Source organism: Cytobacillus sp. QJM3NY_8, assembly GCF_056173585.1.
Window position 1 is genome coordinate 2,113,325 of sequence record NZ_CM149681.1, and the last position, 461,373, is coordinate 2,574,697.

Annotated in this window: 470 protein-coding genes, 3 pseudogenes and 4 riboswitches (1 of these 477 running past the window's edge); of the genes and pseudogenes, 318 read left to right on the forward strand and 155 right to left on the reverse strand. The window is 40.7% G+C overall.

The annotated features are described in order from the left end of the window. From AC0VZ9_RS11030 to AC0VZ9_RS11050, 5 genes are all read left to right on the forward strand, one after another. Positions 1–66: the end of a helix-turn-helix transcriptional regulator gene (locus tag AC0VZ9_RS11030; RefSeq protein WP_475397359.1), read on the forward strand. It extends 150 nt beyond the left edge of the window; the window shows 66 of its 216 coding nt (coding positions 151–216); the start codon falls outside the window, past its left edge; it ends in the stop codon at positions 64–66. A 235-nt stretch (positions 67–301) separates the two neighbouring features. After that, on the forward strand, positions 302–1,615 hold the full coding sequence (locus AC0VZ9_RS11035) for an FtsK/SpoIIIE domain-containing protein (RefSeq protein ID WP_475397360.1): 1,314 nt from the start codon (positions 302–304) through the stop codon (positions 1,613–1,615). Then, a complete protein-coding gene (locus AC0VZ9_RS11040; protein ID WP_475397361.1) occupies positions 1,602–2,168 on the forward strand; it encodes a replication-relaxation family protein in 567 nt (188 codons plus the stop codon). The genes AC0VZ9_RS11035 and AC0VZ9_RS11040 overlap by 14 nt, the downstream gene beginning before the upstream one ends. Positions 2,169–2,172: 4 nt before the next feature. Beyond that, positions 2,173–2,601 carry a hypothetical protein gene (locus AC0VZ9_RS11045; RefSeq protein WP_386852463.1) on the forward strand — a complete coding sequence of 143 codons (429 nt, stop codon included), beginning with the start codon at positions 2,173–2,175 and terminating at the stop codon, positions 2,599–2,601. After that, positions 2,602–3,219 (forward strand): M23 family metallopeptidase, encoded by a 618-nt coding sequence (locus AC0VZ9_RS11050; RefSeq protein ID WP_475397362.1) that lies wholly within the window; start codon positions 2,602–2,604, stop codon positions 3,217–3,219. A 12-nt stretch (positions 3,220–3,231) separates the two neighbouring features. On the opposite strand, the gene AC0VZ9_RS11055 is transcribed toward AC0VZ9_RS11050, so the two are convergent. Then, positions 3,232–3,510 carry a helix-turn-helix domain-containing protein gene (locus tag AC0VZ9_RS11055; RefSeq protein WP_427036618.1) on the reverse strand — a complete coding sequence of 93 codons (279 nt, stop codon included), beginning with the start codon at positions 3,508–3,510 and terminating at the stop codon, positions 3,232–3,234. Positions 3,511–3,768: 258 nt separating this feature from the next. On the opposite strand from AC0VZ9_RS11055, the gene AC0VZ9_RS11060 reads away from it, so the two are divergent. From AC0VZ9_RS11060 to AC0VZ9_RS11130, 15 genes are all read left to right on the forward strand, one after another. Next, a complete protein-coding gene (locus AC0VZ9_RS11060; RefSeq protein ID WP_475397363.1) occupies positions 3,769–3,978 on the forward strand; it encodes a hypothetical protein in 210 nt (69 codons plus the stop codon). Between the two features lie 13 nt (positions 3,979–3,991). After that, positions 3,992–4,297, forward strand: a complete 306-nt coding sequence (locus AC0VZ9_RS11065) for a hypothetical protein (RefSeq protein ID WP_475397364.1) — start codon at positions 3,992–3,994, stop codon at positions 4,295–4,297. 64 nt (positions 4,298–4,361) lie between these two features. Beyond that, entirely contained in the window at positions 4,362–4,625 is a 264-nt protein-coding gene (locus tag AC0VZ9_RS11070; RefSeq protein WP_475397365.1) for a hypothetical protein, read from the forward strand. Then, the gene (locus AC0VZ9_RS11075; protein WP_475397366.1) at positions 4,622–4,882 is read left to right on the forward strand and encodes a hypothetical protein; all 261 of its coding nucleotides are present in this window, start codon (positions 4,622–4,624) and stop codon (positions 4,880–4,882) included. Before AC0VZ9_RS11070 ends, AC0VZ9_RS11075 begins: the two co-directional genes overlap by 4 nt. Positions 4,883–4,980: 98 nt before the next feature. Then, positions 4,981–5,367: a hypothetical protein gene (locus tag AC0VZ9_RS11080; RefSeq protein ID WP_475397367.1), complete on the forward strand. Its 387-nt coding sequence runs from the start codon at positions 4,981–4,983 to the stop codon at positions 5,365–5,367. A 696-nt stretch (positions 5,368–6,063) separates the two neighbouring features. Continuing rightward, positions 6,064–6,519, forward strand: a complete 456-nt coding sequence (locus tag AC0VZ9_RS11085; protein WP_475397368.1) for a hypothetical protein — start codon at positions 6,064–6,066, stop codon at positions 6,517–6,519. A 117-nt stretch (positions 6,520–6,636) separates the two neighbouring features. Further along, positions 6,637–7,113, forward strand: coding sequence for a hypothetical protein (locus tag AC0VZ9_RS11090; RefSeq protein WP_475397369.1), 477 nt, complete (start codon positions 6,637–6,639; stop codon positions 7,111–7,113). Between the two features lie 62 nt (positions 7,114–7,175). Then, positions 7,176–7,571 carry a hypothetical protein gene (locus AC0VZ9_RS11095; protein WP_475397370.1) on the forward strand — a complete coding sequence of 132 codons (396 nt, stop codon included), beginning with the start codon at positions 7,176–7,178 and terminating at the stop codon, positions 7,569–7,571. Positions 7,572–7,638: 67 nt separating this feature from the next. Beyond that, a complete protein-coding gene (locus AC0VZ9_RS11100; RefSeq protein WP_475397371.1) occupies positions 7,639–7,857 on the forward strand; it encodes a helix-turn-helix domain-containing protein in 219 nt (72 codons plus the stop codon). A gap of 12 nt (positions 7,858–7,869) precedes the next feature. Continuing rightward, positions 7,870–8,646, forward strand: a complete 777-nt coding sequence (locus AC0VZ9_RS11105; protein ID WP_475397372.1) for a phage antirepressor — start codon at positions 7,870–7,872, stop codon at positions 8,644–8,646. Between the two features lie 139 nt (positions 8,647–8,785). Further along, positions 8,786–10,036, forward strand: a complete 1,251-nt coding sequence (locus AC0VZ9_RS11110; RefSeq protein ID WP_475397373.1) for a hypothetical protein — start codon at positions 8,786–8,788, stop codon at positions 10,034–10,036. Between the two features lie 204 nt (positions 10,037–10,240). Next, the gene (locus AC0VZ9_RS11115; protein ID WP_475397374.1) at positions 10,241–10,873 is read left to right on the forward strand and encodes a hypothetical protein; all 633 of its coding nucleotides are present in this window, start codon (positions 10,241–10,243) and stop codon (positions 10,871–10,873) included. Between the two features lie 214 nt (positions 10,874–11,087). Beyond that, a complete protein-coding gene (locus AC0VZ9_RS11120) occupies positions 11,088–11,549 on the forward strand; it encodes a hypothetical protein (protein WP_475397375.1) in 462 nt (153 codons plus the stop codon). 277 nt (positions 11,550–11,826) lie between these two features. Continuing rightward, entirely contained in the window at positions 11,827–12,066 is a 240-nt protein-coding gene (locus tag AC0VZ9_RS11125; protein WP_475397376.1) for a hypothetical protein, read from the forward strand. Between the two features lie 15 nt (positions 12,067–12,081). Next, positions 12,082–12,477 carry a phBC6A51 family helix-turn-helix protein gene (locus tag AC0VZ9_RS11130; protein WP_475397377.1) on the forward strand — a complete coding sequence of 132 codons (396 nt, stop codon included), beginning with the start codon at positions 12,082–12,084 and terminating at the stop codon, positions 12,475–12,477. A 134-nt stretch (positions 12,478–12,611) separates the two neighbouring features. On the opposite strand, the gene AC0VZ9_RS11135 is transcribed toward AC0VZ9_RS11130, so the two are convergent. After that, positions 12,612–13,325, reverse strand: a complete 714-nt coding sequence (locus AC0VZ9_RS11135; RefSeq protein WP_475397378.1) for a recombinase family protein — start codon at positions 13,323–13,325, stop codon at positions 12,612–12,614. 280 nt (positions 13,326–13,605) lie between these two features. Between AC0VZ9_RS11135 and AC0VZ9_RS11140 the strand changes: the two genes are divergently transcribed. The 16 genes from AC0VZ9_RS11140 to AC0VZ9_RS11215 all read left to right on the forward strand — a co-directional run bounded on the left by AC0VZ9_RS11140 (position 13,606) and on the right by AC0VZ9_RS11215 (position 27,863). Further along, positions 13,606–13,878, forward strand: coding sequence for a hypothetical protein (locus AC0VZ9_RS11140; protein WP_475397379.1), 273 nt, complete (start codon positions 13,606–13,608; stop codon positions 13,876–13,878). A gap of 145 nt (positions 13,879–14,023) precedes the next feature. Continuing rightward, positions 14,024–15,676, forward strand: a complete 1,653-nt coding sequence (locus AC0VZ9_RS11145; protein ID WP_475397380.1) for a phage terminase large subunit family protein — start codon at positions 14,024–14,026, stop codon at positions 15,674–15,676. Between the two features lie 15 nt (positions 15,677–15,691). Further along, positions 15,692–17,155, forward strand: coding sequence for a phage portal protein (locus AC0VZ9_RS11150; RefSeq protein WP_475397381.1), 1,464 nt, complete (start codon positions 15,692–15,694; stop codon positions 17,153–17,155). Between the two features lie 2 nt (positions 17,156–17,157). Continuing rightward, a complete protein-coding gene (locus tag AC0VZ9_RS11155) occupies positions 17,158–18,027 on the forward strand; it encodes a phage minor capsid protein (protein ID WP_475397382.1) in 870 nt (289 codons plus the stop codon). 88 nt (positions 18,028–18,115) lie between these two features. After that, positions 18,116–18,703, forward strand: coding sequence for a hypothetical protein (locus tag AC0VZ9_RS11160; protein WP_475397383.1), 588 nt, complete (start codon positions 18,116–18,118; stop codon positions 18,701–18,703). Positions 18,704–18,769: 66 nt separating this feature from the next. After that, positions 18,770–19,576, forward strand: a complete 807-nt coding sequence (locus AC0VZ9_RS11165; RefSeq protein ID WP_475397384.1) for a N4-gp56 family major capsid protein — start codon at positions 18,770–18,772, stop codon at positions 19,574–19,576. A gap of 164 nt (positions 19,577–19,740) precedes the next feature. Continuing rightward, positions 19,741–20,127, forward strand: a complete 387-nt coding sequence (locus AC0VZ9_RS11170) for a hypothetical protein (protein ID WP_475397385.1) — start codon at positions 19,741–19,743, stop codon at positions 20,125–20,127. Next, positions 20,127–20,459: a hypothetical protein gene (locus AC0VZ9_RS11175; RefSeq protein WP_475397386.1), complete on the forward strand. Its 333-nt coding sequence runs from the start codon at positions 20,127–20,129 to the stop codon at positions 20,457–20,459. Before AC0VZ9_RS11170 ends, AC0VZ9_RS11175 begins: the two co-directional genes overlap by 1 nt. Further along, entirely contained in the window at positions 20,456–20,875 is a 420-nt protein-coding gene (locus tag AC0VZ9_RS11180; RefSeq protein ID WP_475397387.1) for a hypothetical protein, read from the forward strand. The genes AC0VZ9_RS11175 and AC0VZ9_RS11180 overlap by 4 nt, the downstream gene beginning before the upstream one ends. A 2-nt stretch (positions 20,876–20,877) precedes the next feature. Next, entirely contained in the window at positions 20,878–21,258 is a 381-nt protein-coding gene (locus AC0VZ9_RS11185) for a minor capsid protein (protein WP_475397388.1), read from the forward strand. 37 nt (positions 21,259–21,295) lie between these two features. After that, positions 21,296–21,826 (forward strand): hypothetical protein, encoded by a 531-nt coding sequence (locus tag AC0VZ9_RS11190; RefSeq protein ID WP_475397389.1) that lies wholly within the window; start codon positions 21,296–21,298, stop codon positions 21,824–21,826. Positions 21,827–21,883: 57 nt separating this feature from the next. After that, positions 21,884–22,276, forward strand: a complete 393-nt coding sequence (locus AC0VZ9_RS11195; protein ID WP_475397390.1) for a hypothetical protein — start codon at positions 21,884–21,886, stop codon at positions 22,274–22,276. 95 nt (positions 22,277–22,371) lie between these two features. Further along, positions 22,372–22,599, forward strand: a complete 228-nt coding sequence (locus tag AC0VZ9_RS11200) for a hypothetical protein (protein WP_475397391.1) — start codon at positions 22,372–22,374, stop codon at positions 22,597–22,599. A gap of 15 nt (positions 22,600–22,614) precedes the next feature. Further along, positions 22,615–25,359 carry a phage tail tape measure protein gene (locus tag AC0VZ9_RS11205; protein WP_475397392.1) on the forward strand — a complete coding sequence of 915 codons (2,745 nt, stop codon included), beginning with the start codon at positions 22,615–22,617 and terminating at the stop codon, positions 25,357–25,359. Next, positions 25,356–26,156 carry a phage tail domain-containing protein gene (locus AC0VZ9_RS11210; protein WP_475397393.1) on the forward strand — a complete coding sequence of 267 codons (801 nt, stop codon included), beginning with the start codon at positions 25,356–25,358 and terminating at the stop codon, positions 26,154–26,156. The genes AC0VZ9_RS11205 and AC0VZ9_RS11210 overlap by 4 nt, the downstream gene beginning before the upstream one ends. Positions 26,157–26,171: 15 nt before the next feature. Next, positions 26,172–27,863 carry a polysaccharide deacetylase family protein gene (locus tag AC0VZ9_RS11215; protein WP_475397394.1) on the forward strand — a complete coding sequence of 564 codons (1,692 nt, stop codon included), beginning with the start codon at positions 26,172–26,174 and terminating at the stop codon, positions 27,861–27,863. 37 nt (positions 27,864–27,900) lie between these two features. On the opposite strand, the gene AC0VZ9_RS11220 is transcribed toward AC0VZ9_RS11215, so the two are convergent. Continuing rightward, complete coding sequence (locus AC0VZ9_RS11220) at positions 27,901–28,116, reverse strand: hypothetical protein (protein ID WP_475397395.1); 216 nt, start codon at positions 28,114–28,116, stop codon at positions 27,901–27,903. A gap of 229 nt (positions 28,117–28,345) precedes the next feature. On the opposite strand from AC0VZ9_RS11220, the gene AC0VZ9_RS11225 reads away from it, so the two are divergent. The 5 genes from AC0VZ9_RS11225 to AC0VZ9_RS11245 all read left to right on the forward strand — a co-directional run bounded on the left by AC0VZ9_RS11225 (position 28,346) and on the right by AC0VZ9_RS11245 (position 32,179). Further along, positions 28,346–30,250, forward strand: coding sequence for a phage tail spike protein (locus AC0VZ9_RS11225; RefSeq protein WP_475397502.1), 1,905 nt, complete (start codon positions 28,346–28,348; stop codon positions 30,248–30,250). A 16-nt stretch (positions 30,251–30,266) separates the two neighbouring features. Further along, positions 30,267–30,467, forward strand: a complete 201-nt coding sequence (locus tag AC0VZ9_RS11230) for a BhlA/UviB family holin-like peptide (protein WP_475397396.1) — start codon at positions 30,267–30,269, stop codon at positions 30,465–30,467. Then, entirely contained in the window at positions 30,467–31,462 is a 996-nt protein-coding gene (locus AC0VZ9_RS11235; protein ID WP_475397397.1) for a LysM peptidoglycan-binding domain-containing protein, read from the forward strand. Before AC0VZ9_RS11230 ends, AC0VZ9_RS11235 begins: the two co-directional genes overlap by 1 nt. A 13-nt stretch (positions 31,463–31,475) precedes the next feature. Further along, on the forward strand, positions 31,476–31,655 hold the full coding sequence (locus AC0VZ9_RS11240; protein WP_019381954.1) for a hypothetical protein: 180 nt from the start codon (positions 31,476–31,478) through the stop codon (positions 31,653–31,655). A gap of 167 nt (positions 31,656–31,822) precedes the next feature. Beyond that, positions 31,823–32,179 (forward strand): hypothetical protein, encoded by a 357-nt coding sequence (locus AC0VZ9_RS11245; RefSeq protein ID WP_475397398.1) that lies wholly within the window; start codon positions 31,823–31,825, stop codon positions 32,177–32,179. A gap of 84 nt (positions 32,180–32,263) precedes the next feature. On the opposite strand, the gene AC0VZ9_RS11250 is transcribed toward AC0VZ9_RS11245, so the two are convergent. Beyond that, positions 32,264–32,863, reverse strand: a complete 600-nt coding sequence (locus AC0VZ9_RS11250; protein ID WP_475397399.1) for a hypothetical protein — start codon at positions 32,861–32,863, stop codon at positions 32,264–32,266. Between the two features lie 137 nt (positions 32,864–33,000). On the opposite strand from AC0VZ9_RS11250, the gene AC0VZ9_RS11255 reads away from it, so the two are divergent. From AC0VZ9_RS11255 to AC0VZ9_RS11270, 4 genes are all read left to right on the forward strand, one after another. Next, positions 33,001–33,825: an ATP-dependent DNA ligase gene (locus tag AC0VZ9_RS11255; RefSeq protein WP_475397400.1), complete on the forward strand. Its 825-nt coding sequence runs from the start codon at positions 33,001–33,003 to the stop codon at positions 33,823–33,825. A gap of 86 nt (positions 33,826–33,911) precedes the next feature. Continuing rightward, the gene (locus tag AC0VZ9_RS11260) at positions 33,912–34,301 is read left to right on the forward strand and encodes a hypothetical protein (protein WP_475397401.1); all 390 of its coding nucleotides are present in this window, start codon (positions 33,912–33,914) and stop codon (positions 34,299–34,301) included. 101 nt (positions 34,302–34,402) lie between these two features. Continuing rightward, positions 34,403–34,633: a YolD-like family protein gene (locus AC0VZ9_RS11265; RefSeq protein ID WP_475397402.1), complete on the forward strand. Its 231-nt coding sequence runs from the start codon at positions 34,403–34,405 to the stop codon at positions 34,631–34,633. A gap of 396 nt (positions 34,634–35,029) precedes the next feature. Then, positions 35,030–35,524, forward strand: a complete 495-nt coding sequence (locus AC0VZ9_RS11270; RefSeq protein WP_019381961.1) for a YehS family protein — start codon at positions 35,030–35,032, stop codon at positions 35,522–35,524. A gap of 255 nt (positions 35,525–35,779) precedes the next feature. On the opposite strand, the gene AC0VZ9_RS11275 is transcribed toward AC0VZ9_RS11270, so the two are convergent. Then, a complete protein-coding gene (locus AC0VZ9_RS11275; RefSeq protein ID WP_192908511.1) occupies positions 35,780–36,748 on the reverse strand; it encodes a helix-turn-helix transcriptional regulator in 969 nt (322 codons plus the stop codon). A gap of 97 nt (positions 36,749–36,845) precedes the next feature. On the opposite strand from AC0VZ9_RS11275, the gene AC0VZ9_RS11280 reads away from it, so the two are divergent. From AC0VZ9_RS11280 to AC0VZ9_RS11300, 5 genes are all read left to right on the forward strand, one after another. Next, entirely contained in the window at positions 36,846–37,757 is a 912-nt protein-coding gene (locus AC0VZ9_RS11280; protein WP_192908512.1) for an SDR family oxidoreductase, read from the forward strand. A 160-nt stretch (positions 37,758–37,917) separates the two neighbouring features. After that, positions 37,918–39,996 (forward strand): DUF4179 domain-containing protein, encoded by a 2,079-nt coding sequence (locus AC0VZ9_RS11285; RefSeq protein WP_475397403.1) that lies wholly within the window; start codon positions 37,918–37,920, stop codon positions 39,994–39,996. A 159-nt stretch (positions 39,997–40,155) separates the two neighbouring features. Continuing rightward, on the forward strand, positions 40,156–40,527 hold the full coding sequence (locus AC0VZ9_RS11290; protein WP_009330543.1) for a GntR family transcriptional regulator: 372 nt from the start codon (positions 40,156–40,158) through the stop codon (positions 40,525–40,527). Between the two features lie 4 nt (positions 40,528–40,531). Further along, on the forward strand, positions 40,532–41,398 hold the full coding sequence (locus AC0VZ9_RS11295; protein ID WP_009330542.1) for an ABC transporter ATP-binding protein: 867 nt from the start codon (positions 40,532–40,534) through the stop codon (positions 41,396–41,398). Next, complete coding sequence (locus AC0VZ9_RS11300; protein WP_192908515.1) at positions 41,391–41,996, forward strand: ABC-2 transporter permease; 606 nt, start codon at positions 41,391–41,393, stop codon at positions 41,994–41,996. The genes AC0VZ9_RS11295 and AC0VZ9_RS11300 overlap by 8 nt, the downstream gene beginning before the upstream one ends. Before the next feature lie 128 nt (positions 41,997–42,124). On the opposite strand, the gene AC0VZ9_RS11305 is transcribed toward AC0VZ9_RS11300, so the two are convergent. After that, positions 42,125–42,835 (reverse strand): FadR/GntR family transcriptional regulator, encoded by a 711-nt coding sequence (locus AC0VZ9_RS11305; protein ID WP_192908516.1) that lies wholly within the window; start codon positions 42,833–42,835, stop codon positions 42,125–42,127. A 199-nt stretch (positions 42,836–43,034) separates the two neighbouring features. Here AC0VZ9_RS11305 and AC0VZ9_RS11310 point away from each other — a divergent pair, with 199 nt between their 5' ends. From AC0VZ9_RS11310 to add, 7 genes are all read left to right on the forward strand, one after another. Further along, positions 43,035–44,426 carry an FAD-binding oxidoreductase gene (locus tag AC0VZ9_RS11310; protein WP_009330539.1) on the forward strand — a complete coding sequence of 464 codons (1,392 nt, stop codon included), beginning with the start codon at positions 43,035–43,037 and terminating at the stop codon, positions 44,424–44,426. 4 nt (positions 44,427–44,430) lie between these two features. Further along, complete coding sequence (locus AC0VZ9_RS11315) at positions 44,431–45,405, forward strand: bile acid:sodium symporter family protein (RefSeq protein ID WP_009330538.1); 975 nt, start codon at positions 44,431–44,433, stop codon at positions 45,403–45,405. 264 nt (positions 45,406–45,669) lie between these two features. Continuing rightward, positions 45,670–47,037, forward strand: a complete 1,368-nt coding sequence (gene glpT / locus AC0VZ9_RS11320; protein WP_475397404.1) for a glycerol-3-phosphate transporter — start codon at positions 45,670–45,672, stop codon at positions 47,035–47,037. 202 nt (positions 47,038–47,239) lie between these two features. Next, positions 47,240–48,004, forward strand: a complete 765-nt coding sequence (locus tag AC0VZ9_RS11325; RefSeq protein WP_009330536.1) for an NUDIX domain-containing protein — start codon at positions 47,240–47,242, stop codon at positions 48,002–48,004. Between the two features lie 30 nt (positions 48,005–48,034). Continuing rightward, positions 48,035–48,730 (forward strand): nicotinamide riboside transporter PnuC, encoded by a 696-nt coding sequence (gene pnuC, locus AC0VZ9_RS11330; RefSeq protein ID WP_009330535.1) that lies wholly within the window; start codon positions 48,035–48,037, stop codon positions 48,728–48,730. Then, complete coding sequence (nadR, locus tag AC0VZ9_RS11335) at positions 48,731–49,753, forward strand: multifunctional transcriptional regulator/nicotinamide-nucleotide adenylyltransferase/ribosylnicotinamide kinase NadR (protein ID WP_475397405.1); 1,023 nt, start codon at positions 48,731–48,733, stop codon at positions 49,751–49,753. A gap of 45 nt (positions 49,754–49,798) precedes the next feature. Next, positions 49,799–49,898, forward strand: a riboswitch (purine riboswitch). 54 nt (positions 49,899–49,952) lie between these two features. After that, positions 49,953–50,954 (forward strand): adenosine deaminase, encoded by a 1,002-nt coding sequence (add, locus tag AC0VZ9_RS11340; protein ID WP_009330532.1) that lies wholly within the window; start codon positions 49,953–49,955, stop codon positions 50,952–50,954. An 87-nt stretch (positions 50,955–51,041) separates the two neighbouring features. On the opposite strand, the gene AC0VZ9_RS11345 is transcribed toward add, so the two are convergent. Further along, entirely contained in the window at positions 51,042–51,545 is a 504-nt protein-coding gene (locus AC0VZ9_RS11345) for a GNAT family N-acetyltransferase (protein ID WP_019381971.1), read from the reverse strand. 232 nt (positions 51,546–51,777) lie between these two features. Between AC0VZ9_RS11345 and AC0VZ9_RS11350 the strand changes: the two genes are divergently transcribed. The 10 genes from AC0VZ9_RS11350 to AC0VZ9_RS11395 all read left to right on the forward strand — a co-directional run bounded on the left by AC0VZ9_RS11350 (position 51,778) and on the right by AC0VZ9_RS11395 (position 65,460). Next, on the forward strand, positions 51,778–52,308 hold the full coding sequence (locus tag AC0VZ9_RS11350) for a cell wall hydrolase (RefSeq protein ID WP_009330529.1): 531 nt from the start codon (positions 51,778–51,780) through the stop codon (positions 52,306–52,308). Between the two features lie 126 nt (positions 52,309–52,434). Next, a complete protein-coding gene (locus AC0VZ9_RS11355; protein WP_009330528.1) occupies positions 52,435–52,917 on the forward strand; it encodes an AraC family transcriptional regulator in 483 nt (160 codons plus the stop codon). 107 nt (positions 52,918–53,024) lie between these two features. Next, positions 53,025–53,396 carry a DUF5367 family protein gene (locus AC0VZ9_RS11360; protein WP_009330527.1) on the forward strand — a complete coding sequence of 124 codons (372 nt, stop codon included), beginning with the start codon at positions 53,025–53,027 and terminating at the stop codon, positions 53,394–53,396. A 1,015-nt stretch (positions 53,397–54,411) separates the two neighbouring features. Further along, positions 54,412–55,587: a styrene monooxygenase/indole monooxygenase family protein gene (locus tag AC0VZ9_RS11365; protein ID WP_071156522.1), complete on the forward strand. Its 1,176-nt coding sequence runs from the start codon at positions 54,412–54,414 to the stop codon at positions 55,585–55,587. An 841-nt stretch (positions 55,588–56,428) separates the two neighbouring features. Continuing rightward, on the forward strand, positions 56,429–57,502 hold the full coding sequence (locus AC0VZ9_RS11370) for a Wadjet anti-phage system protein JetD domain-containing protein (RefSeq protein ID WP_226280714.1): 1,074 nt from the start codon (positions 56,429–56,431) through the stop codon (positions 57,500–57,502). Further along, positions 57,493–59,004: a hypothetical protein gene (locus AC0VZ9_RS11375; RefSeq protein WP_475397406.1), complete on the forward strand. Its 1,512-nt coding sequence runs from the start codon at positions 57,493–57,495 to the stop codon at positions 59,002–59,004. Before AC0VZ9_RS11370 ends, AC0VZ9_RS11375 begins: the two co-directional genes overlap by 10 nt. Continuing rightward, positions 59,004–59,750, forward strand: coding sequence for a DUF6063 family protein (locus AC0VZ9_RS11380; RefSeq protein ID WP_475397407.1), 747 nt, complete (start codon positions 59,004–59,006; stop codon positions 59,748–59,750). The genes AC0VZ9_RS11375 and AC0VZ9_RS11380 overlap by 1 nt, the downstream gene beginning before the upstream one ends. Then, positions 59,728–64,188 carry a coiled-coil domain-containing protein gene (locus AC0VZ9_RS11385; protein ID WP_475397408.1) on the forward strand — a complete coding sequence of 1,487 codons (4,461 nt, stop codon included), beginning with the start codon at positions 59,728–59,730 and terminating at the stop codon, positions 64,186–64,188. The genes AC0VZ9_RS11380 and AC0VZ9_RS11385 overlap by 23 nt, the downstream gene beginning before the upstream one ends. A 73-nt stretch (positions 64,189–64,261) precedes the next feature. Further along, positions 64,262–64,368, forward strand: a riboswitch (SAM riboswitch). A gap of 105 nt (positions 64,369–64,473) precedes the next feature. Next, complete coding sequence (locus tag AC0VZ9_RS11390; protein ID WP_475397409.1) at positions 64,474–65,052, forward strand: O-methyltransferase; 579 nt, start codon at positions 64,474–64,476, stop codon at positions 65,050–65,052. A gap of 24 nt (positions 65,053–65,076) precedes the next feature. Further along, on the forward strand, positions 65,077–65,460 hold the full coding sequence (locus tag AC0VZ9_RS11395) for a PH domain-containing protein (protein ID WP_019381982.1): 384 nt from the start codon (positions 65,077–65,079) through the stop codon (positions 65,458–65,460). A gap of 34 nt (positions 65,461–65,494) precedes the next feature. Here the strand turns inward: AC0VZ9_RS11395 and pdxR are convergent, their stop codons facing one another. Then, positions 65,495–66,871 carry a MocR-like pyridoxine biosynthesis transcription factor PdxR gene (gene pdxR / locus AC0VZ9_RS11400; RefSeq protein ID WP_475397411.1) on the reverse strand — a complete coding sequence of 459 codons (1,377 nt, stop codon included), beginning with the start codon at positions 66,869–66,871 and terminating at the stop codon, positions 65,495–65,497. A gap of 92 nt (positions 66,872–66,963) precedes the next feature. On the opposite strand from pdxR, the gene AC0VZ9_RS11405 reads away from it, so the two are divergent. Continuing rightward, positions 66,964–67,536 (forward strand): GNAT family N-acetyltransferase, encoded by a 573-nt coding sequence (locus AC0VZ9_RS11405; RefSeq protein ID WP_251265109.1) that lies wholly within the window; start codon positions 66,964–66,966, stop codon positions 67,534–67,536. A gap of 68 nt (positions 67,537–67,604) precedes the next feature. Further along, on the forward strand, positions 67,605–68,795 hold the full coding sequence (locus AC0VZ9_RS11410) for an aminotransferase-like domain-containing protein (RefSeq protein WP_009330516.1): 1,191 nt from the start codon (positions 67,605–67,607) through the stop codon (positions 68,793–68,795). Between the two features lie 127 nt (positions 68,796–68,922). On the opposite strand, the gene AC0VZ9_RS11415 is transcribed toward AC0VZ9_RS11410, so the two are convergent. Genes AC0VZ9_RS11415 through AC0VZ9_RS11425 form a run of 3 tightly spaced genes read right to left on the reverse strand, consistent with a single transcriptional unit; the run spans position 68,923 to position 69,982 of the window. After that, a complete protein-coding gene (locus AC0VZ9_RS11415) occupies positions 68,923–69,204 on the reverse strand; it encodes a hypothetical protein (protein WP_217025221.1) in 282 nt (93 codons plus the stop codon). Positions 69,205–69,214: 10 nt separating this feature from the next. Next, positions 69,215–69,604 carry an SHOCT-like domain-containing protein gene (locus AC0VZ9_RS11420; protein ID WP_019381985.1) on the reverse strand — a complete coding sequence of 130 codons (390 nt, stop codon included), beginning with the start codon at positions 69,602–69,604 and terminating at the stop codon, positions 69,215–69,217. A 12-nt stretch (positions 69,605–69,616) separates the two neighbouring features. Then, on the reverse strand, positions 69,617–69,982 hold the full coding sequence (locus AC0VZ9_RS11425) for a DUF2089 domain-containing protein (RefSeq protein ID WP_009330513.1): 366 nt from the start codon (positions 69,980–69,982) through the stop codon (positions 69,617–69,619). A 228-nt stretch (positions 69,983–70,210) separates the two neighbouring features. Between AC0VZ9_RS11425 and AC0VZ9_RS11430 the strand changes: the two genes are divergently transcribed. After that, on the forward strand, positions 70,211–70,660 hold the full coding sequence (locus AC0VZ9_RS11430) for a GNAT family N-acetyltransferase (protein ID WP_009330512.1): 450 nt from the start codon (positions 70,211–70,213) through the stop codon (positions 70,658–70,660). Positions 70,661–70,803: 143 nt separating this feature from the next. After that, positions 70,804–70,980: a hypothetical protein gene (locus AC0VZ9_RS11435; protein WP_019381986.1), complete on the forward strand. Its 177-nt coding sequence runs from the start codon at positions 70,804–70,806 to the stop codon at positions 70,978–70,980. A 115-nt stretch (positions 70,981–71,095) separates the two neighbouring features. On the opposite strand, the gene guaC is transcribed toward AC0VZ9_RS11435, so the two are convergent. Continuing rightward, a complete protein-coding gene (gene guaC, locus AC0VZ9_RS11440) occupies positions 71,096–72,085 on the reverse strand; it encodes a GMP reductase (protein WP_009330510.1) in 990 nt (329 codons plus the stop codon). A gap of 347 nt (positions 72,086–72,432) precedes the next feature. Beyond that, the gene (locus tag AC0VZ9_RS11445) at positions 72,433–72,831 is read right to left on the reverse strand and encodes a nuclear transport factor 2 family protein (protein WP_251266613.1); all 399 of its coding nucleotides are present in this window, start codon (positions 72,829–72,831) and stop codon (positions 72,433–72,435) included. A 138-nt stretch (positions 72,832–72,969) separates the two neighbouring features. Between AC0VZ9_RS11445 and AC0VZ9_RS11450 the strand changes: the two genes are divergently transcribed. Together AC0VZ9_RS11450 and AC0VZ9_RS11455 are read left to right on the forward strand one after the other, a co-directional pair. Next, on the forward strand, positions 72,970–73,422 hold the full coding sequence (locus AC0VZ9_RS11450) for an SRPBCC family protein (protein WP_251266612.1): 453 nt from the start codon (positions 72,970–72,972) through the stop codon (positions 73,420–73,422). A gap of 87 nt (positions 73,423–73,509) precedes the next feature. Further along, positions 73,510–74,160, forward strand: a complete 651-nt coding sequence (locus AC0VZ9_RS11455) for a YdeI/OmpD-associated family protein (RefSeq protein ID WP_217025214.1) — start codon at positions 73,510–73,512, stop codon at positions 74,158–74,160. Between the two features lie 54 nt (positions 74,161–74,214). Here the strand turns inward: AC0VZ9_RS11455 and AC0VZ9_RS11460 are convergent, their stop codons facing one another. Continuing rightward, a complete protein-coding gene (locus tag AC0VZ9_RS11460; RefSeq protein WP_019381989.1) occupies positions 74,215–74,541 on the reverse strand; it encodes a hypothetical protein in 327 nt (108 codons plus the stop codon). A gap of 523 nt (positions 74,542–75,064) precedes the next feature. Between AC0VZ9_RS11460 and AC0VZ9_RS11465 the strand changes: the two genes are divergently transcribed. The 29 genes from AC0VZ9_RS11465 to AC0VZ9_RS11605 all read left to right on the forward strand — a co-directional run bounded on the left by AC0VZ9_RS11465 (position 75,065) and on the right by AC0VZ9_RS11605 (position 105,955). Then, on the forward strand, positions 75,065–76,732 hold the full coding sequence (locus AC0VZ9_RS11465) for a M4 family metallopeptidase (protein WP_217025203.1): 1,668 nt from the start codon (positions 75,065–75,067) through the stop codon (positions 76,730–76,732). A 452-nt stretch (positions 76,733–77,184) separates the two neighbouring features. Beyond that, positions 77,185–77,781, forward strand: coding sequence for a TetR/AcrR family transcriptional regulator (locus tag AC0VZ9_RS11470; RefSeq protein WP_009330504.1), 597 nt, complete (start codon positions 77,185–77,187; stop codon positions 77,779–77,781). Between the two features lie 43 nt (positions 77,782–77,824). Next, positions 77,825–78,742, forward strand: coding sequence for a macrolide 2'-phosphotransferase (locus AC0VZ9_RS11475; protein WP_217025201.1), 918 nt, complete (start codon positions 77,825–77,827; stop codon positions 78,740–78,742). A gap of 140 nt (positions 78,743–78,882) precedes the next feature. Then, positions 78,883–79,215 (forward strand): rhodanese-like domain-containing protein, encoded by a 333-nt coding sequence (locus AC0VZ9_RS11480; protein WP_475397413.1) that lies wholly within the window; start codon positions 78,883–78,885, stop codon positions 79,213–79,215. 105 nt (positions 79,216–79,320) lie between these two features. Further along, positions 79,321–80,370: a LacI family DNA-binding transcriptional regulator gene (locus tag AC0VZ9_RS11485; protein WP_475397414.1), complete on the forward strand. Its 1,050-nt coding sequence runs from the start codon at positions 79,321–79,323 to the stop codon at positions 80,368–80,370. A 93-nt stretch (positions 80,371–80,463) separates the two neighbouring features. Continuing rightward, on the forward strand, positions 80,464–81,738 hold the full coding sequence (locus AC0VZ9_RS11490) for a Gfo/Idh/MocA family protein (protein ID WP_475397415.1): 1,275 nt from the start codon (positions 80,464–80,466) through the stop codon (positions 81,736–81,738). 217 nt (positions 81,739–81,955) lie between these two features. Continuing rightward, complete coding sequence (locus AC0VZ9_RS11495) at positions 81,956–83,206, forward strand: ABC transporter substrate-binding protein (protein ID WP_475397416.1); 1,251 nt, start codon at positions 81,956–81,958, stop codon at positions 83,204–83,206. Positions 83,207–83,262: 56 nt separating this feature from the next. After that, the gene (locus AC0VZ9_RS11500) at positions 83,263–84,216 is read left to right on the forward strand and encodes a carbohydrate ABC transporter permease (RefSeq protein WP_475397417.1); all 954 of its coding nucleotides are present in this window, start codon (positions 83,263–83,265) and stop codon (positions 84,214–84,216) included. Between the two features lie 14 nt (positions 84,217–84,230). Then, complete coding sequence (locus AC0VZ9_RS11505) at positions 84,231–85,064, forward strand: carbohydrate ABC transporter permease (protein ID WP_009330497.1); 834 nt, start codon at positions 84,231–84,233, stop codon at positions 85,062–85,064. Positions 85,065–85,347: 283 nt separating this feature from the next. After that, positions 85,348–86,079: a GntR family transcriptional regulator gene (locus AC0VZ9_RS11510; RefSeq protein ID WP_341002537.1), complete on the forward strand. Its 732-nt coding sequence runs from the start codon at positions 85,348–85,350 to the stop codon at positions 86,077–86,079. Positions 86,080–86,205: 126 nt separating this feature from the next. Then, complete coding sequence (locus tag AC0VZ9_RS11515; protein ID WP_475397418.1) at positions 86,206–87,117, forward strand: ROK family protein; 912 nt, start codon at positions 86,206–86,208, stop codon at positions 87,115–87,117. Between the two features lie 36 nt (positions 87,118–87,153). Beyond that, positions 87,154–88,323 (forward strand): SIS domain-containing protein, encoded by a 1,170-nt coding sequence (locus tag AC0VZ9_RS11520; protein ID WP_019381998.1) that lies wholly within the window; start codon positions 87,154–87,156, stop codon positions 88,321–88,323. A 20-nt stretch (positions 88,324–88,343) separates the two neighbouring features. Then, entirely contained in the window at positions 88,344–88,817 is a 474-nt protein-coding gene (gene agaV / locus AC0VZ9_RS11525; protein WP_251175459.1) for a PTS N-acetylgalactosamine transporter subunit IIB, read from the forward strand. Positions 88,818–88,837: 20 nt separating this feature from the next. Then, positions 88,838–89,614: a PTS N-acetylgalactosamine transporter subunit IIC gene (gene agaW / locus AC0VZ9_RS11530; protein ID WP_192908521.1), complete on the forward strand. Its 777-nt coding sequence runs from the start codon at positions 88,838–88,840 to the stop codon at positions 89,612–89,614. Next, positions 89,604–90,479: a PTS system mannose/fructose/sorbose family transporter subunit IID gene (locus AC0VZ9_RS11535; protein ID WP_071156505.1), complete on the forward strand. Its 876-nt coding sequence runs from the start codon at positions 89,604–89,606 to the stop codon at positions 90,477–90,479. Before agaW ends, AC0VZ9_RS11535 begins: the two co-directional genes overlap by 11 nt. A gap of 22 nt (positions 90,480–90,501) precedes the next feature. Next, positions 90,502–90,924: a PTS galactosamine/N-acetylgalactosamine transporter subunit IIA gene (agaF, locus tag AC0VZ9_RS11540; protein ID WP_475397419.1), complete on the forward strand. Its 423-nt coding sequence runs from the start codon at positions 90,502–90,504 to the stop codon at positions 90,922–90,924. Continuing rightward, on the forward strand, positions 90,924–92,078 hold the full coding sequence (gene nagA, locus AC0VZ9_RS11545; RefSeq protein ID WP_217025190.1) for an N-acetylglucosamine-6-phosphate deacetylase: 1,155 nt from the start codon (positions 90,924–90,926) through the stop codon (positions 92,076–92,078). The genes agaF and nagA overlap by 1 nt, the downstream gene beginning before the upstream one ends. A gap of 29 nt (positions 92,079–92,107) precedes the next feature. After that, positions 92,108–92,938: a tagatose bisphosphate family class II aldolase gene (locus AC0VZ9_RS11550; RefSeq protein ID WP_475397503.1), complete on the forward strand. Its 831-nt coding sequence runs from the start codon at positions 92,108–92,110 to the stop codon at positions 92,936–92,938. After that, positions 92,925–93,878 carry a 1-phosphofructokinase family hexose kinase gene (locus tag AC0VZ9_RS11555; RefSeq protein WP_475397420.1) on the forward strand — a complete coding sequence of 318 codons (954 nt, stop codon included), beginning with the start codon at positions 92,925–92,927 and terminating at the stop codon, positions 93,876–93,878. Before AC0VZ9_RS11550 ends, AC0VZ9_RS11555 begins: the two co-directional genes overlap by 14 nt. A gap of 33 nt (positions 93,879–93,911) precedes the next feature. After that, positions 93,912–97,796 (forward strand): TIM-barrel domain-containing protein, encoded by a 3,885-nt coding sequence (locus tag AC0VZ9_RS11560; protein WP_475397421.1) that lies wholly within the window; start codon positions 93,912–93,914, stop codon positions 97,794–97,796. 33 nt (positions 97,797–97,829) lie between these two features. Beyond that, positions 97,830–98,300: a hypothetical protein gene (locus tag AC0VZ9_RS11565; protein WP_475397422.1), complete on the forward strand. Its 471-nt coding sequence runs from the start codon at positions 97,830–97,832 to the stop codon at positions 98,298–98,300. Between the two features lie 194 nt (positions 98,301–98,494). Next, the gene (locus AC0VZ9_RS11570; protein WP_019382006.1) at positions 98,495–99,271 is read left to right on the forward strand and encodes an SRPBCC domain-containing protein; all 777 of its coding nucleotides are present in this window, start codon (positions 98,495–98,497) and stop codon (positions 99,269–99,271) included. Between the two features lie 14 nt (positions 99,272–99,285). After that, positions 99,286–99,720 (forward strand): SRPBCC family protein, encoded by a 435-nt coding sequence (locus AC0VZ9_RS11575; RefSeq protein ID WP_019382007.1) that lies wholly within the window; start codon positions 99,286–99,288, stop codon positions 99,718–99,720. Between the two features lie 391 nt (positions 99,721–100,111). Beyond that, positions 100,112–101,293 carry a glycerate kinase family protein gene (locus AC0VZ9_RS11580; protein ID WP_019382008.1) on the forward strand — a complete coding sequence of 394 codons (1,182 nt, stop codon included), beginning with the start codon at positions 100,112–100,114 and terminating at the stop codon, positions 101,291–101,293. A 1-nt stretch (position 101,294) separates the two neighbouring features. Further along, positions 101,295–102,749 (forward strand): SLC13 family permease, encoded by a 1,455-nt coding sequence (locus AC0VZ9_RS11585; protein WP_192908525.1) that lies wholly within the window; start codon positions 101,295–101,297, stop codon positions 102,747–102,749. A gap of 185 nt (positions 102,750–102,934) precedes the next feature. Continuing rightward, positions 102,935–103,351, forward strand: a complete 417-nt coding sequence (locus AC0VZ9_RS11590; RefSeq protein ID WP_009330480.1) for an Rrf2 family transcriptional regulator — start codon at positions 102,935–102,937, stop codon at positions 103,349–103,351. 90 nt (positions 103,352–103,441) lie between these two features. Then, a complete protein-coding gene (locus AC0VZ9_RS11595) occupies positions 103,442–104,341 on the forward strand; it encodes an NAD(P)/FAD-dependent oxidoreductase (protein ID WP_251264598.1) in 900 nt (299 codons plus the stop codon). 203 nt (positions 104,342–104,544) lie between these two features. Then, positions 104,545–104,958 carry a class I SAM-dependent methyltransferase gene (locus AC0VZ9_RS11600; protein WP_217025161.1) on the forward strand — a complete coding sequence of 138 codons (414 nt, stop codon included), beginning with the start codon at positions 104,545–104,547 and terminating at the stop codon, positions 104,956–104,958. Positions 104,959–105,559: 601 nt separating this feature from the next. Then, a complete protein-coding gene (locus tag AC0VZ9_RS11605) occupies positions 105,560–105,955 on the forward strand; it encodes a VOC family protein (protein ID WP_019382011.1) in 396 nt (131 codons plus the stop codon). A gap of 113 nt (positions 105,956–106,068) precedes the next feature. On the opposite strand, the gene sstT is transcribed toward AC0VZ9_RS11605, so the two are convergent. Then, positions 106,069–107,301 (reverse strand): serine/threonine transporter SstT, encoded by a 1,233-nt coding sequence (sstT, locus tag AC0VZ9_RS11610; RefSeq protein WP_019382012.1) that lies wholly within the window; start codon positions 107,299–107,301, stop codon positions 106,069–106,071. 295 nt (positions 107,302–107,596) lie between these two features. On the opposite strand from sstT, the gene AC0VZ9_RS11615 reads away from it, so the two are divergent. Continuing rightward, positions 107,597–108,451, forward strand: a complete 855-nt coding sequence (locus AC0VZ9_RS11615; protein ID WP_475397424.1) for a GRP family sugar transporter — start codon at positions 107,597–107,599, stop codon at positions 108,449–108,451. 19 nt (positions 108,452–108,470) lie between these two features. Further along, the gene (locus tag AC0VZ9_RS11620) at positions 108,471–109,256 is read left to right on the forward strand and encodes a glucose-1-dehydrogenase (RefSeq protein ID WP_009330474.1); all 786 of its coding nucleotides are present in this window, start codon (positions 108,471–108,473) and stop codon (positions 109,254–109,256) included. A 42-nt stretch (positions 109,257–109,298) separates the two neighbouring features. Here AC0VZ9_RS11620 and AC0VZ9_RS11625 read toward each other — a convergent pair whose 3' ends face one another. From AC0VZ9_RS11625 to AC0VZ9_RS11635, 3 genes are all read right to left on the reverse strand, one after another. Further along, positions 109,299–109,928 carry a hypothetical protein gene (locus AC0VZ9_RS11625; RefSeq protein ID WP_475397425.1) on the reverse strand — a complete coding sequence of 210 codons (630 nt, stop codon included), beginning with the start codon at positions 109,926–109,928 and terminating at the stop codon, positions 109,299–109,301. A 442-nt stretch (positions 109,929–110,370) separates the two neighbouring features. Then, on the reverse strand, positions 110,371–111,312 hold the full coding sequence (locus AC0VZ9_RS11630; RefSeq protein WP_251266599.1) for a nucleoside hydrolase: 942 nt from the start codon (positions 111,310–111,312) through the stop codon (positions 110,371–110,373). Between the two features lie 138 nt (positions 111,313–111,450). Beyond that, complete coding sequence (locus AC0VZ9_RS11635; RefSeq protein ID WP_019382015.1) at positions 111,451–111,576, reverse strand: hypothetical protein; 126 nt, start codon at positions 111,574–111,576, stop codon at positions 111,451–111,453. Positions 111,577–111,812: 236 nt separating this feature from the next. On the opposite strand from AC0VZ9_RS11635, the gene AC0VZ9_RS11640 reads away from it, so the two are divergent. After that, entirely contained in the window at positions 111,813–113,462 is a 1,650-nt protein-coding gene (locus AC0VZ9_RS11640) for a catalase (protein WP_009330470.1), read from the forward strand. Positions 113,463–113,594: 132 nt separating this feature from the next. Beyond that, the gene (locus AC0VZ9_RS11645) at positions 113,595–114,299 is read left to right on the forward strand and encodes a gamma-glutamyl-gamma-aminobutyrate hydrolase family protein (RefSeq protein ID WP_019382016.1); all 705 of its coding nucleotides are present in this window, start codon (positions 113,595–113,597) and stop codon (positions 114,297–114,299) included. A 48-nt stretch (positions 114,300–114,347) separates the two neighbouring features. Here AC0VZ9_RS11645 and AC0VZ9_RS11650 read toward each other — a convergent pair whose 3' ends face one another. Beyond that, the gene (locus AC0VZ9_RS11650) at positions 114,348–115,241 is read right to left on the reverse strand and encodes a LysR family transcriptional regulator (RefSeq protein WP_019382017.1); all 894 of its coding nucleotides are present in this window, start codon (positions 115,239–115,241) and stop codon (positions 114,348–114,350) included. Between the two features lie 142 nt (positions 115,242–115,383). Between AC0VZ9_RS11650 and ystJ the strand changes: the two genes are divergently transcribed. The 6 genes from ystJ to AC0VZ9_RS11680 all read left to right on the forward strand — a co-directional run bounded on the left by ystJ (position 115,384) and on the right by AC0VZ9_RS11680 (position 121,741). After that, on the forward strand, positions 115,384–116,589 hold the full coding sequence (gene ystJ, locus AC0VZ9_RS11655) for an NADP-dependent malic enzyme (RefSeq protein WP_034295647.1): 1,206 nt from the start codon (positions 115,384–115,386) through the stop codon (positions 116,587–116,589). A 331-nt stretch (positions 116,590–116,920) separates the two neighbouring features. Beyond that, positions 116,921–117,217, forward strand: a complete 297-nt coding sequence (locus tag AC0VZ9_RS11660; protein ID WP_071158436.1) for a hypothetical protein — start codon at positions 116,921–116,923, stop codon at positions 117,215–117,217. Positions 117,218–117,396: 179 nt separating this feature from the next. Then, a complete protein-coding gene (locus tag AC0VZ9_RS11665) occupies positions 117,397–118,350 on the forward strand; it encodes an ABC transporter ATP-binding protein (protein ID WP_019382020.1) in 954 nt (317 codons plus the stop codon). After that, positions 118,347–119,864: an osmoprotectant update ABC transporter permease/substrate-binding subunit OpuFB gene (gene opuFB, locus AC0VZ9_RS11670; protein ID WP_475397426.1), complete on the forward strand. Its 1,518-nt coding sequence runs from the start codon at positions 118,347–118,349 to the stop codon at positions 119,862–119,864. Before AC0VZ9_RS11665 ends, opuFB begins: the two co-directional genes overlap by 4 nt. 116 nt (positions 119,865–119,980) lie before the next feature. Further along, positions 119,981–120,328, forward strand: a complete 348-nt coding sequence (locus AC0VZ9_RS11675; RefSeq protein WP_009330462.1) for a hypothetical protein — start codon at positions 119,981–119,983, stop codon at positions 120,326–120,328. 138 nt (positions 120,329–120,466) lie between these two features. Next, positions 120,467–121,741, forward strand: coding sequence for an L-cysteine desulfidase family protein (locus AC0VZ9_RS11680; protein ID WP_009330461.1), 1,275 nt, complete (start codon positions 120,467–120,469; stop codon positions 121,739–121,741). 50 nt (positions 121,742–121,791) lie between these two features. On the opposite strand, the gene AC0VZ9_RS11685 is transcribed toward AC0VZ9_RS11680, so the two are convergent. After that, positions 121,792–121,920 (reverse strand): LuxR C-terminal-related transcriptional regulator, encoded by a 129-nt coding sequence (locus tag AC0VZ9_RS11685; protein WP_286676842.1) that lies wholly within the window; start codon positions 121,918–121,920, stop codon positions 121,792–121,794. Continuing rightward, entirely contained in the window at positions 121,913–122,575 is a 663-nt protein-coding gene (locus AC0VZ9_RS11690) for a helix-turn-helix transcriptional regulator (protein ID WP_475397427.1), read from the reverse strand. The genes AC0VZ9_RS11685 and AC0VZ9_RS11690 overlap by 8 nt, the downstream gene beginning before the upstream one ends. Here AC0VZ9_RS11690 and AC0VZ9_RS11695 point away from each other — a divergent pair. Both AC0VZ9_RS11695 and AC0VZ9_RS11700 read left to right on the forward strand, forming a co-directional pair. After that, positions 122,550–122,687 (forward strand): annotated as a pseudogene (locus AC0VZ9_RS11695) (alpha/beta hydrolase); the annotation flags it as partial. The gene AC0VZ9_RS11690 and the pseudogene AC0VZ9_RS11695 overlap by 26 nt on opposite strands. Positions 122,688–123,476: 789 nt before the next feature. Continuing rightward, positions 123,477–124,724 (forward strand): helix-turn-helix domain-containing protein, encoded by a 1,248-nt coding sequence (locus tag AC0VZ9_RS11700; RefSeq protein WP_217025142.1) that lies wholly within the window; start codon positions 123,477–123,479, stop codon positions 124,722–124,724. Between the two features lie 35 nt (positions 124,725–124,759). Here the strand turns inward: AC0VZ9_RS11700 and AC0VZ9_RS11705 are convergent, their stop codons facing one another. Continuing rightward, entirely contained in the window at positions 124,760–125,665 is a 906-nt protein-coding gene (locus AC0VZ9_RS11705; protein WP_009330458.1) for a DMT family transporter, read from the reverse strand. Between the two features lie 353 nt (positions 125,666–126,018). On the opposite strand from AC0VZ9_RS11705, the gene AC0VZ9_RS11710 reads away from it, so the two are divergent. Beyond that, complete coding sequence (locus AC0VZ9_RS11710; protein ID WP_217025136.1) at positions 126,019–127,146, forward strand: M14 family zinc carboxypeptidase; 1,128 nt, start codon at positions 126,019–126,021, stop codon at positions 127,144–127,146. Positions 127,147–127,185: 39 nt separating this feature from the next. Here AC0VZ9_RS11710 and AC0VZ9_RS11715 read toward each other — a convergent pair whose 3' ends face one another. Continuing rightward, positions 127,186–127,335, reverse strand: a complete 150-nt coding sequence (locus AC0VZ9_RS11715; RefSeq protein WP_157380156.1) for a hypothetical protein — start codon at positions 127,333–127,335, stop codon at positions 127,186–127,188. A gap of 275 nt (positions 127,336–127,610) precedes the next feature. Between AC0VZ9_RS11715 and yyaC the strand changes: the two genes are divergently transcribed. Both yyaC and AC0VZ9_RS11725 read left to right on the forward strand, forming a co-directional pair. Further along, positions 127,611–128,231 carry a spore protease YyaC gene (yyaC, locus tag AC0VZ9_RS11720; protein WP_217025134.1) on the forward strand — a complete coding sequence of 207 codons (621 nt, stop codon included), beginning with the start codon at positions 127,611–127,613 and terminating at the stop codon, positions 128,229–128,231. Positions 128,232–128,323: 92 nt separating this feature from the next. Further along, positions 128,324–128,998: a GntR family transcriptional regulator gene (locus tag AC0VZ9_RS11725; protein ID WP_009330455.1), complete on the forward strand. Its 675-nt coding sequence runs from the start codon at positions 128,324–128,326 to the stop codon at positions 128,996–128,998. Between the two features lie 29 nt (positions 128,999–129,027). Here the strand turns inward: AC0VZ9_RS11725 and nadX are convergent, their stop codons facing one another. Further along, on the reverse strand, positions 129,028–129,834 hold the full coding sequence (nadX, locus tag AC0VZ9_RS11730; RefSeq protein WP_475397428.1) for an aspartate dehydrogenase: 807 nt from the start codon (positions 129,832–129,834) through the stop codon (positions 129,028–129,030). Between the two features lie 545 nt (positions 129,835–130,379). Here nadX and AC0VZ9_RS11735 point away from each other — a divergent pair. Both AC0VZ9_RS11735 and AC0VZ9_RS11740 read left to right on the forward strand, forming a co-directional pair. After that, on the forward strand, positions 130,380–131,825 hold the full coding sequence (locus tag AC0VZ9_RS11735) for a hypothetical protein (RefSeq protein WP_217025124.1): 1,446 nt from the start codon (positions 130,380–130,382) through the stop codon (positions 131,823–131,825). 91 nt (positions 131,826–131,916) lie between these two features. Next, positions 131,917–132,597, forward strand: coding sequence for an NAD(P)-binding domain-containing protein (locus AC0VZ9_RS11740; protein ID WP_217025122.1), 681 nt, complete (start codon positions 131,917–131,919; stop codon positions 132,595–132,597). 25 nt (positions 132,598–132,622) lie between these two features. Here the strand turns inward: AC0VZ9_RS11740 and AC0VZ9_RS11745 are convergent, their stop codons facing one another. Further along, positions 132,623–134,005 carry a hypothetical protein gene (locus AC0VZ9_RS11745; protein WP_019382032.1) on the reverse strand — a complete coding sequence of 461 codons (1,383 nt, stop codon included), beginning with the start codon at positions 134,003–134,005 and terminating at the stop codon, positions 132,623–132,625. A gap of 458 nt (positions 134,006–134,463) precedes the next feature. Further along, entirely contained in the window at positions 134,464–134,799 is a 336-nt protein-coding gene (locus AC0VZ9_RS11750) for a hypothetical protein (RefSeq protein ID WP_071158416.1), read from the reverse strand. A gap of 714 nt (positions 134,800–135,513) precedes the next feature. On the opposite strand from AC0VZ9_RS11750, the gene AC0VZ9_RS11755 reads away from it, so the two are divergent. The 22 genes from AC0VZ9_RS11755 to AC0VZ9_RS11860 all read left to right on the forward strand — a co-directional run bounded on the left by AC0VZ9_RS11755 (position 135,514) and on the right by AC0VZ9_RS11860 (position 155,293). Then, on the forward strand, positions 135,514–135,846 hold the full coding sequence (locus AC0VZ9_RS11755) for a 2Fe-2S iron-sulfur cluster-binding protein (RefSeq protein ID WP_035330542.1): 333 nt from the start codon (positions 135,514–135,516) through the stop codon (positions 135,844–135,846). A 61-nt stretch (positions 135,847–135,907) separates the two neighbouring features. Further along, positions 135,908–136,678, forward strand: a complete 771-nt coding sequence (locus tag AC0VZ9_RS11760; RefSeq protein WP_009330448.1) for a creatininase family protein — start codon at positions 135,908–135,910, stop codon at positions 136,676–136,678. A gap of 226 nt (positions 136,679–136,904) precedes the next feature. Beyond that, positions 136,905–137,636 carry a TenA family transcriptional regulator gene (locus tag AC0VZ9_RS11765; RefSeq protein ID WP_009330447.1) on the forward strand — a complete coding sequence of 244 codons (732 nt, stop codon included), beginning with the start codon at positions 136,905–136,907 and terminating at the stop codon, positions 137,634–137,636. A 112-nt stretch (positions 137,637–137,748) separates the two neighbouring features. Then, positions 137,749–139,221 carry an aldehyde dehydrogenase family protein gene (locus AC0VZ9_RS11770; protein ID WP_009330446.1) on the forward strand — a complete coding sequence of 491 codons (1,473 nt, stop codon included), beginning with the start codon at positions 137,749–137,751 and terminating at the stop codon, positions 139,219–139,221. Between the two features lie 18 nt (positions 139,222–139,239). Next, complete coding sequence (locus AC0VZ9_RS11775) at positions 139,240–139,719, forward strand: GlcG/HbpS family heme-binding protein (RefSeq protein ID WP_009330445.1); 480 nt, start codon at positions 139,240–139,242, stop codon at positions 139,717–139,719. Between the two features lie 84 nt (positions 139,720–139,803). Further along, on the forward strand, positions 139,804–140,400 hold the full coding sequence (locus tag AC0VZ9_RS11780; RefSeq protein ID WP_009330444.1) for a chromate transporter: 597 nt from the start codon (positions 139,804–139,806) through the stop codon (positions 140,398–140,400). Then, on the forward strand, positions 140,397–140,927 hold the full coding sequence (locus tag AC0VZ9_RS11785) for a chromate transporter (protein WP_019382767.1): 531 nt from the start codon (positions 140,397–140,399) through the stop codon (positions 140,925–140,927). Before AC0VZ9_RS11780 ends, AC0VZ9_RS11785 begins: the two co-directional genes overlap by 4 nt. Before the next feature lie 24 nt (positions 140,928–140,951). Beyond that, entirely contained in the window at positions 140,952–141,659 is a 708-nt protein-coding gene (locus AC0VZ9_RS11790; protein ID WP_009330442.1) for a GntR family transcriptional regulator, read from the forward strand. Positions 141,660–141,767: 108 nt separating this feature from the next. Beyond that, positions 141,768–141,938, forward strand: a complete 171-nt coding sequence (locus AC0VZ9_RS11795) for a hypothetical protein (RefSeq protein WP_157380155.1) — start codon at positions 141,768–141,770, stop codon at positions 141,936–141,938. Between the two features lie 106 nt (positions 141,939–142,044). After that, positions 142,045–142,395 (forward strand): 2Fe-2S iron-sulfur cluster-binding protein, encoded by a 351-nt coding sequence (locus AC0VZ9_RS11800; RefSeq protein ID WP_009330441.1) that lies wholly within the window; start codon positions 142,045–142,047, stop codon positions 142,393–142,395. 302 nt (positions 142,396–142,697) lie between these two features. After that, positions 142,698–143,171, forward strand: a complete 474-nt coding sequence (locus tag AC0VZ9_RS11805; RefSeq protein WP_009330440.1) for a RidA family protein — start codon at positions 142,698–142,700, stop codon at positions 143,169–143,171. Between the two features lie 196 nt (positions 143,172–143,367). Beyond that, complete coding sequence (locus tag AC0VZ9_RS11810) at positions 143,368–145,152, forward strand: sensor histidine kinase (RefSeq protein WP_019382762.1); 1,785 nt, start codon at positions 143,368–143,370, stop codon at positions 145,150–145,152. Continuing rightward, positions 145,121–145,912 (forward strand): response regulator transcription factor, encoded by a 792-nt coding sequence (locus AC0VZ9_RS11815; RefSeq protein WP_009330438.1) that lies wholly within the window; start codon positions 145,121–145,123, stop codon positions 145,910–145,912. Before AC0VZ9_RS11810 ends, AC0VZ9_RS11815 begins: the two co-directional genes overlap by 32 nt. Positions 145,913–146,013: 101 nt before the next feature. Then, positions 146,014–147,327 carry an extracellular solute-binding protein gene (locus AC0VZ9_RS11820; RefSeq protein ID WP_009330437.1) on the forward strand — a complete coding sequence of 438 codons (1,314 nt, stop codon included), beginning with the start codon at positions 146,014–146,016 and terminating at the stop codon, positions 147,325–147,327. 77 nt (positions 147,328–147,404) lie between these two features. Then, positions 147,405–148,280 (forward strand): carbohydrate ABC transporter permease, encoded by an 876-nt coding sequence (locus AC0VZ9_RS11825; protein ID WP_475397429.1) that lies wholly within the window; start codon positions 147,405–147,407, stop codon positions 148,278–148,280. A gap of 18 nt (positions 148,281–148,298) precedes the next feature. Then, positions 148,299–149,198 carry a carbohydrate ABC transporter permease gene (locus tag AC0VZ9_RS11830; protein WP_009330435.1) on the forward strand — a complete coding sequence of 300 codons (900 nt, stop codon included), beginning with the start codon at positions 148,299–148,301 and terminating at the stop codon, positions 149,196–149,198. Positions 149,199–149,225: 27 nt separating this feature from the next. Continuing rightward, entirely contained in the window at positions 149,226–149,888 is a 663-nt protein-coding gene (locus tag AC0VZ9_RS11835; protein ID WP_009330434.1) for a YesL family protein, read from the forward strand. A 28-nt stretch (positions 149,889–149,916) separates the two neighbouring features. Further along, complete coding sequence (locus AC0VZ9_RS11840; protein WP_009330433.1) at positions 149,917–151,527, forward strand: glycoside hydrolase family 43 protein; 1,611 nt, start codon at positions 149,917–149,919, stop codon at positions 151,525–151,527. 111 nt (positions 151,528–151,638) lie between these two features. After that, the gene (locus AC0VZ9_RS11845) at positions 151,639–152,517 is read left to right on the forward strand and encodes an MBL fold metallo-hydrolase (protein WP_009330432.1); all 879 of its coding nucleotides are present in this window, start codon (positions 151,639–151,641) and stop codon (positions 152,515–152,517) included. A gap of 201 nt (positions 152,518–152,718) precedes the next feature. Next, a complete protein-coding gene (locus AC0VZ9_RS11850; RefSeq protein WP_009330431.1) occupies positions 152,719–153,480 on the forward strand; it encodes a hydroxypyruvate isomerase family protein in 762 nt (253 codons plus the stop codon). Then, the gene (locus tag AC0VZ9_RS11855; RefSeq protein WP_475397430.1) at positions 153,477–154,370 is read left to right on the forward strand and encodes an NAD(P)-dependent oxidoreductase; all 894 of its coding nucleotides are present in this window, start codon (positions 153,477–153,479) and stop codon (positions 154,368–154,370) included. The genes AC0VZ9_RS11850 and AC0VZ9_RS11855 overlap by 4 nt, the downstream gene beginning before the upstream one ends. A 248-nt stretch (positions 154,371–154,618) precedes the next feature. After that, entirely contained in the window at positions 154,619–155,293 is a 675-nt protein-coding gene (locus tag AC0VZ9_RS11860; protein ID WP_448897390.1) for a lysozyme family protein, read from the forward strand. Positions 155,294–155,329: 36 nt separating this feature from the next. On the opposite strand, the gene AC0VZ9_RS11865 is transcribed toward AC0VZ9_RS11860, so the two are convergent. Continuing rightward, complete coding sequence (locus AC0VZ9_RS11865; RefSeq protein ID WP_475397431.1) at positions 155,330–156,748, reverse strand: serine hydrolase domain-containing protein; 1,419 nt, start codon at positions 156,746–156,748, stop codon at positions 155,330–155,332. A gap of 286 nt (positions 156,749–157,034) precedes the next feature. On the opposite strand from AC0VZ9_RS11865, the gene ltaS (AC0VZ9_RS11870) reads away from it, so the two are divergent. The 12 genes from ltaS (AC0VZ9_RS11870) to AC0VZ9_RS11925 all read left to right on the forward strand — a co-directional run bounded on the left by ltaS (AC0VZ9_RS11870) (position 157,035) and on the right by AC0VZ9_RS11925 (position 172,697). Continuing rightward, on the forward strand, positions 157,035–159,038 hold the full coding sequence (gene ltaS / locus AC0VZ9_RS11870; protein ID WP_019382751.1) for a lipoteichoic acid synthase: 2,004 nt from the start codon (positions 157,035–157,037) through the stop codon (positions 159,036–159,038). Between the two features lie 265 nt (positions 159,039–159,303). Beyond that, the gene (locus AC0VZ9_RS11875; protein ID WP_019382750.1) at positions 159,304–160,104 is read left to right on the forward strand and encodes a uroporphyrinogen-III synthase; all 801 of its coding nucleotides are present in this window, start codon (positions 159,304–159,306) and stop codon (positions 160,102–160,104) included. 220 nt (positions 160,105–160,324) lie between these two features. Then, complete coding sequence (locus AC0VZ9_RS11880) at positions 160,325–161,335, forward strand: LacI family DNA-binding transcriptional regulator (protein WP_009330424.1); 1,011 nt, start codon at positions 160,325–160,327, stop codon at positions 161,333–161,335. Positions 161,336–161,835: 500 nt separating this feature from the next. Continuing rightward, positions 161,836–163,521 carry a glycoside hydrolase family 13 protein gene (locus tag AC0VZ9_RS11885; RefSeq protein ID WP_009330423.1) on the forward strand — a complete coding sequence of 562 codons (1,686 nt, stop codon included), beginning with the start codon at positions 161,836–161,838 and terminating at the stop codon, positions 163,519–163,521. Positions 163,522–163,734: 213 nt separating this feature from the next. Continuing rightward, positions 163,735–164,535 (forward strand): PP2C family serine/threonine-protein phosphatase, encoded by an 801-nt coding sequence (locus AC0VZ9_RS11890; protein ID WP_009330422.1) that lies wholly within the window; start codon positions 163,735–163,737, stop codon positions 164,533–164,535. Positions 164,536–165,034: 499 nt separating this feature from the next. After that, complete coding sequence (locus AC0VZ9_RS11895) at positions 165,035–165,919, forward strand: sensor domain-containing protein (RefSeq protein ID WP_009330421.1); 885 nt, start codon at positions 165,035–165,037, stop codon at positions 165,917–165,919. A gap of 256 nt (positions 165,920–166,175) precedes the next feature. Then, on the forward strand, positions 166,176–166,721 hold the full coding sequence (locus tag AC0VZ9_RS11900; RefSeq protein WP_009330420.1) for a GNAT family N-acetyltransferase: 546 nt from the start codon (positions 166,176–166,178) through the stop codon (positions 166,719–166,721). A gap of 361 nt (positions 166,722–167,082) precedes the next feature. After that, positions 167,083–167,703 carry a hypothetical protein gene (locus AC0VZ9_RS11905; RefSeq protein WP_009330419.1) on the forward strand — a complete coding sequence of 207 codons (621 nt, stop codon included), beginning with the start codon at positions 167,083–167,085 and terminating at the stop codon, positions 167,701–167,703. 1,463 nt (positions 167,704–169,166) lie between these two features. Next, positions 169,167–169,394: a hypothetical protein gene (locus AC0VZ9_RS11910; RefSeq protein WP_009334893.1), complete on the forward strand. Its 228-nt coding sequence runs from the start codon at positions 169,167–169,169 to the stop codon at positions 169,392–169,394. 438 nt (positions 169,395–169,832) lie between these two features. Beyond that, positions 169,833–170,318: a DinB family protein gene (locus tag AC0VZ9_RS11915; protein WP_475397432.1), complete on the forward strand. Its 486-nt coding sequence runs from the start codon at positions 169,833–169,835 to the stop codon at positions 170,316–170,318. Positions 170,319–170,569: 251 nt separating this feature from the next. Then, the gene (locus tag AC0VZ9_RS11920) at positions 170,570–170,857 is read left to right on the forward strand and encodes a DUF3986 family protein (protein ID WP_009334891.1); all 288 of its coding nucleotides are present in this window, start codon (positions 170,570–170,572) and stop codon (positions 170,855–170,857) included. Positions 170,858–171,611: 754 nt separating this feature from the next. Continuing rightward, positions 171,612–172,697 carry a nitric oxide synthase oxygenase gene (locus tag AC0VZ9_RS11925; protein ID WP_009334890.1) on the forward strand — a complete coding sequence of 362 codons (1,086 nt, stop codon included), beginning with the start codon at positions 171,612–171,614 and terminating at the stop codon, positions 172,695–172,697. Positions 172,698–172,732: 35 nt separating this feature from the next. On the opposite strand, the gene AC0VZ9_RS11930 is transcribed toward AC0VZ9_RS11925, so the two are convergent. Then, the gene (locus AC0VZ9_RS11930; RefSeq protein ID WP_009334889.1) at positions 172,733–172,888 is read right to left on the reverse strand and encodes a hypothetical protein; all 156 of its coding nucleotides are present in this window, start codon (positions 172,886–172,888) and stop codon (positions 172,733–172,735) included. 135 nt (positions 172,889–173,023) lie between these two features. Between AC0VZ9_RS11930 and AC0VZ9_RS11935 the strand changes: the two genes are divergently transcribed. Then, a complete protein-coding gene (locus AC0VZ9_RS11935) occupies positions 173,024–174,439 on the forward strand; it encodes an FMN-binding glutamate synthase family protein (RefSeq protein WP_009334888.1) in 1,416 nt (471 codons plus the stop codon). 25 nt (positions 174,440–174,464) lie between these two features. On the opposite strand, the gene AC0VZ9_RS11940 is transcribed toward AC0VZ9_RS11935, so the two are convergent. After that, positions 174,465–175,955: a spore germination protein gene (locus tag AC0VZ9_RS11940; RefSeq protein WP_019382466.1), complete on the reverse strand. Its 1,491-nt coding sequence runs from the start codon at positions 175,953–175,955 to the stop codon at positions 174,465–174,467. Positions 175,956–176,077: 122 nt separating this feature from the next. Continuing rightward, a complete protein-coding gene (locus AC0VZ9_RS11945) occupies positions 176,078–176,968 on the reverse strand; it encodes a TetR/AcrR family transcriptional regulator (RefSeq protein WP_009334886.1) in 891 nt (296 codons plus the stop codon). A 189-nt stretch (positions 176,969–177,157) separates the two neighbouring features. On the opposite strand from AC0VZ9_RS11945, the gene AC0VZ9_RS11950 reads away from it, so the two are divergent. Then, positions 177,158–178,699, forward strand: a complete 1,542-nt coding sequence (locus tag AC0VZ9_RS11950) for a DHA2 family efflux MFS transporter permease subunit (protein ID WP_034297134.1) — start codon at positions 177,158–177,160, stop codon at positions 178,697–178,699. 89 nt (positions 178,700–178,788) lie between these two features. Here the strand turns inward: AC0VZ9_RS11950 and AC0VZ9_RS11955 are convergent, their stop codons facing one another. Next, positions 178,789–178,971, reverse strand: coding sequence for a hypothetical protein (locus AC0VZ9_RS11955; protein WP_009334884.1), 183 nt, complete (start codon positions 178,969–178,971; stop codon positions 178,789–178,791). 171 nt (positions 178,972–179,142) lie between these two features. Here AC0VZ9_RS11955 and AC0VZ9_RS11960 point away from each other — a divergent pair, with 171 nt between their 5' ends. The 9 genes from AC0VZ9_RS11960 (at position 179,143) to AC0VZ9_RS12000 (ending at position 188,460) form a co-directional block, all read left to right on the forward strand. Then, positions 179,143–180,510 (forward strand): sigma-54 interaction domain-containing protein, encoded by a 1,368-nt coding sequence (locus AC0VZ9_RS11960; RefSeq protein ID WP_019382464.1) that lies wholly within the window; start codon positions 179,143–179,145, stop codon positions 180,508–180,510. Between the two features lie 252 nt (positions 180,511–180,762). After that, positions 180,763–182,310, forward strand: coding sequence for an AMP-binding protein (locus AC0VZ9_RS11965; RefSeq protein ID WP_019382463.1), 1,548 nt, complete (start codon positions 180,763–180,765; stop codon positions 182,308–182,310). A gap of 13 nt (positions 182,311–182,323) precedes the next feature. Then, entirely contained in the window at positions 182,324–183,115 is a 792-nt protein-coding gene (locus AC0VZ9_RS11970; RefSeq protein WP_019382462.1) for an enoyl-CoA hydratase, read from the forward strand. Between the two features lie 23 nt (positions 183,116–183,138). Beyond that, positions 183,139–183,264, forward strand: a complete 126-nt coding sequence (locus AC0VZ9_RS11975; RefSeq protein ID WP_019382461.1) for a hypothetical protein — start codon at positions 183,139–183,141, stop codon at positions 183,262–183,264. Then, on the forward strand, positions 183,261–184,760 hold the full coding sequence (locus tag AC0VZ9_RS11980; protein ID WP_019382460.1) for a sodium/proline symporter: 1,500 nt from the start codon (positions 183,261–183,263) through the stop codon (positions 184,758–184,760). The genes AC0VZ9_RS11975 and AC0VZ9_RS11980 overlap by 4 nt, the downstream gene beginning before the upstream one ends. A gap of 119 nt (positions 184,761–184,879) precedes the next feature. Next, positions 184,880–185,023 (forward strand): hypothetical protein, encoded by a 144-nt coding sequence (locus AC0VZ9_RS11985; protein ID WP_019382459.1) that lies wholly within the window; start codon positions 184,880–184,882, stop codon positions 185,021–185,023. A gap of 23 nt (positions 185,024–185,046) precedes the next feature. Further along, positions 185,047–185,208: a hypothetical protein gene (locus AC0VZ9_RS11990; protein ID WP_019382458.1), complete on the forward strand. Its 162-nt coding sequence runs from the start codon at positions 185,047–185,049 to the stop codon at positions 185,206–185,208. A 169-nt stretch (positions 185,209–185,377) separates the two neighbouring features. After that, entirely contained in the window at positions 185,378–186,406 is a 1,029-nt protein-coding gene (locus tag AC0VZ9_RS11995; protein WP_019382457.1) for a VanW family protein, read from the forward strand. Between the two features lie 365 nt (positions 186,407–186,771). After that, a complete protein-coding gene (locus tag AC0VZ9_RS12000; RefSeq protein WP_256814645.1) occupies positions 186,772–188,460 on the forward strand; it encodes a methyl-accepting chemotaxis protein in 1,689 nt (562 codons plus the stop codon). A 32-nt stretch (positions 188,461–188,492) separates the two neighbouring features. On the opposite strand, the gene AC0VZ9_RS12005 is transcribed toward AC0VZ9_RS12000, so the two are convergent. Beyond that, positions 188,493–189,467, reverse strand: a complete 975-nt coding sequence (locus AC0VZ9_RS12005) for a TIGR03943 family putative permease subunit (protein WP_256814644.1) — start codon at positions 189,465–189,467, stop codon at positions 188,493–188,495. A gap of 10 nt (positions 189,468–189,477) precedes the next feature. Next, entirely contained in the window at positions 189,478–190,470 is a 993-nt protein-coding gene (locus AC0VZ9_RS12010; protein WP_009334831.1) for a permease, read from the reverse strand. 297 nt (positions 190,471–190,767) lie between these two features. On the opposite strand from AC0VZ9_RS12010, the gene AC0VZ9_RS12015 reads away from it, so the two are divergent. The 4 genes from AC0VZ9_RS12015 (at position 190,768) to AC0VZ9_RS12030 (ending at position 193,678) form a co-directional block, all read left to right on the forward strand. After that, positions 190,768–191,970, forward strand: coding sequence for a GTP-binding protein (locus AC0VZ9_RS12015; RefSeq protein ID WP_071157842.1), 1,203 nt, complete (start codon positions 190,768–190,770; stop codon positions 191,968–191,970). After that, positions 191,967–192,116, forward strand: a complete 150-nt coding sequence (rpmG, locus tag AC0VZ9_RS12020) for a 50S ribosomal protein L33 (RefSeq protein ID WP_071157840.1) — start codon at positions 191,967–191,969, stop codon at positions 192,114–192,116. Before AC0VZ9_RS12015 ends, rpmG begins: the two co-directional genes overlap by 4 nt. Positions 192,117–192,467: 351 nt before the next feature. Then, a complete protein-coding gene (locus AC0VZ9_RS12025; RefSeq protein WP_372675450.1) occupies positions 192,468–193,223 on the forward strand; it encodes an SDR family oxidoreductase in 756 nt (251 codons plus the stop codon). Positions 193,224–193,351: 128 nt separating this feature from the next. Next, entirely contained in the window at positions 193,352–193,678 is a 327-nt protein-coding gene (locus AC0VZ9_RS12030; RefSeq protein ID WP_019382453.1) for a hypothetical protein, read from the forward strand. Between the two features lie 52 nt (positions 193,679–193,730). Here AC0VZ9_RS12030 and AC0VZ9_RS12035 read toward each other — a convergent pair whose 3' ends face one another. Further along, positions 193,731–194,009 carry a phage holin family protein gene (locus AC0VZ9_RS12035; protein WP_372675447.1) on the reverse strand — a complete coding sequence of 93 codons (279 nt, stop codon included), beginning with the start codon at positions 194,007–194,009 and terminating at the stop codon, positions 193,731–193,733. A 335-nt stretch (positions 194,010–194,344) separates the two neighbouring features. Here AC0VZ9_RS12035 and AC0VZ9_RS12040 point away from each other — a divergent pair, with 335 nt between their 5' ends. From AC0VZ9_RS12040 to AC0VZ9_RS12095, 12 genes are all read left to right on the forward strand, one after another. Further along, entirely contained in the window at positions 194,345–194,545 is a 201-nt protein-coding gene (locus tag AC0VZ9_RS12040; protein ID WP_009334826.1) for a cold-shock protein, read from the forward strand. A gap of 117 nt (positions 194,546–194,662) precedes the next feature. Further along, positions 194,663–195,247, forward strand: coding sequence for a DUF421 domain-containing protein (locus AC0VZ9_RS12045; RefSeq protein WP_019382452.1), 585 nt, complete (start codon positions 194,663–194,665; stop codon positions 195,245–195,247). Between the two features lie 161 nt (positions 195,248–195,408). Then, a riboswitch (SAM riboswitch) is annotated at positions 195,409–195,513 on the forward strand. Between the two features lie 86 nt (positions 195,514–195,599). Beyond that, on the forward strand, positions 195,600–196,883 hold the full coding sequence (locus AC0VZ9_RS12050) for a Na+/H+ antiporter NhaC family protein (RefSeq protein WP_071157838.1): 1,284 nt from the start codon (positions 195,600–195,602) through the stop codon (positions 196,881–196,883). A gap of 179 nt (positions 196,884–197,062) precedes the next feature. After that, positions 197,063–198,208 carry an exonuclease SbcCD subunit D gene (locus tag AC0VZ9_RS12055; RefSeq protein WP_019382450.1) on the forward strand — a complete coding sequence of 382 codons (1,146 nt, stop codon included), beginning with the start codon at positions 197,063–197,065 and terminating at the stop codon, positions 198,206–198,208. Further along, the gene (locus AC0VZ9_RS12060; RefSeq protein WP_475397433.1) at positions 198,205–201,339 is read left to right on the forward strand and encodes an AAA family ATPase; all 3,135 of its coding nucleotides are present in this window, start codon (positions 198,205–198,207) and stop codon (positions 201,337–201,339) included. The genes AC0VZ9_RS12055 and AC0VZ9_RS12060 overlap by 4 nt, the downstream gene beginning before the upstream one ends. Positions 201,340–201,403: 64 nt before the next feature. Beyond that, complete coding sequence (locus tag AC0VZ9_RS12065) at positions 201,404–202,081, forward strand: Dph6-related ATP pyrophosphatase (protein WP_019382448.1); 678 nt, start codon at positions 201,404–201,406, stop codon at positions 202,079–202,081. 35 nt (positions 202,082–202,116) lie between these two features. Further along, positions 202,117–202,491 (forward strand): SET domain-containing protein, encoded by a 375-nt coding sequence (locus AC0VZ9_RS12070; RefSeq protein ID WP_009334820.1) that lies wholly within the window; start codon positions 202,117–202,119, stop codon positions 202,489–202,491. 66 nt (positions 202,492–202,557) lie between these two features. After that, positions 202,558–202,818, forward strand: a complete 261-nt coding sequence (locus AC0VZ9_RS12075; protein WP_256814641.1) for a hypothetical protein — start codon at positions 202,558–202,560, stop codon at positions 202,816–202,818. After that, entirely contained in the window at positions 202,740–203,309 is a 570-nt protein-coding gene (locus AC0VZ9_RS12080; protein ID WP_256814759.1) for a YwaF family protein, read from the forward strand. Before AC0VZ9_RS12075 ends, AC0VZ9_RS12080 begins: the two co-directional genes overlap by 79 nt. Beyond that, positions 203,284–204,087 carry a type II pantothenate kinase gene (gene coaW / locus AC0VZ9_RS12085; protein ID WP_019382446.1) on the forward strand — a complete coding sequence of 268 codons (804 nt, stop codon included), beginning with the start codon at positions 203,284–203,286 and terminating at the stop codon, positions 204,085–204,087. The genes AC0VZ9_RS12080 and coaW overlap by 26 nt, the downstream gene beginning before the upstream one ends. A 76-nt stretch (positions 204,088–204,163) precedes the next feature. After that, complete coding sequence (gene selB / locus AC0VZ9_RS12090) at positions 204,164–206,041, forward strand: selenocysteine-specific translation elongation factor (protein ID WP_175502183.1); 1,878 nt, start codon at positions 204,164–204,166, stop codon at positions 206,039–206,041. Between the two features lie 294 nt (positions 206,042–206,335). Beyond that, entirely contained in the window at positions 206,336–207,322 is a 987-nt protein-coding gene (locus tag AC0VZ9_RS12095) for a C40 family peptidase (RefSeq protein WP_192908543.1), read from the forward strand. A gap of 43 nt (positions 207,323–207,365) precedes the next feature. Here the strand turns inward: AC0VZ9_RS12095 and AC0VZ9_RS12100 are convergent, their stop codons facing one another. From AC0VZ9_RS12100 to AC0VZ9_RS12115, 4 genes are all read right to left on the reverse strand, one after another. Further along, on the reverse strand, positions 207,366–207,557 hold the full coding sequence (locus AC0VZ9_RS12100; protein ID WP_071157831.1) for a CsbD family protein: 192 nt from the start codon (positions 207,555–207,557) through the stop codon (positions 207,366–207,368). A 132-nt stretch (positions 207,558–207,689) separates the two neighbouring features. Beyond that, positions 207,690–208,391 carry a hypothetical protein gene (locus AC0VZ9_RS12105; protein ID WP_251156603.1) on the reverse strand — a complete coding sequence of 234 codons (702 nt, stop codon included), beginning with the start codon at positions 208,389–208,391 and terminating at the stop codon, positions 207,690–207,692. 91 nt (positions 208,392–208,482) lie between these two features. Further along, positions 208,483–209,382 (reverse strand): hypothetical protein, encoded by a 900-nt coding sequence (locus tag AC0VZ9_RS12110; RefSeq protein WP_256814638.1) that lies wholly within the window; start codon positions 209,380–209,382, stop codon positions 208,483–208,485. A 97-nt stretch (positions 209,383–209,479) separates the two neighbouring features. After that, positions 209,480–210,664 (reverse strand): hypothetical protein, encoded by a 1,185-nt coding sequence (locus tag AC0VZ9_RS12115; RefSeq protein WP_019382440.1) that lies wholly within the window; start codon positions 210,662–210,664, stop codon positions 209,480–209,482. A 154-nt stretch (positions 210,665–210,818) separates the two neighbouring features. Between AC0VZ9_RS12115 and AC0VZ9_RS12120 the strand changes: the two genes are divergently transcribed. The 5 genes from AC0VZ9_RS12120 (at position 210,819) to AC0VZ9_RS12140 (ending at position 216,039) form a co-directional block, all read left to right on the forward strand. Continuing rightward, the gene (locus tag AC0VZ9_RS12120) at positions 210,819–212,054 is read left to right on the forward strand and encodes a BMQ_0737 family morphogenetic spore coat protein (protein ID WP_226280720.1); all 1,236 of its coding nucleotides are present in this window, start codon (positions 210,819–210,821) and stop codon (positions 212,052–212,054) included. A gap of 187 nt (positions 212,055–212,241) precedes the next feature. Then, entirely contained in the window at positions 212,242–213,333 is a 1,092-nt protein-coding gene (wecB, locus tag AC0VZ9_RS12125; RefSeq protein ID WP_009334810.1) for a non-hydrolyzing UDP-N-acetylglucosamine 2-epimerase, read from the forward strand. Then, the gene (locus tag AC0VZ9_RS12130; RefSeq protein ID WP_009334809.1) at positions 213,326–214,312 is read left to right on the forward strand and encodes a polysaccharide biosynthesis protein; all 987 of its coding nucleotides are present in this window, start codon (positions 213,326–213,328) and stop codon (positions 214,310–214,312) included. The genes wecB and AC0VZ9_RS12130 overlap by 8 nt, the downstream gene beginning before the upstream one ends. Further along, positions 214,313–215,140 carry a dTDP-4-dehydrorhamnose reductase family protein gene (locus tag AC0VZ9_RS12135; RefSeq protein ID WP_009334808.1) on the forward strand — a complete coding sequence of 276 codons (828 nt, stop codon included), beginning with the start codon at positions 214,313–214,315 and terminating at the stop codon, positions 215,138–215,140. It abuts the gene before it with no gap. Further along, positions 215,137–216,039, forward strand: a complete 903-nt coding sequence (locus AC0VZ9_RS12140; protein ID WP_251156604.1) for an NAD-dependent epimerase/dehydratase family protein — start codon at positions 215,137–215,139, stop codon at positions 216,037–216,039. The genes AC0VZ9_RS12135 and AC0VZ9_RS12140 overlap by 4 nt, the downstream gene beginning before the upstream one ends. A 200-nt stretch (positions 216,040–216,239) precedes the next feature. Here AC0VZ9_RS12140 and AC0VZ9_RS12145 read toward each other — a convergent pair whose 3' ends face one another. Then, positions 216,240–217,343, reverse strand: coding sequence for a glycosyltransferase family 4 protein (locus AC0VZ9_RS12145; RefSeq protein ID WP_009334806.1), 1,104 nt, complete (start codon positions 217,341–217,343; stop codon positions 216,240–216,242). Between the two features lie 169 nt (positions 217,344–217,512). Here AC0VZ9_RS12145 and AC0VZ9_RS12150 point away from each other — a divergent pair, with 169 nt between their 5' ends. The 8 genes from AC0VZ9_RS12150 to sat all read left to right on the forward strand — a co-directional run bounded on the left by AC0VZ9_RS12150 (position 217,513) and on the right by sat (position 225,712). Continuing rightward, entirely contained in the window at positions 217,513–218,331 is an 819-nt protein-coding gene (locus tag AC0VZ9_RS12150; RefSeq protein ID WP_475397434.1) for a DUF4915 domain-containing protein, read from the forward strand. A 20-nt stretch (positions 218,332–218,351) separates the two neighbouring features. Next, entirely contained in the window at positions 218,352–219,065 is a 714-nt protein-coding gene (locus tag AC0VZ9_RS12155; protein WP_071157819.1) for a glycosyltransferase, read from the forward strand. Positions 219,066–219,506: 441 nt separating this feature from the next. Continuing rightward, positions 219,507–220,280 (forward strand): sulfotransferase domain-containing protein, encoded by a 774-nt coding sequence (locus AC0VZ9_RS12160; RefSeq protein WP_251264954.1) that lies wholly within the window; start codon positions 219,507–219,509, stop codon positions 220,278–220,280. A gap of 143 nt (positions 220,281–220,423) precedes the next feature. Then, a complete protein-coding gene (locus AC0VZ9_RS12165; protein ID WP_251157298.1) occupies positions 220,424–221,167 on the forward strand; it encodes a glycosyltransferase in 744 nt (247 codons plus the stop codon). Further along, a complete protein-coding gene (locus AC0VZ9_RS12170; RefSeq protein ID WP_251157299.1) occupies positions 221,160–222,908 on the forward strand; it encodes a glycosyltransferase in 1,749 nt (582 codons plus the stop codon). Before AC0VZ9_RS12165 ends, AC0VZ9_RS12170 begins: the two co-directional genes overlap by 8 nt. Positions 222,909–223,044: 136 nt before the next feature. Beyond that, positions 223,045–223,902, forward strand: coding sequence for a sulfite exporter TauE/SafE family protein (locus AC0VZ9_RS12175; RefSeq protein ID WP_071157811.1), 858 nt, complete (start codon positions 223,045–223,047; stop codon positions 223,900–223,902). Positions 223,903–223,935: 33 nt separating this feature from the next. After that, positions 223,936–224,529: an adenylyl-sulfate kinase gene (cysC, locus tag AC0VZ9_RS12180; RefSeq protein WP_009334799.1), complete on the forward strand. Its 594-nt coding sequence runs from the start codon at positions 223,936–223,938 to the stop codon at positions 224,527–224,529. Positions 224,530–224,548: 19 nt separating this feature from the next. Then, the gene (gene sat / locus AC0VZ9_RS12185; protein WP_009334798.1) at positions 224,549–225,712 is read left to right on the forward strand and encodes a sulfate adenylyltransferase; all 1,164 of its coding nucleotides are present in this window, start codon (positions 224,549–224,551) and stop codon (positions 225,710–225,712) included. Positions 225,713–225,803: 91 nt separating this feature from the next. Here sat and AC0VZ9_RS12190 read toward each other — a convergent pair whose 3' ends face one another. Beyond that, positions 225,804–226,688 (reverse strand): glycosyltransferase, encoded by an 885-nt coding sequence (locus AC0VZ9_RS12190; protein ID WP_009334797.1) that lies wholly within the window; start codon positions 226,686–226,688, stop codon positions 225,804–225,806. A gap of 21 nt (positions 226,689–226,709) precedes the next feature. Continuing rightward, a complete protein-coding gene (locus AC0VZ9_RS12195; RefSeq protein ID WP_009334796.1) occupies positions 226,710–227,312 on the reverse strand; it encodes a hypothetical protein in 603 nt (200 codons plus the stop codon). A gap of 124 nt (positions 227,313–227,436) precedes the next feature. On the opposite strand from AC0VZ9_RS12195, the gene AC0VZ9_RS12200 reads away from it, so the two are divergent. The 4 genes from AC0VZ9_RS12200 (at position 227,437) to AC0VZ9_RS12215 (ending at position 230,209) form a co-directional block, all read left to right on the forward strand. Next, on the forward strand, positions 227,437–228,864 hold the full coding sequence (locus AC0VZ9_RS12200; RefSeq protein WP_019382946.1) for a hypothetical protein: 1,428 nt from the start codon (positions 227,437–227,439) through the stop codon (positions 228,862–228,864). A 28-nt stretch (positions 228,865–228,892) separates the two neighbouring features. Next, on the forward strand, positions 228,893–229,096 hold the full coding sequence (locus tag AC0VZ9_RS12205) for a hypothetical protein (RefSeq protein WP_009334794.1): 204 nt from the start codon (positions 228,893–228,895) through the stop codon (positions 229,094–229,096). Continuing rightward, the gene (locus tag AC0VZ9_RS12210; protein ID WP_019382947.1) at positions 229,038–229,523 is read left to right on the forward strand and encodes a M67 family metallopeptidase; all 486 of its coding nucleotides are present in this window, start codon (positions 229,038–229,040) and stop codon (positions 229,521–229,523) included. The genes AC0VZ9_RS12205 and AC0VZ9_RS12210 overlap by 59 nt, the downstream gene beginning before the upstream one ends. Before the next feature lie 128 nt (positions 229,524–229,651). Then, positions 229,652–230,209: a M15 family metallopeptidase gene (locus AC0VZ9_RS12215; protein WP_019382948.1), complete on the forward strand. Its 558-nt coding sequence runs from the start codon at positions 229,652–229,654 to the stop codon at positions 230,207–230,209. Between the two features lie 44 nt (positions 230,210–230,253). Here the strand turns inward: AC0VZ9_RS12215 and AC0VZ9_RS12220 are convergent, their stop codons facing one another. Together AC0VZ9_RS12220 and AC0VZ9_RS12225 are read right to left on the reverse strand one after the other, a co-directional pair. Beyond that, positions 230,254–231,303: a M42 family metallopeptidase gene (locus tag AC0VZ9_RS12220; protein ID WP_071157809.1), complete on the reverse strand. Its 1,050-nt coding sequence runs from the start codon at positions 231,301–231,303 to the stop codon at positions 230,254–230,256. Positions 231,304–231,414: 111 nt separating this feature from the next. Then, on the reverse strand, positions 231,415–232,500 hold the full coding sequence (locus AC0VZ9_RS12225) for an AI-2E family transporter (protein ID WP_071157808.1): 1,086 nt from the start codon (positions 232,498–232,500) through the stop codon (positions 231,415–231,417). Positions 232,501–232,638: 138 nt separating this feature from the next. On the opposite strand from AC0VZ9_RS12225, the gene AC0VZ9_RS12230 reads away from it, so the two are divergent. Continuing rightward, positions 232,639–233,673: a mechanosensitive ion channel family protein gene (locus tag AC0VZ9_RS12230; protein ID WP_192908548.1), complete on the forward strand. Its 1,035-nt coding sequence runs from the start codon at positions 232,639–232,641 to the stop codon at positions 233,671–233,673. Between the two features lie 71 nt (positions 233,674–233,744). On the opposite strand, the gene AC0VZ9_RS12235 is transcribed toward AC0VZ9_RS12230, so the two are convergent. Both AC0VZ9_RS12235 and AC0VZ9_RS12240 read right to left on the reverse strand, forming a co-directional pair. Beyond that, the gene (locus AC0VZ9_RS12235) at positions 233,745–233,930 is read right to left on the reverse strand and encodes a hypothetical protein (RefSeq protein ID WP_009334788.1); all 186 of its coding nucleotides are present in this window, start codon (positions 233,928–233,930) and stop codon (positions 233,745–233,747) included. Positions 233,931–234,035: 105 nt separating this feature from the next. Beyond that, the gene (locus AC0VZ9_RS12240; protein WP_475397435.1) at positions 234,036–234,470 is read right to left on the reverse strand and encodes a hypothetical protein; all 435 of its coding nucleotides are present in this window, start codon (positions 234,468–234,470) and stop codon (positions 234,036–234,038) included. Between the two features lie 159 nt (positions 234,471–234,629). Between AC0VZ9_RS12240 and AC0VZ9_RS12245 the strand changes: the two genes are divergently transcribed. Further along, complete coding sequence (locus AC0VZ9_RS12245) at positions 234,630–236,921, forward strand: ATP-dependent DNA helicase (RefSeq protein ID WP_019382951.1); 2,292 nt, start codon at positions 234,630–234,632, stop codon at positions 236,919–236,921. Between the two features lie 34 nt (positions 236,922–236,955). Here the strand turns inward: AC0VZ9_RS12245 and AC0VZ9_RS12250 are convergent, their stop codons facing one another. Beyond that, on the reverse strand, positions 236,956–237,582 hold the full coding sequence (locus AC0VZ9_RS12250) for a YczE/YyaS/YitT family protein (RefSeq protein WP_009334785.1): 627 nt from the start codon (positions 237,580–237,582) through the stop codon (positions 236,956–236,958). 329 nt (positions 237,583–237,911) lie between these two features. Between AC0VZ9_RS12250 and ltaS (AC0VZ9_RS12255) the strand changes: the two genes are divergently transcribed. The 3 genes from ltaS (AC0VZ9_RS12255) (at position 237,912) to AC0VZ9_RS12265 (ending at position 241,128) form a co-directional block, all read left to right on the forward strand. Further along, complete coding sequence (gene ltaS / locus AC0VZ9_RS12255; RefSeq protein ID WP_019382952.1) at positions 237,912–239,879, forward strand: lipoteichoic acid synthase; 1,968 nt, start codon at positions 237,912–237,914, stop codon at positions 239,877–239,879. 130 nt (positions 239,880–240,009) lie between these two features. After that, positions 240,010–240,339 carry a four-helix bundle copper-binding protein gene (locus AC0VZ9_RS12260; protein ID WP_009334783.1) on the forward strand — a complete coding sequence of 110 codons (330 nt, stop codon included), beginning with the start codon at positions 240,010–240,012 and terminating at the stop codon, positions 240,337–240,339. Positions 240,340–240,528: 189 nt separating this feature from the next. Further along, the gene (locus AC0VZ9_RS12265; protein WP_071157802.1) at positions 240,529–241,128 is read left to right on the forward strand and encodes a YdhK family protein; all 600 of its coding nucleotides are present in this window, start codon (positions 240,529–240,531) and stop codon (positions 241,126–241,128) included. A 40-nt stretch (positions 241,129–241,168) separates the two neighbouring features. On the opposite strand, the gene AC0VZ9_RS12270 is transcribed toward AC0VZ9_RS12265, so the two are convergent. Genes AC0VZ9_RS12270 through AC0VZ9_RS12280 form a run of 3 tightly spaced genes read right to left on the reverse strand, consistent with a single transcriptional unit; the run spans position 241,169 to position 243,782 of the window. Then, the gene (locus AC0VZ9_RS12270; protein WP_071157800.1) at positions 241,169–241,729 is read right to left on the reverse strand and encodes a TVP38/TMEM64 family protein; all 561 of its coding nucleotides are present in this window, start codon (positions 241,727–241,729) and stop codon (positions 241,169–241,171) included. Positions 241,730–241,732: 3 nt separating this feature from the next. Continuing rightward, a complete protein-coding gene (locus AC0VZ9_RS12275; protein WP_071157798.1) occupies positions 241,733–242,410 on the reverse strand; it encodes a response regulator transcription factor in 678 nt (225 codons plus the stop codon). Further along, positions 242,388–243,782, reverse strand: coding sequence for a sensor histidine kinase (locus tag AC0VZ9_RS12280; RefSeq protein WP_071157796.1), 1,395 nt, complete (start codon positions 243,780–243,782; stop codon positions 242,388–242,390). Before AC0VZ9_RS12280 ends, AC0VZ9_RS12275 begins: the two co-directional genes overlap by 23 nt. 161 nt (positions 243,783–243,943) lie before the next feature. Between AC0VZ9_RS12280 and AC0VZ9_RS12285 the strand changes: the two genes are divergently transcribed. From AC0VZ9_RS12285 to AC0VZ9_RS12305, 5 genes are all read left to right on the forward strand, one after another. Beyond that, positions 243,944–244,177, forward strand: a complete 234-nt coding sequence (locus tag AC0VZ9_RS12285) for a hypothetical protein (protein WP_009334778.1) — start codon at positions 243,944–243,946, stop codon at positions 244,175–244,177. Positions 244,178–244,343: 166 nt separating this feature from the next. Then, positions 244,344–245,024, forward strand: a complete 681-nt coding sequence (locus AC0VZ9_RS12290; RefSeq protein ID WP_226280769.1) for a helix-turn-helix transcriptional regulator — start codon at positions 244,344–244,346, stop codon at positions 245,022–245,024. 85 nt (positions 245,025–245,109) lie between these two features. Next, entirely contained in the window at positions 245,110–245,772 is a 663-nt protein-coding gene (sdaAB, locus tag AC0VZ9_RS12295) for an L-serine ammonia-lyase, iron-sulfur-dependent subunit beta (protein ID WP_009334776.1), read from the forward strand. Positions 245,773–245,806: 34 nt separating this feature from the next. Next, a complete protein-coding gene (gene sdaAA, locus AC0VZ9_RS12300; RefSeq protein WP_034297166.1) occupies positions 245,807–246,682 on the forward strand; it encodes an L-serine ammonia-lyase, iron-sulfur-dependent, subunit alpha in 876 nt (291 codons plus the stop codon). Positions 246,683–246,795: 113 nt separating this feature from the next. Continuing rightward, positions 246,796–247,911, forward strand: coding sequence for a thermonuclease family protein (locus AC0VZ9_RS12305; protein ID WP_083390498.1), 1,116 nt, complete (start codon positions 246,796–246,798; stop codon positions 247,909–247,911). Between the two features lie 116 nt (positions 247,912–248,027). On the opposite strand, the gene AC0VZ9_RS12310 is transcribed toward AC0VZ9_RS12305, so the two are convergent. Both AC0VZ9_RS12310 and AC0VZ9_RS12315 read right to left on the reverse strand, forming a co-directional pair. Then, positions 248,028–249,281: a cytochrome P450 gene (locus tag AC0VZ9_RS12310; RefSeq protein ID WP_071157794.1), complete on the reverse strand. Its 1,254-nt coding sequence runs from the start codon at positions 249,279–249,281 to the stop codon at positions 248,028–248,030. 268 nt (positions 249,282–249,549) lie between these two features. Then, positions 249,550–249,780 (reverse strand): hypothetical protein, encoded by a 231-nt coding sequence (locus AC0VZ9_RS12315; protein ID WP_009334772.1) that lies wholly within the window; start codon positions 249,778–249,780, stop codon positions 249,550–249,552. A 168-nt stretch (positions 249,781–249,948) separates the two neighbouring features. Here AC0VZ9_RS12315 and AC0VZ9_RS12320 point away from each other — a divergent pair, with 168 nt between their 5' ends. From AC0VZ9_RS12320 to AC0VZ9_RS12330, 3 genes are all read left to right on the forward strand, one after another. After that, a complete protein-coding gene (locus AC0VZ9_RS12320) occupies positions 249,949–250,902 on the forward strand; it encodes a Gfo/Idh/MocA family protein (RefSeq protein WP_009334771.1) in 954 nt (317 codons plus the stop codon). Positions 250,903–251,093: 191 nt separating this feature from the next. Further along, positions 251,094–251,813 (forward strand): YebC/PmpR family DNA-binding transcriptional regulator, encoded by a 720-nt coding sequence (locus tag AC0VZ9_RS12325; protein WP_009334770.1) that lies wholly within the window; start codon positions 251,094–251,096, stop codon positions 251,811–251,813. Between the two features lie 374 nt (positions 251,814–252,187). Continuing rightward, complete coding sequence (locus tag AC0VZ9_RS12330; RefSeq protein ID WP_009334768.1) at positions 252,188–252,379, forward strand: hypothetical protein; 192 nt, start codon at positions 252,188–252,190, stop codon at positions 252,377–252,379. 53 nt (positions 252,380–252,432) lie between these two features. On the opposite strand, the gene AC0VZ9_RS12335 is transcribed toward AC0VZ9_RS12330, so the two are convergent. Together AC0VZ9_RS12335 and AC0VZ9_RS12340 are read right to left on the reverse strand one after the other, a co-directional pair. After that, entirely contained in the window at positions 252,433–253,029 is a 597-nt protein-coding gene (locus AC0VZ9_RS12335) for a class D sortase (protein WP_009334767.1), read from the reverse strand. Beyond that, positions 253,026–254,210: a processed acidic surface protein gene (locus AC0VZ9_RS12340; RefSeq protein WP_071157792.1), complete on the reverse strand. Its 1,185-nt coding sequence runs from the start codon at positions 254,208–254,210 to the stop codon at positions 253,026–253,028. The genes AC0VZ9_RS12335 and AC0VZ9_RS12340 overlap by 4 nt, the downstream gene beginning before the upstream one ends. Positions 254,211–254,561: 351 nt before the next feature. Between AC0VZ9_RS12340 and AC0VZ9_RS12345 the strand changes: the two genes are divergently transcribed. The 29 genes from AC0VZ9_RS12345 (at position 254,562) to AC0VZ9_RS12485 (ending at position 284,821) form a co-directional block, all read left to right on the forward strand. Further along, the gene (locus tag AC0VZ9_RS12345) at positions 254,562–257,957 is read left to right on the forward strand and encodes a hypothetical protein (protein ID WP_475397436.1); all 3,396 of its coding nucleotides are present in this window, start codon (positions 254,562–254,564) and stop codon (positions 257,955–257,957) included. Positions 257,958–258,302: 345 nt separating this feature from the next. Beyond that, complete coding sequence (locus AC0VZ9_RS12350) at positions 258,303–259,610, forward strand: phenylacetate--CoA ligase family protein (RefSeq protein WP_071157789.1); 1,308 nt, start codon at positions 258,303–258,305, stop codon at positions 259,608–259,610. Positions 259,611–259,644: 34 nt separating this feature from the next. Next, a complete protein-coding gene (gene paaA, locus AC0VZ9_RS12355) occupies positions 259,645–260,604 on the forward strand; it encodes a 1,2-phenylacetyl-CoA epoxidase subunit PaaA (RefSeq protein ID WP_475397437.1) in 960 nt (319 codons plus the stop codon). 25 nt (positions 260,605–260,629) lie between these two features. Then, a complete protein-coding gene (gene paaB, locus AC0VZ9_RS12360) occupies positions 260,630–260,980 on the forward strand; it encodes a 1,2-phenylacetyl-CoA epoxidase subunit PaaB (protein ID WP_009334762.1) in 351 nt (116 codons plus the stop codon). Beyond that, on the forward strand, positions 260,973–261,794 hold the full coding sequence (paaC, locus tag AC0VZ9_RS12365) for a 1,2-phenylacetyl-CoA epoxidase subunit PaaC (protein WP_071157785.1): 822 nt from the start codon (positions 260,973–260,975) through the stop codon (positions 261,792–261,794). Before paaB ends, paaC begins: the two co-directional genes overlap by 8 nt. Before the next feature lie 21 nt (positions 261,795–261,815). Then, the gene (paaD, locus tag AC0VZ9_RS12370; protein ID WP_139266846.1) at positions 261,816–262,313 is read left to right on the forward strand and encodes a 1,2-phenylacetyl-CoA epoxidase subunit PaaD; all 498 of its coding nucleotides are present in this window, start codon (positions 261,816–261,818) and stop codon (positions 262,311–262,313) included. Positions 262,314–262,499: 186 nt separating this feature from the next. After that, entirely contained in the window at positions 262,500–262,808 is a 309-nt protein-coding gene (locus AC0VZ9_RS12375) for an EthD family reductase (protein ID WP_009334759.1), read from the forward strand. Then, positions 262,801–263,580, forward strand: a complete 780-nt coding sequence (locus AC0VZ9_RS12380; protein ID WP_071157783.1) for an enoyl-CoA hydratase-related protein — start codon at positions 262,801–262,803, stop codon at positions 263,578–263,580. Before AC0VZ9_RS12375 ends, AC0VZ9_RS12380 begins: the two co-directional genes overlap by 8 nt. Positions 263,581–263,598: 18 nt before the next feature. Then, the gene (locus tag AC0VZ9_RS12385; protein ID WP_071157781.1) at positions 263,599–264,372 is read left to right on the forward strand and encodes an enoyl-CoA hydratase-related protein; all 774 of its coding nucleotides are present in this window, start codon (positions 263,599–263,601) and stop codon (positions 264,370–264,372) included. A 116-nt stretch (positions 264,373–264,488) separates the two neighbouring features. Next, complete coding sequence (locus AC0VZ9_RS12390; RefSeq protein WP_192908552.1) at positions 264,489–265,355, forward strand: 3-hydroxyacyl-CoA dehydrogenase; 867 nt, start codon at positions 264,489–264,491, stop codon at positions 265,353–265,355. Continuing rightward, complete coding sequence (locus AC0VZ9_RS12395; protein WP_071157777.1) at positions 265,352–266,548, forward strand: thiolase family protein; 1,197 nt, start codon at positions 265,352–265,354, stop codon at positions 266,546–266,548. The genes AC0VZ9_RS12390 and AC0VZ9_RS12395 overlap by 4 nt, the downstream gene beginning before the upstream one ends. Before the next feature lie 189 nt (positions 266,549–266,737). Continuing rightward, the gene (gene paaX, locus AC0VZ9_RS12400; protein WP_009334754.1) at positions 266,738–267,613 is read left to right on the forward strand and encodes a phenylacetic acid degradation operon negative regulatory protein PaaX; all 876 of its coding nucleotides are present in this window, start codon (positions 266,738–266,740) and stop codon (positions 267,611–267,613) included. A 130-nt stretch (positions 267,614–267,743) separates the two neighbouring features. Then, complete coding sequence (locus AC0VZ9_RS12405) at positions 267,744–268,226, forward strand: hypothetical protein (protein ID WP_071157775.1); 483 nt, start codon at positions 267,744–267,746, stop codon at positions 268,224–268,226. Next, positions 268,210–268,710 (forward strand): hypothetical protein, encoded by a 501-nt coding sequence (locus AC0VZ9_RS12410; RefSeq protein ID WP_009334752.1) that lies wholly within the window; start codon positions 268,210–268,212, stop codon positions 268,708–268,710. Before AC0VZ9_RS12405 ends, AC0VZ9_RS12410 begins: the two co-directional genes overlap by 17 nt. Positions 268,711–268,854: 144 nt before the next feature. Continuing rightward, positions 268,855–269,805, forward strand: a complete 951-nt coding sequence (locus tag AC0VZ9_RS12415) for an NAD(P)H-dependent flavin oxidoreductase (protein ID WP_009334751.1) — start codon at positions 268,855–268,857, stop codon at positions 269,803–269,805. Between the two features lie 259 nt (positions 269,806–270,064). Further along, entirely contained in the window at positions 270,065–271,075 is a 1,011-nt protein-coding gene (locus tag AC0VZ9_RS12420) for an ABC transporter substrate-binding protein (RefSeq protein ID WP_009334750.1), read from the forward strand. 193 nt (positions 271,076–271,268) lie between these two features. After that, positions 271,269–272,300, forward strand: coding sequence for an ABC transporter permease (locus tag AC0VZ9_RS12425; RefSeq protein WP_009334749.1), 1,032 nt, complete (start codon positions 271,269–271,271; stop codon positions 272,298–272,300). Then, positions 272,275–273,069, forward strand: a complete 795-nt coding sequence (locus AC0VZ9_RS12430; protein WP_009334748.1) for an ABC transporter ATP-binding protein — start codon at positions 272,275–272,277, stop codon at positions 273,067–273,069. Before AC0VZ9_RS12425 ends, AC0VZ9_RS12430 begins: the two co-directional genes overlap by 26 nt. Positions 273,070–273,235: 166 nt before the next feature. Continuing rightward, positions 273,236–273,625, forward strand: coding sequence for a thioesterase family protein (locus tag AC0VZ9_RS12435; RefSeq protein WP_009334747.1), 390 nt, complete (start codon positions 273,236–273,238; stop codon positions 273,623–273,625). Between the two features lie 87 nt (positions 273,626–273,712). Beyond that, positions 273,713–274,822 carry a Leu/Phe/Val dehydrogenase gene (locus AC0VZ9_RS12440; RefSeq protein WP_192908554.1) on the forward strand — a complete coding sequence of 370 codons (1,110 nt, stop codon included), beginning with the start codon at positions 273,713–273,715 and terminating at the stop codon, positions 274,820–274,822. A gap of 74 nt (positions 274,823–274,896) precedes the next feature. Beyond that, on the forward strand, positions 274,897–275,964 hold the full coding sequence (gene pdhA / locus AC0VZ9_RS12445; protein WP_475397438.1) for a pyruvate dehydrogenase (acetyl-transferring) E1 component subunit alpha: 1,068 nt from the start codon (positions 274,897–274,899) through the stop codon (positions 275,962–275,964). Next, a complete protein-coding gene (locus AC0VZ9_RS12450; protein ID WP_071157767.1) occupies positions 275,964–276,959 on the forward strand; it encodes an alpha-ketoacid dehydrogenase subunit beta in 996 nt (331 codons plus the stop codon). Before pdhA ends, AC0VZ9_RS12450 begins: the two co-directional genes overlap by 1 nt. Before the next feature lie 11 nt (positions 276,960–276,970). Further along, positions 276,971–278,194 (forward strand): dihydrolipoamide acetyltransferase family protein, encoded by a 1,224-nt coding sequence (locus AC0VZ9_RS12455; RefSeq protein WP_386850135.1) that lies wholly within the window; start codon positions 276,971–276,973, stop codon positions 278,192–278,194. After that, the gene (gene lpdA, locus AC0VZ9_RS12460; RefSeq protein WP_192908556.1) at positions 278,195–279,637 is read left to right on the forward strand and encodes a dihydrolipoyl dehydrogenase; all 1,443 of its coding nucleotides are present in this window, start codon (positions 278,195–278,197) and stop codon (positions 279,635–279,637) included. It abuts the gene before it with no gap. A gap of 114 nt (positions 279,638–279,751) precedes the next feature. After that, entirely contained in the window at positions 279,752–280,867 is a 1,116-nt protein-coding gene (hppD, locus tag AC0VZ9_RS12465; RefSeq protein ID WP_386850136.1) for a 4-hydroxyphenylpyruvate dioxygenase, read from the forward strand. A 140-nt stretch (positions 280,868–281,007) separates the two neighbouring features. After that, entirely contained in the window at positions 281,008–282,102 is a 1,095-nt protein-coding gene (gene hisC, locus AC0VZ9_RS12470; RefSeq protein ID WP_192908558.1) for a histidinol-phosphate transaminase, read from the forward strand. Positions 282,103–282,107: 5 nt separating this feature from the next. Then, entirely contained in the window at positions 282,108–282,728 is a 621-nt protein-coding gene (locus AC0VZ9_RS12475) for a flavin reductase family protein (protein WP_071157759.1), read from the forward strand. A gap of 4 nt (positions 282,729–282,732) precedes the next feature. Further along, positions 282,733–283,656 carry a fumarylacetoacetate hydrolase family protein gene (locus tag AC0VZ9_RS12480; protein WP_071157757.1) on the forward strand — a complete coding sequence of 308 codons (924 nt, stop codon included), beginning with the start codon at positions 282,733–282,735 and terminating at the stop codon, positions 283,654–283,656. 10 nt (positions 283,657–283,666) lie between these two features. Then, entirely contained in the window at positions 283,667–284,821 is a 1,155-nt protein-coding gene (locus tag AC0VZ9_RS12485; RefSeq protein WP_475397439.1) for a homogentisate 1,2-dioxygenase, read from the forward strand. Between the two features lie 42 nt (positions 284,822–284,863). Here AC0VZ9_RS12485 and AC0VZ9_RS12490 read toward each other — a convergent pair whose 3' ends face one another. The 4 genes from AC0VZ9_RS12490 to arcA all read right to left on the reverse strand — a co-directional run bounded on the left by AC0VZ9_RS12490 (position 284,864) and on the right by arcA (position 291,201). Continuing rightward, positions 284,864–285,718 (reverse strand): DegV family protein, encoded by an 855-nt coding sequence (locus tag AC0VZ9_RS12490; protein ID WP_019382980.1) that lies wholly within the window; start codon positions 285,716–285,718, stop codon positions 284,864–284,866. Positions 285,719–286,026: 308 nt separating this feature from the next. After that, complete coding sequence (locus AC0VZ9_RS12495) at positions 286,027–287,580, reverse strand: ABC-F family ATP-binding cassette domain-containing protein (protein WP_258752194.1); 1,554 nt, start codon at positions 287,578–287,580, stop codon at positions 286,027–286,029. Positions 287,581–288,211: 631 nt separating this feature from the next. Then, complete coding sequence (gene katA, locus AC0VZ9_RS12500) at positions 288,212–289,669, reverse strand: catalase KatA (protein WP_019382982.1); 1,458 nt, start codon at positions 289,667–289,669, stop codon at positions 288,212–288,214. Positions 289,670–289,965: 296 nt separating this feature from the next. Then, on the reverse strand, positions 289,966–291,201 hold the full coding sequence (gene arcA / locus AC0VZ9_RS12505) for an arginine deiminase (protein WP_475397440.1): 1,236 nt from the start codon (positions 291,199–291,201) through the stop codon (positions 289,966–289,968). A 348-nt stretch (positions 291,202–291,549) separates the two neighbouring features. On the opposite strand from arcA, the gene AC0VZ9_RS12510 reads away from it, so the two are divergent. Both AC0VZ9_RS12510 and AC0VZ9_RS12515 read left to right on the forward strand, forming a co-directional pair. After that, positions 291,550–292,740 (forward strand): glycine C-acetyltransferase, encoded by a 1,191-nt coding sequence (locus AC0VZ9_RS12510; protein WP_071157747.1) that lies wholly within the window; start codon positions 291,550–291,552, stop codon positions 292,738–292,740. A gap of 54 nt (positions 292,741–292,794) precedes the next feature. After that, positions 292,795–293,739, forward strand: a complete 945-nt coding sequence (locus AC0VZ9_RS12515; protein ID WP_009334730.1) for an L-threonine 3-dehydrogenase — start codon at positions 292,795–292,797, stop codon at positions 293,737–293,739. Positions 293,740–293,772: 33 nt separating this feature from the next. Here the strand turns inward: AC0VZ9_RS12515 and AC0VZ9_RS12520 are convergent, their stop codons facing one another. Beyond that, entirely contained in the window at positions 293,773–294,516 is a 744-nt protein-coding gene (locus AC0VZ9_RS12520; RefSeq protein ID WP_475397441.1) for an arylamine N-acetyltransferase family protein, read from the reverse strand. 131 nt (positions 294,517–294,647) lie between these two features. Between AC0VZ9_RS12520 and AC0VZ9_RS12525 the strand changes: the two genes are divergently transcribed. Next, entirely contained in the window at positions 294,648–294,881 is a 234-nt protein-coding gene (locus AC0VZ9_RS12525) for an Rdx family protein (protein ID WP_341002335.1), read from the forward strand. A gap of 241 nt (positions 294,882–295,122) precedes the next feature. Here AC0VZ9_RS12525 and AC0VZ9_RS12530 read toward each other — a convergent pair whose 3' ends face one another. Beyond that, the gene (locus AC0VZ9_RS12530) at positions 295,123–295,524 is read right to left on the reverse strand and encodes an Hsp20/alpha crystallin family protein (protein ID WP_009334727.1); all 402 of its coding nucleotides are present in this window, start codon (positions 295,522–295,524) and stop codon (positions 295,123–295,125) included. A 93-nt stretch (positions 295,525–295,617) separates the two neighbouring features. Here AC0VZ9_RS12530 and selA point away from each other — a divergent pair, with 93 nt between their 5' ends. Continuing rightward, complete coding sequence (gene selA, locus AC0VZ9_RS12535) at positions 295,618–297,021, forward strand: L-seryl-tRNA(Sec) selenium transferase (protein WP_252246380.1); 1,404 nt, start codon at positions 295,618–295,620, stop codon at positions 297,019–297,021. A 46-nt stretch (positions 297,022–297,067) separates the two neighbouring features. Here the strand turns inward: selA and AC0VZ9_RS12540 are convergent, their stop codons facing one another. Then, the gene (locus tag AC0VZ9_RS12540; protein WP_009334725.1) at positions 297,068–297,214 is read right to left on the reverse strand and encodes a small acid-soluble spore protein P; all 147 of its coding nucleotides are present in this window, start codon (positions 297,212–297,214) and stop codon (positions 297,068–297,070) included. 254 nt (positions 297,215–297,468) lie between these two features. Here AC0VZ9_RS12540 and AC0VZ9_RS12545 point away from each other — a divergent pair, with 254 nt between their 5' ends. Next, positions 297,469–297,726, forward strand: coding sequence for a hypothetical protein (locus tag AC0VZ9_RS12545; RefSeq protein ID WP_009334724.1), 258 nt, complete (start codon positions 297,469–297,471; stop codon positions 297,724–297,726). Positions 297,727–297,883: 157 nt separating this feature from the next. On the opposite strand, the gene sspO is transcribed toward AC0VZ9_RS12545, so the two are convergent. After that, the gene (sspO, locus tag AC0VZ9_RS12550) at positions 297,884–298,033 is read right to left on the reverse strand and encodes a small acid-soluble spore protein O (RefSeq protein ID WP_009334723.1); all 150 of its coding nucleotides are present in this window, start codon (positions 298,031–298,033) and stop codon (positions 297,884–297,886) included. 353 nt (positions 298,034–298,386) lie between these two features. On the opposite strand from sspO, the gene acnA reads away from it, so the two are divergent. From acnA to AC0VZ9_RS12595, 9 genes are all read left to right on the forward strand, one after another. Further along, positions 298,387–301,095, forward strand: a complete 2,709-nt coding sequence (acnA, locus tag AC0VZ9_RS12555) for an aconitate hydratase AcnA (RefSeq protein ID WP_009334722.1) — start codon at positions 298,387–298,389, stop codon at positions 301,093–301,095. A gap of 100 nt (positions 301,096–301,195) precedes the next feature. Beyond that, entirely contained in the window at positions 301,196–301,612 is a 417-nt protein-coding gene (locus AC0VZ9_RS12560; RefSeq protein WP_252246382.1) for a hypothetical protein, read from the forward strand. A 55-nt stretch (positions 301,613–301,667) separates the two neighbouring features. Next, positions 301,668–302,189, forward strand: coding sequence for a peroxiredoxin family protein (locus AC0VZ9_RS12565; RefSeq protein ID WP_475397442.1), 522 nt, complete (start codon positions 301,668–301,670; stop codon positions 302,187–302,189). Positions 302,190–302,422: 233 nt separating this feature from the next. Continuing rightward, the gene (locus AC0VZ9_RS12570; RefSeq protein ID WP_026041570.1) at positions 302,423–302,554 is read left to right on the forward strand and encodes an FbpB family small basic protein; all 132 of its coding nucleotides are present in this window, start codon (positions 302,423–302,425) and stop codon (positions 302,552–302,554) included. A gap of 62 nt (positions 302,555–302,616) precedes the next feature. Beyond that, positions 302,617–302,760: an acid-soluble spore protein N gene (locus tag AC0VZ9_RS12575; protein WP_009334718.1), complete on the forward strand. Its 144-nt coding sequence runs from the start codon at positions 302,617–302,619 to the stop codon at positions 302,758–302,760. 153 nt (positions 302,761–302,913) lie between these two features. Next, positions 302,914–303,156 carry a small acid-soluble spore protein Tlp gene (gene tlp, locus AC0VZ9_RS12580; protein WP_009334717.1) on the forward strand — a complete coding sequence of 81 codons (243 nt, stop codon included), beginning with the start codon at positions 302,914–302,916 and terminating at the stop codon, positions 303,154–303,156. A gap of 143 nt (positions 303,157–303,299) precedes the next feature. Beyond that, positions 303,300–305,612: an AAA family ATPase gene (locus AC0VZ9_RS12585; RefSeq protein WP_475397443.1), complete on the forward strand. Its 2,313-nt coding sequence runs from the start codon at positions 303,300–303,302 to the stop codon at positions 305,610–305,612. A 2-nt stretch (positions 305,613–305,614) separates the two neighbouring features. Beyond that, the gene (locus AC0VZ9_RS12590; RefSeq protein WP_009334715.1) at positions 305,615–306,052 is read left to right on the forward strand and encodes an acyl-CoA thioesterase; all 438 of its coding nucleotides are present in this window, start codon (positions 305,615–305,617) and stop codon (positions 306,050–306,052) included. Between the two features lie 33 nt (positions 306,053–306,085). Continuing rightward, a complete protein-coding gene (locus AC0VZ9_RS12595; protein ID WP_009334714.1) occupies positions 306,086–306,385 on the forward strand; it encodes a hypothetical protein in 300 nt (99 codons plus the stop codon). A gap of 28 nt (positions 306,386–306,413) precedes the next feature. Here the strand turns inward: AC0VZ9_RS12595 and AC0VZ9_RS12600 are convergent, their stop codons facing one another. Then, positions 306,414–306,707, reverse strand: coding sequence for a HesB/YadR/YfhF family protein (locus tag AC0VZ9_RS12600; RefSeq protein ID WP_009334713.1), 294 nt, complete (start codon positions 306,705–306,707; stop codon positions 306,414–306,416). Positions 306,708–306,805: 98 nt separating this feature from the next. Here AC0VZ9_RS12600 and AC0VZ9_RS12605 point away from each other — a divergent pair, with 98 nt between their 5' ends. Beyond that, positions 306,806–307,066: a hypothetical protein gene (locus AC0VZ9_RS12605; RefSeq protein WP_071158999.1), complete on the forward strand. Its 261-nt coding sequence runs from the start codon at positions 306,806–306,808 to the stop codon at positions 307,064–307,066. 95 nt (positions 307,067–307,161) lie between these two features. Here the strand turns inward: AC0VZ9_RS12605 and AC0VZ9_RS12610 are convergent, their stop codons facing one another. From AC0VZ9_RS12610 to plsY, 4 genes are all read right to left on the reverse strand, one after another. Next, positions 307,162–307,974 carry a CPBP family intramembrane glutamic endopeptidase gene (locus AC0VZ9_RS12610; protein ID WP_071159001.1) on the reverse strand — a complete coding sequence of 271 codons (813 nt, stop codon included), beginning with the start codon at positions 307,972–307,974 and terminating at the stop codon, positions 307,162–307,164. A 67-nt stretch (positions 307,975–308,041) separates the two neighbouring features. Next, positions 308,042–309,199 carry a CapA family protein gene (locus AC0VZ9_RS12615; RefSeq protein ID WP_251175525.1) on the reverse strand — a complete coding sequence of 386 codons (1,158 nt, stop codon included), beginning with the start codon at positions 309,197–309,199 and terminating at the stop codon, positions 308,042–308,044. A gap of 157 nt (positions 309,200–309,356) precedes the next feature. Next, a complete protein-coding gene (locus AC0VZ9_RS12620; protein ID WP_475397444.1) occupies positions 309,357–310,433 on the reverse strand; it encodes a sensor histidine kinase in 1,077 nt (358 codons plus the stop codon). 273 nt (positions 310,434–310,706) lie between these two features. Then, a complete protein-coding gene (gene plsY / locus AC0VZ9_RS12625) occupies positions 310,707–311,291 on the reverse strand; it encodes a glycerol-3-phosphate 1-O-acyltransferase PlsY (RefSeq protein WP_009334708.1) in 585 nt (194 codons plus the stop codon). Between the two features lie 196 nt (positions 311,292–311,487). Here plsY and AC0VZ9_RS12630 point away from each other — a divergent pair, with 196 nt between their 5' ends. The 3 genes from AC0VZ9_RS12630 to AC0VZ9_RS12640 all read left to right on the forward strand — a co-directional run bounded on the left by AC0VZ9_RS12630 (position 311,488) and on the right by AC0VZ9_RS12640 (position 315,238). Further along, positions 311,488–311,811 carry a DUF3243 domain-containing protein gene (locus AC0VZ9_RS12630; RefSeq protein WP_009334707.1) on the forward strand — a complete coding sequence of 108 codons (324 nt, stop codon included), beginning with the start codon at positions 311,488–311,490 and terminating at the stop codon, positions 311,809–311,811. Between the two features lie 131 nt (positions 311,812–311,942). Continuing rightward, positions 311,943–313,385: a phospholipase D family protein gene (locus tag AC0VZ9_RS12635; protein ID WP_009334706.1), complete on the forward strand. Its 1,443-nt coding sequence runs from the start codon at positions 311,943–311,945 to the stop codon at positions 313,383–313,385. Between the two features lie 131 nt (positions 313,386–313,516). Next, positions 313,517–315,238 carry a glycosyl hydrolase family 18 protein gene (locus tag AC0VZ9_RS12640; RefSeq protein WP_251175521.1) on the forward strand — a complete coding sequence of 574 codons (1,722 nt, stop codon included), beginning with the start codon at positions 313,517–313,519 and terminating at the stop codon, positions 315,236–315,238. A gap of 475 nt (positions 315,239–315,713) precedes the next feature. Here AC0VZ9_RS12640 and ade (AC0VZ9_RS12645) read toward each other — a convergent pair whose 3' ends face one another. The 8 genes from ade (AC0VZ9_RS12645) to AC0VZ9_RS12680 all read right to left on the reverse strand — a co-directional run bounded on the left by ade (AC0VZ9_RS12645) (position 315,714) and on the right by AC0VZ9_RS12680 (position 324,336). Further along, positions 315,714–317,450 (reverse strand): adenine deaminase, encoded by a 1,737-nt coding sequence (gene ade / locus AC0VZ9_RS12645; protein ID WP_475397445.1) that lies wholly within the window; start codon positions 317,448–317,450, stop codon positions 315,714–315,716. 39 nt (positions 317,451–317,489) lie between these two features. Then, on the reverse strand, positions 317,490–318,857 hold the full coding sequence (locus tag AC0VZ9_RS12650) for an NCS2 family permease (RefSeq protein WP_071159009.1): 1,368 nt from the start codon (positions 318,855–318,857) through the stop codon (positions 317,490–317,492). 90 nt (positions 318,858–318,947) lie between these two features. Next, a complete protein-coding gene (locus AC0VZ9_RS12655) occupies positions 318,948–319,262 on the reverse strand; it encodes an XdhC family protein (protein ID WP_071159011.1) in 315 nt (104 codons plus the stop codon). Continuing rightward, positions 319,241–320,074: an XdhC family protein gene (locus AC0VZ9_RS12660; protein WP_475397446.1), complete on the reverse strand. Its 834-nt coding sequence runs from the start codon at positions 320,072–320,074 to the stop codon at positions 319,241–319,243. Before AC0VZ9_RS12660 ends, AC0VZ9_RS12655 begins: the two co-directional genes overlap by 22 nt. A gap of 8 nt (positions 320,075–320,082) precedes the next feature. Next, complete coding sequence (locus AC0VZ9_RS12665) at positions 320,083–322,371, reverse strand: xanthine dehydrogenase family protein molybdopterin-binding subunit (protein WP_192908566.1); 2,289 nt, start codon at positions 322,369–322,371, stop codon at positions 320,083–320,085. After that, a complete protein-coding gene (locus AC0VZ9_RS12670) occupies positions 322,368–323,243 on the reverse strand; it encodes an FAD binding domain-containing protein (RefSeq protein ID WP_251175517.1) in 876 nt (291 codons plus the stop codon). The genes AC0VZ9_RS12665 and AC0VZ9_RS12670 overlap by 4 nt, the downstream gene beginning before the upstream one ends. Before the next feature lie 16 nt (positions 323,244–323,259). After that, positions 323,260–323,844: a nucleotidyltransferase family protein gene (locus tag AC0VZ9_RS12675; protein WP_217025009.1), complete on the reverse strand. Its 585-nt coding sequence runs from the start codon at positions 323,842–323,844 to the stop codon at positions 323,260–323,262. A 3-nt stretch (positions 323,845–323,847) separates the two neighbouring features. Beyond that, complete coding sequence (locus AC0VZ9_RS12680) at positions 323,848–324,336, reverse strand: (2Fe-2S)-binding protein (protein ID WP_071159021.1); 489 nt, start codon at positions 324,334–324,336, stop codon at positions 323,848–323,850. Between the two features lie 179 nt (positions 324,337–324,515). After that, positions 324,516–324,613: riboswitch (purine riboswitch) on the reverse strand. 164 nt (positions 324,614–324,777) lie between these two features. Here AC0VZ9_RS12680 and AC0VZ9_RS12685 point away from each other — a divergent pair. The 26 genes from AC0VZ9_RS12685 (at position 324,778) to AC0VZ9_RS12810 (ending at position 351,460) form a co-directional block, all read left to right on the forward strand. Then, positions 324,778–325,128, forward strand: a complete 351-nt coding sequence (locus AC0VZ9_RS12685) for a Na-translocating system protein MpsC family protein (RefSeq protein ID WP_009334695.1) — start codon at positions 324,778–324,780, stop codon at positions 325,126–325,128. 254 nt (positions 325,129–325,382) lie between these two features. Beyond that, positions 325,383–326,711: a nucleobase:cation symporter-2 family protein gene (locus AC0VZ9_RS12690; RefSeq protein ID WP_475397447.1), complete on the forward strand. Its 1,329-nt coding sequence runs from the start codon at positions 325,383–325,385 to the stop codon at positions 326,709–326,711. A 71-nt stretch (positions 326,712–326,782) separates the two neighbouring features. After that, positions 326,783–328,243 (forward strand): allantoinase AllB, encoded by a 1,461-nt coding sequence (gene allB, locus AC0VZ9_RS12695; RefSeq protein WP_019379981.1) that lies wholly within the window; start codon positions 326,783–326,785, stop codon positions 328,241–328,243. A gap of 27 nt (positions 328,244–328,270) precedes the next feature. Beyond that, positions 328,271–328,861, forward strand: a complete 591-nt coding sequence (locus AC0VZ9_RS12700; protein ID WP_019379980.1) for a cysteine hydrolase family protein — start codon at positions 328,271–328,273, stop codon at positions 328,859–328,861. Between the two features lie 34 nt (positions 328,862–328,895). Next, on the forward strand, positions 328,896–329,441 hold the full coding sequence (locus AC0VZ9_RS12705) for a UbiX family flavin prenyltransferase (protein WP_009334691.1): 546 nt from the start codon (positions 328,896–328,898) through the stop codon (positions 329,439–329,441). After that, entirely contained in the window at positions 329,438–330,775 is a 1,338-nt protein-coding gene (locus tag AC0VZ9_RS12710) for a UbiD family decarboxylase (protein WP_475397448.1), read from the forward strand. Before AC0VZ9_RS12705 ends, AC0VZ9_RS12710 begins: the two co-directional genes overlap by 4 nt. A 25-nt stretch (positions 330,776–330,800) precedes the next feature. Further along, a complete protein-coding gene (locus tag AC0VZ9_RS12715; RefSeq protein WP_009334689.1) occupies positions 330,801–331,064 on the forward strand; it encodes a BMC domain-containing protein in 264 nt (87 codons plus the stop codon). Positions 331,065–331,080: 16 nt separating this feature from the next. Continuing rightward, a complete protein-coding gene (locus tag AC0VZ9_RS12720) occupies positions 331,081–332,040 on the forward strand; it encodes a hypothetical protein (RefSeq protein ID WP_475397449.1) in 960 nt (319 codons plus the stop codon). A gap of 105 nt (positions 332,041–332,145) precedes the next feature. Next, the gene (locus tag AC0VZ9_RS12725; RefSeq protein WP_009334687.1) at positions 332,146–332,559 is read left to right on the forward strand and encodes a BMC domain-containing protein; all 414 of its coding nucleotides are present in this window, start codon (positions 332,146–332,148) and stop codon (positions 332,557–332,559) included. Between the two features lie 23 nt (positions 332,560–332,582). Next, on the forward strand, positions 332,583–332,867 hold the full coding sequence (locus AC0VZ9_RS12730; RefSeq protein ID WP_009334686.1) for a BMC domain-containing protein: 285 nt from the start codon (positions 332,583–332,585) through the stop codon (positions 332,865–332,867). Between the two features lie 2 nt (positions 332,868–332,869). Then, positions 332,870–333,601 (forward strand): hypothetical protein, encoded by a 732-nt coding sequence (locus tag AC0VZ9_RS12735; protein WP_019379977.1) that lies wholly within the window; start codon positions 332,870–332,872, stop codon positions 333,599–333,601. 13 nt (positions 333,602–333,614) lie between these two features. After that, positions 333,615–333,890 (forward strand): EutN/CcmL family microcompartment protein, encoded by a 276-nt coding sequence (locus AC0VZ9_RS12740; protein WP_019379976.1) that lies wholly within the window; start codon positions 333,615–333,617, stop codon positions 333,888–333,890. Positions 333,891–333,893: 3 nt separating this feature from the next. Beyond that, entirely contained in the window at positions 333,894–335,705 is a 1,812-nt protein-coding gene (ade, locus tag AC0VZ9_RS12745; protein WP_019379975.1) for an adenine deaminase, read from the forward strand. A gap of 67 nt (positions 335,706–335,772) precedes the next feature. Beyond that, on the forward strand, positions 335,773–336,456 hold the full coding sequence (locus tag AC0VZ9_RS12750) for a cyclase family protein (RefSeq protein ID WP_192908569.1): 684 nt from the start codon (positions 335,773–335,775) through the stop codon (positions 336,454–336,456). 20 nt (positions 336,457–336,476) lie between these two features. Next, positions 336,477–337,100 carry a DUF1989 domain-containing protein gene (locus AC0VZ9_RS12755; RefSeq protein WP_019379973.1) on the forward strand — a complete coding sequence of 208 codons (624 nt, stop codon included), beginning with the start codon at positions 336,477–336,479 and terminating at the stop codon, positions 337,098–337,100. Beyond that, positions 337,100–338,272, forward strand: a complete 1,173-nt coding sequence (locus AC0VZ9_RS12760; RefSeq protein WP_251175514.1) for a M20 family metallopeptidase — start codon at positions 337,100–337,102, stop codon at positions 338,270–338,272. The genes AC0VZ9_RS12755 and AC0VZ9_RS12760 overlap by 1 nt, the downstream gene beginning before the upstream one ends. Continuing rightward, positions 338,269–339,606: a 5'-deoxyadenosine deaminase gene (locus tag AC0VZ9_RS12765; RefSeq protein ID WP_251175513.1), complete on the forward strand. Its 1,338-nt coding sequence runs from the start codon at positions 338,269–338,271 to the stop codon at positions 339,604–339,606. The genes AC0VZ9_RS12760 and AC0VZ9_RS12765 overlap by 4 nt, the downstream gene beginning before the upstream one ends. 69 nt (positions 339,607–339,675) lie before the next feature. Then, on the forward strand, positions 339,676–340,536 hold the full coding sequence (locus AC0VZ9_RS12770) for a GNAT family N-acetyltransferase (protein WP_475397450.1): 861 nt from the start codon (positions 339,676–339,678) through the stop codon (positions 340,534–340,536). A gap of 71 nt (positions 340,537–340,607) precedes the next feature. Continuing rightward, on the forward strand, positions 340,608–341,021 hold the full coding sequence (locus tag AC0VZ9_RS12775) for a CoA-binding protein (protein ID WP_009334673.1): 414 nt from the start codon (positions 340,608–340,610) through the stop codon (positions 341,019–341,021). A gap of 314 nt (positions 341,022–341,335) precedes the next feature. Next, a complete protein-coding gene (gene parE, locus AC0VZ9_RS12780) occupies positions 341,336–343,318 on the forward strand; it encodes a DNA topoisomerase IV subunit B (protein WP_475397451.1) in 1,983 nt (660 codons plus the stop codon). Continuing rightward, positions 343,315–345,765 carry a DNA topoisomerase IV subunit A gene (gene parC / locus AC0VZ9_RS12785; RefSeq protein ID WP_475397452.1) on the forward strand — a complete coding sequence of 817 codons (2,451 nt, stop codon included), beginning with the start codon at positions 343,315–343,317 and terminating at the stop codon, positions 345,763–345,765. Before parE ends, parC begins: the two co-directional genes overlap by 4 nt. A gap of 271 nt (positions 345,766–346,036) precedes the next feature. Beyond that, on the forward strand, positions 346,037–347,482 hold the full coding sequence (locus AC0VZ9_RS12790) for an alanine/glycine:cation symporter family protein (RefSeq protein ID WP_475397453.1): 1,446 nt from the start codon (positions 346,037–346,039) through the stop codon (positions 347,480–347,482). A gap of 106 nt (positions 347,483–347,588) precedes the next feature. Then, positions 347,589–348,350, forward strand: coding sequence for a hypothetical protein (locus AC0VZ9_RS12795; protein WP_019379968.1), 762 nt, complete (start codon positions 347,589–347,591; stop codon positions 348,348–348,350). 78 nt (positions 348,351–348,428) lie between these two features. Continuing rightward, entirely contained in the window at positions 348,429–348,902 is a 474-nt protein-coding gene (locus AC0VZ9_RS12800) for a staygreen family protein (protein WP_475397454.1), read from the forward strand. A 111-nt stretch (positions 348,903–349,013) separates the two neighbouring features. Then, the gene (locus AC0VZ9_RS12805; RefSeq protein WP_019379966.1) at positions 349,014–349,151 is read left to right on the forward strand and encodes a hypothetical protein; all 138 of its coding nucleotides are present in this window, start codon (positions 349,014–349,016) and stop codon (positions 349,149–349,151) included. 743 nt (positions 349,152–349,894) lie between these two features. Further along, the gene (locus AC0VZ9_RS12810) at positions 349,895–351,460 is read left to right on the forward strand and encodes an alkaline phosphatase family protein (RefSeq protein ID WP_251157033.1); all 1,566 of its coding nucleotides are present in this window, start codon (positions 349,895–349,897) and stop codon (positions 351,458–351,460) included. Between the two features lie 93 nt (positions 351,461–351,553). Here the strand turns inward: AC0VZ9_RS12810 and AC0VZ9_RS12815 are convergent, their stop codons facing one another. Then, positions 351,554–351,781, reverse strand: coding sequence for a hypothetical protein (locus AC0VZ9_RS12815; RefSeq protein ID WP_034297074.1), 228 nt, complete (start codon positions 351,779–351,781; stop codon positions 351,554–351,556). 160 nt (positions 351,782–351,941) lie between these two features. Between AC0VZ9_RS12815 and AC0VZ9_RS12820 the strand changes: the two genes are divergently transcribed. After that, the gene (locus AC0VZ9_RS12820; RefSeq protein ID WP_475397455.1) at positions 351,942–352,490 is read left to right on the forward strand and encodes a TVP38/TMEM64 family protein; all 549 of its coding nucleotides are present in this window, start codon (positions 351,942–351,944) and stop codon (positions 352,488–352,490) included. Between the two features lie 153 nt (positions 352,491–352,643). On the opposite strand, the gene AC0VZ9_RS12825 is transcribed toward AC0VZ9_RS12820, so the two are convergent. From AC0VZ9_RS12825 to AC0VZ9_RS12835, 3 genes are all read right to left on the reverse strand, one after another. Continuing rightward, positions 352,644–353,045 (reverse strand): hypothetical protein, encoded by a 402-nt coding sequence (locus tag AC0VZ9_RS12825; protein ID WP_009334656.1) that lies wholly within the window; start codon positions 353,043–353,045, stop codon positions 352,644–352,646. A gap of 206 nt (positions 353,046–353,251) precedes the next feature. Further along, the gene (locus AC0VZ9_RS12830) at positions 353,252–354,073 is read right to left on the reverse strand and encodes a metallophosphoesterase (protein WP_009334655.1); all 822 of its coding nucleotides are present in this window, start codon (positions 354,071–354,073) and stop codon (positions 353,252–353,254) included. Positions 354,074–354,150: 77 nt separating this feature from the next. After that, positions 354,151–354,708: a YkoP family protein gene (locus tag AC0VZ9_RS12835; RefSeq protein WP_009334654.1), complete on the reverse strand. Its 558-nt coding sequence runs from the start codon at positions 354,706–354,708 to the stop codon at positions 354,151–354,153. Between the two features lie 252 nt (positions 354,709–354,960). On the opposite strand from AC0VZ9_RS12835, the gene AC0VZ9_RS12840 reads away from it, so the two are divergent. The 3 genes from AC0VZ9_RS12840 to AC0VZ9_RS12850 all read left to right on the forward strand — a co-directional run bounded on the left by AC0VZ9_RS12840 (position 354,961) and on the right by AC0VZ9_RS12850 (position 356,317). Further along, the gene (locus tag AC0VZ9_RS12840) at positions 354,961–355,164 is read left to right on the forward strand and encodes a DUF1657 domain-containing protein (protein ID WP_009334653.1); all 204 of its coding nucleotides are present in this window, start codon (positions 354,961–354,963) and stop codon (positions 355,162–355,164) included. Positions 355,165–355,232: 68 nt separating this feature from the next. After that, positions 355,233–355,439, forward strand: coding sequence for a DUF1657 domain-containing protein (locus AC0VZ9_RS12845; protein ID WP_475397456.1), 207 nt, complete (start codon positions 355,233–355,235; stop codon positions 355,437–355,439). A 20-nt stretch (positions 355,440–355,459) separates the two neighbouring features. Further along, positions 355,460–356,317 carry a DUF421 domain-containing protein gene (locus AC0VZ9_RS12850; RefSeq protein ID WP_475397457.1) on the forward strand — a complete coding sequence of 286 codons (858 nt, stop codon included), beginning with the start codon at positions 355,460–355,462 and terminating at the stop codon, positions 356,315–356,317. 218 nt (positions 356,318–356,535) lie between these two features. On the opposite strand, the gene AC0VZ9_RS12855 is transcribed toward AC0VZ9_RS12850, so the two are convergent. The 3 genes from AC0VZ9_RS12855 to AC0VZ9_RS12865 form a co-directional block, all read right to left on the reverse strand. After that, a complete protein-coding gene (locus AC0VZ9_RS12855) occupies positions 356,536–357,900 on the reverse strand; it encodes an amino acid permease (RefSeq protein WP_009334649.1) in 1,365 nt (454 codons plus the stop codon). A gap of 123 nt (positions 357,901–358,023) precedes the next feature. Next, positions 358,024–358,365, reverse strand: coding sequence for a hypothetical protein (locus tag AC0VZ9_RS12860; protein ID WP_009334648.1), 342 nt, complete (start codon positions 358,363–358,365; stop codon positions 358,024–358,026). Between the two features lie 33 nt (positions 358,366–358,398). After that, positions 358,399–358,851 (reverse strand): YndM family protein, encoded by a 453-nt coding sequence (locus tag AC0VZ9_RS12865; RefSeq protein ID WP_251157030.1) that lies wholly within the window; start codon positions 358,849–358,851, stop codon positions 358,399–358,401. 184 nt (positions 358,852–359,035) lie between these two features. Here AC0VZ9_RS12865 and AC0VZ9_RS12870 point away from each other — a divergent pair, with 184 nt between their 5' ends. Beyond that, a complete protein-coding gene (locus tag AC0VZ9_RS12870) occupies positions 359,036–359,413 on the forward strand; it encodes a hypothetical protein (protein ID WP_251266480.1) in 378 nt (125 codons plus the stop codon). 49 nt (positions 359,414–359,462) lie between these two features. Here the strand turns inward: AC0VZ9_RS12870 and htpG are convergent, their stop codons facing one another. From htpG to pepF (AC0VZ9_RS12915), 9 genes and pseudogenes are all read right to left on the reverse strand, one after another. Then, the gene (htpG, locus tag AC0VZ9_RS12875; protein ID WP_009334645.1) at positions 359,463–361,340 is read right to left on the reverse strand and encodes a molecular chaperone HtpG; all 1,878 of its coding nucleotides are present in this window, start codon (positions 361,338–361,340) and stop codon (positions 359,463–359,465) included. 118 nt (positions 361,341–361,458) lie between these two features. Continuing rightward, positions 361,459–362,394, reverse strand: coding sequence for a phosphotransferase (locus AC0VZ9_RS12880; RefSeq protein ID WP_009334644.1), 936 nt, complete (start codon positions 362,392–362,394; stop codon positions 361,459–361,461). A 112-nt stretch (positions 362,395–362,506) separates the two neighbouring features. Then, on the reverse strand, positions 362,507–363,118 hold the full coding sequence (locus AC0VZ9_RS12885; RefSeq protein ID WP_019379954.1) for a polysaccharide deacetylase family protein: 612 nt from the start codon (positions 363,116–363,118) through the stop codon (positions 362,507–362,509). A gap of 38 nt (positions 363,119–363,156) precedes the next feature. Beyond that, the gene (gene phnC / locus AC0VZ9_RS12890) at positions 363,157–363,930 is read right to left on the reverse strand and encodes a phosphonate ABC transporter ATP-binding protein (protein WP_009334642.1); all 774 of its coding nucleotides are present in this window, start codon (positions 363,928–363,930) and stop codon (positions 363,157–363,159) included. Between the two features lie 12 nt (positions 363,931–363,942). Continuing rightward, positions 363,943–364,698 (reverse strand): phosphonate ABC transporter, permease protein PhnE, encoded by a 756-nt coding sequence (phnE, locus tag AC0VZ9_RS12895; protein WP_019379953.1) that lies wholly within the window; start codon positions 364,696–364,698, stop codon positions 363,943–363,945. Positions 364,699–364,709: 11 nt separating this feature from the next. After that, positions 364,710–365,612, reverse strand: coding sequence for a phosphate/phosphite/phosphonate ABC transporter substrate-binding protein (gene phnD / locus AC0VZ9_RS12900; RefSeq protein ID WP_475397458.1), 903 nt, complete (start codon positions 365,610–365,612; stop codon positions 364,710–364,712). A 344-nt stretch (positions 365,613–365,956) separates the two neighbouring features. Then, positions 365,957–367,006 carry a selenide, water dikinase SelD gene (gene selD / locus AC0VZ9_RS12905; protein WP_226280773.1) on the reverse strand — a complete coding sequence of 350 codons (1,050 nt, stop codon included), beginning with the start codon at positions 367,004–367,006 and terminating at the stop codon, positions 365,957–365,959. 78 nt (positions 367,007–367,084) lie between these two features. Further along, positions 367,085–368,038 (reverse strand): annotated as a pseudogene (locus AC0VZ9_RS12910) (glycosyltransferase); the annotation flags it as partial. Between the two features lie 169 nt (positions 368,039–368,207). Further along, the gene (gene pepF / locus AC0VZ9_RS12915; protein WP_475397459.1) at positions 368,208–369,995 is read right to left on the reverse strand and encodes an oligoendopeptidase F; all 1,788 of its coding nucleotides are present in this window, start codon (positions 369,993–369,995) and stop codon (positions 368,208–368,210) included. Positions 369,996–370,118: 123 nt separating this feature from the next. Here pepF (AC0VZ9_RS12915) and AC0VZ9_RS12920 point away from each other — a divergent pair, with 123 nt between their 5' ends. Next, positions 370,119–370,925 carry a hypothetical protein gene (locus AC0VZ9_RS12920; RefSeq protein WP_386850103.1) on the forward strand — a complete coding sequence of 269 codons (807 nt, stop codon included), beginning with the start codon at positions 370,119–370,121 and terminating at the stop codon, positions 370,923–370,925. Between the two features lie 27 nt (positions 370,926–370,952). Here the strand turns inward: AC0VZ9_RS12920 and AC0VZ9_RS12925 are convergent, their stop codons facing one another. Next, positions 370,953–371,984, reverse strand: a complete 1,032-nt coding sequence (locus AC0VZ9_RS12925) for a DUF438 domain-containing protein (RefSeq protein WP_475397460.1) — start codon at positions 371,982–371,984, stop codon at positions 370,953–370,955. Between the two features lie 209 nt (positions 371,985–372,193). Here AC0VZ9_RS12925 and AC0VZ9_RS12930 point away from each other — a divergent pair, with 209 nt between their 5' ends. Continuing rightward, positions 372,194–373,357 carry a glycosyl hydrolase family 18 protein gene (locus AC0VZ9_RS12930; RefSeq protein WP_009334634.1) on the forward strand — a complete coding sequence of 388 codons (1,164 nt, stop codon included), beginning with the start codon at positions 372,194–372,196 and terminating at the stop codon, positions 373,355–373,357. 47 nt (positions 373,358–373,404) lie between these two features. On the opposite strand, the gene AC0VZ9_RS12935 is transcribed toward AC0VZ9_RS12930, so the two are convergent. The 3 genes from AC0VZ9_RS12935 to AC0VZ9_RS12945 all read right to left on the reverse strand — a co-directional run bounded on the left by AC0VZ9_RS12935 (position 373,405) and on the right by AC0VZ9_RS12945 (position 375,923). Further along, positions 373,405–374,316 (reverse strand): CBASS cGAMP-activated phospholipase, encoded by a 912-nt coding sequence (locus AC0VZ9_RS12935; RefSeq protein WP_034297065.1) that lies wholly within the window; start codon positions 374,314–374,316, stop codon positions 373,405–373,407. Between the two features lie 128 nt (positions 374,317–374,444). Then, positions 374,445–374,711 (reverse strand): DUF1292 domain-containing protein, encoded by a 267-nt coding sequence (locus AC0VZ9_RS12940; RefSeq protein WP_019379948.1) that lies wholly within the window; start codon positions 374,709–374,711, stop codon positions 374,445–374,447. 45 nt (positions 374,712–374,756) lie between these two features. Next, a complete protein-coding gene (locus AC0VZ9_RS12945; protein ID WP_475397461.1) occupies positions 374,757–375,923 on the reverse strand; it encodes a branched-chain amino acid aminotransferase in 1,167 nt (388 codons plus the stop codon). Positions 375,924–376,357: 434 nt separating this feature from the next. Between AC0VZ9_RS12945 and AC0VZ9_RS12950 the strand changes: the two genes are divergently transcribed. Further along, a complete protein-coding gene (locus AC0VZ9_RS12950; protein WP_475397462.1) occupies positions 376,358–376,663 on the forward strand; it encodes a hypothetical protein in 306 nt (101 codons plus the stop codon). Between the two features lie 37 nt (positions 376,664–376,700). Here AC0VZ9_RS12950 and AC0VZ9_RS12955 read toward each other — a convergent pair whose 3' ends face one another. From AC0VZ9_RS12955 to desA, 3 genes are all read right to left on the reverse strand, one after another. Continuing rightward, entirely contained in the window at positions 376,701–377,300 is a 600-nt protein-coding gene (locus tag AC0VZ9_RS12955; protein ID WP_009334629.1) for a response regulator transcription factor, read from the reverse strand. Continuing rightward, on the reverse strand, positions 377,297–378,433 hold the full coding sequence (locus AC0VZ9_RS12960; RefSeq protein WP_019379945.1) for a sensor histidine kinase: 1,137 nt from the start codon (positions 378,431–378,433) through the stop codon (positions 377,297–377,299). Before AC0VZ9_RS12960 ends, AC0VZ9_RS12955 begins: the two co-directional genes overlap by 4 nt. 94 nt (positions 378,434–378,527) lie before the next feature. After that, the gene (gene desA, locus AC0VZ9_RS12965) at positions 378,528–379,571 is read right to left on the reverse strand and encodes a Delta(5) desaturase DesA (protein ID WP_475397463.1); all 1,044 of its coding nucleotides are present in this window, start codon (positions 379,569–379,571) and stop codon (positions 378,528–378,530) included. A 257-nt stretch (positions 379,572–379,828) separates the two neighbouring features. On the opposite strand from desA, the gene AC0VZ9_RS12970 reads away from it, so the two are divergent. Continuing rightward, on the forward strand, positions 379,829–380,113 hold the full coding sequence (locus tag AC0VZ9_RS12970; protein WP_252246403.1) for a hypothetical protein: 285 nt from the start codon (positions 379,829–379,831) through the stop codon (positions 380,111–380,113). A 55-nt stretch (positions 380,114–380,168) separates the two neighbouring features. On the opposite strand, the gene AC0VZ9_RS12975 is transcribed toward AC0VZ9_RS12970, so the two are convergent. The 4 genes from AC0VZ9_RS12975 to AC0VZ9_RS12990 all read right to left on the reverse strand — a co-directional run bounded on the left by AC0VZ9_RS12975 (position 380,169) and on the right by AC0VZ9_RS12990 (position 383,554). Further along, positions 380,169–380,825 (reverse strand): spore coat protein, encoded by a 657-nt coding sequence (locus AC0VZ9_RS12975; protein WP_192908589.1) that lies wholly within the window; start codon positions 380,823–380,825, stop codon positions 380,169–380,171. Positions 380,826–380,938: 113 nt separating this feature from the next. Beyond that, positions 380,939–381,520 (reverse strand): hypothetical protein, encoded by a 582-nt coding sequence (locus tag AC0VZ9_RS12980; RefSeq protein WP_009334624.1) that lies wholly within the window; start codon positions 381,518–381,520, stop codon positions 380,939–380,941. Positions 381,521–381,542: 22 nt separating this feature from the next. Then, positions 381,543–382,934, reverse strand: coding sequence for a DEAD/DEAH box helicase (locus AC0VZ9_RS12985; RefSeq protein WP_009334623.1), 1,392 nt, complete (start codon positions 382,932–382,934; stop codon positions 381,543–381,545). Positions 382,935–383,110: 176 nt separating this feature from the next. Then, complete coding sequence (locus AC0VZ9_RS12990; RefSeq protein ID WP_009334622.1) at positions 383,111–383,554, reverse strand: YndM family protein; 444 nt, start codon at positions 383,552–383,554, stop codon at positions 383,111–383,113. A 206-nt stretch (positions 383,555–383,760) separates the two neighbouring features. Between AC0VZ9_RS12990 and AC0VZ9_RS12995 the strand changes: the two genes are divergently transcribed. Continuing rightward, on the forward strand, positions 383,761–384,285 hold the full coding sequence (locus tag AC0VZ9_RS12995) for a ribonuclease H-like YkuK family protein (RefSeq protein ID WP_009334621.1): 525 nt from the start codon (positions 383,761–383,763) through the stop codon (positions 384,283–384,285). 46 nt (positions 384,286–384,331) lie between these two features. Here AC0VZ9_RS12995 and AC0VZ9_RS13000 read toward each other — a convergent pair whose 3' ends face one another. Continuing rightward, positions 384,332–384,793: a CoxG family protein gene (locus tag AC0VZ9_RS13000; RefSeq protein ID WP_475397464.1), complete on the reverse strand. Its 462-nt coding sequence runs from the start codon at positions 384,791–384,793 to the stop codon at positions 384,332–384,334. Positions 384,794–384,879: 86 nt separating this feature from the next. Beyond that, positions 384,880–385,872: an LLM class flavin-dependent oxidoreductase gene (locus AC0VZ9_RS13005; protein WP_475397465.1), complete on the reverse strand. Its 993-nt coding sequence runs from the start codon at positions 385,870–385,872 to the stop codon at positions 384,880–384,882. 204 nt (positions 385,873–386,076) lie between these two features. Here AC0VZ9_RS13005 and AC0VZ9_RS13010 point away from each other — a divergent pair, with 204 nt between their 5' ends. After that, positions 386,077–387,210, forward strand: a complete 1,134-nt coding sequence (locus tag AC0VZ9_RS13010; protein WP_009334618.1) for a zinc-dependent alcohol dehydrogenase — start codon at positions 386,077–386,079, stop codon at positions 387,208–387,210. A 44-nt stretch (positions 387,211–387,254) separates the two neighbouring features. Here AC0VZ9_RS13010 and AC0VZ9_RS13015 read toward each other — a convergent pair whose 3' ends face one another. Together AC0VZ9_RS13015 and AC0VZ9_RS13020 are read right to left on the reverse strand one after the other, a co-directional pair. Then, the gene (locus AC0VZ9_RS13015; RefSeq protein WP_071159125.1) at positions 387,255–388,112 is read right to left on the reverse strand and encodes a deoxyribonuclease IV; all 858 of its coding nucleotides are present in this window, start codon (positions 388,110–388,112) and stop codon (positions 387,255–387,257) included. Positions 388,113–388,115: 3 nt separating this feature from the next. Continuing rightward, positions 388,116–390,692, reverse strand: a complete 2,577-nt coding sequence (locus AC0VZ9_RS13020) for a helicase-related protein (protein ID WP_475397466.1) — start codon at positions 390,690–390,692, stop codon at positions 388,116–388,118. 207 nt (positions 390,693–390,899) lie between these two features. Here AC0VZ9_RS13020 and AC0VZ9_RS13025 point away from each other — a divergent pair, with 207 nt between their 5' ends. Continuing rightward, positions 390,900–391,433 (forward strand): YceI family protein, encoded by a 534-nt coding sequence (locus AC0VZ9_RS13025; protein ID WP_009334615.1) that lies wholly within the window; start codon positions 390,900–390,902, stop codon positions 391,431–391,433. A gap of 185 nt (positions 391,434–391,618) precedes the next feature. Here the strand turns inward: AC0VZ9_RS13025 and dacB are convergent, their stop codons facing one another. After that, a complete protein-coding gene (gene dacB / locus AC0VZ9_RS13030; protein ID WP_475397467.1) occupies positions 391,619–393,103 on the reverse strand; it encodes a D-alanyl-D-alanine carboxypeptidase/D-alanyl-D-alanine endopeptidase in 1,485 nt (494 codons plus the stop codon). A 260-nt stretch (positions 393,104–393,363) separates the two neighbouring features. Between dacB and AC0VZ9_RS13035 the strand changes: the two genes are divergently transcribed. Then, positions 393,364–393,621, forward strand: a complete 258-nt coding sequence (locus AC0VZ9_RS13035) for a YpbS family protein (RefSeq protein ID WP_009334613.1) — start codon at positions 393,364–393,366, stop codon at positions 393,619–393,621. Between the two features lie 49 nt (positions 393,622–393,670). On the opposite strand, the gene AC0VZ9_RS13040 is transcribed toward AC0VZ9_RS13035, so the two are convergent. The 7 genes from AC0VZ9_RS13040 to AC0VZ9_RS13070 all read right to left on the reverse strand — a co-directional run bounded on the left by AC0VZ9_RS13040 (position 393,671) and on the right by AC0VZ9_RS13070 (position 398,569). Beyond that, the gene (locus tag AC0VZ9_RS13040; RefSeq protein WP_019379938.1) at positions 393,671–393,988 is read right to left on the reverse strand and encodes an MGMT family protein; all 318 of its coding nucleotides are present in this window, start codon (positions 393,986–393,988) and stop codon (positions 393,671–393,673) included. 302 nt (positions 393,989–394,290) lie between these two features. Continuing rightward, the gene (locus AC0VZ9_RS13045; protein WP_159871989.1) at positions 394,291–395,223 is read right to left on the reverse strand and encodes an IS3 family transposase; all 933 of its coding nucleotides are present in this window, start codon (positions 395,221–395,223) and stop codon (positions 394,291–394,293) included. After that, positions 395,157–395,456 (reverse strand): helix-turn-helix domain-containing protein, encoded by a 300-nt coding sequence (locus AC0VZ9_RS13050; RefSeq protein WP_159871984.1) that lies wholly within the window; start codon positions 395,454–395,456, stop codon positions 395,157–395,159. Before AC0VZ9_RS13050 ends, AC0VZ9_RS13045 begins: the two co-directional genes overlap by 67 nt. Positions 395,457–395,547: 91 nt before the next feature. Continuing rightward, complete coding sequence (locus AC0VZ9_RS13055; RefSeq protein WP_475397468.1) at positions 395,548–396,357, reverse strand: endonuclease I family protein; 810 nt, start codon at positions 396,355–396,357, stop codon at positions 395,548–395,550. After that, positions 396,354–397,319: a S8 family peptidase gene (locus tag AC0VZ9_RS13060; RefSeq protein ID WP_009334610.1), complete on the reverse strand. Its 966-nt coding sequence runs from the start codon at positions 397,317–397,319 to the stop codon at positions 396,354–396,356. Before AC0VZ9_RS13060 ends, AC0VZ9_RS13055 begins: the two co-directional genes overlap by 4 nt. Positions 397,320–397,518: 199 nt before the next feature. Further along, a complete protein-coding gene (locus AC0VZ9_RS13065) occupies positions 397,519–398,031 on the reverse strand; it encodes a mismatch-specific DNA-glycosylase (RefSeq protein WP_009334609.1) in 513 nt (170 codons plus the stop codon). Between the two features lie 100 nt (positions 398,032–398,131). Beyond that, a complete protein-coding gene (locus AC0VZ9_RS13070; RefSeq protein WP_009334608.1) occupies positions 398,132–398,569 on the reverse strand; it encodes a peptidylprolyl isomerase in 438 nt (145 codons plus the stop codon). 164 nt (positions 398,570–398,733) lie between these two features. Here AC0VZ9_RS13070 and AC0VZ9_RS13075 point away from each other — a divergent pair, with 164 nt between their 5' ends. Further along, positions 398,734–399,390, forward strand: coding sequence for an MtnX-like HAD-IB family phosphatase (locus tag AC0VZ9_RS13075; RefSeq protein ID WP_251175497.1), 657 nt, complete (start codon positions 398,734–398,736; stop codon positions 399,388–399,390). 346 nt (positions 399,391–399,736) lie between these two features. On the opposite strand, the gene AC0VZ9_RS13080 is transcribed toward AC0VZ9_RS13075, so the two are convergent. From AC0VZ9_RS13080 to AC0VZ9_RS13100, 5 genes are all read right to left on the reverse strand, one after another. Then, entirely contained in the window at positions 399,737–400,261 is a 525-nt protein-coding gene (locus AC0VZ9_RS13080; protein WP_009334606.1) for an HD domain-containing protein, read from the reverse strand. A 15-nt stretch (positions 400,262–400,276) separates the two neighbouring features. After that, on the reverse strand, positions 400,277–400,477 hold the full coding sequence (locus AC0VZ9_RS13085; RefSeq protein ID WP_475397469.1) for a hypothetical protein: 201 nt from the start codon (positions 400,475–400,477) through the stop codon (positions 400,277–400,279). 177 nt (positions 400,478–400,654) lie between these two features. Next, positions 400,655–402,733, reverse strand: coding sequence for a transglycosylase domain-containing protein (locus AC0VZ9_RS13090; RefSeq protein WP_475397470.1), 2,079 nt, complete (start codon positions 402,731–402,733; stop codon positions 400,655–400,657). Between the two features lie 131 nt (positions 402,734–402,864). Beyond that, positions 402,865–403,839 (reverse strand): ring-cleaving dioxygenase, encoded by a 975-nt coding sequence (locus AC0VZ9_RS13095; RefSeq protein ID WP_019379884.1) that lies wholly within the window; start codon positions 403,837–403,839, stop codon positions 402,865–402,867. Between the two features lie 231 nt (positions 403,840–404,070). Continuing rightward, on the reverse strand, positions 404,071–406,308 hold the full coding sequence (locus AC0VZ9_RS13100; protein ID WP_475397471.1) for an AAA domain-containing protein: 2,238 nt from the start codon (positions 406,306–406,308) through the stop codon (positions 404,071–404,073). A 180-nt stretch (positions 406,309–406,488) separates the two neighbouring features. On the opposite strand from AC0VZ9_RS13100, the gene AC0VZ9_RS13105 reads away from it, so the two are divergent. Then, a complete protein-coding gene (locus tag AC0VZ9_RS13105; protein WP_019379882.1) occupies positions 406,489–406,662 on the forward strand; it encodes a hypothetical protein in 174 nt (57 codons plus the stop codon). A 6-nt stretch (positions 406,663–406,668) separates the two neighbouring features. Here AC0VZ9_RS13105 and AC0VZ9_RS13110 read toward each other — a convergent pair whose 3' ends face one another. From AC0VZ9_RS13110 to AC0VZ9_RS13125, 4 genes are all read right to left on the reverse strand, one after another. Next, the gene (locus tag AC0VZ9_RS13110) at positions 406,669–407,931 is read right to left on the reverse strand and encodes a glycoside hydrolase family 18 protein (RefSeq protein WP_251157014.1); all 1,263 of its coding nucleotides are present in this window, start codon (positions 407,929–407,931) and stop codon (positions 406,669–406,671) included. A gap of 223 nt (positions 407,932–408,154) precedes the next feature. Further along, entirely contained in the window at positions 408,155–408,841 is a 687-nt protein-coding gene (locus AC0VZ9_RS13115) for a hypothetical protein (protein WP_009334599.1), read from the reverse strand. A gap of 152 nt (positions 408,842–408,993) precedes the next feature. After that, positions 408,994–409,572, reverse strand: a complete 579-nt coding sequence (locus tag AC0VZ9_RS13120) for a TerD family protein (protein ID WP_009334598.1) — start codon at positions 409,570–409,572, stop codon at positions 408,994–408,996. Between the two features lie 116 nt (positions 409,573–409,688). Next, positions 409,689–410,270, reverse strand: a complete 582-nt coding sequence (locus tag AC0VZ9_RS13125) for a TerD family protein (protein ID WP_009334597.1) — start codon at positions 410,268–410,270, stop codon at positions 409,689–409,691. A 246-nt stretch (positions 410,271–410,516) separates the two neighbouring features. On the opposite strand from AC0VZ9_RS13125, the gene AC0VZ9_RS13130 reads away from it, so the two are divergent. Then, complete coding sequence (locus tag AC0VZ9_RS13130; RefSeq protein ID WP_009334596.1) at positions 410,517–411,446, forward strand: 3'-5' exonuclease; 930 nt, start codon at positions 410,517–410,519, stop codon at positions 411,444–411,446. A gap of 150 nt (positions 411,447–411,596) precedes the next feature. After that, positions 411,597–412,499, forward strand: coding sequence for an aldo/keto reductase (locus AC0VZ9_RS13135; protein WP_019379880.1), 903 nt, complete (start codon positions 411,597–411,599; stop codon positions 412,497–412,499). Between the two features lie 50 nt (positions 412,500–412,549). Here AC0VZ9_RS13135 and AC0VZ9_RS13140 read toward each other — a convergent pair whose 3' ends face one another. Then, the gene (locus AC0VZ9_RS13140) at positions 412,550–413,038 is read right to left on the reverse strand and encodes a hypothetical protein (RefSeq protein WP_019379879.1); all 489 of its coding nucleotides are present in this window, start codon (positions 413,036–413,038) and stop codon (positions 412,550–412,552) included. Positions 413,039–413,330: 292 nt separating this feature from the next. On the opposite strand from AC0VZ9_RS13140, the gene AC0VZ9_RS13145 reads away from it, so the two are divergent. Beyond that, positions 413,331–414,368 (forward strand): coiled-coil domain-containing protein, encoded by a 1,038-nt coding sequence (locus AC0VZ9_RS13145; protein WP_251157012.1) that lies wholly within the window; start codon positions 413,331–413,333, stop codon positions 414,366–414,368. A 143-nt stretch (positions 414,369–414,511) separates the two neighbouring features. On the opposite strand, the gene AC0VZ9_RS13150 is transcribed toward AC0VZ9_RS13145, so the two are convergent. The 4 genes from AC0VZ9_RS13150 to AC0VZ9_RS13165 form a co-directional block, all read right to left on the reverse strand. Next, positions 414,512–415,870 carry an IS1182 family transposase gene (locus AC0VZ9_RS13150; protein ID WP_475396368.1) on the reverse strand — a complete coding sequence of 453 codons (1,359 nt, stop codon included), beginning with the start codon at positions 415,868–415,870 and terminating at the stop codon, positions 414,512–414,514. Between the two features lie 126 nt (positions 415,871–415,996). Beyond that, positions 415,997–416,947 (reverse strand): 3D domain-containing protein, encoded by a 951-nt coding sequence (locus tag AC0VZ9_RS13155; RefSeq protein ID WP_475397472.1) that lies wholly within the window; start codon positions 416,945–416,947, stop codon positions 415,997–415,999. 284 nt (positions 416,948–417,231) lie between these two features. Further along, entirely contained in the window at positions 417,232–419,388 is a 2,157-nt protein-coding gene (locus AC0VZ9_RS13160) for a PAS domain S-box protein (protein ID WP_009334591.1), read from the reverse strand. 129 nt (positions 419,389–419,517) lie between these two features. Then, positions 419,518–419,715 (reverse strand): hypothetical protein, encoded by a 198-nt coding sequence (locus tag AC0VZ9_RS13165; RefSeq protein WP_019379875.1) that lies wholly within the window; start codon positions 419,713–419,715, stop codon positions 419,518–419,520. 332 nt (positions 419,716–420,047) lie between these two features. On the opposite strand from AC0VZ9_RS13165, the gene yhfH reads away from it, so the two are divergent. Together yhfH and pepF (AC0VZ9_RS13175) are read left to right on the forward strand one after the other, a co-directional pair. Beyond that, the gene (yhfH, locus tag AC0VZ9_RS13170) at positions 420,048–420,182 is read left to right on the forward strand and encodes a protein YhfH (protein ID WP_009334590.1); all 135 of its coding nucleotides are present in this window, start codon (positions 420,048–420,050) and stop codon (positions 420,180–420,182) included. Positions 420,183–420,373: 191 nt separating this feature from the next. Beyond that, positions 420,374–422,188 carry an oligoendopeptidase F gene (pepF, locus tag AC0VZ9_RS13175; protein ID WP_475397473.1) on the forward strand — a complete coding sequence of 605 codons (1,815 nt, stop codon included), beginning with the start codon at positions 420,374–420,376 and terminating at the stop codon, positions 422,186–422,188. A gap of 186 nt (positions 422,189–422,374) precedes the next feature. On the opposite strand, the gene AC0VZ9_RS13180 is transcribed toward pepF (AC0VZ9_RS13175), so the two are convergent. Further along, on the reverse strand, positions 422,375–423,652 hold the full coding sequence (locus AC0VZ9_RS13180) for an erythromycin esterase family protein (RefSeq protein WP_475397474.1): 1,278 nt from the start codon (positions 423,650–423,652) through the stop codon (positions 422,375–422,377). A 129-nt stretch (positions 423,653–423,781) separates the two neighbouring features. Here AC0VZ9_RS13180 and AC0VZ9_RS13185 point away from each other — a divergent pair, with 129 nt between their 5' ends. Further along, entirely contained in the window at positions 423,782–423,970 is a 189-nt protein-coding gene (locus tag AC0VZ9_RS13185) for a hypothetical protein (protein WP_019379871.1), read from the forward strand. 17 nt (positions 423,971–423,987) lie between these two features. After that, on the forward strand, positions 423,988–424,230 hold the full coding sequence (locus tag AC0VZ9_RS13190) for a transcriptional regulator SplA domain-containing protein (RefSeq protein ID WP_009334586.1): 243 nt from the start codon (positions 423,988–423,990) through the stop codon (positions 424,228–424,230). Positions 424,231–424,286: 56 nt separating this feature from the next. Here the strand turns inward: AC0VZ9_RS13190 and AC0VZ9_RS13195 are convergent, their stop codons facing one another. After that, a complete protein-coding gene (locus AC0VZ9_RS13195) occupies positions 424,287–424,469 on the reverse strand; it encodes a cold-inducible protein YdjO-related protein (protein WP_026041562.1) in 183 nt (60 codons plus the stop codon). An 89-nt stretch (positions 424,470–424,558) separates the two neighbouring features. Between AC0VZ9_RS13195 and AC0VZ9_RS13200 the strand changes: the two genes are divergently transcribed. Beyond that, on the forward strand, positions 424,559–424,696 hold the full coding sequence (locus AC0VZ9_RS13200; protein WP_019379869.1) for a hypothetical protein: 138 nt from the start codon (positions 424,559–424,561) through the stop codon (positions 424,694–424,696). A gap of 40 nt (positions 424,697–424,736) precedes the next feature. On the opposite strand, the gene AC0VZ9_RS13205 is transcribed toward AC0VZ9_RS13200, so the two are convergent. Beyond that, positions 424,737–425,486 carry a YqjF family protein gene (locus AC0VZ9_RS13205; protein ID WP_251267239.1) on the reverse strand — a complete coding sequence of 250 codons (750 nt, stop codon included), beginning with the start codon at positions 425,484–425,486 and terminating at the stop codon, positions 424,737–424,739. A 143-nt stretch (positions 425,487–425,629) separates the two neighbouring features. On the opposite strand from AC0VZ9_RS13205, the gene AC0VZ9_RS13210 reads away from it, so the two are divergent. Beyond that, positions 425,630–426,688 (forward strand): sulfite oxidase, encoded by a 1,059-nt coding sequence (locus AC0VZ9_RS13210; protein WP_019379867.1) that lies wholly within the window; start codon positions 425,630–425,632, stop codon positions 426,686–426,688. 128 nt (positions 426,689–426,816) lie between these two features. Here the strand turns inward: AC0VZ9_RS13210 and AC0VZ9_RS13215 are convergent, their stop codons facing one another. From AC0VZ9_RS13215 to AC0VZ9_RS13225, 3 genes are all read right to left on the reverse strand, one after another. After that, positions 426,817–426,978 (reverse strand): hypothetical protein, encoded by a 162-nt coding sequence (locus tag AC0VZ9_RS13215; protein WP_009334581.1) that lies wholly within the window; start codon positions 426,976–426,978, stop codon positions 426,817–426,819. 23 nt (positions 426,979–427,001) lie between these two features. After that, positions 427,002–427,211: a YozQ family protein gene (locus AC0VZ9_RS13220; protein WP_009334580.1), complete on the reverse strand. Its 210-nt coding sequence runs from the start codon at positions 427,209–427,211 to the stop codon at positions 427,002–427,004. A 146-nt stretch (positions 427,212–427,357) separates the two neighbouring features. After that, positions 427,358–427,459, reverse strand: coding sequence for a YjcZ family sporulation protein (locus tag AC0VZ9_RS13225; RefSeq protein WP_019379865.1), 102 nt, complete (start codon positions 427,457–427,459; stop codon positions 427,358–427,360). A 372-nt stretch (positions 427,460–427,831) separates the two neighbouring features. On the opposite strand from AC0VZ9_RS13225, the gene AC0VZ9_RS13230 reads away from it, so the two are divergent. The 3 genes from AC0VZ9_RS13230 (at position 427,832) to AC0VZ9_RS13240 (ending at position 431,494) form a co-directional block, all read left to right on the forward strand. Beyond that, positions 427,832–429,049 (forward strand): NupC/NupG family nucleoside CNT transporter, encoded by a 1,218-nt coding sequence (locus AC0VZ9_RS13230; RefSeq protein ID WP_009334579.1) that lies wholly within the window; start codon positions 427,832–427,834, stop codon positions 429,047–429,049. A 219-nt stretch (positions 429,050–429,268) separates the two neighbouring features. Then, positions 429,269–430,753, forward strand: coding sequence for an aldehyde dehydrogenase family protein (locus AC0VZ9_RS13235; protein WP_475397475.1), 1,485 nt, complete (start codon positions 429,269–429,271; stop codon positions 430,751–430,753). A 141-nt stretch (positions 430,754–430,894) separates the two neighbouring features. Next, on the forward strand, positions 430,895–431,494 hold the full coding sequence (locus AC0VZ9_RS13240; protein ID WP_009334577.1) for an SCO family protein: 600 nt from the start codon (positions 430,895–430,897) through the stop codon (positions 431,492–431,494). 39 nt (positions 431,495–431,533) lie between these two features. Here the strand turns inward: AC0VZ9_RS13240 and AC0VZ9_RS13245 are convergent, their stop codons facing one another. From AC0VZ9_RS13245 to AC0VZ9_RS13260, 4 genes are all read right to left on the reverse strand, one after another. Beyond that, positions 431,534–431,668 carry a hypothetical protein gene (locus tag AC0VZ9_RS13245; protein ID WP_256816508.1) on the reverse strand — a complete coding sequence of 45 codons (135 nt, stop codon included), beginning with the start codon at positions 431,666–431,668 and terminating at the stop codon, positions 431,534–431,536. A 104-nt stretch (positions 431,669–431,772) separates the two neighbouring features. Continuing rightward, positions 431,773–434,130 carry a penicillin acylase family protein gene (locus AC0VZ9_RS13250; RefSeq protein WP_475397504.1) on the reverse strand — a complete coding sequence of 786 codons (2,358 nt, stop codon included), beginning with the start codon at positions 434,128–434,130 and terminating at the stop codon, positions 431,773–431,775. A 30-nt stretch (positions 434,131–434,160) separates the two neighbouring features. Then, complete coding sequence (locus tag AC0VZ9_RS13255) at positions 434,161–434,544, reverse strand: MaoC/PaaZ C-terminal domain-containing protein (protein ID WP_251175641.1); 384 nt, start codon at positions 434,542–434,544, stop codon at positions 434,161–434,163. Further along, positions 434,544–434,990 (reverse strand): MaoC family dehydratase N-terminal domain-containing protein, encoded by a 447-nt coding sequence (locus tag AC0VZ9_RS13260; protein ID WP_258753594.1) that lies wholly within the window; start codon positions 434,988–434,990, stop codon positions 434,544–434,546. The genes AC0VZ9_RS13255 and AC0VZ9_RS13260 overlap by 1 nt, the downstream gene beginning before the upstream one ends. Positions 434,991–435,170: 180 nt before the next feature. Here AC0VZ9_RS13260 and AC0VZ9_RS13265 point away from each other — a divergent pair, with 180 nt between their 5' ends. Further along, the gene (locus AC0VZ9_RS13265; RefSeq protein ID WP_009334573.1) at positions 435,171–436,790 is read left to right on the forward strand and encodes an ABC-F family ATP-binding cassette domain-containing protein; all 1,620 of its coding nucleotides are present in this window, start codon (positions 435,171–435,173) and stop codon (positions 436,788–436,790) included. A gap of 42 nt (positions 436,791–436,832) precedes the next feature. Here AC0VZ9_RS13265 and AC0VZ9_RS13270 read toward each other — a convergent pair whose 3' ends face one another. Continuing rightward, positions 436,833–436,970: a YuzL family protein gene (locus tag AC0VZ9_RS13270; RefSeq protein WP_019379858.1), complete on the reverse strand. Its 138-nt coding sequence runs from the start codon at positions 436,968–436,970 to the stop codon at positions 436,833–436,835. A gap of 103 nt (positions 436,971–437,073) precedes the next feature. On the opposite strand from AC0VZ9_RS13270, the gene AC0VZ9_RS13275 reads away from it, so the two are divergent. After that, a complete protein-coding gene (locus AC0VZ9_RS13275; protein ID WP_009334572.1) occupies positions 437,074–437,319 on the forward strand; it encodes a YkuS family protein in 246 nt (81 codons plus the stop codon). 60 nt (positions 437,320–437,379) lie between these two features. Here the strand turns inward: AC0VZ9_RS13275 and AC0VZ9_RS13280 are convergent, their stop codons facing one another. The 8 genes from AC0VZ9_RS13280 to AC0VZ9_RS13315 form a co-directional block, all read right to left on the reverse strand. Further along, the gene (locus AC0VZ9_RS13280) at positions 437,380–438,549 is read right to left on the reverse strand and encodes a D-alanyl-D-alanine carboxypeptidase family protein (protein ID WP_019379857.1); all 1,170 of its coding nucleotides are present in this window, start codon (positions 438,547–438,549) and stop codon (positions 437,380–437,382) included. Positions 438,550–438,765: 216 nt separating this feature from the next. Next, positions 438,766–439,722, reverse strand: coding sequence for a glycine-rich domain-containing protein (locus AC0VZ9_RS13285; protein WP_475397476.1), 957 nt, complete (start codon positions 439,720–439,722; stop codon positions 438,766–438,768). A gap of 101 nt (positions 439,723–439,823) precedes the next feature. Continuing rightward, positions 439,824–441,014 carry a DHH family phosphoesterase gene (locus AC0VZ9_RS13290; RefSeq protein WP_192908603.1) on the reverse strand — a complete coding sequence of 397 codons (1,191 nt, stop codon included), beginning with the start codon at positions 441,012–441,014 and terminating at the stop codon, positions 439,824–439,826. A 102-nt stretch (positions 441,015–441,116) separates the two neighbouring features. Then, entirely contained in the window at positions 441,117–442,460 is a 1,344-nt protein-coding gene (locus AC0VZ9_RS13295; RefSeq protein ID WP_217024913.1) for a YjiH family protein, read from the reverse strand. Positions 442,461–442,506: 46 nt separating this feature from the next. Beyond that, positions 442,507–443,487, reverse strand: a complete 981-nt coding sequence (locus AC0VZ9_RS13300) for an agmatinase family protein (RefSeq protein ID WP_252246418.1) — start codon at positions 443,485–443,487, stop codon at positions 442,507–442,509. Next, entirely contained in the window at positions 443,472–444,758 is a 1,287-nt protein-coding gene (hutI, locus tag AC0VZ9_RS13305) for an imidazolonepropionase (protein ID WP_475397477.1), read from the reverse strand. The genes AC0VZ9_RS13300 and hutI overlap by 16 nt, the downstream gene beginning before the upstream one ends. Positions 444,759–444,979: 221 nt before the next feature. Continuing rightward, entirely contained in the window at positions 444,980–446,641 is a 1,662-nt protein-coding gene (hutU, locus tag AC0VZ9_RS13310) for a urocanate hydratase (RefSeq protein WP_217024907.1), read from the reverse strand. 172 nt (positions 446,642–446,813) lie between these two features. Further along, positions 446,814–448,298, reverse strand: coding sequence for a helix-turn-helix domain-containing protein (locus AC0VZ9_RS13315; protein WP_475397478.1), 1,485 nt, complete (start codon positions 448,296–448,298; stop codon positions 446,814–446,816). A gap of 148 nt (positions 448,299–448,446) precedes the next feature. On the opposite strand from AC0VZ9_RS13315, the gene AC0VZ9_RS13320 reads away from it, so the two are divergent. Further along, the gene (locus AC0VZ9_RS13320; RefSeq protein ID WP_019379850.1) at positions 448,447–448,899 is read left to right on the forward strand and encodes a cupredoxin domain-containing protein; all 453 of its coding nucleotides are present in this window, start codon (positions 448,447–448,449) and stop codon (positions 448,897–448,899) included. A 236-nt stretch (positions 448,900–449,135) separates the two neighbouring features. Here the strand turns inward: AC0VZ9_RS13320 and safA are convergent, their stop codons facing one another. Continuing rightward, positions 449,136–449,762, reverse strand: coding sequence for a SafA/ExsA family spore coat assembly protein (gene safA, locus AC0VZ9_RS13325; RefSeq protein WP_157380239.1), 627 nt, complete (start codon positions 449,760–449,762; stop codon positions 449,136–449,138). A gap of 76 nt (positions 449,763–449,838) precedes the next feature. Between safA and AC0VZ9_RS13330 the strand changes: the two are divergent. Both AC0VZ9_RS13330 and AC0VZ9_RS13335 read left to right on the forward strand, forming a co-directional pair. Further along, a pseudogene (locus AC0VZ9_RS13330) lies at positions 449,839–450,080 on the forward strand (pyruvate formate-lyase-activating protein); the annotation flags it as partial. 791 nt (positions 450,081–450,871) lie between these two features. Beyond that, a complete protein-coding gene (locus tag AC0VZ9_RS13335; RefSeq protein WP_475397479.1) occupies positions 450,872–451,933 on the forward strand; it encodes a hypothetical protein in 1,062 nt (353 codons plus the stop codon). 39 nt (positions 451,934–451,972) lie between these two features. Here the strand turns inward: AC0VZ9_RS13335 and nadE are convergent, their stop codons facing one another. Further along, positions 451,973–452,794 carry an ammonia-dependent NAD(+) synthetase gene (gene nadE, locus AC0VZ9_RS13340; protein ID WP_475397480.1) on the reverse strand — a complete coding sequence of 274 codons (822 nt, stop codon included), beginning with the start codon at positions 452,792–452,794 and terminating at the stop codon, positions 451,973–451,975. Between the two features lie 27 nt (positions 452,795–452,821). Beyond that, positions 452,822–454,279 carry a nicotinate phosphoribosyltransferase gene (locus AC0VZ9_RS13345; protein ID WP_019379846.1) on the reverse strand — a complete coding sequence of 486 codons (1,458 nt, stop codon included), beginning with the start codon at positions 454,277–454,279 and terminating at the stop codon, positions 452,822–452,824. Between the two features lie 415 nt (positions 454,280–454,694). Here AC0VZ9_RS13345 and AC0VZ9_RS13350 point away from each other — a divergent pair, with 415 nt between their 5' ends. Continuing rightward, a complete protein-coding gene (locus AC0VZ9_RS13350) occupies positions 454,695–455,771 on the forward strand; it encodes a glycoside hydrolase domain-containing protein (RefSeq protein ID WP_034297049.1) in 1,077 nt (358 codons plus the stop codon). 246 nt (positions 455,772–456,017) lie between these two features. Here AC0VZ9_RS13350 and AC0VZ9_RS13355 read toward each other — a convergent pair whose 3' ends face one another. After that, positions 456,018–456,947, reverse strand: a complete 930-nt coding sequence (locus AC0VZ9_RS13355; protein ID WP_226280724.1) for a putative bifunctional lysylphosphatidylglycerol flippase/synthetase — start codon at positions 456,945–456,947, stop codon at positions 456,018–456,020. 540 nt (positions 456,948–457,487) lie between these two features. Between AC0VZ9_RS13355 and yidC the strand changes: the two genes are divergently transcribed. After that, entirely contained in the window at positions 457,488–458,276 is a 789-nt protein-coding gene (yidC, locus tag AC0VZ9_RS13360; protein ID WP_019379844.1) for a membrane protein insertase YidC, read from the forward strand. A gap of 115 nt (positions 458,277–458,391) precedes the next feature. Then, a complete protein-coding gene (locus tag AC0VZ9_RS13365; protein WP_019379843.1) occupies positions 458,392–458,946 on the forward strand; it encodes a YhcN/YlaJ family sporulation lipoprotein in 555 nt (184 codons plus the stop codon). A gap of 41 nt (positions 458,947–458,987) precedes the next feature. Here the strand turns inward: AC0VZ9_RS13365 and AC0VZ9_RS13370 are convergent, their stop codons facing one another. From AC0VZ9_RS13370 to AC0VZ9_RS13390, 5 genes are all read right to left on the reverse strand, one after another. Then, complete coding sequence (locus AC0VZ9_RS13370) at positions 458,988–459,191, reverse strand: DUF6501 family protein (protein WP_019379842.1); 204 nt, start codon at positions 459,189–459,191, stop codon at positions 458,988–458,990. Between the two features lie 46 nt (positions 459,192–459,237). Continuing rightward, the gene (locus tag AC0VZ9_RS13375; protein WP_026041563.1) at positions 459,238–459,480 is read right to left on the reverse strand and encodes a hypothetical protein; all 243 of its coding nucleotides are present in this window, start codon (positions 459,478–459,480) and stop codon (positions 459,238–459,240) included. A gap of 280 nt (positions 459,481–459,760) precedes the next feature. Beyond that, positions 459,761–460,009, reverse strand: a complete 249-nt coding sequence (locus tag AC0VZ9_RS13380) for a hypothetical protein (RefSeq protein WP_064328215.1) — start codon at positions 460,007–460,009, stop codon at positions 459,761–459,763. A gap of 107 nt (positions 460,010–460,116) precedes the next feature. Beyond that, positions 460,117–460,986 carry a gamma-glutamylcyclotransferase family protein gene (locus AC0VZ9_RS13385; protein ID WP_475397481.1) on the reverse strand — a complete coding sequence of 290 codons (870 nt, stop codon included), beginning with the start codon at positions 460,984–460,986 and terminating at the stop codon, positions 460,117–460,119. Between the two features lie 96 nt (positions 460,987–461,082). Further along, entirely contained in the window at positions 461,083–461,241 is a 159-nt protein-coding gene (locus AC0VZ9_RS13390; RefSeq protein ID WP_009334549.1) for a hypothetical protein, read from the reverse strand. Between the last annotated feature and the right edge of the window lie 132 nt (positions 461,242–461,373).

Sequence of the window (461,373 nt, forward strand, 5' to 3'; positions counted from 1 at the left end):
AGCGAAAAGATTAAGCGGCCAGTTAACGACATATTTTATCTTACGGACGACCAGGAGCCGGAATAGGTCGTCTTTTTTATGCTCGTATTTTGCCAAATGGGTAAAAATTTTATCGGTACAGGCAATTTTTGTTTCGTCTTTCCATACCATTTACTATACGCAAGAGCAGACGTTAACAAAATGGAAGCACGAACGAATGAATACTCGGAATATATCAGTGCCATCAACAATCATTCTGTACGTCCGCGAATGCGTTAGTCTTGCAACTATCACTAGGTGATATAGAAGGGGGCGTGGTGATTTGCTATTCGAGGTAGTTACAACGGCCAGCATGCTCGGTGTTTGGGGCGCAAGTCATTATTATCGGACGAATTCCAGCAACGATAGCGATAAGATTTTAAAGATTGCGGAGAATTGCGGCTTGTACAAAAAAGATGAGAAGTTGCGTTTGTATCGCAGGAATCGTAGTCAGGACAGCAAGTACACGGAGTATGTCTATAAAATTCCGTTAGGGTTAGAGCTTGAAGACTTTACCGACAAATACGGCAAGTTTAGGGACGGTCTTAATAATCGCAGTGTGCATCGGATCGACTTGCGGGAGTTTAAGCGGTTAAAGCTGGACCGAAAGCTGCTGAAGGAAATACAGCGGATTATAAATAACCGCGTCCAGTTAAATAAGGAACTCGAAATGGAATATGACGGTATGTTGAAAATCCGTGTTTATGACGAAGGCTTGCAAGAGAAATACGACTTAACGCAGGAAATTATGAGGAAGTGTAAGCCGTGGCATGTTGCGCTAGGTAAGACGCTTAACGGCCAAGTCGATCATGATTTCGAAAGTGGTCCGCATCTGCTAATCGGTGGAGCTACCGACATGGGAAAAAGCAATATATTGAACGTTATCATCAACACGTTGCTGCACAATCATGCGGATGAGGTGAAATTTACGCTGATCGATTTAAAAGGCGGGCTGGAATTCGGAGTTTATGAAAATATCAAGCAGGTAAGGAATTTTGCTGCGGATGTATTTGACGCAAAAACTGCACTTGAAAACGTTCAGACGGAAATGAGTAAGACGTTCGATATGTTGCGCCGAACTGGAAAGAAAAATGTTAAGCAGGCCGGCATTAAGGAACGACATTTTGTAGTAATCGATGAAAGTGCGGAGTTGGCAAGTGAAGGGGAAGTCGATAAGGAAATTAAAAAGCTGAAAATTGAATGTGAAAACCTCATAAAAGATATTGCAAGGCGTGGTCGAGCGAGCGGTATTCGGTTACTGTACTGCACGCAATATCCAACGGCTGAAACCGTCAGCAGCCAGGTTAAACGGAATCTAATTACTCGCATATGCTTGCCGGTCGATACCTCAACGGCTAGTGGTGTCGTATTAGACGAAGGTGGTGCGGAAAAGTTGCCGTTAATCCAGGGCCGGTCAATTTACAAGCGGAATAGAACGAAAGTTATGCAGTCTTATTTCATTGATGAAGATTTAATTAGTCAAACTGTAACGCCTCACATCAACTTCAGAGCGAGGAGTGAGAAATCCAATGCATCACAGAGAGGTAAAAAAGAGGAATCGGCAAGAAGCTATACTACTGTCATTGAAGAAGCTTGATTACCTTACGAGAAGTCAAATCCAATCGATTCATAAATTGAAAAGCGATCGTAATGCGCAGCGTGTTTTAAAGCAGATGGAAGATTATTTAAACGTCATTAAAGCCGGTGAAAACATCTATTATCTCAACGCGGCCGGCAGAGCGTTAGTTAATTGCGATAAGGTACGCAAGAGTACCGGCAATATCCAGCATTACATTATGCGGAATCACCTCTATATCGCTTATGGTTGCCCGGATTCATGGCGGAATGAAATGCGGATAAGGAGCGAAGGAGCAACAAAGAAAGAGAATGTGACCTGCGTTGCTGATGCGTTATTCAAGCGGGGCGATGTTTATACGATTGTTGAAGTCGATAACACACAGACCATGAAGAAAAATCAAACTAAAATCGAAAAGTACCGGGTATTAAAGCAGCGCGGTTCATTCGGCATGATAGCGCCGGACTTTATTTGGATAACAGTTAGCGAGCACAGGAAAAGCGAATTAGAAAGGCTGAGCAAAGGGTTGAACACCAAGGTATTTACACTAAAAGATTTCCGCATAGGAGGCTAACAGCATGTTTAAACGCAAAGAAGAGGTCTATTCCATTAAAGAGTTTATGGCGCGTAAGAATCAACCGGAGGAATTGACGCAAAAGGAACTGAAGGCTTTTCGTGAAACTGGCATTTTGATTCCGTTGGCTATTGCACCGTTATTCAAAGTTAAAAGCGCTCTTGCTGCCGAAGCTGTACCGGTTAATGCTGCTGCAGTTACAGGCGCCATGTACGATAAAATGTTGCATGCTTTTGATCCGTTAATTACCTTAGTCCAGGCGCTTGCCTATCCGGTAGCTATGGTCGTGGTGTTAGGCGGAGCACTCTTTATCATGATTGGCAACCGTGAAAAAGGATTCTCGATGATGTCGGGCGCCGGGTTGGGCTACGTTTTAGTGCAAATGACTCCACTAGTTCTTAATATCTTGGTTGAAGCGATGAAGGTGATTTAAATGATCGTCCGGATAACGAGTAAATTCGGCGCAGTCGATGCGGTCCATAAAACGCCACATACTGGAATCGATCTGGCGGTGCCGGAAGGGACTCCGTTACGTGCTATCGGTGAAGGAGTTATCGACCGTGTATTTGATGGAAGTTCTGCGATAGGTAAAGGCCTATCAATCCGATTTGAAGACGGAACACGGGCGATATACGGCCATATGAGCGATGTCAGTGTGAAGGTAGGTGAGTATGTTAACAACGGAAATATAATCGGACTTAGCGGAAATACAGGCGCCTCAACAGGTCCGCATTTACACTTCGGAATGAAGGATGCTGCGGGCTCCTGGCTCGATCCATCGCCGGTTGTTGACCGGATGCTTGCGAATGGATTTATCGGTAATGGAGTCGGAGAGATTCCGAAATTTAGCGTGTGGGAGTGGTTGGGTGAAAAGGCTGCGGAAGTCACTGTCGGTGGTATTGTTGATATTGCTTCGGATTTGGCTTTGGCGTTCCCTTTCATCGCCGTTGCTAGCGCTGGTGTGTATTGTCTTATTGCAATGCTTAGTAAGGGGGCTGCTAAATGGGGCGTATTAGCGACAATTTTATATGGTATTTGCGTACTAAAATAAAAAGAAGCGCTCTTATTGGGCGCTCTTTTGCGTTGGTTCGTATTTAAATACGTCTTCGACCGTATGCCTTCTTACATGGCCCTTCTCGAAAGAAATGCGATTCAATGCGTCTATAATCGCCTTTAACGTTTCGAAATTCACTTGTTTCGCGTTCCCATTAACAAGATCATGTATTGTTGCCGGACGAACTTTCGCCTCTACTGCTAAAGCATTCTTTGTAATGTCTAGATTTTCAAGCGTTTTAGCTAATAAAGAAACGAAGTTATTATCGTTCATTGTTTTACCTGCCACCCGTTATCACCTCAAATTCATTATACTTTAAAAAACTTTTTAAGTAAACCTCTTGACGTATGACTCGTTAAGTTATATTATAAAACTCAGAAAGTGTTACTCAGTGAGTAAGGAGGGGTGGTTAATGGGTGCTGCATTTGCAATGTTTTATATGATACTTTCCGGATTAACAATCATGTCTATTTATTTTATTTTCCCGGCTAGAACGCAAGAAGAGATTAAGCAATTTATCAATAATCTTTGAAGGAGCCAAAAATAGTGGATCATGCACTGAATAGTTTAAGGCCATATCTCGAAGTTGAAGTAGATGTTGTTCCTGAAGAGTGGGCTTCGGGAGACTTTCGGAAATTGTCGGATTGCCCATCATACGAATCCGCAAAGGCGTTGGTTGATGCGATGCATAGACTCGAAAAATATTACTACGGCAAGCACATGACGTTAAGTGTCAGAGATGCTGTACGTTGGTAAGGAGGCGAAAGTAATGATTCGATTCATCTCTGCAATCTTCACGGCTGAAGATGACCCTGGATTTGGCGAAGTTAAGTCGGAGGTTATTTTACTGGCGGCTGATCTTGTACTCGAGCGATTTGAAAATGAAGCGAATATTTTCCTTCTTGATGAACCGGTAGCAGAATCGCAAGACACAGTACGAATTGATCGGACAACTTGTGCGAGGTTTCAAGCGGACTTTCTTGCTGAAGACAACAAGCGTTTAACGGAGTTAGGGTTTAATTGGCTTATTGGCGCCTCATTAATCGAAGTCCTGCGGGAGTTTGCAAAAAAGTAAAAAGCCCAGCGGTCTGCACACCGGCTGAGCTCAATCAAAAATGTATATAGGGAGAGTGTACCACATGCGTAAGGTAATAGTCGAGTTTAAAGATGATAGATATAGTCCGATTCCTAGCGAAGAAATGACGGAAATCGGCGTTTTATACGATAACGGTCAGGTTCTTGTTGCTGACGATTTAGGTAGCGTTTCAATTCATAATTGCGCGATTCATCCAGAAAAGTCGGATTGGGTTATCGTTGACCGCATTAATGACGACAAAGATTACAGCGATGAAGACCCGGAATATATCGTTAATCTAATAATGTCCGGAGGTGCTATGCAATGAAGAAAGTGACTGTGCAGTATAGATTCGAAAATGTAATCAATCAACGTGATAACGAGCCGGGTGTGCTATTCGGCGATAAAGTCCTAGTTACAGAGGAAGGTTTCAGTCTTTACCAGGCGGTAAAAACGGACAATCCTGACGTGGTAGTGGTCGACCTAGACGTAAACGCCACAGATTACCTTGCGTCAAACCCAGCGCTTTTAGTTGATTTAATTGTATCTGATCCTGGCTGCGGGGGAGACTTCGTCCAAGCTTAATATTAACGGTCTACGGCAATAGGCCACATACTTACTCCCCGGCGGCGGGCGGCAAACCGATAGGCAACGTCGGGTATAATTCGGAAGGGGAGACGGAAATGATTACAAATATTGCGGAAGAATGTTTTTATAGATTGCAAGAATTACACGCTTACGTGAAGGAGTCGCACGAAACTTTAAATCGATTCCAGAGCGTTTTAGATAAACAGTTGGCGCAATGCTACCATGATATCGAGCGCTCTGGAGAGTTCGATGTAGCAGAAGGAAACAATTACGCCCAGAAGTTGAAAGAAATTCTTACTAATCGCCGTCTTGTAAAGGATGAGCTTGCGCGTCTGCAACCGGTGTATAATTTCTTGCGCCATGAAGTAGAGAAAACATCCGAGCAGTATCAGCGGGCTGTGAGAAGATCGTATGAACTGCGCCAGGAATTGAATGTGACCGGAGACCTCGAACGGGTTTTTGTCGCATTCGGAGTGGAATAATCGAGAGGCTCGGCCATACGGCAATATGGTCGGGTCTTTTTGTATATAGAAAGTGCGCGGGGTTAAACTTTTCGGGATACTATTGGGTGAATAAACTTTATAATATCGAGCAAATTTCTTATTAAATGTTCGAAATTGATAAATCATGCATTATATCAAGTGTCCGGATTGGGGAATTGGCGTGACATATTAAGCGTAAGGTGAAAAAGTTTGCAAATTAGTGTCCGAAAACGGTGACTATGACGGCATAGTAATTGTAAGGAGAAAAAGTGCGCGGTTCTGCAATTTAAAGCGACATATAAAAAGAAAGGTAAAAAGTTCCGAAAAACATGCGCTACTTTGGTTTCTATCGCGTCAATCATTACAGGGAAACAAAATCTAATTCTACTATCCGAAAACGGTGCCTCGTGCGTCATTCATAATGTAAGGGTAGCGATGAGGTTTCTCTGAATATTACATTTATGTTACAAACGGACAAAAGTGCGCGATATTTTGCGCGAGTTTGCTTGCTAAACCCTATTATTTTTTAGAAAGAGTTAAAAACTTGTTGATTAGGTGTCCGAAACGATCACCAAACTTGTATCATCTTATGAAGGCAATAGAAGGTGCGCGACACTTCCTTTTAAACCGTATTATTATTTGAGGAGTTAAAGTCACCGTGTAAGACAAAAAAACAAATTTGAGGAGGAAATTAAGATGGCAAAAAGATATTACGAAGTGGTTGAGGTAAAAACAGGTGAGGCAGTTGATTTCTTAATCTTAGATAAAGAGCAATGCCCGGAAAGAATGGCGATCATAATGAACCTAGGCGATGAATTTGAATTACGACGCGTGACCAAAACGGATAATCTAGTCGAAAAGCTTGCGGACTGGTATAACTTTTACCGTAGCGAAACAACTACAATGGAGCGAATCGGTTCTGTCGGAGTCGATAGCGGAATGTTGATGATTACGGACCCTTGCTACGTAAAGGAGGCGACCGATGAGAAATGCTTAGAAATCTACGAAGCTACGAAGGGAAAAGGAGCTGCGCAAATCCTAAATAGTTACGCGCTTGGATTTAATACAGCTTACGGCGACGGCATTTATGATGTTTACGCTAAGAAAGACGAGAATGGCCGCATCGTTAAAGTTGAAATTGTTATGGAGTAACCCTGGGTAACCGGATTAAAAAAGTTAACGAAAGTTGTCCCACTTAAAAGCAATTTTGGTCTATTAGTATTCGTAAGGCAAAATAATCGGACATTAAGTCCGAAGGGAGAGATATTAATGTTTAAACTAGGACAAAAGGTAAGTATCACTGGTAAATTGGAGCAAATCTTCACCTCAAAGCACGAAGTGGAAATTCAGAAGAAAAAGATCTTATCAAAAGGGTCCGTTGGGATAAGTCGAAAATATGAAACATTGTTTTTTGACGAAATGAGAACCGGAATTGTTGTTGGAAAACGTTCAGTAGTCGGTACAAGAGAGCATTACCGAGCGAAAAATACTTTTACAGGTGAACCTTATGTTGAAACAAAAACTACTCGTCAAACTGCATATCTTGTAGCGTGCGATATGCGGGGGTTGCTGCTTGTACCTCACGAGTGTGTTCATGGAATTACTGAAAGCGAAGTCTTATATCGTTTCGAATATGTCGAGGATGATTTGGATTTTTGTTTAGAAAATGACGATGACGACTTTGAGGAGTTTGACGATGATGAGTTCGAAAATTTAGATGATGAAGATTTCGAAGATATTATTTAATTGTACTATTCCGGTGCCGTGACCGCAGTAAATATAAAACTAATTTAAAGGGAGAGATTTAGATGAGAAAAAATATCAAGTTGAATGCGCAGGTAAATAAAGTTGTAATGTGCCACGTAATCCCACTATCAACAGGACACGGAGGAACAACGGTCGGAAATATGGTTCCTTTAAGGAACGATTTGATTAAATCCAAAGGTTCTAAAAATATTTTTGAATGGTTTAGAGCTAATAAAAGTAGATTTGGTATGCCACAAGCGAACTTTGACAGGTTAATAGAATGGCTGGCATCTGCAAATTCCTTAACTGTAAAAGAATACCGCGATTTCGTTTATTGGTGCCATGCGAATCCGCGGACGGTTGATCAAGTACGGGCAGATCAACGGCATTCAATTGAGGTGTGGCGTGATACGGTTGGAAGACAATTTCCATTACCAGCATATACGGCAACCTATTAATTGTGGAAAATGTCATGCGCTTGTCGGATTTTGATTTCAATGGATAATCACAAAGGAGCTGTTAACTATGGATAGCGAAACACTGCGTCTTATCAGGACGTCAAGCAAACTTTCTATTCGAGAATTTGCATCAAAAATAAACGTGAGTCATTCATTAATATCACGTATTGAAGGAGGTGATCGCAGGCTGACGGATAGAGTAAAGCGAAAGGTAATGGTGACGTTTGGCTTGACGGAGGAAAAGCTTGTCGCAATTAAGCTTCTAATCAATGAAATTAAAAATTAAGGGGGAGTTAATTTGAATCAAGTACAAAAGTTGTTTAATTACAACGAAAACCCGATTCGCACGGTAATGTTAGATGGGGAAATTTACTTTGTGGCAAAGGATGTTTGCGAAATTCTTGGAATATCCAAACACAGGGATGCTGTCTCTAGGCTAAGTGCGAAACAAAGGGGGTCGGTAAAAGTGGACACCCTTGGAGGCGCTCAAGAAATGGCGGTATTAAATGAGTCAGGCGTTTATAAATTGGTTTTCCGTAGCAAGAAACCGGAAGCAGAAAAGTTTACCGACTGGATTGCAGAGGAAGTCCTTCCAACAATCAGAAAGCATGGCGCCTATATGACAGAAAATGTATTGGAGCAAGCGATAAGTAATCCTGATTTTATGATCGGCCTACTTTCAAGCCTTAAGGAAGAGCAGGCGCGCAATAAGCATCTCGAGGCTAAAGCGCAAAAGCTTGAGCATGAAATAACCTTGGCCCAGCCGAAAGTTACTTATTACGACACGATTTTAGCGTCAAATAGCGCTGTTAACATCGGACAAATAGCTGACGATTACGGCTTAAATGCACAACAACTAAATCAGATTTTAAAAGATGAGAGAGTACAACGCAAGGTGGGGGGCCAATGGATACTATACCAGCAGCATAGAAACAAGGGGTTAACGAAATCAAAGACTATTTCAATAGGAGAAAACGGATCGAGGATGCACACTCAATGGACACAAAAAGGTCGACTATTCATTCACGAATTACTAACGAAAAAAGGAATCGTACCTATACTCGACATTCTATAAAAGCAATAGGCCTGATGCGCCAACATCAAGCTTATTATTTTGCGCCCTGCATCGGGAGCGTCATTATATTTATCCAATTATATTATAATACGTTCCCCGATAAAAGGCAAGCCAAATTAATTAAAATGGGGGAATTTAAATGGAGACTGAAGCAAAAAAGAGATTAAGGTTATTTGAAGAAGTGTTATTTGAATTAAAAAATCGCAGCACGGAGCACACTTTTGTCCCTAGGCATCCTAAGCTAAAACGCACAATCCTAAGTCTCCTCACAAGTTTAGCGGGTAAAGGTAGTTTTGAAAAAAGGGAGCTTTACAATTCTGCTGTAACTATTGCGTGGGAAGTGCTCGATGGCTTCAGATTGGCGGAAGATACGAGCTGGGACGTAGTCATCTCCGGAGAGGATAAATTAAATCTCAACCGCATAGTAAAGGCGATAGTAAGGAAAATCGAGCACGAGTTGCCCGCCATTGCTAATCCGAACACACGGCGCCTGTATGATCCGGAAACTGGTGGTAAAGTATTCGTCACAGTTAATTTCGAATCGCTCGACCGTCCTTTATACGACGAGGCAGGTGACGTTGTTGGTTCGCTAGTTGACGAAGTTTCTGAGTCTTTCTTTGCGCCTAGTTACACCTACGCTAAAAATCCGTTCGTTGAGTGGTTTCGTAATAACCGCCACGAAGTTCTAACCGCCAGGCAAAATGAATTTATTGACGGACTTTCATCCGGCTTGCTGAAAAAAGACTCCGATTATATCGACGAGAATGACTTCGAAAAGCTGGCCGGCATGAAAACGCATGACCTCGACCGAATCAAGAAGCGGATAAAAGAAAGAACGTTGAAAGCCTGGGAGGAACATCGAAGGGAAATGCCGGAATTAACTAGACGAGGCTCTTACCTTGCGAGGCAAATAGCGGAGTGGAAATCGTTTCTTGAGCTGGCGGATTCCGACGAGCAATTAAGTAGTCAAAACGCGAGATTGTCCGAGTGGATTCGTTCCCGTGAATTTGCCGTGGATTTCGTATATGATGCGCTCGATCATGATATATCGGCAACAAAAGGATTTGTAGCTTATTTAAAGGACGAAACCAAAGAGATAGCTCCAACGTCGATGTACGAAATCTATGTGTTGGTTGTTGCGGAAGTTGAGCGACTGGCGGATGAATTGGCTCGAGTAAACACGGTAACACCAGAGAAGTCACCGGATCAAGTGCGGAGAGACATTAACGCTGAGAGACACCGTGACTACAAGGAGTTCACTCAAGAGCAGCCTTGCTGCTGGTATGATGCGAACGGTGAATTAATGCGTGTGTTTAAATCAAATTTAAAAGAATACAAGATAATGGACCTTAACGCGTTCGGTCATTTAACAGATAAAAGAGATTTTTAGTCTCTAAGTAAATTTAGACATAGATATTCAATTTAAATTATAACTGACACTTATTCAATAGTCAATCTATAGAAATACCTAATTTATGGCGTAATAAGTAGTGAGGGGAGCGTTGCAACAGGTACTATCTCGACCCGAGTTTGGCGATGCTCTCCACTGATTATGCCAGTCGGGGTTTTTAATTTGAAAGGAGCGAGGCTAAACATGTCAGAGTGGACAAAAGATTCTCTGCGAAAACAATTATTTGAACTAATGTCCGATGGAAAGAAAGTAAATCCGCAAAGTGTTGGTAACATCGAGGGCTTTTACAGTGCAGCCAAGAAACTTTATGGCACGTACGAAGAGTTTTTACTCGAACACGGCCTTAATCCTGCGGTCTGCTTCCATCGAAATCGAAACTTAAATTCTATCAAAAGCGCTACGGGTCTTCTTTTTGAGGAAGTCCTTGGCGATATATTAGCTGAATTAAAGCTCAACGTGATCCAAGAAACAGTAAACGGCTGCCGACCGGACTTTATCGTCAGAACTCCCGTAAGTGAAAAGTGGATTGACGCAAAGTTAACGGAACTAACAGCGTTAAGGTCAAAGTCAATAAGTAAATACGTCGGCCACTGCGATAAGTTAATTCTCGTTTACCTGATCGGCGATGATAAGGACTACAACATTACCGATAAAGTGCGTGTTGTTTCCGTTAATAGGTTCATCGACATGTTAACCAGCGCCGAATCTAAAGAGGCTTACCACAAACGGCTTAAGTTGATCGTGAAGATTGCGGACGCTGCCGACAAAGAGATAAAGGATTTTGGCGAGACAGTTGATTATGCGGAGGTAATTTAAATGGATAATAGATTTTTCTACTGTTATTCGCCGGTTTTGTACCGGTTTTTACGAGAGTCGGGCGTTAAGTATATTTGCACCGGGCTGAACGAGTCAACAATGCGCCAATTCTGGCAGTTCGAACGAAACGATAGGTTAAACGATCTTTTAACGGAGTATGCCGGTAACAAGCCGGCTTAAGCTCCGCCTTTATGTAGAAGGGGGATAAGCGAAAATGAGCGAAAGGTTTAAGCAACTGGCGCAAGAAGCTGCGCAAAGAAAAGCGTACAGTCTTCGGGACGACAACGGCCTGTCTGGCTACGCAACAATTCCGCACGACATGTATCGCCGCCTGGTTCCTATCGCAAGAGAATACGAAAAAGGCAACGCGGACATCGTGCTGGTTTATACGTACTTACTGTCGAACGTGAACGGCCAGCGAGATAACGACCGGTATATGAGCGCGTTTACTTCCGTCGAGCGTATCGCTGCAGATACCGGCATCGGACGGAACAGGATAGCGAAACTGTCCAACGTGCTTGAGGCGGTTGGCTTGCTGAAGACTGCTTATGATTATACGTCAAACAAGCGTGACAAGCTTTACTTTCCGATGTATTATTCCGCGTTGACTGACGATCAGATACGGCACAATCTCGATGTGTTATACGGTAAAGATTCGTTAATCACCGTAGAGTGAATTAGGTCAATCACTGTAGAGTGAATTAGGTCAATCACTGTAGAGTGACGGTAATAAGAACAAACGTAATAAGAACAAACGCAATAATAACAAACAAAACATTGCTCCTATAAGAAGAGCACTTATAGTCGCTGCCATCTTTTATTAAAAGATATTTGCGCAAAAAGAATATGCGATATAGATACTAATACCTTATTGCATGAAAGATTATTCGAAGAAGAAAAGAAGTAGATAAGCGTCCAGCCGGCGCCATTTTAATTTAAAGGGGAAATGATAAATGACTAGATTTGATATTGAAAAGCCGACTAAACCAGTAACCGACTTCACACGTAGACCAGCTAAGGTTGTGAAGGATACGCAGAGAAATAAATATATTATCGAACTTGATTACTTGCCGGAAGTTTTATTTCAGGGAGAACGACCAAGGTACTACGAGATAGACGCAAACTATTCCTTTGAAAATAAGAAAGTGGATGACGTAGATATTAAATTGAAAGTCGCACCAAAAAAGAACTAAGAAGGAGGTAATACGATGGCACTCAAATCACTCGGCGCAGAACACTACAAGGCAATCGCGCTACTCGCCGTACCAAAACGCGGAGGTAAGTCTTACGATGAGATTGCCGCAGAGTGTGGCGTGCATGTTAATACGCTATACAATTGGCGCAAAGACCCGTTATTTGAACGTGAGTACAAACGCGAGATTGTCCGTGCATCTGCAGACAAGTTACCAGAGATATTCGCTGCAATACCGCAGCACATTATCAAGGACGGAAATGCCGCCTTATTTAAAACGCTACTGCAGGCGAATGACATGCTGACAGACCGCGTAGAGGTTAACGCAGAGGTTAAATCCGATAAAGATATAGCCGCAATAAAGGCGAGACTGGCACGCTATAGGGACGATTCCACAACGGAACAGGAATGACGCTTATATAGTAGAAAGAACTAGGGTACGCTTGTCCTGGCGTATGTGAATCGGTGTGGATTTGTGCTATTTCATCTGCTGCGGCTGCCTGGCGCGTGCCTGCCCGGAATTTTTTCAAAACAAAAAGCCGTCCGTCATAATATCGGATCAGCTTCGAGGTTGCCACGATATAAGTCTTCTCGGTCCAGGGCGCGCTTGACTTGCATTTGCGTGAAGTGCTTGCCGTCCTGAGTCGTATGGCCTTCGTCGTTAAGCCGGTCAGCAACAGCTTGCAGCGTCAGGCCTTCCGAACGTAAAGCGAAGAGTCTGCGGACTGTATCGACCTTATCAGCGTTGATATGCAGGCGTTTGCTACCTTTCTCTGCGGTATAACCTAACGGCGCCCTGCCGCCAGCGAAGCCGCCTTGCTTGCGCTTGTATTCTCTCGCAGTGGCTAATCGTTGGGCGATACGTTGCTTTTCGAATTCAGCGAACGCACCCATCATCTGACGCATAAGAGCCATCTCCGGCGTACTACCGTTGAAGGGCTCACGCACCGACTCGAGCTCTACGCCCTTGACCGCCAGCTCCTTCTCGATGAACAGTTGGCCGTACAGGTCACGGCTGATGCGATCATACTTAGGAACGATTACCTTTGCGAAATCCTTAGCGGCCGATAGCATTCGGTTAAGCTCCGGACGTTCGAGCGTGGAGCCAGAGATACCTTCGTCGACATATACTTCAAGCAGGTCGTATCCCTTCGCGTGGCAGTAGCTCTCAAGCTCCTCCCGTTGTACAGGCAACCCGAACTTATCTTCGCTAGCTTGTTCAGAAGTTGAAACGCGAATATAACCGACAACTTTAACCATACTTAATCAACAACCTTTCGTTATGAAAAACGTTTGTTAAAAGAAACGTTATTTATTAAGTTAATTGTATTTCATTTCCATAACAATTGCAATAATAAAACGTTATATTTTCTAACGACCCCCACCCAAGGGGGCCAGGCCCAAAATCAGAGGATTTAAGTGGCGAACAAATCCGAGCGTCAGAAAAACGTTTTGACTTTACTTAACTAAAGCGGACTCTTACCGAATGCCTAACGGTAGGAGTTTTTGCCGTTTTCTAAATAGAAGGGAGCAACGTCCAATGAAACTATTCGAAGCGATGGATATTAGAAAAAACGCATACAAGACGTATGTGAGTGCGGAATTAACCGTAGCAAAAAGTAATTGTCTGCTATCAACACGCGAAATGGCTGAAAACTTAAATACTTACGGATTTACCACTAAAGAAAAAATCGAATTACTTCGCGCAATGCAGTCGGCAGTTTCCGATCCTTATGAGGAAGTAATTACGGAGTTAGAGACCGAGGCAAATAAAAGGCCTAAGCGCAGTCCTATAAACACATTCAAGTTCTAACGGAAAGGAGGCGGTCACTATCGCATGGGTTAACGAAAGATGGCTGACGCGGCAACAACGCTCGGAACTGATCGATGTACAGTCCGAACTTGTTTCCGAAATGCTCGCCAGGGAAACGTCCGGCACCTTAACGGAAGCCGAATACGTGGAGCTGGACGAATTGCTAGACGACCTGGACCGTCTTAAGCGCATCCAACGTGCGGAAGATGACCTTCTCTATTTTGCGTTAGAGTATTTTTCGGAACGTTACAACCCGGGAAACTCCGGTAATTGGGACGGATTCGAGCTTGAAGCAGCTGAAGATGGGCCGCAATTCCATAAAGAGATTTGCGAAAGTATTGACGAGGTATCAAACGTTACGAAGAACGCAAAAATCGTTCGAGCAGCGCCACGTTCGCATGGTAAGTCGTCGTATTTATCCAAGGCGGCACCGTTGCGCGAAGTCTGTTTTCGCAAACGTAAGTATATTATCGTTATTTCTGAAACGCCGTCCGTTTCCGAGCCTAACTTGGAATGGCTGGCGACACAGCTGAAAAGTAACGAAAAGTTGCGCCGTGACTTCGGTCCATTACTTTCGCCGAAACAGCAGATGAACCCGAAAGATAACACGACTTCCTTAATCGCATGGGAGCCGGAAGCAAACGGCGGGCAAAAATTGCTGACGATGGTACAAGCGGCTTCAACCGGCCAGGCATTGCGTGGTCGTAACTGGAACGGCGTACGTCCGGATTTGGTAATCGGGGACGACCTCGAAGATATCAAGACCAACGCGGCCACAAAAGAACAGCGTGACAAACTGAAGGACTGGTTTTCGCAAACGGTCATGCCACTCGGTGATGCAAAAGGTGAGAAAACGGCCTTTATTGTAATGGGAACGGTAGTCCATGAGGCAAGTTTACTTAACGACTTAATAAATAATCGCCCGGACTTCCAATCAAAGAAATATCGAGCGCTTATAGAAGACCCTGACCGCATGGATTTATGGGACGAATGCAAGTCGATATACTTAAGCGACCAAATCCCGATAAATGAGCGTGAGATAAAGGCGCGAGAGTTCTACGAAGCCAACAAATCGGAAATGGACGCCGGTGCAGTTGTTTTATGGCCGGAAGTGCAGCCGTTATGGAAGTTATTAACGTGGAAATGGGCGAACGGATCAAAAGCTTTTAACACGGAGTACCAGAATGAGCCTCGTGACGAAGAGAGTGCCATTTTTCATCCAGAATCTTTCCGTTATTATGACGAATCTGACCTCTTCGACGAAGAAGGCCGACCATTACCGTTAGATTATTACGCCTTTTGGGACGTCGCTGCCGGCAAGTCTTCCCGAGCTGACTATAACGCAATCATAACGGTCGCAAGAAATCGAAGAACCGGCATTATCTATATAATCGATGCCTGGGCGAAAAAGTGTCCGGCACATATTGCGCTGGATATGGCGGTAACAAAGATAAAAGAGTTCGGCCACAGCGTTTTTGCGGTCGAAACAATTGGCGTAGGTCATGACATGTATCGTCAGTTGCGTGAAAAACTTGCGAAAGAGCGCGTTTATGGTACAAAGCTGAAGCCGATTGCCCATCACGGAGCTAAAAAAGAAAAACGTATAGAAGCACTTGAGCCGTTATGTGAAAGCGGCTTTTTGCGTTTTATGAAGCATCATAGCTTATTGCTGGAGCAACTCGAACAGTTTCCGAGCGGACAGCACGATGATTTGGCGGATGCTTGTGCCGGTGTGGTTGATCTAATTGGCGCAGGACGCACACGTCGCAGTTATAGGACTAAGCCAGAAGGTTTGTAAATAGGAGGTGCGCATTTGAGTCTATTTAATAAAGGTGAATATTTTCCGCCGGAATCTCATTTAGAGCGAATTGAGCGGTATCGAAAAAATAAACACATCATCAAAGGAAATCACGATTTAGTTTTCAATAGCTTTCCGGATCATCGGCAGCAGTTAGTATATATCGCATCAAACTTGCCAGGAACCTTGGCGAAAAAGTCGGCGGACTTCTTATTCGGCGAGACACCAGTGTTTAGCGCAGGAAAGGACGATTCTTCAGAAGAACAGAAGGCTATTGAGCGCTTAGTAGAAGAAAACGATCTGCATATAACAAACTACGAATCTGCATTCGGCAATGCCTATCGCGGGGATTCCTTCTATAAAATCCGTTGGGGCCAGCGTTACGGTGGAATTATACCGGAATCGGCCGATCCTTTCCGAGTTTTTATTGAAGCGCAAAAAGCTGAGTATGTATTTCCGGAAACATTATCCGGAGATAGTTCGTCAGTATACGCTTATCACATCGCGCGGCCAGTCGTTGTCGAAGGAACTGGCGACGAGGAGTGGGTACTGAATATTGAATCTCATTACCCCGGCCGTATTGAATATTCGAAGTATAAAATCAGACCGTTTCGCCACTCAAGTTACGAGAACGCAGTCATCGAATGGAAAATTGAAGACGAAATCGTTAGTGAGAGACGCACGGTTGATACCGGAGTGCCGTTTCACCTTATCGTACACGTTCCGAACTTCTCTACGGATGATTCGTGGGAAGGTATGGACGATATTAGTGAGAACGAATCTATTTTCGCAGAAATCGATAACCGCCTGAGCAAGATTGCGGAGATTCTTGACAAGCACTCTGATCCAGCAATGGCCGTACCTCACGGAACGCTAGGAGAGGACGCGAAAGGAAATCCGATATTTCATGCAGGCAGAGACAAAATCTTCGAGGTTATGGATAAGAACGAATTAGTTCCGCAATACATCACCTGGAACGGGCAACTGGAGGCTGCGTTTAAAGAATTGGAGTTATTGCTGGATCATCTTCTTATTGTTTCGGAGTTACCTCCGGTCGCTTTAGGCAAAGGAGACAGTGGGACTTCAGGAGCGTCAGGATATGCAATTAAGTGGCGTATGAATTCACTTCTCGCAAAGATAAACCGGAAACGTCAGTACTACAATAAAGGCCTTAAGCATGTTCTGCTAGTTGCGCAAATGCTGGAACACGCAAAATCTGATAAAAAACCAAGCTATGAAATTACGGTTCCTAAAATCAGATTTAAAGACGGTCTTCCAGACGACGAAATGGAACAAGCAAATATTGCTCAAATCCGTACAGCAGGCAAACCGACGCAATCACAACTTAGCGCAATCATGGATATTAACGGATTCACCGAGGAACAAGCGCGTATCGAACTAAAACGCATCCAAGAAGAAGAAAAGGCGCAAGGATTCGTAAACCCTTCGATATTTAACGAAGAAACTGGCGGTGAATAATCATGGCGGATTTTCGCGAGATTCCTACGCCTACTTACGAACATGATATTCGCCAGCTAGTCCGGTACTACGAAAAGGCGCTTCATGATATCCGACTTGAACTTGAACGGATTGACTTAACGAAAATGCAACGTGCAAACGTACTGGCTACGCAAAAGGAAATCACGCTGATACTCGCGGAATTAGACGCGTCGGTTGGCGCCTGGATAACGACATTTATTCCACGCGCTGCCGAGGACGGCGTAGTTCACGCAATAATGGCGCTCGGTGTCGTCGAGACAGTCGATGAAGCGCGTAAAATCGTATCCTTCAACCGGTTTAATCGCGAGTTAATAAAAACGGCAGTTGCGGACACGCAGGACGACTTGTTGCAGGTATCGCAAAACGTCGACCGTAAAGTCCGTAATGCAATCCGTGAAGCAACTGCTGAGTCAATCCGTAGCAACTTAACTCGCGGTAACAACACGACTACTCCGATTGTGCAGGACATTGTTGCGGATATGAGAAAGCGGCTAGGTGATGCGGTTAATACTGGCATCATTGACGCGGCTGGCCGTCGCTGGAATCCGAAAGTATATGCGGAAATGGTCGTACGTACTAAAATGTCGCACACACAGCGCGAGTCAGCGATAAATGAGGCGCTAGGACGCGATGCAAATTACGGAGTTATTTCCAGCCATGGCGCAAAAGATGCCTGCCGAAACTGGGAAGGTAAAGTCGTTAAATTGACGCCAAATGCCGACGGTGACTTTCCGTATGTGGGAACGTTGCCTCGGCGTGAAATATTTCATCCGAATTGCAAACATGTTATATCGCCGATCCGTCGCCTTGATAGGTTGCCGGAAAGGCTTAGAAATTTAAACGGGATATAAACGCCCTGGTCCGACCTGGCGAAAGTCATAAAAAGTCGCAAAAATTTCGAGGCGTTGCTCGCTAAAAACGAAAAAGGAGAAATGGAAAATGAAAAAACTATTACCTTTGAATTTACAGTTATTCGCTGAAGAAAATAACCCGTCTGACGAGACGAAAAAACCGGATGAACACAAAGAGCACATGATTCCGAAATCAAGGTTTGACGAAGTGAATCAGCGCTATAAGGATATTCAAGCGAAAATGGATCAGTTCCTTGCAGAAAAATCTGACGCAGAAAAGAAATCACAGGAAGAACAAGGTAAGTTCCAGGAATTATACGAATCAACCTCAAAAGAATTCAGCGAAGTGAAATCTCAGTTCGAAAGCGTACAAAATCGCGCCAAAGAATTAGAGGGTGTAGTTAATTCATTACTTGAAACAAAGTTAAAAGGAATTCCGGAAGAGTTTCACGACTTGATTCCTGGGAATCTTACGCCAGAAGGTAAACTCGATTGGATCAACAAAGCCGAAGAAAAAGGATTGTTTGGGAAACAACCTCAACAACCTGTTGGCGAAATGACTAATGGCGGAGAGTATAACGGGATTACTAAAGATCAATTCGCAAAAATGACCTATCCGGAAAGAACTAAGCTATTCTCTACAAATCCAGACTTATACAAGAAATTAAGTAGGTAGCAAATCGCTATCTGCTTTATTTTATTTTTAAAAAAACAATAACAAATTTTAAGGAGTGTTTGAACAATGGCACAAACAAAATTAGCAAACTTAGTAAATCCTCAAGTTATGGCGGATATGATTTCTGCATCGCTACCAAGCAAGATTAAATTTGCACCACTAGCTCGACTTGATGACACTTTAGTCGGCCAAGCAGGCGACACAGTAACAATTCCTAAGTTTAGTTATATCGGTGATGCTGACGACTTGACTGAAGGCGTAGCGATGGGAACTGTAGTACTTTCGGCAACTACTCAGTCTGCAACAATTAAACAAGCTGGTAAAGCAGTAGAAATCACTGATAAAGCTGCTCTTTCAGGTTACGGAGATCCAGTTGGTGAAGCCGAAAGACAATTAGAAGATTCTATCGCAGCTAAAGTTGATAAAGACTTAGTTACTGCACTTAGCGGCGCCACGTTACTTCACGACAACGCAACAGCTGTAATTTCTTACGATGCTATCGTTGATGCAGTTGATAAATTCGAAGAAGAAGATGACGAACAAAAAATCCTTTTCATCCACCCACTTCAAAAAGGTACTTTGCGTAAGGACCCTAAATTCATCGAGAACGTTCCTAACGCTTTCATGACTGGAGTTATCGGTGAAATCGCAGGTTGCCAAGTTGTTGCTTCTAAGAAAGTTCCTAATAACGCAGGAGTTTACACAAACTTCATCGTTAAGCCTGGCGCACTAGCTATCTACCTTAAGAAAGATGTTGAGGTTGAAAGCCAGCGTGATATCCTAGCGAAAACTACTGTTATTTCTGCTGATGAGCATTATGTTGCTGTTCTAGAAAACGACGCTAAAGCAGTTAAACTTACTAACCTAGCCTAATAAGTAGAGGAGTGTTTATATGCTACTGAGACGGCATAGAGAGAAGCTAGCGGAAAAACCGCAAGAACCAAAGCGAAAACCAAGTCAAAAGGCGGCAGAAAAGCCGAAAGCCAAAGCGGAGGCAAAACCGAAGAAAGCCTCCGGTAAATAGGAGGTGAGCGCTAATGGCGCTAAACATAACGGATGCTGACGCTTATATCCAGGCGAATGTTATCGATATCGAAGATTGGAACGATTCTGATTCAGAGAAAAAGCAACGCGTACTAAACGTCGCAATTCGCACGTTGACGAATAAATACAAGCAATACACCATTCCGGACAACGCTGTCTATGAACTTGCGGCCTCACTAGCAATTGCCTTCAACGATACGAACCGGATGAACAATCAAGGTATCGCGGGCTTCTCAATAACCGGTGTAGGATCGTGGAACTTCAAAGATACGCAAAGTCGTCAGCTAGACGCATTTATTACGCAAGCTGTTTACGACTTAATCGGCGAAGCAAATGGCGTTAAGCTTTCGGCTCGCAGGGTCGGAAGGAGTGTTCGCTAATGCCCGTCATAGCAATGCGTCAAACCATCACGGTCAAACGTGGCGGAGGCCTCGACGATTGGGGCAACCCGATGCCAGGCGAACAGCTTACTCTAAAATGCCGTATCGACGAAGGCTCGCAACTACGGCAGTACCGGTCGGCGGGCACGACAAGTAGCGAAACCATAGTCGCAACAGCGCGCATCATGCTCGATAAGCTCGCAGACATTCGCGAAACTGACAAGATTAGCTTTACGAATGAACTCGGCCAAACAATTGAGCGCACGCCGAAGGAAATCAACGTAAAGCGCGGTCCATCAGGGAAGCCGATGTTGACCGAGGTGATTATATGAGTGGAAGCTTACAGTTTAACTATAACGGTGTTGTTGCGAATATGCAGACGGCTTCTATCGGTATCTTACAAGCGGCAAGGAACGGCGTGCAGGATTCGGTCGACGACCTCAAGCGGATTGCCGTCGATATTGCACCGATTGATTCCAGCGATTTAAGACGGTCAGGCCAAGCGGAAGTAACGCAATCGCCCGGCAAGATAGTCGGCGAAGTTTCGTTTCGTGCGGTCGAGAACGGCTTTAACTACGGCCTTTGGATTCACGAAGGCGAATACAACCTCGGCGAGCAATCGCGACAAGCGCCAGGTACAGACGGCTATCCAGTCGGCAACAAATACCTCGAACGACCTCTGCGCGGCGAATCGGAGAAATACGTTCGCTGGATTGCGGAAGAAGTTAGAGATGCGGTAGGTGATTAAACGTGAAAATACTCGAATTAATAACGTTCATTAAGGCGCGGGTCCCTGGCGTTTACTATCCGAACGCGTTTCCGATTTCAACTGCGGTCGCGGACGATTGTAGCGTCGTTAAGTTGACGGGCGGGTTTCCGCCGAGCCAATGGACCGGCAAGAAGCAGCCGTCTTTTCAGATACTTGTGCGAGGAAAGGCGACAGGTCAGGCGGAGGTAGAGGCGCGTGCATATGAGATACATGAAGCGTTAATGAACTTGCGCGAAGTCATGATCGGCAGCGAGTCGGTCGTTGTGATTCGCGCGATTAATAGCGTGCCGTTGTTTATCGGAAATGACGAGAACAACCGGCCAATATATTCGATGAATTTTGATTGCGTCGTGCGCCCGTAGGTGCCGGCGTTTTTATTTTAACTGAGGAGGAAAACAAATGGCGGGAATTAACGTACCTATCGGACCGGCTATCGTCGAGTATGGCGAAGGCGCGGATATGGTGACATTCGACATTACAAAAGGCGGAATCGTTTTTCAGTCTACGACTAACAAACAAGACATCACAGTAGATCAATACGGTGATACACCGGTTAAATCTATTCTGAAGGGAAGGACGTGTCAAGCAACCGTCCCATTCGCTCTGCATGACCTAGATAAACTTTCTAAAGTAACTCCTAACAGCCAGCTTATTACGGATGCTACAGACGCAACTAAAAAGAAGCTTGTGGTTAAAGGAGAAGCAGGATTTGACCTTTTAAACTCTGCTAAGAAACTTGTTATCAAACCGACATCCCCAGGCACTACACCCAACGACTGGGTCACTATTCCTCAGGCGGGAGCTATGGCTGATAGCGAATTGACTTATGACAGTGATAATGAAAGGGTTCAAAACATTACGTTCTTTGGATATCCGGACGTTGATACTGGAGAATTATATATTCTTGGTGACGATACTGCACAGGCGTAATTATAGTGGGGCTCCTTCGGGCGCCCTTTTTTATTTATCCGGGAGGTGTAAAACACCGTGTTTAACAAACTAAAGGCGAAAATTACAACGCTAAACGAGAATGAAATGTATCTCGGCGACAAGCGCGTTCGAATAGAGAAATTAACGATTGTAAAATGGCGCCAGCTTTTCGAAGCAGTCGATAAGTTGCCGGGCCTAGTCGTTCAAGTACTTACAGCGCCGCAAGATAACTTCTACGCATACGTCCTCACAGCGTTCAACCTAGCGCTTGATGAAGTGGCGCACGTTGTTGCAGTTCTTAGCGGAATTGACTACGAATATATCCTCGAAAATGTCGGCATTGACGAGCAGATTGAGTACCTCGCAAAGACCGTCAAACGCAACCGTCTTGATTCCGTTGCAAAAAACGTCCAGAGCCTTCTGCCGAAATTGCCGAAAGCGAAGGAATAGAGGCGGAGGGCGAATCGAAATCAATCGACGACTTCCTTATCGAAGCTTCCGTAGTGCTTGGCGTAACTCAAGTCGAAATGGAGACCGGATACTATATGGTCGACCTGGCAGAGTTAATGAAGCAGAAGCGCAGGTATAATGCCGTGGAGCGACTAGAAGATGCGTACATGGTACTGGCCACGAATAATCGCGGCTTAGACGACGCGGAAACGAAGAAATACATGCAGAATATCAGCCGGGCGACTGGCGTTAAGCAAGAGACGAAATTCAACCGCCAGAAGTTCGAAGAGTTGCGGGCATTTACGCAAGGGCTTGGCGGTTAGAGAGGAGGCGAATAGATGGCAAACGTAGGCCAAATTGAAGCGCAATTGGTGCTTTCTACGGAGCAATGGTCGCAAGCGGTAGAATCGGCCAACGAAGATATGCAATCGTTAGGAAACTCTGCGCAAAATGTATCGACTGACCTCGGCCGTATACAAACCGCAGCACTTGCAGTCGGAGGCGCTTTAGCGGCAACCATCGGGGCAAGCGTTAAAACAGCGGCAGACTTCGAAGCGCAAATGAGCCGTGTTAAAGCAATATCTGGCGCCACAGACGAAGAGTTCGGCAACCTACGGGAAGCGGCACTTGACCTCGGAGCCAGCACGTCAAAATCGGCTTCAGAAATCGCTATTGCATTCGAAGACATGGCGGCAAAAGGCTTTAATGCTACGCAGATAATCGAGGCAATGCCAGGCGTTATCGCAGCGGCCGAGGCGTCCGGAAGTGATCTAGCGCTGACTGCTGACGTTGTTTCTTCCGCATTGAACGGATTCCAACTCGAAGCGGCTGAAGCGTCAAGAGTCGCGGATATTTTAGCGAAAGCAGCGAATATAAGTGCGGCAAGTATGGACGATATGGGCTACGCCTTCAAATACGTCGGTCCGATTGCCAATACACTCGGCATAGAAATCGAGGAAGTAGCGGCGGCAATCGGTATTATGACAGACTCCGGACTGGACGGATCAAATGCCGGTACAGCCTTGCGAGCGGCATTAATAGCGCTGAATAATCCGGCCAAAGCGCAAGAGAAGATCATGAAAGAAATCGGATTTTCTATGCAGGATAGCAACGGAGAAGCGAAAAGTCTTGCGGCAATGTTCGCGGATTTAACGAAAGCAACGGAAGGCATGACGCAAGCAGAGAAAGTTGCGACCGTTGCAAAACTCGTCGGCACGGAAGCCTCTGCCGGAATGATGACTATTTTAGAAGGCGGAGTCGATCAGTTAAACGAATTCACTGACGCTCTTGAAAATTCCTCTGGGGCATCACAGGAAGCAGCGGCAATTATGAAGGATAACTTGAAGGGCGCTGTTGACGAACTAATGGGCGCAATTGAGTCAGTGGGTATTAAGGTAGGCGACGAGTTCTTACCCGTTCTTACTGACCTGGCGAAAGAAGGCGCTGAAATAGTAAGTGGATTCGGTGAGATGGATATGTCCGTAGTGAAATCGGCTGCGGCTTTTGCGGGAACTACAGCGGCTATCGGATTTACAATAAGCGCTCTTACTAAGTTAGGCCTCGCAATGAGGGCGTTCTCGCTAACTCCGGTCGGAGCGGCAATCACCGGCATCTCAATATTAGGCGGTATGATAGCGGCCACTAAAATACAAACGGAAAGCATGCGAGAGGTAACGTTAGAAAACGCTCAGGCGATGATGAGTCAAGTAGATGCGCTCGATGCTAATATCGTGGAATACGATAAGCTTTCGGCTAAATCGCGCCTGACTAGTGATGAACTTGCTCGCTTTGTGGATATTAACAGCGAGATTAGCAAGACGGCTGATCCTAAAGTGATTGCCGGGTTGAAAGACGAGCAGGCGAAGCTACAAGAGAAAAGCGGTCTTACAAATGAGGAACTTAACCGTATGGTTGAATTAAACGGACAAATCCTCGATGTCGTTCCGGATTCCAGCTCGGTCCTTACTGAGCAAGGTAATGTCTTACTCGGCAATACTGACGCAGCAAAGAAATATAACGCAGAACAGTACGAGTTGATTCGCCTTGAATTGGAAGCTCAACGCGCCAAAGCTGAAGCTAACATGGATAGATATTTGCTAAAGGAAAAGAATTTGCTTAACGAACAGAAGCAACTAAAAAAGGATATGCTCGATATCGACAAGGCCGCAGAGACTCAGCGAAAAACGATTGGAGAGCTTGAAAGAGAATTAGCAAAGGCTATTGCTGAGGGTAAGGACGGAGAGGCAAGGAAGATCGAGTTCAATATCGCACTCGAGAAGAAAAAGCTTCAAGATTTAAAGGACCAAACTAAAGAAAAATGGCAACACCTCCAGCAAAGTGAGCAAGAAATACAAAAAGTCCAAACTCAAATCGGCAAATTAGACGAAGTTAAGCGTAAAATGGTCGAACTGGAATTAAAGCAAGTCGGAATTAACGCTAAACGAGGCCAGGAAATTCAGCAAATTGATAGCGCCATATCTAAACTCGAAACGCAAAAGCAGAAGTTGCAGAATAACACTCCGGCAGCAGAGCGCAATACCGAAGAGTATCGCCGATCAGTTGCGGCTATTGATAGTCAAATTTCCGGACTGAATACAGCACGGTCGCGCATTAACGACATCATCGGACGTGCTCAAGTAATGAACAGTACGTTAGGTTCAACGATTTATAAAGACGTCATAATCCAAGAGCGGCGTTATGCGCAAGTAACCAAGCCGGGTCAATCCGGACGTATTCCGGAGCATCTTTATCACACCGGAGGCATCGTCGGCCGCGGTCAAATGCCGAAGCTTCATACGGGCGGCCTAGCGTCACAGTTCGCAAGCATGCCGAATCATAACGAAATTGATACGCGGTTACTGCGCAATGAAATGGTGCTGACGGAAGCGCAACAGTCGAACCTTATGCGGATGATTGACGCAGGGTTTACGCAAAAGACGGCCGATTCTTCGCAAGGCACAGTCGACAAGACCGAAATCAATATCGCGCAATTAGTTGTACGGGAAGAAGCGGACGTTGACCGTCTAGCCGACGCATTAGAGCGCAAGAAGACAGAAGCGAAAAGGGGGCGTGGTTTACGATGACAATTAAACTCGACGGAAAGCCGTTAAGCGATTTCGGAATTGAGATTTTAAGCCCGGACGTTCATCCTGCCTCGCCCCAGACCCGCGACATTACGTTAGAGATTCCGGGACGGCACGGGCTGTATCACTTCGGCTCAACGCTAGGACAGCGCAATTTCTCATTCGAATGCGGAATCATTCGCGAATTAGATACGGCAACACTTCAGCAGCGACTACGACAGTTCGTTGCTTTTTTATTGGACGCGTATGGCAAGCCGAGGGAAATCCGACTGACTTTCGACTATGAGGCCGACAAATATTATGCGGTTAAGTTTGCGGGCGATTTAGTGCCAGAGCGCTTCTTTTCGGTCGGTTCGTTTGCGCTTCCTTTTGTTGCGTACGATCCGATGGCGAAGTTTATCGTGCCGAGCGACGAAATCATTATGGATACGGACATTCCGGTTCTGTCAGACATTACGCTCGATGCGACCTACAAATATACCGTGAAAGGCAACACGCAATTTGACGTGATTAACGACGGGACTGCTGTGGTTAGGCCGGACATTACAATCGAAGGGACGGCTGACAATATCGTCGTCTGGAATACGGCAAATGGAAAAACGTTTTTTGTTAACGCAATTAACTCGACGATTGTGATTAGCGGAGAAAACTACAGCGTCAAGCAAGGCGGCGTAAGTACGTTAAGTAAATTCGAAGGTGACTTCCTCGAATTAATGCCGGGTTCCAATCCGTTAGTTATAACGGCTGATAACGCAAATCTAACGATGACATTTAAATTTTCGCATAAATACTTGTAACGAGGAGGTTACGCAATGGCAGACGCTCCTAAGATTTTAGGTACGGATACGCTGCGGCAAATGTATCCGAAAGTGAATAGCGCAATTGATAATAGTAACGAGGCATTAGCAAACTCAACAAGTGCGGTAGATTCAGCTAACGTCGCAATATCAGAAGCGCAGAGGTTGGGTAATGAGGCGAAAAACACCGCAAGCGCGGCAGAAACAAAAGCGGACAGTGTTCAGGAGCAATTTAACCAGGTTGTTATTGAGGGGGATTCATCTGTTGAAGCTGCACAGGCGAGGGTTAAAGCAGATGGAACTTCCTTCCCGACATTGCAAGGAAGACTTAACGATACTGACGCACAATTGGCGGAAACTACGAAAGTATTAAGTGACAGGTCTTTTTATGCAACTATATTAAACAACAAAAAGTTAGAGCCAACTCTTGTTATTATTGATGACGATGGTAACCCTCTATTTTATGAGAATGTTTATCCAATGGCTTTAGCAGAAGGTGTACCGGTTGTAAGTGCAGTTATCACCTCACGTATTGACAACGGTAGCAACCATATGTCGATGGCTCAATTAAAAGAAATTGAATCAAATGGAATGGAGGTTGTTTCACACACACATACACACCAATATACTGCCGAATTACCGGAAGAAGAACAAGAGTTTGAACTAAGAAAATCACGAGAAATTCTTTTAAACAATGGTTTTGAAGGGGCAGAAATACTGGTATATCCGTTTGGCTCAACTACACAGCAAATGAGGGAAAAATTAGTTTCTAAGTACTATCGCGCTGCATTTTATGTTGATGGTGGAACAAGTACAATTAACTACCCACCTATGCCGGATATGTACAAACTCATGCGTGTTAGTTTTAATAAATCAGATGGTACACACGATGTTGACTTATGCAAAACAAAAATTGATGAAACATTCTCAAATAACGGCCTCATGGTTATGATGGTACACTGTCACTATGCCGGTTTTGATGTCGAAAAGCTGAGAGATGTTATTCGATATGCAAAATTAAAAGGTGTTAAGATTAAAAAATCCCGTGAAGCTGTCGACATGTTTGGTAATTATATTGACTTACCGAATTTTCAGGTTGGGGCAAATGGTCAAATAATAGGTGATGGTCTTGTGAAAGATTACAATACATCAACTACAAAGCCGAATATTAATACAACGCCAGGCACCTATCCGAGCGGCAGAATAACCGCGGTAACTATAGGGTCAGCGGAATATCAAAACTTAGGTTTCCCGAGTGCGGGAACATTGCTTACATTTGCATCACCGAGTTTATCGTTTGCTCGTCAAGAGTTTTATCCATATAGAACTAATGATTGTTTAACAAGATACTGGGATAGTACCGCTGGTAAGTGGTCGGAATTTACCTTAAACACTTCAAGTACACACACAACAATATTTAATTTATCAACTTCGACATGGAATATGGTTTCTCAACAACCTATCTCAAAGTACATCGAATTTGATAAAGTGATTGTTAACGGGGTTCATAAAGCTGTGTTTACAAAGGATGTATATACACCAACTGACATTAGCGTTAATGCTGTAATTCCTACTGAAATAGCCTCGTTAGGTACAACAAATACGATAAAATTATTAGCGTATCGAGATATGAATAATGTTGTTTACATTAAAGCAAGTAATACGGGGTATAACTACGAAACATATTGTAAAGTAACAGTTATTTAAAAAAAAGGACTCATAGAAAACATGAGTCCAAAACAAGTTAAGTATCTTTCCCTCTGAATCCACCATCATTAGATCGAACTCTCATGTTTTCTTTATTACAGCCGGTCATCTGGTGGCATTTTGGGCACTGCACTAAGTTTCCAACTAAGGTTGAAGTATCAAAAGAATTCATGTCACCGAAAAATATCGGTGAAGTAAACCAAGTATTACACTTATTATTTGTACATTTAATTTCAATACTTTTCGTCGTCATATCTCCACCCCCTTTTAAAAGATATATTCGACATATAAATGGAAAATCCTACAAGATAAGTAAATTTTCACAATAGGATGAAAACGCGCAATCTCTACCGGAACTCACTCGCTGGGTTCCTTTTTTATTTTCGCAAATAACGGCGAATAACCGAAAGGAGGCGGACGCCACGATAAAAATCCTTAACCAATCACGCCAGCCCGTCGCAATCCTCGAAAACGCATACGGAATATCTTACACGAAGCCAACCAACGAAATTTGGAAGGCTTCTTTTATTTTGCCGTTAGACGACCCGAAGAACGCCGACTGTCAGCCGTTATACTACGTCGAAATCACCGACGACCTGACCGGCGAATATATCGGTCTATTTCGCATCATCCCATCGCTAACGACACGCAACGAATCAACGGAGGCAGTCACGTATAATTGCGAGCATGTATTTGCAACGCTGTTGGACGACGTTATTTTCGGCTTGCATGTAACTGAAGCGATGGACACGACCGACACGATTAACTCCTTACTCGCTAAGCAGGACGTCAAGCACTGGGTCTTAGGCACGGTCGCAGCCGAGCGCTATTTCTCGTATAAGTGGGAAAACGCGAATGTTATTTCGGCCTTACTCTCGATAACCAAGCCGTTCGACATTCCGTTACGCTGGACGTTCGACACAAGGGCTTATCCGTGGACGCTGAACCTCGAAGCCTGGCCGACTGAGCCTGCGTGCGAAATCCGATATGCCAAGAACATGCGCGGCATCGAACGCGACTACGATCCGTCCGTTGTGGTTAATCGCTGGTATGCGCTAGGCTATGGCGAAGGCGTGAATCAGTTGGACATTACGAAAGTCAATCCGACAGGCAAGCCGTACGTGGAGGACGCAGAATCAATCGCAAAGTACGGCCTGGTCGCGGATTTCTTCGTTGACCGGTCGATTGAAAACGACGGCTTGCTTTACGAAACGGTCGAGGCGGTACTGGCCGAATCGAAAGAGCCGAAGGTTAGTTATCGCGTGTCAGTCGGTGACCTTTACGGAATATCGAAGGATGACATCGATAAGATACGCGAAGGACGAATCGCCAGGATAGTCGACCCGGACTTCGGCACCTTTGACGCGCCAATCGTACTAGAATCAAAGTCGGACATTGTTGCGCAACCTTACGGACTGACGGTCGAAATCGCAAATAAGCGCGATTTATTCGGTTCGGAAGTTGATGCGGAAACAAGGCGGAGGGTTAACGAGTTAGCTGCGCAAGGGTCATTATCAATAGACTCTCACGGTTTTAACGATAACTGCGATTCTACCCATCCTGCTGTTATTCGCTTCTTCCTTCCGGACGATCTCGTAAACGTAAATACGTTAGATTTAACATTTGAGACGCAGAAATTCCGGGCATATAGTAGGGCAGCAAAGACGACAGCAACCGAAGTGAAGACGACCAGCAGCGGCGGTGGTACGACTGTCACGTCCAGTTCAGGAGGGCAATCAAGTATTACATCGAGTAGCGGAGGGGGCCAGTCGGTCACTAGTAGCGCGGGAGGCAGCACAACGGTCACGAGTAGCGCGGGCGGTGGAACTACGGCGACAACATCAAACAAAACTTTCTCGCAAGCCAACCTGATGACGGGCGTTCCGGAAAATTCGGTAGGGTCAGAGAATTGGGGATACCATCAGCATGAAGTACAAATACCTGGTTCCCTGTTTGAGCATAGCCACACGGTCCAAATCGGAAATCATAGTCATTCGGTCCAGATCGGAAATCATAGCCATACGGTCCAAATTAGCCCCCACGTTCATACGGTTGAAACGCCTTCCCATAACCATACGGTCCAAATTGCTCCACACGTCCATGATCTGGAAATTCCCGGACATGGTCACGATTTGATTTACGGGGTTTATGAACATGCAATATTGCCGACTTCTATAACTGTTAAGGTCGATGGTAATGTGGTCTCTGGCAATACGCTGTCTAGAAAAAATCTTGATATCATCCCTTATTTATCGAAGGGCACTGACGGAAAGGTTAAGCGTGGAGAATGGCATACAGTTGAGATTACGCCTAACAATCTTGCCAGGATAAACGCTAATATTATTTCCCGTATATTCATTCAGAGCAGACTAGGCGGAAATTATTAAAAGGGAGGGCTAAAAAATGGAATCGGAGCTAATTAAATATTTTTTAACACAGGGGCCATTCGCAATCTTATTCGTTTGGCTCCTTATTTATGTAATGCGCGCAAATAAGGATCGCGAAGGAAGGCTGCATGATCTACTGGATAAATTCAGCGATAAGTATGACGTCGTAATTGACGAGCTGCGCGATATCAAAAATAAAATGGGAGGCGGGCATTGATGAAAAATCTAATCGTAGACATTTCGCATCACCAACCGTCAAACAGAATCGATTGGGCAAAAGCGGCGAAAGAGGTTGCGCTAATGATAATCCGTGTGCAATACGGCTCGACAACGATTGATCGCGAATATAAAAAGCACGTTGCCAATTGTAAGAAACACGGAATACCTTTCGCACATTACGCCTATGCGCGCTTTGTTAGCGTAGCAGATGCGAAGGTAGAGGCGCGTGACTTTCTGGCGCGAATCGATAAGGACGCAAGGTTTCTCGTACTAGATGTTGAAGAATTAACAACGCCAAAGAGCGAAATTGTTGACGCAAGCCAAGCGTTCATCGATGCGTGCAAAGCTGCGGGCTGGAGGACCGGCTTATATACCGGCCATCATTTTTATAAGCCTTACGGAATGGATCGCGTTAAGGCGGACTTCTTATGGATACCGCGATATGGAAAGAACGACGGCACGCCGAATTTGAAGCCGGACTACTCTTGCGACATTTGGCAGTACACCGATAATGGGCGCGTTAGTTGGTTCGGAAGCCGACTTGACCTTAACGTATTGGTCGGAAACAAGCCGTTGGAATGGTTCGTAGGCGGCGGAGAAATCGCAGAAGTTGGCGAGGTCGTCGTCAAGGAACAGCCGAAAGCCTCTGCGCCGAAAAAGGAAACTGCGCAAGCTACTTCGACTTATTCCGTTAAGTCAGGCGACACGCTTTCCGGAATCGCTGCGAAGTATAAAACAACCGTTAAGAAACTCCAGGCGTTAAACGGTATTAAGAATCCGAATGTAATTTACGCAGGTCAAAAGCTGAAGGTTAGCGGAAAGGCGCCAGCATCAGAGGCGAAGTCTGCTGTTAAATATCACGTAGTTAAAAGCGGAGACACAGTTTCGGGGCTTGCCGTTAAGTATGGCGTAAGTCAGGCGAATATTAAATCGTGGAATAAGCTGGCGAACGTAAACAAGATATACGTCGGTCAGAGACTACGTGTAAAATAAGGAGGCGAAATAAATGTTCGACAGAATTAAGTTTGAATACGTATTTGCTTTCGTTATTGTGACGGTGATTTCCGTAGCACTGTTTGTATTTCGCGAAAATAATGACGTAGTGAATCAACTGATTGTTGCGCTAATTGGCGCGCTGTCTTCGATTACTGCTTTCTTTTTCGCTAAGCACAACCCGAATAAATAACGAAATATTTGCGATAGTCATGCGAAATGTAGAATCTTTCGTAGGGCTATTGCGTACATATAACGCTTATATGACGAAGGAATGACGCTAGAAATTTTTTACAATTAATGAAACTTATGAGATATAATTTGCGTAAGAGTAAATAAAAATAAGAGGAGGCGGTTCAAATGTTGGCGAAAGTGAATGAGTTAAATAAGAACGTGATTATTCTTTTATCGGTAGCAATTATTGCGGTTACGTCCATTGTTATAACGTTACTTGTTACAGGCGGAGGCAATTCAGGTAACTCAAGCGTAGATTCGCTGGAGGATTTCCAGGAGGCTTTCGTAAAGGAATACGGGGTAACTCCCGACATCAGTATAACGCTATACGAACTTTCAAAGGCTCAAGCGGAGACAATTACGAAATCCATGTCGAAGGAGTTAAACTTCAGTGACGTGGTTAGAGAGGAATACGAGGGAACAGAGTGGTATCAGGTAGAAGATGAAGAAAGATCGATAAGTGTTAACGCTCATTTTGAGTAATTGAACCGGTTGTCTGAAGTTTAAAATGGGAAATAAATAAATAGAAAAAGAGCGACCACAAAAAGAGTGCGCGCTCTTGTATTTTTAAAATATCCCCTGCTTATATATTACATGTGAATAGGTATTTGAATTTACCGTTTTATCTAGAGAAGCAACATAGTCATTCAACTTTTTTTGACAGTCTAAAATATGAATCTGGTCAATATCTTCCTTTTGTTTAAACAACTTTTCAAATACTGGATCTATATTGATATTTTGCTTTTCCAACTCTGGGCTTTCTAAAAAAGAATAATTTACCCTTATGCCTTTGGGTTCGTAGCCTTCTAATTGATGCTTGTTGGAAATCGTGTAATATTGAATTTTATTATTCTGCGTTACGCCACCAATGGCCATATTAACAAGTATTTTTCTCTCTTCTTGATAAGGTATGTCCCTATTGAGTATTTGTTGTATAGTTTCAGAAACGTTTTTTATATCATTTCCTTTTATTAAAGCATCTTCTGCAATACTCATAGCATACTCCCCGTGCTCTTTACTACCGGTTATAGCAATAAAAACGTTATTGTTTTTAAATGTTTTAAATTTACAATAATCTTCTTGAATGATATTTTCCCCTTTAGTGACCCTTCCGTCAGACATAACACAAATAAACAACTCAGTGGCAACAACAGATACAAAGCTCAAATAACCATCTCCTGAAATTTACAAATTTGCTATATTTAACTATAATTCAAATGTTATACTAAATCAATCACTTTCCATTAATCTACTAACCTACGAAAGTCTTATTCGCGATAAAATTAAAGGCGAGGTGAATTACGTTGTTCATATCGCCAATGTTGTTACACAAATCGGATGAGCCGTTCGACAGTTCGGACTATATTACCGAATTGAAGCTCGACGGCATCCGCTTAATATATTCCGTAGGTCCTGACGGACGAGTCCGCCTGTATTCGCGACACAATAATGAGGTAACCGCCAAGTTTCCGGAATTACACTCGCTCGACCTTTCGCCAGGTACCGTGCTTGACGGCGAATTAATCGTCACTGATAAAGAAGGCAAGCCGGATTTTGAAGCGGTGATGAGTCGGTTTCAGTCGAGCAAATCGACCGCGCCTGTTAGTTTCGTAGTTTTTGACGTCCTTCAGCGCGAAGGCGAGCGCGTAACTGGCCTGCCGTTGCTTGAGCGTAAAGAGTTGCTCGCAGACTTGGTGCCGACTGACTCCGGCTTACTTTCGAAAGTTCAATTCGTCGAAGGTCACGGTGCAGATTATTACAACGCTGTCCAAGCGCAAGGGCTTGAAGGAATCGTCTTAAAGCGTAAAGACTCACGATACCAAGTCGGCAAACGATCGGACGCATGGCTGAAGGTAATTAACTATCAATACGCCGATGTTTACGTGACTGGCTATCGCAAGCAACCGAAAGACTTCGGCTGGCTACTCGCTGATGATGCCGGAAAGTATCTCGGCGTAATGGAGCTCGGTGTGCCTCCGCATGCAAAAGCGAAGATATATCGGACTGTGGTTCGCGATGAGACCGACGACTTTGCGTATTTGGCGGCTCCGGCTAGATGTCGCGTTAAATTTCGTAATTATACAAAGGCGGGCTTGTTGCGTCTGCCTAGTTTCGTAGAGTGGGTTTAATCGCCCGCTCTTTTTTCTTTTACTGCATTTTAAATGCTGTTAATATATGGATAGTATAGTTGGAATCTTTAAATAGAGGGAGGTAAATGATGTTTTCAATTACAAAGGCAGACGAGTTGGTAAAATCAATTCCTTATTCAATAAATGTTAAAAATAACCGGAAAGATGGTTTTACTGTCTTTTTAAATCCTTACTTAAAAAAAGAATGGATGATGGTAGTAACAGCAGAAGATCATTTATTTGTAGTTATTAATGTATTAAAAGATGACATTGATTTAATGGAAATCTCAAGTATTACTAAAATCCCTATTAAGAAAAGAGGAAAAACTTGTTTAAATTTAAATAAAAATTGTGATCACATTAGGTTAAGGATTTATGAGGATGATGATATATTTGATTTTAGTGGCCCTCAATTTATAGAATTTATATCGATACTAAAAAGCTCTTATGAAAAAAGTGGATGGGTCGCAATATAGCGGCTCTATTTTTTTTTGTAGATAAAAGAACGTATGTTCGGTTATAATGATGATAACAATAAACGGCCTAAGTTAAATTTAGCCGTAAGGAGTTGATCGTTATGGCAATCCGCGATAGAGGCAAGATGAAGTGGCAAGTCTGCGAGGCGATGGAGTTTGCGCAGCAGGTAAAGTTAACCGTTTGGCGCGACGGATTCACTTACGATGAAATAGGGCGCGTGCATTACCTGGAGCCCATACATAAGGAAGTTCGGCTGAAAACGGAGCTGGGAACGATCAGTCGGATTAAATTTGCGGACATTATTAACGTAGAAATTATAGACAAGGCTTGACCCTTTCGCCTATAATAAAACCGTAAGAGACGAACGGAAACCATATCGACAAATAGGCGAAGACTGTGTATGCGGGTGATTGACCGTTGACCTTATCGGTTGATTGAACGGAATGACCTACCGAAAATACATAACGGTCTTCAAAACCGCTTGTGACCACCGTGTGTGGTCAGCTGGGTTCGATTCCCAGGCGGTCCCGCCAAATATACATATAATTGCCGCATAGTGGGATGCTGTGCGGTTTTTTGTGCCTATCTATATGTGATAAAACATATTAAATAATTGTTTGCGTAATCTATGCATTGTGAGGATGCGTTGATGATAGACTTAAGATAGTTAAAAGGGCCTGTTGCTATAAAGACCAGTGGCCACTTTAAAATAGGAGGAAGTAAGTTGATGGATAGTAATGATATATTAATCCGATTAAGATATGCGTTAGAAATCAAAAATAGTGAAATGTCAGAGATCTTTAAACTTGGAGGAGTAGAAGTGTCCGTACCTGATGTAGTAAAGATCCTGAAAAAGTCAGATGATGAAGAAGAGAATGGCAGCCAAATAAAATTGACAAATAATATGTTAAATTCATTTTTGAATGGCTTCATTATTTATAAAAGAGGTAAACAAGAGCCAAAATCAGGTCAAAATAATACGCCAGAACCATCCAAAGAAAATACTGCAAATGTAAACAATATCCTTTTAAAGAAAATCAAAATTGCCTTATCTTTAACAACAGAGGACATGATAGATGTATTCAAAAAAGCCGGATTAAACGTATCAAAAGGAGAACTCGGAGCGTTTTTAAGAAAAGAGGGACATAAAAATTATAAAGTATGCTTAGACAATTTTGCCAGAAACTTCTTAAAAGGTCTAGCGATCAAGTATAGGAGTTAAGGAAGAAAAGAATTGGAGTGATACATATAAAAATAGCCTATAAAGCAAAGCTGTCTGAGATTATTTAAAAAGTTAATAGTACATCAAAATTAATTTAACTTTAGAAAGTATAAATGGACTCCGCCAAAATTAAAAACGAGCCTCAGAAATGGTTGAGGAGGCTCGTTTTTAATTTTAGTGCTTGACCAGGTATGCGTTAATCGGTAAATGACTGCGGGAAAGGCGCTGATCATCTAGTAAACCTTTTTTCTCTGCTTATTCCTCATACTCTTTATATAGATTAACAACACTCTCCGCCATTTCCCCCACACTTTTCCTAAGCGAAACAGGACTTACAATTTTAATCTGATCCCCAAACCCAAGTATATACTCCCTTGCCTCTTGTTCAGTATCAAAGCAAAGACTTGCTGAAATCCATCCATCATCCTTAGGGCTATCCATGTGCATCACCTGTACAAATCGCCCAGTAAAATTAATCCGCTGAATAATGGACGGAGACATCTCCACTTCTACCTCAAACCGAGGCAGACTGCTAATGAATTTCTGCTTCGATTCCTGCCAATAGCCTGAGAGATCAAAGTCATTCGGTCTGCTGAAGTTCTCATTAATCAATTCGGCATCCAATATTCTTGAAACACGATAGCTTTTTATCTTCTCATCAGAAGCAGCTATGAGATACCAAGTGTTCCCTTTAGCGACCAGACCTAATGGATCAACAATTCTGTCGCTCGTTTGTTTACCTGCCTTCTCGTATTGAATTTGAAGTTTTTTTTCTTCCCATACCGCCTGCTGGACTATTCCAAATGACTTCATTTCCCGTGGTGTTTGTCTCCACGTGCTGGTGTCTATATGAATCCGATTGGAAATGTCTTTAACATCCTCTTTCAGGGGAGCAGGAATGGCCGCGAGGAGTTTCTGGCGTGCTTCTTTCCATTCCTCACTGATTCCAAGGTCCGCAAGATGCTCGAAAGAAGGGGATAGAAGCAGTGTTTTGATTTCATCTGCTTTTAAACCTGTAAGATTTGTTCTGTATTTTTCAAGCAGTTTCCATCCGCCAAATTTTCCGCGTTCAGCAAGGACAGGAATGCCTGCAGCACTTAATGCTTCCATATCCCGGTGTATGGTCCGCTCTGTTACCTCCAATTCTTTTGCCAATTCCCTTGTGGTCATTCTTTCGTTATTTTGAAGCAATAATAATATAGAAATGAGTCTGTCTGCCCGCATTCTGTTCACTCCTGGACAATAAAAATGTTAAATATGACATTAGATGTCAACATTAATGATTATAGTATAGATATAACACAAAAGGGGGCAGATAGGAATGATATCATTAAATGGCAAGGTAGCATTGGTAGCCGGAGGAACAAGGGGAGCTGGCCGCGGCATTGCCATGGAACTGGGAGCTGCAGGTGCGACTGTGTATGTTACAGGCCGTACGACACGAAATCAGATGTCGGAATATGGCCGCAAGGAAACCATTGAAGAAACAGCTGAATTAGTCAGCGAACTTGGCGGAAAGGGCATTGCTGTCCAAGTGGATCATCTGATACCTGATCAGGTGCAGTCATTGATTGAAAGAATTGAGAAAGAACAGGGAAGGCTGGATATCCTCGTCAATGATATATGGGGAAGCGAAAATTTGATGGAATGGGATATTCCTGTCTGGGAGCATTCCCTGGAGAAGGGGATGAGAATGCTTCGTCTGGCGATTGATACGCATATTATCACAAGTCATTATGCCCTCCCGCTCCTGATCAAAAATAAAGGCGGATTAGTTGCCGAAATCACAGACGGAACAGAGGAGTACAATCAAAATCGTTACCGTCTGTCTCTATTCTATGATTTGGCTAAAAGCTCGGTTATCCGGATGGCCAAAGCGTTGGCACATGAACTTGCTCCTTATGATTGCACAGCGGTTGCTGTTTCACCCGGCTGGATGCGTTCGGAAATCATGCTGGAGGTGTTTGGGGTAACAGAGGAGAACTGGAGAGATGCTGCCGTTAAGGAGCCTCATTTTGTGATCTCTGAAACACCAAGGTATATAGGAAGAGCGATTAGTGCCATTGCAAAAGATCCAGATAAAAAACGGTTAAACGGCGGCTCCTATTCCAGTGGCCAGCTGGCTAAAATGTACAACTTTCAAGATCTGGACGGTTCGCAGCCGGATGCCTTCAGATATCTGGTGGAGGTCCAGGAGGCGGGGAAACCGGCAAATGCTGAGGGATATAGATAGCTTTTCATTGGAAAACTCCTTTGCAGAACTTCTGCAAAAGGAGTTTTTTAATATGTCTAAGGGAACACGATTTTCTTATCCAAATTTTGGTGAATAATATCGCTTTAATCGTTATAATAAAGCCAGGTATATAAATAATTAGGCATATATAGAGGGGAGAATGGTCTTGATCATCCCAGTAAAAAATAATCCCATTTTACCAGTGACGATTAGAGTAAAAGACATAGAATCCATCGTTAACTGGTTCGAACAGCATCAGCGATCCTTATATGCAATTGGCTGGTCCTATCTTGGGAATCAACGCAAGATAGAGGAGCTTTTTTATCTGGCCATTTTACAGGTGCATAAGGAGCTGCCTAGGTTTAAAAGCAGCACATCTTTCGAAATATGGGTTTTATCTATTTTTATCCATATCTGCAGGGAACTTTCTCTTAATAAAAGTTTACAAGCTTCGGAGGAAAGTGATTCCCATCAAAAGATATTTCATGAATTTCAAAAGTTAATAGAGAAGGAAAGAGAAGTACTAGGTTTAACATACATAAGAGGACTTTCAAAGGACGAAAAAGCACAGCTTCTTCAGGTTTCTTCCGAACAGGTTAAGGAGCTTTTATTATCAGGACTTCAGTCACTCAGAAACGGAATGGGATATGGAGAGCACTATCACGGCTGTAATGAGTACCAAAAGCTTTACGTTGATTATCTGGAGAGAAACCTCGGACGGCCCGCAAAAATTGATTTTGAAATGCATATCTATCATTGCCAGGACTGCCAGGAGGATTTAGCAGCCTTACAGGAAGTTATGGTGGGCTTTACTGAAGCGATTGAGAAATTCCGTGTACCTGATGGTTTTATTGGAAATATCAAAGAACGAGTTGCACAAAGGGAAAGGCATATTCAGCAAAAGAACAATAAACGTAAAAGAAATGGCATAATTGCCGCAAGTATATTCGTTCTAGCCATTTTTGCAGGGATTTTTTCAGGTGTCTTTTCAAAGCTTTATTACACCTGGACAGAAGAAAATCAGGAGCTGCGTGCCTTTCTGCAGGAGGATGTGGGTGAAAGGCTGAACCTGGAAGCAGAAAGTGGTGGGGTGAAAATAAAGATTAAGAGTGCAATAGCTGATGATATCCAGACTCTTATATTTTATGAGATTGAAGATGCAAATGAAAATAATCAATATATGATTAACTTTGATGATGGGGTTTTTATAGAGGGCGAAAGTGAAATCATGATGGCAAATACGTATCCAAGGTTCTATCTTCCTGATACTGAATCGGAAATAAATAATAAAGAAAAGAACGTCTATCATGGAAAATTTAGTCTTAGGCCTCTGAAAAAAGAAAGTGGTACCATTAAGCTTAACATTAATAAGGTGATGAAACTGGTCCGTGATCCTTCTGATTCTTATGTGAATATGGAACCGGAGAATGGGGAGTGGGACTTTGATATTCCAGTAAAAAAACAGCCTTCTGTCGAGTATGCATTGGATGAAGAAATAGAAATTGAGGGCGTTCCGGTTCAACTGGATAAACTAATTCTTGCTCCGACTGCGACAATCCTGCAGTATGGTTTCAAAAACGAACAGCAGGAAAAGCGGATAGACATTATGAATTTTAAAGATATGGAGATTAGTAATAAATTAGTAGAAGCCGATTTATATGGAAGTTCCTACGTGCATGGACAGCCTGATTTAAAGTGGAGCAAGTTACAAGCGCACTTTGAACCTCTTTTTGAAAAAGAAACAAAAGAGGTAAAGATTCATTTTGACAGTGTGAATCTATCAATTGATGATCAGAAAAGTTTCAAATTGGATGCAGGCGGGAAATATCCGCAATCCATTGAATACGCAGGCAGTACGATCTCCATAGATAAGGTTGAAATTGGACAGCCTACTACTGTTATCTTCAGTAATCATGATATTAAGAATCGAATGTATGAATCGCTTCATTTCATGATCGTGACTGAGGAGGGTAATGATTCTTCGATGGAGATGGACCAAGAAGGAATCTTTGTCGACAGGAATGGAAAAGAATATGATATGAAAAATATAACACCTAATTTGTATGAAGAGATGGAACAGCCGCGTCATTTCATTACTGTTCAAAAAACGAAGATACTAGGAGATAATGTGATTCCTAAAAGTCTTGATTTTTTTGGGTATAGCACAACAAAGTATTTGGAAGAGGAAGTACAGGTCAAGCCAGAACTTATTATAAAAGATGAGGCAGGAACCCAATAAGGGTTGCCTGCTTTTTTACTTCACCAAAATGGAAACTATTGCAAAATACGTGTGTATAGTGTATATATAGTATATACACAATATATTAGGGTGTGAAATAATAACTTTGATCCAAATGTAACAATAATAATGGCACTTATTTCGAGATGAGGGATTGGCATGCAAATCATTATTTCCAACAGTTCAAAGGAGCCGATTTATGAACAAATTACGAATCAAATTAAATCGTCTATTTTAGCAGGTGATCTGCAAGAGGGTACTGCATTGCCTTCCATACGTCAACTTGCAAAAGATCTGCAAATTAGTGTAATAACGACAAAGCGTGCCTACGAGGAATTGGAGAAGGCGGGCTTTATCTATTCCATTGTGGGAAAAGGTTCTTTTGTCGCAGAGCAAAATCTAGAGGTAATTAGAGAGAAAAAACTGAAGGTCATTGAAGAGCAGCTGAGTGCAGTCATTACCAATAGCAGAGAAATTGGCCTGACTTTCGATGAACTGCAGGAATTGATGAAGATTTTATATGAGGAGTGAGAATATGGAAAATGTAGTGGAGTTAAAAAATGTAACGAAACATTTCAAAGATTTTTCAGTTAAAAATATTGATTTGCAAGTGAAGCAAGGCTTTATAACAGGGTTTATCGGGGCAAATGGGGCTGGTAAGTCGACTACCATCAAAATGATGATGAATCTGTTAAAGCCGGATGCCGGGGAAATAAACATTTTTGGGCTGGATTACAAGAATCATGAGAAGGCGATCAAGGAGCGCATTGGTTTTGTGTACGATGGAAATGTCTTTTTTGAAGGACTGAACTTGAGAGATATCAAACGTATTGTAGCACCAGCTTACAAACACTGGGATGATGAACTGTTTGATCAATACATTGAAACATTCGGATTGCCTCTTAATAAAGCAATTAAAACCTTCTCAAAAGGAATGCAAATGAAGGCATCCTTAGCAATAGCACTTTCACATCGGGCGGAGCTGATTATTATGGATGAGCCAACAGCAGGTTTGGACCCCATTTTTAGACGCGAGCTGCTGGATCTTTTACAGGAATTGATGATCGATGGCAGCCGTACCATTTTCTTCTCTACGCATATTACAACAGATTTAGATCGGATTGCAGATTATATAGCTTTTATGCAGGGTGGGAAACTGGTTTTTAATCAGTCCATTCACGACATAGCTGAAAACTATGCACTTGTTAAAGGCGGATTGGACCTCCTGGATCGAGACACGGAAAAAGAGTTTGTCCATATTCATCGTGCACCAACGGGATTCCAGGCCTTAACTGCCAATGTCAATGCGGTGAAAAATACGTTCGGAAACACAGTTGTCATTGAACGCGCTTCTCTGGAAGATATTATGTATTCCTTTAAAGGGGGCGTACACCATGTTTAATTTAATCAGACGTGATGTTATCCTCCAGAAAAGACAGCTGTTAATCTTTATTCCTTTTATCTTATTCTTTATTATAATGGGGGCTCAGCCTGCTCTAATTTTTCTGGTTGCAAGTATCTTCATTCCATTTAACACTTATGCTTATGATGAAAAAGCAGAGACCAATATATTGTTAAATTCCTTGCCATACACACGCAGGGAAATTATCGCATCGCGCTATCTTGGTGCACTCCTATATATGATTCTTTCAACTGGGATCGCAAGTTTGGCTTTGCTGGCTTTTAATAAACCTTTTTCCATTACTGATATTGCAATTGGCAGTGGCTTATTTTTATTATTTGCTGCGTTTACCTTCCCGTTATTTCATCTATTTAAATCAGGCTATATTACTACTGTCGTTCTTATAAGTTTCCTGCTTTTAACATATCTATCTGGGCCTATTGTGTCGTTTATTAACGAAAACCTAACGGTGATTACAGATTTTATTTTCAGTCTATCCACCCAGCTTTTATATATGGGAGCAGCAGCTGTAATCTTAACTTTCTATGCGGTTTCCTGGGGAGTTACTACAGTTATTTATCAGCGAAAAGCATTCTAAGTCCGAATATGGAGCGGGAGAAAACAAGTGCCTGCCCCGGTTGGTTTTTAAAACTGGGGCAGGCACTTTTGGAGATTTTTCTTACACACCGGTTTTTTCAATAAAAGGGGCAGGGAACTTATCATTTTTCATTTTCCTATCCTAAACACCATCGACGCCACCAATTCTTCCCGTATCTTCGTAATATGCCCCTCCATCAACTCCTTCGCTCTATCCCCATTCCCAGAGGCAATAGCCAGATAAATTTCCTTATGCTCTTCCATTGTATCCTCGTAACGAGAGGGATCCTTAAAGCGATGATTCTGTGTAGCCTTAATGGTATCTTCCATATGTCCTTTGAGGGTATGTATCAATTCAATGAAAATCGAATTATGGGTAGCCTCGGCAATCCCAATGTGGAAGTCAAGGTCGGCTTTTAACCCTAACACCGGGTCTTGTTTGGACAGAGCCATATGATTCAAAGCTATACGCAGCTTCTCCAGGTCTGCCGAAGTGGCTCTTTTGGCAGCAAGGAAGGAGGATTCGACTTCCAGTGCACGCCTGAGCTCCAGCATTTCATATACTAGCGGATTTTCTACTTTGACAGCTGTGATGATTTCCTCTTTTCTTGAATGGACATCTGAGACTTTAACGTAGCTTCCGCCTCCCTGGCGGATATCGATGAGCCCGTTCAGTTCCATGGTTCTCAGGGCTTCTCTGATGGTTGTCCGGCTGACATTAAATTGGCCTGCCAATTCTCTTTCTGAAGGCAGTCTTTCACCCGGTTTGAGAGTTCCTCCTAAATAGCATTCTATAATTTTATCTACTAAAACCAGATAGGTCTTTTTTTTCTCCGACATTCCCCGTAACCTCTTTTCAAAATAGGCCTCATTCACTTTTCTAAATGTAACAGACCTAAAATCTATTAATCAATAATGAAAAAATAATTAAATTAATAATTGAATTTTTCTGATAAGTTAGTATAATTGACTTAACTTGTTGGACCAATTATACCATTGGTTTGACCAAATTTTCAGCAGAAGAAAGAAGGAGTATAGGATGGAAACAGCTAGTATGAGCCTCGTACATGCTTTAAAGGAGGTTCTTTCTGAGCAGCAGGTAACAGAAAATCAGACAGTAAGAGAATTGCATGGAAGGGATGAATCCTACCATAAGGAGAGCCTTCCTGATATTGTGGTTTTTCCTGAAACAGCCCAGCAGGTCAGTGAAGTTGTAAAGCTGGCAAACCAATATAAAGTTCCCATCGTTCCTTTTGGTCTGGGATCCAGTCTCGAGGGGCATGTCATACCTTACGAACATGGAATTACGATTGATTTTTCCTTAATGAATAAAATCCTGGAAGTGCGTGAAAATGATTTTCTTGTCCGTGTACAGCCTGGTGTGACACGCACGCAGCTTAATAAGGAATTGAAAAAATATGGATTGTTTTTCTCTGTGGATCCGGGAGCGGATGCTACGCTTGGCGGAATGGCGGCAACCAATGCCAGCGGAACAACATCGGTCAAATATGGAGTCATGCGTGATCAGGTGCGTGATATGGAAGTGGTTCTGGCTGATGGGTCGATCATACATACAGGAAATTTAGCTGCTAAATCTTCATCGGGATACCATTTGAATGGTTTATTTGTTGGTTCTGAGGGGACGCTTGGCTGCTTTACGGAATTGACATTAAGAGTATATGGTATTCCCGAGCATGTGATGGCTGCAAGAGCCTCATTTCCATCCTTGAACGATGCGGTTGAAGCGGTTGTATCCATATTACAGGCAGGTGTTCCGATTGCCAGGGTGGAGCTTGTCGATGAACCATCCATGAAGCAGGTGAACCTGTTCAGTGAAACAAACTATAACGAAAGTCCAACACTCTTTCTGGAATTTCACGGCAATGAAGCCGGCTTGAAACAGGATGTCGCATTCACAAGAGAAATAGTTGAGGACCACCGTTGCCTCGATATTGAATTTGAAACAGATAATGCCGCAAGAAATCGTTTGTGGGAGGCCCGGCATAACCTTGCTTATGCTTATATCCACGGCCATCCCGGTAAGAAAATGATGGTGACAGATGTATGCCTTCCGATTTCAGAACTTTCTGGCGCTATCAGCCATGCCAGGGAAGCGGTAGATTCACTGGGGCTTCCTGGAGGCATCGTCGGTCATGTGGGAGATGGAAATTATCATACACTTCTCATGATTGATATGAGTAACCCGGATGAGGTGGCTAAGGCAGAAAAGTTCAATGAACAAATTGTCCTCTATGCTCTTGAGCGGGGCGGAACATGCACAGGTGAGCATGGAGTGGGTGTAGGCAAGCAGAAATATCAGCAACAAGAACATGGGCAAGCCCTGCAAGTGATGGAAAAAATCAAACAGGCACTCGATCCAGAAAACCTTTTTAATCCAAATAAAATCTTAAAGACTAAAGAAGGAGCGTGATGATATGAAGGTATTAGAAGCGGTCAGTACCATTGCCGGAAAATATTTTGCCGTGTGGGTTATCTTAACATCGGTTATTGCCTTTATGTTTCCAGACCCATTTTTGGGATTGGGGGGCTATATCACCATCCTTCTCGGCGTCGTCATGTTTGGAATGGGGCTTACACTGAAGGCAGTCGATTTTAAAATCATCTTTACCAAACCACTGCCTGTGTTAATCGGAGTTTGTGCACAGTTCATCATCATGCCGCTGGTCGCTTTCGTCATTGCAAAACTGTTGAATTTGCCGGCGGAATTGGCAGCAGGACTTGTTTTGCTTGGGTGTGTACCTGGGGGAACGGCTTCTAACGTTATGGTGTATCTGGCAAAGGGAAATGTACCGTTATCCATCGCTATGACTTCCGTTTCAACTCTATTGGCACCGATCATGACACCGCTCCTTCTCCTGATGCTTGCCGGCCAATGGATGCCGGTTGATGCTGTAGCCATGTTTATGTCTATTGTCCAGGTTATCATTGTACCGATTGTTCTAGGTCTGGCCATCAAGAAATTCTTCCCTGTGGCCGTTGAAAAAAGCTTAACTATATTACCGCTTATTTCGGTAGCAGCTATTATCACAATTGTAGCTGCAGTCGTTTCAGGCAATTCAGCAACCATTGCCGCATCTGGGCTTCTGATTTTTACAGCCGTCATGCTTCACAATGGATTCGGACTCCTGCTTGGCTATTTTTCAGGAAAAGTGCTTGGGCAGGATGAAGTAAACCGAAGAGCGATTGCCATTGAAGTTGGAATGCAGAACTCCGGTTTAGGTGTTGCACTTGCAACTGCACACTTTGGTCCATTGGCAGCACTTCCAAGTGTGCTGGCAGCTGCCTGGCATAACATTTCAGGGCCGATTCTTGCGACTTATTGGTCGAAGAAACCTGCTGTAAAAAGTGAAGCAGAAACGGCAGTTAAGCCAGTTGAAGTGAAGCTATAGGTATGGATTTAGGTGTCTGGCCCTTAAAGATTAAGAGGGCAGGCACCTTTTTTGTACCTATCGAAAACAATCTAAATAGTTTTATAGGCTATTGACAACGTTTACAAATAATACTAGAATTGTGACATAACAAGTTAACTATGGTGGAGAAACGGAGAACCCATGCTTTTTTGCACTTCCATTCCTGGAAGTGTTATTAAAGTATGGGTTTTGTTTTTTTTAGCAGTTAATATTGTTGTCAAATCTATCTTAGGGGGAACCTAAATGTTCAAACTGTTTAAGCCTGCTCCCCCAATTGAAAGATTGCCTGAAGAACAAATTGATTCTGAGTATAAAAAACTTAGATTTCAAGTATTTCTGGGAATTTTCATTGGTTATGCAGCGTATTATTTGATCCGGAAAAACTTCTCACTGGCCATGCCTTACTTTATTGAAGAAGGTTTTTCCAAAACTGAACTTGGCTTTGCGCTATCTGCTATTTCTATTTCCTATGGCATCAGTAAATTTGTCATGGGGACCTTTTCAGACCGGAGCAATCCAAGGATGTTCCTGCCTGCAGGGTTAATTCTATCTGCTATTATTTCTTTATTAATGGGGTTTGTTCCTTTCTTTACTTCGTCTGTTGCTATTATGTTTATTATGCTTTTCTTAAATGGCTGGTTCCAGGGAATGGGCTGGCCGCCATCTGGCCGTGTTCTTGTACACTGGTTCAGCATCAATGAAAGAGGAAACAAAACAGCCATTTGGAATGTAGCCCATAATGTCGGCGGGGGGCTGATGGCACCTCTTGCCGTGGCGGGTGCAGCGATGTTCGCAGGCATAGCCGGAAGCTCTTCTTCAGGCTATGAAGGTGTATTTATATTACCTGCACTTGTAGCTATTGTTGTTGCATTCCTTGCCTACTTCCTCATTCGTGATACTCCTCAATCGGTTGGGCTGCCATCCATTGAAGAATATCGCAATGATTATCCAAGTAAAACCAAGAAAACTTTTGAAACAGAATTAACAACAAAAGAAATTCTTTTCAAGTATGTATTAAATAATAAATGGGTTTGGGCCATTGCTATTGCAAACATTTTCGTTTATTTCGTCCGCTATGGTGTACTGGACTGGGCACCAACTTATTTGAGCGAAGAAAAAGGGTTCGATATGAGCAAGTCCAGCGTAGCCTATTTTCTATATGAGTGGGCGGGTATACCAGGAACACTATTATGCGGCTGGATCTCAGATAAGTTTTTCAAAGGGCGCCGTGGTCCTGCAGGCTTTGTGTTTATGCTGGGAGTATTGATCGCTGTTCTTGTTTACTGGTTTAATCCTGCAGGAAATCCAACGATCGATATGATTTGTTTGATTGCGATCGGTTTCCTTATTTATGGACCGGTAATGTTAATCGGCCTTCAGGCACTTGATTTCGTTCCTAAAAAGGCTGCCGGAACTGCAGCAGGATTAACTGGATTGTTTGGTTACCTCGGAGGTACTGTAACAGCTAATGCGTTAATGGGTGTTATCGTAGATGCATCTGGATGGGATGCAGGATTTATGCTGTTAACCGCATCTTGTGTCCTTGCAGCCATCATATTCGCTGTAACGTGGAATGTCCGTGGTCAAGAAGTAGTTAAAAATCAGCATTAAGATAAAAAAGAAAGTGTCTAATCATTTGGCACTTTCTTTTTTTATGCTCAAAAATGCGTTAAAAGGTAAATGAACTAAGGTAATAAGCATCTTTCTCTTAAAAGAAATCCTCTTTGTAAAATTATCTTGACTAACAGCAAATTATGGAATATATTTTAATTAACAATTAACAAAATGTTAATTAAAAATGAGGTGAACAAAATTGAAGAATAAATATATTACCCCAGACGGTTATACAAGTGATATAGCGGTTTTTACAATTACATCTGAGCTCTCGGGAGAATATAAACCTCCAAAAAAAGAATTGAAAATCATGCTGATTAAAAGAAGCGAGCTGGACCATGATGGAAATCCAAATATGGAAGCAGGAAAGTGGGCACTCCCGGGAGGATTTGTACGTCCCAATGAGACAGCGTTTCAGGCAGCAGAGCGAAGGTTAGCCGAGGAAACCGGAGTGGAAGGGCTGAAAATAAAGCATTTTGGTGTCTATGATTCTCCTGGCCGGGATCTGCGGGGATGGATTATGTCTAATGCACATTATGTCATTGCAAATGAAGCGGCATTAAGGAGCCGGAAAAAGACTTATGATGCTTCTGAAATTGGGCTGTTTACTCTTGAAGAGGCACTTGAACTTGATCTTGCATTCGATCATCGGACCATTATGGATGATGCACTTTGGTTTATTAAAAAAGATATGGCACTCACAACACTTGCTAAGCATTTTCTTCCGGAGGAATTTGTGCTTTCTGAACTTCAGGGCGTCTTATTGACAGTTTTGGATGATCCTTCGATCTCGACTGATGCTGCCTTTTTCAGAAAAGCACCGACACTTCCTTTTATTGAAGCGGTATCTGAAGACGGGAAGCCTAAGAAATCGAACCGATATTCCAAGACGCCGGCTCAGCTTTATCGATTTAATGACTTCCAGCCGATTGTGTCCGTGTATAGAAATAAGCTGCAAGGGTGAAAAGCAAATCATATAAGGGGAGAGATTCACATGGGGATTTTTAAGAACTGGACGCGGTTTGAAATTATATGGCTGATCACTTTTACGTTGGTTAACATTTATCTTTTCTTTGCCTGGTCAGATTCACTTCTAGGCCTCATATCATCCATAAGCGGGATGTTATGTGTGGTTCTGGTGGCGAAGGGGAAGATTGCAAACTATTACTTTGGTATCGTGCAGACCTTAACTTATGCTTATATTGCTTACGGTTATGGTCTTTATGGAGAAGCCATGCTCAATGCCCTGTTTTATTTTCCGGTGCAATTTATCGGGATTTATCTGTGGAGACAGCATAAAACAAATCGGGATGTTAAAGGGGAAGATGTGAAGGTTAATAGTCTGACAACAAAGGGCTGGCTCTATACATTAGTATCCATTGTCGTCCTTACAATTGGATATGGGTATTTCCTTAGATATTTAGAGGGCAATTTTGTCTGGACGGATTCAGCTACAAACGTCCTTTCTATAACTGCGCAGATACTGATGCTGAAGAGATTTGCGGAGCAATGGCTCCTGTGGATTTCCGTTAATGTATTATCCATTATTCTTTGGGCAAGTGCTCTCATCTCACAGGGAGGCAATGACTTTTCGATGCTAGTCATGTGGACTGCTTTCCTGTTCAACAGCATTTATGGTTATATCAACTGGCGGAAATTATATGTGAAACAGAATAAGGAGGCGGTTTAAATGACAGTTGGGTTTATTGGAGGCAAGTTTCTCCCCCTGCATCTTGGCCACGTCTATGCCATCGTGCAGGCCTCATCCATCGTTGACGAACTGTACGTTGTACTGTCCCATAGCGAACTGCGTGACAGGCAATTGTGCCAGCGTTCTAAAATGGATTATATTCCGCCTCAGATCCGTTTGCGGTGGCTCAGTCAATTAACAAAAGATATGACGCATGTTAAGGTCATTTCCATTCAAGACGATCAGGGGAATGAAGATTACAACTGGGCTGAAGGTGCCGGGAATATAAAAAAGGCAATTGGAAAGCACATTGATTATGTCTTTAGTTCAGAGTATGAATATAGCGATATCTTTAATGAACTTTATCCTGAGGCGAAACACGAATTGATTGATCCGAATCGGAGACATGTGAATATATCAGCAACAGCGATCCGTAATGAAGGCGTCTTTCATCATTGGGAGTACATTCCTGACTTTGTTAAACCTTATTTCGTTAAAAAGGTTGTTTTGGTAGGAACCGAAAGCTGCGGGAAATCTACCCTGACAAGAAATCTTGCTAAAGTTTATAATACTTCCTATGTTGAGGAATATGGCCGAATTGTATGTGAAGAACTAGGCGGCTGCGAAGGTATCATAGTGAAGGAAGATTACCACAAAATCGCTTACGGCCATAAGCTTGAAGAAATGAAGGCGATTGAAAAAGCGAATAGGATTGTTTTTATCGACACAGAGGCAATCGTGACTCAATTTTACTCAAATCTATACAACAATGAGCATCAAACAGTGCTGGATGAAATAGCGAGCCTGCAGGATTATGACCTTTGGCTATACCTTGAACCTGATGTGAAATGGGTGGACGATGGACTTCGTGTTCATGGAGAGCACGATATAAGGCTCCAAAACAACGATGCTCTAAAAACACTGCTGAACAATCATAAGATTGATTACAAAACCCTGAGCGGAGATTATAAGGAACGGCTTCATAGTGCAATAGGGCATATTGAAGAGCTGCTAAAGCTTTAAAAAAGTGATTGACAAAAAAGCTAATATTATTTATCCTTTAAAAAAACCTAATGAAATACTTTCATTCGTATAACTCCAATAATATGGTTTGGAGGTCTCTACCAGGAACCAATAATTCCTGATTACGAAGAAGATACATGTGCTGTATTTTCTTCGTAATCAGGAATTTTTTTTTGTAAAAAATCTAGGAGGTCCAGCTATGAATTTTACTATTTTGCCTAAAATTGAACTTCACTGCCATTTGGACGGGAGTGTCAGACCAGAAACCATCATAGATATCGCCAAAAGAGAAGGCATTAGCCTGCCCTCCTTTGATAAAGAAAAAATCAAAGAAGAACTAATTGCCCCGTTGGATTGCGATTCCCTGGATGAATATTTAAAAAGATTCTCCATTCCAAACTTAGTCATGCAGTCAAAGGAAAATTTAAAAAGAATTTCCTTTGAGCTCTTTGAAGATGCAGCAAAGGAAAATGTGAAATACATGGAGGTCCGCTTTGCCCCATTACTTCATACGCGAAAGGGATTAACCGTAGAAGAAATCATCCAAAGTGTGATTGAAGGGATGAGAGAAGCAGAAGAAGAATTTGATATTAAAGGAAATATCATTTTGTCATGTATGCGAACGATGAGTGTGGAAAGTGCATTTGAGGTCGTCGAAAAGGGAAAGGCATTCCTCGGAAAAGGGGTTGTCGCAATCGATTTATGTGCATCCGAGGAGGAAGGCTTCTGCGGAAAATTCATTGAACCGATTGCACTGGCCAGAGAATATGGATACAAAGTTACCATCCACGCCGGTGAAACGGGAATCGGTAAAAATGTGCTGGAGGCCGTTGAATGGCTGGGAGCTGAAAGAATTGGACACGGTGTATTTATTAAAGACTGTGAAGAGGCGTACCAAATTGTGAAGGAAAAACAAGTGGTGCTAGAGCTATGCCCAACCAGTAATGTTCAAACCAAAGCTGTTAACCAATTCAGCGATCATCCCATTTACGACTTCCATAAGGATGGCATAAAAGTAACAGTTAATACGGACAACAGAACGGTATCAGATACAACAATGACAAAGGAATGTGATATAGTCTCAAATGAATTTGCTATGAGTGCTGAGGATTATAAACAAATATATATGAATAGTGTGGAAGCTTCTTTTGCGGATGAAGCGACAAAGGAAAAACTGATGGGAAATTTAATGGATATTTAAGTTTGAAAGAAGGTGTCTGCCCCTGCATAATTTTTAATGAGTGGGGGAGACACCTTTTTTAAAGGATAGAAAAAATACTCCAAGAACTTATTTTTCGGATGCAAACAATTTAAGCTTTTCCTTATCCAAAATAATCGTTCCTTCATATTTCATCCCGATTTTTTCAAGCAGCCCGGAGGAAGCCTGATTTTCCAAGGAAGTGATGGCAAGGATCCGTTTCAGATCCTGCTCCTCATGACCATATTTCAATGTAGCAGAAGCTGACTCGAACCCATAACCTTGCGTTTGATATGTTGATAAAAAAGCAAAGCCAATATCAACATTATCTAAAGTATCCCGTTTTATCAATCCGCACATTCCAATAGGAATGCTTCCTTCCTTTCGTTCAACCATAAAAAGGCCAAAGCCCATCTGGGAGTACATTTTCATGGGGCCGGAAACAATATAATTCTTAGCATCCTCGAGGGTACGTACACCTTTATCTCCAATAAAACGAATCCATGAAGGCTCATTTAAAAGTTCAAGAATAAAGGCTGCATCATCTGGTGTTAACCAGCGAAGAATTAATCGATCTGTTTCAAGTACTTTCAATTAAAGTAACACCTCTTTCAATTCTTTATACCTGTTTAACTGATTCGTAAAATTATTTTTTTCAGTCATGCTATAACAAATTATAAGTTAAGTTATTACATGAGCAAATTAAAAATTCCATTTTCTAGATTGGTAATTCTCCCATAGATTCACTAATGAGTTATCCCTGTAAACCTGTTAGCCTTGTAAGTGGCCTGTTTTTGCCTAAAAACTACAAACAGGAGGTTTACAAATGAAAAATTTAGTAACGTTTGTTGCTGCCATTTCACTCATTATGGGTTCATATAGCGTGTTTCCTGCTGATCATTTCGATGCTGAGACAGTGGGTCAAAAAGCCGCAGAAACACTGACATATAAAAAAGTAGAGGTTGATGCGAAGGAGTCATCATTAACGGATCATCGCTTCATCAAAGAGGAAGAAAAAAAACTGCTTGCCCGACTTGTACAGGCTGAAGCAAAAGGGGAGCCGTTTGAAGGGAAAGTTGCGGTTGCTGACGTAGTGCTGAATCGTGTCGAGCATGAACAATTCCCGGATACAGTCAAGGATGTTATTTATCAAAAGAATGCTTTTGAACCTGTTCAAAATGGTTCCATCAATGAGCCGGCAAGTAATGAAGCAGTTCAGGCCGTTGAGACAGCTCTTGTTGATAAGGAGCAAAACGAAGAGCTCCTATATTTTTATAACCCTGAAACAGCTACAAGCCAGTGGATCTATTCACGTCAAGTTGTGAAAAAAATCGGCAATCATGCTTTTGCTATATAAAAGCGCGTACAGTCATAAAAGCTGCGCGCTTTTTTTATTGGCAATAAAAAATCAAAGTGAGGAGGAAATTTAAGAAAGGCAGCGAAATTTTTTTGAGGTAAATACTTCCATGAAGGAGATGTGAAAATGAATATCATTGTAATGGAATTACCACAAACTGAAGTTGCATTTATCAGGCGTACCGGAAGTTATTTTGAACTGCAGGATCATTGGGGAGATTTGATTAGCTGGGCAAACACCAATGGGCTGATGCCGCCGAAGCAATCTTTTATCGGCATTTCATTGGATAATCCTGAACTGGTGGAAAGCAAGGATTGCCGCCACGATGCCTGTGTTACCATTCCTGAGGGTTTTGATAAAGAAAAACATCAAAAAGTGAAATTTAGAAAGCTGCCTGGCGGAAATTATGCTCTGTATCGTTTCTATGATATCCCTGATAAATTGAATGGTGCCTATCAATACATGTTTGGGGAATGGCTGCCAAATAGCGAATATGAACCGGATTACGATCGGCACAACCTTGAGTTTAATTTGAATAATCCCGCTGAAGATGAAGAGGGGAAATGTAAGGTTGATTTATATGTACCAGTCAGAAAAAGAATTTCCTGATGCAGGGTAACACCCGAAGGATCTTTACATAAAATTCACCAATTATTAGCAGGAGGTAAACGATTTCCAGCGAATAATAAAGCACATCTTGCAGGAGGTGTATTTTTATGATTAACATTGCATGGGGCTTTTTATTATGGATGTCAGCAACTATATTATTCCGTTTATTTGGACAAACTTTTTTAATTCCTGGACAGGTATTTTTAGTGCTCTCGATTTTTATTCTGGCGATTCCTTTGATTATAATTGCAACCTATCCTTACTATTATTTTAGGGAAATTCCAGAAACAGAACGTTTAAAGGCAGCTGTGCAAATTGCTCTCCCAGGAATGCTGCTGGATATATTAAGCATTATTTATTTTGCAAAAGTGTTTCCGAATTTAACTAATGATTCTCTTCCTTTATTCGCTTCCTGGCTGCTTTGGGCGTACAGTCTGATATTAATAACTGGATTTTCAATAAAAAATAATAACAAATGATATGTGAGGTCCTTGATAAAAAGGGGCTAAAATTTGGAGATCTTTTTAGTTACAAATCATTGATCTTTTCTCATGATATTATGAAGAACGGTAATCACATACGTTTGTTTTAAAAAAGCGCGGACAGCATAGGCTCCGCGTTTTTTGTTAGCAAAAATTGATTGTGGTTGGGTCCTTCCACGCTCCCCCTATATGAGCATCTTTACTCCTAAATACCTTTTCCCATTAAATAAATCCTAGCTCCGTGTGAGTATTGACCTTTTACTTCGGAATAAACTAATTCTTTAGCAACAGCCTTGGCAGCAGATTCATTCATCTATAAGAAGTTTGGTTTAAAGTTGTTTTTCCATATTTATTGCAGCCTTTAATATCTGTTTAGCGATAAAAGCTAGGATTAGGCTGTTGTGTACCTTTCCTAAGAAGCAAACATATTGTTAGAGATAAACTCGATAAGTCACGAAGAGACTCACTAATGTTTGTTTTCATGGATTAAGCTTAGCAGACGAAATGCTCCTGGAGTTTAATCTATTCTTTGCAGACTCACAAGCTTTCTTAATGCAAGAAAGAGGGAAGGGGGTAACAAAATAAATCTTCCAAATGGCGAGCGGATCAATGCTCCTGAATCAATGTCCACACTAAATATAATCAAACAAAATATACTGTTCTTATTAGGACTTGAAGAAATAAAAAACAGGCAGCCATCGTTTACAGAACTGATAGTGGCATAAATACCATTTAAGCTAATCTTTTGATCAGCTGTTGATTTAAAATAAAGTTCGATAATCTATAAAAAAGATTGGTTAAAATTCCTGTATTGATATACAGGAATTTTTTATTCTGCAATCGGGCCAGATTGCGGAAAAAGCGATCGTTGACTTAGACATCATAAATCTGGAAATTAAATAAATCGTCGCATTTACATCACTCTGTGTTTTATTTAGACTATAAAAGTCAGAAAATTAACAATGTTATTATACTATCTTTACGGCTACCAAATAACAAAGGGGAGAGAATCTTGAGAAAGAAAATATGTATTATAGGCAGTGGCACAGCAGGTTTACAGCTGGCTTATTCTCTTAAAGAAGAATTTGATGTGACTGTAATTCACTCAAACTCTTCGGATAAGATCCGAAATGGACGAATTTTGTCTACCCAAGTACACTTTGGATCAACAAGAACCCGTGAAAATCGCTTTAAAATGCCAAAGTGGGAAGATAAAACTCTTCTCAAAAGTATCCATATGACAATTGGTAATCAAAAACTATTTGTTGGAAAGCTAAAAGAGCCAGCATTATCTGTTGACCAGCGTTTCTACTTTTCACACTGTTTGAAGGATCTTGAAAGCAAGGGTGTCTCTTTTCGACTTTTAAGAGTAAATAAACAACGGGTAGAAAGTTTGGTAGATGAGTTTGATTTAATAATTGATTGTACTGGAAAATCGGGCCCTCTCTTTTCATTTCCTATTGAAAAGGAGTTTTCTCCCTTCCAAGTGCCTCAACGAAAATGCATCGTTGGTTATTTTTTGGGGGTGAAGCCAGTTCATCCTCTTGGTATAAGCGTAACAGTTCTGCCTGAAATAGGTGAAATGTTTGAGATTCCTGCAATCACAGAACAAGGGCCTGTTACTATATTGTTCATTATGGCAATTCCAGACAGAGAGTTAGATGTATTTAAAGAAATTAAGCACGAAAAAGAATTTACAAATCAAATGAAAAATGTAACAAAAAAATATTTCCAAGATATCCATGAACGTATCGAACAAGATATCTTTGCTCTTTCCGATGAAAATGGCTTCCTCAAGGTTGCCATTAAGCCTGTAATTAGAAAACCTTACGTAACGTTTAAAAACAAACTAATAGTTGGTTGTGGAGATAGTGTTTTTCTTAATGATCCGATTACTGGCCAAGGCTGTAATCTTTCTTCCCATTGTGCTGAACAATTGTATGAGACTTTGATTCAATATAGAAATTCAAAATGGGACATCCAACTTGGAGAGACATATTGGAATCGTACAAAAACATTTGTAAAAGAAGTAACAGCATGGACAAATGCAATGACTCAGGTACTGCCTGAGCATGTTGTTCAAACCCTGTTATCGGGAGCAGAAAATCAAAAGATCGCAGATGAAGTTGCAGAATGGTTTGCAAATCCACGAAAAGCTTATGAAGCTTTTTTTCAACCACTACATTAAGAACAGAACAAAATAAAAAACCTAATTTCTTTTTGAGGATATGGCAGCTCCCATTTCTACTAATAATCCAAAACGAAGAAAGAACCAGGCTATTATAAATAGCTGGTTCAATACATGAAGGAAAAAAGGTATTTTAAATATATATCCAACTGTTGGAAACGGACATTTCCTTAGATCTCCCTCATAATTACCGACATAAGAACGGATTGATATCCATACTTTTTATGACTATAAAATATTTAAAACCCTACGAACAACCCTTGATGTCCTTTGCATAACTACCATCTTCAGTAGAAAACAGCGTGAGTGGTGGAAATTCTTCGATTTGGCGATATATGAATCTATCAAAGAAGAGGGTGCCGGATTATATGTGGATCTAAATCGGTTAATTGATGAAATTACATACACCCAAATGCTCCAAAATGGTTTTTTCAACAAGTTCAGGGATTTCTAACGAAATATAACATTAATAAACCTTTAAAACAATCAACTTTATATGCTGGACCTAGTATGGTCTGGTGAGTGAAACTACATTTCGTAAAAATTGTTTTTTACGATAAAATAGCATTCAAAAGACACTATTTCAAACTTTAGTAAAATGTGCTAAAGACTTTTTCATCTTTATAAGTTGTCCTCTTCGCCTCTTCCAAACTCAAATAGGATTACCAAAAAAAGGTGCATGCCCTCTGTTAATTTATACGTTAACAAGTGTGGGGCAAGCACCTATTTACTACCATCCATTTTAAAATCCGATTACCATCAATTCCTCAACTAGTTTATAATAAAAATGATGTCCTCATGGATAATAGTGGTCTCTATTGACCCCAAGATGTTTAAGAAGGTGAAAAAAATCAACATCATCGAAACAAGGGTGAGAAGTTTCATTGAAGATATTCAGCACCCGAAGCAAAAGAAGAAGTTAAACATAAACGATTTAGAATTTCAGCTGCGAAAATTGCTGGATGATTATTACGAAATGGATGGTTATTCGCTGTTTTATGAAGCCATTCAATCATTGCAAGATAAAGGGCAGCTGACTCCTATACATAATAATCAACACAATGGGAAAACACCGTCTTTGCCTTTATATTACTGGGTTAATGTGAAGGCTCAAGCCGACAAATGGGACCGGCTCGGGATGATGAAGCTGAGTGATCTGTTTGATTTTTCATTTTATGAAAGGCACCCGGAATGGCAGACGAAAGAGGAATGGAGCCGTATTCAGAGTTTATATGGTTTTCTCCAATCCAGCGGTGAACGGGAAGTCGTTTCACTAGAAGAACGAAGCCTGGAGCTGTTCGGCCATGAAGAATTCCTGCATGACGGGGTCAGTTTTCCTGATGGAAAAGGCTTTTTAGCCCGAATTGGCGTATCTGAAGAGCAGCTGAAAGTAGTGAAATACGGGGAGCCTTTTGTATTTTGGATGAAGCAGGGAAAAGAAATCAAAGATATTCAGAGAGTGCTGATTGTCGAGAAACTATCATTCTTTCATACTTCCATTCAATTATTGGAAAGTGATCTGCTTGATTATGAGCCGGAACTCATCATTTATGGGGAAGGCACTAAAATTGAACGGAGCTTTTCGTTTTTCTTTAAAATTTTTCCGGCTAAATCGTATCTCTTCTACTATGCAGGAGATCTTGATGCGGCAGGATACGGGATCATGACCCGGCTGATTGAAAAATACCCGGATTGCTGCATTCAGCCTGCATTAAAGATTTATCGTAAAATGCTTGAATGTCTGGATCAAAGAAATGAACAGAAATCTGGCCAGCTTCAAAATCTTAAATACCGAGATGCGTTCTTCAGGTGGTTTACGAAAGAAGAGCAGGAACTCTTAATGCAATTATGGCAGGAAAAAAAACGGATTCCTCAGGAAGTCTTAACAATTGAAACATGGAGGAGATGGATGTGAACGAATCATGGGAAGGATTCGCCCAGCGGATGCAGCGATTGAACCCGCTGTTTGAACTTGGGAGAGGAATGGAAGTCGGAGAGCTGAAGCCTCATATCCAAACGATTCTGATGCAGGTGCTCCTTACCATTTTTTATCGGGAATTGAATGATGATGATCATCGGAGAAAATCGGATATTAAGTATATGGTCGAAGATTCAATTAAGCAAATGAAGCTTTTGGCCGATGAGAAGCAGGTTGAACGGATCACAAGCGGGCTTCTGTATCAGGGGAAAGAAGAGTACAGCAGACCTTTTGAAGCCCTATATTACGATGAAATCAGGCAATCATGGGAGACTCAGGTTTTCCGCTATGTGACGATGGATGAATTATATACGAACCTGGAGATAGGCGGATCCATTGTCTACAAGCTCACCGATGTCTCACAGGAGATGATTTTCATGAGCAGGGAAATGGCAGAGGAATTCTCGATCACCATTGAACAGCTTTATAGTATGCAGCTGATAAAAAACGGTAATTTCCGCAAAGCTACTCGAAACCTCGATCACCTCATTTCACGGGTTAACCGCTTAATGGCAAAAGAATTTTCCTTTCAAAAAGAAATGATCAATAATCCCAAAATCTTATTGATGGAAGAAGAAATGCAAAGGGCTGATAACCGTGCGGAAATTGAAAAGCAGTTCGAAGAAGAGAAGAATCACTTCCGCACCATCAGCAGCATGATTGAGAAAACGAAACGAAGAAATGAGGAAGATGATCTTATTCAAAAAGAATTGATCCTTCTCCAGGAAAAGGTCGGCCATACAAGGCAGCTGCATGACCGTTTCGCCAAGCTTGTGATTCAAAATATCTCTTATGAAATGAAGCTGAAAGCGGAAAACCCATCCCTGTTTTGGGAAACGAGCCTTGTTTCATTCAGGGAACATATTTATGAGAACTGGTTCATGAAAGAAGGGTTTTCTTCATTCGATAGAGTTGAAAAAGTATTAGGTCCTTTATTTTCGCCAAGGAATGAATTTATCTTACCTTTGGACTGGATTTGGGGAGAGCAGGAATTTGATGAAAAGCAGCTGACAGAGGTAATGGAGGAAGAAGCGCAAGAGGAAAGCATTATCCATCAGAGGGTAACGAACTGGGATTCTGTCATCAAGGCCTGGAGCTATGTGTTTCAATATTTGCAGACATACGGAGAGTTTTCCTTGGCTGATTTAACGACATTGCCGCTCGAAGTCCAGGATTTATGGTTTGAAGAATCGGAAACGATTGATTTATGGATGATGTTTGATAAAAAACCGCTGAAGGTTCAGGTGCTGCATCGGAAAGAAGAGTCATTAAGTGATGAACGGGAGATTCTCCTCTATAAACTGATGCAGGAATACCCGCAATTCCAGGTGTTTGAAGGCTTGAAAATTTATACCGAATTTGATCATCGGGCTGAACCCTTCCTCTGGTATCAAATGAAAATCACTCCGTTTAAAATTTGTGTACAGGAGGAGAAATGATGAGTGCAGATAGTATCAAGAAAGCATCAGCGGTTTATTTTACGCTTTTAAAAGACAAAGTCATCGACGAAAACAGCGAGCACTTTCAGGCGTATTTCGATCCTGATGTAAGACAGACGGTACTTTTATTGGCAGACGAATCCGGCACCTTTATCATTGAATCGCCAAAACGGATTCAGCTCGTCGTGCAGCCGACCGGCTCTGTTTTTGCTACAAATTTTACTCATATGAAGGATAGGCATAAGCAGGTTGAAACGAAGAAACATTTTCACCTGATGAGCGTAGTCATTATGGCATTCCTGGCAAGCATCGACCGCAGCCAGGCGGCTAAAATCCGTACGAAGCGTGAAGGGATTAGCTTCTATACCCTGGAACGGCAAGTCAATGATGTCATCATGAATTGGGATAGCATACTTAAGGTAAAGCAGGATTTTGGAGAAGAGGAAAAAGTTGATATGAAGGATGTTGTGACAACATGGAAATACATGGAGGTCGACACCGATGATTATGGATCTAAGAAAGCCAATCGCCGGACGCGTATCGGTTTGATTGCAAGCAGTATGCGTCTTTTGGAGACAGAAGGACTTATCGTCATTCTCGATCGGGAGGATATTCCAAAGGCGATTCCGAAACAGGAATTATTTGAGCGGATTGAATATTTGTATCATGATTATGACCGTTATGAAATGTTCAAGGAATTAATGACGACAGAGGAGGATCAGCATGCCGAAAATCCATCGAATTAGAATTGCCGGCCTGAAATATGATGGCATGCAAAAGCAATACAAGGATACAACATTTAACTTCCATAATGAAGAGACCTCCACAAATGGCCTTATTTCCATGATGAATGGAGGAGGGAAAGGGGTTTTCCTGCAGACCATTTTCCAGATTCTTAAGCCAGGAACTTCTTGGGGAAAGCAGAATAATCGCTATTATCAGCAATTCTTTTTTAATAATAAAGAGCAATTCATTCCTTATACCTTTCATGTTCTTATGCAATGGGAGCTCGACGGGGCTGATTGCAGGCATTTGGTGACGGGCGGAATGTTTTCAGCAGAACAGCGGATTTCCATGAACGAAGAAGGCGGAGAAGCCAAAACACTTGAACAGGAAGCAAAAATTGTCCCGAATATTACGTTTTATACAAGGGAGTTTGAACGGAAAGAAGAAGCATCCCTTGAACATATTCCGCTCTATGAAGATGGTGAACTGGCTGATACGGAAGGCCTGAAGGATTATTTAAAATGGAATGGCTATGATGTCTACCGCGATACAAAGAAGCACTACCGCATCCTTGATACATACGGCATTAACCGCAAAGACTGGGATATTATGAAAGACATTAACAAGGATGAAGGCGGCGTTGGAAAGTTCTTTGAAGGCGCTGAGGATGATCATTCCCTGTTCCAAAAGCGGATTATTCCTACAGTCAGTCAGATCCTGCACCGAACGGAGCATCAGAAGAACGATCTGGTGGAGATTTTTAAGAGTCAGGCAAGTATTGCAAAGGACCTGCCTGTTTTGCTCAAAAGAGAGCAGGCTCATAAAGAGTTCCTGGAAGATATTATTCCATTTGAAGAGAGTCTGGCAAAGGGCATCAAGCATAAAGAAATTGTTGAAGACAGCATTAAGGTCGGGAGACAGCTGCTTGGTGCTTTGGAGCATTTGAAGAAAACGGAAGAAGAAACACTCATTGAGCTGGAAAAGGAAATCGAAAAATTAACGGGCAAGCAAGTGGAACTGCGCTTTCAGAAAGATAACCTTGAGTATGCAAAAGCTCACCGGGAAGTGCTGGATTGGGAGAAGAAACTAGGGGAAGAACAGAAGAAGCATACGATCCTGCAGGAAACGGTGAAAGAAAAGCAGGAGCGAAAAGATGAGCTGGCTTTTCACCTTTTATTGAAAGAATGGCATGAAGGGGAACAGAGCATCCGCGCTCTTTCCCAGCAGATTGTGAAGCTTGAGCAAAACAGCGGCCTGGAGCAAGTGAATCAAAGAATGGATGAAATCAAAAAAGAAGCGGCACAGCATTGGGAAAAATCCGCCGCAGCTATTAGGGAAGCCGTTCAGCATTATTCCGGATATCAGAAGTTTTTAAAGAAGAAAACAAACGAACTGTCAAAGCAGGATAAACAAAAGACCCGGGAGATTGCCCAGCTTCGTACGGAAATTGATTTTCTTTATACTAAAATTCATGAATTTGAATCAAAAGAAGAACAACTTATCAAAGAATTCGGTGATCGCTTAACCTATGATTTACAGGGATTTATCGAAAATCTTAACAAGCAGATAGAAACCAAAAAAGAGGCTCTCGAAGATTTACAGGCAAAAGAGAAACAATCAAATGAAAAGCAAAATCAGCTAGCATCTGCGCATGGTACGCTTGCTCAATCCATTCAGTTTTCTGAAGAGAAGTGTAAAGAGTTAAAGATGAAAAGTGAAGAGATGCATCGAAAAGAAGCGAAGCTGTACGATAAGCTGCAAGTTGTGCTTGACGATGTCTCAGCGCAGTTCACGAATGCTCTTTTATCCAAATATGCCCAGCAGGTGGAAGAGCTCCTCGTTCAAAATCGTGAGCAAGGGGAAGAAATAAAGAAAGCGCTCTGGGAAACGCAGCTGGATTTTGCTTTGAATGATGAGCATTTCTGGATTGCGAATAATGATGTGAAGGAACTGAAGGAATGGATTGATGAGAAAACAGGGATAGATGTGTTCTACGGCTCACAATTTCTGCAATCTTTAAAACCGGATGAAATGGCTAGCCACATGCTCACTCATCCGCTCCTGCCCTACGGCTTAGTGGTCAGCAGGCCGCAATGGGAAAAAGTGAATAAACAGGTCCTTGCAGGAAGAATGTTTAAGAGCCCTGTCCCGATTTTTATGAGGGAAGAAATGGCGGGCGAAAATCAGCAAAATACGTTTGTGATGATCACCGGTACGGAGAAGGAACTTCTGACAAATAAAAATCAGTTCACGAACTGGAAAATTAAGATTGCCAAAGAAATAGAAGAAAAAAAAGATGCACTTCTAGAAATGGAACAAACAGAGAGTTCTCTCCGCCGCATTTTAAAAGAAATCGACCGTTTCCTTTCCAATGACCTTGCCGGTGATATTGAAAGAGCGCTGCTTCAGGAAAAAGAAGCCCTGCTTTCCAAGAAAAACGAATTACAGGCCATCATCGTTCAGGAGGAAAAAGAAAAAGAACGGCAGCTGGGACTTAGAGATCAGCTTGAAAAGACGAAGGAAAAGATTGAAAATCTATCTAAAGATGTGGAGTCTCTGGAAAGCTTTAATCGTGAAAAGTCGCTGCACCTTGAAAATAAACGGGTAAAGCAGGAAAAAGAGAAACAAAAGGAAGCTTTCGAAAGTGTACAGAAAGAGCTTGCAAACGAGCATCAGACCATCATTGATCTGCAGGAAAAGTGGAGCCAAACGTACTTGGAATGGAAGCTATCAGCTGAGCAAAATATTAAGGAGATTAGCTTCTTTATTGATGGTGCGGTTTTTCCAGCCGCTGAGAAAGCAGAAGCTTCTGAAGAGGTTCCGCGATTATCATCGCATATGCTGGAAGAAATCATTGGAAGCATTGAGGAGCTTAAACAGCTGCAAAAATCAAAAGAAGAACAAGCCAGTGAATTGCTGGCGATCCAGGCGACAAGAGAATCGGAGCAAAAACAGCAAAAGAAGCTGGAGAAAAAACTTCATGCTCTTAACGAAGAGTGGAAGGATGCGTCTGTACCGGATGAACCTATGAGTATTTTGGAAAAGATGGTTCAAACAGCTGCAAAGGAAACAAAGGCAGCAGAGAAAGAAGAGCGAGAGCAGGGAACAACTGTAACAGTTGCTGACACTTCTTTAAAGCATGCGAAGGCGCAGCGTGATAAGACTGTTAAAAAAGTGGCCAAGCATGATAAACAGCCTGAAGAATGGGAAGAACTTGATCTGGAAGTGAAGACGGTTGAGATTACAGACCAGACCAAACAGACGAATGCAGAAATTAAGAAAACGGAAGAGCGCAAAAAAGAGACGGAGCAAAACATTGCTGAGTTTGAAAACAATCAATTGCATCTATCCGTAATCCTTAAAGAGGAAGCAGCAGCTTTTACGGATGAAGATATTGAAAAAATAAAGAGCCAGGGAAAGCAAAGCATCATTTCCTGGAGTGAAAAACATCAGGGTATCCAGGATGAAGGCCAGGAGAAGCACGCAAAAATTGAACAATCCCTGCGCAATTTAAAACTCAATATTGAAGGCAAGGATTGGGAGATCCGCTTTAAGAATGAAGTCTTAACTACGCTTGATCATATGGATACGAGGCATTATGCACATATTCAAAGTGTTGTCCAAAACATGAAGCGCTTCTCACAGAGCGGCTTAGAGCAGCTGGAACGCGATAAAGAACGGGCAGAAAAGGCGCAAAACTTCTGGGCAAGCCGTGCGAGTATGAAGGTGATGAGTATTTCGGAAGCGATTCGCTCGATGATTGCGAAAATGAAGCTGAAGAATGAACGGGGGTCTTTCCCGCTCGTCCAGCTCAAAGAAGACATCTTGCCTAAAAAAGCGGAAGATATTGAACCTTTACTGAAACAGCATTTTGTTTCGGCCATTAACAAAATTACGAAACGATTCGAGATGATTGATGACCATAATCTGGAGCTGGATCAGGAAATCAAACAGCTCATCAGTGATGAGCAGATTTTATTTGTCTCCCTCAGGAATCGTTACCCGGAACTGCTGGTATATAATATGCGTACTGATAATGCCTTCATGTATGGAAAACCGCAGCGTGAGCATTATTCAACCTGGCAGACGATCAACCAGGGTTCAAAGACTAAATCGGATGGCAGCGGCGGCCAAAAGTTATCTGCCCGCATGGTCATGATGATGATGCTTCTTTCGGTTAAGAGTGAAACTGATCAAAGCTGGGTTCCGTTAGTCTGTGATAATCCGTTCGGACAAGCGGCTTCTGCCCATGTGCTTGACCCGATTTTCGCTGTAGCTGATAAGCTGAAGTTTCAATTCATCGTCGTTACTCCGCCTGAGTTGGTGAAAACAGAGATCAGCCAGAGGTTTGATGCGTACTATAAATTGGATTTCATCCGGGAAAAAGGGAAAGAGATTGTGTCGGATACGATTGTACCGGCATTTCGAATTTATCAGGGAGAGGAAGCAGTTCATTAGATTAAAAGAATTAAAGTATTGCCATCTTGCAAAAAATATGCAATACTTGGTTGAAAATAATATTTTATACAAATTCTTATCCAGAGAGGTGGAGGGACTGGCCCTGCGAAGCCTCAGCAACCCCTGATTATGTCAGGAAGGTGCTAATTCCAACAGAGTTGACGCTCTGGGAGATAAGAGGTCGTTTTTGATAATAAAGGCCTCTTATAAAGAGGCCTTTTTTTGATGTTCTTTTTAGGTTGAGCTCGGTTTAGATAATAACGAAGAAAGAGGAGGAAAAACAAAATGGAAAACAGTGTTATACAGGTACCGGAAGCATATTCGAGAATATTACAGGATTCTGATGTGCTGGGTTTCGGGCAATCATGTGATCGAAAAACAGGGTTTTTACTAAAGGGGCTGGCTGCCTCCAAACCAGGAGGAAGCTTTTTGGAGCTGGGCACAGGTACGGGGGCATCTGCTTCCTGGATCATAGATGGGATGGATGAAAGCAGTAAGCTAACGACCGTTGACATAGATTCGACAGTTCAATCCATCGCGAAAAAAAACCTCGGGTATGACAGCAGAATTACATTTTGCTGTGAGGACGGAGCAGCTTTTATTCAAAACCTGTCGGAAAGGTTCGATTTTATTTTTGCAGATACGTGGCCAGGGAAATTCGAGCTTCTGGACAAAACCCTGGATCATTTAAATATCGGCGGTTTTTATGTGATTCATGATGTGTTTCCGCAGCAGAAATTGCCTGAAGAATTTCGGATCAAAGCCACTAAACTCCTGAAAACACTGCAGAACAGACCTGACCTGGACATTACAGAATTGGATTGGTCTACTGGGCTGATACTGGCAGTGAAGACAGCGGTTTGATAGTTTATTAAGGGGGGACGTTCCATGAGTAGCGTTAAAAATCAGGTTAAACATGTATTGTATGAAGGTGAAACCATTATTGAATGTCTAAGCTGTTCATTAGTGGCTCATTTCTGTTTAGCACCGCATCCAGGCTTCTTTGCGGCAACAAACAAAAGACTGCTGTTTTATGGAATTCCTGCATCAGGAACAACCAAGGATTTAGTTGAAGAATTTGCGTATATCAATATAACTTCCATTGAAGAAAAAAGGGGAATCACCGGCAGGCATATTCATATGTACTATAACCAGGACTTGTATAAATTTCAGCAAATCCAGGGGATGAATATGTTTGATTTTATGGCAGCGGTTAAGGAAAAGATGTGTATGTTTGCTGCTTCGGCAAAAGAGCGTTATCCCGTAGGATAAACGCCCTTTTAAATTGTGGAATTTATAGCTTAGCTTAGTTGCTCAGACAACTTTTCCATGATTTAGCGATTAACTGGACTCCTCTCTCAATCTCGTCCATCGAGGGTGCGCCATATCCAATCATCACATGATGGTTTGGCTTGTGCAGCTGATACATAGGCGAAACAGCATCGATTTCAACACCTGCCGACTTTGCCAGTTCAATTGCTTTCGCTTCATTCAATCCTTCGGGTAATTTCACGATGATATGCAAGCCCGCTGTATCTCCAATGATGTCAAAGTGGTCTCCTAAGTGTTTTGACAGGCTTTCTATTAAACAGCTCCGCTTGGATCGATATAACGTTCTCATTTTTGCTATATGAGATGTATAAAGTCCTTCTTCCATAAATTTTGCAGCAGCCTGCTGATCGATTCTTGAAACATTCGTTTTTTGGTAAGCATTAAATTTTTCAAAGTCTTGCTGCAGAGATACTGGCATAATCAGATAGCTGATCCGAAGTGATGGCAGCAATGTTTTTGAAAAGGTGCCAAAGTACAGTACCCGCCCGGTTGAATCCAAATGGGACAATGCCGGGATTGGTGCCCCTTTGTAGCGGAATTCAGAATCATAGTCATCCTCGATAATATAAGCGTCCTGTTTGATTGCCCAATTTAACAGCTCAATCCTTCTGGCAATAGACATAATTGTACCGGTAGGGTATTGATGAGCAGGTGTCGTATACAATAATTTTATTGGCTCTTCAGCATCAGGCACACAGCATCCATCCTCATCCACAGAAATCGGATAACAAGGCAGCTGTAATTGATCAAAAACAGATCTTGCCCGAATAAAACCTGGATCTTCAATCCCGATGGCTTTCCGCTTAAAAAACAAACAGACATTTAACAGCTGCGGCTGAAATCCGCTGAATAGATACACTTGTTCCGGCTGACAGGCTAGCCCTCTAGCTTGCTGAAGGTATTGTGCAATTTGAACACGCAAAGAATATTCACCCTGCCACGGGCCATTGCTGGCATTGGATTCCTTAAGCTCTTTTCGATAAAGTCTATTCCATTGTTTGTAAGGAAAGGCAGAGGCATCAATCTGCCCATTTTTAAAATTAATGAGAAACTCTTGCTGATCTCTTTTCTCCAAGTCCATTGTATTAATCTGACTATAATGCATTTCATCCTGAATTTCAGAAACAAAATAGCCTTTGCGTTCTGCTGAATAACAGTACCCTTCACTCTGCAATTGTTCGTAAGCCATCTGAACAGTTATGATGCTTACGTTTAATTGTTCAGCCAGCCTCCGCTTTGCAGGAAGTCTTGCATGAGCTGACAATTTTTTATCTAAAATCGCCAGCCGAATTTGTTCATAGATTTCTTTATACTTTATTCCATTTTCCGAAAGCAGAATTTGAAGCTCCATCAAATCATTCCCTGGTATTATATTAAAAATCATTTTTGGTTATTTTTATCATACCAGAAATCGGTTTTAATTGATTCAAGGAGAGTGAAAGCATGCGAAAATTAGAAAACAATGTTGTGCAGTTAATTCCTATGGAACTTGATCATGTTGAAGGAATTTGTGAAGCAGCTCAGGATAAACGAATATGGGACCATATGTCTGTTGATTTAACTGAGAAAGGCCGGGTCATTCATTATGTCAAAGATGCCATACAAAGACGGGAGCAAGGCACCGATTTTGCTTTTGTCATTATCCATAAAAATACAGGGAAGATCATTGGCGCTACCTGGTTTCTCGATATTTCAGCCCAGCATAAACATCTTGAAATCGGCTCCACTTGGATGAACCCTATTTATTGGCGCACGAATCTCAATACAAACTGTAAATATTTGTTATTGAAATACTGTTTTGAAGAACTGTCACTTAATCGCGTCCAAATCAAAACCGGACATGAAAACATCCGATCACAGAAAGCGATAGAACGAATCGGTGCGGTAAAAGAAGGCATTCTTCGAAATCATATGATAAGAAAAGAAGGGACTATTCGTCATACTGTCCTGTATAGTGTCATAAAGGAAGATTGGGCAAAAGTAAAAAAACTTTTCCAGGAGCACTTGCTTATATAGTTTTTGTGGAGCATCTCAGGCAAGAAGTTTATAATGAATAATAAAACTGCTGGAAGGGTGTGGATACAATGAGTGCTGGTTCTTTTTTTCCTGATAATATCAAAGGGGCGCTTCAGAATACTCCCCCTGGGGAGTGGATTCCGGAGATTCCAGATAAGTGTATACGCCTGCATTGCGGCTATCCAGCTCCTGCCCTTATACCTGATGAAGAGGTAAAGGCAGCTGTTAACAGTTTATTAGAGGAAGAACATGATTTGCCGCTCCATTATATAGGAAGTCCCAAAATAATAAAACTCAAGGAACAGGTTTTAAAGAGGTTGAAAGAGCGGGGGGTATCTGTTACGGAAAAAGAGCTTTTGATCACTTCAGGTGCCTGTCAGGCGATCGATTTGATTGCCCGCATTCTCCTGGATGAGGAGTCAATCGTGGCAATAGAATCACCTACTTATATGGAGGCTTTAGAAATTTTCCAAAATTACACCAAACATATAATTAGTATTCCTGTAGACAAGCACGGACTTCAAACAGGTGTATTGGAAGAGATTCTAGAGGATAGGAAGCAAAAAGGGCTCACTCTGCCGCGTTTTCTTTATACAATCCCAACCTTTCAAAATCCTACAGGCACTACGATGACAGGAGAGCGCCGGCAGCATGTATTGGAGCTTGCCAAAACATATAATTTCCTAATAGTTGAGGATGATGCTTATGGGGAATTATCATTTAATAAAAGTTTCCCCACTTTAAAAGCAATGGATCAAAACTCTCAAGTTCTGCATGTTGGTTCCTTATCCAAGATAGTGGCCCCGGGCATGCGTATAGGATGGATAGCGGGCGCAAGTGAAATAATCCATGCATGCGCCTGGTTTAAAAAAGATCTGAACCATCCGTTTGCTCAAGCTGCCATGGCTGTTTATTTAGCAAACACTGATTTAAATAATAAACTAGTAACCATGAGAGATACATACCGGTCCAAATGCAATGTTCTGACCTCCGCACTGGAACAGTACTTTCCTGAATCAGCTTCCTGGTATGTGCCCGAAGGGGGGTACTTCGTGTGGATGAAAATTCCCGGTGCCGATACATCGGAACTGCTGACACATGCCCTGGCAAAGGGGGTATCTTTTATTCCTGGCAAGTACTTTTTCAAAGACCAGGCAGACGGAACGGAATTTCTGCGCCTTTCCTTCAGTTATGCGGATGAGAAGGAAATAACTGAGGGGATTCGCAGGCTGGGAAAAGCCGCAGAGGCCTATCTTTAATGAAAATATTTCTATGGAACTTTTAAAAATGAAGAGGAATAAAGGAAACAAAGCCTAATTATCTTGGTATTGTAAGCCAGAAATTAGGCTTTTTCTTTAAATCCAGTCAGTGATAGATGTAAATAAATTATAGTCTTACCTGAACCTCAGAACCGTCCTTAGCTTTGACATCTACTATCACGAGCCCCTTTTGATTTTTCAGTTCCTTGACAATAGGCTTTAGCGCTTCTTTATCTATTAATGGAAATGTAAAGTCCAGTCTTTTTCTTTCGAAGTGCACTTTTGTCCATTTGTTTACATTTTGATGAAACAATTTTGAACAAAAAATGGAAATAGCAATGTTTAAAATTGCATATGGAATTGGGATGGTTAACCGAACATCTTTTGCTTTCACTTTTACATGCAGCATAATCAACTCACTAATCAATGATGACCGAAACGGTATCTCCGTTTGCCGATTTAATATCAACGATTTGGCCGTCTAATTCATTTTCGATTGCTTCGATAATAAGGCTTATGTCTATATCTTTAACGTATTTTTCTGACTGAGGGATACTCGCTGCGATGCTGTGTCCAGCCATTAATACTGCCTTAACAAGTTTTATTGGCAAATTGACCGTGACGTTATCATTTTCGGCGGATACAACACGGATTTTTAAAGTTTTATCTAAATATTTAGTTGTTTTTAATGCTGGCTTATTACCTGTTTCTTCTTTATCTTTTAATATTTGGATCAGTTCTGATCCCTTATCTGCATCAATCTTCCCTTCTTGAACCATTGTTAACACTCTCGTAATTTCTTCTTTCATGATAAATCCTCCCTATTCCTCTTTTAATAGCTTAATGGCTTCTTCTGGTGTGATTTCGCCATTTTCCAACATGGTGACAACTTTTTTCTCATCTGCTTCATTCTTCTTCTTCTGTACATATCCGAGGGATGATATGATGTCTGTTAGCTTGCCTCGAACCGTTGGATAGGATATCCCCAGTTCCTTTTCAACTTCTTTGATATTTCCTCTGCATGTTAAAAATACTTCCACAAAATGAAGCTGATCCTTTGATAATGATGCCAGTTTAGATAATTCAAACTCATTTTCAATCGTTGTGTGACAATGAGAGCACTGCAGCTTTGTAATTTTCAATGTTTTACTGCAAACAGGACAATCTGTGATTAATTTATAAGCCATAATGAAATTCCTTCCTTTTATTTGAATTGATTATATAATAATGAATCAAATAAATAAATAATTAAAATGAAAAAAATTAATAATTTTAATTAAAAATTTAAATTTATTGATTTTTTAGGTGAAATGCAGAGGTTTTGTGAAAATATCCTAATAAAGGGAAAATAAAATATTCATAGAAAGTAATCAGTGATGCATTTAAATATTTTCTAGCTGAAGGAGTGATTTTCAATGCATTTTCGAAATGCAGATGAAAAAGATTTACAAGCTATTGTCCGCTTGCTTGCCGATGATGAATTAGGAGCAAAGCGTGAGAGGTATGAAGACCCGCTGCCGGATTGTTATTATAAAGCATTTAAGGCAATAGAAGCACAGGCGGGAAATCAGATTATTTTGGCGATAGACGGTCAGGCTGTGATTGGCTGCCTTCAATTAACAATCATTCCTGGGCTGGCACGTCAAGGGATGAAACGAGCACAAATTGAAGGGGTGCGTGTTGATCAGCACTGCCGTGGTAAAGGGGTGGGGGAAGCCTTGTTTAAAGAAGCGATTGCCATAGCAAAGTCTGAGGAGTGTGGTCTTGTTCAATTGACGACTGATAAGGAGCGTGATGATGCACATCGTTTTTATCATAAGCTGGGGTTTATGGCGAGTCACGAAGGGATGAAACTAATCTTTTAATCCGGAACCTTATTACTTATTTAGTCGCGATTTTTGTACAAGATAGAATACTAGCTAAATACGGAAGAATCATTTTGAAGGAATACTGAATAATTTTTCGTCATATGGAGATTATATAGTTGAATTCAAAAAGGAGGAATGATGTGGAAACAAGCATGAGTGTTGAAGAAGTATTGACCGGGATCTCTGAACTGTTGGAAAAAGAAGGGCAGCCGCCCCGAAAGAAGCAAGTAAAAAAATCAAACCCAGAGTTAATGAAAAATGCATTGTATTATTTTCCGAGCTGGGAAAATGCAGTAGAGCAGTCTATAGGATCTTAACCTCAAAGTGTACATAATATGTGTTTGTTCAATTTAAAAGAGAATGCTGAGACCACAGAAGATGCCTTCCTTATGGGAAAAGGAAGGCATCTTCTGTGGTTTTATAAATTAGGGGTTAAAAAACCCTGTCACCATTAAAAATCGAATTTTTAACAATAACGTAATCGACATGGCGGATGGCATCCAGCCTGTTGCCGCCTGCATAAGAAATGGAGGACTGAAGATCCTGCTCCATTTCTTTCAGGGTATCTGCTAAAAATCCTTTGTGCTCTACTAAAATTCTTTTGCCTTCAACATTTCTCTTTTCGCCTTTTTGAAATTCAGAGGCTGAGCCAAAGTATTCTTTATAGAGCTTTCCGTCTTTCTCATTCTCGATGGTTTTTCCAGGAGATTCCTCATGTCCTGCAAATAAGGAACCAATCATCACCATTGTTGCACCAAATCGAATCGATTTAGCGATGTCACCATGGGTGCGAAGACCTCCATCAGCTATAATCGGCTTGCTTGCTGCCTTTGCACACCAGCGAAGTGCAGCTAACTGCCAGCCGCCCGTCCCAAATCCAGTTTTAATCTTTGTGATGCACACCTTGCCAGGTCCTATGCCAACTTTTGTAGCATCAGCTCCAGCATTCTCTAATTCTCTGACGGCTTCGGGGGTGCCGACGTTGCCGGCAATCACAAAGCTTTGAGGAAGGTATTTCTTAATATGCTGGATCATTTGGATGACAGCATTGGAATGGCCATGAGCTATATCAATGGTAATGTATTCGGGTGAAAGCTTTTCATCAGCAATCTGCTGTATAAATGCATATTCGCCTTCTTTGACCCCTACACTGATCGAAGAGTATAGCCCTCTCGCCTTCATGTCTTTTATAAAAGAAATTCGCTTCTCCGGTTCGAAACGATGCATGATATAGAAATACCCGTTCTCTGCTAAGTATATGGCAATTTTCTCATCTACAATCGTCTGCATATTAGCAGGCACCACCGGAAGCTTAAACGCACGTCCCCCCAGGAATGCCGTTGTATCACATTCAGATCGGCTATTGACGATACTTTTTGCGGGAATTAATTGAATATCTTCATAATCGAATACATTTTCCATAGTAATCCTCCTATTGAAAACAAAGCTGATACGCACATCCATTGCAAGGATAGGTTTTTCAGTTTCAATTGATCTTATACAAGCACCTATGGAAGCATCATTAAAAAAGAGCTTAGAAAATTCCTAAGCCCAATGGATAATAGGGGGTCGAATTGTGAGGGTTCGACCAATTTAATTTTATACAATTCAGAATGTAATTTCAACTAATTAAAGTGAAAACGCGTAAAAGTGATAATGTGCTAAAATTTTCAGCTGGGGTAAGCAAAAGGTTATAAGAGCATTGTCCGGCTCATAAATTATTGGATTCTTGGATGGGCACCTATTTTCTGGTAGTTCATAAAAATAGATTAAAACATGCCATTCTCATTAGGTGAGTCCTCAGGCACAGGCTGCCCAACATCCCAAAGCTCAGCCACTTGGCCACCTTGAAACCGGAAGATATGTACGACGGCTCCTCCGCGATCCTCTGGATTCTGCTTCACATGGGAATGAACCACGACGGTTTCATTCTCCTGGATTGCGAGTCTGACTTCAAGTATTTTGTCAGGGTTTTTCTCTGCATTCTCTTCCATCGCGAGCATGAGTGTATCTGCATCGCCTTTGAAATAGGGATTATGGTGAGTAAAACCAGGGCTGATGTAACACTGGTAGGCTTCGCGGACTTGGCCTGATGCCACGAGCTGCAGGAAAGATACTGCTTTTTCTTTCAGTGGTAGGCTTGAAGTCGATTGCTGCTCCGCACTCATTTTCATTCATCCTTTCATATCACAGAAATTACTTAATTTAATAGAAGTATAAAATATACTAAAAGTAATGACAATTATATAATAAAATATTAGTGTGAAATGGAGATTCTTATTAGTTATTGAGAGGGGGCAGTTTGCTTGAGTATCCGTTTTGAAGTGAAAAGAACCATTCAGGTATCTGCACAAAAGGCCTACTACGGTTTAATTGATCTTGATTCGGCCAAGGACTGGATGCAAGGCCTAGTTGGAATAGAGCGGTTCGAAAGCGGGCCATTGAAGGTGGGGAGTCAGTGGAAAGAGACAAGGAAAATGTTTGGAAACGAGGCTACTGAACATTTTGAAGTTATTGATCTTGATGAGCCCTGCAAAATTGTCCTTCGCTGTGACGGGACCAAAGGGACAACAGGAAAAGGAGAATTTATATTTACCTACATAATCGAATCAGCAGGTGATGCTTCAGAGGTTACTTTAGTAGGTGAGATAAAGGGGCTTACTGGTTTGTCAAAGCTGTTTGGAAAGATGATAGCTGGTGCTTTTAAAAAAGCCTGTGCGAAAGATCTGGATTCCTTGAAAAGCTATTTAGAGAAGTGATGATTTTAGTAAAGTCGAACCGCAAAATTAAACACTGTTTTGAGATAAGTGTTCGGTCTAAAGACCAAAGTTAAAAAGGAGCAAGTTATGACAATCATAGATAAATTAAAGCTGAGCAAATATAAAAATATGGCTGTGCTAAATCAGCCAAGTGATTATGATATATTTAATGGATTTAAGACGGAATTATCAGGAGAGCATGATGCCATTTTCATTTTTGTTGAAACGATTGATGAAATGGTGAAGCATACTCAAACAGTTATCCATGAGGATCAGCTTCTTGATAAAGGATATTTATTTTTCGCTTACCCCAAAAAAGGGAACAAGCGGTATGATACCTTCGTTCACAGAGATGAGATTTTTCCAGCCATGAAAGTAGGCGAAGATGGATTTGTGGGGAATAGCGATGTGAAATTCTCACGGATGGTGAGTATGGATGATGTCTTTACTGTTGTTGGATTAAAACGGGAGAAAAAGAAAGAAAAAAAGTCATCCGCCCCGAGTCAATGTGTAGCTGATTACGAGGATAACGTGAAAGACATTGAAAAGCTATTAGAAAATTATCCAGATGAATTGAAATTTTATCTGGAATTAACCCCTGGCTATCAAAGGGATTGGGCCCGTTATGTCTTTTCTGTTAAGCAGCAGAAAACACGTGAGAAACGCGAAGCCCAGATGGTGGAGATTTTATCACAAGGGTATAAATCGGTGGATTTGTTTAGGCAGAAGAAGAAATAAGCAAGGTGCCTGCCCCAGACTTTTGTAATTTGGGGGCAGGCACATTGAAAAAAACTATAATTTAGTTAACTCATCTAAGAATACATCTAATTCCTCAACGGATAAAAATTTAAATGCATAACCATAGCAAATCGGTCCATTTCCTGTGTGTTCCCTTTTAGGGAATTCCCTGAGAGCAGTACTATGACTAAGACCTGTGGATTTTTCCTCCAGTTCCTTATTTCCTTCAACTTTTTTCGGGTTTAAAACGATCGTAATTTCTTTGTTTGGAAGTAGATAAATGACTTCACCGTTTACGATATTTCTAAATTCCACAGCTTTTGATGTTTCTTTCATTGTTTTGAATTTGTTTAAACCAAACGTATTATGTATGTTTCCCATATGATCTTTCCCCCTTTCGAAGTAATTAAATCCCTCAATACTTTTATAAGGTAAAATTTCATACCAACTATTGTTTAATAGATTAATAGGCATATCTTTTTTAGAAAAGGGTGCTGTCATCCAGCAATCCATTAATAGGATTTATCCTTTTCTTTTCTTAATGTTGTCGTATATTGCTTTTCACTGCGTTACCTCACCATTTCTTTGATGCAGCCAGGTTAACTTAGGTATGTACTGGTGATATGTACGTTTCGCTTCATGACTGAATATCTGCTGCAAACTGCCAACCTTATGCTTTTGAAGAGTAATAGAGAAACTGTTTGTAAATATATACTATTCAGTGGTATAAGAGTCTGTGCAATAAATTAGTTGATGAGTTGAATCCTGTATTAAGATTCAATTTGGTAAATTTTCACTATTTAATCGACAAAATTCATAATATAAAAATAATTCGTATTATTCATTTAAATTATACTCTCCTATTCTATAATTTAGAGTATCTAAATAATAGGAGGTCAAAAGTTTGAAAAAAAAGCTGATTTTACCCGTATTACTGTCGTCCGCTCTACTGGCGGGGTCGATCCCTGTAAATGTTTTTGCCAAGCCGGCAGATTCAGCAAACGACCATCATCAACAAGCTTTAAAGGAGTGGAATGAGAATGCAAGTGTCCCATTGTTTGTTAAGGAGCGATCTGCAACAAAATTCTCTTCCAGCAGCCCTTCAAACGCGTTAAATTATTTGAAGAAAAATCAGGATAAAACAGGAATTAAAAATCCGGATAAAAACCTGAAATTGAAAAATGTTCAAAAGGATGAACTCGGAATGACTCACGTCCGCTTCAAACAGGCAGTTAATGGCGTGACTGTTGAAGGGGCTGAAGTGACTGTCCATTATAATGAGAAACATGAAGTAGTATCCGTTAATGGAAGAGTAAATCAGGCAATTGCCGATGATGCAGTGGACTCGTCTGTTTCCTTAAGCAATGATGCTGCAATAAAAGAAGCCTTATCCGCTGTCAGTGCTCCAAAAGAACTTACATATACCCCAACTTCCGAGCTTGTTGTCTATCCATTTGAAGGAAAGAATCATACAGCTTATAAAGTAAATGTGAACTTCATGGGGGAAGAGCCTGGGAACTGGTTTGTGTTTGTTGATGCAAAGACAGGCCATGTTATTGATAAATACAATGGCATAATGCATGCTGAAGAAAACAAAACACAAAAAGGTTTTGGTAAAGGGGTACATGGTGACCACAGGGAGCTGCATATTACCCGAGTAAAGGAAGAGGCCTCAGGTACAAAGTTTGCCTTGGCAGATTATTCTCATGAAAATCTCGGTGGGATTCTTACCTATGATGCTAAAAATGATGGAAATTCTAGTAATGATACTCTTTATGTTGGGAATTCCGCTGCCTTTATTGGCGATTATGATCGTGCTGCTGTTGATGCCCATTATAATTCTGAAAAGGTCTATGATTATTTTCTAAATGAGCATGGCCGCAATTCCCTCGATGGGGAAGGAATGGCTATTAATTCGTATGTTCATTATGGCAGCAATTACAACAATGCATTCTGGAATGGGCGTTTTATGACCTATGGGGATGGAGATGGTGAATTCTTTATCCCATTATCAGCGGGACTTGATGTTGCGGCACATGAAATGACGCATGGTGTTATCTCCCATACTGCTAATCTGGCGTACCGGAATCAATCTGGTGCACTGAATGAATCATTTGCCGATGTCTTTGGTGTACTTGTTGATGATGAAGATTGGGAAATGGGTGAGGACATTATGGCCCCAAGCGCCAAAGCTGATGGTGTAACGAGATTGCGCAGCTTAAGTGATCCAAACAGTGTTGTAGTAAGTAACCCTCAAAGAGCAGCCTATGGAAGCGGAGTATATCCGGATCATATGGATGAGTTTTATAATATGCCGCTTAATGTGGACAATGGCGGTGTACATGTGAACTCCTCTATTACCAACCATGCTGCATACTTGATTGGTCAAGAACTTGGAAGGGAGAAATTAGGAAAAATTTACTACCGTGCTTTAACGGTTTACTTAACCTCAAATTCTGATTTTAGTGACGCGCGACAGGCAATCGTTCAGTCCGCCATTGATCTATATGGTGAAGGCAGCGTGGAAGAAGCAGCCGTTCATGCGGGATTTGATGCAGTGGGGATCAACTAAGTAAATACTTGGGGAGTAAGGCATTATTCAATTGAATAATGCCTTTCCTTTTACTTTTTTGGTCCATTCGTTAGTTCCCGTATATGTTAGAGAATATATATGTGTTTTTGTAAAACTAATAACTTTCTGGATAATATCCTCCTTCAGAATTGAATCCATGTTAAATTCAATTCTGAAGGAGTCCTAAAAGCCGTAGACTACGTTTAAAGTAATCTATATTGACCGGGATAATGTTAATTGTCCGAATATAAATTGTCCTTATAGATTTTTAGAATTGCTTGTGCTTGTATCTGACAGCTTTGACAGCGGGCAATGGAGGATTGCGTAGAGTTCTTCCTGTTCTTGTAATCCTATATTCTATTTGACATTTATTTTGAGTTTGCATATTATAAAAACAAATAATCAAATTGTTTTTATGTTTATGAGAATCTTTAAGCCGGAGGTGTAAAAAAATGCCGAAATTTTCTGAAGCAGAAAAGGAAAGAATCAGGCAGGATATGCTGCGGAATGCACATCAGCTTTTTATAGCAAAGGGGCTGAAAAATACATCCATTGAAGAAATAACATCTTCTGTATCTATAGCAAAAAGCAGCTTTTATGTATTTTTTGAATCAAAGGAAAAGCTTTACCTTGAGTTATTAACTTTAGAAGGGGAAAGTGTTGAAAGACAGGTATGGCCAAAAGTGAAACAGGAAAAGGATACAGGCAGAGCCATAAAAGTTTTGCTTGATGAAATGTCTTCTGCACTGGAATCAAATGTATTAACACAGAGATTAATCACCAATCTGGAAGAATACAACCTGGTTTCCCGAAAGATAAATCACGAATATACAGCAACGAATACTTTAAGAAGCATTGTTCCCCTTATGGAATTTATAAAGGAGAATAAGGAACTTAACAAAATCATAAATAAAGATGTAGAAGTAATCGCGGGTGTAATACGAGCATGTTTAGCAATGGTTATTCATAAAAAAGATCTTGGTGAGGAGATTTATCCAGCAGTTCAGGAAATTCTTTTCAATGCTGCAGCAAAAGAACTTACAAGATAATCTTTAATACCAGTATTATTTTTAAAAGTTAGGTTGTGAAAAAATGAGTAGAACGAAAAAGCAAGTGATAGAAATTGCAGAACGTCATGGTCTGATGCTTAAGGGAGACACGTTAGTATTTAATGAATCAGGGATGGACTTTCAGGTAGTTTTTGCATTTGATCTGGAGGAAAATGAGTGGGTGCTTCGATTTCCCAGACGTGATGATGTTATGCCAAGAACGAAGGATGAGAAAAAAGCATTAGATTTGGTGAATAAGAACATAACGAATTACCAGGCACCAGACTGGTCCATTTATACGAATGAATTGATTGCATATAAGAAGTTAAATGGAATACCTGCCGGGACAATCGACCATGAAATTCAAAACTATGTTTGGGAAATTGATATCAATAATGTGCCGAAGAGTTTTCATGAAACCCTTGGAAAGGCATTGGCTGATATTCATAGTATTCCAAAGGATCAGGCGGCCGAAGCTGGATTGGTGGTTCATACACCAGAAGAGCTGAGACAGTCAATGAGAGAGCGCATGGATGCAGTAAAGGCAAAATTCGGAGCAGGTGAATCGCTGTGGAGAAGATGGCAGGCTTGGTTAACCGATGATGAGCTGTGGCCAATGGAAACGGGGTTTATTCATGGTGATGTACATGCAGGCCATACTTTAGTTGATAAAAACGCAAATGTAACAGGTTTAATAGATTGGACTGAAGCAAAGGTCTCAGATATATCAAATGACTTTGTATTCCAATATAAAGCATTCGGTGAAGATGGGCTTGAATCCCTCATTAAAGCATATCGGGAAGCAGGGGGATACACCTGGCCTAAGATGAAAGAGCACATCATTGAATTGGAAGCAGCATTTCCAGTTGCCATAGCAGAGTTTGCTATAGTTTCCGGGGAGGAGGAATATGTGGAGATGGCAAGACAGGTGTTAGGTGTGAGTGGGAATAATAAAGCTTAAAAATGAAAAACAAATGGGTCTGTCCATACTGTAAATGGTATTGTGCAGCGTGGACGTCCTATCTTAATTCTTTGAATCGTGAGAAATCCTTCCATCTGTCGTAAAATTAAATTAAAGTTAAATTGAAGGAGCAGATTAAATTGGCACTTAACAAAATTACTCCAAAAGAATTATATGAAAAAATGAAGCAAGAGAATGTCACCTTATTAGATGTAAGAGCAGAGGAAAAATACAAAGCGTATCATTTAGAAGGTTCTAACATCGAAAGTTTAAATATACCAAAAACACATATCTTAAATCACACTTTCGATGCCAAAACTGACTCTTTGCCACAGGGGAAAGAAATAATTGTTGCATGTACAACAGGAAATTCAGCTGCTCGGTGTGCAGCCGTCCTTTCTGAAAAAGAATTCAATGCTACTGTTTTAGTGGGTGGGATTAAAGCCTGGAAGGAGTTTATTAGAAATAAATAAATATTAAAAGCTATTGACTTAAAATAAATCCAGGTGCTATAGTCTATTTAAATTCAAAAAATTCCGGCGATTACTGCAGGAAGTTACAGCCTAGAGGTGTGTTTTGTGGTTAGATTAAAGGATATTGCGGAGTATGTTGGAGTTTCTATTTCTACTGTTTCCAGAGTCATTCAGAATGACCAGACACGGAATGTTAACCAGGAAACGAGAAATAAAATTTGGCAGGCTGTCAAAGAGCTGGGGTATACACCTAATCAGCATGCAAGAAATCTCGTTAACAACAGACAAAATAAAAATGATGCCAGGACAATGAAAATTGGATGGGTTGCCAATCCTACACAGGCTGAAATCAACCCATACTTTTCTAATATCTATACTGGTATTCGTGATAATTTAACAGAAAATGATTATACATTGATAAGTATTACGAAGGATGAGATTGAGAATGAAGCACTTCTTCTTAAGACCATTCATGATCTGGGTATTGAAGGACTGCTGCTGATAGACAGTATTGATGAGAGCTTAATTGATTACATACAGCAAACGATTCCTGTTGTGGGACTTGACTTCTACTATTCCGATAAAGATATTGCCATAATAGATTATAATCGTGTGGCCGCATTGGAAAAAGTTGTACAGCATTTAGTGAGTCTGGGGCATCGTGATATTGGGTTTATCGGCGGTGGAATTAATGAAGCCTTCCAGGACTTAAATGAAGAATTACGATTTAAAGGTTATCAATATGCTATGAAAGAAGCAGACCTTTCTATTCGGGATGAATGGGTTATCAATACCAGATGGAAAATGGAAAACAGTTATGAGGGAATGAATCAGCTCATTAAAAGCAGTCCGGGAGATTTGCCGACAGCTATGGTTTGTGCAAGTGATATAATGGCACTGGCCGCAATGAGAGCAGTTATAGAAAATAAGTTAAGAATACCCGAAGATATTGCTTTCTTTGGAGTGGATAATATTGAAATGGGGAAATATTCATCACCGCCGCTTTCAACAGTAGAAATCCCAAAATATGAAATGGGGAAAATGGCCGCGAAAACGATTATGGAAATGGTAGAGGGAAAAGTAGTACTGCCAATCAAAATTATTTTACCATTCGAGTTAGTTATTCGTGAATCATCTTCTAAAAAACGGACCTAATCGGTTCTTTTTTTTAAAAACACTCGGAAAACGTTTGGATAAAAAACGGAAAATTTCCGGATTTATTTGGCTCAATAGAGAGGAGAAATTTACATGAAGACAATGACAGCGCTCCTTATAGGAGCTGGAGACAGAGGGGCGAGAGCATATGCACCGTATGCGCTCGATTATCCGCATGAACTAAAGATTATTGCTGTTGCAGAACCAAATAAGGAAAGGAGAGGGAGAATCCAGCAAGAACATCAGATTCCAAATGAAAATTGCTATGAATCATGGGAAGAGATCTCACAGCTGGACAAACAAATTGCCGATATTGCCATTATCTGCACCCTGGATAGAAATCACTTCAAAGTTACCATGAGAGCTTTAGAGCAAGGGTATCATGTCCTCTTGGAAAAACCAATGTCACCAGACCCGGTGGAATGTATATTAATGGAACAGCAAGCTAAAACATATGACCGGCAGCTGACCATCTGCCATGTGCTCAGGTATACCGACTTTTGGAAAGCTATTAAGAAGGTAATTTCCAGAGGGGAGATCGGTGATGTTGTATCTCTTCAATTAAATGAAAATGTTGAAGTTATGCATATGTCACACAGCTTTGTAAGAGGCAATTGGAATAACAAAGAAAAATCAAGTCCGATGATCCTCCAGAAGTCCTGTCATGACATGGATATCATTTCATATATACTGGAAAAACCATGTAAACGATTAAGTTCGTATGGATCCCTGATGCATTTTAAAGCGGAAAATGCCCCGGAAGGAGCCCCATTGCGATGCTTGGATGGTTGTCCTGCCGAGCTGGAGTGTCCATTCCATGCAGGACGGTATTATCTCGGTGAAGGAAGAGGATGGGCAAAAAAATTCACAGAAGACTATACAAATGAAGGCATAATTGAAGCCTTGAATAAAACCCCTTATGGAAAGTGTGTATATCGTTCAGATAATAATGTCGTTGACCATCAGGTCGTCAATATGGAATTCGATGGCGGGGCAACTGCAACCTTCAGCATGTGCGGCTTTACAAGAGAACAAACTCGAATCGTACAAATAATGGGAACCAAAGGTGAAATCCGCGGGAACATGGAAGAAAATAAAATCACAATTTATGATTTCCTAACCAGGCAGGAAACTGTGATCCATTTTGGTCTGCCAATAGGCGGGCATGGCGGTGGAGACCGCGGAATTATGAGACTTTTCCTGGAAGAAGTCCGGAACGGAAATAAAAATGACAGTATTACTTCTGTTTCCGCATCTGTAAGAAGTCATCTAATGGCATTCGCGGCGGAAGAGTCACGATTAAACCAGGGACAATCTATCAATATAGATGAATATTATCTTGGTTTAATTGGCAATATACAAGTTTAAAAGTTTTTGAGCACAGCTCTTTAAGCAGTGTTGTAATATATTTGGCCAGTTAAGATTGTTCTTAATGCAGAAAAATGGGTGTTTGGAAAACGTTATCCAAGGAGGTGGTGAACGTTATAAAAGTCATATTGTCCATAACATTTTGATTCATCTAGAGATAAACCCCTTATGTTTAGAGTTAGGTTAACAAAAAACTTTAGGAAAGAAGGGAAATGGGATGAAGAAATGGATCATCATGCTGGTAACCGTTGTATTAGGTTTGATTGGTTTATCTGGCTGCAGTGATAGTGATGCAGCATCCGGCGGAGAAAAAGATGGCAAGGTTGAGATTACGTATGGTTTTTGGGATAAAAAGCAGGTTCCTGCGATTGAAGAAATTATTAAGCTATTTAATGAAAAATATCCGGATATTAAAGTGAAAACAGAAATCACTCCTTATGGCCAATACTTTCAAAAGCTCGAAACAGCGGCAACGGGAGGTGCTTTGCCAGATGTTTTATGGATGAATGGTGCACACGTTGTTCAGTATGCAGAAGGGAAGGTCATTCTTCCATTAAGTGAAATGGCGGAAAAGGACGACTATAGCTTAGATAATTATCCGGAATCATTGATTGATCTGTACACGGTAGAAGGAGATATTTATGGGATCCCTAAAGATTACGATACAACTGGGCTATGGTATAACAAGAAAATCTTCGATGAAGCTGGAGTGTCCTACCCGGATGAAACATGGGATTGGGAGAAATTGAAGGAAGCTGCGAAACAGTTGACTGACAAAGAAAAGGGAATTTGGGGCTATGCGGCATTGATGGGGAATCAAGGCGGATATTATGATTTCATTTGGCAGAATGACGGCTATATCATTTCTAAGGATAGTAAGTCTGTAGGGTTCGACCAGCCTGAAGCAATCGAGGCATTAGAATACAATGTCAGCTTTATTAAAGAAGGACTCTCTCCTACTCAAGCACAGATGACCGAAACTGCGGCTTCTGAATTATTTTCTTCTGGAAAGATAGCGATGATGTTTGATGGTCCTTGGATGGTTCCTGAATATAAGAAAAATCCCGATTTAGATGTAGCGGTGGTTCCACAAGGGAAAAAACGTGCCGTTTCTATTCACGGGCTTTCCAATGTAATATCTTCGAATACAAAACATAAAGAAGAAGCCTGGAAGTTTGTTCAATTCCTTGGTTCTAAAGAAGCAGCAGAAGTCTATGCCAAGACAGGAACCGTTATTCCTGCATTTAATGGTACACAGGATGCATGGAAAGAATCAGTCCCTAATTTAAACCTTCAAGCATTTATTGATGGAGCAGAATATTCAGTGCCTCTGCCAAGTGTGGAAAACACGGGGGAAATCTGGCAGTACGAAACAGATGTACTTAAAAAGGCGTGGAGTGAGGAAATAAGTATTGAAGAAGCAGCAGAAGAGCTGACAAAGAAAGCAAATGAGGCATTGTCCAAGTAATTACTAATTGAAGAGAAGGATTTTGCTATTCTTCTCTTCCATTCTAATAAGGAGGGATGACTTTGAAGGAAGTACCTCTTCAGACAGAAGTAAAATCAGCCAAAAGGATAAAGGTTTCGAGCCTCGCCAAAACAAGGAAGCGTTCAGACTATTTTTGGGCTTATCTTATGATTGCACCTACAATGCTGGGATTGTTTATTTTTTATCTCTGGCCCATTGTTCAGAATTTTTACTTTAGCTTCACCGAATGGGGTGCATTTGGACAGTATGAATGGACAGGCTTAGACAATTATAAGAGATTGCTTGAGGATGCAACTCTCCTGCAAGCATTTAAAAACACAAGCATCTATATCATTTTTACCGTGCCGATTGGAATTTTCCTTTCCATTATTGTGGCAGTTCTTTTAAATCAGAATATCAAAGGTAAATCTATTTACCGTACTTTATACTTTTTACCAGTCATCACTATGCCAGCTGCCATTGCGATGGTCTGGAAATGGCTATATAACGCAGACTATGGGATGTTTAATTATTTATTATCATTGGCCGGAATTGAAGGTCCACAGTGGGTAAGTGATCCCAATATTGCTTTATATTCGATTATCGCAGTAGCGATTTGGAGCGGTATTGGCTACAATATGGTCATTTTTCTTTCAGGGCTGCAAGGTATTCCAAAGATGTATTATGAGGCAGCAGAAATAGATGGGGCAGGCCCTGTCACTGTATTTTTTAAAATTACACTGCCGCTGCTTTCACCGGTTATTTTCTTTGTGTCCATTATGTCACTGATTGGTGCTTTTCAAGTATTCGATTTGATTTTCATGATGATTGGGAAAAGCAGCACCGCGCTTGAAAGTACACAGTCTATAGTCTATTTGTTTTATCAGCATGCATTTGTATTAAATGATAAAGGATATGCTGCGGCTATTGCCGTTCTTTTATTAGCGGTCATTTTAATTATTACAGCCATCCAAATGGTTCTTCAGAAAAAGTGGGTTCATTATGATTAAAGGGAGTGGTGTTGATGGACAGAGCAATTAAGCTTATTACAAGTAAAACATTCCTTTTCCATTTCATCCTGATTATTGGGGCTGCAGCAATGGTTCTGCCCTTCCTATGGATGATCCTTACCTCGTTAAAGACATATGCTGAGTCGATTCAAGTCCCCCCGGTTTTGATTCCCGAAGATTTTCAATGGGGAAATTATAAAGAGGTATTTGGACTCCTGCCCTTTTTCAAATTTATGTACAATACCGTAATTATTACAGTTCTTCGAACAGCTGGCCAATTGTTCTTATGTTCATTAGCTGCATATGCATTCGCCAGAATTGAATTTCCGGGAAGGAACATTCTATTTTTGTTAGCGCTTACTGTTTTAATGGTGCCTGGGCAAGTTTTTCTATTGCCGCAATATATGATAATGGTGAAATTAGGCTGGCTCAATTCCCTTCAGGCCGTCATTGTACCGGGTTTATTCAGCGCGTTTGGCACGTTTCTATTGAGGCAGTTTTTTATGGGACTGCCAAAAGAATTGGAGGAAGCAGCCAGACTAGATGGCTGTAATCATTTCCAAATTTATTGGAAGGTGATGCTCCCGCTTGCAAAGCCGGGTTTAATCGCTCTTGGGATCTTTACAACACTCTGGAGCTGGAATGAATTGATGTGGCCGATGATTGTCAATAGTTCTCCTGAGTCTATGACTCTATCAGTGGGATTATCCTCACTTCAGGGTCAATTTTTGACTAATTACCCAATTCTAATGGCTGGATCATTCTTAGCCATCTTGCCAATGCTAATCTTGTTTATCTTCCTGCAGAAGCAGTTTATTGAAGGGATTGCTGTTACGGGAGGAAAATAAAAAGAAAATTATTTTATATTTTTTCAGATTCAAAAAACTCCTCTTTTGGTTTTCTATAAGTTTTATTTGAATCCACTTAACCCAACAATCCATCTTCGAAGAGTGTTTATTGGAGGCGGGTAATAGATTATGGGCTAATTTCAGACTTTTATCGAAAATGCCCATTAATTGATACCATATAAAACGAGTTGTTGGGTTGACACGGTAACTTGAAATGGTATAATTTAATTAAATTTTCAAATAATTAATATTGCTAAAGCACGAACTGGAGGAAATGGATTCAATGAAACAATTGCAGCACGATAGTATTATCCCGCTTTACCATCAGCTTAAAGAGATATTAAAGGATTCGGTAGACAATGGTAATTGGAATACTGGAGACAAAGTTCCTTCTGAAAATCAATTAATGGTAGAGTATGGGGTAAGCAGGAATACGGTAAAAAAAGCGATCGAAGAGCTTGTTCAGGATGGGGTTCTGTATAGAATCCAAGGCAAAGGCACTTTTGTTTCAAAGCCCAAGTTTCAGCAGCCATTAATGGGTTTTTATAGTTTTAGCAAAGTCCTTAAAGAACATGGAATGAATCCTAAAGACATTATTATAGATATTCGGGAAGTCAAGCCTGGTGCCAAAATTAAAGAAGGGCTGCAAATGAAAAATGACAGCAATGTCATTGAATTAAAACGCTTGAGATGTGCGAATGACGAACCCTTTATTCTGGAATCATCTTTTTTTACAAAAGAGACGGTACCTGATATGACCAAGTTAAATGAAGTTGGTTCGATATCACTATATGATTTGCTCGATCAGCAATTTAATGTTGTCGTTACGCGAGCAAAAGAAGCTTTTGAGCCAGTTCTAATCCGGGGAGATGAGAGCAAGTTTCTTCAAACCAAGGAAGGTCTTCCTGCATTACTATTAGAAAGGACAGCATTTGATAAAGAAGGTAGGCCTGTAGAGTTTTGCCGATCTATTGTCCGCGGTGACCGCTGCCGTTTCTATACTGAACTGACCTAATAAGTATTAATGACTCATAGTGTCAAGGCTATGAGTTAAATTTCCCATTAACTTGTACCAACAACCCATCTACCTATAGACGGGTTGTGATGCAATTGTTGAAAGCATTCAGAAGGGAGTAGAAATATGACAGCATTAGTAGCTGACATCGGCGGTACAAAGATCGCAGCTGCCTTTGTTCCTGATAATGAAAAGACATTAAAACAACGAGTACAGGCTGGCAGTATATCACTTGATGCAAATGCGCTATTTGAACGTATACTTGCCTTGTTTTTTCAAATAATGGAAGCCGAAAAACTAAAACCGGAAGAAATCAGCTTCATTGGATTGGGGATTCCAGGAAAAGTGGATTCAGTTAATGGGCTTGCTGTTTATCAAAATAATTTGCCATGGAGGAATTTTCCCCTTAGAGAAAAGCTCAAGATATTTTTTCCTTATGCAGAAATAGTGATGGATAACGATGTGTATATGGCTGCTTATGGTGAATGGACTGAATGGAAAATGGCAAAGGAGACTTTTGCCTATGTAACGATTAGTACGGGTATTTCCTCATGTCTGCTATCTGAAGGTAAGTTTTTGCGAGGAGCAGGAATTGCTGGAGAGATCGGACTCACCCTATTGGAGAATGGGGATGAACTCATAAGCTTAGAGAATCTTGCTTCAGGAACGGCCATTGGAGTAAAAGCAAATAAAATATTTAACCCGGGATTCACCGTTGCTGAAGTGATGGATCTATATCATCGTGAAGACCTTCAGGCCTCTGAGATGATTCATAGAGCTGCAAGGTGTATTGCAAGAGGATTACATCAGCTATTTACCATAGTCGATCCACATTTGGTCGTGGTTGGTGGAGGGGTTATTATTAACCAGCCTGAATTTCTTGATCTTATAAAACAGGAACTTAAAAATATAGTGCAAAACCCGCTCCAGGAGGGGATTGAAAAAAGGGTGCATTTAAGCAAGTTAAAAGCGGATGCCGGATTATTTGGATGTCTGTATCGAACTTCGGTAAAAAGGATGGGAAACAGCCCTTTATAAGAAAGTTAATAGATATCAAGAATGGAGTGAATTCCTATGGGTTCAGTAAAAAATTTACACGAAGAAGAACTAAAAGGCGCGCAGCACACTGTAAAAGAAATTCTTCAACAGCCGGAACTCTGGCTTCAGACAGTTAGTATTATCGAAAAACAAAAAGCTGTCATTAAGGATTTTATCAGTCGAAAGCTGATTGCCAAACAGGCACGGATTATTTTTACTGGAGCAGGTACATCGGCATATGTTGGGGATACTTTAACACCTCATTTAAGAAAAGAACTCCCTTATCAAATTGACTCAATTTCGACTACGGATATTGTTACAAACCCGCTGAATTATTTGAAGCCAGAGGTTCCCACCGTTTTAGTATCATTTGCCAGAAGTGGAAATAGCCCTGAATCAGTTGCTACTTACAGTTTGGCTAAAAAGCTGATCAACAATGTTAGCCAAATAATCATCACATGCAATCCAGATGGACAGCTTGCAAAGGAGGCTGGAAAAGACGAAAATTCTTTGCTCCTTTTAATGCCGAAAAAAGCAAATGACAAGGGGTTTGCGATGACAAGCTCATTCAGCTGTATGTACCTTTCTGCTCTCCTTACTTTCCAGTTAAATCGATTCGAAGTGTTAAAGAAAAAAGCAGAAGCTGTTTCCAAAAACGCTGAGAGCATTTTAACCACGAAATATGAAACGTTAAAAAGTATTGTCAGCCTCAATAAGAAAAGAGTTGTGTATCTTGGTTCGTCAACTTTAAAAGGCTTGTCCCAGGAGGCGAGCTTAAAGCATTTGGAGCTTACTTCCGGGAAGATACCAACATTCCACGAATCGGTTCTTGGGTTTAGACATGGCCCGAAGTCACTGGTTGATGACGAAACCCTGATTTTCGTTTTTATTTCCAATGATCCTTATACCAGAAAATACGAGATTGATTTATTGCAAGAGTTAAAGAATGATGGAGGCAGTAAAACAGTGGTAGCAATTGCAAACACCATTGATGAAGGAATTGATGAATTATGTGACTGCGCTTTTATTATTCCGGAACAGGAGAATATTCACCTGGAAGACCACTTGATTGCATTGAATTACTTAATTATCGGACAGTTATTTGCGTTGTTTAACTCCATCCACCTGGGTGTGACACCTGATAATCCAAGCCCAACCGGAATAGTTAATAGGGTTGTTAAAGGAGTTAACATATATAACTTTTAAAAAAAGAGGGGGAATACAAAGTGCCAAACATTTTATTGACACGAATTGATAACCGGCTTGTCCATGGTCAGGTAGGTGTTACCTGGGTTAATCACCTTGGGGCTAACCTCATTGTTGTAGCCAATGATGAGGTTGCTGAAGATGAAGTACAGCAAGACTTAATGGAAATGGTAGTCCCTGAAGCAATCGGTGTCCGTTTTTTCTCGATCCAGACAACTGCAGACATTATTCATAAAGCATCTGAAGATCAAAATATCTTCTTAGTTTCTAAAACTCCTCAGGATGTCCTGAGGCTGGTTGAAGGAGGTGTTCCGATCGACAAAGTGAATATTGGAAATATGCACTATTCTGAAGGGAAGACACAAATTTACTCGACCGTTTCTATTGATGATGCTGACAAAGAAGCATTCCGCAAACTAAAAGAACATGGTGTGAAACTCGAAGTGCGCCGTGTTCCTGATGAAAGGCCGGATGACATTTATAAATTCCTTTAAGGGAAAGGATGGTGTGAAGGATGGATCAGGAAATATTGCTTCAGGCATTGTTGATTGCCATTTGGGCAGGTATTGCCGGCATCGATTTGTTTAACGGTTTGTTACACATTCACCGCCCTATTGTAACTGGAGTCATTGTTGGGTTAATTCTAGGCGATTTGCCTACTGGTGTGATGACCGGGGCTGCAATTGAATTAGTATGGGCAGGAATGGTACCGCTTGCAGGAGCTCAGCCTCCAAACGTTGTAATCGGCGGAATAATTGGTACAGCATTTGCGATTTTAACTGGGCAGGAGCCTCAGGTTGCAATAGGAGTTGCCGTTCCATTTGCCGTTGCAGTCCAGGCTTGTATCACATTAATGTTTACGGCCTTTTCACCTGTCATGCATAAAGCTGACAAATATGCCGAAGAAGCAAATACAAAAGGCATCGACAGGATTAATTACCTTGGAATAGCAACACTATTCGTTTTCTATTTTGTGGTTGCATTCCTTCCAATCTACTTTGGAGCTGATGCAGCCAAGAGTGTAGTCGAATCACTTCCTGCCTGGATCATTGCAGGTCTCGGTACAGCTGGCGGTATGATGGCAGCCATTGGGTTTGCCATGCTTTTAAAAATTATGCTTAAGAAACAGTATATTGCCTATTTTATAGTTGGATTCATCCTTGTTACTTATTTACAAATGCCGATTATTGCTGTCGCGCTAATCGGTCTGGCAATTGCTATGTATGACTTTTATAAAACATCTGGCGGCCAGGGAGCTGCTATGAGGGGGGCGAGAGGCCGTGGCATCTGAAAATGCAGCGATTGAACCGGAAATTTCTGTTCAGGCAAACAATCCTGAGTTTTATGAAGATTCTTCAGCCGAACAGTTAATTACAAAAAAAGACCTCAACAAAATGGTCTGGCGCTCACTATTGCTTCAGGCATCTTTCAACTATGAAAGAATGCAGGCAGCAGGCTGGCTATACTCTATTCTTCCAGGACTAAAGAAGGTTCACAAAAATAAGCATGACCTTAGTGAATCAATGAAAAGCCATATGGAATTCTTTAATACCCATCCTTTTCTAGTAAACATCATTATGGGAATTGTCCTCGCAATGGAGGAGAGAAAACAAAACCGGAATACCATACGTGCTATCCGGGTTGCCATGATGGGTCCCCTGGGTGGTATCGGGGATGCCTTGTTTTGGTTAACACTTCTGCCTATTTGTGTTGGTATAGGTGCTTCGCTCGGAGCAGATGGCAATCCAATAGGTGCACTTGTGTTCCTTATTATATTCAATGTCGTCCATTTTGGACTGCGCTTCGGTCTTATGCGATATGGCTATAATGCTGGAACCAATGCCATCAGCTCATTAAAAGAAAACACCAAGAAAGTGTCTCATGCTGCCTCTATCGTTGGCTTGACAGTGGTAGGCGGGCTTATTGCCTCATTTGTGCAGTTAAAGGCAAATCTGGTCATTCATGCAGGCAAAGCTGAAATTGCCCTGCAGGAAGATTTGCTGGATAAGATCATGCCAAACATGCTGCCGTTAGGCTATACCTTATTAATGTATTACTTGCTAAAAAGAGGCTTGTCCCCTGTTATTTTAATTCTGATTACAGTTGTTATTGGCATTATTGGTAAGATACCATTCCCATTCGGCACCATTCTTTAAACGGGAGTGAGGAGGAAAAATAATGAACGGTTTAATTGTTTCAGGGCATGGTTCCTTTGCTGCAGGTCTTCACTCTTCAGTGAAGTTGATTGCAGGGGAACAGCCACGTATAGAGTATGTTGATTTCTTAGAATCAGAATCTACATTAGATCTTGAAGTAAAGATGAAAGCAGCATTGGCAAACTTAAAGTGCTGCAATGGGGTACTCGTTCTGTGCGACCTTGTGGGAGGTTCGCCCTTTAAAACGGCTGTTTCTCTAACAAACGACAAACAGGATACTGCTGTTATTGGCGGAGCAAATCTGGCAATGGTTATGGAAACCGCCATTATCAAAGACAATGTCTCCATAGACGAACTAAAAGAAATAGCCATCACTTCAGGAAAAGAAGCGATAAAATGTTTCCAGAAATCTGATCGCCTCAAGAGAGATGGAGCAGGCATTTAATGGAGGCTATTTGTGCAGATAAAATCTATGGCCCTAACAGCAGAATACATTCAGGATTTGTGATTTATAAGAATGGATTCATAACGGATATTACGGAAGAGGAACCAGACTGCCAGATACATGATTTCTCGGGATTTTCCGTTATCCCTGGTCTTATTGATATTCATATCCATGGCATTTCAGGGAATGACACGATGGATGCAGCGCCGGAAGCTTTGCAGGAGATTTCTATATCACTTGCAAGGCATGGGGTGACGTCCTTTTTGCCTACAACTCTTACGCATGATTTTGAGAAAATAAAGGCTGCCGTTAGCGAGATTGGCAGACAAATAGGAAAGACAGCTGGAGCAGAAATCCTCGGTTCGTATGTTGAAGGACCTTATTTAGCCTCTGAGCACAGAGGCGCGCATCCTGTGAATTACATGCGAGAAATATCAATGGAAGAAATTGATGAGTTAATTAAAGCATCCCAAAATACGATTAAAATTCTAGCGCTGGCACCGGAAAAGGAGATGGCTTTAAAGGTTATTCCCTATCTGAAAAGTCTGGGAATTCTTGTCTCACTGGGACATACCAATGCAGACTATGAAACTGCCAATCTGGCAATAGATAGCGGGGCTAGTATTTCAGTTCATACGTTTAACGGAATGCGTGGATTCACCCATCGTGATCCGGGATGTCTGGGAGCTTTCCTGACAAATGAACATATTTTTTGCGAGTTGATAGCTGATTTGGAACACGTGCATCCAGCAGGTATTCAACTGCTTCACAAAGCAAAAGGAGCAGACCAGATTCTATTAATTAGCGACAGTATGGCCGCAGCGGATTTACCGGATGGGAAGTATAAGCTTGGAAGCCTAACTGTCAGAGTAAAAGACGGAATAGCCAGAACAATGGAGACTGGATCCCTGGCAGGCAGTACTGCAAATTTAATGAGCTGCTTAAGAAACACAAAGGAGGTTCTAGGGCTGCCGCTTGAATCCATTTTGCCGATGGCTACTATAAATCAAGCTAAATTGCTGGGTGTTGATCATGAAATCGGCACCATTGAAATTGGAAAAAAGTTAAATGCAGCTGTTATTGACGATGCATTCAATGTAATAGCCACCTTTGTTAATGGAAAAGTTGCTTTTATGGAGGAGAAAATAAATTGAGTAAAAATAACATTGTAAACACCATTGATATGTTCAGAAAAGCCCAGCAAGAAGAATATGCGATTCCTGCCTTTAATATCCACAACCTTGAAACATTCCAAGTGGTGGTGGATACTGCAGCAGAATTGAACTCACCTGTCATACTGGCTTCCACACCAGGTACCATTTCTTATTCAGGCGGTGACTATTTGGTGTCAATTGGAAATGCTGCAGCAAAAAGATATGAGATTCCGATCGCTCTCCACCTTGACCATTTTGAGAGTTTTGAAGAAATCAAGAAATATATTGAATTTGGTTTTAAGTCTGTGATGATCGATGCCTCCCATCATCCTTTTGAAGAAAATGTCAAGATTGTAAAGGAAGTTGTCGATTATGCCCATGAATATGGGGTCTCTGTTGAGGCTGAATTAGGCCGTCTAGGGGGAGTAGAAGACGACCTCGTTGTGGATGAAAAGGACGCGAAGTATACCAATCCGGAGCAGGCTGGAAAATTTGTGGAGTTAACCGGGATTGACTCTTTGGCAGTTGCTATTGGAACTGCACATGGATTATACAAGGGTGAGCCTAAAATTGATTTTGATAGGCTGGATGAGATCCGCTCCATGGTTTCTATTCCTCTCGTCCTTCATGGGGCTTCCGATATCCCGGATACAATGGTGAAGAGAACAATAGAACTCGGTATTTGCAAGGTAAATATTGCAACAGACCTAAAAATCCCATTTTCTAATGCGGTCAAACAATACTTTATCGAGAACCCGGACGCAAATGATCCCCGAAATTATATGACTCCAGGCAAAGACGCGATGAAGAAGGTAGTCGAGGAAAAAATTCTTATGTGTGGCAGCAATGATAAAGCCTAGCATACTAACCGTTACCCTTAACCCCGCTATAGATACTGTCTACCGCCTGGAATACCTTAAGATTGGAAGAAGCACACGTACGAAAAGTCCCCTTAAAACTGCAGGAGGAAAAGGACTGAACGTTACAAGGGTGTTGAGCATTCTTGGAGAAAGTGTGACGGCAACCGGTTTTTTAGGGGGGAGCAACGGGGATTTTATCCGGAATGAGCTGGTAAACCTTGGTGTCCGTGATGAATTTGTGAAGATTGCAGGGGAAACAAGGCAGTGTCTTGCCTTTCTTGACAACAGAAATAATCAGACAGAAATTCTTGAGGAAGGGCCCTTCATTTCCGTCTTGGAGCAGGAAGAGTTAAAACAGCGCTTGCGCATCTTAATACCTGAAGCTCAAATCCTTATAGTAAGTGGTTCAATGCCCCTTGGAGTATCATACAGCCTCTATCAATGGATGATAAAAGAGGCTAAAAATCATGGAGTCAAAGTTCTCCTGGATACCAGTGGGGAGGCACTAGCCGAATCTCTGTCTTATGGACCTTATTTAATCAAACCTAATCGTGAGGAACTTGAAGGGCTTCTTGGCCGTCCCTGCCGGGAAGAAACAGAAATCTGGATATCGATGGAGAAGATAGCTGAGAACGGCATAGAGATTGTAATTGTTTCAGACGGTGAAAGGGGATCATTCGTTCATTATAAAGGGGAACGGATGAAAGTGGCAACTGCAGAAATTCGGGCAGTTAGCCCTGTGGGGTCCGGAGATTCATTTATTGCAGGTTTTGCCGCTGGACTTTCAAAAGGATATTCAGTAAAGGATACTCTGATCCTGGCTTCTGCTTGCGGCTCAGCAAACGCAATGGAAGAGAGGACTGGATATATAAATCTCCAAAACTTGAATACATTGATTGAACAAATTTCAATAAACTCAACTTGGTCAGGCAGTTTATAAAAATTTTTCAAAAGATCGCGGAGGTGCCGGATATTGTTAAGAAAGCGAAATAAACAGAAAAGATTTGCCTCTATATTTCTTTCATTCCTTTTGGTCATATCGCTTATTCCACTCAGTGCGGCTGATGCTGAAGAAAATCCAGATACTTCTTCCATCGGCAAAGTTAGTAGGATACAAAAAGAAGGCAGTGATATTTATCTTGATTTCTCTTCTGGAAAAGGAATTAAATTAAGCTTTCTGAAAGACAATGTTTTCAGGCTTCACCTGGATCCGAGCAGTGAATTTCCTGAATACCCAACACCAAACAAGCCTGACCATGTGACGAAAATTGTGGATAAGGATAAAAACAACTATCAAAAAGAATATGGAACCGTAAACGTAAAGGTAAAAGAAGATTCCGATTTTTATAGGATATATACAAAAATATTGGAACTAAAAATCTCCAAAACGGACTCCAAAATGAGCCTGATTAATAAACAAAATAACAAGGTTATCTGGAGTGAGAAGGAGCCGCTTTCTCTTGAAGCGAATAGTGCAGTTCAGACACTTAATACAAAAGATGGTGAATACTTTTACGGTGGAGGACAGCAAAACGGCTACTACTCTCACAAAAATAATAAAATAAATATCTCCATCGGAGGCGGATGGGATGCAGGTGCAGCATCAAGCCCTGTTCCGTTCTACTTGAGCACTGAAGGATATGGAGTGATGAGAAATACGTTTAAGCCGGGTGTCTATGACTTTTCCAAAACGGCAACTTTTTCACATGAGGAAAATAGATTTGACGCTTATTACTTTGTTGAAGACTCCATTCCGGAAATTATTAACGAATATACCGAGCTGACTGGAGAAGCAGCATTAATGCCGGAATATGCGTTTTATTTAGGGCACGCAGATTGCTTTAATGGCACTCACAACGGTCATAAAGACCAGAGAACCCTCCTTGGCAAAGGCTTGGATACATTAAATCAATATGTGGAGAAGGATATGCCGCTCGGCTGGTTTTTGCCGAATGACGGTTATGGATGCGGCTATGGTGGATTAGAGAATTTGGAGAAATTTGCGGATGAAGCAAATGAGAAAGATGTTGAAGTAGGCCTCTGGACACAAAGCAATTTATACCCAGACCCGAGCCTGCCTGAGGATAGCCCATTGCGAAGGGATCTTGATGGTGAAGTGAAGGCGGGAGTAAGAGCTGTTAAAACGGATGTTGCATGGGTAGGACAGGGCTATTCCATGGCTCTTAACGCAACACGCCAGGCTGCTGAAGGAATCGAAAAGCAGGAAAACTCAGGCGGAGCACGCCCGTTTGTGATTAGTCTCGATGGATGGGCAGGCACCCAGCGTTATGCCACTCTTTGGTCAGGTGACCAGTATGGAGGGGAGTGGGAATACATCCGCATGCATATCCCAACATACATTGGAGCGGGATTATCCGGCAATCCGAATGTTGGTTCGGACATGGATGGTATTTTTGGAGGAGATCCAGTCATCCAGACAAGAGATTTTCAATGGAAGGCTTTCTCGCCAATTCAAATTGATATGGATGGATGGGCGTCATCCGGAAACGATTACAGCAAATCCAAAAACCCTTGGAATTATGGCGAACCTTATACTTCTATAAACCGCATGTATCTGAAGCTAAAAGCGCAAATGATGCCATACATTTATACGATTGCAGAAGAATCCACTTCTACCTCTATGCCTTCTGTCCGGGGAATGATGCTGGAGTATCCAGAAGATCCATTTACGTATGGCACTGATACACAGTACCAATATATGTGGGGGCCAAATTTACTGATAGCGCCTGTCTACAATGAAAAGGATCATGCAGCTGGTGTAAGAAACGGAATCTACTTACCGGATTCTGAACAGGTTTGGATCGATTACTTTACAGGTGAGCAGTATCAGGGCGGAGCAGTTTTAAATAATTTTGACGCCCCATTGTGGAAGACACCAGTCTTCGTGAAAAATGGAGCTATCATCCCAATGGCTCCTGAAAACAATGCGATTAATGAGCTGGATGGATCTGAAAATCGAATTTTTGATATATATCCAGCAGGGAAATCTGAATTTACTCTTTACGAGGATGACGGTAAAACAACTGATTACAAATCTGGGAAGAATACAAAAACCAGGATTTCATCTGTCGTAGCAAATGATAAAGTAAAAATTACCGTTCATAAAGCAAAAGGAAAAGGCTACAAAGGAATGGTCAAGGAAAGAGGAACCGAATTCCTCGTTAATACACGAAAGCAGCCTGAATCTGTAACTGTAAAGGTTGGCGGCAAAAATAATAAACTGCGAAAAGCTTTAACAGAGGAAGAATACAGCCGCTCTGAAAATGTTTATTTCTACAATGAAAGTCCGAATCTTAATAAATATTCAACGGAAGGCTCTGAGTTCGCCAAAACAAAGGTAACTACTGCACCGAAGTTATTTGTAAAGATTGCAAAAACGGATATAACCAAGAATCAAGTGATGCTTACGGTAAATGGATTTAACAACACGCAAGAGAAAGAAGTAAAAGATACAGAGGTGCCTGATGTGCCTTACGGACTCGGAGCCGCAGATGAAAATATTACAGATAAAAGCATAAAACTTAATTGGAATAAAGTTGAAGGTGAAAATCTTTCCTATGACCTTAAAATTAATGGAATGATATACAAAAATGTTTATTTCGAAAAAGAAAATGAGAAGCCGTTTTTCGAGCACGATAATCTAAACTTTGACACAGAATACAGATATAGTATCCGGGCAGTTAATACAAAGGGTGCATCAGACTGGAGTGATGAAATAACCGTAAAAACCAAGCTTGATCGATTCAGAAACGTTCCGAAGAATATGACAGCCAATGCCTCAAGCAATCAGCCTGGGAGCGAAGCATCGAGAGCAGTAGACGGAGATGAAAAAACACAATGGCATACAGCTTGGGGGTCAGGAAACGTTCTTCCTCATACCTTTGAGATTGATATGAAGCTTGCCTATCAATTAGATAAGCTAGAGTATGTGCCTAGGCCGGATGCAGGGAACGGAACAATTCTTAAGTATGACCTGGATGTCAGCCTTGATGGGAAGACATACAAAAATGTTATTACCGATGGCACTTTTATTAGGAGCAATGAGACAAAAACGATTCAATTCAACGAAGAGGTAACTGCACGGTATATTAAATTAACGATTAAGGATGCTGTGGGAAAATTCGGATCTGCACAGGAATTCAGGCCTTACAAAAAGGATAAAACTGAAGGAATGGTAGTCGGTGAAAATATACCTAATGGTGCCATAGACGAAGAGGACCTGCTTTTCTTTGCCAGTTATATGGGTGTGGACACCACAGATACTTCTTGGGATCAGGTGTCCAAAGTTGATATTAACTATAATGGCGTGATTGATTCTTATGATTTAATGTATGTAGCAGGACAGCTTGGTGAGACACAGCTCCAGCCGACTAAGCGTCCTGCAGCAGGACTGCTGAGCATTCGTCCTGATAAGCAGCAATTAAAAGCAGGGGAAGAGTTTGCAGTAGAGGTAATAGGTGCAGGGATGAAGGATATTAATGCCTTCAATCTTGAACTTGAAATTGATCCAAATAAGTATGAAATTGTAAAAGAGTGTTTAGAAGGATCTGAATGTGGGGAGAGAATTGCCGACTCTGCTGCTTCTACCGCGAATATGCTGAATTATTCAATTCTTGCAGGAATAGGCAATGAGAAGCAAAGAATTATGGCTGCTTTTTCAAACAAAGGTTCTTTTGAAACGTTAGAAGGCACATCAACTCTGGCAGTCATTAAGCTAAAAGCGAAGAAAGATTTAGGGTTTGATATACCGATTACGAGATCCTTGCTTGTGAATACAAGCTTTGATACCATCGATGAAATCGGTCAGGTTTTAAAGCCTGGAGAAGAGCCTGGATAAGTCGAGCAGCCTGAAGAGCCGAAGGAACTGCTCATGACGGCAAGGGATATCGCTGTATCTGGTGAAGCAGATAAAATGCAGGATGGTGCTGAAGCCTTCCCGCGGTTAATTGACGGTGAAATAAGTGAATCTTCCCTGGCTGAGCTTAAGTGGAGCATTACGGAAGCCGATGGTATTTCTCTTCCATTAGAGGTTGATTTCAGCTTTAATAGTCCAACAGAACTTACCAGATTTGAAGTATTCAACAGACCGCTTTATACCAATGGGAAAATAAAAGCCCTTCGTGCAAAAGCTTTTGATGAAGAAGGGAATGAGTATGATTTGGGTAGAATGGAAGTCGGGTCAAGCGATAAATCTGTAACCTGCGATTTAACTGAACATACTCAAATGCCATCCGGCAAGAAAATGGTTAAGTTCAAAATTATATTTGAAGAATCTCATAGTGGGCCACTTATGCTTTCAGTTGCAGAAGTGCAATTCTGGAAGAGAAACGCTGCCAATTGAGAGCAATTAAAAAAGAATTGAAGAAAGCCATGGATAGTTCCATGGCTTTTCTTCGTTAGGATTTAAGAAATTAATTTATAAGTAACAACGGATTTAGATAGAGGGGTTTTCATGGTTATCTTGACTGGTGATGATCAACATGTTACCATAACGTCACATGTTAAACTTTTATTTATAACGAAAGGGCCGATGTAATGAGCGACGAGCTTTCCACCGTTTTTAAGGCATTGGGACATCCAATCCGCAGGGAAATTCTCGATATTCTTAAGAAATCGCCAAGAACGACCGGAGAACTTAACGACTATTTTCCTGAAGTTACAAGGTATGCCATTATGAAGCATCTAAATATTTTAGAGGAAGGCAAATTAGTTTTGGTACGGAGAGAAGGAAAATATAAAAGGCATTTTCTTAATGCAGTGCCCCTTCAGGAAATGCATGAGCGCTGGGTAGGTAAATACATGAAATCCGCAGCCAGATCGCTGTTGAATTTACGGAGGGCCGTTCAAGATAAAGGAGGAGACAAACCGATGGATTCAGCAAAGGAATTTCGCATTGAACAGGAGATATTTCTTGATGCACCACGAGAAGAAGTATTTAGGGCATTAACCGAAAAGGTGGAAGAGTGGTGGGAGTTTCGCATAGCTCCAAAAGGAGTAACATCCCACTTTACGTTTGAGCCTGTTCCAGGAGGGCAATTCACCGAAAAATGGGGTGAAAAAGAAGGCGCAGTCTGGGGGAATGTATACTATGTGAATGCGCCTGAAGAAATACGGCTGCACGGCCATCTTGGCATGCATGGAGCGGTAAACAGTGCCTATACGTATCGTCTTCTTGAGAAAGAAGGAGGGACGCTGCTGCAGCTTTCCCATACAGCCTCTGGTGTTATTCAGGAGCAATGGGAAGAGGAGCATTCCAAGGGATGGGAATACCTGCTTGGAACCCTGCTAAAAAAATACGTAGAATCGAACTAATTCTGGAGGACAAGATGGTAGATGTAATCACAGAAATAACAATTAATTGTCCTGCTTCACAAGTGTCAGAGTATGCTTCAAATCCCGATCATGCTCCTGAATGGTATGTCAATATACATGCTGTTGAGTGGAAGACACCAAAACCGCTTCAACTAGGATCACAGATTGCTTTTAGAGCGAAGTTTCTTGGCCGGGAACTTGCTTATGTTTACGAAATTACTGATTATATTCCAGATGCAATATTGGTAATGAAAACTGCAAATGGCCCATTTCCAATGGAAACTATCTATACATGGCAAGCGATCGATGAAAATCATACCCTCATGACATTAAGAAATAAAGGGAACCCAAAAGGGTTTAATAAGGTCATGTCTCCATTGATGGAACCGATGATGAGAAGAGCAAATATGAAGGATTTAAAAAAAATCAAAGCCATACTTGAAAAATAATTTTTATCATCCATCCGGCAGGAAGGTTTTCCTGTGGGTTCACATAAGGTGTATGCCCTATGCAGCTTTAAAAAGGCTGTTTAAAGGGCTGGGCACCTTATTAATAAGCTGCAGTTTTCACCTTAAAGCATACATATGGCGATACTAATGCCTCATTATTCAATTAGCAATTTTAAAACCGTCCAATCCCTATCAAATCAAACTAAGCCGTCCTATTTAGGGCGGCTTAGTTTGGTTATGTTCCCCTTTTTTATAAAACTAATTTATAGTAGATGCTCCTTTTAGCAGATAGGGGCAGCGCCATTCTCATCATTTTTTAATGATATTTTAAAAGAATTCTAGTTTTTGGAAGGTACATTACAATTACTAACTAATTTAGGAGGAAAGCTAAATGAAAATTGTGATTATACCGTCTGGTTTTAAAGAGTGCCTGGATGCGGAGGATGTGGCGCTGGCGATGGAAAGGGGAGCGCAGCGTTATAACGGGGAAGCCGACATTGAAATAATTCCTATGATTGATGGCGGAGAAGGGTTTGCAAAAACCATTACGAGATTAAAAGGCGGTCACTTGATTTACGTAGATGCGACGGGTCCTGTCGGCAAAAAGGTAAATGCCCATTTCGGCATTTTTGCAGAAAATGGTGAAATGACTGCTGTTATAGAGATGGCTGCAGTGGCAGGTCTGAAGCATGTTCCCCTGCAGGAGCGCAATCCTTTACTGACGACTACTTATGGGGTAGGGGAACTGATTCTTGCTGCTTTGGATTTTGGAGCTGATCGTATTTTGATCGGCTGCGGCGACTCCGGCACTTCAGATGGGGGGGCAGGGATGGCCCAGGCACTTGGTGTCCGGTTTTTGGATGGTAATGGAAAAGTAGCCGAAATAAAGGGAGGTGCTGATTTATTAAGAATAAAGCAAATAGATGACTCAGACATGGACAAGCGAGTCAGGCAAATTGAAATTGACGTGGCCTGCAATTGGAAAAATGTTTTATGCGGGGACAATGGAGTAGCGAGGATATTTGGCCCGCAAAAGGGTGCAACCAAAGAGCAGGTAAAAATATTATCCGAAGCCATGGAGCACTATGCGAATCTTTTAGAAGAAAGTTATAGGTTCGATGTCAGATACCTCGAGGGAAGCGGTGCCTCAGGAGGGCTCGGGGCAGGTTTGGCTGTTTTTGCTGGGGCAGTGCTTCATCCTCGTTTCAGCCTTATAAGAAAATACATAAAGATAGAAGAAAAAATTGCTTCCGCTGACATCGTGCTGACAGCGGAAGGGAGTATCGATTTCCAGACTCCAAATGGAAAAATACCGACTGAAGTCGCCAGAATTGCCAAAAAATACGATATACCCGTCATAGCCATCACAGGTTCGGTTGGAAAAGGGGCATCCTTGAATTATGATGCCGGCATAGATGCCTTTTTGAGCATAATTCCAAAGCCGACATCTCTGGAAAAAGCAATTCTGTATGCTCCTCAGTGGATTGAGGACAGTACAGAATCAGTCATGCGGCAAGTGGACATTGGCTATAAAATGGCCAGCAGAAACCGGGTCAATGAAGGGGCAGTCTAATATGCAGACTAGAATGGGAAAGCATGGGCAATCCGGCCATCCATTAATTATGCTTATAGACTGTATTTCCGGGAGAAGCCTGGCCATAATCAGCGCCCATGTCTTCTTCTTTCTGTTGATTGCGTTCGCTGATGGGGTTGATTATAAAGCAAAGTTATCGATTTTCATATTTCTCTCCGCTGTAACACTATGGATTTCAACAAAACTCCCTGCTGGATTCATTGCATTTGCCAGCATCGTATTCATCATTTTAATGAATGGAGCGAGTCAGGAGCTATTATATCTGTCCCTTTCGGAGGAAGTGGTATGGCTGATGGTGGGGGCATTTATCATAGGGGAGGCAGTTGAACAATCAGGTTTAACCGGACGGTTCATTCAGTTTATCTTAGGAAAAAGCCGGACGCCGGCAAAGCTGAAAAGTGGGATGATATCCTTTCTTTTCGCCTCTGTTTTTTTTATACCTTCAACATCCGCCAGAGCTGCCATGGCAAGGCCGGTCATTATTCATCTGGCAAGCAGGCTGACCGTAAAAGAGAAAAAAACTCTAACAATCACTATACCTATTGTCATTTTAATGAGTACATCGGCAGCACTTATTGGTGCTGGTTCCCATGTCATTGGTGTTGGTCTTTTGGAAACTGGGGCTGGCCAATCCATCTCTTATTTGCAGTGGCTAATGTGGGGACTGCCTTTTGCATTGATCATGACAATCGTGAGCTCAATAGCCGTTCAGTGGATGGTGAGGAGCGATAAGGAATTGGAAGAATCACCTTTTATACCTAATATCCAGGATACGCCACCTCAAATGCCGCTTACAGGAGCGGAAATTAAAACTCTAATAATAGTTTCTCTTCTGATCATAGGATGGATGACTGACAGTTTCCATGGATATGATCTTGCATTTGTTTCCATAATCGGGGCAATTGCGCTGACCATGCCGAATATGGGTGTAATTACCTGGAAACAGGGGCTTAAAGCAGTTTCTTGGAATTTGATTCTTTTTGTTGCAGCAGCATCCGCACTAGGAAAAATTCTTGTTGAAAATGGTGTGGCAGATTGGATGGAAGGAAAGATTACAGGTTTTCTTCAAATCTTCACTGATGCTCCGGATTGGATTATGGCAGCAGTAATCCTTATCATCACCGTCACCAGCCATTTATACATTACATCCCATACAACAAGGGCAATTATTTTGGTTCCAGGGATCATTCTGTTTAGTCAGTCAATGGGAATGAATCCATACGCAGCCGTCTTTATCAGTTTAATAGGCATGAACTACTGCATCACTTTTCCAGTAAGTTCTAAGGCACTGCTCCTTTTTTATGAAGATGATGAATTAAGTTATGATGCAGGTATTTTAGCTAAGTTAAGTGCAATCCTAATGCCCCTTTACATTGCCATTGCAGTTATTTTCTACTGTACTTATTGGCAGTGGACGGGTATGAGTCTATATTGACTGAAATACTTACCGCGTTTTTAAAAATGCGGTTTTTCATTTGAATTGGAAATATATTTAATTAGGATGAACCGAACGAACTGGTTAGGGAAAATTAGATAGTGTGCTTGAATGTTACTTAAATTTAGGGTAAAGTTAATTGTAGACATTAAAGATCTTTAATGTATTCATAAAGGAGATAGGAAATGAAATATTCAAAAGCCACCAACTATGCATTGCACACAATGGTATATTTAACTTTAACACCCAAGGGGAAATCTGTTGGCGTTGAACAGCTGGCTAAAATCCAAAATCTTTCCCCGACCTACCTGTCGAAAATTCTCACGAAACTTGTAAAGGCAGGCCTTATTGAATCTACTCCTGGTGTTAAGGGCGGATACAGCATTGTAAGCCATTCGCGTAAAACTTCCTTTCTGGATGTCATTCATGCCATCGAAGGGCACACCACCTTGTTTCATTGTTCTTTGGAACATGATGATTTACAAAATGAAGATTGCTTAATTGAAAAGGTAATGTTTGAAGCTGAGAAAAAGATGAAAGATGAGCTGAATACAAAATATATTTCTGATATTGCAAAAGAGATTGATTCCACAAAAAAATAAAAAAAGAATTGTAATCAGTCTAAGTAATTTTTTTGTGATAATCATAGATATTAAAAGTCTATAATATATTTAATTGAGGAGGAAATAAATATGCTGTTAGATTGTGTCATTATCGGCGGAGGGCCATCCGGATTAAATGCTTCACTTGTTCTTGGAAGGGCAAGGAAAAAAGTTATCCTTTTTGATGAGAATAAACCCAGAAATGCGGTAACTCACGAATCTCATGGTTTTATTACAAGGGATGGCATCAAACCTTCTGAGTTTAAGAGAATTGCCAGGGAAGATTTAATGAACTATCCTGACATCACAATGGAGAACCAGCGGGTTACTGATATAAAGAAAGAAAATGATGCTTTCATGGTTCGTGCAGAAGACGGCAGAAGCTTTCGCTCCAGAAAGGTCCTTTTGGCTACAGGTCTAAAAGATGAACTTCCAGCAATTGAAGGAATTCACCAGTTTTATGGCAAAACCTTATTTAGTTGCCCATTTTGCGATGGCTGGGAATTAAGAGACCGCCCATTAGTTCTAATCTCAGAGGATAACCGTGCTTTCCATATGGCAAAAATGATTTCAAATTGGAGTAATAATCTTGCTGTTTGTACGAATGGCAATTTGATATTTTCGGAAGAGCAAAAAGAAATATTAATAAGAAAACAAATAAGGGTATTTGATGATGAGATAGCTGCTTTAGAAGGGGAAAGCGGGCGCTTGGCCAAAATAAAATTTAGAAATGGCAATGAACTTTTTAGGGCCGGAGGCTTTGTCACAACGGGTTTAACCCAAGCTGCGCCATTTGCAGAAGTATTAGGATGCAAGATGAATAATATGGGAGGAATTGAAACAGACACCCTTGGCCGAACCAATATTGAAGGTGTTTATGCCAGTGGTGATAATTCTATCCTGGCACCTTCACAATTGATTATTGCTGCCAGTGAGGGAAGTAAAGCGGCTATAGGAATCGTTCATGATTTAGTAAATGAAGAATTTTAAAAGGTGTTGGAAGTAAAACTTTTTTTACTATAATTAAAGTGTGTGTGTGTCTTTAATATCCATTAATATTATTTGGTGAGTTACACATTGTCCAAAGGAAGAGTTGATCAATATGAAAGAAAAAATGGAACGTGCAGAAAGAAAAATAGAATTTCTGGAAAATCCAAAATAAGAGGTGATATTCCGCTAAAGAACTGCTGTGAATGATCCCTATTAAGAATACGTACAAGATTTCGGATATAGGTGCTGGCACTGGTTATATTACAGTCCCGGCAGCAAGAGCCACAGCTGGAATGGTTTATGCATTAGATATTGATGGAGATATGCTGGATGTTATCAAACCCAAAGTGGAAAAGGAAAAAAATGGAAATATCATAATACTAAAAGAAAGTATTAATCATATTCCATTACCCGACAATAGTATTGGTCTTGCACTGGCATCATTAGTTCTCCATGAGATGCCATCCTTACCACGTGCACTGAGGCAAATAAACGAGTGCTTAAGCCTGGCGGCTATTTCGTATGTATCGAAATTGAAAAGAAAGACTTTCCAAAAGAAAGACATCCCAGAATTGCTTCATCTGAAATGGAAGAAGCAATTAAACTTGCAGGGCTGAATGTATCCATGAAGCTTTTTTAACAGATGCCATCTAATCTATATGATTATAGCTAAAAAAATTATAATTGAAAATGAGGAAGAGCTGTGAACTTCTCCATTTCTTTAGCGGGCAGTATAGACCTAAGGAGTGAGACATGGCTATGAAATCAATCTAGCGATAATTGGAATCAATACTCGAGCTGGAGTACTCATCAATTTTGGTTTCATTCGCTTCTTATTTTCATACTTATAAACGTTGTCGGGTTTGCACAGGGAAGGAAAACGTTCACCTGCACTGATACCATCAGAGAACGCTACTCGCTTTAGTTCCGGTGCTGTATTTGATTTTGTATAAGGGTGTTTATAAATAAACTTTGAGTGCTATTTTTACTTTTGTATCAAGCGTATCCTTTTCTCCTATTTATCCTGCAAATAGGAACCGTCTATTTTTACTTGTATCTAACCTATTTCTCTGTAGCACCCGTATCAATTTGGTTAACGAATCTTTTTGTTTATTTTCAGAAACAAGAGCAATAAGAGGTTAAGAAGGCGCCTTGTACTTTTTTCCATAGGCATTATAATAGATTTGTAAGCGATTACGAAATTAAAAGGAGGAGACTATGGGCAGATTAGTTCATTTTGAAGTTCATGTGGACGATATGGAGCGCGCCAAGAAGTTTTATGGCGAGGTATTCGGATGGTCATTTCAGGATTGGAGTGAGTATGCCGGAATGCCTTATTATGGAGCAGTGACTGGAAATGAAGAAGAACTTGGCATTAACGGTGCTCTGTTGCAAAGACAGGGACCGCCACCAGAAGCTAATCAAGCGTTAAACGGATATGCCTGCACGATGGGTGTGGAGGACTATGATGCAGCTGAAGCCAGAATCATTGAGAATGGCGGCACTGTCGCATTGCCGAAGTATGCTCTTCCTGGAATGGCTTGGCAGGGTTATTATAAGGATACTGAAGGGAATATTTTCGGAATTCACCAGCCGGATGCAAGTGCCAAGTAAATCTATCTAAAACTTATATCATCAAATGGAAAAATACATAATTGAAAAAAGCCTTCTCCATGAGAGGGCTTTTTTGTTTAGGAGCCAGAAGGACTGGCAACTGTATTTCGTAATCAGGCACTGATTTTTACAATTTTGCCTTCTTTGCGTTTCTTTGCATATTCAGCAGTTGCGGTAAATAGAACATCTGATGACGAGTTAAGGGCCGTTTCACAAGAATCCTGAAGAACTCCTATGATGAATCCTACACCCACAACCTGCATCGCGATGTCGTTCGGTATTCCGAATAAGCTGGCTGCTAAAGGGATGAGAAGAAGCGAACCGCCTGCAACACCTGATGCACCTGCGGCAGATACTGCTGCTAATACGCTAAGGATAAGAGCAGTTGCAAAGTCCACTTGAATGCCTAGTGTATGGACAGCAGCAAGAGTCAGAATAGAAATTGTAACAGCTGCACCTGCCATGTTAACCGTTGCGCCTAATGGGATGGATACGGAATAAGTATCTTCATCCAGCCCAAGCTTTTCGCATAAGCTCATATTTACAGGGATGTTCGCTGCTGAGCTGCGCGTAAAGAATGCTGTCATTCCGCTTTCTCTCAGACATTTAAATACTAGAGGATATGGGTTCCTGCGAATGTTTAAGAATACGATAAGCGGATTCACAACGAGAGCAATAAAGAACATAGAACCGAGCAGGATTGCAAGCAGTTTTCCGTAATCAAGCAATGCTGAAAGACCATTGGTGACTATCGCATCAAACACGAGACCCATGATCCCGATTGGAGCGAAGCTAATTACCCATTTTACTAAAGTCGAGATTGCATCTGAGAAGTTTGCGAGCATGTTTTTTGTAGTATCAGCAGATTTTCTTAAAGCAATGCCGAGGAGAATTGCCCAAGTCAGAATACCGATATAGTTACCATTAATCAGTGCATTGACCGGGTTGTCCACTACGTTAGTCAGAAGGGTTTGAAGAACTTCTGCTATCCCTCCAGGAGGTGTTACATCCTCAGCTCCGGGAGCAAGTGACAGGGTAACCGGAAAAATAAAGCTGGCAACAACTGCTACAAATCCAGCCAGAAAAGTACTTAATCCATAAAGGGCGATAATAGATTTCATATTCGTCTTATGGCCGCTTCTATGCTTGGAAATGGCGTGCATTACCAGGAAAAATACCAATACCGGCGCTACAGCTTTTAATGCACCTACAAAAAGAGTGCCGAAGATAGTGATCCATCCCGCTGCTTTAGGAATGGTCAAAGCCAGGGCGACACCTGCGATGATGCCCAGCAGAATTCTTTTGACCAGGCTTATTTGGTTCCACTTGCTGATTGCGTTTTTCATAGAATTCCCTCCGAAGTGATTATTATATAAAAGAGAATAATTGCTTGTCACTGTTATTTGACAGTGATATTTGTTAGTTTAACACAAATATTATAAATTGTGCGATAAATTATTATATTGAAATATCTGTCAAACAGCTTTTATTAAGATAGATTGCTGATGCTATTGGTTTCACTTGTTTATTTTTGTGGAAAGAATAATAAAGAATTTAATACCTTTTTTGCTTGTGGAATAAGAGCCTTTCTATAGCCGCAATCTAAAAATGTACATATAATCGAAAGATGAGGTATACACCATGACTGGAATTCTACTAGCCCTCATAGCAGCGGTTTCCTGGGGCAGCATTGTATTTGTCAGCAACAAGCTTGGCGGTGACGAGGACAGCCAGACACTTGGTACTACAATAGGTGCCCTGTTATTTGCCATCGCTGTCTATCTTTTCAAGAGGCCAGATCTGTCCAATATTGTTTGGGCAGTCGGCTTTATTTCTGGTTTGTTCTGGTCAATCGGGCAGAAAAATCAGTTTGGGGCAGTCCGCTATCTGGGAGTTGCCAAGACAGCTCCGATGTCCACAGGTCTGCAGCTTATTGGAACAACTTTTTTTGGGGTATTCATTTTTAAAGAATGGGAAACAACGATGAGCATTATCATCGGGGTCTCCTCTCTTGTCTGCATCATTGTTGGTGCCGTTCTGACTTCTCTGAAACAGGGGGATGACAAGGAACAGGGAAAAAGTCTCAAGAAAGGATTGCTTGTACTGCTTTTATCGACGGCAGGTTTTGTGGGGTATGTCGTTTTAATACGCTGGTTTGATATTGACGGCTGGTCTGCGATTCTGCCGCAGGCGATTGGGATGGTAACAGGAGCATTCCTCATAACTCTGCGCCGCAAGCCATATAACAAATTTGCTATAAGGAATATCATTACGGGACTGATTTGGAGCACGGGGAATCTGGGATTGCTGCTTTCACTGTCGAAAATCGGCGTTGCCACCAGCTTTTCACTCTCCCAGACCGGAATTGTCATATCGACCATTGGCGGGCTTTTCTTTTTAAATGAACGCAAAAGCAAAAAGCAGGTGTTTATGGTTCTCCTGGGCTGTTTGTTTATTATCGCAGGTGGAGTTTTGCTGGGCTTTACGAAAAAATAAAAATAAGGGAGCGGATCTTATGTATCCAAGTCTTGAAGGCAAAGTTATCGTCATTACCGGCGGAGCTACCGGGCTAGGGAAGGCAATGGCTGAGCGATTCGGTGCTGAAAAAGCGAAGGTTGTCATCAATTATTTTAATGAGGAACAGGAACTGCAGGGAATCATTGAAACGATTGAAAATGCAGGCGGAAGTGCATCTGCCATCCAGGGGGATGTTACAAAGGAAGAGGATATTAAAAGAATGATTGCCCATGCAATTAACACGTTCGGTTCCCTCGATGTCATGATCAATAACGCGGGAATCGAAAATGAAGTCCCATCTGAAGAACTCACCCTTGAGGATTGGAATAAAGTTATTTCGACGAATTTGACGGGACAATTTCTTGGCTGCCGGGAAGCCCTTGATTATATGCTGGAAAACAAAATAAAAGGCTCGATCATTAATATGTCATCTGTTCATCAGGAAATTCCCTGGCCCCATTTTGTTCACTATGCCGCAAGCAAAGGCGGGGTCAAATTGATGACCGAGACTCTGGCTCTTGAATTTGCCCCGCACGGAATCAGGGTGAACTGCATTGCCCCTGGTGCTATTGATACACCGATTAATGCTGAAAAATTCTCAGATCCTGAATTGAAAAAAGGTGTCCTTGAGCTCATTCCTATGGGCTACATCGGGAAGCCCGAAGAAATCGCAGCTTGTGCAGTGTGGCTGGCTTCCACAGAAGCGAGCTATGTCACCGGACTGACATTATATGCTGACGGAGGCATGACACAATATCCCGGATTCCAAGCGGGAAAAGGATGATGGAAAAATGCCCTTCTCACTAATGAGAGGGGCTTTGAAGTTTTATTTCAAATCAAAAAACACGGTATTTCCTACCCAGGAATCATATTCCATTTTGGCACCCTCGCCGGTTTTTACTAAACCGGCTATATACCCTTCCTTCTCGTTTCCTTTATACATTTCAAAAGAAAAATCAGGTTCTGCTGTTGCGACAGTATCGCCGCTGTATACATCGCCGCTCTCGCTGACAAATTTAAAGTTCATGATTCCATCGATGGTGAATGGATGGTCCTCTGTTTCAGAGTCGGCAACTTTTACTTTGCTTTTTACAAGAACCCATTCATATCCTTCAGGTGCATCCTCGTTAAACTCATTCATTTCCTTCAGTTTGACCTGTGCATCCTGTCCGCGAATGACCTCTTCTACTGACAGCTCAATCTTTGTTTTATATTCATTTGATGAATCATCGTATGTGACCGTTTCAATCGCAGCCATCTCATTTACTTTTATCGGATTGGAGCGGGAGCCAGCCTTTGATTCTTCTTTTTTCTCCTCAGGTTTTGCACTTTGCTCCTCGCCATTCTCCTCTGTTTTGCTTTTTGTTGATACACCCTTGCTTTCACCGCACGCAGTTAGAAACAATGCAGACACCAAACCTGCCACAGCTAATTTTACTAATTTCCTATGTTTCATATTAATCCCTCCAGTTAGTTATCTTGATCTCTACAAAGAAAATAGTAGCATGAAGGCTGATTAAATTTTTGGAAGGGTGAAAGACATAAATAAAAAAATCCGGCCTCTTAATAAGGGCCGGACCTGAAGGGGTAAAGAAAAAGGGCTGTATGATGTTTCGGTACAAATTCATTGTAATACGTAAATGTTAACAAACTATGAACGGGATGCGGACAAAGTATTAAATATTTCCTTTCGATATAAGAGTGAAAGGTCCATTTGTTAAAATTATTAAATGAGTATACAATCAGGCTGGACAAAAAATCCTGCAGCAGAAATCGGGTTAACATTATCTATAACTTTGCAGTTAACTTTTCAATACATGAGGAATTTGAACCTGCAGGGGGGACATACAAATTGCTAAGGGAGTCAGCAGCGAAGGCGGCATCAGACATTCATAATTTTAGGCAAGCATAACTTTGAGAAACTCATTGATAAAGCCATCGTAGTCAAGTTTAACGGCTATTCTGGTCTTTCCCTTCTGGCTGCCGGGCCGGATATCAATGTATGATAAACCCTTTCCTTCTACAGTTCCATCTATAACACTTACGTCGTAATAAATGTATTCTGCTATAGCAGGATTATTGATGATCATGATGGTAAGCAGATCGTGAATAGGTGCTCCTTTAATGCCGGGAACCAGCTTCTGATAAGCCTTATAATAGTACTCGAAAATAGGTTTTAATAAAATGGTGAAAGGGTTTGTAGCTGTATTTGTTACATATTCCACTGTTTCCATGGTCAATAAGGCGAATTCTGTTACATTTAGAGGGGTAATCGTAAGGTTATTGGCATATTTACAAATGTAATTGGAAGAGGTAGGGTCACCATAAAAATTGGCTTCTGCAAGAGGTGTAACGTTCCCGGGAACAAAGAAAGCACCGCCCATGATATAAAAAGCTCCCACTTGCTTGATCTGTTCGTCAAAGAGTATAAAAGCTATCGCCAAGCTAGTAGATCTTCCGGTATCAACAATAATCAAGTCTTTCTGATACTTTTCAATAAGGATACCTATTGTATCAAATGGATAGGTTTGATATTTCATATCAGCAGGAGGCTGAATAGGTCCAATCCCTTCGGCTCCATGGATATCCGGATAGTACGTAACTTTTTCCTGCTGAACAGGCTGAGCAGCACCAGGAATAATAGGAATATTTTTTTGTCCAGCCAGATCTAGCAGATAATAAGCATTTGATGTTGCCTGGTCCTCCGTTACATTCCCATAGCTTGTAACAAGTCCGACCAGTTCAAGATCTGGGTCCAGCAATGTATAAATAATTGCAAGAGAGTCGTCAATTCCAGGGTCACAAAATAATAAAATTTTCTTCGTTTTTCTTTTCGCCATTTAAACCCCTCCCTAAATTGCTTATACAAAAATATTCATAAATGACTTTTAATATGTTGTTTTAAGAAAAGGTCTAAAAATATAAAAAGCGCCTGTTCCCGTAAAAGTTGAAGGGAAAAGCGCGTGTCTTCTTTTCTTCTATTTTCTTTTTTGAGCCTTCATTTTGTTCTCTTCCAGTTCAGCAGCATACTCTTCGTATGTTTTACCCTGCTTCTGGCTTTCCGATTGAATTTTTTTGAACTTGTTATCATTTAGATTAGGCACGTCTTCACCCCCCTTTGGACAAGAGTATTTTTTTACAAAGGCAAGAACATTATTCGAACAAATAAACGAGGAGCATTTTTCGTAAAAAGGTTTCATTTCAGCCACACAGGGTATGATAACACCTGAAGTAATTGTGTTTTGGAAGAAACCCCATCACCTAACAATACAGGAAAATCCAGGTATAAATTTCTAAAACCGAGGTAAAATATCGTCATAAAATATTAGGAGGTCTGATTTTGGCAAAGAATAATGATAGGAATTCAGCAAATGATCAAGATGTAAAGCGTGAGACGCTGACGACTCGGCAGGGACATCCTGTTACTGATAACCAAAACATCCGTACGATAGGCAATCGGGGACCAGCGACCTTGGAGAATTACCATTTCATTGAGAAGATCTCCCATTTTGACAGGGAAGAAGTACCGGAGCGTGTGGTTCACGCAAGAGGAGCAGGGGCATTCGGTTACTTTGAGACATACGGAAAAGTTGGGGATGAGCCGGTCGAAAAGTATACACGCGCAAAGGTTTTTTCTGGTGCAGGGAAGAAGACGCCATTGATGGTACGCTTTTCTACCGTTGCAGGGGCAAAAGATTCACCGGAAACGGCTCGTGATCCGCGCGGCTTTGCAGTAAAAATGTACACAGAGGATGGAAACTGGGATTTAGTCGGTAATAACCTGAAAATCTTCTTTATCCGGGATGCGATGAAATTCCCTGATATGATTCACGCCTTCAAGCCTGATCCTGTTTCAAATGTGTCAAATCCCGAGCGGATGTTTGACTTTGTATCCAGGACACCTGAGGCCACACACATGATTACATTCTTGTTTTCACCTTGGGGAATACCCGCTACATACCGTCATATGCAAGGCTCCGGCGTCAATACGTATAAATGGGTGAATGAAAAAGGGGAAGCGGTACTGGTGAAATATCATTGGGAGCCGAAGCAGGGCATCCGCAACCTGACACAGGAAGAGGCAAACGAAATTCAGGCGAAAAATGTAGGTCATGCCACACAGGATTTATTTGAGTCAATTAAACGGGGAGATTATCCTGAATGGGAGCTATTTGTACAGATTATGGAGGATGATTACCATCCTGAACTGGATTTTGATCCCCTTGATGATACAAAGCTTTGGCCGGAAGATAAGTTCCCTTGGCTTCCTGTTGGCCGTATGGTTCTTGATCGCAATCCAGAGGATTATCATGCAGAGATTGAGCAGGCTGCCTTCGGTACAGGGGTACTCGTTGACGGAATGGATTTTTCTGATGATAAGATGCTTCAGGGCCGGACATTCTCTTATTCCGATACACAGCGCTATCGCGTAGGGGCAAACTATCTGAAATTACCGGTGAACGCGCCGAAAGCACCTGTTCGCACAAACCAGCAGCGCGGCCAAATGGATACTCGTGACCCTAAAGAATCGGGAGAAAATCCGCATATTAACTATGAGCCATCGATGAAGGGCGGCTTCAAGGAAGCACCTGAGGAAGGGCGCACACCGCATCGGCCAACCTATAATGCTGCAGCCATGAGCGCACCTATCGATCGTCCAAATAATTATGGTCAGGCAGGCCATACATATCGGAGCTTTGAAGATTGGGAGCGCGAGGAATTAATCAAAAACCTCTCTGAAGCACTGGCGGTATGTGACAAACGTATTCAGGATGCTATGTTTGAGCATTTCACACAGGCTGATGAAGATTATGGACGCCGTGTGAAGGAAGGAACCGAGAAAGTCATGAAAGAATTGCTGGCAATGAGCGGGGAAGAGCAAGTGCCTGGCCGAGACGCTGGAAGATCCAAATATGGCCAGGGTTCGATTGCTGAAAACGAGGCAGCAAAGGAAGCTGTTGAGAAAAGCCGTGAAACGGATCCATATTAATTAAGAAGCTAGGGCTGTCCAAAGGTGGACAGCTTTTTTTCTTTGTTTTTTCCATTTTTTAATTGCAGGCAGGTAGGACTTCCTCCCGGTTTTGTAGAATAATCTCCTAAACTATATAGCCAGAGGTGCCGAATGAAACCAATTATAGGGGTTACATCGAATTTAGATGACAAGCAGCTTTCCGTTTCAATGGATAATATCCATTCATTAGTAAACGCAGGGGCCGTTCCAATTGTTTTGCCTAATCTGCTGGAAGATGGCAAAATTGAAAAATTAGCTGAAGAGATGGATGGGCTGCTTCTTACGGGTGGAGGGGACATCGATCCCACCCTATTTGGTGAAGAACCCCATCAAAATCTGGGAAGCATCTGTCCTGAAAGAGACACGTTTGAACTCAGCATTATTAAAAAAATGCTGGCTCTTGATAAACCAATTTTAGCCATATGCAGGGGCTGCCAAATCCTCAGTATTGCTGCTGGGGGTGATATGTATCAAGACATCTATTTCCAGATGGGCGTCCCTCTTTTGCAGCATGCCCAAAAAGCACCCCGGTGGCATGCGTCCCACTTTGTAAATGTAAAAAGAAATTCTCTTCTGCACAGAGCCACTGGTGAGCTAAGTTTTAAAGTAAACAGCTATCATCATCAGGCTGTCCGCAAGATGCCTGAAAACTTTGAGGTATGTGCCGAGGCAAATGATGGAGTCATTGAGGCTTTTGAGAGTAACAAGCATAGCTTTGTATTAGGGGTACAGTGGCACCCTGAATGCATGACACAAAAGAACGATCACCCATCCTTAGCTATTTTTGATGCATTTATAAAGGCTTGCAAACAATAAAACTAGAAATAAAAAGCCGTCGCATTTTTCATTTTTGCGACGGCTCTTTCATAGTCCATTCTCTAAATAACTCTCTGAACAGGCGATAAACTCCCGAACCGCAAACGATAAGTACTTTTCCTTTTTCCAGATCATCCCCAGCTCCAAATTTATAGCAGATTCAGAGATTGGCAGAACAACAAGGTCTTGGCTGTATATATTCTGACAGATTTTACTTGGCAGCATAGTGATCCCCAGTTTTCCTTCAACCATCCCCAGCAGGAAGTCCTTTTGTGAGCTTTCACAGACAATATTGGGATGAAATCCGCTTTTCGAGCACTCCTCAATGATCAGGTCGTAAAGGGTGAAATCTTTTCGGTAGAGTATAAAGGGCTCATTCGCCAATTGTGAAAAGTGTACCTCACTATTTGAAGCCAGCGGATGTTCACGATGGACAATAAGCATTAAGGGGTCCTTTAAAACATTAATAATTTCAAAGCTGCTGCCTTGTGCAGGCACCGTACAAATAAGGCCAATATCCAATGTTCCATCGTCTACGCCCTTTTTAATTTTCTTTGTGCCTACCTCTGTTAATTTAATTTCAATCAATGGGAATTTTTCTTTATACTGGCTGATGAGCTGCGAAAAAAAAGCGGCACCTACAATAGGAGGGATGCCAATTTTGATTTCACCGCTCTTCAGCTCCGTCACATCTGTTAACTCCAAAGTCAGGTTTTTAAATGCGTCCAGCACTTTCTTTGCATTAATCAGCACCGCTTTTCCCGCATCCGTTAATTCAAGCTGCTTCGATGACCGGTAAAAAAGCGGCACCCCCAGTTCGCCTTCGAGGTTTTTTATGGCTTTGCTGATGGATGGCTGGGTGACATGCAGGGTCTGTGATGCTTTTGTGAAACTTAAGTGCTGAGCTACTTCAGCAAAATATTCCAAATGCCGTATATCCAAACAGATCCCCCCTTCATATAACCAAAAGGCATAATGTTTATAGATTATATGTATTTCATTTATGGATATCATTCATTATATAATAATCTACAACAATATAATACTGAAAATTAACAATATTCAATTTGGGGAGATGGTTAAGATGGATTTGCAGAAAGAATCTTTATTGCTTCATGAGAAGTTTCGAGGGAAGTTATCAATTGATGTGAAAATGCCGCTGAACAGCATGAAGGATTTAAGCTTAGCCTATTCCCCAGGAGTAGCAGAGCCATGCCGGAAAATTCATGACCAGCCTGAGAAAGTCTATGATTATACAATAAAAGGCAATTTAATCGCGGTTGTCTCTGACGGAACATCGGTGCTGGGGCTTGGCGATATTGGCCCTGAAGCCTCCATGCCCGTCATGGAGGGGAAGGCTGCCCTATTTAAAGCTTTTGCAGGAATTGATGCCGTTCCAATTTGCCTTGATACGAAGGATCCCGAAGAAATCATTAAAACAGTCAAGCTGCTGCAGCCTTCCTTTGGAGGCATCAACCTGGAAGATATCGCGGCACCTAATTGCTTTTACATTGAAGAACGCCTTAAGCAGGAAATGAACATTCCCGTTTTTCATGATGACCAGCATGGAACAGCCATCGTAACGGCTGCCGGTTTAAAAAATGCTTTAAAGCTTGTTGATAAACAAATGGAAAAAATAAAAATCGTAATCAATGGGGCAGGTGCCGCAGGAATCGCGATTATCAAGCTGCTCCTTAATATGGGTGTAAAAGATATCATCATGTGCGATACAAAGGGAGCGATTTATGAAGGAAGACAGGAGCGTATGAACCCTGTCAAAGAGTCTGTGGCGAAAATCACCAATCCAGACAAACGGCAGGGTCCGCTTGAAGAGGTTATTATCGGCGCTGATGTGTTTATCGGGGTTTCATCTGCAGGAGCCTTAACAAAGGAAATGGTCCAGACAATGAGTCAGGATTCCATTATTTTCGCCATGGCAAATCCGGTTCCAGAAATCATGCCGGAAGAGGCAAAGGAGGCAGGAGCCAAAGTGGTAGGAACAGGACGCTCTGACTTGCCTAACCAGGTGAATAATGTCCTCGCATTCCCGGGGATTTTCAGAGGGGCTTTGGACGTCAGGGCTACTGAAATTAATGAAGAAATGAAGATGGCAGCTGTCGAGGCCATCGCCGGATTAATCGACGCTACAGACTTATCACCGGATTATGTAATACCAGGACCGCTCGACAGCCGAGTTGTTCCGGCCGTAAGGGATGCCGTAGTAAAAGCCGCCCAGAAAACCGGTGCTGCCCGGATCGAAATCCTGCAGAGCGAGACGATAAGCCAATAGACTGAAATTTGCATGCGGAGGCATGTTCAAGCGAAGTAAATCATAGTATCCAAAGTATCAGGATGCTGGTTTTGCCAATGGGAATTATTTTATCACTTTCGTCACTCTGAATTAATGGCTGTTTTCTTAAGGTTCTATGTTTCTAAGCGGATAACTAAGTTTATCAGCTGAGTTGATTAAAGCGGAGGAAACTTGACTCCTGCAAAACCGAGGAGGCTCCCGTTCCTCCCCGCGGAAAGCATGTGTCCGTAGCGGAAATCAGCGGACAGCCTTATAAAATTTCCTATCTTTAGAAAAGAGCAAATTAATTTTATTAAGGAGATTGATACCGATGAAAGTATACGAAGTAATCGAGACGCAGGAAATGTTCCGTGGTGAAATCATCGAAGACTATTATATTATTTATGAGCAAACAGAAAACAAAATCTTTGAAAATCGAAACAATCATCTGTTTCAGCAGGAAAGATTTTTAGAAGAGACAGTTAATGTCTTTAAAGGAAACCCGCACTCCACCCTAAAAAAAGTAAAAGCATATCCCATTCGCCATCTTGCATTTGGAGATATCCGCGAAACAATCAGAAACGACTTTCCGGATCTCTTTAAGAAACTGAACAGGTCTCCGGCATAATAATAACAGGCAGCCTCTATTTGATGGAGGCTGTCCTTTTTTATAGAACCCCATAATGGAAAAATAACCTATCTATCTGTATGATGGTATAACGGTAAAAAGAAAACTTCTGCACGGCTGTTTTTCCGTAAAATATTTAGGGAACAATCCAGATGTGAACTTATTAGAGGGGTGGAGCAATGATTCGATTTGACAATGTGTCAAAACAGTATGGGAATGGAACCAAGGCTGTTGATTCAATTAATTTACATATAAAAGAAGGCGAGTTCTTCGTTATTATCGGTCCGAGCGGTTCTGGAAAAACAACCGTTCTGAAGATGATTAATAGACTGATTCCTTTGACATCAGGAACGATATCCATTAAAGGCAAACGGATAAGTGACTATGACATTCATGAGCTCCGCTGGGATATCGGCTATGTCCTCCAGCAAATTGCCCTTTTTCCTCACATGACAATTGCGGAGAACATCGCAATAGTACCCGAGCTAAAGAACTGGGAACAGGGAAAAATCCAAGAACGGATTGATGAGTTATTGGGAATGGTCGGATTGGAGCCTGACATCTACCGCAGCAGAAGGCCACATGAACTCTCAGGGGGACAGCAGCAAAGAGTCGGAGTAACAAGAGCCCTGGCCGCCAATCCGCCTATCATCCTGATGGACGAGCCTTTTAGTGCGCTGGATCCCATAAGCAGGGAAAAGCTTCAGGACGACCTAATCCATCTCCAGAAAAAAATAGAGAAGACAATCGTCTTTGTCACACATGACATGAAGGAAGCTTTAAAGCTTGGTGACCGCATTTGTGTCATGAAGGACGGGAAAATCGTGCAAGTTGGCACTCCAGAGGAGCTTCTTGCTAACCCGGAGGATGACTTTGTCCGGCAGTTTGTCGGGGAAGAGCGGGGTCCTTACATGGAGGGATTCAGCCTTCAAGATATCCTCCAGCCGATTTCAGAAACCGAACAGAACGGGGCAGTCATTTCCGTCTCGGCTTCACTGGAAGAAACTCTTAACTTATTGGCAGCTCAAGATGAACTTGCTGTGGAAGAGGGCGGAAACATCATTGGAATGGTTAACAGGCAGGCCGTTATTCGTAAGCTGGCTGGCAGCATGAAGAAAGAGGTGAGGTCATGAACACCTTCAGCTCTGTTTTTAATGAAAGGAAAGGGCAATTATTAAGTGTACTTATTGAACATATACAGATTTCGCTTATTGCTTTGTTTTTCGCAGTCCTGATTGCGATCCCGCTTGGAATTTATCTGGCTAACAAACAAAAAATAGCAGAAGGGATCATTGGAGTGACGGCAGTATTGCAGACTGTGCCCTCTTTAGCTTTGCTTGGTCTTTTAATTCCCTTATTTGGCATTGGGAAAGTTCCGGCAATTATCGCACTAGTCGTATATGCACTTCTGCCCATACTAAGAAATACATATACAGGCATAAAGGAAGTGGATGATTCCATTATCGAAGCGGCAAGGGCAATGGGAATGAACAGGCGGAAAAGGCTCTTGAAGGTAGAGCTTCCTCTCGCCATGCCGGTGATAATGGCCGGAATCCGGACAGCTATGGTTTTAATTGTTGGAACGGCTACACTTGCAGCATTAATTGGAGCAGGAGGACTGGGAGAACTGATCCTCCTTGGAATCGACCGGAATAATACGGCACTGATCGTTCTTGGGGCCATACCTGCAGCCATATTGGCAATCCTTTTTGACATGCTGCTGCGCCGCTTCGAGCATATGTCATTTAAAAGATCGCTCACAGCGCTGGGGATATTTATTTGTGCGATGATACTGGTTATGGCCATCCCTTTAGTGACAAATAAATCAGAAGAGAATCTTGTCATTGGCGGGAAGCTTGGTTCAGAACCGGAAATCCTTATCAATATGTACAAATTACTGATTGAAAATGAAACCGACCTTAACGTTGAGTTACAGCCAGGATTAGGAAAAACGTCGTTTGTCTTCAATGCGCTGAAATCAGGCAGCATCGATGCGTATCCTGAGTTTACCGGTACGGCCATTGCTGAATTTTTAAAAGAGACAGCGGTAAGCACCGACAGTGGAGAGGTTTATGAGCAGGCGAGAAAAGGAATGAAAGAACAATACGACATGGAGCTGTTAGAACCGATGGCATACAATAATACCTATGCTTTGGCAGTTCCTAAGCAATTGGCCGAGGAATTTGGCCTGCAATCTATTTCAGATCTAAAAGCTGTCGAGAAAAACATAAAAGCTGGCTTCACCCTTGAATTTTCGGATCGGGAAGATGGTTATCGTGGAATCCAGGAGCTATATGGCGTGGAATTTCCAACTGTTTTAACCATGGAGCCTAAGCTGCGCTATGGAGCAATCGAAAAAGGCGAAATCAACCTAGTGGATGCTTATTCAACAGATAGTGAAATAGCAAGATATAACCTCACTGTCCTGGAGGATGACAAGAATCTTTTCCCTCCGTATCAGGGTGCACCATTGCTAAGAGCTGAAACAGTCGAGGAACACCCCGAATTGGTTAGAGCCTTGAACAAATTGAGCGGTAAAATTAGCGACGATGAAATGCGTGAAATGAATTATAAAATCAATGTGGAAGGGGCAAGAGCAGAAGAAACTGCCCGGGAGTATTTGAAAAAGGAGGGGCTTCTTAAGTAGTACTCGAAAACCGTCTGGGGAGAATCCAGGCGGTTTTTGCATGGTGAACTGTTTTAAATTATGTCCGACTATCATACACATTTCTTAATCGCACTTGTGCTTAAGGAGATGTTGATATGCTATTTGAGATGGAAAAGGCTAACCTGCTCGCTGAAAATATTAAGGACTTTCTTGACTTTCTCGATAAAAATCTTGAAAGAAATATCTTTTATATGGACACTGACAAAATACATCAAATCAAATTGATTGCTGCAGACTTTAAGTTTCATATCCTCGCAGATGAGCTGTTCAGAATCAATCGCTTTGTCTGGGACCCAAAGTATACAAATTATTTGGTGGACCGGTTTGTAAAAGGGCTCACCATTATAGATGAATATGTACATAGAAACTATAACAGCCTGTTTATGGTGACTGGAAGATTATATACGTTGAAGAATCTCAGTGCATTATTCAGCAAAGATTAAACAGACAGAGCTGCTCCTATTTTTCTATTCCTAAGAGTTTTAGCGTGGAAGGAAATATTGCCTCTCTTAATTTTTAACTATTTGGATTATAATAATTAAAGTTTATTCTTTTACTTTAAACAATTAGGGGTATGAAAAATGGAGAAGCACAAGATCTTAAGAATTCTGGAAAAAGAATTAGTGGTTGCCCTTGGATGTACGGAACCTGTTGCGATTGCACTTGCTGCAGCCACTGCAAAGAGCCATGCAAAAGGGGAAATAAAAGAGCTTTGCTTAAAAGCGAGCGGAAATATTATTAAAAATGCTAAGTCAGTAGGAATACCCGGCATGAGTTCCTATGGTCTTGATTTCGCAGCGGCAATCGGCGCTGTGGCAGGGGACCCTGCAAGAAAGCTGGAAGTATTAGAGGGAGTGGGGCCAGAAGATGAACTTTTGGCGCTGAAACTTATTGAAGAAGGAAAAGTAATTTCCCTCCAGGCGGAGACGCCAAAAAGGCTGTTTATCGAAGCGGAATTAAAAACAGATATGCAGACTGCCAGAGTGGTAATCTCTGATAACCACAGCAATATTACCTTAATAGAGGTTGATGGAAAGGCTATCTACCAGGGCGGATGTGAAAATATAGGAATTCAATCGGAAGAAGATGAATTAATTGCACTTTCTATTGATGAGATATATGAATGGGTGCTTAATGCAGAAATCAGTTCCTTATCACTTGTCAAAAAGAGTATCGAGCTTAATCGGGTCATTGGAATGGAAGGCCTTTCAGGCGAATATGGCTTAAAGGTAGGGAAAACGATAAAGAAAAATGTGAAAATGGGCATCTTGTCTGATGATATTGCCACTGCAGCAATGTCTTTGGCAGCAGCTGGATCAGATGCGAGAATGGCAGGCTCCACTCTGCCTGTCATGGCAAATACCGGAAGCGGCAACCAGGGAATCGCAGTCACACTTCCAGTTGTTGCTGCTGCAGAAAGACTAAAGGTTTCTGAGGAAAAAATGATTAGGGCAGTGGCACTCAGTCATCTGATAACCATTCATATTAAATCTAAATTTGGCCGGCTTTCAGCATTATGCGGTGTAACAGCTGCAGGAATGGGGGCAAGTGGAGCCATCGTATATTTGCTGGATGGAGAGCTTCAGCAAATTAAAGCAGCCATACAAAACACAATTGGGAATGTTTCCGGAATGATCTGTGACGGAGCAAAAGCCGGCTGTGCCATGAAAGTATCTACCTGCTCCAATGTAGCTGTGCAGTCTGCCCTCCTTGCGCTCAACGATCAGGAAATCAAATCAACCGATGGATTTATTCACGATGACGTTGAAAAGAGCATCGAGAGTTTTTGTAAATTAGGGAATGAAGGAACCCGTCATACGGATGAGCTGATTTTAAAATTGATGATGGAGAAATAAACTGAAAAAAAGGCCCTCTCTTTAAGAAAAGGGCCTTTTTGGTGTGCTAATTACGAAATCATCCCTCGTCGAAACATCTCCGCAATTGCCTGTGTCCGGTTTTGAGCTCCCAGTTTCCTAATAGCTGTTTTAATATACTGGTTGATGGTGACTTGACTGATAAACATGGAGTCAGCCATTTCTTTGATGCTTTCCCCCCCAGGAAATCCTTTTCATGACCTCCATTTCTCTTCTGCTTAATAGCCGGGCATCTCCTTTTCCTTCCGTTTTTTCAAGGGTTTTTCCTACGTGTTGACCAAATTGTGTATAAGAAGAAAGCTGCTGATCAGATATTTTTCCGTGCTCATCAAATTCGTTTGTGCAAATATAGCCGATAGGAACGGCACCAAAGCAGATGGGGATAGCCAGGAAGGAGTTGACATTGGAAGTTGTTATGTATTTGATGTTTATTTGCTTAAGGTACTCGATCCCAGAACAATATTTTGCTTTTCGTTCATAAAGGGCGGAGTAAATGAGCGGCAATGAACGAATATCATCCCTGATATCTCTGATATGAATTAATCCGTGGCACGTTATTGCGATGATTCCTTCACCAATAAAACCTAAAGGTGAATACCGGAATAAATGGGCATTCTTTACAGGGAAAACGTTCATATAAACCTCTAGAATTTTATACAGCTTTTCCTCATGACTCTCGACATCCTCTAAATTCTGGATATTATCCAAAATGGTAGATTCTAATGCCATATTAACAGTTTGACCCGCTGCGGGATGATATGCTGAACGCTTAAAAGAAGCAGGCGTCCCGGTCGAAGCCAAACGGTATGACGGCATGATCCATGGCTTCTTCTGGATGCCAGGTGTACTGGAGCAGGGAAGAAAATCGATTGAGCAGGCGGCAAATGCTTTAAAGCGTGTGTTCCAGGGTAGTGTCGCTTCGAAATAATATATGCAGATTGGACACTTCTGATTGAAGGAGTGTCCTTTTTTGTGTTAGTTTTGTAAATTAATTACTTGCCAGATTTTCTGAAGAGCTCATGGCGACTAAAGGAATTAATACGGTCGCCATGGAGGGCTCATGACGACGAAAATGCAAGAGAGGGAAAGAAAACGGTCGCCAAGGAGCGTTCATGACGACGAAAGTGCAAGAGAGGAAAAGAAAATGGCCGTCATAGATGGCTCATGACGACGAAAATACAAGAGAGGAAAAGAAAATGGTCGTCATGGAGGGTTCATGACGACGAAAATGCAAGAGAGGAAAAGAAAATGGTCGTCATGGAGGGCTCATGACGACGAAAATGCAAGAGAGGAAAAGAAAATGGTCGTTATGGAGCGTTCATGACGACGAAAATGCAAGAGAGGAAAAGAAAATGGCCGTCATGGATGGCTCATGACGACGAAAATACAAGAGAGAAAAAGAAAACGGTCGCCATAGAGCGTTTATGAAGACGAAAATGTAAGCGAGGGAAAGAAAACGGTCGCCATAAAGCGTTTATGAAGACGAAAGCGAAATCGGGGAAAAGAAAACAGTCGTCATAAAGAACATGAGATCAAAAATATCCAGCAAACTGGCTGCCACTGCCATTGTGGGGTAATCTTTTTAAGCTTCCTCCTATCTATTAAGATACATTTCCACAGATGGCGGGAGACAGGTCTACTGCCTGTTTCTATTAACCTATAGAAAATCACTGGTGATTTCACTATAATAATAGAAACTTTAATATCGAGGTGCAGCATGATCATTGGGAAAATAATTAAGTTTTACAGGGAACGAGAAGGCCTAACTCAGGGTCAGCTGGGAGAAGGGATTTGTTCAGTAACCCATTTAAGTAAAATTGAAAGGGGGATTACCGAATACTCCGGGGAAATTACACACCTCCTGGCCAGGAGGCTCGGCATTAATCCCGAAGAAGAAATACTTCGATATCATCAGCTTGCAAAGAGGCTGGATGAATGGCATGAGAGCATGATCATGCAGCGAATACAGGAATCAAAACAGATAAAAAAGGAGCTGCAGGTTGAAAAACTGATTCATATGCCAGATTTTCAGACTCTATATGGGCTTCTGTCAGCAAGGTTCTATTTATCTGTGAGTGATTTGGAGTCAGCCTCAAAATTAATCTCGGATCTTAATAAAGCTTCCGCTGCCTTTTCGCCTCATGATGCGAATCTGTTGAAACATATCCAGGGCATCTATTACTTTCTTACAGGTCAATACCGTGACTGTATCAGCTGTTTAGCTTCCATTGACAGAGATCAGTACAACTATGATGAATACTATTACCACCTAGCGATTGCTTACCATTCCATCCATTCAAATATTACAGCCTATTATTACGGGAAAAAGGCTCTTCAATATTTTCAAAGAACCTTAAATATTCTCCGCATTATAGACACAGAAATGCTGCTGATTGTTCAGCTAAATGCCAAAGAACTACATGATTTTAATGAAACAAAGGAAAAATATGAACAGTTAATTAAGTTATGTGATGCGTGTAATTCAGGTGACCGGAAATCCAAGCTTTATCATAATCTGGCATTCGAATATTTTCGCCGAAAGAAATACAGGGAATCTGCAGGCCTCTATGAAGAAGCACTTAAGCTTACTGCCGAAAATGCCCCTCACTATTTAACTGCTTTAGATGGTTACATTCATACCTGTTATAAAGGAAAACTTCAGGCCGGCAGTGCGCTAATAAAATTAGCTGAAGAGGGCATGGAGAGGGCAAAAGCAGCTGATTCATTTACCTGGATTTATTTTCAGCTTCATCTTCATCTATTGAAAAAAGAAGAACAGCAATACTATCAATTTATTGAGGAAACAGCTTTGCCGTACTTTAAGAAAATTGGCTATGGCATTTTAATCGACCATTATGAGAAAAAGCTTTTCCATTTTTATTCAGAAATAGGTGAGGCACAAAAAGCAATTGAGCTCGCCCGTTCTTTTATACAGAAACAAAAAAGCTATTATGATCACGAGTAACCTTTTTTCGCAATGAAAAAAATGAGACTGCATTCTTATGCTGTCTCATTTTTCATTGACTGTTTATGCATCCTTCTTTTAAACATTTTCGCATTTGTTCCTATATAAACACCTGTCAGAACAAAGGCTGCCCCTATTCCATGAGCCATGGTGAATGTTTCACCCAAAAAGACCGTAGCCATGATAACGGCAGATACAGGCATCACATTAATAAAAATTGAGGCTTTGGCCGCACCGACCTCTTTAATTCCGTTATAATACATGACAAATGAAACCACGGTAACAAAAATGCTCATATGGGCTATTGCAGTCCATGTCGTCATGCTGGCTTGCTGGATATCCATCCACGATGTTTCAGCAGAAGCGAATGGCAATAGAAATAAGGTTCCATAGGCAACTGCATAAGTAGTGGACTCCACTGAGCTGAATTTTTTCAAAACCACTTTCCCCACAACACTATAGATGGCCCAGCTGACCACAGCTCCCAGCAATACGAAGTCAATGGGTTCAAAGCCATATTGGAAAAGCTTAAGCAAATGGCCATCTGTTATAATAAACACTACACCTGTCAAAGCAACGGCCATTCCAATGATATGATTTTTTGTTATCTTTTCTTTTAGAAATAACCCTGATAAAAGGACAATCAGCACCGGGTTTGAAGCAATAAATAATGAGCTTTTAATCACGGGCGCATGCTTTGTGGCCAGGAAAAAACAAATATTATATAAGGCAATTCCGGTCAGGCCCAAAAGAGCAAACAATCCATGATCTTTCAAATTCGGTCGTTTCCGGTCTTTTTCCATGATCCACATGAGCGGAAAAAGCAAAATGGCAGCTCCCAAAAACCGCAAAAAAGCAACTGTTGCAGGTTCAAAGCTTTGAACAGCAAACTTGCCGGCAATAAAAGCGCTGCCCCATGTAGCAGTAGCCAAAGTCAGCATTCCATAAATAAGCCATAATCTCTTTTTCAAACAACTCGCCTTCATTTCTGTAAAATTTTATAAATAGTATTATAACACCTTTTTCGGAAGGCGAAATAGTTAATTTTTATTAGAGACTTATCAATTTTAACTTTAGGAAAAAAGGAAGAGGGGAATATGTTGGTTTTTGTCACACTTTATCGATTTACAGCACAAAACAGTTCTTTATTCTTAGTCACATTACCACAATTAACAAAATGATCTCTTAAATTAGCTGAAAATTCATTCTTTTTTCTCTGTCTAGGGACAAGCCCATCCCGTATCATTTCTTTAGAGTCCCGAATAAAGGGGCTAATAGAAAGGGTGAAATACATATGAAGAAACCGGCAGGGAAAATCGCATTGCTGACAGCATTTCTTGTTATGCTGTTCTCCACACTTTCCTTTGCGGCAACCGTACCAGGAGGGCCATCTACAAATGGAAACACAAGTATTAACAGCATGCTCTCCTACGAAGATGTCGTGAAAACGCTCAACGGCATTGAGCAGGCAAGCAAGGGGAAGGTGGAAGTTTTTACACTCGACCGCTTCGGCAAATCAGAGCAGGGCAGAAGCATTTATGTCGCCAAGGTTGGAACCGGGGAGAAGAAAATCTGGATTCAGGCTCAAATCCATGGAAATGAAAAGCTGGTTACAGAGGCAGCGCTTCAGCTGTTAAAAACTTATGCGAGCAACAATTCCAAAGAGGTACAGACCGTTCTGGAAGAGTCCACACTATACTTCATTCCAATGTACAATCCGGATGGAGCAGAAATGAATACCCGTGGTACAAAGATTACGGAGACAGGACAATTACTGGATTTGAACCGGGATTGGTCTCCAGAAGGCGGCTTTAAAGCCAAAGAGTCTAAAGTCGTTTATTCCTTTTGGGCCGAATTAAAACCTGACTTTGCAATCGATTTGCATCATCAAGGCTTAAAACAGGTTTATGGAACAAATGAAGCTACTTCATTTTCACTCGGTATTTCCCTTGCGCCGAATGGACCAACATTGCCTGCATACAAAAACTACAATGATGTGACAAGACAAATGTTGGCATATGTCTACGATGAAATGAACGGATACGGCTATACCCATATTGACCGCTACCAGATTGTTGATAGTGAAAAACAGGTAGGTTATGATATCGACATTAAAGGCGGAGTCGTTTCAGCTATGATGATGGGGTTGAATTATAGTGGTTTAAACCCGGAAAATCACAGCCATCCAGCAGTATTTTTTGAAACAAAAGGCAATTCAAGCGATGGCAGCCTGGGGCAGAAATCGAATGGATATTTAACAAAACAAAACTATTTAGCTTTAAAATCCTTGATATATGGCTATGTTACAGGTGAAGTAAATGATGTGGATCCTGAGAGTTGGAATAGTATCCCGGCCTATCCTTTAGCAGGCTACTGGACAGATTATAATGGGATTGTTCCTGCGGAATCATCAGGCTTTTAAGTTAATAAAGAAGAAGCTGGTCATGGAGCCAGCTTCTTTTTATCTGTTGCTCTTCTTCACTGTACTCTCTGCAACCATTCCTCTTACATCCTGCGCCACTTTATTAAAAGCCTGATTTACCCGATCCATCAAAATATCCTGGGAAGTGCTGTTTCGATTTTCAATTCCATCATTAATATCCTTTTTCATTCTGATCACCTCCATAAAAGATATTTTTTGTATAAGGTAATAAAATATTCTTCAAAGGAATCTAAAAAGGAGATGAACTAAAGCTTGGGCTTCTAGTATGATTGTAGAAAGATATTAACGGGGATATATCGCCAAATGTCTGGGCAGGACATAATATATTGGTAAAAAAATTTACAATTACTGCATTCATTGTATACACTAAGAATGATTATCAATTAAAAAATAAAGACGATTTGGTATATAAATAACGATTACCGCGGAAAGGAGGGACCAAGATGTGGCCATTTTCATCCAGCAAACAGAACAAAAATGCCGTCGATGCAGCCAGTTATATTTCCATTAAAGAAACGACGGAAGAAGCAGAAATCGAAAAGATGGTATCTAAGCTGGAACAGATTTTTTTCAGCACATCCAGGGAAATCGTTATTTTGTGCATTGGTTCTGACCGCTCAACAGGAGATTCTCTTGGGCCATTGGCAGGGAAGATCCTCAAAGAAAAGAACATTCCCTATCCGGTGTATGGGACTTTGAAGGAGCCTGTTCACGCATTGAATATCAAAAAGGTTCTTAAAGAAATCAAAGAAACCCATGATGAACCGTTTATATTTGGCATAGATGCCTGCCTCGGAGACGAGCGGCAAATCGGCTATATTTTAATAAGGGAGGGGTCGTTTATTCCAGGAAATGCAGTGAATCGGGCTCTTCCGAGTGTGGGTGATTATCATTTGAAGGCCATTGTCAACACGCTTGATCCATTATCACCTGTAAATTCTTTAAATAGCACGAGATTATACCTGGTTTTAAAACTGGCTGAAATCATTGCGGAAATCATTTCACGTGTAGCGGTAAATGACCGTACTTCCAGAGGAGTGATTGAAAAAATGAATGTTCCGTAAACATAAATTGGGTAAATCAGCCAAAAAATTGCTGTACCCCGATAGGTAAGATATAATGAGCGTAAGGATACCAAAGAGAAAGAGGGAAAGGGATGGGGAATAACTGGACGGAAGATAATCTGATCTCGATACGCGAGAGGGTTTATCTGCATATTAAGGATCTTATTTTGGACGGAGAATTTAAAGCGGGAGACCGTCTGGTGGAACGAGAACTTGCTGAGAGATTAAGTATCAGCAGGACACCAATTCGGGAAGCGCTGTTCCGCCTGGAATCCCAGGGGTTTGTTAAGACAGTCCCAAGAAAAGGCGTAATTGTTGCCGATATTTCCGAAAAGGAAATTATCGAAGTGTTTACCATTTTATCATCACTTGAAGTACTGGCTGCAAAATTGGCTGTTCAAAAGCTGGATAATGATATGGAAAGCAAGTTCACTGCCAGCATAAAAAAGGTCGAGGAATACTTGAACAATCCTGAAGAGGATGCTTCTGAATTACATAGGGAACTCAATCATCTCCTATACAGCTCTGCCAAGAATGTGAAGCTTTATGAGATGCTGAGCGGATTATCCGATTACATTCGCGCATTTGCCAAAATCGGGCATAAAAACCCGGGCAGGGCAAAGAAATCAATGGAGGAGCATTTGAAAATTATGGAAGCCATCGTCAATAGAGAAATGGAAATGGCTGAATATCTGACCAAAATACATATTGAAAACTCCAAAAAAGCATATATTGAAGCGGTGCAGCAGAGTGAAAAGAAAAATTAAGAAAGAGCAGAAGCTCTTTCTTAATTTTTTTACAATCCAATCACAAATGGCGAAGTTAAATTTTTTAAAACCTTTGCCACACTCATGGCGACAATCGGACTGGATTTTGGATTTTCCTCATAAGGAACATTCGATACGGATATCTCCACTTCGCCAAAATAACCCTTTGCCTTGATGGTATGTTTGTTCGATTGGATCGTTGGATCAGCATAGACTTTTACTTTAGTATCTTCGAAGCCGATTCCTGCAAGGCTAAGGGCCGCTGACACATTCACGCTCTGCGGAAACAGCTTGGATGACTCCCGTGCATTCCCTTCATAAATACAAAATGGTTCAGTCAGCGTATGTAAATCCACTTTTTCTTCCGCAATCGTACCTTTCCAGCTGCGGGGATGCTTTCTTGTAATTAAGGTAATATTTTCAATTTCCCCCAATGAACCTGCTGCAATCCGATCCAGACCGGCGATAGCAGCAGATGGGATAAAAATCTGCCGGTTATGCTGCTTGGCCGCGGTCTGCAGTTGTTCATAAAAACCGGAGTCTCCCAATGCTCCTACGGAAAGCACCACAAGATGGCTTCCATTTGCCAGCACTTTCTCCCCGAACATATGTAAAGCCTGATGACCCGCTGCTTCTATGATAATATCTAAATCCCCATTAAAAAATTCAGCTTCATCTGATGTTAGAGCAAATGTTTTTTTATCAGCATGCTCTGCTCCCTTTTTTCTTCTAACCAGTACAGACTTTAACTCCACGTCGCCAGCATGGCCGGCTTCAATTAATTCCGAAATGGTTTTCCCCAGCGTTCCATAACCGATAATTCCAGCTTTAAACATATTTATCACTCCTTCTTGGGAATCACCCCTAAAAATAGGAATTTATAAATCGGTATACGATATACTTTGTGCAATTTTATTCTAGATTTTAACTTAAATCCATAAAGAGAGCAATATATTTTATAGAAAATATTAAAACATCTAAATTTTCAAAATTATTTGCACAATATTTATTTTTAGTGTTATTATAGTATACAAGTTTAAAATAGTGAAAATGGGAGGTGGTCAACCAGAGGAAGAAAGGCTGATCTTTAGAACTGTATTTCTGAAGGAGCATAAGTAAATAGTATTGGATGATTCGGCTGGCGAACTCACATATCACAAACACATCGAAGATTGTCGCTTTTTTGTTTTTTGCTTAGTTTGGTATACAATCCACCAAATGCAGTATGCTTTTTGGAAAATGTTTCAAAACCTCCTTAATAAGCCAAGTGTTGAGGTATTACATAGTCAGCTGTAGATAAACAGATCATGCCTCCTGCAATCTGTCTTTTGCAATCTATTTATAGAGAGATATTTTTATAATGAAAAACGGAGGGGAATATATGGAGTTAACATTTGCTCATTGGGTCTATGCAATTGTTACTGTGTCTGTAATCGCAACAATGCTTTTTAGAAGAGGCGTTGTCTTGCCGGTTATCATCGGAACTTTCTTTGTGGCAGTCATCTATAAAGGAAGTCTGATCGCCGGCTTCCAGGCGGTATTTAACGCTAATCTCCTCGCAGCAAAAGAGTTGTTCAGTATATTCTTAATCATTTCCCTCATGATCGCGCTTCTTAATTCTTTGAAAGACCTAGGAGCTGATAAAAGGCTTATCGGCCCGATTGAGAGGGTAATGATCAATGGGCATGTTTCCTATTTAGTATTAATGGTTACTACCTATGTAATTTCACTCTTTTTCTGGCCGACTCCTGCTGTCCCGCTTATCTGTGCATTGCTTGTCCCGGCAGCGGTCAGGGCTGGATTGCCTGTGATGACGGCTGCCATGGTCATTGTCATTGCGGGCCAGGGAATGGCGCTCTCTTCTGATTATATCATGCAGGTAGCACCGATGCTAAGCGCCAAAGCAGCTGGAATTGATAAGGCACTGGTTGCTGATAAGACATTGGTTCTTTCCATCATTACAGGAGTATGCGCATTAGGCTATATTTATTTGGCACATAGAAAATCTATTGTTAAAAATGGCCACCATGACTCCTCGCTAAACCCTGAGGATTCAGCATTTTTTGGTGTAGCCAATGAGCTTGCGGCCACAGCTGAAGAAAGTGCTGAAACTATCCAGAGAAAAAATACATGGGGAAAGGTCTTTGCCGTAGTAGTGCCCTTATCCATGCTGGCTGTTATGCTCTATATGTTCTCAACAAAGCTGGCGGGTGGATCCGGATTTGAAGGAACAGATGGAGCTGCCTTTATCGGAGGGGTAGCGACACTTTTATTGGTGCTCGCCACCGTGGCATTTAATCGCATCCATGCCTTGGATAAAATTAGCGAGCATTTAACTGAAGGATTTGTTTTCGCCTTCAGAGCGATGGCCCCCGTTATTCCAATAGCAGGTTTCTTCTTTATGGGAAGCTCGGACTTCACCGGCACGATACTATCCCTGGATGAAAGCGCTGCCAAGCCTGCGTTCTTGTTTGATATGATACAGGCAGGACAGGCTTATATTCCGGAAAATGCCTTTATTGCCGGTTTTGGTCTTTTAATCGTCGGTCTGATCACTGGTTTGGATGGTTCAGGCTTTTCGGGGCTGCCGTTAACAGGTGCCTTATCGGGTGCTTTGGCAAATGGAAGTCATATCGATCCTTCAACATTGGCAGCGATCGGGCAGATGGGTGCCATCTGGGGCGGAGGAACAATTGTTGCCTGGTCTTCCCTTGTGGCAGTAGCAGGATTCCTTCAGCTTTCACCGCTGGAACTGGCCAGGAAAAACTTTATCCCTGTTGTCGCCAGCCTTTTTATCGCCACATTAATAGCTATTTTAATCTGGTAAAACAGTAATCTTGAAAAATAAAAGGCTATCCTGCAAAGTTAGAATAAACTAACTTAGAGGATAGTCTTTTTTTCAGAATAGGAGGCATTTGATGAAAATAGGTTTAGCAGGGATTGGAAAATTGGGGACTGCCATGATGACTCACTGGCATAAAGCAAACCTTCCAATCGGCATTTATCATCCCGACAGATTAAAGGCAGAACAATTTGCTGAAAAGTTCCCTAACGGACGCCCTTTAAACGATGACGAACTGAAACAAATGGATATAATTCTGCTCGCTTTGCCGGCCGGAAAAGTGATTTCTTTCATGGAAAGCATGTTTCCTGTGGAGTCTTCAGTTGCTTTCATCAACATGGCGACTGCACTTCCAACGAAAGGCATTTCAGAAAGATTCCCTTCCTTCAAGGTATATGGATTGAAGTATATGGGGCATTCGAGAGATTTAATGGAGAATGGAAATGGACTGTTTATTTCAGAGGACCAACTGCCAGGTCCGATAATAGACCTTATCAAGCCATTGGGGGAAATCGTAAAGGATAGTGAAGGAAGATTAGTAGAAGTTAACAAACTGGCAACATTCTTTGCCATAAAGACAGCCGTCGAAATCGAGAACGAATTTATCAGCAAAGACTATCCGCCAGCTTATATTAAAAGAGCTCTTGCCTCCCTGGCACCTGAAGTCATCCGCTCTTACAGTCAAGGCACCCTGGGGCATTTTGCACAGGAGATCGTGAAAGAAATAAAGGAATCCACTAAAAAAGCTGCTGATTAAACTAGTTGATCAGCAGCTTTTTCTATTAGAGTAATCTTTCCAGTAAAAACAAATAGAACATCACACAAGCAACATAAACTGCCGCGAAGGGCATATTCCAGTTGGAGACTTTATAGGAATCGACTTTGATAATGTTTGACATGAGGCCAAGAGTGGCATTATATGGACCCACTAAGAAGGCGGAAACAGCCCCGGAGAGCATCGCAACTGTCAGAATGTGCGGTGATATTCCGATGTCTGCCGGGTTGACGCCTTCAATCATCAATGCAAGTGAGACCGCTGGATGAAGGCCCAGAAATGCCAGCCCTAAAGGGATCAAAGGCAAGATGATCAGGAAAAATTCGACCCCGGCCACATTTATAAAAGCTGCAATCCAATCAAAAAGGACTTCATTTGCATTCGACAAGTTCATGGCTGAGATAAAAAAGCCTGTTGATAAAAAAATGAAAAATTGATCCTTCATGCTCAAGGCGAAGGTATTAAAATGCTCAGCAAGCTGTTCGCCAAATTTTTTCCCTTTTTTTAATAAAAGAGACCAGCTGAATGCGAATGGAATAACGATTAAAGAAACAAGAATTAAGAAAGGCAAAGATAGCTGCGTCTCAGCTAGGGATACAAGAACATTAAAAATTGCGATGGCTATCAGGATTTGAAAAACTCTGCCAGGCCGGCCGGCATAACCTGCTTCCAGGGCTGCAGCCGTTTCATGCACAGTTACTTCGCCGGGCTGGGGGAGTTTCATAGGCTGGGACTGACGGGAACCAATAAACCAATCCATTGCTAAACCCAATATGCTCAGCGGAATGACATAGGGGAGGATGGATACCCAGCTGACTCCTGTCATTGTAATCACAATTCCCACAATAGGCGTAACAGGCGCCCAGATTAATGGCATTGCAAACCCCCTGGAAATCGCTCTGCTCATGAATCGTTCCTTGTTACGCACCGGAAAGCTCCCGAGTGCCGGCCGGATTGAATAATACGTCATGGGAAGAGTGGCAAGATTCATGAAAATGCTAAAAAAGTAAGAGATCCCCGAAGTCATCATATATAAATGACCAGATGTTTTTACCCGATTTTGGATAATGGCCTGGATGCCTTCCCCGTATCGCCCAAGTTTAACCGGAATCCCCAGTATCGGTATTAACGTAAACATGGTAAGCAGATCAAGCATTGGTCCAAAGGCAAGAATATATTGCTGCCAGTCTGAGCCGCTTGTCCAAAGCAGCACAGCACCAAAAGCCAGAAATACGCCCCCAAGAATCTGTACAAATCTCTTCGCAAGCCTGAATGTTAAAACTACTATGATAAAACACAAGATAGACAGGAGGGGATCGATATTCCATTGCGGAAGTAAAGTGGACAGCAAATATAAACCAATCACGGTCAAAAATAAAACTCTCAGCATATCAACACCCTCGCGATCTTAAATGAAATATATGGTAAAAAGTAAATTGTATACCAAATTTTCACTTTTTCTTTATTTATTCAAAAATCAGCCACATTTCTATTGTTATTTTGGTATTTGGTATACAATTTTGTTGTGAATCTCAAAAATTCATAATATAATAATGATAACAGGTTAGAGAAAAAAAGGAGGACGCCCCGATGTTCCATTTTCTATTTGGATCCAAATATGCAATTGAGAAAACAGAAAGAAAATTAGCCCGTTTGAGAAGAACTTTAAAATTCTAGTAAAGCCGCCTTATCTTTGGCGGTTTTTTCAATAGAATAAGAAAGTTAGAATTATGAACACAGAAAAATGTCAAGCGCAGGAAGCCTGCCCCCTGATAAGCCGCTTCCGCTTTTTTTTATGAACAGGAAACCCGGAAGAAGAGCGGCTTCCTCCGGGTTTAGTAATAACATTTATACTGCTACTTCATCAGATTTTACCAGTTTGGAATGTATGGAGTCTTCACTATTGCCGGATGCCTTTACTATTTCATCCAGTTCTTCTCTGGCTGCTTCCAGTGTTTCAAACCGCTCAAAAAATTTAACACCTATATGATTTACATACTCTTTTCCTTCATACTCTTCATAAAGCTGGATTTTCATATTCTCATCCAAAACTTCGGCTATTGTGTACTTAGCCTTCAGCTTATCGAAAAAATAAAAATGATATGTCTCAACCGGCTTTAGACCCTCATTTTCAAGAATGGTCTGGAAAGTATCTTTATTTGTTAATACAATATATTTACCCAATTAAAACACTCCTTTAGTTTTATTTGAACTTAGTTGCAAATGCAGAATTGCTCATATGTAGCTCGAGAGCATACCTCCTTCTATTTGGAATATTGTATACCATTTGTCTTGAGCTTATTTTATACTAAGATTTTGAAATATTCAATATTATATTCTAAATTTTTTAATAATTCGGCGAAAATTTTATCTATTGTTTATTAAAGAGGAAAAGGGCGAGAGCCAATCTGGGAGATTAACGACCAAATTAATCACACACAAGGAAAAACGGTAGTTAATGCGGCCGAATCACGACGAAAATAATTAAACTCAAAGAAAATGGTAGTTAACCTCACAGAATAACGACCAAATTAATCACACACAAGGAAAAACGGTAGTTAATGCGGCCGAATCACGACGAAAATAATTAAACTCAAAGAAAATGGTAGTTAATCTCGCTGAATAACACTAAATTAATCACACACAAGGAAAAACGGTAGTTAATGTGAGCGAATAAAGACGAAAAAATTAAACTCAAAGAAAATGGTAGTTAATGTAGCCGAATCACGACCAAATTAATCGCACTCAGAGGAAAATCGTAGTTAATCCAGTAAGAGACACCTACCTATATCCGCCAAACACAAAAAAATAAAAAACGAGTTTGCTAATCTTCCCGAAAGATTGTATACTTTGAAAAAAGTATCAAAATCTTTAGAATTAACTGAAAGGGGTAATATTATGCCGAAGGTTACGCTTCATGTGGATGGAGAGATTGTGGAAAAGCAGGTAAAGGATAATGCCAATTTGGTTGTCCTTGCAGGGATCCGCCAGTTTCCGGAATTAAAATATGGTTGCGGCATGGGAAGATGCACAAAATGTACGTGCATAGTATTAAATGGGGGAGATGATCTCGCCCCGCCAAATTGGAAGGAAGAAAAAATGCTTGGCGACAAAGTGAAAGAAGGGTATCGGTTAACCTGTCAAATGACGATCCAAAACGACATTGAAATATCCCAGGAAAACATCTCTGTAAAGCCCCCCAAGAAGACTACTGCAGCTATTACAAAATAGTTTTTTATTTTTATTTATTATTGGTATACAAAATACCTAAAATAAGCGGGGTATCAAGAAAATGAATTGTTATGATCTTACTAAAATGACTTGGAAGGAAGTCGAGAAATCACTAGACACAGTAGAGTTTGCCATAATTCCTGTTGGAGCACATGAGCAGCATGGTCCACATATGGCCGAAAGCTGTGATGCGGTGCTTGCGGAGAGAATGGCTAATAAACTGGGGCAGAGAATGTTCCCATATGCTATTGTGACGCCGACTGTTAACATGGGGGTTTCCGAGCATCACATCCATTTTCCCGGAACAATAACACTTCAGCCTTCAACTTTGATTGCCATTCTTACAGACATGGTTTCCTCACTGAAACAGCATGGCATCAAGAAGTTTTTATTTTTGAATTCACATGGCGGAAACCAATCCACACTGAATTTGGCCGCGATGACTATCACAAAGGAATTGGAAGTAGAAGTCTACTATGCAAAGACCACGTCATCTGCAAAGGGATCTATCGGGAAATATGTAAAATCCCCTTTATTTGGCCACAGCTGCGAACGGGAAGTGTCTGAAGCCCTGTATCTCGCTCCTGAACTGGTAAGAGAGGACCTCTTGGAAAAAGGAGATATCAAGGAAGGCGGAAGATGGGAAAGGCTCCGGCCTGGGAAAGCTGTCCAGGGATTTTACTTCTATGAAGAAATGACTGGAAACGGCTGTATAGGTGATGGCCGGCAAGGGAGCAGGGAAATCGGAGAGCAAATCGTTGAAGAAGCCCTAGATAATCTGTCTGCAGAACTTTCCGAGCTGCTTGATCTTAAAGAAGAGCTGCTGTATTAGTTACTTACAATCTATCATACGATAAAAATTAATCTTTAAAAAATTCTAAAAATTATGTTTACAATTCAAAAAGAATAGGTTATGATTTCATTAAGGTATACCAAAGACCAAAAAAACAAGGTAATATAAGGTTGTAAATTAGCAACCTATTATTTTTTAATTAGTTTTGGTATACAAAATATCAAGTGCCAATAGGCTACATAAAATTTCGAGGAGGAGTTTACACATGCCAGAATTATTATCGAAAGATGAATTTCGCAAAGAACTAGAGGAAGCCATTAAAGGAAACCATAGCCAGAAAGCTCCATTCACTGTAGCTTGGGCTGAAGGAAACTTGGAAAGAAAGCATTTTGCCAGATGGGCAGAAAACCATTACCACTATGTTGGACCTTTTGCTGACTACTTAGCATACATCTATCACAACACTCCAACCGATCCAAAATTTGAAGCAGCAAAAGATTTCACACTTCAAAACATGTATGAAGAAGAAATTGCGGCTGACCGCCATACAGACTTGCTGATTCGCTTTGCGGAAGCATGTGGAACAACCCGCGAACGAGTAATCAATCCAGAAAACATGGCTCCAACAACATTAGGCCTGCAAAGCTGGTGCTACGCAGTAGCTGCCCGTGAAAACTTCGTTGTAGCAACAGCTGCTCTAGTTGTCGGCCTGGAATCCCAGGTTCCGGACATTTATCGAAAGCAGACTCCTGCTCTCCGTGCACAATACGGATTCACGGATGAAGAAATCGAATTCTTCGATCTTCATATCGTATCCGATGAAATCCATGGAGAACGCGGCTACAAAATCGTTTTGGACCATGCAGATACTCCTGAATTACAGCAGCGCTGCCTTGAAGTAGTCCGCACAGGTGCGAAAATGCGCCGTATGTACATGGATGGCTTATGGAGGGAATATCTTGAACAGGATCTTGGTTCTTTAGTAGAAGCAAAATAATATGTAATATCCAGGCCGTCACACTAAATCTTGTCCTTCGAGGTCTATGTGGCGGCTCTTTCTATAATAGGAGAAGTTGTCGCAGGAAAGAGAGAAATTAACAGAGAGTAAGGTGATAGGTTTGATTACAACAAAGGTAGAAACATTCAATAACTATATTAATGGTGAGTGGCAGGAATCCGCGAGCCAAAAGAAGTTTTATAGTGTGAACCCTGCAAATACAGAAGATGTTGTCGGCGTTTTTCAGGCATCCAATGAAACCGATGTGAAAGAGGCAATTGAAGCTGCCAGTGAAGCTTTCCCTGGCTGGGCAAAGACAGCTCCATCAAAGCGTGCTGCCATTTTAAACAAGGCCGCAGCACATCTCGAAGAAAATGCTGCCCAATATGCAGAAGAACTGACAAGGGAAGAAGGAAAGCATGTCAATGATGCGAAAAATGAAGTGCTGCGCTCCGCACAGACACTTCGCTATTATGCGGTCGAGGGACAAAGCTTCACAGGTGAAACCTTCCCGAATGATGATCCAAATATGAGAGTTTCGACGGAAAGAGAGCCGCTTGGAGTGGTAAGTGTGATCACGCCATGGAATTTTCCAATCTCCATTGCTGCGAGAAAAATTGCTCCGGCATTAATTACTGGAAACACAGTGGTGTTCAAACCTTCTTCAGATACCCCTCTGATTGCCGTGCGGCTTGTTGAAGCGCTGCACGAGGCCGGTATACCAAATGGCGTTTTGAACTTTGTTACTGGGAAGGCATCTGATGTTGGTGATTTACTGGTCACTCATCCTGCAGTCAAGGCTGTCACTTTCACTGGCTCAACAGCTGCAGGAGAGGACATCCATAGCAAATGCTCTTTCACCACCCGCACTCAAATGGAACTTGGAGGAAAGAACCCGCTTCTAGTTATGGAAGATGCTGACCTTGATCTTGCCGCTGCATTAACAGTGAATGGCGGGTTTTCTTTAACCGGGCAAGCCTGTACAGGAACAAGCAGAGTGATCGTGATGAAGGAAGTAAAAGAAGCATTTTTGGAGAAATTGATTGAAAAAACAAGCGCCCTTAAAATTGGCAGCGGGTTTGAAGAAGGAGTTAAGATCGGCCCGCTTGCAAATGAAAGACAGCTGAAAAATGTCCTGAAGTATATTGAGGTTGGCAAAGAAGACGGTGCGGAACTCGCTTATGGCGGTGAGCACCTCACATCAGGTGAATATGAAAAAGGATATTTTGTGCAGCCGGCCATTTTTACTAATGTTAAGCCAAATCACCGCATTGCCAAGGAAGAAATCTTTGGACCTGTCATTGCCGTGATCGAGGCAGATACATATGAAGAAGCCGTTGCGATTGCCAATGACGTTGACTATGGATTGTCTGCTTCCATTGTGACAAATAACTTAAAAACAGCCAGCCGGTTTACTAAAGACATTCAGGCAGGCACGGTAAAAGTGAATCGGACAACAACCGGCAACTTAATCAATGCACCTTTTGGCGGATTAAAGCAATCCAGCACCGCTACGTTCCGGGAATCGGGAAGAGTGGGCCTGGAATTTTTCACTCAAGTGAAAACCGTTTATATTGGCTATTAAATCAGAAGGAGAATGATGATGAAAACAGCTCTAAAACTTGAATTGGAAGAAGCAAAATTGATGATTGAAGCAGCAAAGGTAAAATCAGCGGAAATCAATGTCTTTGAAACTATTGCAATTGTCGATGACGGAGGAAGTGTGATTGCCCTGGAGCGCATGAATGGAGCAAGAATCACCGGGCCAGAAATTGCAATTGCCAAGGCTTACACAGCAGCCGGCCATAAACGCTCCACCCATCTATTCAATAAGGAACCGAACGGACCTGCCCTTCCAGGAAATGAGGCATTTGGGATCCAGCATATGCTTAATGGCAAATTTGCTGTGTTTGTCGGAGGGTTCCCAATTGTTGTTAATGGGGAAGTCGTTGGCGGAATCGGCATCAGCGGAGGAAATGGAGAGCAGGATACGGCTGTTGGTACCGCTGCATTAGAAGCCCTTCAATCCCACGTGGAAAAAGACGGCTATGAAGTTGTAACCGAAGCAGATATTAAAAAATAATAGAAAGGGACCTCATTCGTTATTAATAGGTAGCGGAATGAGGTCCTTCTTCAGTCAATAACACCTAAATAAGGGGAGGATCGCATGAAGCCTTATCTTGAATTGGCAATTGGATTTGCACGCACCGGCGTGACAGGGTATGGAGGAGGTCCTTCGACAATACCGCTGATTGAATTTGAAGCAGTTAAGAAATATAAATGGATGACGGAGGAGGAATTCGGGGAGATTCTGGCATTAGCCAATACGCTGCCAGGACCGATTGCAACGAAAATGGCTGCCTATATCGGCTACAAAGTCAAAGGCAGCATGGGTGCCGCAGTAGCTATCCTTACTCATATCCTTCCTTCTATTATTGCCATGCTAGCCTTGCTTGGCGTTTTATACTCTTTTCGCCAGTCCCCGATTGTCAGCGGAATGGTACAGGGAGTGACACCAGTCATTGGCTTTATGCTGGCAGAGATGGCCTATCGTTTTTACCAGAAAGGCAGCCAGGGCTTAGGGCTGCCAAAAAATCTTATGCTGGCTGCCGTATCACTGGTATTTGTTCAGTTTTTGGAATGGCATCCCGGTATTTTAATTGCGATAGTCTTAAGCACAGCATTTTATATTGCCCATCGGAAGGAGCAGGCGAATAAAAAGGCAACTGAAGAGTACATGCCAGTAAGGGAGAAAAGTTCATGATATATTGGGAGATCTTTTGGGCATTTTTTGTAGCAAATCTATTGGGTTACGGAGGGGGACCCGCAACGATCCCGCTCATTCAAATAGAAGTAGTGAACAACAATGGCTGGATGACACTCACTGAATTTGGGGATGTTCTCGCCATTGCCAATGCGCTGCCGGGTCCTATTGCAACAAAAATGGCTGGATTCATCGGCTATGAATTAGGCGGGGTTTTAGGGGCGGCAGTGGCTTTGGCAGCTACCATCCTGCCATCAGCGCTGGCAGTCATCGTCCTGTTTAAGTTTGTTAATCTATTCAAAGATTCCCCTAAAGTAAAGCTAATGACCAAATCCGTGCAGCCGATCATTGCTGTCCTCCTGGCTGTCATGGCCTACCAGTTCTTTTTGACAGCCTTTGAAAACAGCGGAATGCTGCATCTTGTGCTTCTTGCAGCCGTTAGCTATTTAACATTAATTAAATTCAAGGTTCATCCTTCGCTTGTTATATTTGGAGCTTTATTTTATGGAGGAATCTTTTTATCTTAAGTTATAAAAATAGGAGGTGGAAAAATGGATAGAACATGGGAGGAAAACAACTTAATATCTATACGCGAACATGCGTATTTGTACCTGAAAAAACTCATTTTAGAAGGAGAATACCAGGCAGGAGACAGACTGGTAGAAAGAGAACTTGCAGCCAAGCTAAACATTAGCCGCACACCGATTCGGGAGGCTCTGTTCAGGCTGGAATCTCAAGGTTTCGTGAAAACAGTTCCCAGAAAAGGGGTTGTCATCTCCAATATCTCAGAGGATGAAGTATTGGAGGTATTTACGATTCTCTCTTCACTGGAAGTGCTGGCTGTAAAATTGGCAGCACAAAGAATGGATACAAGTACACAAAAAGAACTGGATCTCAAAATTAAGGAACTAATGGAGCTAAGTGAACAGGATGAAGAAAACTTCAATTCCGAACATATTCAAATGAATAGGCTGATTAATAAGGCATCTAAAAGTCCAAAACTATATGAAATCCTATCAGGCTTGATCGATTTTATTCATATGGCGGCCAATATGGGATATGAAACACCAGGAAGAAGGAAGGACTCATTAAAAGAACATATCGATATAATGAAGGCACTGCGCGATAAAGATGCCGAAATAGCTGAATACTTGATGAGGATTCATATTGAAAATTCGAAGAAAGCCTACATGGCGTATATAAACAGTGTTAAAAAGAGGGACCTGCTAAAATTTCAACAGCAAAACGTTTATGAATGAAAGTAAAAGAAAATAATGAAGCATCCTTCGGACAGGAGAGCAAGGAACCATAGGAATAATGTTCGAACTTGGGCGACCTTCGGACAGTAGAGGAAGAAACCGGAGGGCGTGAGTCCGAACTTGGGCCACCTTCGGGACAGAAGAGGAAGAAATCAGTCCGAACTGGCCATTTCTTTAGAGGGAGAAGAAACCAATGGGGATATGTTCAAAGAATGTCGACTATGGAAAATGCATAAGGGTCAAGGGCAAAGCAGTGCTGCAGTTACGGGATTAGAGTAATAACTTAAAATAAAATATTTAAAAGTTTAGTATTGTCTGAATATTATTTATATGGTATATTGTATACCAAGAACTAAGAAACGAAACCACAGGGAGGAATTCAATCATGCCAAACATCCATTTTGTCAATAGCAACAAAACTCTGGAAGTGCCTGAGGATTCTAATATATTAAGAATGTCGCTCCGCTATGATGGAGATCTGCCAAATCGCTGCGGCGGAGGAATTTGCGGTACTTGTGTTTTTAAAACTGAAGAAGGAGCAGAATACCTGGACAACGTAAAAATCCAGGAAAGAAGGAAGCTGGGAGAAGAGTGGCTGGGGAAAGGCTATCGTTTAGGCTGCCAGACATTCGTTACAGACGGGGATATCACCATTTCATGGGACGATGAAGTTACAGATCAGGTGAAAAAGAGAAAGCCGGATAAATTAAAGCAAACCGTTACAACAGGAAAATGAGATTGCGAATACTGCATTCTGTAATGGATGAAATAACGTCATTTGCCCATTACAGAATGTAATAGTATATAGAATCCCAATAAAATAGAAGAAGGTGACATTATGTGGGTTTGCAGCACACATTTAAAAGAAGCCATGCAAATATTAAAAACTCCTCATATTCGAAAAGCTCCATATGAAATCAAATGCTCACTTTGTGAAAATCAAGCTTTCGCCAAAGTCTATTATACTCACCGCTCATTTAAATTCACTAAACAACTATATTCTTCATTAAAACAAAGTGTTTCCCAGGAGGCATAGTGATGGAAGGGGTAAAAAAGGGAATTGAAGAAAGACTGGAAGAGCTGAATATCCAGCTCCCTGTATTGGCTGATATCCGAATGCCTTTCGAACCGGGCGTTATCTCGGGCAATACAGTCTTTTTATCCGGACAAACACCCAGGGTAAATGGCGCGCAAAAATATGCAGGAATTGTCGGGGAAGATATCTCAATCGAGGAAGCAAAGGATGCAGCAAGAATTTGTACGCTGAATTTGCTGTCAGCCCTTAAAGGGATCATTGGAGATTTAAATAAAGTAAAAAGAATCATCAAAATGGATGGATACGTTGCCTCAACAAGCAGCTTTAAAAATCATCCTTTAGTCATTAATGCTGCATCAGATTTGCTTCATGACATTTTCGGCAAGGAAAATGGACATGCCCGCAAAGCTGTGGGGCTTGCCTCCCTTCCAGGCGGAGCCCCTGTAGAAATTGAAATGATCGTTGAAATAGAATAACTTCCGAACAAGGGCTGCTCAGGTATTGAGCAGTTTTTCTATTTATTCTCCATAAATAAAATGCTAGCATACTTTCAAAAAGGAGAATGGAGGATGTAAGCCCAAATAAATTAATGTAAGGGTTTTCATGTTATCCAGCTTTAAATCTGCTATATTTAAATAAATATATAAGATAACCTGAGAATAGGTGATTCATATGAAGAGTTTTCTTTCTTCTTTAAAAAAATTCAATACACTGCGAAACCAGATTTTAGCAGTGTTTTTAAGCGTCATGCTGTTTGTCCTGGCATTTGTTTCACTCGTTGTCTATGACCAATTAGGCGGCTTTTTCAGGCAAAATGCGGAACGCCAGGTTCAGCAAACCGCTGCAGAAGCCAACGGCAGAATGGAAACGCTTTATAAACAGATTGATACTCTGACTAATCAGCTCATGACCAATAGCACTGTTCAGCAAATGCTGCTAAAGATGCTTGAAGGGGAAAGCATGGATTATGGAAAATTGGAATCCCTGATAAAAATCATCAATAATACATATGCCTACTCAGATGGAATATCTTCAATTGAACTGTATAATGCAGAAGGCAAAAGGATTTATCCATTCGATGGGAAAAATATTTTTAAAGTAATCGATTCAAAGTGGGTGAAGGCCGCTGACAAGGAAAAGGGGAAGCTTGTTTGGACTGGGAAGGATAAGGGAAACACCAGCTATTCTGCAGCCATACGGAGAGTCAGTCTTATGGATCGCTGGTTCTCGAATGGCGGTTATCTTGTCGTCCGTATTTCCAACAGTTATTTTCAGGTTCAGGGCAATAGTGAAGAAAACGGACAAAACGATTATATGATGCTTCTCGATCGCGACTTAACACCCATTACTTATGATTATGGACTCGACATAAAAAGCATTATCCAGCAAGAGGAAAAATCGATTATGATCCGTGATCAGGAATATATGGCTGTTACTGAAAAGTCAGCTCTGACAGGCTGGACTTTTGTCATCCTGAAGCCGATGAGTTTTCTGCTGCAGGGCGTTACGAAAGTTCGAGCAGTAATCATTTTAGCAGTTTCCATTGGATTCTTTTTATTTGTCATTTCCTCCATAGTGCTTGCCACCATGATCACCAGACCGATTAAAAAACTGACTAATACAATGAAAAATGCCAAAATGGATGAATTAAAACTGAATCCTGAGAGTAATTCCTCACTTGAATTTATTGAATTAAATAACACCTACAATAAAATGGTTGAAAGGACCAACCACTTAATACAGGTTGTTTATGAAAAAGAATTGCTTCGGTCCCGAACGGAGCTGAAGGCACTGCAGGCCCAAATTGATCCGCATTTTCTTTACAACACTCTAAACGCACTTTACTGGTCCCTGGAGGAGAAAGAGGAAGAGGAATTGGCTGAGATTGTCATTTCAATGTCTGAACTTTTCCGATATACAATCGGGAATCGCAGATCTGCTGAATGGGTTACCATACATGATGAACTTGATCATATTGAACGGTATATGCGCCTAATGAAAATGCGGCTTGGCGAAAGACTGTTATGGAAAATTGCTGCACCGCCCAAGCTCCTTGGTGTGAAAATACCAAAACTGATTATACAGCCATTAGTTGAAAATGCTATACAGCATGGAATTGAAAATAAGAGAATACAAGGAACTGTCCTTATCAAATTAGAAGAATCAGCCGGTGGGGACTCGGTCAAAATCACGGTGCAGGATAACGGCCCGGGGATTGATCAGATAGAGCTTCATCAGTTAAACGAGGAGATAAAAAAAGAGAATGTTTCTTCATTTAAAGGGATTGGGATGGCGCTGACAAACGTAAACAAAAGGCTCAGCCTTTATTATGATGCCTATTCCCTTGGCGGTCTTCATCTGGAAAGTGAGTTGGGTTCAGGCACTAAAGTTGTGTTCGTAATACCTGCGGGGGAGGGAAATAAAGGTGAATACAAAGATAATCTTAATAGTGGATGATGAAGAGACAACAAGACAGGGGCTGAAAAAGACACTGGAAGGATGGTCAGCAGGGAGACTTGAGATTCTAAGCGCAGCTGATGGACAGGAAGCTTTAGAGTTATTCCAGAGGACCAGAGTGAACCTGCTTATTACAGATATATGCATGCCAGAAATGACTGGTTTGGCACTGCTGAAAAACATCAGAAACCAAGGATACAAGCCGGCTGTCATGATAATTTCAGGCTATCCTGATTTTGAATATGCCCAGGAAGCCATCCGGCTTGGTGTTCTCAACTATCTGGTCAAACCACTGCGGAAGGAAAGTCTTATAAAGGCAATTGAAGAAGCCCTTGAAACGGAAGAACATATGGTCAGGGCAGATTATTTGGAAAAAGTCGCAGATCAAGGCCTGCTTGAGCTGGAAGCAAAAAAAGAGTATGTAAATTCATCTGTCAAACAGGCCATTGCTTATGTGAACGAAAACCTTCCGGAACAAATTTCTCTCAAAGAAGTCGCTGATGCAGCGCATCTGAATGCCAGTTATTTTAGTGCGATGTTTAAAGAGCAGACAAGCATTACCTTTAGTGAATATTTGAAAAGAAAAAGACTGCAATTGGCGAAAAAGCTGCTCATAACCACGGATTTGCCAATAGATGAAGTGGCCCGGCAGGCCGGGTATCAAACAGCCAAGTACTTTATTAAACTTTTTAAAGACTCGGAAGGTGTGACCCCAAGCAAATACCGGAAGCTGACCGAACTTGATGAAACTCCCATCTAAAAATAGTGGAATTTTTCCCAATCGCGGTTACCTTACCGCGATTTTTTAGTGGTGTTATCATTAGAATTGTTAGAATAATTAAGAAATAGGGGGTTAGGAAAATGCTTAAGAAAGCGCATTCATTTATACTTATTGCAGTGCTGATCCTGGCAGCTGCGCTCGCAGGATGCAGCGGAAACACCGATACGGCCAGTGGTGAAAACGGTTCCAAAAAAACCATTAAATTCATGCACTTATGGCCGGCAGGAAGCTCCAAGCAGCAAAATCAGATTGTTACAGATATTATTGAACAATATGAAACCGAGCATGAAGATGTGAAAATTGAAGTCGAAGTTCTGGAAAATGAACAGTACAAAAATAAAATCAAAGTTCTTTCATCTTCTAATGAATTGCCGGATGTAGGGTTTACCTGGGCAGCCGGATATATGACCCCATTTGTGAAAGGCAATCTATTTGCAGAGCTGGATGATGTACTGAATGATGGTTTGAAGGAATCTTTTGTAAGCGGGACTACGGAAGCCTACGCTCTCGATGGAAAAACCTATGGTTTGCCTCTTGAGCTGAACATTGCACCTATTTACTACAATAAAGAAATTTTTGAGAAATATGATCTTGATGTACCCCACACTTACAGTGAGTTTGAAAATGCTGTTAAGACATTGACAGACAACGGGGTTGCCCCGATTGCACTTGGAAATAAAGACCGCTGGACAGGGTCCTTGTGGTACATGTACCTGGCAGACCGAATTGGCGGGGCTGAAGTTCTTAATAAAGCCATTGACCGCTCTGGTTCGTTCGAAGATCCGGCACTGGTATCAGCTGCTGAAGAAGTTCAAAACCTTGTCAAAGAGAACGCATTTAATAAAGGCTATAATGGACTTTCAAATGACGAAGGAAAGGCTGAGTTCCTGAACGGCAATGCTGCAATGTATCTAATGGGAACCTGGGAGCTCCCTAATTTTACGACGAATGAAGAAATTCCGCAGGATTTCAGGGAAAACGTTGGATTCTTTAAATTCCCGACCGTTGACGGAGGCAAAGGAAATATCGACAGCTGGGTGGGCGGCCCGGGAGTAGGGTTATTCGTAGCTGAGAATTCAAAGGTTAAAGATGAATCAAAAGAATTTGTAAAGTTCTTTGTTGAAAAATGGGGAGAGCAATCTGTTGAAAAAGCGGGTGTAATTCCTGCCACGAAGGTTGATACCGGTAAAGTGGATCTTCCGGAACTGTATATTGATGTTTTAAATGAGTTAAATAAAGCCAGCAGCTTAACCTTATTTGCTGATGTCCAAATGAGTGCTTCGGTTGCAGAAACACATTTAAACCTTATCCAATCACTGTTCGGCAATGAAGTAAAACCAGCTGATTATGCCAAACAGCATGAAGAGGCTCTTAAGGCTGAGGAAGGGAATTAACGGCCTTCCCGAAAAAAGGATATATCTGCTGTTAGGGTATATCCTTTCTAATTCTAACAGGAAGGAGCTGAAATGAAATGAATAAAGTGCTTTCCAATAAAAAAGTCATCGCACTGTACATCACACCTGCCCTTTTCCTGGTCCTTGCGCTGATCTATGTGCCGATTATACAGACAGGCTACTATGGTTTAATGAAATGGAATGGCATTGGAGAAATGGATTTCATCGGCCTAAAGAATTACAAGGTACTGATGAAAGATGCACTCTTTTGGAAAAGTGCATTGCATTCCTTTTCGCTGGCCCTGTTTTCTGCATTAAGTCTGATCGGTTACTTGTTCATTTCCATTATCCTCGCCAGTAAAAACAAAGGTGCAGATTTATTAAGGAAGATATACCTGATCCCCATGCTGCTGGCATCAGTCGCAATTGCACAGCTTTGGATGAAGATATACCACCCTTCAAATGGCATGCTGAACACAGTGTTAGTAGCTATCGGCATTGAAGATCCGCCTGCATGGCTAGCGGATGCCAATCTCGCACTCTATGCCATCATTATACCAATTATATGGCAATACGCCGGTTTTTACATTCTCATTTATTATGCAGCATTAAAAAATATTCCTGAATCACTTGTTGAAGCAGCAAGAATTGATGGGGCTTCTCCCTTGCAGATTGCCCTTAAAATAAAGCTCCCTTTGATTATGAATGTAATTAAAGTAACAATTGTTCTAGCAGTCGTAGGCTCGCTGAAATACTTTGACCTGATCTATGTCATGACCGGAGGCGGTCCGAATGGAGCAAGCGAAGTAATGGCGTCTTATATGTATCAGAAAGCATTTAAGGGTTTTGACTTTGGATATGCGAGTGCCATCGGATTTTTCCTGCTGGTCATTTGTCTTGTTGTTACTTACATCATCCGCAGATTTACAGCTGCTAATAAAGATATCTATTAATGGAAGGGAGGAAAATGTATGGAAACAGTAAAACCTGATGGCGCCCCGCGCATAGGAAATGGACTGGACACAAAGCTTGTCTCAAAACCGATTGTGAACCGTTTAGCATATGGCATCATGTATGTGTTCCTGGTTCTTGTCGCCATGTTTCAGATTTTCCCGATTATCTGGCTATTTCTTTTTTCCCTGAAAAGCAGCCAGGAAGTATTCAATATGTCTCCATTCTCATTGCCGGAAAACCCTAAATGGGAAAATTACGCAAAGGTTTGGACGGAAGGAAACATCAGCCTCTATTTTATAAATAGTGTAACGTACACCCTTGCAGCTGTCATTCTGACTGTTGTTTTAGCCAGCATGGTTACCTTTGCCATTACGAGAATGCATTGGAAAGGCAGCAGGCTGGTGCTGGGACTGTTTATGGTCGGTTTAATGATACCGGTCCATTCAACATTGATCCCTTTATTCAGCACTTTTACCAATATCAATCTGATTGATAATCCGCTTTCCATTATTCTAACTTACACAGCTTTCAACCTTCCAATCACCATTATGATTTTGCTGGGCTTCTATGAAGCTTTGCCAAGGGAGGTAGAAGAAGCAGCAGTCATGGATGGTGCATCCATCCATCATATTTTCTTTAAAATCACACTGCCTATGACGATGCCGGTAATGGCAACGGCTGCGATTATTAATATGATTTACAACTGGAATGAATTTGTATTTGTGAATACATTTATCAGTTCGGATAGCTTTAAGACACTTACAGTTGGAATCCAGAATTTCATTGGCCAGTATACTACGGATTGGGGTGCTATAGGTGCCACACTGGTCATCAGCATCCTGCCAATATTAATTGCCTTTCTGATATTAAGCAATCGCATCGTTGAGGGGATAGCATCTGGCTCCGTTAAAGGCTAATCATCCAAAGCAGAGGAGGTGATAAACATGCAAAGTACGCTGGGCAAGCTATTTACAATATGTGAATGGATCATGAAGCTTGCTTATGTTAACTTGCTCTGGCTGTTATTTACGATGGCGGGGCTAATCGTATTTGGCTTCATGCCTGCAACCGTATCCCTATTCACTATCGTCCGCAAGTGGCAGATGAAAGAGACAGAAGTGCCTGTTTGGGATACTTTCCTATCAATCTATAAAAAGGAATTTACTAAATCTAATTTGCTTGGTTTCATACTTGTCATCTGCGCGGGGTTCATTCTTTTGGATTTGCATTTTGTAAATGGCTTAGAAGGGGTTCTGCAGCTGATGTTTTTCGTACTGCTGCTTATTATATCAGCTCTTTATTTCATTACTCTGATGTATCTTTTTCCGGTTTATGTACATTACGATTTAAGAGTTAGCGAATATATAAAAAATTCATGTTTACTTGGGATCCTTAACCTGCATCTTACCCTGATCATAGCAGCCTCTGCCGGATCCATCATTTTTCTGCTTTTGTACAGTCCTGCATTTATTCCCTTCTTTAGCGCTGTTTCCATTACATGGATTTTGATGTATGGGGGAATGTACAGTTTTAGGAAAATTGAAGCGAGGCAAAAGCACCGGCAGCTTGAACAGTTCAGGCATTCGGGCTTAAGCAGACATATTTAAGGAATAATAAAATGAAAGGTATGGTCAAATGGCACTTATACGCAATCCGATTTTAACAGGATTTAATCCTGATCCGAGCATTTGCCGGGTGGGAGAAGATTATTATATTGCTGTTTCCACTTTTGAGTGGTTTCCCGGTGTTGGAATCTATCATTCTAAGGATCTGAAAAATTGGCGTCTGGCTGCAAGGCCATTAAACCGGATAAGCCAGCTGAATATGACAGGAAGTCCGGATTCAGGCGGGATTTGGGCACCTGCTTTATCCTATCACGATGGCCGGTTCTGGCTTATTTATACGGATGTAAAAGTGGTGGATGGCCAGTGGAAGGATTGCCATAATTACCTTTCAGTATGTGAAAGCGTAGAAGGGGAATGGTCTGATCCTGTGTATTTAAATAGTTCAGGCTTTGACCCTTCTATGTTCCATGATGAGGACGGAAAAAAATATTTGGTCAACATGGTGTGGGATCACCGTGCCGGCCATCACAACTTTTACGGAATCGCTTTGCAGGAATATGACGTACAGAAGCAAAAGCTGAAAGGGAAAGCGGAGGTCATCTTCAAGGGGACTGATATCAAACTGACAGAAGCTCCGCATTTGTATAAAATCAATGGTTATTATTATTTGCTGACTGCTGAAGGCGGAACTAAATATGATCATCAGGCCACCATTGCGAGATCAAAGAACATAAGGGGGCCATATGAAGTACACCCTGAAAATCCGCTCATTTCATCTTTCGGGTCACCGAGGAACCCTCTGCAAAAGGCAGGTCACGCTTCAATGGTAAAAACTCACACAGATGAGTGGTTTCTTGTCCATCTTACAGGACGCCCCTTAACAAGAGAGGGTCATCCTTTACTTGACCCGCGCGGTTATTGTCCTCTTGGAAGGGAGACTGCCATACAAAGGCTGGAATGGAAGAATGACTGGCCTTATGTAACTGGCGGGAACGAGCCTGCCCTTGAAATAGAAGGGCCAAAGATTAAGGAAGTAAAGTGGGGAAGAGATTTTCCGGAAAAAGACGATTTTGATAGTGAAACCCTAAACCTGCATTTCCAGAATTTAAGGATTCCGCTCGGTGAGAATATTGTTTCTTTGAAGGATAACCCTGGCCATCTTCGGTTATATGGGAAAGAAAGCTTAACATCCAAATTTACACAGGCCTTCATAGCGAGAAGATGGCAGCACTTTTCTTTTACTGCTGAAACAAAGGTGGCATTTGAGCCCGAAACCTTCCAGCAATCTGCCGGTCTCGTTAATTATTATAATACTGAAAACTGGACGTCATGCCAGGTCAGCTGGGATGAAGATAAAGGACGAATCCTGGAATTGGTGTCATGCGATAATTTTACTTTCTCCCAGCCGTTAAAAGGGAGTGAAATTGAAATCCCGGCAGAAGTGAAATATGTTTACCTTCGTGTAAATGTCCATATCCATGAATATAATTATTCTTATTCATTCGACGGTGAGAACTGGACAGAACTTGCAGTTCCTTTCCAATCCCATAAATTATCGGATGATTACATAAAGGGCGGCGGTTTTTTTACAGGTGCATTCGTCGGCATGCAATGTCAGGACACTTCCGGCCAAAATCAATTTGCCGATTTTGATTACTTTGTTTATAAAGGCGAATCTTAATCATAAAATGGGGCTGCTCAAGTATTGAGCAGTTTTTTCTATATAATAGAGAAAAAGGATTCTATTCACTTTTAACGAATTAATGTACAAAAGAATCGGAGGGAGGATTTTATGCAAACTTTAGAAAAACTTAAGCACAGGGTTTGGTATCAAACTCCTGTTTCAGAAACTGACCGTCCTATTTTAGGGGCTGTGGTCGGGGATCGAATGACTTTGATGATTGATGCAGGCAATTCTGAAGCACATGCTCAATTGTTTTTAAGCGAGCTGGAGAAACTACGAATACCTTCACCGAGGATGGTGGTCCTGACTCATTGGCACTGGGATCATATTTTCGGCCTGCCTGCACTGGATATTCCATCTATTGCTTCTAATCTCACCAAAGCTGAAATGGAAAAGCTAATCCCTTACCAATGGACAGATGAGGCATTGGATGAACGTGTGAAAAGCGGAATCGAAATAGAATTTTGCGCGAGCGCTATTAAGAACGAGTATGGTAATGATCGAAGCATTAAGGTTAAACTTCCAGATATCACTTTTGAGAATATTCTTGAAATCGATCTTGGCGGTGTGAGCTGCCAACTGCAAAGAGTCGGCGGGGACCATTCTCCAGACTCGGTGGTGGTATATATAAAAGAAGAAAAAATATTATTTCTCGGCGATGCGATTTACGCGAATCTTTACGCAAGTAAATGGAATTACACGGCAGACTGTGTCCTTCAGCTATTGGATGCACTGGAACAGTTTGATGCAGATACATATATTTTGTCCCACGGGACGGCCATCTCAAAGGCAGAGTACCAGGTGGAAACGGCCATGCTCAGGAAGGCAGCAAGACTAACAGAAGAATTCGAAGGACAAATGGAAGAAATGAAGAATGCCTATCAATCCAGTGTCAATCGTGAACTGAATGGCAATGAGCTAGAAACGATACAGTACTTTGCAAATGGCTATGAACTAAAAGGGCCTTCAACAGGATCAGATATTTAAAGTTCTGCATGTTTTAAAGGCTATTTTTGTGAAGTCTCCTTCTTTCTAAATACCTTCGTTTAATTTGCTGAGTTGATTGGAGCTGAGGTCACTTGACTCCAGCGGGAGGCTTACGTCCTCCCCGCTGATTTCAAAACCAAAAACAACAATCTATGAGAAAAGACCATTTTATTAACAATAACCCTATTCCAGGAGGCTATCATGAATAGATATTCTGTTAATCTTTCAACCGTTTTTACAGAAGTTCCTTTTTTGGAGCGGTTTAAAAAAGCCCGTGAAGCTGGTTTTGTTTATGTGGAGTGCCAGTTTCCATATACATTTACAATAGAAGAAATCAAAGCAGAGCTTAAGCAAAATCAGTTATCGATGGACTTAATTAACCTGCCGCCAGGTCAATGGGAAAAAGGGGACCGTGGCCTGGCAGCAGACCCCGTACGTATAGAGGAATTTAGAAAATCAGTTGAAAGGGGGATCCGTTATGCAAATGGCCTTGGAGTTAAAAAGATACATTGTATGGCGGGGATACACCCAGACAATAATCTGGAAGTATTTATAGAAAATCTCCTTTATGCGGGCACTGCAATGTCTAGGCATGAGATAACCCTATTAATTGAGCCTATCAACCCATTCGACATGCCTGGCTATTTCTTAAATGATATCCAGCAGGCATCAGACATAATCCATCGTGTCGCTTTGCCGAATGTGAAGCTTCAATTCGACTTTTACCATATTGAAAGAATTTATGGCCATTCTCTTTCCATGTATCAAAAATACGCTGAGCTGGTTTCGCATGTGCAAATTGCTGACCATCCGGGCAGACAGCAGCCAGGGACAGGTGAAATGAATTATACCGATATTCTTCAATATTTGAGTAAACACTATCGAGGCTTAATTGGTCTTGAATATAATCCGCAAGGCAGAAGTGAAGAGAGTTTTGCCTGGCAGAAAGGGGTGATATCATGAAGATTGGATTTATTGGAACAGGAGTAATGGGCTCGCGGATGGCCAAGCGCCTCCTGGGCAATGGCTTTCACGTCATCGTTCATAATCGGACAATTGAAAAAGCACAGCCCCTTATTGATCTGGGTGCCTTTTATTCGGAAACGATCAGCAATCTGGCCAGCCAATGTCAAGTCGTGTGTACCTGTCTTTCTATGCCAGACGATGTGCTGAACGTCTATACAGGTAAAGAGGGGATCATTCATAGTGCCAAGCCTGGAACGATATGCATTGACTTCACATCGGTAGGGGCCAACACGAGTAAAACCATCTTTGAGATGACAGATGCAAAAAAGATCAGTTATCTGGATTGTCCGGTTAGCGGCGGTCCTGAAGGAGCAGAAAGCGGGACATTAACGATCATGGCAGGCGGCGGGAAAGTGGCTTTTCAAAAAGTTAAGCCGGTACTGGAGATGCTCGGTGACACCATAGAATATCTGGGACCTTCGGGTTCAGGCAGCATTGCCAAGCTGATTAATCAGTATCTTGTTGCTGTCCACTCTCTGGCTGCATCAGAGGCAATGGTAGCCGGATCTGCTTATGGACTGAATTCCGAACAGCTTTTGAAAGTGCTGAAGACAAGCTATGGCGACAGCAGAATCCTGCGCAGGCATATGGAACAATACGTATTCGATCGCCACTTCACACCAGGAGGGGCTGTGAAATATGTCCACAAGGATGTCCGGCTTGCCAACCAGCTTTTACAGGAAGCCGGCTTAAACCAATTTACCGGGCAACTGGCTGAAAAAGCATTCCAGACAGCCGCTGAGCAAGGCCATAGCGATCAGGATATGTCGGCAGTCATTAAGCCTCTTGAGGAAGAGGCCGGAATTATGGTGAAGAGGAAGAGGTAATCAGCGAAGACAGGAAGGCTCAGTTACTTCATTTGGTATGTATAGCAGAAAGCCGCTGTAAGCAAACTGACCGATATAATTAAAATGCTGGGATAAACCAAAATTCAGTCAGATAAAAACCAATGGTAAAACCGAACTTTCCGGAAAACCTTCTTCCGGTCTTCTCTAAAGGAGCTATTCCTATTAAAATATCAGTATTTTCTGCTATAATGATAATCTGAAATATTAGAGAAACCGGGAGAGCAGCAATGAAACGCAAAAAAAGCAAAAAGCGTACAAAACGCAGATCAAATGTAGCATTCATGTTATTTTTTTTGGTTCTGATTTTTGTCTTATATGATCAATTCAAGCAGCTTGATATTAAGGAAACAGCGGTATCCTTACTGCCTAATACGGTGTCAAGGGATGTTCAGAATTATACGCCGATCCTTCAGAAGGAATTGAAGGAAGTTAACCTTGAAGAATATACTCTCGTATTAGCCGCGATCATGCAGCAGGAAAGCAAAGGGAAGGGCGGGGACCCGATGCAGGCTTCTGAATCAGCTGGATTGCCCCCGAATTCCATTCAGGATCCGGAACAAAGCATTAAGCAGGGTGTTAAACACTTTCAAAAAGCACTAAATTATGGAAGTCAAAAAAATGTAGACTTCCCTGCCGTTATCCAGGCCTACAATATGGGAATCGGATATATTGACTTTGTTGCAGATCAGGGCGGAAAACACAGTGAAGAAATCGCGAAAGAATTCTCACTCAAACAGGCCGAAAAAAATCCGGAAGTTTATAATTGCGGAGGGGACAAGAATAATTTCCGCTATCCATACTGTTATGGGGATTTTACTTATACAACAAAGGTAACCGAAAATATTGAGATTCTTACAGCAAGTGACACAGGAAAATCCGGAGAATTTAAATCAGTATGGTAAAAAACATAATAATATTATGGTAAACTAAAACCGCACTTAGCTAATAAGTGCGGTTTGTTTTTTCAGTGTCTGCTTTTGCTCATATACATCCACAATCTCGAGGCATTGGCCTTTCAAATCGAATATAAAATCTTCATTTATAAAATCCGATTTGAAAAATACTTTGTCATCTGCAATGGTAATGGGTTTTACTTCATATTTATATAACGCCCCATATTTCTTTGGCATAGTCACAAATAGTTTATTTTCCCCCCAATGGACCGCAGCATATAATTCATGCGCCCGGTATTCTCCTGTCAGCATTCTCCAGGGAACGGGATCGTTTGAGTATGCTAACCTTTGAGGCATTCGCACCTTTTCTTTTAAAGTGATGCGGTATAGATCCTCACAGATTTTGTCTGCTGGAGTGATATTCATATTACTCAAGATGACGATAGTCAGATCCTCTTTAAAGTTCATTAACAGTTCATTTGTAAAGCCATTAATATCCCCAGAGTGTCTCGCTGTCCCTTGTTCGCCGTTAATAAACCAGCCATACCCATAGCCCCCAGGGTTGGCAGTGAACATTTTTGATGTCATACATTTGTTTAGCAGCAAACCATTCTGCAAAGCTTCTGTCCATTTAAATAAATCCTCTGCAGTGCTGTACATTCCATATGCTCCCTGAGGGATGCTCATAGCGACATACTCTGGGTGAATGGCCTCTTCCCAGACCGAATGACCGGAAGCCAAGTCCGTTACAATCTTACGGCCATTATCAATTCCTGTATTTTTTAATTGAAGAGGTTTAAAAATTTTCTCCAGGAGGAATTGTTCATAGGGTAAATCTGAAACTTTTTCAATTAAAGCAGTTAGCAGTAAATATCCTGCATTGCTGTATTGCATGTCCTTACCGGGCTGAAATTGCAGAGGCTTCCTCTTAATCCAATTGATGGATTTTTCCAGACTGGAGGGCAGACGCATGAATTTTTCCCAGTATTCAGGAGAAAAGGTAAAATCGGCTACGCCTGATGAATGACTTAATAAGTGATGAATGGTCACACCTTTTTCAGCAGGAAAATCATTAATATAAGTATGAATCATATCAAACAGATTCAGCTTCTTTTGCTGGTGAAGCAGAAGAGTAGCTGCTGCCGTAAATGACTTTGTCAAAGACCCAATGCGGAATTTGGTAATAGGAGTGTTTTCAATGGCATATTGATAGCTTGATAGTCCATATCCTTCATTCAGGATGACTTTGCCTTTATGGGAGGCAAGAACACATCCATTAAAATAATTGCCCTCAGCAAGAATGTCCATATACTCGTTATTTGCTGTTTTTGGTCCATAGGAATTTCCGCCTTTATGTATAATTCGTTTACATTCTTCATATATATTGGCTGTTGTCTGATTTTTCTCCTTCCTTAAAAAATTAGATTTATAAGTTTTTACATAAAAAGTGAAACCAAATGGCATTTCATTCGTCTATATAGACGTGCAGCATTTATTAATGGGCAACACCCAGCTTAGGCTGTGAACTGCACTTACTCTGTTTAATAGTCATAAAAAGAGCATTTAATCTGGACATGCTTGACATTTTATTAAATGCGAGTATAGTTATATTCTTGTGCAGTGCTTTTTTGGATGTTCATAGATTCTTAATATTTATCAGGTAAACTAATAATTATTGGGCTGATTGCCAACATAAGATTTTTAAATTACTAGCAAAGTATGTTAGAATAAAGTGCTAGAAGGCAGGTGTATGATTTTGAATACTTTACTTCATAAAAGTCAGGATATATTAAATAAATATATTGGCTTTTTCTTTTTAGCAGTATTTCTGCTCTGGATGAAAACGTATATTACTCAAATGACACAATTTAACTTAGGCATTGAAAGTGCCTTGCAGCATTTCCTTTTATTCATCAACCCGCTGGGGTCTTCATTGCTGTTTTTAGGAATTGCATTCTTTTTCAAAGGCAGAAGAAAATATATCGCCTTGATGGTAATGTATTTCTTGCTATCGTTCCTGCTGTTTGCGAACGCAGTGTACTATCGTTTCTTTAATGATTTTATTACATTGCCGACTTTGACGCAGACACAGAACTTTGGTGACGTCAGCGGAAGCATCAGCTCATTATTACAGCCGACTGATATCTTTTTCTTCCTTGATTTCATCGTGCTTGCCGGCTTGCTTGTATTTAAAGTTGTAAAAGTGGAAACAAAGGATTTGACGCGCCGCAGATCAGCAGCATTAATTTATGCTTCTCTGGCCATTTCATTTGCAAACCTGGGATTGGCTGAAACAGACCGCCCTGAACTTTTGACAAGAGGTTTTGACCGCAATTACATTGTTAAGTATTTAGGCATGTACAATTATACGATTTATGATGCAGTACAAAGCACGAAGGCATCCGCGCAAAGAGTTATGGCGGATAGCAGTGATACAACCGAAGTCATCAACTTTACAAAATCGAATTATGCTGAACCGAACCCGAAGTACTTCGGAAAAGCGGAAGGCATGAATGTGATCTACCTTCACCTTGAATCCATTCAGACATTCTTGATGAACTATGAACTGCACGGTGAAGAAGTAACACCATTTTTGAACTCACTGATTGAAGAAGAAAATACAACGTATTTTGATAACTTCTTCCATCAGACTGCACAAGGGAAAACAGCTGATGCTGAGTTTATCCTTGAAAACTCCCTATATGGATTGCCGCAGGGTTCTGCCTTTACAACAAAGGGCATGAATACCTACAATGCAGCACCAGCAATTCTGAAGGATAAAGGCTATACTTCTGCAGTTTTTCACGGTAACTCGGGAAGTTTCTGGAACCGTAACGAAATTTACAAATCCTTTGGCTATGACAACTTTTTCGATGCAGGATATTATGATTTAAAACCAGAAAACATGGCTGACTATGGTCTAATGGATAAGCCGTTCTTTGAACAATCCATGCCGTATCTTAAGTCACTTAAACAGCCGTTCTATTCTAAATTCATTACTGTGTCCCATCACTATCCTTATCATATGGATCAGGAACTGGCGACAATTGAGCCTCATACTACTGGTGACAAATCAGTGGATAATTACTTCCAGACAGCCCGCTATGCTGATGAAGCACTTAAACAGTTCTTTGAGCAGCTTAAAGCTTCCGGCCTGTATGAGAACTCAGTGATTGTCATGTATGGTGACCATTATGGTATTTCCAAGAACCATAATAAAGCAATGGAACAAGTGCTAGGCAAGGAAATTTCAGCGTTCGATAGTGCCGGTCTACAGCGTGTGCCTCTATTCATCCGCGTACCTGGCATGGAAGGCGGGGTAAACCATGAATTTGGCGGTCAGATCGACTTGATGCCAACATTGATGCACTTGCTTGGCATTGATACTAAACAGTATCTGCAATTCGGTACAGACTTATTATCAGAACAGCATGATGATCTTGTTCCTTTCCGTAACGGAGATTTCATGAGTCCAACCATTTCATCTGTTGACGGAAAGTTCTATGACTCAACAACTGGTGAACTGCTGGATGAAAGCCGTTTTGAAGAAGCGAAAAAACTTCAGGAAAGTGCCGAGCAGAAATTGGCGCTATCTGATAAAGTCGTAAACGGAGATCTTCTCCGCTTCTACACACCGGAAAACTTCGAACCGGTTGATCGTTCAAAGTACGATTACAAAGCAGAAAGCAATGGGGTCAACAAGAAGAACGAAGTAACTGAAGAAATGGCTGAAGAAGAGCCAGCTGATAAATAATTCAAAAACTGTCTGCGGGAAATCCTGCGGGCAGTTTTTTTGCTGGATAACTCCTCTATTCGAAAATAAATAAGTCACATACCAAACTAAATACTTTTATAAAGCAGGTAAAATCAAATAAACAAAAGTAAGGGTGTTTACTTTGATTCAGTGTGGAATACCATTATGCATTAGCTAAATCTGGTTCAAGCCTAATATTATGTGATAAATAACCATTCAACCTTTATAATTAAAAATAAAAAGATACATTTCTAGGGGGATTAAGATGAGGAAGCTTGCTGGCAAAAGGATTGCACTTTTAGGTTCTCGGAAAATAGAAGAAATTGGCAAATTGGTGGAGAATCAGGGAGGGATTGCCTTCAGCAGGCCAGCCCAGGGGACAACACTGCTCAAAGACGATAAACTCCAGGATCATGTAAGACTGCTAATAAAGGAAAGCTTTGAATGGATTATTTTTACTACCGGAATCGGGGTCGAAACCATATATCAAACGGCTCTTGATATGAATGAGGGTGACGCCCTAATCAACAGCCTGCAAAAAGCAAATATTGCAGCAAGGGGTTATAAAACCGTTAATACTCTGAAAAAACTTGATATCACACCTTCAGTGCGGGATGATGACGGAAGTACGGCAGGCTTAATCCGAGAGTTCTCAGCTCATTCCCTAACAGGCCGGAAAGTAGCCCTGCAGCTTCACGGGGACCCGGCACCACGCCTTAAACAGTGGCTGGAAGATAACCATGCGGACTATGAAGAAATACTGCCATATACCCATATTCCTCCTGATGAAAATGTAATGAATCAGCTGCTGTCCGAGCTCCTTGACGGAAAGCTTGATTCAGTATTTTTCACCAGCACACCTCAAGTAAGGAATTTATTCACCTTCGCCCGGAAAAAGAAGGCAGATACGCAATTGAAAAGTTGTCTATCAGAACAGGTTGTGGCTTTATCAGTTGGAAAAGTAACTGCACAAGCTTTACATGAAGAAGGAATTGAAAGAGTCATTTTTCCGGAAGCCGAGAGGATCGGGAGTGCGGTTATTGAATTAGCCCGTTTTTATAATTAAGAAGTCATTTAAGGACTAATTTGTAAAAATAAATAAGCTTCTAGAGCGCAGAATATACTCTTGAAAGGGGCCCCTTTAGGCTCCTTTTTAATTAATTCATGGATATACTAATTTCAAAAAATCATAAAAAATATATTGAAAATGCATACAAGGGATGATAATGTTACAACGTAAACGTTTTCGCACCAAAAATAATACATCAATTTTAAGCAGGTGGGATATGACTAATACCATCAAAGATGTTGCCAAAAAAGCAAATGTCTCCATTGCAACCGTTTCCAGGATTTTGAATGACCAGGGAGGCTATTCGGAAAAAACAAAATTCAAGGTTCTTAAAGTGATTGAAGAGCTGGGATACCAGCCAAACGCAGTGGCAAGAGGATTAATTAACAAAAGAACACATACGATTGGGGTGCTTTTCCCGAAGCTTTCCAGTTCTCTGGTTACCGATCTGCTGGATGGCATTGAAAAGGCTGCAAATGACAATGGTTCCAGTGTGATCGTCTGCCATACAGAATCAAATGGCGAAAAAACGATGAAATATCTCCAGCTGCTTATCGAAAAAAGGGTAGACGGGATAATTTTTGCAAGTGAAATATTAAAAGAAGAGTATTATCAATTTGTAGCTAAAACCAAGATGCCGATTATTTTGCTTTCAACCGAGTCCTATGCGTACCCCGTGCCTTTTGTAAAGGTCAACGATTTTCATGCAGCATATGCTGCAGCCAAGTATTTAATCGGCAAGGGGCATACCAAAATTGGAATGATAAGCGGAAAAAAGGATGATATCATCGCGGGGATTCCGAGGATTGAAGGCTTTAAGAAAGCTCTTTCAGATCATGGCATATCGCTGGGTTCCGAAAATGTTGTGTTCAGCAGGGGATTTGCATTTCCTGATGGGATCGAGGGCTTGAAAAAGCTAATCGGGCAGTTCCCGGATGTTACAGCGATATTTGCAGCAAGTGATGAAATGGCTATCGGGGCCTTATCAGCAGCTTATCAATTAGGAATTAAGGTCCCGGATGAGATATCTGTTATGGGGTACGATAATTTAAACCTTGCTGAGATGTCCATTCCGCCGCTGACAACAGTGGGACAGCCTCTCGCAAAAATGGGTGAGGCTGCCGCAGAAATGCTCTTTACCATAATGGAAACTGGCGAAATTCCGGAAAGCCGGATTATGCCGCATAGAATCATTGAAAGAATGAGTGTGAAAGAGAGGAAAAAATAACTCTCTTTTTCTCGGCTCAATTACGTAAACGTTTACGTAATTGAGAGCTAAATAACAAATAACAAATTTCAATTCCATGTCCATTCCTTTCCCGATCTTCATTCAGCAGCTTGTCATGCATACGAGTGCCTGGGGTATGGATGAGCTGCTTGGATTGATCATTTTGTATATCGCTTTCAATCTTTCCGATATTATTTTTATCTATATTGGCTATATTCGTGCTATTCCTGAATGCAACGGTGGCCATAATCACAAGTCTTGGTGCATGGAATGACTACATGCTGCACCTCGTTTTGATCAGCGACCGGAAAATGGCCAGACTGCCGCTACTCCTGTATATTTTCCAAGGCCCATTTCAGCACAGATCTTTCATCTGCGTCCTGCTTAATGGAACTTGCACTATGATTATTATGTATACCTTTGCCTAGAAATGGATTATAAGCGATGTAATGAAAGGTTTTATAAAATAAATATTATTCTTAGATCGGAGTTGTAATAAATTGAACAAAACATGGTGGAAAGAAAGTGTCATTTATCAAATTTATCCAAGAAGCTTTAATGACTCCAATGGGGATGGGATTGGAGATATCAACGGAATCACTGAAAAAATTCCTTATCTAAGCGAACTGGGGATCGATGTCATCTGGCTATCCCCCGTTTACCAATCGCCTAATGATGATAATGGCTATGACATCTCAGATTACCGCAATATCATGGACGAGTTCGGAAATATGAATGACTTCGACGGTATGCTGGACAAAGCCCATGAGCACGGCATCAAAATCATGATGGATCTCGTTGTCAACCACTCAAGCGATGAACACCAGTGGTTCCAGGAATCACGAAAATCCAAAGATAATCCCTACAGAGATTATTATATTTGGAAGAAAACAGACAACGGCGAACCTCCTACGAATTGGGGCGCTGCGTTTGGCGGAAGTGCATGGGAATATGATGAAGAAACACGTGAATATTACCTGCACCTTTTCAGTAAGAAACAGCCTGACTTGAATTGGGAAAATCCTGTATTAAGAAATGAAGTGTATGATATGATGCGCTTCTGGCTGGACAAAGGGATTGATGGTTTCCGCATGGATGTCGTCAATTTCATTTCAAAAGATACCAGCTATCCACAGGGGGAGATTCGTGAAGGACACAAATATGGGGACGGCAGCAAGTATTATATGAATGGACCAAGAATTCATCAATTCCTGCAGGAAATGAACAAAGAAGCCCTTAGCCCGTATGATACCATTACGGTTGGGGAGATGCCGGGTGTAACAGTAGAAGAAGGCAAGCTCTATACAGGCAAAGACAGAAATGAATTGAATATGGTTTTCCATTTTGAACATGTAGGGCTTGGCGACGGGCAATACGGCAAATGGGATCCGCGTCCTTGGAAACTGACTGAATTGAAAGAGATTTTCAGCAAGTGGCAAAAGGGTCTGGAGGAAGATGGATGGAACAGCTTGTACTGGAGCAACCATGACCAGCCTCGTGCCATCTCCAGATGGGGAAATGAATCAGAGGAATACCGCGTTATTTCTGGTAAGATGATTGCGGCATGTCTGCATATGATGCAGGGGACGCCTTATATTTACCAGGGCGAAGAAATCGGCATGACAAATGTAAAGTTCACTGATATCAATGATTACCGTGATATCGAAACGTTAAATGCATACCGTGATCTTACACCGGATTCCTTAACACATGATGAAATCTTTAAAGGCATTCATGAGAGAGGCCGGGATAATGCGAGAACGCCTGTTCAGTGGGATGCCAGCCCGAATGCAGGCTTTACCGACGGAACGCCTTGGATTAATGTGAATCCAAATTATGAGAGAATTAACGCTGAAGCAGTGTTTAAAGATGAAGATTCCATCTTCCATTTTTATAAAAAGCTCATTCAGCTTAGAAAGCAAAATGAAGTGATTGTTTATGGCACATTCGATTTAATAATGGAAGAAGATGAGCAGATCTTCGCCTTTACAAGAACTCTTGGAGATGACCAGCTGCTTGTGATCTGCAACTTCAGTGAAGAAACTCCTGACTTTAAACTTCCAGTCCATGTCCGGTACTCTTCTAAGGAACTGCTGATTTCCAACCTGAATGCAGATGAAAATGAAGAAATTGAAAATCTGCCACTCAAGCCTTATGAAGCTAGAGTGTATCGTTTGAAGAAATAAAGATAGGGCCTGTTTAGGGCCCTTATTGGTGTTAATAAACAGACATTTTCCTTTGATCGATTTACAAGCTGGAAGCTGATTCTTTCTAATTACAAGAGTGACAGGGGAAAAAATGAAGAAGTATTGCTTAGAGGACCATTGAGGTTCTCTTTTTTGTTGACATATTCTTATTAATAAATATTATTATGTTAAAACATGGAAGGGGCCATTTCAATGAATTTATTAGAATATTCCTGGGTTGGCAGTGAGGAGCCTTACCTGGATGAAATAAGCATTCAGCATATCGGTAGAATGGTATTAGGGCGTTTCGGCGGAAACAGGAATGCTGGGCAAAATAAAAATGAAGACGGCTGCCTGTTATGGACAGGTAATAACGAAGATTGGGAGTTTACTATTTTACTGGATGCCCATACTACTGCGGAAAGCGCTGAGTTAGTTATTCAAACGGTCAAATCAATGAAAACGCAAATCATTGCTTTATTAGTGCTGCCGCCCCGGGAAGTGTTTGAACAAGTTGGCGGATTACTGCTTAAACAATTTAAAAGTCAGGGTTTCAAGGAGGAATGCAGAAGGATTAAAGGTGAAACAGCTTTTTTATGTGTGATCAGAAAAGGCTCATTTCTTTGGTGGCTATCGATCGGGGATTGTATTCTGCATTTATTCCACCCTGAACTGGCTGCATTTGACGAATATCAGCAAAACCACCGAAGTTTTTATGAATGGGTGGGCAAAGTCAATACATTTGATTTGCCGGTTCCCTGTTATAGCTCGGGTACAAAGGAGCTCAGAAGAGGCATGAATCATATTTTTTTAACAACAGATGGGCTGACGGAATGTCCCAACACCAACTTTGCTGAACCAAGAGAAATATTTAATCTTTTTAGCTTATTCGGGAATGAGGATGGGGTCCGTGAGCTATTAAAGATAATAAAAGATAGGGATGTCCGGGACAGTACGACCATCATATCCTGGATAATTGATGCAGAGCATGAAGGATGCCAGCCCAGCGGCTGATTTTACTGAAACTTGGCAGTAAAAGGAGATAAAACTGGAGACAAGAGACTCAGAATGAATAACGTCGAAAAAGAAGCCTCCACTCTAAGGAAAAGGGTTCCGTTTCGGGGTGATTTATTGGATAAAGGGCATAAAAATGACGTGTGAATTGGCACAGGTCATTTTCCTATAAGGTTTTTAACTTATTTTATGTTTTCTAGACTTTATAATTTATAATGGAACGATAAATATTGTGCAAATAAAATGTAGTGCCAAGATGCTGTCAATTTCAATGTCACTTGGACTGCCGCAATTTCTTACTCATATTGAACAAACGGGGCAGGTTTATATATGATGGTGAGTAATACTCCGTACGGTTTTTGCAGCTCTTTTCTCCTTACTCCCTTTTCTGTCTGTTAAGCTAACCAGGAAAGTTGAAATTTATTGATTGCCAGTTTAGTTTGAGATAAAATAAAAAAATTGGGAATGCTTTTCAACTTTTTATAAAAAGGATATAAATATGTTTAAAAATATAGATTTATTTAATCAGGCCTTTTTTTTTGCTCCGATTGGGATGTCGATAGTCTCATTAGAGGGAAAATGGATTAGGGTAAATCATGCTTTAACTAAAATTACTGGATATACAGAGGACGAGCTCCTTACCACGAACTTTCAAACATTAACCTATCCAAAGGACTTAGATACTGATTTATCTTACACACAAGAATTAGTGGAAGGAAAAAGAGACTCTTTTGAGATGGAAAAAAGGTATGTCCATAAAAGCGGGAAGATTGTATGGGTGTTATTATCAGTATCCATAGTGCGGGAAGGGAACAAGCCATTATTCCTTATTTCTCAAATACAAGATATAACCGATCGTAAAAACTCAGAAAGAATATTGAAACAAATGGCTCATTATGACTTTCTAACCCAATTGCCTAATCGGAGATTATTTGAAGAACGACTTAATCATGCAATTGAATCAGCTAATTTCAATAAAGGGCTAGTCGCAGTACTGTATCTTGATTTAGATGGGTTTAAGCAAATAAATGATACCTTCGGTCATGACTTAGGAGATTTATTGTTAAAAGAAGTCGCGAGAAGGCTTACAGGTTGTATAGGAAATAAGGATACTGTGGCCAGGCTTGCAGGTGATGAATTCACGATTTTACTTCCGGAAACGACAATCGATAATGCAAAACATGTTGCCGAACGGATCATCGACATTCTATCTAATAAAGTGTCGGTGCAGAATGTTGTTATCTCAATAACTCCCAGTATCGGAATTGCTTTTTGCGATGATTTCAATATGGATGTCAGGAATTTGCTGAAATATGCTGATGAAGCTATGTATCAAGCAAAACAGAACGGAAAGAATAATTATCAAGTTTCACAGATCAGATAAAGCTAAATATGACTTTATTATTAGCGTTGATCCACGGAGGATTGATGCAATTTTTGTTGAATTCAACTTACGGATTCTTATGTTCAAAATCTGCTGCTAAACGCAGCTTTTTTCTTTTGAACTAAAGAGGCTGGTTAGTCAATAAGGATTTATATTATAACAATAAATGCTGAAATATGGTAAATACCTAGGTGTTAATATCATACTTTTGACTATTTAGAATAAAATGGCAGTAAAATGATATTGGAGGGGTTTTATGGAGCTAGTAGGACAACAAATTTACCTTAGACTTTACAAAACTTCTGACGCCTGCGAGTTAGCTAACTTACATACTAGAAATCGCGAATTTTTTCAACGAGTTAGTCCATTACTCCCGGAAGCCTTTTATACGGAAGAACATCAAAAATTACGCATTGAACAGGCTTTAAAAAAGACAGGCGAAGGGCAATTATATGCTTTTGGAATCTTTTTAAAAGCAACTGATAAACTTATCGGAGACATTTCATTAACTCAAATTACTATGGGAGACCAACAAAGCTGTTATACGGGATTTACTTTAGATAAGGAGTATAATGGAAAGGGTTATACAACAGAAGCTCTTCAACTTGTTGTAGATTTTGCTTTCAAAGAATTAAAACTACATAGAATTGAAGCAGGAGCTATGCCTGATAATATAGCATCTATTCGTGTATTAGAAAAAGCGGGGTTTAAAAAAGAAGGTATAGCTAAAGAAAATTTAAAGATTAATGGAAAGTGGACAGATCATCAAGTATTAGCTATCATCAACAGCTTGGATGCATAAGCTCGTTTCACTTCCGATAATTTTTCTGTAAACGAAACGTGTTCTGGAGTGAGACTGCCTGATACAAATTTTATAAATCTTACCAACTCTACTTCAAGAAAAATATTAACGTCAAAACTGTAAATCATAAGAGGGATTTGGTATTTACCTAAGGAGTTGCTTGGCAACTCACTTTTTTATAGTACTTTGTGAAGTGTTTCACTTAAACTACCGGGTGCTTCCCTTAAAGAACTGGCTGCTAAAAAATACAGCCTTTTTCTTATTTGACTAAGGGCATTATCTTTTATGATACAGCTGATAAATTATGGTATAAATAACTTTTACCAGGAGAAACTACAAAATAAAAGAAGGTGGGTTTATTTTGTTAAGTAAAGTTGTACTTTGGACAATTTTAATTGCTCCATGGTTCACATTATTCTTTTTAAAGAGAGAAGATATTAAGCGTTTTATACCTGTTGCAATATTAGCTGCATTTCTAATGGTTCTCTATAACTTGATAGCTCACAATCAAAAACACTGGATAATTAAAGAATCAATTTTACCATGGTTAAAACCTTCCTTTGCTTCAGGTATACTTGGTGCTTTTTTAATTGTAACTATATGGATTTTTTACTTCACATATGGTAAGTTTTGGATTTACTTTGTGACTAATATTGTACTGGATTTTATGTTTGCAATTTTCCCTGTCCATTTTATCCTTCAGGAAAAATTAAAAATTTATCAATTACTCCTTGGGGTCGTCTTTGTATTTTCATCACACTATCAATTGTTATTTATGGTTACCATTATTGGCTCGAGGAAGTGTTTAAGTCCACTTATAAGGATTCTGGCAGCTTATAAACTATTCAAAACAAGGGAAAAGATTCAGCTGTCATTTCTGGCGGCTTTTTTTGTTCAACTAAAGGACAGATTTGAGAAAACGGTATTAAACAAAGGGGGTTCAATAGGGTTTTGCCTTATGGTTATAGGTTTCAATTATTAAGTGATGTCCCTTAACCGCTGCAATAGTAAAGAACTAATTTTCTAAAAGTGTAACTTCTGATTGAGGAACTAATTTTGTTTGGTAATCTTTCTAGATTTCACAGAAACCACTTTCATATATCCATAATACGGTATATGTGTCAGTTTTATAAACAACTTTGGCTCCTATACTAATGGTTATACCTCCTAGAATGCATGGTTAAGGGACAATTCTAAATTAGCATATTGTAGGATTTTATTTAAAGGGGAAATTTCCTCAACAAAAGAAAAAGCCCATTAAAGGGAAAAAAGGATGTGCTGAAAAAAACGATTATCATTAAGGAGTTAATAAATCTATAAGCTTGACTAAATTTATAGTTGATTGCTTATGAGCCTAATTATAAACATTGAAAAATTCCCTTATAGAGGGACCAGGTTGGAGCAAGCTTATCAGAGGAGCCGTATACATTGTATTTACTTTAAAGGAGATAGTGCTTTTGAAACAAAGGAGTAAGGGAATTCCTAGTTAAGGCGTTACACAGAGAAAAGAGTATAAATGATTGTAAAACAATAAAAGTGACCATGGTTAGCTAATTCTTATTACGATTTGTATTTTTATTTATTCGACGTATAAGATATTCAGTTTGCAATTGTCCTACTACTGCAGCAATAATAATATTCGCTATATTAAATATCGTTAGCCATTTAATTAGCATTCGGGTATCCTTAAACACAAAAATCATGCCTTTCGCTAAAGAGGTTGTATTACTTTTTTGTTCCCAGACATTTAAAAATTATAATGTTCCTGCAAAGTTCGAAGAAGTTGTATTAATAAGCATCTTGTTTCATTAATCTTTTCTTCCCGCTATATATACCAGGGTAGTAGCTATAGCCCAAGTAAAAAAAATTATTGTTGAAATAGCTAGTAAAAACCAGGGAGTGTTTAAAATATGTTGATCTATCCAATGAAGCATGATATCACCTCATGTGCTAAGAGAAAGGGCTGAAACTTATTCAATATACAAGGAGAATATACAAAGCCCTTACTCCAGATATTATTATGCCCAGTGCTTGTGAAAATATCTAATTTAAAATACAAAAACACCCGCAGATTTGCGGCTACCCTGTGAATTGATCTGTAGTATAGGTTCATAATTGAATGAGGATGCGAGTAAGGAGCAGGGCTTAAGCGAGTAAACTGGAAAGCTTGCCTTATCTTTACTCTTCATTTTTATCTTACCCAAAGAAAAGGGATTTAAGTATATCAGATGGTCTTATTGATGTTTCATCAAGTAACCAAACTTTGCACTAAGAAAAAGGACGTTTATCAATTAATTGTGTGTATGTTAAAGATCAGCTGCCAAATTTGGTGGCTGTTTATTATTTAACTAAAAAGGCAGGTTAGTGAAAAAAGGGATTATTTTAAAGAGAGGAGAATTATTTATTCTTGATGGATAGAAAAAATTCAATTTAAAGGGGAATAGAATGAATATTAGACCATATAAAGAGACAGATAAAGCTTTTCTTGTAAGTCTTTCAACACGGTTTGCGAAATTCGACCTTATGGCCTGGCGTGATCCTCAAAAAATGGAAGAGGCACAATTAAAAATAGCTGAAGAATCTCTTAACGATCCTTCACTTTATACAGAGATTCTTTGTGGCAGAGGAAGAGACAGGGGATTTATTAGGTTTCATAGAAGTAAAACCACATAAAGATTTTTTAAGCGGTATAGAACAAGGAACCTTGTAGCCATTGCAGTTTCATCTAAAGGTGAAGGGAAGGGTATCGGTAAGAGCCTAATGGAGAAGGCAGTAGTTGGGCTCAGCAAAAAGGATATCATCAACTCTTCCTGATGTCTTTGCCAAGAATGATCGTGCGGTAAATTTCTATAGGCATTTAAACTATGAAACTGAAGTACTAAAATGGTAAAAGAGATTTAATGCCTTGTACTAAAGAATTTTATTTCCAGAAATCGGTGCTAAATACAGGCTTCCATTCCGGTCAGCTTTTTTTATAAAAACTATAGGGCAGGTTTGTGGAACAAGGAATTCTAATAATAATTGTGAAATAGTAATAATTAACAATGTTTCGTTTTGCTTTTATACTGTTTTTTTCAAGGTCAATTATTTCCTAAATAAGGAGGGGCTTTTTTGCAAATTTTTTTTAAATATAACTGGATGGTAAGAGAAGACTGGTATCGCTGGTGTGAAGAGTTAAGTGAAGAAGAACTCCAGCAAAAACGAACGGGTGGAATGGGAAGTATTTTGTATACACTTTTCCATATAGTTGATGTCGAATGGAGCTGGATACGGCTCTTACAAGGAAAAACCGACTTTCAAGAGAGTTTCGATGGTTATAAAAGTTTGAATAAGGTTCGAAAATTGGACGCTGAATTTCATTTAGAAGTAGAAAACTTTGTGAAAAATTGGGATGCCAGTATGGAAAATCGTTTATTTTACGATACCTTACCAGATGGAAGAATAGTGACGGATACCTGGGGTGAGATTATGCGTCATACTATTGCTCATGAAATTCACCATATAGGACAATTATCAATTTGGGCAAGGGATATTGGAATAAACCCTGTTTCTGCAAACCTTATTGGTCGGGGTCTTTCCTCTCATTCCTATAAATAGTGCAAATAGAAAGCAATATAGCCGGTTTCTGTATATTCTGGGTGTGATAATTTAATTTACTTATTCTGCTGCTTATTCGGTTTTATGTAGATTATGAGTTTGTTAAGAAAGTAGCGAGTCGTTGAGTTCGGAAGCATTAACCGCTATTTTTGTTGAATACCATATTGAACAAACTTTTTTTATTGAGGAATATGAAGAAGAATTGTTGATTTTTATCTTCGAAATTTAAATGATAAAAAAAGAGGTGCTTAATGGATAATTTGTATGATGATAAATATCATCTGCATTTAGGTTATTACCAGGATGATTGTGATTATGAGTCGATAGCATTTAAAAGAAAATCAGAGGATATATGGGATATATTCTTTGACTTTAAAGCGTATGGGATTAAAAATAATACCCCAGAAAACGAATTAACACTAAACTCATACGGAACGAGAATTTTTTCAATACGCAATAAAGAAATTGATTATGATAGTGGGGTATACCAGTTTAAGCAATGGTTATCCATTAATAAGATAATCTTAATTGTTGGTTAATGAAGAAGATGACTGCTGCTGCGTTTTTTGTTGTTCTTACGGGGCAGTTTTATGAAAGGGCGAGTTTTGCTTTTTTATCCGACATAAACCTTGTCAAAAGGGCTGTCATTTCGGTGCAGATTTTTTAAAAAGCAGTTCTAAACGGAACCCTTTACTCTAAGGATGGCGAAAAAGAAACCTCTACTCAAAAAATGAGAGCTAATCGAAATGAATAACGACGAAAAAGAAATCTCTACTCAAAAAATGGGAGCTAATCGAAGTGAATAACGACGAAAAAGAAACCTCTACTCAAAAAATGGGAGCTAATCGAAATGAATAACGACGAAAAAGAAACCTCTACTCAAAAAATGAGAGGTAATCGAAATGAATAACGACGAAAAAGAAATCTCTACTCAAAAAATGGGAGCTAATCGAAGTGAATAACGACGAAAAAGAAACCTCTACTCAAAAAATGGGAGCTAATCGAAGTGAATAACGACGAAAAAGAAATCTCTACTCAAAAAATGGGAGCTAATCGAAGTGAATAACGACAAAAAAGAAACCTCTACTCAAAAAATGAGAGCTAATCGAAATGAATAACGACGAAAAAGAAACCCCTCTTTAATAACGGATGTTAATCAGAAAGATAATTTTGCCAAGTCCACTCTAAACCAACATCCTTAGACGATCCGGCAAACCCCAGAACATCATTTCTTTCCCCCCAACCTTCCCTATGCTATCATTAACCAATAGTCTATTCTGGGAGGATTTATCTTTGAAAAAGGACTTATTTGAAAAAGCAGCAGAATTTATAAAAATGTTTTATAGTGAACAGAATAGAAGTCCTGCTGAACTAAGCAACAGACTAAGGGAAATCGAATATTCAATTGCAGAGCACGGAGTTTATGAACATACTTATGAAGAATTGGAATTTGGTGCCAAAGCTGCCTGGCGAAATAGCAATCGCTGTATAGGGAGACTGTTCTGGGATCATCTAAAAGTTTTGGATAAGCGGGAGGCGAAAGAAGCGGATGAAGTATTTTCTGCTCTGTTTGAACATATACAATTTGCCACTAACAATGGCAGGCTTCGTCCGGCCATCACCATCTTCTCTCCTGACACTTCCGAACAGAAAATCAGAATTTGGAACCATCAGCTAATCCGGTATGCTGGCTATGAGACTGCGGATGGGATTATTGGCGATCCCCACTCCATCCCTTTTACTAAACAATGCGTGAAATTGGGCTGGGAGCCGAAGTACGGCAAATTTGATGTGCTGCCATTAGTTGTTCAAATGTACAATCAGCAGCCCCGATTAAGGGAAATACCTGAAGAGCTGATTCTCGAAGTCGCGATTGTGCATCCAGAATATAATTGGTTCAGTGACCTCGGCTTGAAATGGTACGCAGTCCCGATGATATCGGATATGAAGCTGGAAATTGGGGGCATTTCCTACAAAGCAGCCCCTTTTAATGGCTGGTATATGGGTACTGAAATTGGTGCGCGAAACCTGGCAGACGATTTTCGTTATGACGTGCTCCCGCAGATTGCCTCATTATTGGGGCTGGATACCAGGTCGCATTCTTCGCTTTGGAAGGATCGGGCACTGGTGGAATTGAATGCAGCTGTATTGCATTCATTTAAAAAAGAAGGTGTCAGCATAGTAGACCATCATACTGCTGCACAGCAGTTCAAGAAATTTGAAGAAAACGAAAAGGGCCAGGGAAGGGATCTGACCGGTGACTGGACCTGGCTGATCCCGCCCGTATCCCCTGCAGCTACACACATTTTTCATAAACAGTATATTAATGAAGTAAAAACGCCTAATTACTTCTATCAGGATACTCCTTATCAAAAATGAAAGCCGGCATCAATCATGCTGGCTTTCTGCATTGGTTAATTCATCTCTTCATCACTGGTTCTCCGGTCTGTCTTCTCAGGAGGAATCTTGGAAAGCTGGTCCATAGGCTCCATCATAGATTCAAGAAGACTTCCTTTAACTTGATTCTGTTCATCCATATTATCCGGCTGAATAGTATCGCGGTTGTCCATCACTTCACCTCATTTTACTAATTTTTCATAGAATTTACTTCCCGCTTAATGATTATTCCAAAAACCGAGAAGTCATAGGTTAAATTCCCTTCCAATGGAAATAATGGAGGCTAAAAGATCTTTTGGAGAAAACGTATGACAAATATATTATTGATTGCAACTCTGGCTATGATTTTTATATTATTTATCTTTTTAATTTTAATGTTGATCGGCTGGCGCTGGATCATGAAGCGGCTCGTTAAGCAGGCAGGGAAAATAATTATGACAGACAGCTACCAGGAAAATCTCATTGAGCTGATCCCTGGTTTCAAGCATATGGGCATTCAAAATGCACTTGAAAATAACCTGCGAGCCGAAACGGGTGATGTCCTGCACCGCCCATTTGGCTCTTCGAAAAAATGGCCTCATTTCGATGAGATTACCTTTATTCCTGCACAGACTTCGCCCTTTCCGATTGACGGGGATGAAGATGTTGATGTGAAGGTGACAATCGGGCCAAAAGCGAAAAAACCAATGAAAATCAAAATACCCCTGATGATTAGTGGAATGGCCTATGGAATAGCATTGAGTGAGCAAGTGAAAATTGCGCTGGCAACAGCTGCCAAGAATACAGGTACGGCTGTCAATTCCGGTGAAGGAGGAATCCTTCCCGAAGAGCTTGAAAGTGCAGGAAAGTATATCCTTCAGTTCTCGAAAACCGAATGGGGGAAGGAAGAAAAAACCATCAAACGTGCCGACATGATTGAAATTAAGCTGGGGCAGGGAGCTGTAATGGGGATGGGAGGAAACATATCTCCTGAAAATTTAACCGGCCGTGCAAGGGAAGTAATGGGCTTAAAGGAAAATGAAACTGCGCATATAATGGAACACTTTTTTGATAAACAGACATTGAAGGATTTAAAGGAACTGGTGGATGAACTCCGCAGTATGACCGGAGGTGTTCCAATTGGTGCAAAAATAGGGGCAGGAGGAAAAATAGAAGAAGACATTGACCATTTAATCGAAATGGGCGTTGATTTTATAGCAGTTGATGGGGGCCAGGGAGCATCTGTCGGTGCGCCGCCTTTATTGTCAGATGATTTTGGGATTCCAACTTTACATGCTCTCATCCGTGCATCCAATCACCTTGAAAAACGAAAAAAGAAGGGGGAAATCAGCTTAATTGTATCAGGCGGCCTCTTCACACCAGGACACTTTTTAAAAGTCCTCGCTCTTGGCGCTGATGCTGTCTACCTTGGATCTGTTATGCTGTTTACTGTTTCCCATAAGCAGACTTTGAATTCGCTGCCTTTTGAACCGCCAACACAATCTGTGTGGAACGAAGGTAAATTCAAGGATACCTTTAAAATCGAAGATGGGACAAAATCTGCAGAAAAGTTTTTAACCGCGAGCACGGAGGAAATCAAAATGGCTTTGCGAGCCATGGGGAAAAAGACTTTAAAAGAACTGTCCAAGAAAGATCTTGTGTCCTATGATGAGATGACGGCAAAAATGATCGGGATTCCATTTTCCTTTGAACCTTGGGAAGACAAATCAAAGAAAACTGAATAACAGCCTGGCGCTTTTAGCCAGGCTGTTATTCATCAATATCTCTCTTAACTTTTGATTTCTGAGGGGGCTGAAACCGATGCGGATTCTGAGTTCTTAAATACACCGGCCTTAAAGGCTGAAACGGAAATCTGAGAAATGAATCTTTCAAGTCCCGGTATCTTGGCGGGTAAAACGGCTCCAAAAACGGTCTTCCGAGAGAGGTAAGCCTGATCATATGCGTCAGCAAGATGCAGGAACAGAACAACACACCTACAAAACCCCATAAATTGGCGAAAATTAAAAACGGAAATCTTAGAAATCGAATCGTATTATTCATCTTGTAAACAGGTGTTGTAAAAGAGGCAAGAGCTGCCAATGCGATAATAATTAACAAGACATTACTTGTCAGTCCTGCCTGTACAGATGCAGTTCCAATGACAATCCCTCCTACGATACCGATTGTCTGCCCGACTTTCGTGGGCAGTCTGGCTCCAGCTTCTCTTAAAAGCTCAATTACCAGTTCAAGCATTAAAGCTTCATAGAAAGGCGGCAGGGGAATATGCTGTCTTGAAGTCACCAGTGTACCTAACAAATCCGTGGGGATAAGCTCCATATGATAAGTAAGCGTTGCAACATAAATGGACGTGATCTGTATGGAAAATATAACAGAAAAGGCCCGCAATATTCTTGCAAAAGAAGCGATAGTCCAATTTAAAAAATAATCTTCAAAGGAACTGAAGAATTCAGAAAACGTTGTAGGGGTAATCAGCACATGCGGTGACCCATCTATGGCGATCACGATTTTTCCTTCTGCAAGGACAGCGGCTGCCCTGTCCGGTCTTTCTGTATCCAGCAGCTGAGGGAAAGGAGAGTTCTTATTATCAGAAATGAGCTGTCCAATATAAGAACTGTCAGTGATTTCATCAAAATCGATATTTTCAATTCTTTCTTTAACCATGCTGACATAATCTGCATTCGTGATTCCCTCAATATAGAGAACGGCCACCACTGTTCTGGATATGCTTCCGATTATATATTCCTCAATGATCAGTTCAGAGACGGGCAGCCGTTTGCGGATTAAATTTAAATTATTGTCTAAAGACTCGACAAAAGCTTCCTTCGGTCCAATAACCGTTTGCTCGACTTCCGGATGCGTCAGCTCCCTTACATATGAACATTTAGCAGCCATAAAAGCCGCTTTTTGCTTTTCTGCTTCTACTGTAACCATCACATAGCCATTTAAAAGCAAATGTTCTGCTTTTGAAAGTTCCTCACAAATTTGTATGCTTGCCGATGGCAAAAGCTTTTTCAAATCATCGATCTTGTTGAACTCACCCTGAAGAAGCTGAGGAAGCAAACTCTTGGTGATCATTTTTTGGTCAGTCAGTGTTTTGAAATAAATAAAAGAAAAACAAAGACCTGTTTGCCTATTGCTATAATTTACCTTTTGGAAATCGTGAGATCGTGAAAAGGACTTTTCCAGCTCGACAAATTCATACTCGGATATATTCTTCTTCTTTTTTAACTCTTTTTTCATACACAAATCACCAGTTTGTTTCGGCATTATGTGTAGTGTTACCGTTTTTGGAAGGATTATGAATGAATAGACGGGGAATAGCTAAAAAAAGCCTTCCTGAAGAAGGAGGAAGGCATTTTTAATTACACGGGTTCTTCTTCCGGCTGTTTAAAACAGGCAGAAACAAGCATTTCAAGATTCTCAAATTCTTTAGCATCCAAAAAGGAAATGCAGCTGCGCAACGTATTCAGTGCGCTATCAATGAGAAATTTTCTTGGCTTTTTCGAATGAACCATTTCTTCCTGAATAAAGTCCAGAAGATCCATGCAATCGTTCTGAGATTCCTGCTGTATGGACTTTTTTAAAGTCAAAATGGATTTGCAAAGAATATGCACATTTCTATGATCTGTCTGCTTAAATCTGTTTTCAATCAGTTCAGGCTTCAGCAGGTATTCATCGGCAGAACTGACCTCTTCAACGACCTTCCTGATTCTTTCTACACTATAACGGACCACAGGATTAATGCTTGAAGAGAACTCAAAGAATTTTGTATAGTATTTTACGTTATGATGGAGGATTCCAAGGAACATCACAGCGCAGTCCAGCAAATAGGGTTTCTTGTCTTCACCAAAAATTTCAATAAACCGGTTGAAAATCCAATCCACCATTCTAAGCTGGCCTTCTTTAATGAACTGCTTGAGTTCAGGATCATTTGAAACAAGCACTTCTTCAAAAAGGGCAACCAATTTATTCGTCCGATTCATATTCATTTGTAATTCTATCTGCTGTGTGAATACTTCTAAGCTGCTTGGATCCTGGCCAATAAGGAGCTTATTGCGTTCATCCTCCATTTTTTTATGCAATGTTTTAAAAATGGACATAAGCAGCTCATTTTTTGAGGAAAAATAATTATAGAAGGTTCCTTTAGAGATCCCGCTGTATTCTAAAATATCCTGAATGGAGGTAGCTTGAAACCCTTTATCCAGGAATAATTGATGTGCTTTTTCTATTACATGCAGTTTCCTGTCATTCATTTATTATCACCTGTCATTTTATTTGAACTGTGTGTATAATTTAATAGTACATCATTCTAAGACTTTTCACAAACCCTCTATTTAACAAGGATTTTTTTGTTGCAAAAATTGTACTCATGGTATATTATATGGTTTGTGTGTAACGCAAGTATAAAAGAATGAACTGATAGTACAGGAGGAAAAATGCAAATGGAACAAGCAATAAATAAAAAAACAGATCGACCGCCCTATGGGATTCTGGCTGTTTTAATGATTGGGGCATTTATTGCCTTTTTGAATAATACATTGTTAAATATTGCCTTGCCATCTATTATGGCAGATTTAGAAATTGAAGCGGCAACAGTGCAGTGGCTGACTACCGGCTTTATGCTGGTAAATGGTATTTTGATCCCGGCTACTGCCTTTTTAATTGAAAAATATACAGTCCGCAGGTTATTTATTGTGGCAATGGGGCTATTTACAATTGGTACGCTTGTAGCGGGTGTTGCTCATGCATTCCCGGTATTGCTGGCAGGCAGAATGCTGCAGGCATCAGGATCGGCAATCATGATGCCTTTGTTAATGAATGTTATGCTGATCAGCTTTCCGGTGGAAAAACGCGGAGCAGCCATGGGTGTATTTGGCCTGATCTTAATGTTTGCCCCTGCTATTGGGCCTACTCTTTCCGGATGGATTATTGAACATTATGATTGGAGAATGCTATTCCACTTCCTTTCACCAATTGCCGGTGTCATACTAGTGCTTGGTGCCGTCATGCTAAAAGACAAAAAGGAAAAAGTGAATATTCGTCTGGACCTGTTTTCCCTAATTCTATCAAGTGTAGGGTTTGGCGGAATACTTTATGGATTCAGTTCTGCAGGGAACAAAGGCTGGGATAGCCCTCATGTATATTTGACAATTGCTGTAGGTGTCATCAGCTTAGTATGGTTTATCCTAAAACAATCGAAATCTGATCGTCCAATGCTCAACTTTGGGGTATATAAGTACCCGATGTTTGCCTTGTCATCAGCCATCAGCATGACCGTAAATATGGCGCTGTTCTCCGGGATGATTCTGATTCCGATTTATGTTCAGACACTAAGGGGAATTTCACCGCTGGATGCAGGATTGATGATGCTTCCAGGTGCCATTGTTATGGCCGTGATGTCGCCATTAACAGGAAAGCTGTTCGATAAAATCGGCGGCCGGATACTGGCGATCATTGGGTTAGCCATTACAGTTGGAACTACTTATGCATTCAGCAGGCTGACTCTGGAAACAACTTATACACAGCTGATAATTCTGAACTCAATCAGGATGTTTGGGATGTCCATGGTCATGATGCCAGTTTCTACGAATGGCTTGAACCAGCTGCCAAGAAGACTTTATCCTCATGGAACAGCAATGAACAACACGCTGAACCAGGTGGCAGGAGCCATTGGTACAGCCTTATTGGTAACAGTTATGTCAACAAGGACGGAAACGCATGCTGCTGAAATCGCGAAAGAAGCGATGAAAGGCGGGGCTATGGCTAATGGCGGCCAAATGACTGAAGCCGCTGTGGCGGAAATGCAGCAGCAAGTTTTAATGAAAGCCATGCTCGAGGGAATCAACGATGCTTTCTTCGTAGCAACCTTCATCGCAGCAGCTGCACTGGTTCTGGCCTTCTTCATTAAACGTGCAATACCAATGGAAGACTCGGTTGAAGAGCCAAAGCAGGAGAATATGGTGCCTAAATTAGCAAAAAATTAGTTAGAAGAGGGGGAATCTTAGGATTCCCTCTTTTTTATGGTTATATGAAAAAGCCTGCTATGCATTCTGAGCATTAGCAGGCTTTCTTATTATCTATTTTTTCCAACTAATTTGATTGATTGATGTCCGCTGTGAGGGTGAGGTGAAAAAAGAATATGATCCAGATACAGAGCTTCCAGCTTTCGGTCACTTAAATTGAACAAGCTATGATTATGCTGGAATTTAGATAGAGATAATAATTTGCTGATTAACGTTTCTCTGTTTAATGGCATGTAATGAACCCTCCCTTTTGTTAGTTTTATTTTAATTCATATTTATCCGATTAGTAAAGTAGGGATTAATAAATTAAAATCGACCCTGTTTTAATTATTAGAATTTTCAGCTTTTAGTTGGCCCTTTTATGCTAAAATATGTCTAATGAGTACATAAAAAGGAGATTTATTATGAAAAATACAGCACTTTTCATAAATAATCATTTGCTGGATTTAATTTTTGAATGTACATATTATGGGATTGTGATTGTGGACACTGAAGGAATCATACAATATATGAGCAATAATTATTGTGATTTTCTAGATGTCCAGAGAGACGAGGTAATTGGCAGGCATGCCACAGAGGTGATTGAAAATACCAAAATGCACCTGGTTGCACAAACAGGAAAGCAAGATTTTGCTGATCTGCAATTTCTGCAGGGCGATTTTGTTATCGCAAATCGAATTCCGATTATCGAAAATAATCAAATTATCGGAGCAGTCGGGACGATTATTTTTCGTGATTTGGATGAATGGAAGAAATTGAACAGTCATATAAAAGGGGTATTATCCGAGCTTAATTATTATCGAAGCGAGTGGAATGAATCAAATGGATTAAGATATTCTCTTCATGATTTGATAGGGGAAACAGAGGAGATTATAGATCTGAAGGAAAGGGTCATGCGCATTTCAAGAGGGGATATCTCCATACTATTGAGGGGGGAGAGCGGTACAGGAAAGGAGATCCTGGCACAAAGCATTCACCAGCTGAGTGAAAGAAGCGACAAACCTTTTGTAAAAGTAAATTGCGGTTCCATACCTGAGCATTTATTGGAATCTGAGCTGTTCGGCTATGAGGATGGTGCATTCACAGGCGCAAGAAAAGGCGGTAAGATAGGAAAATTCCATTTGGCTGATGGGGGAACCATTTTCCTTGATGAAGTAGGGGACATGCCTTTACATATGCAGGTAAAACTTTTACGAGTTCTGCAGGAAAGGGAATTTGAGCCTATAGGAGCCCTGCAGCCTAAAAAAGTGAATGTGCGTGTTATTGCCGCAACAAATCGTCCACTTGAAAAAATGATCAATGATCATTTATTCCGGGAAGACTTGTTTTACAGGATTAATGCAGTTCAGTTATTTATACCGCCTTTAAGATCGAGAAGATCTGATTTGCCCCTCCTGACTGAACACTTTTTAAGGAAAGCGTCAAAGCGGATAGGCAAGAGGGTGACAGGAACAAGTCCAAAAGCAGCTGCACTGATTAAACAATATGACTGGCCGGGGAATATCCGTGAATTAGAGAATGTTCTGGAAGCCAGTGTCCATTTAACGGATAGCGAAACAATTGGATTGGAAGAACTTCCTGATTATTTAAAAGGCGGGAAAGAGAAATCAGTAATCAAAAATTTAAAACTTCTTTTGGAGGAAACTGAAAAGAATGCTATCGAAACAGCCTTAAAAAAATACAGCCAGGACAAAAATAAAGCTGCCGAATCATTGGGAATAGGCAATTCTACTATTTACGATAAAATAAAAAAATATAATATTACCTCATAATGCCAAAAATCCGGGAACTCGGAATTCAATCCGAAATCCCGGATTTTTGTTTTCTTCCTAGTAGCATTACATAGCTAAATACAAGCATATGTAATTTACTTTCTGAAAAGTCGGAAAAATAATCCGCTTATCTGGCTGTAAAACTATTATCTAAAGTATTTTCAAACTGGCACAAAACTTGCAATAGATTTTTAGCATGAAAGCCTTAATATAAAATGTATACGCTTACATTAGTGAAGGAGGAAGATTTTTTTGGATCTTGGACATTTTACCCGGAAGATGGCACTTGATTTCAATAGTGAAAACCCTATGAAAGTAGCAATAAAAGAAGAAACAGGCAGGAAATGGACATACGACTGTCTTCATCGGACTTCAAACTCCTATGCAAATAAGCTTAAGGAACTTGGCGTCAAAAAAGGCGAGCGTGTAGGTATACTGCTTTATAACTGTCTTGAATATTTCGCGCTGTATTTTGCAGCTGCGAAAATCGGGGCTATTGCTGTCCGTCTAAACTTCCGGCTGACCAGCAATGAATTTGAGTATGCCTTAAATGATTCTGGTACAAAAATACTATGTTTTCATTCAAAGCTAACTCCTCAGCTTGAAGACATCCGTAAACATGTAGGAGTGGAAAGATATCTTTGTCTAGCGGATAAGGATGAATCAAAGCCTGCATGGGCTCAAGGCTGGGATTTACTGGATGGGGGCGCCGAGGATGAAATCAATACAGATTCCATAGGATTAAGCGATCCCTTAATGCTAATGTATACGTCCGGGACTACCGGGAGACCGAAAGGAGCCATCTGGACACACGAAACCACTTATTGGTTTTCTGTCATGCAGGCGCTTAAATGGAATTTTAATGGCAAGGAAATTGGAATGACAACAGGACCGCTCTATCATGTGGGAGCGATGGAAGATATCGCGCTTCCTATTTTAATGATGGGCGGTACCGTAGTGATAACCGGCAGCAAAGGTTTTGAAATAAACAGGATCCTGGCAGTGATTGAAAAGGAATCAGTCACCGACTGTTTTCTCTTTCCGTTTATGATTTATGAAATGCTTAACCTGTCTTCATTATCCGATTTTAGATTTACACATTTAAAAACTATTTATACAGGCGGAGACCCTTTAATGCCTTGGGCTATTGAAAAATTAAAAGTGAATTTTCCTCATATCGGGGTGGTTCAGGTTTATGGACTTACAGAAGGTACGCCGATTGCGGCCTGTCTGGATCCAGAAGATGCCTGTAAAAAAGGCGAGACGGTAGGGAGGCCATTGCCATTGACTGAAATCCAGATTATTGATCAAAATAGAAGGCCTCTTCCTCCAGGGGAAATTGGAGAAATTGTGATCAAAAGCCCTGCAGTGTCAGCTGGCTATTGGCGAAAGCCGGAAGCCACCAAAGAGACATTTACAGGTGGATGGTGCAGAACAGGTGATTTAGGAGGGCTGGATGAGGATGGATATTTATCCATTGCCGGAAGGAAAAAAGATATGATCCGAAGCGGTGGAGAAAATGTGTACGCTGCTGAAATTGAAGATGTCCTGTACCGGCTTGAGGGAGTGAAAGAAGTATCCATTATCGGTGTCCCTGATCCGAAATATATTGAAGCTGTTTGTGCAGTCATAGTCAGGAAGGATGGCTGTATTCTTACAGAAGAAGAGGTTATCAACCACTGCAAAAAGTATCTTGCGAGTTACAAAAAACCGAGGAAAGTCATCTTTACAGAGAAACTGCCCCGCACACCATCCGGTAAAGTTCAAAAGTTCATGCTCAGAGAACAATATAGCTCATGAAGGAGGGACAGATTTGGAAAAGACAAAAGCTGTTTCCTGGTCAGTTCAAAGTAATATTGCCATTATTAAGATTGCTAATCCGCCATTAAATGTTCTGAGTGCCGAAGTAATTGAGTTATTGTCACATACAGCAGATAAGATTGAAAGCGATTCCAATATTAAGGCTGTAATCATAACAGGGGCTGGAGAAAGGGCTTTTGTCGCCGGAGGCGACATAAAAGGCTTTCCGGATTGGATGGGAAAAGGAATTGAATTCGCAAAAGAAAAGTCTCTTTGGCTGCAGGAACCCTTAAATAAACTTGAAAGGCTGCCTCAGCCAACGATTGCTGCCATCAATGGGTTTGCTTTGGGCGGCGGTTGTGAATTGGCTTTAAGCTGTGACATCCGGATAGGAGAGGAGCACATAAAAATTGGGCTGCCTGAAATAAAGCTTGGCTTATTTCCAGGTGCGGGAGGAACTCAGCGGCTTTCACGTCTTGTTGGTAAATCAAAAGCCAAAGAGCTGATCTTCATTGGTGAGCCGATATCTGCACAGGAGGCCTGGAGGATAGGGTTAATTAACCGTATTGCTCCAAAAGGAAAGTCGCTTGAAATGGCTCTGGATCTTGCTGAGTCAATCAGTGCACATTCTTTGCCAGCACTTACTTTTGCCAAACGATCGATCGATAAAGGTTATGAGCAAAAACTTGAGATTGCACTAATCACCGAGGCTGAATATTTTGGACAGGTATTTCAAACTGAAGATGTAAAAGAAGGTGTCGGTGCTTTTATTCAAAAAAGGGATCCTAAATTTACTGATCAGTAGCTAAAAGAATAGGAGGTATTGGTATGTTTGGATTATCGCCATTAATGACTTTTATGTTATTTGGTTTTTGGCCGCTGTCATTGGCAGCCGCAGGTATATGGGGAGTATTGGCATTTAAAAATTCAGGGGAAGAGGAGGATGCTTTATGATATTGGCCATCGGAATTATTTATCTTCTTGTCATACTCGTTATCGGGTTATTGTCCATGAGACACCAAAAAGACATGGACACCTTCTATACCGGGGGGCGGAGATTTGGCCCGTGGCTGGTCGCTTTGGCTGTTTCTTCCACAACCATGTCAGGTTACGGTTTTATTGGACTGACCGGGCTGGTATATGAGCATGGCTATGCCATTTTTATGATCGGTATTTTTGCCACTGCCGGAATCTTTGTAAGCTTCCTGATATTGGCAAAGCCGATGAGGAGAATTACACAAAAATTTGGCGCACTGACCATTCCGGACTTATTGGAAATCCGCTATAACAGCAAAACTGTGCGGGGCATTACTGCACTTGCCATCCTTGGCGGAGCAATTGGCTATCAGATGGCTCAATATAAAGCATTGGGCAATATGCTTGAAACCGTATTAGGGGTTGATTATAAGCTTGCTTTATTTATAGGAGTGGCCATTTTAACGGTATATGTTGTCGGCGGAGGAATGATCAGTGCCGTCTGGACAGACTTTATTCAAATGATTGTCATGATTGCGGGCGCTTTAATTGTTTTTATAGGCGGAATGAAAATGGTTGGCGGCATGTCCCAAATGAATGCTGAGCTGACAGCTATTAATCCTGATATGGTTCAGGCCTTCCATACTACAGGCCCAATCGGAATTTTTGCTTTCATATCCTATTTCTTTATTTATGTAATCGGTCATCAGGGCCAGCCGCATGTTGTAACCAAATTCTATATGATCAGAAAAATTTCCATGCTAAAGTGGGCTTGTATTATTGCGGCTTCAACTTACGCGATAACAGCTTTATTGTGGTTTGTTGGCCTTTATACACGAGTAATGGTAAATCGCGGAGAAATGGCAGCACCGGCAACTCCTGATATGGTGGCGCCGATGTTTATCGAAAACTTTTTCCCGCCTGTTGTTGCAGGAATCATATTTGCTGCTGTCATGGCAGCGATCATGTCGACTAGCGAAGCATTTCTTCTAGTCGCGAGTTCATCGATTGTAAGGGACATCTACCAGCAGATCATTAAGAAAGGTGAAAAACTGTCTGAGAAAAAGGAATTGGCGCTATCCAGATGGTTCACTCTTGCGATTATAGCTGTCACATTCCTGCTTTCCCTAAATCCCCCTGATCTCGTTGGCTGGCTGGGCAATGCATCATGGGGTATCTTCTCAGCATCATTGCTGCCTGTATTAAGCATCGGCCTATTGTGGAGGCGTGCAACGAAGACAGCTGCTATTTGTTCATCTGCTTTAGGGTTCATCTCCAGCCTTGGTCTATACATTCTGAAAGTAAAAGGAATTTATGTTCCAGCACTTGATACAGGGGCGATTGCTATGATCATCTCGACCATATCATTAGTTGGTATCTCCCTTATCACAAAGCCTGCATCAAGCCCAATCTTTGAAGATAAGCCAAAAGGATCTGCCAAAACCGAAGATCCGGCAGCAGCTAACTTCTCATAAAATGGCGCCAGGCACCTATACCGCTTTAACAACATGGTATAGGTGCCTGGTACTTTTCATGAATAAATAAGCACCACTGATCCCAAAATAAAAACACTTTCAAATAGGGAGGATTATTCATGAGAGAAACGTGTTTTTATTGTACGAAAGAGATCACGGACAAACAAATGCATTTGATTTCGTTTGATATGGCAGAAAATGAACGGGAAGAAATCCTCTGCAAAGAATGTTATAGTGAATGGCTTCATGGGATAAAAGGTTAAGTAAGAAATAGGGAGGTTTTAGCATGAAATGGGACAAAGATGAAAATGAAAAATCAAAAGTTGAAACGGCTGAAGAAGTGCTTGAAATCAGTTCAACAGGCTATGGTTTAGAATCTGTTTCAGAAAGTGAAGTTAATTCTCATGAAAAAGAACGGGAAAATCCGTCCGGCTGCGGAGGAGTATAATAGCTTGTAAAACGTCTGCAACCCGCAGGCGTTTTTAAATAGTAAAAAAGGTACAACTTAACTTGCAGCAATGCAGGAATACCTCATATCGCCGGTGAATACAATTAGAAAATGGAAACAGTTTCCTAAATAGAGAGAGGAAGCTAATATTTAAAAAGCTGGGGGAAAAATGAGTAAGCGAAAATGGGGAATATCACTTTTGTTGATTGTCTGTTTCATAGGATTAGCCGGGTGTTCAGGTAAAGTTGCCGGCGATAATGAGCTGGAGAAAAAGACAGCGGAAAAGGCTAAAGAAGATGAAGAAAAGTCCAAAGAGGAGGCAAAAGCAGAGGAGCAGGCCAAAGAGGAAGAAAAGAAGGAAGAAGTAAAACCGGTTGTGGTCAATGTGATCGATCCCAATACAAAAGCAGTACTTAAAACCTTCAGCCCTGCTGAGATGGGCTTTGGAGGTGAAGATGAAAAATATAAGGCAGAACTTGCCCAATGGGCTAAAGAAATAGCACGGGGCACGGATGCAAAGCAAGGGTATGATCAAAGAATGACCCTTGATAAATTAGGTCCGGATGGGAAAATTATTAAGGGGCAGCCTGAAATTATCCTTGAAGAAAGTGAATTGGTGCAGAGGATTATTGATTCGTCTGTAAGCGGAGGCGATGTCGAACTGCCGCTCTATGTATCTGAAAGTGGATATGACCCTGCAGATGTACCCTATCTGGGTGAAGTGGTCGTTGCGTCATATACAACCCGTTTTAACAGTGGTGTGGCAGGCAGAACAAAAAATATTGAACTCTCTGCAGAAGCCATTAATAATATTATTCTAGGTGTCGGAGATCATTTTTCTTTTAATACAACTGTGGGTCCCAGTGATGAAGCTCATGGATATCAGCCTGCTGAAGAAGCCATTAATGGCAAGCTCGTGATGGGCATTGGCGGCGGTATTTGCCAAACATCCTCCACACTTTTCAATGCCGTCGATAAAGTCGGGGTCAGCTATGTCGAAAAACACCACCATTCCGTGACGGTGGGCTATGTCCCTAAGGGCAGGGATGCAACCGTGTCCTATGGAGGAAAAGACTTCAGATTTGAAAATACTACGGGCATCCCTCTTCTTGTAAAAGCAAACTTTGGAAATGGTGTTTTAACGATTGAAATCAGAACGGCAAAAAAATATGAAGGATTACTGAAGAAAGCAGTATGATGGCAGCATGCACCTATACCAGGTTTCCGGTAAGGTGCCTGTCTTGTTTTTAAACCACTCTTGCATTGACAGAATAAATTGCTGAAAAAATAAGCAAAAAGCGGAGGGGTTTGTCCACACCTTTTTAGTCCCTCTTAATACAATAATATAGAAGATCTCCTCCCTAAGGATCTTTGGTCTGCATAGTCGCCGCTAATCTGCCAGCCGGATTAGCGGCATTTTCTTTGTTATATGCAAATAATGAGAAAGGAAGAGAATTTTCTGTAAATACATGAGCTGATAGGTAAAAAGGACCTGACTTACCAGGTGTGTTCATGTTAAATTATAAGTAGAATATCCTATTTTATCTGGAAAAGAGGAAAGTCATGAAATTATCTGTGGCAAAAAAACTGTTCCTCGGGTTTTTATCTGTCCTTTTATTATTTGGTCTTGTAGCCGGTTTATCGAATTATGAACTCGGTAACGTTAACCGAAATTATCAAAGCTTACTAGATGAAAGTGTCTCTGAAGTGATGCTTGTAAAAACCCTGAAGGCAGAGCTTATGAATGAAGCAGGGGGAATCCGAGGCTACCTCCTGACAGGCGACTCTACATATCTCAGTGACTATGAAAGTTCCCGCAAGAGGATGGAACATCATATTAATGAACTGAATAAATTAACCGCCAATAAAGAAGAAAAGGCGCTGGCGAAAGAGCTGAAAGTGCTCCATGATCGCTACCAGAGCATTATTGATAAGGAAATTAAGTTTAAGCTGGAAGATAATAATGCATACATGTCATTAGTTGAAACCTCTGATAAACAGGTCAGCCAGGATTTTAACAAAAAAGCGGATGAACTTGTAAAATTTTACGAATCCCAATTAGATGCCGGGATAAATGAAACAGTATCCAGCGTAAAATCCGCTCAGGTCATTACTTTAATCATTACGATTGCAGCCATTCTGGCTGCGATGGCGATCGCTTATTTTATAAGCAGAATGATTTCAAGGCCGATAAATCAGGCTGCAGCCACGATAGACAAGGTGGCTGGAGGAGATTTAAGCCAGAGCTCCATTAAAGTGAAAAACAGGGATGAAATAGGAGCGTTTATTTTATCTTTAAATAAGATGGTAAAAGACTTGAGATCTGTGGTCAGCCAGGTAAGAAGCACTTCAGAACAAGTTGCATCAAGCAGTGAGGAACTGGCTGCGAGTGCAGAGGAAAGTTCATTGGCTTCAGAACAGGTTGCTGCTATTTCACAAAAAAATGCCCTTGGCACTGAACAGCAGCTTTACCGTTTTAGAGAGGTATCCTCTTCAATGGAGGAGATTGCTTCCGGAATGCAGCAGATCTCATCAAGCAGCGAGCTGATGCTTGAAGCAGCAGAAAAAACTGATTTCTTAACTAAAAAAGGCACTAAATCAGTCGAAAATGTTGTAAGGCAGATGAATGAAATAAATATTTCGGTAGGCGATGCCACACAGTATATTTATACGCTCGAATCCCGATCAAGAGAAATAAGCAATATTGTGGAACTGATCACCACTATCGCCGAGCAGACCAATTTGCTTGCACTCAATGCTGCCATTGAAGCTGCAAGGGCTGGTGAGCATGGCAGGGGCTTTTCGGTTGTCGCCGATGAAGTCCGCAAACTGGCAGAGGGTTCCAAACAATCTGCTGTTCAGATTCAGCAAATGATCGGACTTGTTCAGGAAGAAACAAAGCAGGCCGTTCAGGCAATGGAGAAAGGGAATGAGCAGGTAAAAGAAGGCCTTGAAGACACGATGGAAGCAAGTGCTGCTTTTGCCGAAATCGCCGATTCAATGGGTAATGTAACATATAAAGTCGAGGAAGTTTCATCCTCAGTGGAGGAACTGACTGCCTTAACCAGCCAGATCATTGAAGTCATGACAAATGTGCAGGACATTTCAGAAAAAAATGCAGCAGCTTCACAGGAAACTTCTGCCGCAACAGAAGAACAGCTCGCGACAATGGAAGAAGTATCAACTTCAGCAGGATCACTTGCAAAGCTTGCGGAAGAACTGCAGGAGGTTGTATCGAGATTTAAATTATAAAAGGGACTCAGCTGAGTCCCTTTTGATTTGTACTATAAGACTTTAATGGTTAAGGGATACAGATATGGAATAAACGGCTCCTCAATTTCTTTCCATTCCTTAATTTTAATCAGAGGAAGCTCCGTCCCATTATAGGATGCCTTATCTATGACTCCGCTAACTTTAACCCACATATTATCATAGAGTTCCGGAGCTTCCTCCATTTCTGAAAGAAAGCCAATTATACTTGCATCTGCCACACAATGCGTAATCAAAAACCTCGAAATGACAAGCTGATTGGAAGCAAGTCCTTCTTCTTTATATATAAATCCCTGAAATTCAATTTCCCTGCCGATGAATTTATCAATATCCTTACTGATTTCCTCATAATACAAGCTAAAAACTTTATCATCCATCTTAATAGCAGAAGCCGAATAAAGGTCCTTTTTTAATTGCTCAAACTCTTCATTGGATATTTCCTCTACTTCTTCATTTACAGACAGGTCATGTTCCAGCTCCTCAACTTCTTCCAGCTCTTCTTCAAAAGAATAGTCTTCAAGGTCAAAGTCTGATTCTTCAGAGCCTGCCGATGTATTCACCTCTTGTTTTTGATTCCCAAGTATGGCCAGCCCGCCTTTCTTTTCAGCAATTGAAGCATCAAGCGTCCTCGCGGGTAAGAAGAATCCTGTTAAAAGTGGAAATAATATAATAGAGTATGAAAGCAGCTTTTTACCTGTAAACGGTGTATCACCATGATCATGGTGATGAGAACAGCTATGATGGTCATGGTGGCAGCAATCCTCGCCGTGATGGTGTTCGTGATCCTCTTTTTCTCTTTTGGAACTCCATATCCTGGTAATCTGAATAAAAAATAAAAATAAAAACAGTATGGAAGCGGATTGACTTAAGCGGACATACTTCGGATTAATATATTTGGTTATATCGCCTGTATAATGAAGCTGAAAAATCAGTCCGCAAAAAGCCAGTAGAATCAGCGCCCTCAATGCCTGCTGAAAATGGATTTTCATAGCAATCCTCCTAAATGAAATTCTGTACAAGAACCAGCGTGAAAAAGACAACGGAAGCAGTCAGCGCTAATACCCCAAGAACAAACTTCATCCGAAACACACTAAGCATCATGATTGTATTTTTAAAATCGATCATTGGACCAAAGATCAGGAACCCCAGTACGGAAGACTTAGGAAATATGCTGCTGAATGAGGCACCAATAAAAGCGTCTGCCTCTGAGCATAGTGACAACACATAAGCAAAGCCCATCATGATCAGCAAGGATACAACCGGATTATCAGCATTTTGAAGAAATGTTTTTGCGGGCATATAGACTTGTACAATGGAAGCTAATAAAGCACCAATTATTAAATATTTGGCCATGTCAAAAAATTCATCGATTGAATGAGTCAGCATCGACCAAATCCGGTCCAGGAAAGAACGATTGTATTCGCTGCTGTGGGGTAAATGAAGATTATTTTTCAATTGCCCGGACTTAAAGAAGATGCTCACACTAAAGGCGACTATTATAGCAATTAGGAATCCAAGTCCCATTCTTAAGCCCGCCATTTCAAAATCGTTTCCAAAAGCCATGTATGTAGAAGCAATGACGATGGGATTAATCAAGGGCCCAGTCAGCATAAAACCAATCGCTGCATATACTGGAACACCCTTGGACATAAGACGGCGGATAATGGGGACAATTCCGCATTCACACGCTGGAAAAAGGGCGCCCGCCACGCAGCTCATGACAACAGCAGCCGTTCTATTTTTCGGTATCCACCTTTTTATATGGTCTTCTGTAATGAAAATTTGGATAAACCCTGCAATCAGCACACCTATCAGGACAAAAGGCAACGCTTCTATTAAGATGCTGATAAAGATAACATTCAAATTTAACAGAGAAGGGGGAATATCAAAAGATAAACCTAAGCCAGAGCTGAAAGATATTAAATATACCAGAATGGCTATCAAAATTATGCCCGTTATATCAATGATATGGCTGCGAACAACTCGATTCATAGTATCCTCCTGTGTTTAAAAATCGTAATGATTTCGTTTTATACTCTATATTAATTTTATGATATTGTAAATGGGATTATGAGCATTTTGAAAGGATAGGAGAATTGGAGGATAAAAAAATATAAAGTCTATCCTTGCAATCGAAAGAAAATTTTAATATGATTTAAATCGTAACAATTACGATTTAATAAAAATCCACCAATATTCTCGAGTAAACACTATATCTAATCAGGGTGAGGGGGAGTAATCAAAAATAAATCGTAATAATTACTATTTATACCGAAAAGGAGAGAATCCATGATAAAGAAGTTACCCGTCACTGTACTGAGCGGCTATTTAGGTTCAGGAAAGACCACTCTGCTCAACCACATACTACATAATCGCAGCAATCAGAAAATTGCAGTGATTGTAAACGATATGAGTGAAGTCAACATAGACGCATCCATGGTAAAAAAAGGCGGTTTTACCAGAACCGATGAAAAGCTGGTTGAGCTTCAAAACGGCTGTATCTGCTGTACCCTGAGAGAAGACTTAATGATAGAAGTGGAAAGGCTGGTTAAAGAAGGGGATATCGATTATATCCTGATTGAATCCTCAGGCATCTCAGAACCTATTCCGATTGCCCAGACTTTTACTTATATGGATGAAAGTTTGGGTATTAACCTTTCAAAATGGTGCACTCTTGACACCATGGTTACAGTTGTAGATGCAAATCGTTTTTGGCATGACTTTGCATCCGGAGAAACTCTGCTGGACCGCAAACAGGGCACAGATGAAAGTGACGTTCGGGAAATTGTTGACTTATTAATTGATCAAATAGAATTCGCAAATGTTATAGTGCTGAACAAGATGGATTTGGTTGATCCGGAAAGCGCTGATGAGCTTAGGGCTATATTAGAAAAGTTAAATCCTGAAGCGAAAATTATTAATGCCGTAAATTCAGGGGTTGAACCGGAAGAGATCCTTCATACTCGTCTTTTTGATTTTGAAACGGCGAGCCAGGGAGCAGGCTGGATTAAGGAGCTTAATGAGGAACATACACCGGAAACTGAAGAATATGGAATTTCATCCTTTGTATATAGAAGGAAAAGGCCTTTCCATCCAGAAAGATTCATGCAATGGCTAGAAGAATTCCCTGCAGATATTGTGAGAGCCAAAGGCTTTTTCTGGCTGGCTTCCCGAAATGACATGGCTGGGCTCCTGTCTCAGGCAGGGCCATCCATAACACTGCAAGGTGCCGGGGAATGGATAGCAGCCCTTCCAGAAGTGGAAAGAAACGAAATTTTAAAAAATGACCCAGAACTTCTTATTAGATGGGATAAGGAATTTGGAGACAGAATGACAGAGCTTGTATTCATTGGCATGGATATGAAACAAGAAGAGGTTGCATCAAGCCTGGATGATTGTTTACTAACCGACAAAGAAATGAGTTCAGCCTGGAGCAGGCTGGCTGACAGGCTGCCACCTTTTAATTCTACTAGGATGGAGGAAATAGTATGAAAGTGAAAATTACTTTGGCATGCATTGAAACAGGGGATCGCAACTATATAACAACCAAAAATAATAGAAATAATCCACATAGGATTGAATTAATGAAATACTCTCCAAAGCTAAAAAAACACACCCTGCACAGGGAGACAAAATAACATAATCGTTTCCTTTTAATGTCCGGATGAGCTCTGACGGAAACTAACAGAGCAATCTGAAAAATTATGTTGATTTTTCCCGGCCCTGCAGATATTCTCAAACTAGGAGATATACGGAAGGGGAATTGAGATTCTATTATGTGGCAGAACATGTAATCATTTTTAGCTAAAATAGAGCAGTTTTCTCATAATGTCGGAAAGGTCTCTCTATTTTTAAAAATGATGAAAACAAGGTATGCCCTGCTGTGAATTCTTAAACCATAAGCTGGCTGATACCTTGTTGTGTATCTGCTTTTTTATTGGAATCTTTATCTCCTGGCTACCCCGCAGCAGGCCAAATTGGAGGGAAAGCTGATGAATCAACAGAATAAGACTGTTATTGTTACAGGTGTCAGCAGCCATAAAGGCATAGGTGCTGCTATATGCCGAAAGCTGGCTATTCAAAATTTTAACATATTCTTTACTTATTGGGATGCCGAGCCCCATTGGGAAAAAGTATTCAGCAATGAGATATCGGAAATCGGGGTTGAATGCAAAGGTCTTGAAGCAGACTTATCGGATGTTCAATCAGCAGAAAAGGTGCTTGAATCTGCTGCCTTGATAGTTGGAAAGCCGATGATACTTGTTAATAATGCAGCTCATTCAACAAGAGATGGATATCTGGAGCTTGATGCAAAAACACTGGACGCACACTATGCGGTTAATATGAGAGCCCTATTTCTTCTCTGCACTGAATTTGCCAAAAGATTTCCGGATTGGAATTTGCCTTACGGTCGAATCATTAATATGACTTCCGGACAAGAGCTGGGTCCAATGCCCGGTGAATTGGCTTATGCTTCTACTAAAGCAGCCATCACGGCGTTTACCAGATCTCTGTCAACAGAAATTGCTCATTTAGGAATAACCGTCAATGCGATTAACCCTGGTCCAACAGACTCTACATGGATGGATGAAGGCATAAGAAATCACCTATTGCCTAAATTTCCAGCCGGCAGAATCGGCCAGCCTGAAGACGCAGCCAATCTTGCAGCATTTCTGGCAAGTGAAGAGTCAAAGTGGATAACAGGGCAGGTGATCCATTCCGAGGGAGGGTTCATTCGCGGTTAACCTAAAAGCAAGTGACATTTATTTAACAAATCTCAGCTATTTATATCATTTTTGATACAAAATACCCAAAAGGGTTTATTGATCTCCTCCAAATGTGTATAAATAGAAGTTATAGAGGGGAGAGACCTATGTTAAATTTATTAAATGACCCTGATTTTATTCAAAAGTGTGAAACTTCCTCCCCGCTTGAGATGGTTGAATACTTAACAGGCGGTAATATTAGAGGATTGGAAAAAATCGCTTTGGGCACGCTTGCAAACAGAAAACAGCTGCCGGCAAATGTCGTGAATGTCCTGATCGTTTATTTCTTCAGCACATTTGCGAATAAAGTATATGACCGAAATGATCTTGCCAGGCTTTATGATTACTGGGCATCGAATCATGTATACAGTTTGGCAAAAGCACAGGAAATGACTGGTGAGTATATTGAAAAAGTTCTGGCCAGCTTAAAATAATAGAGTAAATAAAAAGTTCATCCTAATTGGGATGAACCTTTTTTGATATCATCTAATTCTTTTTATTGCTATATGCACCTTCTATAGTCTGTTTCATCATTTGATGTCCAAGCACCGCAACGCCTGCTGCAACGATTCCGTTAAGGAGCCCTTCAAAAGAAAAGCCAAATGCCAGGCTGCCTGCGGAAACAGAAATGATTACAAGAATCCATACGATGGACCAATCAGGAATTTTTGGTGTCTGTTTCAATGCATACCCAATTACCCACAAGGCCGGGACCAGCATGTAATAATTCTGGTTTAAAAAATCCAGTAAGTTCAATCCACTCACCTCCTGATCCTGTTTTCTATATTTTATGAATGCATCATATAATTTGTTTGTCTGATTGTCTCTAAAATGGTAGATATATCATGATAGATTTACACATTTTGGAATCTACGGAAGACGAAATAGTTTGAAAATTCCTTTTGCAAACGGGTGGTATAGTTGACATTCCTTCCTATAAGTGCTAAATTTGAATCAGCCGTTATGCATCGTGTTATATTTTGCTAGCTGCTTTTTCAACCGTTAGGCAATGGTCTGGATGAGTAATGAACGTAAAGTTATAAGCGTGTATATGGTGAATTTACACATGGCTTTTTCTAGCCAATAGGAGGATTTTTTTCATGAAAAACGGTAAAGTAAAATGGTTCAATGCTGAAAAAGGTTTCGGATTCATCGAAGGTGAAGACGGAAACGACGTATTCGTACATTACTCTGCTATCCAATCTGAAGGTTTCAAATCTTTAGAAGAAGGCCAAGAAGTTTCTTTCGAAGTTGTTGAAGGTGCACGCGGACCTCAAGCAGCTAACGTAACTAAACTATAATCGACAGACCCATACAAAAACAGCCTGGCCATTTGGTCAGGCTGTTTTATTTATCAACGATTGTATATAAGTACATGCTATGCCACAACCTATGGGAAAAAGGGAAGGTGGTATAAGATGGATTTTTTATGGGAATCAGTCCTTTTAATTTTTTCAGGGGTATTGCTTTTACGTGTGGCCGGAAGAAAATCCATTTCGCAAATGACATTAGCTCAAACAGTTGTGATGATTTCAATAGGTACCATTATCATTCAGCCGATCATTGAGACAAGTGTTTGGAAAACGATTGTGGCAGCAGCTATCTTAATCGGATCATTAATATTAATGGAATATCTGCAGGTAAAGTTTAATTTTATTGAAAAATTTATAACGGGCAAATCCAAAATTGTGATTGAGGACGGGAAGCTAAAAACAGCAAATATGAGGAAGCTGCGCTTTACAGCTGATCAGCTGGAAATGAGGCTTAGAACCAACGGAATCACAAAAATTTCAGATGTCAAAATGGCTACGCTTGAACCGAATGGACAGCTTGGGTATGAGTTAATGAATGATGCGAAGCCTTTGACTGTTGGAGAATTTAAAAGGCTGATAGGAGAAATGATTTTGCAGTCACCCGTTCAGCCTGCACCACAAGCATCAGGTGATATATTTCAGGAGCTGAAAAAGGGGCATTCCCCGCCAAATTCAAAAGATCTGCACTAATTTTAAGCCGCATTGCGGCTTTTTTAAATTCATAATCCCCATCTTTCCCCTTTTAAAGTATTATTCAGATTCTTAATCTATAACAAAAAAGTGCTTGAAGTTTCGCGAGTTTCCTGTATAATTTTCAAGCGTGAGTTATTTCAGAATAATTTCATATAAATCACTTATCAAGAGAGACTGAGGGACTGGCCCGAAGATGTCTCGGCAGCGGGCTCTATAGAGCGCTGTGCCAAATCCAGCAAGCATAGGTGCTTGGCAGATAAGAAGAGAACGATTGATTTGTTAAGATCTCTTCTTGCTTGAAGAGGTCTTTTTATTTTGCTGGAAAATCCATTCGGAGAGGAGATTTTTAATGAAAAACAAGGGCAATCCCTGGGCATTATTGCCGCTTTTGGCTTTCCTTCTAATTTTTATTGGAAGCGGCATAGCAACAGGAGATTTCAATAGCATTCCAATCATTGTCATTGTATCCGCTACAGCCGGAATAGCACTGGCAATGAACAGAAAAAAGCCATTCATGGAAAAAGTAGAGATATTCACTAAAGGGGCAGGTCATCCCGATATTATATTAATGTCCATCATTTTTATCCTGGCAGGGGCCTTTTCTGGTACAGCTAAAGGTATGGGTGCAGTTGATTCAACAGTGAACCTTGCACTCTCTTTTATCCCGCAGAATCTGCTTATGGTCGGAATTTTTATCATTGCATGCTTTATTTCATTATCAATGGGAACATCAATGGGGACAGTTGTAGCTCTCGCTCCAATTGGTGTAGCTCTTTCTGCGGAGACAGATATTTCCGTCGCATTGGCCATGGCAGCAATAATAGGCGGTGCCATGTTCGGGGATAATCTTTCCGTCATTTCTGATACGACCATTGCAGCGGTCAGGACACAAGGAACGAGAATGACCGATAAATTCCGTGTGAATTTCTTAATCGTCCTGCCTGCTGCATTGCTTACGGCTTTGATTCTTGGGATTTTAACAGCAGGTCAGGAAAGCGTGGTAACCAGCGGGGATTACAGCTTTTTGAAAGTAATCCCTTATCTTGGCGTATTGGCTGCAGCTTTGCTTGGCATGAATGTCATTCTTGTCCTTAGCGGGGGTATCCTTCTTGCAGGGCTGATCGGAATTGCAGACGGCAGCTATACCTTTGTTTCATTCCTGCAAATGATTGCTGAAGGAATGGCTGGTATGCAGACCCTTGCGATAATTGCCATCCTCATTGGCGGATTGGTTGAGATCATCCGATTTAATGGGGGAATCGATTACTTGCTTCACATGGCTACAAGCAAAATAAAATCTCGCAGGGGAGCTGAATTTGGTATTGCGTCACTTGTCACCCTGACAAATTTATCTACAGCCAATAACACAATTGCCATCATTATTGCAGGGCCGCTTGCCAAAAAAATTGCAGATCAATATGAGATTGACCCACGTAAATCAGCAAGTATTCTTGATATATTTGCCTGTTTTGTACAAGGGACTATCCCATATGGGGCACAGATGCTGGCTGCTTCCGGGCTCGCTGCCATTTCGCCGGTGAGCATCATGGCATATTCCATTTATCCAATATTAATTGGCATTTGCGGTGTTATTGCCATTTTGATTAACTTCCCTAAGCTAAAAAAGCAATAGATGAAAGAGCCTTTGTTGGGCTCTTTTTCTTTTCGAATAATGCTATGTTTTGGAAATAATCTCTGATATAATTAGAACGAATGTTCTGTCAAATTTTGCTGAGCCATTGCCGTTTTTTGATTTGGTATAATGGTAACATTGCAGAAAGAATCTCAGGCAAGGAAAAGAGGGTGTTAGATATGAAATTTATCCATACCGCTGATTGGCATTTGGGCAAGCTGGTCCATGGTGTATATATGACCGGAGATCAGCGTCATTTTTTGCATCAATTTATTGATGTGGTAGAGGAAGAAAAGCCGGATGCAGTCGTTATTGCAGGAGACTTATATGACCGTTCCGTACCTCCGACTGATGCTGTAGAATTGCTGAATGAAATCCTTTTTAAAATAAATGTAGAGCTCAATACACCTGTGGTTGCCATAGGAGGAAACCATGACAGCGCTGAAAGGCTGTCCTTTGGTAGCTCCTGGTACAAACAAAGCAAGTTCTACCTGTCTGGAAAACTGGTAAATGATTTTAGGCCCATACATATTAATGGTGTGAACTTTTATCTGGTTCCGTATGCTGAACCCGGAATGGTCAGGCATTTGCTTGATGACGACCGTGTGCATTCCCATGATGATGCAATGAAGGCAATTGTGAACAGAATTGAAGAGTACCTGAATCCAAATGAACCGAACGTTCTTGTCGGACATGCTTTTGTATTGGGCGGTGCTACCAGTGATTCGGAGAGGACCCTCTCTGTCGGAGGATCAGGCTGTGTCCATTCAAGCAGCTTTGATCCTTTCTCCTATACGGCACTTGGTCATTTGCATAGTCCTGATGCCATAAAGCATGACAAGATCCGCTATTCAGGCTCCCTATTAAAATATTCTTTTTCCGAAGCTAAACAGGAAAAATCCATTTCTATTATAGAAATGAAGGAGAATGGTGAATTTGACTTGCGTACTCGTTCATTAAAGCCTAAAAAAGACTTGAGAGAGATCGAAGGGCATCTGGATGAACTGATGGATCCAGCTTTCTATGAAAAACAGAACCTTGATGACTATCTGAAAATCACCCTTTTTGATGAAGGCGCATTGCTTGATCCGATTAATAAGCTGAGACAGGTCTACCCAAATGTTCTTCACCTTGAAAGAAGGATAGCCGTTACAGATATGAAGAAAAAAAGCTCCTTCCTTTCGATGAAGGAAGAGAAAAAGTCGGAGCTTGATCTGTTTAAACAATTCTATGAACAAATGACCACTTCCGAATTTACAGAAGATAAACAGCAGGTTATGACCGATGTGATCGAAAAAGTGCTAAGGGAGGAGGCGCTGAAATGAAGCCATTAAAATTAACGATGCAGGCGTTCGGCCCCTACGCAGACAGTGAGAGCATTGATTTTACGGAACTTGGAAATCGGACCATGTTTGTCATCTCCGGAAAGACGGGTTCAGGTAAAACCACTATTTTTGACGGCATCAGCTATGCGATTTACGGAAAGGCGAGCGGGGAGGATCGAAATGGCCCCGAACTTCGAAGCCAGTTTGCGAAAAATAATACACTAACCGAGATTTCCCTCGAATTCATTTTAAGAAATAAAAGATATTATATTACTAGGTCTCCTCAGCAGGAAAAGAAAAAAGAGCGCGGCGATGGCACGACGACAGTAAGTGCCAAAGCAGAACTGTATATGTATGGTGAAAATGGAGAGCAAAAGCTCCTGGCTTCAAATGTCAGGGATGTTGATGAAAAGATAAAAGAAATTATGATCATTGACAGCAATCAGTTCAGGCAAATTCTGATGATTCCCCAGGGAGAGTTCCGAAAGCTCCTAACTTCTGAAAGCAAGGATAAGGAAGTCATTCTTCAGCGGTTATTCCATACTCAAATATACAAAAGCATAGAAGAAAAACTAAAAGAAGATGCAACTGAATTAAAAAGAACGGTAGAAGAACAGATAAAACTGAGAGATCAGTATTTTAATCAGGTTCAGGCTTTATATAGCGAGGAGCTGAAATCCTGCCTCGAAGCAGGAAGTGTTAATGACACCCTGCTCATGCCGCTTCTTGCAGAGGAAATTAAGGAAATGGAAGCAGGCCTTGCTGAGCTGACAGAAGCAGGCAGGAAAAAGAAGGAACAGAGAGATCATCTTCAGCAAAAGCTCTATGAAGCTGAAATGGTACTCAAACAGCTGAAGACGAAAGAAGAGCTAAAGCAAAGGAAAGAAGAGCTGGAGGGGCTTAGGGGCCAATATACTGCCAAAGAGAATGCCATTGCTCTTGCCCAGAAAGCAGCCCTGCTTAATCAGCAGGAGCAGCTCTGTCATGAACTGAAGAAAGATCTTGATGCAGCACATGCCGATCTTCATGAGCTTCAGAAAAATATAGGCACTCTTGAAACTCTCCTAAAAGAAAAGCAAGATAAATGGGAATCTGAAAAGAACCGCGAGGAAGAAAGAAAACAAGCTGCCGAACAGGTTAATCACCTGCAAAATATGAAAGAGGACATTCTCTCGTATGCAAAAGTGGAAAAGCTGGTCCGTTCTCTTGAAAAAAATCTTGAATACCTCCGGCTTCAAAAGAGACAGAAAGATGAAGCCCATCAAAAAGCTGATTTACAAATAAAAACACTTTCTGAAGAAAAGCAGGACATTGAAAAGAGTAAGCTTGCACAGATTGAGAATGAACGAAACCTGGAGAAACTGACAGACGAAATAGAACGGCTTCATAAATATGAAGAGCTGCATAAAGAGCATCAATTATCAATGAATGCCTTCAGCAATAAGAGAAATTATTTTGATCAGACTTCATCCAGGCTGACTGATGCCAAACTGCTTGTGGAAGAACTGGAGGGCAAGTGGCTTCATGGACAGGCATCGATCTTGGCAAACAGGCTGCAAAACGGGGAGGCATGTCCGGTCTGTGGCTCAGAACACCATCCAAATCCGGCTGTATCTCCGCATGATATTCCGGATGAAAAAGACCTAAAGGAAGCAAAAAAACAGGCAGCTCAAATTGAAGCCGAGAAAGCGAAAGCGGAGTCTGCTTTTTATGAAGCCCAGTCCCGCATGAATTCCAGCGAGAGTGGATTGGCTGAACTCAAAGCCCAAATGCAAAAACACCGTCCTGACTTTAAACAAGAAAGTTTGCTTGTGCTGAAAAATACTCTTGCCGATCAAAAGAAGGATCTTCTGAAAATTCATGCTGAACTGAAGAAGAAATCTTTAAGGCTGGAAAACTGTACTGCTGAGTTAGAAAAAACACAGCAGAGGAAAGAAGCTCTAACTGCAGAAATTGACCGGCTGCAAGACCAAATAAATGACGCAGCCATTTTGCATGCGGAAAAGAGAAGCAACTTGGCGAGGATGACGGATACTATTCCTGAAAACCTGCGGTCTATTGATGCTTATGAGTCAAGTTTGAAAACTGCTGCTGAGAAACTTGAAATTATGCAAAGGCAGCTGGAATCATCCCAGCAGAATTATCAAGATGCAAAGTCGGCCCTCTTGGCAGAACAGGCAAAACTGGAGACACTTCAAAAGCAGGCTGATAAAATCGAGCAAAAGCTTGCAGCCGAAAGGCAGAATTTTGTGCAGCGCATGAAGGACCAGGGCTTTGAAGTCTACGGAGAATACCGTGATGCCAAAAAATCAGAGGATCAGATCAGGCAGCTTGAAGGTGAAGTAAGGGAATATCGGGAAGAAGTCCGTTCTGTTCATGATCGATACGCTGAGCTGGGGCAGCTCTTGGAAGGGATTGAAAAACCTGACCTGGATAGCTTGCAGCTATTATTGCAGGAAACAGATGATCAATTGAAACTGCTGCAGGATCAATATACAAATCTGTTTATGATGAAAAAGCAAAATAAAGAGACTATGCAAAAAATCGAAGAAATAAATGAAAATATGAAAGCCCTGGAGGAAAGGTACAAAGTAATCGGGCACTTGTATGAAATTTCAAAAGGGCAGAACACTTACCGAATTACTTTTGAACGATTTGTCCTGGCGGCCTTTTTAGATGATATACTGAGGGAAGCCAACGGACGTTTATCAAAGATGACTAGCGGAAGATATATGCTGCTTCGAAAAACAGACCGGTCAAAGGGCAACGCACAAAGCGGCCTGGAATTGCTAGTGTTCGATCAATACACTGGACAGGAAAGGCATGTTAAAACTTTATCTGGAGGAGAAAGCTTTAAAGCCGCGCTCGCACTTGCTCTTGGTCTGGCGGACGTGGTGCAGCAATACGCAGGAGGGGTATCCCTTGAGACGATGTTCATTGATGAAGGATTTGGAACACTTGATCCCGAATCATTAGATCAGGCAATAGAAGCATTGATCGAAATCCAAAGCAGCGGAAGGCTTGTAGGCATCATCTCTCATGTTCCTGAGCTGAAGGAAAGAATTGATGCACGTCTGGAAGTAACAGCAAGCCAGACAGGAAGCCGTACACAGTTTCAATTTTTAAATTAGGATTCAAGGAAAAAGGATAGACCTTCTATCCTTTTTCCAATACTATTAAAGTTGGTGAAGACTGTTGAGGAAGAAAGTCGTTTTATCATGGAGCGGCGGCAAAGACAGCTGTCTGGCTCTAGATGTTCTAATAAAACAGGGGTACGAGGTTGCATGCCTTCTGACAACGGTTCCAAAGGAAATTGGCAGAACGTTCGGGCATGGTGAAAAAAAGGAATTAATCCAGCTTCAGGCTAAAAGCTTGTCCATACCTGCAGAGTTTATTTATTGTACTTTTGAGGATTACTCGGAACGTTTCGTGAGTGATTTAAGAAAAATAAAAGATACATATGGGATTACAGGCATTGCATATGGGGATCTATACTTGGATGGTCACCGCGAATGGGGAGAAAAAACAGCTGCCGAAGCAGGATTGGATGCGGTATATCCTCTATGGATGGAGGAGAAAGATAGTCTTAAGGCATTAAAGGCCTTTGCGGAATCAGGCTATAAAGCCAAAGTCATACGTGTCCGGGAAGATGTATTGGACAGCTCCTGGCTGGGCAAGGAACTTAATCAAGACTTTGTAAGCAAAATTGAAGATGAGCCTGTCTGTCCAATGGGTGAATCAGGTGAGTATCATACATTTGTTTATGACGGTCCGCTATTTTATAAAAGCATCCAGCTGGACTCTCCTGTAGTGATTCAGCTTGAAACCACGAAGAAATTGGAATTTGGTGAGTTTAGGCTCGCTGAAAAATAAAAAAACGTCATTGACGAGAATGTGCAGGTAATGAAATGATCGAAATTAAGACATCAGCAGTAAGCGATGGCGAACATAATAGAGGAGTCTTTGCTACTCGTGATATTAAGAAGGGTGAACTGATTCATGAGGCTCCGGTCCTTCCTTATCCAAACAAAGAGCATCAGTATATTGAAAAAACGGCTCTGGCTGATTATGCATTTGAATACGGAAAAAATCACAGTGCCATTTTATTAGGCTATGGGATGCTTTTTAACCATTCCTACAAGCCAAATGCAGTATATGATATTAACTTTGACAATCATACCTTTGACTTTTTCGCTTATAGAGACATTAAAGCAGGTGAAGAGGTATTGATTAATTATAATGGGGAAGCTGATAATGATGATCCCCTTTGGTTTAATAAATAATTTAATTGGAGTCTAGTCCTTTCCAGACCTGGAGAGCAGTCTCCAGCCCGGAAGGGAGAGAATAGTTTGTCCGATGTATTTTCTCATGATTATAAAGCTTTCCCTTTTATGTCTTTTTCCGCGCCTCATATTGCCATGATTGTGTTATTTGCAGCAGCATCAGCGCTTTTATTCATATTCAGAAAAGGGTTATACCGGCTTGATCAAAAATTCAGGCTGTATATGTTTCTGCTGCTTTTACACTGGAGCTGCTTTACCATTTCTGGCTTTATCATGGCGGGAAATGGGATCTTTCCTTCACTCTGCCGCTCCAGCTTTGCTCCATAAGCTTAGTCCTTTGCTTGTTATTATTGGCATCAAAATCTAAGGCCGTCTTCCAGATTGTCTATTACATAGGCGTCACGGGGGCAATAATGGCCATTCTGACTCCCGAGCTGTTTTTAGGCTTTCCTCATTTTCGCTATTTTCAATTTTTTATTACTCATAATCTAATTGTTTGGACTTGCCTTTATTTCGTGTTTGTTCATCAATTCAGGCCAACAGGAAAGGGTCTGTTCCAATCTTTTATCTTCCTGAATCTCTGTGCAGCTGCGGCATTTTTCGCAAACAAGCTAACAGGAGGAAATTATATGTTCCTTTCCCGTAAGCCTGAGAATACTTCATTATTAGATTACTTCGGACCTTACCCTTATTACATAATAACACTGGAGATAGCGGCATTAATGCTGTTTTCATTATTGCTGCTGCCATTCAAAATGATTGGAAAAATAAAGCTGGAAAGGCGGAATCTGCATGAAACCTGCAAAAATAGGGATTGATGCTGGAGGTTCTCTGCTGAAAATGGCATTTGAAGAACAAGGTCAAATCCATTACAAAAGCTATCCGATTGATGAGCTGTACAGTTCAATGAATTGGCTGAAAATGACTGCTGCTGATGCGCCAATTGCCTTAACAGGCGGGAAGGCTGAATACCTTCAAAATGAGTTTTTTCAAAATGCCCGGATTGTTCCTGAATTTGAGTCTTGCGGTATGGGTGCATCCTATTTGATGAAGCAAGATGGATTATCCTATGAAAATTTTCTCTTCATAAGTATAGGCACAGGAACCTCGATTTCCCTAAACAACGGCGGGAGTATCTCAAGGGTGACCGGGAGCGGCATTGGCGGGGGCACGTTGATGGGACTGGGAAGATTGCTGACTGGTGAAGGTGACTTTTCCAAGCTCGTTTCGCTGGCTGCCAGCGGGAAAGCAGAGAATGCAGATTTATTGGTCAAAGATATTTATTCACCATTCGATTCACCGTTAGATGGAAGCCTGACTGCGAGCAATTTTGGGAAAATTAAGGATGATCAAGTAAGCAAGGAAGACAAAGCTGCCAGTTTAACCAGCATGATTGCTGAAACGATAGTACTCTTAAGCACTCAGGCCGCAGATCAGCACCAAATTGAATACATAATTTATATAGGAAGCACACTTCGGCATAATGCCCCGTTAAAGCACCTGTTAGAGAAATATACCGCCATGCTTGGCAAGAAACCTGTCTTTATTCAAAATGGGGCGTATTGTGGAGCATTAGGTGCGATGCTGTCCTTATAAAACCAGTTGATTGAAAGATTCTTTTTTTCAGGATACAGTTGAACAAGAATGCAAAAAGAAGCAGGTGGCAGATTTGATGAAAAGATACTTTACAATCGGTATGGCTGGCCATATCGATCATGGAAAAACTACATTGACTAAAGCATTAACAAACGTGGATACAGATAGGCTAAAAGAAGAAAAAGAAAGGCAAATATCCATAGAACTAGGATTTGCCCCTTTACATGAAGATGAGGAAATTCAAATTTCAGTAGTGGATGTACCGGGTCATGAACGTTTTATCAGGCAAATGATTGCAGGTGTTGCAGGTATTGATTTAGTCATCCTGGCTGTTGCAGCAGATGAAGGTGTTATGCCGCAAACAAGAGAACATCTGGAAATTCTTGATTTTCTGGGGATCCGAAATGGCATTGTCGCCATAACAAAAATTGATCGTGTGGACGAAGAGTTCACCGGCCTTGTAAAAGAAGAAATTCTTGAGGAACTGAAAGGAACTGTTTTTGAAGATGTTCCATTTATTTTAACAGATAGCTTGTCAGGCAAAGGGATTGAAGAGTTAAAGCAGTTAATTATCCTTACGCTGAAAGAAAGGGACACACGGGATGCAAAAGGCGCATTCCGCCTTCCAATCGATCAGGTATTTACGGTGAAAGGCCAGGGAACCGTAGTCAGAGGAACTGTTTATGAAGGAAAAGTAGAAGAAGGACAGCTTCTGAAAATCATGCCAAATGGTATTGAGACCAGGGCACGCCAGCTGCAGGTACATCATCAGCCTGCAAAAGCGGCATTTGCAGGGCAAAGGGCAGCCATTAACCTTTCGGGTGTTTCGAAGGAGGATATTGAGCGGGGAGAGGTCCTTGTATCGTCTGAGCATTTCAGCGTCACGAAAACCATTGATGTGGCAGTAAGAATGGTGGGAGATTTAGAGCATATCGTCAAACAGAGAATGCCGATCAAATGCCATATTGGTACAGCTGAGGTCATGGGCAAAATCGTCTTTTTTGACCGTAATGATTTATCCAATTCAGAGGGAGAAATTCTCTGCCAGCTCCGTTTAGAAGAAGAAGTCGTCGCCAAAAGGGGAGACAGGTTCATTTTAAGACGGCCTAGTCCCCAGGAGACTATCGGCGGGGGCTGGGTTATCGATCCCAACGGGGAAAAATACCGGTTCGGCCAAAAAACCATTGAAAACTTAAGCCGGAAAAAAGAAGGTACACCGAAAGATCGCATAAAAGCGGCGTTGTCAGATGATAAGGTACTTACGGTTTCAGAGATTACAGCAAAAACCTCACTAGATGAATTGACGGTTAAAGAAATACTTAAAGAAGAAGATTTTCTGAGTATTAACAGCAAGGAATTCACTTTAGTAGCCATCAAAGAGGCAGTAGAGGAAGAAATAGCTGACCGCCTGAATGAGTTCCACCTGGAAAATCCAATGAAGCAAGGGGCCAATAAAGCAGAATTGCTGCAGGCAATGCAGAATAAATATCCTAAAATGCTGGTTGAATTTGTTTTGAATGCAGCGATTGAAGAGAGCGCGTTCCAACGAAAAGGCCAGTTTTTACAGAATAAAGGTTTTTATCCGCATGTACCGAAAAGCTGGCAAAAACGCACTGACAATCTTCTTGCTGACTTAAAAAAAGATGGCTATAAAGTAAAGCCTTTCGATGAATATTATGCTTCTGCAGGAATCCCAGAGAATCTCAAAGGCGATTTAAAACGCTATTTAGAAGACCAGGAAATCGTCGTACCGCTAGATGCACAATACTATTGGCATGGTGATCATTTTAGAAAAGCAGTAGAAGAACTGAAAAAGAGCACAGCTGCTGAATTTGAAGTGGGCAATGCAAAGGATGTATTGGGTCTTTCCAGAAAGTATATGATTCCTTTTCTCGAAAAACTTGATACTTTGGGAATGACACGCAGAGCAGAAAATAAAAGAATATGGATTTAAAGTAAGGAGTTTTCTTTAAGTAGATCAGCTTTAAAATGCTGATCTATTTTTTGTTTGGGGAAAAGAAAGTTTAATCAGAATAGTCCGAAATATGACGAAGATTTACCCGGTTACCCCTGTTATTGTGGAAATAACTACTAATAAATACAGGACAAAGTTACTACAATTTAACCAGTGTAGGGAATTCCATGAAATTATAGATGATTTTACCTATTTGTCCATTATTTTCAGATAGGATTTTACTAGAATTATTACTAATATTAGGTTGTCAAAGAAATTTAAGGAGTGTACAACTTGAAGAAACAACTACTTACAATGGCTGCGACAGCTGGTTTTTTGATTACACCGTTCAATGGAGAAGCAAGTGCTCATGAAAATAAATATATAGTTCAGTCTGGCGACACCTTATGGGGAATCTCCCGCTCTAACAATCTTTCAATTGAAGAGTTAAAGAGATGGAATAATATATCAGGATCGATAATATATAAAGGACAAGCTCTGACTCTTCTGGCACCGCACAGCCATGACGCTTCAACAGGAGGGTCTTCTGGCGGTACAGTCAGCTACAAAGTGAAATCGGGCGATACTTTATGGGGAATTGCAAGAACACACGGCCTTTCCGTCAGTACACTAAAGAGTTTAAACGGAATCAGCAGTGACACGATATATCCAGGTCAAAAGCTAAAAGTGAAAGGTTCGGCTAACATTGCTGCACCTTCTGCTCCTGCAAGCACTGGATCCTATACCATCAAAAGAGGAGACACTCTTTCAGGTATTGCATCTCGCCATAACTTATCGGTTTCACAACTAAAGGCAATGAACAACCTTTCTTCTGACTTGATTTATGCTGGTCAGACTTTAAAAGTATCTGGTACGGCATCAAGCAAGCCGGCAGAATCACAGGTTGCAGGCCAAACGACATCAAAGGTGAATGAACTGATTTCTGAAGCTAAGAAATACATCGGTTCACCTTATGAATGGGCAGGAAGCACACCTGCCGGATTTGACTGCAGCGGCTACCTGAACTATGTATATGGTAAAGTGGGAATCTCTATTCCTCGTACTGTAGCATCCATTTGGAGCGCGACAAAACATGTTGCAGCACCAAGAGTGGGCGATTTGGTTTTTTTTGAAACATACAAGTCCGGTCCATCACATGCAGGTATCTACCTTGGCAATTACAAGTTCATTCATGCTGGTTCTTCACGCGGTGTAGAAATCAGCGATATGAATAATTCATATTGGAAGCCTCGTTATTTAGGGGCGAAAACGACTTTTTAATCATTAAAAAGTACTCAACGCTCTAAGGCGCTGAGTACTTTTTTTAATCTCTTCGGTCATTAAAAGTTTTTGACAGGGCTTCCTTTGCATCTCCCCATTTTTCCTGTGCCTGTCCCTTGAATTTATCCATATTCCCTTCAGCTTCTTTGGATTCATTATTGGTCAGTTTGCCATATTGCTTTTTAAATTCGCCTTTTAATTGGTCCACATTTCCATTTGTCTGGTCTTTGTTCATAAGTATCTCCTCCTTGTGTTTGCTTACTTCTTATTTACCCAAAATGAGCACTCTAAAACTAACTGAGAAATACAGCCTTCACACTTATTGGAGAATGATAGAAAATAAACACGACTTATTCAAAGACGTGTTTTATTCTTGATCATTCAATTTATTTTCTAATGATAAAATTTCCCCCTCCAAAAGTTTTATAGCCCTTTCAAGCTCTATATTGCGGGCAGTTCCAGGATTAATAATTTCTGCTTCATTATTAGACATTTTTTGAAGCTTTGGCTTGCTGAAGGCTGTTACTGTGTTCGTTTCTATACTTACTAATTGTTCAAGCCTCTTTTTTTCCTTTAATATAATGATCTCACTGCTGGTGTCACCAGAATCTGATTTATGGAATAAGTGAAGTGAATTTTCATTTTCAGGTATTTGAATCAGTCTTTCATTTTCCCTTTCCAAATTCTCAATTTTACAATGCATTTCCCAAAACGTTAATTCAAGCTCATAAATTCGTCTTTCTAATTTGTAAATCAGCTCTTTATCTTCTTTTATAAAAAGTTCATCTGTTAAATCTTTATTATGAAGCTCATAAACTGATTTCTGTAGGTTATGCAAATATGACCTTTGTTTTTTATTTTCTTCAGATAATAAAGCCAATTTCTTTCTCAAGGTATCATTTTTATTGATCAATTCATTAATTTGCATCATGTTATTTTCGAATTCTATTGAGTCATCTCTTTTAAAAGGGGAGCTAAGCATGGACTGACATTTGGCTAATTCTGATTTTAGGTTAGTGATTTTCTGCTGTATCTGGTTATCCATATTGGGAGTATGATTGCGGAGCATGTTCATTCTCCTTTCTGATATTCTACATTCTTTCAGCTGCAATACATTATTTCTTAACATTGCCCATAAGTTTACCGTAAGAGATAACATCCTAACTAAAAGGGGAGTTTGGATATTCCTTGATCTCATCTCTAATTAATAGTAACTGAGCAATTATTTCTTTTTGTACATGCTCCAACAACACCTTTTCTTCATACAAATCCCTGTTTAATGCTTCCAGCTGCTCATTTTGCTGTTGAAGCTGAAGGTTTTTATCATCTTTTATTTTTAATTCATTTATATTCATTTCATTTTTCTTTATTTTATCTTCATATTCACTAATTAAGGTACTGTATTCCAGTATTTCAAGAAGAAGCTTTTCATTTTCCTCTTTTTGTATGGATAGGTTATATTGCAGGTCGTCTATAATTAGCTGATCCTTTTTTTCGATTGTCTCTAATTGATTTGAGTATTTGTTCAATTCATCTTTCATACTTACAACTAAGTCTTTAAAGTCATTATTCTTTGATTGGAGATGTTTATTCTCACTTTTCAATCTGATAAGATCAGAATCTTTTTCTGAAAGTTGTTTATGCAGGTAGATTCTATTTTTATGAAACTCTTCAATTTTCTGACGTAAAGAGGTGTTATTTTCCTGCAGGTTTGAAATAAGCTTCTGACTGTTTTGGATTTGTTCATCTAATGATTCAATCTTAGAGAGGTAATCTGCTTCTTTAGAAGAAAGTTCTTTCAGCTTCATTTCATAACGGGCTATTGCAAAACTAAGTTGTTCTTTTATATTTAATTCATCCTGCTGGTTTTTTTGGATTTGTTCCTTTAAGTATTGGTTCTCATTTTTCAAAGTTTCCAATTGGCTGTAATGATAATTTTCTTGATAATCCTTAATTTTATTTTTATATTTTGAGATTTCAGCAGTAAGATAAATCACTTTTTGCTGAAGATTTCTATAGTCTTGTTTCCCATTATCTTTAATGAAAGGTGCATCCAACATGTATGTGCCCTCCTGACCTTACAATTAGGAGCATATACACTATCCTATGTGCTAATAGGCAGATTGTTGCAAAATAAAAAGCCTGTTTAACACAGGCTTAAAATGAAAGTGAAATGGTGTTGTTGGATGCGTATTGTTGTTTGCCTTCATTAAAGTATACAAATGCATGGATACCGACCGAGGAATTTTTAGGTTCTCTTATAAGGACCTTTAACCCGTTGAATACTTCAGAGCCTCCAGGGGGAATAGTTAATTCCTGAATGGAAGTAATCCAATATTCCCCTTTGGTTTTCACCCTATCTCTCCAATCATCATATACATATTTCCACCCTTTTTCTCCATCACTGCCCTTCATTGCCAGACCTGCAACCAGTTTAGGCGGCAGGATCTGGCCCTGTAAAGAGATTCCTTGTTCGACGGGGATTTTAATGCATATGACAGGATTCTTTAAATCAAGATCCCCAGTATTTTTCATTATGATTGAACCGTTCACCATATACTCTTTTTGTTCATCATCCGGTCTTGGAATGAGCATTGTGTAATTTAGGAATACTTCAGCATTGGCTTTCTTTAATCTTTGGTCTTGGCTGTTGACTGCTGAGCTATTTTTATTCTTTTCGGGTTTCATGGTTTTTTCAGGACCCTTTGTTACTGCTTTCTTTTCTTGTGTATTAGGCAGTGGTGCTTGATCTAAAAAGGAGCTTAACCAGGACTTTATAAGTGGCATTGGCACTATAGCCGAATTATTTGCAGCAGGTTTGACGCTGCAGTACCTGATCAAAGCACGGGATATGCTTAATATTAGTCGATCATCTTCGTTAAATTGAGATCTGAAGGCTAATTGCTGTTTCCCATCAGCAGCTAAATTTTTCTTTTCATTTAAAACAAAAGGTATTTTTGCTTTATTAAACTCTATAATGAGAAGATTTTTGAGCCTTTCATCAAGAAGAACATTATGTTCAATGATCAATTGCTGATCAGAATACTGCTGGTCAATGCTATCCAAATATATAATGATACTTGGCTCTTTCAAAAGATCCAGACCCTCAGCTTTAAGGATATCATTCAATTTTAGAACAGCGTCCTGGCTTGGCTGGTTCTTTGAACGAGCAGAAATTGAGATAGGGTGCTGTTTTCTTCCGGTTTCAATATTAATCGTTTCTTTGTGTTGATCAATAACTGCTTCAAATCCCTGCTGCTCACAAAATAATGCTAGGCTAACTGCTGACTGATAGAGAGCTTTGCCTAAAAGTTCGCCATCAATAAAAACAGAATAGGTCATGTGTACAGTCTCCTTTTATCAATTGCATTTGTAACACCTATATATATGAAGAAGAGACCGAATTCGTGAGAATCAACAAAAACAGGCTATTTGATTAGAACACAATTCTAAATATATCCATACTATGAAGTGAAAACACAACCTATTAGAAAGGATGATTTGCTTGAAACCTATTAGAGGATCCCAATTGACTCCTAATAACGTTCAAGAAGAATGTATTCGGGTATCCAAGGTTTATGACTGGGTTTTTGATGCTATTTCTACCGATACAGGTATAACCTTGCCGGATGATTGCGCAGCTGCAGTTGCTGCAGCGGTTGCAGCAGGAAGAACACCGCTGGATGTAACATGCGAAGTTCCAGATGTAGGAGGCTTCTTCCCGCTTGATCCTCCAGATACGGATGGAAACGCATTGTGTACAGTTTCTTCCAGAATTGAAAGACGTGAAATTCCGCTAGGCGGCAGACTAGTAGAAGTGGCCATTGTAAAAGTCATTTTCACTATTAGACCGCTAATTACAATCTTTGATAGCACAGGTGCTATCATTTGCCAATTCCGTCCTACTATCAGTGAATCCCGCCGTTTAGTTGTTTGTGCTCCAGAACCGTTTACAGCTGATAACGTGTTCTGCCGTTTAATTTCACTAGACTGTGACACTAACTTCATCGAAACTGGAGACCCAGACCTTGGCCTTCAGGTTATGCTGGATATCTGTTTCGAGATTCAAGTAGAAGCAGATGTAAAACTAGAAGTACTTGCTAAATTCTGCTTCCCGCGTCCAAATGACATTGAACTTCCTACTAACGGCGTATGTCCGGAATTCGAATGGCCTGCACAATGTGACTTCTTCCCTCGCGACAACTGTGATTGCCAGGCGTTTGTGGATACAGATCCATTGACTGGTCCAGTTGATATTACCTTCGCACCAATTCTTTTTGATGCACCGTTAGCTGCAGGAACTTATACTACGGAACTTAATGCTGAGATTTGCGATAACTGTCAATTAACTGGGAGCACTATTTCCTGGATTGTCGAAGATTTCGTTGTTCCAACAGGAACAGGAACAGGTACTGTAGATCAAAGCTTTACGTTTACTGCTTCAGAAATTGGAATGCCGGAATGTACAGAGGTTCTTGGGGTAACAACGATGACTGTTGAAGGGGCAGGTACAGTAAGCTTTGCAGACCCTGGAGTTGCTGACCGGACTGTATTGTTCACATTGACATTAGTAGAAAATATCGGATCAGCTGATGACACATATGCCATTACCCTTACTGATCTTGCTGGAACAGCTCTGATAACTTTTGCTGCTGCTGCAGTAGATTTTGTACCAGATGAAGATTTAGTTGTACAGGATTGTGTTACTTTTCCTAACTTACTAGATGACTAATCCCAAGTATAAATGTTAAATAGCTATGATTAGAAGGGGCAACCCTTCTTTTTTTTTCAAAGAATCCGTTTTGGCAGCAAAAAAATTAACTTAAATGAATGATACAAACCTATTCAAATTAAAGATATATGAATAGGTTAATAGGGACGAATTGAAATAATGATTTTAGCAGAAAGGAGTGCACAAAGTGAGAATTATGACAATTTTGGGGACAAGACCAGAAATAATCCGTCTTAGCCTTATTATTAAAAAGCTTGATTTATTAGCCTCAAAACACATACTTGTCCATACCGGCCAAAACTTTACTGAATCATTAAGCGACTTGTTTTTTCGGGAATTAAAGATCAGGGAACCGGATTATATCTTATCGAAAAAACAGGCCACTTTAGGTGGCCAGCTTGGAAATATGTTTAATCAATTAGAAAATATCCTTCTAAAAGAAAAGCCGGATAAGGTTTTGGTACTGGGAGATACAAATAGTGGATTAAGCGCAATATTGGCTGAAAGAATGGGAATCCCGGTTATTCATATGGAAGCCGGGAATCGTTGCTTCGATTTGAACGTTCCTGAAGAAAAGAACCGAAAAGTAATTGATGCTATTGCTAGCTTTAATCTGCCTTATACACCACAAAGTAAAGAAAATTTAATGAAAGAAGGATTTCCAAAAAACAGAATCATCCTTTCCGGGAACCCAATAAAAGAAGTATTAAGTGCTTACAAAACAAGTATTGATCAGAGTCAGATAATTAAGACGCTTGGTCTACAGCAGGAAGAATATTTCTTAGTAACTATTCACAGGGCTGAGAATGTAGATAATTTATGCCACCTAAGAGAAATTATGAATGGAATCAACAGGGTGGCAGAGATTTATCGAAAAAGAATCATCTGCAGTATTCACCCCCGCACAAGATCAAAGCTTCAAAAGCTTGATTCATTTACGCTTAATACCTTTGTTGAATTTCATGAACCCTTTGGTTTCTTTGATTTTGTTCAATTGGAGCAAAAGGCGTTATGTGTCTTAACGGATAGTGGAACTGTCCAGGAAGAGTGCTGTATTTTTCGGGTGCCAACGGTTACAGTACGGCGGACAACGGAAAGACCTGAAACAATTGATTGCGGAAGCAATGTTCTATCAGGTATAGACTCGGGAAAGATATTGAATTGTGTAAATGTAATGCTAAAAGGAGAAAGAGACTGGTCTTTGCCTGAGGGATATGGCGAGACAGGTGTTTCTGATAAAGTGGTGAAATTATTGATGGGAGGCATGGAAGTTGTTTAAGAACCAGACAATTCTAATTACTGGAGGAACGGGATCATGGGGCTATGAACTCGTTAGGCAGCTTTTAGATTATAAACCTAAGGAGATAAGAATTTTTTCCAGGAACGAATCTAACCAATTTTCGATGAAGCAAGAATTTGACAATAACCCGCTGCTTCATTTTGTGATCGGAGATATTAAAGAAAAAGAAATTATCATGGAAGCATCTGAGGGTGTTGATTATGTTTTTCACCTTGCTGCTCTGAAGCATGTTCCTGTATGTGAATATCAGCCCCTAGAAGCATTAAAGACAAATGTTCACGGTACCCAGAATGTAATTGAAGCTGCGATTCATAACAAGGTAAAAAGAGTCGTATACATTTCCACGGATAAAGCGGCAAATCCATCAAATTTTTATGGATTATCTAAAGCGATGGGAGAAAGGCTAATCATCCATGCAAATACACTTAACACTGACACAAAATTTGTTTGCATAAGAGGCGGGAATGTTCTTGGAACAAATGGAAGCGTGATTCATGTCTTTAAGAAACAGATAATAGAAAAAGGCAGGATTGGCATTACTGATCCAGAGATGACAAGATTTTTCTTAACAATTGAAGAAGCTATCAAACTGGTTTTTAAGGCCACTTTTGAAAGTTTGGGCGGGGAGATTTTTGTCATGAAGATGCCAGCATGTAAAATCCTGGATCTTGCACATGTTTTATCTGAGGATATGGGCAAAAAAGGAATCGATGTTGAGATTCTGGGTGTTCGACCAGGAGAGAAGATTCATGAACTTCTGCTTTCAGAGTATGAAAGTGAAACAACAATTGCTTATGATGAAGAGTATTTTGTTATATTGCCAAGTATTCATATTGATGGCTTGAAGGAAAAATATGCAAATTATAAACCGGTTAATCTAATAAATTATAATTCCAGCAAAGACCTAATGAGCACGGATGAAATCAGGAAAGTTTTAAAGAAAGGCAGGTTTATATAAATGAAGGTATTAGTCCTTGGAGGAAAAGGGATGGCAGGCCATATGATAGTAGATTATCTTCAGAGGCAGCCACAATATAATGTCATTTATACTTCAAGGAATAAAGAAGATGAAGATGGAATTTATCTTGATATCACAGATTCTTTAAAGCTTGAGGACGTAATTAATAAGCAAAAGCCCGATGTAATAATTAATTGTATTGGAATATTGAACGAATTTGCAGAAAAAAACCAAAAGCTAGCTTTTCAGGTTAATAGTTTGCTTCCCCATCAATTAGTCAAATTTGCAGAGAGATACAATGGGAAGGTAATTCACATTAGCACTGATTGTGTATTTTTAGGGACGAAAGGGAATTATTCTGAAAATGATATACCAGATGGGACTTCTGTTTATGCTGAATCAAAACAGCTTGGAGAAATCATCAGTGATACACATTTGACCATTCGGACTTCTATAATAGGCCCTGAATTAAAAGGAAGTGGGATCGGATTATTTTTGTGGTTCATGAAGCAAAAAGGGAACATAAAGGGATATAAGGAAGTTTATTGGAATGGTGTTACTACTCTTGAATTGGCAAAGGCAATCGATTGGATGATTAAGCAGAATATAACGGGACTTTATCATTTATCTTGTGATGAAAAAATTTCAAAATATAATTTGCTGATGTTAATTAAAGAGATATTTAATAAAAGAGATGTTGTCATTCAGCCTGATAGCGAAATTAAACAGGATAGAACCATTATAAATACAAGAAGTGATTGGAAGTATCAAGTCCCGCCTTATAAGGAAATGCTATTGGAACTTAGAGACTGGATGAAAAAAAAGTGAGCGGGAAGTCTAAAATATTAATTACTGGTGCAGCTGGATTTACTGGCCTCCATTCCTGCAGGTATTTTGCATCTGCCGGATATGAGGTAACTGCTGTTACAAGAAGTAAGGATATTGCTATTGATAATGTTATGGTAGAACAATGCGATCTTCATAACAAAGAATTGGTGCTAAATTTAATAAAGAAAGTAAAACCGCAATATCTGTTGCATTTGGCCGGTCAAAACCATGTTGGTCAATCATGGTCCGATCCAACAGGAACGTTGGAAACCAATCTGCTTTCAACTGTATATATACTGGATGCTATCCATAAAGAATGCCCTGAATCAAAGTCTGTCATAGTAGGATCCGCTCTTCAAATCGACCCTTCCAATATCTCTGCAATTACCCATCCATATAGTCTCAGTAAAACATTTCAAGTGCTAGCTGCCAGAGCTTGGGCAGAACTTTATGGCCTTTCGATTGTCATTGCCCAACCAACGAATTTAATAGGTCCAGGCAATTCAAACGGGGTATGTTCTATGTTTGCAAAAAAGATTGCTGAAATGGAAAGCCAAAAAGCAGAACATATTCTTAATGTGAACAATCTGTACGCTCAGCGTGACTTCATAGACGTTCGAGATGCCGTCAGAGCTTATGAAATTCTTTTAAAGAACGGGGTAAGTAAAGAAATTTATCCAATTTCATCTGGAAAAAGCCGCTCACTAGGGGAAGTTGTAAAAATATTTAAAACGATGACACCCATTAACTTTAAAGTTAAAATATCTGAAAGGAGCATTAGAGAAGATAAAGTTAAGATATCATCTGAAAGAATAAACCAATTGGGGTGGAAACCATTTATCTCTTTTAAAAAATCACTTGAGGATAATCTTAAATATTATAGAAGAAACCCTTATTAAAATGGGTTTCTTCTATTAGAAATTTACAGATTAACTTAGATGAGATATTAAAATGTTCTTGATTTACGATCTTTTGAATGGCTGCCATTTATAATAGTAAAATCATTAGTTTAAAATGTAAACACAGCTATGAAACTAACAAAATAATACAAATCCTATAAAAAGCTAGTGGTTGAAGAATGTAATGGTTGAAATTATTTTTATTCTTTTAATGTAATAAGCATATTCAGAAAATTAGCAGCATAAATTTCAGGCGAAAATATTTTTTCAATATGTGCTACTCCATTTCTTCTTATTTCATTTCTAATAGGAATGTTTGTTAGTAATATTTTAGCTTCCTGGATAGCATGATTGATATCTCCCTGTTTATAATATTTTCCTGTATGGTTATGAACAATAAAGCTTCGGACTCCATCTGAATCTGTTGTAAGGACAGGACATCTACAAATCATAGCTTCAAGAACTGCGTATCCAAAACCCTCAACTTTTGAGGTAGAGCATAACAGGCCACCAGAATCCCCGATCATTGAAAAGTAGTCTGCCATCTTACTATGAGGTTGATTAGGGTAGATTGTTAATCTGTTATTCAGTTTGAGGGAAGATACCATATTTTCAAATTCTTTTCTTGATTCAGGTTTTGAAAGAGTATTGTCTTCAAACATCCACATTTGGATATTGGGGATAGATTCACTTAACTTTGACCCTATTGTTAAAAAATCCCTCCAATTTTTATTTTCTTCTATCCTTCCAACCCAGCCAAGGATAGGGTTCTTAGGAGCAGGCAGTTTCTTATAATGAAAACTTTTTGAGTTAAAGCAATTGTGAAAGCAAAATTTCTTTTTATTGGGAAAATATTTTTCAAAAGCTTTTATTAAATGAGGCGTTCTAGGGTATAAAATTCCATCAGCAAAATTATTAATAATATCATAAGCTTGAGTTTTAATGAATTTTTCTGCATATTCTTTATAGAAGCCAAGTCCTTGAACTTCATAGATTAATGTACTTTTAATTCCCCATTTCTTTAAATTCTCAAGCATTTGAAGATCTGATGCCACTACTATAGCATCATACTTTTCACGAATAACTAACTCCCTGATAAGTTCTTCTTTATCAAGAACAAAAACTGGTTTTAACATATTCTGTAATCCGGTTCCATGTTGTTTATACAAAAAGTGACAGGTAACTCCTGCTTTACTTAGAGCATAAAAACGCTGTCTATTTAGTGTCTCGATACCTCCACTGGGAATATAATACGTAAATAAAACTTTAATTCCGCCTGCTCCGGTTTTTTTAGATAAGTCCAATAATTCCACCTCGATTTATTTGAATAAGTTTATTTCCAAATATTTTAATCCTATGATTAATATATTGCGCACTCATTATTATATATGCATAAAATACCTTGAAAGGTGTTTTGTTTACTAAGAAAATAAAAGTAACTAAAACATAGTTAAAATTGTTGGAGTGTTGTATATGTTACAAGTTAAAGATTTTAATGCACTGATAAGCTGCTGTAACCAAAATGGAGGACTATACCATCTGAAACGCCAAAAAGGAATGAATACACTTCAAATAATATTAGATATTGAATGCAGAGGAATAGCTAGATATGGTAAGGCATTTGTTGTCGCATCAAATGAGGAAGGAATTATTCTATTGGATGAAAGTTTAAATGTTGTAAATTTTAGCCATGCAGGAAAAGGATTAGATCTGCATGGTATAGCTATTAGTGGAGATTTTGCTTATTTAGCAGAAACTAAGCTTAATTGTATTGGCATATATGATTTATCAAATGGATTAAACAGAGTCGATGAGATTTGCTTTTCTTCCAACAGAGCAACAGATATTTGCCATATTAATGATATATTTATTGAAGAAAATAGTCTTTTTGTATCAATGTTTCATTTACCTGGCCAATTTAATATTGGAGGCGGGGTAGTTGAATATTCTTTAAAAAAGAAGAAAGTTAAGAATGTTCTATATGAAGGAATATCTCAGCCTCATAGTGTTATGTTATATAAGAATGATCTGTATTTTTGTAATTCGGAAGAATTCTCTGTACGTAAAGAAAATAATATATTATTTAAATGTCTTGGTTATACGAGAGGTCTAGCTGTTCAGAATGAAACGGTTCTAATTGGCCAAAGTATAACTAGACATATAAATAAATTATTAGAAAAGCATCCTAATATTTCTTCAGACTGTGGAGTCTATTTATTAAATATGAATAATAAACTATCAACTTTTGTGCCAATCCCCTCCTTGGAAATATATGGAATTATTTTTATCTGATTACAAAGAGGTGAAAGATTGTGGAATTAAATGAATATCCTTTAGTTTCTATTATTATTCCATTCTATAATTGTAAATATGTCCAGAGAGCAATTTCTAGTGCATTAAAACAAACTTATAGAAATATTGAAGTTATTGTGGTGGATGATGGATCAACTTCTCATATACCAATGATAAAACCACTTAAGGACAAGATCTTCTATATAAGAAAAAAAAATGGTGGAACTGCTTCAGCATTAAATGAGGGAATAAGGAATTCAAAGGGAGAATATATTGTATGGTTGAGTTCAGATGATTTATTTATTAATACAAAAGTCGAAACACAATTAGATTTTATGAAAAACAAAATGTATATGTTTTCTTATACCAATTACTTTTGCATTAATGAAAAGAATCGAATAATATCTGATTCTGTTGGTCCTTTAAACTCTGAAGAGCTCCTAAAAAGCCTAATAGTAGGCTGCCCGATAAACGGTTCCACTATTATGATGCGGAGAGAGGTTACTAAAAGTATTGGGCTTTTTGATGAATCACTGAGATATGCCAATGACTATGATTATTGGATTAGGGTGTTTCTAAAATTTAAAATAGGACATTTAAATATTCCACTCACATTGTATAGAGTTCATGGGAAAATGGGAAGTAAACAATATTTAAATGATGTGTTGAAGGAATCAAGGAAAGTAAAACTAAAATATAAAACAGAACTGGAGAAATATTTAAAAGAAAAATAATTAATTACTTTACAGCAGCTTCTATAGACAAGCTGCTGTTTTTTTAGCTAGATCTTTTGCCGGTATAACCTATATTAATAAACTTTCTAATTGAAAAAATATTTTGTGACATTAATTTATGCCTGCTTTAAATAAATTTTTTTGCTTTTCAAATCAATTCAGGATTGAAAATATTGATCATGGCTAGGCAAAAGAGGATTTTGTAAATATAAAGAATAATTCTATAAAACCAGCCTATAGCAAGAATAAGAATTAGACATAACCTATAAAAGACAGGTTGAAGGGTATTTAAATTTAATTTTCATTTCCGTATTAAGTAATTATCGAGGGAGATTTGTGTGGAAAGATTGTTTGAATGTAACATGGCGTTTTAACTATGAAAGAATTTGTATTAGAAGAGATTAAATTACTATCATAAAAACATTAAATAGGAGTGAAAAAGTGCAAAACAAATCTTTTAAACAACCTAAGATATTTATTAACTCTGTCCCAAAAAGCAGTACTAATTTAGTAATACAATTAGTAAAAGGCATAACTAAATTATATCAAGGTAAATCATATTGGGTAAACAATGAAAATGATGTACTAAGTATTAAGGAAGGTGAATTGGTCTATAGTCACCTGCCATATAATGAAAAATTTTCAAGCGGACTTCAAAGTAAGTCAATAAATCAGATATTCATTTACAGAGACTTAAGAGATGTTGCTGTTTCAATGGTTTACTTTATTAATGATGTATTTTTTGATCATCCTCTTCATCAAGTTTTTAAAAAGAGAATTACCTTATTTGAAGATCAATTAGATGCTGTCATTCTTGGAGTAGATCTGATTGGTGAAGAAAATGAAAATAAGTGGGGGGTTAAGAAACATTATCCAGGCATTTATGAGGAAACTTATAAAATTTATGAATGGCGTAAAGATCCCAGCGTGTGCAGCATACGTTACGAAGATCTAGTAAATAATTTAACTGCAGATACTGAAATATTAAAAATAATAAATTTTTTATGGGAAGATCTAAGAAACCTAAACATAAGTAAAAGTGAATTCTTAAAAATAATGAAAAACAACATTGATACTAAAAACTCATGGACATATAGACAAGGCAAATTTGGAGGGTGGCGTGAAGAATTTACATCTAGAAATAAAGCGAACTTTAAAAAAGTAGCTGGTGATTTGATCATTAAACTAGGTTATGAAAAGGACAATAATTGGTGATTTATAAACATGGCCGATTTTGCGATCGAGTCAAAGGAAGATTAGGCCAAATCTAAAAATCCACAAAAGGTCTATGATTTTATTAGCAGTTGTTGAAAATAGTATATGGAAACTGATTTATCTTTTATTTTTCGAACAAAGGAGTGAGAAGTTTGAGTAAAGAACTGCCATTAGTAAGTGTTTTAATACCATTTTATAATTGTAAATATGTTCCCCAGGCAATTGAAACCGTATTAAGACAAACTTACAAGAATATCGAAATTATATTAGTTAATGATGGGTCCTATATGTATAATGAATTATTAAAACCATACTTATCAAGAATTATATATATAGAACAAAAAAATAAAGGTGTTGCGTCTGCTTTAAATGAGGGAATCAAGATAGCAAATGGTGAATATCTAGCTTGGTTAAGCTCAGATGATTTATTTTCTGAGAAGAAAATCGAACTACAGCTTAATTTTATGAAAGAGAATAAATCATTTTTTAGTTTTACAAATTTTAATATTATCGATAGCCATAATCAGATAAAAAAATATAATGTTGGGATACATTTCAAGAGCGGAATAGAAGTTTTACAATCATTAAAAGATTTTAATCCTATAAATGGTTGTACGGTTATGATGTCCAGGAAGGTTATTGAAAAAATTGGATATTTTGACGAAACTTTAAAATATGCACAAGACTATGATTACTGGATAAGAACTTCGGCCCATTTTCCTCTTCATTATTTCCATTGTACTTTAACTAACTACCGGGTCCATGATTTAATGGGATCAATTCGTCATAATAAAGATCAAATGAAAGAATTCTATGAACTTAGAGAGAATTATAGAGTCAAATATAATAAATTTTTTTCAGAACAGAGAGGAGAGAAACATGTTTAACTCTCCATTTACTTTTAGAGGGAATGAATATATTGCTGCACAATTTAACCCTCGGCAAATAATTGATAATTTTAAATATGAATGTGTGATTTTACCACAAAGAAGGTCAAATAATGAAAATGCATCATATCTTATTTCACCAGAGGTAAATAATATTGAAGGAAATTTTGCTGTAGCAGGTATATTATTCCAAAGTAATAGGTTATGTGTGGTTGAAAAATATCAAAATAATGTTGAAACAGTTATAAGTTTGCCTATAAATCAGAATGAGTGGATTAAAGTAGTCCTTATTTATATAGATAAGACACCAACAGTGTATATTAATGAAAAGGAAGTAGCTGTGGGGACAAAAAGCAGATATACTCACATTTGTCCATCTTTGGTTTTTGGCGGCAACATTAAAGATGGGTGTTTCTATGGAAAAATCCAATCAATAAAACTTTGGAAAGTACCCCCAAACCAATCAGAAATTCGGTTAATGAGGGAAGATATGAATGTAAATCAAAATATTGTGTGGGGTTATGACTTTTTAAGCGGGTCTGCCTATAAAAATGGGAAGAAATCTGACTACGAAGTCAGTATAATATTGCCGACCTTTAATAAATATCAAGAATTATTGTTAACACTTCATTCCTTAGAATGCCAGCATTTTGATAAGAAAAAGTATGAAGTAATTATTGTCGATGATGGATCAATTGACAAAACTGCTTCTATAATCAATGAACACAATTTTTCATTTGATTTAAAATATATAAGATCCAACCAAAATATTGGAAGGGCTAGTATGAGAAACCTTGGGATTCAGAATGCTGGAGGCCGAGTTATTGTATTTTTGGATGCAGAGATAATTGTTAAGCCTGACTTTGTTTCTCTGCATTACCAAGGACATAAGGAGAACAAAAAAATAGTCATTTGTGGAAGCTTGGTACTTAAAGGATTATATACAATATATCATCCAAGATACAACATGGAACAAAAGACTCAAATAATGAAGCTGTTGAAAAACTATCCGACTTTTACTCCTAGTACTTTGAATGAGATAAAAAGTGGTAAGACTGTTAAACTATTAACTGAAAAAGAGGTTAGTAATCAATCATATCAAAATTATTCATTTGATAAACCATTCGTAAAGGTTTACAAAGAAACGCTTTTTAATCGTTTTGGGAATAATCTGAATGGGTTTCACTTTCCATGGCTCTTATTTTGCACTGGGAATGTTTCTGTTGAGGCAAAGGCCATTAAGGAAGTAGGCCTATTTGAAGAGTACCCAGGATACGGCTGGGATGATCATGAACTTGGATATCGTTTATATAAAAAGGGGTATAGATTTTTTAATCATAATGGGTTAGCAGCCTATCATCAAGAACACCCTATTTCAAAGACAAATCCTCAAGATGCTATTAAAAATTTTGTCCGAGTGTTTAATAAATATCCTGAGGTACAATTAAGGATTTTTATATTGCATTTCTTGGGTATATCCGTTCCTAATGTACACTTAATTTATGATTCATACTTGAACTTTTTAAGTGGATATTCTAATATTTATAAAGGAATTCCGAAGTTATTAGAGCAAATACTCCAAAGAATATCTGTTAAACTATGGAAAGAAGAACCATTAACAAACTTACTAAATACTAGTTCAGTAAATAAAGAACAAATTATAAAAAATCTTGAAGAATTAGAAAGGTATCCTAAAGTTAAGCCGTTTGCAAGTAATTTTAAGAACATTATTAAGATGTAAAACAAATTCTGGGAAGATATAGCTTTCCAGTTTTTTTCTTTTACCTTGGTGCATTAGCCGTTTCATGATACAAGAGTTTTGAATCTAATAAAGGTATACCCTCGTGTATAAAAAAAAACAGATTGGAGCAGAAGAATTGAGAAAATTACTTACTGTTACAATTGTTGGATTCATTGCCCAATTAATTGACGGATCACTAGGGATGGCTTACGGAGTTACATCCTCCTCTTTGTTTTTAATGCTAGGTATGGCTCCTGCGGTTGCATCTGCCAGTATTCACATTTCGGAAGTGGTTACGACTGCTGCTTCAGGTTTTTTTCATTTTAAGTTTGGAAATGTAGATAGAGGGACAGTAATGAAATTAATTCTACCCGGTGGTGTAGGGGCATTTATTGGAGCATGCTTTTTAAGCAGCATGCCAGGAGAAGCTGTCAGGCCTTTTATATCTGTTTTTTTGTTGTTATTGGGAGTTTATATCTTATTCCGCTTTTTGTTTCTTAATAGTATTCCAAATGAGAATAAGGGAATCCAGTTATCTAACAGGAAAGCTGCAATCCTTGGTCTATTAGGCGGGTTCGCTGACGCTACCGGTGGAGGCGGATGGGGGCCCATTACAACACCTGTTCTTCTGGCCCAAAAAGACACTGCTCCCAGAAAAGTGATTGGAACTGTTGATACGAGTGAATTTGTAATAGCATTATCAGCAACGGCAGGGTTTCTTATCTCTTTAGGCTGGAAGGAATTTGATTGGTTTTGGGTTCTTGCGTTAATGCTAGGTGGATTGTTTGCTGCTCCTATTGCAGCATGGCTCGTAAGGATCCTTCCTTCCTACCTCCTTGGAGTCGCAGTAGGTGGAGTGATCATTATAACCAATTTGCATACCATTATTAATTTATCTGGCATAGGGATTACATTATCTTACTTTATATATCCCTGTCTTTTTATGCTTTGGATAATAGCCATTATTTATACAATTAAAAAGAATAAGAGCTGATACAGGTTCTGTCATACAAAAAGGAGGGAAGGCATGGAAAAAGACAAGAATTTATATTCTCCTATATTTAAAGTAACAAAAGAAAAAAGAAGAGCTCTTCATGGACATAATAGTAAGATTATTTGGTTTACTGGTTTATCAGGATCAGGTAAAACAACCATCGCAAATGAACTGGAAGACATTCTTCATTCAAAAGGTATCTCCACCTTTATTTTAGATGGAGATAATATTCGGCAGGGACTGAATAACGATTTAGGATTCAGTCAGGAAGATCGAAAAGAAAATATTCGCAGAATCGGAGAGGTAGCAAAATTATTTGTAGATAGCGGAATTGTGGTTCTGGTTACCTTTATATCACCATTCGCTTCAGAGCGTAAACTGGTCAGAGATATGGTTGAAAAGGACGAGTTTATTGAAGTGTATGTCAATTGCTCTTTGGAAGAGTGCGAAAAAAGAGATCCAAAGGGCTTGTACCAAAGGGCAAAAAATGGTGAAATCAAAGAATTTACGGGGATTTCTTCGCCTTATGAAGTGCCTGAGAATCCAGAAATCATCTTAGAGACTTCTAACTATTCGATAAAAGAGTGTACAGAAATTCTTTATGATTATCTGAAAAGATTACTGTAAATGGCTAAGGAGGGAAAAAATGAATTCAATTATTGACCCCCACGGTGGAAATTTAGTAAATGGCAAGTTATCTGAAGGAGAGAGAAAAAAATATTTATCAAAACAAGATTCCATGCCTTATATTTCAATTTCGAAGTGGACAATATCTGATGTTGAACTGATTACGAATGGCGGTTACAGTCCGCTTCGCGGGTTTATGAATCAAAAGGAATACCTTAGTGTTTTGGAAAACATGCATCTCCCAAGCGGTCTTCCTTGGACAATCCCCATCACTCTTCCCGTTGATAAAGAGGAGGCTGAACAACTTGAAATAGGAGATGAAGTCCTCCTAAGAGGGAAAGATGATATTACCTACGGAGTAATTAAAATAGAGGAAATATATAGTTACAACAAAGAATATGAGGCATTGATGGTTTACGGCACAAACGATCATAATCATCCTGGTGTGAAGAAGTTAAATACCCAGGGGGATATTTATGTTGCAGGTCCGGTTTATGCAATTAATCAGCCTTCACATGCCCCTTTTGAAGACTATCTAAAAGAACCAGCTGAAACAAGAAAAATGTTCAATGACTTGAAGTGGAGTACTATCGTTGGCTTCCAGACACGTAATCCAGTACATCGGGCCCATGAATACCTGCAAAAATGTGCATTGGAGATGGTAGATGGTCTTTTACTTCATCCCCTTGTCGGAGAAACAAAAAAGGATGATATACCAGCAGATATCAGAATGGAAAGCTATAGTGTATTGCTTGATAAATATTATCCAATGGATCGAGTTAAGCTGGCAGTATTTCCAGGTGCTATGCGCTATGCAGGTCCGAGAGAAGCTGTGCATCACGCTATTATCCGTAAAAATTATGGGTGCACACACTTCATTGTCGGCAGAGATCATGCAGGTGTCGGAAATTATTATGGAACTTATGATGCTCAAAAAATATTTTCCAATTTTGACCCCGAAAAAATTGGAATTAAACTGTTATTTTTTGAACATAGTTTTTACTGTAAAAAATGCATGAATATGGCGTCCGCTAAGACGTGTCCCCACTTAGAAGAGGACCGCTTCTTTCTAAGCGGCACCAAAGTTAGGGAGATGCTAAGAAATGGAGAGCAGCTTCCACCTGAAATTACAAGGCCTGAAGTAGCGGATATATTAAGGAAGGGGTTTAGCAATAACGTTTAACATTTAGAGTTCATTTGAGGAATCATCCTCGGAGTCTGTTAATTGATGCTGAAGGCTGGTTCCTTGTTTGCTTTAATTTTTATAAATGCTATCAAAACTCAACCCCAAACCTCCGAAAATACCAATCATCATCAAATTTCCTTTTCTTCAAATAAACCTGTTTCTTCTCCATTGCCCCATTCTGAATCACTCTTTTTTCAACATCTTTTGATTTAGTATGCTTTATCATCATTTTACGGATCTTTTGAATGCGGCTGGGGTTAAAATGCAGATAGGCAAGTCTTAATAGGTTATAGTAGTAATCTTCCAGTTCAATTTTGTAGGGCTGTACTTTCCGGAATAAATGCAGTACTTTCGTCTTTGGCTGTACATAACAATTGTAGCCGAATAACCAGAGCTTAATAGAAAGTTCCACATCTTCATGTCCCCAAGTCGGAAACCCTGTTTCAAATCCTCCCACATCTTCAAATACATCCCGTCTGATCGCAAAGCATCCGCCTGGCAGAACGGCGGTTTCAAATAGATAATCTCTTTTTGTGTTCCAGTGGGTCCTGAACTTATTTGATCTTTCATTTACCCATAGTGTTTGGCCATACCCGATAAAATTGGGATTACCTATAGCGCCAATGGCAGGGGTAATGGAATCGCAGGTCCCCTCAAGAATTGGTTCAAGCAGTCTGTCTAGCCACGAATCTTCAAATTCCAGATGGGCATCACAAAACACAAGAATGCTCCCATTTGCTTTTTCTGCCCCTGCATTTCTTGCATTTGCTGCCCCGACACCGGATGTATTCACTACTGTGATATTTTTATTCAGAAACTGATCCCGAAGAAAATCACAGCAATGATCATCAGACTGATCATTTACAACAATGATTTCATATGGAGAGCCAATCTCTACGGAGAAAAAAGATTCAAGTGTGTTCTTTACGTTTATTCCTTCGTTTTTTACAGGAAAGATGATGGAAGCAAGCAAATTTATTTCACTCCTTTATTGTTATATTACTGGAAGAACCCTCGCTTCCACTTCCTTAAGGGTAAGCTGCCCGGCGATATAACTGCATATAAGGGAATAATTAAAATGGATAGCAAATAAATACCTATAAATAGAACGGGTCACTGCCTGGAGGTGTATTTGAGGCTGGATTAGATAGGCATCCCATATTTTTTGATCGGTGCTTATGTTTTCCTTATTTCCTTCGGCAAGGATATATTTGCTTGTGATTGGAGGGAAGGATAGCAGTGTCCAATTACCATCTTTATCACCTTCGCAATGAGCCGGGAGAGAAGAAGCAATGATCTTTTCTGTGACTTCCACTTTTTTTATTTGTGCTCGGTTTATAAGGTACTTCAGCTTCGTCATGTTCCATTCCATGCAATAGTACTCGTCTTGGTTTAGCGGGATTCTCACTTTAGCTTTTTGGTGATCATTCATGATAAATGGCTCGTCTAATGAGCTTCTTAGTCGCTGTTTATAATATCTCAGGGTCTCTTCAAGCTCTTGCGGCGGGGGATTTACCATTTTCAAACCATTGCTTTTCACGAGTTCCTTCAAATAGGGAACAGTTAAAAACTCATCAAGAAGATAAATCTTTTCCATGCTTAACACCTCGGAATTAACATTGTCATCAGTAGTAATAACTTAATGTTCTTTAAGCTTGTAACGTGACAAAAATAAATACATATAGATATATCAAGAATCTGTGCAGAGGGAGGAGAGTGAAATGTTGAAAAGGGCCAAAATGGTATTAGTGAGGAACGGCACTTGGCAACTATACTCGTGTGAGATGAAAAATCTTCAAGGCAGACTTTTTTCCTCCAAACATGATATACAGCCAAACAGAAAAAGTTTACAAAACGACCAGGATAATAAGATTTCCTTTAATAAGATAACAAATCAAAAGACTCTCAGCTTTTCAGTCCATAAGGAGAAATCTAATAACCCGCAGGATGCTCTCCTCCAAACAGAAATGATCATTGGTGAAATCAGGCATTATTTAAAGCATCTTCGCCTCGAGGAGGGAAAATGGAGAAAAGATAAAAAGAAAAAAGAATTAATGATCAAAGAATTTGTATTACAAAAAAAACAAATGAAAAAAGAAATATCCGATTATAAACATTTGGCTGCTATTCACGAAAAGAGAACACAGTTTTACAAGAACGCACTACAGCGAAAAAATGGAAACGGAAATAAAAAAGTGCGTCACCAGTTAAAGCATGAAGCAAGAAGCTTAGAACCAGGGGCTTCATACCCTGTAACTCAAAAAGGGGCAGATAAAAAGCAGAGCATTAAACTGATCGAAAGAAAGATTAACGAATTATCCGAGTTAAAGAAAAAGGATTATTTGATGATACAGAAGTTGGGCACCGATTACCAGATAATCCATGAAAATTGGGCAATAAAAGAGATTATTATGCCTATTCATCATGAAATGGACATGAATAACATAAAGAGAGGGAGTTGGTTAGAGTTGGCTTGGAATTGGCTTAATGGAGATAAACAAACTCAGTATTTGGAAAAAACAGCAGAATTACAAAGTACCATCAATGAGTTGAAAGCTACGGTTAGTTCATATGAAGAAGTTCTGGAGAAGCTTAGTAAGCAATTTGACCAGTATGAAAAAAATGAGGAACTTTATCTGCAGGAAATGGTTGACCTAAAGGAAAATCTGCAGGCCATAGCTGGCAGTGAAGATGAGTATCTATATGAAATCCAGCAGCTCAAAGAAGAGATTCAGGAATATAAGCAGAAAAATATTAGTCTTGAAAAAAAGATATCAGAATTGGATCGTTTGAAAGAAGAGCTGGATGCAAAATCCCAGCAGTTAAAAGAATATGAAAATATGAATAACCAACCTTCATTACCTCCGCAGAATATGCAGAAGAAGGAAAAATTATCGAAAAAGATGAAGCAGCAAAATGCAATTCCTCAACGCAGCCAAAGAACAGAAATGAGACAATTTGAACAAAAACAAAGCTCCGTTAGGAGGTCCAGGACCCCTAATGTAAATGGAATGCCAAGGAATATGAATAATCAGCCAAGACAATTGAATCCAAGTCAGCAGCGAGCTCAGAACAAACTGGATTTAATCCAGAAATTCTACCCTCAGGCTCGATCGCAGAGCAGCGTTTTTAATCCTTTTAAATATTAAAAATAAAAAACTAACGGGAGTGGTTGAAGTGGAAACACCGAAAAAATTTTATGAGAGTTTTAAAAAAGCAAGAAAATTCCCAGCTGGTAATAAAGCCAAGAAAGCATCAGGGCTTTTAAAAGGGAAAAATCAAGAATTAAAACAAACATCGAGCAATGGCAAGAAAAAAATCTATGTTTCGGGAACTGCGAGTGCCACTCAACCCAGACGCAGGAGCTGCTGCGGCCGTTAACCAAAAATTTGACTTTTACAACAAAAATGTTGTTTATATAAATCGTTCGGTTTTGAATGAAATAATTAATCATTGCAGAGAAGATCTTCCTTATGAAGCATGCGGGCTTCTTTCCGGTCAACATGGCCGAAACGAAATGATGTGGAAAATTAGGAGCACGGAAAAAAGTCCGACTTCTTTTGCAATGGATATGAAACAGGTCTCAGCTGCCCTATCTGGGATGAAAAAGCTCTCTCAAACAATGACAGGCATGTACCATTCACATCCCTCCGCAGCCCCATTGCCTTCAAGAGATGACATCAGGAACTTTCATGACCCTGCTGCAGCCTATTTTATTATTTCATTCGCAAATAGGAAGACAAGTGTAAAGTGTTTTAAGATAATTGACCATAAAGCTTTTCAAGTGAAATTTGAAGTTATAAGATAATATTATCCTTTCTAATTTAACAGGTGTGTTGTGTAGATCGTCATATAAGCCTCGGATACGGGAAATCCGAGGCTTTTTATGATTTAATATACATATAGGGAATACCGCTAAGAAAGGAACTTAAAATCTTGCCAGTAAAATCACTTTTGAAACTAGTTGTTTTTCTGCTCATACTATCTGCCATTGGCTTAATAGTTTATGAATATAGCAGATATTATATAGGCCCTCCTAATTTAGAGGACACTTCTCTCCCAACTGCTCTTCACCCTGCAGTTGCTGAAAAAAAGGATCAGCTGATCTCCCAGGCTGCCGACAAAGGCATTAACGTAGTCATCACCCAGGATTTCAGAAGCATAGAAGAACAGGATGCTTTATATGAAAAAGGCCGCACGGCTGAGGGGAGTATTGTTACTCATGCAAAAGGGGGAGAGTCCTACCATAATTTCGGACTGGCGATTGACTTTGCCCTTATGTCTGTAGACGGCCAGGTTATCTGGGATATGAATTATGACAGCAACGGCAACAGTAAAGCAGATTGGGATGAGGTCGTCGAAATCGCAAAAGAGCTTGGTTTTGAATGGGGCGGGGATTGGACGCAATTTAAGGACTATCCTCATCTCCAAATGGATTTTGGACTTACCATTTGGGAACTGCAAAGAGGGAAGAGACCGCCTGAAACGGAATGATAATAAAAGAAACTGCACTCAAGATGTGCAGTTTCTTATTTTTGTTATAGGACCATTTCCGACTGTACATAGTGATACAGCAGCTTAGCTGTATTTTCAATTGAATCCTCATGTGTACGCTCGAATGCATGGGAAGAATCAATCCCCGGTCCGATTAAGCCGTGGACAATGTCGTGTCCGGCACGTATGGCTGCCGAAGCATCAGATCCGTAAAAAGGATAGATATCAAGCTTGTACCCAATTCCATTATCCTTTGCAAGCTGAACCAGACGCTTTCTTAGTTCGTAGTGATAAGGGCCGCTTGCATCCTTCACACAGATGGAAACGGTATACTCATCAGTAGATTGCCCGTCTCCCATAGCACCCATATCCACAGCCAGATATTCTACTGTCTCCGGTGTGATATTGGAATTGCCGCCATAGCCGATTTCTTCATTATTTGAGATAAGAAAATGGGTTGTGTACGGCAGTTCAATGTTCTCGGACTTCAGCTGTTTAATCAGCTGAAGAAGGATGGCGACACTTGCCTTGTCGTCAAGATGGCGTGATTTAATGAATCCTGCCGGTGTCGTCTGCACACGCGGATCAAAGGAAACAAAGTCCCCAACTTCAATACCCAGTGCACGGACATCCTCAGCATTATGTACTTTTTCATCAATTCGGACTTCCATGTTCTCCTGGTTTCTTTCAGCTTTCCCGGCATCTTTGTATACATGAACTGAAGTCTGATGCATCAGAATGGTACCGGTGAATTTATTGCCTGATGATGTCTCGATTTCACAATATTCGCCTTCTATCGAGTTATATTTGAATCCGCCGATCAGGTCAATCTTCAGGCGTCCGCTTGGCTTAATTTCTTTCACAATCGCTCCCAGAGTATCAACATGGGCAGTCAGCATCCGGTGACGATTTTGGTCTTTACCGGGAAGGGAAGCAATTAGCCCTCCCTTGCGGTTGCGTTTTGTTTCAACAGTAAGCTCTTTCAAAAACTTTTCCACATATGTAATCACTTCATTGGTATTTCCGGATGGACTTGGAATAGAAACGATTTCTTTTAGCAAGTTAATGGTTTCTTTTGTATTTGGGTATGACATTTAGAAAATCTCCTCTCAAATTATTCACGCGCAATTCTTATTATACTGTTATTTCTTGGGATAAGCATGCCCTATAAATAAAAAAAACTGCCAGAACGGCAGTCTGTAACTTTATATTTCTTCTGAAAGCAAGCTTTTCCTCGTTCTTAAACGGTAAAACCTTCTAAAGTCTTTTACAAGTACCTTAACGACGGAATAGAACGGAATGGCAATGAGGATTCCGATAAAACCATAAATTGATCCTGCAGCCATTAGGATAATAATAACTGTAAGGGGATGGAGATTAAGCCTTTTGCCCATCACATGGGGGGAAACGAGATTACTTTCAAGCAGCTGAACAGCGATCAATACCAGTACTATTTTTAATACCATTCCGGTGCCTTGCAGTAATCCGATGAAAATGGCGGGTATGATGCCAAGTACCGGGCCAAGAAAGGGCACGACAGTAAGGAACATTGCAAAGAATGCTAAAATTAATGCATATTCCAAACCTATAATCTTATATCCGAAATACATTAACACACCATCTACGACTGCCACTATAAACTGGCCGGTAACATAGGAAAATAAGGTCTTATCAATATCTCCGAGAATTTTATTTCCTTCTTCCTCGTGTTTATCAGGAAGATATTTTAACAGAAAAGGCCGAAGCTTATGGTCATCCTTAAGGAAGTAGAAAAGGATAAACGGCACCACAACCATGACAGTCACAATGCTTGTAATGGTGGAGAAGACTTTCATCACGTTCTCGCCAGCGCCTGATAGGATGGTTTCTAAAAAGTTCAAGGCTTTGTTTTTGACTTGGTCATAAGAAAACATGCCCATATTGTTTTTTTCAACCACTTTCTCCGTTTCATCCGATAAATCCTCCATCTTTGCCGGCAGGTTTTCGCTTAGTTCAGTAACCTGGCTGCCAATCAAATTGCCGATTGCGTTAAATCCTAAATACCCTGCACCCAGCACAACGGCAAAAATGACGATAATACTGGCTGTTTTGGGTAAAGACCTGGAAACCAATCTTACCAGGGGCCTCAATATATAGTAAAGAATACCGGAGATCACTACCGGAAAGAAAATAGTGGCAACTAAAGCCCGAATTGGCCATAGGAAGTAATCAATCTTCCCAAGCAGGAAAATGATGATTAATACGAAAATAGTACCTGCTGCATATTTAAAAAATGGTTTATTGATCCACATTCATATACCCCAACCTTAATATATGTATTTACTATTCACCTTTCCTTTTTTCAAACATTGTTAAACACAGCCGTTTAAGAATCGATGTAAGAGGAATAGGTAAAACATTAAAAACGCAACAGGTGAGGGAGTCTAATTATGCTGTTTATAAAAAATGTAACCATTAAGGAAGCAATGCTGTTTTTATTGTTTGCAGGAGTAATATTGGCTGCCAAATGGACCGTTAACTTACTCGTGAAAAAGAGAAAGGGCAAGTCAGCACAAAACGACCGGATCATGCAGGGAATTTCTTCACTCGTGAACTGGGCAGCTTTTTATGGAATTATCATTCTATTCTTGTTTTATTTTTCGAGGGAGAAATGGCTTTTTTATACCTTGTTCACAGCTGGGGAGGTAGATGTGACGCTATATTTAATAATTGTAGCGTTTTTGACAGTCTCGCTTGCAAATCGGATCGTAAAAGTATTCACTAAATATGTATTAACATCTGTTTATGAATTCTATGGAGTTGATCGGGGGCTCGGCTATTCATTCAACAGAATGATCTATTATACCGTCATGATTGCAGCGCTCGCCATCAGCCTGACAACGGTTGGGCTTGATTTAACAGCGGCTGCTGCCATGCTGGGTGTTCTCGGCATTGGTATAGGATTCGGCATGCGCAATATTGCCGGTAACTTTATTTCAGGCATCATCATCCTCTTCGAACGGCCTATTGAAATTGGGGAAGTAATCGAGATCAATAATAAGATCGGTAAAATAGAAAGCATCCGTCTCAGATCCACTATCGTCCGCACTGCTAAAGAGGGAACCCTCATCGTCCCAAACCAATACTTCATCGAACAAATCATCAAGAACCGGACAGGCTCAGAAATGCTTGCCCAGGTCCTAATCAGCGTAGCGTACGGTACTGATACAGATAAAGTTGAAAAGCTTCTTAGAGAAGCAGTCGAGGTTGTAATGCCTAAAACAGAAGGGGTTTTAACGGCACCTGCACCTGATATCCGTTTTGTGGATTTCCGCAATAAGGCCATGGACTTTCTAATAGAAGTCCCTGTTGCAAACTTTGAAGCCAAACAGAAATTTGAAAGCCGGTTAAGACATGTAATTGCTGAGAAGTTTTATAAAAATGGGATCGAACTTGCCACAGCACAGCTGCTGTCAAACGAATGACGGGTTTTAGTTAAAAGGAGATAAAGCGAAAAACACCAGCCGCTCAGGGCTGGTGATTTCCAATGTGCACTCTATTTCCCTAACAAAGCTTTCACTCCAAGATAAAGAATGGCAAGACCAAAGATGATCATAGCCAGACTGCCGACAATGGTGAAAAAGCTGGCAATGCCTGAAGTAATAACTGCAGAAACAGGTACCATTGTCAATCCGTAGCCTGCAAGCATACAAGCAAGATATAATAATGCCAATTGATACATTATAGATCCCTCCCTTCCATACTAAGGTATGAAAAGGGCGGAATCTTGCTTGGTCTAATATCCCGAATCTTCCGAATAAGATAAAAAACAGTTCTTTAGAATTATCTATTGATTCTTATTTGTTTCCTGTACAGCAATGATTTTCAGGGCAGTTAATTCTTCCTCTGATAACCTTTCTGTTAAAAGGCTGTATAATTCATTCTGCTCTTCAGCGGTCAGTCCGCATTTTACTTTTGAGACACTCTGCTGGATTTCCTTCAACGAAAAGCTTTCTGAAATCTTCTTCACAGCCTCTTCTTTTGTCTTGATCGGCAACGATGTCTTTTCAAGATTTACTGCTGTTAAATCCTCCGGGCTGCTTCCGAGCAGGGCCTCTACATTTGGATCAGCGGCAAGCATCTCCAGATCATCATTAGTGATGCTGCCGGCAACTTCTGTCATTACTTTATTTGATATCAGATCCATTGAAGCAAAATAGGTGAGGAATCCCAATAAAATAAAAGATCCTCCGGTAATTGTCCAAAAAATAATTTTTTTCAATTTTTATGGCCTGCCCAAACAACGAACAGATCCGCTCACTCTCCTCCCATTTTTTATCTCCTTAAATTGTAAAGGGTCATTTCCTTATTATGCAAATCTTTCTTATCAATAGAACGTATGTGCTATAATAGAGAAATAATAAACTAAGGAGCCGTTTCAATGGATAATAAGATAAAAATATCGGTTAGATCGTTAGTTGAATATGTTTATAAAAGCGGCAGCATTGAAACAGGCTTCCGTTCTGCAGTGCCGCTTTCAGAAGGAACAAGGATTCATCAAAGAATCCAAAAACTTTATGGGGAAGAAGACCAAAAAGAAGTGTATCTGCACACAGTCTTAACCTTCAATCACCTAGACTTTCAGCTTGAGGGCAGGTGTGACGGGCTTTTCATCAGAAATGAAGAACACATTATCGATGAAATTAAGTCTGTTTCCCTCCCGCTATCTGAAATAGATGAATTTGCATATCCAGTCCATTGGGCTCAGGCTAAATGCTATGCTTTCATGTATGCAAAAGATCATAATCTTCCAGACATGACAGTTCAATTAACCTATGTACAATCTAAAACAGATGAAGTGAAAAGATTTCAGCAAAGCTATTCTTTACGTGAACTTGAAGAATTTATACTTTACCTTCTGGAATCCTATTTTCCATACGCCGACTGGAAGATTCAGCATCAACAGGCATTAACAAAGAGCATACAAGAATTGGCTTTTCCTTTTCCTGCCTACCGAAATGGCCAGAGAAGATTTGCCGGGGCAGTATACAAAACCATTGCAGAGGGGAAAAACTTATTTGCCAACGCACCTACAGGCATCGGCAAAACAATTTCCACTCTTTTTCCAGCATTAAAAGCCATTGGGGAAGGCCATATTCAGAGGATCATTTATGCCACAGCCAAAACCATTACCCGTCAGGCTGCTGAAGGGGCCATAGCCATGATGGGGGATGATGGATTGAATCTTAAATCGGTCACAATCACAGCTAAAGACAAAATTTGCTTTAAGGAAGAAACCAATTGCCAAAAAGACAACTGTGAGTTTGCCAATGGATATTACGACCGGATCAACCAGGCCGTACTTGACCTCCTGAAGAATGAGAACATGATAAGCAGAACGGCAATTGAACAATATGCTAAGAAGCATAAAGTCTGCCCTTTTGAATTTTCATTGGATGCCGCATATGCCGCTGACGCCATTATTGGTGATTATAACTATATTTTCGATCCGAGGGTCTCACTTAAGCGATTACTGGAAGAGGAGAAAAAGAAAACGGCTCTATTGATCGATGAAGCTCATAACCTGGTGGACCGCGGAAGGGAAATGTATTCAAGTTCCCTGGAGAAATCAGCCTTTCTTCAGTTGAGCAGAAGCTTTAAGGGGAAGGATGAAGGGATTCAAAAAAGCGCAAAACAGGTTAATGGAATTTTTATTGCATTAAAAAAGAAATGTGGTGAAAATCAGGAAATCGCAGAAAAAAATCCCCCAGAAGAACTTTTTGAGATTCTTGAAGAATTTGTTCAATACTCCGAAAACTACCTGGGGCAAAACAGAAACAATACGGAAGAAGAATTGCTGGAAGTATTCTTTGCTGCCCAGAATTTCATCAGAATAGGAAAACTGTATGATGACAGGTTTGTAACGTATATTCAAAAGGAGAGGAATGACCTGATCATCAAGTTATTTTGCCTGGATCCTTCGAGTCTTCTGCACAAGGCCAGAAAAGGATATAAATCGGCTATCTTTTTTTCCGCTACCTTAATGCCTCTTAACTATTATCTGGACATGCTTGGCTTTCAAGAGGAAGATTTCATTGTATCCGTTCCTTCCCCTTTCTCCAAAGATCAGGCTAAGGTCTACATACAGCCGCTTTCCACCAGATATCGTGACCGGGAAGGATCTATCGAACCGATTGTCAGAACAATCAAGAGCATGCTAAAGGGACAGAAGGGGAATTACTTAATCTTCTTTCCATCCTATCAATATATGGAAATTGTTTATGGAAGGTTCCTCGATGAGGAAATGCCAGTACATGCAATTATTCAAAAGACAGGAATGGATGAAAGAGAAAGGGAGGAGTTTCTGGATGCATTTCAGCCAAATGCTTCTGGTACTCTGTTGGGGTTCGCCGTCATGGGCGGGATTTTTTCAGAAGGAATTGATTTGCAGGGAGATAGGCTGAATGGTGTATTTGTGGTTGGTGTGGGTCTTCCCCAGATCGGGTTTGAACGTGATATGATGAAAGCTTATTTCCAGCAGCAAGGGAAAAACGGCTATGATTATGCCTATACTTATCCTGGAATGAACAAAGTTCTTCAGGCAGGGGGCAGGCTTATTCGTTCTGAAAACGATACAGGGATGATTGTCTTAATGGATGACAGGTATTTACAGGCAAAGTATCAGACCCTGCTGCCTGATGAATGGAAGGATTCTATTTTGTTAAGAAGTTAAAACATCCTGCCCAGGAAGAGCAGGATGAGGGTAATCATTTGGTGATAAGCGGGCCTTTGGGCGCCTGCATTCTTTCAAGCGTTCTTTCGAAAACCGGGTAAAAGAATTGTACAACCAGACCAAGTGTTAATGTGACCACAATCGTGCCTACACCGATTGCACCTTTGAATAAGAATGCAAGGAGCAGGGCAAAGCTTTCGCTGATAATCCTTGAGTTTCTTAAATTCAATCCAAATCTAGTGTGAATGGCCACCATCAATGTATCCATCGGACTAGCGGGGAATTTGGCCTGCAGATAGATGGCCACTCCCATACCCATCGAAAGGATCCCAAAAAGCAAAATGAATGATTGACCTGCCAATGTTTGCGGGGTAAGGTCACCAAAAATAACGAGAAGCCAAAAGTCAATTAGTGCGCCAATAATCAAAATGGAAATGGCTGCAAGGACTTCAGGCTTTTTTTTCATTAAAAAAGCGTTTATAAAAATGAGAATGACTCCATTTATAAAAACAAAGGTGCCAACTGTTAAGTGAAACATTTGAGATTCACCAACAGCCAGGGCATCCCATGCAGAAGCTCCAAGGTTTGACCTGATAATTAGGGCTACACCCATTGTCAGGATAAGCATCCCAATAATAAAAAATAAGAAACGTTCTTTCATGAAGACTCTCCAATCATCTATGTTTAATTTTTAGCTTGCCCTTTTTAAGATCAATACTCCTGCAGCACAGAAATTATGAAGGGAAAATTCATTTTATCATCAGATTGCATGGGTTAACAGAAAATTATTATGAAAAGTTGTTGGATTTTGCAGGAAAAAGGCGAAAGATATTAAGATGATATCAGTTTTCTTTCATCTCAAACTGTGCTATATTATTTTACATTCCTTCATCATTTATTAATGCTGGCTTTACATATTTTTTACGTATAAAAACTTAGCCGCTGCTAAGTTTTTCGCATGTTTACAATTTAAGAGGTGAAACCACACTTATGGGAAAGTTATTAAAATCGCCAAGGAAATTGGCGAAAAACAGCCTTGCTGTGTTCTTTCTGACTGTTATCCTTTTTTGGCTAAAAACATATATAGCCTACCGCGTCGAATTTAATTTAGGGATCAATAATGACATACAGCGATTTCTGCTGTTTTTGAATCCATTAAGTTCTACATTGGTATTCCTTGGATTTGCTTTGTTTTTCAAAGGAAAATGGCAATCAGGCATGCTTATTGGCTTGAATTTATTTTTATCTTTCCTGCTTTATGCAAATGTCGTTTATTATAGATTCTTCAACGACTTTATTACTGTTCCCGTACTAATGCAGGCAAAAGTTAATGGGGGGCAGCTGGGAGATAGTGCTCTGTCTTTAATGTCTCCTTGGGATATTTTTTATTTTACAGATACGCTTCTGCTTCTTTTCCTGGCAGTCAGGAAATGGTACAAACCAGGAAAGAAAATGAGCCGAAAGCCCGCATTGGCTGTAATCGCTGCAGGCATCATTGTATTCTTCATCAATCTTGAGGTTGCAGAGAATGACCGGCCTGATTTGCTTACACGTTCCTTCGACCGCAATTATTTGGTGAAATACCTTGGAGCATACAATTTCACCGTATATGATATTGTGCAAAATGCGAAGTCTGCCAGTCAAAGGGCTCTTGCGGATAATAATGATGTGACTGAAGTGGAGAACTATGTGAAAGCCAAGTATGCACCTCCGAACCCTGAATACTTCGGAAAAGCTAAGGGCATGAACGTTATTTACGTATCTATGGAATCTCTTCAGACATTTATTATTGACTACAAGCTGAATGGAAAAGAAGTTACTCCATTCCTGAACTCACTTGCACACAGCGGCAAGACATTTTATTTTGATAATATTGTGAATCAAACCGGGCAGGGAAAGACTTCTGACGCAGAGTTTATCATGGATACATCGCTATATCCAATGTCACAGGGAGCGGTATATGTAACAAAAGCGCAAAATACCTTCCATGGCACACCTGCTATTTTAAAGTCTCAAGGCTATACTTCAGCAGCTTTCCATGGAAACTACAAGACATTCTGGAACCGTAACGAAATGTATAAAACCATGGGCTATGACAAGTTTTTTGATGCTGAGTATTACAATATGAGCGATGAAAATACTAAGAACTACGGGTTGAAGGATAAGCCGTTTTTCAAGGAATCCATGCCTATGCTGACCAGTCTTCCTCAGCCGTTTTATACAAAATTCATCACTCTTTCTAATCACTTCCCCTTTAAAATGGATGAGTGGGATACTGATTTCCCTTCTGGCGAAACGGATAATGATGTGGTGAACCACTATTTTCAGTCGGCGAATTATATGGACCAGGCACTCCAGCAGTTCTTTGATGATTTAAAGGAGTCCGGGCTGTATGATCATACAGTCGTTGTTCTGTATGGCGATCACTACGGAATTTCCGAAAACCACAATGAAGCTATGGCGGAAGTAATCGGAAAAGAGATTACACCATTTGAATATGCCAAGCTTCAAAGAGTGCCAGTATTCATCCATGTACCAGGAGTGGATGGCGGCATTGTCCATAATGTTGGCGGACAGGTGGATGTGCGCCCGACATTACTTCACCTGCTGGGCATTGATACAAAAAATCACCTGGAGATGGGATCAGATCTATTATCAGATAAGCACCGTGAAGTAGTCCCGTTCCGAAACGGCAACTTCATTTCCCCTGAATATACACAGATTGAAGAGACCTGTTATTTTACTGAAACCGGCGAAATAGCTGAAGCTAATGCCTGTAAGCCGTTTTCCGATCAGGCGAAAAAAGAGCTTGAAATGTCAGACAACATTGTTTACAAAGACCTGCTGCGCTTTTATAAACCGGAAGGATTTATTCCAGTCAACCGGAATGATTACTCATATGTAAAAAAAGAGGTGCCATTTATAGAGGAAAGAAATGGGCCGGGTATACAGAAGTAAGATTTAGGAGCAGAGAGATAACTCTCTGCTCTTTTTTTGCAGCCTGCAATATATGCAGAAAATATGCAGTTTACTAAAAGAAGGCACGGGTAGAGTATCTTTGTAATGAGATAAAAGGAAGGATGATAGAATGTATAGCCAATCCTTTGAAGAATGCATTCAGGCTTGTTTAGAATGCATGAAAGCCTGTAATGTATGCTATGATGCATGCTTAGGAGAAGAGGATGTTAAAATGATGGCGGAATGTATCCGCCTGGATAGGGAGTGTGCTGATATCTGTGCCTTTGCAGCTAAGACGATGCAGTCAAACAGCCCATTTGCCAAGCAAATTTGTATCCTATGCGCAGAAATTTGTGAAGCTTGCGGAAATGAGTGCAAAAAACATGATCACGGCCATTGCAAGCGCTGTGCTGAAGCCTGCTTTAAGTGTGCGGAGGAATGCCGTAAAATGGCTTCTTAATTTAGTGACAAAACAGACATCCAGCAGGGTGTCTGTTTCAATGCTTTTTAGTTACAATCCCCGGTTATGAATAATTGTACATATTTTCCATTATTGAAGGGAAATTAAATTAGCCTTTTGTATGCCTGTTCCATAATTTCTGCACAATTTATTGCCATACTAACTTCATGAAGAAAAGGAGGAATAGATATGCTGACAAGTAAAAAATTTGCGATTTGGCTGGTTTCTCTAACTGCAGCGATAACATTAACTGCCTGCGGCGGAAATGATGGGAATGCCGGTCAGGAAGGCACCAGCACTGAAGAAAGCACAACGAATAATGAAAGCAGCGGCCACTCAGGAGACCATTCAAGCATGGACCATTCCGGCTCCGGGGAAGTTCCTGAAGGAATAAAGGAAGCTGAAAATCCAAAATATGAAGTTGGAAGCCAGGCCTTTATAACAGAAGGACATATGGAAGGGATGGAGGGAGCCGAAGCAACAATTACAGGCGCATATGATACTACTGTATATACGGTCTCTTATACACCAACCACTGGCGGTAAAAAAGTTGAAAATCATAAATGGGTAGTTCATGAAGAGATTGCTGATGCAGGAGAAGAGCCATTTAAAGAAGGCGCCGAGGTAAAAATAAATGCAAGTCACATGGAGGGGATGGACGGAGCAGCAGCTGTAATCGATTCTGTGCAGAAAACAACTGTCTATACAGTTGACTTTACTACAGCTGACGGTCAGGAAGTAAAAAACCACATGTGGGTAACAGAAAACGAGCTTTCTCCATCTGAATAATACTGTAAGTTAAGGAGGTTATCTGCCGAAGATAAGCTCCTTAACTTAATTTATATTTTTTTAATAAATAGTAAACCAAAAAGGAAAAAGCAGTAAAAAGGAAAATGGCTATTTGCAGCTCCATTTTTAATTTTAGTGCATGTGAAACCGCAAAGGCTTCAATTAACAAAGCAGGTATTTTTCCGATGGTGCTGGCAATGCCAAAGGGCAGAAGCCTCATCCTGCTGTATGCTGCTGCCAGTGTGACTGCACCTGATGGGACAAACGGCAATACCCTCAGCAAAACAACCATGAAATAGGCAGCCGGCCCTTCCGCATTTTGGAGCTTAGAAAATAATTTGTTATTCTTAAGCTGAGGAAAAGAGGAGGTAAGCGCAGTGATTCCTTTACGATAAAGAATAAAACTTATAATTGCTCCAGCTGCTTCTCCGATGATTAATAGGATTAGCCCCATTTTCAGATCAAAAGCAGCAACTGTGCCCGCAGTAATAAAGGCACTTGGGAGGAAACCCGTTATCGCGGCAGCAATGTTCATGGATATGCTAAAAAAAGCTGCCAATATCGGTTCATCTGAAAGCCATCCTATGATATCAGAAAACATCCATTAATCCTTTCCGGCCCATTTATAGCCTAAACCCCAGACAGTCGTCAGATACTGATCTGCAGGAAACCCGGCTTTTCTTAATTTTTCCCGTAAATTTCTGACATGCGAATCGATGGTGCGGTCTTCGATTGAAACGCCATAACCCCATACAGAGCCTATTAAATGCTCACGTGAAAAAACTCTGTTCAGGTTTGAGAGGAACAGGCTTAACATTGAAAACTCTTTGGGAGTCAAAAGGATTTCCTTATTTTTATACCAAAGTTCAAAAGAATCTTCTTTAAGTTCCAGCCCTTTAAAGGTTTTGGTTTTTCCATCTTTTTTGTTTCTTCTCAGAACTGCTTCAATCCTTGCAGATAACTCCTCTTCATCGAATGGCTTTAAAATATAATCATCTGCTCCGATGTTCAATCCTTTTACAATGTCCGGCTTTTCGCTTTTCGCAGTAAGCATAATGATGGGAATATCCCAATATTTTTTTACCTCCTCGCATACTTTCCATCCATCCATTTCAGGCATCATAACATCCAAAAGGACGAGATCTGCTGAATGGGTTTCTAAGTAAAGCAAGGCATCTGAGCCTGATGCCAATTTAATGCAATTGTAGCCGAGGGGTGTTAAGTATAAAGAAATTAGATCCAGCATTCTTGTTTCATCGTCAACCAAAAGTATTGTTTTCACTTTCCGTTTCTCCCTTAAAAACAATTTCGAATTCTGTGCCGTCACCTTCTCTGCTGCAGACCGATATAGTCCCTCCATGGGCATGGACAAGTTCCTTAACAATGGCAAGCCCGAGACCAGTCCCTCCAAGAGCTCTTGCACGTGATTTATCCACTCGGAAAAACCGGTTAAAGATAAAGGGCAGTTCCTCTTCAGAGATTCCTCTTCCGGTATCCTTTATGTTAATGATGACATGTTTTTTGGTCCTGTTTATATTAATTGTTGTTTTATCTCCAGCTGTGGAATACTTAATGGAGTTATCCAGAAGATTAAATATGATCTGTTCCAGCCTTGATGCATCCGCAGAAATAGTGATTGATTCACGACAAATAACAGACAGCAGCATACCTTTTTCGGTGAATGCCGGTGAGAATTTTGTTTCAATTTTTTTCATAAAATCCTTCAGGTCAATAGATCTTTTTTTTATATCAAAGGTATTTTTATCAATTTTAGCCAAATCGAAAAGATTCTTAACCATATCTGAAAGCCGGTTGGTTTCCTCCAGAATAATTGATAAATATTGATTTCTTTCTTCCGGGCTCAGGTTCCGCTTCTGAACTATATCCGCATACCCCTTTATATAAGTAAGAGGAGTGCGAAGTTCGTGCGATATACTGGATAAAAATTCATTGCGTTCTTCTCTGAGATAATTCAGGTCATCCGCCAATAACTGAATGGACCGAGCTAAATCCCCAAGTTCATCGTCACCGGTTTTAGGAAGGGAAACTGAAAAATCACCGCTGCTAATTTGTGAGGTGGCTTCCTTCATTTTAATCAGCGGTTTTGCCAGTGCCTTTGATAAAAAGATGATGATAGTAATGGTAAAAATGACGGCAATGAAACCGGCGATTAAAAATTGTTCATTTAAGCGTGAAATTAACGACTGAATCCAAGCTGTATCCTGAAACATATATACATGGCCAGTCAGCACTCCATTCTGATCGATCGGGCTGACTGTTGAGATATAATCTTCCTCTTTCCAATTGTCCTCGATGGTTATGCCTTCCCTTATAGAAGATATTAGCGGCCTTTCTATGTACTTTTGGATCAAACTGCTATCAACAGAAGCACCAAGGATCTCATTATTCGTATTTGTAATAACTACATCTGTATTTGCTTCAGATTCCATCAGAGCCACATGGGAAATCGTATTTTCATCAAAATGCTTTTCGAGTATAGCACGGTGTGAATTGCCGCGTGTCTGCAGAGCTATCAGCTCTTCCTCCACACGTGATTCAACAAGGGTACTATGTAAAAAGAAGAACATAATTGTTTCAAGCCCAAAAAGGATCAGAAAGAACAACAGGCCCAGCTTCATGGAAAGTTTATTCAAAGAACTCACTCATTTCAAATCAATTAATTCTATTATAGTCGAAATGTTTGAAGAAACTATGCAGAAGAGGTATATGTTTTAATAGGACTGTAGAAGGTAAAATAGAATAATGATTTATCATAATGAAAAAAGTAAGTAACAGTCATACTGGAGGTTTTTTTATGAGTGAATGTAAACTGGATCACACACCGGAAGATGTACAAAATAAGTTTGAACAGCAGAAAGAATTTCTGCCGGACGATATGAGTTCTTTGTTTCAATCTTTTTTTCAGGAGGAACATACACAGGATATTTTAAATGAGGTATTCCATTTACTGAAAAAATTTGATCTTGCTTCCGAGGAGGAACGAACTGAGCGAGTCAACAGGCTTTATCTTGTATTAAAAAATGTATAATATAGAATTGCCGCATCTGATTTATTGTTGCGGCAATTTTTTATGTGTCTTACAATTTTTTTGTAGCTATTAAAATTTTATTTTAACAATGTATGTTTTTATGTTAATATGAAATTATAAAGAAATATAGAGTAGTATAATAATGAAAGCGATTTCACAAAAGGGAGTGACAAAGTTGAAGGAATGCCATAGACCTGTTTTTGACTTGGCGATCCGAACCGCAGATATGCTGGTTCGAATGTTTGGTTCCCGCTGTGAAGTGGCCGTGCACGATTTCAGCGACTTAAAAAAATCGCTTATTCATATAGCAGGAGATATAACGGACAGGAAAATCGGCTCACCCATTACAGATCTTGTATTGAATGAATTAGCCAAACATAAAAACGAAGTTAATGATATAGCCAATTATAAAACACAATCCAAAAAAGGGAATGTCATGAAATCATCCACGATTTTTCTGCGTGATGATGAAAATAAAGTAATTGGTGCATTGTGCCTTAATTATGATATTAGTCTGCTCATGCAATTTGGAGGAGAGATTGAAGAGTTTATCAGCTTTGATGAACATTCTTCTAAATCGGAGACCTTTTTTAATTCCGTCCAGGATGTTATTCACGAGATGGTGGATCAAGTACTTCAAGGCTTTAGGAAGGCACCTTCATTGATGACGCTCGAAGAAAAAGTTGAATGTGTCCGCCAGCTTGAAGATAAAGGGACATTCCTCATTAAAGGGGCAACTGATTATGTTGCATCTGTGCTTGGGGTTTCCAAATTCACCATCTATAATTACCTGCAGAAAATCAGAACGATTAATGAGCTGCAGCCGGAAGCTGTGGAGCATAAATAAAGAATTTTGAGGAAAAGCCTGCTTGCTGTAATTTTCATTGCAGCTATATGAATTAAAAGACCTTAAAAGTAAAGGGGCATAAAAAATGAAATACAGATCCGCGTTTGATATTATTGGACCGGTTATGATCGGACCTTCAAGTTCACATACAGCCGGAGCTGCACGCATTGGGCGTGTTGCCCGGACTCTTTTCGGAAAACAGCCGTCCAAAGCCGAGATTTCTTTATACGGTTCTTTTGCAAAAACCTATAAAGGACATGGTACGGATGTTGCCATTGTTGGCGGAATCCTCGACTTTGATACTTTTGACGAGCGAATTCCTTCTGCTCTTCAATTAGCTGAAGAAGCAGGGATTGAAGTCATTTTTACAGTTGAAGATACCGTTACAGACCATCCTAATACTGTACGGGTCAAGCTTACCGAAGGAGATCGTGACCTTGAACTTGTGGGGATATCCATCGGCGGCGGGACAATAGAAATAACCGAACTGAATTCTTTTGAACTAAAGTTATCTGGCGAACATCCTGCCATTTTAGTTGTGCATAACGATCAGTTTGGAGTTATTTCCGCTGTTACGAATATTTTATCAAAGCACCAGATTAATATTGGACATATGGAAGTTTCACGCAAGGAAAAAGGGAAAATGGCAATTATGGTCATTGAAGTGGATCAGAAGATCGGCCATGATGTGATGACAGAGCTTGAAGGGCTTCCGAATATCACTCAAATTATCAGAATGGTTGACTAATAGTTAGCTGGTCATCAGGAGGGAAAGTCTAATGTTGTTTAGAAATGTTGCTGAGCTTGTTGAGCTCGCTGAAAATAAAGGTGTAAAAATTGCTGAAATCATGATTCAGCAGGAGATAGAAGTAACTGGTTTGACTCGTGATGAAATTATCGCCAAAATGGACCGCAATTTGACAGTCATGGAACAGGCTGTCGAGAGAGGACTGAAAGGTGTCACGTCTGTTACGGGTCTGACTGGCGGTGATGCAGTCCTTCTGCAAAAGTACATTCAGAGCGGAAAGGCTTTATCAGGAAATATTTTATTGGATGCTGTCAGCAAAGCAGTTGCAACCAATGAAGTGAACGCTGCAATGGGTACAATCTGTGCCACCCCTACAGCAGGTTCGGCTGGCGTGGTGCCAGGCACACTGTTCGCTGTAAAAGAAGTTCTCAATCCAACACGAATGGAAATGATAGAATTTCTGTTTACTTCAGCAGCATTTGGCTTTGTGGTGGCAAACAATGCCTCCATATCCGGTGCAGCAGGAGGATGTCAGGCTGAGGTAGGGTCTGCAAGCGGCATGGCGGCAGCATCTATTGTAGAAATGGCAGGCGGGACACCAAAACAGGCGGCTGAAGCGATGGCAATAACACTTAAAAACATGCTGGGCCTTGTTTGTGATCCAGTTGCGGGACTAGTAGAAGTTCCATGTGTAAAGCGAAATGCCATGGGTGCTTCCAACGCCATGACAGCAGCAGACATGGCCCTCGCCGGAATTACAAGCAGAATTCCATGTGATGAAGTCATCAACGCAATGTTCCTTATCGGGCAATCCATGCCTTCAGCACTCAGGGAAACAGCTGAGGGAGGGCTGGCTGCCACGCCAACCGGAAGAAGACTGCAGGAAGAGATCTTTGGGAAAAAACAGTAAATTAGTTTATTGGGTTATAACACCAATTCTTTAGTGAATTGGTGTTTATAATTATGTGGAAAAAAGTTTATGCTAATTTAGGTTAACTTTAAAAAGGGGAGAGAAAAAAGAGTTTGAAAGTTATAAGATGGACTATTATCACTATTGCTATTGTGTTTATGCTGTTACTGGGAATTGCAGCTCCTGCCGCATTTATTGGGTTAGCTGTCTTTCTTATTGGATTATATTTAAATAATCAGTATCGAAAATATAAGATAAATTTCAAAAGATCTGGCTGGATTATGGCTGCAGGTTTTGTGTTATCCATTTTTTTAGCAACTGCAGATTCAGATGCAACAGAAACTGTAAATGAGCCTGAGAAAAAACAAATAGTAACAGATCAGAGTGAAGCAGGTAAGGCTGAAGAAGAAAAGCTTGCTGAAGAGAAGGCTAAAGAAGAGAAAGCCAAAAAGCAGGCAGAGGAGCAAGCCCGGCTGGAAGCAGAACAGGTAGAAAAACAGAAACAAGAAGAGGCTGAAAAGCAAAAACAGGAACAGGATCAAAATCAGGCTGCAGAGAGCTTGGGCCTGGAACTAGTTACCGTTGGCAGAGTAGTAGACGGTGATACAATTGAAACATCAGACGGGAGGAAAGTCCGCCTGATTGGAGTGAACACTCCCGAATCAACAACGAGAGTGGAAGAATACGGAAAAGAAGCAAGCCAATTTACCACATCTGAGCTGTCTGGCAAGAAAATCTGGATGCAAAAGGATGTCTCTGACACAGACCGGTATGGCCGCCTGCTTAGAATTGTTTGGGTGGACATCCCCACTGATGATATGGACGAAAATGAAATACGTGAAAAAATGTTCAATGCACACTTGGTTCTGAATGGTTATGCCGAGCCATCCACCTATAATCCTGATGTAAAATACAGTGAATACTTCAGAGAATTTGGAAGGGAAGCAAGGGAAGCCAATAAAGGGTTATGGGCTCTCGGGGATGAGGGAACAACTAAAGGGGACCTGGATTCTGCAGCAGCCAGCAGTTCTTCGTCAAGTTCGGGGAATGCCAGCGGAAGCGGGTCGAATGACAGCAGTGGGACAGCCAGCAGTACAGGCAGCAGCACTGAGTCCTACCAAAACTGTACCGAGTTAAGGAAGGTATATCCAAGTGGTGTGCCTTCTACACATCCTGCCTATGACTCAAAACATGATAGAGACAAGGACAATTATGCCTGTGAACGCTGATTAACTTTAAGCAATTATTAACCTGCATCCACTTATATTAAAGTTCAACTGCTTAATAGCGAAATAACCATATTAAGAGGCATCCTGTCATTTTAATAAGCAGGATGCCCCTATTTTTACTTCTTTCTAATATTATCCATGACAAATCCGCTTTCTGGCAATGAAGGCATTCGGGACAGGCTGAAGTTTAAATTTTGAACTGGAACATTGTAGTTTAAAAAATTCACCAGAAAATTTATACTCGTTTTTATAATCTCAACCGTAATGCCCTCACCTGGACAGCGGTGTCCTTTGGCAGGATCGCCACCGCCCTGGGGAATAAAATCGAAAAGGCTTCCATCCCAATCTTTAAATCTTTCTGGCCTGAATTCATTCGGTGACGACCAAAGCCGCTCATCATGGTTTGTACCATACATATCAAGCAGCACAAGCATTCCTTCTGTGATCTCAGCTTCTTTCCATGTGAAATTCTTTCTGGCCCTTGCACCAAGGAAAGGACCAAACGGATAATAGCGTCTTACTTCCTGAGCAAACATCTCAAGATATTCCGGAGGCCCGGATTGCAGCTGCTGTTTCACTTCCGGATATTCATGTACAGCAACGGCAGCGAAGACAATAAAGGTTGCAGTGGCCACAATTGGACGCAGCACATTAATTAATTCAACCGAAGCCATCTGAACATCAAGCTGTCTGCCGTTAAGTTCTTTGTGAAAAGCCATTTCATACAGTGCGGAACCTTTTTCTGCACTGTATGTACCATTGCGTACACCTTCCATAATCGATTTTACCCATTCTTCCGTACGGGATCGAGCTCTCCGGCCTTTCCAGTGACGAGGCCCTGCAGCACCAAAAGCATCAACCATCGCATAAAAATCTTCAGCACGCTCCTCTAATTCCGATTCCTTAAGGGGGACTCCTGCCCACTTGCATGCAATGCGGGTTAATAGCTTTTTCGCCTCATCAAAAAGAACGACATGCTTGGCTCCTTCCCATTTTGGGATTAATGCTTCCCACTCCTGTATGGCAAGCTTGGTGAGCCTTTTTTGATGTGGAGGTGTCATTAGTGACATGAACAGAAGCTTTCTGTGAATATGTGCTTCACCATCCATCGACTGAATAGCATTTTCGCCAAAAAGTGACTTCTGTATCCTTTTGGGCGCAGCACCTTTTCGCTGGAATAGACTGTCATCATAAAATACCTTTGCAGCTTCTTCTCCGCTTATACAAAGAACTTTTTCGCCCAGCAGGCGTGCTTCAAATAGATCAGATTGGTACTTTTCTGTTCTGTTTTTAATGAATAGATACCCTTCCTGTAATAATGTGAGGCTGTTATCAAGGTTTTTGTCATGGGGGATGTTACGATTAGTCATCTATCAATACTCCTTGTCTCAATATTATTAATCCATTCTTTTAGGCTATTTACTTAATTTCATTTCTTTAAACCTGTTCAGGATCCAGCATTATAATATTAAATATGTATACAGGGGGGATAATGGATAGATTCGGCTGCAGGTAAATGATTACTGGTTATCCTGCAGGCAGCGATCTGCCTGATTGAAGCAGAAAGATAAGGGTAGTGTCATAAAGCTTTAATAGACGGATCCAAAAAATAAAGAACACTGGCTCCTGCCCAGTGTTCTATGAGGTTCTTTTATGATGGTCATTCAATTTAATAAGGGAACCTCTTTTAATCCAATAATGAAAATTATCTGCCGGGAAAACTCCGCGTCCATTTGACCTGTCCATCTGGATGACAACGCTGTTCTGAGTCACCTCTAAAATTCTAAGTGTTTGGGAACGGTTAAGATTCGGCGCGAAAGTACTTTTGATTTCAAATTGCATATCCTTATCAAGGTTCAATGATGACACCTCCTAATGCTTAATTATTTTTAATGTCCCCATTCATTGTTTTTCTATCCAATTATTGGCCAGTATATTTTTGTTTATTAACTTATTAGAGAATTTGCAACTTTAGAATTTTTATAATAAACTGTATAATTCAATTGAGAACTATGAAATTAAACAAGCAGGTGAAGTATGTTGAAGGAAAAGATTAAAGTTGGATTAATAGGAATGGGTGCCGTAGGGGAAAGGATACTGCGTCAATTTCGGCAGCATGAGGAGTTTGAGATTGCAGCGCTTTGTGATCGAAAAGCCGATCGATTAGATAAATTTAAAGCTGAGCTGCCAGATGCAGCGATACATACCAATCATTTCGATCTGCTCAAGGACGAAACCATAAAACTCATCTATTTAGGTGTTCCGCCAAAATGGCATCATTCAATTAGCATGGATATTATAAAGAGCGGCAAGCATCTTCTTTGTGAAAAGCCCCTGGCCAATTCCATTGAAGAGGCGAAGGAAATGTATGAAGCTGCTGAAAATGCAGGAATCATCCATACCATGAATTTTCCAATGGCATACAGCCCAGCCTTTAAAATGTTTAGGGAAAAGATACAGAATGGTGAACTGGGTGAGATTAAGAAGGTAGAACTGCACCTGCAATTTACACAATGGCCGCGTGAATGGCAGCAGAACGATTGGATTTCCAGCAGGGAACAGGGAGGCTTTATCCGGGAAGTAGCTCCTCACTTTGTTCATATGATTCTGGACACCTTCGGAGAGCTGCTCCATGTCCGTTCTTTTGTGGAATATCCGGATAATGAACATCTATGTGAAACCAGCTTTACCACATCATTGAAGCTTTCAGGCGGCATTCCTGTTCTATTAAACGGTATAGCGGGAATTGGACAAAAAGAACATCTGTCTTTTAAGGTTTTTGGTGAAAAGGGCACGTTGGATATGCAGAACTGGAGTGTTCTTGTACAGAGTACGTCCGAAAACAGCGGAGAAATTTTAAGGCTTGATGAGCCGGAAAACAGTCTGCCTGCAGAACTCTGCAAAGCAATAAGAGGAGAACACGCATTATTGGTTTCCTTTAAAGAAGGGTATCAGGTGCAGAAGGTACTGGAAAAAATCCTATTAAGCTAATTAGAGGCACATTTGTGTCTCTTTTTTATTTATCGTTACCCTGGAAGTCCCATGCTTCTTCTTATGAAACAATACTCGAAAAAATCAGGTGTTTTAATGTATAATAATCAGGTGAGAGTTCTTCCCAGTAAAGAAGACTCTATTACTAATCATAAATTTCATAGATCCAAAGTTGAAAGAGAGTGGGACATATGGGCCGTAAATGGAACAATATTAAAGAAAAGAAAGCATCAAAAGACGCAAATACGAGCCGTGTATATTCCAAGTTTGCACTTGAAATATATGTGGTTGCCAAGCAAGGGGAGCCTGATCCGGAAGCAAACCAGGCTTTAAAATTTGTGCTCGAACGTGCAAAAACATATAACGTGCCAAGAAATATCATTGATCGTGCAATTGAAAAAGCAAAAGGCGGAGCGGAAGAAAACTATGATGAGCTTCGCTATGAAGGATTCGGGCCTAGCGGATCCATGATAATAGTCGATGCATTGACTAATAACGTAAATCGCACAGCTTCTAACGTACGTGCTGCATTCGGAAAAAATGGCGGGAATATGGGCGTGAGCGGATCCGTTTCCTATATGTTCGACTCAACCGCAGTTATCGGCATTGAAGGCAAATCGGAGGAAGAAGTCCTGGAAATCCTGATGGAAGCAGACGTAGATGCACGTGATATTCTGGAAGAAGATGATACGGTAATCATTTATGCAGAACCCGATCAGTTTCATGCAGTTCAGGAAGCATTCAAGTCAGCAGGCATCAATGAGTTTGCTGTTGCTGAATTAACAATGCTCCCGCAAAATGAAGTCACCCTTGAGGCTGATGCACAGGCTCAATTTGAAAAGCTGATTGACGCCCTTGAAGATCTGGAAGATGTCCAGAGAGTTTATCATAATGCAGACCTAGGTGAATAATAGAGAAAGAGAAGTCCACTTAATTGCTGGACTTCTTTTTTGTAAAATAATTTTATTATGTAAACTAATAAATCCAGTATAAAGTATTATGCATATGGAAAAAAAGGAATACTGGATTATCAAATTGAATTCACTCTCTTTTGCAAAACTGCTGAAAAAAATATGGTTTTATGGTGATATCAGCCGATATCTGTCGAATAGCAATTTGCTATTAAGTGCTATCTCCTTGCCGAATGTAAGTATTGTCCCTAATTTCCCATCCAAAGATACATTGGAGTTAAGTCTGACTAATGGAAAATAACTGCAATAGAAATTTCTGTGTTTAAATACTGTGTACACGGGAACTTGAATGGGGAAAGGAGAGTTAAGCACACATGAATACGTTTAAGGTTATTTATACTTTTGAAAAAGGTGTTACCGTAACAGAAGAGGTTGAAGCAGAAAATAAATCCGAAGTAATTGGAAGCATTAAAGACCTGGAAGGATTTGTAGAACTAACATGTACTGAAGGCCACTACCATCGATTTGATTTTGCAGATGTAAAGTTAGTCACAATTACAGAATAAAAGGAAGGCCAAAAACGGCCTCCCTCTAAAAGCCCGCCTGGTTAGCGGGTTTTTCATTTTCTTACAAGATCTCCAATGAGGATATATCTCTGTGGTGCATCGCCAATAAAGTCAAAAGGATAACAGGTTGTGACAGTAAGAGTTGCTCTCGGCTTAGGTACAATTACGGTTCTGTCGTCTGCATCGACGATTCTTACTTTACGAACTTTATAGGTAAATTCACCAGCAGAAGTGTTCACGACAAGCAAATCGCCAATGTCTACTTCTCCAAGTTTGCGAAAGACTGTATCCCGGTGGCCGGAAAGGACTGAATTGTCTTCTTCTCCTGGAAGGACGCTGCCGGCATAATGGCCAACTCCCTTTTCTAACTCATCTTCGTCCGTACCATGGAAGATTGGAAGATGGGCCGATATTTTAGGTATTGATAGTACGCCCATTTCTTCTCCCATTTCAGGACGGACAGTGTATAGGCTATGCTGTTCCGTTTTTTGTTCAGTCTTCACATCTGTTTTTCCAGTGCTGGAGGGATCTATATGGGCTGAAGTTTTTTGGCTATTCAAATATGGCATAAAATTTGAAGCGGCAATCCAAATTCCACCCAAAATAAACGTTAGACCAATAGCTCCTTTTAATGTAAGTTTCCTTTTCACGCAGCTCTCACTTTCCGTCTGTGTAAAATGGCCATCCCTATAAGGATCAGACCGATGCCTGCTAATACTCCTTCAATATAGTTGCCTGCTGTGTTTGGCAGTTTTCCGCCTTTTACAGTTTTTGGGTGTTTGGAAACTGGTTTGACTTTAGCAGGACCCTGCTTTTTGATAACAGTTTCCGCCTGATTCAAATCAGTCACTGTGTCTTCAATTAGCTCTGAACTGAACATCTCAGCTGTAATAATCATATCTGCCAGGAACTGGCCTTGAGTATTATAAAGTTCAATAAGCAGGTCATGGCCTTTTGTTTCTTCCAAAGCAACCATTTCAGCTGTTGTTAAATGGGTTTTTTCGCCATCTTTCACAAGATAAAACTCGGCATCAAGCTGGAATAGATCCATCATTTCCTGCATAATGCTGATAAGTTCAGCTATTTCTGCTTCTGTTAAATCCCCGGCACTATCAAACTCGCCAAATGCCATTAAACGGCTTTCAAGGTCCATCATTTTATCAAGCAAGTCTGGGTTCTCGAAATCCAAAGTCATAAAATGTGCAAATAATGCTTCAAGTTCTTCATCGGTAAGATCTATATCTGCGAGTATTTGGTTCATTTCGTCTTCACCAGGCAATTCATCTCCACCTAAATAAATGGAAACCATGATATCAAGGTCCTCAATATATTCGTAGTTTTCAAGGGAGTCATCGTTCTCCTCAAGCAGGGAAATGAGCTCTTCTTTTGTAAGCCCGTAATCATTTAATAGCTGCTTAAGAGTTTCTTCGTTAATTTCAGTGCCTGTATATGTTAAAAAAGATACAGTGGAATCTAGGGCATCAATATATCGGAAAACATCCCGAACATCATCAGTCGTTTCCATTTCTCCATTCTCCGCAAGCAGTGCCACTAACTCTTCCTCATTTTCAAAAACATATTCAGCTAAGAGCTGCTGGAGATTTTCTTCCGTAATAGGCTCACCCAGATATTCGATCATTTCCTCCAACGTATCGAAATCTTCGATATTCATATCCCAAAAATATTCCAGGTGGTCAATTAATCCTTCTTCAGACCAATTTGTTTCCTTAACGAATTCAGCCACTTCATCTTCACTTGGTGCTGCAAGGCTGACAGCCGGAAACAAACTTAACAATAAGATGGACGCAATAATTATACTTAGTCTTTTCAATGATAGTTCCTCCATATAAGTAATAATTTCTAGAATAATATAATGGAAAAAATATTTTCCGGATAGAATTGTTATTTAACATTTTATTAGATATAATATTTGGATTTTTTTGCAGCAGAAAGGGACGGGGAAAACGCAGGTTAATCAAGGGGTTTAAAAATTGGAGTGGGATAATTTGGGCCAGAAGCGCGCGCGGAGCTCCTTAAAATCCCATTTCTTCCTGTAATTAAATAATATTTATATAAACATCCTTGAGAAGTAACAAATGCCAAAACAGGGATTGATTAATTAGTTTAAAATGTGTAAAATTACACTAATAGAAACAATCGAATATTATTCGATTTAAAAGAGGTGGACCCCTTGAAGCCCGAAACAGAAAAATATCATCAGAACATATTTCAAGTTGAACTTACGAAATTGAAAGATAAAGATTATATAACATCAGAACATTATGAAATCACCTTGAAAGCCCACCATCAGTACTATCAGGACCTTGAAGAGCTGAAGCAGTTGCAGGTTAAGGCAGCAAAAGCTGCAGAAGAAATCAAGCAAAAGCCCATTCAGACGGCAAAAAAAACAGTGAAAAAGAAATTATCTCAGGAAGAAATCCGTGAAAGAAACATTTCCTGGCTGCTGAATGTTGGAGTCATCCTGCTCCTTATCGGCGGACTTTTTGTGGCAACAAGCAATTGGGATACAATGTCAAATTTCATGAAAAGTGCATCCATTGCTGTTGTTTCACTTATTTTCTATGGCTTTGCCTTTATTTCGGGTAAGGTATTAAAGATAGAAAGAACGTCGTTTGCTTTTATTGTTCTAGGGAGTTTATTCTTGCCAATATTTATTTTATCCATAGGCTGGTTTCAATTGCTTGGCCCTTATCTTTCTTTTTATGGGGAAGGACGCTTTATACTCGGAGCAGCTGGCAGTTTACTGGTCGTTCCAGTATACAGTATATTTGCACAGAAGCTGGGCTCACGTCTTTTTGTATGGTTTGCTTATATTGCCCTGTCTGCTGGGGCAGGTTATACCCTGGTAGCATTCAATCTTGAAAATGACAGTTTTTATCTTGGTTTGATAATTTTCAATGCGCTGCTATCTGCAGCCTATCATCGCCTGAAAAAACAGGCTTCCCTTAAACTGTTTTCGGGAGAATTGATTTACTTTGCTCAAATCAATTTAGTAATCTCTACATTATTGATGCTTGTATTTTTCAATAGCCATGTTTTATACAGTCTGAATATTCTGCTGACGGCAGCCGTTTACTTATCAATGGTGTATGTAACAGGCAGGAAGGAGTTTCATTTTGTCTTCAGCTTACTGATTGTCTATGGTGCCTATCAGCTGATTGAAAATACGATTCTACATTTGGCAGGACCAGTTTTATTTGCGCTTATAGGGATTGGTTTTCTGTTTGTTCCTAGAGTTATGGATAAGCACTATTCCTGGGATAAGATATTTAGACTGACCAGTGCAGCGGTTTCCATACTTGCTTTTCTCTATATTTCAGTTGAAGGTCTCCTGTTAATGGCCGGCGAACCCTCTGCAGCACTGCTGCTGGCTTACATTATTCTTGCGGTGCAGTTTCTATATTTGGCAAATGTTATGGAAAACGGGCTATTTGCTTACTTGGCACCCGTGTTTTTAGCCTCTGCTCTATTTGAACTAGTATTAATGCTGGATAAAGCCGCCCCGTTCAATAATCTATCTTTACCTGTTTTCTTCATTGGCTTTGTGCTTTTTATAAGTTTAGGGTATCTGCTGAAGTATCCGCTCTTAAAAGTGGTGGAATCAAGCTCACGAGATGTGGCTGTTAGTATTATGTTATTTTCAGTTGTGACTGCAGCAGGATTTCTTGATTGGCTCGCTGCAGGCTCCATGCTATTAATCTTTAGCTTTGTCATGTACCTCATGAATAAGGCTGAAAATAGGGTTTTTTATACAGAAGCAATTCCTTGGGCCATTCCTTTGTCAATCGGGTTTGCCTTTATGTTTTATGGTGAACATCTGCGAAGCTGCTCAAGCTTTTATCAGAATGAGTTAGGTATGGCCATGAATACCGTAATGGCAAGTATTGCCCTGCTTATCCTTTATGGCGCTCTTTCTAAGAAAGGGCACAAAACTCAAGCCGGAAACGTGTTTTTAATCTCATTGGGATTTTATACAATCTCACTATTTACAGCAGTTGCTTTGTCAATCAATGAAGTCTGGATGAGACCGGCAGTATTTATAGGCGGCATTATGATGTATCTTGCCCTGTATCGATTCCATAAACAAAGCTGGATTCCGTTTGTGTCAGCATCGATTTCACTTTTTGCTTATTTTATGATCTTGATTGGTTTGCCATTTAACTTTACATTTTTTAATTGGGTGCAATTTCCCCTAGGGGCATGGATCCTGCTTGGTGCGGCTTTCTATATTTCTAATAAAGACTTTGTCCTGTCAAGAGGGTTCAGCTGGATTGGCCATATTTTCATGCCGTTTGCCATGATCCTGACATTTTTTATCTATAGGGAAAATAGTTTCTGGTCCTTCCTGGTCACCCTGGCAGCCTATTGGATCAGTTTCAGGGTTTCTTTTAAAGAGTGGAAGGTAAAGATATTCCTCTACAGCTCATTCTTAACTTTGTTCATGGTAATCTTAACGGGAATGAATCATGTATGGGAAGAGAACTTCAGTGAGTATGCCGTTCTTTTAGTCAGCTGTGCCGTATTCTTATTCTGGCTAACCGGAAAAACTCAAGATAAAATGAGAAGTGTTTACTTTCTTATACCCTGGTCTGTGATTGGGATCCTGGCATTTTTAACTTCATATCCCTTTGGGGATGTGCCGTTTTTCGTTTCTATTATCTATTCTGCAGGATTAATCGTATATTTGCATAGAACTAAACTTGATATATTGACTGCAGTTCCATTGTTATTAATATGTACGGCAGTACTCAAATTCCTGTTCATTAACGGAATCGCTCCAGATATGAAAATTTTGGTTGTAGCTGGTTTCGGCCTGGCATCGGCAATCATCGGCAAAATGGTATATGCCAAAATTCTTATGAATAAAAAAGCTGATAGCTACACTATTTTCTCGCTGTTATTTTTCCTTACCGCCTATCTTTTTCCGGCAGTTTCCCTATGGGCGGAAGTTCTCCCTGGCCTCCTGATCAGCACACTTTTATTTTTACAGAGGGGCAGAATGGCATCAAAATACGTATGGCTGCCTGGATTGCTGTCGGGAGCGGTATTGCTGGAGCCTTATTATAGTTTACTAAAGAATATTGAGCTGCCGGACCTTTTCATAAGGGAGGCATACGTGCTTCCATGGATTATCCTGATTATTTTTGTCAAGAAAGTGCTTAAAGGGCAATACGCAGCACCGACTAACAAAATTCAGTGGGCAGTTCTAATAACGGTTTCCCTGCTGCTTGTACAGGATGGCCTTGCCAGCAATACGGTTTATGATGCACTTATAGTTGGCACGCTCTCCCTGATTTCAATGCTAGCTGGCTCCTTCTGGAGAATAAAGTCCTATTTCTTTGTTGGATCTGGGGTACTGCTCCTGAATGTGCTGCTGCAAACAAGACCTTATTGGGGAAATCTTCCTTGGTGGGCGTATCTTTTAATTGCAGGATCTATCCTCATTTCTGCAGCAAGCTATAATGAATGGCAGAAGCAAAAGACAGCTAAAGGTGAGGAGCCTTTAATATCTAAATGGAAAAATAGCATAAAGAATAAATTAAAAGAATGGTCCTAAGAAAGTTAACCTAGCCCTCGGGCTAGGTCTTTTTATTAATTCAGATTGTATAAATTTGTACGTCGATAACTGTCTAGCTCCAGCGCCTACCTCCTCGAGGTCACAAGCCAATCCTCCCAAAAAGGCAAAAAACGCCTTTCCGGAAGGCTCGTCTTGTGCTTGTCGGTGGTGGGCAAGGCGCTTCCGCTTTTAAAATAAATGAGTAAATTTTCAGAAAATAAGTTGACTTTTTCCTGTTTACACGGTATCTTTGTGTTAAACATATAACACTTATTTTATCTGACGATATTTTAACGTTATATAAAATTACTATCTTAATATGATTAAAATCTGGGAGGTCATGTCTTGATTCTGCATGATATTGAAACGGAAAGCCGCGATTTTATAGAACAATTGCAGTTGGACCGGCTCAAGCAGACAGTGGAAAGAGTATTTAATCATGTGCCTTTTTATCGGAAAAAGTTTTTGGAAAGTAATATTGCACTTGAAGACATTAACAGCCTGAATGATATTCAAAAGCTGCCCTTTACTGTTAAAGCAGATTTGCGGGAACATTACCCATTCGGGCTTTTTGCCGTGGATAAAAAAGAAATTGTCCGTCTGCACGCTTCATCGGGAACGAGCGGAAAGCCGACTGTAGTAGGATATACACGAAATGACATCAAAATGTGGAGCAATCTGATAGCCAGGGCAATCTCCATCGGAGGAGGCGAACCTGGTCAGACATTGCATAATGCTTACGGATACGGTCTCTTTACAGGTGGATTGGGACTGCATTATGGCAGCGAACAGCTTGGCATGGCTACGGTACCCGTTTCTGGAGGAAATACTGACAGACAAATTATGCTGATTCAAGACTTTAAGCCTGAAGTTATTTGCGGAACTCCTTCCTACATCCTTAATTTAGCAGAGAAGATGGAGGAGAGGGGAATGGACCCGGCTGATACATCATTAAAGTATGGGATTTTTGGTGCAGAGCCCTGGTCCGAAGAAATGAGGAAAACACTAGAAGCTAAGCTTGGGGTTAAAGCATGCGATATTTATGGGCTGAGTGAGGTTCTTGGACCAGGTGTAGCCATGGAATGCCATGAATCCCAGGACGGCCTGCACATTGCAGAGGATCATTTTTATGCAGAAGTAATCGATCCGAAAAAAATGACACCGCTTCCAAACGGAGAGGAAGGGGAGCTTGTTTTTACAAGTTTAACGAAGGAAGCTTTTCCGGTGATTCGCTACCGAACGGGTGATATCGCCTCCCTTTCTAAAGAGAAGTGTGTTTGCGGGAGAACAACGCTTCGCATGAGCCGTGTGAAAGGCCGCATAGACGATATGCTTAATGTAAATGGTGTAAACGTCTTTCCTTCCGAAATCGAACGGTGCATTCTTCAGATGCCTGAGCTTTCTCCCCACTACCATATCCAAGTGTATAACAAGGGAAGTTTAAAAGTTTTGGAGCTTCATGCTGAATGGAGCGAAGAGTTTTATAGAGATATGGGAGAAGCAGAACATGTAAAAAAGAAGATCAAGGAAGCAGTGAAGCAAAATTGCTTTATTACCATTGGACTTGTTCTCCATCCGCCTAAAACGCTGCCAAGATCGGAAGGGAAAGCTGTCAGAATTGTAAATCCGGCAGTGGAAAATGCTGTAACCTGAATCAGTAATTTTTAACTCGACGGGGGTGAATCACATGTCAGAGGCTCTTTTCTTTCAAGAGATGACGGAAGAACAAAAATACGAGCAGTTTATGAAACGCATAAATGCAGGAGAGAAAATTGAAGCGGATGATTGGATGCCTGAAGATTACCGAATGACATTAATCAAATTGATTTCGATGCATGGTATCAGTGAAATTATGGGAGCACTTCCTGAAAAGGAATGGGTGCCGAAAGCCCCTTCATTAAAACGCAAGCTGGGTATCATGGCAAAGGTGCAGGATGAGATGGGGCATGGACAGCTGCTGCTTCGTGTTGCAGAGGATTTAATGAAGCCTCTCGGGAAAACCCGCGAAGATATTATGCAGGATTTATTTAGCGGAAGACTGAAATTCCACAATGTTTTTCATATGGAGGCTCCAACATGGGGGGATGCCGGGCTGATCGGCTGGCTGGTTGACGGTGCTGCTATCATTACCCAGACCAATATGCTTAATGCTTCATATGGGCCCTATGCAAGAGCACTTAAACGGATTTGCGCGGAAGAGGTTTTTCATGCCCAGCATGGTGAAGCAATCATCATGGCACTGGCTGAAGGAACTGCGGAGCAGAAAGCGATGGTTCAGGATGCGGTTAACCGCTGGTGGGAAGCGCTGTTAATGTTCTTTGGCCCTGGTGATGCCTCTACTACCGGCACATCCAAACAGGATATAACGATAAAATATAGAATCCGGACAAAGACGAACGAAGACTTAAGGCAGGACTTTTTTACAAAGTATATTCCGCGCGTTCTCTCGCTTGGCCTTAAACTGCCGGATGAGACAATGCATTTTGACCAGAATCAGGAGCTTTGGGTCTATAGGCAGCCTGACTGGAATAAGTTCAAGGACATTATTAAAAATAATGGGCCAAAATCTCAGGAGCGACTCGGGCTCCGCCGCACAGCTTATGAGGCTAACAGTTGGGTGCGCGAAGCTCTCAATACTGCAAACTAAACCGTTCAGATGGGAGGGGTCTCCTTTGGGAAACGAAGGATTTTATCAGGAATTCGAAGTCTTTAGTCAAAGAACCGATACCTCGCCTCTGCAATATCAATTTTCCCTGCTGGCACCAAATCGCGAGCTTGCACTCGTCATGGCACAGGAAAATTTTATGCGGAGAGAACCGGTTGCTGATATCTGGGTCGTCAAACGCTCTGATATCCGGAAGCTGACACCGGAAGAAAAGCAATCACTTCAGCGTTTGGATAACAAAGAGTACCGCACGACAAAAGGATACGGATATTTGAAGAAAAAGTGGCGCCACTACGAGCAGGAAATGCTTGATGAGAAGGAAATTCTATCATGGGGAGGGATGAAGAAAGATGACTGAGCCAGTTAATAAAATGCCAATCGACGCTGGGATAAAGCCGGCACTGACATCATTATTATATCAGCTGGCTGACGATGACTTCATCCTTGCTTACCGGGGTTCAGAGTGGCTTGGGCTGGCGCCTCATATAGAGGAGGATGTCGCCTTTTCATCCATCAGCCAGGATACCATGGGTCATGCCGCCATGTTTTATCAGCTGCTGGAGGATCTTGGAGAAGGCACTGTAGACAGTCTTGCCCATGCGCGAAAAGCGGCCGAAAGGAGAAATGCTGTCCTTTTGGAAGCGGTAAATGGTCCAGGTCATTACTTGTCTACAGCACAATATGACTGGGCATTCGCAGTAGCAAGAAATTATTTTTATATCCAATCAAAAAAAATCAGATTGGACTCTCTGAAAAATTCTTCTTATCAGCCTTTAGCCGAGGTGGCATTAAAGGTTAATATGGAGCTTTATTATCATCTCCTTCACTGGAAAACATGGTTTATCCAGCTAATGAAGGCTGGCGGGGAAGCCAGAACGAGAATGGAATTAGCCATTGGGAAGGTTTTAGCCGATTTTGAAGGAGTTATATCATTGGGACCGCTGGCAAAAGATATGGCGGAACATGGTCTTATTGAACCGGAAGAGGTGTTAAAGCAGCGATGGCTGCTTATCATGAAGCCTGTTTTTGAATCTATCAATCTGGCAGTCTCAGAGGCAGACCTTGCAATGAAAAATGGCAATGGCCGTATAGGTGAGCATACAGCCGACCTTGATGATGCTTTAGCTACTTTGAGCGAGGTGTATAATATAAATCCAGCTGCAAGCTGGTAAGTTCTTTAAAGGGTGATGTAAATGGAGCAGGATCAAATGTTGATAAAAACAGCGTTGGAAGCGCTTCATAATGTTATGGACCCTGAAATAGATACCATTTCTATTGTTGATTTAGGAATGCTGGAGCATATTGAGGTGGAAGGCAATTCAGTAATGGTTAAACTCCTGCCTACTTTTATGGGATGCCCTGCACTGGATATCATTCGAAAAAACGTGGAAATCGAAATAGACAAGGCAGGGGTATTTGAAAAAATAGAAGTCCGGTTTATCTATCATCCGCCCTGGACGTCTGACCGGGTAACAGAAACAGGAAGGTTAAAGCTAAAGGAATTCGGGATTGCGCCGCCTCCAAAATTAATAAGTGAAACAGGTGAATGGCATGTGGATTGCCCTTTTTGCGGATCCACATATACGACAATGGAAAACCTGTTTGGCCCTACAGCCTGCCGCAGTATTTTATACTGCAAATCCTGCAGGAACCCCTTTGAAGCTATGAAGCCTGTATCAACAATGATGTAGCTATAAGGACTTTCGAATCTGTTATATAAGCCGGTCAAATTGTGTCTAATACTATTTTAAGATGCTGGATAAACTGTTAATTCTTTAATGATAAATTCCTGGAGATAACACAAATAACATATGAATCCGGCTCCAGGAATACTATAAAATGAATCAAATCCACTAAACCTGAAAGGAAGTTGACAAATGGTAAAATTAATCGCTCTTTATAAGCACCCTGAAAATAAGGAGGCATTTGATGACCATTATTTTAATACGCACGCGCCGCTTACAGCCAAAATTCCGGGTCTCCGCAAGATGGAGGTTACAAAAATTGTTGGCAGTCCTATGGGGGGCGAAGGGAAGTACTATTTGATGTGTGAAATGTACTATGACAGCCATGAAGCTTTACAGGAGGCTATGAGAACAGATGAAGGCAAGGCATCAGGAAAAGACGCCATGAAATTTGCAGGTGATATTATCACTCTTATGATTGGTGAGGAAGCAGATGAGTAAAAGCTATGAAGCTATTGAAGTTTCACAGCATGGAAAGCTTGGCTTAATTGCTTTAAACCGCCCAAAAGTCTTAAATGCAATCAACCGCTCAATGGTTTCAGAGATTCTGGATACGATGGAAGAGTTTGAGGCTGACAGCAGCATTAAGGCTATCGTCTTATGCGGCAAGGGCAGGGCATTTGCAGCCGGAGCAGATATTGATGAGATGGCAAACGACCAGACAATAGATTTTGAGCTTCGCAATCAATTTAAAGATTGGGATCGCCTTGCCATGATCAAGAAACCGATTATAGGGGCGGTTCATGGTTTTGCCCTTGGCGGGGGCTTTGAGCTTGCTTTATGCTGTGATTTGCTTTTTGCCGCTGATAATGCGGAATTTGGCTTTCCTGAGGTAAACCTGGGAGTAATGCCTGGCGCAGGCGGCACACAGAGGCTTACTAAGCTTGTTGGAAAAACGAAAGCAATGGAATGGCTTTTTACCGGCAAAAGAATCACGGCCAAAGAAGCGCTTCAACATGGCATCGTCAACCAGCTTATATCAGAAGAGCTTCTTTTGGAAGAAACGATAAAAGCGGCTGAACAAATTGCCAATCAGGCGCCAATTGCGATACGCCTCATAAAGGAAGCAGTCCTTAAGGCAGCTGATACATCATTAAATGAGGGAATGGAATTCGAACGGAAGAATTTTTATTTATTATTCTCGACAGAAGATCAAAAAGAAGGAATGAAAGCCTTTATTGAAAAACGCAAGCCGCAATTTAAAGGGAAGTAGAGGAGGTGTACATAGCAAATGTTTGAAACGGTGAAATATGAGGTCGCAAACGGTGTTGCTTGGATTTCATTAAACCGCCCGGATAAACTGAATGCATTCACAGAACAGCTTAATAAAGAGGTTCAGCAGTCCATAAAACAGGCAAGCCGGGATAAAGAAGTCAGATGTCTTGTTATCACAGGCGAAGGACGTGCATTTTGCTCTGGCCAGGACCTTCAGGGAGTAAATGAGGATATGGATCACGGCGAGGTACTCCGCCGATTCTATAATCCAATGGTATTGGAGCTTCATAAATGTAAGAAGCCGGTTATCGCAGCGGTCAATGGGGTGGCAGCAGGTGCAGGCATGAGTCTCGCATTAGCATGCGATTTCAGGCTTCTTTCTGATAAAGCCAGTTTTTTAGAAGCTTTTATCCATGTCGGGCTGGTGCCTGATGCCGGGAATCTCTACTTTCTTCCAAAGCTGATCGGTCATGCGAAAGCCATGGAGCTTGCAGTGCTCGGTGAAAAGGTTAATGCTCAGGAAGCCAAAGAGCTTGGCCTGGCTACTAAGGTAATTCCTATGGAGAGATGGCAGGATGAAATAACTGCTTTTGCAGAAAGGCTTGCCGGCATGCCGACAGCGGCGATTGCGATAATAAAGAAAAACCTGAAAGCGAGCTGGGAATCCACTTTAGAAGAATGTTTGGAGAGAGACGCACAGGGACAGAGGCTGGCTGGCCTTACTATTGACCATAAAGAGGGTGTTGCCGCATTTATGCAAAAGCGAAAGCCTGTGTTTCAAGGGAAATAGACTTTGCTGGATTAAAGGAATTAGAATCCTATTAAAGTATTTGCCCGTTTTATGTTCTTCTTGCGAGCATCTCTTCGGGTGCTCGCATTTTTATAAACTGAAAGGGGGATTACACCATGAAAAATATAGTCGTAATCGGTTCAGGCGTGATGGGGCGGGGGATTGCGTATGTCAGTGCAATCGGAGGATTTTACACCACTCTTGTAGATATCAGCCGGGAACAATTAACCCGTGCGGAAAGAGAGATTGATAGCATCTTTGAAAAAGGACTCGCCAGGAATAAAATAACAGCCGCTGATATGGAAGCAGGCAAAAATCGTCTTACCTATTCTGTAAGTCTTGCTCAGCATGTAAGTGCAGCTGATCTTGTTATTGAGGCAGTCCCTGAAGTGATGGATATTAAGAAAAATATTTTTGAGGTGATTGACCAGCACGCACCTGAGCACTGCTGTTTTGCAACAAACACCTCTACCATGAGTCCAACCGAGATTGGATCATTTACAAAACGTCCGGACAAAGTGATTGCCATGCATTTCTTTAATCCTGTCCAAAAAATGCCGCTTGTTGAAATTATTAAAGGGCTTGAAACCAGCGAAGAAACAGCACAGTCAATTAAACGTGCTGCTGAGCAAATGGGGAAAGAAACAGTAGTCATTAATGAGTTTCCAGGATTTGTAACAAGCAGAATCAGTGCGCTCGTTGGTAATGAGGCATTTTATATGCTGCAGGAAGGTCTCGGCTCACCTGAAGAAATTGATAAGGCAATTAAGCTTGGACTGAATTATCCAATGGGGCCATTCGAGCTTGGCGATCTTGTCGGCCTCGATACACGCCTGAATAATTTAAAATACCTTCACAGTAAGCTGGGAGAAAAATACCGGCCGGCACCGCTCCTTGAACAATATGTAAAAGCTGGAAGGCTTGGACGCAAGTCGGGCAGGGGTGTTTTTGATTACACTGCCAGAGAGGGAGTTAAGCAATGAGAAAAGCAGTAATTGTGGATGCTGTCAGGACTCCGATCGGAAGATATAAAGGCGGGTTAAAGGATATTCGTCCGGATGATTTGGGAGCTATCGTCATTAGGGCTCTGCTGGATAGAAATCCGATGGTGAATCCTGCAGAAATTGAAGAGGTCATACTGGGAAATGCCAATCAGGCAGGTGAAGATAATCGCAATGTAGCCAGGATGGCAGCTTTGCTTGCCGGTTTGCCTGTCGAAGTGGCTGCTTCAACTGTTAACCGGCTTTGCGGGTCTGGTTTAGATGCTGTTAATTATGCTGCACGGGCCATTTTAGCCGGAGAAGGAGATATTTTTATTGCAGGCGGTACGGAAAGCATGACACGTGCCCCATTTGTCATGGCAAAACCAAGCAGCGAGTTTCCAAGAGGGAATATGGAGATGTATGACACAACCATCGGGTGGCGATTTACAAATAGCAGGCTTGAGAAAATGTACGGTGCTGAAAGCATGCCCAAAACAGCAGAAAATGTGGCCGAAAAGTATGGCATATCGCGTGAAGAGCAGGATCTGTTTGCTTTTGAAAGCCAGAAGAGAGCAAAATCAGCTATTGAAAAAGGCAAATTCGACGATGAAATCATTCCTGTTACATACATGGATAAAAAAGGGGATGAAATAACGATTTCATGTGATGAGCATCCCCGTCCGGAAACTACTTTTGATAAGCTCTCAAGCTTAAAACCCATTTTTCAGGGGGGAACTGTAACAGCAGGTAATGCTTCAGGTGTTAACGACGGTGCATCTGTATTGCTGCTAATGTCAGAGGAAAAAGCGAGTGAACTTGGATTACAGCCCCTTGGAACTTATATTGTATCCGCAACAGCAGGGCTTGAGCCTTCGATTATGGGGGCAGGTCCTGTTTATTCCACTCAGAAAGCATTGAAGAGGGCTGGTCTTACGATGAATGATATAGACTTAACCGAATTAAATGAAGCTTTTGCTTCACAATCCCTTGCCTGCATTAAAGAACTTGGCGCCGATTCGGAGCGGGTAAATGTAAATGGCGGAGCGATTGCATTTGGCCATCCGCTTGGGGCGAGCGGTGCCCGTATTCTGACAACTTTATTGCATGAAATGAAGCGCAGGAATTCAAAATACGGCCTGGCAACGATGTGTGTGGGAGTTGGCCAGGGGATTTCTACAATCGTCGAGCGATGACCATAGAGACTTTTTACTCTATGGTTTTTAGGGTTTATAAAGACTTGGGCGGTATAGAATGAAGGCAGAGGCAGTCAAATTATTTAGTATGCCGAAAAAGTGTTGTTCAAAACTATCTAATTTTAGTACAATTGTATATAACGAATTTTTTCCGTTCAACCCACATGATGAAATGAGGATGAATGCAAGTTGAATACAAGGTCAATGATTTTCACACTTTATGGCGATTATATTTCACATTATGGAAGCAACATTTGGATTGGCAGCCTTATCAAGCTTTTAAGCGAATTTGGGCATAATGATCAGTCTGTCAGAGCTGCTATTTCAAGAATGAATAAGCAGGGATGGGTAAGTGCAGAAAAGATCGGCAATAAAAGCTATTATTCCTTAACGCCAAGAGGGCAGAAAAGGATTGAGGAAGCGGCTAAGCGTATCTTTAAATTAAAGCCTGAAGAGTGGGATGGCAAGTGGCGAATGCTTATGTATACCATCCCGGAAGAAATCCGCAATGTGCGTGATGAATTGCGGAAGGAACTAGTTTGGAGCGGTTTTGGCTCCATGTCCAGCAGCTGCTGGATCTCAGCTAATAATCTTGAGAAACAAGTATTTGATTTGATTGAGAAATATGAAATTGCCGACTATGTTGATTTCTTTATTGCCAGGTATGCAGGTCCGCATAAGAATATCGAAATTGTTGAAAAAAGCTGGAACCTGACAGAAATCAATGAAAGATACCAGGAGTTTATTTCGGAATACAGCCAGAAATATATCATTGATAAAAATAAAATCCAAAAGGGGAATATGACTGATGCAGAATGTTTTGTGGAAAGAACAAAGCTTGTGCATGAATACCGGAAATTCCTCTTTGTGGATCCGGGGCTTCCCGAAGAACTTCTTCCTGATAAATGGCTGGGCGGTCATGCTGCTGCTTTATTCAGTGAATATTATAAAGAACTGGCAGAACCGGCATCAAGGTTTTTTGAAAGTGTTTTTAAGGAAGGAAATGAACTTAAAAACAGGGATGCTGATTATGACGCATTAAATCATCCCTATATGGTTGAGTGAGAAAGAGCCATCTTGCAGGCAGGATGGCTCTTTCATTTATACAATCATAGGATTAATGAATAAATGCATCTTACCAAAACAATATTAAATGTATGATGGTATTTAAAAATAAGCCTCATAAGGTGATTTAATGATTCTGCCTGCAGCAATTGTAATTGCATTTTATACACTAAGTTTCTTTTTCTTTATAGAAAAAAAGCTTTCCTTTTTGCAAAACTCTCTGGTTCTTATGCTAATTTCAATTGCAGCCCGAAATTACACAACCATACTTGCTCTTCAATTAAAGTGGATTCATATTACAGAAGATTCTATTTTATTTATTGTATTCTTGATTCATCGTGAAATTATTGGCCCCATTCTAGTTCTTATGTTTATAAATATTTATTGGAAAACTCCATCTGGTGTAAAAAGGATAACTGTCTTCGCCTTATTCTTAATCTGTCTTCTTGGTATGGATCTTTTCAGCAGCACTTCTGGAGTAATTACATATTTAAACTGGAATTTACTCAAAGCTGGCATAGGTAATACGGCTTTCTTGATTGCCGGCCTCGGATTATCCAAGGTGTTAATGTATCTAATGCAGGAGTCTACTAATTATGGTAAAGGTTTATGAAAGAGCTTTTGACGCAAATGAATGGTTTGTATTGGCCAATTTACTGGTATCGCTAATTCTTATATGGAAACTGCCTAAAAAATTTTCTGGCTTGGAAACGGCAGTACATATCACCATAGGCATATTTATCGGGATGTTCTTCGATCACACCATAAGTGTCGGGGCGTGGGATTATTATGATGTCAATGATACATCAAAATATCAATTCATTGATTTTTTAAGCTATATTATGTACGGGCCATACAGTTACTTTTTCATTTATTTATATGTGAAATTAAATCTAAAGGGATATATGAATATCCTGTATGTCACACTCTGGTCTATTTTGGCTGTAGTGATTGAATGGTTCTCTGTTAAGCTCGGCATATTTCATTATGAAAAGGGCTATCAGATGGCCTGGTCTTTCCCTATATATGCATTTGTTCAGACCCTGCAAATAATGTTTTATAAAATTTCGCTGAAAATGGAAAAGGGGAATGAATAGAGGCCTGTCTGCAAAACGGCGATGTGAATGAAAGGGTATTTTACCTGAGGCATTGACTGCATCCTTCATTGTTAAGTATATGTGCTCCTAATTGTCAAACTATTAAAATTAGTATAACATTATTTTAACGAAGGAGGAATTTAATTGAATATATTAACGGACATTTTAAATATTAAATATCCAATTATTCAGGGCGGCATGGGGAATATCAGCAATGCCATTTTAACAGCGGCAGTCTCGGAAGCTGGAGGGCTGGGCACCATCGGAGCAGGAACAATGCCTCCTGAGGATGTTGAGAAGATAATTGAGGAAACAAGAAGTTTAACAAATAAGCCATTTGCAGTTAATGTAGCATTAAGTGTCTCCCCTTATGTAAAGGAAATCCTTTCCCTTGTAATTAAACATAAGATTCCAGCCGTATCCCTTTCGGCGGGAAACCCGACTCCTTTTATCCCTAAGCTGCATGAAAAAGGTGTGAAAGTTATAACTGTAGCTGCTTCAGTAAGACAGGCGCTGAAAGCAGAGACAGCCGGTGCGGATATTATTGCTGCTGAAGGGTATGAGGCAGCAGGAATCAATAGTTCTCTTGAAACCACTACACTCGTATTAATCCCTCAGATTACAGGAGTGGTGTCAGTCCCTGTCGTGGCTGCCGGGGGTATCGGTGATGGCAAAGGGCTTGCTGCCATGCTTGCCCTGGGGGCAAGCGGTGTGCAAATGGGCACTAGATTCATAGCAACCAAGGAAGCACCATTCCACCCGCAATATAAACAGAAAATTATTGAAGCATCCGATCATGAAACCCTTATAGTGGGGCGTTCAGTTGGAAGAATAAGAAGAGTGCTTTCCACCGGGTATGCCAATAAATTGCTGGATTACGAAAAACAGGGCATCAGTCTTGATGAGTTTAATAAACTTACTTCAGAAGACTATCATAAAATTGGAGCAATAAATGGAAACGGTGATGAAGGGTTTATGAACAGCGGGCAGATAGCTGGCCTGATTGCTGATCTTCCAAGCGTAAAGGAGCTTTTGGATAATATGATAGAGGATGCTAAACTTCAGCTTCATAAGGCTAAAAAGCTATTAAACTAGCAAGCAGGCAGTTATATTCCTGCTTGTTTTTTTATGCCATCATAACTTATTAAATATATTAAATTTTTAGAATATTATTGACACTCAAATGCTTAGGGTGATAATATAACGTTGTATTTACGATATTGAAAGTAAATATCATATAAATGGTGAAAACCATTTTGCGTACTGTTTTCCACTTCGAGATGTAAGCGCATACATAGCAGGATTAAACTATCAGCAAGCTGATAGTTAATAAATTTGAATAGGGGGTCATATAATGAAAAAATCGTTAAAAGCTCTTTCCTTATTAATGGCTGCAGGAATGCTTGTTTTAAGCGGCTGCGGAGAGGAAAAATCCAGTGGTTCTTCTTCAGAAGGAGATGAGAAGAAGCAATACACAATTGGCATCACACAATTTGTTGAACATCCATCTTTAGATGCTGCGACAGAGGGATTTAAAAAAGCATTGGAAGATGAAGGGTTTAAAGAAGGCGATAATGTAAAATTCGATTTCCAAAATGCTCAGGCTGACATGAATAACACGCAGTCGATCGCTAATAATTTTGTCGGCGATAAAGTGGATATGATTTTTGCAAATGCTACTCCGAGTGCCGTGAGTGCTCTAAATGCGACGAAGGACATTCCGATCCTTTTCACATCTGTTACAGACCCTGTTGGAGCCGGCCTTGTTGAATCCTTTGATCAGCCTGGAGACAATATTACAGGTACTACAGATAACCACCCGGAAGGAACTTCAAAAACAATTGATTTTATGATTGATGAAGCGGGTGTTAAGAATATTGGCATCATTTACAATTCTGGAGAGCAAAATTCCGAGGTACAGGTTAAGCAGGTAAAAGAACTTGCAGAACCAAAAGGAGCAAAAATTGTTGAAGCATCTGTTTCAACCTCTGCTGAAGTTAAGCAGGCGGCCGACTCTCTTGTTGGAAGGGTAGATGCCATATATATCCCTACAGATAACACGGTTGTGTCTGCGCTTGAATCGGTTATTTCTGTCGCTGACAGCAAAAAGATCCCTTTATTTGTGGGTGAACTGGATTCCATGAAACGCGGGGCTATTGCAGCCAGCGGATTCAACTATTTCGATCTAGGTTATCAGACAGGCAAAATGGCCGCTGAGATCTTAAAAGGAAATAAAAAGCCATCTGAAATTCCGGTTGAGCTTCCTGGAAGCCTCAAACTGGTGATCAATAAAAAAGCAGCTGAAGCACAAGGACTGGAAGTAAAAGAAGAATGGGCTGATTTCGCTGAGTTCCATGAAGAGTAAATGTAAATCTGCCGGCTGACAATGCAATATCCGGCCGGCTGCTTTCTAAGCTATTAGCCAAGAAGAAAAGCGGAAGCGCCTTGCCGATCCTCAACACCTTGAGGGGGGCGGCGCTCCTACTAAAAGCTAACGTTTTTGTCGAGTGACGGCATGTTTTAATTTCTTATTCAATTTATAAAGGGTGTGATTCTTAGTGTTTACAGCCATATTCGGTGCGTTTGAGTCAGGTATTATTTACGCAATTATGGCACTTGGAGTTTATTTATCGTTCAGGGTCCTTGACTTTCCTGATTTAACAGTCGATGGAAGTTTTGTGACTGGAGCGGCGGTAGCCGCAACCATGATTGTCAGCGGTGCTAATCCTTTTTTGGCTACGATTACTGCCTTATTTGCAGGTTTTATTGCCGGCTGCCTTACTGGTATTATTCATACTTTCGGAAAAATCAATGCGCTTTTATCAGGAATCCTTATGATGATTGCTCTGTATTCAATAAACCTTCGTATCATGGGTAAATCAAATGTTCCGCTCTTGAACACAGAAACTGCTATTACACATGTCAGGGATTTTTGGGATAAAACAGGAATTGATTCTTTTTTCAACAGTCTATTGACCATGGCGGGACTTGGCGGCAGCCTCCCGAGAACATGGGGCATTATCATATTTATGTTAGTTGTAACATTGGCAATAAAATTTTTGACAGATCGGTTTCTTCAGACGGAGATTGGTTTAGCTTTAAGGGCTACAGGCGACAACAAGAGAATGATCCGCAGTCTTTCTGCCAACACCAACATGATGGTGATTTTGGGGCTCGGCCTTTCCAATGCAATGGTCGCTTTCTCCGGAGCATTGATTGCCCAGCAGGGAGGATTCGCCGATGTTGGTATGGGTATCGGAATGATTATCATTGGGCTTGCTTCAGTCATCATCGGTGAAGCGTTATTTGGCACAAAAACCATTGCTAGAACTACTCTAGCGGTTATTGGCGGAGCAATTATCTACCGCATTGTAGTGACCATGGCACTGAGGGTAGAGTTCCTGGAACCGGGTGATATGAAGCTGATTACAGCAACAATTGTAATCCTTGCTTTAATAATGCCGAAAATTATTGACCGCACTAAGGAGAAGAAACGGAAAGCCAAAAGACTGGCAGGAAGCATGAACATAAGTGAATTGCCATCAGGCGGAAAGGGTGAGACTGGTGCTGCAATTAAATCAGATTCATAAAGTCTTCAATGAAGGGACTCCAGATGAAAAGATTGCACTTGATACGATCAATCTCACATTAAATGAGGGGGACTTTGTCACCGTAATTGGAAGTAATGGCGCAGGGAAGTCCACTTTAATGAATATTATCTCCGGTGTCATGATTCCTGATGTCGGCTCCGTTTATATCGATGGCCAAAATGTCACGGGCATGTCTGAATATAATCGGGCAAAGCTCATAGGCCGGGTTTTTCAGGATCCGATGGCTGGTACCGCTCCGTCCATGACAATTGAAGAAAATCTTGCCATGGCATATTCAAGAAATAAAACAAGATCATTAAAAAAAGGAGTTACGAAAAAGCGCAAAGACTATTTTCGAGAAGTTCTGGAAACCCTCCATCTCGGCCTTGAAAACCGTCTAAATGCAAAGGTTGGTTTATTATCAGGAGGAGAGCGGCAGGCACTTTCATTACTAATGGCTACCTTCACAGAGCCATCCATTCTATTGCTCGATGAACATACCGCTGCTCTTGATCCGGCTCGTGCAGAGCTTATAACGAATCTGACAAAAGAAATTGTTAAAAAGTACAATTTAACCACTTTAATGGTCACTCATAATATGCAGCAGGCGCTGGATTTAGGTAATAGGCTGATTATGATGGATAAAGGCCAGATTATTCTTGAAGTAGATGATGAACAGAAACAGCATCTGACAATTGAACAGCTGCTAAACGAATTTCAGCGGATTCGCGGAACAAAAATGGCAAGTGATCGTGCTTTGCTTTCTTAGAAAAATAAAAAGGATTAGCCAATTTTGCTGGTTAATCCTTTTTGCATGGAAGGGAATCAAAAGAATTTTTAAAGTTTTTACAATTTATTGACTATTTATTTAACGTAATGGTATCATATCGTTAAATAAACGTCATACATATTTTATGTATTACAGGAGGGATGGTATGAAACCTGGGCTGCAAATTGGGAACCAGGCAGTTGTCCATGCAGTGGTTTCCCCTGAGATGTTCGCACAGTTTGAAGGGGAGGTCATTCATCCTGCCTATTCAACCGTAACGATGATCTATCACATGGAATGGGCATCACGCCTGCTGATCATCCCCTACTTGGATGAGGAAGAAGAAGGGATCGGGGGAGCTGTTTCTGCCAGGCATTTATCCCCTTCACCTGAAGGCTCATCCATTATCATAACGGCTACCGTATCCAAGCTGGATGGAAATTCAGTTTACTCAACTGTTACAGTCCATAATGGAAAAATACTGGCTGGCGAAGGTGAAGTCAAACAGGTAATTCTGAAGAAAAGCAGGATTGCAGAAATGTTAAAGAGAGATTAAAAGATTAGATGCAGCTGAGCCTAAACAAAAAAGGCATTTTTATTTAATTTTATTGTAAGCGCTATCATGAATAAAGGGGAGAATGAAATGACAGATATGTTTCAAAAAATTAAAGATCATGAACAAGTTGTTTTCTGCAACGATGAATCAACCGGTTTAAAGGCTATCATTGCAATCCACAGCACTAGATTGGGGCCGGCTTTGGGAGGATGCCGTATGTTTCCATACAACAGTGTGGATGAGGCCCTTGAAGATGTCCTCCGATTATCAAAAGGCATGACCTATAAATGTGCAGCTGCCGATTGTGACTTTGGAGGCGGGAAGGCTGTAATTATCGGGGATCCATTAAAAGATAAAACACCCGAACTATTCCGTGCTTTTGGCCAATTTGTAGAATCCTTGAACGGGCGCTTCTATACAGGAACAGACATGGGTACTTCTACAGAAGATTTTGTTCATGCCCTAAAGGAAACGAATTGCATTGTAGGTGTTGATGAGGTTTATGGAGGAAGCGGCGATTCTTCGGTCCCAACTGCGCATGGAGTTATTTATGGTCTGCAGGCAACCAATAAAGCACTGACTGGTACAGACGACCTTTCAGGCAAAAGTTATGCCATTCAGGGACTGGGGAAAGTTGGATATAAAGTGGCAGAAAGACTGCTGGAGGAAGGGGCAGATTTATTTGTGACAGATATCAGCCGGCAGGCAATCGACCAGCTTCTCAGTAAAGCGAAAGAAATTGGTGCCGGGGTGAAGGTACTTTCCGGCAATGAAATATATGAGGCCCAGGCAGACTTTTTTGTTCCATGTGCAATGGGCGGGATCATTAATGATGACACAATCGGTTTGCTTAAAGTAAAAGCAATCGTAGGCTCTGCCAATAACCAGCTTAAGGATATGCGCCATGGTCAAATCCTTAAAGATAAGAGCATATTATACGCACCCGATTATATTGTGAATGCAGGGGGATTAATCCAGGTCGCAGACGAATTATACACACCTAATAAAGAAAGGGTACTCCGCAAAACAAAAGCTATTTATAACTCTCTTCTGAACATCTACGAACATGCTGAAGCAAATGGTATAACAACCGTGGAAGCATCCAACCAATTCTGCGAGAGCCGTATTGAAGCGCGCACACGCAGAAATAGCTTTTTCTCCCATATGAAACGCCCGAAGTGGTCAGTAAGAACCTAATTTTTTTACTTGGATAACAATATATGTACCTTATAAAAGTGATAAAAATAATTAAATAGCCAAAGGGTGAGAAGATGGAAAATCACTTTCCGATCAGGCGGATAATGGACGAAAATGGAAACATCATCAATTCCGATTATGAAGAAAAAATAACTGAAAAACTTGTAAAAGAGTTTTATAGAAATATGGTAAGAATCCGTATTTTTGACCGCAAGGCTATTTCACTCCAGCGCCAAGGCAGGATAGGCACATATGCACCTTATGAAGGACAGGAGGCTTCCCAGGTCGGAACTGCTGCTGCCCTAAGGGAGAACGATTGGATGTTTCCTACCTATCGCGACCACGGAGCAGCTATGACCTTTGGCCACTCACTGCGAAATATCCTGTTGTTCTGGAACGGAAGAAATGAAGGGTGTGTTCCGCCTGACGGAAAGAAAATTTTTCCTCCGGCCATCCCGATTGCGACACAAATCCCTCATGCAGCAGGAGCTGCATTCGCAGAAAGGAAAAAAGGCACAGCAAATGCTGCTATTGCTTATTTTGGAGATGGTGCTACTTCCGAAGGGGATTTTCATGAGGGGTTGAATTTCGCCAGCGTTTTTAAAGCGCCGGTTGTCTTTTTTAATCAAAACAATCAATACGCCATCTCTGTTCCTTTTAACCAGCAAATGAATTCAAAAACAATCGCCCAAAAAGCCCTGGCATATGATATTCCGGGAGTCAGAATCGATGGCAATGATGTTTTCATGGTTTATTTTGAAACCTTAAATGCATTAGAAAGGGCCCGTAAAGGTGAAGGGCCGACACTAATCGAAGCAGTTACGTGGCGGTATGGGGCACACACCACTGCAGATGATCCATCTAAGTACCGTGATCAATCCGAAAGCAGCAACAGAAGACAGGAGACTGACCCCATTTTAAGACTAGAGCGCTGGATGAAGAATATGGGGAGATTTGATGAGAAATGGGTGCAGACCATTGAAAAGAAAGCAGCAGATGAAATAGATAAGGCTATTGCCGAAATGGAAGATTTCCCTCCTGCCGATCCAGCAGTTATCTTTGATCATGTCTTTGCAGAGCCGACATGGCAAATCAAGCAGCAGAAAGAAGAGTACCTGAAGCTGATAGGAGGTGGCCAATAATGAAAACGGCAGTTGAAGCAAAAACCATGACATTGGTTCAAGCCATTACCGATGCCCTGGATATTATGCTGAATGAAAAGGAAGAGGTTTTGCTGCTGGGCGAAGATATCGGAAAGAACGGTGGTGTTTTTCGTGCAACTGATGGTCTTCAGGCTAAGTATGGCGAAGGCCGTGTTATTGATACTCCTTTAAGTGAAGCGGGTTTTGTCGGAGCGGGGATTGGCATGGCTGTAAATGGGTTTTTACCTGTGATTGAAATTCAGTTTCTGGGCTTTATTTATCCTGCATATGAACAAATCATGACTCATGCTTCGAGGATCCGAATGAGGACGATGGGACATTTTACTGTTCCGATGGTTATAAGGGCTCCGTATGGTGCAGGTGTAAGGGCTCCTGAAATTCACTGTGATTCAACGGAAGCCATTTTTACACATATGCCTGGCATTAAGGTAGTCTGCCCATCCAGTCCTTATGATGCGAAAGGACTGCTGATTGCTGCCATTGAAGACCCGGATCCAGTTCTGTTTCTTGAGCCCATGCGCTGCTATCGTTCGGCCAAGGAGGAAGTTCCTGAAGGGAAGTATAGCATTGAAATTGGAAAAGGCAATAAGCTCATGGAGGGTGATGATGTGACGGTCATTACGTGGGGAGCCATGGTGCCTGAGGCTATGAAAGCGGCAGAGCTGATGAAAGAAAAGAACACTCATTGTGATGTGATTGATTTAAGGACCCTTTTCCCTCTGGATAAAGATATGATCGCAGAATCTGTCCAAAAGACAGGGAGAACAGTCATTGTCCATGAAGCTCATGCTACCGGTGGAGTAGGAAATGATGTGCTTGCCATCATTAATGATACATCGTTTTTATATCAGAAAGCACCGGTTGAAAGGGTTACTGGATTTGATGCACCAGTGCCATATTTCGGTTTTGAGGACCATTACCTGCCAACTCCGGCAAGGATCCAGCACGCAATAGAAAAAGTTATGAAGTTTTAGGAGGAGAAGCCATGGAAGTGAAACTTCACGATATTGGAGAAGGCATGACAGAAGCAGAAATCAATTGCTTTTTAGTCAAACCAGGGGATGCAGTGAAAGCCGATGATCCGCTAGTTGAAGTACAGACTGATAAAATGACTGCTGAAATACCTGCTCCCAGAGCGGGAATTATTAAGGAATTTAAAGTGGAGCCCGGCGAGACGATTACAGTGGGGACGACCATTTTAATTTTAGAGGCGTCGGGACATGATGGCATGGAGAAAGTGAAGGTCACTTCTCATCCTGCAAACTCTCATAAGCTGAAGGAGCCATTGCAATCTTTTGCCTCATTCAAAGGAAAACGGGTGCTTGCATCTCCATTTACGAGAAAAATAGCGCGGGAAAATTCGATAGACATTGAGAATATTACAGGGTCAGGTCCTGCCGGACGTATTTTGGATGAAGACATCTATCAATACTTAGCATCCGGACAGAGTAAGCCTGACCCAGCTGAACAGGAGCCAGCGGTTTCGATGGATACAATATTAAGCCCTCCTGCTGAAAAAGGAATCATTCCGTTTAGGGGCAGAAGGAAACAGATTGCCAGAAAAATGGCACAATCCCTCTATACCATTCCGCATTGCACCCATTTTGAAGAAATCGATGTAACCGAGCTGATCACTTTCAGAAAAGAACTAAAAAACCAAAACCAAAATATATCTGCAACAGCCTTTTTCCTGAAGGCATTGTCAATATGCCTGAAAGAATTTCCTGTGTTCAATGCAGTCCTGCATGAAGAAAAGGAAGAAATACATTTAGCAAGTGTACACCATATCGGTATTGCGGTTGATACGGATGAGGGGCTCATCGTTCCGGTCATTAAGCATGTTGAGAACAAAACAATCAGAGAAATTCATGCGGAAATGAAACAGCTCACAGAAAAGGCGGTGGAAAATAAGCTTTCTGTAAAAGAAATATCTGGCGGGACATTCACGATCAGCAATGTGGGACCGCTGGGCGGAAGCTTTGGAGCGACACCGATTATTCAGCATCCGCAAACCGCACTGGTATCATTTCATAAAACAAAAAAGTTGCCTGTTGTCACAGACGATGACCAGATTGTGATCCGGTCAATGATGAATATTTCTATGTCTTTTGATCATAGAGTTGCAGACGGGGCGACAGCTGTTCGCTTTACTAACCGGTTTGCTGAACTGATTAAAAATCCAAAAATGCTTGTTCTGGAGATGGTATAAATGGTAGTTGGAGAACTGGCACATGAGCGCGATGTCATCATTATCGGAGGCGGCCCCGGAGGGTATCATGCTGCGATCCGTGCCGCTCAGCTTGGACGCAGTGTTACCTTGGTTGAACAGGACCAGCTTGGCGGGATTTGTTTAAATAAAGGCTGCATACCTTCAAAGATCCTTACACAGTCTGCAGAAAAATTCACTTCATTTCTAGAGGGGGAAAATTGGGGGCTAGAAGGAGGAGATATATCGTTTAATTTCAATAAGCTTCAGCAATACAAACAGAAGAAAATTGAACAGCTCCGCACAGGAGTTGAAGCGCTCTGTAAAGCCAATAAAATTGAAATACTTAATGGGTCAGCTTTTTTTCTGTCTGAGGATAAGGTTGGCATCGAAAAAGGAGACAAATTTGATGTTTTCAGATTCAGGAATGCAATCATTGCGACCGGCGGAACACCAGAAAAACCACCTTGGACCAGAGAGTTAAGTGAACTGGTATTTGATCAGCATTCCATTTCGGATTTGAGTGAAATACCCGATAAACTATTAATCTATGGCAGTGACTATATTGCGCTTGAAATTGGTATGGCTTTTCAGGCCCTGGGATCCAAAGTAACTATGATCCTTGATGATGGGAAAGAGGATTTTGATTTCGATCAATCCATTTGCCGGGAACTGAAGAGGATTTTAAAAAAGAAAAAGATAGACGTTGTAAGAAATTCGGAAGTATTGAAATTACAGTTTAAGGAGGACATGTTTACAGTAACTTTTGAATTGAAGGGAAAAATAGAAACAATTTCAGGCACACATTTATTTGTTTCAACTACAATCAGACCAAACACCAATCAGCTGGGTCTTTCCCGAATAGGGGTTGAACAATGTGCAGCGGGGTTTATTAAGGTGGATGCTCAAAGCCGGACAACACAGAAACATATCTTTGCTGTCGGCGATGTTACAGAAGGCCCTGCACTTGCTGTTAAAGCAATTAAACAAGGAAAAACAGCTGCAGAAGCGATTGCAGGGATTCATTCTCAATCAGATTTCCATTTCATCCCGATAGTAGCTCATACACAGCCTGCTATTGCGAGTGCCGGGTTAACGGAAAAGGAAGCAATTAACTTGGGCAACGATATTGAAATTGGCCAATTTTCATTGTCTGCCAACGGATTCAGCACTTTGGCCGGAAAAAAAGAAGGATTTATAAAAGTGATCAGCTGCAAGGAAAAGCAAGTTCTTCTGGGAATCCACATGGTAGGCACCGGGGCAATAGAGCTAATTTCAGCCGGCATCACGGCATTGGAAATGGCTGCCAGGGATGAAGATCTAATTTTCCCGAACTATCCCCATCCCAGTGTAAATGAAGGCTTGCTTGAAGCTGTAGAAGCTTTAAGGAATCAGGCTATTCACATCCCGCCCAAAAGCATAAATGAGCAAAAATTAAAAGTGTAACTTACTTTAATGCAGAAGTGCATTATAGCTTTAACTTGAACTCTTGAGAACGTTTGCAAGTTTCATATATGATAAATTCAAAATATTACTAATATTTGAAATGGAGGCGTTAGTATGCAAGATGAAAAAATGTTAAGGGAGCAAAAGAAAGCCGATTTCTTTCCAGTGAAGGAGGTAGATTATTTAGAAATCTACTCTGGGAATGCGAAACAGTCCTGCCATTATTTCTGCACGGCTTTCGGCTTTAAGCCAGTTGCATATTCTGGTTTGGAAACAGGCAATAGGGAAACGGTGTCTTATGTTCTTCAGCAAAGAAAGATCCGCCTCGTTATAACCGGAACTTTAAATGACAGTTCCAGAGTATCGAATTTCATTAAAAAGCATGGGGATGGCGTAAAAGATATTGCTTTAGCAGTCGATGATGTTGAAACAGCCTACAATGCTGCAGTCGAAAGAGGCGCAATTGAAATACAGCCGCCTTTTGAGATAAAGGATGAGCAAGGCACAATAAAAAAAGCAGTTATTGGTACATATGGGGATACAATTCACACACTTGTCGAACGAAATGACTATAAAGGGGTATTTATGCCTGGCTTTGAGCCTTATCAAACTGAAGTTCCATTTGAAGATGCCGGTTTTATCGGAATCGACCATGTGGTTGGAAACGTAGAAAGAATGGAGGAATGGGTTAATTATTATGCAAATGTAATGGGCTTTAAGGAAATGAAACACTTTACAGATAAAGACATTACAACAGAATATTCCGCACTGATGTCCAAGGTTATGCATAATGGCGGCAGGATAAAGTTTCCGATTAATGAACCTGCAGAAGGGAAGCGCAAATCCCAGATTGAGGAATATCTGGAATACTACAACGGGCCTGGTGTGCAGCATCTGGCGATCCTGACAGAGGATATCGTCAGCACTGTCAGCATCCTTCGCAAGAATGGGGTGGAGTTTTTAAGTACACCTGATTCTTACTATGAAATGCTTTCTGAACGTGTAGGAAAGATTGATGAAGAGATTGATAAATTGAAAGAATTAAACATTCTCGTCGACCGTGACGACGAAGGGTATTTGCTTCAAATTTTCACTAAGCCAATTGTAGACCGTCCGACCCTATTCATTGAAGTCATTCAGCGTAAAGGTGCACGGGGATTTGGTGAAGGCAACTTTAAAGCACTCTTCGAATCAATTGAACGCGAGCAGGAAAGACGGGGAAACTTATAAATAGAAAAGAGGAATGCCCCGCCCCCTTCACCATGAGGGGGGTAGGCGCAGCAGTTAAACAGTAATGGAATTCCAAGATTATGTATTTGAGGGGGAGATACTTTCTCCCTTTTTTAATAATTAAGAAGGAGGCAACACAGATGGCCAGAATCCAGACAAAAAGCGCCGTGGAGAAGATTGTTTCTTATCCGCTTGGCAGCTCGCCGGAAGAGATCAAAGAAAAGTTCAATTTAATGGCTGTCCGGAAAATGTCTGATAATGAAAATGTGTATGGCTGTTCACCAGAAGTAAAGAACAGCATCAGCAAGGCGATGAATAGCCTTTATTTTTATCCGGACGGAACTGTTTCCCTGCTTAAGCGCAAACTGGCCGGATTCTACAATATAAATCAAGATAAATTTCTTGTAAGCAATGGTTCAGAAGAAATCATCCGTTTATTGACTAGAGCATACATAAGCACTGGAGACGAGGCTATTATGGCACAGATGACCTTTCCTCGCTATGAAACAAACGTCCTGATTGAAGGAGGCAGTGCTATTACTGTCCCGCTGCAAAATGGCACACATAATCTAAATGCCATGTATGCACAGGTCAGCAAAAAAACAAAAATGATATTTATCTGCAATCCCAACAACCCTACAGGAACCATAGTCGGTAAAACAGAACTTCTGCAATTCATCGAAAAAGTTCCTTCGAATATCTTGATTATTCTAGATGAAGCTTACTATGAATATGTGCAATCATCAGATTACCTTGACTCTATTTCACTTTTGGAAAAGAAGCCGAATTTGATCATTCTGCGGACTTTTTCCAAAATTTACGGTCTTGCCGGTCTCCGTGTCGGCTATGGAATCATGGATTCCGAGATAGTGAATGAGCTTCATAAGGTGAAAGATGTTTTTAATGTCAATCATCTTGCCCAGGCAGCCGCTGCAGCGGCATTACATGACCAAGGCTTTATAAGGGAATGTGCTGAAAAAAATGCCAAAGAGATGAAATTTGTGAGTCAGAAGTTAAATGATTTACAGGTTCGCTTTTTTCCTTCCCAAACCAACTTTATTTATATTTTTAGTCAGTATCCAATAGCGGAGAACTTGATTGCCAATGGCTTAGTTGTCCGGCAAATGAAGCTTGAGGGATATCTTGATGCTTTTCGGATGACTTTAGGCACAAGGGAAGATAATGAAGCAGCCATAGATGTGATAAACAAACTTCTAAATGAAAAGGCGGTGTAAGGTGTATGGAATTAAATCCTGCCAGTCTGGAATGGAATGACGCTTATAAGCTGCTGGTTGGTTCTATCCTGCCGCGTCCCATTGCGTTTGTTACCACTATGGATGCGGATGGAAATGTAAATGCAGCTCCATTTAGCTTTTTTACTGCCATATGTGCAGATCCGATGCTGATTTGTTTTTCTCCGATGCGAAAAGGGACAGATGGCTCTAAGAAAGACACACTTGCCAATATCGAAGAAACAAAGGAATTCGTTATTAACATAGTCAGTCAAGACTTTACAGAGAAGATGAATATTTGTGCAGCGGATTACCCGGCTGGTACAGACGAACTGGTCGCCGCTGGGCTCACTAAAGAAAAAAGTGCCGCTGTGAATCCTCCTCGGGTGAAAGAATCAAAAGTTCACTTGGAATGCAGTCTCCATCAGGTACTTCATTTTGGAGAACGACCTGGCTCAGGAAGCCTGGTGATTGGTAAAGTGGAGCATGTGCATGTTGCTGAAGAGCTATATGAAAATGGAAGGATTAGTTCTGAGAAACTAAAGCCAGTTGGCCGAATGGCAGGACATATTTATACCAGGCCGATGACGGATGTATTTGAATTAATCCGAAAAACAGAGCCAAGGTGATGCTATGAAATTCATAACTTTTCAAAAATCAGATGGATCCATTAGAGCTGGCTGGCTGAAGAATAAGGAGTTTGCCGTTGATATGCATGAAGCGACCAATGGTGTTCTTCCCAAAACCATGCTGGCATTCCTGGAGAATCATGAATTTTTTATGGAATACTTATTAACCAGCAAAAAACTGAAGGACACTGATAGAGGGGTATATTCTTTATCGGAAGTCACCTTAAAAGCACCGCTTCCAAATCCAAAAAGCTTCCGGGATTTCTATGCTTTCGAGGAACATGTAAAAACGGCAAGAGCTAACCGCGGACTTGATATGATACCCGAATGGTATGACATACCAGTTTTTTATTTCTCAAATCATTTAAGCATCAAGGGGCCGAATGAAGAAATTTCACGTCCCAGTCAGTGCAAATGGCTTGATTATGAGCTGGAAATTGCCTGTATCATTGGAAAAGAAGGAAGGGATATCAAAGCTTCTGAAGCGGATGATTATATTTTCGGTTATTGCATCTTGAATGATTGGAGCGCAAGAGACATTCAGCGCAAAGAAATGAAGGTAGGTCTTGGCCCTGCAAAAGGGAAGGATTTTGCCACTAGTACAGGGCCATATATCGTTACAAAAGATGAGCTGGAGCATTTCCGTGTGGAAAACGGCTATGATTTGCCGATGACAGCAAAAGTAAATGGAACTCTTCTCTCAGAGGGGAATATGCAGGATCTCTACTATTCTTTTTACGAAATGATTGAGCGGGCTTCTGACGGTGTAACCCTTTGCCCTGGTGAAATGATAGGCTCTGGGACTGTTGGCAGCGGCTGCATCCTTGAGCTTGGCACAGATGTGCACCGCTGGCTTGAACAAGGGGATGAAGTTGAGCTTGAGATTGGAAATCTGGGAGTCTTAAAAAATCGAATTGCAAACAAGTGAGGTGGAAAACATGTTTTATCGCCAAATGGGAAGAATCCCGCACAAACGGCATACGACTTTCAAAAAATCGGATGGAACCCTTTTCAGGGAACAGGTTATGGGGACAAAAGGTTTTTCCGGCACCCAATCCATTCTTTATCATCACTACATGCCGACAGAAGTAGCACGTACTAAGCTGATAGGAAAATATGTTCCCGAGTATGAGGGGCAGGAAAGCTTGAAGCACCGCCATTTGTTCACAGATCAAATCGAAAAGAAAGGAAATGCACTTTCAGCCCGGGAATATCTGCTTGGGAATGATGATCTTTTAATAGGCACTATAAATATTACAGAGCCGATGAAGAGCTTTTACCGGAATGGTGATGGCGATGAGATGCTTTACATTCACTATGGAACAGGAAAAATTGAGACTATGTTCGGAACCTTAACCTATCGTCCAGGGGACTATGTCATAATTCCGATAGGCACTATTTACAGGGTGATTCCGGACAATGAGCAATTGACAAAAGTACTCCTGGTGGAGTCCTTCAGCCAAATTACAACACCAAGAAGATATCGAAATGAATATGGGCAGCTGCTCGAACATAGTCCTTTCTGTGAAAGAGATATTCGGGGACCAGAGACCTTGGAAACATATGATCAAAAAGGGGAACATGAAGTCATTACGAAAACAAGGGGATATTTGCATTCTCATATCCTGAATCATCATCCGCTTGATGTGGAAGGCTGGGACGGCTATCTCTATCCGTGGGTATTTAATATTGAAGACTTTGAACCGATTACTGGGAGGGTCCATCAGCCCCCGCCAGTTCATCAGACATTTGAAGGACATAATTTTGTTGTATGTTCTTTTGTTCCCAGATTATATGACTACCATCCAGAGGCCATCCCTGCCCCTTACTATCACAGCAATGTCAATAGTGATGAACTGCTTTATTATGTGGAAGGCAACTTTATGAGCAGAAAGGGTATCAGGGAAGGCTCCATCACTCTTCATCCGAGCGGGATTCCTCATGGCCCTCATCCCGGGAAGACTGAAGCAAGCATTGGCAAAAAGGAAACTCTTGAGCTTGCTGTTATGATTGATACATTCAGGCCATTAAAATTGGTGAAAAAAGCTAAGTTAATAGAAGATGAAAAGTACATGTATACATGGATTGAATAGAAAAAAGCACTTTCCCTTTTTCCGTAGGGAGAGTGCTTTTTTCTACTTTTCATTCTGCCAAATGATGGCGATTGTACCTTCGCCTGCATGGGCAGCAATGGTTGAGCTTATTTCACCAATGATAATATCGAGGCGGGGAAAGTGTGATTTGATTTCCTCTGCCAGTTCCTCCGCTTTGCCCCGCACATTCCCATGCATGATTTGAACCTGAGGAATGGTGTGGCTTTCGTAAGCATCCCCGAGCAATTCTATCATTCTTTTAATTGCTTTTTTATCCGAACGGACTTTATCAAACAATTCAAACGCACCGTCCCGGTTAATGCGGATTATTGGCTTTATTTTTAATATGCTTCCCAGCAGATATTGTGTTCCTGACATTCTGCCGCCTTTATAAAATTGCTCAAGGCTGCCAAGCAAGATATAATTCTCAGATTTGTCTGCCTCACTTTGAAGGATTTCAGCAATCTTATGTACTGGCATTTCATTTTCAGCAAGCTTTAATCCTTTGTAGATTAAAGACGTAATAGCATAAGACATGCATTTTGAATCAACTGCCGAAACAGGGAACCCTGCCAGCTCAGATCCGGCCAGGCAGCTGTTCATCGTACCGCTTAATTTGCTGGAAACATGTACAGCGACCGCAGCATCATATTCAATCTTCAATGTTTCAAATAGTTCAGCAAATCTCCCGGCAGAAGGCTGTGAAGTTTTAGGAACTTCTTTTTCAGTCCGGATCCGGCTGTACAGCTGATCTGTGTTTAAATCAATACCATCTTCAAATGACTCCTCACCGAATGTTATTAATAGAGGCACAATATAAACATCAGGGTGTTCGAGCAGATCCTCAGAAATATAAGCAGTGCTGTCTGTTATCCAGGCAATCTTCTTTTTTGTCATGGATGTTATAAGTCCTTTGCCAATTATTTTTCACCAAAATTAACCGCTTCCATTATTGAAAACTTCCCTTATTATACACGAAGAAATCATTGCCTGTATTGCTTTTGAGTGATCCATATATAGGAAATGGCCAGAGTATCTTAATAGAATGTTTATATGTAGCACTTGAAGGTAAATAAGAATTTTTTGTGAACAATGTTTGAACCTGATAAAATGGCGACCTGAAATGAAAAAACCCCCTGCGCCGCAGGGGATTGTGATTGTATCTACTTTATTGACCTAATACCATTTAAACTTGTTTATTGAAATTAAAAAACTTTCGTAGTCCAATCCTCACAATTCCAAATATCGGTCGCAATTTCACGATAGAAATCAGGTTCGTGGGATACCATCAAGATACTTCCGCGATATGCCTTTAAAGCTCGCTTTAACTCTTCTTTTGCTTCCACATCCAAGTGGTTGGTAGGTTCGTCTAGAATTAATAAATTCGTTTCTGTGTTTAAAATTTTACACAATCGAACTTTGGCTTTTTCGCCGCCAGAAAGGACTTCGATTTTACTTTCAATATGTTTCGTCGTTAATCCGCATTTTGCCAGAGCAGCACGAACTTCAGCCTGATTCATACTTGGGAACTCGCTCCAAATCTCTTCAATACAAGTGTTGTAGTTGGCCTGCTTAACTTCCTGCTCGAAGTAACCGATGTATTGATACTCACCGCGTTCCACTTTACCCGTAATGGGACTAATCAATCCAAGAATACTTTTTAAAAGAGTAGACTTACCAATACCGTTAGCTCCCACGAATGCAATTTTTTGTCCGCGTTCCATTTTTAAATTCAGAGGGCGTGAAAGTGGTTCATTGTAACCAATAACAAGATCTTCAGTCGTGAAAATCCAGCGACTAGCTGCACGAGCTTCTTTGAAAATAAACTCTGGTTTCGGCTTCTCTCTCCCCAATTCAATAATTTCCATTTTGTCGAGCTTCTTTTGACGAGACATCGCCATATTACGAGTCGCAACACTTGCCTTGTTGCGAGCAACGAAATCCTTTAAATCAGCAATTTCTTGTTGTTGACGCTTGTATGCAGCCTCTAGCTGCTGCTTTTTCATTTCATATACTTTTAAGAAGTTATCATAGTCACCAACATAGCGATTTAACTCTTGGTTTTCCATGTGATAGATCAAGTTAACAACATTGTTCAAGAATGGAATATCATGTGAAATCAAGATAAATGCATTCTCATATTCCTGTAAATAGCGCTTCAACCATTCGATATGCTGTTCATCCAAATAGTTTGTAGGCTCGTCTAGTAATAGGATTTCAGGTTTTTCCAGCAAAAGCTTAGCTAGCAAAACTTTCGTACGCTGCCCACCGCTGAGATCATCTATATCACGATCAAGTCCAACATCGTCTAATCCTAGGCCACGAGCAACTTCCTCAACTTTTGAATTAATTTGATAGAAATCATTACTATCTAAAGTTTCTTGCAGCTCGCCAACTTCTGCAAGTAATGCATCGATATCAGCACCTTCATCACCCATTTTTGCATAAAGTTCATTGATCTCTGATTCAGCATCAAAAAGATATTGAAAAGCAGTACTCAAAGCGTCACGCATCGTAGTGCCCTTTTTAAGTACAGCATGCTGATCTAAGTAACCAACACGAACTTTTCGTGACCACTCAACTTTCCCCTCGTCGGGTTGTAACTTCCCGGTAACAATATTCATGAAAGTAGACTTACCCTCTCCATTTGCCCCAACTAGTCCAACGTGTTCACCTTTTAAAAGTCGAAAAGACACATCATTGAAAATCGCACGATCACCGAAACCGTGACTTAAATTTTGTACATTTAATACGCTCATTTTTTTACCCCTTCTCTAATATTCCATGTGGATATCTTACTAGATTTATACTTTTTTTTCTATCTAAAGTTATTTCTTGTGAAAAATGTAATTCGATTATTGGGGTAAATTGAAGTCTGCCCTTTCTTAATTAAAGGCTCTATTAAAGCTGGATGTTGATTTTAAGGCATTGAAATATAGGCGGAAAGAATCTGCTAAATCATGGAATCCATATAATTCCCTGATTTAGCTATTATTTCCGTTTCCCGAGATAACCTTGAAGGACCATTTCCAAAGGGAGACCACCCGCGCTGCTTTCTCAATTTTAATATCCAGAGAATAAAAAGCCGCCATCATCAAGATGGTCCTGGACTTCGCCCATTTTTTCAAGATGGCTCCTCATGCTCTTAAGGGGTGGCATCTGCCATTTTGGCAGTTGCTTCATTTAGTTCCTCCTCTTGCTTGTAATGGGCAGGGGGGACAGGAAGCTTCTTTAGATGGACATGAAGCCAATCTTACACAAGGAAGACAAAGGATAATCAGGAAGGAAGTTATGTTGGGGGATCAGCAAATAGGGGGGGGGCACACTAACACTTCACCCGGAAAAAAGGTGCCAATTAGGTTATTGGCACCTTTCGCTATTTTTAATGGTTCACTTAACACCCTGCGGAACTGCCAGGCCAAGACCTTTAGCAATACGTGTACCATAATCAGGATCCGCTTTAAAGAAATGCTGTATCTGGCGATGCTTAATTTCTTCTTTTTCTACAGGCTTCATGGCAGCAACAATGTTTGCCACAAGACGGGAGCGTTCCTCTTCACTCATTAAGCGGTATAGATCACCGGCTTGTGTGTAGTGATCGTTATGATCATATGCAACACTTTCGGCTAAACCGGAAACAGGGTATGCAGCCTGCTTGTGCTCCGGTGCCTCAGTAGGTCCTCCAAAGCTGTTCGGCTCGTAATAAACAGAGCCTCCGCCATTGTTGTCAAAGCGCATCTGACCGTCACGCTGATAGTTTTGCACTTCGTTCTTAGGTCGGTTGATTGGCAGCATCTGATGGTTCGCACCTACGCGGTAGCGGTGTGCATCATGGTAGGCGAACAGACGGCCCTGGAGCATCTTGTCAGGTGAAACATCAATCCCCGGCACGAGCGTTCCAGGAGAGAAAGTAGCCTGCTCAACTTCAGCAAAGTAGTTTTCAGGGTTTTTATTCAGTACCATGCGTCCTACTTCGATTAATGGATAGTCTTTCTGTGACCATACCTTTGTTACATCGAATGGATCGAACCGGTAAGTATTCGCATCTTCAAGCGGCATGATTTGCACGCATAGCTTCCATGATGGGAAATCGCCATTCTCAATTGCATTAAATAAATCCTCTGTATGGTAATCAGGGTTTTCTCCAGCCATTTTCGCTGCAGCGTCCACGCTAAGGTTTTTAACGCCCTGTTCCGTTTTAAAATGATACTTAACCCAGACACCTTCACCTTGTTCATTTACCCATTTAAATGTATGGCTGCCGAATCCGTGCATATGTCTAAGGGTTGCAGGTATGCCGCGGTCTGACATTAAGATGGTTACCTGGTGCAGCGATTCAGGTGATAAGGACCAGAAGTCCCAAACGGCTGTCGGATTTTTTAAATGTGTCTTAGGATCACGCTTTTGTGTATGAATGAAGTCAGGGAATTTAATTGCATCCCGAATAAAGAATACAGGCGTATTGTTCCCTACAAGGTCGTAGTTGCCTTCTTCTGTATAAAACTTAACCGCAAAACCGCGTGGGTCGCGTACAGTATCAGCAGAGCCCAATTCACCCGCAACAGTTGAGAAACGGACGAATAAAGGAGTTTTTTTGCCTACTTCTGATAGGAATGCGGCTTTTGTATATTTAGTGAGGTCATTAGTAACTTCAAAATAGCCATGTGCGCCAGCACCTTTGGCGTGAACTACCCGCTCAGGCACGCGTTCCCTGTTGAAATGGGCCAGTTTTTCCAGCAAGTGTACATCCTGAATCAAAGTAGGCCCTCTAGAGCCAGCTGTCATTGAATTTTGGTTGTCGCCAACAGGGGCGCCCCAGCTTGTAGTTAGATTATTCTTATTTGTCATTCTATAATCACCTCATAAAAGTTTAATAGCTTGCTACATTCATAATGATAACATTTCTCAATATAAAATCAATACTTTTTTATAATTATTATAAATAAAGATAAGTTCTTAAGAAGAATCTCTTATAAAAAGAGGAGGAGAATGCTTGTTTTTAACGGCATTAGTATATTTATATTTGCGTTTTTTCTTAAAAGAACTGGTTTTTTCGGAAGGAGGGGAGCAGAAGGGGGGATATTCATGTAAATTTAGAGGATCCATATGAAAAAATCGGGCGGTATAAGGAACCGCCCGATTTACTAGCTAATATTTTCTCTTATTATCGGCATGCTCATGCATCTTGGGCCACCCCGTCCTCTTGAGAGTTCTGAGCTGAGAATTTCAATGACCTCAACCCCATTTTGACGGAGGATGTCGTTTGAGACATAATTCCGGTCATAAGTTACAACTACACCGGGAGCGATGGCGAGTGTATTGGATCCATCATTCCATTGTTCGCGTGCCGATGCAATCGGGCAGCCTCCTCCACAAGGGATTAACACTATTTCATCAAGATGAAGAACTTCTTTTAATGTTACCTTCAAAGAGTTTTTCTCTGTAATTTTAAGAAGATCTGAATTCTCCTCCTGTTCCAGTATGTAAATCTTCATACTGCCATCTCTATCTTCAATAGCAGGATGGTAGGTGAATTTATCGTGGTCAATCATTGTAAATACAGTATCCAGGTGCATGAATGCACGGATTTTGGGGATTTCAACTGCCACAACTTTTTTAATGGATTTCTGGCGGGTGAATAGTTCCCTTGCAAGTTTTTCTATCCCTTGTGCAGAAGTTCTTGCGCTGACGCCAATGGCGACTACTTCATCGCTCAATATCAGTTCATCTCCACCTTCTAGTGAGTAAAGATCATCACGTTTAAAGTAAGCAGGAATTTCATGTTTATTAAAACGGGGATGATGATTCATGATGTAGTCCATAAAAATGGACTCCCGTCTCCTTGCAGGTTCATGCATTCGATTAATGGTAATGCCTTCACCTATAACCGCAGCAGGATCCCGGGTAAAATAAAGGTTGGGCATTGGGTCCAGATAAAAAGGATAATGATCAGGCATCAGTTCATGAAGATGAATTTTCTTATCCTGATCAATATCCGATTTTACGACACCTGACATCACTTTCTTTACCAGCTCATCAGGCGGAAGAGATAAGAGATAATCTTTTACAGTTTCGTAGGAACCATTTATATTCGATTGACTTTCCCATAAGACCTTTTCAATAAAAGATATTCTTGTCTCGTCCAGCTGTATGGCTTCTGTCATCAATTTATCGAGATATAAGACCTCAATTCCCCGATTGCTTAGTATATTGGCGAAATAATCATGTTCTTTTTGAATGGCAGGCAAAAAGGGGATGTCATCGAATAAAAGTCTTTTCAAATATTGAGGTGTGAGATTTTCAATTTCCTTACCCGGCCTATGCAGAAGGACCGTTTTTAATTCTCCGATTTCCGAAGTTACATTTAACGGATGTTTCATTATTAATACCTCCAAAGGCTAAATGCCTGACCTATTGTTCTATGTTTGATTGGTTCCCTGTGTATTCATAGAGTAAACAGATCAATTTTACGCATATTTATTCAATACAGCAAAAATGTGCCGGGTAAATTTTTTCAAATTAAAAGGGCAAACTACATATCAGGCATTCTTAATGAAACTCAAAGAAAATCTGTCCTTCATAAGTGTACAAATTGAAAAAATGTGTTAAAGTATAAATTGAAAAACCTTTACATAGCTTTATTTGCTTAACGAAATAATGTCCGTGCTGAAAATACAGTTGTGTATGAGTTGGCGACATTCAATAAAAATGAACTGGGGGATACTGAGATGACCAGCAAAATTTTAGATTCTTTTTTACAGGAAAACCTGGAGGATTTAAAGGATAGAGGACTTTACAACGTAATCGACCCTCTTGAAAGCCCAAATGGCCCTATAATCAAAATCAATGGAAGAGAACTAATCAATCTTTCATCCAATAACTATTTAGGTTTGGCAACTGATGAAAGACTTAAAAAATCTGCCATCGAAGCAATTGAGAAATATGGGGTTGGAGCAGGTGCTGTCCGTACTATAAATGGAACGCTTGAACTTCACACAAAACTTGAAGAAAAGCTTGCTGAGTTCAAACAAACAGAAGCAGCCATCGCATACCAATCTGGTTTTAATTGTAACATGGCGGCTATTTCAGCTGTTATGGATAAAAATGATGCTATTCTGTCTGATGAATTAAACCATGCGTCCATTATTGATGGATGCCGTCTATCGAAAGCTAAGATTATTCGAGTAAATCATTCTGATATGGAAGATTTACGGGCAAAAGCGAAGGAAGCAAAAGAATCTGGACAGTACAACAAAATCATGATCATTACTGACGGCGTTTTCTCAATGGATGGGGACATCGCAAAGCTTCCTGAGATCGTGGAGATCGCCGAAGAATTTGATCTGATCACTTATGTGGATGATGCGCACGGTTCAGGAGTACTTGGAAAAGGAGCAGGGACTGTAAAGCACTTCGGCCTTTCCGATAAAATCGATTTCCAGATCGGAACACTTTCTAAGGCAATAGGTGTTGTTGGTGGATATGTGGCCGGCAAAAAGGATTTGATTGATTGGCTGAAAGTCCGCAGCAGACCATTCCTATTCTCAACATCTTTAACACCTGCTGATGTAGCAGCAAGCACGAAAGCCATTGAGCTGCTGATGGAAAGCACAGAGCTGAATGAAAAGTTATGGGAAAATGCCAATTACCTTAAGGATGGTCTGGAAAAATTAGGATTTAATATTGGCGACAGTGAAACACCAATCACTCCTTGTATTGTTGGAGATGAAGTAAAAACACAGGAATTCAGCAAAAAACTCAATGAAGAAGGCGTTTATGCGAAATCAATCGTCTTCCCGACTGTCCCAAGGGGAACGGGACGTGTCAGAAATATGCCTTCTGCAGCACATACGAAAGAAATGCTGGATCAGGCTATTGCAATTTATGAAAAAGTCGGCAAAGAAATGGGAATTATTTAAGTTTGACTATAAAGCAAAATCTATAAGGCAAAGAGGAAATGTTGGAGGAATAAAATGAAACGAATTATGATTACTGGAGCTTTAGGCCAGATTGGCTCTGAACTAACCTTGAAATTAAGAGAAATCTATGGAACAGACAATGTTATTGCAACAGACATCAGAAAAAATGAGTCTGAAGCTGCCCAATCAGGACCGTTTGAAATGGTTGATGTTACTGATGCAAAATCAATGCTGGATACGGCTAAAAAATATAATGTGGATACAGTTATCCATATGGCAGCCCTGTTATCAGCAACAGCTGAAGCCAACCCAGTATTTGCATGGAATTTAAATATGGGGGGGCTTATGAATGCACTTGAAACGGCTAGAGAGTGCAGCGCACAATTCTTTACGCCGAGCTCCATTGGCGCATTTGGTCCTTCTACGCCAAAAGACAACACACCGCAGGATACTATTCACCGCCCAACTACTATGTATGGCGTGAACAAGGTTGCGGGCGAATTACTGTCTGATTACTACTATTACAAGTTTGGTGTTGATACTAGAGGCCTGCGATTCCCTGGTTTAATCTCTTATGTTACTCCTCCAGGGGGCGGAACGACTGATTACGCTGTTGAGATCTACTATGAAGCGATTAAAAATGGCCGCTATACTTCTTATATCGACCAGGGCACATATATGGATATGATGTATATGCCGGATGCATTAAATGCTATCGTTGATTTAATGGAAGCCGATGCAGATAAACTCAGTCACCGCAACTCCTTCAATGTAACTGCAATGAGTTTTGAACCTGAACAGATTGCTGCAGAGATCAGAAAGCATATTCCTGGGTTTGAAATTTCCTATGAAGTTGATCCTGTGCGCCAGGCGATTGCCGACAGCTGGCCAAATTCGATTGATGCAAGTGCAGCAAAAGAAGAGTGGGGATTTAAAGCAGACTTCGATTTAGCCAAGATGACTGCTGATATGCTTGATAAACTAAGAACAAAATTATGATAAAGCAAAAGGGACGCCGTATGGCTGTCCCTTTTATAGTTTTATATTGAATTGCTTGCGGAGGAATTCCCTTTTTTCCACCTCGGTTAGTTCATATTTTTCTTTTGTGCCCGCTTCAGACTTAGTGACAGTCAATCCAGAGAGTGTAACACGGCCATTCTTTGTCGCAATAGTGGCCAGGTCGCCATGTGTAAAATGGGATTCAGGAGAAGTCTGATTGAAAAAACATGCATCATGAAAGTCATTCAGCTGCCTTGGCTTATCAGAAAAACGGTAAAGAATTCTCCATTTACCATCCTCAAGTCTTTGAAGATCATAAATTCCTTCACCGGACTCTCTTATCCGGTAAGTTCCGCTTACATCTGTTTTTTCCTCACCCGTTAAAGGTAAAGGCTGCCTGACGGAATCACCAAATCCTACGTCCACCAAATAAGGAATTTGGTTTAATAAAACCAGTATGGCTGCATGGGAATCTTCTCTGACCCATCCATCCGGCTTTTTGACGGTGCAGGAAATCAAGTGGGATTGAAATCCCAGTTCTGACAGCAGATGTTGAAATAGACCGTTTAATTCATAACAAAAGCCTCCCCGGCTTCTTTCAAGAATTTTTTCAAAAAACGCATCTGTGTCAAGCATAATAGGAATTTTTCTTGTTACATCCAAGTTTTCAAAAGGAATTTTGTGCATATGGCTGCTCTGAAGTTCTTTCAGATATTCAAGATCAAGATTACGTTCAGCCGATACTGCAATGCGTTTTAAGTATTTCTCTGCATCCATAAGATCACTCCATAAATTTTTTCTTTTTTAGCGATTAAGAAGGAAAAACAAATCAATTTGCAGTAATGAAATAGTTATACTAAAATGTCATTATATTTACATTTTAGCAAATTACACACGGGGGTTTAAATATGGCATATGAAGTAACTGTTGAATTTTGCATGATGTGAAACTACGCACCAAAAGCCGCGAGTTTCGCGGAAGAACTTTTTACACATTTTCGCTCTGATATTTCAAAAATGGAACTGGTTCCAAGTAAAGGCGGAGCTTTTGAAGTGACAGTAAATGGAGAAAAGCTTTATTCTAAGCTCGATACTGGCATTTTTCCTAAAACCAAAGAAATTATTGATAAGATGCAGGGATAACCTGCCAAACCTTCTCCCCAGGGAGGAGGTTTTTTACTGATCCATAACATTTTATCGCAGTCTAACGGGCAGTAAGACTCCCACTTCAAGACTCAGAGGAATCAATGGAGAATAAGTGGGGGTCAAACTGCCCGTAAAGGCCCGATTGGTTCAACTAACAATCAGTGGGGGATAAAACCCCACTGATTGAAGTTTCACTATATGTAAACAAAGGGCAGAAAGGCTACCTCTATCTCAGTTTTCAATTGATGCTGATATCTCTATCGCATCCTGGCCCAGCTTCCTTTTTATTTATAAAAATCTCTAATATCTCATTGGAAAAATTTGCACTTACCCTGTTTTTAATAACTGAAAAAGGCAGCTTAACTTTCCGCATACATGGCTGGCCGCAGCGAATCGGGTCAGTTTCATCTATTTTAACCGCTTTAATGATCACCGTGTTTTCCTTTAAGGAAACGGTTACATCTTTTGAAACGCATCCTGTTAAGAGCGCCTCAACAATAATTTCCGCTTCCGTATCATATAAGTCGATGCGAAAAGTAATTTGATCCAAATACGATGACAGCGGGTCCAGATAATAATCCTCCATCCATTTTTCCAATTCATCCAAATTAAACGGATGGAAATCTTCCTTTTTGTTCAATTTCAAAACCCCCTTGTTTCAATCTATAGTATTCATTTCATGCAAAATAGTGAAAAATGATATAATAATCAGGCAAGTGCTGGAGGGATCTTAATGAAAAGTACAGTCAGAAATATTTTACCGGTTCATGAACTGCAAAAAGACCGGCGTTTTACCCATTTAATGAAACAGTATGGACTTGACTTTATACATACAACAAATATTTTAAAAGAGGTAATTTCTGAAATCAGGAATAACATTCTTGACGGGAATTGGACGGGCGAGGAGCCTGGTACGGAAAAATTTACGGAAGATATATTTAAAAAAGCAGAAGAGGTAATCAATGTTCGGTATGGATACACTCTTAAAAGGGTTATCAATGCCACTGGCACTATTCTTCACACTAATCTTGGCCGAGCGCGTTTAAGCAAATCAGCAGCTGAACATATGCTTGAAATTGCCATGAACTATTCCAATTTGGAATATAACCTGGGCGAAGGAGCCCGGGGATCCAGGCATAGTCACCTGGAAAGCCTGGTCAAAGAGCTGACAGGAGCAGAAGCAGCGATGGCAGTTAACAATAATGCTGCTGCCGTTTATATCATCCTAAAAGCTCTTGCAGAAGAAAAAGAAGTAATAGTTTCCCGCGGTCAGCTTGTTGAAATCGGAGGCTCCTTCAGGGTATCAAGCATAATGGAAGAGAGCGGTGCAAAGCTTGTTGAAGTGGGAACAACGAATAAAACCCACTTAGAAGATTATAAACAAGTGATCAATGAAGATACAGCCATGATTATGAAGGTACATACGAGCAATTTTAAAATAATAGGTTTTACCAAAGAAGTTGGAACTGACGAACTAGCCCAGCTATCTAAAGAAAAAAATATCATATTCTATGAAGATTTGGGCAGCGGTGCACTATTTGATTTTAAAAGCAAAGGAATCGGTAATGAGCCAACCGTAAGTGATGTGATAAAAATGGGGGCAGATATCGTTTCTTTTAGCGGGGACAAGCTTTTAGGCGGCCCGCAGGCAGGCATTATTGCCGGGAGAAAGGACTTAATCGAAAAACTGAAGAAACACCAGCTTGCCCGGGTACTTCGAGTTGATAAAATGACAATTGCAGCGCTCGAAGGCACGCTTATTGATTACTTAAAAGGGGAAGAGGGGCTGAAAAATATTCCGGTAGTCCATGATGTAATGACGACAAGTGAGGAACTCGAAACGAGAACTGCACAATTTCTTCACAGATTACAAGCAGCTGCGAATGATTATGAATGCTCTATGAGAAAAAGCACAGGGCAAGTTGGGGGAGGAACAATGCCTGATGTTGAACTGCCTTCCTGGGTTGCCGTTTTAAAGCACTGGCGTTACTCACCGGAACATATTGGCCGACAGTTAAGAATTAATTGTACTCCTTCCATAATAGTGAGGATACATAAAGAAGAAGTACTGATTGACCTGCGGGCAGTAACTGTAAATGAAGAGGACATCATTATAAAAGCATTAACTGCTATTTAATTCTTGCAGCTGCCTGATTTTAAGGCAGCTGCTTTTTGATTAAACTTTACATATCATGGTGGGAATTATGTTTTTGTCTGGTATGGTTCCGGTTTTTCACTTTTTTTGAGCCGCTTAAAGGTTCAGGCTGTCCATCGTTATTATGCCCTTTGGGTGCATTTTTTCGCATGTCTTTGCCGTTGTTTTTATTCATTTTTTGATGCCCTCCTCATAATATAGGATGCTGACTTCCGCTCCAGGCAGCGTCCATACTGTGCTGCCGTCTTAAGGCTCTGGGTAACCAAGATAGAAGGTGAAACTCATCTTCCTCTCATGTGTTAGTGTGGCTCTTTTCCATGGAAAATTGCCTTGCAAATTGTGGCTGAAATTCAAGATTTCATTTGGCGGAATATTTTATGGTTCTATTGCGCAATTTAATGGTACAAATTTTATTAGGAGTGAAAAAGCATGCCATATCATAAAGATAAACAGCAGGCATTTCAGGCAGCGCAGCAGGGAATGGAAGATGCACAGGAGCTTTATGCTGAAATTGTAAAAGATTCTGCCAGTTACGGCCATCAGCTTAAACATCTTAAGCAGGAGGTAAATGAAGCGTACGCTCAAATTGAAAATGCACTTGAGGTTGCATCCGATCATCAGCGGGCACAATTGGAGAGATTCCAGCAGGACTTGCGATCCATGGTTGATGATGTGAACCAATACTAGAATGTTATGAATTGAAGGGAATAAAATTTTTTCCTAAAAACCCGGCTGCGACCAGCCGGGTAATTTAATTTAAAATCAGATACAACATTTTGGTCTCGCAAAGAGCCTGCCTTCTCGAGGTGTCCTGAGTTGGGCAAGGCGTTTCCGCTTTCCTTATTTACTGATTCTTCTTCCTCTTTTTATTATTTTGCTTTTGCGCTTCTGTTAGGGGTTCATTGGCAAATTCCTCATTGTATCCGGTGCCCATGCCCTGCCCTTTTGCATCATTCATACCCTCTATAATATGATTAGCCTTTCTTTTAGCCATAGCGAATCACCTCCGTATTATTATTTTTCCGTGAATGATGTCAATTTATGTTGTTTTTTAGACAAGAGATTTCTCTTTTTCGTTTTATCAGTATAATAACCAAGCTAGAACGGGTTTTATCCTCTAATTGAAAAACGCTATCAATTAGGGCGTTTAAAAGGCTAATTGTAGTAAATAAGAATTTGTGATAAGAAAAACTTATCAAAAACAATAACTTTCTTGTTATTTACTTATATAACAGGTTGTATTAATATAGGAATTGTGAGAAAAGTAAGGATGGATGAAAATTCAAACTTTTCGACAATTACCTAACACTTGGTATATGATGTTTATTGAAAGAGGGGGTAATACATTTGGCAAAGAATGATGTGTTCAATTCCCGCAAATCCTTTGATCTGGACGGGAAGCGCTATCATTACTATCATTTAGGCGCTCTGGAAGAAGCTGGAGTAGGTAATGTTTCCAAATTGCCTTATTCTATTAAGGTATTATTGGAATCAGTACTTCGTCAATATGACGGCCGTGTAATTACAAAAGAGCATGTTGAAAACCTTGCAAAATGGGGAACTTCTGAAGTAAAAGAAGTAGATGTTCCTTTCAAACCATCACGTGTAATTCTGCAGGACTTCACTGGAGTTCCGGCAGTAGTTGACCTGGCTTCATTGCGTAAGGCAATGGCTGACATGGGTGGGGACCCTGACAAAATCAATCCTGAGAAGCCGGTTGATCTAGTTATCGACCACTCTGTACAGGTAGATAAGTATGGTACACCTGATTCTCTTGAAGCCAACATGGAGCTTGAATTCGAGCGCAATGCTGAGCGCTACCAGTTCTTAAGCTGGGCACAAAAGGCATTTGACAACTATCGTGCAGTTCCGCCTGCAACAGGTATTGTTCACCAGGTAAACCTTGAGTTCCTTGCGAATGTTGTTCATGCTCTTGAAACAACGGAAGGTGATTTTGAAACTTTCCCTGACACTCTTGTAGGTACTGACTCCCATACAACCATGATCAACGGTATCGGCGTTCTTGGATGGGGTGTAGGAGGTATTGAAGCTGAAGCAGGTATGCTGGGACAGCCTTCATATTTCCCTGTTCCTGAAGTTGTAGGGGTTAAGCTTACTGGCGAGCTTCCTAACGGAACAACTGCTACTGACCTTGCATTAAAGGTAACCCAGGTACTGCGCAGCCAGGGAGTGGTTGGCAAGTTTGTAGAATTCTTCGGTCCTGGTGTTACACAGCTTCCATTGGCTGACCGTGCTACAATTGCTAACATGGCACCAGAATACGGAGCTACTTGCGGATTCTTCCCTGTTGATGCGGAAGCTCTGGATTACATGCGCCTGACTGGACGTCCAGAAGAGCAAATCAAAATTGTGGAAAAATACTGCAAAGAAAATGGAATGTTCTTTGATCCAGCTCTAGAGCCAGTATATACGAATGTAGTTGAAATCAATCTTGCCGAAATCGAAGCGAACCTTTCAGGTCCTAAGCGTCCACAGGACTTAATTCCGCTTTCAGCTATGAAAAAGGAATTCAATGACGCTATCACAGCTCCTCAAGGCAACCAGGGATTCGGTTTGGATAAGAAAGAAATCGACAAAGAAATCACTGTTGAGTTTGCAAATGGCGATTCAACCAAGATGAAAACGGGTGCTGTTGCCATTGCGGCAATCACTAGCTGTACAAATACTTCAAACCCTTATGTTTTAGTTGGTGCAGGTTTAGTGGCGAAAAAGGCAGTTGAACTTGGAATGGAAGTTCCTAAGTTCGTAAAAACTTCCTTGGCTCCTGGATCTAAGGTTGTTACTGGATACCTGCGTGATTCAGGACTTCTTCCATACATGGAACAGCTTGGATTCAACCTTGTAGGGTATGGCTGTACAACATGTATCGGTAACTCAGGCCCATTAAGAGAAGAAATCGAAAAGGCTGTAGCTGAAAGCGATCTTCTTGTAACATCTGTTCTTTCCGGTAACCGTAACTTTGAAGGGCGTATCCATCCGCTTGTAAAAGCTAACTACCTGGCTTCTCCGCCATTAGTAGTCGCTTATGCACTAGCTGGAACAGTCGATATCGATCTTCAAAACGAGCCAATCGGAAAAGACAAGAATGGCAACGATGTCTTCTTTAACGACATTTGGCCATCTACTGCTGAAGTTAATGAAGTGGTTAAACAGACTGTTACACCTGAATTGTTCCGTAAAGAATATGCGCATGTATTTGATGACAATGCCCGCTGGAACCAAATCCAGACAAGCAATGAGCCGTTATATTCATTTGATGATAATTCAACATATATCCAGAATCCTCCGTTCTTTGAAGGCTTAACTCCTAATGCTGATGAAGTTAAACCTTTATCAGGATTGCGTGTTGTTGGCAAGTTCGGTGATTCTGTCACAACTGACCATATTTCTCCGGCAGGTGCGATCGGCAAGGATACACCAGCAGGAAAATACCTTCGCGAGAACGGTGTTGAACCACGCGACTTTAACTCTTATGGATCCCGCCGCGGTAACCATGAAGTTATGATGCGCGGTACATTTGCAAACATCCGTATCCGCAACCAGATCGCACCAGGTACAGAAGGCGGCTTCACAACATACTGGCCAACTGGCGAAGTAACTTCCATCTATGATGCTTGCATGAAATACAAGGAAGATGGAACTGGCTTAGTAGTTCTTGCCGGCAAAGACTATGGAATGGGATCTTCCCGTGACTGGGCTGCAAAAGGTACGAACTTGCTTGGAATTAAAACAGTTATTGCTGAAAGCTATGAGCGTATCCACCGCTCCAACCTTGTTCTAATGGGTGTTCTGCCGCTTCAGTTCAAGGCAGGCGAAAGTGCAGAAACTCTTGGCTTGTCAGGTAAAGAAACGATCGATGTTCAAATCGACGAAAATGTTAGACCGCGTGACTTTGTTAAGGTTACAGCTACAGATGAAAACGGCAATCAGACTACTTTTGAAGCTCTTGTTCGTTTCGACTCTGAAGTTGAAATTGATTACTACCGCCACGGCGGAATCCTGCAAATGGTTCTTCGTGATAAATTGGCAAATTAATTTAAAAAACCGCTATGTGCTCGTTCACATAGCGGTTTTTTATTTACAAAATATACGGGCTTAGGTATCTTAAATGTATATTAACTTTGGGGGGTTGACATTGGATGCTTTTTTGATTGGACCTTTAATAGTAAAGTATGAATGGGTTTTAGTCCTGCTATCAGGTATCGTTGCTTATTTTACTATTGCAAATGTATTAAGAGACCAAAAGGAATATAAAAAAATCTTTCTGAATGTCATGCTCAATTCAATGCTCTTTGGCTTTTTCACTTATAAGTTTAGTTCAATTCTCTTTCAAACCGAAAATATTCTAAGCAGCCCTATAGGGATTTTATATTTCTCAGGTGGAAGGAAAGGAGCCATTTTAGGGACTTTATTGGCACTTATCTATATAGTAATGGAAATTAAGAAATACAAATATCCGCTCAAAAAATGGATGTATGGAATTGTTTACGGATCTGTCACATTTATGCTGTCTTATTGGCTGTTCAGAACCTTATTAATTTTGCTTTTCTAGGTTAAAATACAATCAAGGAAGCAAAAAGGTTTTAATAGCCGGGAGGGAAAACAGCATGTTCAAAAAATTATTTGCAGCAGCTGTGTTATTAATAATTACTACTGCAATATTTGTAGTGCAGGCAGTTGAAAAAGATGAAGTCGAGAGTCATCCCGTTAATCAGACTGGTTTAGGAATTGGCTTGAAAGCCCCAGATTTTGAATTGAAAAACCTTCAGGGGGAAACAGTAAAGCTCTCAGATTATAAAGGAAAGAAAGTTATGCTTAACTTTTGGGCAACATGGTGTCCTCCATGTAAAGCTGAAATGCCTGACATCCAAAAATTCTATACTCAAAAGGGAAATCAAGTTGCTATCTTAGCAGTGAACATTGATCCACAATCTGATGTTGCCGGTTTTGCGGAAGAAATGCGAGTGAATTTTCCCATACTGCTTGATGTAGATGAAAAAGTATCTAATGCCTATCAGATAATGACGATTCCTACCACTTTTTTTATTGATGAAGAAGGAATTATCCGGAATAAATACTTAAGTGCAATGTCCCTGGAGATTATGAATCAGTATATAGATGAAATGTAAAAACATCTGCAAAGAGCAGATGTTTTTTATGTATAGGTTTACACCGCTATAAAAAAGGAAATGAAATTAGAAGAGTGATTTTTATGAATATTTTACCAATAAAAGCGAACCTTATGTACTTTTTTCACGTATTGTGGATATATGCGGATTAAATTTTCGAAAAGTTGTAATAATTTAAAGAGTTTCTGGAGATAATGACTGTTACAATGGTATTAAAGGAAGGTGAAAGATTTATGAGAAAGCCTAGAAAACGCTCCTTTGCTGAATTAGTTTCAGAAAATAAACGCCAGCTTCTTAAAGACCAAGATGCAATGGAAAAAATCGAAGAACGCCTCGAGCTTAAACGTCTTAATAAGGCCGAATAGAATTACTTGCCATTCATGAAACTCTCTGCATTTGACCATACTTAAAATGAGGAGGGATATCAATGAGTAATCAAAAAAGACACCCTAATCATTTTGCTCCGAACCATATTGGTACACAATCACGCGGATTTGGCGGCAACAAAGGCAAAAAAATGCAGGACAAATCCGGACAGCATGCACAAGTAATTCAAACTAAAGGCGAATAATTGTAATTAACCTGCCGTTTCATTTTCGGCAGGTTTTTTGTTTCAAAATTCAGGCATACCACAGGCAAGCTGCCCACACATTACCGCCAATATTTTTCTTGTTCTTTCACAAACTAATTTTGTACCATCACCTAATAAAGGGAGGAACAAACCATGGCACATAACAGACCAAATCCAGATGACCGCAGCGATAACGTTGAAAAGCTTCAATCCATGATCGTTCATACTATCGAGAATATGGACGAAGCTGAAGAATCAATGAAGTATGCAAATGCAGAAGATCTTGCAAGGATTGAAGCAAAAAATGAACGCCGCAGGGAAAGCCTTGCTTCATTCCGTTCAGAAATAAAGGACGAATATCAGGCACAGCAGAACGGCAATAACGTTGAACAATAATTATTAGCATCCTATAAAGACCTGATCCAGTGTGATTAGGTCTTTTTCTGCTGGAAGGTCATGATAAGAAGCTCATCCTTATAGATAATTACAGAAATATGGTAAGATAAGTTGTGGAAACTAAGAAGAAGAAGTGATAATCGATGACACAGCAGAAAAGACAGGCAAAACCGGCAGAGGGTCAGGCATATCATTGGAAAAATGAGCTTGATCAATACGGATACATACAAAATGAAGCAGAATTGCTTAATGTTATTAAAAACATCAATGAAAAGGCAGATCCCGGACTGCTTTCGGAATTACTGACCATTGCCGCTATTTCACGGTTAAGCAGGTATACAGATGATACTCTTGCCAGTGCATGGCTGCAAAAAGCTGTTGAACTGGACAATGGCAATAGTATGGCGGCTGCCCAATTGGGAAAATCGGAATGGAAAAATAAAAGCAATCTTCTTGAAACCCTGACTTTCCCGCCGATTCGGGAGACCGATAACAGGGCAGCAAAAAAGAAGACAGCTGAGCAATTTATAGAAATTTGCAGAAGCTTTATCAACAAATCAGATGATGAGTTAGAAGATCTGCAGAAAAAGCAGCATGCCTATGAGGATGTGGAATACCGGAAGCTGACTGAAATACTTGAAAAAGCTATTGAAGAAACAGCTTTTCTTTTAAAAGCATCTGAAGAATATGAGCAATCTATATCCGGTGTTTTTCATACTTCAACCTACTATACCGATATGAAAAAGCACTTGAATGCCATTAACAGACTTAAAGGTGAATGGAAAGAGATATTTGATGCGGAGGAAGAAGAATCTGATTTATCAAAAGATCCCTTGGATGAACTTAATGAAATGGTTGGCCTGCACTCGGTCAAAAGCAGAGTTCATGACTTTTACCGTTTTTTAAAATATCAAAACGAACGTAAGTCACTTGGTTTTCAAACGAAAGATGAACTTAGCCTCAATATGATACTAACTGGCAATCCAGGTACAGGCAAAACAACTATTGCCCGGCTTTTAGCAAAGATTTATCATAGCCTGGGTGTATTGCCGCGGGAAGAAGTGATTGAAGCAGATCGGTCACAGCTGGTTGGCGGATTTGTCGGGCAAACAGAGGAAAATGTCAGGGCGGCAGTTGAAAAGGCAATCGGTGGGGTGCTGTTCATTGATGAGGCGTACAGCTTAAAGCGTGAGGGACAGACAGGCAGCGATTATGGACAAACAGCCATTGATACTCTTGTATCGCTGATGACCGGGACTGAATATGGGGGGAAGTTTGCGGTTATCATGGCCGGTTATCCAGAAGAGATGAGACAATTTCTGGACAGCAATCCTGGCCTTCGGAGCCGTTTTCCAGAGTCAAATTTTATTGCACTGCCTGATTATTCTAATGTGGAGCTTCTCCAGATTGCTGAAAAGCTGTCTGCGGATAATGATTATGTCCTTACGGAAGGAGCAAAGCAGGAACTGGGCAAACGAATTGAAAAAGAGCGGGTTGATGATACGTTCGGAAATGCCAGGACCGTCAGAAACATTGTTCTTGATGCCATTTTTAGAAAAGGCTCCCAAGCTAAAATGAACGAAAACATCATGTCATATACACTCCTGGAAAAAGAAGATTTTGAAAGTGAAGAAGAAGAAAAGGTAATGAATCCTCAAGAGCAGCTTGCCCAGTTAATCGGACTTGAAACAGTCAAAACAGAAGTTCAAAACTTAGTGTCATTTGTTAAGATGCAGCAGCTGCGCCGTGAAAGAGGGCTACCTGTAGTCCCTATCCAGCTGCATTCAGTATTTACCGGTAATCCGGGGACAGGGAAAACGACTGTAGCCAAGATTTATGCAGAATTGCTGGAGGAATGCGGATTTCTTAAACGAGGACATTTGATGGTTGCGAGCCGTGCGGATTTTGTAGCTGGCTATGTAGGCCAAACCGCCATCAAAACAAAGAAAAAGATAAGAGAGGCATTAGGTGGCGTCCTATTCATCGATGAGGCCTATTCACTTCTTTCCCAGACATCAGGAGATTTCGGAAAAGAAGTCATCGATACATTAGTGGATGAAATGACAAAACATAACGAAAACCTTGTCGTTGTTTTAGCAGGCTATCCAAATGAAATGGAGAAGCTATTGTCAAGCAATCCCGGGTTAAAGTCCCGATTTAAAAAGTTCTTTCATTTTAAGGATTATTCAACGGCAGAGCTCTTGGAAATAATCATTTCGTATGCTGGACAATATGAATATACGCCTACGGAAGAAGCGAGGGACTACCTTAACCGCACTATATCAAAGATCGAAATAAATGGGAACGGACGTTTTGCCGCCAACCTTGCGGATGAGGCGATTCAGGCACAGGCAATGAGAATTGTATCAGCAATTGATGAGGATATTGAGCAGGTTAGCATTTTGGAAAAAGAAGATTTCGAAATCGCTTTAAATAAGATAAGCAAAGGGGAATAGGTATGCTCATTTCAACAAAAGAAATAGAAGTAAGGTATGCAGAAACAGATCAAATGGGAGTCGTGTATCACGCCAATTATCTGGTTTGGATGGAGCTTGGCCGGACACAGATCATAAAAGACCTTGGATTCAGTTATGCTGAAATGGAGAAGGATGGCATCATTTCGCCTGTTCTGGATATCCTGGCTTCCTACAAGAAACCATTGCGCTACGGTCAAACCGCGACGATAAAAACGTGGATTGAAGAGTATGACGGGTTCCGCGTCAGCTATGGATATGAAATATACAATGATGAAGGAGACCTTGCAGTAACAGGCTTGTCCAAGCATGTTTGCGTCAAAAAGGATAATTTCCGGCCGATATCAATTAAAAAGAAATATCCTGATTGGCATGAAGCATATGAAGAAGCTAAAAAGCAGCCTGAGAGTGCTGTCAAATAATTTTGCCTGCTGCTTAAAGGATGGAGAAAATATATGGCATTCGGTCTTCGCAGAAAAGATCTTCAGGAATGGAAGATGAAAATTGATCGTGGAGAAATTGCTTTTTTAACCCATTATTGGATAGATGATCGTTTCCCAGGCTGTAAAACGGTCACAAAGGTCGGATGTTCGGATCTGAAGAAATTGATAGAATGGGGAGAAACACATGGCCTAAAGCCTGAGTGGATTGATTATCGGAATGATGGGTACTCGCACTATGATTTGATTGGTGCCAGGCAGAAAGAAATCCTTGAAAAGGAAAAGCTTTGGGAGCAGCTGGAAAGGCTGAAATGAAAAAAGAAGCAGGCCGGATCTGCTTCTTTTACCCATTGTTATATTTGAATTCAGGTTCCTGTGCTTTCTCATTAAATGTCACCAATAAATCATGATTATCAAAGTACCATAAGTCCTTTTCTTCAATAAAATAAGTAATTCCGTTTTTTTCAGTCTGGACTCCTGCGTTATGTGGGTGTTCATTAGAGACTCCTAATGAAAATCCCTGCTGGACAGTACTGCACCCGCCATATCTTGCAAAAAAGCGGACGAAGTCACCCTTATTCAAGAGCATTTCCTCCTGATACCATTGGGCAGCCTGATCTTCAATATGTATGTTCATTTGAAATTCCTCCTCCTGGGTGATAGTCATATTATAGGCTAGTTTTTCTTTATGCGCGAATATAATGTTTTCATAAAATGAATTGATGGGGTGATTAGATGAATTCATTTCGTTTTTTTAATATCTTAGGTGCCGCTCTGTTTACAGGCATAGCCCTCCAGGTGTTCATTCAAACGGATGGTACTAAAAAATTAACTGAATCAGGGATTTTTTTAACTGTATCAGCTCTATTGTATTTTGCCCTTACATTTATCTTTCATAAAAGCAAAAATCTTTTCGTCCCCCTGATGGCAGTTTTGGGTCTGCTTTCTGTTGGCATGGTTTTTCTTCAGGAGCTGGTATTTGGAGGAGGACATTAATAATTTGGCAAAGTAGGATGTGTATCCAGCTATGCTTATTAAGCTACTTTAATCCTATACATAAAAAGGACTTGCTGCTGTCAGAAGTCCTGCTTTTAACCTGGAAAAGGGATGAATCCGCTTAGAATCATAAATACATTCATGGCAATATGCCATATGACAGCCGGAAAAATGCTTCGGGATTTTACTGTAATGGCGGCATAAAAAACTCCGCCAAAAGCAAACAGCAGACATGAGATAAAAGAGTAGCCTAGCATTATATGGGAAAAACCGAACGCCAGCCCAGAAAAAAGGACAGCTGTCTTTTCTCCTGAAAGCTCCGACATTCTGGATAAGATGATTCCTCTCCATAAGAGCTCTTCCATCATTCCATTAATGATGGAGAAACCAATCAGGAAAATGATAAAGTCCCTGGTTAAGGAGTTTTCAGCTAAAAAAATTGAATACGCAAATGAAGCAAAATTAATCATGATAGCAACCACAAGAAAATGTTTTATTTTTAATGAATGGAAGCCGCTCCATATGAATGGAAAAAATATTTGGGAATTCCAATCCGGCTTCCGCCAAAAAGGAATGGCAGTTTTGTTAAATTTTTTTGAGATATAAACAAGAAGAAGGATAGGGATCAACAGTAGAATCCGATTGAAAATCATTAAAATGGAGTGTTGAAAAGACAGTGCATCTAGCATTTTATCGCCGTAAAGAAACAGTAGACTGCCTGTTAAATACCCTGCAATGATCCAGGGAAAAACACGTTCCTGCTCTGAAGTGAATAGTAAAAAAATGATAAGCCCAAAACAAAGTATGAAAGCGAAAGCAAAAAGTTTGTATTGAAAAAGCAATATTGCAGCTGTGAATATACATAATTGCAAATAAGGAAAAGACTTATTAACATAAGCGGTTTTCATGATCAGACCTCCTTTGCCTACAAAATATTTTACCATTTTTTACACAAAAAAAGCGCCAAAAAGCGCTTTATTGAACATGATCGAGCATATGTGCCATAATTTCGCTGTATTTCGACTCTGCATTGGGAAGGCCATAGCCGCCAGCATCCTTCAATGGTACTACCCGATATTTTGGCTGTTTATTACTTACGTATGTCGGGATGAACCCCGGATTGGAAAGTTCAATATCGACCCCGTTTTGATCAATATATTTCGTAATCTCCACAGTTGCAATACCGCCTATGTCCTTGTAATCATTAATCTGGCCGGATAAAAAATTGCCTAGAGAGTATACAACAAGAGATTTCCGTCCGTCTTTCCTGTCAATCCATTCCATTGGCTGCAGTACATGTGGATGGTGTCCGAAAATAATATCCACACCATCATTTGCGAGGACCTCTGCCAGTTCCTTTTGTTCCTCTGTGGGCTGAAGCTGGTATTCATTTCCCCAATGCATACTCATAACAACTACGTCAGCTTCATCTTTTGCCCGGTTAATTTCCTCTTTCATTGCTGTTCTATCAATGAGGTTAACGAGATAATCTTTTCCTGCCGGAACGGGAATTCCGTTTGTACCATATGTGTAAGAAAGATAAGCAACTTTAATTCCGTTTTTGTTTATTACCTTCAAGGTTTGCTGTTCGCTGGGTGTTCTGTTTGTTCCCACATGCGGCAATCCTATCTGATCCAAATAATCCAGGGATGTTTTCAATCCTTTTTCTCCCTTATCGAGTGAATGGTTATTGGCAGTTGAAACTATGTCAACACCAGCCTCAATGAGGGCGTCTCCCACTTCCTGAGGGCTGTTGAACATGGGGTAACTGGAAATTCCTATTTCCGGACCTCCCAAAATAGTTTCTTGATTGGCAAGCAGGATGTCGGGCGTTTTTAATAGCGTTTTTGCATGTTCAAACATTGGTTTGAAATCATAGCCTGTTTTTGTTTGTGCAACATTATATACCCTGTCATGAATAAGGATGTCGCCAATTGCTCCCAATGTCGCCTTCTCTATAAGCATTTTATTAACCGCGGTGGTTTCTCTGTTTTCCATATGCAATTGAGCAGGTTTTGCTTCAGCTGCCTCCGCTTTATTCTCTGTGTGCAATTGATAGATGAATAAAGCCGAACAAATAATTAACATTGTACAGATGACTGTGGATAGTAAGAAGGCATTACTGAATTTCATAAAAATTATCCCCTTAATATAGAGTATAAAGATATATTAATAGTCTAATTTTAATATGAATTTTTTCAATTTTCATCATTTTTCTGCTATTTTTTTATTTTAAATGTCATAATCTGATTTCCATTGATAACTGTTTACAAAATAATAATTAATAACTTCAGTTGATAATCATCGGAAATTCAATTTCAAAGACAGTGCCCTGTGACATTTTCGAATGGACATTTATCTTGCCATCATGCTCTTCAATTATTTTTTGGCATATGGATAGACCGATGCCGGTTCCTTTTTCTTTTGTTGTATAGAATGGGACGAACAATTTGCTTATTGTTTTTTCTGACATTCCCAATCCATTATCTTGGATGGTGATGGATACTTTTTGGTTAAGGGCTTTTGCTTTAAGATCTATTTTTCCTTCTGGAGCAGGAATGCTTTCACATGCTTCCATTGCATTTCTAATAATATTGATGAGGACCTGCTTTATCTGCTTCACATCACCATAGAAAATGGGATTATTAGGGCAAAGGCATACAGAAAGGTTAATATTTCTAATATGCGCCTCGCTTTCGAAGAATATTTTCATTTCCTTAACTAATCTGTTGACTTCTATTTCCGTTCTTTTGTTTTGAGGAGGTTTTGATGCATTTAAGAATTCATATATTATATCATTTGCCCGATTAATTTCTTCAATTGCAATCTCAGCGTACTGTTCTTTTCCGATTTCTAATAAATAAGGCTTCAAAAGCTGTAAAAATCCTTTTACAGTTGTTAGCGGATTCCGGATCTCATGTGCAATCCCCGCTAACTGTCCAGCATCAGCTGAATAGTCAGATATCAAAACAGTTTCTTTATTCTCTTTCACTGCTTTATTTAAGTGTTTCTTTTTTTCTCTTAATTGGTAATTAACGCGGTGCAGCCTTTTTTGCATGTGCTCCGCCATCTTTCTTAATTCCTCATCTTCTGAAGAGAGGGGAAAACAAAAAAGATGATAGTGCGCAGCATCACTTTTTTCTAGATGAATTCTATATGGAAGAATGCTATTACCTATTTTAAGTTTAAAAATGCCAGATTCATTTTTCTTTAATAGATTGTTGAATCTGCTAATATCTTCTGTTGCCAAAAATTCAGTAAACACTCCTTCAGCACTTATTAATGATGAAGTGAGTATTCTTAGGTTATGATCAATGAGAAAGTATGGGAAGGAAACATTTTCCAGCAGACCTTGAGTTTTATCCATTTATTTCTTCATCCTAACTTTAACGTTTTTGGCTGAAATTTTAGCCTAAACTAATGTATGGCGAAAGATATCAATTTATGTTTCTTTATGTATAAAAATTGTTATATAGGCTTTATAGTATTATGTTTCTAGGCCTATGTAATCAGTATAATATTCCTTTAACACTTTATTCAAATAAACTAGACTGAAATATCAGAAAATAATTTAAGAATTAGAAAATTAGACAAAAAAATACAGCAGATCTAGTCTGCTGCATTGCAGGCTGGCTGGTTTTCAGCCAAGCCATTTTATTTTGGGCTCGGTTTTGTCCCTGATTCGTTTAATATTTTCCCTATGTCTGTAAATAACAAAGATGCCAAGTATAGATACTACTATAATTAGTGGAATGTCCCATATAATTAGTGCGTAAATGATGGATGCCAGTGCTGCCAGAATAGAGGACAAGGACACGTACTTGGTTATGTAAAGGCTTAGAAAGAAAACACCCAATATGATAAGAAACATTAAGGGAACATAGGCTAACAGCACTCCCCCCGATGTAGCGACTGCTTTACCACCGCGAAAGCCGGCAAACAGCGGATACATGTGCCCAATAACTGCAAAAACTCCTGCAGCAAGATGATGCATGTCCGATCCAAAGAAAAAGGGCAGGGATGCAGCAAGGGTGCCTTTTAAGATATCAGCTATGGTCACAATCATGCCGGCCTTAACACCAAGGGTCCGGAAAGTATTAGTTCCGCCTAAATTTCCGCTGCCATGCTCACGGATATCCACTCCATAAAAAAGTTTTCCTACTATTAAACCAGAAGGAATGGAGCCCAGTAAGTAAGCTAAAATAATGATAATTCCATAAATCATAAAAACTCTCCTTCATACTTTCTATGTTAGTATATTGTACCATGTGAGCAAACCTGCATACCATGTGCAAATAAAAAGTTGTCCAATTTATTTCAGGGAGGTTTTTCAAACTCTCTGGCTTGTGTTTGACATGATTAACAGCGGGTATTAGTAGACTGTCACAGCAATCAAATCCATATAAAGGAGAGATTCAAGCATGGAACAGAATATGAATAACGTAAATGGACAAGCAGGCAATGTAGAGGAAAAACTCAGTAATATGGGAAGCGAAAAGAAAGATGAAATTCTATCAAGCTTTGACGGTTTTAAAGAATATTTAAGCGGAAAGGTCTCCCTGGGCCAGAAAATGGGCATGGATGAGGAACAGCTCGCGAACACAGCTCAAAAGGTAGGCGATTATCTGGCTTCCAAAGAAGATCCAAGAAACAGGGAAGAAAAGCTTCTGCAGGAATTGTGGAAGGTAGGAACTGAAGAAGAAAAGCATAAACTATCTCATATGCTTGTAAAGCTTGTAGGTTAAAATATATATCTTTAAAGGCGAAGGCGCAGGCCTTCGTCTTTTATATTGAGTGAAGGCGTATAGATGAGTTTACAATAGTCAAAAATGGTCTATATATAGTTATCGCAGTCTAGCGGGTAGGGGGAGTCCTGGTGAAAAAGGTTCTGGGAAAGTTAAATAGAAAAACGGTATGGATACCCATTTTGAGCCTTGTGCTGGTATTGGCAGCAACTATTATCTATCAGTCCAATAAACCATTGCCAAAAGGCCTTTCTTTCGAAGGCGAAGTTTACACTGTAGAAGATATTAAGTTTTTATACGATTTGAATTTTGAAAAAGGTAACGGCAGAAGAGAAAGCGATCATCAGATCTTTAAGCGGATATTAGAAGCCATTGGTGAGGCGGAGGATTTTATCGTGATGGATATGTTTTTATTCAATGGTTTTACTGATGGGGATAAAGATTATCCGGATATTAGCGGTAAAATAACTGATAAGCTCATCGAACAAAAACAGAGCCACCCCAATATGGATATTACAGTGATCACAGATCGGATTAACAGCACATATGGATCACATGATGTACCCGAATTCAAGAAGCTGAAGGAGAATGGAATAAATGTAGTTTATACTTCATTAGTCCCTTTGAGAGATTCTAATCCAATTTATTCGGCATTTTGGCGTGTATTTATACAGTGGTTTGGACAGGGAGGCAATGGCTGGCTTCCCAATCCGCTCGCAGAAAATGCTCCTGAAGTGACATTTCGGTCATATCTCGATCTCATGAATATTAAAGCAAATCACCGGAAGGTTTTTGTAACGGAGAAAACAGGGATTGTAACATCCGGAAATCCCCACAATGCCAGTGGGTATCATTCTAATATCGCGTTTGAAGTAAAAGGGCCAATCCTGGCTGATCTCGTTAAAACCGAGCAGGCGGTGGTCGATTATTCAGCATCAGGCAAACTGACAGATTTTAAGCCTGAAGACAGCAAAAAAACTGGGACTGTAAAGGCCCAGGTGCTGACTGAAGGGAAAATCTATAAACACATTATTAAAGAAATCAATAAATCCGGCAAAGGTGAAACCATCTGGCTCGGCATGTTCTATCTTGCTGACCGGAAAGTGGTTGATTCTCTAAAAAAGGCAGCTGATCGGGGAGTGAAAGTAAAAATGATCCTGGATCCAAATCAGAATGCTTTCGGCTCTGAGAAAATTGGGCTTCCGAATATACCTGTCGCAGCTGAATTAGACAAATTAGGCCACGAAAACATAAAAATCAGATGGTACAATACGGGATTTGAGCAATACCATTCGAAAATCATGTATGTAACCGGCAAAGAAAATAGTATGATCATTGCTGGCTCAGCCAATTTTACAAAGAGAAATCTGGATGATTTAAACCTGGAGACAAATTTAAAAATCAGCGCTCCTGACCAATCCCAGGTTATGAAGGATGTCGACAGCTACTTTAATAAGCTTTGGAATAATAACGGTGCAATTTATACGAAAAACTATCCTTCCAATGAAAAAATGCCTTTGGTAAAATATATTACTTACAGATTGCAGAATCTTACTCACTTTACAACATATTGATAAAAACCTGAAACCTTTCCTGTTTTCATTCCGTTAATATAGGAGGGGGGCGGAAATAAGTTGTAGGTATTCTAAATTTTCTTCCCATTTTCTGTTTATTTCGATACGATGGAATTAAGGGAGGAAAAGGAATGTATAAAATTGAAACAAGTCCACAAAAGCCTGCCGCTAAAAAACTTATCTTTGCGGGGCTTTTGTTTGCTTTTACACTGATAATTTCAAGCATTTTCATGATTTTATATCCTTTTGCTTCAAAGGAAAAGGTGTCTTACTTTAAAGGAGAACATCCGATATTGTTTATGGGCAAACAGGCGGGCAATGCTTATATAGAAGGTGAATCGATCTACCTGCCATTAACGTTTTTGAAGGAATTTGTCGATGAAGGCATTATTCTTGATGAACACTCACAATCCATCATTATCGCCACAAAAAATAAAGTAGTGCAGATGCCATTGGAATCTTTGAGCTATTATGTGAATGATAAGCCTATGAAACTGGATTTTACAGCTGCTAAACAGATAGGAAAAGACAGATATTTGGCTATCGAGCCGCTTTTGGCTTTCTATCCTATTACTTATTCAATTCTCTCTGATACAGGTGCAATATGGGTTCACAAAGATGGAGAGTCAATGGTTTCCGGCAAGGTGAAGGAAAAAGATATTCATGAAGAATTGCTTCGGCTGAGGACGAAAGACAGTCTGGAATCTCCGTACACGGCTTCAGTATCTCCAAATGAAGAAGTTTTAGTAGAACAAGAAAAAGGAGACTACTATTTTATTAGAAAAGAAGACGGTACAGCTGGTTATTTGAAGAAACAATACATAAAAAAGGGTGAGAACAAACAGATTGCTATTTCCCTTGAAGAATCTGCGTATACAGTGCCGGAACTGGAAGGTCCTATACAGCTGACCTGGGAAGCGGTATATACAAAGAACCCTAATACTTCAAAAATACCGAAGATGCCGGGTATTAATGTCATTTCTCCAACATGGTTTGAGCTTGCGGACGGAAAAGGTTCCATCAAAAACCTGGGATCGAAAGAATATTCAATGTGGGCAAGAAAACAGGGATACCAAATATGGGGCTTGTTTTCAAATGCATTTGACCCTGATTTAACACATGAAGCATTTGGTTCTTTTGAATCAAGGAAGAATATGATTCGGCAGCTTATGCATTTCAGTCAAATGTATGAATTAAATGGGGTGAATCTGGACATTGAAAATGTTAATCCGGAGGATGGGCCATTAATAACACAGTTTGTGAGGGAAGCCACTCCGTACTTTCATGAAGCAGGTTTAGTTGTGTCTATGGATATTACATTCATTTCATCGAGCGGTAATTGGTCGGCTTTTTATGAAAGGGATAAACTTGCCGGGATAGCAGATTATTTGGTTGTCATGGCTTATGATGAACATTGGGGAAGCTCGCAGGTTGCAGGAAGCGTAGCGAGCCTGCCGTGGGTTGAAGAAAACCTGAAACATCTGCTGGAGATTGTTCCTAATGAAAAATTAATATTGGGAGTGCCTTTATATACAAGACTGTGGGAACAAAAATCAAACGGGGATGTTTCTTCTAAAGCACTTTCTATGAGCAAAGTAAAAGAGTGGCTCAGTCAGAATAACGTTACTCCAGTATATGATCCGGAAAGCGGGCAAAATTATGCGGAGCATTTCTCAGAAAAAGATAAAATCACATATAAAGTGTGGCTTGAAGATGAACTATCATTAACCAAACGGACTGAATTGGCAAAGAAATATAATTTGGCCGGTGTGGCAAGCTGGAGCAGGTACTTTGCAGATGAAACAGCTTGGGCAGCATTAACATTAGATAATAAGGAAGTCACTAAGAAATGAAATAAGGCTGGAGAAAACTCCGGCCTTATTTTAAAAGATAAGAATGTATAAATTCTGAAGTTAGATAATTGACTAGCTCCATGCGCCAGCGGGTCTCGGGTCTAAGCGTGTCTAGTTTCGACTCCTAGGGACTCGAGGTCATAAGCCGTTCCCTTCCAGAAGGAAAAACCGCCTTATGCTTGTCGTCCCTGGACAGTCGCCTCAACATTTCTATCAATCCGTCCAAATAGTTTAAGTGCAGCCATTTAGCCGGCTCGTCTTATGCTTGAGGCCCGCAGGACAAGGAAGGCTTCGTCAGCGTAATCTTCGCACGACCAAAAGCGGCAGCTTTTGGGAGGATGCGGGTCATGCAGACGCTGCCACAGGACAAGGAAAGCTACGGCAGCGATACATCGCACGACCGAAAGCGGTAGCTTTTGGGAGGACGTAGCGCTTTAAGTCTGGGTTCCTTTATAGGCGGGCAGCTTCCGCTTTTCTATGATTCTGCATTAATGTGGCTAAAGGAGCTGACGGAAAATAATCCTCTATCAGTTAACTTGAGCTCAGGTATTACTGGAAGCGCTAAAAATGAAAGCGTCAAAAACGGGTTGAATTCCATACTGCATCCGACTGTTCTAAGTGCATGATTCAACTCAGACAAACGTCCGTAAATAAATGAAGAATCCCGATCACTCATGAGCCCGGCAATAGGCAGGGGGAGTTCCGCAAGGATCTTTCCATCCTGGACAACAGCCAGGCCGCCTTTCATTGCTGCCGTATGCTTAATTGCCGCCAGTAAATCTTCATCAGAGGTGCCTGCTGCCACAATATTATGGGAATCGTGGGCAACCGTTGATGCAATCCCTCCTCTTGTAATCCCCAGCCCCTTAATTATGCCAAGCCCGATGCTTCCAGTGAGGTGATGCCGCTCCACCACAGCCAATTTTAAATAATCTTTATCAGAATTAGGCTGGAAATAGCCATTAAGTGAATCGGCCTTTTCCACCAGGTGCCTGGTCACAATGCTGTTTGGTATAATGCCAATAATATTGGCATTCCCAGTTCCCATTCTTATGCTTAAATCCTCACCGTTTAGGCTGCCGATTTTGACACTGTCCAAAATGGCAGTTACAGGTTCGAGGCTCTCAGGAACTGGATCCTTAATGACCCCGTTTTCTGCAGCAAGTATTCCGCTTTTCATTACTTTCTCAACCTTTACATTCCTAAGATCACTAAGAAATATCAGGTCGGCTTCATAACCGGGAGCAATAGCCCCTTTATTTTTCAGGCCGAAGCATTCTGCTGCATTCAGCGTAGCGATTTGAACGGCAAGAATAGGATCCATCCCTTCCTTAATGGCCATTCTGACATTATGGTCAATGCTGCCTTCATTGATCAGGTCATCCAGATGCTTGTCATCCGTTACGAATAAACAGCGCCGTGCATTATGTTCGCTGACAGATTTGAGAAGTGCTAATAAGTCTCTGGCCGCCGATCCTTCCCTCAGCATAACATACATCCCTTTGCGCATTCGGTCCAGTGCTTCTTCAGGGTTTATGCATTCATGGTCCGTCCTAATCCCGGCGGCCATGTATATATTAATTTCATCTGCATTAAGTCCTGCTGCATGCCCATCGATACATTTTCCTTTGCTATGAGCGTCTTCCAGTTTTTTTAGCATTTCTGCATCATTGTTCATAACAGCAGGGTAATCCATTACTTCACCAAGACCGAGCACTCTCGGGTGACCGTAATATTTTTCAAGATCCTTGTAACTGAGAGAAGCGCCGGCATTTTCAAATGGAGTTGCAGGCACACAGGATGGAAGCATAAAAAATACATCAAGCGGGATCTCTTCTGAAGATTCCAGCATGAAATCAATGCCTATTGTTCCGCTGACATTGGCTATTTCGTGAGGGTCTGCAATGACAGTCGTTACTCCGTGCGGGAGAACAACATTGCTGAATTCAGCAGGGGTAACCATCGCTGACTCAATATGGACATGCCCATCAATGAACCCGGGGGCTATATAGCTGCCCCCAGCATCAATGATTTCCTTCCCTTCATATCTTCCTAAGCCAGCTACGATTCCATCGGCAATGGCTATGTCTTCCTCAATGATTTCGCGTGTAAATACATTTATTACCTTCCCGTTTTTAATAACCAGATCGGCAGGAGTCCTTTTGGCTGCCACGTCTATTCTTTTTCGTAAATTTTCAATGGTTAGCTTCATGTAAACTCCTCGCTTTTTTTGAAAATGACAAACATCTTTTTAATGTCCGCCCATAATGAAATTAATGATAAAGGCTGTACTGACAAAATACATGATCCAGTGAATTTGATGATGCTTGCCTGTAAGAAGCTTAAGCAGTGTGTAAGAGATAAAGCCGAATGCCAGCCCCTGGGCGATACTGAAAGTTAAAGGCATAAGAACGATTGTTAAAAAAACAGGTATGACATCAGAGAAGTCATCGAAGCTTATATGTTTTATTTCACTGAGCATTAAGGCACCAACGAGGATGAGGATAGGTGCTGTTGCTACAGATGGTATGAAATAAATGAGCGGAGCAAAAATGAGCGACAAAAAAAATAAAACAGCTACAGTTAAAGCAGTTAAGCCAGTGCGTCCGCCTTCCGAGATCCCGGTTGCGTTTTCCACATATGCGTTTAAGGCAGTGCTTCCAAAGGCTGCACTTGCCATCGTGCCAACTGCATCTGCCTGAAGTGCACGATCCAGATTTTCAATTTTTCCATTTTCATCAGTGAGGCCAGCTTTTCTTGATAATCCGATGAGGGTAGCTAAATTGTCAAATAATTCTACAATAGTAAAGGAGAAAATGACTGAGATGATGCCATATTTTACTGCTCCCATAATATCCATAGCTAAAAACGTGTCAGACATGCTTGGAAGACTGAGGGATACGATATCACTTACGGCCTTTGGATAGGCAATAAAGCCAACAATCATGGCCAGCGCACTTGTACCCAATATGCTAATCAGCAGCGCGCCTTTTACTTTTTTCGCCATGAGGAGGGCGGCAATAATTAATCCAAAAAGGGCAAGAAGCGGGCCTTGGCTTGTTATGCTTCCTAAGCCGACAAATGTAGATTCATTTGCGACCACAAGTTCTGCATTTTTTAAGCCAATAAAAGCAATGAATAATCCAATCCCAACACCTATAGCTGACTTTAAAACATCCGGGACACCATCTACGATCTTTTGGCGGACTCCTGTAACTGTTAAAATTAAAAACACAATTCCCGATATAAATACAGCTCCAAGGGCTGTTTGCCAGGAAAGTCCCTGACCAAGGACTACTGTATAAGCAAAAAAAGCATTCAGCCCCATGCCAGGGGCAACCGCAACAGGGAAATTTGCCCACAGTGCCATTAGAAGAGTACAGAAGACACTTGCGTATATGGTTGCAGCCAGTGCGGCTTCTTTTGGTATTCCTGCGTCCGCTAAGATAATCGGGTTGACAAAGATAATATAACTCATTGTCATAAACGAAGTAACGCCCGCAAGAAGTTCTGTCTTTACATTGGTATTTCGTGCGGATAGCTTAAAGAGCCGTTCTAAGAGGTTCGCACCAGAGGCAGGCGGGAGGCCTGACCCAAGATCCTTTTCGATTATCGACATGAAAAGTCACTCCTTCTTCATGGTAAATGTCCATTCTGCCATACAAACTGACTTGACCATGGAATAGGCGGGAGTTATACATTATTTTGGTTAAATTGGTTCAATAAAGACATCCATAATTCCGCCGCAGATTCCTCCATCTTCAAAAAATAGCCCTTTCGTTAAATCAACGCGCTGTTGACTTGGAGTATTCGATTGGATGACTTCGAAGGCCTTCTCAATCACTTCTGCTTCACCGCAGCCCCCGCCAATTGTACCTTCAATTCTTCCGCAGGGAAACACAATCATTCGGCTTCCAGTTTTTCTCGGAGTGGACCCTTTGGTGCGAATAATTGTGGCGAGCGCTGCTTTCTCACCTCCTTTCCTGACTTCGATGGCTCGCTTTATGAGCTGCATTTGGTCCATTTGCCGGCCCCCTCATGGAAACCCATCTTCGCATACTTTTTAATCTGTGTACTTAAAGAATTTCCAGATTTTTGATTTTTTACTTTTAGAATTTCTGCCATAATACTGACTGCTATCTCTGCAGGTGTTTCTGCTCCGATATCTAGTCCTACAGGGGTGTATAAATTGTCAAAGCTTTCATCCGGAAAATCCTGCTGAAGTTCTTTAAAAACACCTGAAATGCGCCTTCTGCTGCCAATCATGCCTATATATCCTGCCTGACTGTTTCTTTTTAAAAGTTCATTCAAACTGAGCACGTCATATTTATGTCCCCTGGTAAGAAGGAGAATATAGGTTTTTTCCGAAATATCCACATCCCTGAAATAACGCAGATAGGATTGGCAAACCACTTCATTGGCAAATGGAAAGCGTTCCCTGTTTGCGAACTCTTCCCGATCGTCTATTACTGTGACGAAAAATCCCAGCATACGCCCCATTTCTGCCACGGGTTCACACACATGGCCCGCCCCGGCGACTATTAAATGGAGCGGAGCAGGGAAGTATTCTGCAAAACATTCAATTATGCTGTCCTTCCACACAAATTTCACTGCGCCGGACCGCTTTTTGGCGACAAGTATACTGCATTGTGCTATTAATAGATCCTTCACATCCTGCGGCAGCAGTGAGTTTTCAGTACAGAGGCCTCCATCTGGCCATAATAACGCTTTTGCTCCGAGGATTTTGTTATCAGGATAGTCTGTAACGGTAAGGAGATATGTGTCTTTTCGGTTATTGATGGACTCTTCTAATTTGGCAAATAAATTGCGGCTCATCAATTGCATCACCTTGCAGATTGGACTTTTTGTTTTTTTAGATCTTTCAATGCATTAAAAACTCTTTCAGGAGTAGCAGGCAGTTGAAAGATTCTAGCTCCTGTTGCATCATATATGGCCGACATGATAGCAGCGATAATCGGAATCATCACTACTTCACCAATTCCTTTTGCCCCAAAAGGCCCTGATTGTTCGGGCTCTTCAACAGGGAAGGTCTCAATTAAAGGCGTCTCGCGAATAGTGGGGATGATATAATCAGTGAAATTCCGTGTCTTATGATAACCATTCTCTATCAGCACATCCTCAAAAAGGGTATAGCCGATTCCCATTACTGCTCCGCCTTCAGCCTGGCCCTCTAACCCCTGCGGATTAATGACTTTTCCTGCATCAGGGATGGAAACAACCCGCAAAACATCCGTTTCACCAGTTAAAGTATCTACTTCAACCATCACGACATGGGTTAAATATCCGTATAAATGATGGGGGGCGCCGCCTGAGCCTTTGATTTCTTCCTTTTCTTTTGGAAGGTAGAAGTGTCCTTCTACTCTGGCAGACTGATGTTGATCATAAAGGTACTTATATATAGACTTATAGGGTATGATTTGTCCATCGGCTGAAATATGGTTTGGTCTTAAGTCAATTCTTGATGCTTGTAAATTCAGCATTTCAGCAGCTGTTTGGATAAGAAGCTCAGTCATCTTAGGTGCTGCTGCCGCAACAGCTCTTCCGCCGGTGTAGGTGGAGCGGGAGGCAGTTACAGTACCGCCATCAAGTGTCTTCTGTGTATCTCCTTGAACGACCATAATATTGCTGATATCACAGTTCAGCATCTCAGCCGCTATCTGGGCGTACACAGTGCTATTGCCTCCGCCGATTTCCTCGCATCCGACACCTACAAGAAATTTACCGTCTGACTGAAGTTCGATAGAGGCGGCTCCATAATCAGGCAGGCCAATACCCATTCCAATGCCATGAAAGGAAGTTGCGAGGGACACCCCCCGTTTTTTCCATGGCTCACTCACTTCGGATTTATATTTTTCACGGTTCTTCCACAGATCGCAATTTTCTGCGGTTTCAAGTGTTTTATAGGTGCCCACACTGGATTTGACAATGTGGCCGACACTTGAAACTTCGCCCTGATGATAGACATTTTTTTTGCGAAGTTCAATTGGATTCATTCCCAGTTTTTCTGCAATCATATCCATATGGGTTTCAATTCCCATACATACCTGGTTGACGCCAAAGCCTCTGAAGGCACCGGCAATGCCATTATTGGTATAAACACAGAAGCCTTCGAGATCCACATTTGGAATTTTATAAGGGCCGCAAGAATGCTCGATTGCCAGAGCGATGACTGCCCCACCCAGGGAAGCATAGGCCCCGGTATCTCCTATGGCAGTTACCTGGTTAGCGATCAATGTGCCGTCTTTTTTGGCAGCTGTTTTCATTTTGACTTTAAATGGATGCCTTTTTATGCCGGCAATGACAGACTCTTCACGGCTTAAATGAATTTTTACCGGCCGCCCGTTTGTATGCATGGCAAGGAGAGCCAGATAAATTTGAACCGTAATCTCATCCTTCCCGCCGAATGCTCCTCCAATAGGACTTGAAATGACTCTGATTCTTTCAGGGTTATAAGCCAGGGACCTTGCAATCTGCATTCGATCACGGTACGCGTATTGGCCAGGGCAGCGAATCGTGAGGAATCCTTCTTCATCCATAACTCCCCAGCCGCCTTCTGTTTCAATAAATGCATGCATTTGGCGGGGGGAGTAGAAGGTATTCTCAACAATGATGTCAGCTTCTTCGAAGGCTTCCTCAATGTTTCCGTTTTTTATTTTCACATGGCTGTGCAAATTGCCATCAGGATGAAGCTTTGGAGCAGAATCGGTTAAGGCATATTCAGCATCAGCAACAACTTCCAAAGGCTCATAATCCACTTTGATTAACGTCAGTGCCTGTTCGGCGATTTCCAGAGTTTCTGCTGCAGCCAGTGCTACAGCATCACCTGTGCACCGTACGACATCTGAGCACAGAACAGGCTGATCGGGAACAACAATCCCAAATCCATTAAAGCCGGGAATATCTTTATGGGTAAGTACACAAATAACACCTGGGAGATTTTTAGCTGCTTCAGTGTCAATGGATTTTATTTTGGCATGCGGATATTCAGACCGCAGGACTTTGCCCCAAACCATATTGTCAAATTGGTAATCAGTCATATATTTTAATTCTCCTGTTACTTTTTCCGGGCCATCGATTCTTTGGACTCTTTTTCCAACCCATTTGGTGTTCATTGGTTTTCCCACCTCCTGATTAAACGATATAACCCTCTTTCCAGTAAAGCGCTTGCCATATCTCTTCTATATGTAGCAGTTGCTCTTCCATCTGAAATGGGCATGACCTCTTTCCAGGCAATTTTGGCGATATTCTGGATTAATTCCTCGTTAAGAAGCCCCAGGGTAAGCATTGATTCACACTTGCGTGCACGGATAATAGTCGGCGCCACAGAACCGAAGGCAATTTTTCCTTCCGTGCAATTGCGGTCATTGTCCATTGTGAGTGAAATGGCTACATTCACAATGGAAATGGATTGTGCTTTTCGGGGGCCGAGCTTTTGGAAAATGCCTATACCATTTGGTTTTTGCGGCTTTATTAGGATTTTTGTAATCATTTCATTTTCTTTTAAAACTGTCCTGCCGGGACCAGTGATAAACTCTTCGATTGGAATGGTCCGTTTATTCGTCAGTGAGGTGAGTTCGAGCATGGCACCGAGAACATACAAAGCCGGAAGGGTATCGCCCGCAGGGGAAGCAGTAGCAATATTTCCCCCGATTGTTCCCATATTCTGCATTTGGGTGGCTCCGACTTCACGGGCTGCTTCCACGAGAACATCCGCTTTTCTCTGCAGAAGCGGTGATTGAATCATATCGGTATGTGTGGTCAAGGGGCCAATATGGATAAAATCTTCACTTTCTTTGATATAGCGCAGCTCTTTTAAGTTTTTAATATTTATCCATGTATCAGGCCGCCATTTGCCTTCCTTCATCCGGACTGCTGCATCTGTCCCGCCGGCTATCAATCTATGTTTCCTGTCTTCCTTTGATAGCTGGGTCAGACATTCGGATAGTGAGGAAGGGGTAATCATATCAATTTCTGAAACGAGCATTGACTTACCTCCCAGGTCATTTTTTTAGGGCATTTATATAATCTGCCTGTTTATTCAGGTTGAGATGAATCTCATCATTTTCAACGGGCACCTCAAGAAGAGCTTTTTCATGCTTTTGAATTACAAATCTCAGGCCCATTCTTTCTTCCTTGATAGATAAAAGATCGCTTCTCAATTGGGCGGAAAAGAGGATAGGGTGACCTCTTTTGCCTTGATGGCTGGGAACTGCAATCAGGCCGCCGCTTTTTGCAAGAGATTCTGCAAGCCTGTTAACGGTGAAAGACTGAAGCGGCTGGTCAACAGATGTAATAAGAATCGTTTCTGCTGACTTGACTGCGGTTTTAACTCCGGAAATGATTGATGAGCATTTTCCTTCATGGAATTGTTCATTCATTATGATTTTGATAGGGTATTTCTTTGCGATAGGAATAAATTCTTCGGCTTTGTAACCCAAAACGACAACAATGTCAGAAAACACGGATTCCATGAGGTTTTGCAGCTGATGCTCGAATAATGTCGTTCCTTGCCACGGCAGCAGTCCTTTTAAAGTGCCCATTCTGCTGGATCGGCCTGCAGCAAGAACAATAGCTGTATGTGTCATGGACTATTTGGCTGCTTCCGGTTCGGATATTTTTTTTGAAGCAGCTGTCTGCACTGCCTTAATAATTTTTGTATAGCCTGTACAGCGGCATAGATTGCCGCCTAATGCTGTTTTAATTTCCTCTGCAGATGGGATCGTGTCAACTTTATCTAAAAATGCTTTAGCTGATACGATGATACCCGGAGTACAGTAACCGCACTGTGTTGCCCCTTCAGCAATAAATGATTCCTGAATTACATCGAGATTTGGTGATAGGCCGACTCCTTCACAAGTTGTGATCACCTGGTTTTCCGCCTGGCCAGCGAGGACTAGACAGGAGCATACAACCTCTTTATTGATTAGTACAGAGCATGATCCGCATTCTCCCTTACCGCAGCATTCCTTGCTGGCAGTCAATCCTAAATCTTCCCTTAAGACATCCAGGAGTGTTTTAGCAGGCGGGCAAACGACCGTACGTTCCTTTCCATTAACAATAAAATTAATACTTTTCAAATCTTCGCCTCCTCATAGAGCTTTGAAACTTAAAAATGACAATGAGAAATTGTGTGAGTATTAAGGGATAATAGTCTGGCGAGCAAGCAGAGGTATTTAAATTATGATATTATGCATATTCTTCTAAATAGACTAATAAGCACAAAAAAATTCCTGCACAAAAGGTTCCTGGATGCTGTCCACAGGAAAAAGCCTTTCGTAGATAGGAATTCCGGTTCCCAGTAGAAACCCTCAAACCGATTATTGAGGTTATACGAAAAATTCTATTTGATTTTTCAGTGTGCTGGAGGGAGGTATTATCAAGACAATTATAGAAATAGAGGGGGAGTTGATTTGTAGTGTAATAGTTAAGTTAATATTTTGTCAAGTAAGAATTTTCTGATAAATGGTATTGACTTATAAAACTGCCTTGTTTAATATAGTGAATAACAGGAGGACTACATGACTGTAATAACCTCAAAATTCCATCAATCATTAAAAAAAGATCTCGCTTTTCTTTATAATCGTGTCAATCAGGAGATCTACGGTACAGGCGTAAAGAAACAGCGTCTTGAAACTTTTGATGATAGAGTCATCATATTTGCTCAGCATAAGCGTGTACAGGCACTGCATATGCTAAGCCAGAATTTTCATCACCTTACCATATCGGTTGATTCAGCATTAATTGTTGAATTTAAATCGCTTTTAAAGGGTCTGATTGAAAATTCTCTCCATTTGAAAGTCAAAACGATTTTAAAAGATTACGATCCTGATACCGAAGAAGCATGCACAGTTATTTATTTTGAAGAATAGCAGTTTTACAATATGTTTGGGGAAGCTGTGCATGCCGCAGTTTTTCTTAAACCTGAATATCGGAGCGGTTCCTTTGCCTTTTGTTTAACGGAAGCTGAATGAAACCGCAGTAATAGAGCATCTATGTGTACTTTGATGTTATCTATTGCTGCGGTTTTTTTTATACTCATTTTTCTTTTGGGAGGTGATGCCTGTTTTTATCCGCTGGAGTCAGGCTGAGGCATAACAAAGAATTAAACCTGGAGGGGAAGTCTTTGGAAAAGCTAAATCCTTGGAAAGTAGGGACTTTGGGATTTCAGCATGTGCTGGCCATGTATGCAGGTGCTGTTATTGTTCCACTGATTGTTGGACCGGCAATAGGGCTCACGGCCCAGCAGCTTGCTTACTTAATTTCAATTGATTTATTTACTTGCGGAATTGCTACATTGCTTCAAGTAATAGGGGGGAGGCATTTTGGCATAAGGCTGCCGGTGATTCTTGGATGTACTTTTACAGCAGTCGGACCCATGATTGCCATCGGGAATTTGCAGGGCATTACAGCCATCTACGGGGCCATTATTGCTTCGGGAATCATCGTAATGATCTTATCTCAATTTATGAGTAAAATAATGAGATTTTTCCCGCCGGTCGTAACCGGTTCAGTGGTAGCTATTATCGGGGTTTCCTTGATCCCTGTTGCAATGAATAATGCTGCAGGAGGAATTGGTTCCCCAGAATATGGGAGTGCCCAGAATTTATTCCTGGCTGCATTTACACTCGTTCTCATTATTTTAATGAACAGGTTCTTTAAAGGCTATATGAGAGCTATATCTGTGCTGCTTTCATTGGTGGCCGGAACGATCACTGCTTATTTTATGGGGCTCGTCAGCTTTGCCGAAGTCAGCCAGGCTTCCTGGTTTCATGTCGTTCAGCCATTTTATTTCGGATTCCCGACATTCAATGCCTCGGCCATACTTACAATGACTTTAGTAGCTATAGTGAGCATGATTGAATCTACTGGGGTATTTCTGGCCCTCGGAGATGTCTGTGAGAGAAAGCTGGACTCCAAAGACATAAAAAAAGGGCTGCGTGCAGAGGGGCTGGCTGTGGTAATAGGAGGAATCTTTAATGCATTTCCCTATACGTCCTTTTCACAGAATGTGGGACTTGTAGCGCTAACTAAAGTAAAAACGAGAAATGTAGTTATCGCAGCTGGCGTTATATTAATGATTTTGGGGCTTTTGCCTAAAGTGGCAGCTCTGACCACGATTATCCCTATGGCTGTTCTTGGCGGAGCAATGATTCCAATGTTTGGAATGGTTATCTCATCCGGAATCAGAATGCTTTCTGTTGTTGATTTCAGCAAAAATGAAAACTTGCTTATCGTTGCCTGTTCCATAGGAATCGGACTTGGTTCGGCAGTTGTCCCGCAAATTTTTGAAAGTCTTCCAACAAGCGCACGCTTGCTGGTTGAAAATGGGATCGTGCTGGGAAGCATCACAGCAATTTTATTAAATTTGGTATTTAATTATAAAGATTTAAATATAAGTGAAAGTGAAAGAATCGAACAGCTGAAAGGAGATCATTCAGCTGATGCGATTTAAATGCAATTGCTGAAACCATCTGCCTCTTCTTCGGGAGGCAGAAATCCAAATAATAGATAGGAGCAGGAGAAATGGATTTAATTTTGAAAAATGCAAGCATTCCCCAGGGAGATCGTCAGGTTTTAACAAATATTCTGGTAAACGAGGGAAAAATTGTTGGCTACACTAATGACATTTCTTTTCTAAATGCAGCCAGGGTAATTGATATTAAAGGAAAATTAGTCGTTCCAGGCTGTATTGATCCGCATACTCATTTTATGGATCCAGGCTTCACTCATAGAGAAACCTTTGCTACTGGCAGCCGTTCTGCAGCAGCCGGAGGCTTAACAACCATTATAGATATGCCTTGCTGCAGCAAGCCATCCGTTCGTGATGGGGAGAGTTTCAATAAAAAAATCGGACCAATCAGGGATCAGGCCTATATTGATTACTGTTTCTGGGGAGGCATGACTGGAGAAGATGCTCGTGAAGGCTGGATTGATAATATTTATCCGCAGATTGACCAGGGAGTTGTTGCCTTTAAAGTTTACATGACTCCTTCTGTACCTACCTTCCCTAAAGTATCGGACGCAGAGATGCTGGAAATTTTCAGTAACGTTGCAAAAACCGGACTCCCAATTGGTGTACATGCTGAAAACTATGATATCTGCACATTCTATTCCAAAAAACTTGAAAAGGAAGGGCGCCTTGACGGACCAGCATGGGCGGAAGCGCGTTCAAGCCTCGCTGAGAAGGTGGCCATTGAATTGATTCTCAGCTTTGCAGAAGCTACAGACGCACGTGTACATGTGGTACATATGAGCACAAAAGAAGGCGTCGAGCTGGTAAAAGCAGCCAAGAAGCGTGGTGTTAAGGTTACAGCAGAAACCTGTCCTCACTATCTTGTACTTAATGCAAAGGACTCCATGTCAGAGCGCGGTTCCTATGCAAAGATTGCTCCTCCTTTACGAGGAAAAGAGGATAACGAATCTCACTGGCAGGCTCTGGCTGACGGAACCATCGATTTTGTCGGTACAGATCATGCTCCATATGAAATTGCCACAGAAAAGGATTATCCTGGGGCAACGATCTGGAACACTTTCCCTGGCATACCCGGGGTAGAAACGATGGTGCCGATCCTTGTCAGTGAAGGTTTAAATAAAGGCCGTTTATCCCTATCAAGATTTGTCGAGGTAACGAGCCGCAATGCCGCCATTCACTATGGCATTTACCCTAAAAAGGGATCAATGGAAATTGGCAGTGATGCTGATTTCACTGTTATTGATCTTGAGAAAGAATATGTAATAGACGAGCAAAAAACAGAATCAATGGCTAAATATAACCCTCTGCATGGCATGAAGCTTAAAGGAAAGCCAGTCCAAACGATCATTCGCGGAAACGTGATTTTCGATGAAGATAAAGGCATCGTAGGAGAAGCGGGCTATGGTGAGTATGTTCCGCGCCAAAGCATTCAGAGGCTTGAGAGAACATTCAAGTATGAAAAATACGAAGCGGTAAAAGCAAAAACAAAAGACCCAGTAGCACAGCAATAAATAGTTAATAGAGGGAGGCTGACCGGATTGGAACTTAGGGGAAAAAAGCACTGTGTGGTCATTATTGATATGTTAAACGACTTTATCGGCGAAAAAGCAGCATTAAGGTGTGAAAATGGCGAAAAAATAGTTCCCAAAATTCAAGAGCTTATTCAATTCGCTCATGAGCACAATATCCAGGTTGTGCATGTTCAGGAAGCACACAGAAAAAATGACCGGGATTTTCGCGTGAGGCCTGTCCATGCAGTTAAGGGAACCTGGGGTTCGGAATTCATTCCAGAGCTTCAGCCTGATGAGAGCAAAGGGGATTATGTGGTCCAAAAGAGGCGGCATAGTGCGTTTAGCTACACCGATTTTGATCTCTTCTTGAGAGAAGAAGAAATTGATACCGTCGTGCTGACTGGAGTCTGGACCAATGTATGTGTTCGCAGTACTGCTTCTGATGCTTTGTATCACGGCTACAATGTCATTTGCATTTCAGATGCCACCGCTTCTCAGGATGACGATATGCATGTATCAGGTTTAAGAGACATTGATATCTTCGGAGATATATTATCAACAGAAAATTACAAAATGCTTGCTAAAAAGAAATTCTCCCAAGACGAATCTGTTGTCTAACTCCTCGCTGGGGACTAGGAAAAAGCGGATTTTAGTGGGCATTACCGGAGCAAGCGGATCATTGTATGCTTATACATTGATCCGCGCTCTTCATCAATTAGAGATCGAAACGCATTTAATTGCTACGGAGATGGGAGAAAAAGTAATGCAATTTGAATGCGGGGTCAAGATGGACGAGCTGAAGGAGTATGCCACTATCCACAGCAACCAAAATCTTTTCGCTGCGGTTGCCAGCGGATCCTTTAAGACAGACGGAATGGTTATCGTGCCATGTTCGATGAATACATTGGGAGCTATTGCGAATGGGGTCGGTGATACGCTACTAAGCAGGGCTGCCAGTGTTGTCTTGAAGGAGAATCGAAAGTTCATTATTGTTCCTCGGGAAGCACCTTTTAATTTGATTCATTTGCGCAATATGACTCTTCTTGCTGAGAGTGGAGCATGTATAATGCCTGCATCACCAGGCTTCTATCATAAGCCGACGGAAATATGGGAGCTGGCCAACTTTATGGTGGCGAGGATCTTGGACATGCTGGATATTGACCATGAGCTGCTGGAGAGATGGGGGGAAAAGGCATGAACCCTGTAACAATGAGGGCATTGCTGGATAGATGGGAAAGCATGGGACTTCTTCATCGGGTGAAAAAAGAAGTGGATCCGATGCACGAGCTGGGGGCAGTGATTAATGCCAAAAAAGGAAAAGAGCCTTTTTTATTTGAAAAAATTAAAGGCTATCAATCTTTCATGGCGGCCGGTTTGGGAGGTGACAGAGAGCTGATGGCTGACAGCATGGGAATCCAGTCTGCCGAACTTATTCCTAAAATCATCGACTCAATTGTTAACCCTATTCCAACCACGTTAAGGCAAACTGGCCCTGTTCAGGAGAATCTGGTGAGCGGGGAATTCGATCTTGCAGACTTGTTTCCTATCCCAACCTATCACGCGGAAGACTCAGGTGCCTATTATGTTTCAGGAATATTGGTGGTTAAAGATTTATCGGGGAGAAAAAGGTATACCTCCATTCGCAGAATGCAATATCTTGGCGGGAATCGAACAAATATTCTCATAACCTCCCCAGAGCTGATGGAGCAATATGCCCATTATGAAAGCATTGGCGAACCGATGGAAGTGGCTGTTATGTTTGGAGTGGTTCCAGCAGTTGTATTAAGTTCTCAGATTAGTACACATTTGTATCATACCGACAAATTGGATGTTGCCGGTGCACTGCTCGGCCAATCCCTTGATGTTGTTCAATGCAAAACGGTCGATCTGGAAGTATTGGCTGAGGCGGAAATCGTTTTGGAAGGCAGAATGCTGCCATATGAAAGAGAACTGGAAGGACCGTTTGGCGAACTGGCAGGTTATTATGGCACCAGAACGCCTCAGCCGGTTGTAGAGTTTTCAGCCGTTACTTATCGTGATAATGCTATCTCACAGACTATTTTTCCATCAAGCTATGAAGAAAGGCTGCCGATGGGGCTTGTAAGGGAAGCTACGCTTTTAAGCACCGTCCGGCAAGTGGTTCCAAATATAAAAGCTGTACATATCCCGATGGGCGGGGTGGCTCGCTATCATGCAGTCATTCAAATTGAGAAGAAGCATGATGGTGACGGCAAGCAGGCAGCACTTGCAGCTTTTGCAAGCGATAAGGATTTAAAGCATGTGGTTGTCGTGAATGATGATGTCGATATTTTTGATTCAGATGATGTTGAATGGGCCATTGCGACAAGAGTCCAGGCTGGTGATGACATATTTATCGTTCAGGGTGCAAAGGGATCGCCGCTCGAGTCTTCCCATCATCTAAAAGGAGTCAGTGATAAGATGGGCATCGACGCAACCTATCCTCTTGGAAAAGAAGAGTTATTTAAAAGGACTTCAATCCCCATTGAAGTGAATCTCGAAGACTATCTTTAAGCTTCTGCAGTAGAGGAGGTCAAAAATGAAGGCAATAGGCTTGATTGAAACTAGGGGTTTGACAGCGGCTATTGAAGCGCTGGACTCAATGGCAAAAGCGGCAAATGTCAGTTTAGTTGATTTAAAGAGAGTCGGATCCGGCCTTGTCACCGTCATTATTGAGGGCGATGTCGCAGCAGTGTCTGCAGCTGTTGAGGTTGGGAAGACTGCACACACCATGACAGGAGGAGAACTGGTTTCGGCTAATGTTATTCCCCGCCCTCATTCAGAACTTCGCAAAATTCTTTAAAGGAGGTGCATAATGTGTGTCTGACTTTATTAAAAGTGTTGTAGAAGAAGTGATGAAGCCTTACGGCAAGTCAAAAGTAAATCCTATTAATGGGGTTTCCAACCAGTCCCCCCCAAGCAGGCAGCAGGGAAAGAAGAAGAATATACCGGGCATTACCCGGCCTAATTACCAGAAGGAAAAAATGAATAAAAGAATATCAGTTCATCATTCAGTACCGGTCAAGACTGCAGAGCCACATCAAAACCTTAAAAGGCAACCAGTTTCTCATTCTGCACCCAAGTCTTCAGCTAAGGAAAAAATTGCACAGCTTCAAACCCTATCCCTGGTACAGGGGAAACATCCGGTTTCTTCCAATGCTGGCTTTGCTGATATAAAACCTGACCGTAATGCAAGAGAAAGCCAGCTTATCGGACAAACGCCGGAGGGTGTAAAAGTCTGGCTGTTCTCAGAGCTTCATCCAGCTCTTGAAAGCTCTTTTCAGCGGGAATTAAAAACAGCCTCAATCGGTGTAGTCATTTCAGAAAAATGCACGCCAGGGCAGTTATTTATGCTGAATGACCTTTTAAGAGAGTTTCCTTCTTTAAGATATTGCCTGACATGGGACAAAAACAGCGGGAAATCTTTTTCGCTGGAGCTATATGAAGAGAATCATGGGATACTATTAAACGCCTTAAAGAGCTTCTTTAAAAAACTTTCCCAAAAATCCTTTAAAACTACTCAAATCTATAGAGAAAAATCCCCCAGTCCATGGCTTACTAAACAATTGGGGCTGAACTCTTCAATCGGCGGTGTGGCTGTCATTGAAGGGATCGACTATTATTCGGGTATTTTGATCCTTGACCGTTACATGAAAAAAAGCACTTCTGAACATTTCAATTTTTTAATAGAGAAGAAATACTTGCTGCTTCATGGACACTATGATGATGTTTCACGCATCTCTGATCAGCTTCATAAGGAATTCGACAGAATTAATTAGTTGTAAGCCAGCATCTCTGTCACAGATCAGAAACTATTCATCCCGGAAGCATCTTATAGGCATGGAGAGATGATTTGTCTATTTCATAGGAGGGGGATTTACCAGTTGCAAGCATTGGGACTGATTGAAACCGTTGGTTATTCAACAGCAGTTTCTGCAGCAGATGCAGCCGTAAAAGCAGCAGATGTAGAAATTGTAGGAATTGAAAAAGTAATAGGAGTGGAGAGCTATCTGGGGGTTACAATCCATTTTAACGGGGATGTAGCGGCAGTGAAGTCTGCTGTCGATGCTGGTGTTAGTGCTGCAGAAAGAATTGGAAAAGTAATTTCTGCTCATGTCATCCCGCGTGCCCACAGTGAAGTAGCAGGGAAGCTGCTTCCGAATTTTAAGCTGGAAGATATGCATCCTGGAAATGATGCTCAAGGGGGTAACAGACTAGAGGTTAACCCGAATAGAAAAAAGCAAGCAAAAGAGAGCAGCAACTTTAATGTTAACGATACAGACAAATCATCAGGTTAATAAATTTAAGGAGGAAACACACAATGGGTGAAGCATTGGGATTAATCGAGACAAAAGGTCTTGTAGGCGCAGTAGAGGCAGCGGATGCAATGGTTAAAGCAGCTAATGTGGAGATCTGCGGATATGAAAAAGTGGGATTTGGTCTTGTAACGGTTATGGTCAGAGGAGATGTTGGAGCAGTTAAAGCAGCCACCGATGCAGGTGCGGAAGCGGCCAGCAGAGTTGGAGAACTCATTTCGGTACATGTCATCCCAAGGCCGCACAGCGAAGTTGAAAGAGCTCTTTTATCAAAAAATATCGGTGAATAAGCATGAGCAGCAAAAAGCAGAGTGTTATGGCAAAAAACACTCTGCAGGAGCTTTACCTGCGAAATGACAGCTGCAGAGACAGAAAACCTCACATCCTGGCTCTATTAACCTCTCATATGATAGGGATGGAACCAGGATTTTCTTACTTGAAAAAGTTAACAAAGAAAGATATTACACTCAGAATGGCTGCTGAGGAGGAAATGCTAAAACAATTTCCGCTTCAGGAGTTAGTTAATCTGACTGGAAATGACGATTGGATCTCTCCGACAGCGTTTCATGCCCAGCCAATTGATCAATTCGATGAGATCTTTTTGCCTATTCTATCCTTTTCTTTAATAACAGACATACTGTCCCTTAACGAAAAGAGACCAATTGTGCAGATCATCCTAAAGGGCTTATTGAAGGGAAAACGGATCACGGCTTTAAAGGCTGGAGGTGATCCCTTCAGCCAATATTGGAAACTGAAAGGAATGGATAAAGGCCCCGACATGTTAAAAAGGAAGCTCAATGAGCAGATGACAGAACTGAAGATGCTTGGAATCAGATTAATAGATTTCCATCAACAAGCAGAATTTGATGTTCAGCATGTGAAGAAAACGGTTATTACCGATGAATCAGTCCGGTTTGCCCGCTTTAGTAAGCTTGATCAAATAGCTGTTCCAAAAGGGGCTATCATTACCCCCCTTGCAAGAGATACAGCAAAGGAACTGAAGATCGAAATCATTCTACATTAAGGAGAAGGTCTTTATGCAAATGGGAATAGTGGTTGGTCGTGTAACTGCCACAAGAAAAGATGATAATCTTGTGGGCACAAAATTATTAATTACCCAGCCTGTAGGATTGGACGGCACGCTGTTACCGAACCCCATTATAACCGTTGATACTGTTGGTGCCGGAATAGGAGAGAAGGTCATATATGTGACTGGAAGCATGGCATCAAGAGCCGTCCAAAATAAAGATGCTCCTATAGATGCGGCCATTATCGGAATTATTGACAGTGTAGAAGGGGAGACAGGGGGTTAATAAATGGATGCAATAGACATAAAAAAGGCAGTGCAATACCGCAAGCTTATTGACGTGCTGCTTGATTCCAGCCAGTTTGCTGATGTAGTCCTGAAAGGAGGATACTTCATCAATGTCATCACCCGGGAGATCTATGAAGCAGACGTTGCGATGAAAGGTGAATATATTTTAATGGCGGGAGATGCAAAAGACTTAATCGGGCCAAAAACGAAAGTGGAAAACATTCAGGGGAAATTCGTATGTCCCGGGTTTATTGATTCTCATATGCATTTTGAAAGTGCAATGCTGACTTGCACGGAATTCTCCAAGCTTTCCATTCCGACTGGGACCACCACGCTGATTGGAGATCCGCATGAAATTGGAAATGTCCTGGGGGTTCACGGGATGCAGGCGATGATTGAAGAAGCAAAGACACTTCCAAACCGGATCCTTTTCACGGTTCCCTGCGCGGTGCCTGATGCTCCCGGACTTGAAACCTCCGGATTTGATGTGACTTCCAAGGATATGAAAGAGCTATTGGCTGACCCAAATGTACAGGGAATTGGAGAGATACAGAGCTTCAGCAATATCAGGCCGGTATATGAGCATGCCCCGGAATTAATAGACGACCTTGTTGCCGCAGTTTCGTATGCAAACAGTATAGGAAAAACGGTTGAAGGGAATGCACCAGGATTGTTTGGCAAAGAGCTTGCCGCTCATATTATCAGTGGCGGGAACCATGTGTCCTGCCATGAGACTACGACAAAAGAAGAAACTGTCGAAAAGCTGCGCAATGGTGTAAGTGTGTTTATGCGTGAAGGCTCTTCCCAAAGAAATATGGCAGACTGTATCCGTGCCATAACAGAGGATGGGCTCGATTCCCGCCGTGCAATCCTTGTATCAGACGATATGGTGCCTGCTGATCTGTTAAATTACGGACATATGAATGATATTGTCCGCAGAACTATTGCTGTAGGCATTGATCCTGTGGAGGCCATCCAAATGGCGACCATAAATCCGGCTTCCCATTTTGGCTTTAAAGATGTTGGGGTAATTGCACCAGGCAAACGGGCAGACGTTGTCGTGATCAGCGACCTGAACAATATGACCGTTGACCAGGTATATCTTGCAGGAAAAAAAGCAGCTGAAAAAGGCGAATTAACCATAGATATTGCTCCTTACATATATCCGGAAAGTGTGAAAAAGTCAGTGAGGAGAAAACCTGTAACACTCAAGGAGCTGGCTATTGAGGCTTCAGGCAGCCGAGCAAAAGTAAGGGCAATTGAAGCTATACCTTTTCAGAACTTAACTGGCGGAAGCGAGTTCACTCTGAATGTCAAAGACGGCATTGTGCTGCCTTGCCTTAAGCAGGATGTGCTGCCGCTTCTGGTTGTAGAACGCCACGGCAGAACAGGAAAAATCGGTAAGACTTTCCTGCATGGCTTCGATTTGAAAAGCGGTGCCATTGCAGAAAGCGTCGCCCATGATACACACAATATCATCGTAACAGGGACAAACTACGAAGATATGGTAACTGCGGTGAACCGTGTAATTGCAATGGATGGCGGAATAGCGATGATAAAGGATAGCAAAGTAGTCGGTGACCTGCCATTGAGGATTGGCGGTTTAATGACAGACGAATTAACTGGAAAAGAAATGAGTGAAAAGGTAGACGAATTGTCGCAGCTTGCAAAAGATGTTCTTGGCTGTGGCATGGAGGTTCCGTTTATGCATTTATCATTCTGGTCACTGGTAACAAGCCCTAAGTGGAAAATTACAGATATGGGACTGATCGATGTAGATAAATTTGAGGTCATTCCGACCATTATTAATTGAACTTAAAAGCGGCGTTCTCTGCCGCTTTTCATATAGTAAAAAAATTAGCAGGGCAAGGAGGAATAGCATGGGAGTTAAATTAGTCGATTTAACGCAGGAAATTTATCAGGGAATGCCTGTTTTTCCCCTTCATCAAAAAACAATGATCTTCCCAAATATCTCTCACGAAGAAAGTGAAAAGCAAGTGGGATTTATGTTTGCAACCAATAATCTATTAATCAATGAACATGGCCCTACCCATAGCGATGCAACCTATGAATATGATCCAAACGGCAAATACATCGATGAAATGCCGCTTGAATATTTTTACGGGCCCGCAGTTTGCCTGGATGTGTCCCACATCCAGCCTGATCGATATATTACAGACCGTGATCTCGAGGAGGCATTGCGAAAATCACAGCAGTTTATTGAAAAAGGAGATATCGTTCTCCTCTATACCGGCCACTATAATCGCTCTTATGGTACAGACAAATGGCTCACAACCTACACGGGCCTGAATTATCAAGCAGCCAAATGGCTGGCTGAAAAAGGTGCGGTCAATATAGGCATCGATGCCCCGGCCATTGACCATCCGGATGATCCGAAGTATTCCGGGCACCTCATTTGCCGGGAATATGGGATAACCAATACGGAAAATCTCTGTAATCTCGATCAGATTGCAGGAATGCGATTTCTATATTTCGGACTGCCGCTCAGGATTCGAAAAGGAACGGGATCTCCAGTTCGTGCTGTAGCCGTTTTCATTGAATAACAACAAAGGTTGGTGATCAAATGAAAGAGGTTTTTAACAAGGGGAAGATCAGAGACGAAATGATTATCCCCCCTTATGAAGGAAGAAGCGCCCTGATTCACAAAGGAGAAGAGCTCATAATTATTGATATGGAAGGAAAACAAGTGGGGGATTTTGTCTGTTTTAACTATAAAGATCCTGAGGAACATGTTTCACCTGTTCATATGCGTGCCTCATTAAGCAGCATTCGGCTTAAAACGGGAGATTGGCTTTACAGCAACCGCCGCCGCCCGCTGATGCAGCTAGTGGAAGACACTGTTGGAAAACATGATTTCTTCTTTCCTGCTTGTGATTATTACCGCTATAAAGTTGATTTTGGCAAGGAGGATCACCCAAATTGCCATGATAATATTGCGGCTGCTTTGAAAAAGTATGATATTCACCCCCCTGTCATTCCGGATCCCATCAATATATTTATGAATAATGTCCTTGATGATGCTGGTGATTATGTCATTACCGAGCCTCTTTCCAAGCCTGGTGATTACATAAGGCTGAAAGCATTGTGCGATGTTGTCATTGCCTGTACAACCTGTTCCCAGGACATGGCACCGGTTAATGGGTTTAAAGTGACCCCTATTAAAATGCAAATAGTGGAGGCGGATTAATGAATGACATTCAGTTTCTTCAGCAGCTGCTTCAAATCGACAGCTCTAATCCGCCAGGAAACGAACATTTAGTGACTGAAGCTTTTATTAACAGATGCAAACAAAATGGTCTGCCGTTTAAAGTGACAATACTTGATGAGACTCGAAGCAATTTTGAAGTTACGCTTCCGGGAAAAAGCGGTAAACAGCTAGTCTTATGCGGCCATATGGATACCGTTTCTCCTGGAACGGGAGAATGGATTTACTCTCCATTTTCAGGTGAAATCGCAGATGGACGCATATATGGCAGAGGAGCATCTGATATGAAAAGCGGTCTTGCAGCGATGTTCCTGGCATTGGAAGAGCTGTATCTCACGAGTACTGTACCCCCTGCTGGCGTTACTTTTTTGGCAACAGCCGGGGAGGAAGTCGACAGCTGCGGGGCAAGGGCTTTTATAAAGGAGAATGACTGCAGAAAAATCGATGCACTAATCATTGCCGAACCGACAAATGAAAAAATTGTGATTGGCCATAAGGGAGCTCTTTGGCTTGAAATAACAGCATATGGAAAAACCTCTCACGGTTCGATGCCCGAACAGGGAATAAATGCAGTAGATCACATGCTTAAAATAGTCCGGCTATTGGATGAAATGAAAATTGAATGGATGACAGATAGGAAGCCACTCGGACAAAGCAGCCTGGCTGTTACCATGATTGAAGGCGGAGTGCAGACCAATGTCATTCCAGATAAATGCAGCATCAGAGCAGATATAAGAACCGTCCCTCCTCAATCCCATTCCAGTTTTATAAACATGCTTAAATCCAAACTTGATCTGCTGATGGATCAGGAAGAGATTTATAAATACAGTGTTGAAACCATCCTGGACCGTCCATCTATTTTAACGGATCCTGCTGAGGACATTATTCAAATAGCGCAAATGATTAAGGGCGAATCGCCAGCAAACCATTACGGGGTGTCCTACTATACAGATGGTGCCGTTCTTAATCCAAGGAGTGAAATTCCTACCTTGATTTACGGCCCAGGAGACGAAAAGCTTGCCCATCAGCCAAATGAGAGCGTGAGTCTGGCGGCTTATCAGCGCTCCATTCAATTTTACAAGCAGCTTATCATGACTTATGGAAAACTGGAGCCCGGAGAAGCAAGTCCTGTACAAGGGGGAGGAAGAAGTTGAGCAGTATACTGATAAAAAATGCTGAAATCATCACGATGAACGCAGCTGAAGAAATCGTTTTCGGCGACCTTTATATTGTGGATGACCGCATCATGGAAATTGGCCAGAGTTTAACACATAAAGCTGATAAAGTAATGGATGCTTCAGGAAAAACAATCATACCGGGATTTATCCAGACACATATACATCTATGCCAGACATTATTCCGAGGACAGGCTGATGATCTTGAACTGCTTGATTGGCTGAAACAGAAAATCTGGCCGCTGGAGGCTTCGCATGATGAAGAATCCATCTATTATTCTGCCATGCTGGGGATTGGTGAATTGCTTCAAAGCGGAACAACAACTGTGGTGGACATGGAAACGGTCAATCATACCGAATATGCATTTCAGGCCATTGCCGAGAGCGGCATACGGGCACTTGCCGGAAAGGTCATGATGGATAAGGGGGATGAAGTTCCAGTTCCGTTAAGGGAAAATACCTTAAAGTCCATCCAGCAAAGCGCAGATCTGCTTGAGAAATGGCATAACAGCGATAATGGACGAATACAATATGCCTTCTGTCCCCGTTTTGTAGTTTCCTGCACAGAGGAATTGCTGAAAAGTGTCAGGGATCTTTCTGCACAGTACAATGTAAGAGTCCATACGCACGCATCAGAAAATGCCAATGAAATTCTGCTTGTTGAAAGAGAATTAGGCATGCGGAATGTAGTTTACTTGGACAGCATTGGGCTTGCCAATGAAAGGCTGATTCTTGCGCATTGTGTTTGGCTAGATGAAGAAGAAAGAAGGATCATCAAAGAGCGTGGTGTAAAGGTCAGCCATTGTCCGGGATCCAATTTAAAGCTGGCATCAGGTGTAGCAGAAATTCCTTCTTTATTGGATCAGCAGGCTTTTGTCAGCCTGGGTGCTGATGGTGCTCCCTGCAATAACAATCTGGATATGTTCAATGAAATGAGATTGGCTGCAATCATTCAGAAGCCTGTACATGGACCAACAGCAATGAATGCCAGAACAGTCTTCAGAATGGCTACGATCGGCGGAGCTAAAGCAGTTGGAATGGAAAAGGAAATCGGAAGCCTTGAGCCCGGAAAGAAAGCAGACCTTGCTATTCTTAATCTGAATGATTTTCATGTGTATCCGTCATTTGATATCGACACCATCTCGAGGATTGTCTATTCAGCCACTCGAGCAGATGTAGAAACAACCATTGTAAACGGGAAAATCGTCATGGAAAATAGGAAGCTAAAAACGGTTGATAAAGAAATGGTGTTAAGAGAAGCGAACATCAGCATAAAGAGGCTGCTTAAAAGATTAGAGACAGCCGTTTATTAATCTTCTATTTCGGCTGAAAGCAAATCAGCCGTTTTTTTATGGTAAAATATAGTAAAGAGGAGTGATGATGTGAAAGCCGGCATTTTGGATCATGCAAATCTAGTGCAGGCATCCGAGTTTATTGCAGGAATGAACTCTCTGCGCCAGTGTCATATAGGGTATTTGGGGACCAGCCAAAACGATATTCTTCATAGTCTGGAAGAAATGAATAGTGATGCCGAATCAGCTGCATTTATTATCTGGAAGGATGGCGCAATTGCAGGCTTTCTGGGAGTAGATGCTGATCTTAATAAAGGGACAGCAGAATTATGGGGTCCTTTTGTTCAGGAATTTGAATTTTTGAGACTTTTATGGGAAAAAGCACTTCATTATTTTGAAGGAAACCTGCATTCTTACTTTCTGTTTGCGGATACAGCCAACCATACTGCTGCCGAATTTGCTTTAAGTAACGGATTCAAGCCGCAATCTGCTCAGACATACATGGAACTGAAAGGAAATCCCAGTAATGAATTAAGAGATATCAGTTTATTGCCGCCTCACAGCCATAGCGAGTTTATCCATTTGCATGATACATTGTTTCCCCATACATATTATTCAGGAAAAGAGATTATCGGAAGATTGAGTGACGAACACAAAGTTTATACATCTGGTGATGCGGATGGATTAAATGGCTATTTATATGCAGAATACAATCGTGATGAAAAAGAAGGAAGCATTGAATTCATTGGTGTGAAATTCTGTAAACGCAAGAAGGGCATTGGACGAAAATTGCTTGATATGGCGGTTCATGACCTTTTTGTGAATGCTGGAGCCGCAAGCATTAAGCTTTGTGTGGGAACAACCAACCAGAAAGCCCTGTCTCTTTATAAAAAAGCAGGATTTAAAGTTGAAAGGTCATTGAGTTTTTATAAGCTGTATATTTGGGAATAAGAGCAATAAGTTAGTGCGCTTTTAAGATTTTAGGTAAAATATAATTAACCAGAAAAATTGGAGGGAACAAAATGGCTATTGAAAATCCAAGCAGGGACCAAATCGGTGTTCTATTAAAAAAGGCAAAGCGGATTGCTGTTGTGGGGTTAAGCGGAAATCCTGAACGCACATCCTATATGGTGTCAGAGGCGATGCAAAAAGCCGGCTATGAAATTATCCCGGTTAATCCCGCTGTTGATGAGGTACTTGGTGTAAAGGCTGTAGCAAGTCTTAAAGAGATCGAGGGGCATGTAGATATCGTCAATGTATTCAGGCGTTCAGAGTTTCTTCCGGAAATTGCTCGGGAGTTTGCCGAAATAGATGCTGATATCTTCTGGGCTCAGCTTGGAGTGGCAAACCAGGAAGCATATGATTTTCTAAAAGAAAAAGGCTGCACTGTCATCATGGACCGCTGCATTAAAGTTGAACACGCACTAACGAAATAAACTCAGCATGAGGTCTGCTTAAGATCTCATGTTTTTTATTTTTTATAGAATCCCTGTAAATAAAGGGTTTGTGTAACGGAAATAATCAGGATAAATCTTTTAAATCCCAAGATCTTATTTGCCAAAACCAAATAAATAGATAAAATAAAGCATAGACCATCCTAAATTATATGGTAAAATATGAATACAGAACATCTGTTCTAGCCTTGGGATATCAAAGGAAATGGACTTAAAAGCCGAATTCTCATACGGGTGTTCTTAGTGCCGAGATTTTGACGGCATGTGTTTTTGCAGGAAATGAAAGGGGTATGTTCGTGGCAAGAAATCAGGAAGCTTTTGACTACAATGATGATGCCATACAGGTACTCGAAGGGCTTGAAGCTGTTAGAAAACGCCCTGGGATGTACATTGGAAGTACGGATGCAAGGGGTTTGCACCATCTTGTATATGAGATTGTCGATAACGCTGTCGATGAAGCGCTGGCAGGTTACGGGGATCATATCATTGTCAAAATACATAAAGATAATTCAATTAGTGTTCAAGATAAAGGACGCGGTATGCCTACAGGTATGCACAGAATGGGCAAGCCGACTCCAGAAGTCATATTAACTGTCCTTCATGCAGGGGGAAAGTTTGGCCAGGGAGGCTATAAGACAAGCGGCGGGCTGCATGGTGTTGGTGCATCCGTAGTCAACGCCCTCTCAGAGTGGCTTGTTGTTAAAATTAAACGTGATGGCTTTGTGTATGAACAGCGTTTCGAGCTGGGCGGAAAGCCGGTTACAACGCTCGAAAAAGTGGGCAAGACAAATCAATCAGGAACTACCATCCACTTTAAGCCAGATCCGTCGATTTTTTCGACTACCACGTATAATTACGAAACACTCTGCGAGCGGCTTCGTGAGTCTGCATTCCTTCTAAAAGGAATGAAAATAGAAATCATAGATGAACGTAATGACTTTCATGACGTTTTTCATTATGAAAATGGCATAGAAGCATTTGTTGAATATTTAAATGAAGAAAAGGATATTCTTCACCCTGTAGTAAGCTTTGAAGGCGAGAGCAATGGAATTGAAGTGGATTTTGCTTTTCAATTCAATGATGGATATTCGGAAAATGTCCTTTCGTTTGTTAACAACGTCCGCACAAGAGACGGCGGTACGCATGAGGCTGGGTCCAAAACAGCGATGACAAGGGCTTTTAATGAATATGCCCGCAAAGTGAATCTTCTGAAGGAAAAAGATAAAAACCTGGATGGAGCGGATCTGCGGGAAGGATTCACGGCTATCGTCTCTGTTCGTGTTCCGGAGGAGCTTTTGCAGTTTGAGGGCCAGACGAAAGGCAAACTGGGGACCAGTGAAGCACGGTCGGCTGTTGATTCAGTTGTTTCCGAGCATTTGTCTTATTTCCTTGAAGAAAACCCTGAGACAAGCTCTCTATTAATTAAAAAAGCGATAAAAGCTTTCCAGGCGAGAGAAGCAGCCCGCAAAGCACGTGAGGAAGCAAGAAGCGGGAAGAAGCGGAAAAAATCTGAAGCCATGCTTTCAGGAAAACTTACACCAGCACAGTCGCGCAACCCGCAAAGAAACGAATTGTACCTGGTTGAGGGCGATTCTGCCGGGGGATCTGCTAAACAGGGCAGGGACAGGCGCTTCCAGGCTGTGCTCCCGCTTAGAGGTAAAGTAATCAACACGGAAAAAGCAAAGCTCCAGGATATCTTTAAAAATGAAGAAATCAATACCATTATCCATGCAGTCGGAGCAGGCGTTGGCTCAGATTTTAATCTGGAAGATGTCAACTATGATAAAGTAATCATCATGACAGATGCCGATACCGATGGAGCACATATCCAGGTGCTTTTGCTTACTTTCTTTTACAGGTATATGAAACCGCTGCTTGAAGCGGGCAAGGTATTCATTGCGCTGCCTCCTTTATACAAAGTCAGCAAAGGTTCAGGCAAAAAAGAAGTGATTGAGTATGCATGGAGTGATGATGATCTTCAGGATACCATTAAAAAAGTGGGTAAGGGATATATGCTTCAACGCTATAAAGGTCTTGGCGAAATGAACGCCGATCAGCTATGGGAGACGACTATGGATCCAGAGTCGCGCACACTGATCCGCGTTAAGATTGATGATGCAGCAAGAGCTGAACGCCGTGTGACCACATTGATGGGTGATAAGGTTGAACCGCGCCGCAAATGGATCGAGTCCAATGTGGCATTCGGCCTTGAAGAAGATGGAAGCATACTTGAAAATGAGAATATTTCAGTGCTAGAGGAGGAGGGTGATGAATCATGAGTTCTGCTGAAAAATTCCGGGACCTTCCTCTTGAAGATGTATTAGGCGACCGCTTTGGGCGTTATAGTAAATATATTATTCAGGATCGTGCCCTTCCCGATGCTCGTGATGGATTAAAGCCTGTTCAAAGACGGATCCTTTATGCCATGCATGTAGAAGGCAATACACACGAAAAGGGCTTTAGAAAGTCTGCTAAAACAGTCGGAAATGTAATCGGCAATTATCATCCGCATGGCGATACTTCTGTATATGACGCCATGGTGCGGATGAGCCAGGATTGGAAGGTTCGAAACCTTCTTGTTGAAATGCACGGCAATAATGGGAGCATCGATGGAGATCCTCCGGCAGCCATGCGTTATACAGAGGCACGATTATCGGCCCTTTCTTCCGAATTGCTGAGAGATATTGAGAAAAGAACCGTTGAATTTATCCCGAACTTTGATGATACTTCCAGTGAGCCAACCGTTTTGCCCGCTGTCTATCCGAATTTGCTAGTCAATGGCTCAACAGGTATTTCTGCTGGATATGCAACGGATATTCCGCCTCATCATTTAAATGAGATTATTGATGGGGTTATTTTACGGATAGATAAGCCGGATTGTTCTATCGATGATCTGATGGAGCATATTAAAGGACCTGATTTCCCTACTGGAGGCATCATCCAGGGAGTCGATGGAATTAAAAAAGCTTATGAAACAGGAAGAGGAAAAATTATTGTCCGCGGAAAGGCCGAATTCGAAGATTTGCGCGGAGGCAAAAAGCAAATTGTCATAACTGAAATTCCTTATGAAGTGAATAAAGCCAATCTGGTAAAGAAGATTGATGAATTCCGACTGGACCGGAAAGTCGAAGGCATCGCCGAAGTCCGTGATGAAACGGATCGGACAGGCCTTCGGATTGTGATTGAGTTAAAAAAGGATGCAGATCCTGAAGGCGTCCTTCATTATCTGTACAAAAACAGTGATTTGCAGATCCCTTATAACTTCAATATGGTTGCTATCCACAATCGTCACCCGAAATTAATGGGTTTAAGAGAGCTTCTGGATGCCTATATCGGCCATCGTAAAGAAGTTGTTACACGCAGATCTCAGTTTGAGCTGCAAAAGGCTGAGGCGCGTCAGCATATCGTTGAAGGCCTGATGAAGGCTCTTTCCATCCTGGATGAAGTGATTACGACAATCCGGGCATCTAAAGATAAGCGGGATGCAAAAGATAATCTGATTGCAAAGTTTGAGTTCACTGAACCTCAGGCTGAAGCAATTGTTTCCCTCCAGCTTTATCGCTTAACCAATACAGACATTACTGCCTTAAGAGCAGAAGCTGAGGAGCTTGCTAAGCTAATCGGCGAACTGAAATCCATTTTGGAAAGTGAGAAGAAGCTATTCTCTGTTATAAAAAAAGAGCTAAGAGATGTCAAAAAGCGTTTTGCCGATGAACGCCGTACGAGAATTGAAGCGGAGATCGAAGAAATCAAGATCAATCTTGAAGTTCTGGTAGCCAGTGAAGATGTGATTGTAACGGTAACAAAGGAAGGCTATGTCAAGCGCACAAGCCAGAGGTCGTTTGCCGCCTCAAACGGACAGGATTTTGGCATGAAGGATTCAGACAGGCTGATTGCAAAGCTTGATATGAATACGACCGATGTTCTCCTTGTGTTTACGAATAAAGGAAACTATTTATACTGTCCAGTACATCAGCTGCCGGATATCCGCTGGAAGGACCTTGGACAGCATATTGCCAATATCATACCGATCGACCGGAATGAATCGATTGTCCGGGCTATTCCAGTTAAAGATTTTGAAACGGAAGAATACCTGCTCTTTATGACGAAAAATGGAATGGTAAAGAAAACCGAGCTAAAAGCTTATAAAGCTCAAAGATATTCCAAGCCGCTTGTGGCAGTTAATGTAAAAGGCACTGATGAAGTTCTTGACGTTTATTTAACAGATGGCACGAAGGAAATATTCCTTGCCACTCACCAGGGATTCGGCCTCTGGTTCCATGAAGAGGAAGTAAGTATCGTTGGTGCCCGGGCAGCAGGCGTTAAAGGCATTAACCTTAAAGACGGCGATTTTGTCGCAGGTGCTCAGCTAATTGAGGATCAGAAAGAGCAGTCTGTCGTGATTGTTACACAGCGAGGATCTATAAAAAAAATGAAGATGAGCGAATTTGAACGGACTTCCCGTGCCAAGCGCGGTGTAGTGATGCTTCGTGAATTGAAATCTAACCCTCACCGTATTGTTGGGTGTGTGATTGTCAGAAGCAAAGATGAAATATACATTGAAACGGAAAAAGGCCATATTGAAGCAGTTATTGCTTCATCCATCCGCTTTAATGACAGATATTCCAATGGATCGTTCATCATTGACGAATCCGAAAGCGGTAAAGCAAAATGCATCTGGAGGGCTGAAGAACCTAAAAATGATTCAGATGCCCCTGCCGAATAATCCTTTTGAATCCCCCTGATAATGACAGGGGGATTCATTTTATATTTTTGCATAAATAACGAATAAAATATTATTTGAAAACGTTTAAAGAACCGATTACAAGGGAATATAAATTTTAGCATTTTTCTTTTAAAACAAGAATTTATTGTGTTTTTTAAGGCATTGGAATGAATATACGTCTTGTCTATTAAAAATTCTTTTGATAGATTAGAAGAGGTGTTATTTTTGTGAGATAATAAATGCCGTAAATTAAGAAACAGGGGGGAAATGAATGAATTTATTTTTAGAAGGTTTAAATTCGGCTGTCGGCTTTCTAAATGATATTGTCTGGACTTATATTTTAATTGCAGTACTTATCATTTTAGGCCTCTATTTCAGTCTAAAAAGCAAATTTGTACAATTCCGTTATTTTGGAGAAATGATTCGGATACTTGGCGATAAAACCATGGTTTCTGCAGAAGGAAAAAGAGGGATTTCATCTTTCCAGGCATTTACAATCAGTGCTGCTTCCAGGATAGGGACCGGCAACATGGCTGGCGTTGCTACAGCAATAGCGGCCGGCGGACCAGGTGCCGTATTTTGGATGTGGGTCATTGCCTTTTTAGGCGCCGCCTCAAGTTTTGTGGAGAGTACTTTAGCACAAATCTATAAGGTCAAAGATAAAGACGGTTTTCGCGGCGGTCCTGCTTATTATATGGAAAAAGGACTTAATAAACGCTGGATGGGCATTTTGTTTGCTGTTATCATCACTTTCTGTTTTGGACTTGTATTCAACTCAGTCCAGTCCAACACCATTTCATTAGCTTTCAATGAAGCATTTGGCACAAGCCGCATGACAATTGGATTGATTCTTGCTGCCTTAACGGCTATTATCATTTTTGGAGGAATTAAGAGAATAGCCTATGTATCACAAGTTATTGTTCCGATTATGGCGGTCATTTACTTAATTGTTGCCATTGTAATAGTAATTATGAATATAACTGAAGTACCAAATCTTATTGCAACGATTGTTAAAAGCGCATTTGGTATGGATCAGGCCTTTGGCGGGGCAATGGGCGCTGCTGTCATGATGGGTATTAAAAGGGGCTTATTCTCCAATGAAGCCGGAATGGGAAGTGCACCCAACGCTGCTGCAACGGCTGCTGTTTCTCACCCTGTTAAACAGGGGTTAATACAAACTTTAGGTGTATTTGTAGATACGATTTTAATTTGTTCTGCGACTGCCTTTATGATTATCCTTTCAGGAGCTTATACATCACCAGATCTTTCAGGTATACAATTAACTCAAACAGCATTGTCATCTCATATTGGCACATGGGCTCCTATTTTTGTGGCTGTGTCAATCTTTCTTTTCGCATTTAGTTCTGTTATCGGCAATTACTATTATGGGGAAACGAACATTGAGTTCATTAAGGAAAGCCCATTGGCAATTTTCATTTATCGTATTAGCGTTATCGGCATGGTCATCTTTGGGGCTTTAGTCGACCTGGCAACAGTTTGGGGCCTTGCAGATTTATTTATGGGCATTATGGCTTTAATAAATCTGGTTGCTATTACCATGCTCGGGAAAATTGCATTCGCTGCACTCAAGGACTATAAGGCACAGAGAAAAGAAGGAAAAGATCCTGTGTTCTATGCTGACTCTATTCCGGGTCTAAAAGGGATTGAATCATGGGAAACCAAGGAAAATGCATTAAAGAAGAAGGCAGCTAAATAATTTATTTCTGCAAAACCTCTTATCCTTAGGATAGGAGGTTTTTTGTGATTTTACATGTTATTTCCATAAATGGGCAAGATAATAAAAAATTAGGGAGGATTAGTAAATGAAAAAAGAATTGCTTTTTGCGTTTGCGGCTTTCTTTTTTATGTCTCTATCCGCCATAACAGGTGTATATGCTGGTGAGGAAGAACAAAGAGCTGTAACGGTGTCAAAAGATAAAGTGGATGTAACAGGTGATAATAAGGCGGATACCGTCTATATTAAGGGTGTTTATTATGAGGAAGGCGCGTCCTTTTTAAAGGAAATATCACTCGAAATAAAGGCTTCAGACGGTAAAATATATAAAGCAGAGCTTGCAGGAGGCTATGAACCTCAAATACAGTTTGAGGATTTAAATCATGATTCCATTAAAGATATGTTTATAAGTATTCCAACAGGGGGAAGCGGCGGTCTGTCGAATTTTTATTTATATACGTTAAAGGACTTCATGTTAACAGAACTGGCAGTTCCAGACCCTTTAGTGATCAATAGCCAATTCGAAAATGGCTACAAAGCCAATATTAGCATTCAAGAAACCAAACAATCATATACGTTTGATTTAAGGGACCGGAGCGAGGAATATGAACGGCTTGGTCTGTATTTAAACGGAAAACTAAGTGAACCCACTGAACTAATGGTAAACCCTTATAGCACGCTGAAGATCATCCCTGTTGAAGGCCAAAACGGATTATTGGGAGTTCAGAGAATTAGCGGTGCTTATAATGCAGATACAATCGCATTTGTAGAATCTTTCTGGCTGTATGAAGAAGGGAAATGGATGTTAAAAGACACCAAAGTGATGAAAATGAATTCCCGCAAGCGTTAACGATATGGGCATTTGTCACGTTTCTTTCAGCACCCCATATACTGGGCATATGGAAATTTGTATATGGGGGCGCTTATTATGAGTAATTTTAATCCATCTAAGCTGTCGGTTATATATTTGCCTCCTGCGACGGAATTCAGGCCCGTAGACAGCAGGAAATATACACTTACACACTCAGATGCAACAGGAGAATTATTTTTGGCGATAGGTGAATGCTATGATTTTAATGCAGTCAATCGTAAGTTCCGCGATGAAGCATTTGCTGAATGGATTCCCCAAATGGGGCAGTATGTTCTGAGCGGAAGGGTGTATATCAGCGGCGGAGAATTCGATCAGCAATACGCAAAAATAAGGTTTCTTATCTTCCAAAAAGAATTGGATCTGGCGCTGACAGCGATGGTTTATGGAGATAGATGCTTTTTTACCAATTATCCCTGGCTGCTTGATTCGCCAATCTTTATATATTTTGAATCCGTTTACCCGGAGTTCAGCAAGCTGCTTTATTACGGAACTCCCAGAAAATATTTAAGTGCTGCATTGCAGCCAGTATGAAAAAAATGCGCGTGATGGAACGTGTGTTCCGTTTTGTGAAAAATGGCTCTAAACGCAGCAACAAATGTAAAAGAAGCTGTATTTTATCATAAAAGCAAAGGAGCGATTAGAATGAAGAAAGAACAGGAGAAAACATTTGGATTGAGTTATGAATCGGATGGAGAGATGGGGGAAAAAAACAAAAGCAATATTAAGGATAATAAAGAACAAGATGATATGTTTTTTAATATTACACAGGATAGTGAATAAATTAAATGGATTTAGACATATGGTTGTGTATAAAAATGTTATGTAAACTAGATGAAAAAAGTATCAGTTAAGAGGGATCATTGAATATCTGTGAAATATCGTTTTTTAAGAATTGATTGAACAAATATTTATCCATAGCTTCAGCAAGAAAAACATGAATTAGTTCTTTAAAAATAAATTTGAAAATGATTCAATTCAATTTTCGCAGATTAAACCATTTAAGTAATATTTGACTGAAAATTTTCATGTTGTCTCACTATCTTAAGTATACTTCGATAATGAGACAACAATTTCATTTTAACCCACTACTTCCTATAATATATATTATGTAAACTAGAAAAAATTTATTGTCCCACATAAATCTCTCTTAAATCTTTATTGGGCATTACTCTCCTCCATGCTGACAATAAATTCTTGGATCAATCCCAATGTTTTAACCCTTTAATAATGATGGATTTTAAAAAGAATACATTAATTACAAAAAAATAAGCATACTGATAGTAAAGTTTCTGTTGGTATTATAACCAAAAATTTGTGTTTATGTTTTGATCTAATAATGGGAATGAAAAATGGTTCGATGCTGGTTAGTGATTTCTATACCTTGCCGCCCTCTCCTCTGTTATTTCCTTTTTGTCTCATTATTATTTCTTTGTATAGCAATTGAAAATCAAATGCTGCTGCCTCAATTTTATTCTTGCATAAAGTTATAAATAGAAAATAAATCAAAGCGCAGGTGAAAATTGTTGATTCGTTTGCTTCCTTGTATAATAGCTATTTCTATTCTCCTATTCGGCTGCGCCAGCAGTGGTCAAAATTCAAATGAACAGGATAAGAAAGCAGCTGCTATTCAAACAGAAAGTCAGTCTTCACCTAAAGTTATACTTCTTGTTATCGATTCGTTGATGGATGAGCCTTTAAAAAAAGCAATACAAGAGAAAAAAGCTCCTGCTCTGGCCTTCTTTTTAAAACACGGACAATATAGTAAAAATGTAGTAAGTTCCTATCCAACCATGTCGGTTACAATCGACAGTTCTTTAATAACTGGTGCTTACCCGGATGAGACTAAGATTCCTGGACTCGTTTGGTTTAATAATGATAAGAAGCAAATCATCACTTATGGAAATGGGCTTTTTGAAATAATGAAAATTGGGGTTTCCCAATTTGCTGAAAGTATCATGCATCAATATAATAATGTTGACCTCAGTCCAAATGTAAGCACCATCCATGAGGATCTGGACAGAATTAAAAAGGAATCAGCATCCATTAACGCATTTATTTATCGGGGAAATTATCATCATACCCTTAAAGTACCCAAGTTGATAACAAAAGTGAGTAATTTACCTGGGGAATACGAAACTGCTGGGCCGAAAATGCTGTCTTTAGGTACATTTATTCAACAGGACAAAAAGAATAATCACATTGTGAATCGTTTAGGACTTAATGATGCCTTCGCGGTTCAAGAATTAAAATACCTTTTGGAAAAAAATATTATCCCTGAATTTACAATCCTGTATATTTCAGGAAATGACTTTACTGTACATAGGAAAGGGCCAAAAACAATAAAAGGAATTGAAAAACTTGATAAGTATCTTCAGGAGGTCTTGAATAGTTTTCCGAAATGGGAGGATGCCCTTAAAAATTATAATTGGGTTATTGTTGGAGACAGTAAACAATCACCTGTCATTGAATCGAAAAAAGAAGCTTTAATCGATTTAAAAGAAATCCTTTCTGAATATAGGATTTTAAAGCTCGGCAAGCCTGCTGGAAAAGAAGATGAAATTGTCATTACAGCAAATGAACGAATGGCTTATGTCTATGAAATTAATGGAAGTATTTCAGTAAAAAACATTGCCGAAAGGTTAAAAAAAGATCAGAGGATTGCCTGGATTGCATGGAAGGAAAAAGAATTAATACATGTGATATCTGGGGATCATGAGGGTTCCTTTGATTTTAATTCAGGTGGAACCTATCGTGATGTTTATAATCAAGCATGGTCTATAAAAGGAAATACCTCCATTCTCGATTTAACCTTAAAGAACAAGAATATTCATTATGGGGATTATCCTGATGGATTAGCAAGGCTATATGGAGCTATGTATTCTCAGGAAGGTGAATTTCTTGTCGTTGACGCAAAACCCGGGTATGAATTCATTGGTGAAAGTTCACCTGAACATTCCGGTGGCGGTGCCCATGGCTCCATGCATAAAGATGATTCACTAATCCCCATCATTGTTACAGGAACCAATAAAAGTATCGAGCACCTGCGGATTGTAGATTTGAAACAATGGATTATGGATTTTTGGAATTGAAAAAACATAAACCTGCTCTCAGCAAATACCTGAGCGAAGGTTTATGTTTAGTTTAAATCACCAGTTATTTTGAATCAGTTCAGTATGCTAAATTTAAAATGATTCATTAACCTCCCAGGATTCCACCAGTTTATATGCTGTTTGCGGATTATAGCCTTTTCCCAGCAAGTACGCAATGGCTGCAACCTCAGTCATTGCATGGGAAACTGAAGTGAATTTTGCTTCTGTTAAGCCATAATTCACAAATGGCTTTACCATCATTAAGGTTTCGTTTTTTATATCTCTGTATGGAATATAGTAACCATAATTCATATAGTGCATTTTTACAGCTGCCTCCCCCATTTTTTACCTTGATGTTATTTTATGTTGGATTCTTCAGAAATGATTTTTGTCCAGGTGAATACATTTCTTTTCAAAAATATAAGCATACTGAAATTAAGGCAGCCGCGAATGATTAGGGATATAGGCAAGGAGCAATTTTATGCGCAGATGGTGGATTGGATTAGCATATGTCATTTTATTGATCGTTGGAATGACCAATAAAGATTACTTATTAGAATGGCTGCGAACAAGTGATCCATCTTGGCTTCCTGCAATGTTTTTACTTTCTGTACTGATTGCGTCTATTCCTTTCTTGCCATTTACTCTTTTTGCAGGAATAATGGGAGTCAAATTTGGTGCGATGGTTGGTCTGCTGATCAATTGGTTTGGCATTCTTTTGACTTCGTTAATTTACTTTTTTTTATCAAGATACTATTTCAGGAATTATTTCACCGCCTACTTGGGAAAGTATAAAGCCATTAATAAATTTCAGTACCTGTTCGAAAATAATGCATTTATGGCAATTTTGTTTGGCCGAATGATTGTTATCATCCCTCCTCAGGTGTTTAATATCTATTGTGGAATAGCAGATATTCCATTTAGGCATTTTTTCATAGCTACTGCAATTGGAATGCTGCCTCCTATGTTTATGCTTGCATATAGCGGCGAGCAATTGTTTTTATCACTTCATAATTTTTGCTGGGAGTAATTTGGTACCTTCTATTTCTCCTCTGCTTGTTCCTTTGTTATAAATTATGGTTCCATAACAAGCTGGATCAATCAAAAAGATGATCTGATCGAATGCTGAAATAAAAATTATGAAAATAAAAAAAAGCCCACAAAATACGTGGGCTACTATGCGTTATTTGTTGTTTATCGGGTTCTTATTCGATGTTAATTTCTCCGCAAACTCAGTTACCCCCGCCATATTTGGCTTCTGGAAGTTTTTCGTTTGGGCTGTATTATTGAATTTGTTGTTTATCGGGTTCTTATTTGATGTTAATTCCTCTGCAAACTCAGTTAACCCCGCCATATTTGGCTTCTGGAAATTTGTCATTTGGGCTGTATTATTCATTAAATTTTGAAACGGGCGAGCCATATTTCTGCCGCGATTTCTAGTAAAGCCATATGCAGCTGCACTTAAACCCAGGCTAATTAAAGATCCCCACAGCATTCCTCTGTTTCTTCTTCTCTTTTTGCCAAACATATTTAAAAACGGCTGCATTTTGCCCGTATTAAAAATCGCATTTATCCAGTTATTCAAGTTTAAGCACTCCCCTTTAAGTAATAAGAAGGAATCATATGTCTCCTCCCTTATATAATTTTTACTTTTAGGGATTCGAATATGCTGGCAAAAATTTTATTGGGTTTGTAAATAATATTTGTGTATACCTATATAGTACTGATTGTACATGGTTATTATACGCCTAAAACCCTTGCCTATTGCAATGGCAAGGGTTTTAGAATGTATTATGATATTTCATGATAAGTGATTTCAGGTCGGCTGCCGATACGGATATTGACCCCTGTCTGGCCTAGTCCCTCACTTATATAAAAAGGTTTTCCGCTATGATAATGAAGGCCTTTCACCATTTTCATCCGGACAAGCCTGCCCATTTTTATCAAATGATATGGCTTTGGCCAATGAATCTGTCCGCCGTGAAAATGCCCTGATAATAAATAATCAAAAGGAACATTTTCCATCTCTAATACAACATTGGGATCATGGGTCAAAACTAGATTACAGCCTTCAATTACTCCTTCATAGGCCTTTTTTACATCACTGTGTCTGGTGCTGTAATTATCAATTCCAATGATGTTTAATTTTTCCCCATTAACCTGTATCGACACATGCTCATTTTGAAGTGTTTTACAGCCATTTTCTTCTAGAGTGTTTTTCAATGTTTCAAAGTTATGACCTTTTAAGACATAATCATGATTGCCAAAGACTGCATAGATGCCATGCTTTGGATTTGTCTTGTTCAGTGCATGGAGATAGCCCGCAAGCTTAGGAATACTTCGTTTGCGGTCAAGAAAATCGCCTGTAAGGGCAATTAGGTCCACTGGTTGCTTTGAGATCATCTCAAATAATTCATCCGGACTGACAGAAATATTTTCGAGGTGCATATCAGATATATGAAGAATTTTTATGTTATCTCCCGAAACTGAGATATTAGGACGGGAAACAGAAATTGAATTTATAGTTACATTCTTAGTGTTTTTATTGGCTTTGTAAATAAGATAACAGAAAACGGTGAACAAGATTAAGGTGAAAAATAATGCCATATTCATATCCCCTCCCTCCTTCAAAGTATAAGGGGATTGAGGGGACAGTCCTAGTGGGAGTTAGAGGAAACAGTCTGCATCATTTATTTATATTTATTAATCAGGTTTTCTTTAGACATCAATAAGTAAACAGTGCGATGCTTTTTTAAATTTGCAGCAGAAATTTTTGAACACGATAAAAAATATATAGGCAATTGAAATGTTTTTTTAAACCAGCAGTATAATTTATTTTTTGGAGATATACATTCAAATCCAAGCGTGCTGAATCCCTTGTTTATAAGGGTGATGCCAATAACCCCTTTTATTTTCGTTTCTTCCGGATGGCTGAGGATAAATGCAGTCAAAAGCGGCATAGATTCCTTAACACGTTTATAGATGGCTCTCCCTTTTAATAACTCATTTTTCATATAGTTAAAATCTTTTAACAGCCTGACATTATGCAGATGGATTTTAAGTAAAAGATCATTTTTTCTTATGATAACTCCGTCAGATAATTGAATGTCATTTCCTTTATATTTTGTCAGCCTTACACGAAAAACTCCTCCCTTTTCCGGATCTGCTGTAAGATGCTGTAGCCGGGTAAAAGGATAATAAAGAGGATCCAGGAATACCCATATTGATAATAAAATATTGCGGAACATGTTTTTTAGGTCTCCTCCTTCCTGCGCTATAGTAAATAGGATGTTAATCTAATGGAAATTTTAATTATGGAAATGAACGGATATAGTGCCTTTTTAAATATGGCAGCTCGCAGCCGGGTCATACAAAGCGAGATCCAGATCACCTTATATGATAAGTTACTGAATTTGGTATGAAGTTTATTACATAAGCATTCAATAAAAAGTAATAATACATTGTGTAGTTTATTTTTCATTTGAAAGAAGGAATTAAATATGACAGTTGGAACTCAAGTAAAGCAAGCAATTGTTGGCTTGAAGAGCGCTCAGGCCAGCTTTGAAACGTTTGCACTTGCTACGGAAAACCAAAATGCTAAACAGCTGTACCAGAATGCCGCACAGCAAACACAATCGATCATTGACAGCCTTGAACCAAGGCTTCAAGAGATTCAGCAAGAGGAACCTCAATATAATCAGTAGACATTCAGGCTGGCATATGCCAGCCCTATTACAATTATAAATTTAAATCTTGAAATGGTGTGATCTCAATGACAATTGCTTCGAATGTAAATCAATGTCTTGCAGCAATTCGTTCTATAGAAGCACAGTTATCAAACCTGGCTTTAACCTCAATGGATGAAGAAGCAAAGCGCCTATTCAATGAATCAATGCTGGAAATTAGCGAGATAAAAACTGATCTTGAACACCGAAAAAAGGTTATAGAGTTTGAGGAACCCCAATATAAACCAAATTAACTGAACATGGAGATGAAAATATGCCTGAATGGCTTCTTATTAGTGCACGTTCTATTTTATTCGCAGGTGTTTTATTCGCTATAACCAAACTGATAGGAAAAAAACAAATATCAGAGCTTTCATTTTTTGAATATGTATCAGGAATTACAATCGGAAGTATAGCCGGTGAAATAATTATGGGGCTTGATAACCACTGGGCCAGCGGAATCCTTTCTATTTTGATTTTTGGTCTTGTTACATTATTTGCTGATATTCTTTCGCTTAAAAGTAAAAGCTTCCGTGATTTCTTTGAAGGAAAAGGAACAATCTTTATTAAAGATGGGAAAATATTAGAAGATAATTTAAAAAAAGAAAGATACTCGATTGATGATTTATCCTCCCTGCTTCGCCAAAAAAATGTCTTTAAAACAGCAGATGTGGAGTTTGCTGTTTTAGAGCCGCGCGGAGATCTTAGCATCATGCTGAAGAAAGAAAACCAGCCGCTTACCCCAAAGGATCTTCAATTGAATTTACCTCAGGAAAAAGAGCCGCAAACGGTTATTATGGATGGGAAAATTCTAAACGATCCCCTTGCTGAGTCAGGGAAATCGAGAAAATGGCTTGACATGGAGATAGAAAAACTGGGTTTGACCATTGATAACATTTTTTTGGGTCAAATTGATTCTTATGGAGAACTGACTGTAGATATATTTGATGATTCACTTAAGGTTCCTGCACCACAGCAGCGTCCTCTGCTTATGGCAATGATAAAAAAGTGTGCTGCTGACCTTGAAGTGTTTTCCCTGCAGACTGATTCCAAAAAGGCACAGGAAATGTATGAAAAAAATACTCAAAAGCTGAATCAAATCATACAGAAATTATCCCCATATTTAAAGTAAGCTTGTCCATCAGCAGGACTTCAAAAACATAGTCCGCACTCTCCCTATATTAGAATTCTGCAGTGAATTCCTTTAATCACCCTTTTGGTCCTTGCTGATTTTAAATAAACCGACCGCCTATTTATAGGGCTCCTTAAAAAGGAATAAGAAAAAACTTAATTACAGCGTCTAAAAACTGAACAAACACCAGAATGAAGACTGGTGTTTGTTTTTTATTGTTAACAGCTGCTCCCGCCTTCTTTTTTCCATACTTTTTTTTGCATGATTAAGGCTACAATCGCTATTAATGCCACAAATATTAAACTGACAAAAAATCCAAACCTTATGGACTTTTCAATTAATGTGCCGCTTACCGCAGCCAGGATCAGAAGCAATCCCACCGCAGCCATTATCTTTCCGAACACTTTATTTTCCAAAATCCGAAGAGCTGAAATGATGATGAATGACCAATTGAATAAAATTAATATACCAGCAGCAGTAGTGATATACTCATATATTTTGCCTGGCAGCAATAAGGCGGTTACGATGGATGCAATTAAACCCGCTGTAGCCAGTCCCAGCGAAGGTAAAGGAAGGTCCTTCCACTTCTTTATCTTTTTTGAAAATACCGCTGGAGCATCGCCGTCATCAGCCAACGTAACCAGTAATGCAGTTACTCCAAACAGTGAAGCTGTCATCGTAGAGAAGCCGGCAATAATGATTGCTGCATTAAAAACGTGCGGGAAGAAGGCCAGATTATACTTATCCATTGCAGTTACAAATGGGCTCTCTTTTTCATTAAAAGCACCATGTGAAGCCATATAAACGGCTAAGCCAAGGGAAATGACATAGATGATGACAAGGACGATAAGCATGATGATGCCCGCCTTAGGTGCATCCTCCTTCTTTTTTAATCTTGTTGCCATTAGCCCAATCACTTCAATTCCTCCGTATGCATAGAAAGCATAAATCAACGATGACCAAAAGCCCTTAAAGCCTTCAGGAAACCATTCCCCAGAAGAACCGGGGAATCCGGGATGCCTGGCATCTCCATTAATCACTCCGGACAAAGCAGCTGCTGCGAGGATGATAAACATAATAATGGCTGCTGTTTTAATAACTGCAAACAGGTTTTCCACCTTATCAAAGCCTTTGTTTCCTGTTAATACCACTATAATGGAGAGTATGGCATAACCCGCTGCAAAAACCCAAAGGGGCACATGAGGAAACCAAAATCTTGTCAAAATGGAGAGCGCGGTTAATTGGCTTCCCATGATAAGTATATTTGAGCACCAGTAATTCCAGCCGCAGCTAAAACCTGCCCACTTTCCATAGGCTTTATTGGCGTAATAGCAAAAAGATCCTTCCTGAGGGTCTTCAGCTGTCATTTTAGCCAAAAGGTTATAGACGATATAGGTTCCAAGTGCCGCTAACATAAATGAAAATACGATGGAAGGTCCGGTGATCTTAATGCCAATGGCTGAACCGAGAAAGAAACCGGTCCCAATGGTACAGCCAACACCAATTAATGATAATTGCCACCATTTTAGGTCACCGGATTCACTTTTTTTTGAGGAATTTCCGCTGGGAAGAAAAAAGTCCATGGTGTACCTCCTGTTTATCTCCTATAGCTGTTAAACGTGCTATTGCTTTCATTCAAATAAATAAGCCGATTCCTTTTGGTGATCGGCTTCCGTTCAAATCTGCAAAGGATGGTGCCAAAGCATTTATTTCTTTTGTTCTGAACTGTCGCTTTTTAATCCTGTAACAGATCTGAATAGCTGTGTGTTCATGCTGCCCTGGACAATATCCTCAAGGAAGAATTGTTCGATTAGCTTTTTATATTCTTCATCTTCAAACATCTTCCTGTTTTGAAGCTCCATTTCAGCAAGACCTTCATATTTGGAAAGAAAAGCATAGGTATGGTCTTGTCCTGAAATGGGCGATAATAGCTCAACCTCATGCTGATAATTCTCGTTTCGGTAGCTTTGGATCATTCTCACGTTTTTTAACGCTTCAACAAAATTGTCCTGCTTCACTTCAAATGTCTGGTAAACAAAAACTGACATAATAATCCCCTTCCCAAGAGTTTTCAGAATGTGTTATTTATCCTCTTCGCTTCTTACATCCGGTCTTACAGGTGTTAAATCCTCGGAAACTTCAGTATTATAGCGAAGGTTTCCTTGGTTAATAGTGCCTTTTTCATTACTTGCTTCTGTCATATTTCTAAGCAAATATAAGTGGAATAGATATTCAAATAATGCGACTCCAAGAGCTGCGGCTATTGACATTGCAATAAGATTATCACCATTGGTTAGAATTGAACTCAAAAACCAAATGAGCAAAAAAGCCAATCCAAAGTCGGCTGCCGTTGCGATCATATTGCTGCTCCTTGGGAGTATCACCATGTCACCAAGGATATAAGCTGTAATGCCCAGAATGGCTGTTATTATAAATACATTTACAAAGCTCATTCCAAAGAATATTCCGAGAATGATATATAAGAGAACAAGACTTGCGAGAAATTTTAGAGCCAATGCCTTGAAATGCTGCATAATCTCCCTCCTTTACATTGTTAGTTTGTTTATTAGCACAAAAATTATTCCCATATATAGCTGTACATCAATTTAAGAAAAAGATTCCTTTTATTGATTTAATTTTCTAGTGTGAAGGTGATGGGCAAAGAGAAATAGATCAAAGGGGCAAATGTCCCTGAATAATTATTAGGAGGCTGTTAATATGCATACAACTCAACATGGAGTACAGCAGGCAAATCAAGCCAGGCAGCTAGCTCAGCAGCTGATTCAGCAGACACAGCAAGGAAGCCAGCAATATCCTATGATGCTGCAGGAACAGCAGAACATTCAGATGCTTGAGCAGATTCTTCAGCGTGAAAAGCAGGCTGCCCAATTAATTGAACAAAGCCTGCAAAGCCATGACTTAGCCATTCAGCGATGCCAGGAAGTCGTACACATTTGCAATCAAATGCAGGGACAGCTTACTGGGCAAGAAATGGCTGGAGGAAGTCTTTCAGCAATGCAGCAGCCTTTTAATAGCCAGAGCCAATTTCAGACTGGTTCTCAATTCAATTATGCAGGAACTTTCCGCCAGAAATAATTGAGTACAAAAAAACAGCCCGATTGATTCGGGCTGTTAAAACGGTATGTTAAACCATTACTTTGCAAATATCATTCGTAAACTCAACAGGATCACTGATCGGAAGGCCTTCTATCAGCAAAGCCTGGTTATATAGGAGGTTTGTATACAGATTTAATTTTTCTTTATCGTTTTCTAAAGCATTTTTTAAGGCTTGGAAGACTTCATGGTTTGAATTGATTTCCAAAACCTTATTTGCTTTTACGTCTTGATTATCCGGCATGCTGCTAAGGACTTTTTCCATTTCAATGGTAACTTCTCCATCAGCTGTCAGGCAAACCGGGTGGCTTTTAAGCCTTTTGGAAATTCGTACATCCGTCACTTTTCCTGACAAAATTTCTTTCATGCTGCTGAACAATTCCTTATGTTCTTTTTCTTCTGATTCGGATACCTTTTCATCCTCATTCTCTATGCCGAGATCGCCGCTTGATACAGACTTGAATTCCTTGTCTTTATAGGTCATAAGCATCTTAATGGCAAACTCATCAATATCTTCTGTAAAATATAGTATTTCATAACCCTTGTCAGCCAAAAGTTCAGTTTGCGGTAGTTTTTCTATTCTTTCATGTGACTCTCCTGCTGCGTAATAAATATATTTCTGGTCATCCTTCATCCTTGATATATATTCATCAAGTGATGCCAGTTTCTTTTCTTTTGAAGAATAGAACATCAATAAATCCTGGAGCATTTCTTTATGGGTTCCGAAATCGCTGTATACACCATATTTTAATTGTCTTCCAAACGACTTATAAAATTGTTCATATTTTTCCCGCTCATTTTTCATCAGGCTGTGAAGTTCGTTTCTTATCTTTTTGCTGATGTTTTTAGCAATGAGCTTCAGCTGCCGATCATGCTGGAGCATTTCTCTTGAAATGTTAAGTGATAAATCTTCAGAGTCCACCATCCCCTTTACAAAACTGAAATAATCTGGAAGAAGGTCTCCGCACTTATTCATAATTAATACGCCATTTGAATAAAGCTCCAGGCCTTTTTCATATTCCTTTGAATAATAATCAAATGGAATATTCTCAGGAATATATAAAATTGCATTATAGCGGATTGTGCCATCCACATGAATATGGATATGCTTTACCGGCTTGTCAAAGCCATAATGCTTCTCCTGATAAAATTTTTCATAATCTTCGTCTGTCAGTTCACTTTTATTTTTCCGCCAAATCGGAACCATGCTATTGATGGTCTGCTCTTCGGTGCTTTCTTTATATTCATTCTCAGCACCTTCTATTGGTTCTTTGATTGCTGCATCCATCTTAATTGGATAGCGGATGAAGTCTGAGTATTTCTTTATGATCGATTTTAAGCGGTACTCTTCGAGGTATTCATCAAAGCTTTCATCTTCCGTATTTTCTTTTATTTTAAGGATAATATCAGTACCGACTGCCTCTTTTTCACATGGCGTAATCGTATATCCTTCCGCCCCATGTGATTCCCATTTGTAGGCCTGTTCACTGCCAAGGGCTTTGCTGATCACAGTTACAACATCAGCGACCATGAATGCCGCATAAAATCCTACTCCGAATTGGCCAATAATATCATGGCCATCTTTAATCTCCTGTTCTTTCTTAAAAGCGAGAGAACCGCTTTTAGCAATGATGCCAAGGTTATTTTCCAGCTCTTCCTTTGTCATTCCAATGCCAGTATCTTTGATTGTTAATGTTCTGTTTTCCTTATCAGGAACGACCTTTATGTAGTAACTCTCTTTGTCAAACGTTAAGGAATCGTCTGTAAGTGCTTTATAGTAGATCTTATCGATCGCATCGCTGCTGTTGGAAATAAGCTCCCTCAGGAACACCTCTCTTTGAGAGTAAATGGAGTTGATCATCATTTCCAATAATCTCTTGGATTCTGCCTTAAACTGTTTCGTTTCCATGTTAGTCTCTCCCCTTTCAAATTTTCATTACATTAGCACTTAAACCTTAAGAGTGCTAAACAATATTTAAATATCATATTAGTCAATTTGTGTCAATCAGCATGAACTGACTTTCGTTCTAAATGATTTCTTCTGCACATTCAACAAGATTGTGTATTGTCTCTTTTAATTGCCTCGACAGCTGTTCTGGAGTCCATTTCGCTCTCTGATTGTCCAGATCTGATTGTATTAGCATCATCATCCAAACCGAAAAAACAGCTGAAAACACATAATATTCCTGTTTGAACTTCTCCCTGTCTGGAGCAGAAATTTGAATTTCTTTACAATAACAGTCCAGAATCATATTTCGCATAGTATGGTTATTAGGCTTAGGGAAATCCGGATGTGAAATATCGATTAAATGAAACAAATCCCAAAAAGGTGTGTTCATGTGGCAATGTTCCCAGTCCAGAACCACCGTCTTATCGCCCGCATACCCATAATTCCCCTGGTGCAAATCCCCATGGCAAAGAACTTTCACAGTGGAAAAGGGTTTACTGGTAAATGCGCTGAAAATTTTATTGCCTAAACGATCTGAAATATTATGTAACTTGAAAATAGAAAACACTTTCTCTTTGTTCTGCAGGATTTGGTCTGCCATCTCCTCAATAGGCGGTTTAGGACCTTTCAGCTGTGCATGGGAAAACCGCTCAGCGGGCAGAGAGTGCCATTTGGCCATTAATGCAGTTAGTTCCAGTGCAATATTTGAATCAAATGTATGTGTAATGGTGCCAAGGTCTTCTAAAATAATCCAATTATCGCTTAGTTTGTTTTGGACGGAGTACGACAGGATTTTTGGAAACTTTAGCGGGAGTTCTGACAGTACATTTTCAAAAATCCACACTTCTTTTCCCAGCTGAGTATTGTTTGTCAGAGGTTTGAAAATAAAGCTTTTTGACGCATCAATAAAAAAACGCTCGACAAACCGGCCGTTCGCTCCCTGATATAAGTTCTCTCTTCTTAAAATGTAACGGTCATTTAGAGTCCCGTTTTCAGTCACAATATTAGTAAACAAGCTGGAGCTCCCCCTTAATAGGCATCCTATCTCCACAATATATATCAATCTGCTTTAAAAAAATACTGCTTTTTTCACTGCACAAAAAAAGTATCCTGCGCAAGGATACTTTTTAGAGCAAACTGAATTCATAGCCTTTATTTCGGATCTCAGCAATTAAAGCAGGGAGAGCTTCAACAGTCTGGGTTAATTCATGCAAAAGAATGATCGCTCCCTCTTCCAGGTTCTCTATGACGTTTGCGATAATTTGTTCAGGCTGTTCTTTTAGCTCCCAGTCCATTGCCGAGATTCTCCACATGATGGTTGATAGCCCAAGCTGTTTGGCTGCGGCTATAGTGTGTTCATTGTACTGCCCAAATGGGGGCCGAAATAGCTTCACTTCCTGGCCGATGATCGACTCAATCTTAGTTTTGCTGCTGCTGAGATCCTGGACTTGTTCATGTGGACTCAAATTAACATAATTGGAATGCTTTGAAGAGTGGGTACCTATCTGATGACCTTCTTCTATGACTCTTTTCCACGGACGCTGAGGGTATAAAAGCCTGGATTGCCAGAAGAATACAGCTGGAACATTCTCTTTCTTCAAGATATCCAATATTTCCGGAAGAACTCTACCGGGTCCATCATCAAAGGTCAACACCACTGTTTTCTTCGATGCATGGCCCTCATTAAATAGTTTGATATCAGGGTCATTCGAAACGTACACGACGTTCGAGCTATCCACAACTCATGGACAATTGGCCATTTCCTCTGCCTCCTTTTTTAAGTAGAACGGATATATGATTTCTCGCCATAACTTTCTGCATCATATGTAAATACATACATATCGTCTGTAAACTGCTCTGGTTTATCATCAAAAACGACTTCCCCATCTTTTAAAGCGATAATGCGGGTTGCATATCGTTTAGCTAACTGAACATCATGGACATTAATAATGGTTTGAAGCTTATGCCGCTCATGCATCTCCTGAAGCAAGCTGAATATCCGGTCTGAAGTTCCAGGATCCAGGCTTGCAACAGGCTCGTCGCCTAGAAGGAAACTTGGATTTTGAAGGAGAGCCCTTGCAATGCCGACTCTCTGTTTTTGCCCTCCGCTAAGATGCTCGACCCTGCGATCGGCAAAATCGGCTAAGCCCACCTCTGCAATGACTTGTTTAGCCTGTGCCTTTTCTTCATCTGTGAACCATCCAATAAGATTCTTGAAGCTGCTCCTGAAGCCGAACATGCCTGTCAGAACATTTTGCAGTACAGTCAATCGGGGAATTAGATTAAAATGCTGAAAGATCATTCCCATCTCCCTGCGGATTTTTCGAAGCTGTTCATCACTCAGTGCAGAAAAGGATTGGCCATCCCAGATGATTTCCCCGGATGATGGTGTCTGCAAGCCGTTTAAACAGCGGATCAAAGTGGATTTTCCAGCACCGCTTTTACCTAACACACAAACAAAATCACCAGGATGAATGGTCAGGTTTATAGAATTCAGGGCATTATGCTTCATGCCGGGATAACGGACTGTTATATTTCGAATCTCAAGCATTTCAGGCCTCCTTTATATCACTCGGTTCCTAACATAGCTTCCGAAAAGATCCACAAGAACAACGATGATCATTATAACCAGTACATCGAGCGAAACTGAACTGTACTGGAATGTTTTAAAATCATTAAAAAGTCTCTGGCCAATACCTCCACCGCCAATAAACCCCAATATAAGAGAAGTTCGAATGGCAACCTCAAACCGGTAGAAGTAATTCGACAATACATTTGGCCATATTTGAGGCAGGATGCTGAACAGGGAAGCAAACCAGCTTTTAGCACCAACTGCTTTCATGGCCTCCTGCGGGCCGGGATCGGATGCTTCAATGAGTTCTGAGATCAGTTTTCCCAGAACCCCAATATTATGAAACATAATGGCCAGGACAGCAGGAAAAGGACCAAGTCCAAGAGCCGTAAGAAGAATCAGACCGAAAACAATTTCAGGGATGGAACGGACAAAGCTGAGGCCGACTCTGGTTAAATGGTAAATAAGTTTAGAGCCGGACGTGTTTTTGGCTGCCATAAAGCTTAAGGGGAGTCCGATGATAAGCCCGAAAAAGCTTCCCAAAAAAGCCATGGCCAATGTTTCCAGACTGTCTTCAAGTATCTTTGGAAGAAGAGAAAAATCCATCGGGAACCAATGGGACAGAAAGTCAATCATATTGCGGAAGTCTTTGAATTTCGATAAATCGAATTCCGTTAGCCTCATGCTAAGATAAACGAATAAAGCCAACACGAAATATGTTAATATGCTGCGTTTTTTAAACCACAATCTTATCAGCCCTATTCTTTAATAAGTCCCTCTTTTAGGGCAGCCTGGCGGATGCTTTCATAATCTTCATTGCTTGCCTCTGTAAATCCGCTTGCCCCGAAAGCATCCAGAATTTCCGGGTCTTCAATCGCCAGAAATGCTTCTTTTAATGCTTTAATCGTTTCTTCATCGGTGTTCTCATGTACAGCCCATGGGTACTGAAAAAGCTTTTCTGATTTCCAGATCGTTTTAATCTGATCTCCATCTACTTTTCCTGAATCCACTAATTGATTGTAAATGGCGCTGTCGATCGCACCTGCATCAACCTGCTTATTTTGAACTGCCAATGCAGTAGCATCATGCGAGCCTGTAAATCTGACGGACTTAAAGCTGTGGTCGTCCTCTGATTTGTAAACTTCGCGGTCCTTCAATTCAATGGATGGGATTAGAGATCCTGAAGTTGAATTGATATCACCGAAAGCAAAGTCAGATTCACTGCTGTTTTTCAGTAAATCTTCAAGTGAATTCCATGGATTGTCTTTATGTGTGATGATATATGAATAATAGAATGGCTCTCCATCAATCAGCTGTGTAATGATGGCTTTTGCGCCGCTCTTCTCATGTGCAACAACATATGTTAACGGGCCGAAATAAGCCATATCAATTTTATCGTAGTTCATGGCTTCCACTACCCCGTTATAATCCGGATATACTTCGACAGCTACATCCCTATCGAGTTTTTCAGATAAAGTGGACTGAAGTTTCTCCATGGCAGCTTCCATGGATCCCTCTGTTTGAACTGGAATGACCCCAATGGTGAACGTTTCTTTCGATTGTTCTTTTCCGTTTCCGTCTGTGTTATCTGTTGCATTTCCGCCGCATGCTGACAAAAGCATCAGTGAAAAGATAGTTATGAGCATTAAGAATTTTTTCATGTTTGCACTTCCTTGTTTTTGATTTTGGCTCTATTGCTATAAAATGTCGGTTAGCTTGTGAATATTGTTCGTTGATCTTTGGCTGCATGCACGCAGCGAACCCGCGGGGAGAGATGAGATCCTCTTCGGCTACGCCTGCGCCTCTCACTTCCCTGGCTTCCCGCAGGACATTGAATAAACTTCCCTGAATCAACACCGCACGAAGAAATGCGGATGCATTTTCGAGGATCAAATGCCCTCCGCTACAATCAACTCTATTGTTAGATTTAGTTGCAAGTAAAAACTCTAACGAAAACAGCCTTAATTTTGTAAAGGTAAAAAAGGACTCTTTTCGAGTCCTTTTTTCAGATAACAGTAATCTTTCCAGGATTCTGATCTGTGACAGTCCCAATGATGGAAGCCCATTCTACTCCTTTTACCTTAAGATCTTTAAGGAGCAATTCAGCTTCTGTTTCAGGAACGGTTATTAAAAGTCCCCCTGAAGTGATGGCATCACAAAGGATCACCTGGTCCACATCATCAATATTTTCATATTGAATCCGGCCGGACAGCCATTTATGATTCTTTTTGGAGCCTCCAGGAATAATATTCTGTTCAGCAAGCTCTCTTGTTTTTGGAAGGATTGGAACGGCTTTGCTTTCAATGGTAATGCCTGTGCCGCTTCCTTCCGCAATCTCCATTGCGTGGCCTAGAAGGCCAAAACCGGTAATGTCTGTACAGGCATTGACCTGGTAGTTATCCATAGCTTCAGCTGCGTCTTTATTTAAGGCAGCCATGACTTCCATTACACGGTCAATTCCTTCCTGATCCAGCATATCCCTTTTAATCGCTTGAGTAAGAATGCCCACGCCAATCGGCTTGGTTAAAATCAGTTTGTCACCAGGTTTGGCTCCTGCATTTGTTCTAACTCGTTCAGGATGTACTGTTCCAGTCACAGATAAACCGAATTTTGGCTCCTGGTCATCAATGGAGTGCCCTCCAACTAAAACAGCACCGGATTCTCTAACTTTATCGGATGCGCCAGCCAGAATGTCTGCAAGGATGTTTTTATCCAATTTGCTGATTGGAAAACCTACAATATTCATAACGGTTATCGGCTTTCCGCCCATAGCGTAAATATCGCTAAGTGAATTGGCTGCGGCAATCTGCCCGAACATATACGGGTCATCCACGATAGGAGTAAAGAAATCAAGTGTCTGCACCAGGGCAGTTTCATCATTTATTTTATATACACCTGCATCATCAGAAGTATCCAGTCCTACTAAAAGGTTGGGGTCAGGTACAGACTTTGGCAAATGACGCAGAACCTGCGCCAGGTCTTCAGGACCAATTTTGCATCCTCAGCCGCCTTTTGTAGATAAAGAAGTTAGTTTTATGATTTCTTCTCTCGACATATTTCTCTCTCCTTGCCTATGATTATTTACTTGGGACTTTTCTAAAATGGTTTTGTACATTTTTTGAAGTGTTTTAGCTTCATATTCTGAAGAATGGCTGCATTCAACATAGAATTTGGCAGCACGCCCCAATTTTATCCTCAACTCGTAATTATTCACTAGTTTGTCTGCATAATCAAGAAATTCGACCGGATTTGTATAGATTAAACCGGTTTCCTGATGGTCAATGATATTTCGATTTCCCAGGTTATTGGCTGCAAGTACTGGAAGGCAATATCCCATTGCTTCTAAAATAGCAGCAGGCTGGCCTTCAGAATGGGATGTATTCAATACGGCATCAGCTTGCCTGTATAGTTCCCCCATATGATGATGGGGGATTTGACCAAGATATTGAATCCACTCTTTATTCTCTTCTGCAAGGGACTTTACAATATACCCCTCTTCTTCTTCAATAATAGGGCCCGCCAGCAAAAGTCGTATCTCAGGATTTTTTTCGTAAATGATTTTAAGCTTTTCTATGGCAAAAGGAATATTTTTCACCTTGCGGATCCCTGCCGGCAGCAAAAATAAAAAAGTGCCAGGTTCTTTCTTATAATCACCTCCAGGTTCAGGAAATATTACAGTGCCCTGATGGATAACGCTGATTTTATCTCTTGCTTCGGGAAGTTCTTTTGAGAGTACCAGCTTGGCTTCATCATCAAATACGTGTATAGCTTCGGCATGGAGGATGGTTTCCGAAACAACGGCTTTTTTTTCCGGATCATAAAGATCGATATTTAAGTCCGTCCCTGTCATGGTTACGACATATCTTTCAGGCCTTTTAGCAAGCCTTTTAATAAATTGGCCAAACCTGTAAGCGTTAAAGCCATGCACAATATCAGCTTTTGGCAGGTAAGTGAATTCGTAATCGTTTGTGATATTAATGATTTTAGTCTCGATGCCAAGCTTATTAAGTCCATCAGAAATACGCTGAACGGTAACCGTATTTCCTCTTGCCTGGTGAAAATTTGGGCTTGCCAGTATTACTTTCATCCTTTCATCCTTCACAATTATATTTGCACTATCTTCGTTTTAATTAAAGTTTGCATCAATTATTGCAGGAATATTTCATCCTGTCCATTAATTGTATTTCAGCTAGCTGTTCTTTTAATTATGACAGTAAAAAAGCCTGTTTCTAAGGCAAGAAACAGGCCGGATTCTTCTATTGGTTTCCGAATTCTTCTACAAGTTCTCTGAATTTCCGAAGTGAGTTTTCAATTGGATATGGGGAAGTCAGATCCACTCCGGTTTTCTTTAACAGCTCAAGCGGATAATCAGAACTTCCGCTTTTTAAGAACTCAAGATAGCTTTGCAGCGTTTCTTTGTCCCCTTCAAGAATTTTCGCTGCCAAATGAATGGCAGACGCAAATCCGGTAGCGTACTTATAAACATAAAATGGACGGTAAAAATGAGGGATCCTAGCCCAGCCGAATTTTACCTCTTCATCAAAGACTATTTCATCCCCATTATATTCGCGGAATAAGTGTTCATAGATTCCGCTGAAAACTTCAGCGTTAAGCGGTTCTCCCTTTTCAGCTAATTCGTGCGTTTTCATCTCAAATTCAGCAAACATGACTTGAGTGAAGAAGGTTCCTTTAAACTGATCAATAAAATGATTAAGGAGATGCCTGCGGACTTGTTTATCCTTTTCCCTGTTCAGCAAATAATTAATCAGCAGCACTTCGTTTACTGTTGAAGCCACTTCCGCTACAAAGATGCTATATCGGGCGGTAATCTGCGGCTGGTGCTGAGAGCTCAGCTTACTGTGGACACCATGTCCGCATTCATGTGCAAGTGTGAAAAGGCTGTCCAGATCATCCCGGTGATTCAGGAGGATATAGGGATGAACGCCGTAGATGCCCAGGTTATACGCCCCTGACCGCTTCCCTGGAGTTTCCCGCACATCAATATAGCGCCCTGACTTAAACTCCTTGAGAATATTAATATAATCCTCTCCAAGAGGCTCCAATGCTTTACACATCGTTTCATAAGCTTCTTCATATGATATATCAGGTTTTACACCCTCTGCTAATGGAACACTCAAATCATATTGCCTCAGCTCGTCAAGGCCTAACTGTTTCTTGCGGATCCTGGTATACTGATGCATTGCCCCGATATTTTTTTTAGTGGTCTCAATAAGATTTACATATACTTCCTTGGGCACCTTATCTCCAAATAATCCTTTTTCAAGGGCTGAAGGATAATTCCGGATTTTGGCCATGCTCACATTGTTTTTTATCGCAGCAGAAAGGGTGGAAGCAATGGAATTCTTTAGCTGCACATAAGGCTGGTAATAGGCCCTATACGCTTCTTTTCTCTTTTCCCGGTCTTCCTCTTCCATAATTTTTGCATACATGCCGCGTGTCAGTTCAACCTTTTCGCCATCGTCTTTTGTTACATCGCCAAACTTTATATCAGCATTATTCATCATTCCAAATGTATGACTTGGAACCGAAAGTGCTTCGCCAAGGCGGGACAGAATTTCTTCCTGGTCCTTATTAAGGACATGAGGCTTATAGCGGAAAGATTCGAGCAGATCTTCCTCAAAGTATTTCAAGCCCTTTTCCTCAGCAATATAGCTTTTTAGGGTTTCTTCATCCAGACTTAAAAGAAAAGGCATAAAAAAAGAAGTGGAAGAACTGATTTTAACGCCTAATTGCTTTGCCCTGTCCACAAAAGCCTGTGAATCAGACACCCGTGTGTCTTCATCTGTTTTTAGCATCGCATATGCATATAGCTTATTAAATATGTAAGAAAGTTTTTCTTTTTGCTCAAGATATTGATACAGGGAATAACCATCTTGAATCTGCCCATCAAAGGTCTTCAGCTTATCAGCTAATTGTTCAATCCTCTGGTAATCTTCCTCCCATTTTTCCAAACTGGAATAAATGTCTTCCAGATTCCATTTTTCATTTAGCGGAACATCATTTCTGTTTTTGTATGTCTTCATCTTATAGCCTCCTTTACAGCAAAACTGTCATTCATTTATTAACTATATTCAAAAGTTATCGGAAAAACCCTTCCTCATTTTTGATTTTATCATGAACGGCCATTAAAATAATCTTGAAAGGATGTGGACGGATTGGCAATAACTCTGCCTCATATTGAAGACTCAAACAATACGGTATATTTTCCTCCAGTGGGGAAATTTGAAACGTTTCAGGATGATGCTCATTATGAAGAGAAAGTCAGGGAATGGGGCTTATCAACTACAAGGGAAGTTAAGAAGGAATTCTGGTATAAAGAAAAATCACAGCAGCGGCTTGTAACTGTGAAAGGTTATCAGGCATACGGTGAGTCTGATGATTATTATACAATCATAATCGAATTTCAGGACGGAAATCTGAGCTGCATACACCCGGCTTATCTTAAAGAGATGCAGTCGCCAAGCTTTGGAAAAGCATTGACTGCTGGTTTCTCTGCTCCTTCTGAAAAGGAAGCACCTAAAAAAGACAGTGAGAAGTCTGAAGACGTTACTAAGAATCCGTCTGAAAACAGCAATAAGACAAAGCCTTCAGCAAAAAAAGCCAAGAAGGAAAAACAGCCTGCATTGGAACTGCCAGCAGAAAAGGCCCACTTTACTGCTAAAGTAAAACAATTTGCCTTGAGCTGGAACCATTTCAATGAAGAAAATGATGAAGTCATCGTCTTAGAAGATGTTGTCATTGAAGAGAATGAACCGATTGAAGTGGGACTTGGCTGGTGCTCCCACTCAAAAACGCTGAAGAAATTCGAACTTAAGCCAGGGGAAAGCCTTGAATTTGATGGGAAAATTGTTAAAAAGAAACTGCCTAAAGGGAAAGACTGTGACGAGGAATTCATTGTAGAAGAAGCAGTGACATATAAGATTAATAATCCTTCAAAAATCAAAAAAAGCTAAGAGTGGACGCTCTTAGCTTTTTTATGATTATAAAAGAATTCTTTTTTCTCCCTCGATTTCCTGGATTGGATTGATATTCTGTGTGAATTCCAGGGTTCCTGCATAGCTTCCGTTTTCATCCCTTACAGCAAAATAACGGATATAAACAAATTTATCTTTAAATTTTATCCAGAAATCTTCAGAGTCCTTTCGGCCTGCCTTAAGATCCTTCAGCAATTCTTCCACAGCATGGACACTGCGGGGAGGATGGCAATTCTGCACGGTTCGCCCTATCACGGCTTTGGTTCTGGCAAAGATTCTTTCCTTTCCGTGAGAGAAATAGCGGACTACGTCTTCATGATCAATAAATGTGATATCAACAGGCAAATGATTGAATAATAGCTCCAGCTGTTTCAATGATAAAATGCCAGTTTCCATTTTGATATAGCCTTCTGATATTGCTTTCCCAGCAATCCCTTTGCGTTCGGGCTTCCATTCTCCTTGCGGGCCGGTCAGGCAGAAGCCAATCTCATCGCTCTCATGGGCAATCTTAACCCATTCATCTTCTGTAAGATTCTTTAAGGCCATAGGGAAAAGGATATTTTCCTCCCTGTAAATCATAGCGCTTATTTCATTGAAAATGAAACGCACGGCATTGGTGACCTTTTGCTTGTCCCCATCGTAATCCTCGAGCAGGTTTTTGGCATCCTTGATTCCATCCCTGATATAGTCATCGATGCTCCACATATTATTTGTTGGTCCATAGATTCCGTACTTCTCCAAGTATGGGAAAAGCAGATTTTCCTTCCGGCTGTAATGCTTATCAAGATCAAGCAGCAGGATGCAGTCTTCCAATAGTTTATATGCATTTTCCCCGTTATCCTCCTGGATGAACGCTTCGAGATGGACTTTTACCTTTTCCCTCAGATGCTTATCAATTGCCTTATTCTCCCTGATAAATGTATGTATGGGGTGTCCGGGCTGTTCTTCCGGCTTGGGAAGAGCGGTTTCGCCATTATTGTCCTGAGCAGGACTGCTGTGATGGTCCTGATGTTCACGGTTATTAATCAATTCGCTCACTGTACATTTCCTCCTCTTTTTCCAGGCTGTATAAATTGCTTATAAGGAATGTACCATGGGGGAAAAGTTTGGGATGTGATGAGAATCATATTTTATTGAAAGTTTATTGGTTTATTTAAGAATGGAATGCAAGCAATAAATTACCACCCCCTCCTTGTTCTCTTTTTTGATACACTTTTAAAGGATTGAATGATGGAGGTTTACTATTTGTGAAAAGAATACACCAAATGCTGATATTGATTGTTTTTATATTTTCCAGCGGTTTTGCTGCAGGCATTTACTATACAAACATCACCGATCAAGGCCAGCCTTTAAAACAGTCTGTGCCGGTTTCACAATCCAGCAAACTTCTGGTCAAAAAAGGAATCCCGGAGCTTTCGGAGATTCCCGAAAAAGTGCTGATGGGTTATATCCAGGATTACCGTGATCCAAAATCGATCGATTATTCAAATCTGACACATATCCTATTTTCTTTCGCTCATCCTGAGAAGGACGGCAGCATTTCTTTAAATGGTGATTCAGCCCTGAAAAATCTGAGAAGTGTGGTAAGAAATGCACACCGGCAAGATGTAAAGGCTATACTTGCCGTAGGGGGATGGTTGCATATCAATGGCGGGGAATCTTATGATTATTTTAAACAAGCCATAGCTGATGAATCCTCGAGAGATAGGCTGGTAAAAGAACTGGCGGGACTGGCTCAAAACGAAAACCTTGATGGCATTGACATTGATTTTGAGCATCCGCGTTCTAAAGAGGATGCAAAATACCTGGCAGTCTTTATCCATAAGCTTAGCGAAATGCTTCATGCAAACGGCAAAGTGCTGTCTGTTGCGGTCCATGCCAAAATTCATAGTGTAACCGGGACAGAGACGGGCTATGTCGTATATGAGCCTTCTATGTTCATGAAGGTTGATTATGTAAATATTATGGCTTATGATGGCCAGTGGGATGGCGGTTACAATGCTCGCAATCTTTCTCCGTACTCCTTTACAGAGAATATAGCAAACTATTGGGGACAATTATTTGATTCACAGGGTATTCCAAAAGATAAGCTGGTTCTGGGGGTTCCGCTTTATGCTCAGCCAGCAGATCCTGCTATTAAGCCGGTATCATATAATGCAGTCATAAACGATAACCCTGAAAACGCAGAAAAGGATAAGATCAGCCTAAATGGCACCGACTACTACTATAATGGTGCCAAAACGATGAAAAAGAAAACAGCCCTGGCTCTCAATCACGGATTCGGCGGAATGATGATCTGGGAAGTGGGCCATGACGCCAAAGGACCATACAGCCTTATGGGAACGATTGCTGAAGCTCTCCAAAATACAGAAGAACCCGTGAAGTATTATTCCTTGAAAAATACCAAATAAGAAAAAAGAGCATGGGCAGCACCCATGCTCTTTTTTCTTATTTCAAATCACGATAGTATAAACTTTTTTATTTCCTCCCGCCGGTCCTGATAGACCTTCTCTCCAAGCATAACCAATTCCTCCACAAACTTTATTTCATCAAATGGCATTTCTTCCCCCAGTTCTTCATTTATGCGCAAGTAATTTTCTCCGAGCAGATGCTTGCAATGGTAGGTAACAGATTCGGAGGATAAATGAAGGGCCAGGTCCAAAAGCTTCGGCGTCACTTTCATGGACGGGAGCTGGAAAGGCAGCCAATGTTTTACACCCCAGTATTTATTATTGTCAATCGTAAAGTCAATTTTTTGAAGACCGGTTCCAAGGGAAAGGATTTTTATTTTTTGCAGCTCCTCCTTGAAGTGATGCATAGCCTCCGTAATGCAGACGAGTGATGGATTATTCGCCCAAAGCCCTCCGTCTATCGATAAATAACTGTTGCTGATGTTATTAGGAGGGAAATATACAGGTGCTGAACAGGAGGATAGTACTGCGTCCCAAAGCTTCATTGATAAACTTTCATTTCCAGTACTGCCGTAATTGGAACGGTGGATAAATGGCTTGCCATGGGTCACATCGACAGCAGGAATTAAAAGCGGCTTTTTAATATCGGAAAGCTCTGTTTCACCAAAAGCTTTGCGGATAAAACGCCGCAGGTACTTATCACTGTATACACTTTTAAAGAGGCCAACCTTTGCCTGTTTTACAAATATTTTTTTCCCGAATGACTCGTATCCTTTCAAGACCTCGCTCATATCTTTCTTCAGGATCAGTGAAGCGGCAATTATCGATCCGGTGCTTGTGCCAGCAATCATATCAAAATAGTCGCCGGCTTGCAGATTCAGTTCCTCTTCGAGAGCTTTTAAAATGCTGACAGCAAAGACACCGCGTATTCCACCGCCATCGATGCATAATATTTTCATTGGATCACCTGCTGTTTCATTCCTTTTGTGATATTTGCCCATTACTATTGGGGAAATTACGTTATCTGAAGAATAGGAGCTTATGCCTTTTCCTATGTAAAAAAAGAGAAGGAATCATTCCTTCTCTTCTATTCCTCGTTTATCATTTCCTCGAATACTGCAGAGACCTTGTTAAATTCTTCGTCGCTTTCAATGGGGGTAAAGTCGCCGTCTTCATCCAGTTTTAAGAAGAACACGTCGATATCTTCTTCTGTGTCTTCTTCAAGATCTTCTACGAAGCTGACAGCAGCATATTGATGGCCATCCACCTCTGCAGAAGCGAGGACCTCCACTTCCATTTCCTGATCATTTTCATCACTGATTGTAAATACTTCTCCAACTTCTATCTTGTCCATTTTTTATCTCCTCTCTATAGTAGGTTCTTTCTATATTTTCCCGTTTTAGCAGATTTTCATGCCTAAAATAAAAATAGGATCGGCTTTATGTGCCGATCCTTGCCTGCATTGAGGATTACTTAATGCCTGCTGCCTCTTTTTTTCCACTTTTACACTCCATCCAAACGGGTCTGGCGCGGTTCCTTTTTGGATGCCTGTCAAAGTATCATAGATTTTCTTAGATAATTCGCCGGTGATCCCGCCGCTGATTTCAATTTTCTTATTGTCCCAGAAAAATTCGCCAATTGGAGAGATAACAGCAGCAGTGCCAGTTCCAAATGCTTCTTCAAGCTGTCCATCCGCATGTGCCTGGTAGATTTCTTCAATGGAGATTCTGCGCTCTGCCACTGGGATATTCCAGTATTTCAGCAACTCGAGTACAGAGTTTCTGGTGATTCCTTCTAGGATGCTTCCATTAAGCTCAGGTGTTACAACTTCACCGTTAATTTTGAAGAAAATGTTCATGCTTCCCACTTCTTCAATATATTTATTTTCTTTTCCGTCCAGCCATAGAACCTGTGAATATCCAGTTAAGCTGGCAAGCTCCTGTGCTTTCAGACTCGCTGCATAGTTTCCTCCGGTTTTAGCGGTGCCTGTTCCCCCTTTAACGGCACGGACATATTCGTTTTGAACAGCAATTTTAACAGGGTTGATGCCTTCCTTATAGTAGGCGCCTACTGGAGAAAGAATAATGATGAATTTGTATTTCTTTGATGGTGCCACTCCAAGGTATGGCTCAGTTGAAATGACAAATGGACGGATGTACAGTGAAGTTCCTTCAACATTGGGAATCCAGTCACGATCGAGTGATATTAATTCTTTTAAGGCATAAAGAGCAAGCTCTTCATCAATTTCAGGAATGCATAATCTGGAGTTGGATTTATTCAATCTCTCCATATTCTTTTCTGGCCTGAACAGCAATACCTCATTATCGATTGTAAGATATGCTTTTAACCCTTCGAAGACACTTTGCCCATAATGGAAAATCATTGCAGCGGGATCAAGTGAAAGCGGCTGGTAAGGTACAATTCTTGGATCATGCCATCCCCGGCCGGCAGTATAATCCATTTCAAACATATGATCGGTAAAATTTTTGCCAAACTCCAGGTTATCAAATGCAGGTTTTTGTTTTTTCTCAGGTGTGCGATTGATTTCAATTTTAAATTCAGTCATTGTCAAAACTCCCTATCTGTAGATGATTTAAAAACCTCATGCCTGCTTTTCCTGCTGCTCTTAATAGAGGATAAATAAAAACGCCCAGTCATCCTCCGAGCGTGGACGAAAGGGCTTGCTTCCCGGCAACAACCAATATGGATGTTCAACAGCTGCTTATAGTCATTATATTAAGACTCATATGCTGTTTTTGAAAAGGTTGCCTTTCGCTCTTTTCTACTTCAAGGCAGTAGTGCAGTTATCTGTTAAAGTTTTTATAAGTTTTTCTAATATTATGATATTCTCCTATTTAATTGTCAATATGAATTAACAATAAATTTAGAATTAATTCGAATTACTGAAAATTCTATTTGCAAAAGAAATGGCAATTAAGATGAAAAATCATGGATTTAAATCTATAATCAATATATAAATACATAAGGAGATTTATGAAGATGAACAGCAAAGAGCTTGAAGAAAGAATTATTCAAAACTATCAGGGCGAAGAAAAAATGATGATTCTCGTTTTTGCCCAGTGGTGTATTAATCACAATTTAGATCCCGAGGAAATCTATTTAAAGGCATATCCTGATCAAAGCAAAAATATTTCACTGCAGGAAGCGCTGGAGCTGACAGTTCCAAAAGAAGAAGCGGGCGATGTGCCTGATGAGACATTGCTTGGTGTTCTCTCAATGTTCGGAAATGATGATTTGGCCTTCGTCGTTATGGAAGAATTAAAGAAAGTGAAAAAGGACAGCTAAGCCAATTGGCTGCTGCCCATTTATGCAAGAAACACTTTTATTTAAACCAGCCCTTCTCTTTGGACTGGGTAATGGCTTCAATCCTGTTCGTAACTTCGAGCTTGTCTAGAATAGCAGAGATATAGTTACGGACGGTTCCTGTTTTAATGCTGAGCTGGTCGGCAATTTCCCTGGTGTTTTTGCCGTCGGCAATCAGCTCAAGCACCTCTTTTTCACGGTCGGTCAGCGGGTTTTCTTCTCCATATACATCATCCATTAATTCAGGTGCATAGATGCGCTTTCCTTCTACGACGTTTCTGATTGAGCTGGCGAGCTCTTCACTTGGGCTGTCTTTTAATAAGTACCCCCTTACACCGGCCTTAAGGGCACGCTGAAAATACCCTGACCTTGCAAAGGTTGTCAGAATAATAACCTTGCAGCCTATGCCTTTCAATTCTTCCGCCGCCTCCAAGCCGCTCTTTTCCGGCATTTCAATATCCATGATGCATACATCCGGTTTGAGCGTTTGGACAAGAGATATGGCTTCCTTGCCATTCGATGCTTTGCCAATGACCTCCATATCGTCTTCGAGATTTAACAGGGATCCTAAAGCACCAAGCACCATCCGCTGGTCTTCAGCTATGACGATTTTAATCATGCCTTTTCCTCCTTATTTGTTTCCTTTACGACTGTTGGCACCTTCATTGTAATCGTTGTTCCATTTTCAGATACGATATCAAGACTTCCATTGACAAAGTCGAGCCGCTCTCCTAATCCAAGCAGTCCTGACCCCTTGCCGACATCTGTTGCGGGATTCATGCCGACCCCGTTATCCTGGACAGTAATGCTAACTTCATTCCAGGTTTGTTCAATGCTGATGCGGCATTCTGTAGCATTACTGTGTTTTACTACATTTGTCACAGCTTCTTTCATGCACATGCTTAGAATATTCTCAAGGAATAGCGACACGTTCTTTAATTTGATATCTTCTTCCCCGATGAATTCGATTGAGGCTGCCTTTAAGATTTGCTTAACAAGTATAATTTCTTCCTTCAGCCTGATTCCTCTCATCTGGGAAACCATTTTTCTTACTTCGTTTAATGCTGTTCTGGCCGTTTGCTGAACGTCTATAAGTTCTTCCTTTGCCTGGTCAGGATCCTTGCTGATAAGCTTACGGGCCAGATCGCTTTTTAACCCGATCAGAGACAATTTTTGTCCGAGTGTATCATGAAGATCGCGGGCAATCCGCTGCCTTTCTTCCTGTTTGACAAGCTCCGCAATCCTTTTGTTGGCATCTTCTAGCTGTTCTTCAAGCATTTCCTGCTTTTTCTTATTGTGAATGTTAAAAGGAAGCAAAATCACACTGATCCAGATGATAATGATAAAAGGTATCTGCTCGAGAAATAATGGCTTTTGTGTGACAAAATTAATGTTTATTGAGATGGTGGTTGCAACAAGATGGATGACATATAACGTTAAAAATGCAATCCTGTTTTTGATATGGCCATTGTAATAAGCAATATAAAAAGCAAAATAAATAAACGAAAACAGAATGGTCATCGTAATCGATATGCTGATTAAGATGCCAGTCCATAGATAGACAGGCCACTTCCGCGATATAAAGGCAAAACGCAATGATATAAAAAATAAAATGGTCAGGATAATGCCTACGGCTATGGCGATTTTAGAGGTGGACCTGAAGATGAAATAAAACGGCAAAATGCTGAATACACTCCATATATAAGGAGAAATGCCTGAACTTTTCAATGTGGTGAAATACTTTTTAAACATGTGAGGTACCCTCTTTTTATTCGTAAAATAATGAAACAGCTCCTTTGTTATCATATCACAAAGGAGCTGTTCTTCAGTAGATTATAGACTTAGTTTATGGCTTCACAGATGCCGTTTTCGCTCTGCTCTGTTTTTTGCTGAGGGCAGACTGCCTGGCTGCTCCATATCCAGTGAAGTCCTGGGCATCTTCATCCCATAAGCGGAATCGAAGTGACTTTAGACTGGTCGAAAAAGTAATCGTCGGTACATTCTGAAGCTCAGCTGTATTATAATGTGCGCTTTCGAGATTATAGTTAGGCACGCGCGGGCTTAAGTGATGAATATGATGGAACCCGATGTTCCCGGTTAGCCACTGAAGTACTTTTGGAAGCTTGTAAAAGGAGCTTCCTTCTACTGCCGCTTTTACATACTCCCACTTATCATCTTCTTCAAAATAGGAGTCTTCAAATGTATGCTGTACATAGAAAAGCCAAATCCCCGCTGCTCCGGAAATTAAAAAGATAGGTCCCTGCACCATCAGGAATGCTTCCCATCCGATGGCCCAGCACATGAACGCATACAAACCAGCGATGGCTGCGTTTGTAAGATAAGTATTGATGCGTTCATTCTTTCTTGCCCCTTTTCTGTTAAATCGGTTTTTTAACAAAAATACATAAATCGGGCCTAAACCTAACATGACGAACGGATTGCGGTAGATGCGATAGGCTGCGCGTGTCGACCAAGCCGCATCCTGGTATTCTTTCACTGTCAGTGTCCAGATATCTCCTGTACCACGCTTGTCCAGATTACCGCTTGTTGCATGGTGAACATTGTGGTCATGCTGCCATTGGTGATAAGGGAAAATGGTAAGTATCCCTGTGAATGTGCCAACAATTTTGTTTGTTTTGCGATTTTTGAAAAAGGAATGGTGGCAGCAATCATGGAAAATGATGAAGATCCTGACCAGGAAGCCAGCTGCAATGACAGATATGCCAAGCGTCAGCAGGTAAGAAAAGCTCAGGCTCTTATAAGCAAGGAACCATAGCAGGAAAAAAGGTCCCAGAGTATTGACCAGCTGCATGATGCTGCGTGTTAAATCGGATTTTTCATAGGGTGCCATTTGTTTTTTTAAGTTGAGTTGTTTTTGTTTAGAAGTCATTTTTTAATTCCCTTCTTCATGACGTTAACTTTATGATAAAGGGTTTTCAGAAGGTTTTGTAGACATGAGTGTCATGTCCAAACCATGATAAATGTCATGGTTTGCAGAAAAAATTAAGATGAGATCCTATAAACAGGCTATAATTTTTATGTTTCCCTAAAAATTTTTTTATTTTATAGGATTATTTTGCCTTACACATGACTTCTAATTCCTTAGGACATAATGAAATTGATATTAAATTAAAAGGAGAGTTTTGTATGAATCAACACGGCAAAACAGATATCGATTCACCCATCCAAGCTTCAATTGAGCAGATTTGGCAGAATATATGCAGAAGCTGGGATCAATTCAATCAATCAGCCGTACTGGATTTCTTAAGTCAATGTGAGGAAAAAGGCATTGATTCCCAATTCGCAATGAGCTGGGTTGAGAAATATAAAGATAAGATTCCGGATTGGCAGGCGGTTTCCAGAGTGTCTCTTGATTGGATGAATCAGCATACAGCTGCTGGCTCTCCATTATCGAATGAGACCTTTAAATAACCACATATGCAAAAGAATGCAAGAGCCCCTTGGCATATTACCAAGGGGCTCTCTTTTAATGAGGAATATTAGAATTTGGCATTTGCCCTTGAGCAGCATTTGGCATTTGCCCCTGTGCAGGAGCATATGCATTTAACATTTGCTGCATATCCTGCTGTGTAAACTGAGGTACCTGGTAATAATGATGTTTGTTTTGATAAATCGAAAGTTCATAAGCCATCTCAATGCAATTTGGGACAGAATCAGCCAGTACTCTCCGGACAACTGGATTTGTTGTTTCGAGTGCAGCCATTGTTTTCATGGAAGCGGCCGATTTTAATGCTCCCAGAAGGCAGCCGGAAACTGTTTCTTCATTCATTTCGGAGACAGATTGGATTGGCTTTTTTGGCTGAGAAGGCTTTAAGCCATAAATAAAATCATTATCCTGGTTCATTTTATAGCTCTGTGTTGGTTTAGAAGGATCTTTACCTGTCTGGAAGCATTCCAGTGTAGTATTGTATTCCTCTTGCACAAATTGATATTGGCGGTCCATTATACCTGCCAGTTCCTGATCTTGTACGTGCTGCCGCAATAATGAGTATGTGTTTAAGGTGCCGACTGTACCTGATAAAACCTCTTGAACATCAAGAACTTCATGTGCTCCATGGTTGAGCTGCTGGGGTATATTTCCTGTATGCATATTTTGATGCATCTGGTTAGGCTGATTTTCCATTTCGATTCCTCCTTTTTTAATAACAATCTTTATCATGCAGATTTTTAAATAGAAATATCCATGGGATGGTAAAAAAAATAAATAAAAAAAAGCAGTTCGATTGAACTGCTTTTTTAGTTGACTTCCTCAATCGTTTCTGCCAGTAAGAATAGATATCTGTAAATTAGAATGTAAGCATCGTTTATGGTCATGTCTTCTTTAAAGCCCTCCAAGTCATCCAAAGCAAAATTGAGTTCCCATAACCCATCTTGCTGGTTAAACATTAGGTCAAATGTTGCTGAATCACCTTGTAATGTTCTTTTTAAATATGACCTTATTGTTTCTGCTTTCTTTTTAGGCAATTTAAGTCCAAGCATGACATCATAGGTTCGGAACAGATCATCGAATTCAAAAGAGATGGCGTCTGCACCAATAATCCCAAACCATTCAGACTCAAGGTACATAAACTCTTTAATATTTTTCACAAAATAATCAATAGGCTGGTTTAGAAATTCGGGTGTCTCCTGTGAGAGGACTTCTTCTGTTTCCTTGTTTCCTCTCTCTATATAAGCATTTGCAAAGCGGGTTTCAGGATTTTTGACTATTAAAGATTCAGCATTTGATAATAGCTGATGCTTTTCAGCAAATTCTTTTTCTTCTTTGTATATTTCGTTTCCTGGTTCCTTGAGATGGTTTTCAATCCGTTCTTTTAACATTTCGCTACTCCTTTAATTATGGTTACCTTCCGCGTCTTTTTGACCTATTACTCACAGATTTAGGCGCTGAAGTCTTCTTTTTTGATGGTGATTTACTGCGGTTTACATGACCAGCTGAATTCAATGGTTTTGAGTTTTTCCTTTGCCCTTTTCTGCCCTTTGCTGGGGAGGTTTTGCCTTCAGTCTTTTTTCTGTCTGCATCTTCCCGATTATCATTTTTCTTTCTTCCGGATGAAGCTGGGATTTTTTGCACTTGAGAGTTTTTTTCTGATGACCTGGAAGGCTTTTGCCTTTCCTGGCTATTGCCAAGGTTCTGCTTGGAGATCGTAATGTTCAGTCCTTTTTCAATTGCTTCAAGAAGCGGTTTGTCTGCGGATGAATAAAAAGTGATTGCCATCCCCTTCATGCCAGCCCTTCCCGTTCTTCCGATTCGGTGAACATAGCTTTCCGGATCCAGTGGAATATCATAATTAAATACATGTGTGACACCTTCCACATCAAGTCCCCTTGCTGCTACATCAGTTGCTACTAATAGCTGTAATTCGGCATCCCTGAATCGTTTCATCACTTGTTCCCGTTTGGACTGAGACAAATCTCCGTGAAGCTCATCACATTGGAAGCCATTTGATTTTAGTACGTCATTAAGCTTGCTGACCCTGCGTTTGGTCCGGCAAAAGATGACGGCTAAATAAGGTCTATGAGTTTGAATTAATTGCATGAGTGTGGCCTGCTTGGCACGGTCGATCGTATGTATGGCGATTTGCTTGACTGATTGTGCTGGCCCTTGTGTTTTTTCGATTTGCATATACTCTGGTTCTTTCATATGTTTCCTTGCCAGATTCCTGATCTCTGCTGGAATCGTTGCAGAAAATAACATGGTCTGCCTTTTGCCTGGTGTTTCTTTAATAATATCTTCCACTTCATCCAAAAAGCCAATATGGAGCATTTGATCGGCTTCATCCAATACTAAAAAATCTGCTTGTGATAAATCAATTGTTTTCCTCTTAATATGATCGAGAAGCCGGCCAGGCGTACCAACGACAATTTGTACCTTTTTCTTAAGCTTATTAAGCTGCTTGTCCACATCTTGGCCCCCATAAACGGCTAATACCTCTAAATCATCATCGCCTGCAGTCAGTTTTTGAACTTCATCTGTAATCTGCAGAGCTAATTCTCTTGTCGGTGTCACAATGAGAGCTTGAATATGGACAGCATCCGGGTCAAGCTTCTCAAGAATCGGCAGAATAAAGGCAAATGTTTTGCCAGTTCCAGTCTGTGCCTGTGCAATAATATCCCTGCCCTCCATCACGGCGGGTATTGCCTGCTCCTGAATAGGAGTTGGTTTTCCAATGCCATGGCTCAGCAATATATTTGTTAGTTTTTTTGAAATACCCAGTGTTAAAAAATCCTGCAAATAATTCCCTGCTTTCTTCACTTTCTTTATTAGAGGCTCAGGTGAAGTTTTAAAGAAATTTCACCCTTATTAATATTGGATGTTTGATGGCAAAATAGCAAGGTATTCTTATTCTGTTTTAAAAAACCCAATACCGACGGATAAGTCTGCATTGGGTTTAGTTGCTTATTATTCAGTCAATCCCAGTCCCTTGTTGGCTCTTTTTCTTCGGCCATTTCCATTCCATACGCCAGACGCGGATTCAAGGCCGCTTCTTTGCGATTTTCCTCCTGGCTGACATCGGCCCCTTTCTGCAGATAGCGGTGCACAAAGACTTCGGAAAGAGTGATAATTCCTGCTGCAATGACACTTCCCCACGCTATTTGCAAGTAACTGTTAAGCAATACACTCCCAAAAACCCATACAGATGCATAAACCAGGAAAAAGTCAGCAATGAGGGCATTCCGGTTTCCCAGGCGGGGGAGAATAATCCGATCACCAAGCATATATGACATAACCGTTACCAGCAGGCTGAAAGAAACAATATCGGCAAATGCTGCATCGAAAAATAAATCAAGTGCTATGGCAAAAGCAATCATGCTTGATACAAATTTAAGTACAAAAATTAATGTTTTATTCATATGTGATCCTCCTTTGCCCATAGTTTTTATCAATCTGCGCATTCCCATTCATCCAGCCTTTAAACAATGCTAAGTATAATTTTTTCAAAAAATAAACAACTTGTTCGGAGCCTCTCAATATAATGGTAGTAAAAGTCTAACATCTTAAGTTAAAGGTTGTGGAAGAGTGTTACTCCCAGACAAATTACTTAATGTGGTGATAATAGGTGAGTGCTGAATATAAATTTCAAAATCTCCAGGAGCGCAATTTGACGTTTGAGCAGGTATTCGATCGTATTTTACTTTTTATGAGGCGAAATCCTGATGGGAACTTCCGTTTAATGATTGGGACTGATTCACAGGTTCATTGCAATCGAACAGTGTTCATAACCGGAATAGTTATTCAAAATGAACGGAAAGGCGCCTGGGCATGTATTAGGAAAACCATCATTCCAAGGAAAATGGTGCATCTGCATGAGAGAATCTCATTTGAAACCTCGCTGACGGAAGAAGTCGTCTCTTTATTTACTGAGGAATGCAAAGATAAAATGTTTGATATCGTACTTCCATTTCTTTATAAAGGCGGTTCCTTCTCCATGGAAGGACATATGGATATCGGTTCTGGGAAAAGGAATAAGACCAGGGAATTTGTAAGTGAAATGGTATCGAGAATAGAATCGATCGGTCTCGAGCCAAAAATTAAGCCGGAAGCATTCGTTGCATCCAGCTATGCCAATCGATATACGAAATAAGGAAAAAAGAACTCAAGTTAATGAGTTCTTTTCGTTGCACTTAAAACTATACGCCTGCATGCTCTTTATAATTCTGTTCCAGCTTCAAAGCAACAGCTTCTGTAAGCTCAGCAGTAATTTCCGGAAGAGATGTATTAAGCAATGAATTGGCCACTTTAGCCATCATACCCTCAGCGGTAATTTGAAGAGCGCCTGTCATCAAGTTAGTATTATCCCTTCCTTTGGAAGCAAGAAAATACCCATCGCCGGTAAATTTCTCATTAAGCCCTGTTAATTGAAAGGTTACCTTGGTTGGTTCCTGCCAGCTTGTTATATCCACCTTCAATTCGATTTTTTTCTTAATGATCCCCATATCGCTTTTAAAGCTCCAGGTAGACTCTTTTTCACTTAGTACCTCATGTGTAATATAGCCGGGTACTAAGGGAGCCCAGTTTCCAATATTACTGACAAAATTCCATATTGCCGTTATTGGAACGTTCACTTCTGCCTGATGTGTGCAGCTTGCCATTTTTACCGCCCCTTTTGAAAAATTTCATAGTTGGTTTCCATGAATATGTATTCAAATTTATAGGGCAAGATTCATTAATTTTATATTTATTTGATCAATTCTTTGGCGATCAATTCATATGAACGCAAACGGTCCTCATAACGGTGAACAATGGTAACAATCATAATCTCATCTGCTTGGTACCGCTGCTTCATATCTTTCAGCTGCTCGGAGACTTCTTTCGGATTTCCAATAATAACGCGGTTTCTATTGTTAAATGGCTCCACATCCAGGCTGCGGAAATAGTGTTTTGCTTCTTCAATCGAAGGAATCCCCTCATTGCGTACCCTGCTTTCTGCTCTTATCTTCCAAAGCATACTGCTGGGTGCCAGCTCCTTAGCTTCCTGTGTTGAGTCAGCGCATATAGCAGAGACTGTTAAAATGACTTTTGGTTTCTGTATAATTCCCCTTTCAATGAAGTTTTCCCTATATTGTTTTATGATGTCGTCCCCATCTTTTTCACTCATGAATTGGCCAAATGCATAAGCAGTTCCAGACTCAGCAGCCATTAAAGCACTTTTCCTGCTTGTTCCCAATAACCATGGTTCCGGGCTAATTGCAGGTAGAGGTGAAGCGGATATTTTAGCAAACATGTGATCCTCAGGAAAATGATTATATAAAAATTGAAGAAGTTCCATCACCTTATCCGGCATTTTGCGGACACCTTCCAAGAAATTATCGGAAAGTGCCATAGACGCTTCTGCTGATCCTCCTGGTGCCCTTCCGATTCCCAGATCCACTCTGCCAGGAAATAATGTAGCAAGCATATTGAACGACTCCGCAATTTTGTATGGTTTATAATGCGGCAGCAATATGGCACCTGCACCAATCCGTATATTTTTTGTTTTAGCACCGATATAGCTCAACATGATTTCAGGAGCTGAACAGGCAAAGCCTGATAAATCATGATGTTCTGCAATCCAATATCTTGTGTAGCCCAGCCTCTCTGCTGACTGTGCCAGCAGTACAGAGGCTTCCAATGCTTCTTTGGGTGAATATCCCGATGAAATGGGAGCCTGATCCAAAATGCTTATTTTCAAGGTTTATCCCCTCTTTCAAATGCGCTTGTTTCCTAAGTCTTCGGCCATTTTAAAATGTAAAACGAATAATAAAATGCTGATGAGTGAAACTTATATTATTGCCTCTTTGTTTAAGATGAATCTTTAAAAAACAAACCAAATTTTCTTTATCGTTTTATTGATATTTTATACTGCTAAAAAATCTTAATTAATGGAGTGTTGAATATGAAGGCGGTCACCTATCAGGGCCCTAATCGTGTAGCTGTTACCAATGTGGATGACCCTAAGCTAGAAAAGAAAGATGATATTATCGTTAAAATTACATCCACAGCGATCTGCGGTTCTGACCTGCATTTATATCAGGGCAACATGCCTCTTCCAGAGGGTTATATTATTGGCCATGAACCAATGGGCATTGTGGAGGAAACAGGACCGGATGTAACAAAAGTAAAAAAAGGGGACAGAGTCGTAATCCCTTTCAATGTATCCTGCGGCCAGTGCATTTATTGTCAGCAGAATCAAACCAGCCAATGTGATAATTCCAACCCCCATTATGATTCAGGGGGATACTTTGGATACACAGAAAAATTCGGAAATCATCCAGGCGGGCAGGCGGAATATTTAAAAGTCCCTTTTGGCAATTATACGCCGTTTCTGGTTCCTGAATCCTGTGAATTGGAAGATGAATCTCTATTATTTTTGTCAGATGTACTTCCGACTGCCTATTGGAGTGTTGTTAACGCCGGTGTTAAAAAGGGTGATACAGTAATTGTCCTTGGCTGTGGCCCTGTTGGGTTAATGGCGCAGAAGTTTGCATGGATGGAAGGCGCGGAGCGTGTTATTGCAGTTGATTACCTTGATTATCGGATCAATCACGCAAAGGCAGCAAACAAAGTGGAAGTCTTCGAGTTCACCAAATATCCTGATATGGGGGAGCATTTAAAGGAAATTACCCATGGAGGCGCTGATGTAATAATCGATTGTGTAGGCATGGACGGGAAAAAGTCGCCCCTTGAGTTTATAGAGCAAAAATTAAAGCTTCAAGGCGGCACTCTTGGTCCCATTCAAATTGCGACAAAGGCTGTAAGAAAAACAGGAACAGTCCAAATAACCGGTGTCTATGGAGCAAACTATAATATGTTCCCTCTCGGTGCCTTCTTCACCAGAAACATTACACTTAAGATGGGACAGGCACCTGTCATACCATTTATGCCAATGCTCTATGAGAAAATTGTTAATAAAGAATTTGATCCGAAAGACATTATTACTCATAAGATTAACCTGGAAGAGGCGAGCCATGGCTACAAAATTTTCAATGGACATGAGGACGACTGCATCAAGGTAGTATTAAAGCCTTAATTGACACGACTAAAAAGCCTGCTGTATAATAGCAGGCTTTTTAGTCATGGTTGTTTTCCCCATCTTTTAATTAGAAGTTCAACTTCTTCATGATGTTCAATTCCTTCACCAGAAGGTGTTTCCAGAATTAATGGCAATCTTTGAAATGGTTCGGTATTGACAAGCTGATCAAATTGTTTCGCAGTAATATGACCTTTGTTAAATATATTGGCATGTCTGTCTTTACCTGAGCCTGCAGGATATTTGGAGTTATTTAAGTGAATGGCTTTAAGATGATTGAAATAGCCCAACTCTTCCCCTTTTTTAAGAAAATCATTTAGATTTTCTCCATTCCAGAGATTGCTGGCAAAGGCATGGCAAGTATCCAGACAAAAACCAATCTGATCCCGGTGTTCACACAGGCTCCGAACCTGAACAAGCTCCTCCATCGTTGTACCCATTGACCCGGGGTGGCCAGCAGTGTTTTCAAGCAGGATCAAGCAAGGGTCTTCCCAGTGAGAGAGGATTTGATTAAGCATCTCGATCATTAAATGATATCCTGCAAGCGGATCCTTTTTGTTGATTGGGTTTCCGAAATGTACAACCACTCCTGCCGAGCCACAGGCACTGGCAATTTCCAGATCATTCAGCAAAGACTTAATCGTCAGCTCTTGCTTCTCCGGCTGCGGTGTGAGGCTGGTTGGATATGGAGTATGTGCAATCGAAAAGATTTCATGCTCTTTGCAAAACGCCCTGCAAAGAGCTGCATCCTCCCGATTAAAATCCTTTACACTCAAGCTTCTTGGATTCTTCGGAAAGTACTGAAAGGCAGAAGCATTCATGGCCTTTGCAGCTTTTGCAGCTCCTAAATATCCTTCCCTTATGCTTACGTGACAGCCAAATAACATCCTGATCCCATCCATTCATTACCTTCTATAATAATTATATCTTCTCCTTGAACGTGAAGAATGACATTCATCACAGATTTGATATTCGTGTTCCCAGGGCAGTTTTTTGCCGCACTTTCTGCATTTTCTTGAGAGCTCTTTTATATCGGTTTTTAGTCTTTCGTGAACATGATCGCTGATTTCTTCCCTTAATCTTTCCCAATATAACGCTTCTGTTCTCTGCTCAAGACGATACAGGAACAGCAAATGCAGGCCTATTGCTTTATAAGTCAATTCCAGCTCTTCCAGATTACGGTTCTTAATTCTGGGCTCTGGAAGCTCCTCGCCATCAATAATGGCATACATGGTCTCTTCCCATTGACGGACAAGATCATGTTCTTTTTTTGAGAATGGCAGATGGAGAAAACCATACAGGTCCATTAGTCCAAGCTTTGCTTCAATTTCTGTTCCGCGTATCCTTTCATATAGGTCTCTCTCCTCTGTTAATGCCGCTTTTTTGGTTCCTCTGGGGCTCTCAAACTTATCCCAAAGCTCAAAGAATGATCCGAGATCGCGGTAATACCTTTGGAATCTTTCAAATACTGTATTTGTTGGGGCTATGGCAAAGCTGTGGACCGGGGCATCCTCCATTTCAAGCAAGGCCTTCATTCTTTTGATATCTTTTGTAAAAGCAACTTTTCCAATGTTATAAAGCCCTTTTCGCCCTGCCCTTCCAGCAATTTGCTTAACCTCCTGTGAAGTAAGGGTTCTCCTTTTCGTTCCGTCAAACTTATCATTTTCCAAAAAAACAATTCTCCGGATAGGCAGGTTGAGTCCCATCCCAATGGCATCAGTGGATACGATGACGGAAGTTTCTCCCTTTGTAAAACGCTGGACTTGTTTTTTTCTGGTTTCAGGAGGCATCGCTCCATAAATCATGCTTACTGAGTGCCCTTCCTGCTGAAGCCTTGAGGCAGTTTCAAGCACTCTCTTTCTTGAAAAACAGATGAGTGCATCGCCTTTTCGTACATGACTGAATTTGAATTCCTTTGCTTCGACTTCAAGAGGTATATCCCGGCTGTATTCATTCAATTCAATATCTGCTTCGCCAAGAAGCTGGAGCATCATGCTTTTAGCGCTGCGGCTGCCAATGATATGGACTTCATTTGCATTTGCCTTGGTAATGGCTTTATACCAAGAGAAGCCTCTGTCCTTATCCGTGATCATTTGGGCTTCATCAATGACAATGACGTCGTAATAGTCCTTTTCGTAGAACATTTCAACCGTGCTGGAAAGATGCTCAGAACCGGCAACTGTCTTTTCCTCTTCACCGGTTTTCAAAGAACAGGGTATACCTTCGCGGTTCAGTTTATCATATACTTCCAGTGCCAACAGCCTTAAAGGTGCCAGATACATGCCGCTTTGGGCTGATTTCATTCCTTCAAGGGCATGATGTGTTTTCCCTGTATTGGTTTCACCAATATGAAGTACATACCTTTTGGCCCGTTCCACAGAGGGGCTGTATTCCTGCCCGAATATATATTCGAGCATGCGTTCCTCTTCTTCTTTCTTCCGCTGCTGCTCAGCCAATTCTTCTGCTATTTTTCTTTCTCTGTCAGCAATATCCTTCTTGAGCAGATCTTTATGGACTTCAGGGTCAAACGGTATATCCGCAAGCCTCAGCAGATCTTCAATATATTCCTCCTGAATGCTTTCAAAAAAGCTTTCATCAAGATCCTGAAGGGTATGGGCCATTAACTTCTTCACCGACTTACCGGTCAGCGGTTTCTGATAAGCGTCTTCATATTCCTCGAATAAATGATGCGGAAGGTTCTGCAGGACGAGCGATTGCAGAGAATCGGACAGATATCCTGATATATGGTTCTTATAGACATAGTAATAGGCTTCATATTCAAAGTAACCTTTACCTCCATACAATGCTTTATGGATATTTCCTGTCAGCTCATCAAGGAATTCCCCCATTACAGTATAATCACCTGCATCAAAGCTGCCTGTCTCTTCAAGCTTTTCCTCCAGAGCAAAGGTATCCGCTTTTTGATATCTTATCTTGTTTCTAAAATCGGAAACCAGCTGCTTTGAAGCCATATGTCTGACATGAAGATAAAGAAGGCTATAATCTCTTTCAATAATTTCATCAATATTCTTTTCAATATCTTCGCGGATTCGATACTTCTTTCGCTGAAGCCGCTCCTCTTCTGCTTTATGCAGATAATGAGCCCGTGCATTCTCATAGCGCCCAGCCCATGCTTCATTATTGTTTTCAAAGAGGTCATTAAGCCAGTCCAAACTGTTAAAAGGCTGATAATCCCTTATTTCAGTCCGGAATAAGTGATTGATTATTTTCCTGTCAACATTTTCGGTGTCGTACCCTTTTTCACTTAGATATTTCTTTTTTTCATGCTTGGATATTTTGGCAGTGATTTTATTCAGCCATACATTTACCCAGATTTGATCGATATAATGAAATCTTTCAGAAAGATATTCCTTATAGGAGGGCATCGACTCTTTACTGCCCAGATAGCGGTCGGCATCCTCCAGGATTTTTATTTTTGTATGCTCTGCAGCATTATTGTAAATCTGTTCAAGCTGATTCATGGTTCGTTCCCCTTTAAACATCACTAAACCGTAATGTAATGATTATGACTTAGGTTATGTATGATATTGATAATTTAAGTAGTCTTCATTTTACCATCTTTTGAAAAAATATCATTGACATAAAACTTAAACCGGCATATAATTTATCTAGAATTAAAATATCTTGAATTCAAAACAAATGAATTCGAACTATTGGAGGAGAAAAATATGGCTAAAACAAAATGGGCAGTTGATCCTGCGCACAGCAGTGTGGATTTTTCTATCAAGCATATGATGATCGCAAACGTGAAAGGCAGCTTTAATAGCTTTGATGCAGAAATAACTGCAGATCCTGCAGATTTAACAACTGCTGATATTACATTCAATGTTTCACTTTCAAGTGTTGATACACGCAATGAAGATCGTGACAACCACCTGCGTTCTGCGGACTTCTTTGATGTTGAGAACCACCCGAAAATGACCTTTAAATCAACAAGCATTGTAAGCAAGGGTGATGATGAATATGATGTTACCGGCGATCTTACAATTCATGGTGCAACAAAAACAGAAACCTTCACTGTGACATATGAAGGATCAGGCAAAGATCCATGGGGTAATGAAAAAGTCGGCTTTACTGCTGCTGGAGCAATCAAACGAAGCGACTATGGCTTAACCTGGAATTCAGCCCTTGAAACAGGCGGAGTACTTGTTGGAGATAAAGTGAAAATTGACCTGCAGATACAGGCAGCAAAAGCAGAATAAGACAGAAAAAGGGCAGGTATACCGGCGAAATGGTAACCTGCCCTTTTTCTAAATAGTTAAGAATGTGCAAATTCTGAAGTTAGATAATTGTCTCGGCTCCCGGGTCTAAGCGTGTCTAGTTTCGGGCTTTTAAAAGCTTGAGGTCATAAGCCGATAGGCGGACGGCTTCAGCTTTTCTATACTGTTTATTGATCGGCTAATAACGTGGCAATTTTGTCTTCTATAACCTTACCTTGACCGCCATCAGTTAAGTTATTCAGAATAACAGAAAAGATAAGTTCTTCCCCGCTGGCCGTCTTAACATATCCTGATAATGAACTGACTGTTGAGATGGAACCTGTTTTTGCTTTGACATTTCCGTCGGCATTGGTGTTTTTCATGCGATTTCTAAGAGTTCCCCCCACCATCCGGTCTGTATTGCCGGCAATCGGCAATGAGTTCAAATAGGAGCTGAACCATTCTTCGTCCTGGACTTCGAAAAGAAGTTTTGAGATTTCATTTGCCGGAATTAAGTTTACATGTGAGATTCCGGAACCGTCCCGGAGCACGAGGGTTTCCTTATTCATTCCAAGGGCTTCTGCTTGTTCTTCTAATACCTCGAGCCCTTTTTCCCAGCTGCCTTCTCCTTTTACAGCTTTGCCCATTTCCTTGATTAATGTTTCCGCATGGCCGTTATTGCTTAATTTCATGAATGGTATGAGCAAATCTTTGATAGGCATGGATTTATGCTCAGCAAATAGTTTTGCGTCTTCTGGAGCAGTGCCAGCTTCAGTTTTCCCTTTGATTTTAATGCCTTGTTCAGCGAGAGAGCGCTTCAATAGATCCAACGCGTAGCCAGTAGGCTCCCATACAGCGATCCATTCCCTTGAACGGCTGCCTTCAACTGGAATTTCTCCTTCAATTGTAACTGTGTTCGTACCATGATCTCTTTCAATATGGATATCCTTCTTTTCGTCTTTAGAGACGGTTTTAGCCTTATTGACGATCTTTATGTAATCTGTTTCCGGCTCCATTTTTACAATCGGTTCCTGCCCGGCTTTTTCTCCGGGATAAACCTCTACAATTACTGTGCCAGCGTCATAGTCCTCGTTGGGGGAGGCTGTAAGTGCCGAGACTTGTCCGCCATAATACCATGATTCATCGCTCCATGATAGATCGGTGGAATAGCGTATATCATCATACCACGTGTCATCACCGATCAGGCTGCCATGAATAACTTTAATGCCTGCTTCTTTTACTTTAACGGCAAATGAATCAAAATCCTTCTTTAACAGGGTTGGGTCTCCTTTTCCTTTTAAGATCAAGTCACCTTGAAGTGTCTTTCCCTTTATTGAACCTGTATGAAGAAGTTCTGTTGTGAACTGATAATTTTCTCCCAATGTTTCTAGAGCCGCTGCTGCTGTCAGAAGCTTCATATTAGAAGCCGGTCTTAAACGTATATCCCCGATATGGTCGTATACCAGCTCGCCTGTATCTGCATTGCGGATACTGACTCCTGCAAGACCCCCCTGAAGAATTGGATCATTATTAAGCATTTGGTTTAACTGCTGTACAAGTTCGCTGCCTTCTTCCGTTGCTTGGACTTGAGGCGATTCAGGCTGAGCAAAAGGAACAAGTGCCAGCATAAATATCAGCAATAAACTGATATTTATTTTTACACTCTTTTTCATATGTATTAAACCACCTTCCATTTTTGTTTCTTAACCTTTTCTCCGTAGAAAGGTGTGTTCCCTTTATTTCCATAATGAGGAAAAAGAATCAATTTTTAATTTACTTAACTATTTTATTCTCCACTGCAGAAGTTATGAGGACTGGCTATTATTTCTTATTTTTTCTAAAATAAATATTATCCTCTAAGAAGATTTATTCTTAAAATGGTATTAGAAAATGGTATGATAAAAGCAGGTGAATTTTTTAAGGGGTGGAAAGTATGAGTGTACATAAAGCAATTTCAGAACATGTAGGAAAGCAGAATAAGATTATAACGAAATTTGCTGCCCTGGAACAGCAGCGCGAATACTATATTGAGCAAGCATTGGATCTATGCAGGCGAGGACTTCCTTTTTCTGCGGATAAGATAAATGAAGTAACTGCTGAAATCAATGAACTTTCTAAACAGGGAATTATACCTGCTAGAAAGTATGTAACAATTGAGATGATTGAGGAATATGCATCAAAGACAAAATAGGTACTTATGATCATAAAGAAGCGTGACTTCTAATTGAATGCACGCTTCTTTATATTTGCTGTGAGGATTCGTGGGCAAATTCCTGCAAATCAAGTCTTTTATTTATATTAAAATGTATCCCCTCATTTTCTAATAGTTCTCTCTGAATGTCATGCAAATCTCCGTCTTTAAACCCAATTTCCCCTTTCCCATTCACAACCCGATGCCACGGAAGCTGATGCTTTTCACTTTGGGTATGAAGGATCCGGACCACCTGTCTAGCTCCTCGGGGGCTCCCGGCCAGCCTTGCGATTTGCCCGTATGTCATGACTTTTCCTCTTGGGATGTTTTTAATGATTTTTATAACTTTTTCTGTGAATGGCTGCACATGATTGCTCCTTTTTTATCTTATATTATAAAACAAACCCGCCTGAGTTTGGTCAAGCCCCCATATAGTGGAGATATTAAAAAACCGGAGCTGTTTCCTTTTGGAAATGGCTCCCTTTCGGTTTTATTTTAGTTATTTCATTCTTTTTATTTACTTGACATGGAGCCTCGTCACGCATGATTCTCGCTCTAGGAAGCAGGTTTGTAACACAACTAGCTCCCCTATGACGGTATCATGCGTTGCTCCATATCAAGTAGTGCACTTTAAATAATTTGTGAGTTCCTTTTGAGGGACCCATTTCCTTATGCTATAAGATTCTGGCGACGATAATTTACTGGCGACTGTTTATTTAACCGCTTTTGTCTCCTTATATGATTGTAATGATGAATATATTGATGGATTTTTGCTTCTAATTCTTCAATATTTTGTACAGAATAGGGATGATAAGCTTCTGTTTTTAAATGGGAAAAGAAGCTTTCAATACAGGCATTATCGAATGGATTGCCTGGACGGGACATGCTTGGTTGAATATCATAGGATTCGAGCGTGTCTTGATAAAGTTTGGATGTGTATTGTGTTCCCCGGTCGCTATGGAGGATGACACCTTGCACATCCTTTTCTTTTTGAACAGCTTGGTATACAGTTTTTATTACGAACATCGTTTCACTATTATTCCTTGCCATTTCGTATGCAATAATCTCATTATTGTACAAATCCATTATGGCAGATAAGTGTAACTTTTCGTCCCCGATTGAAAAGGAAGTGATATCTGTAACCCACTTTTTATTAGGTTGGTCAACCGAAAAGTCTCTATTGATGATATTTGTTGTAATCGTTTCTGGTTCAGTGCGCTTATACTGATTATAGTTTGAAGATCTGTGTTTCTTCCGAATAATTGATTGAATTCCAAGTTCCTTGTAGAGTCGAAAGACTCTTTTATGATTGATTTGCATTCGGTATTCTTCCTGAAGTTCCATATGAACACGCCGATAACCCCATTGCTTATTGGATTTCTCATATAATTGCAGAATCAGCTGCTTCAATTCAACATCCCTATCAAAACGTATATACTTTTTGTATTTGTAGTATCCACTTACTGATACCCCAAGAAATTTACAAAGTTCCGCTACATTAAATTGTTCTCTTAAGAGATCAACTACCTGAAACTTTAATTTCTTCCCTCCCTCATCAAGATTTCCTGAAACTTTTTTAAAACAGAATTCTCCATTTCCAATTTCCGAATGTAACGCTCTTGATCTGTATACTCTTTCCTTCGACCCCTATTATCTAAATAAAATGCTTGTCCTTCTTTTTGATATTTCCTCCACCAAGTCTTTACAGTATTTCTGCTTGGGATATTTAGTTTGTCAGCTACCTGTTGTGCTGAAAAACCTTCTTCTTTTAACTGGATCGCTTCCGCTTTAATCTCCAAAGAATAACTTTGTAACCTTTGCCCTTTTTTGGCCATAAAAATCACCCCTTAAGTCAATGTTGCCCAACTGTGGGTTTTTCAACATCTACTATAAGGGGTGCAGTCTAGTTTCAGGCGGGCTCTCTTATTATCCTAACATTTTCTTAGCATGTTCCGGAAAATCAATAAATGGGTTGCGGTTTCCCTGGAGTTCTTGAATGGCAGCGTTTCTATGCTTTTCATATACAGTCACTGGATATTCTGCATGCCATCTCAGCAAAATCTGCATATCCATCTTTTCTTCGATTTTAATTACTTTTTTATATCTGACAGCAAAATAGAATACTGCTCTTGCGGCAATACCCTTTCCATATTCAGGCTCAAACTTTTCCTGTTCTGCCATTCCGCATCCGTTCCTGATACTCTCAGCCTCGAAATCCGGAGCATAGGTTTCAAAATCAAAGTAGGGGAAGTTGCTTCTCATACTGTTGCATGCCGGTTCACAGGCAAACAGGTGATGGAGATCCCCTCTCATTGGCTGCCTTTCCTCAAACCAGGATTGTGGAATGACATGTTCGGTATTAAAAATTACTCTTTCAATGCTGCTATAGCCGCTTTCCTGAATCGACTGCAGAAGCTTGAGATCCTGGTCAATGGCTTTATGCGGGTCCATCCCTTTCCCGGAATATAAACTTTTTAGCTTGAGATTTTCCTGCAGATCCACCCATGGATATACATACTGGTGGGGTGAGTAATCCAATTGCCGGTTATGGGTACGAACCACCAGAGTATGGATTTGTTCTGGGATGTCTTCTTTTTCTAAATCAAGGGTGATGTAGTAATCCTCCAGATTGATTTTATCCTTCTGAGCGTCGTAATAGGGTTCATTCTGAGCATTTTCAATATACTTTAACTGAGCCTCTGCCCATGCGGCTGAAATATTGTTCACTTTAATCATATAGCATTATGGACCATGGATTTGAATTTTTGGTCAAAGATCCCGGCTAAATGCTCAGGTACGGTTAAATAAACAAGACCGTTTCCTTCCAGTTTAGGCGAATTGCCTAATGGAACTGTCCTTCTGATTAATTGTGCATATAGTTCTGGTTCTGAAAGCTTTCTTTCAAATTGCTTGTTTGCTAAATCTTTGATTAGGGCCAGCGCACCTGAAACGTGTGGTGCTGCCATTGAAGTGCCGCTAAGCGTTGCGTATTTCCCGTTTAAGAAGGTAGATAATATCTCTTCACCAGGTGCCACCAAATCAATTTCATTATGTGAGTTTGTAAATTCGGAAGAATCCCTCTCAAGGTTTACAGCACCCACACTAATCACCTCATTGTAGCAGCCAGGATAAGCAAACTCGTCTGTAGAATCGTCCCCATCCCCTTCATTTCCTGCTGCGCAGACGACAAGGATATTCTTTTTAACAGCCGCTTTTATCGCATCATGCAGTTCAGGAACATCGGCTGGTCCGCCAAGTGACATGGAAATGATATCAGCATTTTGTTCGATGGCATAATGAATGCCATTGATGATCCATTCATATTGGCCGGAACCATCCTTATTTAAGACCTTCACAATAAGGAGATCTGCTTCAGGAGCTACCCCAATGACACCAGCATCGTTTTCATGCGCAGCGATAGTTCCAGCAACATGTGTGCCGTGGCCATTATAGTCTTTGAAAATATTTGGATCGCTGTTATCGTCATCTGTAAAATTCCGTCCTCCTGTTATTCGATCCTTCAGATCAGCATGGCTTAGGTCGCATCCGGTGTCCAAAACAGCAATTTTAATTCCTTTTCCTTTTGTTTCGTTCCACATTTTTGGCGCCTGTATTAAATCCACGCCTTTTGGAACTTCCATAACTTCCTCTTCCTGACGAATCACCTTAAAAGGAATAACACGAACATATTGCTCCATTTCTTTCCCTCCTTAAGAGATTAAATTGAAGCTGGTTCTTGCTGTTGAATCTATTTTAACAATTCTGAATATTAATTAACAGTACCGTTGGTAGGGGAAATTACTAGAATAATGTTTGTGAAAAAGGAAGAATGTGTGCTATTTGCCCTATGAAATGGCATTAGGCTGACCAGGCGGCAAACCATTCAAGTAACTGGTTTTATCTGAGAGTTTTTAATAGCTTCGGAATCTCCGCATAGATTTGAATGATTTCATCCATTTTCATTCGGACCAGCCCAGAAGAAGAAGGAGCAGCAAAATCAATCGTTCCGGGAACCACAGATTCCTCCTGTACTCCCCATGGCAGCTTCTTTTTGTGGCTGTATTCCTGATATACTCCTTTTCCAACAAAGCAAATGACCTTTGGCTTAAGTTCAATTACTTTTTTAATCAGTTCTTCTCTGCCTTCTTTATATTCTTCCTTTGTTATTTCGTCCGCTGCTTTAGTTGGCCTGGAAACAATATTTGTCATCCCATATCCCAGATCCAATAATTTATAGTCCTCCGCTGCGCTGTATCTTCTGGGAGTTAACCCCGATTCATGGAGAATTTTCCAAAACCGGTTATTAGGATTTGCAAAATGATGACCTGTTTCTCCTGAACGGATACTCGGATTGAAGCCGACAAAAAGCAAATCAAGATTTTCTTTTAAATGATCTTTTATAGGCTCCATATAATCATCCTTTCATTATTGGCAAGGTACTTTTATATTATATAAAATCACCTGGGTATAAAACAAAAAAGAGCCATTTCGGCTCTTTTTGCTAAACTATTTATCCTTCAAGAATTTCAACTTTCTCCATAACATCGCCATTTCTCATCGCTTTGACTGCTTCAATGCCTGAAGTTACTTTTCCAAAAACAGTGTGAACACCGTTTAGATGAGGCTGTGGCTCATGAACGATAAAGAACTGGCTTCCGCCTGTATCGCGGCCCGCGTGTGCCATAGATAGTGAACCTTCTTCATGCTTATGAGGGTTGCCTTCTGTTTCACATTTGATTGTATATCCAGGTCCGCCAGTTCCTGTTCCATTAGGGCAGCCTCCTTGGCTTACAAACCCAGGAATTACACGATGGAAAGACAAGCCATTATAAAAGCCTTCGTTCGCAAGCTTTTTGAAATTTTCAACTGTCCCTGGTGCCGCTTCAGGATATAGTTCAAATTCAACCTTTTCACCGTTTTTCATTAATATGTATCCTTTTTCTGCCATACTAATCATCTCCTTATGTAAAAATCAAATTAATAATACCATTAATCTCTCCAGGAATAAAATTAAAAGACGTTTTTTCACTGATTGAAAATAAATAACAAAGGGTAAAGTTAAAATAGCATAGCAGCATAAAAAGCAGAAATGTCTTATTGGAGGTTTATAGAATGAAAAAGTGGGCTTTTGTCTCAGATTTTGACGGAACAATATCAAAAAGAGACTTCTATTTGATTATGATGGATAAATATTTTCCGGAGGGGCGCAAGCTGATGCCCAAATGGAAGGCTGGGGAGATAAAGGATATCGACTTTTTGAATAAAGTCTTCACTTCCATCAATCAGGATGAAGAACAAATTATAAACGATATTTATTCAATAGAAATTGATGAATATGTACCTGACTTTATCAAAAAGGTTCAGCAGAACGGCGGAGATTTTTATATTTTGAGTGCTGGCACAGACTATTATATTTATCACCTATTAAAAAAATATGGAGTGGAACATGTAAAGGTTTTTTCGAATGAAGGGCATTATCATGAGAAGAATGTGCACATGAATATAGATGAGAATCATCAGCATTACTCTGAAAGATATGGCATTGATAAATCGAAGGTCATTCAGGACTTAAAGAAGGAATATGAAACTGTGTTTTTTATTGGGGACAGTGAACCGGATTCCCACCCGGCGGAGTATGCTGACATTACTTTTGCCAAAAATGGGCTTCAGGATCTTCTTCGGAAAAAAGACATAGCATTTGTGCCGGTAGAAGAATTTAGAGAAGTGGAAAATTATTTAAAGGAAAAAGGCATATTGCCAAATCCATAATCTTCACGCCAGGGCAAATCCGCTTTTATTGCCCTGGCATGTTTGTATGTACTTAACCAAATAGCTCCAAGAATAATATTAGGATAAATATGATAAATGCATAAAATGAGAGATGCAGAAATACAGTTGTTAATTTAAATTTGATTTCTTCCACATTAAATGACTGTTGTCTTCGAGTCCTTGCTCTCACTGCCGCAACACCATCCCTGGACATAATAATATTGATAATCGGATTATTTCTATCATAAATTATATTTCTTCATGAAATAGGCGCTTCCCTTCAAAAAATAACAGTTCATAAGTAACGGATTTCCTGGGGAAGCGCATAACATGACAGAAATTTAGGTTATTCTTCTTTTTTCTTAAGGTAATCATCAATCTTATTATCGAGTATTTCGAGGCTTTTCATAGCCCGCCCAAAATCGAGTTCACGATAATGATGCGCTCCTCCGGGTTCTTCATCTTTTTCATCTGCCAATTTGACTATGGATTGCAGCGGAGTTCTTACAACCTCACCGCCAGGCAGAAATGAATCCGTGTGAAAAAGGATGGCTAAGGCTATTTCTTTAGCTTTAATCGGGTTTTCTCCAAGCCTGATTAGGAGTTTGTGTGCCCGCTCAGCACCTTTAATGGCATGAATGTCATTCAGCCGGTAAAGGTCGTAATCCCACTTTCCATTTTTGTACCAGGTATAATGGCCAATGTCATGCATGAAACCTGCTTTAGCCGCGGAATCAACGTCCTCTCCGGATTCTTGTGCGAGCTGGAAAGCATGATAGGCAACTGCAATAGCATGAGCGATGCCGGAGCGTGTAATATATTTCTGTGCGATCCGATGCTGATATATGTCGGTTAGTTTTACATCTCTCATGTAATCCCCCTCCAATCAGGATTGAAATTTCTTATTGAGTTTTTTTTGCTTATTCATTACTTCATATGATTTTTCAATAATATCTGTTAAAACGTCGCCTTTATAAATCCTGCCGAGTTTCGTGTTTTCCTGATAATAATCAACAATTTCATCGAGCATATTTGAAGTCTCTCTTGTTATGCGGACGTTAAGCTGAATACGGGTTTCTCCACTCATTTGAATCCTCCTAGCCATTAATATCTGAAAGCTAGCAACGCGCTAGCATATGCTGTCGTTTTGTTAGTGTGTGCTATAAATATTTAGATTACACTGTTTTCCTGAATTATTCCAGTATAAAGTTTACTTGAAACACAAAAAGAGAGAATGGCTATTTTGGCCATTCTCTCTTTTCTTTTAATTGCTGAATTGATCCCATTTGTCTTTCAGGTATCTGCCGAATTCCTCAAGTTCCTGCTTGCCTTCGCTCAATTTTTCCTTCCAAATGGGAAGATCCTCCCTCAATTTGCCTTCAAATTTTTCCGCCTGTTCTTTAATGGTTTGTCCAATTTCCTCTGTTAATTCCTTTTTTTCCAGCTTTTCATTTACCGATTTAGTAGTAAATTCCTCTTCCTGCATATATGGCAGGCTTGATTCCATAATCGCTCTAAATACAGGTACTGCTGTTTCAGAGCTGCTTTTTGACAGATAATGTTCCCTGTCAGTCTGGTCATACCCCAGCCAAACGGCGCCAACCAAATTCGGCGTATAGCCAACAAACCACTGATCTTTCGTTCCGTTAATGTCTTTATATGGGAGCTGGGTTGATCCCGTTTTTCCGGCAATTTGAACTCCTTCTATCTTTGTTGCGCTTCCTGTACCCGTTTCAACCACATTTAACAGCATGGAAGTCATTTGATTCGATACTGTTTTTGTCGTAACCTTAACTGTTTCTTTGTCGCGTTCGGCAATGATGCTGCCTGTTGGGCCTACTATTTTCGTAATTAAATGGGCATCCTGCCGCTTTCCGCCATTTGGAAATGCAGCATATGCTTCTGCCATCTTTAAGGGTGAGACGCCTTTTCTCATCCCGCCTAAGGCAATCCCTAAATATTCATCTTCTTTTTCAAGCGGTATGCCGAACCTGTCAAGTGCATCCAGACCTTTATCAAGTCCAATTTCATTAAGGAGCCAAACCGCTGGGACATTGATAGAGTCTTCCACAGCTTTATACATGGACACTTCGCCCGCGTATTGTCCGGATGCATTAGCTGGTGTGTAATCTCCATATGTCACTTTTTCATCTTTAAGCATGGATGTTGGTGAGTAGCCTTCTTCAAGTGCTGGTGTGTAGACAGCTAGTGGCTTAAGTGTTGATCCAGGCTGGGCCTTGATGTGTGTGGCCCTGTTGAATCCTCTGAATACATGTTCACCTCTGCCTCCGACAAGCCCTCTGACACCCCCTGAAGCAGGATCAAGAAGGACAGCTCCACTCTGGACGATCTCTCCGTTCATTCCTGGAGGGAAGATTGAGTCCTTTTCATAAACATTTTCCAGGCTTGATTGCAGATTTTGATCCATTTCCGTATATATTTTGTATCCTCTAGTAAAGATTTCTTCCTGGGTTAATCCGTACTTATTTATAGCTTCATCCAGTACGGCATCAACATAGTAGGGGTATTTTCTTTCTTGCTTGCTTCGTGTCCCTTCCTTTAATTGGATCTTTTCATTTACAGCGTCCTTAAACTCTTCGGCTGAAATCATCTTGTGCTCTTTCATCTTTCCAAGTACAACATTTCTTCTTTTCATTGCCCGTTCGTAATGATTGTAAGGATCGAGCGCAGAAGGCGATTGGAGCAGCCCTGCAAGCAGTGCGCTTTCGCTTATGCTCAGTTCCTTTGGGGTTTTGCTGAAATATTTATTGGATGCTTGTTCGATTCCCCATGAACCGCTTCCGAAGTATACCTGATTTAAATACATTTGCAGGATTTCATCTTTTTTATAATTTTTTTCGATTTCTACGGCCAGAAACAGCTCTTCAGCTTTTCGCTTATACGTCTGTTCAGGGGAAAGCAAAGCATTTTTGGCCAGCTGCTGAGTAATCGTACTTCCCCCGCCCGTTATGCCACCAGCAAATAAATTGCCAAAAAATGCTCTGGCAATTCCTTTAATATCAAATCCGTTATGCTTATAAAAGCGTTCATCTTCAATCGCAATTACGGCATTGCCTACATGATCCGGCAATTCTTCAATATTTGCACCCTCTGCCCTATTCTCGGCAAGTCCTGCAGCAGCATCGCCATCTTTATCGTAAATAACAGTTGACTGCCTTAAACCTTCTTTTAAGGTCTCCACGTTTGCTGTAGCTGCCAGAAATGCAAAAAATAGAATGGTTAAAAGTATTATTGTTAGTGTTAAAAGAAGCAGGATTTGTGTCAGGTGTTTTTTTCGCCAAAACCCAGCAAAAGCTTCTTTGAAACGCTGAAATTTTTCCATGATGACTCCTTCTCTATTCTTTAAGTTCCATTATTATATCCCCTTATTATATATTAAACGAACAAACTCCATAAAAAGTTTCAACTTCAAAAGGAAGGGACGAACACTTTTGTTCATCCCTAAACACTATTCTATTCACTTTTCGTGTCCAGTGGTGTAATCTTTGCCTCGATTTCCTCCCGGCTGTCTTCAATATATGGGGGTAGTGCCAGCTTTTCTCCCAATTGCTCGAAAGGTTCATCTGCTTCGAATCCAGGTCCGTCTGTTGCCAGTTCAAAAAGAATACCGTTTGGTTCCCGGAAATATAAAGATTTGAAATAATACCTCTCCACAAAACCGGAGCTTGCAATCCGTAATTCTTTCAGTTTTCGTACCCAGTTTCTTAATTCATCTTCATTTTCCACCCGAAAAGCAACATGGTGGACACTTCCGCGGCCTGGACGCTGCTTGGGCAAGTCATGGCTTTCTTTAATATGAATTTCTGCCCCGTTTCCTCCTTCACCGGTTTCAAATACAACTACAGTATCTTCATCCAAAGAATATTCTCCTATTCTCCGATATTCCATTACTTCTGTAAGCAGATTTGCGGTGGGTCCGAGTTCAGAGACGGTGAGCATTACGGGTCCAAGCCCGATTATACCGTGGTTTGGAGGAACGGCAGCTCGATCCCATGGCTTCCCGCCTTTTACTCCTTTATTATTTTGATCGGAAATCAGGGCCAAACGCTGCCCTTCGAAATCTTCAAAGAACAGCATCTTCTTTCCGTTTGCTTCTCTTATTTCTCCATGTAAAACTTCTTGTTCTGATAGTCTCTTTTTCCAATAAAGAAGCGATTCATCAGATGGCACACGCAGAAATGTACAAGTTATACTGTCCGTCCCCCTGTAAGTGCGGCCAGCATTTTTGATTTCAAAAAACGTTAAGTCAGTGCCAGGGTTACCCCTTTCATCCGCATAAAATAAATGATACATCGTGGTATCATCCTGGTTTACTGTCTTCTTAACAAGCCGCATTCCAAGGATTCTGGTGAAAAATTCATAGTTCTTCTGAGCATTGGCTGTTATGGCAGAGACATGATGCTGGCCTTTTAATGGTTTCATATTCATATGATCACAACCCTAATCAATGTATTTTAGGTATATTTTGATTGAACAATGAAAGGAATGCAACGGAAGAGCACAAAAAACTCTTGTTTCTTTTATAGAATAATGCTATATTAGTAAAGCGATGAGCTAATTGCATAAGACGACTGACAAGCCTAACTGGCAATGCACTATGTGGAGTGCAGTCGGGTCGCCGCAATACGTATAAAAAGACGCCTCTCTGGGGCGTCTTTTTTATTTTAATTGAGATGTAAGATACGAGCATACAGCTGTTGATTGAAGCCTTGCAGCTACATATGGGGGCCGTGCGCTTTTATTGCTCTCTGCCGGCATGCCCAGCCACAAAATATGTCCGTCAATTATGACGCAGGGAAATGGAATGCCGTTTGGCAATATTTCATCAGGAGCAGCGGAAGGGATAGAATGCTCGGCAAGCATGGTAAGCTTCGTTTGCGGAGGCCTCCCTGAAAGTGCCTGACCCCACTCATTCCCCAGTTCCTTGCCATCAGGCAGGGAAATAATAATCTCCTTTTTAGCTTTAGAAATATCCTCAAACACTTTTTCCAGCTTTCTTGCATGCAGCCATTGGAGGCGTGGATGCTGATTTTTGATCCATCTGCCAATCTGATCAGGATGAATGGCCTGTCCATTGTGCAGCTGGTGGTCCGCCAGCTTCCGCCACGTTTTGTTTTTAAATACGTTGTTGTGTATAAATTCCAAATCGCAAATATGAATAAATTTCCCCTTGGTTCTAGTTATGGCAACATTCAATAATCTTTCGCTTTCTTTCCCGATTAATAGCATTCCAGCTCTCTCATGGGTCGGAGCATCTACAGAGTCAAAAATCATGACATCCCGTTCACTTCCCTGAAAACGGTGAACTGTTGCAGCGATAATATCAGCTGCAGACCTTTCCTGCTCGTATAGCTCACCCAGAAGCTGTTCCATTAATAATGCCTGTGCCCGATACGGGGTGACATAACCTATGGACCTGCTTCCTCCTGTATAAGCTTCATGTATTAACTGAAATCCCAGCAAAAGATCCCATAAATTGATTCTTGAATTCGAACTGCCATCTTTCATGCCATATTCACCTGATCCGGCTGTATTGAGCAGGATCGAGGCTTTGGCGGGAAAAGGTGTGCAGGCAGCGATATCAGCTCTTGCAGCCAAAACATCCGGATGGTCACCAACAAGAGAATGATAGATATGTTTATTCGAAAATGCTGAAATGTCCGGGTGCATACGGCGCTGCTCTTTTAATAGAAAAAGGTGCGGATGCAAGTGTCCATCCTTAACTGCGTCTGACACGCCAGAGTGATGAAAGATATCCTCCCTTAGCCATTTTTCGGACAATTTATGTCTTGATGCAGCAATAGGAGGAAGCTGTTTGAAATCCCCGCAAATGATGACTCTTTTGCCAAGTGAAGCTGCAAAGGCAGCCTGTGGAACATAAGCCATGCTGGCTTCATCGATGATGACTAAATCAAAATTTTTCTCGTAAATTGACGGATCACTTGCGGCTTTTGCCAGTGTTGTTCCAATAATAGAAGCATTTTTTACAAACTCTATTTCTTTTTGCCTGATCTTTTCAAGTACTCCAGATAGCTTCTTTTCTATTTCAATAAGATGGTCGGAATCTCTCTTGCTGAAGGATCGGGATAAATCCTGTTTAAGCAGGCGGCGTTCCTCAAATAGAGCAGCTTTTTGCTCCGAGAGATTTGTATGCTGCTTATTTAAAAGATATTCGGCTGTTAATGAATGATGATCGAATAGTGCTGGACCGACTTGTGACCCGTAACGAAGCAGATCTCCATCAGGAATTTTTCGTTTGCATGATGCAAAGGATGAAATTTCTGCCATTAGGACATCTATTGCCTGATTTGAGTGGGCCAGAATGAGAACACTTTGTCCTTTAAAGTATTTGTTAGCGGCCACACGTGCCAGTGTATAGGTTTTTCCTGTGCCTGGCGGTCCCCAGACATAAGTGGCTGGATTGTACTTAGAACGCAAAATCAATTCATGGGCACCAGTCTTTACCTTATCGGCAGGGTGCTTTGGTGGCATGGAAGGATTCATCAATTTTTTTATCCTATTTCTTTTTCTTTTACTGTCTTTTATGTCCTCTAAGCGCTGAAAAAGCTGATCCAATAGCTCCCAGGGATCATGAAGCAAATATGCTTCCGATAGCTCGATTCCAATATCCTCTTCTAATGCCACTATGACATTATTTCCTTCCGCAGATAGGACTCTTCCTTCCACTCTCTTTCTTCCCCATTCGATTTTTATGGACGATCCAGTTGGAATTTTAATGGCAGAAAGTGTATCAAAAAAATAGGTATATGCATCTGATTTTGAAAGCTGCCGTCCATTTATTATTAAGTAGCGGGAACTCCCATATTTTTTTAAATGTAAGATCTCAGCCTGGATGGCTTTTTGCCACTCTCTTATAAAGCCAAGTGTTGATGTCATTTTGTATCTTCCTTTGTTCACTATGGTATTCAATTAGACTAATATATCATTTACTTGGCGATATGCAAAAAAAAATAATGGAACCTGAATGATTCCATTAACATCAATAGGGTTAATTCCACAAAAGTATGAGATAATGTGTTAATAACACTTTATATGTGTAAAGAAAGAGGGATCAGTGTGAAGCGCAGAAATAAGTTTGAGCATAATGATATTGTTATTCTGATTGACACGGGAGAGAAAGTTACGATCAACAAAACCTGTTATGTGGCGAAAATGAAGAAATACACATATACGATTAAAGAAAAACCAAAAATGTTTTATTTTGAAGAAGAAATGAAGGAGCTTCTTTAAAAAGGGCTATAGAATAGTAAAATTTTTATCCGCAAATGCCCAGTTCTGAGGAAATCGCAAGCTTAATTGCCAGTATGTCATCCCTAAAAGATTATACTGGTCAATTAATTTATATTTTTCAGTAATGCTGCGGATATCTTCAAACCAGACCACATGTTCTTCTTCTCCGTTCCAATATCGGAACCATGGGGATGCTGCATAAGCATCGAATTGAATAACTGCTCCTCTGCTTAATGCTAAATTCTGAATGGCTTGCATGGAAAATGAGCGGGTTAGATTATCCGCAGTTCTCCAGTCATATCCATATAACGGCAAAGCTATTTGCAGTTTTTTCGGGTCAATCTGGGTGATCGAATATTGAATGACTTCTTCAACCCACCATAGTGGAGCGACGGGATTAGGAGGACCAGTGGGATAACCATAGTCCATGGTCATGACTGCAACAATATCGGCGCCCTCCCCAATTGCTTTATAATCATATGCCCCTATTATCCGGTTTGCCGGGAGATCTTCTGTCTTAGCATGTACATTGACATGAAGCACTTTTGGACCTAAGGCATTTTTTAATTCTCTAATGAATGAATTGAAATCCTGGCGCCTTGGCGGCGGGATAAATTCAAAATCCAGGCTGATGCCTCCATAACCTTTTTGAGTGACAAAATTCATCAGGCTTAAGATTAAGTTCCTCCTATTTGCCGGACTTTCAAGCACCCCGCCAATCAGTTCTGCATTAAATTCACCTTGTGCAAGATTTCTGATCATCAGCAGCGGAATGACATCCAGCCGGCGGCTTTCTGCCAATATGGCTGAATCGTCAAGTTCAATATATGCGTAACCTTCCCTTGTTAAAGAATAGGCAGAAATGGCGATGTAGGTTAAGTACTTTGCTGTTTCCCTGAAAGCGGGTAAAAAAGTATCAGGAGAATACGGGACTATGAACCCTAATGTTTTCATGACTAATCTGCTTGGTGATGGAATATTTAACTTCTGCCCGATATATAGACCCTCCGGCCTTATTTCCGGGTTTGCTGACAGGATAAGATTAATTGTAGTTTGAAAACGCTGGGAAATGCTCCATAATGTATCTCCCGGCTTTATCAGATAAGACCTGATAACTGGTCCGCTTTCAGGAATGTACAGCGCTAAACCAGGGATGATACCAGGTCCGTTCTCAAGGCCATTAGCCGTTCTTATATCCAGGGTAGGAACATTATACTTTTGAGAAATGGCCCAAAGGCTATCGCCTGCCTGAACGATATGAATCCCCATGATGCACCTCTTTTCACCTGCTTTTAATCAGTTTATGGGGGAGTCAAGCCTGATTAGTACCAACAGAGAAATACAGTCAATTGTAAAATTTTAAAAGATTTTTATTAGGGGAGTGATTCGGTGCTGGCTGAAGGGTGAACGAGTTATTTCTTTTTCTGCTGATGACAAAAACAAGTGGCTTCAAGAATTCTTGATAGCCACTTGTTCATTTCGGTATGAATAATTACTGATAATCAGCCTCATGCCCGCTCAGGGAATCCATGTGGCTGGCGATCATGGCAATGATTGTGCTTGCCTCTTCTTTGCTGAAGATAAAGTGATCTTCATCTTTGATCATTTCTTCGTCATCTGTCCAAATGCGGTTAACCCTGCGAAGGACTCCATCACCGGTTTCCTGGACCACTCCAAACTGATAGGATACCTCCACTTCGTCTTCCTTGAAAAAGGCAGTTACTTCAGGAGTTTCCCACTCTACATCTACTTCTTCAAAGATATCATCTTCGCCATCAAGGTCATATTCGTCGTCAATGTCGAAATCTTCCTCTTCTGAAACATATATTTCTTCATCATCTTCAAATGCAAAATGATCTTCATCCTCGCCATTCATATAATCGTGAAGGCTTTCGTGGACTGTATCGATTATGTCTTCAATATCAAAAAGCATGGTTTTAGAAGTATGTCCCAGCTCAAAATCAAAGTCTTCTACATAGAATTCTTCATTATGCGGATCAAAGAATAGAGTGCAAAAATACTCTCTGTCATTATCACTGGTTTCAATAAAAAACTCCATTCTGGGATGCTTGGCACCCCGGTCAATCGACATATGGCCAATCTGATCATATTTACTGCAAATCGATTCAAGATGGTCCTGCAACTCACCGCTTACCCTGTCAAACCATTCAAGTGACATACTGCATCCCTTCCTCTCAAGGTTTTTCTCACACCTATTTTGCCCATTCGCAATTTTTTAAGTATGGGATTAATAACCATCAGCATTGGCTGAGGGTTCTCACTTGACAAACAAAATAGGCACCCAAACCATTTGGGTGCCATGAAGGAAAATTAAACCTGCAGTCCATAGTTGCGGCAAAGAGCTGCCAAGCCGCCTGAGAAGCCGCTGCCAATGGCATTGAACTTCCAGTCATTCCCGTGGCGGTATAATTCACAGAAAACGACTGCTGTTTCAATTGAAAAATCTTCTCCTAGATCAAAACGCAGCAGCTCCTGATTATTGGATTCATCCACTAATCTTACGAATGCATTGGAAACCTGGCCGAAATTTTGCTGCCTTAATTCTGCATCATGAATAGTTACAGTTATGCCAATACGATGAACATGTGAAGGTATTTTGGTAAAGTCGACAACAAGCTGCTCATCGTCTCCGTCTCCTTCACCTGTACGATTGTCTCCTGTATGTATAACTGCTCCGCTTGGATGCTGCAGATTATTATAGAAAATAAAATCATGGTCATTTACACATTTACTGGTTTCATCTGCAAGAAATGCAGATGCGTCAAGGTCAAAATCATGACCGCCGCTATATTTGTTCGTGTCCCAGCCCAGCCCGATAATGGCTCTAGTCAGGCCAGGATTTGTTTTAGTCAGATCAATTCTTTGACCTTTTGATAATTGTATACCCAAGATAATCACTCCTTCATAACACAGGTCCTTTTTTTAGGCAGGTCATCAATATGAGGGGAATACACCCTAAAGAGAAAGCCAGGGAAAAGCTGCTGCTCTGCCTGGAATAATGGAAGTTAACCTACCTGCAAACCGAAGTCTGTCGCAATACGGGCAAGTCCTCCCTGATAGCCTGAACCCACGGCAGAAAATTTCCATTCGCCATTATGACGGTATAATTCTCCTACAACAATGGCAGTTTCAATGGAGAAATCTTCTCCTAAATCATAACGGATTAATTCTTCATTTGTTTCTTCATTAATGATTCTTACAAATGCATTTGAGACCTGACCAAAGTTTTGACCGCGGCCTTCCCCATCATGGATCGTAATGACAAAAGAAATCTTCTCAATGGAGGCAGGAACAGCACTAAGGTTAACTTTAACCTGCTCGTCATCGCCATCGCCCTCACCTGTTCTGTTATCACCTGTATGCAGGACTGAGCCATCGCCGCCTTCAAGCTGGTTGTAGAAAATAAAATCTTTATCAGATGCACACTTGCCATTTGCATCTAATAAAAACACACTGGCATCGAGGTCGAAATCCAAGCCACCATCATATTTATTCGTATCCCAGCCGAGTCCTACTATTACTTTAGACAACCCGGGGTTAGTTTTTGTTAAATCAATTTTTTGCCCTTTCGATAAAGAAATACCCATCCTTCATCCATCCTTTCAAGTTCAATAATTTTTAGAGAAATCGCTATCATATTTGCGACTGAAAACTATGTACCCTTTAAGTGTAAACGTTTCAAAAGAAATCGTAAACCGATTTGCCATTGCACTGGGAAAAAAGTTTCATTCCTGCCAAATATCTTGATGGATAATTCTGTTCCTTCCTTTTTTGCCCGTCATTCTTTATAATATCTTGTTGGATAGCTGGATATTATAAAGGGGGGAAGGCGTATGGCCGAGCTAAAACAGCTGATATTCTTTGATTTTGAAATGCTATGCAGCAAAAATGGTATGCTTTTTGAAGATATGGAGGCCATTCGCCTTGGTGCTGTAAAAGTTGAACTTGAAACAGGTAAGGTAACTGGATTTGACAGGTTCATTCGTCCGCAGCAGGACTCGCCGCTTAGCCCATTCTGCAAAGAATTGACGGGGATATCCGATTCTGATTTAAAAACAGCAGATGACTTTTCTGAGGTGTTTAAAGATTTTCTCTTTTGGGTCGGCGGAGTTAAAAAAGCAAGATTCTATTCCTGGTCGACCAGTGACATCTTAAGATTAAAAGCCGATGCTTTCAGGCATAATCTTCCCCAAGCTACGATTGATAAGATTACCAAAAGATATGTCGATTTTCAGGCTATTTTCACAAAAAGAGCTTCCCGGACTGCAGCTTCAGTGGAAAAAGCATTGTCTTTCTATGACCTTTCTTTTATTGGAGAACCCCATCATCCCATGTATGACGCCTATAATACTTTACGGATATATCAGTCATTTGAAGAACAGAATGTAAAGACCGATTTCATTATGCTGCAGCAGTTTATATTTCAGGAAGCTGAACTTCCTCCTATTGAAAGGCTCAGCCAGGAACTTAAGAATATTTTCCAAAAAGACTTGATAGAATTCTATTCCCATTTAAATGATGCTTTTCGTATGAAAGATGCTTGGAAATTGATAAAGAAAACTAAAAAGCTTGTTGAAAAATATGAGAATATCCTTCTCAGCCGGTCAGGCGTTTTTGATAAAGAATTGATTTCCAATGTTGAGGAATTAACCACTTTTTATCACGAACTTCAAACAGCTTATAAAGAGCATTGTTCATACCCATCAAAAATTATGATTCTGCATGAACAAATGGTTGAACCGCTGCAGAAAATATGCGGATAAAGATGAGGTGACAAAACAGTTGCCTCTTATTTTTATGCCTCTAATTTATGATGATCCAGCACCCTTTGCAATGCCGAAGAACGTTTAGCTTGGTATTCTTTGCATTTTCAGAGATAATAACAGTGCGAAAAAAATTGGGAGATGATACTTTTGGATAGAGTGCAGATGGCAGAGGATCTGTCGTTTTCAAGAATCGTACATGGTCTATGGAGACTGGCTGAATGGAAATTATCAGATGAAGAATTAATCACCTTAATAGAAAAGTGTTTGGAGCTGGGAATAACGACATTTGATCATGCCGATATATATGGCAGCTATACATGTGAAAGCCTGTTTGGAAGGGCTCTTGAGAAAAAGCCGGAGCTCCGCAAAAAAATGGAGATTGTAACGAAATGCGGGATTGTACTCCAGTCACCAAATCGCCCTGAGCATAAATCCCATCATTACAATACAGGAAAAAAACATATTATTGCTTCGGTTGAGAAATCTTTGCAAAATCTGAGAACAGATTACATAGATACCCTGCTCATTCATCGTCCTGATCCTTTTATGGATCCGGAAGAAGTTGCTGAGGCATTTTCAGTTTTAAAGGCTGCTGGTAAGGTAAAGCATTTTGGGGTATCCAATTTTAAACGCCATCAGTTTACGATGCTTCAGTCATATCTTGATATGGATCTGATTACAAATCAAATTGAACTTTCTGCCTATCATCTGGAGAACTATGAGGATGGCACATTAAATCTGTGCATGGAAAAAAGAATCGCACCGATGGCCTGGTCCCCTTTGGCTGGCGGGAAAATTTTCAGCGGTACTGAAGAAAAACCGGAACGCCTTAAAGCGGCATTACATAAAGTCGCAGAGGAAATCGGGGCAAGTGATATTGATGAAGTTTTATTTGCTTGGCTCTTAAATCATCCTGCCCGAATCATGCCAATTGTCGGGTCCGGCAAGATTGAAAGAATTGAACGTGCAGCCGGTTCATTGTCTTACAAACTTAACAGGGATCAGTGGTTTGAGATTTTTCAAAGTTCAATGGGGCATGATGTGCCTTAATATATACAAACAGCCCTATTCAAAATCGAATAGGGCTGTTTGCTGGGCATTTATTGGAAAACGCTGTTAAAAGCTGGAGCAGATAGTTCCACTTCTTCAAAAACTTTAGTCATTGAATTGATATATTCCTCTTTAAATGGCTCTGCTTCCGACATATCCTGGGATCCTGCTTTTACCAGCTCAGCTTTTTTAGCATAGTATTGAGAAAGGCTATCAACCGCCGCCTCAATATCCTTAGTGTAGTCTGTTAATTCTTCTGGTACAGACACGGCTTTCGCTTCCTTTTCAAAAGCTGCAGCTGCTTCAGCTGGATCCTGACCTTCAGCGGTCAAGTTTGCATCTGTGTTTCGAATTACCTTTGTCACTTCTCCCTGATAGCTTAAAAGAGCCGAGCGCACTTCTTTGCCTTCATCAGCGGCCTCAGTCGTCTCAGCTGTGGCCTCTTCCTTTTCATCCCCTTTAGAAGCCTCTTCGTTTGAGCATGCTCCAAGCATTAATGTCAGTGCAGCTGCTGAAATCAAGAAAGATAATTTCTTCATGTGATGGTCCTCTCTTTCTTTTTGTTTTAGAGGTAGTTTTGGTTGACTCCCTATGTATTCAGATCCATGACATCGCCTGCCAATTTACTGACAATTAATAATTTACCTATTTTTTCAATTTTTTGCAACACTTTTTAGTACGATTTGCGAAATTTCGTGGAATCGGGACCCTCATGCTCACTATGCTTATCAGCATCAAATTTGAATTGTTCAGGTTTTATAGGATAGTGCCCATCCCTCTCAAAAGGGCTGGCATAGGCTATTATAAAAGTTAAAACTGAGGAGTGTTCCTATGGCCAAACAATCAAATGCGGATGGAAACCCTAAGCTTTATCTAAGCCATTCTGACACTGTTTCCAATCAGGGTACTTATCGGCTGAACTTTCTCCAGGAAGTACTGAAAGAACAGCAAACTGTTAATACCCGTATATCCGAAACATATGAAAATATGAAAAATCAGCTCGATGATTCCTTTTCTGACTTGAGTAAACTTGTAAAAAAAGCAGCTGGAAAACAAAATTATCATATTGAGCATTTGACAGCTAAGCTTGAAAAGCAGGATGCTTTTTTAATAAGTTTTATGGAAATGATGAACCAGCGCGAAAAGGAAAATGATACTTTGAATAAAAGGCTGGCTGCACTGGAGGAACTAAATAAAGCAATAATGGAAACTCTTGAAAATGAAGAGCAGGTAAATCAGAAGATACTAGAACAAGTATCATTCCAGGAAGCGGCAACTCAGGCACTTTCCCGGAAGTTTGATAAATTTGACGCTTTTACTGAGGAAGCTGTTTCAAATTTTAAAGCTCAGGAAGAACTGAAAGAAGAATTAAGCAAAAAGCTTGATGTTCAGGAAGTATTTCATAATACAGTAATGGAACGTTTAGAACAGCAGTTCTCTGCATTTTCGGAGGAAAAAGCTGAGAATTATGGAATACAGGAGCAAATAAAAGAAGAAATAAATAAAAACTTTGGTTTACAGGAAGTTTATCATAATAAGGTTATAGAACGTCTAGAGCAGCAGTTTGCAGCATTTTCAGAGGAAGCTGAGAAAAAGTTAAATACACAGGAGCAAATGAAAGAAGAATTAAACAAGAAGCTTGGTGTACAGGAACAGGCCAGCAAGTCGATAATGGAACGCTTAAACCGGCAGGAAGCAATCACAGAAAAAATCAGCAGGCAATTAGACAATCTTAAATCGGTTGTTTACGAGCGGGCCTCTCACCTTTCTGAACGATTTGAAAAAAGCTTTAAACAGCTGGCAAAACCAGTCCATAGTTTCTTTGTAAATCAGGAGGAAAAAGCAAGAGGAAGCAATGATAAAGAGTAAAGAAAAGAAGGCACCCAAAAAGGTGCCTTCTTCAGTTTGTAGACAAAAAGAGTTCGGAATAGTCTCATTCCGAACTCTTTTTGTCATTTTTTGTAGGACTTCAAGTAATTACAGAGAATTGCAGACCTCTCCGAGGTTATCATTTAGGCCATTTCTGGACCTTGCCAAGTCCAGTTGGCCATTTTCTTCAAATTCATGGCAGCGAAAGTAAGCATCGCCTGCATCGACATTTTTTTAAGTCCCCTGAGGGTTGTCCAACGCATGCCATGCTTTTCTTTTGCATCTGCGAATACTCGTTCAATTGTTTCTTTGCGTTTTTCATAGATCGGTTTGACGTCTTGATGGTGGCGAAGATGATCTGCTTCTTCCACATATTCCTCCCACACATGACGTTGAATCAGTTTTTGATGTGCTTGACTCTGTGTGCATTGAGACAAGAAAGGGCATCCAGCACAAATTCGAGGATCTGATTTATATTGACGATACCCTTCCTTTGTAGTTGTAGTATATTTTAATATCTCACCAGTTGGGCAAATGTAACAGTCAAAATGCTCATCATAAACATACTCATGTTTTCTGAAGAAACCCTCTTTTGTGCGAGGTCGTGTGTAAGGTAAAGCAGGTGTGATGTCGTGTTTCAATAAGTAGCTCGTGATAGCAGGTGTTTTATAGGCTGCGTCTGCCGCAACAGCTTTTGGTTTACTAACTTTCTCAATGACTTGTTCTACCAATGGCTCTAAAATATGACTATCATGCGTGTTACCAGGGGTTACAATTGCGCCTAACACGAAGCCGTTGCGGTCTGCGGCCGCATGGAAAGAATAAGCGAACTGTTTTGTACGCTCATCTTTTACATAGTAGCCACTCTCTGGATCTGTTGTACTTTCCTTGATTTCTTTGTATTCTTCTTTATCAAACTTATCTGGTGGAAACGGCTTTTTTCCATGATCCTCGCGGTCTTGGTTAATCTCCTCTTGAAGGCGTTCTTGATAAGCACGGGTTTCTTTTCGAACAACTTTCTTTTCAAATTTGCGTTTATTTGCACTCGCTTTTACATGAGTAGAATCTACAAAAACGTGTTCAGCACTAATTAAATTCTTTTCAGCTGCGGTTTTTAAGATTCGGTAAAATATTTGTTCAAAGAGATCGGTGTCTTTAAATCGGCGCTCATAATTTTTACCGAAAGTTGAGAAGTGAGGAACTTTATCGTGAAAGCCATATCCTAAAAACCATCGATAAGCCATATTCGTTTTCAATTCTTCAATTGTTTGACGCATGGAGCGAATACCGAAGGTATATTGAATAAATGTGAGTTTAATTAATATTACAGGGTCAATACTTGGGCGGCCTTTTTCTGAATACTTATCTTTTACCAAGTCATAGATGAATGAGAAATTAATCGCCGCTTCAATTTTGCGGACCAAATGGTCCGCCGGTACAAGTTCGTCTAAAGCAACCATTTCAATTTGATCCCGTTGAATTGGATTATGTTTTGAAAGCATTTAAATCACCTCAAGCATTGTATTACTTCTATTTTAAAATAAAAAAGACTGCAGACAAGCACGATTTTCATCGAGTTTGTCGACAGTCTGAAGAAGGCACCCAAAAAGGTGCCTTCTTTTCTAGTATTAATCTAGAATTGTAACTTTAACTGTTTTTCTGCCGAAATTGATTGCGTCTTCCTGAGATGGCATGAAGATATCGATCTTGTTGCCTTTAATGGCTCCGCCAGTATCACCTGCTACAGCATTACCATAACCTTCAACATGGACTTTAGTTCCCAGTGGTATCACATTAGGATCCACAGAGATTACTTTTTGATCCGGATTCTCTTTTAAATTGATTCCTGTAGCAGTAATTCCTGAGCAGCCTTCACAATCGGCTGTGTAGGCTGTTGCTTCCATATTCAGCACATTTTGAGCTGTTTCATTATTTGCAGTTTCAGCGGGTGCTTCTGCTTCAGCTTCGGCAGCAGGCTTGGATTCCGCTTCAGCCTTGGCCGGCTCTGTTGCAGGCTTAGCTTCCGCAGCAGGTTTCGCAGGCTCTGGTTCTGGATTTGACTTTGCTTGTGGCTTTGCTTCTGGCGCCGGCTGTGCAGCTTTTTCAGCTGGCTGTGTTTCTTTTGCTACAGTCTGTTCAGACTTTTGCACAGGAGCTGAAACCGTTTTTGCAGGTTTAGCTGATGTTGATGGAGCCTCAGCAACTGCAGCGTTAACAGCTTTAGCATTCGGGTAAAGGATTAATTCATTGTCAGGCAGAATTAAATCAGAGCTTAAGTTGTTCCATTCTTTGATTGCCTCTGCTGTGACGTTATGTTCTCTTGCTATATCCCAAAGAGTATCGCCTTTTGATACTATGTATTTCTTTTCCGGATATACATTAAGTACATCTTCTGGATGGATGATATGAGAAGACAACCCATTCCATTCTTTTATCATATCAGCTGGTGTATTATATGTTTGGGAAAAATCCCAAAGAGTATCGCCTTTTTTGACTGTCACTTCTTCTGCTTGTACATTAGCACCTGCTGTTCCGGTGATTGCCGCAGCAGCTACAAAAGATAAAATTGATTTTTTCATGTTGTTAAAACCTCCCGTATAGCTCGTTTTAGCTAACGGGATTAATAATAACATGGAATCTTTACTAAAAAAGAACAAACAGATAATAATCCCGTTACGCACATAACAGAACGATAACAAACATATTTCAGAGAAAAGGGCACTATAAAGCCAAATTCATGTTTTTCCTTGATATCATGGGAATCTCTCCAATGTTATGATATTTTTCCTATATATTGGAAAATCAATTATTAAACAGGACAGGAATTATTTTCTAACAAAAAAGCCAATCCTTTTGGGATTGGCTATGCAGATTTCGCAGGCAGAACAATATTGAATGTTGTACCTTTATTTAATTCACTCTCGATAAATACTTTTCCGTTATGGCTTTCGATAATTTTAAAGCTGACCATCAGGCCTAAGCCGTTCCCATTTTTTTTGGTTGTAAAAAAAGGTTCTCCGATATTTTTCAGTTTTTCCTGCGGGATTCCTACTCCTGTATCCTTTATTGCAATTTGAACCTGGTTATTTATGATACCAGCTCTAACGGTGATGTTCCCTCCATCAGGCATCGCTTCAATTCCATTTTTGATAAAATTAAGCAAGACTTGTTTTAGCCGATTTTCGTCACATTCAATTTGAATGATATCCTGTTGATATTCGAAACCAATTTTCACGTTTCTATTTCGGGCTTCAAATTCCAAAAAAGAAACGACATTTTTTATAATGGGTATGATATCTCTTTCTTCCAGTTCTGCGGCTTTCGGCTTAGCGAGAACCATAAAATCTTCTACTATATTATTTACCCGGTCAATTTCATCCAAAATGATGCTTAAGTATTCCTGCCGCTCTTCATGTGTCTCTTCCAGCTGCAGGAATTCTGTATATCCTTTCATGGTTGTGAGCGGATTGCGGATTTCATGTGCAACCCCTGCAGCAAGCTGGCCCACTGCTGCCAGTTTATCCTGCTGATGCAATACTTCTTCAGTTTTTTTCCTCTCAGTTATATCGTTTCTTATTGATAAGTATTGATAAGGTTTTCCGTTTGCATTCAGGAACGGCACAATCGTAGTATGAACCCAGTAATAAGATCCGTCTTTTGCTTTATTGCGTATTTCTCCTTTCCAGACTTCTCCCTGGCCAATTGTTTTCCATAAGTTCTTAAAGAATTCTTTTGAATGAAGTCCTGAATTTAAGATGGAATGATTCTGTCCTATCAGTTCTTCCCTGCTGTACTGGGAGATTTCACAAAACTTCTCATTTACATTGGTTATTGTTCCTTTTTCATCTGTAAAGGCAATAATAGAAGACTGATCAAGCGCAAATTTAATATCGTTTACATCTTTCAGGGAACTTTTAAGGCTGGCTGCAGCAGATTTCAATGCCGATATATCTGTCCGGATGGAAACATACTGATAGGGTTTATTCTTTTTATTGAGAAAAGGGACAATTGTAGTATCAACCCAATAAAAGCTTCCGTCTTTCGCTTTATTGCGTATTTCCCCTTTCCATATTTCCCCTGATCCAATTGTTTTCCATAGATCTTGAAAAAATTCCGGCGGATGAAAACCCGAATTTAAGATATTGTGATTTTTGCCAAGCAGTTCATGTTCTTCATATTTAGATATCTCAACAAATTTATCATTCACATAAGTGATAACGCCCTTTGGATCTGTAATAGCCACTATAGATGATTCATCAAGAGCAGCCTGAATATCATGTAAATTGGTGTCGCTTGCTTCCAGCCTCTTGCTGATTAAAGTGCTTGAAGCAATAAGCCCGCTCAGGATAAGAATCCCTGCAAAAAATACAAGATAAATCAGAGAAGTCTCCGGAGAGCCTCCCCTGCTAATTTCCCCATTTGAATAGAATGATGACGATCGGATCAGCAGAAAATAACCCTCCACAATGGCTCCGGTGAATATGAGTGCACTTAAGGGCTTGATCCAGATAGGTCTGGAGTACGAAAGACTTTTCGAATAAAAGAGCATCCATAGTGAAAATAAAAAAGAAACAAAAATGATCAGTGCTGAAATGAGGAATATGCTGGGGGAAAACTGCACATTCATCCCCACAGCAAACATACCTGTTACATGGATAGATAGGACTGCCATAGTTAAAAAGAAGCTTCCCGCAAATAGATTGCCTGTTTTCAGCTGCCTGTCGATTACTCTATTAAAGGCCATACCGGTAAATGAAATGCCAAAAATCATGGACAATAAGGTAAGCGGAATATTATAACTTCCTGAAGCATTTATGTTGATGGCGATCATGCCAATAAAGTTCATAATCCATATCCCGATTCCAAGGGAAAAAGTTCCGCCTAAGAACAAAAACTTCTGGTTTCTCTCAGATGGTTTAATCAATGTAAATAAATCTAATGCTGTATAGGAAGCCATAATGGTTAGTATAACCGCTACAAATATTAATATTGGATTAAAAGATTCAATTATCTCAGTCATCGCAGGCTTTTAGCCTCCTCATTATTACTGTATTAAATATGATTGTAATGCAATCATAACAGCCTTGGAAGAGGCCCGGCGAAATAAAGTCAGAAGTTCATTAGTACAGATAGACCTTTTGCTGTATGGCTAGAAATTATTAGATGATTTTACCTCATGCTTCGGACTCACCCCAATGGATATCCACTTTTCCTGTCCGAATGATGACCAACTACGGACTTGCTCATCCGGATTACCCCTTCTTCTGTCCGAATGGGTGGCGACTTCGGACTTGTACCTCCAGACTTCCGCTTCTTCTGTCCGAATGGTTACTAACTTCGCACTCATACCTCCGGATTACCCCTTCTTCTGTCTGAATGATGATCAACTTCGGACTCACTCCTCCAGATATCCCCTACTTCTGTCCGAATGCTGACCAACTTTGGACTCGCTCCTACGGATTACCCCTTCACCAGTCCGAATGCTGACCAACTTCGGACTCGTCATTCATATCCCCTCTGTCCAAATCGATCCAAAATCTTAATTTGCACCAATAAATATAATAGATAAAATTTTTAAAAAATTTAATCAAACCACTTCACATTTAATTTTGTTTGGTATATACTGTACTACAACAGATGAAAACACGATTAACTGTATTATAAAAAGGAGGAAATTTCATGATTAAAAGTCCAGTTGAATTTTTTAGAACTCTTCCCAAAAAGGTATGTCCGGAGTGCGGCCAAACTGTCAAGGAACAGGCCGAATCTTATCTGATGGAATGTGATCGCTGTCTTTCAAAAAAAATGGAATAGCACAATCAGCGGAAGGCTTCAGGCCCTCCGCTTTTTTATTTCCTGCTATATGGCCACTAACAAGAAAACTCAGGATGTTATAGTACAGTGAAACTTAAAATGTTTGAAAAGTCTATAAATTTACAAGGTCATCCTGTATAATTGTTCCATAAACTCTATATTTAGAGAATCGAAATAGGAGGGATCGCTAAATGGTTCAAACAGCAGTAACCAGATTAAAGCGTGTTGAAGTACCGGAAGATCGTACATGGAAAGTGGAGGATTTATTTGCTTTAGAGGAAGATTGGCATAAAGAAGTGAGAAGTATAGATGAAGATCTTGCTGTTTTTGAGCAGTACAAGGGAAAGCTCCATGAAGGCCCGCAAATATTACTGGGCTGCCTTTCCGCTCAGGAAAAGCTCTCCATCCGTTTGGTTCAAGCTGGAACATATGCTAGCTTGCGCCAGTCGGAGGATGGAACAAATCCGCGCAATCAGGCAAATTCATCCATACTTGCATCTTTAAAAGCAAAAGCAGCCTCTGCTCTTTCGTTTATTGACTCTGAATTAATGTCCTTACCTGAAGGCATAATTGAAAAATACATAGACGATGAAAGCGGCCTTGAACCTTTCAGAAAACAGCTGACAGATCTTCTTGAATCGAAGACGCACAGGCTTTCTCCAGAGACGGAAGAAGCCCTGGCAGCATTGGGTGAAGTATTTGGAGCTCCGTATAATATGTATCAGGCTGCAAAACTTGCTGACATGCCATTTTCCTTTTTTAAAGACAGTAAAGGAAACGATTTGCCAAACTCTTTTGCTCTTTACGAAGATCGTTATGAGTTTTCGTCAGATACTGCCATCAGAAGGAATGCCTATGTCTCATTTACAGATTCACTGGAAAACTATAAAAATACATTTGCCTCTGCCTATTCTGCCGAGGTGAAAAAACAGGTAACACTTGCTAAGCTGAGGAAGTACAGTTCAGCCACACAAATGCTCCTGGATTCCCAGCATGTTACAGAGGAAATGTACAACAATCAGCTGAATATTATCCAAAAAGAGCTTGCCCCCCATATGCGCAGATATGCTCAGTTAAAGAGAAAAGTTCTGGGATTGGATAAGATGCTTTTTTGTGACCTGAAGGCTCCTCTTGATCCGGAGTTCAATCCTGAAACAACATTTGAAGAAGCATCAAAAGTCATATTAGAGGCTCTCAAAGTAATGGGACCTGAGTATACGGATATAATGAAGAAAGGCTTGACTGAACGCTGGGTTGATTTGGCTGACAATGTAGGGAAATCTACAGGTGCATTTTGTTCAAGTCCATATGGATCGCATCCATTCATCCTGATTACATGGACAGACACGATGCGCGGTGCTTTTGTTCTCGCTCATGAGCTTGGGCATGCGGGTCATTTCTATTTGGCCAATAAATATCAGCGTATAATGAATACCCGCCCATCAACCTACTTTGTAGAAGCTCCCTCAACACTTAACGAATTGCTGCTTGGACAGCATTTAATGGCAGGCACTGAGGATATGAGAATGAAGCGCTGGGTAATTCTTCAGCTGCTGGGAACTTATTATCACAACTTTGTCACACACCTTCTCGAGGGAGAATATCAGCGAAGAATATATAATCTTGCTGATCAAGGGATTCCGTTAACGGCAAAAACACTTTCAGATCAAAAGATGGAAACACTTGCTGAATTCTGGGGTGATACGGTTGAACTGGATGATAAGGCGGCTTTAACCTGGATGAGACAGCCTCATTATTATATGGGACTCTATCCATATACTTATTCAGCTGGTTTGACTGCTTCCACAGCTATGGCACAGAGCATTCAAGAGGAAGGCCAGCCTGCCATTGAACGCTGGCTTGATGTTTTAAAAGCTGGCGGAACGAAAAAGCCGCTCGATCTCCTTAAGAGCGCAGGCATTGATATGTCCAAGCCAGATCCAATCCGCAAAGCCGTAAGCTATGTGGGGACCTTAGTGGATGAATTGGAAAACAGCTACATGTAGCAATAAGCCCCTCCGATATTCCGGAGGGGTTTTCAGGTTAAATATACATACTCCATTAGAGGCTTTTTTTGATCTCTGGCTATATAGAAATAATCGGTTTATATGAGGATCAGTAACCTCTAAGCACATCCTCGAATTCATGGAGGGTAAATATGAGATAGTGGGTCTTTTTGTTTGTAATTGCAATTATAATATTGTTACTGGTATATTAATTGGCTTTAAGGCACGGGTTTTCTCTATATAAATGAAACCGTCATATCTGAGTGAGACTTTCGTAGGCACATAATTCCCGTATTGTTCATATTCAGGGTTATATACGACTCCAATGGCTCGATGACCGATAGATTCATTAAATAATTCCCTGTTATCATCGGTGAACAACAAAATTTTATCTCCAGGGCCAGCCTTGCGAAGCGTATCCTCCCAGCTTCCTGTCTGTGCTGGAGGTACTTCCATAACTTGTAGCTCATTCCCCCATTGTTCCGCTGCGATAATAGTGCCTGAGTGTGTACCAAACCCGAGTGCGAAAACCTGATCTTCCCCATATTTCTCGCGAAGGATTTGCCCAACGTTAACAAGTCCCTCTTCTTTCATATCTGTTGCTCTTGCATCTCCGATATGAGTATTGTGTTCCCATACGATGACCTTGGCATCTTCTCCATAATATTTGGAGATCTCCTCTATGGCACTTACCATGTGATGATCCCTAATATTCCAGTCATCAGGCCCGCCTTTTACCATTGCTCGATAATAGTTTTCTGCATTTACAGCAACAAGGCTATTTAGCATAAGGTTCAGTGATTCTTCTTCGTAGCTCCTGGTATGCCCCCACTTGTTTTTTATTTTAAGTAAAAGTTCGGCTACTTCTTTTTCACAGCCTTCCCCATAAAATGCCGCAGAAACTGCATAATTTTCAGGTGTCCGATGAAAAGGCTCAAAGCAGGCAAATGCTTTTTTAGCAGCTTCCAGTTCTGCAGCTTCCTTTGTCTCCAGAAGTTTTATTATTTCATCCATCGATTCCCATAAGCTATATATATCGATGCCATAGAAACCAGCCTTTAGGCCATGTTTATCAATCAGCTGATTGTGATTATAAAGCCAGGTTATTAGATCTTTAATTTCCTCATTTGCCCACATCCATGTCGGCCACCTGTTAAAATTTTTGAGTGCATCAAGGGGATTCAGATGCACATAACCCTTAACATACCTGTTGATGGTAAAGCAGGAAGGCCAGTCTCCTTCAACAGAGATACAGTTGAACCCTTTTTGTTCAATCAGTCTTTTGGATATTTCTGCTCTTACTGTATAAAATTCTGATGTTCCATGAGAAGCTTCCCCCAATAAAACAAATTTCGCTTCCCCGGCTGCTTGAATAATCCGGTCAAGCCCGGATGAATCGGTGAAAGAGAATGCTTCTTTTTGAATAGCTGTTATCAAGTCCTTATTTTCTTTTATTTTTATCACCTCATTTAAGACCTATATAGTTACTTTGCCCATTTGAATTAGGATTAATATGGTTGAATATAAGACCTATGCGGAGAGAAAACTTTAAAGAAAGGTGCTCGAATATCTATAACAAAAGGAGTTTTAATAATGAAAGATAACGATGAAAAATACCTGACATATGCACCAAAAGAAGAGATGGTAACCATTGAAACGGGTGGCAGTTTTCCAAATTTAAAACATGCCGCTGGGGATTCAGTTGATGAACATGAACAGCAGGAAACGGCAAATGCTATTATAGGTGCGAAAGAAATTGGACAGCAAAACGAAAACCTGTAATAAAAGGAGTGAATGGAATGGAGACAATCGATCCTAAAAAGGTTAAATCTGGTGATGAGGTTTTTGTTATTTATCATAACCCTCATACTCCAAGTGTTGCAAATGTCAGGCCGGCAGAAATTGTACCGCATCCTAAAGACCCTAATGCAGTGGCCCTCTTCCTTAATGAATCCTTCCATTTAATAGAAGAAGATGATGCGTTGTTTTCGTCTGAACATGATGCAGAACAGGCCTTTCATGAATTGTATGGAGACTTTTAGATCATTAAATAAGAAAGACTGTTATCAGGTGACAACAGTCTTTCTAAAATTAATTATCACAAAATTTGCGGCAATTCCCGCATCTCGGCAGTTGTTTCATCACCGCATAATGGGCATTTTAAATCTGAAGAGGCAAAATCTTTTCTCATCCAGCCATTGCAGCTATTGCAGGAATACACCTCTGTATCCAGCATTACAACTTCCGGCTTGTCATCTTGGCCTTTTTTATTGAAAAAAATAGGAAACGCCCCCTTTTTTTCTTAGTATGGACAAGAAAGGTAAAAATTATTGAAAATGTTTTAAACAATTTTGAATAGGAGGTGATTCAATGGACCGCCGAGAGAAAAAGAGAAACCTTACTATAGCAGGAACTGATATTGATGAAGTAAAAAGGCTGAACAGTCAATCAGGGCTTTCATATAACGAAGCAAAAAAACTGCTTGCAGAAATTTACTTTAAGAAATGAGGTAGTGAATGGGTTACATCATTAATAGGATTATCTTTAGTTATGATGAAGAAACCTTTATTAAAGGCCAGAAATAAGCATGTTTTTCCGGAGAGAAGTGTAAGATCGGTTCGCCTTTAAAGTAAATTCGGGGCAAAAATGAAGCTAAAGTGTTTTGATGTATCGTGCAAGAAGCTTCATGCAGCTGCCATTTTGTATGATGAATATCCCCGCGAAAAACCTTTTCACCTTTTGTTACCCATAAGCAATACCTTTCAGTCAGCCATTCATCAAGTGTTCCGGGTTTTGAGTTGAAGGGGCTTGATATTGACTTATAATTTGCTTTGAATTGGCCGTTCTCTGAATGGCCGTGTGTTCGCCTGCTTTCATAATTAACTAGTCCTTGAGACTTACTAACTTGCATTTCGGCATTCATATACGGAAGGTAATACAACATTCTGGCCCCTGTTACGGCTAAAAAGTTGTCTGCATCCAGGCTAAAAAAATATACGCCTTTCATGCCCTCATATTCCACATAAGTCCTTACATTCAATTCATTCATTGATTTCATAATCGGCAATGGCGGCAAGCCGCGCACCCTCATTTTACTGATCCAGAAAGGTACTACCCCAATCCATGCTGTACCGTTGTATGTATCTAATGTTAACTGTGAAGGGATGTGTTCTTCCAATATTTCTGCTGGCACTGGCCAATGAGCAAATAAAACATCATTCCATATTTGTTCCATAACCCAGGGTTTATCAGGCAGCGGAAATGGCCTGTGTCCTGTTATCTTCAATTCTTCTTTCATTCCCTTACCGCCCTTCAGTATGTTATATAAATGATTATTCCTCATAATGCGAGTATTAAACTTAACTGGTATAAATGAATTGTTGATGTTTATAGTTCTATCCTTGGGGATTGCATTGTATTTATGAATGGAGGTGATGGTTCATGAATAATCAGCTTTCAGCACCTTATCTGAAAACACTAAGTCTGTCTCCTGAAAATCAGGAGTCTCCCATTCATTTTTTGGAGTGCTGGAAAACACCGCAAGAATATTTTTATTTAAGAAACCATTTTTCCTACCCGCTAATTAACCCTCAGAATTTATTTTTGTCCATTAGCGGGAACGTGAATAAAGCGATGGAAATATCTTTAAGTGAACTTTACCGCTTCCCATCCAAAACCATTCTGGTCCCTCTGGAATGCGCTGGCAATAACAGAGCGAAATTTAAACCAAAGGTTTTTGGTGAGCAATGGGAAGAAGGAGCAGTCAGTCAGGGGAAATGGAAGGGAGTGCCTTTGAAGGAACTGCTGAATAAAGCCGGACTTTTGGATGGAAGCAAAGAAGCTGTGTTCGCAGGATTGGATTTTGGTGAGCGAAAAGATTTGAATGAATCCTTTTACTTTGCCAGAAGCCTGCCAATTGAAAAGGCACTCCACGAAGATACGATTGTAGCTTATGAGTTTAACGGCAAGCCCCTACCGTATAAGCAAGGTTATCCATTCAGGCTAATCGTGCCCCAATGGTATGCAATGGCCTCCGTTAAGTGGCTTAGGAATATTTTTATTATTCAGCATGAATTTAATGGTCCTTTTCAATCAAAAGATTATGTTTATTATCCTTATAAAGACAGCGATCTGGATAAAAGGCCTGTTACAGCCATTAATGTTAATAGCACAATCCAGCAGCCATTGAATTATTCCATTATTAAAGAAGGATTTCACACAATAAGAGGGATTGCCTGGACTGGCACTGGAGCAATTAATGAGGTGGCAATAAGCATTGATCATGGGGATACATGGAGAAAGACCTCACTCAAACACAGGGAAAACGAGAAGTTTTCCTGGGTTAAGTGGCATTTTGATTGGGAGGCATATAAGGGTGAGCATACCATTCTTGTGAGGGCCAGTGATTCAGAGGGCAATATCCAGCCAATAAAGCCTTACTGGAACAGAAAAGGTTATGGATATAATGCTGTGCAAAAAATAAAAATTCGAGTGGAATAATCTTTTTTCAGGTGCAGGCCCCAAATATAGTCATAAACTAAAGAGAAGATGACCTGGCATCCTCTCTTTTTAATTTTAAATTTTATCACCGCTGCAATCCTCAATCAGCAATCCATGCGGACCAGATTTTAATTTTCTTGATCTGTTCTCTTACCTGCTTCAGGTTCACCAGGCGTCTGGTTCCCTGTTGTAGCCTGGTATCCCACCCGATAGGAGGAAGTCCTCTTTTTTCTGAGAACTTCTGGCATTTTGTACTGGCCCAGATCATCTTGAGCATCTTTTGGTGCCATTGCATTGCCTCCTTGCTATTGTGTTATTCATCATACCCTTTGCGCGGAATGGAAATATCCACCCCGACAACGTCTTCAATTACCGCATCCGCCTGTCCTTCCATGTATGCGTCACTCACTTGTTCATGTGTTGTCGCCAGGCCAGATGAAAGCTGATCATTCCTGTTATAATCTTCAGTCTCATAATATCTGCCGGCAATATCTGTGCCATCATTTTTGTCCTTTTTATTCATATGGGATCCCTCCTTCTAATTTAGAACTATCTTTATTTTGGACATTTAACTGATTATCATACTGTTCCATTGCAAACAGGAAGGCTGAAAACAAAAAATCTGCCCAAATACGGGCAGATCTTTTGCGCTGTCATTTTTTTAGATAATTAGTAGCCTCCGCCAACGAAAGCAGCACCAACAATGATTAGAAGTATAAACAGGACAACGATTAAAGCAAAACCGCCGCCATACCCTGCTCCTGCACCCATTCCAACACCTCCTGACATCTAGTGACAGTGTATGAAAATGATGTTTGTCCCGAATGGGCAATTATAACGGAGGGATGAAAATAAAATCGAAGATTCATTTATTTAATTTGGCTCTATAAGATGTTTTTCAGTTATTGCCCTCTTGGAAGAGATTAAATCATTTAAAATCTGAACAAAAATAGGAGGTTATTCAACAAATTTCAATTAGCAGGAAAAAAACTCTTTACTGCAAACGGATTCATGGTAAAATGGACATGTAATCAAGTTAGATGTCTGACGTCTATTCACAAACCTCTTAGAAGAGAGGTCTATATTTTTGGCGTTTCGTAAAAACGTTTTCATTATTCTAAATTCAACAAATGAGGTGTCAACATGAGTTTTATATGGGGTTTATTAGGAGTTCTTACTGTATTGGGGATTGCTTTCCTCCTTTCATCAAATCGAAAGGCAATCAATCTCCGTACAATTTTAGGCGGATTGGCTATCCAGTTTGCATTTGCCTTTGCAGTTCTCAAATGGGAACTTGGAAAAAAAGTATTAGAAAAAATGACATTTGCAGTAAATGATATTGTCGGATTTGCCAATGAAGGAATAAATTTCTTATTCGGAGGCTTGTTCCAGGAAGGTTCAGGAGTAGGAATGGTATTTGCCTTCCAGGTGCTGACTACAGTTATCTTCTTTTCTTCCCTTATCTCTGTTCTTTATTATACCGGGATTATGCAGATAATTATAAAGGTCATTGGCGGAGGTTTGTCCAAGCTGCTTGGAACAAGCAAGGCAGAGTCCATGTCTGCAGCAGCCAATATTTTTGTCGGACAAACGGAAGCTCCATTAATTGTCCGCCCTTTCCTGAATAAAATGACGAAATCTGAACTGTTTGCTGTTATGACCGGAGGCCTTGCATCAGTTGCCGGTTCAGTACTTATAGGATACTCCCTTCTTGGGGTACCATTGGAATACTTGCTTGCTGCAAGCTTCATGGCTGCACCTGCCGGCCTTGTCCTCGCTAAAATTATGATACCTGAAACAGAAGTATCAGAGACAACAAACGACATAACTATTGAAAAAGATACTGAATCTGTAAATGTGGTAGACGCTGCTGCACGCGGTGCAAGTGTGGGACTTCAGCTTGCATTAAACATCGGTGCTATGCTTCTAGCTTTTATCGCTCTGGTTGCTCTTATCAATGGAATTATCGGATTTGCAGGCGGGCTTTTCGGATTTGAAAATCTTACACTGGAAACCATTCTTGGTTTTGTTTTTGCCCCTCTTGCATTTGCAGTAGGTGTTCCATGGGCTGAAGCTGTACAGGCTGGCGGGTATATCGGCCAAAAGCTCGTATTGAATGAATTTGTTGCTTATTCAGCTTTCGCACCGGAAATCAGCAGCCTGTCTCCTAAGACTGTTGCAGTAGTGAGTTTCGCGCTTTGCGGATTTGCCAACATTTCCTCTATGGCCATTCTTCTGGGCGGACTGGGCAACCTTGCCCCTGACCGCAGGAACGATATAGCTAAGCTTGGAATTCGTTCAGTAATAGCTGGAGCACTTGCTTCTCTATTAAGTGCAGCAATTGCAGGAATGTTAATTTAATAGTTTTATAGCATACTGGATTAATCCGGTATGCTTTTTTATTGATAAAATTTGGGAACAGGCGAGAATTGTCGAATATTATCTGAAAATTATTTTAATTCAGAGTTGATTTTATATTTTTGTTAATGTTAAAGTATTGTTGTAAGCGTTACCATAAGTATTCTTCTAAAAGTTTTGCACCATGGAAATACATAGACTACTATTTTAAGGAGGAATTATATGAGTCAGCTAACTGCAGGTTTAAAAGAAAAGGTGGAAAAGTTTTTAAGCGGAAAGAAGAAATTATATATCAATGGTGAATTTGTTGAAAGCAAATCACAGAAAACGTTTGATACGTATAACCCGGCTACAGGGGAAGTTCTTGCTTCTGTTTTTGAAGCCGGTGCAGAAGATATTGATCTTGCAGTAAAAGCAGCCCGAAAGGCTTTTGATGAAGGCAGATGGTCAAAAATGAGCGCCTCTAAGCGCAGCCGCCTGATGTATAAGCTTGCTGATCTTATGGAAGAAAACAGTGAAGAATTAGCACAGCTTGAGACGTTGGATAATGGTAAGCCGATTCGTGAAACAACTAATGCCGATATTCCTCTGGCTGTTGAACATATGCGCTATTATGCAGGCTGGTCTACGAAGATTGTCGGCCAGACTATTCCTGTCAGCGGGCCATTCTTCAACTATACTCGCCATGAGGCAGTTGGTGTGGTGGGACAAATCATCCCTTGGAACTTCCCTCTTCTTATGGCAATGTGGAAGCTGGGTGCTGCCCTTGCAACAGGATGTACGGTTGTTCTTAAGCCAGCAGAGCAAACACCTCTTTCTGCTCTATATCTTGCTGAACTAATGGATGAAGCCGGCTTCCCTCCAGGGGTTGTCAATATTGTACCAGGTTTCGGTGAAACAGCTGGCCAGCCGCTTGTCGATCATCCCTTAGTAGATAAAATAGCGTTTACTGGTTCTACTGAAGTAGGCAAACTGATTATGTCCAATGCTTCAAAAACCTTAAAGCGCGTTACGCTTGAGCTTGGCGGTAAATCTCCAAATATCATTCTGCCAGACGCTGATTTATCAAAGGCTATTCCAGGAGCTTTGAACGGTGTTATGTTCAACCAGGGTCAGGTGTGCTGTGCCGGCTCCCGTGTTTTCATACAAAAAAAGCAGTTTGATAATGTTGTAGCTGACATGGCTTCACATGCCAAAAAAATTAAACAAGGTGCCGGTATTCATGCTGACACAGAAATTGGCCCGCTTGTTTCTGCTGAGCAGCAAAACCGCGTTCTTGGGTACATTGAAAAAGGCCTTAGCGAAGGTGCCCAGCTTGTAGCAGGAGGCGACAAACCGCAAGAGCAAGGTTACTTCGTCTCCCCTACTATTTTTGCTGATGTTCGTGACGAAATGACGATTGCGAAGGAAGAAATATTCGGACCGGTTATTTCGGCCATGCCTTATGATGACTTAGACGAATTAATTAACCGGGCAAATAACAGTGAATATGGTTTAGCTGCAGGTGTTTGGACTCGTGATGTGGCAAATGCACACTATGTGGCCAACAAACTCCGCGCAGGTACAGTTTGGGTGAACTGCTACAACGCCTTTGACGCTGCATCTCCATTTGGCGGCTACAAGCAATCCGGAATCGGCCGTGAGATGGGATCATACGCTCTGGATAACTATACAGAAGTTAAGAGTGTTTGGATTTCAATGAAATAATAGCCGAACCAAAGAGGAACCTTGCGGGGTTCCTTTTTTTGGTTGCTTCACTTTAATTTCCCCTGTATTAAGAATAAGTTCACAGATTATCCATAGGAATTTTGATGGATATTATTTATCCTTATATTGGGAGGGGAAATAATGAAAAAAGTTTATATTATATCCGCGATTATTGTAATATTAGGCATAGCAGCCGGAATTTCTTTTTTTATTATTCGTGATATGACAGCCAAGATTCCTGATCATATTACACTTTTAACCGATGATGAGAAGTTATATGACTTTGCGGAATCGGATAAAAAGCTGAAGCTTGTTGAATTTATTTATACGCACTGTCCGGATATCTGTCCGACTACTACACAAAGGATGAATCTGCTGAAAGGTGATCTTAGCAAAGAGGGTGTTTTTGGGGAGAAGGTTCAATTCATTACTGTAACGATCGACCCCTATAGAGACACCGCAGAGGTCCTTCGAAAATATAGAAATACCTTTGAAATCGAAAATGATGGGGATTGGGTCTTTCTTACTGCAGAGCCTGATAAACTGAAAAAAGATCAGTCTGAAATTCAGGAGCTCGCTAACACGTTTCAATTTCAATACCGTGATCCCGGTGATGGTTTCTACGTTCATAGCACCTTTGTCTATTTGCTTGACGAAAATAATAAGTTTATTAAGAAGTTCCCAATGGGAGAAGATTTTGATAAGAATGATGTTTTCAATAAGATTATGAAGCAAATATAATAAAAAAGTGGCGGACTCTGGATCCGCCACTTTTTTAACCTAATTCGCAGAAGAAGATAAATTTTTGTTTTGGTTAATGAGTATTAAAGTTTTTGATCTTGGCTTTGAAAAGCTTACTTTAATACCGGATTTCTTTAATCTGTTTACCAAATCAACCAGCTGCTTTTTAGCCATTTGAAAAACTCCTTTTTCCCTGCCTGTATGATTAATATTGTACATGAAAAATATGAAAAAACTATGAACAAAAAGAAACATTTTATGATTTTTGGGAAGCTTTTTCAAGGTTTTAATAAAAGTGTATGCTTGGTCCTCTCTTCATTGAGAGCTGTCTTATGATAGTTCCCTTCTGCCCAGCCGTTCAACTGGTCATGATACCACTGGCTTAGAGGATGTCCTGATTGTCCTGGTCCCACAAGGTGATAGGCAGTATTCATGTTTTGCGTATCCATTACAAATCTCCACGAGCCCCCATGATTTACTGTGCCATCTTCTTTATTAGCTGCTGCCTGGACAGTGACTGAGCTTCCTCCAACAGGAATCCGCCCTTCTCTATTAAACAAGAAGTTTAAAGGTTTTACACTTGAAAGCGGATGGGAAAAGGCTAATTGGTGATAGTCTCCCCATTTCCACTCAGACAGGTTGTTTCCTTGAAGATCTGCAGCTTTCTTTACGGCTGAACTCAATGATCGTGAAAGGACTTCCTCCAGTCCTCCCTTTTCTTCTATCCAGCGGCTTACCCTGCCTTTTGCTGCATTTCTCAATAATTCATCCACTGCCTGCTTTTGTCCTTTAAAGAGCTTCCTCATTTCTGGTGTTATCTCATCTTCAAAAAGAACATCGGATATGCTTTTCATCCAAAGATTGAAAATGAGAGGGGCTGCTCCATCTTTGCTGTCGTTATAATCCCATTTACTCAGGGCGGATAAAGCTTCCTTTTCAAGATTGGAAGATGGTTCTCTAATTTCAGACAGGAAAATGGGTATAAATTCCTCGGCCTGCAGGTTTTTCTGATCCATCTGCAGAGACATCATGTCTTCTGCTGTAAGTTCATCCTTGCTTTTCAGGAATTCCTGGATGCGCATTTGCCTATACGGCTGTGCCCAATCATGACTTATATGGTAAGGGTAGCTGTCATCCATAACCTTATTGTTTGCAGTTGAGATGTATCCTTCTCTTGGATTAATCGCTTTTGGCAGTTGATCATAAGGTATATAGCTTTCCCAGCCGTATTCATCCGACCAGCCAGGTACTGGCAGTAGCCCGTCTCCTTTCTTTCTGATGGGGATTTTACCGTTTGCTTTATAAGCTATTGTTCCATCTGGCGAGGCAAATACAAAGTTCTGTGCGGGTGTATGAAATAACTCCAATGCTTCTTCAAATTGATGCCAGTCCGATGATTTATTCATTTTTAGAATGGCTTCCAGTTCTTTTGAAGGTTCAAGGGCAGTCCATTGCAAAGAAAGAACTGTATCTTTGCCGCTGTCTGCAGCAAATTCCGAAATTACAGGTCCGTGGCGTGTAATCGTTACTTGATAGCTAATTGTCTCCTTGTCTTTTACCTTAATTGGTTCTTCAATTATTTCTGCCTTTTCCCATTTTCCATTGAATAGAAACTCATTTTTATTGGCAGGATTCCTTTTTTCAATATACAAATCCTGGACATCTGGTCCTGTATTGGTTACTCCCCATGCAATGTTCTCATTGTGACCGAGAATAATGCCCGGAATACCGGCAAAAATGACTCCGCTGACGTTCATCTCCGGGGATTGCAAATGCATCTGATACCAGATGGAAGGTGTGCTGAGTGATAAATGCGGATCATCCGCAAGAATTGGCTTCCCGGATGCCGTTTTGCTGCCTGCTGCAGCCCAGTTATTGCTTCCGTTGAATTCCGGTGGAGTGATTGCATTTGCAAAGCTTTCTTCAATATTTAAGTTGTGTTTTCCTATTATGTAAGGGGCTTCTTCCGGATATGAGGGGAATAATTCATACGCTTTATCTTCCGGAAAATGCTGAAGGAGATAATATCGGAATGCCTGGCTTTCCCAGTGTCCTCCAAGATCATATGCCATATATTTGCCGATAGTAAGTGAATCCACGGGAGTCCATTCTTCAGGCTTATAGCCAAGTATGGAAAATTCAGGCGGCCATTTTCCGGAATCTTTCACCTCTTTAATATAAAGATTTACTCCTTCCGCAAACCAGCCTAAAATCTTTTTTGCTTCCGGGGAATATGCTTCATAGGATGCTTCTGCGGCCCTTCTCAGTCCAAGTGTCCTAAAGTATTTATCATTTTCAACCGCCCCTTCCCCGATCACTTCACTTAATCTGCCAGATGCCTGCCGCCTGCTTAAATCCATTTGAAATAGGCGATCCTGAGCCTGCACATATCCCTGTGCAATAAAAAGGTCTCGTTCATTATCCGCAAGTATGTGGGGAACGCCATTGCCGTCGCGATTCACCCTGACATCAGCAGAGATGGATCCAATTTTGATCTCTCCTTCAGTTTTAGGGATTGAGCGCGATAAATAACCAAACATAACGAAAAATGCCGCAGCCAATAACACTAATATGATTGCAAAGGTCCATAGTGAATATTTCTTCCACTTTGATTTTGGCTTGAGCTGGACCCCAATATGACCTCCCATAGAAATCCTTCCTTTATATTATATTTTTACTTCGAACTGTCCGGAAAGCTTCACTTCACCAGCTTCATTTTTAACTGAAACTTCTCCTGTCAGTCTCTTCTCATCTTTTTCCATTCTCTCCCCTGTCACTTTTCCTTCTATTGTCAGTTTCTCGCCAGGACGCGTCATTTTGCTGAAGCGCACTTTGAACTTTTTCAGGTTTTTTCTCGGAAACCAATCAGCCAGTGCTTCGCCTGCCATTCCCATAATGAGCATCCCATGGGCAATCACACCGTCCAATCCCGCTTTTTCCCCAATCGGTACTACTGTATGAATTGGATTAAAATCCCCGGATGCGCCTGCATACTTGACCAGCTGTGTATGTGTGATCTCGGGTTTATGAATCACTGTTAATTCGCTCATTATTCTGTTCCCCTTCTTTCGATAATGGTAGATTCCGAATATAGAACCTTGATTCCTTCACTGTTTTTATAATGAATTCCTATAGTGATAAAACGCAGATTCCTCTTTTCAAATGCTGAGATTAACTGAGGAGCGGCAGTTATTGTATCGCCGGCGCATATTTCCCCCATATAGCGATATTCCTGTCCTCCGTGAAGAACCTTAAGCGGGTCAAGGCCGAATAGGCTGATTAGGGTTTCGAAATCCAATCCTCCCCACATCTCTATGGCCGTCGGAAATGTAGGCGGAATGGGGATGTCACGGTATCCCTCTTTTCTCGCGATGTCCGCATCATAATAAATAGGATTTCTGTCTCCAATTGCCATAGCAAATTCCTTGATTTTCCCCCTCTCAATTGTGAAGCGGAAAGGTTTTAGTTTTACATCTTCTTTTAAAAGAGATTCCATTACAAAAAGCACTTCCTCTCATCATGTTTATAATCTTTATGTATTCGACTTTTACCTTCTGCTTCCTTTTAATTTTCTGAACTTTTAAGATGACGGCAAATTGCATTATGAAGAATTCGCGATTACGCGCTAAAAGTGGTATACTTTTAAGGATTATGTATTTGGAGGAATAAAAATAATATGATAACTGTCAGTAATGTAGGTCTTCGATACGGCGACCGCAAACTATTCGAAGATGTTAATATTAAATTCACACCTGGCAATTGCTATGGTTTGATTGGAGCAAATGGTGCCGGTAAATCAACTTTTCTAAAGATTTTATCCGGTGAAATCGAGGCACAATCGGGAAGTGTTCATTTAGGTCCCGGCGAGCGCCTTGCTGTCCTGAAACAGAATCATTTTGAATACGAAGAGTTTGAAGCATTAAAAGTAGTCATCATGGGACATGCCCGCCTGTATGAAGTAATGCAGGAAAAAGATGCGATTTATATGAAAGCCGATTTCACTGATGAAGATGGAATGAAGGCTGCTGAACTTGAAGGTGAGTTTGCAGAACTGAACGGATGGGAAGCGGAATCTGAAGCAGCTATTTTGCTGAAAGGGCTGGGCATCGAAGAAGAACTTCATGACAAAAAAATGGCTGACCTTTCCGGTTCTGAAAAAGTGAAAGTACTTCTTGCGCAAGCCCTTTTCGGCAAGCCGGATGTTCTTTTGCTGGATGAGCCGACAAACCACTTGGATATCAAAGCAATTCAATGGCTTGAGGAATTTCTGATCAACTTTGAAAATACTGTTATTGTTGTATCCCATGACCGTCACTTCTTAAACAAAGTATGTACTCATATTGCCGACCTTGACTTTGGGAAAATTCAGATTTACGTCGGGAACTATGACTTCTGGTATGAGTCGAGCCAGCTTGCACAAAGGATGGCTCAGGATGCCAATAAGAAAAAGGAAGAAAAAATCAAGGAACTTCAAAGCTTTATTGCCCGCTTTAGTGCGAACGCATCAAAATCCAAGCAGGCAACTTCACGTAAAAAGCTTCTTGATAAGATTTCTTTGGACGACATCAAACCGTCTTCCAGAAAATATCCGTATGTCGGATTTTCGCCTGACCGTGAAATCGGGAATGATTTGCTAAGAGTAGACGGCATCAGCAAAACAATTGATGGCGTAAAGGTTCTGAATAATGTCAGCTTTATCATGAACAAAGATGATAAAATTGCGTTAGTTGGCACAAACGAATTGGCGAAGACTACATTATTTAAAATATTGACTGGTGAAATGGAGCCGGATGAAGGAACGTATAAGTGGGGTGTTACAACATCTCAATCCTATTTCCCGAAAGATAACTCGGAGTTCTTCGAAAACTCTGATTTGAATCTTGTAGACTGGCTGCGCCAATTCTCACCTGCTGATGATAGTGAAAGCTTCCTGAGAGGTTTCCTTGGAAGAATGCTATTCTCTGGTGAGGAAGTTCTAAAGAAAGCAAGCGTTCTCTCAGGTGGAGAAAAAGTCCGCTGCATGCTTTCCAAAATGATGCTTAGCGGTGCAAATGTACTTATGCTGGATGAGCCAACCAACCACCTTGATTTGGAATCCATTACAGCATTGAACAATGGGCTAATTAACTTCAAAGGGTCTATGATTTTTGCATCACATGACCATCAGTTCATTCAAACCATTGCCAACCGCATTATTGAAATTACACCGGCTGGCATCGTCGATAAGCAAATGACTTATGATGAGTATTTAGAAGATTCATCCATTCAAAAACAAGTTGCTGATATGTATCAGTAGACAGTAAAAGCAGGAGGAATAACCTCCTGCTTTTAATTTTTGTTAAAAGTCTTGTTTTTTCTTTTTATGGCGTGCAGAAGAAGCTGTTCTGCTGCCCGTTTCCATATTGGTTGTACCTTGACCTTCGATGTTTGGGGAACTTAGTCCAGCCTTTGAAGGGTCTTTTTTGCGTTTGCTCATGTTAAACACCTCCTTTCTTACTGTTTCGTGTTATGGCTAATTTTATCCATGGAATAAAAATGGAGTCCAAAAGCCAATCTAACAAACGGAGGAGGTGTTAACATTGACGAAAAGAGTAGCGGTTGAACAATCCTTAACAAATGTTTCGGAAGCGCTTCGCGAAAAAGGTTATGAAGTGGTTGATATGAAGACGGCGCATGATGCTGAGAACTGCTCCTGCTGTGTAGTGAGCGGTGTTGATTCAAATGTGATGGGTATGCAGGATGTTTCTACAAAAGCTTCTGTCATTGAAGCTAGCGGCCTATCGGCTGATGAGGTATGCCGTCAGGTGGAGCAAAGAATGCAATAAAAGATTGTCCAAAGACTAAAGAGAATTTCTTTAGTCTTTTTTCATAAAAAAAGACGTGCATTAAACCCGTCTTCTTCTTCTGGCTTTTGCTTTTAGATTTTTCCTTAATATTAGTATAAAGATTACAAATAAAAATATTATTAAGCCTGCTCTGCCATAGTATCCAGTTGTCTCTTTCCCAGTCTCCTTTTCTGTTTTCAGCTGGCTGGAAACCACTTCATCCTGTTTGTCTTCCAGAAGCTTTACAGATTGAATGATCCTTCCGTTTTCATTCTTAATCTGCAGCTTTCCTTTTGATGTAATGTCTTCTTCGTAGATTCCTTTTGGCAATGTTATGGCTACATTTTCACCGCCAGTTGTATAGGTTTTTCCATCAGAAGGAAAAACGTCAGTGCTGCTCAGTGTCGAGGTTTCAAAGTTGCTGAACCCATAGTTCAAAAGGTTTTTTGTATCATTATAAATATCCCGCTTGAATTCAGCTTTTAATACAATGGCCGTTAACTTTATTGAATCGTTTTCGGCAGAAGTGGCGAGGGTCTGCTTAGCTTCATCTACGAAACCGGTTTTTCCCCCTGTCACACCTTCGAATGGAACCTCACCTTTAAGCATCCTGTGATGAGTAAAGATGGTGGTGTCCCATGACTTTCCTGCCCACTTCATTTCCTTTGTTCCGTAGATTTCTCGGAAGGTCTCATTTTTCAGGGCGTAATTAGTTAATTTTGCAAGGTCCCCTGCCGTTGTATAGTGGTTTTCATCAAACAAACCGTGAGGATTAACAAAGTGAGTATTTTTTAAGCCTGCACTCTCTTCAAGATAGTGATTAAGGTTCTCTGAGAATGCTTTCATATTGCCGTCCAGATGCTCAGCAATGCTCCAGGCAGCATCATTTCCTGAATTAATCAGCATTCCCTGAACGAGTTTTATTAAAGGCACTTTTTCTCCTTCCTCCAAATAAACTCGTGTTCCTTCAACCTCTGCTGCTTTTTTGCTTATAGTTGCTATGTCCTTTAAGTCTCCATTTTCAATGGCATATATGGCAGTTGCTATTTTCGTCAAACTGGCCGGGTACATCTTTTTATCCGCATTTTTTGCATACAGAACTGCACCTGATTCAGAATCTGTTACAATTGCGGCTTCACTGATAATTGCAGGGTCTTTTGGTTCCTCTGCTGCTGCATATGCAGTTGGAAAACTGAATAAAAGCAGGATGAATACAAGCAATTTCTTCATGAATACACATCCAATTCAAACCGATAATCATTACTGATTGTACCAGACAATTCATGCATACTTATATGGTGTTTATCAATTGTTACATAATTGAAAATTTAATGCCGTAATTTGAGAAGATTGATAATGAAAGGAAATGACCTGCTTTTATCTTTTCCAAAACAACAAGAACTTAAAATTTTGAAAAACAAAAAAGCAATCCAATTGGACTGCTTTTTAGCTAGAGCATCCGCCTCCGCAGCTCGAACAGCTGGAGCCGCCTGAATCATGTCCTCCTCCTGAATCATGATCACTATGGCTGCTGCAAGAGAAGCCGGAGCAGTAAACCATTCCGGAAGCACTGTCTTTTGCGAGTTCGGGGGGAAGAAGTTCGTTCATATTGTCCTCGAACCCATCTGGTTCATAAACCGAAAAATACACGGCTGGAAACAACAGATAGGAATATTGGCTGACAGATGCGGGCTTCGTAAATTCCAGCGCCTTCTTCCCAAGCTTCATTGATTCTGATTCAGAAATTTCATGCTTCAGTTTTTCTATCATTTTCTTTTTCAGTTCAAGCCAATCATTTCCTGCCCTGAAATACTTATTTAACAGTTCAGTCTCATTCATGCTTCTAAAATCATCAAGTATTTCCTTTTTAATCGGATTTTGCATAAAGCTTCCCCAAATTCTTCTGCTATTATGGCCTGCTTCAAAAAGACTTAAATACACCCAGTCAAAAAAAGCCCTTTCACCTGGTATAGGGGTGCTGTCCATATTTGGGGAATGGTGCAGGTATTCACCAAAGAAGTTTTTTGAAAAATGCTCATAATCACGGGTGAACATGAGCATTTCATGCCAAATATCATCCGCTTTACTGCTGAACATAGGCACTGTTTTCAGTATGGCATTCATCACAAAATATCTTTTTAGTTCAAAAAATGTCCAATCATATGCGTAGTCTTTCCATTTGGGGTGCTCCCTCAGTACACGATTTTTTATATTCTCCCTGTACCCTTCAGGTAATGATTTTTCTAAATTTCGAATCATTGGAAGATAGTCGTCGGACTGAATTCCCAAATGTTCAGGAAATGGCTCATCTTTAATAAATGGATCTCTTTTCGAACCAGTAACTATAACTTTAATGAAAATGGCAGCAAAAATCACACCAAAAATAAACAAAAATATTTCCATAGAACCTCCCCCAATCTATATATATGTTTCAATTATATATGAAATTTACAATATTTAGCAGGGGTAGTTTTCAAAAAAAACCGCCCAATAAGGCGGGATAGCTAATTTTTTGTCTTTATATAATAACGCTTTAAAAATTCTACATAAATATCATCATGAACAAGCCATGCCTGGTCTTTTCTTTTAATATAATTTTCTGCCTGCTGAAAGTTCTGATAGGGTTCGCGGACGGGCTTTCCGTTCATTTCCAGAATCCAATTGTCCTCGCCTGCAGCAAAAATAAAAAATTTGTCTCCTTTCTTATTTTCGTATAGTGATCCCTGCATAGAACTTTTATTATTGTATTTGTTCCTGAATGCATCCTGCCTCATGGGATCCAGAGGGAAAATATCCTGAACGAATAGTTTATAAGCATCTTTTCCCATCGAACAGCCTGACGCTTTTGCATGTCCTCCTCCTCCAAACTTTCCGGCGACGGCAGATACATCAACGTGGTCATGAATTGTCCTGAAACTGATTTTTTTGCCCCCAAGGTTTAAGATAGCGATATAATCCAAATGGGGAAAATCTTTGCCAAGTTCGTTTCCTAATTCAGAATGATAGGATTCAGCATGGACGATGCCAGCACAATATTCACCAATGAACGTTTGGACAATTTCCCGCTTCTTCCGTCTAACATAACGCTCAATCTTTTCCTCTTCCATTTCCAGTAATTTTTGTTCAAAATCATCAAATTCGAAATGATCTGAGTTTATGATTCTTTCCGTCATTTTTTCTTCGAATTCTTCAATGGAAACCATAAAGAATAGATCGTTCAGATTCTTTGCTTTAATATTATCATTTTGGTCCCATTCCCAAGTATCATACTGGCGGACAAGTTCAACGAATTCGTCCAGGGCCTGGGATGATTTAATCAGTTCATGTTCCAAGAGATATTCATACAGCAAAGAGGTTGCAGCTGTGAGCCTGCCATCATCATATTGAACCTTCACTCTGCCCCAGTTGTAATCATTAAAGTGCAGGGCTGTTTTGTGATGGTCAATTAATCTGACTTTGCCGCCGCCTTTTTCCAGATCATCAAGCCTTATCAAGTTTTCATCATTAACAGATAAATCCGTGATAATTAAAAAGTCATCCTTCAATTTCTTTTCATTTTCAAACAATTTTTCAATCTGATGATCAAGTCCCATTACAGAGTTATAGCGTACCTCGACATCTTTTCCAAAAGCAATCTTTGCAACGATGCCGCATCCGACGCCATCAAGGTCATTATGTGTATACAGCCTGTACAATATCAATCACCTGCTATTCTTAGACTCATTCCTCTACTAGTTTGGTTGTGCAGGAAAATTCTATGCGGAAAATCCCCGCTGCATTAATCGGGGATTTTCCAGTTAAAGCAATATATAGGCCAGAGGCGCAGCAATCAGTATCGTTAGAATTGTTCTTTCTGCCCAGATGACAAGCAGCTGAGGAATGGTGATCGGGATCTCTGTTGATAGAATACACGGGACAAGTGCAGAAAAGAAAATGATAGCTGATACTGAAACGACTCCGATAACAAATTTAGTGGCCAGTGCTGCCTCTGCTGCAAGCAATGCCGGCAAAAACATTTCAGCAATCCCCACTGCACTTGCTTTTGCTGCTAATAATGGCTCAGGCAGCTGCACTAGAGCCGTAAAAGGATAAAAGATATATCCAAGCCAGTCGAAAACAGGAGTGAATTCTGCAAGAACCAAGCCTAATAAACCTACTGACATAATGGATGGCAAAATGGACATCGTCATGACAAACCCATCTTTTAAATTATCTCTGATGTTTTTCCATAATCCCGGGGACTGAGCGGCTGTATCCATCGCTTCTTTCCAGGCTGCCTGCAGACGGCTCCCTGAAAAGGTTTCCTTTGGAGGCAGCTGTCCATTGTAATATTCTTCGCTCATTGATCTAAGAGGCCAGATTCTTACCGTAATAGCCGTTACGATGAAGGTTACAGCAAAGGTCGTCCAAAAATATGTGTTCCAGATTTCCATCAATCCAAGTGTTTTGGCAACAACAATCATGAACGTTGCGGAGACCGTTGAGAATCCGGTAGCTATAATGGCAGCTTCCTTAATACTGTATTTTCCTTCTTTGAATACCCTGTTTGTAATGAGCAGCCCGATTGAATAGCTTCCTACAAAAGAAGCCACTGCATCGATTGCAGATTTCCCGGGTGTTTTCCAGATCGGCTTCATAATCGGCTGCATTATGACACCGAAAAATTCAAGGAGACCATATCCAACCAGCAGTGCAAGAAAAACGGAGCCGATTGGAACGAGCAGCCCGACAGGCACGACGAGTTTGTCAAACAAAAACGGCCCCATACTCGGGTCATATAGCCAGTCAGGGCCATAGCCGGAGACGATCATTATGGCGACAAATAACCCACTCACTTTAAAAATGGAAAATACAATATTTACCTTGTTCTTGTTCCAGGATTTTGTATAGAAAGGATAAATGGCGCCAAGCAGGATGACGAGTAAGGCATAATAAGGGACAGCTGCAGGTATGGAAGTCTGAATGGCTGTGACAATATGGTCAAGCATGATGGAGGATTTCTCATTAACGGTGACGGGAACAAAAAACATAAATAGGCCAATTGCGCTGAAAAGAAAAAATTTAACCTTATTTTTCAAAGCTGCATTTGGATTCTTGAGCTCAGGCTGGTGAGATTGATTCACTGCAGTTTCTTTTTCCATTCTCATTCCCCCTAGTAATTTAGCGGTAAGGAGCAAAATCAGCCCCTTACCTCCTGTTCATTAATGCTGTCAAAAAGGTCAGAAAAGTGTAAGTGCCTGCTTTCACCGTTGGCTGTGCCTGGTGATCTCTTGTTGGATCGAGGCAAACTATATCCATGGCTGCAGTTTTGGAAGAAAGTCCTGCAGCATATACCGCACTGAATAATTCTTCGGTGCTCATGCCGCCTGGTGTGGATGCAGGAACCCCAGGAGCAAAGCCGATATCAAGCACGTCCATGTCAATCGTGACGTAAATTTTATCCACTTTTGACTCCAGCTGTAAAAGTGCTTCTTTAACCGTTTCTTCAATTCCCCGTCTTCTGGCTTCTTTCAGCGTAATATAATTGAGTTTGTGCTCTTTTGCATAACTGATAAGTGACTGGCTGTTAAAAAAGCCATGAAGGCCAATATTATAGACATTTTCCCCTTTAATCATGCTGTTCTGAATCAGGTTGCGGATTGGTGTCCCATTAGTCGGCCCATGGTCTTCAAGGCTTCTGAGATCAAGGTGAGTATCGAGCTGAAGTATGCCGATTTCTTTTTCTGGCTCCAGTTCTTTCAGACCGCTGACAAGCATGGCTGTAATGGAGTGGTCTCCTCCAATCGCAATTGGAAATGAATCAGGAAACTGTTTTCTTATATCTTTCATTGTCTGTTTGATATTGGAATGGCATTGCGGAATATCCGTGAAATGCATTTTTACATCGCCAAGATCTGCAACCTTCATCTTTTGAAGATCACTTTCAAAATCCAGATTGTATGTGGAAAAGCCTTTCCAGGATCTCCTGAATGATTCAGGGAATTCAGATGCTCCTGATGGGCTTATGGATGAGCGGGAAAGAGGGACACCAAATAGCACGACATCCCATTTTTCTTTTTTCAACTCCTCTTCCCTCTGGATTTGGCGTATCCATTCATTAACCTTAACGTCAGTTCCTAATTCGGCTTGCGGCCAAAAGAACCCGGGAGAATTTATTGTTGGCAGCATAAGCTTCCTCCTTTAACGACCACTTTCCCATTTTTAATCACGGTGTCTGTATGGTTCATTCCGTAGTGGTATTGCATTTGCATGTAGTTTGGTACATTGAGCAGCAGCAGATCAGCCTTTTTCCCCGCTTCAATGCTTCCCACTTCTTTTGCCCGATTGATGGCATGTGCTGCATTAATTGTAGCGGCAGTAATGGCTTCTGCCGGCGTTAAACCCATGTGCATACAAGCAAGATTCATCATAAAAGGCATGGAGCAGGTTGGAGAAGAGCCGGGGTTGCAATCCGTTGATAAAGCAACCGGCACACCTTTATCGATCATCCGGCGTCCTCTGGCGGCTTCGGCCATCAAGAAGAAAGCTGTGCCTGGAAGAAGCACACCGATTACTCTCTTTTCAGCCATCATTTCCATGCCTTTATCAGATGCTCTAAGCAAATGATCTGCAGAAATGGCACCGACTTCCGCGGCAAGTTCCGCTCCCTCATATGGTTCGATTTCATCAGCATGGATTTTTGGAATCAGGCCAAGCTTCTTCCCTGCTTCAAGCAGCTTTCTGGACTGTTCTGGAGTGAATACGCCCCTTTCACAGAAAATATCGTTGAATTCGGCAAGCTTTTCTTCCGCTACTTTCGGAAGCATTTCTTCAATGACCAAATCAACAAAAGCGTCTGGATTCTCTTTGTATTCTGCAGGAACCGCATGTGCACCCATAAAGGTGCGGACAATATCCACCGGATGCAGTTCATCCGCTTTCTGGGCTGCAGTCAGCTGCTTGCGCTCCGTTTCCCAATCCAGGCCATATCCGCTTTTTGCCTCTATTGTTGTTACTCCGTGTTTAAGAAAGCGATCCAGACGGACAAGACTCGCTTCTACCAATTCCTCTTCAGATGCTTTTCTGGTCATTGAAGTGGTGGCGTGAATTCCGCCGCCATTGTTCATAATTTCCATATACGTCGCCCCGTTCAGGCGCATATTGAACTCCTCTTCCCTGCTGCCTGCATAAACTAGATGTGTATGCGGATCAACAAGTCCTGGGAGAAGAATTTTCCCATAGGCATCAATGATTTCAGCATCATGAAGCCGGCTTTGATAGTCAGCTTCCAGTTCCGCTGTTGTACCTGCTGATTTGATAATGTCTTCTTCGATCCATACCGCCCCGTCTTCTATGATGTGAAGTTCACTCATTTTTTCTTTCGTCAAGGGCTGTGCGGAGCTGCCCTTTAATGTAATCATTTGATTTGCATGTTTGATAAAAATAGGTTTTGAGTGCATAATGTGCTCCTCCTTAAAAAATGGAAGTTCCAATCCGAAATAATAACGGATTGGAGTGCTTCCTATTAGAAAATATAAAAGGCTATTTGCCAGTTTAAGAGTTTTCTTTGCTGAATTGACTGGCTTATTTGCAAATTGCATGGCTTATTTGCTGATTTGGTGTTTTCTTTGCTTGTTTTCCGCCATCATTTGCAAAGTTTATAAAATACATTAAAAAATCTTTATTTCATCATCGGAATGTTTACGCCTTTTTCTTTTGCTGTTTTGATAGCAAGGTCATAGCCTGCATCAACATGGCGCACAATTCCCATGCCCGGATCAGATGTAAGCACCCGTTCAAGGCGCTGTTCTGCTTCCTTTGTGCCGTCTGCCACGATGACCATTCCAGCATGAAGTGAGTAGCCCATTCCTACACCGCCTCCATGGTGGACGGATACCCAGCTTGCACCGCCGACCGCATTGATCAGTGCATTCAGGATCGGCCAGTCTGCCACTGCATCACTGCCGTCCTTCATGCTCTCTGTCTCACGGTTCGGTGATGCAACGGAACCAGAATCGAGGTGGTCGCGGCCAATAACGATAGGTGCTTTCAATTCACCTTTTGCCACCATATCATTAATTATTTTTCCAAATCGGGCGCGCTCCCCATATCCAAGCCAGCAAATTCTTGAAGGCAGGCCCTGGAATTGGATTTTCTCCTGTGCCATCCTGATCCATTTGCAAAGGTGTTCGTTATCAGCAAATTCGCGCAGGATCACTTCATCGGTTTTATAGATATCTTCAGGATCTCCCGATAGTGCTACCCAGCGGAAAGGTCCCTTTCCTTCACAGAATAGCGGCCGGATATAGGCAGGCACGAATCCAGGGAAATCAAATGCTTTCTCAACACCTTCATCTTTTGCCACCTGACGGATATTGTTTCCGTAATCAAATGTGACTGCACCTTTCTTTTGCATGTCCAGCATAGCCTGAACATGGACAGCCATGCTGGCCTTTGACTTCTGAACATATTCAGCAGCATTTTCCTTTCGCAGAACAGCTGCATTTTCTAAAGAATAGCCGATTGGAACATAGCCATTTAAAGGATCATGTGCAGAAGTCTGGTCAGTCAGGACATCCGGGATGAAGTTCATTTCCAGCATTTTTGGCAGAATTTCAGCTGCATTGCCTAAGAGGCCGATAGAAAGCGGGCGGCCCTCGTGTTTTGCCTCTGTTGCTAATTTAATAGCCTCTTCAATTGAATAAACTTTTGTATCCAGATATTTGGTTTCAAGTCTGCGGTCAATGCGGTGTTCATCTACATCAATAGCAATGCAGACACCATCATTCATTGTTACTGCAAGCGGCTGAGCGCCCCCCATTCCTCCAAGTCCTGCTGTTAAAGTAATGGTCTGTTTCAGTGAACCGGAGAAGTGCTGTCTGCCAAGCTCAGCAAAGGTTTCATAGGTTCCTTGCACGATTCCCTGACTTCCGATATAAATCCAACTTCCAGCTGTCATTTGGCCGTACATCATCAAGCCTTTCTTATCAAGCTCATGGAAGGTATCCCAATTCGCCCAGGCAGGCACAAGATTCGAATTGGCGATCAATACCTTCGGTGCATCTTTATGTGATTTAAAGACCGCAACCGGCTTGCCGGATTGGACAAGAAGTGTTTCATCGTCTTCTAATTCATGCAATGTTTTGACAATCGCGTTATAGCAGTCCCAATTTCGTGCTGCCTTCCCAATCCCACCGTAAACAACCAGCTCTTCAGGAATCTCTGCAACTTCTTTGTCTAAGTTATTCATAAGCATGCGGAGTGCTGCTTCCTGAATCCAGCCCTTAGCATGAAGCTCACTGCCTTGATAGTTTTTTATTTCTCTTTTTGTTTCCGCTTTCATTGTTATCCCTCCAATGTTATCTCATATTTAGATTTTATAATGAGAACTATCTGAAAAGTATAATAATTAAATTTGATTTTTTATAATTTTGTTATATTTTTATAGTGTATTTTTATGAATTTTATATAAATATTAGTATTTTTATAATTAGAACCAAAAAATAAACCTCCGGTTACACGGAGGTTTTATGCATGCTCTTTCTAAATTGATTTGGCGGCATTCCTTTAATCTTACTGAAAACTTTATTGAAATATTGCTGATTGCGAAAACCGCAGACAGATGCGATTTCCTTAATGCTTATTTCTGATTCCATCAAAAGCTTCGCAGATTGCCTAATCCGGGTTTCATTAAGCAGCTCCCGGAACGACTTGCCGCATTTTTTTGCGAGCATGGAGCTGATATAATTCGGGTTTCGATCTGCATATTCAGCTGCCCTTTCAAGAGTAACCTTAGGGTCCCAGTAATTCGTCTCAATAAAGAATAGGACTCTGTCAGTAAGTTCCAGCTTCAGCTTTTTATCAGAGCGTATGGTTTCAAAAACAAAGGAAATGAAGCTAATCATTTCGTTAATGACCTGGTAGATCAAGGGGGAATAAAGGATAGTCTGGAATAAACGAAGATATTCTTTCTCCATATCCCCGTCTGCCAGCCGGAAAGTCTTCATATGCCTGCGAATTTGCGCAAGAATACTGGTCAGCCGAATTCTGATGAGTCCTGGTTCCGGATAAGGGTCTGCCAAAATAAGAAACTCCTCGTAAAACCATGACTTCAGTGCTTCTAAATCAGACTGATTCAGGAAATCAATCCACCTGCTCTGTTCCTCGGGGGTTAAGAATGGATCAATTGATAGCCATTTAGGCAATGAGCTCTCCTCAATTACCTGATTAAATCCCCTGTAAAAAGTTAACTCCATCAGCTTCCTGTTCGCAAGATAGTGGCTTCTGACGGTTCCGCTGCCCTCCTTACCAGTATAAATGCTGATCGCAATTTGTTCTGCCGACGTTTCCTGCCAATCTCTCATAAATCTCAGGCTCTCCTCTTTCCAGGCCACATCAGATTTCTCAGCAATAATCAAAATCATATCATTCAAAATAAAATAGTGAACTGTTTTTTGGAAAGTATAGCTTTCAAGAAATTTAAACAGCTTTGGAAGCTCCAGAGGATTTTTGGTCTTAATTCCGATAGATACAAGTGGTTCAGCCGAATTAGATTCTTCTATAAATAAATCCTGGTAATTGAAGTCTTTTTCAGCTTTCTGACTGGATTTTTGTGCTGCAGTCCGACTAATCATCTGATTGCGCCTATGAATCTTTCGCGCTGATTTTAATAAAATATCTGCTGAAATCGGCTTAAGTATTAAATCAGATACACCCATGTCGATGGCTCTTTTTGCTTGTGAAAAGGTCGCTTCCATTGTTAAGGCAATCAAATCCGGCCCTATGATCTGAGTGGTTTTTAAAAATGAACCATAACTTTCTTCATTTATCAGATCAAGTTCAAAAATCAATAGGTCTGGCTGAAAAGTTTCAAGCTTCTTAATAAGCCCTGATTCATTTTGTGCTGACTCTACCTGCCATGCGTTCATAGAAGATTTAAGAAGCCACTCTATGCCTTTCGTATCGTACTCATCCCGATTGGCCACAAGTACTTTGTACATGCTGCCACATCCTTTTTTAATTCTATTATGAAATAATATTTTGACAGTTGTAAAGAAATTATCGTAAAAATCTCAGAAATATTAGACAAGTTATGATGCCCTTCCTGCATATCTATATATGGACAACCAATTAGGAAGGAGTATGAGCATGCCTTTTCTTGTATTAAAGAAACGCAGCATCATTGCATTTGTCATCATATTTTCAGTCATCGTTTCTGCATCAGTATGGTTTTTTTCAAAATCTGATAGTTTGACAGTATTCAACCAGACGGAGGGCGAAAAAGTCCGGGAAATTCATATGGTTACAGGAGAATTTAAAGCCAAGCTGCCTGATGGCAAAGAATTTGAAGCTTATCGCTGGGATCCGGGAACTATTTTTCTGGAAAAAGATGAAAAGGTAAATTTGAAGATTTGGGGAGTTAATGGAATGGAACATCCATACATCATAGAAGGGACTGATATTAAAGGTGTGGTAAAAAAAGCAGAAGAAACGGTTGTCCCACTTCAATTTGATAAGGAGGGCGTTTACCGTCTAGTGTGTCTTACTCATCCGGATAAGGATAATAGCGGACCAATGATTGCTTATATTGTAGTAGACTAACTAATGGGAAAAGGGAAAGCACCGGATAATCCGGTGCTTTTCTAAATAAAAAGAAAACTTTTTACTTCGAAAGCTTTCTAGCGCAAGCAGCCTGTCCCCTCGGGATGAGGTCCCAGGACAAGGAAGGCTTCGTCAGCATAATCATCGCACGACCAAAAGCGGCAGCTTTTGGGAGGACGTGGCGTTCTTAGTCTGCGTTCCTTCGTGAGCAAGGCGCTTCCGCTTTTCTTCTTCTCTTACCTCCCAATAAACATCTGTGTCCAATAATGTCCATAATAACCGCCCTGTGCATATCCCACTCCGATTTCTGTGAAATTGGCTGATAGGATGTTCTTGCGGTGGCCCTCGCTGTTCATCCATGCTGTTACAACTTCCTGAGGTGTTTTTTGACCTGCAGCAATGTTTTCTCCAGCGGTTCTGTAAGTAATTCCAAAGCTCTTCATCATATCAAACGGGCTTCCGTATGTAGGAGAGTTGTGATCGAAATACTTCTTATTGATCATATCCTGAGATTTGTATCTTGCCACTCTCGCAAGCTCCCAATTTGATTTTAAGGGCTTTAATCCATACTTTGCCCTTTCCTGGTTTACAAGCTGAACTACCTGCTCTTCCACACTTGTGGTAGCTTTTGATAATGCAGGGATATTCACCTTTTGCCCAGGATAAATGAAGTTCGGATTCGAAATCTGCCCATTGGCATTAATGATTTCAGGAACTCCCACCTGATACTTCAGGGCGATCTTCCACATTGTATCCCCTGGCTGAACGGTATGTACTGTTGATGCTTTTGCATCGAAATTGAATCCAAAGACAAGTGCGACAGACAACATTAGAATGAATGAAATTTTTGATAATGTTTTCATATTTATATTTAATCAAAATCTCTTATTCTATTAAACAGGTAATTGTTGGCGCTGATTGTAAGAATTTCTTCATTAGGTGCCTGTATGGATCCGGCACGTTTCTTGTGCCTGCAATATCTGATGATCATAGTGATCTGGAACAGCTGGGGGGGGTTCATTAAAAAGCTGAAGAATGTAAAAAAAATTGAGGTCCTTCCCTATCACAAGCTTGGTGTATACAAATGGTAAGCACTCGGATTGGAATATCCGCTGAAGGAGATTCAGCCGCCAAGTGAGGAAATGGCAGAATGGGCATATCAGCTTTTGACTGGGTTTTAAAAAGTTGGTTTTGATTTATGATTTTAGATACAGCGTTTTACGTGGTTTGCCCCAATTGCTGTTGGGGCTTTGTTTGTATCTTGTATTTGTTGGTTTTTGCAGTATAGGTGTCGGGTTCGGACTCAAAATCGCGAACGGATGGTCTTTGAGTCCGAAGTTGACTGGTGTTCGGACTCAAAATCACGAACAGATGGTCGTTGAGTCCGAAGTTGACTGGTGTTCGGACACAAAATCGCGAACAGATGGTCGTTGAGTCCGAAGTTGACTGGTGTTCGGACTCAAAACCGCGAACGGATGGTCGTTGAGTCCGAAGTTGACTGGGGTTCGGACACAAAACCGCGAACGGATGGTCGTTGAGTCCGAAGTTGACTGGGGTTCGAACTCAAAACCGCGAACGGATGGTCGTTGAGTCCGAAGTTGACTGGTGTTCGGATTCAAAATCGCGAACGGATGGTCGTTGAGTCCAAGTTGACTGGTGTTCGGACTCGAAATCGCGAACGGATGCTCGCTGAGTCCGAAGTTGACTGGGGTTCGGACACAAAACCGCGAACGGCTGGTCGTTGAGTCCGAAGTTGACTGGGGTTCGGACTCAAAATCGCGAAGGGATGGTCGTAGTGTCCGAAGTTGACTGGTGTTCGGACACAAAACCGCAAACGGCTGGTCGTTGAGTCCGAAATTGACTAGTGTTCGGACACAAAATCGTAATCAGATACACGCTGAGTCCGAATTTAGCTTGATTTCAGTATCATTTCACCTCTCTCTAACCTATAATTTAATTGAGGTGGATAATTATGACAATTTCCTTGAAAAGGCCTAAATGGCTATGGTTTGGTGTACTTACATGCTTGATTCTGCTTTCCAACTATACTCTATATAGAACCACCCTTTTTGATCCGGTTCCAGACGTAGCGGCGTTGGGCTCCCTGCTTGATTTTCTGGTCGTTGTACCGCTATTGGCGTATTTCCTCGTACTGCGCAAGAGATATTCGTTGAAGTATTTAGGAGCAGTCATTTTAGCAGGATACGCTGCCGCTTATCTTATTATCCCTGCCAGGCATTTCCCGCAATTTCCCTTTTTGCCCTATTTAATTGTTTTTTCCGAAATGCTTTTTATTGGGTTGGAGCTGTTTATTGCCTATAGGATTCTAACTAAACTGCCAGGACTTTTAAGAGAATATCGCAGGCTGAGTGGAAACAATTCACTTTTTCTCTTTAATGCCAAGAGATCTGCGGAAAAGCATTTACCCAACCATAAAATAGGATCTGTTTTTGTGACTGAATTCGCCATGGTAAATTACGCCCTGTTTTCATGGAAAAAGAAAACTTCGATAAAGCATGGCGATTCTTTTACCTACCATCAAAAAACAAGTGTGAATGCCGTTTATATCATGCTGATCCATGCGATTGCCATTGAATCAATCGGACTGCATTATTGGCTTCATTCATGGAATGTTATTGCAGCATATATCGTATTAATAGCAAATATTTATGGTATTTTGTACTTTCTGGCCGAGATAAACGCCACTCGCTTAACACCTTTCGTGCTTACTGATTCTCACTTGCTGCTGCAGTCCGGATTCTCAAAAAGCATGTACCTTCCATTGGAAAATGTTAAAGAAATCATGTACTATGATGGCCCTGAAAAGTTCAGCAGACAAGAAATGAATGATCTATTTGATGCCAGAGTGCCTGATTTAATTCAAGAAAAGCCGATGTTAGAAATTCTGCTGAAAGATCCCCAGGTTTATGAATTAATGTATGGCTTAAAAAGAAAGGCCAGCCGCATCGTGCTGAATGTGGATGAACCAGAACGGTTTTATCGGGAAATGCTGAATAGGCTGAACCAAAAATAAAAGGAAAATCCCTAAATGGATTTTCCTTTTTAAGTGTGCTTATTTCCACCAGTTATCGTGCATCGATGCAGGCAGCTGGCGCTTGTGTTCAGAAACCATATAGCGTTTTTCGATTTTATTTGCAGCTTCCGGACTTACTGATTTCCCTTCAAGGTAGTCATCCAATTCATCGTATGAGATACCTAATTCAGTTTCATCAGCCTGTCCGGGTTTCTGGTCAAGAAGATCGGCTGTAGGTACTTTTAAGTATAGTCTTTCTTCTGCCCCAAGCTCTTTAAGAAGTTTTTTTCCCTGTCTTTTTGTCAGTCCGGACAGCGGCAGGACATCTGCGCCGCCATCGCCGTATTTTGTGAAGAATCCAGTCACTGCTTCTGCAGCATGATCCGTGCCAATGACCAGCAAGCCGTATTGGCCGCCAATTGCATATTGGGCAATCATTCTCATGCGGGCTTTAACATTGCCTTTATGATAATCCTTCAGGGGTTCTTCCGGAATTATACGATCATACTCGGTTTTCAATTCATCGACTGCATTTTTAATATTAAAGACCACTTCTTTGTCGGCCTGAATAAAGGAAAGGGCAAGCTGTGCATCCTTCTCATCCTGCTGAACGCCGTACGGAAGGCGGACTGCTATGAATGTTGCCTCCTTCCCTTCTTTTCGAAGCTCTTCAACCGCAAGCTGCGCAAGTCTTCCGGCAAGAGTGGAATCCTGGCCGCCGCTTATGCCTAGTACATAACCTTTTGAATTTGTTTTAACAAGATAATCCTTTAGAAACTCAATTCTTTTCTTTATTTCTTCCTTTGGATCGATATTCGGATTTACATTTAAACTTTCCATAATTTCTTTTTGCAGATTCATTGCAGGTTCCTCCCTCTTCTTAAAGCTTCAGCCTTTTATATTTTCTTTCACCTGGCTGATCATTTTCATCTTATTATCCCAGCACTCCTGGCTAAGGTCGACTGGGTATTCCTCTGGATTTAAGGAACGGCGGTACTCATCCCATAATACATTGAGATTATCCTTTGCAAAGATTTGCATGTCTTTTAAAGATGGAATTTTATAGGTAAGCTTGCCTTCCTGAAATATCACTTTATGCAGTTCCCTGGCTTCGAAATTTGTAACAAACTTGCTTATAAATGTGTGAACAGGATGGAACATCTTAAGCTTTGGCTCAGCTTGAGGATTTTCATGATCCAGAGCAATGTAGTCCCCTTCTGATTTATGGTTATCTCTGTTAATAATCCGATAAACCCTCTTTAATCCGGGAGTTGTCACTTTCTCTGGGTTGCCGCTTATTTTTATGGTGTCAGCCATTTTGCCATTTTCATCTTCTATTGAAACGAGTTTATAAACAGCCCCTAATGCAGCCTGTTCGTACGCTGTAATGAGTTTTGTGCCAATGCCCCAAATATCGATTTTCGCTCCTTGAGCTTTCAGGTTTATGATGGTGTATTCATCCAGATCATTTGAAGCAATAATCTTTGCTTCAGGAAAACCTGCATCATCCAGCATTTTTCTTGCTTTTTTAGAAAGATAAGCCAAGTCCCCGCTATCAAGCCTTATACCTTTAAAGTTAATTTGACCTTGCATTTCCTTCGCCACTTTAATTGCGTTCGGGACTCCGGATTTAAGAGTGTCATACGTATCGACGAGAAAAACACAGTCCTTATGGGTCTGGGCATATTTCTTAAAAGCTGTATACTCGTCCCGGTAAGCCTGTACAAATGAATGGGCATGTGTCCCTGCAACAGGAATGCCAAACTTCTTGCCTGCTCTAACGTTAGATGTTGCATCAAAGCCGCCGATATAGGCAGCTCTTGTTCCCCAGATAGCTGCATCCATTTCATGGGCTCTTCTTGAACCGAATTCCATGGCTGTTCCATCGCCAATTACTTCTTTGATTCGGGTTGCTTTTGTAGCAATCAATGTCTGGTAGTTAATGATATTCAAAATAGCTGTTTCAATAATCTGTGCTTCAGCCAGCGGGGCTTCTACTCGCAAAATGGGCTCATTGCCGAATACAAGCTCACCTTCTTCCATTGATTTGATGGTCCCTGAAAACCTCATATTTTTCAAGTATTCGAGGAAACCTTCTTCATAATTCAATTCGTTTTTTAAGTACTGCAGATCACTGTCTGTAAATCTAAAGTTTTCTATATACTCTATAACTCTTTCCAGGCCGGCAAAAATTCCATAGCCGTTGCCAAAGGGCAGCTTCCTGAAGAACACTTCAAAGACCGCCTTTTTATTATGTATGTTGTCTTCCCAGTAGGTCTGGGCCATATTTATTTGGTACAGATCAGTATGCAAGGCTATACTATCATCCGCAAATTCCCTCTGCATTATCGAAAACCTCCTGTGACAAATATAACAATCCCTTTTAAAAATATCTTATCTGCTATTATCCCCATTATCCCCCATTCAATTTTTTATCCTCTTAAATGGATGAAAAATTTGGCTATTATTTTTATAGTAGTGAAGTTTCCCGTCTTTATCAAATTTTTCAACCTCCAGGCATACGGTTATTTACCCGTTAAGGATTTTTTTACACATTCTTCTGCGGCTGTTCGTTATATTGAATGATGATATTATCCTGTTATAACGCTTTGAAATTATTTCCCGAGTGTCACATGCTGGGATATTATATTGAGATAAGATGAAGGAATATTCCCTCGGACTGCACTTGCCTATTACGGCAATCACCAACTTTCTGCCCTCCGCATAGGATGTCATGAACTGACAAGGAGGGCTGTGGGATATGGAAAGACGGGGCCTTTTGCCTTTCGTTGTGACCGCATTTTTTGCCGTAATGATTTCGCTCTTTGCTTTCTCCCTCATGGATTCAAAGGATGACGCGCCAAAAACCCAGACTACTACAGATGGCCAAAGCAAAAGCAATGACAGTGATATCAGTAATCAAGTAAAAAATAATATAAAAGGAAATAAAGCTAATGTAAATAACTCAATCGACAACGATTTGAATAATGGTGAAGATAGTCAAATCGACAATAATGTTACGAATGACATTGAGGTAAATGTGGATGTTAATGTAACAAATACAATCAAAAATAAGGCTGATAAAAATCAGGACTCCAATCAAACAGGTAATGGAAATGAAAATAGCGGCACCAAAGACAGCAGCGGAGATAAAGGTGCGAAAAATGACCAGGATGGCAAGTCAGAGGATGATGAAGTCGTTTGGGGTGTAGACTCTGCAAGTCTCACCACAAGCGACTTGCTTTCATGCGTTCGGGAAAACTTCGGGTCACCTAAAGTGTGGGGACGCTATTTAGGTGAAAAAGAAGGTGTATCTGCAGGCATTACACCCCAAGAGGCTGAACTTCTGCAAAGGAATGATATTAAATTACTCGTGATTTGGAATCGATTTAATGAGGCAACTGGCCTGGAAAATGGACAGAGTGAGGCGAATGCAGCTGTCCAATTGGCAAAGGAGCTGGGAATCCCGGAGGGTGTAGCGATTTTCGCGGATATTGAGCCCGATTATCCTGTTGATTCTGCCTTCATTGAAGGCTGGTATCAAGCAATGGAGGAGTCACCCTATCATCCTGGCATATATGGGATTTTTGATAAGGAACAGGACCTGACTAAATCTTTCAGTCAAGCAGCAGCCGAAAATTCTTCCCTTCTTGAAAATACATTCATATGGACAGCTGCGCCAAATGCAGGAATTACTAAGCAGGAACAGGCGCCTGGATATAAACCAGAAGCTCCTGCAAATTCATTGATTGCAGGCTGGCAGTACGGAATTGATGCGAAGGCATGCAATATTGATACAAATTTATTCAACAAAGATATACTTGATGTTCTTTGGTGAGTAAGAAAAGCGGAAGCGCCTTGCCCACGAAGGAATGCAGACTAAGATCGCGACGTCCTCCCAAAAGCTGCCGCTTTCGGTTGTGCGATGTTTATGCTGACGAAGCCTTCCTTGTCCTGCGTCCCTCAGGCATAAGCCGCTCCCTGTGAGAAGGCGTTTTTCCTTCTGAAAGGAATCGGCTTATGATCCCGAGTTTCTAGGAGCCGCTGGAGCTAGACAGCAAAAAAAGAGCCCACAAAGGCTCTTTTATATTTTGAAGCTGTTTTTCGGCATTCTGTTATTCCAAAACTGGTTCATGACAAAGGGAGTGCCAATAAACACAGGAACTACATAATAGCTGAGACGGTAGAACATGAGAATCAAGAGCCCCAATTCGGTGGGAACACCTTGTGATTCCAGTCCGATCAAAAATACAAAATCAAATGAACCAATTCCTCCAGGGATCATACTCGCAATGCCAGCGCAAGCTGAAATGATGACAATGGGAAACAGAACAAAAAATGAAATCGATACTTCAAGTGCCCGGGCTATTCCCCAGATACAAATGATGATAAATAGCCACTCTGATAAAGAAACAGCCAGCAATTCCCCTGCAAATCCTTTTTTGATGTGCTTCGTATTCCAAAAAGACGACTTAAAAAAGTAAACGCACAGCAGCAGAGGTGTATAAGCTGCAACGGCCCAGACTGCAATCTTTATAAGTTTAACATCATCGTATAAATGTAAATCTGTAAAAAGGACGATCCATGACAATATGGACAAGCCGGTTAGGTAAAAAAGCGACAGCTTGGCAATTATTTTGATATACGGAGTATTGGCAGTCAGGTAATCCTTATAAAAATAGGACCTGAGTGTAGCTCCGGCCACACCCCCAAATCCGAGAAAGTTAGAGAATGCATTGGCAGATAAAGAATAAAATAATAGCTTTTTTTTAGGCACTCTAATTCTGAAAAGCCTTTGGAGTATTTCATCATAAAAATACATTGGAAAAAGTGCAGCCAGTCCCAATAAAAGGATAAAAAATAGCCTTTGGAAGGTTAGCCGGTCAATATAAAGCTCAAGGAGAGCCCAATTAAAATCAATGAATATCCCTTTTGCCTCCACCATGACAATCAGCAAAATGAATAAGGGTACGAGGAGTTTGGAAAGTGTTATAATTGTTTTTTGTTTTAACAAAGACAAAATACCCCACCATTCATGTATTGAACTAGAGATAATGATTAATTAATCTCCCTGATAGAGTGTATCAAACTAAGCCGATAATATATATACTTTCTCCTATTATATTCCTGTATAGGTACAATAGAATGGACAAACGATAACTTTTTGCAATTGGTTACATCTGCAATTGTTTTCAATAGAGCATTCAATTATACTTAAATCTGTGAATAGAGGTGAAATAATATCTTTGAAATAATAACTGAATCGTCTTTTATTTCATCAGAATATACTCTGTATTTAACATATATCATTGGTTTAGCTGCCAAGCTGTTAATCATTTGGAAAATAGAGCCGACTTTATACAGTAGCAGATATATTGAGAATGAACAAAGAGAATATGAAAGCCTTCCAGAGTTCCGCATGGATCGGGGCTTTATTTGCGATTCGATTCAGTCCTGGATTGCAAAACTTATACTGAAAAAAGGTGAACAAAGTGATGAGCCAGAAGGTCTCTCCCCTATTTAAAGAAAAAATATAGCGGGAGGTTTGACCTGTATGAGAAAAATTAAACTGTTGCTAGCCATTACCATGATTACTGTACTGCCTATATTCTTATCTGCCTGTCAGGCACAAGGAGGAGAAGGAACAGGCTTTTTCCATCATTATTTTGTCGATCCGTTTGCATTGGCAATACATGGAACAGCTGTTTTCTTTCATGGCAATTTCGGCCTGGCTATTATCTTCATTACCATAATGATTAGGCTGATATTAATGCCATTAATGCTCAAACAATATAAAAATCAAAGCTTAATGAAAGAAAAAATGGATAAGTTAAAACCTGAACTTGAAAAAATCCAGCAAAAGCTGAAAACAGCGAAAAAACCACAGGAGCAGCAAAAGCTGCAGCAGGAAATGTTCGGTTTGTATCAATCTCATGGAGTAAATCCTTTGAATGCTGCAGGATGTCTGCCAATCTTTATACAAATGCCCATTCTGATGGGGTTCTATTATGCCATAAGAGGAAATCAGGAAATTGCTGCACATTCGTTTCTCTGGTTCAATCTTGGTCATTCTGATATTTGGATCACAATCATTGCAGGAATTGTGTACTATCTTCAGTACCGGTTCACTCTAACTAATATGACTGCTCAAACGCCAAAGCAAATGAAATTGATTGGTTTATTATCTCCTGTAATGATTATGCTGGTTTCTTTAAATGCACCTGCAGCTTTGCCGCTATATTGGACTGCGGGCGGAATATTTTTAGTTTTTCAATCATGGCTTGGCAGAAGATTATATACAAAAGATAAACCTGATGCTGTGCAGATCATGTCAGAATCATAATTATATGAGGAGCGGGCTTAATGCCCTGCTCCTTTTTTGTTTATTTTATTAAAGAATCTGAATAAGAGCACCTATTCATGGAAAGATAAGGGGGAAAACGGAAGGAGGAAAGTGAATGATCAAGAGGAAATTATTTTTGGCAGGGGCCTTGTCAGCTGCATTGCTTGCAGGCTGCGGCATGAATGACGCGGATATGAATGAAACAGCTCAAAGAAACAGAGACTTGACAGAGCCTACAAAAGTAAACGACAGCAACTATGGCGAAAATGGACGCACAACTGAACCGGGGATTGATCTTACCCGCACAGGAACGGACAATGAAAATCAAAATGAATCCCCGCGAATGAAGGTTGCTGATAAAGCTGCCGATAAAATTACTTCCATTCCAGAGGTTGAGACTGCGAATGTAATCGTGACAGATAATAATGCCTATGTTGCCGCACGCTTGAGTGATGGAAATGGAGATTTGACTAAGGATGTCGAGGGGAAGATTTCAGATCAGGTTAAAGCAGTCGATCAGGATATTGATAATGTATACGTTTCTGTTAACCCCGACTTTTATGATCGAATGACAGGATATACAGAGGACATTCGAGCTGGTCAGCCAATCGAAGGATTTTTTGATGAATTTACAGAAACTGTCCGCAGAATTTTCCCTGCACAAAGGTAAAAAAAGAAAACGGCCTTCATAAGGCCGTTTTCTTTAATGAATTAAGCATCCTGGAAATAGTCTTTATAAAATCCGCTTACTTTTCCGGAATTGTCTTCGATGAAATAGAATTCTTCAGTTTCATTTTTTACGTTATAGATATTCCCTGCTGTTAAAGCCCGGTTTACAATGTATTTTGCTGCATCTGTATGCACGCATTTTACTTTTTTCAATGTTTCTCGTTCATGCCATTTTAAATGAATCATAATTGCCACTCCTTCACAGTCTGCATACTTTATTGATTAGTATTTATTATAAAGAATACGAACTGCTGTCTGCAATAAGATTCTCTTTAACTTCTGGCATTAACTTCATTAATTTCCGGAATCTCCTGATTTTATCCGCTTCAAAGGTATACACTTCTCCCGTTATTGTGTTTTTCATTGTTACATAGTTAATTTCACAGATTTGGTCTATTCGTACAAACTCTAAATTGTCATAATGTTCGTTATCATATTCCACTTCATAAAAGCCATTATCTGCTATAATTTTCATTTTGATGACCTTCTTTCTAAGATGATGGCAAAGGTAATATACCACCCGCTTAGCCTGTTTCAAACCACCAATTAAAAATTTTGCATATTTTATTCCTTCCCATTCACTTAAGTGCGTTGGATTCAAGTAAGGTCTTGCTTCCCCTTCTAAGACAGCTATATATTCTAATGAATGGCCGTCTGGATCATAAAAATATACCGAAGCAGCTGGCATCCAAGTATGGACAATCGGCTCTTTCGGTGGTAGGCCAAAGCATTCCCTCGCCTCGATTCCTTTTTCCTTAAAAAAGGCATAGTTCCCCGCAGCTTGGCTGGCGAAACGGAAAACGCAATATGACTTCTCTTAATCGGGGAGTCTTTTGTTTCCCAGATGCCCAGCATGTTTCTTTATTTTCCCCCAAAAAGAAAAATGCTGCTTTCCTGTCTTCTATTCTGTACGCTGCTTTAAAGCCAAGGTTTTCATAAAACTCGATGCTTCGTTCCAAGTTGGCTGAATCAAGATGTGCTTCATATAATTTTGCTCCATGCATGGTATGGTCCTCCTATTCCATATTAACTGCCTTTATTGTAGAAGAATCAGCAGCCATACAATATAGAAAAAAGGATGAACATATGCTCATCCTTAAGTCTTATGCTGCTATGCATCCAATCTAATTTGAACACCCAGTGTTTCCAGCTGCTGTTCAAGCTTCCGGTAATAATCGTCACTTACTCTGCCTCTTGCCCCCCGGAGAATTTCAAGAGCGTAATGATCTGGCGGGGGAAGCTCGCCCTTTTTATTGTAGACATGAAAAGTCAGGACATCTTCATATAACTTATCTCCAACTTTGACATTCACAAAGGAAGGACGATACCATTGACCATAAAAACCTTCTCTATGGAACAGGTATTCAACTCCTTCATAAGGAAGTTCATATAGAACTCCTTCTGTGACGCCGCCATTTTCTATAATGTCCGCCCTTCCTCCATCATCCCTGGAAAATAGGTATTGCATCGAATAACCGGTGAGCGTCCCCCCGCCGACAATGCTTTTAAAATGATGATCTACCTTTGCCACACAAAACCGCTCATCATCCATGCAGGAACCGTATGCAAAATAAAAGGTCTTTTCGGGCTTATCCTTCATTAAACGGTAGAGCTTCCAATCTCCATAAAGAATGGGTTCGGCTAAAAGATCATCCCGGCAGGAGACGTATACTAGTGCATTTGCCTCTCCTGCATCAGTATGAACAGTCTGTTCCACCCGATCATATAAATTATCTTTTCTGCCCGGGATAAAATCTTCAAGTTCATCCAGGTCAGTGAAATGATCTAAAGGCACTTCATAAAGCTCTCCATATACTTTTTGGTCAAGTGATGGTTTCATAGAGGGATAGCCGAGTCCAGTATCATATAACTCCCCATATACCCATGCCTGCTCGGCAATGCAGGGACTGCCTTTTAAAACAAAGTGATTTGACTCATGTTTTCTTAAGGTTCCATAAACAAACAGCTTTTGTGTTGTCATTAGCACTTGCTCCCCCTTTTTATTCTCTTTTGTTTATTATACTATCATTTTCAGAAGATTCTTTTCAAAAAAATAGGACGGAGAATATTCCCCTTCCTAGCTGCATTGGCATACTGTGAACTTTTTTGCTAAAGGAAGCCTGCAGCACAATTTTTCCTTCGTATTTTCCTGAAATGGATCAGCCGTGTTTAGTTCAGCAATTTCCTTAAGCTTAGCTTTATTTAAAATTTCTATGACATAGATGTCCTCATACATTTTCCATTTCTCCCTTCACTTTATCTTTAATCTCATTTTATATACTTTCACGCAGTAAAACATTGGCTGGGAGATTGAGATTTATTAAGACTTATGAATGAGGGAAGGCGGAGTTCCATAAAAAAACCTGCT

What these genes read in the sequence shown, in the direction of transcription:
- AC0VZ9_RS12490 (WP_019382980.1), bottom strand. Translation starts at nt 285,718, where the DNA reads ATGACAAAAAAGAAGATTGCCTGGATAACAGACAGCACTGCTTATATT.
- AC0VZ9_RS12380 (WP_071157783.1), top strand. Translation starts at nt 262,801, where the DNA reads ATGAGTAAAAGCTATGAAGCTATTGAAGTTTCACAGCATGGAAAGCTT.
- AC0VZ9_RS12605 (WP_071158999.1), top strand. Translation starts at nt 306,806, where the DNA reads ATGAATTCATTTCGTTTTTTTAATATCTTAGGTGCCGCTCTGTTTACA.
- AC0VZ9_RS12420 (WP_009334750.1), top strand. Translation starts at nt 270,065, where the DNA reads ATGAAAAAATCGTTAAAAGCTCTTTCCTTATTAATGGCTGCAGGAATG.
- AC0VZ9_RS12835 (WP_009334654.1), bottom strand. Translation starts at nt 354,708, where the DNA reads ATGTTCCGCAATATTTTATTATCAATATGGGTATTCCTGGATCCTCTT.
- AC0VZ9_RS11860 (WP_448897390.1), top strand. Translation starts at nt 154,619, where the DNA reads ATGAAACGCAAAAAAAGCAAAAAGCGTACAAAACGCAGATCAAATGTA.
- hisC (WP_192908558.1), top strand. Translation starts at nt 281,008, where the DNA reads ATGGCCAGAATCCAGACAAAAAGCGCCGTGGAGAAGATTGTTTCTTAT.
- AC0VZ9_RS11935 (WP_009334888.1), top strand. Translation starts at nt 173,024, where the DNA reads ATGACAAATATATTATTGATTGCAACTCTGGCTATGATTTTTATATTA.
- AC0VZ9_RS12860 (WP_009334648.1), bottom strand. Translation starts at nt 358,365, where the DNA reads ATGTCAGTTTTTGTTTACCAGACATTTGAAGTGAAGCAGGACAATTTT.
- AC0VZ9_RS12805 (WP_019379966.1), top strand. Translation starts at nt 349,014, where the DNA reads ATGAAGAAAGAACAGGAGAAAACATTTGGATTGAGTTATGAATCGGAT.
- AC0VZ9_RS13185 (WP_019379871.1), top strand. Translation starts at nt 423,782, where the DNA reads ATGAAAGATAACGATGAAAAATACCTGACATATGCACCAAAAGAAGAG.
- selB (WP_175502183.1), top strand. Translation starts at nt 204,164, where the DNA reads ATGAAAAGATACTTTACAATCGGTATGGCTGGCCATATCGATCATGGA.
- AC0VZ9_RS12840 (WP_009334653.1), top strand. Translation starts at nt 354,961, where the DNA reads ATGACAGTTGGAACTCAAGTAAAGCAAGCAATTGTTGGCTTGAAGAGC.
- AC0VZ9_RS12750 (WP_192908569.1), top strand. Translation starts at nt 335,773, where the DNA reads ATGGGAGTTAAATTAGTCGATTTAACGCAGGAAATTTATCAGGGAATG.
- AC0VZ9_RS11475 (WP_217025201.1), top strand. Translation starts at nt 77,825, where the DNA reads ATGAGTAGAACGAAAAAGCAAGTGATAGAAATTGCAGAACGTCATGGT.
- AC0VZ9_RS12760 (WP_251175514.1), top strand. Translation starts at nt 337,100, where the DNA reads ATGAATGACATTCAGTTTCTTCAGCAGCTGCTTCAAATCGACAGCTCT.
- AC0VZ9_RS11355 (WP_009330528.1), top strand. Translation starts at nt 52,435, where the DNA reads ATGAATATCATTGTAATGGAATTACCACAAACTGAAGTTGCATTTATC.
- AC0VZ9_RS12210 (WP_019382947.1), top strand. Translation starts at nt 229,038, where the DNA reads ATGTTTCGGGAACTGCGAGTGCCACTCAACCCAGACGCAGGAGCTGCT.
- AC0VZ9_RS11855 (WP_475397430.1), top strand. Translation starts at nt 153,477, where the DNA reads ATGAAGATTGGATTTATTGGAACAGGAGTAATGGGCTCGCGGATGGCC.
- AC0VZ9_RS11095 (WP_475397370.1), top strand. Translation starts at nt 7,176, where the DNA reads ATGAGAAAAAATATCAAGTTGAATGCGCAGGTAAATAAAGTTGTAATG.
- AC0VZ9_RS11810 (WP_019382762.1), top strand. Translation starts at nt 143,368, where the DNA reads ATGAAGAGTTTTCTTTCTTCTTTAAAAAAATTCAATACACTGCGAAAC.
- AC0VZ9_RS13230 (WP_009334579.1), top strand. Translation starts at nt 427,832, where the DNA reads ATGAGTTTTATATGGGGTTTATTAGGAGTTCTTACTGTATTGGGGATT.
- AC0VZ9_RS11285 (WP_475397403.1), top strand. Translation starts at nt 37,918, where the DNA reads ATGGTCTTGATCATCCCAGTAAAAAATAATCCCATTTTACCAGTGACG.
- AC0VZ9_RS11880 (WP_009330424.1), top strand. Translation starts at nt 160,325, where the DNA reads ATGACTAATACCATCAAAGATGTTGCCAAAAAAGCAAATGTCTCCATT.
- AC0VZ9_RS12385 (WP_071157781.1), top strand. Translation starts at nt 263,599, where the DNA reads ATGTTTGAAACGGTGAAATATGAGGTCGCAAACGGTGTTGCTTGGATT.
- AC0VZ9_RS11090 (WP_475397369.1), top strand. Translation starts at nt 6,637, where the DNA reads ATGTTTAAACTAGGACAAAAGGTAAGTATCACTGGTAAATTGGAGCAA.
- AC0VZ9_RS12735 (WP_019379977.1), top strand. Translation starts at nt 332,870, where the DNA reads ATGAGCAGCAAAAAGCAGAGTGTTATGGCAAAAAACACTCTGCAGGAG.
- AC0VZ9_RS12675 (WP_217025009.1), bottom strand. Translation starts at nt 323,844, where the DNA reads ATGACACATACAGCTATTGTTCTTGCTGCAGGCCGATCCAGCAGAATG.
- AC0VZ9_RS11175 (WP_475397386.1), top strand. Translation starts at nt 20,127, where the DNA reads ATGCCCGTCATAGCAATGCGTCAAACCATCACGGTCAAACGTGGCGGA.
- AC0VZ9_RS13285 (WP_475397476.1), bottom strand. Translation starts at nt 439,722, where the DNA reads ATGGAAATATTTTTGTTTATTTTTGGTGTGATTTTTGCTGCCATTTTC.
- hutU (WP_217024907.1), bottom strand. Translation starts at nt 446,641, where the DNA reads ATGAAAGCGGAAACAAAAAGAGAAATAAAAAACTATCAAGGCAGTGAG.
- parC (WP_475397452.1), top strand. Translation starts at nt 343,315, where the DNA reads ATGAGTTCTGCTGAAAAATTCCGGGACCTTCCTCTTGAAGATGTATTA.
- AC0VZ9_RS11415 (WP_217025221.1), bottom strand. Translation starts at nt 69,204, where the DNA reads ATGCTGCATGTAAAAGTGAAAGCAAAAGATGTTCGGTTAACCATCCCA.
- AC0VZ9_RS13345 (WP_019379846.1), bottom strand. Translation starts at nt 454,279, where the DNA reads ATGCAGAGGGAATTTGCGGATGATAGTATAGCCTTGCATACTGATCTG.
- AC0VZ9_RS12620 (WP_475397444.1), bottom strand. Translation starts at nt 310,433, where the DNA reads ATGGATAAAACTCAAGGTCTGCTGGAAAATGTTTCCTTCCCATACTTT.
- AC0VZ9_RS13000 (WP_475397464.1), bottom strand. Translation starts at nt 384,793, where the DNA reads ATGGCAAGCTGCACACATCAGGCAGAAGTGAACGTTCCAATAACGGCA.
- AC0VZ9_RS11350 (WP_009330529.1), top strand. Translation starts at nt 51,778, where the DNA reads ATGAAAAATTTAGTAACGTTTGTTGCTGCCATTTCACTCATTATGGGT.
- AC0VZ9_RS11120 (WP_475397375.1), top strand. Translation starts at nt 11,088, where the DNA reads ATGAGCGAAAGGTTTAAGCAACTGGCGCAAGAAGCTGCGCAAAGAAAA.
- htpG (WP_009334645.1), bottom strand. Translation starts at nt 361,340, where the DNA reads ATGGAAACGAAACAGTTTAAGGCAGAATCCAAGAGATTATTGGAAATG.
- AC0VZ9_RS11620 (WP_009330474.1), top strand. Translation starts at nt 108,471, where the DNA reads ATGTATCCAAGTCTTGAAGGCAAAGTTATCGTCATTACCGGCGGAGCT.
- AC0VZ9_RS11140 (WP_475397379.1), top strand. Translation starts at nt 13,606, where the DNA reads ATGAAACTATTCGAAGCGATGGATATTAGAAAAAACGCATACAAGACG.
- AC0VZ9_RS12320 (WP_009334771.1), top strand. Translation starts at nt 249,949, where the DNA reads ATGTTGAAGGAAAAGATTAAAGTTGGATTAATAGGAATGGGTGCCGTA.
- AC0VZ9_RS11490 (WP_475397415.1), top strand. Translation starts at nt 80,464, where the DNA reads ATGAAGACAATGACAGCGCTCCTTATAGGAGCTGGAGACAGAGGGGCG.
- AC0VZ9_RS11830 (WP_009330435.1), top strand. Translation starts at nt 148,299, where the DNA reads ATGGAAACAGTAAAACCTGATGGCGCCCCGCGCATAGGAAATGGACTG.
- AC0VZ9_RS13150 (WP_475396368.1), bottom strand. Translation starts at nt 415,870, where the DNA reads ATGCTTTCAAAACATAATCCAATTCAACGGGATCAAATTGAAATGGTT.
- sdaAB (WP_009334776.1), top strand. Translation starts at nt 245,110, where the DNA reads ATGAAATACAGATCCGCGTTTGATATTATTGGACCGGTTATGATCGGA.
- pdhA (WP_475397438.1), top strand. Translation starts at nt 274,897, where the DNA reads ATGGAAAATCACTTTCCGATCAGGCGGATAATGGACGAAAATGGAAAC.
- AC0VZ9_RS13320 (WP_019379850.1), top strand. Translation starts at nt 448,447, where the DNA reads ATGCCTTTTCTTGTATTAAAGAAACGCAGCATCATTGCATTTGTCATC.
- AC0VZ9_RS12225 (WP_071157808.1), bottom strand. Translation starts at nt 232,500, where the DNA reads ATGTGGATCAATAAACCATTTTTTAAATATGCAGCAGGTACTATTTTC.
- AC0VZ9_RS12060 (WP_475397433.1), top strand. Translation starts at nt 198,205, where the DNA reads ATGAAGCCATTAAAATTAACGATGCAGGCGTTCGGCCCCTACGCAGAC.
- AC0VZ9_RS12755 (WP_019379973.1), top strand. Translation starts at nt 336,477, where the DNA reads ATGAAAGAGGTTTTTAACAAGGGGAAGATCAGAGACGAAATGATTATC.
- AC0VZ9_RS11420 (WP_019381985.1), bottom strand. Translation starts at nt 69,604, where the DNA reads ATGAAAGAAGAAATTACGAGAGTGTTAACAATGGTTCAAGAAGGGAAG.
- coaW (WP_019382446.1), top strand. Translation starts at nt 203,284, where the DNA reads ATGAAACCTGCAAAAATAGGGATTGATGCTGGAGGTTCTCTGCTGAAA.
- AC0VZ9_RS12610 (WP_071159001.1), bottom strand. Translation starts at nt 307,974, where the DNA reads ATGAAAACCGCTTATGTTAATAAGTCTTTTCCTTATTTGCAATTATGT.
- AC0VZ9_RS13015 (WP_071159125.1), bottom strand. Translation starts at nt 388,112, where the DNA reads ATGGATGGGATCAGGATGTTATTTGGCTGTCACGTAAGCATAAGGGAA.
- AC0VZ9_RS12590 (WP_009334715.1), top strand. Translation starts at nt 305,615, where the DNA reads ATGCTCATTTCAACAAAAGAAATAGAAGTAAGGTATGCAGAAACAGAT.
- AC0VZ9_RS12715 (WP_009334689.1), top strand. Translation starts at nt 330,801, where the DNA reads ATGAAGGCAATAGGCTTGATTGAAACTAGGGGTTTGACAGCGGCTATT.
- AC0VZ9_RS12325 (WP_009334770.1), top strand. Translation starts at nt 251,094, where the DNA reads ATGGGCCGTAAATGGAACAATATTAAAGAAAAGAAAGCATCAAAAGAC.
- yyaC (WP_217025134.1), top strand. Translation starts at nt 127,611, where the DNA reads ATGTGGCCATTTTCATCCAGCAAACAGAACAAAAATGCCGTCGATGCA.
- AC0VZ9_RS11190 (WP_475397389.1), top strand. Translation starts at nt 21,296, where the DNA reads ATGGCGGGAATTAACGTACCTATCGGACCGGCTATCGTCGAGTATGGC.
- AC0VZ9_RS11785 (WP_019382767.1), top strand. Translation starts at nt 140,397, where the DNA reads ATGATATATTGGGAGATCTTTTGGGCATTTTTTGTAGCAAATCTATTG.
- AC0VZ9_RS13130 (WP_009334596.1), top strand. Translation starts at nt 410,517, where the DNA reads ATGGCCGAGCTAAAACAGCTGATATTCTTTGATTTTGAAATGCTATGC.
- AC0VZ9_RS11775 (WP_009330445.1), top strand. Translation starts at nt 139,240, where the DNA reads ATGAAAACAGCTCTAAAACTTGAATTGGAAGAAGCAAAATTGATGATT.
- AC0VZ9_RS12870 (WP_251266480.1), top strand. Translation starts at nt 359,036, where the DNA reads ATGCATACAACTCAACATGGAGTACAGCAGGCAAATCAAGCCAGGCAG.
- AC0VZ9_RS12150 (WP_475397434.1), top strand. Translation starts at nt 217,513, where the DNA reads ATGTTACAAGTTAAAGATTTTAATGCACTGATAAGCTGCTGTAACCAA.
- AC0VZ9_RS12110 (WP_256814638.1), bottom strand. Translation starts at nt 209,382, where the DNA reads ATGTTGGATGCACCTTTCATTAAAGATAATGGGAAACAAGACTATAGA.
- AC0VZ9_RS11550 (WP_475397503.1), top strand. Translation starts at nt 92,108, where the DNA reads ATGTTCAGAAAAGCCCAGCAAGAAGAATATGCGATTCCTGCCTTTAAT.
- AC0VZ9_RS11940 (WP_019382466.1), bottom strand. Translation starts at nt 175,955, where the DNA reads ATGAAAAAAGAGTTAAAAAAGAAGAAGAATATATCCGAGTATGAATTT.
- AC0VZ9_RS11165 (WP_475397384.1), top strand. Translation starts at nt 18,770, where the DNA reads ATGGCACAAACAAAATTAGCAAACTTAGTAAATCCTCAAGTTATGGCG.
- AC0VZ9_RS11995 (WP_019382457.1), top strand. Translation starts at nt 185,378, where the DNA reads ATGAGTAAGCGAAAATGGGGAATATCACTTTTGTTGATTGTCTGTTTC.
- AC0VZ9_RS11265 (WP_475397402.1), top strand. Translation starts at nt 34,403, where the DNA reads ATGGCAATCCGCGATAGAGGCAAGATGAAGTGGCAAGTCTGCGAGGCG.
- nadE (WP_475397480.1), bottom strand. Translation starts at nt 452,794, where the DNA reads ATGAATCTGCAAAAAGAAATTATGGAAAGTTTAAATGTAAATCCGAAT.
- AC0VZ9_RS11135 (WP_475397378.1), bottom strand. Translation starts at nt 13,325, where the DNA reads ATGGTTAAAGTTGTCGGTTATATTCGCGTTTCAACTTCTGAACAAGCT.
- katA (WP_019382982.1), bottom strand. Translation starts at nt 289,669, where the DNA reads ATGACAAATAAGAATAATCTAACTACAAGCTGGGGCGCCCCTGTTGGC.
- safA (WP_157380239.1), bottom strand. Translation starts at nt 449,762, where the DNA reads ATGAAAACATTATCAAAAATTTCATTCATTCTAATGTTGTCTGTCGCA.
- dacB (WP_475397467.1), bottom strand. Translation starts at nt 393,103, where the DNA reads ATGAAAAAGAGTGTAAAAATAAATATCAGTTTATTGCTGATATTTATG.
- AC0VZ9_RS12815 (WP_034297074.1), bottom strand. Translation starts at nt 351,781, where the DNA reads ATGCACTATATGAATTATGGTTACTATATTCCATACAGAGATATAAAA.
- AC0VZ9_RS11980 (WP_019382460.1), top strand. Translation starts at nt 183,261, where the DNA reads ATGATATTGGCCATCGGAATTATTTATCTTCTTGTCATACTCGTTATC.
- agaF (WP_475397419.1), top strand. Translation starts at nt 90,502, where the DNA reads ATGAACGGTTTAATTGTTTCAGGGCATGGTTCCTTTGCTGCAGGTCTT.
- AC0VZ9_RS12600 (WP_009334713.1), bottom strand. Translation starts at nt 306,707, where the DNA reads ATGAACATACATATTGAAGATCAGGCTGCCCAATGGTATCAGGAGGAA.
- AC0VZ9_RS11740 (WP_217025122.1), top strand. Translation starts at nt 131,917, where the DNA reads ATGAAAATAGGTTTAGCAGGGATTGGAAAATTGGGGACTGCCATGATG.
- AC0VZ9_RS13145 (WP_251157012.1), top strand. Translation starts at nt 413,331, where the DNA reads ATGGCCAAACAATCAAATGCGGATGGAAACCCTAAGCTTTATCTAAGC.
- AC0VZ9_RS11315 (WP_009330538.1), top strand. Translation starts at nt 44,431, where the DNA reads ATGAAGGTATTAGAAGCGGTCAGTACCATTGCCGGAAAATATTTTGCC.
- AC0VZ9_RS12030 (WP_019382453.1), top strand. Translation starts at nt 193,352, where the DNA reads ATGTTAAATTTATTAAATGACCCTGATTTTATTCAAAAGTGTGAAACT.
- AC0VZ9_RS12285 (WP_009334778.1), top strand. Translation starts at nt 243,944, where the DNA reads ATGAGTGAATGTAAACTGGATCACACACCGGAAGATGTACAAAATAAG.
- AC0VZ9_RS13165 (WP_019379875.1), bottom strand. Translation starts at nt 419,715, where the DNA reads ATGAGTGCGAAGTTAGTAACCATTCGGACAGAAGAAGCGGAAGTCTGG.
- AC0VZ9_RS12050 (WP_071157838.1), top strand. Translation starts at nt 195,600, where the DNA reads ATGAAAAACAAGGGCAATCCCTGGGCATTATTGCCGCTTTTGGCTTTC.
- AC0VZ9_RS11910 (WP_009334893.1), top strand. Translation starts at nt 169,167, where the DNA reads ATGAATATTAGACCATATAAAGAGACAGATAAAGCTTTTCTTGTAAGT.
- AC0VZ9_RS13380 (WP_064328215.1), bottom strand. Translation starts at nt 460,009, where the DNA reads ATGCATGGAGCAAAATTATATGAAGCACATCTTGATTCAGCCAACTTG.
- AC0VZ9_RS12630 (WP_009334707.1), top strand. Translation starts at nt 311,488, where the DNA reads ATGGAACAGAATATGAATAACGTAAATGGACAAGCAGGCAATGTAGAG.
- AC0VZ9_RS11260 (WP_475397401.1), top strand. Translation starts at nt 33,912, where the DNA reads ATGATGTTTTCAATTACAAAGGCAGACGAGTTGGTAAAATCAATTCCT.
- AC0VZ9_RS12105 (WP_251156603.1), bottom strand. Translation starts at nt 208,391, where the DNA reads ATGCTCCGCAATCATACTCCCAATATGGATAACCAGATACAGCAGAAA.
- AC0VZ9_RS12375 (WP_009334759.1), top strand. Translation starts at nt 262,500, where the DNA reads ATGGTAAAATTAATCGCTCTTTATAAGCACCCTGAAAATAAGGAGGCA.
- AC0VZ9_RS11990 (WP_019382458.1), top strand. Translation starts at nt 185,047, where the DNA reads ATGAAATGGGACAAAGATGAAAATGAAAAATCAAAAGTTGAAACGGCT.
- AC0VZ9_RS12990 (WP_009334622.1), bottom strand. Translation starts at nt 383,554, where the DNA reads ATGAATAAAACATTAATTTTTGTACTTAAATTTGTATCAAGCATGATT.
- AC0VZ9_RS11760 (WP_009330448.1), top strand. Translation starts at nt 135,908, where the DNA reads ATGAATTGTTATGATCTTACTAAAATGACTTGGAAGGAAGTCGAGAAA.
- nadX (WP_475397428.1), bottom strand. Translation starts at nt 129,834, where the DNA reads ATGTTTAAAGCTGGAATTATCGGTTATGGAACGCTGGGGAAAACCATT.
- AC0VZ9_RS11280 (WP_192908512.1), top strand. Translation starts at nt 36,846, where the DNA reads ATGATATCATTAAATGGCAAGGTAGCATTGGTAGCCGGAGGAACAAGG.
- AC0VZ9_RS11920 (WP_009334891.1), top strand. Translation starts at nt 170,570, where the DNA reads ATGGATAATTTGTATGATGATAAATATCATCTGCATTTAGGTTATTAC.
- AC0VZ9_RS13075 (WP_251175497.1), top strand. Translation starts at nt 398,734, where the DNA reads ATGAAAAAGTGGGCTTTTGTCTCAGATTTTGACGGAACAATATCAAAA.
- AC0VZ9_RS12650 (WP_071159009.1), bottom strand. Translation starts at nt 318,857, where the DNA reads ATGTCGATAATCGAAAAGGATCTTGGGTCAGGCCTCCCGCCTGCCTCT.
- paaA (WP_475397437.1), top strand. Translation starts at nt 259,645, where the DNA reads ATGTCAGAGGCTCTTTTCTTTCAAGAGATGACGGAAGAACAAAAATAC.
- AC0VZ9_RS12405 (WP_071157775.1), top strand. Translation starts at nt 267,744, where the DNA reads ATGATTCTGCCTGCAGCAATTGTAATTGCATTTTATACACTAAGTTTC.
- AC0VZ9_RS12980 (WP_009334624.1), bottom strand. Translation starts at nt 381,520, where the DNA reads ATGTTAAAAGAACGGATTGAAAACCATCTCAAGGAACCAGGAAACGAA.
- AC0VZ9_RS12010 (WP_009334831.1), bottom strand. Translation starts at nt 190,470, where the DNA reads ATGAATCGAGTTGTTCGCAGCCATATCATTGATATAACGGGCATAATT.
- AC0VZ9_RS13390 (WP_009334549.1), bottom strand. Translation starts at nt 461,241, where the DNA reads ATGTATGAGGACATCTATGTCATAGAAATTTTAAATAAAGCTAAGCTT.
- AC0VZ9_RS12790 (WP_475397453.1), top strand. Translation starts at nt 346,037, where the DNA reads ATGAATTTATTTTTAGAAGGTTTAAATTCGGCTGTCGGCTTTCTAAAT.
- AC0VZ9_RS12395 (WP_071157777.1), top strand. Translation starts at nt 265,352, where the DNA reads ATGAGAAAAGCAGTAATTGTGGATGCTGTCAGGACTCCGATCGGAAGA.
- AC0VZ9_RS11895 (WP_009330421.1), top strand. Translation starts at nt 165,035, where the DNA reads ATGTTTAAAAATATAGATTTATTTAATCAGGCCTTTTTTTTTGCTCCG.
- AC0VZ9_RS11215 (WP_475397394.1), top strand. Translation starts at nt 26,172, where the DNA reads ATGGCAGACGCTCCTAAGATTTTAGGTACGGATACGCTGCGGCAAATG.
- AC0VZ9_RS12440 (WP_192908554.1), top strand. Translation starts at nt 273,713, where the DNA reads ATGACAGATATGTTTCAAAAAATTAAAGATCATGAACAAGTTGTTTTC.
- AC0VZ9_RS11800 (WP_009330441.1), top strand. Translation starts at nt 142,045, where the DNA reads ATGCCAAACATCCATTTTGTCAATAGCAACAAAACTCTGGAAGTGCCT.
- ade (WP_475397445.1), bottom strand. Translation starts at nt 317,450, where the DNA reads ATGAAGCTAACCATTGAAAATTTACGAAAAAGAATAGACGTGGCAGCC.
- AC0VZ9_RS12120 (WP_226280720.1), top strand. Translation starts at nt 210,819, where the DNA reads ATGATTTGCTTGAAACCTATTAGAGGATCCCAATTGACTCCTAATAAC.
- AC0VZ9_RS11300 (WP_192908515.1), top strand. Translation starts at nt 41,391, where the DNA reads ATGTTTAATTTAATCAGACGTGATGTTATCCTCCAGAAAAGACAGCTG.
- AC0VZ9_RS12135 (WP_009334808.1), top strand. Translation starts at nt 214,313, where the DNA reads ATGAAGGTATTAGTCCTTGGAGGAAAAGGGATGGCAGGCCATATGATA.
- AC0VZ9_RS12230 (WP_192908548.1), top strand. Translation starts at nt 232,639, where the DNA reads ATGCTGTTTATAAAAAATGTAACCATTAAGGAAGCAATGCTGTTTTTA.
- AC0VZ9_RS11510 (WP_341002537.1), top strand. Translation starts at nt 85,348, where the DNA reads ATGAAACAATTGCAGCACGATAGTATTATCCCGCTTTACCATCAGCTT.
- plsY (WP_009334708.1), bottom strand. Translation starts at nt 311,291, where the DNA reads ATGATTTATGGAATTATCATTATTTTAGCTTACTTACTGGGCTCCATT.
- AC0VZ9_RS12685 (WP_009334695.1), top strand. Translation starts at nt 324,778, where the DNA reads ATGACTGTAATAACCTCAAAATTCCATCAATCATTAAAAAAAGATCTC.
- AC0VZ9_RS12200 (WP_019382946.1), top strand. Translation starts at nt 227,437, where the DNA reads ATGTTGAAAAGGGCCAAAATGGTATTAGTGAGGAACGGCACTTGGCAA.
- AC0VZ9_RS11240 (WP_019381954.1), top strand. Translation starts at nt 31,476, where the DNA reads ATGTTCGACAGAATTAAGTTTGAATACGTATTTGCTTTCGTTATTGTG.
- AC0VZ9_RS11155 (WP_475397382.1), top strand. Translation starts at nt 17,158, where the DNA reads ATGGCGGATTTTCGCGAGATTCCTACGCCTACTTACGAACATGATATT.
- AC0VZ9_RS11600 (WP_217025161.1), top strand. Translation starts at nt 104,545, where the DNA reads ATGATCCCTATTAAGAATACGTACAAGATTTCGGATATAGGTGCTGGC.
- AC0VZ9_RS11680 (WP_009330461.1), top strand. Translation starts at nt 120,467, where the DNA reads ATGGAGAAGCACAAGATCTTAAGAATTCTGGAAAAAGAATTAGTGGTT.
- AC0VZ9_RS11675 (WP_009330462.1), top strand. Translation starts at nt 119,981, where the DNA reads ATGCTATTTGAGATGGAAAAGGCTAACCTGCTCGCTGAAAATATTAAG.
- AC0VZ9_RS11445 (WP_251266613.1), bottom strand. Translation starts at nt 72,831, where the DNA reads ATGAGTGCGGAGCAGCAATCGACTTCAAGCCTACCACTGAAAGAAAAA.
- AC0VZ9_RS12270 (WP_071157800.1), bottom strand. Translation starts at nt 241,729, where the DNA reads ATGTTTTCTGATATCATAGGATGGCTTTCAGATGAACCGATATTGGCA.
- AC0VZ9_RS13065 (WP_009334609.1), bottom strand. Translation starts at nt 398,031, where the DNA reads ATGGAGCCTATAAAAGATCATTTAAAAGAAAATCTTGATTTGCTTTTT.
- AC0VZ9_RS12485 (WP_475397439.1), top strand. Translation starts at nt 283,667, where the DNA reads ATGTTTTATCGCCAAATGGGAAGAATCCCGCACAAACGGCATACGACT.
- agaW (WP_192908521.1), top strand. Translation starts at nt 88,838, where the DNA reads ATGGATCAGGAAATATTGCTTCAGGCATTGTTGATTGCCATTTGGGCA.
- AC0VZ9_RS13020 (WP_475397466.1), bottom strand. Translation starts at nt 390,692, where the DNA reads ATGAATCAGCTTGAACAGATTTACAATAATGCTGCAGAGCATACAAAA.
- AC0VZ9_RS12100 (WP_071157831.1), bottom strand. Translation starts at nt 207,557, where the DNA reads ATGAACAAAGACCAGACAAATGGAAATGTGGACCAATTAAAAGGCGAA.
- AC0VZ9_RS11575 (WP_019382007.1), top strand. Translation starts at nt 99,286, where the DNA reads ATGGTAGATGTAATCACAGAAATAACAATTAATTGTCCTGCTTCACAA.
- AC0VZ9_RS13100 (WP_475397471.1), bottom strand. Translation starts at nt 406,308, where the DNA reads ATGACATCAACACTTGGCTTTATAAGAGAGTGGCAAAAAGCCATCCAG.
- AC0VZ9_RS11945 (WP_009334886.1), bottom strand. Translation starts at nt 176,968, where the DNA reads ATGAATGACAGGAAACTGCATGTAATAGAAAAAGCACATCAATTATTC.
- AC0VZ9_RS11130 (WP_475397377.1), top strand. Translation starts at nt 12,082, where the DNA reads ATGGCACTCAAATCACTCGGCGCAGAACACTACAAGGCAATCGCGCTA.
- AC0VZ9_RS11685 (WP_286676842.1), bottom strand. Translation starts at nt 121,920, where the DNA reads ATGGCTGACTCCATGTTTATCAGTCAAGTCACCATCAACCAGTATATT.
- AC0VZ9_RS12955 (WP_009334629.1), bottom strand. Translation starts at nt 377,300, where the DNA reads ATGATTAAAATCGTCATAGCTGAAGACCAGCGGATGGTGCTTGGTGCT.
- AC0VZ9_RS12850 (WP_475397457.1), top strand. Translation starts at nt 355,460, where the DNA reads ATGCCTGAATGGCTTCTTATTAGTGCACGTTCTATTTTATTCGCAGGT.
- AC0VZ9_RS11645 (WP_019382016.1), top strand. Translation starts at nt 113,595, where the DNA reads ATGAAACCAATTATAGGGGTTACATCGAATTTAGATGACAAGCAGCTT.
- phnD (WP_475397458.1), bottom strand. Translation starts at nt 365,612, where the DNA reads ATGAAAAAATTCTTAATGCTCATAACTATCTTTTCACTGATGCTTTTG.
- AC0VZ9_RS12970 (WP_252246403.1), top strand. Translation starts at nt 379,829, where the DNA reads ATGAATCAACACGGCAAAACAGATATCGATTCACCCATCCAAGCTTCA.
- AC0VZ9_RS11590 (WP_009330480.1), top strand. Translation starts at nt 102,935, where the DNA reads ATGAAATATTCAAAAGCCACCAACTATGCATTGCACACAATGGTATAT.
- AC0VZ9_RS12495 (WP_258752194.1), bottom strand. Translation starts at nt 287,580, where the DNA reads ATGAGCGTATTAAATGTACAAAATTTAAGTCACGGTTTCGGTGATCGT.
- AC0VZ9_RS13315 (WP_475397478.1), bottom strand. Translation starts at nt 448,298, where the DNA reads ATGTACAAAGTACTTGTGGCCAATCGGGATGAGTACGATACGAAAGGC.
- AC0VZ9_RS12865 (WP_251157030.1), bottom strand. Translation starts at nt 358,851, where the DNA reads ATGCAGCATTTCAAGGCATTGGCTCTAAAATTTCTCGCAAGTCTTGTT.
- AC0VZ9_RS13205 (WP_251267239.1), bottom strand. Translation starts at nt 425,486, where the DNA reads ATGAAAGAAGAATTGAAGATAACAGGACACAGGCCATTTCCGCTGCCT.
- AC0VZ9_RS12265 (WP_071157802.1), top strand. Translation starts at nt 240,529, where the DNA reads ATGCTGACAAGTAAAAAATTTGCGATTTGGCTGGTTTCTCTAACTGCA.
- AC0VZ9_RS13265 (WP_009334573.1), top strand. Translation starts at nt 435,171, where the DNA reads ATGATAACTGTCAGTAATGTAGGTCTTCGATACGGCGACCGCAAACTA.
- AC0VZ9_RS13140 (WP_019379879.1), bottom strand. Translation starts at nt 413,038, where the DNA reads ATGAAGAAATTATCTTTCTTGATTTCAGCAGCTGCACTGACATTAATG.
- AC0VZ9_RS11515 (WP_475397418.1), top strand. Translation starts at nt 86,206, where the DNA reads ATGACAGCATTAGTAGCTGACATCGGCGGTACAAAGATCGCAGCTGCC.
- AC0VZ9_RS12795 (WP_019379968.1), top strand. Translation starts at nt 347,589, where the DNA reads ATGAAAAAAGAATTGCTTTTTGCGTTTGCGGCTTTCTTTTTTATGTCT.
- AC0VZ9_RS11425 (WP_009330513.1), bottom strand. Translation starts at nt 69,982, where the DNA reads ATGGCTTATAAATTAATCACAGATTGTCCTGTTTGCAGTAAAACATTG.
- AC0VZ9_RS13115 (WP_009334599.1), bottom strand. Translation starts at nt 408,841, where the DNA reads ATGTCACTTGAATGGTTTGACAGGGTAAGCGGTGAGTTGCAGGACCAT.
- AC0VZ9_RS11500 (WP_475397417.1), top strand. Translation starts at nt 83,263, where the DNA reads ATGACTTTGAAGGAAGTACCTCTTCAGACAGAAGTAAAATCAGCCAAA.
- AC0VZ9_RS13095 (WP_019379884.1), bottom strand. Translation starts at nt 403,839, where the DNA reads ATGAATATGAAACCATTAAAAGGCCAGCATCATGTCTCTGCCATAACA.
- AC0VZ9_RS13210 (WP_019379867.1), top strand. Translation starts at nt 425,630, where the DNA reads ATGAATAATCAGCTTTCAGCACCTTATCTGAAAACACTAAGTCTGTCT.
- AC0VZ9_RS13365 (WP_019379843.1), top strand. Translation starts at nt 458,392, where the DNA reads ATGATCAAGAGGAAATTATTTTTGGCAGGGGCCTTGTCAGCTGCATTG.
- AC0VZ9_RS13385 (WP_475397481.1), bottom strand. Translation starts at nt 460,986, where the DNA reads ATGACAACACAAAAGCTGTTTGTTTATGGAACCTTAAGAAAACATGAG.
- AC0VZ9_RS13280 (WP_019379857.1), bottom strand. Translation starts at nt 438,549, where the DNA reads ATGAAGAAATTGCTTGTATTCATCCTGCTTTTATTCAGTTTTCCAACT.
- AC0VZ9_RS12170 (WP_251157299.1), top strand. Translation starts at nt 221,160, where the DNA reads ATGTTTAACTCTCCATTTACTTTTAGAGGGAATGAATATATTGCTGCA.
- AC0VZ9_RS13270 (WP_019379858.1), bottom strand. Translation starts at nt 436,970, where the DNA reads ATGAGCAAACGCAAAAAAGACCCTTCAAAGGCTGGACTAAGTTCCCCA.
- sat (WP_009334798.1), top strand. Translation starts at nt 224,549, where the DNA reads ATGAATTCAATTATTGACCCCCACGGTGGAAATTTAGTAAATGGCAAG.
- AC0VZ9_RS11380 (WP_475397407.1), top strand. Translation starts at nt 59,004, where the DNA reads ATGAGTGCAGATAGTATCAAGAAAGCATCAGCGGTTTATTTTACGCTT.
- AC0VZ9_RS11410 (WP_009330516.1), top strand. Translation starts at nt 67,605, where the DNA reads ATGAGTGCTGGTTCTTTTTTTCCTGATAATATCAAAGGGGCGCTTCAG.
- AC0VZ9_RS11085 (WP_475397368.1), top strand. Translation starts at nt 6,064, where the DNA reads ATGGCAAAAAGATATTACGAAGTGGTTGAGGTAAAAACAGGTGAGGCA.
- AC0VZ9_RS12115 (WP_019382440.1), bottom strand. Translation starts at nt 210,664, where the DNA reads ATGACCTATTCTGTTTTTATTGATGGCGAACTTTTAGGCAAAGCTCTC.
- AC0VZ9_RS11975 (WP_019382461.1), top strand. Translation starts at nt 183,139, where the DNA reads ATGTTTGGATTATCGCCATTAATGACTTTTATGTTATTTGGTTTTTGG.
- AC0VZ9_RS13155 (WP_475397472.1), bottom strand. Translation starts at nt 416,947, where the DNA reads ATGAAAAAATCAATTTTATCTTTTGTAGCTGCTGCGGCAATCACCGGA.
- AC0VZ9_RS11865 (WP_475397431.1), bottom strand. Translation starts at nt 156,748, where the DNA reads ATGCCATTTGGTTTCACTTTTTATGTAAAAACTTATAAATCTAATTTT.
- AC0VZ9_RS13350 (WP_034297049.1), top strand. Translation starts at nt 454,695, where the DNA reads ATGGAAAGACGGGGCCTTTTGCCTTTCGTTGTGACCGCATTTTTTGCC.
- AC0VZ9_RS13335 (WP_475397479.1), top strand. Translation starts at nt 450,872, where the DNA reads ATGACAATTTCCTTGAAAAGGCCTAAATGGCTATGGTTTGGTGTACTT.
- AC0VZ9_RS12235 (WP_009334788.1), bottom strand. Translation starts at nt 233,930, where the DNA reads ATGTATCAATTGGCATTATTATATCTTGCTTGTATGCTTGCAGGCTAC.
- AC0VZ9_RS11310 (WP_009330539.1), top strand. Translation starts at nt 43,035, where the DNA reads ATGGAAACAGCTAGTATGAGCCTCGTACATGCTTTAAAGGAGGTTCTT.
- AC0VZ9_RS11875 (WP_019382750.1), top strand. Translation starts at nt 159,304, where the DNA reads ATGAGGAAGCTTGCTGGCAAAAGGATTGCACTTTTAGGTTCTCGGAAA.
- glpT (WP_475397404.1), top strand. Translation starts at nt 45,670, where the DNA reads ATGTTCAAACTGTTTAAGCCTGCTCCCCCAATTGAAAGATTGCCTGAA.
- AC0VZ9_RS11375 (WP_475397406.1), top strand. Translation starts at nt 57,493, where the DNA reads ATGGATGTGAACGAATCATGGGAAGGATTCGCCCAGCGGATGCAGCGA.
- AC0VZ9_RS13300 (WP_252246418.1), bottom strand. Translation starts at nt 443,487, where the DNA reads ATGCTGCCAACAATAAATTCTCCCGGGTTCTTTTGGCCGCAAGCCGAA.
- AC0VZ9_RS12945 (WP_475397461.1), bottom strand. Translation starts at nt 375,923, where the DNA reads ATGACTGAATTTAAAATTGAAATCAATCGCACACCTGAGAAAAAACAA.
- AC0VZ9_RS13110 (WP_251157014.1), bottom strand. Translation starts at nt 407,931, where the DNA reads ATGGGGATTCATATCGTTCAGGCAGGCGATAGCCTTTGGGCCATTTCT.
- hutI (WP_475397477.1), bottom strand. Translation starts at nt 444,758, where the DNA reads ATGCACTCAAAACCTATTTTTATCAAACATGCAAATCAAATGATTACA.
- AC0VZ9_RS11295 (WP_009330542.1), top strand. Translation starts at nt 40,532, where the DNA reads ATGGAAAATGTAGTGGAGTTAAAAAATGTAACGAAACATTTCAAAGAT.
- AC0VZ9_RS12000 (WP_256814645.1), top strand. Translation starts at nt 186,772, where the DNA reads ATGAAATTATCTGTGGCAAAAAAACTGTTCCTCGGGTTTTTATCTGTC.
- AC0VZ9_RS12975 (WP_192908589.1), bottom strand. Translation starts at nt 380,825, where the DNA reads ATGGAAAATCAGCCTAACCAGATGCATCAAAATATGCATACAGGAAAT.
- AC0VZ9_RS12540 (WP_009334725.1), bottom strand. Translation starts at nt 297,214, where the DNA reads ATGAATAAAAACAACGGCAAAGACATGCGAAAAAATGCACCCAAAGGG.
- AC0VZ9_RS12660 (WP_475397446.1), bottom strand. Translation starts at nt 320,074, where the DNA reads ATGAGCCGCAATTTATTTGCCAAATTAGAAGAGTCCATCAATAACCGA.
- AC0VZ9_RS13025 (WP_009334615.1), top strand. Translation starts at nt 390,900, where the DNA reads ATGGCTAAAACAAAATGGGCAGTTGATCCTGCGCACAGCAGTGTGGAT.
- AC0VZ9_RS13010 (WP_009334618.1), top strand. Translation starts at nt 386,077, where the DNA reads ATGAAGGCGGTCACCTATCAGGGCCCTAATCGTGTAGCTGTTACCAAT.
- AC0VZ9_RS11075 (WP_475397366.1), top strand. Translation starts at nt 4,622, where the DNA reads ATGAAGAAAGTGACTGTGCAGTATAGATTCGAAAATGTAATCAATCAA.
- AC0VZ9_RS13245 (WP_256816508.1), bottom strand. Translation starts at nt 431,668, where the DNA reads ATGGCTAAAAAGCAGCTGGTTGATTTGGTAAACAGATTAAAGAAATCC.
- AC0VZ9_RS11985 (WP_019382459.1), top strand. Translation starts at nt 184,880, where the DNA reads ATGAGAGAAACGTGTTTTTATTGTACGAAAGAGATCACGGACAAACAA.
- AC0VZ9_RS11505 (WP_009330497.1), top strand. Translation starts at nt 84,231, where the DNA reads ATGGACAGAGCAATTAAGCTTATTACAAGTAAAACATTCCTTTTCCAT.
- AC0VZ9_RS11520 (WP_019381998.1), top strand. Translation starts at nt 87,154, where the DNA reads ATGGGTTCAGTAAAAAATTTACACGAAGAAGAACTAAAAGGCGCGCAG.
- AC0VZ9_RS11780 (WP_009330444.1), top strand. Translation starts at nt 139,804, where the DNA reads ATGAAGCCTTATCTTGAATTGGCAATTGGATTTGCACGCACCGGCGTG.
- AC0VZ9_RS12935 (WP_034297065.1), bottom strand. Translation starts at nt 374,316, where the DNA reads ATGAAAATATTATGCATCGATGGCGGTGGAATACGCGGTGTCTTTGCT.
- AC0VZ9_RS12585 (WP_475397443.1), top strand. Translation starts at nt 303,300, where the DNA reads ATGACACAGCAGAAAAGACAGGCAAAACCGGCAGAGGGTCAGGCATAT.
- AC0VZ9_RS11395 (WP_019381982.1), top strand. Translation starts at nt 65,077, where the DNA reads ATGAGTAGCGTTAAAAATCAGGTTAAACATGTATTGTATGAAGGTGAA.
- AC0VZ9_RS13090 (WP_475397470.1), bottom strand. Translation starts at nt 402,733, where the DNA reads ATGGAAAAATTTCAGCGTTTCAAAGAAGCTTTTGCTGGGTTTTGGCGA.
- AC0VZ9_RS11710 (WP_217025136.1), top strand. Translation starts at nt 126,019, where the DNA reads ATGAAGAAACCGGCAGGGAAAATCGCATTGCTGACAGCATTTCTTGTT.
- AC0VZ9_RS13160 (WP_009334591.1), bottom strand. Translation starts at nt 419,388, where the DNA reads ATGACTGAGATAATTGAATCTTTTAATCCAATATTAATATTTGTAGCG.
- pepF (WP_475397473.1), top strand. Translation starts at nt 420,374, where the DNA reads ATGGTTCAAACAGCAGTAACCAGATTAAAGCGTGTTGAAGTACCGGAA.
- AC0VZ9_RS11735 (WP_217025124.1), top strand. Translation starts at nt 130,380, where the DNA reads ATGGAGTTAACATTTGCTCATTGGGTCTATGCAATTGTTACTGTGTCT.
- AC0VZ9_RS11205 (WP_475397392.1), top strand. Translation starts at nt 22,615, where the DNA reads ATGGCAAACGTAGGCCAAATTGAAGCGCAATTGGTGCTTTCTACGGAG.
- pnuC (WP_009330535.1), top strand. Translation starts at nt 48,035, where the DNA reads ATGGGGATTTTTAAGAACTGGACGCGGTTTGAAATTATATGGCTGATC.
- yhfH (WP_009334590.1), top strand. Translation starts at nt 420,048, where the DNA reads ATGATTAAAAGTCCAGTTGAATTTTTTAGAACTCTTCCCAAAAAGGTA.
- AC0VZ9_RS12845 (WP_475397456.1), top strand. Translation starts at nt 355,233, where the DNA reads ATGACAATTGCTTCGAATGTAAATCAATGTCTTGCAGCAATTCGTTCT.
- AC0VZ9_RS11605 (WP_019382011.1), top strand. Translation starts at nt 105,560, where the DNA reads ATGGGCAGATTAGTTCATTTTGAAGTTCATGTGGACGATATGGAGCGC.
- tlp (WP_009334717.1), top strand. Translation starts at nt 302,914, where the DNA reads ATGGCACATAACAGACCAAATCCAGATGACCGCAGCGATAACGTTGAA.
- AC0VZ9_RS13240 (WP_009334577.1), top strand. Translation starts at nt 430,895, where the DNA reads ATGAAAAAAGTTTATATTATATCCGCGATTATTGTAATATTAGGCATA.
- AC0VZ9_RS12410 (WP_009334752.1), top strand. Translation starts at nt 268,210, where the DNA reads ATGGTAAAGGTTTATGAAAGAGCTTTTGACGCAAATGAATGGTTTGTA.
- AC0VZ9_RS11705 (WP_009330458.1), bottom strand. Translation starts at nt 125,665, where the DNA reads ATGCTGACTTTGGCTACTGCTACATGGGGCAGCGCTTTTATTGCCGGC.
- AC0VZ9_RS13260 (WP_258753594.1), bottom strand. Translation starts at nt 434,990, where the DNA reads ATGGAATCTCTTTTAAAAGAAGATGTAAAACTAAAACCTTTCCGCTTC.
- AC0VZ9_RS12510 (WP_071157747.1), top strand. Translation starts at nt 291,550, where the DNA reads ATGACCAGCAAAATTTTAGATTCTTTTTTACAGGAAAACCTGGAGGAT.
- AC0VZ9_RS11050 (WP_475397362.1), top strand. Translation starts at nt 2,602, where the DNA reads ATGATCGTCCGGATAACGAGTAAATTCGGCGCAGTCGATGCGGTCCAT.
- AC0VZ9_RS12595 (WP_009334714.1), top strand. Translation starts at nt 306,086, where the DNA reads ATGGCATTCGGTCTTCGCAGAAAAGATCTTCAGGAATGGAAGATGAAA.
- AC0VZ9_RS11455 (WP_217025214.1), top strand. Translation starts at nt 73,510, where the DNA reads ATGACAATCATAGATAAATTAAAGCTGAGCAAATATAAAAATATGGCT.
- AC0VZ9_RS13255 (WP_251175641.1), bottom strand. Translation starts at nt 434,544, where the DNA reads ATGAGCGAATTAACAGTGATTCATAAACCCGAGATCACACATACACAG.
- AC0VZ9_RS11835 (WP_009330434.1), top strand. Translation starts at nt 149,226, where the DNA reads ATGCAAAGTACGCTGGGCAAGCTATTTACAATATGTGAATGGATCATG.
- AC0VZ9_RS11080 (WP_475397367.1), top strand. Translation starts at nt 4,981, where the DNA reads ATGATTACAAATATTGCGGAAGAATGTTTTTATAGATTGCAAGAATTA.
- AC0VZ9_RS11630 (WP_251266599.1), bottom strand. Translation starts at nt 111,312, where the DNA reads ATGGCGAAAAGAAAAACGAAGAAAATTTTATTATTTTGTGACCCTGGA.
- AC0VZ9_RS11665 (WP_019382020.1), top strand. Translation starts at nt 117,397, where the DNA reads ATGATTCGATTTGACAATGTGTCAAAACAGTATGGGAATGGAACCAAG.
- sstT (WP_019382012.1), bottom strand. Translation starts at nt 107,301, where the DNA reads ATGAAAAACGCAATCAGCAAGTGGAACCAAATAAGCCTGGTCAAAAGA.
- pepF (WP_475397459.1), bottom strand. Translation starts at nt 369,995, where the DNA reads ATGAAGACATACAAAAACAGAAATGATGTTCCGCTAAATGAAAAATGG.
- AC0VZ9_RS11595 (WP_251264598.1), top strand. Translation starts at nt 103,442, where the DNA reads ATGCTGTTAGATTGTGTCATTATCGGCGGAGGGCCATCCGGATTAAAT.
- AC0VZ9_RS13055 (WP_475397468.1), bottom strand. Translation starts at nt 396,357, where the DNA reads ATGATTAAAGTGAACAATATTTCAGCCGCATGGGCAGAGGCTCAGTTA.
- AC0VZ9_RS11390 (WP_475397409.1), top strand. Translation starts at nt 64,474, where the DNA reads ATGGAAAACAGTGTTATACAGGTACCGGAAGCATATTCGAGAATATTA.
- AC0VZ9_RS11430 (WP_009330512.1), top strand. Translation starts at nt 70,211, where the DNA reads ATGCATTTTCGAAATGCAGATGAAAAAGATTTACAAGCTATTGTCCGC.
- arcA (WP_475397440.1), bottom strand. Translation starts at nt 291,201, where the DNA reads ATGAAACATCCGTTAAATGTAACTTCGGAAATCGGAGAATTAAAAACG.
- AC0VZ9_RS11495 (WP_475397416.1), top strand. Translation starts at nt 81,956, where the DNA reads ATGAAGAAATGGATCATCATGCTGGTAACCGTTGTATTAGGTTTGATT.
- AC0VZ9_RS12655 (WP_071159011.1), bottom strand. Translation starts at nt 319,262, where the DNA reads ATGGACCAAATGCAGCTCATAAAGCGAGCCATCGAAGTCAGGAAAGGA.
- ltaS (WP_019382751.1), top strand. Translation starts at nt 157,035, where the DNA reads ATGATTTTGAATACTTTACTTCATAAAAGTCAGGATATATTAAATAAA.
- AC0VZ9_RS12195 (WP_009334796.1), bottom strand. Translation starts at nt 227,312, where the DNA reads ATGGAAAAGATTTATCTTCTTGATGAGTTTTTAACTGTTCCCTATTTG.
- AC0VZ9_RS11245 (WP_475397398.1), top strand. Translation starts at nt 31,823, where the DNA reads ATGTTGGCGAAAGTGAATGAGTTAAATAAGAACGTGATTATTCTTTTA.
- AC0VZ9_RS11210 (WP_475397393.1), top strand. Translation starts at nt 25,356, where the DNA reads ATGACAATTAAACTCGACGGAAAGCCGTTAAGCGATTTCGGAATTGAG.
- pdxR (WP_475397411.1), bottom strand. Translation starts at nt 66,871, where the DNA reads ATGGAGCTTCAAATTCTGCTTTCGGAAAATGGAATAAAGTATAAAGAA.
- AC0VZ9_RS12220 (WP_071157809.1), bottom strand. Translation starts at nt 231,303, where the DNA reads ATGTCATACCCAAATACAAAAGAAACCATTAACTTGCTAAAAGAAATC.
- AC0VZ9_RS12665 (WP_192908566.1), bottom strand. Translation starts at nt 322,371, where the DNA reads ATGAACACCAAATGGGTTGGAAAAAGAGTCCAAAGAATCGATGGCCCG.
- phnC (WP_009334642.1), bottom strand. Translation starts at nt 363,930, where the DNA reads ATGCTTGAGATTCGAAATATAACAGTCCGTTATCCCGGCATGAAGCAT.
- AC0VZ9_RS11170 (WP_475397385.1), top strand. Translation starts at nt 19,741, where the DNA reads ATGGCGCTAAACATAACGGATGCTGACGCTTATATCCAGGCGAATGTT.
- AC0VZ9_RS11790 (WP_009330442.1), top strand. Translation starts at nt 140,952, where the DNA reads ATGGATAGAACATGGGAGGAAAACAACTTAATATCTATACGCGAACAT.
- AC0VZ9_RS11100 (WP_475397371.1), top strand. Translation starts at nt 7,639, where the DNA reads ATGGATAGCGAAACACTGCGTCTTATCAGGACGTCAAGCAAACTTTCT.
- AC0VZ9_RS12450 (WP_071157767.1), top strand. Translation starts at nt 275,964, where the DNA reads ATGAAAACGGCAGTTGAAGCAAAAACCATGACATTGGTTCAAGCCATT.
- AC0VZ9_RS13220 (WP_009334580.1), bottom strand. Translation starts at nt 427,211, where the DNA reads ATGAATAAAAAGGACAAAAATGATGGCACAGATATTGCCGGCAGATAT.
- AC0VZ9_RS11745 (WP_019382032.1), bottom strand. Translation starts at nt 134,005, where the DNA reads ATGCTGAGAGTTTTATTTTTGACCGTGATTGGTTTATATTTGCTGTCC.
- AC0VZ9_RS12775 (WP_009334673.1), top strand. Translation starts at nt 340,608, where the DNA reads ATGGCTATTGAAAATCCAAGCAGGGACCAAATCGGTGTTCTATTAAAA.
- AC0VZ9_RS12740 (WP_019379976.1), top strand. Translation starts at nt 333,615, where the DNA reads ATGCAAATGGGAATAGTGGTTGGTCGTGTAACTGCCACAAGAAAAGAT.
- AC0VZ9_RS11470 (WP_009330504.1), top strand. Translation starts at nt 77,185, where the DNA reads ATGCCGAAATTTTCTGAAGCAGAAAAGGAAAGAATCAGGCAGGATATG.
- selA (WP_252246380.1), top strand. Translation starts at nt 295,618, where the DNA reads ATGAAAAGTACAGTCAGAAATATTTTACCGGTTCATGAACTGCAAAAA.
- AC0VZ9_RS13295 (WP_217024913.1), bottom strand. Translation starts at nt 442,460, where the DNA reads ATGGAAAAAGAAACTGCAGTGAATCAATCTCACCAGCCTGAGCTCAAG.
- AC0VZ9_RS11625 (WP_475397425.1), bottom strand. Translation starts at nt 109,928, where the DNA reads ATGAAACATAGGAAATTAGTAAAATTAGCTGTGGCAGGTTTGGTGTCT.
- AC0VZ9_RS12710 (WP_475397448.1), top strand. Translation starts at nt 329,438, where the DNA reads ATGAACCCTGTAACAATGAGGGCATTGCTGGATAGATGGGAAAGCATG.
- paaD (WP_139266846.1), top strand. Translation starts at nt 261,816, where the DNA reads ATGGAGCAGGATCAAATGTTGATAAAAACAGCGTTGGAAGCGCTTCAT.
- AC0VZ9_RS11125 (WP_475397376.1), top strand. Translation starts at nt 11,827, where the DNA reads ATGACTAGATTTGATATTGAAAAGCCGACTAAACCAGTAACCGACTTC.
- AC0VZ9_RS11580 (WP_019382008.1), top strand. Translation starts at nt 100,112, where the DNA reads ATGAAAATTGTGATTATACCGTCTGGTTTTAAAGAGTGCCTGGATGCG.
- AC0VZ9_RS11270 (WP_019381961.1), top strand. Translation starts at nt 35,030, where the DNA reads ATGGATAGTAATGATATATTAATCCGATTAAGATATGCGTTAGAAATC.
- AC0VZ9_RS12570 (WP_026041570.1), top strand. Translation starts at nt 302,423, where the DNA reads ATGAGAAAGCCTAGAAAACGCTCCTTTGCTGAATTAGTTTCAGAAAAT.
- ltaS (WP_019382952.1), top strand. Translation starts at nt 237,912, where the DNA reads ATGGGAAAGTTATTAAAATCGCCAAGGAAATTGGCGAAAAACAGCCTT.
- AC0VZ9_RS12475 (WP_071157759.1), top strand. Translation starts at nt 282,108, where the DNA reads ATGGAATTAAATCCTGCCAGTCTGGAATGGAATGACGCTTATAAGCTG.
- AC0VZ9_RS12015 (WP_071157842.1), top strand. Translation starts at nt 190,768, where the DNA reads ATGATAAAGAAGTTACCCGTCACTGTACTGAGCGGCTATTTAGGTTCA.
- allB (WP_019379981.1), top strand. Translation starts at nt 326,783, where the DNA reads ATGGATTTAATTTTGAAAAATGCAAGCATTCCCCAGGGAGATCGTCAG.
- sspO (WP_009334723.1), bottom strand. Translation starts at nt 298,033, where the DNA reads ATGGCTAAAAGAAAGGCTAATCATATTATAGAGGGTATGAATGATGCA.
- AC0VZ9_RS11585 (WP_192908525.1), top strand. Translation starts at nt 101,295, where the DNA reads ATGCAGACTAGAATGGGAAAGCATGGGCAATCCGGCCATCCATTAATT.
- AC0VZ9_RS12515 (WP_009334730.1), top strand. Translation starts at nt 292,795, where the DNA reads ATGAAACGAATTATGATTACTGGAGCTTTAGGCCAGATTGGCTCTGAA.
- AC0VZ9_RS13035 (WP_009334613.1), top strand. Translation starts at nt 393,364, where the DNA reads ATGAGTGTACATAAAGCAATTTCAGAACATGTAGGAAAGCAGAATAAG.
- AC0VZ9_RS12615 (WP_251175525.1), bottom strand. Translation starts at nt 309,199, where the DNA reads ATGAAATTCAGTAATGCCTTCTTACTATCCACAGTCATCTGTACAATG.
- AC0VZ9_RS12670 (WP_251175517.1), bottom strand. Translation starts at nt 323,243, where the DNA reads ATGCTCGTTTCAGAAATTGATATGATTACCCCTTCCTCACTATCCGAA.
- AC0VZ9_RS13050 (WP_159871984.1), bottom strand. Translation starts at nt 395,456, where the DNA reads ATGGCCAAAAAAGGGCAAAGGTTACAAAGTTATTCTTTGGAGATTAAA.
- desA (WP_475397463.1), bottom strand. Translation starts at nt 379,571, where the DNA reads ATGACTTCTAAACAAAAACAACTCAACTTAAAAAAACAAATGGCACCC.
- hppD (WP_386850136.1), top strand. Translation starts at nt 279,752, where the DNA reads ATGCAAGATGAAAAAATGTTAAGGGAGCAAAAGAAAGCCGATTTCTTT.
- AC0VZ9_RS11115 (WP_475397374.1), top strand. Translation starts at nt 10,241, where the DNA reads ATGTCAGAGTGGACAAAAGATTCTCTGCGAAAACAATTATTTGAACTA.
- nagA (WP_217025190.1), top strand. Translation starts at nt 90,924, where the DNA reads ATGGAGGCTATTTGTGCAGATAAAATCTATGGCCCTAACAGCAGAATA.
- AC0VZ9_RS11755 (WP_035330542.1), top strand. Translation starts at nt 135,514, where the DNA reads ATGCCGAAGGTTACGCTTCATGTGGATGGAGAGATTGTGGAAAAGCAG.
- AC0VZ9_RS11930 (WP_009334889.1), bottom strand. Translation starts at nt 172,888, where the DNA reads ATGGACAACCGCGATACTATTCAGCCGGATAATATGGATGAACAGAAT.
- AC0VZ9_RS13215 (WP_009334581.1), bottom strand. Translation starts at nt 426,978, where the DNA reads ATGGCACCAAAAGATGCTCAAGATGATCTGGGCCAGTACAAAATGCCA.
- AC0VZ9_RS11160 (WP_475397383.1), top strand. Translation starts at nt 18,116, where the DNA reads ATGAAAAAACTATTACCTTTGAATTTACAGTTATTCGCTGAAGAAAAT.
- AC0VZ9_RS12730 (WP_009334686.1), top strand. Translation starts at nt 332,583, where the DNA reads ATGGGTGAAGCATTGGGATTAATCGAGACAAAAGGTCTTGTAGGCGCA.
- AC0VZ9_RS11180 (WP_475397387.1), top strand. Translation starts at nt 20,456, where the DNA reads ATGAGTGGAAGCTTACAGTTTAACTATAACGGTGTTGTTGCGAATATG.
- opuFB (WP_475397426.1), top strand. Translation starts at nt 118,347, where the DNA reads ATGAACACCTTCAGCTCTGTTTTTAATGAAAGGAAAGGGCAATTATTA.
- AC0VZ9_RS13070 (WP_009334608.1), bottom strand. Translation starts at nt 398,569, where the DNA reads ATGGCAGAAAAAGGATACATATTAATGAAAAACGGTGAAAAGGTTGAA.
- AC0VZ9_RS11070 (WP_475397365.1), top strand. Translation starts at nt 4,362, where the DNA reads ATGCGTAAGGTAATAGTCGAGTTTAAAGATGATAGATATAGTCCGATT.
- AC0VZ9_RS12855 (WP_009334649.1), bottom strand. Translation starts at nt 357,900, where the DNA reads ATGGACTTTTTTCTTCCCAGCGGAAATTCCTCAAAAAAAAGTGAATCC.
- rpmG (WP_071157840.1), top strand. Translation starts at nt 191,967, where the DNA reads ATGAAAGTGAAAATTACTTTGGCATGCATTGAAACAGGGGATCGCAAC.
- AC0VZ9_RS11110 (WP_475397373.1), top strand. Translation starts at nt 8,786, where the DNA reads ATGGAGACTGAAGCAAAAAAGAGATTAAGGTTATTTGAAGAAGTGTTA.
- add (WP_009330532.1), top strand. Translation starts at nt 49,953, where the DNA reads ATGAATTTTACTATTTTGCCTAAAATTGAACTTCACTGCCATTTGGAC.
- AC0VZ9_RS12830 (WP_009334655.1), bottom strand. Translation starts at nt 354,073, where the DNA reads ATGAATATGGCATTATTTTTCACCTTAATCTTGTTCACCGTTTTCTGT.
- AC0VZ9_RS13370 (WP_019379842.1), bottom strand. Translation starts at nt 459,191, where the DNA reads ATGATTCATTTAAAATGGCATGAACGAGAAACATTGAAAAAAGTAAAA.
- AC0VZ9_RS13235 (WP_475397475.1), top strand. Translation starts at nt 429,269, where the DNA reads ATGAGTCAGCTAACTGCAGGTTTAAAAGAAAAGGTGGAAAAGTTTTTA.
- AC0VZ9_RS11360 (WP_009330527.1), top strand. Translation starts at nt 53,025, where the DNA reads ATGATTAACATTGCATGGGGCTTTTTATTATGGATGTCAGCAACTATA.
- AC0VZ9_RS11845 (WP_009330432.1), top strand. Translation starts at nt 151,639, where the DNA reads ATGCAAACTTTAGAAAAACTTAAGCACAGGGTTTGGTATCAAACTCCT.
- guaC (WP_009330510.1), bottom strand. Translation starts at nt 72,085, where the DNA reads ATGGAAAATGTATTCGATTATGAAGATATTCAATTAATTCCCGCAAAA.
- AC0VZ9_RS12310 (WP_071157794.1), bottom strand. Translation starts at nt 249,281, where the DNA reads ATGACTAATCGTAACATCCCCCATGACAAAAACCTTGATAACAGCCTC.
- AC0VZ9_RS12950 (WP_475397462.1), top strand. Translation starts at nt 376,358, where the DNA reads ATGAACAGCAAAGAGCTTGAAGAAAGAATTATTCAAAACTATCAGGGC.
- AC0VZ9_RS12820 (WP_475397455.1), top strand. Translation starts at nt 351,942, where the DNA reads ATGCGCAGATGGTGGATTGGATTAGCATATGTCATTTTATTGATCGTT.
- AC0VZ9_RS11200 (WP_475397391.1), top strand. Translation starts at nt 22,372, where the DNA reads ATGGTCGACCTGGCAGAGTTAATGAAGCAGAAGCGCAGGTATAATGCC.
- AC0VZ9_RS12575 (WP_009334718.1), top strand. Translation starts at nt 302,617, where the DNA reads ATGAGTAATCAAAAAAGACACCCTAATCATTTTGCTCCGAACCATATT.
- AC0VZ9_RS12005 (WP_256814644.1), bottom strand. Translation starts at nt 189,467, where the DNA reads ATGAAAATCCATTTTCAGCAGGCATTGAGGGCGCTGATTCTACTGGCT.
- AC0VZ9_RS11230 (WP_475397396.1), top strand. Translation starts at nt 30,267, where the DNA reads ATGGAATCGGAGCTAATTAAATATTTTTTAACACAGGGGCCATTCGCA.
- paaC (WP_071157785.1), top strand. Translation starts at nt 260,973, where the DNA reads ATGACTGAGCCAGTTAATAAAATGCCAATCGACGCTGGGATAAAGCCG.
- AC0VZ9_RS12250 (WP_009334785.1), bottom strand. Translation starts at nt 237,582, where the DNA reads ATGAAAGAACGTTTCTTATTTTTTATTATTGGGATGCTTATCCTGACA.
- AC0VZ9_RS11570 (WP_019382006.1), top strand. Translation starts at nt 98,495, where the DNA reads ATGAGCGACGAGCTTTCCACCGTTTTTAAGGCATTGGGACATCCAATC.
- AC0VZ9_RS12245 (WP_019382951.1), top strand. Translation starts at nt 234,630, where the DNA reads ATGGATAATAAGATAAAAATATCGGTTAGATCGTTAGTTGAATATGTT.
- AC0VZ9_RS11045 (WP_386852463.1), top strand. Translation starts at nt 2,173, where the DNA reads ATGTTTAAACGCAAAGAAGAGGTCTATTCCATTAAAGAGTTTATGGCG.
- AC0VZ9_RS11960 (WP_019382464.1), top strand. Translation starts at nt 179,143, where the DNA reads ATGAAAAATACAGCACTTTTCATAAATAATCATTTGCTGGATTTAATT.
- AC0VZ9_RS12640 (WP_251175521.1), top strand. Translation starts at nt 313,517, where the DNA reads ATGTATAAAATTGAAACAAGTCCACAAAAGCCTGCCGCTAAAAAACTT.
- AC0VZ9_RS12260 (WP_009334783.1), top strand. Translation starts at nt 240,010, where the DNA reads ATGTATAGCCAATCCTTTGAAGAATGCATTCAGGCTTGTTTAGAATGC.
- AC0VZ9_RS12800 (WP_475397454.1), top strand. Translation starts at nt 348,429, where the DNA reads ATGAGTAATTTTAATCCATCTAAGCTGTCGGTTATATATTTGCCTCCT.
- AC0VZ9_RS12960 (WP_019379945.1), bottom strand. Translation starts at nt 378,433, where the DNA reads ATGTTTAAAAAGTATTTCACCACATTGAAAAGTTCAGGCATTTCTCCT.
- AC0VZ9_RS11385 (WP_475397408.1), top strand. Translation starts at nt 59,728, where the DNA reads ATGCCGAAAATCCATCGAATTAGAATTGCCGGCCTGAAATATGATGGC.
- AC0VZ9_RS13080 (WP_009334606.1), bottom strand. Translation starts at nt 400,261, where the DNA reads ATGAGAGATGTAAAACTAACCGACATATATCAGCATCGGATCGCACAG.
- AC0VZ9_RS12040 (WP_009334826.1), top strand. Translation starts at nt 194,345, where the DNA reads ATGAAAAACGGTAAAGTAAAATGGTTCAATGCTGAAAAAGGTTTCGGA.
- AC0VZ9_RS11565 (WP_475397422.1), top strand. Translation starts at nt 97,830, where the DNA reads ATGACGGCAAGGGATATCGCTGTATCTGGTGAAGCAGATAAAATGCAG.
- nadR (WP_475397405.1), top strand. Translation starts at nt 48,731, where the DNA reads ATGACAGTTGGGTTTATTGGAGGCAAGTTTCTCCCCCTGCATCTTGGC.
- AC0VZ9_RS11290 (WP_009330543.1), top strand. Translation starts at nt 40,156, where the DNA reads ATGCAAATCATTATTTCCAACAGTTCAAAGGAGCCGATTTATGAACAA.
- lpdA (WP_192908556.1), top strand. Translation starts at nt 278,195, where the DNA reads ATGGTAGTTGGAGAACTGGCACATGAGCGCGATGTCATCATTATCGGA.
- AC0VZ9_RS11690 (WP_475397427.1), bottom strand. Translation starts at nt 122,575, where the DNA reads ATGCCGTCATACCGTTTGGCTTCGACCGGGACGCCTGCTTCTTTTAAG.
- AC0VZ9_RS12435 (WP_009334747.1), top strand. Translation starts at nt 273,236, where the DNA reads ATGAAACCTGGGCTGCAAATTGGGAACCAGGCAGTTGTCCATGCAGTG.
- AC0VZ9_RS11700 (WP_217025142.1), top strand. Translation starts at nt 123,477, where the DNA reads ATGATCATTGGGAAAATAATTAAGTTTTACAGGGAACGAGAAGGCCTA.
- AC0VZ9_RS13125 (WP_009334597.1), bottom strand. Translation starts at nt 410,270, where the DNA reads ATGGGTATTTCTTTATCGAAAGGGCAAAAAATTGATTTAACAAAAACT.
- yidC (WP_019379844.1), top strand. Translation starts at nt 457,488, where the DNA reads ATGAGAAAAATTAAACTGTTGCTAGCCATTACCATGATTACTGTACTG.
- AC0VZ9_RS11765 (WP_009330447.1), top strand. Translation starts at nt 136,905, where the DNA reads ATGCCAGAATTATTATCGAAAGATGAATTTCGCAAAGAACTAGAGGAA.
- AC0VZ9_RS12455 (WP_386850135.1), top strand. Translation starts at nt 276,971, where the DNA reads ATGGAAGTGAAACTTCACGATATTGGAGAAGGCATGACAGAAGCAGAA.
- AC0VZ9_RS11275 (WP_192908511.1), bottom strand. Translation starts at nt 36,748, where the DNA reads ATGCGGGCAGACAGACTCATTTCTATATTATTATTGCTTCAAAATAAC.
- AC0VZ9_RS12330 (WP_009334768.1), top strand. Translation starts at nt 252,188, where the DNA reads ATGAATACGTTTAAGGTTATTTATACTTTTGAAAAAGGTGTTACCGTA.
- AC0VZ9_RS11555 (WP_475397420.1), top strand. Translation starts at nt 92,925, where the DNA reads ATGATAAAGCCTAGCATACTAACCGTTACCCTTAACCCCGCTATAGAT.
- ade (WP_019379975.1), top strand. Translation starts at nt 333,894, where the DNA reads ATGGATGCAATAGACATAAAAAAGGCAGTGCAATACCGCAAGCTTATT.
- AC0VZ9_RS11950 (WP_034297134.1), top strand. Translation starts at nt 177,158, where the DNA reads ATGGAACAAGCAATAAATAAAAAAACAGATCGACCGCCCTATGGGATT.
- AC0VZ9_RS11065 (WP_475397364.1), top strand. Translation starts at nt 3,992, where the DNA reads ATGATTCGATTCATCTCTGCAATCTTCACGGCTGAAGATGACCCTGGA.
- AC0VZ9_RS11725 (WP_009330455.1), top strand. Translation starts at nt 128,324, where the DNA reads ATGGGGAATAACTGGACGGAAGATAATCTGATCTCGATACGCGAGAGG.
- AC0VZ9_RS11825 (WP_475397429.1), top strand. Translation starts at nt 147,405, where the DNA reads ATGAATAAAGTGCTTTCCAATAAAAAAGTCATCGCACTGTACATCACA.
- AC0VZ9_RS12070 (WP_009334820.1), top strand. Translation starts at nt 202,117, where the DNA reads ATGATCGAAATTAAGACATCAGCAGTAAGCGATGGCGAACATAATAGA.
- AC0VZ9_RS11235 (WP_475397397.1), top strand. Translation starts at nt 30,467, where the DNA reads ATGAAAAATCTAATCGTAGACATTTCGCATCACCAACCGTCAAACAGA.
- AC0VZ9_RS13085 (WP_475397469.1), bottom strand. Translation starts at nt 400,477, where the DNA reads ATGAGTGGAGAAACCCGTATTCAGCTTAACGTCCGCATAACAAGAGAG.
- AC0VZ9_RS11840 (WP_009330433.1), top strand. Translation starts at nt 149,917, where the DNA reads ATGGCACTTATACGCAATCCGATTTTAACAGGATTTAATCCTGATCCG.
- AC0VZ9_RS11890 (WP_009330422.1), top strand. Translation starts at nt 163,735, where the DNA reads ATGAATTTATTAGAATATTCCTGGGTTGGCAGTGAGGAGCCTTACCTG.
- AC0VZ9_RS12520 (WP_475397441.1), bottom strand. Translation starts at nt 294,516, where the DNA reads ATGGATGCAGAGAAATACTTAAAACGCATTGCAGTATCGGCTGAACGT.
- AC0VZ9_RS11615 (WP_475397424.1), top strand. Translation starts at nt 107,597, where the DNA reads ATGACTGGAATTCTACTAGCCCTCATAGCAGCGGTTTCCTGGGGCAGC.
- AC0VZ9_RS11220 (WP_475397395.1), bottom strand. Translation starts at nt 28,116, where the DNA reads ATGACGACGAAAAGTATTGAAATTAAATGTACAAATAATAAGTGTAAT.
- AC0VZ9_RS11805 (WP_009330440.1), top strand. Translation starts at nt 142,698, where the DNA reads ATGGAAGGGGTAAAAAAGGGAATTGAAGAAAGACTGGAAGAGCTGAAT.
- AC0VZ9_RS13200 (WP_019379869.1), top strand. Translation starts at nt 424,559, where the DNA reads ATGGACCGCCGAGAGAAAAAGAGAAACCTTACTATAGCAGGAACTGAT.
- AC0VZ9_RS11820 (WP_009330437.1), top strand. Translation starts at nt 146,014, where the DNA reads ATGCTTAAGAAAGCGCATTCATTTATACTTATTGCAGTGCTGATCCTG.
- AC0VZ9_RS13225 (WP_019379865.1), bottom strand. Translation starts at nt 427,459, where the DNA reads ATGGGTGCAGGAGCAGGGTATGGCGGCGGTTTTGCTTTAATCGTTGTC.
- AC0VZ9_RS13060 (WP_009334610.1), bottom strand. Translation starts at nt 397,319, where the DNA reads ATGGAGCAATATGTTCGTGTTATTCCTTTTAAGGTGATTCGTCAGGAA.
- AC0VZ9_RS12565 (WP_475397442.1), top strand. Translation starts at nt 301,668, where the DNA reads ATGTTCAAAAAATTATTTGCAGCAGCTGTGTTATTAATAATTACTACT.
- AC0VZ9_RS12480 (WP_071157757.1), top strand. Translation starts at nt 282,733, where the DNA reads ATGAAATTCATAACTTTTCAAAAATCAGATGGATCCATTAGAGCTGGC.
- AC0VZ9_RS11405 (WP_251265109.1), top strand. Translation starts at nt 66,964, where the DNA reads ATGCGAAAATTAGAAAACAATGTTGTGCAGTTAATTCCTATGGAACTT.
- AC0VZ9_RS13375 (WP_026041563.1), bottom strand. Translation starts at nt 459,480, where the DNA reads ATGAAAATTATAGCAGATAATGGCTTTTATGAAGTGGAATATGATAAC.
- AC0VZ9_RS12045 (WP_019382452.1), top strand. Translation starts at nt 194,663, where the DNA reads ATGGATTTTTTATGGGAATCAGTCCTTTTAATTTTTTCAGGGGTATTG.
- AC0VZ9_RS12940 (WP_019379948.1), bottom strand. Translation starts at nt 374,711, where the DNA reads ATGGACAAGATAGAAGTTGGAGAAGTATTTACAATCAGTGATGAAAAT.
- AC0VZ9_RS11850 (WP_009330431.1), top strand. Translation starts at nt 152,719, where the DNA reads ATGAATAGATATTCTGTTAATCTTTCAACCGTTTTTACAGAAGTTCCT.
- AC0VZ9_RS11460 (WP_019381989.1), bottom strand. Translation starts at nt 74,541, where the DNA reads ATGGGAAACATACATAATACGTTTGGTTTAAACAAATTCAAAACAATG.
- AC0VZ9_RS13190 (WP_009334586.1), top strand. Translation starts at nt 423,988, where the DNA reads ATGGAGACAATCGATCCTAAAAAGGTTAAATCTGGTGATGAGGTTTTT.
- ystJ (WP_034295647.1), top strand. Translation starts at nt 115,384, where the DNA reads ATGGATTTGCAGAAAGAATCTTTATTGCTTCATGAGAAGTTTCGAGGG.
- AC0VZ9_RS12390 (WP_192908552.1), top strand. Translation starts at nt 264,489, where the DNA reads ATGAAAAATATAGTCGTAATCGGTTCAGGCGTGATGGGGCGGGGGATT.
- AC0VZ9_RS11955 (WP_009334884.1), bottom strand. Translation starts at nt 178,971, where the DNA reads ATGCCATTAAACAGAGAAACGTTAATCAGCAAATTATTATCTCTATCT.
- AC0VZ9_RS11305 (WP_192908516.1), bottom strand. Translation starts at nt 42,835, where the DNA reads ATGTCGGAGAAAAAAAAGACCTATCTGGTTTTAGTAGATAAAATTATA.
- AC0VZ9_RS11715 (WP_157380156.1), bottom strand. Translation starts at nt 127,335, where the DNA reads ATGAAAAAGGATATTAATGATGGAATTGAAAATCGAAACAGCACTTCC.
- AC0VZ9_RS12545 (WP_009334724.1), top strand. Translation starts at nt 297,469, where the DNA reads ATGCCATATCATAAAGATAAACAGCAGGCATTTCAGGCAGCGCAGCAG.
- cysC (WP_009334799.1), top strand. Translation starts at nt 223,936, where the DNA reads ATGGAAAAAGACAAGAATTTATATTCTCCTATATTTAAAGTAACAAAA.
- AC0VZ9_RS11660 (WP_071158436.1), top strand. Translation starts at nt 116,921, where the DNA reads ATGAAAGTATACGAAGTAATCGAGACGCAGGAAATGTTCCGTGGTGAA.
- AC0VZ9_RS11900 (WP_009330420.1), top strand. Translation starts at nt 166,176, where the DNA reads ATGGAGCTAGTAGGACAACAAATTTACCTTAGACTTTACAAAACTTCT.
- AC0VZ9_RS12055 (WP_019382450.1), top strand. Translation starts at nt 197,063, where the DNA reads ATGAAATTTATCCATACCGCTGATTGGCATTTGGGCAAGCTGGTCCAT.